The sequence below is a fragment of the Achromobacter xylosoxidans A8 genome (assembly GCF_000165835.1).
Classification (GTDB): domain Bacteria; phylum Pseudomonadota; class Gammaproteobacteria; order Burkholderiales; family Burkholderiaceae_B; genus Achromobacter; species Achromobacter xylosoxidans_B.
Window position 1 is genome coordinate 2,526,751 of sequence record NC_014640.1, and the last position, 452,807, is coordinate 2,979,557.

Annotated in this window: 394 protein-coding genes, 1 tRNA gene, 1 pseudogene and 1 riboswitch (2 of these 397 only partly in view); of the genes and pseudogenes, 210 read left to right on the top strand and 186 right to left on the bottom strand. The window is 66.3% G+C overall.

The window, feature by feature from the left end; genetic code table 11:
* A protein-coding gene (locus AXYL_RS11855; protein WP_013393027.1) for a MarR family winged helix-turn-helix transcriptional regulator crosses the window boundary here: on the bottom strand, positions 1–5 show its beginning. It extends 454 nt beyond the left edge of the window; only the first 5 of its 459 coding nucleotides appear in the window; its start codon is at positions 3–5; its stop codon lies beyond the left edge, outside the window.
* Between the two features lie 238 nt (positions 6–243).
* Between AXYL_RS11855 and AXYL_RS11860 the strand changes: the two genes are divergently transcribed.
* Entirely contained in the window at positions 244–2,529 is a 2,286-nt protein-coding gene (locus AXYL_RS11860) for a nitric-oxide reductase large subunit (protein WP_013393028.1), read from the top strand.
* 102 nt (positions 2,530–2,631) lie between these two features.
* Positions 2,632–3,507: a formylglycine-generating enzyme family protein gene (locus AXYL_RS11865; protein WP_013393029.1), complete on the top strand. Its 876-nt coding sequence runs from the start codon at positions 2,632–2,634 to the stop codon at positions 3,505–3,507.
* A gap of 22 nt (positions 3,508–3,529) precedes the next feature.
* Here the strand turns inward: AXYL_RS11865 and AXYL_RS11870 are convergent, their stop codons facing one another.
* Entirely contained in the window at positions 3,530–4,366 is an 837-nt protein-coding gene (locus tag AXYL_RS11870) for a Crp/Fnr family transcriptional regulator (protein WP_013393030.1), read from the bottom strand.
* 156 nt (positions 4,367–4,522) lie between these two features.
* On the opposite strand from AXYL_RS11870, the gene nirK reads away from it, so the two are divergent.
* The 3 genes from nirK (at position 4,523) to aceE (AXYL_RS11885) (ending at position 8,841) form a co-directional block, all read left to right on the top strand.
* Positions 4,523–5,605 (top strand): copper-containing nitrite reductase, encoded by a 1,083-nt coding sequence (nirK, locus tag AXYL_RS11875; protein ID WP_013393031.1) that lies wholly within the window; start codon positions 4,523–4,525, stop codon positions 5,603–5,605.
* Positions 5,606–5,692: 87 nt separating this feature from the next.
* The gene (locus AXYL_RS11880; protein WP_013393032.1) at positions 5,693–6,019 is read left to right on the top strand and encodes a c-type cytochrome; all 327 of its coding nucleotides are present in this window, start codon (positions 5,693–5,695) and stop codon (positions 6,017–6,019) included.
* 158 nt (positions 6,020–6,177) lie between these two features.
* Complete coding sequence (aceE, locus tag AXYL_RS11885) at positions 6,178–8,841, top strand: pyruvate dehydrogenase (acetyl-transferring), homodimeric type (RefSeq protein ID WP_013393033.1); 2,664 nt, start codon at positions 6,178–6,180, stop codon at positions 8,839–8,841.
* Between the two features lie 5 nt (positions 8,842–8,846).
* Here aceE (AXYL_RS11885) and AXYL_RS11890 read toward each other — a convergent pair whose 3' ends face one another.
* Positions 8,847–9,470: a LysE family translocator gene (locus AXYL_RS11890; RefSeq protein ID WP_013393034.1), complete on the bottom strand. Its 624-nt coding sequence runs from the start codon at positions 9,468–9,470 to the stop codon at positions 8,847–8,849.
* Between the two features lie 171 nt (positions 9,471–9,641).
* Here AXYL_RS11890 and gorA point away from each other — a divergent pair, with 171 nt between their 5' ends.
* Positions 9,642–11,000, top strand: a complete 1,359-nt coding sequence (gene gorA / locus AXYL_RS11895) for a glutathione-disulfide reductase (protein ID WP_013393035.1) — start codon at positions 9,642–9,644, stop codon at positions 10,998–11,000.
* Positions 11,001–11,011: 11 nt separating this feature from the next.
* Here the strand turns inward: gorA and AXYL_RS11900 are convergent, their stop codons facing one another.
* Complete coding sequence (locus AXYL_RS11900; RefSeq protein ID WP_013393036.1) at positions 11,012–11,827, bottom strand: DUF72 domain-containing protein; 816 nt, start codon at positions 11,825–11,827, stop codon at positions 11,012–11,014.
* A 152-nt stretch (positions 11,828–11,979) separates the two neighbouring features.
* Between AXYL_RS11900 and AXYL_RS11905 the strand changes: the two genes are divergently transcribed.
* Positions 11,980–12,612, top strand: coding sequence for a LysE family translocator (locus tag AXYL_RS11905; protein ID WP_013393037.1), 633 nt, complete (start codon positions 11,980–11,982; stop codon positions 12,610–12,612).
* Positions 12,612–12,908 (top strand): hypothetical protein, encoded by a 297-nt coding sequence (locus AXYL_RS11910; protein ID WP_013393038.1) that lies wholly within the window; start codon positions 12,612–12,614, stop codon positions 12,906–12,908. Before AXYL_RS11905 ends, AXYL_RS11910 begins: the two co-directional genes overlap by 1 nt.
* A gap of 764 nt (positions 12,909–13,672) precedes the next feature.
* Here the strand turns inward: AXYL_RS11910 and AXYL_RS11915 are convergent.
* Complete coding sequence (locus AXYL_RS11915) at positions 13,673–15,184, bottom strand: PLP-dependent aminotransferase family protein (RefSeq protein WP_013393039.1); 1,512 nt, start codon at positions 15,182–15,184, stop codon at positions 13,673–13,675.
* Positions 15,185–15,266: 82 nt separating this feature from the next.
* Between AXYL_RS11915 and AXYL_RS11920 the strand changes: the two genes are divergently transcribed.
* A complete protein-coding gene (locus AXYL_RS11920; RefSeq protein WP_013393040.1) occupies positions 15,267–15,995 on the top strand; it encodes a GNAT family N-acetyltransferase in 729 nt (242 codons plus the stop codon).
* Positions 15,986–16,885, top strand: coding sequence for a DMT family transporter (locus tag AXYL_RS11925; RefSeq protein ID WP_013393041.1), 900 nt, complete (start codon positions 15,986–15,988; stop codon positions 16,883–16,885). The genes AXYL_RS11920 and AXYL_RS11925 overlap by 10 nt, the downstream gene beginning before the upstream one ends.
* An 11-nt stretch (positions 16,886–16,896) precedes the next feature.
* Here the strand turns inward: AXYL_RS11925 and AXYL_RS11930 are convergent, their stop codons facing one another.
* The 4 genes from AXYL_RS11930 to AXYL_RS11945 form a co-directional block, all read right to left on the bottom strand.
* Positions 16,897–17,781: a DMT family transporter gene (locus AXYL_RS11930; protein ID WP_049797916.1), complete on the bottom strand. Its 885-nt coding sequence runs from the start codon at positions 17,779–17,781 to the stop codon at positions 16,897–16,899.
* Between the two features lie 50 nt (positions 17,782–17,831).
* Entirely contained in the window at positions 17,832–18,167 is a 336-nt protein-coding gene (locus tag AXYL_RS11935) for a thioredoxin family protein (RefSeq protein ID WP_013393043.1), read from the bottom strand.
* A 110-nt stretch (positions 18,168–18,277) separates the two neighbouring features.
* Complete coding sequence (locus tag AXYL_RS11940) at positions 18,278–19,543, bottom strand: Zn-dependent hydrolase (protein ID WP_013393044.1); 1,266 nt, start codon at positions 19,541–19,543, stop codon at positions 18,278–18,280.
* Between the two features lie 26 nt (positions 19,544–19,569).
* The gene (locus AXYL_RS11945) at positions 19,570–21,069 is read right to left on the bottom strand and encodes an MFS transporter (protein WP_013393045.1); all 1,500 of its coding nucleotides are present in this window, start codon (positions 21,067–21,069) and stop codon (positions 19,570–19,572) included.
* A gap of 119 nt (positions 21,070–21,188) precedes the next feature.
* Between AXYL_RS11945 and AXYL_RS11950 the strand changes: the two genes are divergently transcribed.
* Positions 21,189–22,067 carry a LysR family transcriptional regulator gene (locus AXYL_RS11950; protein WP_013393046.1) on the top strand — a complete coding sequence of 293 codons (879 nt, stop codon included), beginning with the start codon at positions 21,189–21,191 and terminating at the stop codon, positions 22,065–22,067.
* Here the strand turns inward: AXYL_RS11950 and AXYL_RS11955 are convergent.
* The gene (locus AXYL_RS11955) at positions 22,064–22,858 is read right to left on the bottom strand and encodes an enoyl-CoA hydratase/isomerase family protein (protein ID WP_013393047.1); all 795 of its coding nucleotides are present in this window, start codon (positions 22,856–22,858) and stop codon (positions 22,064–22,066) included. The genes AXYL_RS11950 and AXYL_RS11955 overlap by 4 nt on opposite strands.
* Positions 22,859–22,994: 136 nt before the next feature.
* On the opposite strand from AXYL_RS11955, the gene AXYL_RS11960 reads away from it, so the two are divergent.
* On the top strand, positions 22,995–23,906 hold the full coding sequence (locus AXYL_RS11960; protein ID WP_013393048.1) for an SDR family oxidoreductase: 912 nt from the start codon (positions 22,995–22,997) through the stop codon (positions 23,904–23,906).
* Here the strand turns inward: AXYL_RS11960 and AXYL_RS11965 are convergent.
* Positions 23,870–24,595: a TetR/AcrR family transcriptional regulator gene (locus AXYL_RS11965; RefSeq protein WP_013393049.1), complete on the bottom strand. Its 726-nt coding sequence runs from the start codon at positions 24,593–24,595 to the stop codon at positions 23,870–23,872. The two genes, AXYL_RS11960 and AXYL_RS11965, sit on opposite strands and share 37 nt — an antisense overlap.
* A gap of 123 nt (positions 24,596–24,718) precedes the next feature.
* Here AXYL_RS11965 and AXYL_RS11970 point away from each other — a divergent pair, with 123 nt between their 5' ends.
* The 3 genes from AXYL_RS11970 (at position 24,719) to AXYL_RS11980 (ending at position 29,126) form a co-directional block, all read left to right on the top strand.
* Complete coding sequence (locus tag AXYL_RS11970; RefSeq protein WP_013393050.1) at positions 24,719–26,341, top strand: acyl-CoA synthetase; 1,623 nt, start codon at positions 24,719–24,721, stop codon at positions 26,339–26,341.
* Between the two features lie 145 nt (positions 26,342–26,486).
* Positions 26,487–28,343, top strand: a complete 1,857-nt coding sequence (locus tag AXYL_RS11975) for a phosphoenolpyruvate carboxykinase (GTP) (protein WP_013393051.1) — start codon at positions 26,487–26,489, stop codon at positions 28,341–28,343.
* Between the two features lie 153 nt (positions 28,344–28,496).
* The gene (locus AXYL_RS11980) at positions 28,497–29,126 is read left to right on the top strand and encodes a class I SAM-dependent methyltransferase (RefSeq protein ID WP_041653324.1); all 630 of its coding nucleotides are present in this window, start codon (positions 28,497–28,499) and stop codon (positions 29,124–29,126) included.
* Between the two features lie 47 nt (positions 29,127–29,173).
* Here the strand turns inward: AXYL_RS11980 and AXYL_RS11985 are convergent, their stop codons facing one another.
* From AXYL_RS11985 to AXYL_RS12015, 7 genes are all read right to left on the bottom strand, one after another.
* Entirely contained in the window at positions 29,174–29,671 is a 498-nt protein-coding gene (locus AXYL_RS11985) for an ureidoglycolate lyase (protein ID WP_013393053.1), read from the bottom strand.
* Positions 29,671–30,405, bottom strand: coding sequence for an ABC transporter ATP-binding protein (locus AXYL_RS11990; protein WP_013393054.1), 735 nt, complete (start codon positions 30,403–30,405; stop codon positions 29,671–29,673). Before AXYL_RS11990 ends, AXYL_RS11985 begins: the two co-directional genes overlap by 1 nt.
* Positions 30,398–31,135 carry an ABC transporter ATP-binding protein gene (locus AXYL_RS11995; protein WP_013393055.1) on the bottom strand — a complete coding sequence of 246 codons (738 nt, stop codon included), beginning with the start codon at positions 31,133–31,135 and terminating at the stop codon, positions 30,398–30,400. Before AXYL_RS11995 ends, AXYL_RS11990 begins: the two co-directional genes overlap by 8 nt.
* A complete protein-coding gene (locus AXYL_RS12000) occupies positions 31,135–32,115 on the bottom strand; it encodes a branched-chain amino acid ABC transporter permease (protein WP_013393056.1) in 981 nt (326 codons plus the stop codon). Before AXYL_RS12000 ends, AXYL_RS11995 begins: the two co-directional genes overlap by 1 nt.
* Positions 32,116–32,117: 2 nt before the next feature.
* On the bottom strand, positions 32,118–33,008 hold the full coding sequence (locus AXYL_RS12005; RefSeq protein WP_013393057.1) for a branched-chain amino acid ABC transporter permease: 891 nt from the start codon (positions 33,006–33,008) through the stop codon (positions 32,118–32,120).
* 147 nt (positions 33,009–33,155) lie between these two features.
* Positions 33,156–34,364, bottom strand: coding sequence for an ABC transporter substrate-binding protein (locus tag AXYL_RS12010; RefSeq protein ID WP_013393058.1), 1,209 nt, complete (start codon positions 34,362–34,364; stop codon positions 33,156–33,158).
* Between the two features lie 189 nt (positions 34,365–34,553).
* Positions 34,554–36,122, bottom strand: a complete 1,569-nt coding sequence (locus AXYL_RS12015) for an amidase (RefSeq protein ID WP_013393059.1) — start codon at positions 36,120–36,122, stop codon at positions 34,554–34,556.
* A 174-nt stretch (positions 36,123–36,296) separates the two neighbouring features.
* Here AXYL_RS12015 and AXYL_RS12020 point away from each other — a divergent pair, with 174 nt between their 5' ends.
* Positions 36,297–36,986, top strand: coding sequence for a FadR/GntR family transcriptional regulator (locus tag AXYL_RS12020; protein ID WP_013393060.1), 690 nt, complete (start codon positions 36,297–36,299; stop codon positions 36,984–36,986).
* A 40-nt stretch (positions 36,987–37,026) separates the two neighbouring features.
* On the opposite strand, the gene AXYL_RS12025 is transcribed toward AXYL_RS12020, so the two are convergent.
* The 3 genes from AXYL_RS12025 to AXYL_RS12035 are packed head-to-tail and all read right to left on the bottom strand — an operon-like array spanning position 37,027 to position 39,560.
* Positions 37,027–37,608 carry an amino acid synthesis family protein gene (locus tag AXYL_RS12025; RefSeq protein WP_013393061.1) on the bottom strand — a complete coding sequence of 194 codons (582 nt, stop codon included), beginning with the start codon at positions 37,606–37,608 and terminating at the stop codon, positions 37,027–37,029.
* Between the two features lie 34 nt (positions 37,609–37,642).
* Entirely contained in the window at positions 37,643–38,608 is a 966-nt protein-coding gene (locus tag AXYL_RS12030; RefSeq protein WP_013393062.1) for a Bug family tripartite tricarboxylate transporter substrate binding protein, read from the bottom strand.
* Positions 38,609–38,651: 43 nt separating this feature from the next.
* Positions 38,652–39,560 carry an NAD(P)-dependent oxidoreductase gene (locus AXYL_RS12035; RefSeq protein ID WP_013393063.1) on the bottom strand — a complete coding sequence of 303 codons (909 nt, stop codon included), beginning with the start codon at positions 39,558–39,560 and terminating at the stop codon, positions 38,652–38,654.
* 125 nt (positions 39,561–39,685) lie between these two features.
* Here AXYL_RS12035 and AXYL_RS12040 point away from each other — a divergent pair, with 125 nt between their 5' ends.
* From AXYL_RS12040 to AXYL_RS12075, 8 genes are all read left to right on the top strand, one after another.
* A complete protein-coding gene (locus AXYL_RS12040; RefSeq protein WP_013393064.1) occupies positions 39,686–40,594 on the top strand; it encodes a LysR family transcriptional regulator in 909 nt (302 codons plus the stop codon).
* Between the two features lie 138 nt (positions 40,595–40,732).
* A complete protein-coding gene (locus AXYL_RS12045) occupies positions 40,733–41,398 on the top strand; it encodes an imm11 family protein (RefSeq protein ID WP_013393065.1) in 666 nt (221 codons plus the stop codon).
* A 243-nt stretch (positions 41,399–41,641) separates the two neighbouring features.
* The gene (locus AXYL_RS12050) at positions 41,642–42,430 is read left to right on the top strand and encodes an SDR family oxidoreductase (RefSeq protein WP_013393066.1); all 789 of its coding nucleotides are present in this window, start codon (positions 41,642–41,644) and stop codon (positions 42,428–42,430) included.
* A 20-nt stretch (positions 42,431–42,450) separates the two neighbouring features.
* Positions 42,451–43,692 (top strand): styrene monooxygenase/indole monooxygenase family protein, encoded by a 1,242-nt coding sequence (locus AXYL_RS12055; protein ID WP_013393067.1) that lies wholly within the window; start codon positions 42,451–42,453, stop codon positions 43,690–43,692.
* Positions 43,689–44,216, top strand: a complete 528-nt coding sequence (locus AXYL_RS12060; protein ID WP_013393068.1) for a flavin reductase family protein — start codon at positions 43,689–43,691, stop codon at positions 44,214–44,216. The genes AXYL_RS12055 and AXYL_RS12060 overlap by 4 nt, the downstream gene beginning before the upstream one ends.
* A 26-nt stretch (positions 44,217–44,242) precedes the next feature.
* Positions 44,243–45,853, top strand: a complete 1,611-nt coding sequence (locus tag AXYL_RS12065) for a phytoene desaturase family protein (protein ID WP_013393069.1) — start codon at positions 44,243–44,245, stop codon at positions 45,851–45,853.
* Complete coding sequence (locus AXYL_RS12070) at positions 45,850–46,746, top strand: transporter (RefSeq protein WP_013393070.1); 897 nt, start codon at positions 45,850–45,852, stop codon at positions 46,744–46,746. Before AXYL_RS12065 ends, AXYL_RS12070 begins: the two co-directional genes overlap by 4 nt.
* 93 nt (positions 46,747–46,839) lie before the next feature.
* On the top strand, positions 46,840–47,157 hold the full coding sequence (locus tag AXYL_RS12075; protein WP_041653337.1) for a hypothetical protein: 318 nt from the start codon (positions 46,840–46,842) through the stop codon (positions 47,155–47,157).
* Positions 47,158–47,169: 12 nt separating this feature from the next.
* On the opposite strand, the gene AXYL_RS12080 is transcribed toward AXYL_RS12075, so the two are convergent.
* Positions 47,170–47,799, bottom strand: coding sequence for a hypothetical protein (locus tag AXYL_RS12080; protein WP_013393072.1), 630 nt, complete (start codon positions 47,797–47,799; stop codon positions 47,170–47,172).
* Between the two features lie 230 nt (positions 47,800–48,029).
* On the opposite strand from AXYL_RS12080, the gene AXYL_RS12085 reads away from it, so the two are divergent.
* The gene (locus tag AXYL_RS12085; protein ID WP_041653344.1) at positions 48,030–48,641 is read left to right on the top strand and encodes a hypothetical protein; all 612 of its coding nucleotides are present in this window, start codon (positions 48,030–48,032) and stop codon (positions 48,639–48,641) included.
* A 12-nt stretch (positions 48,642–48,653) separates the two neighbouring features.
* Here the strand turns inward: AXYL_RS12085 and AXYL_RS12090 are convergent, their stop codons facing one another.
* The gene (locus tag AXYL_RS12090; RefSeq protein ID WP_013393074.1) at positions 48,654–49,682 is read right to left on the bottom strand and encodes an AraC family transcriptional regulator; all 1,029 of its coding nucleotides are present in this window, start codon (positions 49,680–49,682) and stop codon (positions 48,654–48,656) included.
* A gap of 219 nt (positions 49,683–49,901) precedes the next feature.
* On the opposite strand from AXYL_RS12090, the gene AXYL_RS12095 reads away from it, so the two are divergent.
* Both AXYL_RS12095 and AXYL_RS12100 read left to right on the top strand, forming a co-directional pair.
* Positions 49,902–50,369 (top strand): MarR family winged helix-turn-helix transcriptional regulator, encoded by a 468-nt coding sequence (locus AXYL_RS12095; RefSeq protein WP_013393075.1) that lies wholly within the window; start codon positions 49,902–49,904, stop codon positions 50,367–50,369.
* On the top strand, positions 50,359–50,817 hold the full coding sequence (locus tag AXYL_RS12100) for a hypothetical protein (RefSeq protein ID WP_041653348.1): 459 nt from the start codon (positions 50,359–50,361) through the stop codon (positions 50,815–50,817). The genes AXYL_RS12095 and AXYL_RS12100 overlap by 11 nt, the downstream gene beginning before the upstream one ends.
* A 47-nt stretch (positions 50,818–50,864) precedes the next feature.
* Here the strand turns inward: AXYL_RS12100 and AXYL_RS12105 are convergent, their stop codons facing one another.
* Entirely contained in the window at positions 50,865–51,728 is an 864-nt protein-coding gene (locus tag AXYL_RS12105) for a pirin family protein (protein ID WP_013393077.1), read from the bottom strand.
* A gap of 156 nt (positions 51,729–51,884) precedes the next feature.
* On the opposite strand from AXYL_RS12105, the gene AXYL_RS12110 reads away from it, so the two are divergent.
* The 4 genes from AXYL_RS12110 to AXYL_RS12125 all read left to right on the top strand — a co-directional run bounded on the left by AXYL_RS12110 (position 51,885) and on the right by AXYL_RS12125 (position 57,638).
* Positions 51,885–52,424, top strand: coding sequence for a DNA-deoxyinosine glycosylase (locus AXYL_RS12110; protein ID WP_013393078.1), 540 nt, complete (start codon positions 51,885–51,887; stop codon positions 52,422–52,424).
* 127 nt (positions 52,425–52,551) lie between these two features.
* Positions 52,552–53,322, top strand: a complete 771-nt coding sequence (gene dsrO, locus AXYL_RS12115) for a sulfate reduction electron transfer complex DsrMKJOP subunit DsrO (protein WP_013393079.1) — start codon at positions 52,552–52,554, stop codon at positions 53,320–53,322.
* 19 nt (positions 53,323–53,341) lie between these two features.
* Entirely contained in the window at positions 53,342–54,376 is a 1,035-nt protein-coding gene (nrfD, locus tag AXYL_RS12120; RefSeq protein ID WP_013393080.1) for an NrfD/PsrC family molybdoenzyme membrane anchor subunit, read from the top strand.
* A gap of 61 nt (positions 54,377–54,437) precedes the next feature.
* Positions 54,438–57,638, top strand: coding sequence for a tetrathionate reductase subunit A (locus tag AXYL_RS12125; protein ID WP_013393081.1), 3,201 nt, complete (start codon positions 54,438–54,440; stop codon positions 57,636–57,638).
* A gap of 3 nt (positions 57,639–57,641) precedes the next feature.
* Here the strand turns inward: AXYL_RS12125 and ccmI are convergent, their stop codons facing one another.
* The 15 genes from ccmI to AXYL_RS12200 all read right to left on the bottom strand — a co-directional run bounded on the left by ccmI (position 57,642) and on the right by AXYL_RS12200 (position 70,004).
* Positions 57,642–58,976, bottom strand: coding sequence for a c-type cytochrome biogenesis protein CcmI (gene ccmI / locus AXYL_RS12130; RefSeq protein ID WP_013393082.1), 1,335 nt, complete (start codon positions 58,974–58,976; stop codon positions 57,642–57,644).
* Positions 58,973–59,497: a cytochrome c-type biogenesis protein CcmH gene (locus AXYL_RS12135; protein WP_013393083.1), complete on the bottom strand. Its 525-nt coding sequence runs from the start codon at positions 59,495–59,497 to the stop codon at positions 58,973–58,975. The genes ccmI and AXYL_RS12135 overlap by 4 nt, the downstream gene beginning before the upstream one ends.
* Entirely contained in the window at positions 59,494–60,015 is a 522-nt protein-coding gene (locus tag AXYL_RS12140; protein ID WP_013393084.1) for a DsbE family thiol:disulfide interchange protein, read from the bottom strand. The genes AXYL_RS12135 and AXYL_RS12140 overlap by 4 nt, the downstream gene beginning before the upstream one ends.
* Positions 60,015–62,021 (bottom strand): heme lyase CcmF/NrfE family subunit, encoded by a 2,007-nt coding sequence (locus AXYL_RS12145; RefSeq protein WP_013393085.1) that lies wholly within the window; start codon positions 62,019–62,021, stop codon positions 60,015–60,017. The genes AXYL_RS12140 and AXYL_RS12145 overlap by 1 nt, the downstream gene beginning before the upstream one ends.
* Positions 62,018–62,473, bottom strand: coding sequence for a cytochrome c maturation protein CcmE (gene ccmE, locus AXYL_RS12150; protein ID WP_013393086.1), 456 nt, complete (start codon positions 62,471–62,473; stop codon positions 62,018–62,020). Before ccmE ends, AXYL_RS12145 begins: the two co-directional genes overlap by 4 nt.
* Positions 62,470–62,646 (bottom strand): heme exporter protein CcmD, encoded by a 177-nt coding sequence (gene ccmD / locus AXYL_RS12155; RefSeq protein ID WP_013393087.1) that lies wholly within the window; start codon positions 62,644–62,646, stop codon positions 62,470–62,472. Before ccmD ends, ccmE begins: the two co-directional genes overlap by 4 nt.
* A complete protein-coding gene (ccmC, locus tag AXYL_RS12160) occupies positions 62,643–63,431 on the bottom strand; it encodes a heme ABC transporter permease CcmC (protein ID WP_013393088.1) in 789 nt (262 codons plus the stop codon). Before ccmC ends, ccmD begins: the two co-directional genes overlap by 4 nt.
* A gap of 7 nt (positions 63,432–63,438) precedes the next feature.
* Positions 63,439–64,104: a heme exporter protein CcmB gene (gene ccmB / locus AXYL_RS12165; protein WP_013393089.1), complete on the bottom strand. Its 666-nt coding sequence runs from the start codon at positions 64,102–64,104 to the stop codon at positions 63,439–63,441.
* Positions 64,070–64,744 (bottom strand): heme ABC exporter ATP-binding protein CcmA, encoded by a 675-nt coding sequence (gene ccmA, locus AXYL_RS12170; RefSeq protein ID WP_013393090.1) that lies wholly within the window; start codon positions 64,742–64,744, stop codon positions 64,070–64,072. The genes ccmB and ccmA overlap by 35 nt, the downstream gene beginning before the upstream one ends.
* Entirely contained in the window at positions 64,731–65,369 is a 639-nt protein-coding gene (locus AXYL_RS12175; protein ID WP_013393091.1) for a cytochrome c3 family protein, read from the bottom strand. Before AXYL_RS12175 ends, ccmA begins: the two co-directional genes overlap by 14 nt.
* Positions 65,370–65,385: 16 nt before the next feature.
* Positions 65,386–65,862 (bottom strand): nitrate reductase cytochrome c-type subunit, encoded by a 477-nt coding sequence (locus AXYL_RS12180; RefSeq protein ID WP_041653353.1) that lies wholly within the window; start codon positions 65,860–65,862, stop codon positions 65,386–65,388.
* Between the two features lie 20 nt (positions 65,863–65,882).
* Positions 65,883–68,378, bottom strand: coding sequence for a periplasmic nitrate reductase subunit alpha (gene napA / locus AXYL_RS12185; RefSeq protein ID WP_041653357.1), 2,496 nt, complete (start codon positions 68,376–68,378; stop codon positions 65,883–65,885).
* The gene (locus AXYL_RS12190) at positions 68,362–68,679 is read right to left on the bottom strand and encodes a chaperone NapD (protein WP_013393094.1); all 318 of its coding nucleotides are present in this window, start codon (positions 68,677–68,679) and stop codon (positions 68,362–68,364) included. The genes napA and AXYL_RS12190 overlap by 17 nt, the downstream gene beginning before the upstream one ends.
* Positions 68,680–68,702: 23 nt before the next feature.
* Entirely contained in the window at positions 68,703–68,861 is a 159-nt protein-coding gene (gene napE, locus AXYL_RS12195) for a periplasmic nitrate reductase, NapE protein (protein ID WP_013393095.1), read from the bottom strand.
* A gap of 234 nt (positions 68,862–69,095) precedes the next feature.
* Entirely contained in the window at positions 69,096–70,004 is a 909-nt protein-coding gene (locus AXYL_RS12200; RefSeq protein ID WP_013393096.1) for a LysR family transcriptional regulator, read from the bottom strand.
* Positions 70,005–70,468: 464 nt separating this feature from the next.
* On the opposite strand from AXYL_RS12200, the gene AXYL_RS34310 reads away from it, so the two are divergent.
* Together AXYL_RS34310 and AXYL_RS12210 are read left to right on the top strand one after the other, a co-directional pair.
* Entirely contained in the window at positions 70,469–75,841 is a 5,373-nt protein-coding gene (locus AXYL_RS34310) for a YadA-like family protein (protein WP_013393097.1), read from the top strand.
* 71 nt (positions 75,842–75,912) lie between these two features.
* Positions 75,913–76,443, top strand: a complete 531-nt coding sequence (locus AXYL_RS12210) for a SecDF P1 head subdomain-containing protein (RefSeq protein WP_013393098.1) — start codon at positions 75,913–75,915, stop codon at positions 76,441–76,443.
* A 16-nt stretch (positions 76,444–76,459) separates the two neighbouring features.
* Here the strand turns inward: AXYL_RS12210 and AXYL_RS12215 are convergent, their stop codons facing one another.
* Both AXYL_RS12215 and AXYL_RS12220 read right to left on the bottom strand, forming a co-directional pair.
* Positions 76,460–77,314, bottom strand: a complete 855-nt coding sequence (locus tag AXYL_RS12215; protein WP_013393099.1) for a 3-keto-5-aminohexanoate cleavage protein — start codon at positions 77,312–77,314, stop codon at positions 76,460–76,462.
* Positions 77,311–78,273 carry a 3-hydroxyacyl-CoA dehydrogenase family protein gene (locus AXYL_RS12220; RefSeq protein ID WP_013393100.1) on the bottom strand — a complete coding sequence of 321 codons (963 nt, stop codon included), beginning with the start codon at positions 78,271–78,273 and terminating at the stop codon, positions 77,311–77,313. The genes AXYL_RS12215 and AXYL_RS12220 overlap by 4 nt, the downstream gene beginning before the upstream one ends.
* Before the next feature lie 122 nt (positions 78,274–78,395).
* On the opposite strand from AXYL_RS12220, the gene AXYL_RS12225 reads away from it, so the two are divergent.
* Positions 78,396–79,304, top strand: coding sequence for a LysR family transcriptional regulator (locus AXYL_RS12225; protein ID WP_013393101.1), 909 nt, complete (start codon positions 78,396–78,398; stop codon positions 79,302–79,304).
* A gap of 209 nt (positions 79,305–79,513) precedes the next feature.
* Entirely contained in the window at positions 79,514–79,981 is a 468-nt protein-coding gene (locus tag AXYL_RS12230) for a MarR family winged helix-turn-helix transcriptional regulator (RefSeq protein WP_371818898.1), read from the top strand.
* A 25-nt stretch (positions 79,982–80,006) separates the two neighbouring features.
* Here AXYL_RS12230 and AXYL_RS12235 read toward each other — a convergent pair whose 3' ends face one another.
* Complete coding sequence (locus AXYL_RS12235; RefSeq protein WP_013393103.1) at positions 80,007–80,996, bottom strand: XdhC family protein; 990 nt, start codon at positions 80,994–80,996, stop codon at positions 80,007–80,009.
* Between the two features lie 61 nt (positions 80,997–81,057).
* Between AXYL_RS12235 and AXYL_RS12240 the strand changes: the two genes are divergently transcribed.
* From AXYL_RS12240 to AXYL_RS12260, 5 genes are all read left to right on the top strand, one after another.
* A complete protein-coding gene (locus AXYL_RS12240; protein WP_013393104.1) occupies positions 81,058–81,684 on the top strand; it encodes an NTP transferase domain-containing protein in 627 nt (208 codons plus the stop codon).
* 785 nt (positions 81,685–82,469) lie between these two features.
* A complete protein-coding gene (locus tag AXYL_RS12245) occupies positions 82,470–83,432 on the top strand; it encodes an amidohydrolase family protein (protein ID WP_013393105.1) in 963 nt (320 codons plus the stop codon).
* Between the two features lie 20 nt (positions 83,433–83,452).
* Positions 83,453–84,277, top strand: coding sequence for an alpha/beta fold hydrolase (locus AXYL_RS12250; RefSeq protein ID WP_013393106.1), 825 nt, complete (start codon positions 83,453–83,455; stop codon positions 84,275–84,277).
* A 30-nt stretch (positions 84,278–84,307) separates the two neighbouring features.
* Positions 84,308–85,357: a hypothetical protein gene (locus AXYL_RS12255; RefSeq protein WP_013393107.1), complete on the top strand. Its 1,050-nt coding sequence runs from the start codon at positions 84,308–84,310 to the stop codon at positions 85,355–85,357.
* A 31-nt stretch (positions 85,358–85,388) separates the two neighbouring features.
* Positions 85,389–86,009, top strand: coding sequence for an N-carbamoylsarcosine amidohydrolase (locus tag AXYL_RS12260; protein WP_013393108.1), 621 nt, complete (start codon positions 85,389–85,391; stop codon positions 86,007–86,009).
* 76 nt (positions 86,010–86,085) lie between these two features.
* Here AXYL_RS12260 and AXYL_RS12265 read toward each other — a convergent pair whose 3' ends face one another.
* Genes AXYL_RS12265 through AXYL_RS12280 form a run of 4 tightly spaced genes read right to left on the bottom strand, consistent with a single transcriptional unit; the run spans position 86,086 to position 89,563 of the window.
* Positions 86,086–86,604: an aromatic-ring-hydroxylating dioxygenase subunit beta gene (locus AXYL_RS12265; protein ID WP_013393109.1), complete on the bottom strand. Its 519-nt coding sequence runs from the start codon at positions 86,602–86,604 to the stop codon at positions 86,086–86,088.
* Between the two features lie 17 nt (positions 86,605–86,621).
* Positions 86,622–87,911 (bottom strand): aromatic ring-hydroxylating dioxygenase subunit alpha, encoded by a 1,290-nt coding sequence (locus AXYL_RS12270; protein WP_013393110.1) that lies wholly within the window; start codon positions 87,909–87,911, stop codon positions 86,622–86,624.
* Between the two features lie 36 nt (positions 87,912–87,947).
* Positions 87,948–89,246: an NAD(P)/FAD-dependent oxidoreductase gene (locus AXYL_RS12275; RefSeq protein ID WP_013393111.1), complete on the bottom strand. Its 1,299-nt coding sequence runs from the start codon at positions 89,244–89,246 to the stop codon at positions 87,948–87,950.
* A 2-nt stretch (positions 89,247–89,248) separates the two neighbouring features.
* Positions 89,249–89,563, bottom strand: coding sequence for a non-heme iron oxygenase ferredoxin subunit (locus AXYL_RS12280; RefSeq protein ID WP_013393112.1), 315 nt, complete (start codon positions 89,561–89,563; stop codon positions 89,249–89,251).
* A gap of 404 nt (positions 89,564–89,967) precedes the next feature.
* Here AXYL_RS12280 and AXYL_RS12285 point away from each other — a divergent pair, with 404 nt between their 5' ends.
* From AXYL_RS12285 to AXYL_RS12325, 9 genes are all read left to right on the top strand, one after another.
* Complete coding sequence (locus AXYL_RS12285; protein ID WP_013393113.1) at positions 89,968–91,071, top strand: TRAP transporter substrate-binding protein; 1,104 nt, start codon at positions 89,968–89,970, stop codon at positions 91,069–91,071.
* 23 nt (positions 91,072–91,094) lie between these two features.
* On the top strand, positions 91,095–93,497 hold the full coding sequence (locus AXYL_RS12290; protein WP_013393114.1) for a xanthine dehydrogenase family protein molybdopterin-binding subunit: 2,403 nt from the start codon (positions 91,095–91,097) through the stop codon (positions 93,495–93,497).
* Positions 93,494–94,321 carry an FAD binding domain-containing protein gene (locus tag AXYL_RS12295; RefSeq protein WP_013393115.1) on the top strand — a complete coding sequence of 276 codons (828 nt, stop codon included), beginning with the start codon at positions 93,494–93,496 and terminating at the stop codon, positions 94,319–94,321. Before AXYL_RS12290 ends, AXYL_RS12295 begins: the two co-directional genes overlap by 4 nt.
* Positions 94,322–94,326: 5 nt before the next feature.
* A complete protein-coding gene (locus AXYL_RS12300) occupies positions 94,327–95,544 on the top strand; it encodes a xanthine dehydrogenase family Fe-S subunit (protein ID WP_013393116.1) in 1,218 nt (405 codons plus the stop codon).
* Positions 95,545–95,610: 66 nt separating this feature from the next.
* Positions 95,611–96,636 (top strand): ABC transporter substrate-binding protein, encoded by a 1,026-nt coding sequence (locus tag AXYL_RS12305; RefSeq protein ID WP_013393117.1) that lies wholly within the window; start codon positions 95,611–95,613, stop codon positions 96,634–96,636.
* Positions 96,633–97,442, top strand: a complete 810-nt coding sequence (locus tag AXYL_RS12310) for an ABC transporter ATP-binding protein (RefSeq protein ID WP_013393118.1) — start codon at positions 96,633–96,635, stop codon at positions 97,440–97,442. The genes AXYL_RS12305 and AXYL_RS12310 overlap by 4 nt, the downstream gene beginning before the upstream one ends.
* Positions 97,439–98,215, top strand: a complete 777-nt coding sequence (locus AXYL_RS12315) for an ABC transporter permease (protein ID WP_013393119.1) — start codon at positions 97,439–97,441, stop codon at positions 98,213–98,215. Before AXYL_RS12310 ends, AXYL_RS12315 begins: the two co-directional genes overlap by 4 nt.
* 74 nt (positions 98,216–98,289) lie before the next feature.
* Entirely contained in the window at positions 98,290–98,916 is a 627-nt protein-coding gene (locus tag AXYL_RS12320; protein ID WP_013393120.1) for a TRAP transporter small permease subunit, read from the top strand.
* A 2-nt stretch (positions 98,917–98,918) separates the two neighbouring features.
* Complete coding sequence (locus tag AXYL_RS12325; RefSeq protein WP_013393121.1) at positions 98,919–100,577, top strand: TRAP transporter large permease; 1,659 nt, start codon at positions 98,919–98,921, stop codon at positions 100,575–100,577.
* A 34-nt stretch (positions 100,578–100,611) separates the two neighbouring features.
* Here the strand turns inward: AXYL_RS12325 and AXYL_RS12330 are convergent, their stop codons facing one another.
* The gene (locus AXYL_RS12330; RefSeq protein WP_013393122.1) at positions 100,612–101,409 is read right to left on the bottom strand and encodes a class I SAM-dependent methyltransferase; all 798 of its coding nucleotides are present in this window, start codon (positions 101,407–101,409) and stop codon (positions 100,612–100,614) included.
* A gap of 300 nt (positions 101,410–101,709) precedes the next feature.
* Complete coding sequence (locus AXYL_RS12335; protein ID WP_013393123.1) at positions 101,710–102,534, bottom strand: class I SAM-dependent methyltransferase; 825 nt, start codon at positions 102,532–102,534, stop codon at positions 101,710–101,712.
* A 299-nt stretch (positions 102,535–102,833) separates the two neighbouring features.
* On the opposite strand from AXYL_RS12335, the gene AXYL_RS12340 reads away from it, so the two are divergent.
* Both AXYL_RS12340 and AXYL_RS12345 read left to right on the top strand, forming a co-directional pair.
* On the top strand, positions 102,834–103,091 hold the full coding sequence (locus AXYL_RS12340) for a helix-turn-helix domain-containing protein (RefSeq protein WP_013393124.1): 258 nt from the start codon (positions 102,834–102,836) through the stop codon (positions 103,089–103,091).
* A gap of 3 nt (positions 103,092–103,094) precedes the next feature.
* On the top strand, positions 103,095–104,441 hold the full coding sequence (locus AXYL_RS12345) for a type II toxin-antitoxin system HipA family toxin (RefSeq protein WP_013393125.1): 1,347 nt from the start codon (positions 103,095–103,097) through the stop codon (positions 104,439–104,441).
* Positions 104,442–104,522: 81 nt separating this feature from the next.
* Here the strand turns inward: AXYL_RS12345 and AXYL_RS12350 are convergent, their stop codons facing one another.
* Entirely contained in the window at positions 104,523–105,182 is a 660-nt protein-coding gene (locus AXYL_RS12350; protein ID WP_013393126.1) for a GntR family transcriptional regulator, read from the bottom strand.
* A gap of 8 nt (positions 105,183–105,190) precedes the next feature.
* Positions 105,191–106,966, bottom strand: coding sequence for an IlvD/Edd family dehydratase (locus AXYL_RS12355; RefSeq protein ID WP_013393127.1), 1,776 nt, complete (start codon positions 106,964–106,966; stop codon positions 105,191–105,193).
* Positions 106,967–107,186: 220 nt separating this feature from the next.
* Here AXYL_RS12355 and AXYL_RS12360 point away from each other — a divergent pair, with 220 nt between their 5' ends.
* Positions 107,187–108,182, top strand: coding sequence for a Bug family tripartite tricarboxylate transporter substrate binding protein (locus tag AXYL_RS12360; protein ID WP_013393128.1), 996 nt, complete (start codon positions 107,187–107,189; stop codon positions 108,180–108,182).
* Between the two features lie 287 nt (positions 108,183–108,469).
* Complete coding sequence (gene pdeR, locus AXYL_RS12365) at positions 108,470–110,467, top strand: cyclic di-GMP phosphodiesterase (RefSeq protein WP_013393129.1); 1,998 nt, start codon at positions 108,470–108,472, stop codon at positions 110,465–110,467.
* 24 nt (positions 110,468–110,491) lie between these two features.
* Here the strand turns inward: pdeR and AXYL_RS12370 are convergent, their stop codons facing one another.
* Positions 110,492–111,376, bottom strand: a complete 885-nt coding sequence (locus AXYL_RS12370; protein WP_013393130.1) for a crotonase/enoyl-CoA hydratase family protein — start codon at positions 111,374–111,376, stop codon at positions 110,492–110,494.
* A 134-nt stretch (positions 111,377–111,510) separates the two neighbouring features.
* Between AXYL_RS12370 and AXYL_RS35070 the strand changes: the two genes are divergently transcribed.
* Positions 111,511–111,654 (top strand): hypothetical protein, encoded by a 144-nt coding sequence (locus tag AXYL_RS35070; protein WP_158307665.1) that lies wholly within the window; start codon positions 111,511–111,513, stop codon positions 111,652–111,654.
* A 68-nt stretch (positions 111,655–111,722) separates the two neighbouring features.
* Here the strand turns inward: AXYL_RS35070 and AXYL_RS12375 are convergent, their stop codons facing one another.
* A complete protein-coding gene (locus AXYL_RS12375) occupies positions 111,723–112,466 on the bottom strand; it encodes an SDR family oxidoreductase (protein ID WP_013393131.1) in 744 nt (247 codons plus the stop codon).
* 116 nt (positions 112,467–112,582) lie between these two features.
* Here AXYL_RS12375 and AXYL_RS12380 point away from each other — a divergent pair, with 116 nt between their 5' ends.
* Positions 112,583–113,494, top strand: a complete 912-nt coding sequence (locus tag AXYL_RS12380; RefSeq protein WP_013393132.1) for a LysR family transcriptional regulator — start codon at positions 112,583–112,585, stop codon at positions 113,492–113,494.
* On the opposite strand, the gene AXYL_RS12385 is transcribed toward AXYL_RS12380, so the two are convergent.
* The 4 genes from AXYL_RS12385 to AXYL_RS12400 all read right to left on the bottom strand — a co-directional run bounded on the left by AXYL_RS12385 (position 113,473) and on the right by AXYL_RS12400 (position 118,522).
* Positions 113,473–114,867: a GntP family permease gene (locus AXYL_RS12385; RefSeq protein ID WP_013393133.1), complete on the bottom strand. Its 1,395-nt coding sequence runs from the start codon at positions 114,865–114,867 to the stop codon at positions 113,473–113,475. The genes AXYL_RS12380 and AXYL_RS12385 overlap by 22 nt on opposite strands.
* Positions 114,868–114,958: 91 nt before the next feature.
* Positions 114,959–115,768 (bottom strand): aminoglycoside phosphotransferase family protein, encoded by an 810-nt coding sequence (locus tag AXYL_RS12390; protein ID WP_013393134.1) that lies wholly within the window; start codon positions 115,766–115,768, stop codon positions 114,959–114,961.
* 28 nt (positions 115,769–115,796) lie between these two features.
* Complete coding sequence (locus tag AXYL_RS12395; protein ID WP_013393135.1) at positions 115,797–117,086, bottom strand: MFS transporter; 1,290 nt, start codon at positions 117,084–117,086, stop codon at positions 115,797–115,799.
* Between the two features lie 8 nt (positions 117,087–117,094).
* Positions 117,095–118,522: an amidase gene (locus AXYL_RS12400; RefSeq protein ID WP_013393136.1), complete on the bottom strand. Its 1,428-nt coding sequence runs from the start codon at positions 118,520–118,522 to the stop codon at positions 117,095–117,097.
* A 123-nt stretch (positions 118,523–118,645) separates the two neighbouring features.
* Between AXYL_RS12400 and gcvA the strand changes: the two genes are divergently transcribed.
* A complete protein-coding gene (gcvA, locus tag AXYL_RS12405) occupies positions 118,646–119,533 on the top strand; it encodes a transcriptional regulator GcvA (protein ID WP_013393137.1) in 888 nt (295 codons plus the stop codon).
* Between the two features lie 34 nt (positions 119,534–119,567).
* Here gcvA and AXYL_RS12410 read toward each other — a convergent pair whose 3' ends face one another.
* On the bottom strand, positions 119,568–120,008 hold the full coding sequence (locus tag AXYL_RS12410) for an NUDIX hydrolase (protein WP_013393138.1): 441 nt from the start codon (positions 120,006–120,008) through the stop codon (positions 119,568–119,570).
* Positions 120,009–120,158: 150 nt separating this feature from the next.
* Here AXYL_RS12410 and AXYL_RS12415 point away from each other — a divergent pair, with 150 nt between their 5' ends.
* From AXYL_RS12415 to AXYL_RS12430, 4 genes are all read left to right on the top strand, one after another.
* Positions 120,159–121,034 (top strand): LysR family transcriptional regulator, encoded by an 876-nt coding sequence (locus AXYL_RS12415; protein ID WP_013393139.1) that lies wholly within the window; start codon positions 120,159–120,161, stop codon positions 121,032–121,034.
* A 131-nt stretch (positions 121,035–121,165) separates the two neighbouring features.
* A complete protein-coding gene (locus AXYL_RS12420; RefSeq protein WP_013393140.1) occupies positions 121,166–121,951 on the top strand; it encodes an aldolase in 786 nt (261 codons plus the stop codon).
* Between the two features lie 45 nt (positions 121,952–121,996).
* The gene (locus AXYL_RS12425; protein WP_013393141.1) at positions 121,997–123,334 is read left to right on the top strand and encodes an MFS transporter; all 1,338 of its coding nucleotides are present in this window, start codon (positions 121,997–121,999) and stop codon (positions 123,332–123,334) included.
* The gene (locus AXYL_RS12430) at positions 123,331–123,924 is read left to right on the top strand and encodes a 2-hydroxychromene-2-carboxylate isomerase (RefSeq protein WP_013393142.1); all 594 of its coding nucleotides are present in this window, start codon (positions 123,331–123,333) and stop codon (positions 123,922–123,924) included. Before AXYL_RS12425 ends, AXYL_RS12430 begins: the two co-directional genes overlap by 4 nt.
* 35 nt (positions 123,925–123,959) lie before the next feature.
* On the opposite strand, the gene AXYL_RS12435 is transcribed toward AXYL_RS12430, so the two are convergent.
* The 9 genes from AXYL_RS12435 to AXYL_RS12475 all read right to left on the bottom strand — a co-directional run bounded on the left by AXYL_RS12435 (position 123,960) and on the right by AXYL_RS12475 (position 135,740).
* Positions 123,960–125,696: an HAL/PAL/TAL family ammonia-lyase gene (locus tag AXYL_RS12435; RefSeq protein WP_013393143.1), complete on the bottom strand. Its 1,737-nt coding sequence runs from the start codon at positions 125,694–125,696 to the stop codon at positions 123,960–123,962.
* Between the two features lie 85 nt (positions 125,697–125,781).
* Positions 125,782–126,873 carry an MBL fold metallo-hydrolase gene (locus AXYL_RS12440; protein ID WP_013393144.1) on the bottom strand — a complete coding sequence of 364 codons (1,092 nt, stop codon included), beginning with the start codon at positions 126,871–126,873 and terminating at the stop codon, positions 125,782–125,784.
* Positions 126,866–128,206 carry an MFS transporter gene (locus tag AXYL_RS12445; protein WP_013393145.1) on the bottom strand — a complete coding sequence of 447 codons (1,341 nt, stop codon included), beginning with the start codon at positions 128,204–128,206 and terminating at the stop codon, positions 126,866–126,868. The genes AXYL_RS12440 and AXYL_RS12445 overlap by 8 nt, the downstream gene beginning before the upstream one ends.
* A 66-nt stretch (positions 128,207–128,272) precedes the next feature.
* Complete coding sequence (locus AXYL_RS12450) at positions 128,273–129,436, bottom strand: acyl-CoA dehydrogenase family protein (RefSeq protein ID WP_013393146.1); 1,164 nt, start codon at positions 129,434–129,436, stop codon at positions 128,273–128,275.
* Between the two features lie 10 nt (positions 129,437–129,446).
* Positions 129,447–130,649, bottom strand: a complete 1,203-nt coding sequence (locus AXYL_RS12455; RefSeq protein ID WP_013393147.1) for an acyl-CoA dehydrogenase family protein — start codon at positions 130,647–130,649, stop codon at positions 129,447–129,449.
* Positions 130,650–130,660: 11 nt separating this feature from the next.
* The gene (locus AXYL_RS12460; protein ID WP_041653376.1) at positions 130,661–131,848 is read right to left on the bottom strand and encodes a CaiB/BaiF CoA transferase family protein; all 1,188 of its coding nucleotides are present in this window, start codon (positions 131,846–131,848) and stop codon (positions 130,661–130,663) included.
* 5 nt (positions 131,849–131,853) lie between these two features.
* Entirely contained in the window at positions 131,854–133,530 is a 1,677-nt protein-coding gene (locus tag AXYL_RS12465) for a urocanate hydratase (protein ID WP_013393149.1), read from the bottom strand.
* 10 nt (positions 133,531–133,540) lie between these two features.
* Positions 133,541–134,632 carry a DUF917 domain-containing protein gene (locus AXYL_RS12470; protein ID WP_013393150.1) on the bottom strand — a complete coding sequence of 364 codons (1,092 nt, stop codon included), beginning with the start codon at positions 134,630–134,632 and terminating at the stop codon, positions 133,541–133,543.
* Positions 134,633–134,849: 217 nt separating this feature from the next.
* On the bottom strand, positions 134,850–135,740 hold the full coding sequence (locus AXYL_RS12475; RefSeq protein WP_013393151.1) for a LysR family transcriptional regulator: 891 nt from the start codon (positions 135,738–135,740) through the stop codon (positions 134,850–134,852).
* 99 nt (positions 135,741–135,839) lie between these two features.
* On the opposite strand from AXYL_RS12475, the gene AXYL_RS12480 reads away from it, so the two are divergent.
* Together AXYL_RS12480 and AXYL_RS12485 are read left to right on the top strand one after the other, a co-directional pair.
* On the top strand, positions 135,840–137,195 hold the full coding sequence (locus tag AXYL_RS12480) for a dihydroorotase (protein WP_013393152.1): 1,356 nt from the start codon (positions 135,840–135,842) through the stop codon (positions 137,193–137,195).
* 11 nt (positions 137,196–137,206) lie between these two features.
* Positions 137,207–138,469: a Zn-dependent hydrolase gene (locus AXYL_RS12485; RefSeq protein WP_013393153.1), complete on the top strand. Its 1,263-nt coding sequence runs from the start codon at positions 137,207–137,209 to the stop codon at positions 138,467–138,469.
* 42 nt (positions 138,470–138,511) lie between these two features.
* Here the strand turns inward: AXYL_RS12485 and AXYL_RS12490 are convergent, their stop codons facing one another.
* From AXYL_RS12490 to AXYL_RS12505, 4 genes are all read right to left on the bottom strand, one after another.
* Positions 138,512–139,750, bottom strand: coding sequence for an ABC transporter substrate-binding protein (locus AXYL_RS12490; protein ID WP_013393154.1), 1,239 nt, complete (start codon positions 139,748–139,750; stop codon positions 138,512–138,514).
* A gap of 124 nt (positions 139,751–139,874) precedes the next feature.
* Positions 139,875–140,618, bottom strand: coding sequence for a GntR family transcriptional regulator (locus AXYL_RS12495; RefSeq protein ID WP_013393155.1), 744 nt, complete (start codon positions 140,616–140,618; stop codon positions 139,875–139,877).
* Between the two features lie 2 nt (positions 140,619–140,620).
* Positions 140,621–142,237 (bottom strand): AMP-binding protein, encoded by a 1,617-nt coding sequence (locus AXYL_RS12500; RefSeq protein WP_013393156.1) that lies wholly within the window; start codon positions 142,235–142,237, stop codon positions 140,621–140,623.
* Between the two features lie 3 nt (positions 142,238–142,240).
* Positions 142,241–143,281 (bottom strand): cyclase family protein, encoded by a 1,041-nt coding sequence (locus AXYL_RS12505; RefSeq protein WP_013393157.1) that lies wholly within the window; start codon positions 143,279–143,281, stop codon positions 142,241–142,243.
* A gap of 103 nt (positions 143,282–143,384) precedes the next feature.
* Here AXYL_RS12505 and AXYL_RS12510 point away from each other — a divergent pair, with 103 nt between their 5' ends.
* Together AXYL_RS12510 and AXYL_RS12515 are read left to right on the top strand one after the other, a co-directional pair.
* Positions 143,385–144,380, top strand: coding sequence for a Bug family tripartite tricarboxylate transporter substrate binding protein (locus AXYL_RS12510; RefSeq protein ID WP_013393158.1), 996 nt, complete (start codon positions 143,385–143,387; stop codon positions 144,378–144,380).
* Entirely contained in the window at positions 144,377–145,099 is a 723-nt protein-coding gene (locus AXYL_RS12515) for an SDR family oxidoreductase (RefSeq protein ID WP_013393159.1), read from the top strand. Before AXYL_RS12510 ends, AXYL_RS12515 begins: the two co-directional genes overlap by 4 nt.
* Before the next feature lie 24 nt (positions 145,100–145,123).
* On the opposite strand, the gene AXYL_RS12520 is transcribed toward AXYL_RS12515, so the two are convergent.
* Positions 145,124–146,029, bottom strand: coding sequence for a GlxA family transcriptional regulator (locus AXYL_RS12520; protein ID WP_013393160.1), 906 nt, complete (start codon positions 146,027–146,029; stop codon positions 145,124–145,126).
* A gap of 84 nt (positions 146,030–146,113) precedes the next feature.
* On the opposite strand from AXYL_RS12520, the gene AXYL_RS12525 reads away from it, so the two are divergent.
* A complete protein-coding gene (locus AXYL_RS12525) occupies positions 146,114–146,788 on the top strand; it encodes a DJ-1/PfpI family protein (RefSeq protein ID WP_013393161.1) in 675 nt (224 codons plus the stop codon).
* Between the two features lie 31 nt (positions 146,789–146,819).
* Here AXYL_RS12525 and AXYL_RS12530 read toward each other — a convergent pair whose 3' ends face one another.
* Positions 146,820–147,302 (bottom strand): Lrp/AsnC family transcriptional regulator, encoded by a 483-nt coding sequence (locus AXYL_RS12530; protein ID WP_041655448.1) that lies wholly within the window; start codon positions 147,300–147,302, stop codon positions 146,820–146,822.
* Between the two features lie 195 nt (positions 147,303–147,497).
* On the opposite strand from AXYL_RS12530, the gene AXYL_RS12535 reads away from it, so the two are divergent.
* On the top strand, positions 147,498–148,067 hold the full coding sequence (locus tag AXYL_RS12535) for a LysE family translocator (protein WP_237710000.1): 570 nt from the start codon (positions 147,498–147,500) through the stop codon (positions 148,065–148,067).
* Between the two features lie 43 nt (positions 148,068–148,110).
* Here AXYL_RS12535 and AXYL_RS12540 read toward each other — a convergent pair whose 3' ends face one another.
* A complete protein-coding gene (locus tag AXYL_RS12540) occupies positions 148,111–149,997 on the bottom strand; it encodes an ABC transporter ATP-binding protein (protein WP_013393164.1) in 1,887 nt (628 codons plus the stop codon).
* Between the two features lie 351 nt (positions 149,998–150,348).
* Complete coding sequence (locus AXYL_RS12545; RefSeq protein ID WP_013393165.1) at positions 150,349–151,062, bottom strand: GntR family transcriptional regulator; 714 nt, start codon at positions 151,060–151,062, stop codon at positions 150,349–150,351.
* A 138-nt stretch (positions 151,063–151,200) separates the two neighbouring features.
* On the opposite strand from AXYL_RS12545, the gene AXYL_RS12550 reads away from it, so the two are divergent.
* The 14 genes from AXYL_RS12550 to AXYL_RS12615 all read left to right on the top strand — a co-directional run bounded on the left by AXYL_RS12550 (position 151,201) and on the right by AXYL_RS12615 (position 162,739).
* Positions 151,201–152,064, top strand: a complete 864-nt coding sequence (locus tag AXYL_RS12550) for a VOC family protein (RefSeq protein WP_041653384.1) — start codon at positions 151,201–151,203, stop codon at positions 152,062–152,064.
* A gap of 11 nt (positions 152,065–152,075) precedes the next feature.
* Positions 152,076–152,786: a class II aldolase/adducin family protein gene (locus AXYL_RS12555; protein ID WP_013393167.1), complete on the top strand. Its 711-nt coding sequence runs from the start codon at positions 152,076–152,078 to the stop codon at positions 152,784–152,786.
* Complete coding sequence (locus AXYL_RS12560) at positions 152,783–154,237, top strand: 2-hydroxymuconic semialdehyde dehydrogenase (protein WP_013393168.1); 1,455 nt, start codon at positions 152,783–152,785, stop codon at positions 154,235–154,237. Before AXYL_RS12555 ends, AXYL_RS12560 begins: the two co-directional genes overlap by 4 nt.
* A gap of 61 nt (positions 154,238–154,298) precedes the next feature.
* Positions 154,299–155,474, top strand: coding sequence for an ABC transporter substrate-binding protein (locus AXYL_RS12565; protein WP_013393169.1), 1,176 nt, complete (start codon positions 154,299–154,301; stop codon positions 155,472–155,474).
* Positions 155,475–155,493: 19 nt separating this feature from the next.
* Positions 155,494–156,414 (top strand): branched-chain amino acid ABC transporter permease, encoded by a 921-nt coding sequence (locus AXYL_RS12570; protein ID WP_013393170.1) that lies wholly within the window; start codon positions 155,494–155,496, stop codon positions 156,412–156,414.
* A 28-nt stretch (positions 156,415–156,442) separates the two neighbouring features.
* A complete protein-coding gene (locus AXYL_RS12575) occupies positions 156,443–157,474 on the top strand; it encodes a branched-chain amino acid ABC transporter permease (RefSeq protein ID WP_013393171.1) in 1,032 nt (343 codons plus the stop codon).
* The gene (locus AXYL_RS12580; protein WP_013393172.1) at positions 157,471–158,244 is read left to right on the top strand and encodes an ABC transporter ATP-binding protein; all 774 of its coding nucleotides are present in this window, start codon (positions 157,471–157,473) and stop codon (positions 158,242–158,244) included. Before AXYL_RS12575 ends, AXYL_RS12580 begins: the two co-directional genes overlap by 4 nt.
* A 9-nt stretch (positions 158,245–158,253) precedes the next feature.
* Entirely contained in the window at positions 158,254–158,952 is a 699-nt protein-coding gene (locus tag AXYL_RS12585) for an ABC transporter ATP-binding protein (RefSeq protein WP_013393173.1), read from the top strand.
* 1 nt (position 158,953) lies between these two features.
* Positions 158,954–159,724, top strand: coding sequence for an SDR family NAD(P)-dependent oxidoreductase (locus tag AXYL_RS12590; RefSeq protein ID WP_013393174.1), 771 nt, complete (start codon positions 158,954–158,956; stop codon positions 159,722–159,724).
* A gap of 90 nt (positions 159,725–159,814) precedes the next feature.
* Positions 159,815–160,258 (top strand): aminoglycoside 6'-N-acetyltransferase, encoded by a 444-nt coding sequence (gene aac(6') / locus AXYL_RS12595; RefSeq protein WP_013393175.1) that lies wholly within the window; start codon positions 159,815–159,817, stop codon positions 160,256–160,258.
* Between the two features lie 96 nt (positions 160,259–160,354).
* The gene (locus tag AXYL_RS12600) at positions 160,355–160,606 is read left to right on the top strand and encodes a hypothetical protein (protein ID WP_013393176.1); all 252 of its coding nucleotides are present in this window, start codon (positions 160,355–160,357) and stop codon (positions 160,604–160,606) included.
* 70 nt (positions 160,607–160,676) lie between these two features.
* A complete protein-coding gene (locus AXYL_RS12605) occupies positions 160,677–161,333 on the top strand; it encodes a hypothetical protein (protein ID WP_013393177.1) in 657 nt (218 codons plus the stop codon).
* Between the two features lie 51 nt (positions 161,334–161,384).
* On the top strand, positions 161,385–161,687 hold the full coding sequence (locus tag AXYL_RS12610; protein WP_013393178.1) for an ArsR/SmtB family transcription factor: 303 nt from the start codon (positions 161,385–161,387) through the stop codon (positions 161,685–161,687).
* A gap of 62 nt (positions 161,688–161,749) precedes the next feature.
* The gene (locus tag AXYL_RS12615) at positions 161,750–162,739 is read left to right on the top strand and encodes a zinc-dependent alcohol dehydrogenase family protein (protein WP_013393179.1); all 990 of its coding nucleotides are present in this window, start codon (positions 161,750–161,752) and stop codon (positions 162,737–162,739) included.
* On the opposite strand, the gene AXYL_RS12620 is transcribed toward AXYL_RS12615, so the two are convergent.
* The 16 genes from AXYL_RS12620 to AXYL_RS12695 all read right to left on the bottom strand — a co-directional run bounded on the left by AXYL_RS12620 (position 162,729) and on the right by AXYL_RS12695 (position 182,199).
* Complete coding sequence (locus AXYL_RS12620) at positions 162,729–165,131, bottom strand: TonB-dependent siderophore receptor (RefSeq protein ID WP_013393180.1); 2,403 nt, start codon at positions 165,129–165,131, stop codon at positions 162,729–162,731. The genes AXYL_RS12615 and AXYL_RS12620 overlap by 11 nt on opposite strands.
* Positions 165,132–165,246: 115 nt before the next feature.
* Positions 165,247–166,272 carry a FecR domain-containing protein gene (locus AXYL_RS12625; RefSeq protein WP_013393181.1) on the bottom strand — a complete coding sequence of 342 codons (1,026 nt, stop codon included), beginning with the start codon at positions 166,270–166,272 and terminating at the stop codon, positions 165,247–165,249.
* Between the two features lie 37 nt (positions 166,273–166,309).
* On the bottom strand, positions 166,310–166,816 hold the full coding sequence (locus AXYL_RS12630) for a sigma-70 family RNA polymerase sigma factor (RefSeq protein ID WP_013393182.1): 507 nt from the start codon (positions 166,814–166,816) through the stop codon (positions 166,310–166,312).
* A 160-nt stretch (positions 166,817–166,976) separates the two neighbouring features.
* On the bottom strand, positions 166,977–169,355 hold the full coding sequence (locus tag AXYL_RS12635; RefSeq protein WP_013393183.1) for a TonB-dependent siderophore receptor: 2,379 nt from the start codon (positions 169,353–169,355) through the stop codon (positions 166,977–166,979).
* A gap of 247 nt (positions 169,356–169,602) precedes the next feature.
* The gene (locus AXYL_RS12640) at positions 169,603–170,571 is read right to left on the bottom strand and encodes a FecR domain-containing protein (RefSeq protein WP_013393184.1); all 969 of its coding nucleotides are present in this window, start codon (positions 170,569–170,571) and stop codon (positions 169,603–169,605) included.
* Positions 170,568–171,080, bottom strand: coding sequence for a sigma-70 family RNA polymerase sigma factor (locus AXYL_RS12645; RefSeq protein ID WP_013393185.1), 513 nt, complete (start codon positions 171,078–171,080; stop codon positions 170,568–170,570). The genes AXYL_RS12640 and AXYL_RS12645 overlap by 4 nt, the downstream gene beginning before the upstream one ends.
* Positions 171,081–171,327: 247 nt before the next feature.
* Positions 171,328–171,867: a flavin reductase family protein gene (locus AXYL_RS12650; protein ID WP_237710001.1), complete on the bottom strand. Its 540-nt coding sequence runs from the start codon at positions 171,865–171,867 to the stop codon at positions 171,328–171,330.
* A gap of 47 nt (positions 171,868–171,914) precedes the next feature.
* A complete protein-coding gene (locus tag AXYL_RS12655) occupies positions 171,915–172,943 on the bottom strand; it encodes a methionine synthase (RefSeq protein WP_041653397.1) in 1,029 nt (342 codons plus the stop codon).
* A 27-nt stretch (positions 172,944–172,970) separates the two neighbouring features.
* Positions 172,971–173,954 carry a DUF1852 domain-containing protein gene (locus AXYL_RS12660; protein ID WP_013393188.1) on the bottom strand — a complete coding sequence of 328 codons (984 nt, stop codon included), beginning with the start codon at positions 173,952–173,954 and terminating at the stop codon, positions 172,971–172,973.
* A gap of 243 nt (positions 173,955–174,197) precedes the next feature.
* Positions 174,198–175,088, bottom strand: a complete 891-nt coding sequence (locus tag AXYL_RS12665; RefSeq protein WP_013393189.1) for a LysR family transcriptional regulator — start codon at positions 175,086–175,088, stop codon at positions 174,198–174,200.
* Complete coding sequence (locus AXYL_RS12670; protein WP_013393190.1) at positions 175,081–176,841, bottom strand: AAA domain-containing protein; 1,761 nt, start codon at positions 176,839–176,841, stop codon at positions 175,081–175,083. The genes AXYL_RS12665 and AXYL_RS12670 overlap by 8 nt, the downstream gene beginning before the upstream one ends.
* Before the next feature lies 1 nt (position 176,842).
* Positions 176,843–177,217, bottom strand: a complete 375-nt coding sequence (locus AXYL_RS12675; RefSeq protein WP_013393191.1) for a hypothetical protein — start codon at positions 177,215–177,217, stop codon at positions 176,843–176,845.
* Positions 177,218–177,225: 8 nt separating this feature from the next.
* Complete coding sequence (locus AXYL_RS12680; protein ID WP_013393192.1) at positions 177,226–178,449, bottom strand: hypothetical protein; 1,224 nt, start codon at positions 178,447–178,449, stop codon at positions 177,226–177,228.
* A gap of 5 nt (positions 178,450–178,454) precedes the next feature.
* Positions 178,455–180,470, bottom strand: coding sequence for a hypothetical protein (locus tag AXYL_RS12685; protein WP_013393193.1), 2,016 nt, complete (start codon positions 180,468–180,470; stop codon positions 178,455–178,457).
* A gap of 183 nt (positions 180,471–180,653) precedes the next feature.
* Complete coding sequence (locus AXYL_RS12690) at positions 180,654–181,802, bottom strand: NADH:flavin oxidoreductase (protein ID WP_013393194.1); 1,149 nt, start codon at positions 181,800–181,802, stop codon at positions 180,654–180,656.
* 1 nt (position 181,803) lies between these two features.
* Positions 181,804–182,199 carry a RidA family protein gene (locus AXYL_RS12695; RefSeq protein ID WP_013393195.1) on the bottom strand — a complete coding sequence of 132 codons (396 nt, stop codon included), beginning with the start codon at positions 182,197–182,199 and terminating at the stop codon, positions 181,804–181,806.
* 140 nt (positions 182,200–182,339) lie between these two features.
* Between AXYL_RS12695 and AXYL_RS12700 the strand changes: the two genes are divergently transcribed.
* Positions 182,340–183,248 carry a LysR substrate-binding domain-containing protein gene (locus tag AXYL_RS12700; protein WP_041655454.1) on the top strand — a complete coding sequence of 303 codons (909 nt, stop codon included), beginning with the start codon at positions 182,340–182,342 and terminating at the stop codon, positions 183,246–183,248.
* A gap of 33 nt (positions 183,249–183,281) precedes the next feature.
* On the opposite strand, the pseudogene AXYL_RS12705 reads toward AXYL_RS12700, so the two are convergent.
* Positions 183,282–183,972: pseudogene (locus AXYL_RS12705) on the bottom strand (TetR/AcrR family transcriptional regulator).
* A 15-nt stretch (positions 183,973–183,987) separates the two neighbouring features.
* On the opposite strand from AXYL_RS12705, the gene AXYL_RS12710 reads away from it, so the two are divergent.
* A complete protein-coding gene (locus AXYL_RS12710; RefSeq protein WP_013393198.1) occupies positions 183,988–185,415 on the top strand; it encodes an MFS transporter in 1,428 nt (475 codons plus the stop codon).
* Positions 185,416–185,461: 46 nt separating this feature from the next.
* Here the strand turns inward: AXYL_RS12710 and AXYL_RS12715 are convergent, their stop codons facing one another.
* Positions 185,462–186,379 (bottom strand): LysR family transcriptional regulator, encoded by a 918-nt coding sequence (locus AXYL_RS12715; RefSeq protein WP_013393199.1) that lies wholly within the window; start codon positions 186,377–186,379, stop codon positions 185,462–185,464.
* 153 nt (positions 186,380–186,532) lie between these two features.
* Here AXYL_RS12715 and AXYL_RS12720 point away from each other — a divergent pair, with 153 nt between their 5' ends.
* On the top strand, positions 186,533–189,115 hold the full coding sequence (locus AXYL_RS12720; RefSeq protein WP_013393200.1) for a penicillin G acylase: 2,583 nt from the start codon (positions 186,533–186,535) through the stop codon (positions 189,113–189,115).
* On the opposite strand, the gene cydC is transcribed toward AXYL_RS12720, so the two are convergent.
* Positions 189,087–192,698, bottom strand: a complete 3,612-nt coding sequence (gene cydC / locus AXYL_RS12725) for a thiol reductant ABC exporter subunit CydC (protein ID WP_013393201.1) — start codon at positions 192,696–192,698, stop codon at positions 189,087–189,089. The two genes, AXYL_RS12720 and cydC, sit on opposite strands and share 29 nt — an antisense overlap.
* Positions 192,699–192,790: 92 nt before the next feature.
* Between cydC and AXYL_RS12730 the strand changes: the two genes are divergently transcribed.
* The gene (locus tag AXYL_RS12730; RefSeq protein WP_013393202.1) at positions 192,791–193,759 is read left to right on the top strand and encodes a LysR substrate-binding domain-containing protein; all 969 of its coding nucleotides are present in this window, start codon (positions 192,791–192,793) and stop codon (positions 193,757–193,759) included.
* A 15-nt stretch (positions 193,760–193,774) separates the two neighbouring features.
* Here the strand turns inward: AXYL_RS12730 and AXYL_RS12735 are convergent, their stop codons facing one another.
* The 9 genes from AXYL_RS12735 to AXYL_RS12775 form a co-directional block, all read right to left on the bottom strand.
* Complete coding sequence (locus AXYL_RS12735) at positions 193,775–194,503, bottom strand: GntR family transcriptional regulator (protein WP_013393203.1); 729 nt, start codon at positions 194,501–194,503, stop codon at positions 193,775–193,777.
* Complete coding sequence (locus AXYL_RS12740) at positions 194,500–196,026, bottom strand: AMP-binding protein (protein WP_013393204.1); 1,527 nt, start codon at positions 196,024–196,026, stop codon at positions 194,500–194,502. The genes AXYL_RS12735 and AXYL_RS12740 overlap by 4 nt, the downstream gene beginning before the upstream one ends.
* A gap of 31 nt (positions 196,027–196,057) precedes the next feature.
* On the bottom strand, positions 196,058–197,296 hold the full coding sequence (locus AXYL_RS12745) for a thiolase family protein (protein ID WP_013393205.1): 1,239 nt from the start codon (positions 197,294–197,296) through the stop codon (positions 196,058–196,060).
* Complete coding sequence (locus tag AXYL_RS12750) at positions 197,293–198,000, bottom strand: ABC transporter ATP-binding protein (RefSeq protein ID WP_013393206.1); 708 nt, start codon at positions 197,998–198,000, stop codon at positions 197,293–197,295. The genes AXYL_RS12745 and AXYL_RS12750 overlap by 4 nt, the downstream gene beginning before the upstream one ends.
* Positions 197,997–198,752 carry an ABC transporter ATP-binding protein gene (locus AXYL_RS12755; RefSeq protein WP_013393207.1) on the bottom strand — a complete coding sequence of 252 codons (756 nt, stop codon included), beginning with the start codon at positions 198,750–198,752 and terminating at the stop codon, positions 197,997–197,999. Before AXYL_RS12755 ends, AXYL_RS12750 begins: the two co-directional genes overlap by 4 nt.
* Positions 198,749–199,765: a branched-chain amino acid ABC transporter permease gene (locus AXYL_RS12760; RefSeq protein WP_013393208.1), complete on the bottom strand. Its 1,017-nt coding sequence runs from the start codon at positions 199,763–199,765 to the stop codon at positions 198,749–198,751. The genes AXYL_RS12755 and AXYL_RS12760 overlap by 4 nt, the downstream gene beginning before the upstream one ends.
* On the bottom strand, positions 199,762–200,619 hold the full coding sequence (locus AXYL_RS12765; RefSeq protein WP_013393209.1) for a branched-chain amino acid ABC transporter permease: 858 nt from the start codon (positions 200,617–200,619) through the stop codon (positions 199,762–199,764). The genes AXYL_RS12760 and AXYL_RS12765 overlap by 4 nt, the downstream gene beginning before the upstream one ends.
* Positions 200,620–200,705: 86 nt before the next feature.
* Positions 200,706–201,887 (bottom strand): ABC transporter substrate-binding protein, encoded by a 1,182-nt coding sequence (locus AXYL_RS12770; RefSeq protein ID WP_013393210.1) that lies wholly within the window; start codon positions 201,885–201,887, stop codon positions 200,706–200,708.
* Between the two features lie 166 nt (positions 201,888–202,053).
* Positions 202,054–203,019, bottom strand: a complete 966-nt coding sequence (locus tag AXYL_RS12775) for a LysR family transcriptional regulator (protein WP_013393211.1) — start codon at positions 203,017–203,019, stop codon at positions 202,054–202,056.
* Positions 203,020–203,135: 116 nt separating this feature from the next.
* On the opposite strand from AXYL_RS12775, the gene AXYL_RS12780 reads away from it, so the two are divergent.
* Genes AXYL_RS12780 through AXYL_RS12790 form a run of 3 tightly spaced genes read left to right on the top strand, consistent with a single transcriptional unit; the run spans position 203,136 to position 205,836 of the window.
* Positions 203,136–204,116 carry a Bug family tripartite tricarboxylate transporter substrate binding protein gene (locus tag AXYL_RS12780; RefSeq protein WP_013393212.1) on the top strand — a complete coding sequence of 327 codons (981 nt, stop codon included), beginning with the start codon at positions 203,136–203,138 and terminating at the stop codon, positions 204,114–204,116.
* 9 nt (positions 204,117–204,125) lie between these two features.
* Positions 204,126–205,370, top strand: a complete 1,245-nt coding sequence (locus AXYL_RS12785; protein ID WP_013393213.1) for a CaiB/BaiF CoA transferase family protein — start codon at positions 204,126–204,128, stop codon at positions 205,368–205,370.
* A gap of 22 nt (positions 205,371–205,392) precedes the next feature.
* Positions 205,393–205,836, top strand: a complete 444-nt coding sequence (locus AXYL_RS12790) for a MaoC family dehydratase (RefSeq protein ID WP_013393214.1) — start codon at positions 205,393–205,395, stop codon at positions 205,834–205,836.
* Here AXYL_RS12790 and hutG read toward each other — a convergent pair.
* On the bottom strand, positions 205,817–206,620 hold the full coding sequence (gene hutG / locus AXYL_RS12795; RefSeq protein ID WP_013393215.1) for an N-formylglutamate deformylase: 804 nt from the start codon (positions 206,618–206,620) through the stop codon (positions 205,817–205,819). The two genes, AXYL_RS12790 and hutG, sit on opposite strands and share 20 nt — an antisense overlap.
* Positions 206,621–206,738: 118 nt before the next feature.
* Positions 206,739–207,692, bottom strand: a complete 954-nt coding sequence (locus AXYL_RS12800; RefSeq protein ID WP_237710002.1) for a LysR family transcriptional regulator — start codon at positions 207,690–207,692, stop codon at positions 206,739–206,741.
* 103 nt (positions 207,693–207,795) lie between these two features.
* Here AXYL_RS12800 and AXYL_RS12805 point away from each other — a divergent pair, with 103 nt between their 5' ends.
* On the top strand, positions 207,796–209,061 hold the full coding sequence (locus AXYL_RS12805) for an MFS transporter (protein ID WP_013393217.1): 1,266 nt from the start codon (positions 207,796–207,798) through the stop codon (positions 209,059–209,061).
* On the opposite strand, the gene AXYL_RS12810 is transcribed toward AXYL_RS12805, so the two are convergent.
* On the bottom strand, positions 209,022–209,660 hold the full coding sequence (locus tag AXYL_RS12810) for a TetR/AcrR family transcriptional regulator (protein ID WP_013393218.1): 639 nt from the start codon (positions 209,658–209,660) through the stop codon (positions 209,022–209,024). The genes AXYL_RS12805 and AXYL_RS12810 overlap by 40 nt on opposite strands.
* 154 nt (positions 209,661–209,814) lie before the next feature.
* On the opposite strand from AXYL_RS12810, the gene AXYL_RS12815 reads away from it, so the two are divergent.
* Genes AXYL_RS12815 through AXYL_RS12830 form a run of 4 tightly spaced genes read left to right on the top strand, consistent with a single transcriptional unit; the run spans position 209,815 to position 213,635 of the window.
* Positions 209,815–210,498, top strand: a complete 684-nt coding sequence (locus AXYL_RS12815) for a MarC family NAAT transporter (protein ID WP_013393219.1) — start codon at positions 209,815–209,817, stop codon at positions 210,496–210,498.
* On the top strand, positions 210,485–211,519 hold the full coding sequence (locus tag AXYL_RS12820) for a DUF4105 domain-containing protein (RefSeq protein WP_013393220.1): 1,035 nt from the start codon (positions 210,485–210,487) through the stop codon (positions 211,517–211,519). Before AXYL_RS12815 ends, AXYL_RS12820 begins: the two co-directional genes overlap by 14 nt.
* Positions 211,516–213,420, top strand: coding sequence for an esterase/lipase family protein (locus AXYL_RS12825; RefSeq protein WP_013393221.1), 1,905 nt, complete (start codon positions 211,516–211,518; stop codon positions 213,418–213,420). Before AXYL_RS12820 ends, AXYL_RS12825 begins: the two co-directional genes overlap by 4 nt.
* Positions 213,420–213,635, top strand: coding sequence for a hypothetical protein (locus tag AXYL_RS12830; RefSeq protein ID WP_041653410.1), 216 nt, complete (start codon positions 213,420–213,422; stop codon positions 213,633–213,635). The genes AXYL_RS12825 and AXYL_RS12830 overlap by 1 nt, the downstream gene beginning before the upstream one ends.
* A gap of 42 nt (positions 213,636–213,677) precedes the next feature.
* On the opposite strand, the gene AXYL_RS12835 is transcribed toward AXYL_RS12830, so the two are convergent.
* A complete protein-coding gene (locus tag AXYL_RS12835) occupies positions 213,678–214,958 on the bottom strand; it encodes an LLM class flavin-dependent oxidoreductase (RefSeq protein ID WP_013393222.1) in 1,281 nt (426 codons plus the stop codon).
* A 174-nt stretch (positions 214,959–215,132) separates the two neighbouring features.
* Positions 215,133–215,239, top strand: a riboswitch (TPP riboswitch).
* 107 nt (positions 215,240–215,346) lie between these two features.
* Here AXYL_RS12835 and AXYL_RS12840 point away from each other — a divergent pair.
* Positions 215,347–216,798 (top strand): sodium:solute symporter family protein, encoded by a 1,452-nt coding sequence (locus AXYL_RS12840; protein WP_013393223.1) that lies wholly within the window; start codon positions 215,347–215,349, stop codon positions 216,796–216,798.
* A gap of 47 nt (positions 216,799–216,845) precedes the next feature.
* Here AXYL_RS12840 and AXYL_RS12845 read toward each other — a convergent pair whose 3' ends face one another.
* The 3 genes from AXYL_RS12845 to AXYL_RS12855 are packed head-to-tail and all read right to left on the bottom strand — an operon-like array spanning position 216,846 to position 220,727.
* Positions 216,846–218,357, bottom strand: coding sequence for an AMP-binding protein (locus AXYL_RS12845; RefSeq protein ID WP_013393224.1), 1,512 nt, complete (start codon positions 218,355–218,357; stop codon positions 216,846–216,848).
* Positions 218,354–219,568 (bottom strand): thiolase family protein, encoded by a 1,215-nt coding sequence (locus tag AXYL_RS12850; RefSeq protein WP_013393225.1) that lies wholly within the window; start codon positions 219,566–219,568, stop codon positions 218,354–218,356. The genes AXYL_RS12845 and AXYL_RS12850 overlap by 4 nt, the downstream gene beginning before the upstream one ends.
* 25 nt (positions 219,569–219,593) lie before the next feature.
* Positions 219,594–220,727, bottom strand: coding sequence for an ABC transporter substrate-binding protein (locus tag AXYL_RS12855; protein WP_013393226.1), 1,134 nt, complete (start codon positions 220,725–220,727; stop codon positions 219,594–219,596).
* Between the two features lie 122 nt (positions 220,728–220,849).
* Between AXYL_RS12855 and AXYL_RS12860 the strand changes: the two genes are divergently transcribed.
* Complete coding sequence (locus tag AXYL_RS12860; RefSeq protein WP_013393227.1) at positions 220,850–221,806, top strand: LysR substrate-binding domain-containing protein; 957 nt, start codon at positions 220,850–220,852, stop codon at positions 221,804–221,806.
* 378 nt (positions 221,807–222,184) lie between these two features.
* On the top strand, positions 222,185–222,898 hold the full coding sequence (locus tag AXYL_RS12865) for an autoinducer binding domain-containing protein (protein ID WP_013393228.1): 714 nt from the start codon (positions 222,185–222,187) through the stop codon (positions 222,896–222,898).
* Between the two features lie 103 nt (positions 222,899–223,001).
* Here the strand turns inward: AXYL_RS12865 and AXYL_RS12870 are convergent.
* Together AXYL_RS12870 and xth are read right to left on the bottom strand one after the other, a co-directional pair.
* Positions 223,002–223,077, bottom strand: a tRNA-Ala gene (locus tag AXYL_RS12870).
* Between the two features lie 66 nt (positions 223,078–223,143).
* Positions 223,144–223,926: an exodeoxyribonuclease III gene (xth, locus tag AXYL_RS12875; RefSeq protein ID WP_013393229.1), complete on the bottom strand. Its 783-nt coding sequence runs from the start codon at positions 223,924–223,926 to the stop codon at positions 223,144–223,146.
* 362 nt (positions 223,927–224,288) lie between these two features.
* Here xth and AXYL_RS12880 point away from each other — a divergent pair, with 362 nt between their 5' ends.
* From AXYL_RS12880 to AXYL_RS12920, 9 genes are all read left to right on the top strand, one after another.
* Complete coding sequence (locus tag AXYL_RS12880; protein ID WP_013393230.1) at positions 224,289–224,810, top strand: sigma-70 family RNA polymerase sigma factor; 522 nt, start codon at positions 224,289–224,291, stop codon at positions 224,808–224,810.
* A gap of 107 nt (positions 224,811–224,917) precedes the next feature.
* Positions 224,918–225,166, top strand: a complete 249-nt coding sequence (locus AXYL_RS12885; RefSeq protein WP_013393231.1) for a FecR/PupR family sigma factor regulator — start codon at positions 224,918–224,920, stop codon at positions 225,164–225,166.
* A 300-nt stretch (positions 225,167–225,466) separates the two neighbouring features.
* Complete coding sequence (locus AXYL_RS12890; protein WP_013393232.1) at positions 225,467–225,715, top strand: MbtH family protein; 249 nt, start codon at positions 225,467–225,469, stop codon at positions 225,713–225,715.
* Entirely contained in the window at positions 225,715–226,467 is a 753-nt protein-coding gene (locus tag AXYL_RS12895) for a thioesterase II family protein (protein ID WP_013393233.1), read from the top strand. Before AXYL_RS12890 ends, AXYL_RS12895 begins: the two co-directional genes overlap by 1 nt.
* Complete coding sequence (locus AXYL_RS12900) at positions 226,445–227,143, top strand: 4'-phosphopantetheinyl transferase family protein (protein WP_013393234.1); 699 nt, start codon at positions 226,445–226,447, stop codon at positions 227,141–227,143. The genes AXYL_RS12895 and AXYL_RS12900 overlap by 23 nt, the downstream gene beginning before the upstream one ends.
* Positions 227,140–228,117 (top strand): TauD/TfdA family dioxygenase, encoded by a 978-nt coding sequence (locus AXYL_RS12905; RefSeq protein WP_013393235.1) that lies wholly within the window; start codon positions 227,140–227,142, stop codon positions 228,115–228,117. The genes AXYL_RS12900 and AXYL_RS12905 overlap by 4 nt, the downstream gene beginning before the upstream one ends.
* Before the next feature lie 26 nt (positions 228,118–228,143).
* Positions 228,144–233,405, top strand: coding sequence for a non-ribosomal peptide synthetase (locus tag AXYL_RS12910; RefSeq protein ID WP_013393236.1), 5,262 nt, complete (start codon positions 228,144–228,146; stop codon positions 233,403–233,405).
* Positions 233,406–233,409: 4 nt separating this feature from the next.
* A complete protein-coding gene (locus AXYL_RS12915; RefSeq protein ID WP_013393237.1) occupies positions 233,410–241,236 on the top strand; it encodes a non-ribosomal peptide synthetase in 7,827 nt (2,608 codons plus the stop codon).
* Complete coding sequence (locus AXYL_RS12920) at positions 241,236–248,594, top strand: non-ribosomal peptide synthetase (RefSeq protein WP_013393238.1); 7,359 nt, start codon at positions 241,236–241,238, stop codon at positions 248,592–248,594. Before AXYL_RS12915 ends, AXYL_RS12920 begins: the two co-directional genes overlap by 1 nt.
* 1,295 nt (positions 248,595–249,889) lie before the next feature.
* On the opposite strand, the gene AXYL_RS12925 is transcribed toward AXYL_RS12920, so the two are convergent.
* From AXYL_RS12925 to AXYL_RS12940, 4 genes are all read right to left on the bottom strand, one after another.
* Positions 249,890–251,176 (bottom strand): lysine N(6)-hydroxylase/L-ornithine N(5)-oxygenase family protein, encoded by a 1,287-nt coding sequence (locus tag AXYL_RS12925; protein WP_013393240.1) that lies wholly within the window; start codon positions 251,174–251,176, stop codon positions 249,890–249,892.
* Between the two features lie 137 nt (positions 251,177–251,313).
* On the bottom strand, positions 251,314–252,093 hold the full coding sequence (gene fhuF / locus AXYL_RS12930) for a siderophore-iron reductase FhuF (RefSeq protein WP_013393241.1): 780 nt from the start codon (positions 252,091–252,093) through the stop codon (positions 251,314–251,316).
* 25 nt (positions 252,094–252,118) lie between these two features.
* Entirely contained in the window at positions 252,119–254,248 is a 2,130-nt protein-coding gene (locus AXYL_RS12935) for a TonB-dependent siderophore receptor (RefSeq protein ID WP_013393242.1), read from the bottom strand.
* 444 nt (positions 254,249–254,692) lie between these two features.
* A complete protein-coding gene (locus AXYL_RS12940; RefSeq protein WP_237710003.1) occupies positions 254,693–256,903 on the bottom strand; it encodes a TonB-dependent siderophore receptor in 2,211 nt (736 codons plus the stop codon).
* Positions 256,904–257,237: 334 nt separating this feature from the next.
* Here AXYL_RS12940 and AXYL_RS12945 point away from each other — a divergent pair, with 334 nt between their 5' ends.
* The 5 genes from AXYL_RS12945 to AXYL_RS12965 all read left to right on the top strand — a co-directional run bounded on the left by AXYL_RS12945 (position 257,238) and on the right by AXYL_RS12965 (position 263,192).
* Positions 257,238–258,071, top strand: coding sequence for a formyltransferase family protein (locus tag AXYL_RS12945; protein ID WP_013393244.1), 834 nt, complete (start codon positions 257,238–257,240; stop codon positions 258,069–258,071).
* A gap of 67 nt (positions 258,072–258,138) precedes the next feature.
* Positions 258,139–260,646: a penicillin acylase family protein gene (locus AXYL_RS12950; protein ID WP_013393245.1), complete on the top strand. Its 2,508-nt coding sequence runs from the start codon at positions 258,139–258,141 to the stop codon at positions 260,644–260,646.
* A 176-nt stretch (positions 260,647–260,822) separates the two neighbouring features.
* Positions 260,823–262,484, top strand: coding sequence for a cyclic peptide export ABC transporter (locus AXYL_RS12955; protein WP_013393246.1), 1,662 nt, complete (start codon positions 260,823–260,825; stop codon positions 262,482–262,484).
* Positions 262,485–262,710: 226 nt separating this feature from the next.
* Positions 262,711–262,956: a hypothetical protein gene (locus AXYL_RS12960; protein ID WP_013393247.1), complete on the top strand. Its 246-nt coding sequence runs from the start codon at positions 262,711–262,713 to the stop codon at positions 262,954–262,956.
* Positions 262,957–262,973: 17 nt separating this feature from the next.
* The gene (locus AXYL_RS12965; RefSeq protein WP_013393248.1) at positions 262,974–263,192 is read left to right on the top strand and encodes a hypothetical protein; all 219 of its coding nucleotides are present in this window, start codon (positions 262,974–262,976) and stop codon (positions 263,190–263,192) included.
* Between the two features lie 49 nt (positions 263,193–263,241).
* Here AXYL_RS12965 and AXYL_RS12970 read toward each other — a convergent pair whose 3' ends face one another.
* Positions 263,242–264,027 (bottom strand): 3-oxoacyl-ACP reductase, encoded by a 786-nt coding sequence (locus AXYL_RS12970; protein ID WP_013393249.1) that lies wholly within the window; start codon positions 264,025–264,027, stop codon positions 263,242–263,244.
* Positions 264,028–264,045: 18 nt separating this feature from the next.
* Positions 264,046–264,849 carry a FadR/GntR family transcriptional regulator gene (locus tag AXYL_RS12975; protein WP_013393250.1) on the bottom strand — a complete coding sequence of 268 codons (804 nt, stop codon included), beginning with the start codon at positions 264,847–264,849 and terminating at the stop codon, positions 264,046–264,048.
* 250 nt (positions 264,850–265,099) lie between these two features.
* On the opposite strand from AXYL_RS12975, the gene AXYL_RS12980 reads away from it, so the two are divergent.
* Both AXYL_RS12980 and AXYL_RS12985 read left to right on the top strand, forming a co-directional pair.
* A complete protein-coding gene (locus AXYL_RS12980) occupies positions 265,100–266,536 on the top strand; it encodes an aldehyde dehydrogenase family protein (RefSeq protein ID WP_085947864.1) in 1,437 nt (478 codons plus the stop codon).
* A 91-nt stretch (positions 266,537–266,627) separates the two neighbouring features.
* Positions 266,628–267,332, top strand: coding sequence for a riboflavin synthase (locus tag AXYL_RS12985; protein ID WP_013393252.1), 705 nt, complete (start codon positions 266,628–266,630; stop codon positions 267,330–267,332).
* Positions 267,333–267,365: 33 nt separating this feature from the next.
* On the opposite strand, the gene AXYL_RS12990 is transcribed toward AXYL_RS12985, so the two are convergent.
* The 3 genes from AXYL_RS12990 to AXYL_RS13000 all read right to left on the bottom strand — a co-directional run bounded on the left by AXYL_RS12990 (position 267,366) and on the right by AXYL_RS13000 (position 270,770).
* On the bottom strand, positions 267,366–267,887 hold the full coding sequence (locus tag AXYL_RS12990) for a 2'-5' RNA ligase family protein (RefSeq protein WP_013393253.1): 522 nt from the start codon (positions 267,885–267,887) through the stop codon (positions 267,366–267,368).
* 64 nt (positions 267,888–267,951) lie between these two features.
* Positions 267,952–269,445 (bottom strand): M81 family metallopeptidase, encoded by a 1,494-nt coding sequence (locus AXYL_RS12995; protein ID WP_013393254.1) that lies wholly within the window; start codon positions 269,443–269,445, stop codon positions 267,952–267,954.
* A gap of 23 nt (positions 269,446–269,468) precedes the next feature.
* Complete coding sequence (locus AXYL_RS13000; protein ID WP_013393255.1) at positions 269,469–270,770, bottom strand: MFS transporter; 1,302 nt, start codon at positions 270,768–270,770, stop codon at positions 269,469–269,471.
* 193 nt (positions 270,771–270,963) lie between these two features.
* Here AXYL_RS13000 and AXYL_RS13005 point away from each other — a divergent pair, with 193 nt between their 5' ends.
* On the top strand, positions 270,964–271,878 hold the full coding sequence (locus AXYL_RS13005) for a LysR family transcriptional regulator (protein ID WP_013393256.1): 915 nt from the start codon (positions 270,964–270,966) through the stop codon (positions 271,876–271,878).
* A gap of 57 nt (positions 271,879–271,935) precedes the next feature.
* On the top strand, positions 271,936–272,520 hold the full coding sequence (speG, locus tag AXYL_RS13010) for a spermidine N1-acetyltransferase (protein WP_013393257.1): 585 nt from the start codon (positions 271,936–271,938) through the stop codon (positions 272,518–272,520).
* Between the two features lie 63 nt (positions 272,521–272,583).
* Here the strand turns inward: speG and AXYL_RS13015 are convergent, their stop codons facing one another.
* Complete coding sequence (locus AXYL_RS13015) at positions 272,584–274,671, bottom strand: heavy metal translocating P-type ATPase (RefSeq protein ID WP_013393258.1); 2,088 nt, start codon at positions 274,669–274,671, stop codon at positions 272,584–272,586.
* A gap of 93 nt (positions 274,672–274,764) precedes the next feature.
* On the opposite strand from AXYL_RS13015, the gene AXYL_RS35460 reads away from it, so the two are divergent.
* The 7 genes from AXYL_RS35460 to AXYL_RS13045 all read left to right on the top strand — a co-directional run bounded on the left by AXYL_RS35460 (position 274,765) and on the right by AXYL_RS13045 (position 280,436).
* On the top strand, positions 274,765–275,037 hold the full coding sequence (locus AXYL_RS35460; RefSeq protein WP_013393259.1) for a hypothetical protein: 273 nt from the start codon (positions 274,765–274,767) through the stop codon (positions 275,035–275,037).
* Positions 275,038–275,143: 106 nt separating this feature from the next.
* A complete protein-coding gene (gene cadR, locus AXYL_RS13020; protein WP_013393260.1) occupies positions 275,144–275,578 on the top strand; it encodes a Cd(II)/Pb(II)-responsive transcriptional regulator in 435 nt (144 codons plus the stop codon).
* 196 nt (positions 275,579–275,774) lie between these two features.
* Positions 275,775–276,956, top strand: coding sequence for a CaiB/BaiF CoA transferase family protein (locus AXYL_RS13025; protein WP_013393261.1), 1,182 nt, complete (start codon positions 275,775–275,777; stop codon positions 276,954–276,956).
* An 84-nt stretch (positions 276,957–277,040) separates the two neighbouring features.
* Entirely contained in the window at positions 277,041–277,784 is a 744-nt protein-coding gene (locus AXYL_RS13030; RefSeq protein WP_013393262.1) for a FadR/GntR family transcriptional regulator, read from the top strand.
* Positions 277,781–278,596: an enoyl-CoA hydratase gene (locus tag AXYL_RS13035; protein ID WP_013393263.1), complete on the top strand. Its 816-nt coding sequence runs from the start codon at positions 277,781–277,783 to the stop codon at positions 278,594–278,596. Before AXYL_RS13030 ends, AXYL_RS13035 begins: the two co-directional genes overlap by 4 nt.
* A 176-nt stretch (positions 278,597–278,772) precedes the next feature.
* Entirely contained in the window at positions 278,773–279,756 is a 984-nt protein-coding gene (locus AXYL_RS13040) for a Bug family tripartite tricarboxylate transporter substrate binding protein (protein ID WP_013393264.1), read from the top strand.
* Positions 279,757–279,842: 86 nt separating this feature from the next.
* Positions 279,843–280,436: a nitroreductase gene (locus AXYL_RS13045; RefSeq protein ID WP_041653427.1), complete on the top strand. Its 594-nt coding sequence runs from the start codon at positions 279,843–279,845 to the stop codon at positions 280,434–280,436.
* A gap of 73 nt (positions 280,437–280,509) precedes the next feature.
* Here AXYL_RS13045 and AXYL_RS34315 read toward each other — a convergent pair.
* Both AXYL_RS34315 and AXYL_RS13060 read right to left on the bottom strand, forming a co-directional pair.
* Positions 280,510–281,858 (bottom strand): IS3 family transposase gene (locus AXYL_RS34315; RefSeq protein WP_085947818.1). Its coding sequence is split into 2 segments (ribosomal slippage): positions 280,510–281,411 and positions 281,411–281,858, totalling 1,350 coding nucleotides; the frame shifts between segments, so codons are not numbered across the junction.
* 81 nt (positions 281,859–281,939) lie between these two features.
* On the bottom strand, positions 281,940–282,266 hold the full coding sequence (locus AXYL_RS13060) for a hypothetical protein (RefSeq protein ID WP_013393266.1): 327 nt from the start codon (positions 282,264–282,266) through the stop codon (positions 281,940–281,942).
* 273 nt (positions 282,267–282,539) lie between these two features.
* On the opposite strand from AXYL_RS13060, the gene AXYL_RS13065 reads away from it, so the two are divergent.
* Genes AXYL_RS13065 through lpdA (AXYL_RS13080) form a run of 4 tightly spaced genes read left to right on the top strand, consistent with a single transcriptional unit; the run spans position 282,540 to position 287,556 of the window.
* Positions 282,540–283,772 (top strand): 3-methyl-2-oxobutanoate dehydrogenase (2-methylpropanoyl-transferring) subunit alpha, encoded by a 1,233-nt coding sequence (locus AXYL_RS13065; protein ID WP_013393267.1) that lies wholly within the window; start codon positions 282,540–282,542, stop codon positions 283,770–283,772.
* A gap of 2 nt (positions 283,773–283,774) precedes the next feature.
* On the top strand, positions 283,775–284,818 hold the full coding sequence (locus AXYL_RS13070) for an alpha-ketoacid dehydrogenase subunit beta (protein ID WP_013393268.1): 1,044 nt from the start codon (positions 283,775–283,777) through the stop codon (positions 284,816–284,818).
* 3 nt (positions 284,819–284,821) lie between these two features.
* Positions 284,822–286,150, top strand: coding sequence for a dihydrolipoamide acetyltransferase family protein (locus AXYL_RS13075; protein ID WP_013393269.1), 1,329 nt, complete (start codon positions 284,822–284,824; stop codon positions 286,148–286,150).
* 2 nt (positions 286,151–286,152) lie between these two features.
* Entirely contained in the window at positions 286,153–287,556 is a 1,404-nt protein-coding gene (gene lpdA, locus AXYL_RS13080) for a dihydrolipoyl dehydrogenase (protein WP_013393270.1), read from the top strand.
* Positions 287,557–287,610: 54 nt separating this feature from the next.
* Here lpdA (AXYL_RS13080) and AXYL_RS13085 read toward each other — a convergent pair whose 3' ends face one another.
* A complete protein-coding gene (locus AXYL_RS13085; protein ID WP_013393271.1) occupies positions 287,611–288,522 on the bottom strand; it encodes a LysR substrate-binding domain-containing protein in 912 nt (303 codons plus the stop codon).
* A gap of 89 nt (positions 288,523–288,611) precedes the next feature.
* Between AXYL_RS13085 and AXYL_RS13090 the strand changes: the two genes are divergently transcribed.
* The gene (locus tag AXYL_RS13090; protein ID WP_013393272.1) at positions 288,612–289,901 is read left to right on the top strand and encodes an amidase; all 1,290 of its coding nucleotides are present in this window, start codon (positions 288,612–288,614) and stop codon (positions 289,899–289,901) included.
* 1 nt (position 289,902) lies between these two features.
* Positions 289,903–290,880, top strand: coding sequence for a Bug family tripartite tricarboxylate transporter substrate binding protein (locus AXYL_RS13095; RefSeq protein WP_013393273.1), 978 nt, complete (start codon positions 289,903–289,905; stop codon positions 290,878–290,880).
* Between the two features lie 5 nt (positions 290,881–290,885).
* Here the strand turns inward: AXYL_RS13095 and AXYL_RS13100 are convergent, their stop codons facing one another.
* From AXYL_RS13100 to AXYL_RS13110, 3 genes are all read right to left on the bottom strand, one after another.
* Positions 290,886–292,895 carry a PEP/pyruvate-binding domain-containing protein gene (locus AXYL_RS13100; protein ID WP_049797791.1) on the bottom strand — a complete coding sequence of 670 codons (2,010 nt, stop codon included), beginning with the start codon at positions 292,893–292,895 and terminating at the stop codon, positions 290,886–290,888.
* A 298-nt stretch (positions 292,896–293,193) separates the two neighbouring features.
* Positions 293,194–294,357, bottom strand: a complete 1,164-nt coding sequence (locus AXYL_RS13105) for a CaiB/BaiF CoA transferase family protein (protein ID WP_013393275.1) — start codon at positions 294,355–294,357, stop codon at positions 293,194–293,196.
* Between the two features lie 120 nt (positions 294,358–294,477).
* Complete coding sequence (locus AXYL_RS13110) at positions 294,478–295,380, bottom strand: LysR family transcriptional regulator (protein WP_013393276.1); 903 nt, start codon at positions 295,378–295,380, stop codon at positions 294,478–294,480.
* A gap of 144 nt (positions 295,381–295,524) precedes the next feature.
* Here AXYL_RS13110 and AXYL_RS13115 point away from each other — a divergent pair, with 144 nt between their 5' ends.
* The 4 genes from AXYL_RS13115 (at position 295,525) to AXYL_RS13130 (ending at position 298,954) form a co-directional block, all read left to right on the top strand.
* Positions 295,525–296,508 carry a tripartite tricarboxylate transporter substrate binding protein gene (locus tag AXYL_RS13115; protein WP_013393277.1) on the top strand — a complete coding sequence of 328 codons (984 nt, stop codon included), beginning with the start codon at positions 295,525–295,527 and terminating at the stop codon, positions 296,506–296,508.
* A gap of 27 nt (positions 296,509–296,535) precedes the next feature.
* Positions 296,536–297,000 (top strand): MaoC family dehydratase, encoded by a 465-nt coding sequence (locus tag AXYL_RS13120; RefSeq protein WP_013393278.1) that lies wholly within the window; start codon positions 296,536–296,538, stop codon positions 296,998–297,000.
* Positions 297,001–297,189: 189 nt separating this feature from the next.
* Positions 297,190–298,116 carry a 2-aminophenol 1,6-dioxygenase subunit beta gene (cnbCb, locus tag AXYL_RS13125; RefSeq protein ID WP_013393279.1) on the top strand — a complete coding sequence of 309 codons (927 nt, stop codon included), beginning with the start codon at positions 297,190–297,192 and terminating at the stop codon, positions 298,114–298,116.
* A 19-nt stretch (positions 298,117–298,135) separates the two neighbouring features.
* The gene (locus tag AXYL_RS13130) at positions 298,136–298,954 is read left to right on the top strand and encodes a tRNA U-34 5-methylaminomethyl-2-thiouridine biosynthesis protein (RefSeq protein ID WP_013393280.1); all 819 of its coding nucleotides are present in this window, start codon (positions 298,136–298,138) and stop codon (positions 298,952–298,954) included.
* A gap of 70 nt (positions 298,955–299,024) precedes the next feature.
* Here AXYL_RS13130 and AXYL_RS13135 read toward each other — a convergent pair whose 3' ends face one another.
* The 8 genes from AXYL_RS13135 to AXYL_RS13170 all read right to left on the bottom strand — a co-directional run bounded on the left by AXYL_RS13135 (position 299,025) and on the right by AXYL_RS13170 (position 307,278).
* Positions 299,025–300,578, bottom strand: coding sequence for a fumarate hydratase (locus AXYL_RS13135; RefSeq protein ID WP_041655482.1), 1,554 nt, complete (start codon positions 300,576–300,578; stop codon positions 299,025–299,027).
* Between the two features lie 28 nt (positions 300,579–300,606).
* Positions 300,607–301,959 (bottom strand): MFS transporter, encoded by a 1,353-nt coding sequence (locus tag AXYL_RS13140; protein ID WP_013393282.1) that lies wholly within the window; start codon positions 301,957–301,959, stop codon positions 300,607–300,609.
* 50 nt (positions 301,960–302,009) lie between these two features.
* Complete coding sequence (maiA, locus tag AXYL_RS13145) at positions 302,010–302,678, bottom strand: maleylacetoacetate isomerase (protein WP_013393283.1); 669 nt, start codon at positions 302,676–302,678, stop codon at positions 302,010–302,012.
* A gap of 12 nt (positions 302,679–302,690) precedes the next feature.
* On the bottom strand, positions 302,691–303,725 hold the full coding sequence (locus AXYL_RS13150; RefSeq protein WP_013393284.1) for a fumarylacetoacetate hydrolase family protein: 1,035 nt from the start codon (positions 303,723–303,725) through the stop codon (positions 302,691–302,693).
* Positions 303,726–303,792: 67 nt separating this feature from the next.
* Positions 303,793–304,752, bottom strand: a complete 960-nt coding sequence (locus AXYL_RS13155; RefSeq protein ID WP_013393285.1) for an MBL fold metallo-hydrolase — start codon at positions 304,750–304,752, stop codon at positions 303,793–303,795.
* A 33-nt stretch (positions 304,753–304,785) separates the two neighbouring features.
* Positions 304,786–305,379, bottom strand: coding sequence for a VOC family protein (locus AXYL_RS13160; protein ID WP_013393286.1), 594 nt, complete (start codon positions 305,377–305,379; stop codon positions 304,786–304,788).
* Between the two features lie 17 nt (positions 305,380–305,396).
* Positions 305,397–305,603: a hypothetical protein gene (locus AXYL_RS13165; RefSeq protein WP_013393287.1), complete on the bottom strand. Its 207-nt coding sequence runs from the start codon at positions 305,601–305,603 to the stop codon at positions 305,397–305,399.
* Positions 305,578–307,278 (bottom strand): FAD-dependent oxidoreductase, encoded by a 1,701-nt coding sequence (locus AXYL_RS13170; protein WP_013393288.1) that lies wholly within the window; start codon positions 307,276–307,278, stop codon positions 305,578–305,580. The genes AXYL_RS13165 and AXYL_RS13170 overlap by 26 nt, the downstream gene beginning before the upstream one ends.
* A gap of 147 nt (positions 307,279–307,425) precedes the next feature.
* Between AXYL_RS13170 and AXYL_RS13175 the strand changes: the two genes are divergently transcribed.
* Positions 307,426–308,235: a helix-turn-helix transcriptional regulator gene (locus AXYL_RS13175; RefSeq protein WP_013393289.1), complete on the top strand. Its 810-nt coding sequence runs from the start codon at positions 307,426–307,428 to the stop codon at positions 308,233–308,235.
* A 127-nt stretch (positions 308,236–308,362) separates the two neighbouring features.
* Here AXYL_RS13175 and AXYL_RS13180 read toward each other — a convergent pair whose 3' ends face one another.
* Complete coding sequence (locus tag AXYL_RS13180; RefSeq protein ID WP_013393290.1) at positions 308,363–309,556, bottom strand: MFS transporter; 1,194 nt, start codon at positions 309,554–309,556, stop codon at positions 308,363–308,365.
* Positions 309,557–309,665: 109 nt separating this feature from the next.
* Between AXYL_RS13180 and AXYL_RS13185 the strand changes: the two genes are divergently transcribed.
* Positions 309,666–310,574: a LysR family transcriptional regulator gene (locus AXYL_RS13185; protein ID WP_013393291.1), complete on the top strand. Its 909-nt coding sequence runs from the start codon at positions 309,666–309,668 to the stop codon at positions 310,572–310,574.
* Between the two features lie 100 nt (positions 310,575–310,674).
* On the opposite strand, the gene argH is transcribed toward AXYL_RS13185, so the two are convergent.
* The gene (argH, locus tag AXYL_RS13190) at positions 310,675–312,093 is read right to left on the bottom strand and encodes an argininosuccinate lyase (protein WP_013393292.1); all 1,419 of its coding nucleotides are present in this window, start codon (positions 312,091–312,093) and stop codon (positions 310,675–310,677) included.
* Positions 312,094–312,219: 126 nt separating this feature from the next.
* On the opposite strand from argH, the gene AXYL_RS13195 reads away from it, so the two are divergent.
* From AXYL_RS13195 to AXYL_RS13205, 3 genes are all read left to right on the top strand, one after another.
* A complete protein-coding gene (locus AXYL_RS13195) occupies positions 312,220–313,569 on the top strand; it encodes a mechanosensitive ion channel family protein (protein ID WP_013393293.1) in 1,350 nt (449 codons plus the stop codon).
* A gap of 90 nt (positions 313,570–313,659) precedes the next feature.
* Positions 313,660–315,717, top strand: a complete 2,058-nt coding sequence (locus tag AXYL_RS13200; protein WP_013393294.1) for an NAD(+) synthase — start codon at positions 313,660–313,662, stop codon at positions 315,715–315,717.
* A gap of 129 nt (positions 315,718–315,846) precedes the next feature.
* Positions 315,847–316,185, top strand: coding sequence for a P-II family nitrogen regulator (locus tag AXYL_RS13205; RefSeq protein WP_013393295.1), 339 nt, complete (start codon positions 315,847–315,849; stop codon positions 316,183–316,185).
* 124 nt (positions 316,186–316,309) lie between these two features.
* Here AXYL_RS13205 and gspF read toward each other — a convergent pair whose 3' ends face one another.
* Positions 316,310–317,515, bottom strand: a complete 1,206-nt coding sequence (gspF, locus tag AXYL_RS13210) for a type II secretion system inner membrane protein GspF (protein ID WP_013393296.1) — start codon at positions 317,513–317,515, stop codon at positions 316,310–316,312.
* Between the two features lie 176 nt (positions 317,516–317,691).
* On the opposite strand from gspF, the gene gspD reads away from it, so the two are divergent.
* Together gspD and gspE are read left to right on the top strand one after the other, a co-directional pair.
* The gene (gene gspD, locus AXYL_RS13215) at positions 317,692–320,064 is read left to right on the top strand and encodes a type II secretion system secretin GspD (RefSeq protein WP_013393297.1); all 2,373 of its coding nucleotides are present in this window, start codon (positions 317,692–317,694) and stop codon (positions 320,062–320,064) included.
* Positions 320,061–321,488: a type II secretion system ATPase GspE gene (gene gspE, locus AXYL_RS13220; protein WP_013393298.1), complete on the top strand. Its 1,428-nt coding sequence runs from the start codon at positions 320,061–320,063 to the stop codon at positions 321,486–321,488. Before gspD ends, gspE begins: the two co-directional genes overlap by 4 nt.
* Positions 321,489–321,491: 3 nt before the next feature.
* Here gspE and AXYL_RS13225 read toward each other — a convergent pair whose 3' ends face one another.
* The 11 genes from AXYL_RS13225 to AXYL_RS13275 all read right to left on the bottom strand — a co-directional run bounded on the left by AXYL_RS13225 (position 321,492) and on the right by AXYL_RS13275 (position 327,994).
* The gene (locus AXYL_RS13225; RefSeq protein ID WP_013393299.1) at positions 321,492–321,878 is read right to left on the bottom strand and encodes a type II toxin-antitoxin system RelE/ParE family toxin; all 387 of its coding nucleotides are present in this window, start codon (positions 321,876–321,878) and stop codon (positions 321,492–321,494) included.
* 16 nt (positions 321,879–321,894) lie between these two features.
* On the bottom strand, positions 321,895–322,197 hold the full coding sequence (locus AXYL_RS13230; protein WP_013393300.1) for a type II toxin-antitoxin system Phd/YefM family antitoxin: 303 nt from the start codon (positions 322,195–322,197) through the stop codon (positions 321,895–321,897).
* Between the two features lie 70 nt (positions 322,198–322,267).
* Positions 322,268–323,020 (bottom strand): type II secretion system protein N, encoded by a 753-nt coding sequence (gspN, locus tag AXYL_RS13235; protein WP_013393301.1) that lies wholly within the window; start codon positions 323,018–323,020, stop codon positions 322,268–322,270.
* A gap of 1 nt (position 323,021) precedes the next feature.
* The gene (gene gspM, locus AXYL_RS13240; protein ID WP_013393302.1) at positions 323,022–323,609 is read right to left on the bottom strand and encodes a type II secretion system protein GspM; all 588 of its coding nucleotides are present in this window, start codon (positions 323,607–323,609) and stop codon (positions 323,022–323,024) included.
* Positions 323,606–324,598: a type II secretion system protein GspL gene (gspL, locus tag AXYL_RS13245; RefSeq protein ID WP_013393303.1), complete on the bottom strand. Its 993-nt coding sequence runs from the start codon at positions 324,596–324,598 to the stop codon at positions 323,606–323,608. The genes gspM and gspL overlap by 4 nt, the downstream gene beginning before the upstream one ends.
* A complete protein-coding gene (gene gspK, locus AXYL_RS13250; RefSeq protein ID WP_013393304.1) occupies positions 324,595–325,545 on the bottom strand; it encodes a type II secretion system minor pseudopilin GspK in 951 nt (316 codons plus the stop codon). Before gspK ends, gspL begins: the two co-directional genes overlap by 4 nt.
* Positions 325,542–326,147 carry a type II secretion system protein J gene (locus AXYL_RS13255; RefSeq protein WP_013393305.1) on the bottom strand — a complete coding sequence of 202 codons (606 nt, stop codon included), beginning with the start codon at positions 326,145–326,147 and terminating at the stop codon, positions 325,542–325,544. Before AXYL_RS13255 ends, gspK begins: the two co-directional genes overlap by 4 nt.
* A gap of 2 nt (positions 326,148–326,149) precedes the next feature.
* The gene (gene gspI, locus AXYL_RS13260; protein WP_041653432.1) at positions 326,150–326,551 is read right to left on the bottom strand and encodes a type II secretion system minor pseudopilin GspI; all 402 of its coding nucleotides are present in this window, start codon (positions 326,549–326,551) and stop codon (positions 326,150–326,152) included.
* Positions 326,538–327,026: a type II secretion system minor pseudopilin GspH gene (gene gspH, locus AXYL_RS13265; RefSeq protein ID WP_013393307.1), complete on the bottom strand. Its 489-nt coding sequence runs from the start codon at positions 327,024–327,026 to the stop codon at positions 326,538–326,540. Before gspH ends, gspI begins: the two co-directional genes overlap by 14 nt.
* Positions 326,998–327,426 (bottom strand): type II secretion system major pseudopilin GspG, encoded by a 429-nt coding sequence (gene gspG / locus AXYL_RS13270; protein WP_013393308.1) that lies wholly within the window; start codon positions 327,424–327,426, stop codon positions 326,998–327,000. The genes gspH and gspG overlap by 29 nt, the downstream gene beginning before the upstream one ends.
* Positions 327,427–327,559: 133 nt before the next feature.
* On the bottom strand, positions 327,560–327,994 hold the full coding sequence (locus AXYL_RS13275) for a general secretion pathway protein GspC (protein WP_013393309.1): 435 nt from the start codon (positions 327,992–327,994) through the stop codon (positions 327,560–327,562).
* A gap of 199 nt (positions 327,995–328,193) precedes the next feature.
* On the opposite strand from AXYL_RS13275, the gene AXYL_RS13280 reads away from it, so the two are divergent.
* From AXYL_RS13280 to AXYL_RS13300, 4 genes are all read left to right on the top strand, one after another.
* Positions 328,194–330,140 (top strand): PhoX family protein, encoded by a 1,947-nt coding sequence (locus tag AXYL_RS13280; protein WP_013393310.1) that lies wholly within the window; start codon positions 328,194–328,196, stop codon positions 330,138–330,140.
* A 185-nt stretch (positions 330,141–330,325) separates the two neighbouring features.
* Positions 330,326–332,332 (top strand): alkaline phosphatase family protein, encoded by a 2,007-nt coding sequence (locus AXYL_RS34320; RefSeq protein WP_013393311.1) that lies wholly within the window; start codon positions 330,326–330,328, stop codon positions 332,330–332,332.
* An 18-nt stretch (positions 332,333–332,350) separates the two neighbouring features.
* Positions 332,351–332,533, top strand: a complete 183-nt coding sequence (locus tag AXYL_RS13295) for a hypothetical protein (protein WP_013393312.1) — start codon at positions 332,351–332,353, stop codon at positions 332,531–332,533.
* A 35-nt stretch (positions 332,534–332,568) separates the two neighbouring features.
* Positions 332,569–334,740 (top strand): phosphocholine-specific phospholipase C, encoded by a 2,172-nt coding sequence (locus tag AXYL_RS13300; protein ID WP_013393313.1) that lies wholly within the window; start codon positions 332,569–332,571, stop codon positions 334,738–334,740.
* Between the two features lie 3 nt (positions 334,741–334,743).
* Here the strand turns inward: AXYL_RS13300 and AXYL_RS13305 are convergent, their stop codons facing one another.
* Positions 334,744–335,646, bottom strand: coding sequence for a LysR family transcriptional regulator (locus AXYL_RS13305; RefSeq protein WP_013393314.1), 903 nt, complete (start codon positions 335,644–335,646; stop codon positions 334,744–334,746).
* Between the two features lie 93 nt (positions 335,647–335,739).
* On the opposite strand from AXYL_RS13305, the gene ggt reads away from it, so the two are divergent.
* The 5 genes from ggt to AXYL_RS13330 all read left to right on the top strand — a co-directional run bounded on the left by ggt (position 335,740) and on the right by AXYL_RS13330 (position 342,753).
* Positions 335,740–337,368, top strand: coding sequence for a gamma-glutamyltransferase (gene ggt / locus AXYL_RS13310; RefSeq protein WP_013393315.1), 1,629 nt, complete (start codon positions 335,740–335,742; stop codon positions 337,366–337,368).
* Positions 337,369–337,404: 36 nt separating this feature from the next.
* Entirely contained in the window at positions 337,405–338,916 is a 1,512-nt protein-coding gene (locus AXYL_RS13315; RefSeq protein WP_013393316.1) for an ABC transporter substrate-binding protein, read from the top strand.
* 140 nt (positions 338,917–339,056) lie between these two features.
* Positions 339,057–340,001: an ABC transporter permease gene (locus tag AXYL_RS13320; protein ID WP_013393317.1), complete on the top strand. Its 945-nt coding sequence runs from the start codon at positions 339,057–339,059 to the stop codon at positions 339,999–340,001.
* Positions 339,998–340,876, top strand: a complete 879-nt coding sequence (locus AXYL_RS13325; RefSeq protein WP_013393318.1) for an ABC transporter permease — start codon at positions 339,998–340,000, stop codon at positions 340,874–340,876. Before AXYL_RS13320 ends, AXYL_RS13325 begins: the two co-directional genes overlap by 4 nt.
* Before the next feature lie 17 nt (positions 340,877–340,893).
* Positions 340,894–342,753: a dipeptide ABC transporter ATP-binding protein gene (locus AXYL_RS13330; RefSeq protein WP_041653435.1), complete on the top strand. Its 1,860-nt coding sequence runs from the start codon at positions 340,894–340,896 to the stop codon at positions 342,751–342,753.
* Between the two features lie 80 nt (positions 342,754–342,833).
* Here AXYL_RS13330 and AXYL_RS13335 read toward each other — a convergent pair whose 3' ends face one another.
* Complete coding sequence (locus AXYL_RS13335) at positions 342,834–343,511, bottom strand: LysE family translocator (protein WP_013393320.1); 678 nt, start codon at positions 343,509–343,511, stop codon at positions 342,834–342,836.
* A 151-nt stretch (positions 343,512–343,662) separates the two neighbouring features.
* Here AXYL_RS13335 and AXYL_RS13340 point away from each other — a divergent pair, with 151 nt between their 5' ends.
* Complete coding sequence (locus AXYL_RS13340; RefSeq protein ID WP_013393321.1) at positions 343,663–344,199, top strand: YaeQ family protein; 537 nt, start codon at positions 343,663–343,665, stop codon at positions 344,197–344,199.
* Between the two features lie 13 nt (positions 344,200–344,212).
* Here AXYL_RS13340 and AXYL_RS13345 read toward each other — a convergent pair whose 3' ends face one another.
* Positions 344,213–345,319 carry a hypothetical protein gene (locus AXYL_RS13345; RefSeq protein WP_013393322.1) on the bottom strand — a complete coding sequence of 369 codons (1,107 nt, stop codon included), beginning with the start codon at positions 345,317–345,319 and terminating at the stop codon, positions 344,213–344,215.
* On the bottom strand, positions 345,312–345,953 hold the full coding sequence (locus AXYL_RS13350; RefSeq protein ID WP_013393323.1) for a hypothetical protein: 642 nt from the start codon (positions 345,951–345,953) through the stop codon (positions 345,312–345,314). Before AXYL_RS13350 ends, AXYL_RS13345 begins: the two co-directional genes overlap by 8 nt.
* 117 nt (positions 345,954–346,070) lie before the next feature.
* Between AXYL_RS13350 and AXYL_RS13355 the strand changes: the two genes are divergently transcribed.
* The 14 genes from AXYL_RS13355 to AXYL_RS13420 all read left to right on the top strand — a co-directional run bounded on the left by AXYL_RS13355 (position 346,071) and on the right by AXYL_RS13420 (position 361,545).
* On the top strand, positions 346,071–347,783 hold the full coding sequence (locus AXYL_RS13355) for a sensor domain-containing diguanylate cyclase (RefSeq protein ID WP_013393324.1): 1,713 nt from the start codon (positions 346,071–346,073) through the stop codon (positions 347,781–347,783).
* A gap of 62 nt (positions 347,784–347,845) precedes the next feature.
* Positions 347,846–348,643 carry a GntR family transcriptional regulator gene (locus AXYL_RS13360; protein ID WP_013393325.1) on the top strand — a complete coding sequence of 266 codons (798 nt, stop codon included), beginning with the start codon at positions 347,846–347,848 and terminating at the stop codon, positions 348,641–348,643.
* A gap of 17 nt (positions 348,644–348,660) precedes the next feature.
* The gene (locus tag AXYL_RS13365) at positions 348,661–349,866 is read left to right on the top strand and encodes an ABC transporter substrate-binding protein (RefSeq protein ID WP_013393326.1); all 1,206 of its coding nucleotides are present in this window, start codon (positions 348,661–348,663) and stop codon (positions 349,864–349,866) included.
* Positions 349,867–349,868: 2 nt separating this feature from the next.
* On the top strand, positions 349,869–350,741 hold the full coding sequence (locus AXYL_RS13370; RefSeq protein WP_013393327.1) for a branched-chain amino acid ABC transporter permease: 873 nt from the start codon (positions 349,869–349,871) through the stop codon (positions 350,739–350,741).
* 2 nt (positions 350,742–350,743) lie between these two features.
* Entirely contained in the window at positions 350,744–351,715 is a 972-nt protein-coding gene (locus AXYL_RS13375) for a branched-chain amino acid ABC transporter permease (RefSeq protein ID WP_013393328.1), read from the top strand.
* The gene (locus AXYL_RS13380; protein WP_013393329.1) at positions 351,708–352,463 is read left to right on the top strand and encodes an ABC transporter ATP-binding protein; all 756 of its coding nucleotides are present in this window, start codon (positions 351,708–351,710) and stop codon (positions 352,461–352,463) included. The genes AXYL_RS13375 and AXYL_RS13380 overlap by 8 nt, the downstream gene beginning before the upstream one ends.
* Positions 352,460–353,170, top strand: a complete 711-nt coding sequence (locus AXYL_RS13385) for an ABC transporter ATP-binding protein (RefSeq protein ID WP_013393330.1) — start codon at positions 352,460–352,462, stop codon at positions 353,168–353,170. Before AXYL_RS13380 ends, AXYL_RS13385 begins: the two co-directional genes overlap by 4 nt.
* A 2-nt stretch (positions 353,171–353,172) precedes the next feature.
* The gene (locus AXYL_RS13390; protein ID WP_013393331.1) at positions 353,173–354,441 is read left to right on the top strand and encodes a 3-isopropylmalate dehydratase large subunit; all 1,269 of its coding nucleotides are present in this window, start codon (positions 353,173–353,175) and stop codon (positions 354,439–354,441) included.
* A complete protein-coding gene (locus tag AXYL_RS13395; RefSeq protein ID WP_013393332.1) occupies positions 354,438–354,938 on the top strand; it encodes a 3-isopropylmalate dehydratase small subunit in 501 nt (166 codons plus the stop codon). Before AXYL_RS13390 ends, AXYL_RS13395 begins: the two co-directional genes overlap by 4 nt.
* A 10-nt stretch (positions 354,939–354,948) precedes the next feature.
* Complete coding sequence (locus AXYL_RS13400) at positions 354,949–356,619, top strand: hydantoinase B/oxoprolinase family protein (protein ID WP_013393333.1); 1,671 nt, start codon at positions 354,949–354,951, stop codon at positions 356,617–356,619.
* Positions 356,616–358,664, top strand: a complete 2,049-nt coding sequence (locus tag AXYL_RS13405; protein WP_013393334.1) for a hydantoinase/oxoprolinase family protein — start codon at positions 356,616–356,618, stop codon at positions 358,662–358,664. Before AXYL_RS13400 ends, AXYL_RS13405 begins: the two co-directional genes overlap by 4 nt.
* A 9-nt stretch (positions 358,665–358,673) precedes the next feature.
* Positions 358,674–359,282 (top strand): cysteine hydrolase family protein, encoded by a 609-nt coding sequence (locus tag AXYL_RS13410; protein WP_013393335.1) that lies wholly within the window; start codon positions 358,674–358,676, stop codon positions 359,280–359,282.
* Positions 359,279–360,676, top strand: a complete 1,398-nt coding sequence (locus tag AXYL_RS13415; RefSeq protein ID WP_013393336.1) for an FAD-dependent oxidoreductase — start codon at positions 359,279–359,281, stop codon at positions 360,674–360,676. Before AXYL_RS13410 ends, AXYL_RS13415 begins: the two co-directional genes overlap by 4 nt.
* Before the next feature lie 8 nt (positions 360,677–360,684).
* Positions 360,685–361,545 carry an isocitrate lyase/PEP mutase family protein gene (locus tag AXYL_RS13420; RefSeq protein ID WP_013393337.1) on the top strand — a complete coding sequence of 287 codons (861 nt, stop codon included), beginning with the start codon at positions 360,685–360,687 and terminating at the stop codon, positions 361,543–361,545.
* Positions 361,546–361,555: 10 nt separating this feature from the next.
* On the opposite strand, the gene AXYL_RS13425 is transcribed toward AXYL_RS13420, so the two are convergent.
* Positions 361,556–362,176 carry a chorismate--pyruvate lyase family protein gene (locus tag AXYL_RS13425; RefSeq protein ID WP_013393338.1) on the bottom strand — a complete coding sequence of 207 codons (621 nt, stop codon included), beginning with the start codon at positions 362,174–362,176 and terminating at the stop codon, positions 361,556–361,558.
* 289 nt (positions 362,177–362,465) lie between these two features.
* Between AXYL_RS13425 and AXYL_RS13430 the strand changes: the two genes are divergently transcribed.
* The 9 genes from AXYL_RS13430 (at position 362,466) to AXYL_RS13470 (ending at position 372,141) form a co-directional block, all read left to right on the top strand.
* The gene (locus AXYL_RS13430) at positions 362,466–363,356 is read left to right on the top strand and encodes a nitrilase family protein (RefSeq protein WP_013393339.1); all 891 of its coding nucleotides are present in this window, start codon (positions 362,466–362,468) and stop codon (positions 363,354–363,356) included.
* A gap of 40 nt (positions 363,357–363,396) precedes the next feature.
* Entirely contained in the window at positions 363,397–364,563 is a 1,167-nt protein-coding gene (locus AXYL_RS13435; protein ID WP_013393340.1) for a substrate-binding protein, read from the top strand.
* 53 nt (positions 364,564–364,616) lie between these two features.
* Positions 364,617–365,450 (top strand): branched-chain amino acid ABC transporter permease, encoded by an 834-nt coding sequence (locus AXYL_RS13440; protein WP_013393341.1) that lies wholly within the window; start codon positions 364,617–364,619, stop codon positions 365,448–365,450.
* On the top strand, positions 365,443–367,263 hold the full coding sequence (locus tag AXYL_RS13445; RefSeq protein ID WP_013393342.1) for an ABC transporter permease subunit: 1,821 nt from the start codon (positions 365,443–365,445) through the stop codon (positions 367,261–367,263). Before AXYL_RS13440 ends, AXYL_RS13445 begins: the two co-directional genes overlap by 8 nt.
* Positions 367,260–367,976, top strand: a complete 717-nt coding sequence (locus AXYL_RS13450; RefSeq protein ID WP_013393343.1) for an ABC transporter ATP-binding protein — start codon at positions 367,260–367,262, stop codon at positions 367,974–367,976. The genes AXYL_RS13445 and AXYL_RS13450 overlap by 4 nt, the downstream gene beginning before the upstream one ends.
* 61 nt (positions 367,977–368,037) lie before the next feature.
* Positions 368,038–369,201, top strand: coding sequence for a transporter substrate-binding domain-containing protein (locus AXYL_RS13455; RefSeq protein ID WP_013393344.1), 1,164 nt, complete (start codon positions 368,038–368,040; stop codon positions 369,199–369,201).
* A 2-nt stretch (positions 369,202–369,203) separates the two neighbouring features.
* A complete protein-coding gene (locus AXYL_RS13460; RefSeq protein ID WP_013393345.1) occupies positions 369,204–369,839 on the top strand; it encodes an ANTAR domain-containing response regulator in 636 nt (211 codons plus the stop codon).
* A 33-nt stretch (positions 369,840–369,872) separates the two neighbouring features.
* The gene (locus AXYL_RS13465; protein ID WP_013393346.1) at positions 369,873–371,372 is read left to right on the top strand and encodes a M81 family metallopeptidase; all 1,500 of its coding nucleotides are present in this window, start codon (positions 369,873–369,875) and stop codon (positions 371,370–371,372) included.
* 37 nt (positions 371,373–371,409) lie between these two features.
* The gene (locus AXYL_RS13470) at positions 371,410–372,141 is read left to right on the top strand and encodes a pseudouridine synthase (RefSeq protein WP_013393347.1); all 732 of its coding nucleotides are present in this window, start codon (positions 371,410–371,412) and stop codon (positions 372,139–372,141) included.
* Positions 372,142–372,208: 67 nt separating this feature from the next.
* Here AXYL_RS13470 and AXYL_RS13475 read toward each other — a convergent pair whose 3' ends face one another.
* Positions 372,209–373,114, bottom strand: a complete 906-nt coding sequence (locus tag AXYL_RS13475; protein WP_041655497.1) for a LysR family transcriptional regulator — start codon at positions 373,112–373,114, stop codon at positions 372,209–372,211.
* A 271-nt stretch (positions 373,115–373,385) separates the two neighbouring features.
* Between AXYL_RS13475 and AXYL_RS13480 the strand changes: the two genes are divergently transcribed.
* Genes AXYL_RS13480 through adeC form a run of 3 tightly spaced genes read left to right on the top strand, consistent with a single transcriptional unit; the run spans position 373,386 to position 379,230 of the window.
* Positions 373,386–374,567 (top strand): efflux RND transporter periplasmic adaptor subunit, encoded by a 1,182-nt coding sequence (locus tag AXYL_RS13480; RefSeq protein ID WP_013393349.1) that lies wholly within the window; start codon positions 373,386–373,388, stop codon positions 374,565–374,567.
* 17 nt (positions 374,568–374,584) lie between these two features.
* Positions 374,585–377,767 (top strand): efflux RND transporter permease subunit, encoded by a 3,183-nt coding sequence (locus AXYL_RS13485; protein WP_013393350.1) that lies wholly within the window; start codon positions 374,585–374,587, stop codon positions 377,765–377,767.
* On the top strand, positions 377,764–379,230 hold the full coding sequence (gene adeC / locus AXYL_RS13490; protein ID WP_013393351.1) for an AdeC/AdeK/OprM family multidrug efflux complex outer membrane factor: 1,467 nt from the start codon (positions 377,764–377,766) through the stop codon (positions 379,228–379,230). The genes AXYL_RS13485 and adeC overlap by 4 nt, the downstream gene beginning before the upstream one ends.
* A gap of 70 nt (positions 379,231–379,300) precedes the next feature.
* Here adeC and AXYL_RS13495 read toward each other — a convergent pair whose 3' ends face one another.
* Positions 379,301–379,552 carry a GlsB/YeaQ/YmgE family stress response membrane protein gene (locus tag AXYL_RS13495; protein ID WP_013393352.1) on the bottom strand — a complete coding sequence of 84 codons (252 nt, stop codon included), beginning with the start codon at positions 379,550–379,552 and terminating at the stop codon, positions 379,301–379,303.
* A gap of 134 nt (positions 379,553–379,686) precedes the next feature.
* Positions 379,687–380,301 carry an SCO family protein gene (locus AXYL_RS13500; RefSeq protein ID WP_013393353.1) on the bottom strand — a complete coding sequence of 205 codons (615 nt, stop codon included), beginning with the start codon at positions 380,299–380,301 and terminating at the stop codon, positions 379,687–379,689.
* A 247-nt stretch (positions 380,302–380,548) separates the two neighbouring features.
* On the opposite strand from AXYL_RS13500, the gene AXYL_RS13505 reads away from it, so the two are divergent.
* Positions 380,549–381,304: a class I SAM-dependent methyltransferase gene (locus AXYL_RS13505; protein ID WP_013393354.1), complete on the top strand. Its 756-nt coding sequence runs from the start codon at positions 380,549–380,551 to the stop codon at positions 381,302–381,304.
* Positions 381,305–381,357: 53 nt separating this feature from the next.
* On the opposite strand, the gene AXYL_RS13510 is transcribed toward AXYL_RS13505, so the two are convergent.
* The 4 genes from AXYL_RS13510 to AXYL_RS13525 form a co-directional block, all read right to left on the bottom strand.
* Positions 381,358–383,424, bottom strand: a complete 2,067-nt coding sequence (locus AXYL_RS13510) for a M3 family metallopeptidase (protein ID WP_013393355.1) — start codon at positions 383,422–383,424, stop codon at positions 381,358–381,360.
* A 172-nt stretch (positions 383,425–383,596) separates the two neighbouring features.
* A complete protein-coding gene (gene folD, locus AXYL_RS13515; protein WP_013393356.1) occupies positions 383,597–384,448 on the bottom strand; it encodes a bifunctional methylenetetrahydrofolate dehydrogenase/methenyltetrahydrofolate cyclohydrolase FolD in 852 nt (283 codons plus the stop codon).
* A complete protein-coding gene (locus tag AXYL_RS13520) occupies positions 384,445–385,071 on the bottom strand; it encodes a response regulator transcription factor (RefSeq protein WP_013393357.1) in 627 nt (208 codons plus the stop codon). The genes folD and AXYL_RS13520 overlap by 4 nt, the downstream gene beginning before the upstream one ends.
* A complete protein-coding gene (locus AXYL_RS13525; RefSeq protein WP_013393358.1) occupies positions 385,068–386,822 on the bottom strand; it encodes a PAS domain S-box protein in 1,755 nt (584 codons plus the stop codon). Before AXYL_RS13525 ends, AXYL_RS13520 begins: the two co-directional genes overlap by 4 nt.
* Before the next feature lie 350 nt (positions 386,823–387,172).
* Between AXYL_RS13525 and aceE (AXYL_RS13530) the strand changes: the two genes are divergently transcribed.
* The 3 genes from aceE (AXYL_RS13530) to lpdA (AXYL_RS13540) are packed head-to-tail and all read left to right on the top strand — an operon-like array spanning position 387,173 to position 393,334.
* Positions 387,173–389,881, top strand: coding sequence for a pyruvate dehydrogenase (acetyl-transferring), homodimeric type (gene aceE, locus AXYL_RS13530; RefSeq protein ID WP_013393359.1), 2,709 nt, complete (start codon positions 387,173–387,175; stop codon positions 389,879–389,881).
* A 12-nt stretch (positions 389,882–389,893) separates the two neighbouring features.
* Positions 389,894–391,546, top strand: a complete 1,653-nt coding sequence (gene aceF / locus AXYL_RS13535) for a dihydrolipoyllysine-residue acetyltransferase (protein ID WP_013393360.1) — start codon at positions 389,894–389,896, stop codon at positions 391,544–391,546.
* Positions 391,547–391,558: 12 nt separating this feature from the next.
* Positions 391,559–393,334 (top strand): dihydrolipoyl dehydrogenase, encoded by a 1,776-nt coding sequence (gene lpdA / locus AXYL_RS13540; protein ID WP_013393361.1) that lies wholly within the window; start codon positions 391,559–391,561, stop codon positions 393,332–393,334.
* 197 nt (positions 393,335–393,531) lie between these two features.
* Here the strand turns inward: lpdA (AXYL_RS13540) and AXYL_RS13545 are convergent, their stop codons facing one another.
* The 6 genes from AXYL_RS13545 to AXYL_RS13570 form a co-directional block, all read right to left on the bottom strand.
* A complete protein-coding gene (locus AXYL_RS13545; RefSeq protein WP_013393362.1) occupies positions 393,532–393,726 on the bottom strand; it encodes a YjfB family protein in 195 nt (64 codons plus the stop codon).
* Positions 393,727–393,829: 103 nt separating this feature from the next.
* A complete protein-coding gene (locus AXYL_RS13550) occupies positions 393,830–394,150 on the bottom strand; it encodes a helix-turn-helix domain-containing protein (RefSeq protein WP_013393363.1) in 321 nt (106 codons plus the stop codon).
* Between the two features lie 2 nt (positions 394,151–394,152).
* The gene (locus tag AXYL_RS13555) at positions 394,153–394,506 is read right to left on the bottom strand and encodes a type II toxin-antitoxin system RelE/ParE family toxin (protein ID WP_013393364.1); all 354 of its coding nucleotides are present in this window, start codon (positions 394,504–394,506) and stop codon (positions 394,153–394,155) included.
* Between the two features lie 397 nt (positions 394,507–394,903).
* Positions 394,904–395,707, bottom strand: coding sequence for a hypothetical protein (locus AXYL_RS13560; RefSeq protein ID WP_167555692.1), 804 nt, complete (start codon positions 395,705–395,707; stop codon positions 394,904–394,906).
* A gap of 412 nt (positions 395,708–396,119) precedes the next feature.
* The gene (locus AXYL_RS13565) at positions 396,120–397,610 is read right to left on the bottom strand and encodes a flagellin (protein WP_013393367.1); all 1,491 of its coding nucleotides are present in this window, start codon (positions 397,608–397,610) and stop codon (positions 396,120–396,122) included.
* A 459-nt stretch (positions 397,611–398,069) separates the two neighbouring features.
* Positions 398,070–398,825: an RNA polymerase sigma factor FliA gene (locus tag AXYL_RS13570; RefSeq protein ID WP_041655500.1), complete on the bottom strand. Its 756-nt coding sequence runs from the start codon at positions 398,823–398,825 to the stop codon at positions 398,070–398,072.
* A gap of 430 nt (positions 398,826–399,255) precedes the next feature.
* Here AXYL_RS13570 and flhD point away from each other — a divergent pair, with 430 nt between their 5' ends.
* From flhD to flhF, 16 genes are all read left to right on the top strand, one after another.
* Complete coding sequence (gene flhD, locus AXYL_RS13575; RefSeq protein WP_013393369.1) at positions 399,256–399,579, top strand: flagellar transcriptional regulator FlhD; 324 nt, start codon at positions 399,256–399,258, stop codon at positions 399,577–399,579.
* 32 nt (positions 399,580–399,611) lie between these two features.
* Positions 399,612–400,193 carry a flagellar transcriptional regulator FlhC gene (flhC, locus tag AXYL_RS13580; protein WP_013393370.1) on the top strand — a complete coding sequence of 194 codons (582 nt, stop codon included), beginning with the start codon at positions 399,612–399,614 and terminating at the stop codon, positions 400,191–400,193.
* Positions 400,194–400,311: 118 nt separating this feature from the next.
* Complete coding sequence (gene motA, locus AXYL_RS13585) at positions 400,312–401,187, top strand: flagellar motor stator protein MotA (RefSeq protein ID WP_013393371.1); 876 nt, start codon at positions 400,312–400,314, stop codon at positions 401,185–401,187.
* 11 nt (positions 401,188–401,198) lie between these two features.
* Entirely contained in the window at positions 401,199–402,191 is a 993-nt protein-coding gene (gene motB, locus AXYL_RS13590; RefSeq protein ID WP_013393372.1) for a flagellar motor protein MotB, read from the top strand.
* Between the two features lie 2 nt (positions 402,192–402,193).
* Entirely contained in the window at positions 402,194–402,574 is a 381-nt protein-coding gene (locus AXYL_RS13595; RefSeq protein WP_013393373.1) for a response regulator, read from the top strand.
* Between the two features lie 29 nt (positions 402,575–402,603).
* Positions 402,604–404,712: a chemotaxis protein CheA gene (gene cheA, locus AXYL_RS13600; RefSeq protein WP_013393374.1), complete on the top strand. Its 2,109-nt coding sequence runs from the start codon at positions 402,604–402,606 to the stop codon at positions 404,710–404,712.
* Positions 404,713–404,728: 16 nt separating this feature from the next.
* Entirely contained in the window at positions 404,729–405,229 is a 501-nt protein-coding gene (gene cheW / locus AXYL_RS13605; protein WP_013393375.1) for a chemotaxis protein CheW, read from the top strand.
* Positions 405,230–405,320: 91 nt separating this feature from the next.
* Positions 405,321–407,024 (top strand): methyl-accepting chemotaxis protein, encoded by a 1,704-nt coding sequence (locus AXYL_RS13610; protein ID WP_013393376.1) that lies wholly within the window; start codon positions 405,321–405,323, stop codon positions 407,022–407,024.
* A gap of 98 nt (positions 407,025–407,122) precedes the next feature.
* On the top strand, positions 407,123–407,890 hold the full coding sequence (locus AXYL_RS13615; protein ID WP_413772871.1) for a CheR family methyltransferase: 768 nt from the start codon (positions 407,123–407,125) through the stop codon (positions 407,888–407,890).
* 20 nt (positions 407,891–407,910) lie between these two features.
* Entirely contained in the window at positions 407,911–408,969 is a 1,059-nt protein-coding gene (locus AXYL_RS13620; protein ID WP_013393378.1) for a protein-glutamate methylesterase/protein-glutamine glutaminase, read from the top strand.
* 50 nt (positions 408,970–409,019) lie between these two features.
* Positions 409,020–409,409: a chemotaxis response regulator CheY gene (gene cheY, locus AXYL_RS13625; protein WP_013393379.1), complete on the top strand. Its 390-nt coding sequence runs from the start codon at positions 409,020–409,022 to the stop codon at positions 409,407–409,409.
* A gap of 8 nt (positions 409,410–409,417) precedes the next feature.
* Positions 409,418–410,050 (top strand): protein phosphatase CheZ, encoded by a 633-nt coding sequence (gene cheZ, locus AXYL_RS13630; protein ID WP_013393380.1) that lies wholly within the window; start codon positions 409,418–409,420, stop codon positions 410,048–410,050.
* A 220-nt stretch (positions 410,051–410,270) separates the two neighbouring features.
* Positions 410,271–411,824 (top strand): methyl-accepting chemotaxis protein, encoded by a 1,554-nt coding sequence (locus AXYL_RS13635; protein ID WP_237710004.1) that lies wholly within the window; start codon positions 410,271–410,273, stop codon positions 411,822–411,824.
* Positions 411,825–412,010: 186 nt separating this feature from the next.
* Entirely contained in the window at positions 412,011–413,165 is a 1,155-nt protein-coding gene (gene flhB, locus AXYL_RS13640; protein WP_013393382.1) for a flagellar biosynthesis protein FlhB, read from the top strand.
* Positions 413,166–413,168: 3 nt separating this feature from the next.
* Positions 413,169–415,289 carry a flagellar biosynthesis protein FlhA gene (gene flhA / locus AXYL_RS13645; protein ID WP_013393383.1) on the top strand — a complete coding sequence of 707 codons (2,121 nt, stop codon included), beginning with the start codon at positions 413,169–413,171 and terminating at the stop codon, positions 415,287–415,289.
* Entirely contained in the window at positions 415,286–418,018 is a 2,733-nt protein-coding gene (flhF, locus tag AXYL_RS13650) for a flagellar biosynthesis protein FlhF (protein WP_013393384.1), read from the top strand. Before flhA ends, flhF begins: the two co-directional genes overlap by 4 nt.
* Before the next feature lie 129 nt (positions 418,019–418,147).
* Here flhF and AXYL_RS13655 read toward each other — a convergent pair whose 3' ends face one another.
* The 3 genes from AXYL_RS13655 to flgA form a co-directional block, all read right to left on the bottom strand.
* Complete coding sequence (locus AXYL_RS13655) at positions 418,148–418,627, bottom strand: flagella synthesis protein FlgN (protein ID WP_041655503.1); 480 nt, start codon at positions 418,625–418,627, stop codon at positions 418,148–418,150.
* Positions 418,628–418,658: 31 nt separating this feature from the next.
* The gene (gene flgM / locus AXYL_RS13660; RefSeq protein WP_013393386.1) at positions 418,659–418,952 is read right to left on the bottom strand and encodes a flagellar biosynthesis anti-sigma factor FlgM; all 294 of its coding nucleotides are present in this window, start codon (positions 418,950–418,952) and stop codon (positions 418,659–418,661) included.
* Positions 418,953–419,080: 128 nt separating this feature from the next.
* Positions 419,081–419,794: a flagellar basal body P-ring formation chaperone FlgA gene (flgA, locus tag AXYL_RS13665; RefSeq protein ID WP_013393387.1), complete on the bottom strand. Its 714-nt coding sequence runs from the start codon at positions 419,792–419,794 to the stop codon at positions 419,081–419,083.
* 177 nt (positions 419,795–419,971) lie between these two features.
* On the opposite strand from flgA, the gene flgB reads away from it, so the two are divergent.
* The 16 genes from flgB (at position 419,972) to AXYL_RS13745 (ending at position 438,820) form a co-directional block, all read left to right on the top strand.
* Positions 419,972–420,379, top strand: coding sequence for a flagellar basal body rod protein FlgB (gene flgB, locus AXYL_RS13670; protein WP_013393388.1), 408 nt, complete (start codon positions 419,972–419,974; stop codon positions 420,377–420,379).
* Between the two features lie 22 nt (positions 420,380–420,401).
* Positions 420,402–420,821, top strand: coding sequence for a flagellar basal body rod protein FlgC (gene flgC / locus AXYL_RS13675; RefSeq protein WP_013393389.1), 420 nt, complete (start codon positions 420,402–420,404; stop codon positions 420,819–420,821).
* A gap of 20 nt (positions 420,822–420,841) precedes the next feature.
* Complete coding sequence (locus AXYL_RS13680) at positions 420,842–421,540, top strand: flagellar hook capping FlgD N-terminal domain-containing protein (RefSeq protein ID WP_013393390.1); 699 nt, start codon at positions 420,842–420,844, stop codon at positions 421,538–421,540.
* Positions 421,541–421,610: 70 nt separating this feature from the next.
* Positions 421,611–423,086: a flagellar hook-basal body complex protein gene (locus AXYL_RS13685; RefSeq protein WP_013393391.1), complete on the top strand. Its 1,476-nt coding sequence runs from the start codon at positions 421,611–421,613 to the stop codon at positions 423,084–423,086.
* 37 nt (positions 423,087–423,123) lie between these two features.
* Positions 423,124–423,888, top strand: coding sequence for a flagellar basal body rod protein FlgF (locus AXYL_RS13690; RefSeq protein WP_013393392.1), 765 nt, complete (start codon positions 423,124–423,126; stop codon positions 423,886–423,888).
* A gap of 65 nt (positions 423,889–423,953) precedes the next feature.
* A complete protein-coding gene (gene flgG / locus AXYL_RS13695; RefSeq protein WP_013393393.1) occupies positions 423,954–424,739 on the top strand; it encodes a flagellar basal-body rod protein FlgG in 786 nt (261 codons plus the stop codon).
* A complete protein-coding gene (locus tag AXYL_RS13700) occupies positions 424,739–425,428 on the top strand; it encodes a flagellar basal body L-ring protein FlgH (protein WP_041653448.1) in 690 nt (229 codons plus the stop codon). The genes flgG and AXYL_RS13700 overlap by 1 nt, the downstream gene beginning before the upstream one ends.
* A gap of 2 nt (positions 425,429–425,430) precedes the next feature.
* Positions 425,431–426,567 carry a flagellar basal body P-ring protein FlgI gene (locus AXYL_RS13705; protein WP_013393395.1) on the top strand — a complete coding sequence of 379 codons (1,137 nt, stop codon included), beginning with the start codon at positions 425,431–425,433 and terminating at the stop codon, positions 426,565–426,567.
* Positions 426,568–426,572: 5 nt separating this feature from the next.
* Complete coding sequence (gene flgJ, locus AXYL_RS13710; RefSeq protein WP_013393396.1) at positions 426,573–427,550, top strand: flagellar assembly peptidoglycan hydrolase FlgJ; 978 nt, start codon at positions 426,573–426,575, stop codon at positions 427,548–427,550.
* A gap of 70 nt (positions 427,551–427,620) precedes the next feature.
* A complete protein-coding gene (gene flgK / locus AXYL_RS13715) occupies positions 427,621–429,288 on the top strand; it encodes a flagellar hook-associated protein FlgK (RefSeq protein WP_013393397.1) in 1,668 nt (555 codons plus the stop codon).
* A 47-nt stretch (positions 429,289–429,335) separates the two neighbouring features.
* Positions 429,336–430,583, top strand: a complete 1,248-nt coding sequence (flgL, locus tag AXYL_RS13720) for a flagellar hook-associated protein FlgL (protein WP_013393398.1) — start codon at positions 429,336–429,338, stop codon at positions 430,581–430,583.
* A gap of 141 nt (positions 430,584–430,724) precedes the next feature.
* Positions 430,725–432,602, top strand: a complete 1,878-nt coding sequence (locus AXYL_RS13725) for a methyl-accepting chemotaxis protein (RefSeq protein ID WP_013393399.1) — start codon at positions 430,725–430,727, stop codon at positions 432,600–432,602.
* 100 nt (positions 432,603–432,702) lie between these two features.
* On the top strand, positions 432,703–434,562 hold the full coding sequence (locus AXYL_RS13730) for a methyl-accepting chemotaxis protein (protein ID WP_041653452.1): 1,860 nt from the start codon (positions 432,703–432,705) through the stop codon (positions 434,560–434,562).
* Between the two features lie 29 nt (positions 434,563–434,591).
* Entirely contained in the window at positions 434,592–435,059 is a 468-nt protein-coding gene (locus tag AXYL_RS13735) for a hypothetical protein (protein ID WP_013393401.1), read from the top strand.
* A 139-nt stretch (positions 435,060–435,198) separates the two neighbouring features.
* Positions 435,199–436,932 (top strand): methyl-accepting chemotaxis protein, encoded by a 1,734-nt coding sequence (locus tag AXYL_RS13740; protein ID WP_013393402.1) that lies wholly within the window; start codon positions 435,199–435,201, stop codon positions 436,930–436,932.
* A gap of 292 nt (positions 436,933–437,224) precedes the next feature.
* Complete coding sequence (locus tag AXYL_RS13745; protein WP_013393403.1) at positions 437,225–438,820, top strand: PAS domain-containing methyl-accepting chemotaxis protein; 1,596 nt, start codon at positions 437,225–437,227, stop codon at positions 438,818–438,820.
* Positions 438,821–438,880: 60 nt separating this feature from the next.
* Here the strand turns inward: AXYL_RS13745 and fliR are convergent, their stop codons facing one another.
* From fliR to fliF, 13 genes are all read right to left on the bottom strand, one after another.
* Positions 438,881–439,669 (bottom strand): flagellar biosynthetic protein FliR, encoded by a 789-nt coding sequence (gene fliR / locus AXYL_RS13750; protein ID WP_013393404.1) that lies wholly within the window; start codon positions 439,667–439,669, stop codon positions 438,881–438,883.
* Positions 439,670–439,703: 34 nt separating this feature from the next.
* The gene (fliQ, locus tag AXYL_RS13755; RefSeq protein WP_008163193.1) at positions 439,704–439,973 is read right to left on the bottom strand and encodes a flagellar biosynthesis protein FliQ; all 270 of its coding nucleotides are present in this window, start codon (positions 439,971–439,973) and stop codon (positions 439,704–439,706) included.
* 17 nt (positions 439,974–439,990) lie between these two features.
* Entirely contained in the window at positions 439,991–440,782 is a 792-nt protein-coding gene (gene fliP, locus AXYL_RS13760) for a flagellar type III secretion system pore protein FliP (protein ID WP_013393405.1), read from the bottom strand.
* Positions 440,783–440,809: 27 nt separating this feature from the next.
* Positions 440,810–441,133: a flagellar biosynthetic protein FliO gene (gene fliO / locus AXYL_RS13765; protein ID WP_013393406.1), complete on the bottom strand. Its 324-nt coding sequence runs from the start codon at positions 441,131–441,133 to the stop codon at positions 440,810–440,812.
* 10 nt (positions 441,134–441,143) lie between these two features.
* Positions 441,144–441,683, bottom strand: a complete 540-nt coding sequence (fliN, locus tag AXYL_RS13770; protein WP_013393407.1) for a flagellar motor switch protein FliN — start codon at positions 441,681–441,683, stop codon at positions 441,144–441,146.
* Positions 441,676–442,683, bottom strand: a complete 1,008-nt coding sequence (fliM, locus tag AXYL_RS13775) for a flagellar motor switch protein FliM (RefSeq protein ID WP_013393408.1) — start codon at positions 442,681–442,683, stop codon at positions 441,676–441,678. Before fliM ends, fliN begins: the two co-directional genes overlap by 8 nt.
* 2 nt (positions 442,684–442,685) lie before the next feature.
* Positions 442,686–443,312, bottom strand: a complete 627-nt coding sequence (gene fliL / locus AXYL_RS13780) for a flagellar basal body-associated protein FliL (protein WP_041653456.1) — start codon at positions 443,310–443,312, stop codon at positions 442,686–442,688.
* Positions 443,313–443,485: 173 nt separating this feature from the next.
* The gene (locus AXYL_RS13785) at positions 443,486–444,865 is read right to left on the bottom strand and encodes a flagellar hook-length control protein FliK (RefSeq protein ID WP_013393410.1); all 1,380 of its coding nucleotides are present in this window, start codon (positions 444,863–444,865) and stop codon (positions 443,486–443,488) included.
* Positions 444,866–444,889: 24 nt separating this feature from the next.
* Positions 444,890–445,339: a flagellar export protein FliJ gene (fliJ, locus tag AXYL_RS13790; RefSeq protein WP_013393411.1), complete on the bottom strand. Its 450-nt coding sequence runs from the start codon at positions 445,337–445,339 to the stop codon at positions 444,890–444,892.
* A complete protein-coding gene (gene fliI / locus AXYL_RS13795) occupies positions 445,332–446,807 on the bottom strand; it encodes a flagellar protein export ATPase FliI (RefSeq protein ID WP_013393412.1) in 1,476 nt (491 codons plus the stop codon). The genes fliJ and fliI overlap by 8 nt, the downstream gene beginning before the upstream one ends.
* Positions 446,804–447,547, bottom strand: coding sequence for a flagellar assembly protein FliH (fliH, locus tag AXYL_RS13800; protein ID WP_013393413.1), 744 nt, complete (start codon positions 447,545–447,547; stop codon positions 446,804–446,806). Before fliH ends, fliI begins: the two co-directional genes overlap by 4 nt.
* A complete protein-coding gene (fliG, locus tag AXYL_RS13805) occupies positions 447,540–448,550 on the bottom strand; it encodes a flagellar motor switch protein FliG (protein ID WP_013393414.1) in 1,011 nt (336 codons plus the stop codon). Before fliG ends, fliH begins: the two co-directional genes overlap by 8 nt.
* Positions 448,540–450,201 (bottom strand): flagellar basal-body MS-ring/collar protein FliF, encoded by a 1,662-nt coding sequence (fliF, locus tag AXYL_RS13810; protein ID WP_013393415.1) that lies wholly within the window; start codon positions 450,199–450,201, stop codon positions 448,540–448,542. Before fliF ends, fliG begins: the two co-directional genes overlap by 11 nt.
* Before the next feature lie 330 nt (positions 450,202–450,531).
* Here fliF and fliE point away from each other — a divergent pair, with 330 nt between their 5' ends.
* Positions 450,532–450,864, top strand: coding sequence for a flagellar hook-basal body complex protein FliE (gene fliE, locus AXYL_RS13815; protein ID WP_013393416.1), 333 nt, complete (start codon positions 450,532–450,534; stop codon positions 450,862–450,864).
* Positions 450,865–450,956: 92 nt separating this feature from the next.
* On the opposite strand, the gene AXYL_RS13820 is transcribed toward fliE, so the two are convergent.
* The 3 genes in view from AXYL_RS13820 to AXYL_RS13830 are tightly spaced (at most 24 nt apart) and all read right to left on the bottom strand, a layout consistent with a single transcriptional unit that may run on beyond the window.
* Positions 450,957–451,760, bottom strand: a complete 804-nt coding sequence (locus tag AXYL_RS13820; RefSeq protein WP_013393417.1) for a flagellar brake protein — start codon at positions 451,758–451,760, stop codon at positions 450,957–450,959.
* A gap of 24 nt (positions 451,761–451,784) precedes the next feature.
* Positions 451,785–452,102, bottom strand: a complete 318-nt coding sequence (locus tag AXYL_RS13825; protein WP_013393418.1) for an EscU/YscU/HrcU family type III secretion system export apparatus switch protein — start codon at positions 452,100–452,102, stop codon at positions 451,785–451,787.
* On the bottom strand, positions 452,102–452,807 hold the 3' portion of the coding sequence (locus AXYL_RS13830) for a flagellar hook-length control protein FliK (protein ID WP_013393419.1). It continues 656 nt past the right edge of the window; only the last 706 of its 1,362 coding nucleotides appear in the window; the start codon falls outside the window, past its right edge; its stop codon occupies positions 452,102–452,104. Before AXYL_RS13830 ends, AXYL_RS13825 begins: the two co-directional genes overlap by 1 nt.

Here is a 452,807-nt window from a genome sequence, read left to right on the forward strand (position 1 = left end):
GCCATGCGGTCGATTCCTTTGAAAGAGGTGGGAATGCAGCGGCTGATTGTAAGAGGGCGGGGCCGTCCGCAGAGCATCAAGAAGGGTCCAAATAACCCTGTTGCAGTTATTTATACCCTTGATTGCGGTGGTCAAATCCACCCGCTGAAATACAACGCCATGATTTGAATGGGAATTTTCCTGGCACGAAATTCGCATAAGGGTACGTACCCCAAAACCGCAACACTGGAGGGCGTTCCCATCATGGGTCCGTATCGGAAATTATGGTTCACCTTGATCGCCGTATTGGCGGTCACGTTCGCATTGCTGGGCTTCTACGGCGGCGAGGTCTATCGCCAGGCGCCGCCGATACCCGGCCAGGTCGTGACGGCCGACGGCAAACCGCTGTTCGGCCGCGACGACATCCTGGACGGTCAGACGGCCTGGCAATCGGTCGGCGGCATGCAGCTCGGCTCCGTCTGGGGGCATGGCGCCTACCAGGCGCCGGACTGGACGGCCGACTGGCTGCACCGCGAGCTGACGGCCTGGCTGGACCTGGCCGCGCGCGAACAGCACGGCCAGGACTATGCGCAGCTGGACGCGCGCGCCCAGGCCGCGCTGCGCGCCGACCTGAAGGCCGAGTACCGCGCCAACCGCAGTGATGCCGCGACCGATACGCTGACGGTGAGCCCGCGGCGCGCGCGTGCCATGGCGCAGACGGCCGCCTACTACGGCCAGCTGTTTTCCGACGCGCCCGCGCTGCACCGCAGCCGCGAGAATTTCGCGATGAAGGAAAACACCTTGCCGGACGCCGCGCGCCGCACCCAGCTCACGCACTTCTTCTTCTGGACGGCGTGGGCGGCGGCGACCGAGCGCGAAGGCAAGAACGTCACCTACACCAACAACTGGCCGCATGAGCCGCTGATCGACAACGTGCCCAGCGCCGAAAACGTCATGTGGTCCATCATCAGCGTGGTGGTGCTACTGGCGGGCATCGGCTTCCTGGTCTGGGCCTGGGCCTTCCTGCGCGGCAAGGAAGAGGACGAGCCGCCGGCGCCGGCCAAGGATCCGCTGACCACCTTCCCCCTGACGCCTTCGCAGCGCGCCCTGGGCAAATACCTGTTCCTGGTGGTGGCGCTGTTCGGCTTCCAGGTGCTGCTGGGCGGCTTCACCGCACACTACACCGTCGAAGGGCAGAAGTTCTACGGCATCGACGTGTCGCAGTGGTTCCCGTATTCGCTGGTGCGCACCTGGCATATCCAGAGCGCGCTGTTCTGGATCGCCACCGGCTTCCTGGCCGCCGGCCTGTTCCTGGCGCCCTTGATCAATGGCGGGCGCGACCCGAAGTTCCAGAAGGTAGGCGTCGACATCCTGTTCTGGGCGCTGGTGCTGGTGGTGGTCGGATCGTTCACCGGCAATTACCTGGCGATCGCGCAGATCATGCCGCCGGACCTGAACTTCTGGCTGGGCCACCAGGGCTATGAATACGTGGACCTGGGGCGCCTGTGGCAGATCGGCAAGTTCGCGGGCATCTGCTTCTGGCTGGTGCTGATGCTGCGTGGCATCGTGCCCGCGCTGCGCACGCCGGGCGGCGACAAGAACCTGCTGGCGCTGTTGACCGCCTCGGTCGGCGCCATCGGCCTGTTTTACGGCGCCGGCTTCTTCTACGGCGAGCGCACCCACCTGACGGTGATGGAGTACTGGCGCTGGTGGATCGTGCACCTGTGGGTCGAGGGCTTCTTCGAAGTCTTCGCGACCACGGCGCTGGCCTTCATCTTCTCCACGCTGGGCCTGGTGTCGCGCCGCATGGCCACCACCGCCAGCCTGGCCTCGGCTTCGCTCTTTATGCTGGGCGGCATACCCGGCACCTTCCATCACCTGTACTTCGCCGGCACCACTACGCCCGTGATGGCCATCGGCGCCAGCTTCTCGGCGCTGGAAGTGGTGCCGCTTATCGTGCTGGGACACGAGGCCTGGGAGAACTGGCGCTTGAAGACCCGCGCGGCCTGGATGGACAACCTGAAGTGGCCGCTGATGTGCTTCGTGGCGGTGGCATTCTGGAACATGCTGGGCGCGGGCGTCTTCGGCTTCATGATCAACCCGCCGGTGTCGCTGTACTACATCCAGGGCCTGAACACGACGCCGGTCCATGCGCACGCGGCCCTGTTCGGTGTGTACGGCTTCCTGGCGCTGGGCTTCACCCTGCTGGTGCTGCGCTACATCCGTCCGCAGTACGCGCTGAGCCCCGGCCTGATGAAGCTGGCGTTCTGGGGCATGAACCTGGGCCTGGCGCTGATGATCTTCACAAGTCTGCTGCCGATCGGGCTGATCCAGTTCCATGCCAGCGTCAGCGAAGGCATGTGGTACGCCCGCAGCGAAGCCTTCATGCAGCAGGAACTGCTGAAGAACCTGCGCTGGGGCCGCACCTTCGGCGACGTGGTGTTCCTGCTGGGCGCGCTGGCCATCGTGATGCAGGTGATCCTGGGCCTCTTGAGCGGCAAGCCCGCGCAGGCCGAGCCGCGTCTGCAGCCCAAGGCGGCGCGCGGCTAGCAACTCGTCCCGCGGATGCGCGCGAGCGCATCCGCGGGACGGCCTGGCAGGCGCCGGCCTCCTTGCGCCAGCGCAAAGAGGCCGGCCACGGCAGCAGGTCCAATGGAATTCAGCCCGCACCTGACCGGCGCGGGCATTCCGGAGCACCGCCGCATGCGTATCCTGCCGACCGTCATCGTTGCATTGCTGTTGACCGCTTGCGGGCCCCAGGAAGGGGCCCGTTTTGCATTGCCGGAAATCACGCGCCTGCCGCCCGGCCAGGTGAGCTATGTGCCGCCGGGCGAGGCGCTGCGCAACGGCTATCCCGCCACGCCCGCGCCGCGCATCGCGCGCTACCCGGAAGGTCTGGCCATCATGACGCGGCAGGTCAGCCAGGCGGAGTACGCGGCTTGCGTGCGCGCTGGCGGATGCAAGCCGCCGGACCCCGCGCAGCGGCAGGCGGTCGCGCCCGACCTGCCGGCGGTGGGGATCAGCTGGACCGACGCCTCGGCCTATGCCGCCTGGCTCTCCGCGCGCACCGGGCAGCGCTTCCGCCTGCCCAGCTATGCGGAGTGGATCTATGCCGCGGGCGAAGCCTATCGCGAGGACGCCTTGCCGGCGTTGCCGGACGGCGCCGACCCCGCGCAGCGCTGGCTGGCGGAATACGAGCAGCAGAGCCGCCGCGGCGCGCAGGGCGACGACACGGTGCGGACCTTCGGGGCCTTCGGCAGCAACCGCGCAGGCTTGATGGACATGGCGGGCAGCGTGTGGGATTGGACCGACGATTGCCATGCGCGGCACGTGCTGGACGCGCTGCGGGATGATGCGCCCGCAAACGGCACGGACGCGCGGGAAAGCCGCAACTGCGGCATACGCGTCGCCGCCGGCAGGCACATCGCCTATCTGCCCGACTTCATCCGCGACCCGAAGGGCGGGGCGTGTTCGGTGGGCGTGCCGCCCGCGAACCTGGGCTTGCGGCTGGTGCTGGAATCGAGCTAGCGTCCGTCCACGCCGGCGGCCGCTACGCGCCGGCCTCCAGCAGCGCCTGGGCGGCCGACGGTTCCGCCGCGTCGTCCGCGGCCGGCGACCCGTGGCGACAGGACAGGCAGGCCGAACAGTCCACGGCGGGTCCGGCATGTTCGCCCAGCCGCGCCAGCGCGGCGGGCGAGCGCAGTACCACGCGCTTGCGGCCGGCCGAGACGATGCCGCGCTGCTTCCAGTCGCTGAGCAGCCGGCTGACCGTGTGCAGGGTGGTGCCAGTCATTTCGGCGATGTCTTGCCGGGTGATGGGAAAGCCGATGCCGATGCCGTCCTGCATCGGTTGGCCGGACTGCTGCACCAGCCTCAGGATGGCGCGCGCGACCCGTTGTTCGACTTCATCGGTGGACAGTTCCTGGATGCGGACATGGGCGTCCTGCAGGCGCTGCCCCATGGTTTGCAGAGCGGCCGCGCCCAGCTGGGGATGGCTGGCGGTGAAACGTTCCCAGACCGTGGCCGGCCACACCAGGCAGACGCTTTCCTGCACGGCCTGGACCGTGGCGGGATAGCACGGCTGCCGCATGGCGCAAGCCAGTCCGAACATATCGCCGGGATTGACGTAGCGCACCACCACCTGTTCGCCTTCCGGCGTCAGTTGCGCCACTTTCAGGCAACCGTGCAGCAGCACGAAGAAGTGCGCGGCGGGCGCACCCTGACGGTACGCGAATGCGCCGGCCTGCAGGCGGCAAGGCGTCGCGCCACGTAGCGCCGTGTCCAGCTGCGCATCGGACAGCGGCTTGAACAGATCCAGATTGCGGAGCAGGGCGTGGCACAGCGGCGACGACGCGGGGGGCCGCTCGGATACGTGTGGAGGGTCCATGTCCCGATGGTGACACCGTCGCTGCGCTGCGGCAATGCGAGCTGGCCTCCAGGCTGGTCCGAAGTTTGCGCTACAGCAAAGAAGCCAAGTGGTGCCGGGCCTTCAATGGAGCTGCCGACAGACTCGGCTTAGCAGAAACCGGAAGAGGAGTTGCACATGAACGCTTTGCGCCCCACCTTGCTTGCCATGGCTTTGATCGCAACGATGGCGGGCGGCCCGGCAGCCGCCCAGAACGCCGATCAGCTGGAACGCGCCAAGGTCGCGCTGGTCGCCCCGCCCATGGTCCACCCGCATGAGCAGGTGGCGCGCTCGGGCCCCAAGGTGATCGAGTTCACGATGACCATCGAAGAGAAGAAGATGGTCATCGACGACAAGGGCACGACCTTGCAGGCCATGACGTTCAACGGGTCCATGCCCGGTCCGACCCTGGTGGTGCACGAGGGCGACTATGTCGAGCTGACCCTGGTCAACCCGGCCACCAACGCCATGCCGCACAACGTGGATTTCCATGCGGCCACCGGCGCGCTGGGCGGGGCCAAGCTCACCAACGTCAACCCTGGCGAGCAGGCCACGCTGCGCTTCAAGGCGGATCGCAGCGGCACCTTCGTCTACCACTGTGCGCCGGAAGGCATGGTGCCGTGGCACGTGGTCGCCGGCATGAGCGGCACGCTGATGGTGCTGCCGCGCGACGGCCTGAAGGACCCGCAGGGCAAGCCGCTGCGCTACGACCGCGCCTACACGATAGGCGAGTTCGACCTGTACATCCCCAAAGACGCGAACGGCAAGTACAAGGACTACCCGACACTGGCCGAAAGCTATGGCGACACGGTGGCAGTGATGCGCACGCTGACGCCGTCGCACATCGTCTTCAACGGCAAGGTCGGCGCGTTGACGGGCGCGAATGCGCTCACCGCCAAGGTCGGCGAGACGGTGCTGCTGATCCATTCGCAGGCCAACCGCGACACGCGCCCGCACCTGATCGGCGGCCATGGCGACTGGGTCTGGGAGACCGGCAAGTTCGCCAACCCGCCGCAGAAGGACTTGGAAACCTGGTTCATCCGCGGCGGCTCGGCGGGGGCGGCGCTCTACACCTTTAAGCAGCCCGGCGTGTACGCCTACCTGAACCACAACCTGATCGAGGCCTTCGAGCTGGGCGCGGCCGGGCATATCAAGGTCGAGGGCAAGTGGAATGACGACCTGATGAAGCAGATCAAGGCGCCGGGTCCGATCCCGCGCTGAGCGCAGCGGCAGGGCGCGCTTTGCGCGTCCAGCCTTACCCGCGTCCGTCCGCGTCGCCATCACGCTTTTCCCTTCCGGAGCCTTGCCATGTCCAAGCTTTATCGAATCGCGTTCGCCGCCGCGTTGGCCGGCCTGCCCGTCCCGCAAGCGGGCGCGGAGACGCTGGCCGCCATCAATCCGGCCGGCGAAAAACTCTACAAGTCCGCCTGTGTCGTATGCCACGCCAGCGGGGTCGCCAACGCGCCCAGGCTGGGCGACAAGCAAGCCTGGTCGCCCTTTATCGCGCAGGGCACCGATGCGCTGCTGGCGACCGTGCTCAAGGGCAAGGGCGCAATGCCGCCGCGCGGCGGTTCGTCCGCGGACGAGTCCACGCTCAGGGCCGCGGTGGAATTCATGATGGCCGCGTCCCGCTAGCGTCCAGGTCTGGGGCCATCGATGACAGATAGTTGCACTTGCAATTATCAAGATTCCTCCATACGATTGCAATTGCACATGATGCAATTGCAATTCACGATGCGAAATGACGGCGCCCGTACATCGGGACGCCGCCTTCGCGCCACCAGGAGGACGCCATGGATACCCCGATAGAACCGACCGACGCCGATCCGCAGGAAACCCAGGAATGGCTGGAGGCCATGCAGGCCGTGCTGGCCCACGAAGGCCGGCCGCGCACCCACTATCTGCTGGACCAGCTGATCGGCCAGGACCGCGCCGGCCACGGCGGCTACGCCGCGCCTAACTCCACGCCCTACGTGAACACCATCCGGCCGGCGGAGCAGGGGCTGTTTCCGGGCGACATGGGCATCGAGCTGCGGCTGGACGCCTATCTGCGCTGGAATGCCATGGCCATGGTGCTGCGCGCGGGCAAGACCTCGGGCGTGGGCGGGCACATCGCCACCTATGCCTCGGCCACCACGCTGTACGAAACGGGCTTTCGCCATTTCTTCCGCGCCGCCAGACCGGACTTCCTGGGCGACATGCTGTACATCCAGGGGCACTCCGCGCCGGGCATCTATGCGCGCGCCTACCTGGAGGGCCGCATCTCCGAGGTCGAGCTCGACCGCTTCCGGCGCGAGACGGCCGGTGGTGGGCTGGCGTCCTATCCGCATCCGCGCACCATGCCGGGGTTCTGGCAGTTCCCCACGGTGTCGATGGGCCTGGGGCCGCTGATGGCGGCCTACCAGGCGCGCTACATGCGCTATCTGGAAGACCGCGAACTGATACCCGCGCAGGGCCGCAAGGTATGGGGCTTCCTGGGCGACGGCGAACAGGACCAGCCCGAGACCTTGGCGGCGGTGGCGATGGCCGGCCGCGAAAAGCTGGACAACCTGATCTTCGTGGTGAACTGCAATCTGCAGCGCCTGGACGGCCCGGTGCGCGGCAATGCCAAGATCATCCAGGAACTGGAAAGCGTGTACCGCGGCGCCGGCTGGAACGTCATCAAGGTGATCTGGGGCGCAGGCTGGGACGCGCTGCTGGCCCAGGACCACGACGGCCGCCTGCGCCGGCGCATGATGCAGTGCGTGGACGGCGAGTACCAGGTGTTCAAGGCGCGCGGCGGCGCCTATGTGCGCGAACATTTCTTCGGCGCCGATCCAGTGCTGCTGGAGCGCGTGGCGCACCTGAGCGACGAGGAAATCGGCGCGCTCAACCGCGGCGGGCACGATCCGGCCAAGGTCTATGCCGCCTACGCCACGGCGCTGGCCCACCGCGGCCAGCCCACCGTCATCCTGGCCAAGACCGTCAAGGGCTATGGCATGGGCGCGGCGGGCGAGGCCGCCAACACCAACCACCAGCAGAAGAAGATGGCGGATCCGGCCGTGCGCGCGTTCCGCGACCGCTTCTCCATTCCGGTGCCGGACGATCTGCTGGAACAGATCCCCTACATCAAGCCCGCGCCCGGCAGCGCCGAGCGGGCCTACTTCGATGCCGCGATCGCGCGCGCCGGCGGCCATTTGCCGCGGCGGCCGGCAGGGCCGGGCCCGTTGGCCACGCCGCCGCTGGAGGCCTTCGCCGCGCACCTGAAGGGCAGCGACGGACGCGAGTTCTCGACCACCATGGCCTTCGTGCGGGTGCTGGCGCAACTGCTCAAGGATCCTGGTATCGGCCAGCGGGTGGTGCCCATCGTGCCCGACGAGTCGCGCACCTTCGGCATGGACGGCATGTTCCGCCAGGTGGGCATCTATTCGCACGTGGGGCAGCTGTACACGCCGCAGGACGCCGACCAGTTGAGCGTCTACCGCGAAGACCGCCGCGGCCAGATCCTGCAGGAAGGCATCAACGAATCGGGCGCGATGTCTTCGTGGATCGCGGCGGCCACGGCGCACAGCACGCACGGCGTGGCCACCATCCCGTTCTACATCTTCTATTCCATGTTCGGCTTCCAGCGCGTGGGCGACCTGGCCTGGGCGGCGGGCGACATCCGCGCGCGCGGCTTCCTGCTGGGCGCGACGTCTGGGCGCACCACGCTGGAGGGCGAGGGCCTGCAGCATGACGACGGCCACAGTCACGTGCTGGCCTCGGTCATCCCCTCATGCGTGGCCTACGATCCGGCCTATGCCTATGAAATCGCGGTGATCGTGCAGGACGGCATGCGCCGCATGTACCAGGAAGAAGAGGACGTCTTCTACTACCTGACGCTGCTCAACGAGAAGACCGCGCATCCGCCCATGCCGCCGGGCGCCGAAGCGGGCATCCTGCGCGGCCTGTACCGCCTGCGCAAAGGCGGCGACGGCGCGCTGCGGGTGCAATTGCTGGGCAGCGGCGCGATCCTGGGCGAAGTGCTGGCGGCGGCCGATCTGCTGCGGCAGGACTTTGGCGTGGCGGCCGACGTCTGGAGCGTGACCAGCTATTCGGAGCTGGGCCGCGACGGCCAGGAAGCGGAACGCTGGAGCCGCCTGCATCCGCTGGAGGACAGGCGCCGAGGCTACGCGGAAACGGCGCTGGCGGACAGCGAGGGTCCGGTGGTGGCCGCCACCGACTACATGAAAACGGTGGCCGAACAGATACGTCCGTTCATGCAGGAGCGCCGCTACGTCACGCTGGGGACCGACGGCTTTGGCCGGTCCGACACGCGGACGGCGCTGCGGGCCTATTTCGAGGTGGACCGGCATCACATCGCGCTGGCGGCCCTGAAAGCGCTGGCGGACGACGGACTGATGCCGCACGAGTGCGCGGCGGACGCCATCGCCCGCTACGGCATCGACCCAGAGGCCGTGTCCGCGGCGCGGCCCTAGTCAGGCTAGACGCGCCGCGCCAGCAAGGCCCAGATCCCGGCGGCGGACAGCAGGGCGCCGCCGCCCAGGTTGAAGCCGCGCTGGGCGCGCGGCGAGGCCAGCAGGCGGCGGGCGGACCCGGCGAAGATGGCGTAGGCAGTGGCGTTGATGCCGGCGCAGGCGACGAAGGTGGCCGACAGGATCCAGAGCTGGCGCGTCACGTCGCCCGCCGGGTCGATGAACTGCGGCAGGAAGGCCACGAAGAAGATGATGCCCTTGGGATTCAGCGCCGTCACCAGATAGGTGTTGGCGAACAGCTTCCAGCGCGAACCCGACGCGGTCGCGGCCGGCAAGGTCGCGGGCGAGACGCCGGCGCGCAGCAGCTTGAAGCCCAGGTACAGCAGATACAGGCCGCCCACGACTTTGACCACCGTGAACCAGAACGCCGACGTCGTCAGCAGGGCGCCCAGGCCCAGCAGCGACAGCAGCAGGGCGGTGGAGTCGCCCAGCGCCACCGCCAGCACCAGCGGCAGGCGCGCGCGGCGGCCTTGCGCGATGGAGTAGCTGATGACGGTGAGTATCGTGGGCCCGGGCAACATCACGAGGAGGGCGGACGCGCCCAGAAAAGCCAGCCAGGTTTCAAGCGACATGGGATCTGCTCCAGGGGTGGGGCTGCGCGCGGCGGCCAGCCTGCGGCAAACTGTATAGCAATCGCAGCCGCCTGCAAACCGCGCCCGGACGGGCACGAACGCCGGGTGGTGTTAAATACAGCTTTCCCGGACAGTGAGCGCGGCGCCGCAAGGCGACGCGAAGGAAACACCATGGCATTCGATTTTGATCTGTTTGTGATCGGCGCGGGTTCTGGCGGCGTGCGTGCGGCGCGTTTCGCGGCCAGCTTCGGCGCGCGCGTGGCGGTGGCGGAAAGCCGCTACCTGGGCGGCACCTGCGTCAACGTGGGCTGCGTGCCCAAGAAGCTGCTGGTCTATGGCGCCCACTACAGCGAAGACTTCGAGCAGGCGCGCGGCTTCGGCTGGAACGCCGGCGAAGCCCGCTTTGACTGGCCCACGCTGATCGCGAACAAGAATCGGGAAATCGAACGTCTTAACGGCATTTACCGCAATTTGCTGGTCAATAGCGGCGTGACCCTGCTGGAAGGCCATGCCCGCATCGTGGATCCCCATACGGTCGAGATCAACGGCAAGTCCTACAGCACCGCCAACATTCTGGTGGCGACCGGCGGCTGGCCCCAGGTGCCGGACATTCCGGGCAAGGAACACGCCACCACCTCGAACGAGGCCTTTTTCCTGAAGCAACTGCCGCGCCGCGTGCTGGTGGTGGGCGGCGGCTATATCGCGGTGGAATTCGCCTCCATTTTCAATGGCATGGGCGCGCAGACCACGCAGGTCTACCGCGGCCCGCTGTTCCTGCGCGGCTTCGACCAGGGCGTGCGCGAGCATCTGCGCGACGAGCTGACCAAGAAGGGCATCGACCTGCGCTTCAACTCGGAAGTGACCCGCATCGACAAGCAGGCCGACGGCACGCTCGCCGCCACGCTGAAGGACGGCTCCGTGATCGAGGCCGACTGCGTGTTCTACGCCACCGGCCGCCGGCCCATGCTGGACAACCTGGGGCTGGAGAACACCGCGGTCAAGCTGGGCAAGGGCGGCTTCATCGAGGTGGACGACGAGTACCGCACGGCCGAGCCTTCCATCCTGGCCATCGGCGACGTGATAGGCCGGGTGCCGCTGACGCCGGTCGCGCTGGCCGAAGGCATGGCGGTGGCGCGGCGCCTGTTCCGGCCCGAGGAATACCGCAAGGTCGACTACCAGCTGATCCCGACGGCGGTGTTCAGCCTGCCCAACATCGGCACGGTGGGCATGACGACGGAAGAAGCGCGCGCCGCCGGCCACGAGGTCAAGCTGTTCGAGAGCCGCTTCCGGCCCATGAAGCTGACCTTGACCGAGTCGCAGGAAAAGACGCTGATGAAGCTGATCGTGGACGCCAAGACCGACCGCGTGCTGGGCGTGCACATGGTTGGCCCGGACGCGGGCGAGATCGTGCAGGGCATCGCGATTGCGCTGAAGGCCGGCGCGACCAAGCAGGTGTTCGACGAAACCATCGGCATCCATCCCACGGCGGCCGAAGAGTTCGTGACCCTGCGCACGCCCGTCGCCCAGTAAGACGGGGCGCGCTACAGGCGTTCGATCATGGCGCGCGCCGCCATCGGCGCGCGTTCCTTCGCGCCATTGATGAAAAAGGCAAAGACGTCTCCAGGCCGAGCCTTCTTGGACGGGGCGCCGGCCAGTGGCAAGTCGGCCGGATGCGTCCCGCGCGCCCAGCCGCGCAGGCGCTCCGCCCAGGCGTCCAACGCCTTGGGCGCATAGCCCGCCTTGTAGGCCGCGCTGGCGCGCATCAGCCGCGCGTACACGAAATCGGCCGTGCGGTCGGCGATGGACGGGTAGTCCTCGCTGTCCGTGTAGACCGTGGCCGCGCCGTGGCGCCGAGCCAGCTCCAGATATTCCTCGCAGGCGAAGCTGGCATGGCGCACGTCCAGCACGTGCCGCAGCGGCAGGCCGTCGACCTTCTCCGGCAGCAGCGCAAGGAAGGCGCCGAAGTCGTCCGCGTCAAAGACCTTGGTCGGCGCGAACTGCCAGACGATGGGCCCCAGCTTGGGGCCTAGCTCGGCGATGCCGCTGTGCACGAAGCGGTGGATCGAGTCTTTGGCGCCCGCCAGTTCGCGGCGGTTGGTCGCGTAGCGCGAAGCCTTCAGCGAAAACACGAAGCCTTCTGGCGTTTCATCGCGCCATTTGGCGAAGGTGGCCGGCTTCTGGGTGCTGTAGTAGGTGCCATTGATCTCGATGGCGCTGAGCTGGCTGCTGGCGTATTCCAGTTCGCGCGCGTGCGGCAGGTTTTCGGGGTAGAAGACGCCACGCCAGGGGGCATAGGTCCAGCCGCCGATACCGATGCGGATGGCGCCGTCTTTCGGATGAGGATGCGCTTGCGGCATGTCCGGCCCTCCAGGCGTGGGAACCGGACAACTGTATCGCCGGCGCCACTTGTCCGCAAACCCCGCTGCGGAAGTTCGCTGTTCCGATACAGTTTTGCGCTAAGGTGTGGATTCACCTTGCCACTTTCCGCGCGGCCCCGCGCCGGCCCATCATGCCCGACTTTACCCATTTGATGACGTTCGCCCTGGTTGCCCTGGGCATGGTGCTCACGCCCGGGCCCAACATGATCTACCTGGTTTCCCGTTCCATTTCGCAAGGCGCGCAGGCGGGCCTGATTTCGCTGGGGGGCGTGGCGGTCGGCTTCATCTTCTACGTGCTCTGCGCCGCGTTCGGCATCACGGCGCTGCTGATGGCAGTGCCTTACGCCTACGACGCGCTGCGCATCGGCGGCGCGCTGTACCTGCTCTACATGGCCTGGCAGGCGCTGCGTCCGGGCGGGCGTTCGCCGTTCCAGGTGCGCGAGCTGCCCAAAAGCAGCCCGCGCACGCTGTTCACGATGGGGCTGGTGACCAACCTGCTCAATCCCAAGATCGCGATCATGTATGTGTCGCTGCTGCCGCAGTTCATCCAACCCGAGCGCGGCAGCGTGTTCACGCAGTCGCTAGCGCTGGGCATGACGCAGGTCGCCATCAGCCTGACGGTCAATGCGCTGATCGCCATCATGGCGGGTTCCATCGCCGGGTTCCTGGCGGGCCGTCCCTTGTGGATGGTGGTGCAGCGCTGGCTGATGGGGACGGTGCTGGCCGGATTGGCGGTGCGCATGCTGATGGACAACCGCCGCTGATGCAGTCCGAGGACGGCTTCTTCGCGTCATTGGGCGGCATGCTGGGCGAGGCGCTGCGCAGCGTCGTCGCCGGGCTGAAGTGGCTGCTGGGCGGCGTAGGCAGCGCGCTGGGCGACTTCTACGCGGGCCTGTCGGGCGCGATGGGGATGAGTCCGTCGGTGTTCAATCTGGTGGTGTTGGCTATTGGGTTGATGCTGCTTTGGGCGGCGGTCAAGGCGTTGTTGAGGCGGAGTTTGTTGGGGGTTTTGGTTTGGGGGTTTTTGGCGGTGTTGGTGTTGGGCGGGTTGATTAATTGATGGGTTTTGTTGTGTTGCGGTTTGCGGGTGTTTTTCTGCTTTAGGCGCCAGCCGCGGCGTGGGCCTGGGGCGGGCGGTGTGCTTGGCGTGCTTGCCATCGGTGGGGTGTGGCGAAGGTCTTGCGGGGCCCGCTCCCGGCCGGCCGCGCGGGCGGCCTTTGGGAGCTTACGCGGTGTCTTGCGGCGAGTGATGGCGCTGCGCGCTGTTTGTCACCGGTTCCTTAAAAGAGGCGGTGCATGGGCAGACGATGCGCCGTATTCGCGTAGCGAGCACTATAGGAATTTTATAAATCGCGTATGTATTAATCGGCCGCCCGGGCGGCCGATTAATACGGGCAGCGCACGACTCGCCCCTGACCACGGCTCCAGCGGCACTACAAGCCAAGACAATGGCAGCCCGATTGATGCGCTGTCGCGGCCTTCGCGCAGCGAACACTATCGAGATTTTATGAATCGCGTATGTATTAGTCGGCCGCCCGGGCGGCCGACTAATACGGGCAGCCCACGACTCGTCCCTGACCACGGCTCTAGCAGCGCAGCAAGCCAAGACAGCGGCAGCCCAGCGGCGCGGGCGGCGAGGCGGCTCGCAACCTCGATGCGCCCGAGGGAATCCGTAGGAGTCGCCGAAGGCGAGGACGAGGATGACGACGGGGCAGTCCGGAGCGAAGGCTCCGGACCGCAATCGTGGGCGCGAGCCGCCTCGCCGCCCGCGCCGATGGGCGACCTACGAAGTGCTGCGGTAGCGGCCTAGAATCGCTGGCTGACCTACGAAGCCTGCCGCGCCGCCAGCACCACCTTCCGTAACCTCTGCACCAACGCCGGAAACCGCTCGGCCCCCGTATTCCCATACCCGATCACCAGCCCGTTATCTTCCGCCCGCGCCGCTACCGCGAATGACGACAACGCGCCCGGATTCATGCCGATCTTGCGCGCCTCCTCCACGATCTCGCGGTCGGGATACGCCGCAGGCAGCCGCACCGTCAGATGCAGCCCGGAATGTCCGCCCAGCACCTCGTGTTCGATCCCCAGATGCGCCGCCAGCGCCTCGCGCAACGCTCCCTGGCGTTCGCGGTACAGGCGCCGCATGCGGCCCAGGTGGCGCGAGAACTGGCCGTTTTCCATGAAGGCGGCCATGGTCAGCTGTTCCAGCCGGTGGCCGCCGCGCAGCATCTCGATGATGGACGGCATTGCCTGCGCGGCGATGGCTTCGGGCAGCACCACGAAACCCAGGCGCAGCGCCGGGAACATGGTTTTGCTGAACGTGCCCACGTAGAGCACCGGCGCGTCTTCGACCAGGCCCTGCATCGCGGCTATCGGTTCGCCTTGATGGCGGAATTCGCTGTCGTAGTCGTCTTCGATGATCCAGGCGCCGGCCTGGCGGGCGCGTTCGATCAGGCCCAGGCGGCGCGGCAGGGACAGCACCGCACCGGTGGGGTACTGGTGCGACGGCGTGGTCTGGATGAGGCGGGGCGGACGTTCCTGCCAGGCGCTTTCGGGGATCACGATGCCGTCCGCGTCCACGCGCATGGCCACCACGTCCAGGTCGCCGCCGTGGAAGGCCGATTTGGCGCCGCGGTAGCCGGGGTCTTCCAGCCAGGCGGTGTCGCCGGGATTGGTCAGGAGCTGCACGCAGAGCGCCAGCGCGCCCTGGGCGCCTTCGGTGATGACGATGCGCGAGGCGTCGCAGCGCACGCCGCGGGACACGCGCAGGTACTGGGCGATGGCTTCGCGCAGGGCGGGCTCGCCCACGGGATGGCCATAGCCCAGCGCGGTGGCCGGGGCGGCTTGCAATGCGCGGTCCTGGGCGCGGCGCCAGGCATTGATGGGGAACTGCGTCAGCGCCGGCGTGCCGGGCGTCATGGGCAGCGAGCCGTCGTGGGCGTAGCGCGTGGAGACGATGCGCGTCAGCCGCTTGGCCGTGAGGGTAGGCTGCGCGGTGGGCGGGGCCGCGCGTTTGGCGGCGATGGCCGCGGCGGCCGACAGGGGGGCTACCCGCGTGCCCTGGCGGTCGGCGATCACGTAGCCTTCGGCCGTGAGCTGTTCGTAGGCGATCAGCACCGTGTTGCGCGAGATGTCCAGGTCCTCGGACAGGGCGCGCGACGAGGGCAGCTTGCCGCCCGCGGGCAACTGGCCTGCCAGGATGGCCTGCTTGAGGCGCTGGATCAGTTGGCGTTGGCGCGGCAGGGCGCCGGGGCCGCGCGTGAGCGGGCTGGAAAGCAGGGCGGTGGTGGCGGTCATGGCCCTATTAAAATATGGAATCGTGGTGCTTTTTATCATGCCACGATTCCGATATCGTGAGGGCATGCGTATTGCGTCCGCCCGAGCCGGCGGCGCCCCAACCCTGATGAGGCCCCGTAGCATGCAACCCCGCGTCAACGCTTACCAGCAACCCATCGGCCCGGACATGACGGGCTGGACCACGCGTCCGCGTCCGCCCCTGACGCCCATCACCGGCCGCTATTGCCGGCTGGAGCCGCTGTCGGCCGAGCGCCACGCCGAGGACCTGTACCAGGCATTCAGCCAGGCGCCGGACGACAGCGACTGGACCTATATGTCGGTGGGACCTTTCGCGGACCTGGCGGCCTATCGCCAGTTCGCCGAGAAGGCGCAGGCCGGCAACGACCCCTTGCACCACGCCATCATCGACCTGGAAACGGGCCGCGCCATCGGCACGCTGGCGCTGATGCGCATCGACCCGGCCAACGGCGCGATCGAGGTCGGCTTCGTGTCGTTCTCGCGCCAGCTCAAGCGCACCCGCATCGCCACCGAGGCCCAGTTCCTGCTGATGAGCCGCGCCTTCGACGAGCTGGGCTACCGCCGCTACGAATGGAAGTGCGACAGCCTGAACGCGCCGTCGCGCGCGGCCGCTGCCCGCCTGGGTTTCGAGTTCGAAGGCATCTTTCGCCAGGCCACGGTGTACAAGGGCCGCAGCCGCGACACGGCCTGGTTCGCCATGGTCGACGGCGACTGGCCCGCGCTGCGCGCCGCCTATGAACGCTGGCTGAGCCCGGACAATTTCGATGCGCAAGGCCGGCAGCGGCAGGGCCTGTCCGAACTGACGGCAGAGGCGCGCGCCGCGTGCGCCTGATCCCGGTGGCGCTGGCCCTGTTCTGGGGCCTGAACTGGCCGGCGGTGAAGATCATCCTGTCGATCTTCCCGCCGTTCACCTTGCGCCTGCTCGGCCTGGGCAGCGGCGCGGTGCTGCTGTTGCTGCTGGCGCGCGCCAAGCGGGTGCCGCTGTTGCCGCCGCGCGAGTCGTGGCGGGGCATCGTCGTGGGCGGCCTGCTTGCCGTTGCCGCCTTCAATCTGCTGGTGGCCTGGGCGCAGCTCAGCACCAGCACCTCGCGCGCGGCGGTGCTGACTTTCACCATGCCGATGATGTCGGCCGTGCTGGCCTGGGCGGTGCTGGGCGAACGGCTGGACCGGCGCCGGGCGCTGGCCTTGCTGCTGGGCGCGGCCGGGGTCTCCATCCTGGCCTGGCCGGTGCTGCGCGCGGTCTTCGGCGAGCACGACGCCGCCGCGGCCAAGGGCCTGGTGTTTCCGCTGGTGGCGGCCTTCGGCTGGGCCGCGGGCACGGTCTACCTGAAGGGCTGGCCGGTGGCCGGCGACCGCATCGTCGTCACCGCCTGGCAGTTGGCGGTGGGCGCGGCCTGCGCCCTGGGCGGCATGCTGATCGCGGGCGAATCGTTTCCCACGCAGGGCTGGAACGGCCGCGTGGTGGCGGCGCTGTCATTCCACATCATCTTGGGTACTGCCGTCGCGTACTGGCTCTGGTTCGTGCTGAGCGAGCGCGTCAGCGCCACGGTGGCGGCGCTGACCACATTGATGGTGCCGGTGGTGGGCGTGTTGGGCGCGATGGCGCTGGTAGGCGACCGACCCGCCGCCCTGGACTGGTGGGGCTTTGCCCTGGTGCTGGGCGGGGCGGCGCTGATCGTGCTGAATCTGGGCGCCGCGCCGGCGCCGCGAACCAGGCCATAAGCACGGGCGGCTCAGCGGGTGCGCCGCAACTTCTCGCGCAGCAGTTCGGCGCCGCTGACCAGGGTGATGCCGGCCAGCACCAGCAGGGCGCCCAGCACGAAGCCGCCGTCCAGCGGCTCGTCCAGGATGATCACGCCGAAACTCACGCCGAACAGCGGCGTCATGAACGACAGGATGGACAGGCGCGAGGCCAGGTAGCGGCGCAGCAGCCAGAACCACGCCAGGTAGCTGGATAGAGCCACGACCACCGACTGGAAGGCGACGCTGAGCACTGCCGCCTGCGTGTAGCGGAAGCCGGCGTTGCCGGTGGCCGCCGCGAATGCCAGCAGGGTGATGGCCGCGACCGCCATCTGGTAGAACAGCGTCTTGGCGGGCGCGGCTTCCGACAGCGAGGTCTTGCGGATCGCCACCGTGGTGGCGCCCCAGAACAGGCCTGCCAGCAGTCCCATCGCGTCGCCCAGCAGCATGTTCGGAGCGGCGGCGGAGCCTGCGGGCTGGCCCTTGCCCAGGAAGGCCACGGCGATGCCGCAAAAGGCGATGACCACGCCCAGCCACTGCAGCGGCTTCAGGCGCTCCTCGGGCAGCAGCCAGTGCAGCCCCAGCGCAGCGAAGATGGGCGCGGTGTACAGGAACACCGACATGTGCGAGGCCGTGGTGTAGACCAGGCCTTGCGCCACGAACAGGAATTCTCCGGCGAACAGCAGGCCCACGATCAAGCCGGGCAGCGCCGTGCCATCGGTGAAGGCGCGCAGGCCTTCGCGCCGCCACACGGCCACCGCCAGCACCAGCGCCGCGAAGGCCGAGCGCAGTCCGATCTGCATGATGGGCGAGACGTCCGCGGCCACCAGTTTGATGGCGATCTGCTGGAAGCCCCAGCAGACGCACAACAGCAGCATGGCGCCGGTGGCCAGTCCGTCCAGCGGCTGGCGCAAGGGTTTGGGGCCGTTCACGGCAGTTCGGCGGGGTAGCTGTCCAGGGCCAGGCCGATCTGCTGGCGCAGGTCCCATTCCGCCAGGGTCGATTGGACCGGGCCGAAGAAGGCGCCGTCGCGAGTCACGAACATGGCGGGCAGGTGGAAGACCTCGTAGCGCTCGACCATGCCGCGGTTGTCGCCGGCGTCGACCCAGCACACGCGTTCCACGGGCAGCTCCAGCTGCGGCAGTTGTTCGCGGGCGATGCGGCAGGTGCCGCAGGTGCGGCTGTGGAAGACCAGCAGGGACAGGCCGGGCGCGTCCAGCAGGTAGCGGTCGGCGGTGCTGTCGTTGAGTTCTATCTGTTCCATGGGGGGCAGGGCTGCGCAGGGGGCGCCGGTTGCGGCGCGAGGCGCCCATTATGGCAGCGCGGCGCCCGCGGGCGGGAGATACCCGCGGGCCTGGAGGGGACGCCCCGTGTTCAGGCGGCGCGCAGTTTTCGGTCCAGTTCCAGCACCGACTGGTACAGCACGCGGGTGCCGTCCAGCAATTGCGAGGGCTCGATCCACTCTTCCGGGCAGTGGCTGCGGCCGTTCAGGCAGGGGATGAAGATCATGCCGATGGGACCGGTGGGCGCCATGTAGACCGCGTCGTGTCCGGCGCCGCTGGGCAGGCGCATCGAGGCATAGCCCAACTGATCCGCGGCGGCCTGCACCGCGTCCATCACCAGCGGCGTGCAGTCGGTGGGACGGGCGCGGCTCAGTTGCGTGAAGCTGGCGGTCAGGCGCAGCGCCTTGAGATCGCCCGCCACGCCTGCCATCAAGGTTTCCGGAAACGCATCCAGCACGGCATCGCTGTCGCTGCGCATTTCCAGCGTCAGTTCGACGCGCCCCGGCACCGCGTTGGCGGCGTTGGGCGTCATCGACAGGCGGCCCACGGTGGCGACCACGTAATGCGGATTGCCGCTGGCGGCGCTGGCCTGGCGGTTGGCCGCGTCGATAATGCGGGCCGCGCCCACCAGGGCGTCGCGGCGGATGTCCATGGGCGTGGTGCCGGCATGGTCGGGCTGGCCTTCCACCGTGATCTGCACGCGGCGGATGCCGACGATGTTGGTGACCACGCCGATGGGCAGGCCGCGGCTTTCCAGCACCGGGCCTTGTTCGATATGCAGTTCGACGAAGGCGGCAGTGCCGCCTGGGCCGCGCAGCGGCGCGCCCAGCGCCGAGGGGTCGCCGCCGATGCGGGCAATGCCAGCCGCCAGCGTTTCGCCATCGGGGTTGCGGGCCTGCAGCATGTCGGGCGTCAACTGGCCGCAGAGAGCGCGGCTGCCGACGCAGGAAATGCCGTAGTCGCTGGGCTCTTCGGACAGGAAGTCGATGACCTCGAAAGGGTGCTCCAGCTGCACGCCTTGCTCGCGCAGGCTGTGGGCCACTTCGATGCCGGCCAGCACGCCGATGATGCCGTCGAACCGGCCGCCGGCCATGACGGTGTCGCAGTGCGAGCCGGTGGCGATGGGCTGGCGCGCCGGATCGCGCCCGGCCAGCGTGCCGACCAGGTTGCCGCCGGCGTCCAGGCGGGTCGAGAGGCCCGCGGCTTCGAATTCGCCGCGCAGCCAGGCGCGGGCTTCGTCGAACAGCGGCGAGAACGCGCGGCGCGTCCAGGGGACGTCGGGCAGCGTGTATCGGGAAAGGGTTTCGACGCGGGCCCAGAGGCGCTCGGCGTTCAGGGGAGGAAAAGCGTGTGGCATGAGACTTCCTGAAATTGCGCCTGGAATTATGGCATGCGTGTCTGCAGCGTCTGGCTGCGCGGGGCATCCAGGAACAGCGCCACCACCGCAGCGCAGGCCAGGGTGATCGCGACCAGCGCGTGCGGCAGTTGGCGGAAGGCGTCGTCATAAGCCTGGCGCAGCAGCGCCGGGCCCGCGCCGGGCAGGTGGGCCAGGGCCTGCGCCATGTCGCCGGCCGCGAGGTATTGCGCGGCGGGGCCGGGATCCGCGCCGAGCCGATGGGCGATCAGCAAGCTCAGCAAGGCGTTGACGCTGGCCAGCGCGATGCCTTCTCCGGCCACGCGGGTGGTGCTGAAGATGCCGGCGGCCATGCCTGCGCGCTCGGGCGGCGCGACGCTCATCGAGAGGCCGTCCATAAGGCCCCAGGGCAGGCCGGTGCCGGCGCCGATCAGCAGCATGGGCCAGAGCGCGGCCTGGGCCGGCTGCGCGACGTCGATGCGGCTGAGCCAATACAGGCCCAGGGCGGCGGCAAGCAGGCCCAGTGCGCAACTGCGGCCCGCGCTCATCCAGCGCGTGGTCCAGACGGCCACCGCCGGCATGAAGAGCAGCGGCGCGGACAGGGCCGCCATCGCCAGTCCCGCGCCGGCTTCGCCGCGCCCCTCGATGCCGATGAAACGGATCGGCAGCAGCACCAGCAGCACCACATAGCAATAGCAGGTCGCCACGGGCAGCATCTGCACGCCCACAAAGCGCGGATAGCGCAAGAGCGCCAGGTCCAGCATCGGCCGGCGCACGCGCCGCTCTATCGCCACGAAGGCCAGCAGGCACAGCGCCGCGGCGGTCAGCAGTTTCCAGGCCAGCGCCGACGCGCCGCGCGCGGCGGGTGTTTCCAGGATGCCCCAGGTCAATAGCGCCAGCGCGCAGGTGAAGGCCAGGCTGCCGGCCCAGTCCAGCGGGCCTGCTTGCGGGTCCCGCGATTCCTGCATCCGGGGCAGGGCGAGGGCCAGCGCCAGCGCGCCGACCGCGGCGCTCGACAGGAAGACCGCGCGCCAACCCAGGCTGTCGATCAGCAGTCCGGCCAGCATCGGTCCCAGCGCCAGGCCCGCGCCGAAACTGGCGCCGAGCACGCCGAAGGCGCGGGTGCGCGCCGGACCCGGGCAGGCGTGGGCCAGGGACGCCGAGCCGCCGGCCAGGGCCGCGGCGGCGCCCGCGCCTTGCAGCGCGCGCAGGCCGTCCAGCCAGGCCACCGTGGGTGCGAGCGCCAGCGCAACCGATACCAGCACGAACAAGGCCACGCCGGACACGAACAGGCGCTTGCGGCCATAGGCGTCGGCCAGCGTGCCGGCCGCCATCAGCAGGCTGCCGAAGCTCAGCATGAAGGCGTTGGTGATCCAGCCGAGCGCCTGGGCGCCGCCGCCCAGGTCGCGGCCGATGGCGGGCGTGGCGATGGCGCCGCCAGAAAAGCTCAAGGGCAGGATGAGGGCGGCCGTGCAGACGGCAAGCACGGTCCAGCCCGGGGAAACGGGAACAGAGGCAGAGGAAGGCATCGACGAATCAGGTTGGAATAGCCGGGATAGGCGTCGATGAAGGATAAAATTGCGTCAATGAAACAGAAATACCGCAGATATCCTGTCTGAGCGGATAAATATTCCTTAATGGGGCGGAAATGGACAGCCTGAACGGAATACACGCCTTCGTCCACGCCGCCCAGCGCGGCAGCTATGTCGCGGCCGCGGAGCATCTGGGCCTGTCGGCCTCGGCCGTGGGCAAGAGCGTGGCGCGGCTGGAGGACAGGCTGGGCGTGCGCCTGCTCAACCGCAGCACGCGGCGCATCAGCCTGACCGAGGAGGGCGCGCTCTACCTGGAGCGCTGCCTGCGCATCGTGAACGAACTGGATGAGGCCGAGGCCGAGGTAACCCGGGGCCGCGAGGCGCCGCGCGGCCGGCTGCGGGTCAGCGTGCCGGCCATCGGCTACCGCCTGCTGCTGCCGCTGCTGCCCGAGTTCACCCGCCGCTATCCGGAGATCGAGCTGGAGCTGGATTTCAACGACCGCATCGTCGATGTCATCGGCGAGGGGTTGGATGCGGTGATACGCAGCGGGGAGTTCGCCGATTCGCGCTTGCGGGCGCGGCCGCTGCGGCCTTATCGCTTCGTGGTGGCGGGCGCGCCCGCCTATCTGGCCGCCCGCGGCAGGCCGCGAGCGCCGGGCGACCTGGACGGCCATGCCAGGCTGGCCTATCGCTATCCGGGCACGAGCCAGGTACAGCCATGGCAGTTCCGCGACGGCCCTGTCGCGCCCGCGCCGGCGGCGCTGAGCTTCAACAGCGTGGAGGCGTTGATCGGCGCGGCCCAAGCTGGGTTGGGCCTGGCCTACCTGCCTGATTTCGCGCTGCGGGCGGCCTTGGACGAAGGCCGTCTCGCCACCGTGTTGGACGACTGTCTCGATGCAGACGGCCGTTTTTCCGTGCTGTGGCCGGACAGCAGGCATCCGCTGCCCAAGCTGCGGGCCTTCGTCGATTTCATGGCCGAACGGCTGGGCGCCTAGCGCTTCGCGCGCCAGGCGGGTTCGCGCTTTTCCAGGAAGGCGCTGACGCCTTCGCGCGCTTCGTCCGTGCTGCGCACGGCCGCGATGCGTTCCACCGTGTCGGCGATGAGCGCGGCGTCGATGTCCTGGCCGGCGAAGTCGCGCACCAGCCGCTTGCTGGCCTGCACCGCGCCGGGGCCGTTGTCGCACAGGGCGAGGCACAGCGCCTCGGCGCGCTGCGGCAGCTCGGCCAGGGGCGCGATGTCGTGCACCAGGCCCAGCCGGAAAGCGGTCGCCGCGTCGAAGCGTTCGGCGGTCAGGAAGTAACGGTTGGCCGCGCGCTCGCCCATGGCGCGCAGCACATAGGGGCTGATCGTGGCGGGTAGCAGCCCCAGCCGGGTTTCCGACAGGCAGAAGTGCGCGCTGTCCGCGGCGATGGCGATGTCGCAGGCCGACACCAGGCCCATGCCGCCGGCATAGGCGTCGCCGTTGACGCAGGCCACCACCGGCTTGGGGCAGGACCAGATCGCGTGCAGCATGCTGGCCAACTTGGTCGCGTCGGCGCGGTTCTCGGCGTCGGTCAGCGTGGCCATCTTGCGCATCCAGTTCAGGTCGCCGCCCGCGCAGAAGGCCTTGCCCGCGCCGGTCAGCAGCAGCACGCGCACGGCCGGATCGTCCACCGCCGCCTGCACGGCGCTGGTCAGGGCGGCGATCAGCGTGTCGTCGAACGCGTTGCGCATCTCGGGGCGATTCAGCGTCAGGCGGGCGATGGGGCCGTCGTGGGCGACGTCCAGCGGGGCGGGCGTGGTCATTCCTGGTCTCCAGTTTTCTTGATTCAGGCTCAACAAAGCAACGGGACTAGCGCTCGATTCTAGGTTGAAAATTCTGTCTCAGCCATCGAATCGGGATAAATATTGAGTTATCCTCAAAAAAATAATGGAGCGAGACATGAGCCAGCACCCAGGCAGCGCGGCCGGCGGCCAGCGCTACGCGTCGGTATTCCGGCCGGGCCTCTATGAGGGCAAGACCATCCTGGTGACGGGGGGCGGCAGCGGCCTGGGCCGCTGCACCGCGCACGAGCTGGCGTCGCTGGGCGCCGGCCTGGCGCTGGCGGGGCGCAAGCTGGACAAGCTGCAGGCGGCGCAGGACGAGATTTCCCGGATTTATCCGGAAGCCGCCGGCCGCATCAGCCTGCACGCCTGCGACATCCGCGACGAAGCCGGCGTGCGCGGCGCGGTTTCTGATGTGCTGGCGCGCCACGGCGCCATTGACGGCCTGTTCAATTGCGCGGGCGGGCAGTTCCCCGCGCCGCTGGACCGCATCAGCTACAACGGCTGGAACGCGGTGGTGCAGAACAATCTGCACGGCACCTTCCTGATGTCGCGCGAGGTCTATACCCAGCACATGCGCCAGCATGGCGGCGCCATCGTCAATATGTTGGCCGACATCTGGGGCGGCATGCCGGGCATGGGGCATTCGGGCGCGGCGCGCGCCGGTGTCTGGAACCTGACCGAAACCGCCGCCTGCGAATGGGCCCATGCGGGCGTGCGCGTCAACGCGGTGGCGCCGGGCTGGATCGCCTCCAGCGGCATGGACAGCTACGACGAGGATTACCGCGCCGTGCTGCGCGAATTGAAAACGAAAGTGCCGCTGCAGCGCTTCGGCACCGAAGCCGAGCTGGCGGCGGCGGTAGTGTTCCTGCTGTCGCCGGCCGCGGCCTTCATCAACGGCAGCGTCATCCGGGTGGATGGCGGCGTGCCCAACGCCCGCCATTCCTGGAGCCTGGCGCCCGCCGAGCGGGGCGAGGCCTACAACGGCTTTCCTCAGTACGAGCCGCCGTCCTTGTTTTCCGACGATTGAAGCCGATGCAGGGCATCCCGCACGTCGCCGCGGAACTGCGCCAGCGCCAGCGCGTCCTGCGCGGGCGGCTGCAGCGCCTGCCACAGAAAGCCGACCAGCTGGTCAGCGGTGGCGGCCACGTCCACCCGCGCGCCGCGCAGGATGGCGTCCCACAGCACATGCTCCATCGGCCCGTAGACCGCCGAGCGCAAGAGGCGCAGCGGCATGTCGCGGCGGATGTCGCCGTCAGCCTGGCCCTGGGCCAGGATGCGCATCAGCGGCGCGGTGTAGCGGCGCTGCAATTGCGCGTAGACCTCGCCGAAGTCGTCGTTGCGCGCGCGTCCCTCAGACAGGATGAAGGCGCACAGCCCGGTGCCTTCGGCCAGCAGGTGGCGCAGGTGCGCATGTACCAGGTAATGCAGCTGGGCCCGCGCGCCATGCACGTGGGGCAGGTTGTCCTCGACCTTGGCGATGATTTCGTCGTACCAGTCGCTGATCACCCGCACGCAGAGTTCGCGCTTGCCGCCGAAATAGGTGAACACCGTGGCCTCGGACACGCCCAGGCGCTGCGCGATCTCGGTGGTGGTGGCGGCCTGGAAGCCGGCTTCGGAAAAGACCTGGCGGGCGACGCGCAGGATGTCGCGGATGCGCTGTTCGGATTTGGCGCTGGCCGGCGGGCGGCGCATCGGGACGGTGGCGGCTTTTTCCATGCGATGGGGAAGGGGCTGCGGGTGGGCGGGGCTTATTATTGAGCCAGGGTCAAGTTTGAGGCAAGACGTTACATCGCTGGCGCCTGGCGCCGGCGCGTTCGACAACAACATCAGAGACAAACCATGCTGTCCAGAGCCGATTCCTACACGCAGCTTGCGTCCCAGTTCCAATGGCAGGTGCCTGCGGCCTACAACATCGGCGTCGACGCCTGCGACAAATGGGCCGACGGCAGCGGCCGCCTGGCGCTGATCTACGAGAAGAGCGACGGCGCGCAATCGCGCTACACGTTCGATCAGATCAAGGCGCTGTCCAACCGCCTGGCGCACAGCCTGGAACGCCATGGCGTCAAGCGCGGCGACCGCGTCGCCGTCTACCTGCCGCAGGCCCCGGAAACCGCGGTGACCCATATCGCCGTCTACAAGATGGGCGCGGTGGCGGTGCCGCTGTTCACGCTGTTCGGGGTGGACGCGATCCAGTACCGCCTGGCCAACAGCGGCGCGGCGGCGCTGGTGACCGACGCCGAAGGCTGCCGCAAGCTGCGCGAGATCCGCGCCAGCCTGCCGGACCTGAAGGTGGTCTATTGCATCGACCCGGACTGCCCGGACGACGCCGTGCCGTTCCACGCCGCGCTGGCGGCCGAATCCGACGATTACACGCCGGCGGCGACCGCGGCCGACGACCCGGCCGTCATCATCTATACCTCGGGCACCACCGGCAAGCCCAAGGGCGCGCTGCATGCGCACCGGGTGTTGCTGGGCCACCTGCCGGGCGTGGAGATGTCGCACGAGTTCTTCCCGGAAAACGCCGCGCTGATGTGGACGCCGGCCGACTGGGCCTGGATCGGCGGCCTGCTGGACGTGTTGTTGCCGTCCTGGCATCACGGCGTGCCGGTGCTGGCGCGCCGCTTCGAGAAATTCGACGGCGCCAGCGCCTTCGAGCTGATGGCGCGCCACGGCGTGACCCACACCTTCCTGCCGCCGACCGCGCTGAAGATGATGCGCGGCACCGAGCTTCCCGCCGGGGCCGGCGCGCTGGCGCTGCGCTCGGTCGCCAGCGGCGGCGAGTCGCTGGGAGCGGAACTCATCGATTGGGGCCGGCGCGTGCTGGGCGTGACCATCAACGAGTTCTACGGCCAGACCGAATGCAACATGCTGGTGTCGTCCTGCTCGTCCCTGTTCGACCCCTGCATCGGCGCCATTGGCCGCGCGGCGCCGGGCCACCGCGTTGCTATTGTGGATGACAGTGGCGTCGAAGTGGCGGATGGACAGGAGGGCAATATCGGCGTATTGCGCCCAGACCCAGTGATGTTCCTGGGGTACTGGAACAACCCCGAGGCCACCGCCGAAAAGTTCGCGGGCGACTATCTGCTGACCGGCGACCAGGGCGTGCGCGACGCCGAGGGCTTCATCCGCTTCGTCGGCCGCAACGACGACGTCATCACCAGCGCCGGCTACCGCATCGGCCCTGGCCCGATCGAGGACTGCCTGATCGGCCACCCCGCGGTGCGCATGGCGGCGGTGGTTGGCGTGCCTGACGCCCAGCGCACCGAGATCGTGATGGCCTATGTGGTGCTGAACGAAGGCTACGAGGGTAACGACGCGTTGGTGAAGGATCTTCAAGCCCATGTGCGCAAGCGCCTGGCGGCCCATGAGTATCCGCGCGCGATCCGATTTGTAACCAGTTTGCCAACCACTGCCACCGGCAAGATCATCCGCCGCGAGTTGCGCGACGGCAGCTACTCCTGACCCGTCTCAACCGGTGACAATGTCGTCCAAGAGGATGGGTTGACGGGCAACCAGCCGCTGCAAGTATGATGGCGCAAATTGCTACGGCCCCATGTCATTTGGGGCCGTATCACCATTAGCCTTACTAGTATGGAGATAAACCCCGATGAATAAGCCTTTGGATGGGGGATTGGCAGCCTTGAACGTGCCTGCCTACGTGAAGCACCGCGGCCTGATCGACTGGGTCGCCAGCTTTGTTGCCCTGGCCAAGCCGGACCAGGTCGTGTGGTGCGACGGTTCCCAGGAAGAATATGACCGGCTGTGCGAGCAGATGGTCCAAGCGGGCACCATGCGCAGGCTGAACCCCGCCAAGCGGCCTAATTCCTTCCTGGCGTGCTCGGATCCTTCCGACGTCGCCCGCGTGGAGGACCGCACCTTTATTTGTTCCGACCGTGCCGAAGACGCCGGCCCGACCAACAACTGGGCCGAGCCCGCCGCCATGCGCGACACGCTCAACGGCCTGTTCGACGGCGCCATGCGCGGCCGTACGCTGTACGTGGTGCCGTTCTCGATGGGCCCGCTGGGTTCGGACATCGCTCACATCGGCGTGGAACTGTCCGACAGCCCCTACGTGGCCGTGAACATGCGCATCATGACGCGCATGGGCAAGCAGGTGTATGACGTGCTGGGCGCCGACGGCGACTTCGTCCCCTGTGTGCATTCGGTGGGCAAGCCCCTGGCCGCAGGCGAGGCCGACGTGGCCTGGCCGTGCAACCCGACCAAGTACATCGTCCATTTCCCCAAGACCCGCGAAATCTGGAGCTTCGGCTCGGGCTACGGCGGCAACGCGCTGCTGGGCAAGAAGTGCTTCGCGCTGCGCATCGCGTCCACCATGGGCCGCGACCAGGGCTGGCTGGCCGAACACATGCTGATCCTGGGCGTGACCTCGCCCAAGGGCCGCAAGTACCACGTGGCCGCGGCGTTCCCGTCGGCCTGCGGCAAGACCAACTTCGCCATGCTGATCCCGCCGCAAGGCATGGACGGCTGGAAGGTCACCACCATCGGCGACGACATCGCCTGGATCAAGCCGGGCAAGGACGGCCGCCTGCACGCCATCAACCCCGAAGCCGGCTATTTCGGCGTGGCCCCGGGCACCAGCGAGCAGACCAACTTCAACGCCATGGCCACGCTCAAGGCCAACGTCATCTTCACCAACGTGGCGCTCACCGATGACGGCGACGTCTGGTGGGAAGGCATGACGGACACGCCGCCGGCGCACCTGATCGACTGGCAGGGCCAGGACTGGACACCCGCCATCGCGCGCGAAACTGGCCGCAAGGCCGCGCATCCGAACGCGCGCTTCACCGCGCCGGCCGCGCAATGCCCGTCCATCGACCCCGAATGGGAAAACCCCGAAGGCGTGGTCATCGACGCCTTCATCTTCGGCGGCCGCCGCTCCACCACCGTGCCGCTGGTCACCGAAGCCCGCAACTGGGTCGAAGGCGTCTACATGGCCGCCACCATGGGTTCGGAAACCACCGCTGCGGCCGCCGGCCAGCAGGGCGTGGTGCGCCGCGATCCCTTCGCCATGCTGCCGTTCTGCGGCTACAACATGAGCGACTACTTCAGCCACTGGCTGAAGCTGGGCAAGCAGCTGGAAGCCGCCGGCGCCACCTTGCCGCGCATCTACTGCGTCAACTGGTTCCGCAAGGGTCCGGACGGCAAGTTCGTCTGGCCCGGCTTCGGCGACAACATGCGCGTGCTGCGCTGGATGCTGGGCCGCATCGACGGCCAGTCCAAGGGCGTGGACCAGGTGTTCGGCATTTCGCCCAGCTACCAGGACATCGACTGGACCGGCCTGGAATTCAGCCCGGACAAGTTCGAGCAGGTCATGTCGGTGGATGCCGCCGCCTGGCGCGACGAACTGGCGCTGCATGACGAGCTGTTCGCCCAGTTGGCGCAGGGCCTGCCCGAGGATCTGCCGGCCGCCAAGGCCAAGATCGAAGGGCGGCTGGCGGCCTGAGGGCCGGCGACGCGCGTTGTCAGGCTGTCAGGCACCGGCGCCCGCCAGGTGCCTGACACCTCATGGTAAAGCTGATCTACCCGAGTGCCAGTCACCCGGGCAGATCCGCTTTCCGACTTCGGCTGCATGCCGCTTTTGCGGCACAATGGCCGCATGAAACTCGACGCCGAAGACCTCGCCAAAATCAGTTCCCTGACCGTCGCGCATTATCAAGAGAATGCGGACTCGTTCGAGGCCGGCACCCGGGACCACGACGTCAGCCAGAACATCGCGGCGCTCTTGCGCTACATCGAAGGCGATCCTCCCTACGACATCCTGGACTTCGGCTGCGGGCCGGGGCGCGACCTGAAAACGTTCGCCGCGCTGGGCCATCGCGCGGTCGGCCTGGACGGCACGCCGCGCTTCGTCGAGATGGCGCGGCAGGCGAGCGGCTGCGAGGTCTGGCAGCAGGACTTTCTGCGCCTGGCGCTGCCGCCAGGCCGCTTCGACGGCATATTCGCCAATGCCGCCTTGTTTCATGTGCCTGGCCAGGAGCTGCCGCAGGTACTGCAAGCCTTGCACGGCGCGCTCAAGCCGCGCGGCGTGCTGTTCAGTTCAAACCCGCGTGGCGGCAACCAGGAAGGCTGGAATCGCGGCCGCTACGGCGCCTACCATGACCTGGAAGGCTGGAGCGCCCTGATGACGGCGGCGGGCTTCGAGGAACTTGAACACTACTACCGGCCGCAGGGCCTGCCGCGCGAGCAGCAGCCCTGGCTGGCCAGCGTCTGGCGGCGGGCGGGCTAGCGGCCGGCCGATACTGAAGGCAACCGCGGACAAAGCCTGGCCTGGACTCAAGCGGCCTGGATCGTCCAGGGCGCGTTGGGCAGATCCGCCAACTCACAATCCACCGCGGGACCGGCGCGTTCCAGCACTGCGAATTCGCCGTCGGCCAGCGCCATCAGCGGGTGATGCCAGACATCCCGGCGCAGCGTGATGCCCACGCCCGCGCCAGCAATGAAGGCGCGCAAGGTGGCAGGGTCCGGCGCGTCCGCGCCCAGCGCCACCAGCACCACATACGGCGTGCCCGCCAGCGGCAGGAAGGTCTGGCTGCCCAGACGGTGGCGTTCCAGCATGCGCGCGGCAAAGGGCAGGGCGATCGCTTGCGCGCGGAATACCGACAGCGACGGCCGGCCGCCCGCGTCCAGCAGATCGGGTTCGCCCATTTCCACCCGCAGCGAGGTGCCGGCGTTGATGGAACGGCCGGCGCGGTCCGCGCTGCTGACGACCTCGCCGTAGGGCGCGAAGGCGGCGGCGGACAGGGGCTGCGCGGTGAGAGTCCGGGCGGCCATCAGAAGTTGATCCCCAGCCATTCGCGCACCTGCTCGTGCAGGTCGCCGGCGAAATCCTCGGGCGAGCCGGATGCGGTGATCTCGCCCAGGCTCAGCACATAGATGTGATTGGACATGGCCACCACCCGGCGTACGTTGTGGTCCACCAGCAGGATGCCCATGCCGGCGTCGGCGAAGGCGCGGATCCATTGGAACACTTCGGCCGCGACGCGCGGCGCTAGGCCGATGCTGGGCTCGTCGATCAGGCAGACCTGCGGCTGCACCATATAGGCCTTGGCGAATTCCAGCGACTTCTGCTGGCCGCCGGACAGGTTACCGGCCTGGTCCTTGAGCTTTTCCTTCAGCACCGGAAAGCGCTCCAGCGTTTCCGTGAAGCGCGGCTCCAGCACGTCGCCGTAGCGCTTGCGCCGGCCTTCCAGCGGCAGGCGCAGGTTCTCCTCCACCGTCAGGTAGGGGAATAGGCTGGATTCCTGCGGGATGTACCAGAGGCCATCGTCGATCATGCGGTGCGGCGGCTGGCCCGAGATGTCGCGCCCGGCGCGGGTGACGCGGCCGGACTTGGGCCGCAGAAAACCGCAGATGGCCTTCATCAGCGTGGATTTGCCCGCGCCGTTCAGGCCGATCAGGCCGCTGATGCGGCCGGCCTGCACCGTGAGCGAGACGTTGCGCAGCACGTCGATGTCGCCCATATAGCCCGCGGTCACGCCTTCCATGGCGAGCAGCGTGTCAGGCATGGTCCTGCTCCTCTTGTCCCTGTTCGCCCAGATAGGCCTCGATCACCGCGGGTTCGCGCAGCACCTGCTGCGTGGGGCCGTCGGCCAGCACCCGGCCGGCGTTCATGCACACCGAGCGCGGGCACAGGTCCACCACCACCGGCATGTCGTGGCTGACCAGGATGAAGGTCTGGCCGCTCTGGTTGCGGCGGCGGATGAACTCCGACATGGTTTCCTTCATGACCGGGTGCACGGCGGCGAAGGGCTCGTCCAGCAAGGCGATGCGCGGCGGCGCCATGAAGCAGGCGCCGAACTCCAGCAGCTTCTTCTGCCCGCCCGACAGCTGGCCGGCGTCCAGGTGCATGACGTGCATCAGCTTCAGCTCTGCCAGCAGCTCCAGTGCGCGGCGGCTGGCGGCCGCCTCGTCCAGGCCCATGGCCAGCCCGCACACGATCAGGTTGTCGTAGGCGCTGACCCGGTTGAAGACCCGGGTCATCTGGAACATGCGCAGCACGCCCAGGCGCGTCAGTTGAGTGGGGTTCAGGCCCAGCACGCTGCGGCCGTCCAGGCGCACTTGGCCCGCGTCCGCAGCCAGGTGGCCGGACAGCACGTTGAGCAAGGTGGTCTTGCCGGAACCGTTGGGGCCGATCAGCCCCAGCAGTTCGCCGTCGGCGACGTCCATGCCCGCGCCGTTCACGGCCAGCAGCCCGCCGAAGCGCTTCTGTATTCCGGAAATCTGCAACAGTGCCATCAGGCCCCCTTGGCGCTGGCGCGGGCGTCGGTGGAACGGCGCAGGAAGGCGCGGCGCGCCAGGCCCCACAGCCCTTCACGGAAGAAGCGCGCGAAGATGATGACCAGCAGCGCGAACACGATCATCTGGATGTTGCCCACGTCGCGCAGCAGTTCCGATGCGACGTACACCAGCACCGCGCCCAAGAGCGGTCCGACCAGCGTGCCCATGCCGCCGATCACGACCATGGCGATCACCATGCCGGTCTGCGTCACGATGCCGAGTTCCGGGCTGACCAGCTGCGCGAAGGTGCCGTACAGGCCGCCGGCGAAGCCGCAGATGGCGCAGCTGACCAGGAAGGCCAGCGTCTTGTAGCGCACCACGTCTATGCCGCGGCTGGCCGCGCCGATTTCGTCGTCGCGGATCGCTTGCAGGAAGCGTCCAGGACGCGCCCGCAGCAACAGGAAGATCAGCAAGGTCACCGCCGCCAGCGCGGCCAGGAACAGGTAGTAATTGCCGACCCGGCTTTCCAGCAGCGCCGGCACGTGCAGCCCCTGGTCGCCGCGGGTGAAGTCGATGGAGTTGTAGATCACCAGGCGCACGATCTCGGCGAAGGACAGCGTGGTCAGCGCCAGGTAGGGGCCCGACAGCCGCAGCACGATGCGGCCGAGCACCAGGCCGACCAGCCCCGGCACCACCGCCGACAGCGGCAGGCCCAGCCACAACGGCACCTTCCAGTGATAGGCCAGGAGGCCGGTGGTGTAGCCGCCCAGCATGGCGAAGGCGGCCGGCGCCAGCGAGAACTGGCCGGCGTAGCCCGCCAGCAGGTTCCAGCCGCAGGCCAGCATGGCGAAGTACATGCTGACGATCAGCACGCCCAGCCAGTAGGGCGAGGACACGCCCAGCGGCAATAGCGCCAGCACCGCCAGGAACAGCAGCGACAGCCGCATTTCCTGGCTCAGCTTGTTGCGCAGCAGATTGGGATGGGCCAGCGGTTCCATGGTCAGACCTCCCGCGCGCGTTCGCCGAACAGACCCTTGGGCCGGAACAGCAGAATCAGGATCAACAGCGCCAGCCCGAAGGTGTCGCGGTAGTCATAGGACAGGTAGACCGCGCCGAAGCTCTCCAGCACGCCCAGCGCCAGCGCCGCCACGATGCTGCCGGGAATGGAACCCATGCCGCCGATCACCACGATCACATAGGACTTGATGGCCGGGAACGCGCCCACGTCCGGCGCCGGATTGATGACCGGCGCCAGCAGCGCACCGGCCAGCGCCGCCAGCACGCCGGAGGCCATGAAGATGATGCTGCTGGCGCGCGCCGTATCGATGCCGGCGATGGACGCGCCCAGTCGGTTCTGTGCCACCGCCTGCACCTGCCGGCCCCATAGCGAGCGCTTGATGAACAGCGCCAGCCCGATCAGCAGCACGATGGACAGGCCCGCGGTGATCAGCTTCTGGCCGCTCATCATGAAGGGGCCGACGGCCATGCGCGTCACGTCGGACAGCGCCGGGCCGCGCATGGGGTAGGGGCCCACGACCTTGTCCACCAGGTTGATCAGCAGCAGCGACAGGCCGAAGGTGACGACCACTGCGTACTCGTCCTTCATCAACCCCCATGAACCGTAGCCGGCATACAGCGGGCGCATCAGCCAGCGTTCCGTGGCCCAGCCCAGCAGCGCGCCGGCGGCGGCGGCGATGGGCAGCGCCAGCCAGGGCGGTACGCCCAGGGCCAGCGAGACCAGGGTGTAGGTGTAGGCGCCTATCATGTAGAACTCGCCGTGGGCGAAGTTCACGACCTTCAGGATGCCGAAGATCATGGTCAGGCCGACCGCCATCAGCGCGTAGTACAGGCCGATGATCAGGCCGTTGACGAACAGGTCCAATGCCAGCACTCGATTCTCCCTGGCGCCGGGGCGTGGCCCCGGCGTGTTGCGGTCATGCTGTGGAGGTGATCCGGTTCTTTTTGCCGCCGGGCCGCCCCAAGGCAAAAAGCGCCCCCTCGGGGGGCAGCAAGCCGAAGGCGCGGCGTGGGGGTACCGTTACTTGGCAGGCTTGACGAGTTTGTCGACCTGCAGCGGCTGGCCGGTGGCCTGGATCAGCGTGGTCTTGCTCAGCGGCTGGTCCACCTCGGTCAGCTGATAGGTGACGTAGGGAATGTCGACCCATTGCTGGTAGGTGTAGCCCGGCTGCTGCGAGAAACCGAACTTGCCGCGCACGCCTTCGAACTGCATGCCTTGCAGCGCCTTGATGATGGCGGCGCTGTCGGTGGACTTGGCCTCTTCGATCGCGCGGGCGATCAGCAGCACCGAGTCCGCGGCCTGGAAGATCAGGCGGTTGGGTTCGGTCTTGGCCTGCTTCTGGTAAGTGGCGGCCACGTCCATGCCGATCTGCGGCATGGGCATTTGCGGGTGGTACAGGCCGAAGGCCAGCATGTACTTGCCGGCTTCCTTCACGTTCTTCCAGAAGTCGGGGTAGTCGGCGATGCCGGCGCCGTCATAGAACCAGGTCTTGGCGCTGGGCGCCACGCCCTGTTCGTACAACTGGTTCATTAGGATGTAGGCGGCCGGCGGCAGCATGATGTTGACCACCAGGTCGGGCGGACTGGCGCGCAGGGGCAGCACGGCAGGCGTGAAGTCCTTGCCGGCGCGGTCCAGCGCGATGTACTTGTACTGGGTTTGCGGCGCGGCCTTCTTGAGGAATTCGCCCAGCAGCTTGGCCTGGCCGATGCCGTAGTCGGTGTTCTCGGCGAAGGCGACCACGCTCTTGACCTTCAGCGCGGCGATGGTGTCGGCCATGGCGCTGGAAACGCGGGTGTTGTAGTTGGCCGGATTGAAGACTTCCGGATAGCCCTTGGCGCGCACGTCGTCGGACCAGCAATTGGTGTTGACGTAGGGCACCTTGTAGCGGTGCGCGACTTCGATCTCGGCCAGGCAGACCGAGCTCTGGTGGCCGCCCGTCACCGCCACGACCTTGTCGCGCGAGATCAGTTTTTCGGCCGCCGCGCGGCCCTTTTCCGGGATGCCCTGGTTGTCTTCGTAGATGATCTTCAGCGGCCGGCCCAGCACGCCGCCCTTGTCGTTGATCATCTTGGCGATGATCTCCACGCCGTCTTTGACCTGGGTGCCTTGCACCACCGAGCCGGGCGGCGATTGCGCGATGCTCACGCCGATGACCACGGGATCGGCGCCATGGGCGGCAGAGGCGAGTACGACCGCGGATACGGCTGCGGCGAGGCGGAGCAGTTTCATCGTGGTTTCCTTTTGGAAAGGAGATACGGCGATGCCGCCATTCGCGCGGGCGAACGGTGTCGGCGGGCGGGAATTCTGCCTGTTTTTTTAATCCTGTAGTACCGGTCTGACCAGTTAGGGCTTACCAGCAGTTTGAGCTTGTCAGCATGATGGCTGGCGCCAGCGAGGGCGCCGGCCATTACCGTGGCGTCAGGCCGCCAGCAGGTTTTCCACGCGCGCGGCCGTGTTCAGCACGCGCCAGTCGGCGCCGCGCGCCCCGGCGATCTGCAGTCCCAGCGGCAGGCCGTTGCGGCCGCTGCCGCAGGGCAAGGTCAGCGCCGGCATGCCGGTCAGGTTGAAAGGCATGGTCAGCCCCGTGACGGCGGTGTGCAGCGGCACTTCGCGGCCGGCGATCGTGACTGCGCCCGCGCCCGAGCGCGGCGGCTCGATGCGCAGGGTGGGAGTGACCAGCACGTCCACCGACTGCATCGCCAGGTCGAACATCTGCGCCAGCGCGGCGCGGCCGCGCTGCGCCCGCGTGTACCAGGTGGCGGGCAGGAACTGGCCGATCTCCAGGCGCACGCGCACGTCGTCGCCCAGGGTCTCGGGCTGGTCGACCAGCCGGCGCCAGTGGATGTCGGTGGCTTCGCTGCACAGGGTGGCGAATTGCAGCGCCGCGCTGTGCTCGACGCCCGGCAGGTCCAGCGGCACCAGCGTGGCGCCGTCGGCCTGCATCAGCGCCAGCGCATGGTTGACCGCCTGCGCCACGTCCTCGGCCAGCGGGTCGTAGAAGTAATTACGCGGCACGCCCACGCGCAGACCGGTCAGCGCGCCCGCGCTGACGGTGCGTTCCGCCTGGCCCGACATGATGGAATAGGCCAGGGCGGCGTCCGCCACGCTGGCGGCGATGGGCCCCAGGTGGTCCAGGCTGGCGCCCAGCGCCTGCGCGCCCTCGCGCGAAATGGCGTCGAAGGTGGGTTTGAAGCCGACCACGCCGCAACACGCGGCGGGGATGCGGATGGAACCGGCCGTGTCCGTGCCTATGGCTAGCCGAACGATGCCGGCAGCCACCGCCGCGGCCGAGCCGCCGCTGGAGCCGCCCGCGGTATAGCCCGCCCCGCGGGGATTGCCGACCCAGCCGTAGTGCGGGTTTTCGCTGGTGATGCCGTAGGCCAGTTCATGCAGGTTGGTGGTGCCCACCACCAGCGCGCCGGCCTCGCGCAGCCGCGCCACCGCCAGCGCATCGCGCAGCGCCGGCGGCGGCTTCAGGCCGCCGCTGCCGTTGGTTTGGGGAAAGCCCGCGACCTGCATCAGATCCTTGACGGCTATCGGCACGCCCATCAGCGGCATGGCGGCGCCTTCGCGCAGCTTGCGCGCGGCTGCCGCCGCCGCGCCGTCCAGCGCCGGCGTGTCTGAGAGGCTGATGAAGGCGTTCAGGTCAGCCTGCTGGCGGGCCGCGGCCAGCGCGGCCTTGGCGGCCTCGGCCGCGCGCGCCGGATCGTCTCGGCATTCGCGCGCAATGGCGGCGATGCCGCGCGCGTGGCGCGACACCGCGACACCGCGGCCGGCCTGCGCGGCGGGCAGCTTATCGGCTGGCGCGGCAGGCGGCGCCAGGTAGCCCAACTCCACTTCCGGCGCCAGCGAGTCCAGCACGGTCAATTCGGGCAGGTTGATGCGCAGCCGGTCCAGCCAGGCCTGGCGGCGTTCGGAATAGGGGTAGTCAGCCAGTCGGGCCATCGCGTCGACGGCGCGGGCAAATCGGTCGTAGAGGTCGGTCATGAGCGGCGCTATGAACAAGAAGGGGCGTGGGGCCCGCGGCCGTGCCGGGGCGCTTTGCAGTACGGCTTTATCCTAACCGGTCAGACCAGTTGAATGTCATAATGCCCAGGCAGTATATGGCTGTCAACGCCAAACCGGGCGACCGCCGCGCGCCCACGCCTTGAGAATTCCGCGATGAACACCGTCGAACACATAGCCCAGCAGTTGCAGGCCCGTATCCGCCAGCGCGATTGGGCCGAGGCCGGCAAACTGCCCGGGCAACGCCAGTTGGCCGAGGAACTAGGCGTCAGCCGCGCCTCGCTGCGCGAGGCCATCACCATGCTGGAAGGGCTGGGGCTGCTGCGCAGCGAAGCCGGCCGCGGCGTGTTCATCGCCCGGCCTGGCGAAAAAGGCCTGGGCAGCGCTTATGGCCGTTGGCGCTTCCAGGGCCGCTATGCCTTGCGCGACGTCTATCTGGTGCGTAATCAGCTGGAAGAACTGGCCGCTGGTCTGGCGGCGGGCGTCGTCACGCAGGCGGGGCTGGCCCGCCTGCGCGCCACTATCACGTACATGGAACAGGCTGCCGACGCCGGCGACCTGGTGGCGATGTCGGAAGGCGACAGCGCCTTTCACGCCTGCCTGTACGAGATCGCCGGCAGCCCGATGCTGCTGGACCTGGCCGAGAGCATCGCCGATGTGGTCGACGGCAGCCGGCAGGTGGCGTTCGCCGATCCCGCGCGCGTGCGCGAGCCGATATACGAACATGCGGCCATCATCGATGCCCTGGCGACGGGGTCGGCCGACGCTGCGCGCCGCGCCATGCGCGCCCACATCTGCAATGTGGCCGACCGCGCGGGCCTGTCGCTGACGATCCCGGGCGCCTAGGACTCTGCGCGCCTCCCTGGCGCGCAGACCTGCACAGCCGCTACCGTTGCCCGTCGTGCACCGCCACGGCTTCCTTGGTCAACCCGCCCAGCCGCGAATGCACCCGGCCGCCCGTGCCCATGACCAGGGCGAACAGAATCTCATTGGCGCGCGGCGCGTCCTGGATGCCGATCTCGATGCTGTTGAAGTGGCTGCGCACGTAGGAAGCGTGGATGTAGTGCACCGGCACCATCATGCGGTAGCCGGCCACGGCCACGGCCTTGACGGCGGGCACCATGGCGCGGGGCTCGCCCAGCACGCTGCGCATGGCCCAGCCGCCGGCCTCGTGCCAGACCGCGCCATGCTCCATTTCGCCGTCCAGGCCGACGATGGCGGCCTTGCTGTAGACCTCGATCTGGTCCTTGCCGCCCAGCGTGTCCACCAACTCGGTCGCCAGCAGCGTGCCCAGGCTGCGCAGTTCGGCCATGAAGGGCGTCAGGTCCGGTTCGTAGCGGCCGGCATAGGGATTGCGGATGACGGCGCAGGCGGCGGCAAGCTTGAGCGGCCGCTCGGGCGCCGGGCCGTTCTCGTGGTAGGTAGTCTCGACGATGAGGCAGCGTTTGCGGATATCGATCAGCGACATGCGGTGAATTCCAAGTTGCGGTTGAAGAGGGCGTTCATTGCGGCGGAATGCCGGTTTCCTTGACGATGGCCGCCCATTTGTCGATCTCGGCGCGTACGAAGCCGCCGAATTCGGCCGGGGTCTGCTGCTTGACGGTCAGGCCCTGGCGTTCATAGGTCTGCTTGAGTTCGCCATTGGCCAAGGCCTTGCCCAGCGATTGCGACAGGCGCTCGACCACGGGCGCGGGCAGGCCGGCCGGACCCATCAGGCCGAACCACACGGTCAGGTCGAAGCCGGGGGCGCCGGTTTCGTTGAGCGTGGGGATGTCCGGCGCCAGCGGAAAGCGTTCCGGCGTACTGACGCCGTAGGTCTTAACCTTGCCGGCGCGCGCCTGCTGCAGGCCGTTGGCCAGGTCGGTGAAGGTCAGGTCGACGGTGCCGCCGATGACGTCGGTGAGCGCCTGCGGACCGCCGCGGTAGGGCACCGGCGTGACATTGATCTTGCCCATGGCCGCCAGCTTGGCGCCGAACACCTGCGCGCTGCCCGAGCCGTAGGCATAGGTCAGCTTGCCGGGATGCTGGGCGCCATAGGCGAACAGATCGGAGACCTGGGTGCCCGGCATGCGCGGCGAACCCACCAGCAGGTAAGGCGTTTCGGCGACGGCGCCGATGGGCGCGAGGTCGGTGGCGGGGTTGTAGGGCAGGTCCTTGAACAGGCTCACGCCGCTGGCCGCCGTGGACACGCCCACCACTACCAGGGTGTAGCCGTCAGGCTTGGCGCGGGCCACGTCGTGGGTGCCGATGATGCCGTTGGCGCCAGGCTTGTTCTCCACTACCACCGGCTGGCCCAAATCGTCGGCCATGGCTTTACCCAGGCTGCGCGCCACCACGTCGGTGATGCTGCCTGGCGGGAAGGGCACGACCATGCGGATGGGGTGGTCGGGATAGCCCGCGGCGCCGGCGGGCGCCAGCGGCGCGCCCAGCACCAGCGCCAGCGCGAGCGTGGCGGCGGATCGTTTCATGCTTGTCTCCTGTGGATGTCTTTATTGTTGGGGCGGCGCGGGATCAGGCCGGCGCGCGGGCTTGCAGGCGTTCCAGGTAGCGGTGGATCTCGGTGTTGTCCACGCCAGCGGGCATGTCCGCCAGCGCGCGCTGCCACAGTTCCGTGCACAGCGACAGTTGCGTGGCGGGAACGCCGGCCAGCGCCTGTAGCGCGTCGGCGGTGCGCAGGTCCTTGGCCATCAAGGCCAGGGCGAAGCCGCCGTTGTAGGTGCCGGGCACGATGAACTGGCGCAGTTTGGTTTCGGTGGCGACGTTGCGGCCGCTGGACGCGTTGAGCACGTCGGTGAACACCTCCAGGTCCAGGCCCATGCCTTGCGCGATCAGCAGCGCCTCGCTGGCCGCCAGCAGGCCGGCCGCGTAGACATAATTGTTCAGCGCCTTCATGGCGTGCGCGGAGCCCACCGCCCCGGTGTGGATGAGCGAAGCGCCCATGCGCGAGAGCAGCGGACGCACGCGTTCCAGTCCGTCCGCGTCGGCGCCCACCATGATGGCCAGCGTGCCGGCGGCGGCTTTGGCCACCGCGCCCGATACGGGCGCGTCGATCAGCGTGATGCCCGCCTCGCGCAGGCGCGGCGCCAGCCGCAGCGTTTCGGCCGGATTGGACGAGCCCATGTCCAGCAGCACGGAGCCGGGACGCATCGCGCCCGCCAGTCCGTGCTCGCCTTCGATGACCGCATTGGTGATGGCGCTGTCGGGCAGCATGGTGATAACCACGTCGCAAGCGGCCAGGGCTTGCAGGCTGGCGGCCGGCTTGAGCGTCCGGTTCCATGCGGGATGCCCGGCCAGGCGCTCCAGGCGCGCGGGGTCGCGGTCATACGCCAGGATGTTGAAGCCTTCTTCGCCGCCGGCGAGGTTTTCCAGCATGGGCAGGCCCATCATGCCCAGGCCCACGAATCCTACTGTCAGTGTCATGCATTCCCTTTATCGAATCGCCCTGGGATACGTGCCAGGAGCCATCTGGAATGCTAATGAATGCGTGATAGCAGCGCTTATGCTAAGTTGGCCAGGGGTTATAACAAACGATTATCGGATCAGCCATGCGTTTCAAGCTCAGGCAGATGGAAGTGTTCCGGGCGGTGATGCTGACCGGTTCCATGAATGGCGCGGCCAAGCTGCTGTTCGTGTCGCAGCCAGCCATCAGCCGCCTCATCGCCCACACCGAGCAGAGCCTGGGCCTGCAGCTCTTCGAACGCGACAAGGGCAAGCTCACGCCCACCCCGGAAGCGCAGCGCCTGTTCGAGGAGGTGGGGGCGTTGTTCGACGAAGCCCTGCGCATCGATGAACTGGCGCGCGACCTGGCCGAACGGCCCGAGGGCGCATTGACCCTGTGTTCCAGCCCCAGCCTGGCGCTGAACTTCGTGCCGCCCGTGATTGCGCAGTACCTGGAGCTCTACCCCAAGGTCAGACTCAAGTTCCACACCACGCTGCTGTCCGACATGGCGCACGAACTGCTGGGGCGCAAGGCGGAACTGGCGGTGTCGGTGCTGCCCATCGACCATCCCAACCTGGTGGTGGAGCCGTTGGCCACCGGCGAGATGGTCTGCATCCTGCCGCAAGGCCATCCCCTGGCCGCGCGGCGGGCGGTGAGCCTGGCCGACCTGGCCGAGTGCAAGCTGATCCTCTACAACCGCAACATCCCGTTCGGGCAACTGGTGGCCGCGGCCTTCCAGCGCGCCGGCGTCAGCTGGAATCCGGCCGTGGAAATCGTGCGCGCCGAATTGGCCTGCGCGCTGGTGCGGGTGGGCGCGGGCGTGGCCATCGTCGATGAGTTCTCGGTCGGGCAGCAGGGCTGGCCCGGCGTGGTGACGCGGCCGCTGCGCGAGTCGATACCGTTGTCGCTGAGCCTGGTGCGTTCGCGCTTCGACCGCCCCAGCCGCCAGGTGCAGCGTTTCGTGCGCCTGATCAAGGAGCATGCGCGCGCTTCGCGCAAGGCGGGCCGATCCTAGAGCGTGTTATGAACTTTGGAGCAGGTTGGCTGCATTTCCCTGCATCAGCATGCTGAAGACCACTTCGACGGAACTTGTGGCTGCGCCAAAGCCCCGCTAGCATCGGCTCAACTGCATTCCCGTTCTGCCCCCGCATCCATGATGGAAGCCACCGTGACCGAACCGACCGCCATTGAAGTTTCAGCCGAAGCCGCATCTCATAAGGGCGAATTTTTCCTGATCGACGCCAGCTTCTTGGAAAACGGCAGGGTTCCCGGCATCGAAATCGCCAACGAAGAGAAGCTGATCGACCCGGGAATGAATGTCGTCTCGCGCCCTAATGGAATGCCAGATCAGTATCCGGAGCGTCCCCACCTGGTTCATGTACCGGAGAAGGGCGGAATGCCACGCGATCTGGAAGAGCTCGCTGGCATATGGATTGTGTCGGAGCCGTTGAAGCAACTGTTTGAGCAGTTGGACGCCGAGGCGTTTGCATTTGTGGCATGCGACTTCAGCCTTGCTGACGGCAGCCCCGCTCCGCAGTACTACCTAGGCAATGTGCTGCGCAGACTCGATGCCCTGGATGAAGCCTCTTCTCGCGTGAGGATCAAGCTCGACCATAATTATCAGACCGGCGAGGACGAGAAACTTTATAGCCTCGTCGGCGGAGCCAGCTTGGTGTTCAAACAGGATGTTGTGGGAGATGCCCATATCTTCCGCCAGGATCGCATGGGAGCACCTCCCATCTGCGACCGCGCGATGTTTGATGCATTGAGTGCGGCCAACTTCTCCGGCGTACGGCTGCGCGATGTAGCCGATATTTAGTGTCAGCGCGTCTGGCGGCTCGCCGCGCCGCGGCGGCATCGGGCCGTCTGTCCGCCCCGCAGCCCGCGCGCTTGCACGAAGCGGACAGGCGCCGCAGTTTCCGGCCACGCCGCCTGGACATGGATCAGTCTTTCCCCGAATAAGCGCAGTCAGCGGATAGCGATAGCCGGATCCGGCTATCGCCGCCCCGGCGCGCGGCGCCAGTATTCGCCTCACTCAATCAGCTAACGGTGAGGTGATGCGATGAAGGGTCTGGACAACAAGGTGGCCATCGTGACCGGCGGCGCCACGCTGATCGGCGCGGGCGTGGTTGCGGCGCTGCGGGCCAAGGGCGTGCGCGTGGCGCTGTTCGACATCGATGCCGCCGGCGGCGAACGCGTGGCCGCCGCCGATCCGGCCGGCACGCGCTTCTGGCCGGTGGATATTGCGGACGACGCGCAGCTGGAGCGCGGCGTGGCTGACGCGGCAGCGCATTTCGGCCGCATCGATTTCCTGGTCAATCTGGCGGCCACCTATCTGGACGACGGCGCCGCGTCGGGCCGCGCCGACTGGCTGCGCGCGCTGGACGTCAACCTGGTCAGCGCCGTGATGGCCGCGCGCGCGGTCCATCCCCATCTGGTCGCGGCTGGCGGCGGGGCCATCGTCAATTTCACCAGTATCTCGTCGCGCGTGGCGCAGACCGGGCGCTGGCTGTATCCGGTTTCCAAGGCGGCGCTGCTGCAAGTGACCCGCAACATGGCGATGGACTATGCCGCCGACGGCATACGCGTCAACTCCGTGTCGCCGGGCTGGACCTGGTCGCGCGTCATGGACGAGCTGACGCAGGGCGACCGCGCCAAGACCGACCGCGTGGCCGCGGATTACCACTTGCTGGGACGCGCGGGCGATCCGGCCGAAGTGGCCGAGGTGGTCGCCTTCCTGCTTTCAGACCATGCCAGTTTCGTCACCGGCGCTGATTACGCGGTGGACGGCGGCTACTCGGCCATGGGTCCCGAACAGGCCAAGCCCGCGATTCCGCGCCTGGCCGCCTAGACATACAAAGGAGAGCAATCATGCGTCGAATCGCAATCGTGGGTGGCGGGCAGGCGGGCTTGCCCCTGGCGCTGGGACTGCTGGACAAAGGCTATGAGGTGACCGTGGTCACCAACCGCGAGCCGGACCATATCCGCCAGGGCAAAGTGATGTCCAGCCAGTGCATGTTCGATGCCTCGCTGCAAGTCGAGCGCGACCTGGGCCTGAACCAGTGGGAAGCCGAATGCCCTACGGTGGACGGCATCGGCCTGGCGCTGCCGCATCCGGAACGGCCCGGCCACAAGCTGATCGATTGGGTCGCGCGCCTGGACCGGCCGGCGCAGGCGGTGGACCAGCGCATCAAGATGCCGGCGTGGATGGAACTGTTCGCGGCGCGCGGCGGCAGGCTGCTGATCCAGGACGGCGGCGTGGCCGAACTCGAATTGCTGGCGGCCTCGCACGACCTGGTGCTGCTGGCTGCGGGCAAGGGCGAAGTGGTCAAGCTGTTCGAGCGCGACGCGCTACGCTCGCGCTTCGACCGGCCGCAGCGCGCGCTGGCGCTGACCTATGTGCACGGCATGCGCGCGGCGCCGGATCATTCGCGGGTAGCCTTCAACCTGATTCCGGGCGTGGGCGAGTACTTCGTGTTTCCGGCGCTGACCACCAGCGGCCCCTGCGAGATCATGGTGTTCGAAGGCGTGCCCGGCGGTCCGATGGATTGCTGGCGCGACATCAAGTCGCCGCAAGAGCACCTGGCGCAAAGCCTGCACATCCTGCACACCTACCTGCCCTGGGAGGCCGACCGTTGCGGTTCAGTGGAACTGACCGACGCCAACGGCATCCTGGCCGGCAGCTTCGCGCCCACGGTGCGCAAGCCGGTGCTGACCCTGCCGTCGGGCCGGCTGGTGTTCGGCCTGGGCGACGCGGTGGTGACCAACGACCCGATCACGGGGCAGGGTTCGAACAACGCCACCAAGGCCTGCGCCGTCTACCTGGACGCGATCCTGGCGCATGGCGACGCGACCTTTACCGCCGAATGGATGCAGCGCACCTTCGAGCGCTTCTGGGACTATGGCGGCGCGGTGGTGGAATGGACCAACTCCATGCTGCTGCCGCCGGCGCCGCATCTGCTCAAGCTGTTGCAGGCCGCGGACCACACGCCTGCGATCGCCAGCGCCATCGCCAACGGCTTCAACCATCCGCCGTCGCTGTATCCCTGGTGGGGCGACGCCACGGCCTGCGAAGCCTTCATTGCGGCGCAACCGGCGCGGGCGGCGGCATGATGACGGGCTGCGCAGCGGGCCTGCCTCTGGACTGGGGCTGCACCGATCTGCATCCCAAGGTCCTGCGCGGCGTGCTGGGCAGCTATCCGACCGGCGTGGCCATCGTCGCCACACGCTGTCCGGACGGCCGCCAGGTGGGCCTCACCATCAATTCCTTCGCCTCGTTGTCGCTGGATCCGCCGTTGGTGCTGTGGAGCCTGGTGAACCATTCGCCCAACCTGGCGGCGTTCCGCGATTGCAGCCACTTCACCATCAGCGTGCTGGCCTGCGGCCAGGAAGAACTGGCCATGCGTTTCGCCAGTTCCTCGGTTCCGGACAAGTTCGCGGGCGCGCCGGTGCACGACGTGCCGGAAGGCGTACCCGCCATCGCCGGGGCCGTCGCCACGCTGGTCTGCGCCAACGACCAGCAAAGCCCCGCGGGCGACCATCTGCTGCTGTTCGGCCGGGTGCTGCGGGTGGCCAGCGTGGCGGCCACGCCGCTGGTGTTCCATGCCGGGCGCTTCACCGCGCTGACCGCCGCGTAGCGGCCTACTACTCATCGGAGCGCATCATGTCCTTGGAGTCCGAGGCGCAGGTCATCATCGTCGGCAGCGGCATGAACTCGCTGGTCTGCGCGGCCTTGCTGGCGCAGCGCGGCAAGTCGGTGCTGGTGCTGGAACGCAACGACAGGCTGGGCGGCTGCATCCGCACCGAGGAACTGTTCCCCGGCTACCGCCACGACGTGCTGTCCTGCTGGTACCCGCTGTTCATGGGCAGCCCCGCCTATGCGGCGCTCAAGCCGGCGTTGCGCGAGGCCGGACTGGAATTCATGCAAGGCGAGTACGCCACCGGGCTGGTGTTGCCGGACGGTTCGGGCCTGGCGCTCAAGCAGGACGTGGCGGACAGCGCGCGGCGGCTGGACGCCTGGGCGCCCGGCGACGGCGCGGCCTTCGCCGCCATGGCCCAGCGCCTGTTCGGCGCGGACGCCGCGCTGACCTTCGGCCTGCTGGGCCAGAACCCCTACGGCACCGGCATGCTCAAGCTGCTGTTCGGCGAATGGCGCAAACGAGGCATGGACGGTCTGGCCGCCTTCGCCGCCGATTCGATGGAGAGCTTTCGCCGCTGGTCCGAGCGCGCCTTGCAGTCGGACGCCGCGCGCGCCCTGATTGCGCCCTGGGTGCTGCACACCGGGCTGGGTCCGGACGATGCCTGTTCCGCATTGATCGGCAAGCTGACCTTCGCTGCGGTGGTGGCCGGCGGCATGCCGGTGGTCAAGGGCGGCGGCGGCGGCGTGGTGGATGCGCTGGCCGCCGTCATCGATCGGCACGGCGGCCGTTTGCAGACCGGCGCGCACGTCGAACGCATCGTCACGCGCGGCGAGGGCAGGCGCCGCCGGGCCGTGGGCGTAGTGGCGGCAGGGCGGGAGTACCGGGCCACCGAGGCGGTGGTCTGCAACGTGGCGCCGGGTCAGCTGTACGGGCAGTTGCTGCCCGACGCGCCGCCCGCCATGCGCGAACGCGCCGCCAATTACCGCTACGGCCGCGGCGGCATGCAGATCCATTTCGCGCTGGACGCGCCGCCGGACTGGCTCACGCCGGAGTTGCGCCATGTGCCGCTGGTGCATCTGACCGAGAGCATGGAGCAGGTCTGCACCTCGGTCACCGAGGCGAACAATGGCTTGCTGCCGGCGCGTCCCACGCTGGCCATCGGCCAGCCCGTCGCGGTCGATGCCACGCGCGCGCCGCCAGGCGGCTGGATCCTGTGGGTGCAGATGCAGGAGCTGCCGGCGCGGATCAAGGGCGACGCCGCGGGCGAGATCGCGGCGCCCGCCGACGGCCGCTGGAACGAGGCGGTGCGCGAGGCCATGGCCGACAGGGTGCAGGCGCGCATGGAGCGCGTGATGCCGGGCCTGACGCGGCGCATCGTCGGCCGCCGTGCCTACTCGCCGGCGGACCTGGAAGGCCTGAACTGCAACCTGGTCGGGGGCGATCCCTATTCGGGCGTGTGTTCGCCTGACCAGTTCTTCTGGCTGCGGCCCTTTGCTGGCGGCCATGGCGCGCGCGGCCACCGCACGCCGCTGCGCAATCTCTTTCATATCGGCGCCGCCACTCACCCGGGTCCCGGGCTGGGCGGCGGCTCCGGCTATCTCGTCGCACAACAAATAGGCAGGAGGGGAACATGAGCGGACACCTGAAACTCCGGCGGCTGGCCAGCGCCACGGCATTGGCGCTGGCCAGCGCGGGGACCCAGGCCACCGAGGGCGGCGGCCTGGGCATCTACCCGGACGGCCTGGAGAACTTCATGTCGGGCGCGCTGCCGCCACCCGGCGTGCACATGCTGGTCTATGCCGGCGGGGCGCGCTACGACACGCTGCGCGGCAACGACGGCGAGCGCGTGCCGGTGCCTGGCTTCAAGGTCGACGTCAACGTGCTGGCGCCGCGCCTGATCTGGGTCACGCAGCAGCAGGTCATGGGCGGACAGCTGGCCTTCCACGCCATTGCGCCGCTGCTGGACGTGACCGCCAAGGCTGCCGGCCAGCGCAACCGCAGCACCGGGCTGGGCGACATGACGCTGGGCGTGGCGCTGGGCTATCACCCGTCCGAAAGCCTGCACTACGTGGTCGGGCTGGACATGTACGCGCCGACCGGCGAGTACAACCGCAAGGACCCGTCCAGCCTGGGCAAGAACTACTGGACTGCGCAGCCGGTGTTCGCGCTGAGCCGCATCAGTCCGGACGGCTTCAACGCCGACCTGAAAGTCATGTACGACTTCAACTTCACCAACTCGGCCACCGATACGCGTTCGGGCCAGGCGCTGCACGCCGACTACGCGCTGGGCTGGGGCGTGGGCAAGGGCTGGGTGCTGGGGGTGGGCGGCTACGCCTTCCAGCAGGTCACCGACGACAGCGGCCCCAACAGCGCCGCGGGCCGCGCCCGGGCTTTCGGCTTCGGCCCTTCGGTACGCTACATGAATGAAAAAGGCTGGCTGTTCACGGCGAAGTGGCAGCAGGACTTCAAGGTCAAGAACCGGCCCGAAGGCGCGCAGCTGTATGTGAAGCTGGGGATTCCGTTCTAGGTCGGGCGTTCCTTCGGGCAGGCCCTGTCCGCCGCCAGTTTCCGGGGCGTGTCTGCTGGTATCGTTCCGCTGTCGATTGGACGGGGCAGGGACATGAATCTGTACGAAGCGATACGCTGGGGCAACGAATCCGAGGACCCTTACACCGGCGGCCCGAACGGGGCGGATACCTGCTTTCTGGTGCGGGCCGGGTCGGTGGAGCAGGCCGGTCAGCTCGCGGATGCGGCATTGCGCGGCGCCCGGGGCGGGCTGGCCGACTGGACTCAGGTCCTGCATCTGCTAGGCACGGAACAGGCCACCGATAGCCAACCGCGCATCTTGCGCGGGCCTTATCTGCAGCATGCCTACCGGCACGGCTGGCGTCTCTGGAGCCGGGCCGAGGCCGCGGCGCCCTGGGTCGAACAGCCCTAGGCGCGGGGCCGCTCAGCGGGACGACGGCTTGCCTTGGCCTTGAAGCTCCTGGACCGCAAACAGAACCAGCTCGGCCTTGTTGAGAGAGTTGTCGCGGTCCGCATTGTCCAGCAGATCGTCGATCTGTCCACGCAGATGCCGGCAGTCGCTGGATTCGCCTTTGGGATTGATCTTTTTTACCGCGACCCGTACTTGGGAAACCCAGTCGCGCTCGGCCTGAGCCAATTTTTGCAGTCGCTGCTGGCGCTTGGTTGCCGCCGCGACCGCTTCCGGCGTTCGGATTGCGTCTGTGGTCGCTTTCAAAATTGCTTTGGACTCATAGGGGACTTGGGCAAGAGGCTTGCCAAGGACCGCTTCCGCCACGGCCAGCGATGACAGTTTATTGATGTCGTCGATGGGAACGTCGATGGCGCAAGCGCCGGCGGCGGCGATGTGCGCGCCGGCCCGCTCGCCGAGCGGGATTTTCTGCAGGCGCGGTGAAAGCGCGGCGACGGCTGCGCGCCTGGCTTCGGCCTTCGCATCGGCCGAGCGCAAGGCCTGGCTCGAAGCCTCGAACGCCTGCATGTCGATATCGTCCGAAGCGCCTGCCGTCCCGATGGACAACGAAGCGCAAAGAAGAAGGCTGCTTTGTAGTGTTTTCATCGAGTGTCCTTCCCTGGGCTGCGCCAGACCTGCGGCCCCCTGTTGCGCGAGTTTCGTGGAAATCCACCTTCCATGCCATAGCGGCCAACGGTTGAGGAAAGCAGGCGTTGTTCGGATGCAACTGTAGGCCTGCTCTCGCGGGTGTTTTGGGACCTCGCTCACCATTCTGGCTGATGCTGGAATAGCATCCGGCGTGGAGATATCCGCGCCGGCGAGCGCTCACGGGGAACATGATGAAAAGAACAATTTCGGCGCTGGCGCTTTTCTTGTGCAGCGGACTTGCCGCGGCGCAGAACACGAGCAGCAGCTTTGAAGTGCAGGAACCGATGCGCAATTCGTTGGGTTTTGCGATGGGTAGCGACAGCGGCCAGGAGTGGCTGGGTGACAGGGCCGTCGCCCACATGGGTTTCATCGCCGCTTGCAAGCTGTACCCGGCAGACGGGCCGGAGGTGCAAGGGCTGGTGGCCATGGCCCTGGCGCAAGCGAGCCTGGGCATGGACCTGGCCCGCGCGCCGACAGACCCGGCTGCGCTGCGCGCCAAGCTCGCCCAGCGCCTGAACTCCCAGGAAGGGCGCAAGGACGCGGCGGAGAAAATCCAGGCGATGCGCAAGCGCGTTCTTGCCGAGCAGGCGCATGCCGGCAAGTTGATAGACGCTTCCGTGGGTTTTACGGGCAAGAATCCGAATCCCTGCGAACTCGAGCGGTACTACGCGCGTCAGTTCCTGACGCAGCACAAGGACGGCGCCATGAAAGCGGCTCCCAAGATCAACCAGCTTGCGCGTGAGGTGATGGCGCAGGATTCCTCTGCCAAGGCAAAGCCGGCTGCGCCAGCCAGGCCCTGAAGCGGCGCCGCCTCAGCCGCGCCGCCGCAGGCTCTGGCTGGGGCTTACGCCGTAGCGTTCCTTGTAGCCGGCGCTGAAGCGTCCCATGTGCGCGAAGCCCCAGCGCAGCGCCACGCCGGCGATGTTGCGGCTTTCACCCGAGACCAGCTCGGCGTGCGCGCGTTCCATGCGCAGGTCGCGCAGGTAGTGCATGGGACTCACGCCCAGGAATTCCTTGAATCCCGCGTACAGGCTGCGCACGCTGACGCCGGCGATGCGCGCCAGCTGTTCGGCGCTGACGGATTCGTGCGCGTGCGCCTGCAGATAGTCCTGGACGCTGCGCACGTGGCGCGGCAGCACCGCGCCGCGGCGGCCCGGCAGCGCGCCGGTGTAGTTGTGAGGCTGGGCAGATAGCAGGGTGGCGGCGACCAGCTGTTCCATCTGATGCACGATGAGTTTGTGCTGGGCCAGGTTCGCGTGCTGCGTGGAGCAGTCCAGCAGATAGCTCATCAGGCAGCGCCAAGCGGGGCATTCGCGCCAGCGGAATCCCAACTGGAAGCGCAGCGGCCGGTCCAGCGCACAGCCCAGATGTCCCACCAGGGTGCGTTCCAGCAGCGAGCGGCCCACGCGCAGCATGAACTGGTCGTTGTCCTCGGCCCAGCGCATGGCCAGGTCGTCGTCCGGGCTGACGACCGAGGCGACATCGGGCGTCGAATCCACTTGTTGCGGGCCGCTGCTGATGCGGGCACAGCCCGATAGCGGCATTTGCACCAGGAAAAAGTCTTCCAGCGGGCCGGGCCGGATCTCGACGTTGGCGCCGTAGCGCAGGCGGTTCAGCGAGACTTCGCCCAGCGGCTGGTGGTGCATGCGCGCGTCCAGGCGTTGCAGCGCGCCGACCACGCCCAGGTGGTGCGGACGCATCACGCGGCCGACCATGGAGCGGGCCTCGTCCAGATCGCCCGAGGCGAACAGTTGCTGCGCCGGCAAGCCCAGGACGGACTCGATCCGCGGTCCGGCCGTCGGCCAAGAAGTGCTGGTGGCGGACTGCGTCGTATCGAGCATGGTGGGGGACTCCACTGCCGGGGTCTTGAAGGCTTTGATAGTAAAGCTGCGCCGGACCGGGCGGACTGGTGGAAAACCCGTCCAGGGGCGGGGAGTTCTATCCATTTCTTGCGGCGGGTGTCCACGGAGCGCAGAAAACCAAGGCAAATTCATGTTGACAACCGGTTTTCATTAATGGAAACTGGTTGTCAATATAACGGACCACCAAGGAGACCACGCATGAATCCGACCAAGGAAGAACGGCTCACCGGGGTGATCCTGACCTTGTTCCAGTTGAACGGCGCGCTGCTCGACTGGGGCGATGCCTTCGTCGCGCCCGAGGCGCTGACCAGCGCGCGCTGGCAGATGCTGGGCGCCCTGGCGCTGGCAGGCCAGCCCCTGAGCGCGCCGCAGCTTGCGGCCGCCATGGGCGTGACCCGCCAGGGCGCGCAGAAGCAGCTCAATCTGCTGTCCGAAGCGCGCCTGGTGGAGGTCCGCGCCAATCCGCAGCACAAGCGTTCGCCCTTGTACCGGCTGACCGATGAGGGCCGGCGCGTGTATGGGGCCATCGACGCGCGCTGGAAGGAGCGCGCGCGGCAACTGGCCGGCGGCTTCAGCGCGGCCGAACTGGAAACGGCGGGGAGGGTGCTGACCGGCTTGCTGGCCGCGCACGTTCCCGCGCCATCGGAGCAAGATCATGAAACATAGAATCCACGCGACGGCAGCCGTGCTGACGCTGCTGTTTCTGGCCGCATTCTGGATATCGACGGCGGTGTCCGAACTGTTCCTGGCGACCTCCGCGGTGGCGCAGGTCAAGCTGGCCATTGCCTATGCCTTGCTGGGCTTCGTGCCGGTCATGATGCTTACCGCCGCCAGCGGCTTCATGATGGGCGGCAAGGGCAGGCATCCGTTGCTGCTTGCCAAGCGCAGGCGCATGCCCTTTATCGCGGCCAATGGATTGTTGATTCTGGTGCCCGCGGCGCTGTTCCTGGCGCTGCGGGCGCAGGCAGGGCTGTTCGACGGGGTGTTTTACGGGGTGCAGGCGCTGGAGTTGGCGGCGGGCGCCGCCAACCTTGCGCTGATCGGTTTGAACATCCGCGACGGCATCAGGCTCGGGCGCTTGCGGCGGCGCCCGCAGGGGCGGGTCCTGGCTTAGTATCCCGCCTCGCGGTGCGAGGCGGGATACCCGCCGGCCCTTTGGCCTCAGTGCATCTTGCCGTAGCGTCCGGCGTTGAAGTCCTGGATGGCCTCGACGATTTCCGCCTGCGTGTTCATCACGAAGGGGCCGTAGCCGACCACCGGCTCGTCGATGGGCTCGCCGCTCAACACCAGGAACATCGCGTCGTTGTTGGCTTCGACGGTGATGTCCTCGCCTTCCAGCGAGAACAGCGCCAGCTGCGCGTCGCGCGCCACGGTTTCGCCGTTGACCAGCACCGTGCCGCGCAGCACCACCAGCATGCTGTTGCGGCCCGCGGCGACGGGGAAGGTCGCCGACTTGCCGGCGGCCAGCTTCACGTCCCACACGTCCATCGGCGTGAAGGTGCGCGCCGGCCCCGCGTGGCCCGCGTAGTTGCCTGCGATCACGCGCAGCGTGCCCGCGCCGTCCGGCAATTCCACCGTCGGGATGTCCGCGTTGAGGATGCCCTGGTAGCCGGCCGGCGCCATCTTGTCCTTGGCGGGCAGGTTGACCCAAAGCTGCACCATTTCCAGTTCTCCGCCATTGCGGGTGAAGTCGTGGGAATGGAATTCCTCGTGCAGGATGCCCGAGGCCGCCGTCATCCATTGCACGTCGCCGGGACCGATGACGCCGCCGTTGCCGGTGGAATCGCGGTGCTCGACTTCGCCGCTGTAGACGATGGTCACGGTTTCAAAGCCGCGGTGCGGATGCTGCCCGACGCCGCGCGGATGCTCGGCCGGTTCGAACTGGGCCGGGCCGGCGTAGTCCAGCAGCAGGAACGGGCTGGTGTTCTTGCCTTTGTCGTTGTAGGAGAACATGGAGCGCACCGGGAAGCCGTCGCCCACCCAGTGGGGACGGGGGCTGGCATGCAATCCGAGAATCTTCTTCATGGTCGTATTTCCTGTTGCGCGGCCCCAGCGGGGCCGTTCGTCATAGTTAAGAAGATAAGGGCGCAAGCCCACGCGCGGTAGTCCCCCGCGCTGATAAGCACTGTTCCATGCATCGGACACTGGGGCGGGAACCGAGGGCTCGCGTATCCTTCGGGAATGGCGGATACAGAGAGCGCAGCCCTGACGGGCCAAGAGAATCAGGTCCAGGGCTTTGCCCCGGTGGCGCAGGCCGGCGCGCGCGTGCTGGTGCTGGGTTCCATGCCGGGAGTGGCGTCGCTCAGGCAGGGCCGCTATTACGCCCACCCGCGCAACGCCTTCTGGCCCATCGCGGCCAGCGTCTTCGGCTTCGATCCCGGCCTGGATTACGCGCAGCGCCTGCATGCCCTGCAAGCCGCAGGCGTCGCCCTGTGGGACGTGCTGCAAGCCTGCGAACGACCCGGCAGCCTGGACGCCGACATCCGCGGCGACACTCTGGTCGCCAACGATTTCGCCGCATTCCTGGAACGGCACCCGGCCATCGTCCGGGTCTGTTTCAATGGCGCCAAGGCCGCGGCGCTGTACCGTCGCCACGTGCTGCCCGGGCTGGCCGTCCCGCTGGAGTACATGGACCTGCCGTCGACCAGCCCGGCGCACGCGGCGGCTTCGTTCGAGCACAAGCTGGCCGCTTGGCGCCGGGCGCTCAAGATCGAGGATTGACGGACTGGGGCCGTAGACCGGCCCGGTTTCGTACTTATCCGTCCCCAGTTTGATACTTATCAAGCCTCTATATAACTCCAGGTGATAAGTTAATTCCTGTAACGGAATTAACGCTTGGAGAAGCACCATGAGTACCCCCGCCAGCCCCCCGGAACCGCCACTCCCGGGTAAACGAGGCTTTCTAAAGGGCTTACTGGGGTTGGGGGCTGCGGCCACTGTCATTCCCATCCGCGCCGAGGCTACGGGCATCAACGGCCAGCCGCCGCGCCGCCCCGGCATGGCCGGCAAGCGCTACGGCATGGTCGTGGACATGCGCAAGTGCATCGGCTGCCAGTCCTGTACGGTCAGCTGTTCGATGGAGAACCTGCCGCCGATAGGGCAGTTCCGCACCACCGTCCTGCAATACGAAGTCCTGCCCGACTCTGGCGGCCCGGCCTCCATGGTGATGCTGCCGCGCCTGTGCAACCACTGCGACAACCCGCCTTGCGTGCCCGTCTGTCCGGTGCAGGCCACCTTCCAGCGCGAAGACGGCATCGTGCTGGTCGACAACGAACGCTGCGTGGGCTGCGCCTATTGCGTGCAGGCCTGTCCCTACGACGCCCGCTTCATCAACCACGAAACGCAGACCGCCGACAAATGCACCTTCTGCGAGCACCGCCTGGAAGCGGGGCTGCTGCCGGCCTGCGTGGAAAGCTGCGTGGGCGGCGCGCGCGTCATCGGCGACCTGAACGATCCCGACAGCGCCATTTCCCAGCTGCTGGTCGAGCACAAGGCGGACATCAAGGTGCTCAAGCCCGAGATGAAGACCGATCCCCATGTCTATTACATCGGCCTGCCCGATGCGTTCGTCCATCAGGTCGACGGCCAGGCCGGCGTGCGGCTGGCTGGCGGCCATTGAGCCATCGAAGGGGATGAGCATGCAGATCTCTGAATTGTTGACGCCGGTCTACGACGCCGCCTGGCTGCCGTGGGCCGTGCAGTACTTTTTCCTCATCGGCATCAGCGCCACCACCGCGCTGACCGCCGCCTTTGCGGCCTTCGGCAGCGCTGGCTCGCCGGCGCGGCGGTTGCTGCCCGCGGCGGTGACGGTGCTGCTGGTCAGCGCCATCGCTGCGCCCGTGTCCTTGCTGGCGGACCTGCACCAGCCGGGCCGCTTCTGGCATTTCTACGCGCATGTCACGCCTTGGTCGTGGATGTGGCTGGGCGCCTTGCTGCTGCCGGTGTTCGTGACGCTGGCGCTGCTGTTCTGCGCTGCCTGGTGGTGGGGCCGCATCGGCTGGGTGCGCGTGCTGGGCATGGCGCTGGCGGTGTCGGCGCTGTCCATCCTGGTCTACACCGGCGCCGAGGTCATGGTGCTGCGTTCGCGGCCCTTGTGGCACACGGTGTTCCTGCCGGTGAACTTCGCGCTGACCGCCTGGCTGGGCGCGCTCGGGGCCATGTTCCTGGTGGGCCGCTGGCTGCGCGGCGGTACGCAGGCCATGCCGGTGGAGCTGTTGCGCAGCCTCAGCCTGACCGCGGTGGTGATGATGGCGCTGGGCGCCGGCGCCTGGACGCTGCTGGGCCTGCTGGGCCTGGACCCGTCGTTCGACGCCGCGCTGCGTCTGTTCGCGGAGTTCCCGATCTGGCGCGTCAGCCTGGCGGGCGCGGTGGCGACCGGCTTCTGCATGGTCGCGCTGCTGCAGCGTCCCGCGCGCACCTTGGCCGCGCCGCTGCCCTCGGCCGCGTTGGCGCTGACCATGCTGGCGGCCGCGTGGATCTTCCGCTGGGTGGTCTTCATGAGCGTGCAGGGCGTGCCGAAGTATGGCGCGGGACTCTATCTGTACGAGATGCCCTGGGGCAGCGATGGCTTGCTGGGCATGCTGGGCGTGCTGGGCCTGTGCGTGGCGCTGATCGCCGCCGTGACCTACGCCCTGGAGCTGTTCCCGGCGCGCGCGCGAGGCCTGGCGGCCTGAGCGCCGCCGCGTGGACCTGCCTGTGAACGGGTCCTGGACGAAAGAACATGGAATGAAAGCAATGGACAAGCAATACGAAGACGACAAGCGCGGCGCCCCGCCGGACGAGGCTCCGGACCAGCCGCGCGATGAGGCGCGGCGCAAGCTGATGGTGCGCGGCGGCGTGGTCGCCGGCGGCATGGCGGCTTTTGCGGCGGGTTACGGCGAAACCGTGGTCCGGGCCGTGAAGGGCCTGGCGCAAGGTACGGCCGGCGTGCCCACGGCGCACGCGGTACGCGGCAATTCGCTGACGCCGGAGTTCCGCATCGATCCCTTGACCGGCGTGCTTAGCGCCCAGCCGGGCCAGACGGTCAGTCCCTCCAGCTGCCTGGGCTGCTGGACCCAGTGCGGCGTGCGCCTGCGTGTGGACACGAAGGAAAACCGCATCCTGCGCGTGGCCGGCAATCCCTACCATCCGCTGGCCACGACCCGGCCGGCCGCCATGGAAGCGCCGGTGCGCGAGGTCTACGCGCAACTGGGCGGCGACAACGGCCTGGAAGGGCGCGCCACCTCCTGCGCCCGCGGCTCGGCCATGCTGGAACAGATGAACAGCCCCTTCCGCGTGCTGCAGCCGCTCAAGCGCGTGGGCAAGCGCGGCGAGGGCAAGTGGCAGACCATCTCGTTCGAACAGCTGGTGCAGGAAGTCTGCGAAGGCGGCGACCTGTTCGGCGAAGGCCAGGTGGACGGCCTGCGCGCCATCTTCGACCGCGAGACGCCGCTGGACCCGCAGAACCCCGAGTACGGCGCCAAGGTCAACCAGTTCCTCTTTACCGACGCGTCCAACGAAGGCCGCACCCCGCTGATCCAGCGCTTTGCCGGGCAATCCTTCGGCACGGTCAACTTCAGCAACCATGGTTCCTATTGCGGCCAGAGTTTCCGCGTGGGCGCGGGCGCCGCGCTGGGCGACTTGAAGGGCATGCCGCATGGCAAGCCGGATTGGGACAATGCCCGCTTCGGCCTGTTCATCGGCGCAGCCCCGGCGCAGGCCGGCAACCCGTTCCAGCGCCAGGCCCGCCAGTTGGCCGAGGCCCGCGTGCGGCCGGAAGAAGCCAGTTTCACTTATGTGGTCGTGTCGCCCATGCTGCCGGCTTCGTCCAGCCTCTCGGCCGGATCGGGCAATGAGTGGGTCGCCGTCAATCCGGCCGGCGACCTGGGCCTGGCCATGGGCCTGATCCGTTGGATCCTGGATAACGAACGCTACGACGCCCGCGCGCTGGCGCAGCCCGGTCCCGAGGCCATGAAGGCCGCGGGCGAGGCGGCCTGGACCAACGCCACCCATCTGGTGGTGGCCGAGCCCGGCCATCCGCGCCTGGGCAGCTTCCTGCGCGGCGCCGACCTGGGTTGGCCGCGTCCGGCCGATGCCGGCGAGAAGTGGGAAGACGTGTATGTGGTGCGCCTGGAAGACGGCACGCTGGCGCCGCACACCACGGCCGCGCCGGCCACGCTGTTCGTGGACGAGACGGTGGCCGCGCCCGGCATGGACGGGGCGCCCGAAGCCCTGCGCGTGCGCAGTTCGCTGTCGCTGCTGCGCGAGGAAGCGCGCCGCAAGACGCTGGGCGAATACGCGGCGCTGAGCGGCGTACCCGCCGCCAAGATCGCAGAGCTGGCCGAACGCTTCACCAGCTATGGCAAGCGGGCCGTGGCCGATGCGCACGGCGGCACGATGAGCGGCTCGGGTTTCTATACCGCCTATGCCATCGCCATGCTGAACACGCTGGTGGGCAACCTCAACGTCGAAGGCGGCCTGGTGCTGGACGCCGGCCCGTTCCCGCCCTACGGGCAGGGGCCGCGCTACAACATCGCCGGCTTCGCCAACCGCGCCACGCCCAAGGGCGTGGGCCTGTCGCGCAACCGCTTTCCGTACGAGAAGTCCAGCGAGTTCAAGCGCAAGAAGGCGGCGGGCCAGCCGGCCTATCCGGCCGCGGCGCCCTGGTATCCGGCCACGGGTGGCCTCAGCTCGGAGATGCTGGCGTCGGCGTTGGCGGGCTATCCGTACCGCGCCAAGGTCTGGTTCAACCACATGAGCAACCCGATCTACGGCATTGCCGGCTTGAAGAGCGTCATCATCGACAAGATGAAGGATCCGGGCTTGCTACCGCTGTCGGTGTCGATCAACCCCTTCATCAACGAGACCAACGCGCTGGCCGACTACATCGTGCCGGACACGGTCACGTACGAAAGCTGGGGCGTCTCGGCGCCCTGGGCCGACGTGGTCGCCAAGGCTTCCACCGTGCGCTGGCCCGCCGTGCAGCCGCGGGTGGCGCGCACGGCCACGGACGAGCCGGTCTGCCTGGAAACCTTCCTGATCGCCTGCGCCAAGCGGCTGGACATGCCGGGCTTCGGCGCCGGCGCCATCTCGGACAAGGACGGCGCCAAGTACGCGCTGGACACGCCCGAGGACTTCTTCCTGCGCGGCATGGCCAACATCGCTTTCGCGGCCGGCAAGCCCGTGTCCGAGGCCAGCGACGACGACATGGCGCTCACCGGAGTGGACCGCTATGGCGCGTTGCTGCAGCAGAAGCTCAAGCCGGGCGAATGGCGCCAGGTCGCCATGCTGATGAGCCGCGGCGGGCGTTTCGACAAGATGCAGGACGCCTGGGTGGAAGCAGGCGGAGCGCGGCAGACGCGCGCCGCCTACGCCAAGCCCTTGCAGGTCTGGAGCGAGGAACTGGCGGGCTTTCGCCATTCCATGACGGGCGAGCGCTATAGCGGCTGTCCCACCTGGTATCCGACGCGCCTGGCGGACGGCCGCGACATGCGGGCGCAATACGCGCAGCAGGACTGGCCCTTCCTGCTCAGCTCCTTCAAGTCCAACCTGATGAGCTCCATGTCCATCGGCGTGAATCGTTTGCGCCAGGTGCATCCGCACAACCCGGTGTCGATCAACCGGCAGGACGGCGAACGGCTCGGCATCCGCAACGGCGACGCGGTGCGCATCGTGACGCCGGGCGGCGCGGTGACCGGACTGGCGCTGCTGCGCGACGGCATCCAGCCGGGCGCGGTGGGCATCGAGCACGGCTACGGCCATACCGAGTTGGGCGCACGCGCTCACGTCATCGACGGCAAGTCCATGCCGCACGATCCGGCGCTGGCCGCGGGCGTGAACTTGAACGACCTGGGGTTTGGCGATGCCACGCGTGGCGAGCATGCCAACGTCTGGATCGATTGGGTGTCGGGCGCGGCGGTGCGCCAGGGGTTGCCGGCGCGGATCGAACGGGTCTGAGCGCTAGGGCACGACGGTATCGGCCACCAGTTCCAGCCCGGCGGCATGGTTGCCGATGCCGACTAGGGAACCGCCCAGGTCGCCTGGTTTGGCGGCCGCCGTGCCAGACCGGCTGACGCGGATTTCTACGCGCACCTTGCCGGCTTTCGACAAGGTCGCGTCAGGCGACATGGCGCTGCTGTCGTCCAGCACGAAGTCCCGCGGCAGGTCGGACACCTGCATGCGCAGGATGGCCAGCGGCATGCGCGACCCTTGCTCGGGCCGCGCCAGAATGAACACGGTATCGGAGGGCTGGACCCGGCCGCGCAGCGCGTCGGCGATGCTCGCGCGTCCGCTGATGCGGGCAGAGGACGCGGTGGCCGCAGGCGCGGGTGCCGAGCTGGCGGCGGGGGGAGTGGAGGCCGAAGGCGGCACCGAGGCTGCGGATGCCGCCGCGGACGTCCCGGAAGAAGCAACAGCAGAGCTCGCGGCGGATGCTCCCGCAGGCGCGGCCGCCATGGCGCGCGCCTGTGCGATGTTCGACTGGATCTGCCGCGCCGCTTCCGATTCCGGCGGCAGCTGAGCTTGCAGGCGTTCCCAGTGCGCCAGCGCCTCGGCCGCGTCGCCACGGCGCAGCGCCATCATGCCGGCCAAGGCCAGGGCCTTAGGCTGGTCCGGCTGCGCGGCCAGCGCTTGCGCTACCGCCGCGATGGAGGCTTCGTCGGGATTGCCCTGGTTGGCCGAAAGCAACGCGTCGGCCAGGTCGGCCAGGACAGCAGGCTGTCCCGGCACCAGCCGCAGCACTTGTTGATAGGCGGCCACCGCATCGGTGTAGCGCCCCAGGGTTTCATATGAGCGCGCCAGCACGTACCAGCCGTCGGCGTCATCCGGCGCTGCCCGCAGCCGTAGCGCCAGCGCGTTGATGGCCTGTGTCATGTCATTGGCGGTTTCCGCGGCATGCGGCTCGGCCTGCTGGCCCACCCCGGCGCTGGCCGCCGCGCGCGGATTGCCCAGATGGCCGTACAGCAGCACGGCGGCCACCGGGATCAGCACGGTCAGCAGGCAGGCTGCGACGATTCCTGCGCGCTGCCCGGCCCAGGGTGTGCTGCGGGCCTGCCGCAACTCCAGGTCTTGCAGCAGGTCGCGCTGCAATTCATCCTCCGCCCGCGTCCATGCAGAGGCAGTGAGGCTGCCGTTGTTGAGGTCGCGTTGCAGCTGTTCGCGCTGCGCCCGATAGAAATCGCGCACGTTGGCTTCGGAGGCCGGTTGCGCGGCTGGGGCGCGGCGCAGCAGGGGCGGGATCAGGCAGAGCAGCGTCGCCAGCAGCAAGAGCAGCACGATGAGCCAGAGCGACGTCATGATCCGGTATCCAGAAAGCGGGCGGCGCGCTCGCGTTCGTCCGCGGTCAGCGGCGCGCGCGCGCTGGCGCGACGCTTCAAGGTGCGCAACAGCACGAAGAAGCCCAGCGCCAGCAGCGCGAACGGCCCCAGCCACAGCAGCCAGGTAATGGGTTTGAAGGGCGGGTCATAGCGCACGAAGTCGCCATAGCGGTCTTCGAAGAAACGCATGATCTGCGCGTCGCTGCGGCCAGCGGCCAATTGGTCGCGGATCAGCTTGCGCATGTCCTGGGCCAATGGCGCGTTCGACTCGGCCAGGGTCTGGTTCTGGCATACCAGGCAGCGCAGTCCGTGGGCCAGCTTGTCGGCGCGTTGTTCCAGGACAGGCGGCAAGGGCTGCGCGGCGGACGCGTGGACTTGGGCGCGCGCGGCGCCGGGCAGGGCCAGCAGAAGGGCGCAAAGCCCAGCGCGGATCAGGGTGTAGAGTCTGGCCCGGCACGGATTGTGCAACAGGCGGCACAGCTGGGCAGGCAGCCGGATCATCGCAGCGCCTCTATCGCGGGCTGGATCCGGTCGCGCCAGATCTCGGGCGTGATCAGGCCCAGCTGCTTGTAGCGGATGCGGCCGTCGCGGTCGATCACGAAGGTCTCGGGCACGCCGTAGACGCCATACTCGATGCCGACGCGGCCGTCGATGTCGCTGGCGGACGCGATGTAGGGATTGCCGTTGCGCGCCAGCCAGGCTTCGGCGTCTTCCGGCTTGTCCTTGTAGTTCAAGCCATACAGCGGAATGCCGTGGCGGCTGGCGGCCTCGCGCAGCACGGGCAGTTCGTCCTTGCACGGCCCGCACCAGGAGGCCCAAACATTCAGCAGCCAGACCTGGCCGCGCAGCGACTGCACCTCCAGCTTCTGGCCGGGCGTCAGCAATACGGGCAGGCCGATGGCGGGGGCGGGCTTGTCTATCATGGCCGAGGGTACGGCCCGCGGGTCGCGCGACAGGCCCATCGCCAGGAACACGGCCATCGCCAGGAAGGCCGCCAACGGCACCAGGTAGCGCAACATCAGGCGCCCTCCCGCGTGGGCCGCGCGGCGCCGGCCATGGCCGGCTGCGGCGCGCGGGCCTGTTCCTGCGCGCGGCGGTAGCGCTTGTCGCCGGCCGCCAGCAGGCCGCCCAGCGCCATCAGGATGCAGCCCGTCCAGATCCAGGTCATGAAGGGCTTGACCTGCAGGCGTACCGTCCAGGCCTTGTCGCCCACGGGGTCGCCCAGCGCCACGAACAGGTCGCGGGTAAAGCCGCTGTCGATGTCGGCCTGGCTCAAGGCCATGTCCTGTACCGTGTAGAGACGTTTTTCCGGGTAGAGGGTCAGCACCGGCTTGCCGTCACGGGTCACCGGGAACACGGCGCGCTGGGCGCTGTAGTTGGGTCCGGCGGCCGGGCCGATGCTGGCGAAGGTGAATGCATAGCCGCCGGCCTCCTGGGTGGAGCCTATCTCCATCCGCAGCTCCTGCTTGACCTCGTAGCCATTGGCCAGCGTGACCCCGGCGATGAAGATGCCGATGCCCGCATGCGCCAGCAGCATGCCGTACCAGGAGCGCGGCTGGCGGCCCAACCGGCGCAGCCAGTGGCCGTCGCCATCCGTCAGGCGCTGCCAGGCGTGCGTGGCGGCGCTGGCGACCGACCACGCCGCCAGCCACAGGCCCAGCATCACCATGGGCGAACCCAGGCGCGCCGGGCCCGGCATGGCCAGCGGCAGCAGCAGCGCGGTCGCCACGCTGACCGCGAAAGCGATGCGCAGGCGGCGGCCCAGGTCGGGCAGCTCCGCCTGCTTCCAGCGCGCTACCGGACCGACACCCATCAGGAAGATCGCGGGCGTCATCAGCGGCACGAACACCGCTTCAAAATAGGGCGGGCCGATGGAGATCTTGCCCCACTCCAGCACGTCCAGCACCACGGGGTAGAGCGTGCCCAGCAGCACCGAGCCGGCCGCCACCGTCAGCACCACATTGTTGGACAGCAGCAGGGACTCGCGCGACAGCAGCGAGAATCCGCCGCCCAGGCCCACCTTGGGCGCGCGCCAGGCATAGAGCGCCAGCGATCCGCCCACGATCACCAGCATGAATCCCAGGATGTACAGGCCGCGTCCCGGGTCCACCGCGAAGGCATGCACGGAAGTCAGCACGCCCGAGCGCACCAGGAAAGTCCCCAGGATGCTGAGCGAGAAGGTGCAGATCGCCAGCAGCACGGTCCAGCTGCGGAAGGCGCCGCGCCTCTCGGTCACGATCAGCGAGTGGATCAGCGCGGTCCCCGCCAGCCAGGGCATGAACGAGGCGTTCTCCACCGGATCCCAGAACCACCAGCCGCCCCAGCCCAGCACGTAATAGGCCCAGGCGCTGCCCAGCAGGATGCCTATGGTCAGGAAGGTCCAGGCGGCGAGCGTCCAGGGGCGTACCCAGCGCGCCCACATGGCATCCAGCTCGCCCGACAGCAGCGCAGCGATGGCGAAGGCGAAGGCCACGGAGAAACCCACGTAGCCCATGTACAGCATCGGTGGATGCACGATCATGCCCGGATCCTGCAGCAGCGGATTCAGGTCGCGGCCCGCCATGGCCGGCGGCATCAGGCGTTCGAAGGGATTGGACAGGAACAGCAGGAACAGCAGGAAGCCCACGCTGATCCAGCCCATCACCGCCAGCACGCGGCCGACGAAGGGCAGGGGCAGGCGGCGGCTGCACAGCGCCACGGCCAGGGTCCAGGCGGTCAGCAGGTACAGCCATAGCAGCAGCGAGCCTTCATGTCCGCCCCAGACTGCGGCGAAGCGGTAGGCGGCCGGCAGGTCCGCATGCGAATTGGCGGCCACGTACAGCACGGAAAAATCGTTGTCCACGAAGGCCCAGGCCAGGCAGCCGATGGCCACGGTGGTCAGGCCGAATTGGCCGACGGCGGCGGGCCGCGCCACCCGTAGCCCCGCCTGCCAGCCGGTGGCGGCGCCCACCAGCGGCAGCACGCCTTGCGCCAGCGCCACCAGCAGCGCCAGGATCAGGCTGAACAGTCCGATCTCGGGAATCATTGCGCCTCCGCCCGCATGGTGCCCGCTCCGGCGCCCGCGCGCTTGAGCGCGTCGGCGGCCTCGGGCGGCATGTAGTTCTCGTCGTGCTTGGCCAGTACCTCGGTGGCGCGGAACACGCCGTCCGGCCCCAGCTTGCCGGCCACTACCACACCCTTGCCTTCCCGGAACAGGTCAGGCAGCAGGCCCTGATACGTCACCGGCACGGTGTGCGCGGTGTCCGTCACCACGAAGCGCAGCGTCAGGCCGTCGGCCTCGCGGCGCAGCGAGCCTTGCTCCACCAGGCCGCCGACGCGGAAGCTGCCGCTGGCCGGCGCTTCCCTGGCCACCACTTGCGTGGGGCTGAAGAAAAACACCAGATTGGATTGCAGGGCATTGAGCACCAGCGCGGCGGCCGCGGCCAGCAGCCCCAGGCCGCCGACGATGGCCAGCGCGCGGCGCTTGCGCGGGCTCATGACGCAGCCCCGTCCGCGCGCCTGGCGGTTTGCTGCGCCGCGCGCCGGGCGCGGCTGCGGCTGCGGCGCCACAACAGCGCGGCTTCCAGTCCGATCAGGGCCAGCGTCACGCCATAGGCGCCCAGCAGGTAGGGGCTATGGCCCTGCAGCGAAAACAGCGCTTCCCAGCTCATGGCGCCTCCCGCCGCGCGCGGCCCGCGCGGACGGCGCCCGGCTCGCGCTCGGCGATGATGCCGCGCACGCGCGCCAGCGCCGCCGCCGCGCTGTAGAGCCAGAACGCCGCCACCATCAGCAGCATCGACGTCACCATGATGTGGGCCATGCTGGGCGCGGTGGTGAGATTGATCGACGCGCCCTGGTGCAGGGTGCTCCACCAGCGCACCGAGAAATAAATGATGGGCACGTTGATCACGCCGGCCAGCACTAGGATGGCGCCGCCGCGGTCGGCCCGTTGCGTGTCGTCGTCGGCGGCCGCCTGCAAGGCCATGAAGCCCAGGTACAGGAACAGCAGTATCAGTTCGGAGGTGAGCCGCGCGTCCCATACCCACCAGGCGCCCCAGGTGGGCTTGCCCCACAGCGCGCCGGTCCACAGGGTCAGAAAGGTGAACAGCGCGCCGGTGGGCGCGAGCGCCCGCATCATCATGAACGACAAGCGGGTATTGAAGATCAGCCCCAGCGCGGCGTACAGCGCCATGACCAGATACAGGAACATCGACATCCACGCCGCCCCGACGTGGATGAACAGAATGCGGTAGACCTCGCCCTGCTGGCTGTCGGTGGGCGCCACGGCCAGCCCCACGTACAGGCCCGCAGCCGCGAACAGCGCGGCGCCCAACGCCAGCCATGGAATCATCCGGCCTGCCAGCGGATAGAAGGCGGCGGGCGAGGCGTACCGCAGCCAGCCCGCGCCTGCTGCGGCGGCGGGCGGATACGCGTCCAGGGCAGGGTGCTTGTGCATGGCGTCCTCAGTCCAGCGCCACGCGCAGCGCCGCCGAGGCGCTCCAGGGGCATAACAGGATGGCCAGGCACAGGCATGCGCCCAGCAGCGACAGTTGCGGCCCGGCGCCCATGCCGGCATGCGAGGCCGACACCGCGCCCGCGCCGAAGATCAGCACCGGCACGTACAGCGGCAGCACCAGCAGCGGCAGCAGGGCGCCGCCGCGCAGGCCCAGCGTCAGCGCCGCGCCCAGTCCGCCCACCAGCGCCAGCGTCGGCGTGCCCAGCAGCAGCGACAGGACCAGAATGCCGATGGCCTGCGGCGACAGGCCGAACTGCAGGGCCAGCACCGGACTAGCCAGGATCAAGGGCAGGCAGCTGCTGAACCAGTGCGCCGCCAGCTTCGCGCCCACCAGCAGCGGCAGCGGATGCGGCGACACCAGCAGTTGCTCCAGCGCGCCGTTGTCGTAGTCCTGGGCGAAGGGGCGGTTCAGTGTCAACAGAATGCCCAGCAGGGCGCAGACCCACAGCACGCCCGGCCCGATGGCCAGCAGCAGCGCGGGATCGGGACCGACCGCCAGGGGGAACAGCGTGCCGGCCACGATGAAGAACAAGGTGGCGCCCAGCGTGTCCGCGGGCCGTCTCCAGGCCAGGCGGATTTCACGCAACGCCAACTGCGACAGCGTAGCCAGCATCCGCGTAGTCATCCATGTCCAGGGTTTGGGTATGCGCGGCGGCGGTGCCCGGCTCGCGGTGCGAGGCGAGCACCACGGCGCCGCCGGCTGCCAGATGGGTTGCCAGCGCCAGGCGCAACTGTTCCAGGCTGGCCGAATCCAGGCCCGCATCGGGCTCGTCCAGCAGCCACAAGGGTTTGCCGCCGAGCACCACGGCAGCCAGCGCCAGCCGCCGGCCCTGGCCTTGGGACAGGCGCCGCGCGGGAGCATCGGCGCAGGACTCCAGGCGCCACGCGCGCAAGGTGTCCGATAGGCGTGTTTCCGCCTGCGGGGTGCCGGCGACATGCAGGGCGTAGCGCAGGTTTTCGGCGGCGCTCAGCTCGCCGCACAGGCCATTGCCGTGTCCCAGGTAGGCCATGCAGGCGCGGTAGCTTGCGGGATCGCGGCGTGCGTCGCTGCCGCGCCAAAGCACGCCGCCCGCCTGCGGCCGCAGCAGGCCCGAGAGCATGCGCAACAGGCTGGTCTTGCCGCTGCCATTGGCACCGCGCACGTGCAGCAGCTGGCCGCCATGCAGTTCGAAATCCACGGGCGCGCAATGGCCGCGACGGCTGGCGAGGCCGCGCGCGCAGAGCAGGGGCAACGGCGCGTCAGCGGGCCGCATGCGCCACTTCCTTGGCCGGGCCGGCCGGCTCGGGCGCCATCGAGGTCGGGCCCGGGCCCATATTGGGCAGCTTGTGGGCGATGCCCTTGTGGCAGTCGATGCAGGTCTTGCTCTTGTCCGCCAGATAGGTGGAATGCATGTTCTGCGCGCGCGGGCTCTGGCGCGTGAAGTCCATGTACTCGTAGTTGTGGCAGTTGCGGCATTCCAGCGAGTCGTTGGCCTTGAAGCGTGCCCACTCGTGCTGGGCCAGTTCCAGGCGCTTTTCCACGAACTTTTCGCGCGTGTCGATGGTGCCGAAGATCTTGCCCCACACTTCCTTGGACGCCTGCATCTTGCGCGCAATCTTGTCGGTCCAGTTGTGTGGCACGTGGCAGTCCGAGCACAGCGCCCGCACGCCGGAACGGTTGGTGAAGTGAATCGTGCCCTTGAGTTCGGCGTACACGTTGTCGCGCATCTCGTGGCAGCCGGTGCAGAACTTCTCGGTGTTGGTGAGCTCCATGGCGGTGTTGAAGGCGCCCCAGAACAGGATGCCGCCGATGAATCCGCCGACCGTCAGGAAGCCCAGGCTGAAATGCACGCTGGGCCGTCGGATGATGTTCCAGTAGCGCTTGATGAGTCCGAGCATGGCTGCCTCCGGTCGCTTACTTCTTGGCGGGCGCCGGGGCGGTCAGGCGCTTGAGGATCACGTCGATGTCCTGGTAGGTATTGGACACCAGCGGCTTGGCCTCCGTTTGCGGCACGTGGCATTGCACACAGAAGTAGCGGCGCGGCGAGACTTCCGCCAGCACGTTGCTGTCGCGGTCCATATAGTGGGTCACGCTCAGGGGCGGGGCCTGGGTTTCCTCGGTGTTCACGCGCGCGTGACAGGCCAGGCAGCGGTTGAAGTCCTTGTCGACCTGATAGCCGTCGATCTTGTGCGGAATGGTGGGCGGCTGCATCGAATACGTCCGCATGCGCCGGATGTCCTTGTTTTCGACCGGGCTGATGAGCGGCGGGTCGGCTTCCTGCGCGATCGGGGTGGGGCCGCGCATCGGGTCTTCGACCTCCAGCGGTGGCGCCGCCCACGCGGCCGAACCGAGGATGACACACGTCGCGAGAGTAAGGGCGCGTAGGTTCATGGCTGTCTCCGGTTCGCCTTTCAGACCTTGACGATCTTGACCGCGCACTTCTTGAAGTCGGTCTGGAACGAGATCGGATCGGTGGCGTCCAGCGTGACCTTGTTGATCAGCTGGCCGGCGTCGAACCAGGGCACGAAGACCAGGCCGCGCGGCGGCTTGTCGCGGCCGCGGGTCTCCAGCCGGGTGCGCATCTTGCCGCGGCGCGATACGACCTCGACTTCGACGCCGCGCCGCAGGCCCATTTCCTGGGCGTCGTCGGGGTGCATGAAACAGACCGCGTTGGGGAAGGCTCGGTACAGCTCCGGCACCCGCCGGGTCATCGAGCCAGAATGCCAGTGTTCCAGCACGCGCCCGGTGGACAGCCAGAACGGGTACTCCTTGTCCGGCGATTCCGCGGGCGGTTCATAAGGCAGGGCATAGATCACCGCGCGGCCGTCCGGGTTGCCGTAGAACTCGAAGCCCGCGCCCGCTTTCACGTAGGGGTCGCTGCCTTCGCGGTAGCGCCACAGCGTTTCCTTGCCCTTGACCACCGGCCAGCGCAGGCCGCGCACTTCATGATAGGTGTCGAACGGCGCCAGGTCGTGGCCGTGGCCGCGGCCGAATTCGGCGTATTCTTCGAACAGCCCCTTCTGCGCATAGAAGCCGAAAGCCTCGGCCTCCTGGTTGGCGTAGTCCTTGGCGCGCTCGGTATTGGGATAGCGGTTGACCTTGCCATTGGCGAACAACACGTCGAACAGCGTCTTGCCGCGGTATTCGGGTTTCTTGGCCAACAGGTCGGCGGGCCAGACTTCCTCGACCTTGAAGCGCTTGGAAAATTCCATCAGCTGCCACAGGTCCGAGCGGGCATCGCCCGGCGCGTTGACCAGCTGGTGCCAGAACTGGGTGCGTCTTTCGGCGTTGCCGTAGGCGCCTTCCTTTTCCACCCACATGGCGGTGGGCAGGATCAGGTCGGCCGATATCGTCGTGACCGTGGGGTAGGCGTCCGAGACCACGATGAAGTTCTCGGGGTTGCGATAGCCGGGCAGCCCCTCGTTCATCAGGTTGGCGGCCGCCTGCATATTGTTGTTGACCATCACCCAGTAGGCGTTGATCTTGCCGTCCTTCAGCATGCGGTTCTGCAACACCGCGTGCGCGCCCACCTTGCTGGGAATGGTGCCGTCGGGCAACTGCCAGATTTCCTCGGCGTGCGCGCGGTGCTTGGGATTTGTGACCACCAGGTCGGCCGGCAGACGGTGCGAGAACGTGCCCACTTCGCGGGCGGTGCCACAGGCGGAGGGTTGGCCGGTCAGCGAGAATGGGCTGTTGCCCGGGGTGGAGATCTTGCCGGTCAGCAGATGGATGTTGTAGGCCATGTTATTGGCCCACACGCCGCGCGTGTGCTGGTTGAAGCCCATGGTCCAGAACGAGGTCACGCGCACTTTCGGATCGGCATAGAGTTCGGCCAGCTCTTCCAGTTGCTTCTTGGGCACGCCGCTCAGCTTGGCGGTGTAGTCCAGGTCGTACTTGGAGACGAACTTGGCGAATTCATCGAAGGTCATCGGCTTGGAGCCGCCGGCGTCGCCCGCGTTCTTGGCGGCCTTTTGTAGGGGGTGGTCGGGGCGCAGTCCGTAGCCGATGTCGGTATTGCCTTCGCGGAACACCGTGTGCTTGTCGACGAAATCGCGGTTGACGCGCTTGGTCTGGATGATGTGGTTGGCAATGTAGTTCAGGATTGCCAGGTCGGTCTGCGGCGTGAACGTCAGCGCACTGTCGGCCAGCTCGTAGGAGCGGTGTTCGAAGGTGGACAGCACCACTACCCGGGTTTTGGGGGCGGACAAGCGGCGGTCGGTCACGCGGGTCCACAGGATGGGGTGCATCTCCGCCATGTTGGAGCCCCACAGCACGAAGGCATCGGCGTTTTCGATGTCGTCGTAGCAGCCCATGGGCTCGTCGGCACCAAAGGTGCGCATGAAGCCCACCGCTGCCGAGGCCATGCAATGGCGGGCATTGGGGTCCAGATTGTTGGTCCGGAAGCCCGCCTTCATCAGCTTGAGCGCGGCGTAGCCTTCCCAGACGGTCCATTGGCCCGAGCCGAACATGCCCACGGCCTCGGGACCCTTGTCCTTCAGCACCCGCTTGAACTGTTCGGCCATGACGTCGAAGGCCTGGTCCCAGGACACCGGCGCAAATTCACCGTCCTTGGCGTATTTGCCGTCCTTCATGCGCAAGAGCGGCGTGGTCAGCCGGTCGTTGCCGTACATGATCTTGGACAGGAAATAGCCCTTGACGCAATTCAGGCCCTTGTTCACCTCGGCGTTGAAATCGCCGTGCGTGGCCACGACCTGGTTGTCCTTCACCGCGACGTTCACGCCGCAGCCGGTCCCACAGAACCTACAGGGCGCCTTGGACCATTTGAGCTTGGCGGCCTCGGATTCGGTGACGATGTTCTGCGTATAGCCGACGATGGGGATGCCGGCCACCGTGGCGGCCGCGGCGGCGGCGGATTGCTTGATGAAGTCTCTACGAGCCATTGCCATCGTCAATCTCCTCGTTCATCGCGTCCAGCGTATCGGCGTGCTGGTAAACCAGCGCCGAAGCCAGCACGCCATCCAGGCGCTGGATCTCGGAGATCCGGGCCATCATGTCGTCGGTGGAGGGGGCTTCCAGGGTGACCACCAGTTTCCCGGTGTCGGAGGCGCCATGGATTTCCGCGCCGGCGATCGCAAGAATCGCCAGGCGGACGTCGGGCAAGCGGCGAGGCGTGGCATGCACCACCATGCTGGCGATATGCAGCTCTGGCGGCGCCGCAGGCGGCGCGGAATGGGGGAGCGCGGACATGGGAGGGGTTCCGTCGCGTCGCATCAGCTACCGGGGGGGCCGGCGATCAGCTGATAGAACCAGACCAGGAAACCGTAGCCTGCCACGATGATGACCGACAGGACGGGGGCCATGACAGCCGTCAGGAACAGGAAACTGCGCAGTTCCTGAGGCTTGGTGTAGCCATCGGACTCGTTTTGCACACACCACCTCACTACGACAGTTGGGGCATTGCGTTTAACGTGCGGATATCGAAGCTTTTAGCAGATGGCTTTGAAAGGCGTCAATGTTGCACCACGGCGTAACAATCCGCGCCCGCGCTATATAGCGAGACGCCAAACGGGCAGGGAAATGATGCAAAGCGTCGCCGTTGAACGGCTCAGAAGCGCATGGGCAATCGGCGTTCATTCCTGATGGCGCATAGGCCTTGGGCCAGTTCAAACGGCGGACTGCAGGAGCGCCGGAATGTCCCGCTTCAGCAGGTCGAGCACCGCCCGCACGCGCAAAGGCAACGGGCGCAGTGGCGGAATCAGCGCATTGAGCGGAAGAGACGGAACGCGATAGCCATCCAGCAGTTCCACGAGACGTCCTCGTGCCAGCGCCCTGGCGCATGCGGGATGCTGCAGGACGCCGATGCCGCCGCCCGAGAGGATCAGATCGTACATGGGACGCCAATGGCTGACCGTCATGGCGGTCTTGATGCGCGTTTGGACCACCGGCCCGTTCTCGCGCATGAGCGGCACCTGGTCGTTCATGAAAGCGGCCTTCACACGGATGAAAGGGTGGCAGGCCAGGTCCGCCGGCGTTTCCACCGGGCCGCGGGCCGCCAGGTAGGAGGGGGCCGCGACCAGCTTGCGGCCCACCCACCCGAGCGGAAAAGCGATATAGCCTCCGTTTTCGTTGAGGCGGCCCAGCCGCAGCGAGATGTCGACCCCTTCGATGACCGGATCGGAGATGGCGTCGCTCAGCGTAAGGTCCATGTGCAGCGCAGGATGGGCTGCGCGCACGTTTATCAGGGCTCTGGGTACGACGGTCTCGCCGAGGCACTGCGGCGCGGCGAGCCTCAAGTTTCCTCGTATCTGTCCATCGCTGAATGTTACTGAATTTATCGTCATTTCGGCCGTATCGAGCAGGTGCTTGCCCTGCTCGTAGAACGTCCGGCCCTCAGCGGTACAGCTCAGCTTGCGGGAACTGCGCACCAGCAGGCGGGCGCTGAGGAAACGTTCCAGCTTGTCGATGCGTTCGCTGACTGACGGTTGGCTCATGTCGAGATCGCGCGCCGCGCCAGAGATGGTTCCGCGTTCAACCACGCGGAGAAAGATGCGTATTGTTGCCAGCAAATCCATGGAGCCGCTCCTCGTGAAACCCCTGCCGACTCTAGGACGAATGAGCGGTCCATTTGTTTACTAACGGCAGGACGAAGGAAAACTTAACTGCGTGTGTTACCCGCCAGTGGCATCCCCGTATAGGTAGGCCAGGCCGATACACCCCATAGGCCCGAATGCAATGTGCGATTGCAATTGCGCGCCGTAGTCTTGACCTCAATGCATCACCCGATGCAGTCGCTGCGGGATGTCAGCGCTGGCGAGCGAGGCGTCCCGTGTAGATCTCGGCTCATTTCCTTTTCCACCGTCATCAATAGATCGACCGCTAGTTTGGCGCGGTTGGCGACAGCCCTGCTTCGGCCAGAGCGCTTGCGAAGCAGGGGGGCGAGAGTAGCCGCAGCTTGTTCCCGGTCCCTGTCATGGAAGCAGGGAAAGGCTGCGGAGATGAGAGGTTCCATAGAGTTTTTGAACTGGAGCACCCATTCATGACCAAGATACTCGGGAACGCATGGATCGACGCAGATGAACACGCGACGGTACGCGGGCAGTCCGCTGGGAAGCATTTGAAGCCGGACCTGCGCTTGGCGCCCATCGTGGCGGGGCTTGCGCTCTTTGCGGGCTTGGCGGGCGTGGGGCCGCAGGCCCACGCAGCAACGTACAACCCGAATAGCTGCGCCTCTCCCAAAGGGACCGGGCCGGACGGCGTGGCCTATCCCGCGGGCAAGAATCCGAAGGACGGGTCCGGCCTGTGGTCCAACGTGCTCGGCTGCGATGCCGATGGCGGCGGCTACACCGGCGTGCAGGTCTTTGGCTTCAATGCGGCGGCGACAGGCAACGGCGCGACCGCCCTGGGTTTTGCGGCGACCGCGGCAATCCGGAGCACCGCCGTGGGCATGCAGGCCAGCGCCCTGGCGGCGGGCGCCACCGCGCTGGGCCAATGGGCCCGCGCCACGGCGGCCGGCAGCATTGCCATCGGCGGCAATACGTCTTCCAACACGGCGGCGGCGGGCGCGCAGGCGTCTGGTGCTGGCGCCGTGGCGATTGCCGGGGAGTCGCGCGCCATGGGCTCCGACTCCGTCGCGATTGGCACGCAGGCGCAGGCGCGCCGCGATGGCGACGTGGCCATCGGCATCGGCAGCGTGGCTGATGGCGCCACAGGGAACTTCTCCGCGGTGGCCATCGGCCGCGACAGCTCGGCTATCGGTGAAAACTCGGTGGCGTTCGGCAATGCCAATCGGGCCACTGGAGCAGGGGCCGTCGCACTGGGCAATAGCTCGGCGGCTACGGGTGCGGCGGCCTTGGCCATTGGCAACGATGCCAACGCGCTGGCGGCGCGGAGCATGGCGTTGGGGTTCGACTCGGTCGCGACAAACTCGGGCGACGTCGCGCTGGGGGCGGGATCCGCGACCGCGGCAGCCGTCGGCACCTCCGGCGCCGCAATCGCGGGGCGATCCTATTCGTTCGCTGGGTCGGCGCCCACCAGCACGGTCAGCGTGGGCAGCACAGGCGCGGAGCGCTCCATCACGAATGTCGCGGCAGGGCGGCTCGGCGCTCTCAGCACGGATGCCATCAACGGCTCGCAGCTCCATGCCACGAATCAGGCGGTGAACGCATTGGGCGACCGGGCGGTGGCCTATGACGGTAACGACGGTGAGCCAAAGGGCCTGGTTACCTTGGCTGGCCCTGCATCCACGGACGGCGGCGCGACGGGCGGCACCAAGCTCACCAACCTGGCTCGCGGGGCCGTGTCGGCCGCCAGCACCGACGCGGTGAACGGTTCGCAGCTGCACGAAACGAACCAGGACGTGCAGCGCGTGGGCGACAGGGTGACGACCATGGGCGATACGGTAAACAACCTGGGCAATACCGTGACGAATCTGGGCGACACGGTGACAAGCATGGGCGATACGGTGACCAATCTGGGCGACACCGTGACGAGCATGGGCGATACCGTGACGAACCTCGGCGACACGGTGACGAGCATGGGAGGCACCGTGACGACGCTGGGCGACACGCTCACCAGCCTCGGTGGCACCTTGGCGAACCTGACCGGCGACACGAGCGTGGCATACACGGATGCCAACGGTCTGGGCATCCGCTATGCGCGGACGAATGAGCGGGGGCTGACGCCTGCAGATGCCTACGCCCAGAACCCCGGCAGCACGGCGCTGGGCTACAACGCGCGGTCCACGGCCGACGACGCGCTGGCGCTGGGCCGCGATGCCCAGGCCAGCCATGCGGGCAGCGTGGCGCTGGGCGCCAACGCGGTCGCCAATGGCGCGACGCTGGCCGCGTCTGCATACCGGTCGGGTACGGCGGCGGTGGCCGGCGCCGCGCCGGTGGGCGAGGTGAGCATAGGCTCGGCGGGGGCCGAGCGGCGCCTCACCAACCTGGCCGCAGGCGCGTCCGACACGGACGCGGTGAACGTGAGCCAGCTGAAGTCCGTGGCCGACAACGTCGGCAGCTTGAACGATCGTGCGGTGACCTACGACGGCCCGTCGGGAGATCCCAAGAACCTGATCACCCTGGCCGGCCCTGCATCCACGGACGGCGGCGCGACGGGCGGCACCAAGCTCACCAACCTGGCGCGTGGGGCCGTGTCGGCCGCCAGTACCGACGCTGTGAACGGTTCGCAGCTGCACGAAACGAACCAGGACGTGCAGCGCGTGGGCGACAGGGTGACGACCATGGGCGATACGGTAAACAACCTGGGCAATACCGTGACGAATCTAGGCGACACGGTAACAAGCATGGGCGATACGGTGACCAACTTGGGCGACACCGTGACGAGCATGGGCGATACCGTGACGAACCTCGGCGACACGGTGACGAACATGGGAGGCACCGTGACCACGCTGGGCGACAAGCTCACCAGCCTGGGTGGCACCTTGGCGAACCTGACCGGCGACACGAGCGTGGCATACACGGACGCCAACGGCCTGGGCATCCGCTATGCGCGGACCAATGAGCGGGGGCTGGCGCCTAGCGATGCGTACGCCCAGAATCCCGGCAGTTCGGCGCTGGGCTACAACGCGCGGGCCACGGCCGACAACGCGCTGGCGCTGGGCCGCGATGCCCAGGCCAGCCATGCGGGCAGCGTGGCACTGGGCGCCAACGCGGTCGCTAATGGCGCGGCGCTGGCCACGTCTGCATACCGGTCGGGTACGGCGGCGGTGGCTGGAGCAGCGCCGGTGGGCGAGGTGAGCATAGGCTCGGCGGGGGCCGAGCGGCGCCTCACCAACCTGGCCGCGGGCGCGTCCGACACGGACGCGGTGAACGTAAGCCAGCTGAAGTCCGTGGCCGACAACGTCGGCAGCCTGGGCGACCGGGCGGTGACCTACGACGGCAAGTTGGGAGATCCCAAGAGCTTGATCACCCTGGCCGGTGCGGTGTCGGCGGATGGCGGCGCGACGGGCGGCACCAAGCTCACCAACCTGGCGCGCGGGGCCGTGTCGGCCGCCAGCACCGATGCGGTGAATGGTTCGCAGCTCTACGACATCAATCAGGATGTGCTGCGGATGGGCGACACGCTGACGACCATGGGCGATACGTACACGAACCTGGCGGGAGACAACAATCTGATCAGCAAGGCCGACAAAGGGCTTGGCCTGCGCTATGCGCGGACCAACGAGTCGGGGATGGCGGAAGATGATGCGTACGCGCAGGGCGTGGGCAGCACGGCGCTGGGCTACACCGCGCGAGCCACGGCCGGCAACGCGCTGGCGCTGGGCCACGACGCCGTGGCGAGTCAGGAAGGGAGCGTGGCGCTGGGTGCCGGTTCCGTATCCGGCCGGGCGTTGGCGTCGACCACGGGCAGCCTGGCGATAGGCAGCGGCGGCGCCTTGGTGCCGTTCAACACGGCGGATCTCACCTTGCTGGGGGCCGTGTCCGTTGGCCACGACGGCGCGTATCGCCAGATTACCAACGTGGCGGACGGTACCGAAGCGCATGACGCGGTGACCTTGCGTCAGTTGACCGGCGCGATCGGATCCTTGACGGCCACTGGCACTCAGTACTTCCACGCCAACTCGGCGGCATCCGATTCACTGGCGACAGGCTTGGAGTCGATCGCCATCGGACCGCAGGCGGTGGTCAACGGCGACCGCGGCCTGGGAATCGGCGAGCGGGCCGTGGTGGATCAGAGCGCGCCCGGCGGTATCGCCCTGGGGCAGCAGGCGCGCACGACGTCCGCGGATGGCATCGCGGCGGGAACGCAGGCCTTGGCTGACGCGGTTCAGGGGGTGGCTCTGGGCGCGGGCAGCAGAGTTATCTCGGGGGGTGGCGTAGCGCTGGGCGCCGGGTCGATCGCCAAGGTGGTGGCCGGGGCGGATGGATACGTGCCCCTGGGCGGCGATGGCGCGGCCGTGAACGCCACGCGCAGCAAGTTGGCGGCGCTTTCCGTGGGTGACGTCGACGCTGGCAACTACCGGCAGATCACCGGAGTGGCGGCGGGGACGGTGGATTCCGACGCGGTGAACGTCAGCCAGTTGAAAGCGCTGGCCTCGAACGTGACTGGCCTCGAAGCAGGTGGCGTGAAGTACGACCGCAATCAGGACGGCACCATCAATTACGGCATGGTGACCTTGAACCCTGGCGGCGCGGCGACGGTGCTGAGGAACTTGGCGCGGGGCGCCCTGTCGGCAGAGAGTACTGACGCGGTCAACGGTTCGCAGCTGTTCGAGACCAATCAGTACGTCAAGTCGATAGGCGATACGATCGACACCTTTACCCAGGGCGGGGCTGGGATCAAGTACTTCCACGCCAATGGCGGGGCGTCGGCGGTCTTGCCGGATTCCTTGGCCAACGGTCTTGGCAGCATCGCAATGGGCCCGGGCGCGGCGGCCAACGGCGCCAACTCTGTGGCCTTGGGCAACGGTGCGGCCGCTGGCAAGGAGGGCGATGTGGCGCTGGGCGCGGGCGCCGTGGCGGACCGGGGCGCGGAGAGCTACACCGGCAAGTACTCGGATGCGAAAAATCAGTCGGTGGGCACGGTGTCGGTAGGCGCGTCGGGCGCGGAGCGCACGCTCAGCAACTTGGCCGACGGCCGCGCGGCCACGGACGGCGTGAACCTGCGGCAGCTGGACGGCGCGCTCAGGCAAGCCAACGATTACACCGACAAGCGCTTGCAGGAAGTGGCGGGCAATGTGCTCCAGGTCGGCGATCAGCTCACCGCGCTGGATGAGCGCGTGGCCGGCGTCGAAGGCGATGTGACGAACATCAGCAATGGCGCCGCCGGCATGTTCCAGACCAGTCAAGAGGAAAAGGCGGCCAAGCCGCCCAAGGCCAGCGGCAGAAACTCGGCGGCGGGCGGCGCGGGCGCCGTGGCTTCAGGCAAGAACAGCACCGCCATCGGCAACGACGCGCAGGCGTCTGGCGCTGGCGCGACGGCGCTGGGCAACGGCAGCAAGGCATCGGGCAGCAACGCGGTGGCCCTGGGCGCGGGCTCCGTCGCCGACCGCGACAACACCGTGTCGGTCGGCGCCGAAGGGGCGGAGCGCCAGATCGCGTACGTGGCCCGCGGTACGGCGGGAACCGACGCGGTCAACGTGAACCAGCTGCGGGAAATCGAGAGCGGCTTGACCAATCAGGTGGCCGGTTTGCGCAAGGACGTGCAAGGACTGGACAACCGGCTGAGCGCCGGTGTCGCATCCGCCATGGCCATGTCCGCGTTGCCTCAGGCCTACCTGCCTGGCCGGAGCATGTTCAGCATGGGCGGTGGCACGTGGCGCGGCGAAAGCGGCTTCGCCATGGGGCTGTCGACGGTGTCGGACAGCGGCAAATGGGTGGTGAAGGGCCTGGCCAGCAGCAGTTCGCGCGGCGACTACGGCGCAAGCGTGGGAGTCGGGTATCAATGGTGAGCAGGTGCAGCTCGAACGCAGGCACGCGGCCAGCGGCCGCATCCTCAATGATTCTTGAGAGGTACACAGCCATGACACGTCGCATCATTCTTCCCGCCGTGATCGCATCGAGCGCGTTGCTGGCCGCTTGCCAGCCCATGGCGGCGCAGAAGGGCGCCAATGCCGCGCCCCGCGTCGCCCAACCCGCGCCGGCGGTGCAAGACGCCGCCACGCAGACGCAAACCGCCGTGCCGGCGGTCGAGTTCCGACTGGCGCAGGATCAGCCGGGCGCCGATCTGCGCGAGCTGCGCATGCCCGACAAGACCTACTACTTCTTGCTGGCGCCCGCGCTTACCCGCGCCGACCTGAACGCCGCCACGCCGATGAAGAGCCGGGAGGGGCAGCCTTTCGTGAGCTTGCGCTTCACGCCGCCCGGCGCGCGCAAGCTGGCGCAGATCGGCCGCCAGTACCCGGGCAAGTGGCTGGTCTTCACCATCGACGGCAAGCTGGTGGGCGTGCCGCGCATTACAGGTCCCATGGATGAGGGCATCCTGAACCTGACGATGAATTCGGAAGAGCAGGCGATCAACGTCGCGCAAGCGATCCTGGGAGCGGCGCGCTAGCGCCGCCGTGGCCGCGTCAGCCGACCGCCCCGTAGATGCGGCGCGCGTCGGCCGCCGTGGCCAGCGGGCGGCCCAGCGCCTGCGCGCCTTGCGCGGCTTGCAGCACCAGCGCCGAATTGCCGGGCGCGGTGCTGCCGTCGCGCAGCTTCAGGTTGTTTTCGAAGCCCACGCGCATATGGCCGCCGAACGCCGCGGCCGTGGTAACGCAGGCATTTTCCTCGGGGCCGAAGGCGCAGACGGCCCAGGGCAGGGACTGATCGTACGCGGCCAGGAAGGGCAGCAGGTCATAGGCCGAGGAGGTCTGGCCCGCGCTATAGCGGCCCAGCACGAACAGCACCGACCACGCTCCTGGCGGCACCAGGCCGCGCGCGCGCAGCGACAGCCAGCGGCGCACGTCGCCTTCGTCGTACAGGATGATCTGCGTCATGATGCGGCGTTCGGCGATCCAGGCCAGGAAAGCCGCCAACTCGGTTTCCGGGATGTCCGGCACGGCGATCTCGCGCAGCCCGATGGACACGGCCTCGGGTTGCAGCTCGCGCACCAGGGCGATCTGCTCAGCCGCCTTGTAGACGCCGGCGGCTTCGCTGGTCACCTGCACCAGCAATTCGTCGCCGACGGCGACATGCACGGCGGCCAAGGCGTCGCGGTAGGCCTGGGCATCCAGCAGGTGGCTGCCGTCGGGTTTGCGCACGTGCATGTGCATCATGGCCGCGCCGGCGTCCAGGCAGGCGCGCGCTTCGCGCGCCAGGGCCTCGGCCGTGAGCGGCACGGCCGGATGGTCGGCGGTCTTCTTGTAGGCGCCATTGGGCGCCACCGTGATGATGACGGGCGAATCGGCCAGGGCGGCGCGGGGCGGAGCGGCGTTGCTCATGGCTTGATCTCCGGCAGTTCGGGCGCAATCAGATCCAGGCCCGCGCGCAGCAGGCGGTCGTAGCGCGCGCGTTCGGCGGCGATGGTCTCGGGCGTCCAGGCGTAAAAGCCCTCGCCCGTCTTCATGCCGTGGCGGCCGTCCTGGGCGCGTTCGGTCAGGCAGCGCGCCGGCTGGCTGGCGTTGCAGAAGGTGGGATACATGGTGGCGCCGGCCGCGGCATGCACGTCGATGCCGGCATGGTCGCGCTGCATCACGGGGCCCGCCGCCAGGAAGCGGAAGCCGAAGCCGAAGCGCACCGCCGCGTCCACGTCTTCCGGCGAGGCGATGCCGCGGTCGATCAGGTCGAAGGCCTCGCGCGACAGCGCGTGCTGCAGGCGGTTGGCCAGAAAGCCTGGCAGGTCCTGCCGCACCTTCACCGGCACGCTGCCGCAGCGCCGCATGAATTCGATCAGGGTATCCGCGCAGCCATTGTCGCTGGCCTCGCCCAGCACCACTTCGACCAGCGGCACCAGGTGCGCGGGCATGAAGAAGTGCAGGCCCAGCATGCGGCCGCGGGTGTCCAGGCCTTGGCTGATGGCGCTGATCGGGAAGCTGGAACTGTTGCTGGCCAGGATGGCGTCGGGCCGGGCGCGCTGCGCCAGATCCGCGAACAGCGCCTGCTTGATGTCCAGGCGTTCGGGAATGCACTCGATGACCAGGTTCACGCTGGACCAGTCCACCTCGTCCAGGCTGGAGGCGGTGGATAGCAGGGCGGCGTTCGCTTCCCTGTCTATGGTCTTGAGGTTTTCCGCGACGCGGGCGGGCAAGCCCGACGCGCGTTCGGTATTTGATTCGATTACCGTCGTGCGGCAGGCCGCGCGGGTCAACACCACGGCCACGTCGGCTCCCATGGTGCCGCCGCCCACCACCACCGCATGCGCCGCGCCCGGATTGGGCAGCGCTATCGCGTCCGTCTGCATGGTTTGCTCCTTCATCTGTAATTTCGCTGGAGGCGAGTGTAGAGAAGCGAGTTTGATTGATGAATCAGATTTTTTGGATAGAATGATCTCCAATTTAGATCAATAACGGGGCCGCTCCCAGCATGCAGATCAATCTTTCGATGCGCGATATCGACACGACATTGGTGCTGGGCCGCACGCTCAACTTCCGCCAGGCGGCCGCGCAACTGCACCTGTCGCAATCGGCCCTGTCCACGCAGATCCAGCGCATCGAGGATGCGCTGGGCGTGCGGCTGTTCGACCGTACCACGCGCACCGTCCGCCTCACGGCCGCGGGAGAGGTCTTCATGCAGCAGGCGGCCACCCTGCAAGTGGCCTTCCGCGACGCCATCGCCGCGGTCAGCGGCATCGTCAACGCGGAACAGGGCCAGGTGTCGGTGGCGGCCTTGCCTTCGATCGCCGCTCGCCTGTTGCCGCGGGTGCTGATGGCCTACCGCCAGGCCCACCCGCAGGTCGCCCTGAAGGTGCGCGATACCTTGTCGGGGCCGGCCTTCGACTTGGTGCGCGCGGGCGAGGTCGACTTCGCCCTGACTGCCGCCGATCCGCAGCATGCCGACCTGCATTATGTGCCGCTGATGTCCGACAGCTTCCTGCTGCTGATTCCCGAAGCCCATCCGCTGGCGCGTGCCCGCGGCCCGCTGCGCTGGGCCGATACCGCCGATGCGGCGCACGTGTCGATGGTGCAGCCCAGCAGCGTGCGGCAATACACCGAATGGGCCTTTCTGCAGAACCGGATCCGCTTCACGCCGGCGTTCGAGGCCGAGCACCTGACCACCATCGTCGCCATGGTCGAATGCGGATTCGGCGTCGCGGCATTGCCTGAAATCGCCGCTGGCGCGGTGGCGCAAAATGGCATTGTTCAGCGTCCGCTGATCGGCCCGGTGGCCGAGCGTTCCATCGGCTTGGTGACCGCGCGCAACCGCAGCCTGTCGCCGGCCGCGGCGGCCCTGGTGCAGACCTTGAAGGAGTATCTGGCGGAGCAGCCGCGCTAGGTTTCGCGGCGGATTTTCGACCCGTCGCGCGCTTCTGAACGCTGCGGTTTTGATTTCAGGCAAGCGCTTGCGGCGTGCCGCTCGACAGGAAGCGCCCGGTGGTATTATCCTCAGTGCACTAACTAAATTGGAGCTGCCTCAACGTGCCGGATGTACAGAAAAAGACGACGTCCCAGAAGCGCGTCGCAACTCATAAGATGGACACCAAGATTTTCGATCCGGCCAAGCAGGTGCTTTGGTCGCGTCCCGGCTATCTGGTGCGGCGCCTGAACCAGATCCACTACGCCATGTTCTACGAGGAGTGCAAGACTCAGAACGTGACGCCGGTGCAGTATGGCGTGCTGACGGCGCTGTCGCTCAGCCCCTGGCTGGACCAGACCGCCATCGGCATGGAACTGGGACTGGACCGCACCACCACTGCGGACGTGGTCAAGCGCTTGCAGGAGCGCGGCCTGGTGGAACGGCGCGTCAATCCCAACGATAAGCGCTCGCGCCAAGCCGTGATTACCCAGGAAGGCCTGCGCATCATGGGCATCTTGCAGGAAGGCATGGCGCGCGCCCAGCAGCGTCTGCTGGAACCGTTGTCCACGCGCAATCAGGAAATCTTCATGAAGCTGCTTTCCACCCTGGTGGAAGCCAATAACCAGTACAGCCGCACCACGCTCAAGCCCATGTAGGGCAGGGGCCGGCTGCGGTCCTGGCTCAGCCTTGCAGCGCGCTCGCTTGCGGCGCGCTGCGGGCGGCCTGGCCGTCGCCCAGCGTGTTGCGGACCCAGATCAGCTCCGCGGCGATCGCCACGGCGATCTCGGCCGGCGTCTTGCTGGCAATGCGCAGGCCCACCGGGCCGTGCAGTCGCGCGATCTGGCTGTCGTCCAGGTCGAACAGCCGCAGTCGTTCGCGGCGCTTCTGCTGGTTGGCGCGCGAGCCCAGCGCGCCCACGTAGAACGCCGGGGATTTCAGCGCTTCCAACAAGGCCATGTCATCGAGCTTGGGGTCGTGGGTGACCGCCACGATGGCGGTGCGTTCGTCGGTGCCGATTTCCAGCACCGCGTCGTCGGGCATGCTGGTGAGCAAGGTCGTCCGGGACAGGTTCCATTCGCCGAAGAATTCCTCGCGCGGGTCGCAGACCGTGACGTGGAAATCCAGCGTGGCGGCCACGTTGGCCAGCACCTGGGCGGTCTGGTTGGCGCCGATGATGAGCAGCCGCCAGCGGGGGCCGTACACGCTGCGAAAGATGCGGCCGTCGAAGTCCGGGCCGTCGGCTGGGCCGGCGGCAGATACCGAGCTGCTGCCGTCGTGCAGGTCCACGGTGCGCTGGATCAGGCGGTGGCCGCGTATGGCTTCCAGCACCACGTCCAGCCATTGCGTGTCGCGCAGCGGTTCGCTGATCAGGCGCAGCGTGCCGCCGCAAGGCAGGCCGAAGCGTGCGGCCTCGTCGCGGGTGACGCCATAGGTCAGGCGGGCGGGAGCGTCTTCCAACGAGCCTTCGCGGGCGCGGCAAATCAGGTCGTCCTCGATGCAGCCGCCGGAAACCGAACCGACCATGCGGCCGTCCTCGCGCAGGGCCAGCATGGCGCCCGCCTGACGCGGGGCCGAGCCCCAGGTCTGCACCACGGTCACCAGGTGCACGCGGCTGCCCGCGGCCACCCAGTCCCGGGCATGTTGCAATACGTCCAGATCCAGAGCGTTCATCGGCTTCTCACAAAAAAAGGCCGCGACGCTGCCACGGCTTATATTCACTATACTGATCATTATGGCGAATGTCTCTAGTGTCTATCCCTACCAGGGCCCTTTGCGGGTCGGCATCCTGCTGGCCGCGGGGCAGGGCTCGCGCTATGCCGCGCAGCGGCCGGGCGCCGACAAGCTGCTGGCGCCTTTGCCGCAAGGCATGTGCGTGGCCGTGGCCAGCGCCCGGGCGCTACGCGCGGCGGTGGACCTGGTCGTGGCCGTGGTGCGTCCCGGCAGCGCTGCCCTGGCCGGATTGCTGCGGGCGGAAGATTGCCAGGTGTTGGAGACGGACCGGGCGGGCGAAGGCATGGGGGCCAGCCTGGCCGCCGCGGCGCAGTATCTGCAGGGCTTGCCCGGGACGCCAGAAGCGGTGCTAGTAGCGCTGGCCGACATGCCGTGGATCCGCCGCGCCAGCCTGGAGGGCGTGCTGGACGCGCTGCGCCACGCGCCGATGGCCGCGCCTTCATACCAGGGGCAGCGTGGCCACCCGGTGGCATTCCGCGCGGAACTGCTGCCGCAGCTGGCAGCATTGAGCGGCGACGAGGGCGCGCGGCGGCTGCTCAAACAGCCTGGCCTGCGCCTGGTCGAGGTGGATGACCCCGGCGTGTTGCGCGACGTCGACACGCCGGCCGATCTGGATGGCGCCGGCTGAGCGCCGCCTGCAAGGCCGCTTCGGCGGCCTTTTTTTGCGGTCTTTGGGTTCTTGAGACGCCCGGCTCTTTGGGCATTTTTGGCACTGTTTGCGCTTGATGGCGGATGCTGGTTCTTGAGACGCCCGGCGCGGCGGCGGCCCGGCAGGCGCGGGGCTGCGATTGCGGTCCGGAGCCTTCGCTCCGGACTTCCCCTGCCTCATCCTCGTCCAGGCCTGCGGCCTTCCCTACGGATTCCGTCGGGCTTATCGACGCCCCGCGCCTGCCGGGCCGCCACCGCGCCGGGCTCTGGCAAGTGCTGTTGACGTCAGCGGGGGCGGGTGGGGTTCTTGGGGTTCTGCTCGGCGGTGGTTTGGCGCCGAAGATCTTGCGAGGCCCGCCCCATGCCGGCCGCGCGGGCGGCCTCTTGGGGCTTACGCGGTTTCGTGCGTTGTGATGCTTGGTGCTGGTGGTGTCGTTGATGCCTTTGGCGCGCGGCGTGGCGCCCTGCGTCCGATGCCGCTTTATTCCGTCACCCGCCGCGTCTGGCGAGGCAATTCCCCGAAACGTTCCCGGCAGTACTCCGAGAACCTTTTTTTTGCCCCTCGGGATTTCCCTTATTTGTCAGTACGCTGACTATAAAGTCAGTATACTGACGTAAATTCGGAAGCCCTCGCAGGGCTGTTCCCAATGGGAAAGCGGCTGCGCGCGATTCCGGTATTTCCGATGTAATAGTCAGTGTACTGATAAACAATGCTGACGCGCCGTGGCAGGACAGGGTCCGGGCCATCAAACTGGGAGTAGGGGAATGAGCAAAGTACGCAAGATCGCGTTTGAGGAGCACTACACCGCGGTCGGATTCAAAGACTATTCGAAGAGCTTCGCGCAGCACATCGATCCCGCCGTGCTGGCCGACCTGGCCGCGCGCCTGGTGGATTTCGACGAGGTCCGGCTGGGTGAAATGGACCGCGGCGGCATCGATTACGTCATCCTGTCGCAGACCGGACCCGGCGTGCAGGCCGAAGCCGATGCCGCCGTCGCGTTGCGCCGCGCCAAGGAAAACAACGATTTCCTGGTCGAGCAGGTCGCCCGGCACCCGACGCGCTATGGCGCCTTCGCTACCGTGCCCATGCACGATCCGCTGGTCGCCGCCGCCGAACTCGAACGCTGCGTCAAGCAGCTGGGCTTCAAGGGCGCCCTGATCAACGGCCACACCAATGGCGTGTACTACGATGGCCGCGCCTACGATCCGTTCTGGGAAAAAGTCCAGGAACTGGACGTGCCTGTCTATCTGCACCCGTCCGATCCCTACGTCATTCCGCAGGCCTACTCGGGCCATCCCGAACTGGTGGGCGCGTGTTGGGGCTGGGGCGTCGAAACCGCCACCCATGCGTTGCGGCTGCTGTTCGGCGGCGTGTTCGACCGCTACCCCGGCGTCAAGCTGATCCTCGGCCACATGGGCGAGGGCCTGCCGTTCCTGCGCTGGCGCTTCGACAGCCGCTTCGCGGTGTATTCGCACGGCATCAAGCTGGCGCGCGCGCCCTCCGAATACCTGGGCAGCAACATCCTCATCACCACCTCGGGCGTCTGTTCGCCTCCCACGCTGATGGCCGCCATTGCCGAAATGGGTCGCGAGGCGGTGATGTTCTCGGTGGACTATCCCTATGAATCGACCGCGCTGGCGGTGGAATTCATCGAGCAGACGCCGATGGACGATGCGACCCGCGAACTGATCTGCAACGGCAACGCGCGGCGCCTGTTCAAACTCTGAGCCCAGCCTGGGAGACTGACATGAGCAACTTCCTGTACGGTGGCAACGTCCACGCCAACGGCATCCGCCAGCATTACCTGCGCTACGGCGGCGAACGCGGCGCGGGGCGCGATCCGGTCATCATCGTGCCGGGCATCACCAGCCCGGCGGTCACCTGGGGCTTCGTGGGCGAGCGCTTCGGCCAGTCCTTCGACACCTACGTGCTGGACGTGCGCGGCCGCGGCCTGTCGGAAGCCGGCGCGGAGCTGGACTACAGCCTGGATGCGCAGGCCGCCGACGTGCTGGCCTTTGCCGAGGCGCTGGGCCTGGCGCGCTACAGCGTGGTCGGCCATTCGATGGGAGGCCGCATCGGCGTGCGCGCCGGACGCGGCAAGCCTGCCGGCCTGAGCCGTCTGGTCCTGGTGGATCCGCCGGTGTCGGGACCCGGCCGCCGGCCGTATCCCGCCAAGCTGCCCTGGTACGTCGACTCCATGGCGCAGGCGCGCCTGGGCATGGACGCCGAAGCCATGCGCGCGTTCTGCCCGACCTGGACAGAGGAGCAGCGCCAGCTGCGCGCCGAATGGCTGCACACCTGCGACGAGCGCGCCATCATCCAGAGCTTCGAGGCGTTCCAGAGCGACGACATCCACGCCGACCTGCCGCTGCTGGACGTACCGGTCCTGCTGATCACGGCGGAGCGGGGCGATGTGGTGCTGGACGCCGACGTGGCCGAGATCCAGCGGCTGGCGCCCGGCACGCAGCATCACCGCGTGCCTGCCGCCGGCCACATGATCCCGTGGGACAACGAGGAAGGCTTTTATGCGGCCTTCGGCGACTTCCTGGGTGCGCCGCTGGCGCGCGCATGAAGCGCGGCACTGACTGGCAAGGAGGGCATCATGCCTATTAGCGATTTTGAAATGGTGAAGGCCTGGCAGCAGGTGCTGACCCTGTCCAAGCTGCAAGCGGGGCAGACCGTCACGGTGTTGACCAGCGCGGCGACCCACCCGCAAACCCTGGCCACGGCGCTGATTGCGACGCAAGCCATGGGCGCCATCGTGAACCGCCTGGACCTGCCGCCCATCAATGGCGAGCGGGCGCTGAGCCGGGATTCGCTGGCCTACCTGGGCACCACCCCGCTGACCGGCAACAAGGCCGCGATCGCGGCGCTGAAGGAAAGCGACCTGGTGCTGGACTTGATGACGCTGCTGTTCTCGCCGGAACAGCACGAGATCCTGGCCACGGGCACCAAGATCCTGCTGGCGGTGGAACCGCCGGAAGTGTTGGCGCGGCTGGTGCCGACCGAGGCTGACCGCGCCCGGGTCAAGGCGGCCGCCGCGCGCATCGGCGCGGCGCGCGAGATGAGCGTGGTATCGGATGCGGGCACGGACCTGCGCTGCCCGCTGGGCGAATTCCCGGCCATCAGCGAATACGGCTTCGTCGACGAGCCGGGCCGCTGGGACCATTGGCCCAGCGGCTTCGTGCTGACCTGGCCGAACGAAGGCGGCGCCCATGGCAAGATCGTGATCGACGCGGGCGACATCCTGTTGCCGCAGAAGCTCTACGTGCGCTCGGCCATCGAACTGACGGTCGAAAACGGCTATGCCACGCGCATCGACGGCGGCGTGGACGCGGAACTGCTGCGCGAGTACGTGGCCTCGTTCAAGGACCCGGAAGCCTACGCGATTTCGCACATAGGCTGGGGCCTGCAGCCGCGCGCGCACTGGACCACGCTGGGCCTGTACGACCGCGAAGCCACCATAGGCATGGACGCGCGGGCCTACGAGGGCAACTTCCTGTTCTCGCTCGGACCCAACAACGAGGCTGGCGGCAACCGGACCACCACCTGCCACATCGACATTCCGCTGCGCGCCTGCACGGTGCGGCTGGACGGGGAAGACGTGGTGCGCCAGGGCAAGGTGCTGGACGGCGGCGGCCCCCAGGCTTAAGCACGCAATCACTGCTCAAGGAGTTCCAATCATGAATGACGATATCTCCGCCTACGAACGCCAGGGCTTCGGCGCGGCCATGGCGCCCAAGCCGCCCTACGGCCTGCTGATCGTGGACCTGGTCAACGGCTTTGCCGATCCGGCGGTGTTCGGCGGCGGCAATATCCCCCAGGCTATCGAGCAGACGACGGGCCTGCTGGCGCATGCGCGCAAGCAGGGCTGGCCGGTGGCGCACAGCCGCATCGTGTTCGCCGACGACGACGCGGACCACAATATCTTCACCCTGAAGGTACCGGGGATGCTGACCCTGAAGGAAGCCGACCACAACAGCGCCATCGTGCCGCAGCTCGCGCCCGCGGCCGGCGAACTGGTGGTGCGCAAGACGGTGCCCTCGGCGTTCTTCGGCACCAGCCTGGCGGCCTGGCTGTCGCAGCGCGGCGTGCAGACGCTGCTGGTGGCGGGCGCGGTCACCAGCGGCTGCGTGCGGGCCAGCGTGGTGGACGCCATGCAGTACGGCTTCAGGCCGCTGGTGGTGTCGGACTGCGTGGGCGACCGCGCCATCGGCCCGCATGACGCCAATCTCTTCGATATGCAACAGAAGTACGCCACCGTGTTGACGCGCGACGAGGCGGTGCGCGCCACGCAGGCCTGAGCCGGCGGCTGGCGCTTGCATAAAAAAAGGGTTGCGCCTCTCGCGGCGCAACCCTTTTTCATTGGCGGTCCTGCGGCTAGACCGGATAGACCAGATCGTTGGCCAGGATGGTGGTGTCATACACCACCTGCCGCTCCTTCAGCTTGAGCACGCCGTCCTGCCGCGTGTGGCGGTCGTAGTAGGTGCCGGCCAGGTGCAGCGTGGTGGGACCTTCGACCAGGGTCTGCATCAGCATGAACGCAGCCTGGGACTCGATCTCGCCGGCGGCGGATTCGCTGATGACGCGGGTATTGCTGACTAGGTGCAGCATGTAGCGCGGGGCGAACATCTGGGTGCGCGAGATGGCCACGGCGCGGTCGTGCATCATGGCGCGGCCCTCGGAGTACACCAGGCCGACGGGCAGGCCCAGCTCGGCGTTCTCGCGCGCGGTGACGCGGTATAGGCCGTCCTCGGTGAAGAAGTCCGGCCAGGCCTCGACCTGGCCCGCGTCCAGGGCGGCGCAGTAGTCGGCGTGGAATTCCTCGATTTCCTGGCGTAGCGCAATGGCGCGAGCGGGGTCGATCTTGCGGGGGGAGTATTCGAATCGGGTTCTCATGTTTCCTGGTTCCTGCCTCAGAAGCCCATCACGCCGCGGTAATAGCTATACATGGAGCGGATCGCGGCTTCCGAGATCAGCGTGTTGGAGGTGCCTTGCTTGCCGGATTCCAGCTTCAGCACGTTGACGTCGGTGCTGGCGCGGCGCACGCCTTCCTGCACGAACTTCATGGCTTCGTTGTCTTCCAGGCCGAGGAACCCGGCCGGGCCCATCAGGTTGCCCTGGCGCAGACGGTGGCGTTCCATCTCCGGCGTGTCGTCTTCGTAGCCGAACATGGTCCATTGCATGATCATGCTGTCGGGGCCGTTGGGCACGATCTGGCGCACGCCCAGGGTGTTCATTTCGCGCTGCACGATCAGGTTGGGCCATACCGTCTGCATGGTGACCGACCAGGGCGAATCGAACTCCTTGACGAATTCCAGGAAGCGGTCGTCCTGCAGGTGCAGGCCGTCATGGAAGGAGCGCATTTCCTTCTTGTTCTCTTCACTGACGCTGGCGTACTTGTCCTCGCTCTTGGCCGAGGCCATGGTGCCGTGGCGGCCGTGCACCGGATCGACCAGCATGGCGGACTTGTTGCCGGCCACCAGCAGGCCGAACACCACCAGGAAAGAATGCAGCAGGGTCGCGTGGTACGGGTCCTTCAGGTTCTCGTGGTACATCTTCCAGTTGCACGGCAGCTCGTTGCGGTAGTAGCCGTGGATCTTGAGCTTCTTGCCCGGGAAGACCGTGTCGAAGTCGGCAAGGATCTCGGGCGTCAGGTATTCCTCGATCGGTTCGACCTCATCGCTGTAGGACGCGAAGATGACGCCGTTGCGCGTGGTGACGCGCAGCTTGCGCAGGCCGTGCTCTTCGTTCTTGAAGTCCTTGGGCATGCCGCCCTCGCGGTTCACGCCGCGCTTGAACGGGATGCCCTGCAGATTGCCCTTCAGGTCGTAGGACCACTGATGATACGGGCAGACGAATTCCTTGGCGTTGCCCTGGCTGTTGCGGCAGAACTCCGCGCCGCGGTGGGCGCAGCGGTTTTCGAAGACATTGACCGAGCCGTCTTCGGCGCGCGACACCACTACCGGGGTCGGGCCGACGTAGGACCGCTTGTAGTCGCCCGGATTGGGCAGTTCGGCTTCCAGGGCCACGTAGTTCCAGGTCTTGCCGCGGAAGATCTTGTCCACTTCCTGGTCGTAGACGGCGCGGCTGGTGTAGACCCAGTCCGGAATGTAGTGCAGCGCGTCTTCCGGCCAAATACAGTCAGCCAGGGCGGCGTCCTTGGACGCCACCGTGAGGCCGATGACGGTTTGTGATTGATACATGAAAAGCTCCTGTCGATGCGGGGGCGGTAATGCGTTTCAGGACGTGGCGGCGCTTTGCTGGCAGGCCTTCACCAATGGCTTGAGCGCCACGGATTCGTCGGCATAGCGCTGCGGGTCGATGGCTATGCCTTGTTCGAACAGCACGCGCAGCTGGCGCAGGTCGCCGCCGGCGTTGATGGCGATGGCGTGCACCGGCACGCCGTTGCGGTGGCCCAGCCAGATGAACTTGGGCGCCTCGGCCTGGACCTGGGGAATGCCACGGCAGGCATAGACCAGGTCCGGCTGGGGCAGGCCCAGCATCTGCACGTTGCAGCCGTATTGATCGGTCCAGAACCAGGGGTAGGGCTCGGCGGGCGCGGGCCGCTCCAGCATGCCGGCCGCGGCCGCGCGCGCCTGCTCATTGGCGTTCTGCCAGGACTCCAGCCGCAGCGCCATGTTCAGGTGGCGGCGGTGCTGGCTGGCGCAATCGCCAGCCGCGTAAATATAGGGATCGCTGCTGCGGCAGGCGGCGTCCACCGCGATGCCGCCGTTGGCCGGGTCCAGCGCCAGGCCGGCCTGGCCGGCCAGCGAGACTTCCGGCACGAGGCCGATGGCTACCACCACGACGTCGGCCTCTATCGGGGAGGCGTCCTGCAGTTCTATCGTGAAGCGCGCCTGATGCCGGACCGCGTCGTCCGCATGAGGCTGCCAGTCGCTGCGGGCGATCCGCGCGCCCAGGCGCAAGTCCACGCCGGCATGGCGGACGCGTTCGGCCAGCCAATCCGACAGCGCCGGGGGCAGCACCCGTTCCAGCAGGCGCGGTGCGCTTTCCAGGACGGTGACCGCGGCGCCCAGGGCGCGCGCGGTGGACGCCACCTCCAGGCCGAGGAAGCCGCCGCCGATGACGGCGACGCGCGCCTGCGGCGTGAGGCTGGCGCGCAGCGCGGCGGCGTCATCCAGCGTTCTGATGTAGTGCACCCCCGGCGTGCCGCGCGGCAGGCTGGGCAGTTCGCGCGCGCGGCCGCCGGTGGCGAGCAGGCAGCGGCTGTAGGGGAGGGCGCTGCCGTCGGCCAGCCGGACCAGGCGGCGAGCGGCGTCGATGGCCTGTGCTTCGGTGCCGGTCAGCAGTGTGATGCGCTGCTGTACGTAGAAGTCGCTGGCATGCACCGCCGTCTGGCCGTGCGCGTCGGCCGCCTGCAGCACGGCCTTGGACAGCGGCGGGCGCTCGTAGGGCGCATGCGCTTCCTGGCCGATCAGCGTGATGGGGCCGTCGTGGCCCAGGTCGCGCAGCGTGGCGGCCGCCACCGCGCCGGTCTGGCCGGCGCCGATGATGAGGATCGGATCTGCGTCGGCCATGGTCAGCCTTGCAGGTTGGCGTAGATATCCTGGCCTTCGACCTTGACCGGATAGACGCGGATGCCGCTGGTGGCGGGCGCGCACATGGCCTGGCCCGTGCGGATGTCGAACCTGGCCTGGTGCAGCGGGCATTCGATGCAGCCGTCTTCCAGATAGCCGTCGGACAGCAGCGCGTAGGCGTGGGTACAGACGTTGTCGGAGGCGTAGAACTCGCCTTCGCTGCGATACAGCGCAAGCTGCTTTTCGCCGGCCGCGACGGGGATCACCTCGTCGTCGTCGGTCAGTTGGTCGGTAGAGGCAATGCGGATCCAGTTCATATCAACTCGCTCGTCAGTATGCTGAGTAATTGTCGTCAGTGTACTGCCTAAAAAAACAAGTCAGGAGCTAGGGATTTCCCCGACAGGCGGCAGGTCGGAAGGCGGCGGAGCGGGCCTATTATGCACGCCGCTTGCGGCCCGCGACTGTGGTCGGCCGCTATATGTAAGGAGTACCCCCAAACAGTCGTCGGGCCAATGGAAAAATTTCGTCGAAATGAGTGGAAACCCAGGCGTTACGCGGGTGTCGGCAGTGGGGATTTACCTTGTTGACACTCAAAATTACTGTCAGTATGCTGATCAACAATTCAGTGTGCTAACGTTTTTTTTCGGATGTACGCGAGTGGCGTTGGCATGAGTTGAGGCGGGTCCAAGGGGACTCAATCGAACCAGATCGGGAGCAATGAATGCAACGACGCCGTTTCCTCGCACAAGCCGCCGGCGCAGCCGGCGCGGGCCTAGCCACTGTCGGCATGCCTGCCATCGCGCAATCCGCGCCGTCGGTGCGCTGGCGCATGTCCACCAGCTGGCCCAAGAGCCTGGACACCATCTACGGCTCGGCCGAGGATCTCTGCAAGCGCGTGGCGCAACTGACCGAAGGCAAGTTCGAGATCCGCGCGTTTCCCGGCGGTGAACTGGTGCCTGCCGCGCAGAACATGGACGCGGTCAGCAACGGCACGGTGGAATGCAATCACGTGCTGAGCACGGCCTACATCGGCAAGAACACCGCGCTGACCTTCGACACCGGCCTGTCCTTCGGCCTGAGCGCCCGCCAGCACAACGCCTGGATCCACTACGGCGGCGGCCTGGCGATGCTGCGCGCCCTCTATAAGAAGTACAACATCGTCAACCACGTCTGTGGCAACGTCGGTGTGCAGATGGGCGGCTGGTACCGCAAGGAGATCAAGTCGGTCGCCGACCTGAAGGGCCTGAACATGCGCATCGGCGGCATCGGCGGCATGGTGCTGTCCAAGCTGGGCGCGGTGCCGCAGCAGATTCCGCCGGGCGACATCTATCCGGCGCTGGAAAAGGGCACCATCGACGCGGCCGAATGGATCGGCCCCTACGATGACGAGAAGCTGGGCTTCAACAAGGTGGCGCCGTACTACTACTCGCCGGGCTGGTTCGAAGGCAGCGCGTCCATCACCAGCATGGTGCATGACAAGGCCTGGGAGGCCTTGCCCCCGGCCTACCAGGCCGCGTTCGAGGCAGCGGCCGGCGAACAGACCATGCGCATGCTGGCCCACTATGATGCGCGCAATCCGCTGGCGCTGCGCAAGCTGATCGCCGGCGGCGCCAAGGTCAGTTTCTTCCCCAAGGAAGTGATGGACGCGGCGTACAACGCCTCGCAGGAACTGTGGACCGAGCTTTCGGCCAAGAACCCCGACTTTGCCGCGATCTTCCCCGACTGGAAGAAATTCCAGGCCGAGCAGGCGGGCTGGTTCCGCGTGGCCGAAAGCCCGCTGGACAACTACACCTTCGCCGCCGTGGCGAAGGCCCAGGCCAAGTAACAAGCAGGAGACAAAGGGTAGTCATGACGACAGCAAACGCCGATACGCACGGCCGGCCAGGCAAGCCGCAGGGAGTGGGCGCGCGGGTGCCGCGCAAGGAGGACGCGCGCCATCTGCACGGCAAGGGCAATTTCGTGGCCGACATGGCCATGCCCGGGCTTAGCGAGGTGGCCTTCCTGCGCAGTCCGCTGGCGCATGCGCGCATCGCCTCGGTGCGCGTGGCCGAGCAGATCGCGGACAAGGCGTTTGTGCGCCAGGCCATGGCCGACGCGCGCGACATCGTGGCCGATTCCACGCTGCCCAGCTATCAGGTCTCGGCCCAGCCGCCGCTGGCCTCGGGCAAGGTGCGCTTCGTGGGCGAGCCCATCGCCATGGTGTTCGCGCCGACCCGCGCCGAAGCCGAAGACTACGCCGAGCTGATCGAGGTCGACTATGACGACCTGCCCGTGTATGCGGACGTGGTCAGCGCGCAGGCCGCCCAGGGCGATTTCGTGCACGAGCAATGGCGCGACAACGTCTTCGTCACGCTCAATGTCGACAAGCAATTCGATGAACTTGCGGCGCAGGCGGATGTGGTCGTGCGCCGCAAGATCGACCTGTCGCGCCAGTGCATGGTGCCGATGGAAGGCAAGGCGGTGCTGGCCTACTGGGATCACCAGGCCGACCAGCTGGTGGTGGTCAGCGCGACCCAGGTGCCGCACATGATCCGCAGCGTGCTGGCCCAGTGCCTGGACCTGGAGCAGGGCCGCGTGCGGGTGGTGTCGCCGGACGTGGGCGGGGCTTTCGGCTACAAGTGCGTGCTGCAGCAGGAAGAACTGTGCGTGGCCTGGCTGGCCAAGACTTTCAAGAAACCGTTTCGCTTCATTGAAGATCGCCGCGAGCACCTGACCGCGGGCGCCAATTCGCGCGAGCACCATTATGAAATGGTGGCCTACGCCGACCGCCGCGGCAAGCTGCTGGCGCTGGACGCCAAGATCACCATCGACGGCGGGGCCTATTCGGTCTGGCCGTTCACCATCGGCCTGGAACCGGGTCAGGCCATCGGCAATCTGCCGGGGCCGTACGCCTTCAAGGGCTATCGCTGCGTGACGCGGGCGGTGGCCACCAACAAGCCGGGCTTCGTGCCCTATCGCGGCGTGGCGCGCACCGGCGTCTGCTTCGCCATCGAACTGACGATGGACGCGATCGCCCGCGAGGTCGGGCGCGAACCCTGGGAAGTCCGCCAGGAGAACCTGGTGCAGGGCGAGCAGATGCCCTATGTCAACGTCACCGGCAAGCATCTGGACAGCGGCGACTATCCGGCCAGCCTGCAACAGGCCATGGACATGATAGGCGTGGACGCCATCCGCGAGCGCCAGCGCCAGGGCGAAGCCGACGGCCGCCTCATCGGCGTGGGCCTGGCGACGTACACCGAGCAGGCCGCTCACGGCACTTCGGTGTTCGCGGCCTGGGGCACGCCCGTGATTCCGGGCTTCGACCAGGCCACGGCGCGAGTCACGCCAGACGGCGGGCTGGAACTGCGGGTCGGCGTGCATTCGCACGGACAGGGCATGGAAACCACTTTCGCCCAGATCGCCAACGAGATCCTGGGCGTGGACGTGGCCAGCATCAAGCTGCTGCACGGCGATACCGGGCAGACGCCATTCTCCACCGGGACCTACGCTTCGCGTTCGCTGGTGATGTCCGGCGGCGCCGTGTCGCAGGCCTGCAAGCGCCTGTTGCCGCGGCTCACGCATATCGGCGCGCATCTGTTGCAGGCCGATCCGGCCAATGTGGCCTGGAATGGCGACCGCCTGGAAGCGGGCGGCAAGTCGGTGTCGGTCAAGGACGTGGCCGACGCCTGGTATCTGCGGCCGCAATTGTTGCCGTCCGACGTGGACCCCAGCGGCCTGGAAGTCACCGTGGGCTACAAGCCCAAGGTCGATACCGGCTGTTTCACCTATGCCACCCATGCGGCGGTGGTGGCGGTGGATCCGGGCACTGGCGGCGTGGAGATCCTGGATTATGTGGTGGTGGAGGACTGCGGCACCATGATCAACCCCATGGTGGTCGAAGGCCAGACCATAGGCGGCGTGGCCCAGGGCATAGGCACCGCCTTCTACGAGGAAACGCCTTACGACGACAATGGCCAGCCGCTGGCCTCGACCCTGGCGGACTACATGCTGCCGGGGGCCACCGAAGTCCCCAATATGCGCCTGCACCATTTCGAGACGCCGTCGCCGCACACGGAATTCGGCGCCAAGGGCATGGGCGAGGGCGGCGCCATCGCGCCGCCGGCGGTGCTGTTCAACGCGGTCAACGACGCCTTGCGTCCGCTGGGCGCGGCCGAACTGCTGCGCACGCCGCTGTCGCCGACCCGGGTGCTGGCCGCCATCGCAGAGGGCAGCCGCAAGACCGCAACCGTTGCCGCGGAGGTGACGGCATGAAGGCGGCCGCATTCGAATACACCCGTCCGGATACGCTGCAGGACGCCTTGCGGGCGCTGCGCGGGCATGAAGGCCGCGCCAAGCTCATGGCCGGCGGCCAATCGCTGGGACCGATGCTGAACCTGCGCCTGGCGCGTCCGCCGGTCGTCATCGATATTTCCGGCCTGTCCGAGCTGCGCACGGTCTCGCGCAAGGACGGCAAGCTGCGCGTGGGCGCGGCCGTGACCCATGCCGAGATCGAGGACGGCGTGCACGAACTGCTGCGCGGAACGCCCTTGCAGCAAGTGGCCCCTGGCATTGCCTATCGCGCCATCCGCAACCGCGGCACGCTGGGCGGCAGCCTGGCGCATGCCGATCCGGCGGCCGACTGGGTGCTGACCGTGGTCGGCCTGGGCGCGACGCTGGAGATCGCGGGGCCGGACGGCGTGCGCATGCTGCCGGCGGAAGACTACATGCAGGGCGCCTACACCACCGGGTTGCGCGAAGACGAGCTGATCGCCGCCGTGCACATACCGGAAGCCGGGCCGCAGGCGCGCTGGGGCTATTACAAGTTCTGCCGCAAGACTGGCGAGTTCGCCGAGGCCAGTTGCGCCGCCTGGTTCGATCCGTCTGCGAAGACGGCGCGCATCGCGGTGGGGGCCCTGGACGGCGCGCCCAGACTGCTGCCCCAACTGGCCGCGCGCATCGCGCAGCAGGGCCTGGCGGGCCTGGACGAGACGCTGCTGGCCAGCGAGCTGGCCGGCGTCATGCAGGACAAGGACGAACACCATCGCAAGCTGCACGGGACCGCGGTAACGCGCTGCCTGGCGCAGGCTCTGGGTTGACAGGAATGACCATGGTTCAGGTGACATTGGAAGTAAACGGCAAGCGCGTATCGCACGAGGCGCCCGCGCGCATGCATCTGGGGGATTTCCTGCGGGATCAGGCGCGCCTGACCGGCACCCATCTTGGCTGCGAACATGGCGTCTGCGGCGCCTGCACGGTGCTGGTGGACGGGGCGCCGGTGCGTTCCTGTATCTCGTTCGCGGTGGCCTGCGAAGGACGGCAGGTGACTACCATCGAAGGCTATGACGCCGATCCGGTGATGCAGCGGCTGCGCGCCGCCTTTACCAAGCACCACGCCTTGCAATGCGGCTATTGCACCCCGGGCATGCTGGCGACTTCGCGCGATATCGTGCTGCGGCTGCCAGATGCGGACGAGAGCCGGGTGCGGGTGGAACTGTCCGGCAATCTGTGCCGCTGCACCGGCTACATGGGCATCGTCGCCGCCGTCATGTCGGTGCTGGCCGAACTCAGGGACCAGCCCGACCCCGCGGTGCAGGCGCTGCGCGCCGCCCAGGCGCAAGGGCGCGGCGCCGCGCCGGCTGTAGAAAAGCCAGTGGCTTTCGCGGGCTTCACGCCGGCGGCGGCCAGCCAGCCGGCCGCAAGCGCGGCTGCGGCGCCGGCGCCGGCGGCCGCGCCCGCCACTGCGGCGGGCAAGAAGGAAGGCCGCGGCAGCCAGATTGACGGCGGCTTCAAAGTGCCGTTTCCGGCCGCCGAGGTCTGGGCCTTCATGGTGGATCTGCCGGCGTTGGCCAGTTGCCTGCCGGGCGCCTCGATCGAAGAGCACGAGGGCGACCGGGTCAAGGGCAAGATCGCCATCAAGTTCGGACCCATGTCCGCCGCCTTCAATGGCGCGGCCCGCCTGGAACGCGACGACGCCGCCATGCAGGCGGTGTTCCGTGGGGCAGGGCAGGACTCGCTCAGCCAGTCGCGCGCCAACGGCGACATCACCTATCGCCTGGAAGCGCTGTCGCCCACCGAGACGCAGGTCCACGTGAACCTGCTGTATTCGCTGCAGGGGCCGCTGGCGCAGTTCTCGCGTTCCGGCCTGGTGCAGGACTTCGTGCGCCGGATGATTGCGGACTTCGGCAACAACGTCACCGCCCGGCTGCGCCGGCCCGCCGCCGCGGGCGAGGCGCCAGCCCAGGCCAGCTTCAATCCCACGGCCATGTTCTTCAGCGTGCTGTGGGCGCGCATCAAGCGGTGGTTCGGCCTCGGCGGTTGAACGCGCCCAGGTAGTTCCGGCGGCCGCGTGCGCGGCCGCCCATGTCGACTCAAAACGGGGAATATCATGCTCGCGGTATTCGCAAGGAATTGGCGCAACGCATTGTTGGGCCTGGCTGCTGTCGCGCTCAGCGCGCCCGCCTGGTCCCAGGCCCTGGAGCCTCTGAAGGTGCGGCTGGACTGGACGCCCTGGGGCGTGCACGGCGCTTTCCACCTGGCGCAGCAGAAGGGCTGGTACAAACAGGCCGGCCTGGACGTGTCGCTGGAGGACGGCAATGGTTCGGTGACGACGGTGCAGATCGTCGGCGCCGGCGACAGCTTCGACCTGGGGCATGCCGCGCTGGCCTCGGCCATGATCGCCCGCGAGAAAGGCATGCCGGTGAAGGCGGTGGCGGTGTTCGCCAGGCAGAGCGACATAGGCTTGTTGGTCCCGTCCGATGCCGGCATCACCGGACCCGCGCAGCTCAAGGGCAAGAAGGTGGCCTATACGGCGGGTTCGCTGGAAGCGCCGTTCATCGACGCTTTCCTGGCCGCGGGCAAGCTCAAGAAAAGCGATCTTGAACTGATCAACGTGGACGCCGCTAGCAAGGCGTCGACCTATGCGGTGGGCAGGGCCGACGCGGCGTTTTCCACCATCCCGTTCTTCCTGCCGGTGGTGTCGCAGAACCGGCCCTCCAGCGCGGTGCGCTTTGCCGACTTCGGCCTGAACATGCCCAGCTTCGGCCTGTTTGCCAATGAATCCAAGCTGGCGCAGCGGCGCGACGCCATCGCGCGCTTCGCCAGCGTCAGCGCGCGGGCCTGGGAATACATCTACGCGGGCCACCAGGACGAGGCGGTCGCCGCCATCCTGGCGCAGCGGCCGCAGGCGCGGCTGGACAAGAAGGTGCTGCGCGGCCAGATCGACGCCTTGCAGCCGTATTTCGGCCAGCCGGCGGCGGGCGCGCGCCTGGGCGCGATCGTGCCGCAGGACTGGACCCAGGCCGTCGCCACCCTGTCGACCGTCGGGCTGATCAGCGCCAACGCCCAGGCCTCCTCGTTCTATGCACCCGATCTGGTGCATCCGGAACGCTACGACAGCCTGGTGCAGCCATGACGCAGTGGGCCGTGGCCACAACAGACGTGCGCAAGCGCTATCCGGGCGCAGCGGGCGTGGAGGCGCTGGCGTCGGTGTCGGTCGACGTGCCGCGCGGCCGCTTCGTCAGCATCCTGGGGCCCAGCGGCTGCGGCAAGAGCACCTTTCTGCGCTGCGTGGCCGGCCTGGAGACTGTCTCCAGCGGTGACTTGCGGGTGGAAGGCGTGCCGGTGCAGGGGCCGCCCGCCGGCACGGGCATGGTGTTCCAGCGCGACGCGCTGCTGGAATGGCGCAGCGTGCGCCGCAATATCCTGCTGCCGGTCGAACTCGCACACAAGCCGGTGGCAGCCTATGCCGACAAGGTGCGGGCCTTGCTGGCCCTGACGGGCCTGGAGAAGTTTGCCGATAGCTATCCGCGCGAACTGTCTGGCGGCATGCGCCAGCGCGCGGCGATCTGCCGGGCGCTGGTGGACGACCCCAAGTTGCTGCTGATGGACGAGCCCTTCGGCGCGCTGGACGCGCTGACGCGCGATCAGATGAACGTCGAACTGCAGCGGATCTGGATGGAGACGCGCAACACCGTGCTGTTCGTGACGCACGGCATCGCCGAGGCGGTGTTTCTGGGCGATGTGGTGATGGTGTTCTCGCCGCGCCCGGGCCGCATCCTCGAAACCATAGAGATCGACCTGCCGCGGCCCCGGCCGCTGGCGCTGCGCGAAACGCCGCAATTCGGCGAATACGTGCGGCACATCCGCGGCATGTTCCAGAACATGGGCCTGATAGACGAAGGCGTCCGCGCCGCATCCGGCCTGGAGTCGGTCCAATGAGCGCGCTCTTGAAAGGGGCGGGCCGGCGCATGGCGGGGCTGCTGTCGGTGCTTGTGTTCCTGCTGCTGTGGGAGGCTGCCGCCCGCATCTTCCAGGTGCGCGCCATCATGCTGCCGCTGCCGGGCCAGGTGGCCCTGGAACTGGCGGCGGAATGGAACTGGTACGCCGGCCATGCCGCCTACACGCTGATGACCACGCTGGCCGGCTTCGCGCTGGCGGTGGCGGCCGGCGTGGCGATCGCCGTCATGCTGGTGGGCTCGCGCTGGTTCGAACGTTTCGTCTATCCCTTGATCGTGGCCCTGAACAGCGTGCCCAAGGTCGCCATCGCGCCCTTGTTCGTGATCTGGATGGGCACGGGCGCAGAGCCCAAGATAGCCATCGCCTTCCTGATCGCCGTGTTCGCGATGATCGTGGACACCGTCCACGGCCTGCGCTCGGTGCCGCAGGACGTGCTGGACTTGGGCCGCGTGTTGAAGGCGTCACGCCGTGATTTCTTTTTCAAGGTGCGGCTGCCCAGCGCGCTGCCTTCGATCCTGGCAGGCATGAAGGTCTCGATTTCGCTGGCGCTGGTGGGCGCCATCGTCGGCGAGTTCGTGTCCTCGCAGCGCGGATTGGGCTACGTGATCATGAGCGCCCAAGGCACTTTCGACACGGTGCGGGTGTTCGCCGCGATCTTCGTGCTGGCCCTGATGGGCATGCTGCTGTTCGCCCTGCTGGTGTGGCTGGAGCGGCGCGTGACGCCCTGGCTGCGGCATGACCGCGAAGACGATTGACGGTTTCAAGCCCGGGGCACCACGGGCTGTGTTTGGGGCAGGTGCGTGATTAGAAACAATTCTGGGGAAAACAGATGCAAGCACTACTCGCCTTGTCGCGTGGCATAGACGCGATCAATCTGCGCATGGGCCGGATCGTGTCCTGGGTCACGCTGCTGGTGGTCCTGGTCAGCGCCGGCAACGCCATCATGCGCAAGATATTCCACGACAGCTCCAATGCCTGGCTGGAGCTGCAGTGGTACATGTTCGGCGCCATGTTTCTGCTGACCGCAGGCTACACCTTGCTGAAGAACGACCACGTCAGGGTGGACATCATCTCCTCGCGGCTGTCGCGCCGCGCGCAGATCGGGATCGAGATCTTCGGCGTGCTGTTCTTCCTGATGCCGGCCTGCCTGTTGATCATGTATCTGTCCTGGCCGGTGTTCATGGATTCGTACCTCAGCAACGAGCATTCCTCCAACTCGGGCGGGTTGATCCGCTGGCCGGTCAAGCTGCTGATTCCGGTGGGCTTCGCGCTGCTGGTGCTGGCCGGACTGTCGCACTTGATCAAGTGCGTGGGCTTCCTGATGGGACGCTGCCGCGACCCTCGCGAACGCGAGGGCGCCAGGAGCGCCGAAGAAGAACTGGCCGAGGAAATCGCCCGCGAGGCGCAGGCGCGCGAAGTGGCCGCGCAGAACGAACTGAACAACAAGGGCCGCTGATCATGGAGTTTCTCATTGCCAATCTGGCGCCGATCATGTTCGCGACGCTGATCATCTTTCTGCTGCTGGGCTTTCCGGTGGCGTTCGCGCTGGCGGCCAACGGCATACTCTTCGGCCTGGTCGGGATGGAGCTGGACCTGCTCAATTCCTCGCTGTTCCAGGCGCTGCCGCAGCGGGTGTTCGGCATCATTTCCAACGACACGTTGCTGGCGGTGCCATTCTTCACATTGATGGGACTGGTGCTGGAGCGGTCCGGCATGGCCGAGGATCTGCTGGAGACCATAGGCCAGCTGTTCGGCTCGGTCCGCGGCGGCCTGGCCATCGCGGTGGTCTTCGTCGGCGCGATGCTGGCCGCGACCACGGGCGTGGTGTCGGCCTCGGTCATCTCGATGGGCCTGATCTCGCTGCCCATCATGTTGCGCAACGGTTATGACCGCAAGCTGGCCAGCGGTGTGATCGCCGCGTCCGGCACGCTGTCGCAGATCATCCCGCCCTCGCTGGTGCTGATCATCCTGGCCGATCAGCTCGGGCGCTCCATCGGCGACATCTACCGCGCGGCCATGGTGCCTGGCTTCATCCTGGCCGGGCTGTACATCGTCTACGTCGTCATCATGAGCCTGCTGAAGCCGGACTCCGCGCCCGCGCTGCCGGAAGAGGCGCGCCGCTTCCAGGAGCCGAACGGCGGCCGCGGCGGACGTTCGCTGCTGGTGTTGATGACGATTTCCGCCGTGTCGGCGTACTTCCTGGGCCTCTGGGTCGAGAACAACACGGCGCCGATGGACGAGCGCATCGTGGTGGCGCTGCTGTTCTGGGGCGCAACCGCCTTCGTTATTGCCCTGGTGAACAAGGCGCTGGGCCTGGGGCTGTTGTCGGCATTGGCCGAGCGCGTGACCTTTGTGATGATTCCGCCGCTGGCGCTGATCTTCCTGGTGCTGGGCACCATCTTCATCGGCGTGGCCACGCCGACCGAGGGCGGCGCCATGGGCGCGGTGGGCGCCATCCTGATGGCGGTGGCGCGACGCCGTCTGTCGCTGGACCTGCTCAAGCAGGCCATGGACACCACTACCAAGCTGTCCTGCTTCGTGGTGTTCATCCTGGTGGGTTCCACTGTATTCGGCCTGACCTTCCGCGCCGTCAACGGCGACCTGTGGGTCGAGCATCTGCTGACCGGCTTGCCAGGCGGACAGTGGGGCTTCCTGATCGTGGTCAGCATCCTGACCTTTGTGCTGGCCTTCTTCCTGGACTTCTTCGAACTGGCGTTCATCATCGTGCCGCTGCTGGGGCCGGTGGCCGACAAGCTGGGCATAGACCTGATCTGGTTTGGCGTGATCCTGGCAGTCAATATGCAAACCTCGTTCATGCATCCGCCATTCGGCTTTGCGCTGTTCTACCTGCGATCGGTGGCGCCACGGGACCGCTACAAGGACAGGGTCACGGGCAAGATGATCGAGCCCGTCACGACCGGACAGATCTACTGGGGCTCGGTGCCGTTCATCGTGATCCAGCTGCTGATGGTCGCGGCCGTGATGGCCTTCCCGGGCATGGTGATGCACTACAAGGGAACGGCCGCCGTCGTCGATCCGAGTTCGGTCTCGCTGGAGGTCGGGGGTAGCGGTTACGGCGCCAGCGCCTACGGGACGGATTCCAACCCGTTCAAGTGAGGCATAAGGGGCGCCAGGCGGCGCCCCTTGGTCCTCAGGGTTTGACCGCGTGCGTCGCCAGGAAGGTCGGCAGGAAGCGGTCGATCAGGAAGCGCGGCTGGGGCTGTTCATCCTCATAGAACCCTTTGAGCAGGAACCCGGCGTCCAGCTGGCCGCCGATCTGTTCGCCCAGGCTGTGTCCGAACACCAGGGCCTCGCCCCGGCCTTGCTTCTGCGCCAACTCCTGCGCAGTCAGGTCGCGCACATCGGAGTAGGGCAGCTTGAAGCGCGGGCGGATCAAGCCTTGTTCCGCCAGTTCCGGCGCGCGGTCGCCGACGAATACCACCGGGTTGTAGAAGCTGCTGAGCAGCCTGCCGCCATGCTTGAGCACCCTGAAGCACTCGCGCCACACGGGCCGCACGTCGGGCACATACAGGTTGGAGATCGGATGCACGATGCAGTCGAAGGACGCGTCGGAAAATGCCGAGAGGTCGCGCATATCGCCCTGCACGGCCTTGAGCGTCAAGCCATCGCGACGCGCGACCATTTCATCCTGGGCCAGCTGTAGCGACGACGCGTCGAACACGGTCACCTCGGCGCCGGCGGCGGCCAGCACGGGCGCCTGCTGACCGCCAGCCGAGGCCAGGCACAGGATGCGCGGCGCCGGATTCATGGGCGGCAGCCAGTCCGCCGGCAGGGCGCGCGGCGTAACGTGCACCTGCCAGTCGCCGCGGCGCGCGGCCTGGATGGTTTCGGCGCTTACCGGTTGTGACCAGGCGCATTGCTGCGCGGCCTGGCGGTCCCAGGCGGCGCGGTTGTAGTGATAGATATCGATGGTGTCGGTCGCAGGCATTGTGCTTTCCTTCTGTGGAGGGGGAAAACTGCCGATGCGCGGAATCCGCGAGCCTGAGCCTTGCAGGGGGCAATCCGCGGCGCGCCGATAGCGGCCGGGTCCTGCGTGAGATCAGAATGGAACAAGCAATGCGGCTCGCGCGCCAGGCAGCGAGGGGAGGCAAGATGCGCATGGGCATCCCGGCATTTACTTGTTCACTCTGAGTGCTCCGGCGGATGTGGGGGAGGGTTGCAAGCTTAACCCGGACGGCGCGGCGAGGACAAATGGCCGCCGCCGGTTCATCGCATGACCGTCGCGCAGCTATGCGCTGCGTTGCGCCGTGATCACATGCGCCTGGATCTTTCCGGCGATGGGCCCCGCGCCGTGGCGCGCGCGCAGCGCGTCGGTCGCGACATTGACGGCCTGCTCCAGCATGCCCGCGCCGCGGGCCTCGATCTCGTTGCGCAGCGGCGTGCCTTGGCAATAGGCGATGGCAGCCGTCCGGGGCGTGTCCGCGCGGCTCTCGAAGGCAACGGTTTCCAGCGTCTGCCGGCCGGTGAATCCGGCGTGGGCCAGGTCGGCTTTGATGACGGCCGCGTCGCAATAGCCATGCGGAATCCGGCTCATGAACCTGGGAGGATCGCCGGGGAACAGCCGCGCCAGTGCCTGTTCCACCGTATCGGCAAACGCGTTGTCCTCGATGCGGTCCCAGACGTTGAACAGGAATGTTCCGCCGGGCCGCAGGACCCGGCGCGCCTCGGCAAAGGCCGCCGCCTTGTCCGGCAGGAACATGTAGCCGAACTGGCACACCACGGCATTGAAGGACTGGTCCTCAAAGGGTAGCTGAAGGGCGTCGGCCTGGCGCCAGGTGATGGCGCGGCTTGCGCCCAGCGTCTGGGCTTGTTCCAGCATGGCCGGGTTCAGATCGGTGGCGACGATGGCCGCGCCGGCGGGCAACTGCTCCGCGAGTTGGCGCGTCACTACGCCTGTGCCTGCGGCGATTTCCAGCACTGCCGCAGGATGCAGCGCCGCCGTTCGCGCGGCGATGTCTGCGGCATAGGGCTGGAAGACGAGAGGAACCATGTACCGCTGGTAGAACTGCGGGATGGATCCGGAGAAAACACGATCACTAGGAGCAGTGTTCATGATGTTCGACTCCAAAGCGGCCGCGCGGGGCGGTCTTCAGATTGAACTTGCCCTCGTCCGGTGTCGGACAGGAATTCTATTTTAGGCAATCCGAGTAGGCATGGCGAAGAGAGGAACGGTGCGATGGAGGCTCAGATCCTTGTGGCCCTTGGGCCTCATATTCTGGGAGTCAGCCTGATTTTGTAGCCCCTGTGGGGTGGAATAGTTGGCTGGCGGATATAGTTTACTTCTATCCATTTTGTGCCTTTTGGGCTACAAAATAGATAGAATGTCCTTGTTTTGATGCTCAGGGGCTACAAATGACGACTTTAGGTGATGTGGCAGAAATGCTGAAGAACGTCCGCAAGCAGAATCGCCTGTCCCAAGACGAATTGGCCTCTCGCGCTGGCGTTGCTCGTACGACGGTTACACGCATGGAAACGGTGGCGCGTGGGGACATGAGTGTGTCCGCGCTGGTCCGCTTGCTGGATGCCGCAGGTTATGACCTCAAATTCGTGAAGCGCGGCCATGGCCGGACCGTTGAAGACATACTTGCTGAACAGCGACGCGGAGAGTGAGCTATGCGGCTGGACGTGTACGTTCTTGGGCAGCAGGTCGCCAAGCTCTATCGCGAGGCTGACGAGTATGTTCTTCAATATGAACCGGGCACGCCGGACAGCGGATTCGTCAGCCTGGCGATGCCGGTACGCCAAGAGGCGTGGCGTTGGCCACGGGATCTGCATCCATTCTTTCGCCAGAATCTGCCTGAAGGCTACCTGCTCGGCGTGATCCGCGAACTGTTTGGACCTCTTCTGGATGGGACTGATCTTTCACTGTTGGCCGTGGTCGGAGCGGCCGGTATCGGCCGGGTGGCCGTGACTGTGGAAGGTGCAGCGCCGGGTGTCGACCTCAGTCCGTTGAACATTGAAGAGCTTCTCACCGCCGAGAAATCCGCTGCCCTTTTTGAAGAGCTGGTGCGCCGTTACGCGCGTAGTGCGGTATCAGGCGTGGTGCCAAAATTTCTTGCACCAGAGGAACGGTTGGGCGGGGGGAAGGACGCAGGCAAGACGACGTTGCGCACTGCCCAGCACATCATCAAAGGTTCGGATAAGGCTACCGAGTTCCTGGGTTTCAACGAGCACTACACATTGAAAGTGCTCGCACGCCTGAACGTTGTGCCGGTGGTTCAAACACAGATGTCCGCGGACGGACGGATCCTGGTGGTCGATCGCTTCGATGTGGACACCGAAGGACGTCCTGCCTATGGGGTGGAGGATGCCTGCAATCTGCTCGGCCTGCCGCCGCACGAAAAATACAGCCCGTCGACAGAGCGGGCGCTGAGCGCGACCAGGGCATATATTCCGTCTGCCATCAGGCGCCAGCAGAATTTGCTGTTCGCTTGGCAGACGCTTGCGAACTACGTCGTGCGAAACGCTGACTGCCACGCCAAGAACATTGCCGTGTACTACTCATCCCTTGGGGATGTGCGCTACACGCCGGTGTATGACGTGGTGACGACCCAGGCGTATCCGCAATTCAGCAGCGCGCCAGGCTTGGCCGTGGCTGGCCGGAAGACCTGGTCGCCGGGCAAAGCGCTCTCTCGATTTTGCACCGCTCGGCTGGATATCTCGCCCAGAGATTACCAGGACATGGTCGAACAACTCTGTGAGTCTGCTGTGGAGGTTGGCAAGGAGATCATAGAAGCGGCCAAGAATGAACCGCGATGGAAATGGATCGCCAGACAGATGGTGCATGCTTGGAATGAGGGCATGTGCTCGCTTCGGAGCGTTCAACTGGAAAGGAAGTACCGTGGACTTGAAGCTGCCATAAAGAATGCCGGGCTTGGGGCGCCAGATGTTCCAGTGTCCGCCAACGCGGCTATAGGACGTTCTGAAATGATCGCTGGGCCCGCCCGAAAGCGGACATGACAAACGAGGGGAGTGGCGTCATGTCCATGCACGGAAGTCGAGGCCTCCCGTGCGATGGACAAGAATGGCGATTGCGGCCGTCTACCCCCCCAATCGCGCCTGTTCCGCCGCCAGATAAGCATCCCGCGACGGCAGCAGATGCTCCCGGCACAGCGCCATCAACCCCTCCCGGTCGCCATCCCGCAGCGCATGGATCATGGCCCAGTGTTCCTGGCGGGCGCGTTCGCGGTAGCCGGCGGCGGCCAGCGAACCAAAGCGGATGGGATGGGTGCGGCGGGCGTATTCCTGGATGGCCTGGCCCAGCACCGCGTTGTCCAGCAGGGCGAAGAACTCGCGGTGAAAACGCTGGTTGCTGCGGAACACGCGGCGCGCGTCGCCGTCGGCGACCGCCGCATCGTGTTCGCGTTGCACGGCCACCAGCGCCGCCAGCCGCGTTTGCGGCACGGGCAACGGGATCTGGCTGGCGGCATGCACTTCCAATACCTGGCGCAGCGCATACAGCTCCATGACTTCGCGCACCGAGTACGCGCGCACCACTGCGCCGACGTTGCGCTTTTTCTCCACCACGCCCAGTGTCTCCAGGTCCGCGAGGACCTGGCGCACCACGTGGCGCTTCAGGGCGAAGCGCTCCATCAGTTCGTCTTCGGTCAGGCGCTGGCGCGGGTGCAACCGGCCGAAGACGATGTCTTCTTCCAGGATGGCGACCGCGGCCTGCGCGGCGTCGGGCGTGACGGCGTCCATGGGCCTGCCTACTTCTTCGGCACGGTGTCGTGGGTGACGCCGGCGCGCAGGAAGTCGAAGTCCACGCCCTGGTCGGCCTGGGTCACGGTCTGCAGGAACAGCTTGCGGTAGCCGCGTTCGGCGGTGGGGCGGACCATGGGCCGGGCCGCGGCGCGGCGCGCCAGTTCGGCGTCGTCCACCAGCAGCGCGATCTCGCGCTTGGCCACCGACAGGCGGATGCGGTCGCCGTTTTGCACATACGCCAGCGGGCCGCCGATGGCGGCTTCGGGCGTGACGTGCAGCACGATGGTGCCGGCCGCGGTGCCGCTCATGCGGCCGTCGGAGATGCGCACCATGTCTTTCACGCCGGCGCGCGCCAGTTTCTTGGGGATGGGCATGTAGCCGGCTTCGGGCATGCCGGGCGCGCCGGTCGGGCCGATGCGCTTGAGCACCAGAATGTCGTCGGCGGTGACGTCCAGCGCCTCGTCGTCGATGCGCTGCGCCATATCCTCGGCGTCCTCGAACACCACCGCGCGGCCTTCGTGTTCCATCAGCTTGGGGTTGGCGGCGGATTGCTTGATGATGGCGCCGCCCGGGGCCAGGTTGCCGCGCAGCACAGCCAGGCCGCCCACGGGGTAGATGGGCGAGGCCGCCGTGCGGATCACGTCCTGCGGGAAGGCGGCAGGGGCATCGTCCAGTTCCTCGCCCAGCGTGCGGCCCGACACGGTCAGCGCGTCCAGGTGCAGGTAGGGGCGCAGTTCGCGCAACAGCGCCGGCATGCCGCCAGCGTGGTGGAAGTCTTCCATGTAGTGCTGGCCCGAGGGCTTCAGGTCCACCAGCACGGGCGTCTCGCGGCTGATGCGGTCCAGGCCGGCCAGGTCTATGTCTATGCCCAGGCGGCCGGCTATGGCAGTCAGGTGCACGATGCCGTTGGTGGAGCCGCCGATGGCCAGCAGCACGCGCAAGGCGTTCTCGATGGACTTGCCGGTGAGGATGCGGTCCGGCGTCAGGCGCTGCGCGGCCATGGCCACGGCCGTGGCGCCGGTTTTCTCGGCGACGCGCACGCGGTCGGCGGTGACGGCCGGGGCCGAGGCGCCGCCGGCCACCATCATGCCCAGGGCTTCGGTGATGCAGGCCATGGTGCTGGCCGTGCCCATCACGGAACAGGTGCCCACGCTGGCGACCAGCTGGTTGTTCACGTCCGCGATCTCGGCCGCGTCGATCTCGTCGGCGCGGTAGCGGCCCCAGTAGCGGCGGCAGTCGGTGCAGGCGCCCACGCGCTCGCCGCGGTGCGAGCCGGTCAGCATCGAACCCGTGACCAACTGGATGGCGGGCACGCCGGCCGAAGCCGCGCCCATCAGCTGGGCCGGCACGGTCTTGTCGCAGCCGCCGATCAGCACCACGGCGTCCATGGGCTGGGCGCGGATCATCTCCTCGGTGTCCATGGACATGAGGTTGCGCAGGTACATGCTGGTGGGCTGGGAGAAGCTCTCGTGCACCGAAATGGTGGGGAAGTCCATGGGCAGGCCGCCTGCCAGCATGACGCCGCGCTTGACCGCCTCGATCAGTTGCGGGGCGTTGCCGTGGCAGGGGTTATAGCTGCTGCCCGTGTTGACGATGCCGATGATGGGGCGCGACAGGGCGTCGTCGGTGTAGCCCGCGCCCTTGATGAAGGCTTTGCGCAGGAACAGCGAAAAGCCGGTGTCGCCGTAGTTGGTGAGTCCGCGGGCGACGCCGCGCGCGGCCGCGCCTGCACTGTCGAAAGGGCCTGCTGCGGGCGCGTCCTTGTTGCTCTCGTCCTTCATTTTTGATCTCGATAATATTATTGATAATCTGATGGCGGCATCATATCCAGCCTTTGAAAGCGGCGGCAAGCGATTTATCAGCGCCGATTGATTGATCTTTTTGATTGATCAGTCGATAGAAAAATTCTGCTTCTTCAATCAAGTTTCGGCACCTACACTGGCGCGGTTGACGAGCCGGGCGTCCGTTTCATTCCTATACCCATCCCGGCAGGAGACCTACATGTCAGACCTGCGTCTGCGGCCGCGCCGCGCCGTGTTGTTTTCCCTGCTGGCCTTGTGCGCCGGCGTTTCCGCTCCCGCCCTGGCCGCCGACGCCTACCCCGACAAGCCCATCCGCATGATCGTGCCGTACCCGCCCGGCGGCGCGACCGACGTGATCGGCCGCGTGCTGGCGCAGGAACTGACCGGCGCGCTCGGCCAGTCGGTGATCGTGGAGAACCGCGCCGGCGCCGCCGGCAACATCGGCGCCGATCAGGTGGCCAAGGCGCAGCCCGACGGCTACACGCTGCTGATGGGCGCGCTGACCAGCCATTCCATCAACGCCGCGCTGTATCGCGGCCGCGTCACCTACGACGTGGAGAAGAGCTTCGCACCGGTTTCCATCGTCGGCACGGTGCCGCTGGTGTTCGTGGTGAACCCGTCGGTGCAGGCGAAAACGCTGGCCGAATTCATCGCGCTGGCCAAGTCCAAGCCCGGCTACATCACCATGGGTTCGGCCGGCAACGGCTCGCCCCAGCATCTGGCCGCTGAAATGTTCAAGCGCACCGCCGGCGTGGAAGTGCTGCACGTGCCCTACAAGGGTAGCGGTCCGGCCATGACCGACCTGATGGGCGGGCAGGTGCTCAGCATGATCGAAACCGTGCCCGCGGCGCAGGGCAGCATCAAGGCCGGCAAGCTGCGCGCGCTGGCGGTGACGTCGGCTGCGCGCGTGGACGCGCTGCCGGATGTGCCGACGGCGGCCGAGGCGGGCCTGAAGGATTTCGAGGTCAGTTCGATGTTCGGCATCGTGGCGCCTGCCAATACCCCGGCGCCCGTGATTGAACGCCTGAATAGCGAGCTGAAGAAAATCTTGGCCAAGCCCGAGGTCAAGGCCTCTCTGCTGAACCAGGGCGCCATCGCTACCTGGACCACGCCGGCCGACGCCGGCGCCCGCGTCTCGGCCGAACTGGCCCGCTGGACCAAAGTCATCGACGACGCAGGCGTGAAGGGGGACTAAACCTCCCAAGGTTGCGGCTTTACGTCATACGCCGGAAGTTCCGCCTGGAACTCCCGGCGATTTTGTTTGCGCGCGCGGTCGCGAAAGACGCAACAAGGCTTGCGTGTCAAGTACGCAAGACGCACTGAAAAAGCTGCACATGCAAAGTTTTGCGCTATGAACCACCAATGGGGACGCAATAAACCGCAACAAAGGCTGCGCGAGATTGTATACAGTGGTTGACCCCGAATAGACTAGGCCGTAATGTACTTTGCGGGCCTTCCCAGGGCGGCAGAAGGGGGATAACAATGACAGACGACCAGGACGAGAAGTCGATTCTGTACACGCATTTCGGAACGCACAGTCCTTATTGGCGCCTGTCCGCCGATAGCGACGCGTTCGAACTCGCAGCGGTCAAGGGCGCGGCCAACATCGCGATGGCGCTGCGTCCGGAACAGGCCGAGACGATACGCAGCCTGACCGGCATCACTTCCAGCGTGCGCATCGACATCGCGCTGTACGGCGACATGCTGCGGCTCCATCTGGTGGGCCGCAAGATCAATCCGAATGAATGGGCGGGCACCGCATCCGCGCATTCCGATACCGAATCCGTGGCCAAGGATCTGGTCGAGGGCCTGTCCTTCGCCGAGACCGTGGTGTCCGAGGCCAACTCGGTCATTGTCATCGTCGACCAGAACGGCCGGGTGCAACGCTTCAACAAGCTCAGCGAGGAATACACCGGCAAGCGCGAGCAGGACATCATCGGCCGCAGCGTGTTCGAAATGTTCATGACGCGCGAAGAGGCGATCGCCTCGCGCCGCAATATCGCCGAGTTCTACAAGCGCGGGCAGTCCTACGAGGCCGAGCGCCTCATCAATACGGTCAAGGGACCGCGCCTCTTCCTGTTCCGCAACAAGTTCGTCACCAGCGGCAGCGGCGAAAAGCGCGTCTACCTGATCTGCTCGGGCACTGACATCACCGAGGAACGCCAGGCACAGGAGCGCCTGCGGGTGTTGGCCAACACCGACATGCTGACCAACCTGCCCAACCGCCACGCGATCACGACGCGCTTGAAGGCGGCGCTGGCGGCGGGCCAGGATGGGCGGGGCGGCGTGCTGTTCCTGGACCTGGACAATTTCAAGCGCATCAACGACCACTACGGCCACGGCTTCGGCGACCGCCTGCTCAAGTCGGTGGCGGTTGCGATCTCGTCCTGCCTGTCCGAAGGCCAGACCCTGGCGCGGCTGGGCGGCGACGAATTCATCGTGCTGCACGAAGCCGCCCAGACCTGGGAGCTGGAGGCCACCGCGCAGCGCATCATCGAGCGCCTGCGCGAGCCTTTCCGCCAGGGGCTGATCGAGGTCTATACCAGCTGCTCCATCGGCATCGCCATGTATCCCGAGCACGGCGCCGACCTGGACAGCGTGGTGCGCAGCGCCGACATCGCCATGTATGTGGCCAAGGAAGCGGGGCGCCATACTTACCGCGTGTTCCAGCCCGAGATGGACCGCCGCAACGCGGACTACGTCTGGCTGGACACCAATCTGCGCAAGGCCCTGGCCGAAGACCACCTGATGCTGTACTACCAGCCCAAGCTGGCGGGGCGCAACGGCGAGGTCGACGGGGTCGAAGCCCTGGTGCGCTGGCGCTCGCCGGAGCGCGGCATGGTCGGCCCCAACGTCTTCATTCCCTATGCCGAGGAATCGGGCCTGATCTCGCCGCTAGGCGTGTGGGTCATGCGCGAAGCGGCCCGGCAGGCCGCTGCCTGGAAGCGCGACGGCCTGAACATCCGCATCGCCATCAACGTGTCGGCGCGGCAGTTGAACGACAAGGGCGTGGTCAGCGACTTCATGCGCGCCATCAACGACGCCAGCCTGGATCCCTGCCTGCTGGACATCGAATTGACGGAAAGCTGCCTGATCGACGACGAAGGCGCCGCCATCGAACTGATCAAGCAATTCCGGCAACTGGGCGCGCGCGTCCATCTGGACGATTTCGGCACCGGCTATTCGTCGTTGTCGCAGCTCGCCCGCATTCCGCTGGACGCGATCAAGCTGGACGCCAGCTTCGTGCGCGGCGTCAACGAGAACCCGGTGTCGCAGGCGCTGGCGCGCGCCATCGTCGCCGTGGCGCGCACGCTGGAGCTGAAGGTGATCGCCGAGGGCGTGGAAACGACCGAAGAGGCCGTGTTCGTCGACACCCTGGGCGTGGACGCCAAACAGGGCTACCTGTATGCCAAGCCCATGCCTGCGGCGGAGTTCACCGCCTGGCTGGCCCAGCGCCGCCGGCTGCATCTTATTGCCTGACGCAGCCGGTAGCGCCTTACCGCATCAATGCATGGTGGCTTCCAGCGCGGACTCCGCGCTGGAAGAACTGCGGCGGTTCTGCGCCATCACCAGGCGCTCCATGTAGGCGCGGTCCTTCGGGTCGATCGAGAACGCGGCTTCGACCCAATCCTCGGTAATGTCCATCAGCTCCGAACGCGGCAGGCTCAGCACGCGCTGGCGCGCGCGCAACATGGCGCGCATGCCGTTGAGCTTGGGCCGCATCACGTCGATGAAGGTGCGGGTGGCCTTGTAGGCGTCGCCCGGCTCGAACAGCACATCGACCAGGCCCCTGCCATGGAACCATTCGGCGGTGTGCGATTCGCCCGTGCTGATCAGTTCTTCCGCCAGCTTCATGCCCGAGCGCCGCGCCACCAGCGAGTAGCCGCCCATGCCGGGGAAGAGGTTGAACGCCATTTCAGGAAAGCCCATGCGGGCGGTGTTCTGCGCCAGCACGAAGTGGTGGGCCAGCGCAGCCTCGAAGCCACCGCCCAGGGCGGTGCCTTCGATCATCGCCAGCGAAATCGCGCCGGTGTCGAAGCCGCGGGTGGCGGCATGCACGCAATCCACGCAAGCCCGGGCGTACGCCCGCAGCGCTTCGCGCTTGCCGGTGCGTATGGCTTCCGCGAAGAAATTCAGATCGCCACCCACGTTGTAGATCTGAGGGACGAGCGAGCCGGTGACCCAGAAGTCGATGGGCAGGCCGGAGTCCTTGGCGGCGCGCGCCAGGGTCATGATCTCGTCGATCAGTTCATGGTTGAAGCACGGACGCGGTTGAGCGCGAAGCATCATCCACATGACCCGGCGTCCCTCCTCATAAAACGCCGAGAGCTGCTTCAGGTTGCCCGCGGCGGTGAAGGGGTGGCAATCCGGATGAATGAGTTGATTCATTTACTTTCGTCCAATTGATCAAGGTGAGTCGGAGTACTACGGGGTCAGCCTAATACAGACCTTCCGGCTTCCGTCTCATGCAAACCTCGTCCAGCTGGCCAGACTTGTCCGTAAGTCAAAGGCCCGAGTGATCAGTGGAGAAAAGCAATCAGCGCGCGCGGCCGCTCAACCCATCAGGCGATGGCGGCATGGGTAAAACGGATGAGGGATACACGCAAATTCGCGGCGATCCGGGCGATGCGCCGCGCGCGCGCCTGCGGCTGCGCGCTCATGCGTAGGGATGAGGGATGGCGCGGCCGGACGGCCGCGCGCGGGCTTGCGTTCTGCGGTTTTGGAATGCGCCGGTTCAGGCGACGCCGCCGTTGGCGCGCAGGATCTGGCCGTTGACCCAGCCGGCGTCGGGGCCTGCCAGGAACGACACCACGTTGGAGATGTCCTCGGGCTGGCCCAGGCGTTCCAGCGGCGGCATCTTGGCGTAGTGCTCGATCAGCTCGGGGCTCTTGCCGTTGAGGAAGAGTTCGGTGGCGACGGGACCGGGCGCCACGGCGTTGACGGTGATGCGGCGTCCGCGCAGTTCCTTGGCGAATACCTGGGTGAGGCTTTCGACCGCTGCCTTGCTGGCGATGTAGACGGAGTAGTTCGGCAGGTTGAGCGCGATGGTGGTACTGGACACGTTGACGATGCTGCCGCCGTCGGCCAGCCGGGTGGCGGCTTCGCGCAGCGTGTTGAAGGTGCCGCGGGTATTGATGCCGAAGGTCTGTTCGTAGAGTTCGTCGCTGGTCTCGGCCAGCGGCACCATCTTCAGGATGCCGGCGCTGTTGACCAGCACGTCGATGCGGCCGAGGCCGGCTTCGACCTGGTCGAACATGGCGCGCACCTCGGCGGCCTGCGACACGTCGGCGCGCACGGCCAGGGCGCGGCCGCCAGCCGCGCGGATTTCATCGGCCAGGGCCTCGGCTTCGGCGGCGCTGGAGGCGTAGTTGATGGCGACGGCGTGGCCGTCGCGCGCCAGGCGGCGGACGATGGCGGCGCCTATGCCGCGCGACCCGCCGGTGACGAGCGCAATGCGTTGCGTGGCCTGGATGTTCATGTGGTATCTCCGGTTGGATAGGGGGGTGAGGCGTATCTTGAACTATTCCAGAAAAAAGATAATTACTCTATATTCGCTAACATAATTTCATTTGTATTAATAATGGGCGACGAAGCATGGATCGGTTCCAGGAAATGCAGGTGTTCGTGCGCATCGCCGAAAGGCGCAGCTTTTCCAAGGCCGCCGAGGATCTGCAGATCCCCCGGCCCACGGTCACCAATCTGGTCAAGCGGATGGAAGCGCGCCTGGGCGCCCGGCTGCTCGAACGGACCACGCGCCAGGTGCGCCTCACGCACGATGGCGAGGCCCATTACCGGCGCTGTGTGCGGCTGCTGGCGGATCTGGAAGAGGCCGATGGAGCCTTTCTGGATACCTCGCCCAAGGGCTTGCTGCGGGTCAATGCGCAGGGCACGCTGGCCCGGTTCTTCGTCATGCCGGGCCTGCCCGCGTTCCTGCAACGCTACCCCGACATCGTGCTGCAGCTGGGCGAGGACGACCGCCTGGTGGATCTGGTGCGCGAAGGGGTGGACTGCGTGCTGCGCACCGGCGCGCTGCAGGACTCGTCGCTGGTCGGGCGCCAGATCGCGCTGATGCCGCAAGTGACGGTGGCCAGCCCGGCCTATCTGGCGCGCTTCGGCGAGCCCCGGCGGCTGGAAGACCTGGAGGGCCATTGCGCGGTGGACTACCTGTCCAGCGCCACGGGGCGCAGCCTGCCGCTGGATTTCATGGTCGATGGGCGCAACGTGCAGATGCGGCCCAGGGCCGTGGTCAGCGTCACCGGCGCGGAACTCTATACCGGCGCGGCGCTGGCCGGCCTGGGCCTGGTGCAGGTGCCGCGCTACCGCGTCGAACGCGAACTGGCGGCGGGTGAATTGAAGATCGTGCTGCCCGACGCGCCGCCCGCGCCCATGCCCGTGTCGGTGCTGTATCCGCAGAACCGCCAGGTATCGGCGCGGGTGCGCGTCTTCACGCAATGGCTGGCGGAGATCATCGCCGCCGGCCTGGCTCAGACGATGCCGGTCAGGTAGTACACCGCAATCGCCAGGAAGACCGATGTGGTCGATATCAAGGTGATGGCGAAGATGTCGCCATAGGACTGGCGGTGCGTCAGGCCGGTGACCGCCAGCAGGGTGATGACCGCGCCGTTGTGCGGCAGCGTGTCCATGCCGCCGCTGGCCATGGCGGCGATCCGGTGCAGCACTTCCATCGGGATGCCCGCCGCGTGAGCGCTGTCGATGAAGGTCTGCGCCATCGCCGCCAGCGCAATGCTCATGCCGCCCGAGGCCGAGCCGGTGATGCCGGCCAGCGAGGTCACGGCCACCGCTTCGCCCACCAGGGGATCGGGGATGGCCTTGAGCGCGTCGGCGACCAGCAGGAAGCCGGGCAGGGCGGCGATGACGCCGCCAAAGCCGTATTCCGCCGCCGTGTTCATCGAAGCCAGCAGCGCGCCGGACACCGCGTTCTTGCTGCCTTCGGCGAAGTGCGCCTTGATGCCGCGGAACGAGAACAGCAGGATGGTGACGATGCCCGCGATCAGCGCGCCCATCACCGCCCACAGCGCCACCTGGTCTTCGGCGTTGACGGGCATGGGCTTGGGCAGGCCAGGCAGCGCGACTTCGGAGCCGGCTGGATACCAGCCCGGAATCCAGCGCGTGAGCAGGTAGTTGGCAACGCCCACCACCACCAGCGGCAGCAGCGCGATCAGCGGATGGTGCTCGCGTTCGTTGGGTGGCGTGACCGGCTCGTTGCGCAGGTCCGTGCCATAGGTCTCGCCGGCGGCGGCCGCGCGTTTGCGCCGCCACTCCAGATAGGCGATGCCGACGCTCAGCGTGAAGCAGGCGCCGATCAGGCCCAGCCAGGGCGCGGCCCAGGTGGTGGTTTCGAAGAAGGTTGTGGGGATGATGTTCTGGATCTGCGGCGTGCCGGGCAGAGCGGTCATGGTGAAGGTGAACGCGCCCAGGGCGATCGCGCCCGGCATCAGTCGCTTCGGGATGCCGCCCTGGCGGAACATCTCGGCCGCGAACGGGTACACCGCGAACACCACCACGAACAGCGACACGCCGCCATAGGTCAGCACCGCGCAGACCAGCACGATGGCCATGATGGCGCGCTCGGCCCCGATCAGGCGCAGCACCGCCTGCACGATGGCGCGCGAAAAGCCCGACAGCTCGATCAGCTTGCCGAACACGGCGCCCAGCAGGAACACGGGAAAGTAGAGTTTGGCGAAGCCCGCCATGCGCTCCATGAAGATGCCCGAGAATACGGGCGCCAGCGCCGACGGGTCGGTCAGCAGCACCGCGCCCATGGCCGCGATGGGTGCGCACAGGATCACGCTGTAGCCGCGATACGCCGCCAGCATCAGAAATGCCAGCGCCGCCACCACGATGAACAATCCGGTCATTCGATACTCCAGGAATGAAGAGATAAGGGGTGGGAACAGGGCCTACACCTTACCGCATGAAACCGGATGTCTTGCTTGCAGCGGCCGGGATTCAGCGTTCCAGCAGCGCCTGTGCCTGGCGCGCGATGTCCAGGTCGATCGTGGCATCCTCGCCGCCGCTCATGAACCAGGCGGCGGATAGCCCGCACCAGGCCAGGATCCATTGCAGCAGCCGGCGGCGTTCCAGGCCCGACTGCGCGACTACCAACTCCAGCCGCCGTTCGAAGCGCCCGGGCGCGATGGCCACGGGTGGAACCGGATCCGCCAGATCCGGGTTGCAGAAGATGTTGGCGTAGTCGAAGGCGCGCTCCCCATGCAGGCGCTTGGGGTCGATGACCAGCCAGCCACGCTCGCCGAAGTCCAGGATGTTGTCATGGTGCACGTCGCCGTGCAGCACCGTCAGGTCGCGCGGACTGTCGAGCAGGGCGCGGGCGTGGCGGGCGCTGTGCGCCAGGATGCCGCCTTGCGCTTGGGCCATGGGCCATAGTTCCTCGAACCATTCCTCCAGTGGGCGCAGCGCGGGCAGAGGCCGGGCGCGCGGCGCATGCAGATCCTTCAGCACGCCGCAGATGATGCGGGTGGCCTCGTCGTCGCGCCCGTTGCGGGCGTATTCGGCCAGCGAGCGCGTGCCCGTGGCCCGCTCCAGCAGGATGGCCTCGCCGTCATGGGCCAGCACCCGCGCGGCGCCCTGGCCGTCCCACCAGCGCATCAGCACGCCGCCTTGTTTCTCGTCTTCTTCGTGCGAGACCTTGAGCATGGCGGGCTGGCCGCGATGCCGCACCGGCAGCAACTGGGCCGCGCGGGTGACGATGGGGGCGCCGTCGGGCAGCAGTTGCCAGCGGGAGAGGTAGGTCTCGAACATGGGGGGGCGGGAAGCGCTTCGGAGGCTCCTATAGTAGTGCGCGGCGCGCGTCCTCCGCCGGCCTGGCCTGCGTAGCGCCTTGGCACGGCAGCAGGCCGGTGACCGCCGCCGCTACCGCATTGCCCGCCGCGCTGGCGATAATGGGCAGCAGGTAGGAACCGCTGAGGTCATAGGCATAGCCAGCCGCCACCGGCCCGATCAAGGTGCCGAACGCCACGCTGGTGTAAAGCGCGCCGATGATGCCGCTGACATGGCGGCCGCCGAAATAATCCATGGCCACCGCCGGCATCAACGCGACCCAGCCGCCGTAGAACGCGCCGAATACCAGGGCGAACAGCGCCAGCGTCCAGAACTGGCCGCAAGCGCCCCACAGCGCCAGCGTTGCGGCCATGCCGGCATACATCGCGGCGAGCGAGGCGCGCCGGCCCATACGGTCGGCCAACGTGCCCAACAGGAACCGGCCCGCCGTGCTGCCCACGCCCACCATGCCCAGCAGCAGCACGGCCAGTCCTGGCGCGATGCCATGATCCAGCGCGTACGGAATGAGATGCACGAAGGGCACGAAGACGCCGAAGGCGCCAGCCATGCTTGCCAGGTACAGCAGGACGAAGACCTTGCTGCGGATGGCGGCGCGCACCGGCACGCCGGCCGGCGCGGATGCCGCCGTTGCGCAAGCAGGCGCGGCGTCGCCGTCGGGCCGCAGGCCGCGGTCCTGCGGCGAGTTCTCCACCCAGAACGCCGCCGCGCAGCCCAGGACCGCCACCACGGCCGCCAGCGCCAGATAGGCGGCGCGCCAGCCCCACAGCGCTATCAGCGCGGAAGCCAGCGGCGGCACCAGCAGCGTGCCCACGCCTATGCCGCTGACGGCCAGCCCCGAGGCCAGCCCGCGCCGGCGCAGGAACCAGCGCTGGACCGCGCCTATCACCGGCACATAGGCGCAGCCCACGCCCAGCCCGACGCCCAGGCCATAAGCCAGGTAGATCTGCATCATGTCCTGTGCGGCGCTGGCGAGCGCCAGCCCCAACGCCACCAGCAGCATGCCTATCCATGCCATGCGGCGCGAGCCATAGCGGTCCGCCAGGGGACCGCTGATCACGCCGAAACCGAAGTAGAGGAAGCCCGCCAGCGAGAACACCAGCGACACCGCGCCGCGCGTGGCGGCGAAGTCGCGCTGCAAGGCTTCGACAAAGGCGCTGAAGGAATAGGCGCTGCCGAAGCCCAGCAAAGTAATGGCGAAGGCCGCGGCCACTACCCGCCAACCGTGGAAGATCCGGCCGGCGGAGGCTGGGGCGGCGCTGTGTTGCGCATGCATGTTCATCGTCGGCCTCACGTCGCTGGCCGGCACAGGTGCCAGTCCGTGGCCGCCTGGAATGCCGCGCCCAGCCGGAACAGCACAGGCTCGCCCAGATGCGCCGCCACCAGTTGCAGCCCCATCGGCATCCCTGCCTGGCACTGGCCGGCGGGCAGCGTCAGGCAGGGATGGCCCGTCATGTCGAACACGCAGGTATAGCGCTGCAGGGCTTCGACCAGTGCGGGCTGCTGGCCCAGCACGCTTACAGCATTCAGGGTCAGCGGCGGCATGGGCTGTACCGGCGTCAGCAGCGCGTCGACCTTGGCGAACAGGGCGTCGACCTGGCCGCGCATGGCCATGCGGCGCAACAGAATGCGCTGGTAGGCCAGGCCCGGCAGCGCGTGGCCCGCCTCGATCACGCCGGCCAGCACCGATCCGTATTCCGCCTTGCGCGAGGGATAGGTGGCGGCGTGTGCAAGGGCCGCTTCCACCGCGCAGAGCGGCGCCCAATCGCGCACGGCCTGCGCGGCGTCATCAGAGGGGAAGCGCAACGGCACCAGGGTCGCGCCCAGCTGGTCGAAAACCTGCATGGCCGCCGTCATCATGCGCTGAGTCTGCGGATCGACCTCGCTGGCGTTCCAGTCTGGATCCACGCCGATCCGCAAGCCGTCAATCGGCGCTTCGGCTTCCTGCGCGTAGCGCGGGACGGGCGCTTGCAGCGCCGTCGGATCCGCCGGGTCGGGGCCGGCGATCGCCTCCAGCAGTACTGCGGCGTCCTGCGCGCTGCGCGCGATGACGCCGGCATGATCCAGCGAAGCAGCAAGTTCGAATACGCCGTGGCGGCTGACGCGGCCCCAGGTGGGCTTGATGCCGGTCAGCCCGGTGGCGGCGCAGGGCCAGCGTATGGAGCCGCCGGTGTCCGACGCGGTCGCGCCAAAGCACAGGCCCGCAGCCGTCGCCACCGCCGATCCGCTGGATGAAATACCGGTCCAGTAGTCCGCATTCCATGGGTTGCGCGGCGGCGCGACGCTCGGGTGGTGATCGGAGTACGCGCCTTCGGTCATCTGCAACTGCCCCAGCAGCACCGCGCCCGCGTCGCGCAGGCGGCGGACCACCGTGGCGTCGTGATCCGCGGGCGTGTCGCGGTGGATGGCGGTGCCGGCGGCGGTCGGTACGCCTTTGCGGCGGAACAGGTCTTTCAGTCCGACGGGCACGCCATGCAGGGGACCGCGATAGTGTCCCTGCCGTATCTCGGTTTCCGCCACCTGCGCCTCTTGCAGTGCGGACGCCGCCGTCACGCAGGCATAGCTGCGCAGCTCGCCGTCCAAGGCCTCGATGCGCCGCAACTGGGCGAGCGTGATCTCTACCGGCGAGACCTCCCCCGACCGGATCAGGGCGGCGAGCGCGAGCAGGCCCAGGTGGTGCGGGCCGGCTGTTTCCTTGATAATTTCCGTATAGTTCATCTATTCTTTATCTGTCTTGGATTCAATAGGAAGTGTTCAAGTTAATTCCTATAATTCTGCAAGACAAACCACGATTTCTATCCTGAATGGATTAGAAAAACTAAATAATTGATTGCAAGCGCCATGACCGCTCCGCGACTCCCTCCGCTTAACGCGCTGCGCGCCTTCGAGGCCGCGGCCCGCCATCTGTCCGTGAAGGATGCGGCACAGGAACTGTGCGTGACGCCCGGCGCAGTCAGCCAGATGATCAAGTCGCTTGAGCAGCATCTGGGCGTGGCCCTGTTCCAGCGCGTGAACCGCGGCATTCAGCTGACGGATGCTGGACACGGGTTTCTGCCGCCGGTGCGCAACGCCTTCCGCCAGATCCTGGCCGCGTCCGCTCGTATTGCCTTGCCTTCAGAGAGCCGCGTACTCACGGTCAGCACCACTGCGTTCTTCGCGTCGGCCTGGCTGGTTCCCCGGTTGCATGACTTCCACGCCCGTCATCCGCAGATCGATCTGCAGATCGTCACCAGCAACGCGCTGGCCGCATTCGGCCGGGACGGCGCGGACATTGCCATCCGCCACGGACTGGGCCGCTACCCGGGGCTGCAAAGCGAACATCTGCTGACCGTCGAGGTCGTGCCAGTCGCGTCGGCCGGTCTGGTGGCGAAATTGGGCATGCCGGCAGGCGCGCTGGATTTGCTGCGCTGGCCGCGGGTACATGACGAGGCGCGCAGCGGCTGGCAACTGTGGTTTGCGGCGCAGGGCCTGGAAGATGTGGGCATGCCAAGGGGGCCCGCGTTCGACGATGGCAGCCTGCTGCTGCAGGCGGTGGCCGCGGGCCAGGGCGCGGGCTTGCTGCCGCTGGCGATGGTGCGGGACGAATTGGCGGCGGGACGCCTGGTCAGGCTGGCCGGCGACGCTTGGCTGGAAGAATTCGGCTATTACCTGGTGTGGCCGGGTCGGGGCGCCATGCCTGGCAAGGCGCAGGTGTTCCGCGACTGGCTGCTGGAAAGCGTGGCGGTTTGAGGAAAGCCGGATCCGCCACCGGCATGCGGCGGCCTTAGAGCGCCGCCGACAGCGCCGCTGCCTTGCGCGCCAGTTCCGCCACGCCGAAGCTGGTCGCGAGCGAGTGCTCGTCCAGTTCTTCCAGCGATACCCAGCGGGCGTCGGCGGCGTCGTCGCCCGCTACCGGTTCGCCCGCTTGCCAGCGGCACAGCACGGCGATCAGGATGAAGTGGCGGCGCAGTGCGCCCGCGTCGTCGCGGTCGTAGACGTCGACGGCGTCGAACACATGCAGCGGCTCGGCGCGCACGCCGGTTTCTTCCAGCAGCTCGCGTGCGGCAGCGGCATGGAGGCTTTCGCCTGCATCGATCTTGCCGCCGGGAAAGGCCCATCGGCCCTGGTCCGGTGGGTTGGCGCGGCGCACCAGCAGCACGCGGCCGTCGCGGACGACTGCGGCGATGGTGGCGGCGATGGGGCGCTGGGGGGAGGGCGCGGTCATGCGTGCTTCCTTTCTATGGCGACGGCCTTGGGTATGTCAGGGTACGCCAAGCGGGTCTTAGCGCAAATCCCCGTAGTGCCGGACGGGTCCCTGGTGCACACTGTCAGCCGCGCCGGCATGAGCGCATCGAATAGGGGGCGGGAGGGCAGCATGGATACACCGGACCGGCAGTTGCGTTATTTCCTGCGCATCGCGGAACTCAAATCGCTATCGCGCGCGGCGGAGGACCTGGATCAGACCCAGTCCGGGCTGAGCCGGCAGTTGGCGGCGCTGGAGGCCCACGTGGGCAAGCCGCTGTTCACCCGCACCGGGCGCGGCGTGGAGCTGACCGAGGCGGGCGCGCGCCTGTTGGATGGCATCCAGCCGGCCTACCGCAACATAGACCGGGTGCTGGAGGCCGTGCGCCAGCGCGAGGGCGTGACGCAGGGGACGGTCCGGCTTGCCACCGTGCATACGCTCAGCTACTACTTCATGGCCGAGGTGGTGGCCAGTTTCGTCAGCAGCCATGAACACGTGAACCTGTCCGTGATGGGCCGCAGTTCGCCCGAGGTGGTGGCGCTGGTGGAAAGCGGCAAGGCCGACGTGGGCTTCGTCTATGACGCGGCGGTGGCGTCGGACAACCTGGCGTCGGCCACGCTGTTCGATGACGACATGTGCCTGATCGTGCGCGGCGACGTGCCACTGCCGGACGACGTCGACCTGGCCGGCATGGATCTGCGGCTGGTGGGCTTCCCGCCGCACTACGCGCTGCGCAAGATGATCCACAGCGCGGGGCTGGAGCCCGAGTTCGCGGCCGAGGCCGAAACCATCGACGCCATGCTCAAGCTGGTGTCCTCGGGCGTGGGCGCCTGCATTCTTCCGTCCCGTATTCCCGACAAGCTGCTGACCGAGTACGGGCTGCGCAAGGTCCGGGTCCGTAGCCCCATCTTGCGGCGCCGCGTGGTCGCGATCACCCTGGCCAACCGGCAACCCCTGCCGCTGGTGCGCGATTTGCTGGCCGTCGCGCACCGCATCGCGGCGCGCTAACCGTCCCGGCGGACTCGAATAGCAGCTATGACCCTGGCTGCATGGCTGTATCGCGGCTGGTTTTCCATACTGTGCATACCTCGCGCGGCGTCCGGTGGCGCTGATGACGCGGGCAATACACAGGGGAAGACATGAGCACCGCATTACGAGAGAAATCCTATTTCGACACCCGCGCCACGCAGGAAATGGCGCGCCACCTGCACGCCGTGCCGCGCAGCATCCAGGAAACCATGGCCTATGCCTGTCGCATCCTGGCCATGACCGAGCAGGAAGCGGGGCTGGCGGGCCAGATCAGCGTGCGTTCGCAGCGGCCGGGGGCCTACTGGACCCTGCGCTTCGGGCTGGGCTTCGACGAAGCCACGCCGGCCGACTTCATCGAGGTGGACCGCGACCTGCACACGCTGACGGGCGAGGGCATGGCCAATCCGGCCACCCGCTTTCACCTGTGGGTGTACGAGGCGCGGCCCGACGTGCAGTCCATCATCCACACGCATTCGCCCTGGGCCTCGGCGCTGGCCGCGGCGCGCCAGCCGCTGGTGATCTCGCAGATGGACATGACGCCGCTGCACGACGACTGCGCGTTCCTGGGCGAATGGCCAGGCGTGCCGATCGCCGACCAGGAAGGCGTGATCATTTCCGGCGCGCTGGGTAAAAAGCGCGCCATCATCCTGGCGCATCACGGCTACCTGACGGCCGGCGTTTCATGCGAAGAGGCGACCTATCTGTCGGTCTACCTGGAGCGCGCGGCGCGCATGCAGATCCGCGCGCAGGCGTTCGGCCCGCTGACGCCGGTGGACGACGCGCTGGCGCGCGAAGCGCACGACTATCTGCTCAAGCCCTCGATCGTCAACGCGACGTTCAACTACTGGGCCCGCCAGACGCACGGCATCGCGCCTTTGCCGCTGCCTGCCGCCTGACACCGCGCAGCCACATTCTTCCAGAACTTTTTTTGGGGAGTCATGATGATGACGACCAAGCCTGCGGCTGCGCGCTCGCGCCGCGATTACGTGACGGCCGGACTGGCCAGCATGATGGGCACCACCATCGAGTGGTACGACTTTTTCCTGTACGGCACCGCTGCCGCGCTGATCTTCAACAAGATCTTCTTTCCGTCCTTCGACCCGCTGACCGGCACGCTGGCCGCGTTCGCCACCTATTCCGTGGGCTTTTTCGCGCGGCCCCTGGGCGGCGTGATCTTCGGCCATTACGGCGACAAGATCGGCCGCAAATCCATGCTGCTGATCACCTTGCTGCTGATGGGCGTGCCCACCATCCTGATCGGGTTGATTCCGTCGTATGAACAGATCGGCTACTGGGCCGCGGTACTGCTGGTGCTGATGCGCTTCCTACAAGGCATTGCGGTGGGCGGCGAATGGGGCGGAGCGGTGCTGATGGCGGTGGAACATGCGCCGGACGGCAAGAAGGGATTCTTTGGCAGCCTGCCGCAGGCCGGGGTGGCGCCGGGCCTGATCCTGTCGTCGCTGGCGATGGGCGCGGTCGCCAGCTTGCCCGAAGCCGACATGCTGGCCTGGGGCTGGCGGCTGCCGTTCCTGGCCAGCGTGATACTGCTGCTGGTAGGTTGGTTCATCCGGGTCAAGGTGGCCGAATCGCCCGACTTCGAACAGATGAAAGAGAAGGGCGCCAAGGTCGAGGTGCCGGTGGCCGAGGTACTGAAGCACCATCGCCGCGCCCTGCTGGTGGTGGTGGGCGCCAGGCTGGCGGAAGTGACCTGGTTCTACACCGTGGTGACCTTTTCGCTGGCCTACGCCACGGGCACCCTGGGCATCGCGCGTTCGGTCATGCTGGACGCCACGATCTGGGGCGCGGCGGTCGCGCTGTTCACCATGCCGCTGTTCGGCATGCTGGGCGACAAGATCGGCCATAAGTGGGTGTTCATGGTCGGTACCCTGGGCATCCTGGCTTGCGCGCCGGTCTTCTTCCATTTGCTGGGCACCCGCGACACCTCGTGGATCATCCTGGCGGTATGCCTGGCGGTCGGCCTGGTCTACGCTTGCCTGTACGGGCCGGAAGGCACCCTGTTCTCCAGCCAGTTCCCGGCCGAGGTGCGCTACACGGGCATTTCGTTGGCGGTGCAGGTATCCGGCGCCATCGGCGGCGGCTTGGCGCCCATCGTGGCGACCTGGCTGCTGGCCAAGGGCGGGGGCGATCCCAGGTATGTGGTGTGGTACCTGAGCATCCTGGGGGTGATCGCCTTGTTCAGCGCCTGGCTGATGCGCAGCGAGGCTCCCGCGGTGGCCGCTCTGCGGGTGCCTGCTCGCGCCGACTTGAGGACGCCATGAAGACTATCGACTATTACTTCTGGATGAACTCCGACTGGGCCTACCTGGGCGCCGACAGGCTGGAGGCGCTGGCCGCGCGCCAGCAGGCCAGGATCCGCTACCTGCCGGTGGACCTGCCCGAGGTCTACGGCCGCACCGGCGGCATCCTGCTGGGCCTGCGCTCGCCCGAGCGCCAGGCCTACCGGGTGACGGAGTTGGCGCGCTGGTGCCGCAAGCTGGATATCCACGTCAACGCGCAGCCGGCATATATGTGTCCGGATGCCGGCCTGGCTTCGCGTCTTGTCATCGCGGCGGACCAGGCCGGCCTGCCGGTGGCGGCGCTGTACAAAGCCATCCTGAAAGCCGAGTGGTGCGACGAACAGGACATCTCGGATGAAGCCACCTTGCGCGCCCTCCTGGAGCGTCAGGGGCTGGATGCCGCGGCGCTGCTGGCCGCGGCGGCCGAACCCGGTATTGAGGCCATCTACCGCCGCAACACTGACGACGCGGTCGCGGCCGGGGTGTTCGGCTCGCCCGCCTACGTGTACCGGGGCGAGCTGTTCTGGGGCCAGGACCGGCTGGAGATGCTGGAAGAGGCCGTGGCCGCATAAGGGAGCGCGGCCGGCCTGCGCGGCATGGACCTGGGTCAGGGCGCCGTCCCTGCACCCGCCGGCTGCTGCTGGCGGGACCGGACCAGAAAATCGGCGGCGATGACGATGTCTGCATCATTGCGGCGATCTTCCGCCATATAGGGAACCTGCTGCCGGAAGTCACGCCGCAGCGCGCCGGTTCCTGCCCCGAGCGCGAAGTCGGGGCGTTTGGCCACGCGCAAATCCACGGCCTGGGCGGCGTGCATCAGTTCTACCGCCAGCAGGGTGGTCAGCCGGTCGATCTGGCCGGCTACCCTGCGGCCCGTGGCTGGCGCGTTGGTTCCCACGTCTTCGATATTGCCGGCCTGGGGTTGCACGTCGGTCGTCATCGGCAGCGCCAGTACCCGTATCTCCGCCGCGAGCGACGACACGGTCTTCTGGATCGGACCATATCCGATCGCGCCATTGCCCGGACTGAGAAACCGCGGGAGCCCCGTGAATGCGGTATCGGTCAACCGAAGCGTGCGCTGCGCCGACAACTGGGCCACCTGGGACAGGGCGACGCCCATGCCCTGCAAGGGCAGCGCCCAGGCGCTGGGGTCGAATCCGGCGTTGGGCATCACGGCGCCGCGGACCGGGCCTTCCGTGACGTAGAACTGCAATTCGTAGGGCTGGGCATGCTCGGCGGGCCTGGCATCCAGCGCCACGGTGGGGTTGTCGTCGGAACTGTTGATCTGCAGTTGCAGCTGCCGCTGCAGCAGCTGCAGCATGTCCCGCGCCGCGCCATGGACCTGGCTCACCGTGCGAAAGCTCAGCGGGTCTTGCAGCGCCCGCTGCGGGTCTCGCTGCCACAGGGAGCTGCCGCGCAACAGCGCAAGTATGTGTTCGGCCGTGCTTACCTGGCCGTCGTAGGGCCGCTGGTTTTGCGACACGGACAGCAGCGGCGCGAGGTTGCCGTCCAGGCCTTCGAGCGACAGCGCAGCGACCGCATCGGCCTGGGAGAGCAGCCTGGCCGCGTCCAGCGCCGCCAGCGATGCGATGGCGGCGCCATAGGCGTTGGAGCTGACGATGGCCAGGGCGTCCTTGCCGAAAGGCTGCACCGGCTCGAGCCCCGCCTGGCGCAATGCCTGCGCCGCAGGCAGGCGCTGGCCGCGGTAGTAGGCCTGGCCTTCACCCATCATCGCCAGCCCGATCTGCGGCAGAATGGTGATGTCGGCCTGCCCGACCGAGCCTTCGCCGAACATCACCGGGGTGATGCCGCGGTTGAGGAATTCGGCGTACTGGCGCAGCACCGCTGGCTGCAATCCGGCGCCGCCGGACAACGCCGTGTTCAGCCGGATGAGCATCGCTGCCCGGGTGACCTCCTGAGGCGCTTCGCTGCCATAGGCGGCGCTGTGCGAACGCAGCAGGTTGCGGTTGAACTGCTCCGACAATTTGCGGACTTCGGGCGAAATCTCTCCGCCCTTGAAAATGGTCTGGTCCTTGTTCAGCCCGACGCCCCGGTTCAGTCCGTACACGGGACGATCCAGCTGCGCATAGGCCAGCAGCAGCCCATAGGAACGTTCTGCCCGCTGCATCGCCTCGTCGGCCAGCGCTACGCCGCAGCCCTGCCTGGCCACGGATTCGATCTGCGCCAGACTGAGCGTACGTCCGTCCAGCTTGACAGGGGTGCAGGCGGCGATGGCGGCCAGAGGGGCGAACATGGCGCCGAGCAGCGCGACGGCGCTTATGGCCAGGTGGATGGTGGGACTGTGTGGACGGGCAGGGGAGAACGGCGAGTTCTGCATGAGCATTGCAACTCCTGGCTTGACGGAAGTAACGGATGCGGCGGCTCCGCGGACCGCCAGGCGGTCCGCGGAGGAAAAGCGCGGTTGCGGGTCAGGGTTGGCGCTGGGGGGCGAGCGGCAGGCGCAGCAGGTCCTGTCCGAGCACTACCGGTCCCTGGAAGGTCTGCCGCGCCTGCAGCCAATGCTCCGCGGGGGCGTCGCCCGGCACCAGGTGCGACAACACCAGCGTCTTGACGCCGGCGCGGGTGGCTACCTCGCCCACCTGCTGCGGCGTGGTGTGGGCCTCCAGCAGTTGCTTGGCCAGCGCCTGCTGGCGCGCGTCCCAGGGTTTGGCGCCGACGATGTGGTCGACCCAGGCCGGGTCGATCGCCTCATGCACCAGGATGTCCGCGCCGCGTGCCAGCTTGATCAGGTTTTCGCTGACCGCCGTATCGCCGGAGAACACCACGGAGCCTGCCTTGGTGTCGAAACGGTAGGCGAAGTTGGGATACACCAGTCCGTGCGGCACCAGGATGGCGCTGACCTTGACGCGTTCGTCCTGCCAGACCGGGAACGGCTCCATCGGCGGGGCCGGTTCGGTGTTGGGATCCTTGACCACGCCGGCTGGAACCTCGATGTCGTGAGCCTGGAAGAACTGCCGGATATCCGGCACGCCTTCGCTACGCACCCGTATGTTCAGATCGGCCGACATGCCGGCGATGACCGATTCGACCAGATCGCGCGTACCCGCGGAAGGATTCTCCGCGTGGATCACGGGGTCGTCCTTCATGCCTGGCGCCAGCGGCGGCAGCGCGCCGCGCCGGCCGGGTCCGTAAATCTGCATCGATGCCTTGGCGCGGCGCCGGGCGCTCGGGTCATACATCAGCAAGTTGGCCAGATCGATGATGTGATCGGTATGCAGGTGCGTCAGGAACACGGCCTGTTCCGTGCCGGGCTTGACGCCGGCGCGGCGCAACTGGCGATAGGCGCCCGAGCCCAGGTCTACGACGTAGGCTTTGCCATCCACCAGCACCGCCGAGGAAATTCCGTGCGGCGAGTCGTCTCCGTACCAGGTCGGGCCGCCGGCCACGCCCAGCAGCACCAGTTCGGCCGCGCCGGGCGGTTCGGCCGCGAGCGGCGCGGAGCAGAGGCCGGCCAGGGCCAGCGCCGCGGCTGCGATCAATGTCTTGCGCGCGTCAAACATGGCGGCCCTGCGGCAGCAGCGTCAGCGCCACCAGCGCGACCACGCAGGCGCCCATCACGTACAGCGCGGGCGCGAACGCCACCCCGGTGGTGTAGGTGATCCAGGTAAGAATGGCCGGCGCGAATCCGCCCAGGACGGTGACCGCCGTGTTGTACGACAGGGACATGCCCGAAGAGCGCACGCTGGTGGGAAACACTTCCGACAGCGCTGCGGGGGCGACGCCCACGTACATGGCCACCATCAGGCAGAACAGCGACTGCACCACGATGAGCGCGCCCTGGGTATGCGTTGCCTTCAGCCACATCATCAGCGGGTAGACGGCGATCAGCAGGATCAGCGCCGCCGCGCGCAGCACGGTGCGGCGGCCGTAGCGGTCCGACAGGGTGCCGGAGAACACGCAGCCGCCGATCAGGAACAGATTGCCCACCAGCGCGGCCAGGAAGGCCTGGGAACTGGTGAAGCCCAGCGATTTCTGCACATAGATGGGCATGAAAATGATGAGCGCATAGGGGCCGACGGCCCACAGCACCGACATGCACAGGCCGGTCAGCAGTTCTTTCGGATAATCCCGAATGACCGCCAGCAGCGGCGCCTTGACGTGGTCGCCCTGGCGCGCCTGGCGCGCCTGTTCCTCGCGGAAATGCGGCGTTTCGTCCAGCGCCCGGCGCATCCACAGGCCCACCGGGGCGATTGCGAGGCCGATGATGAACGGCACGCGCCAGCCCCATTCGCCCACTTGCTGTTCGGTCAGCAGAGTAGTGACCAAGGTCGCCACCAGCGCGCCCAACAGGTTGGAAATCCCCATGCTGGCCTGCAGCCAGGAGGCGTACTGGCCGCGCTTGCCTTCCGGCGCATGCTCGACCAGGAAAGCGGTGGCGCCGCCGACCTCGCCGCCGGCAGAGAAACCCTGCAGCACGCGGCCGCAGACGATCAGCAGGGGGGCGCCCACGCCGATCGCGGCATAAGGCGGCGCCGCCGCGATCAGCAGCGTGCCCACGGCCATCAGCATGATGGTCAGGGTCAGCGCCGCCTTGCGCCCGGCGCGGTCGCCATAGGATCCCAGCACCAGCGCGCCCAGCGGCCGCACCACGAAGCCCAGGCCGAAGGCCAGGAACGAGGCCATCAATTGCACGGTGGGGTCGGCGTTATGGAAAAAGTTCTGCCCGATATAGACGGCGAACAAGGCATAGACGGTGAAGTCGTACCATTCGAGGGCATTGCCCGCCGATGCCGCAATCACCGCCTTGCGGCCGCTGCGCTCATGCGCCGCAGCCTGATGTGCCGGACGGCCGGGTGGAGCGCCGGCTCCTGGATTGATCGTGATGTCTTTCATTGCTTTCCCCTGGAATCATGCGCGCTTGGAGCACGCTCTGAAAAAAATGCAGAATGGACCGCTGCCCTAGGGGCGCGCGGTGGTGGCTGGTTGCCATGCCTGCTGGCCTCGCGCCAGCCGCGCCAGATGGTGCTGGCGCGAACCGAACATGGCTTCGATCACGGTGACCCGCTTGAAATGCGCGCCGACCTGCAACTCTTCGGTCATGCCGATGCCGCCGTGCAGCTGGATGGCGCCCTGGCCGACAATGCGGGCCGACTTGCCTACCTGGGCCTTGGCCATGGAGAGCAGCCGGTCCGCTTCGGGCAGGGCTTCCGCCAGCGCCATGTTGGCGGCCAGCGTCAGCGAACGCGCTTCTTCGAGCGCCGTGTACATGTCCACCTGCCGGTGCTGCAAGGCCTGGAAGTTTCCGATGGGACGGCCGAACTGGCGCCGGACCTTCAGGTACTCCAGCGTGGCATCGTGCATGGCCTGCATCGCGCCCAGGGCTTCGCCGCAAAGCGCGCCGATCGCGTGCGCGTACAGGTCGTCCAGCACCGCGGCGCCTTCGCCCGGACGGCCCAGGACCGCGCCGGCATCCACCCGCAAGCCGTCGAATGACAGATGCGAGGCATGGCCGCCGTCCAGCCTGCGGAACGGCCGCTGCGCCAGGCCGGCGGCGGCGGCCGGGACCAGGAATAGGGTGATGCCGTCGCGCGCGGCGGCGTCGCCTTGCGTGCGTGCGGACACCATGAATGCCTGCGCGCCTGGCGCGTCGAACACCATGCGCTTGGCGCCGTCCAACACGTACTCGGCGCCGTCCCGCCGCGCCCGCGAGCTCACCGCGTAGCGATTCTCGTGGGAGTCTTCTTCGCGGTGCGCCAGCGCCATCCGGTAGTCGCCCGATGCCAACGGACCCAGGCAGGCGTCGCGCTGCGCGGGCGTGCCATGCCGCAGCAGGCATCCGGCGCCCAGCACGGCGGTCGACAGATAGGGTTCGCCGGCCAGCGCCTTGCCCAGCGCCTCCATGATGATCATGGTTTCCACCGGTCCGCCGCCGATGCCGCCGTTTTCTTCCGGCAGCGGCAGCGCCAGCCAACCCAGGTCGGCCATCAATTTCCAATCCTCTGGCGCATGGCCGGCGGCGCTGGCGATCAGGCGGCGCCGACGTTCGAAGTCGCCATGTTCGCGGGCGTAGGTTTCGGCGCTTTCATGCAGCATGCGCTGCAGTTCGTTGAACGAAAAATCCATGGTAGGTCTCCTACAATCCCAGCACGTGCTTGGCCAGGATGTTGCGCTGGATCTCGTTCGAGCCGCCCCAGATCGTCACCTTGCGCAAATTGAAGTACAGCGGGCCCGCCGCTGCCGCGAAATCCGGGCCCAGCGCGTCCGGGTCCGCGCTCAAGCCGTCCAGCAGCGCCTCGTCCAGCGCCAGCGCGTCTTCCCCGAGGCAATCCATCGCCAGTTCGCTGATGGCCTGTTCGATTTCGGTCCCGCGTATCTTCAGGATCGAGGCGGCGCTGCCAGGACTCTGCCCGGCATTCATGGCGCTCAGGAAGCGCAGTTCGGTGTATTCCAGCGCGCACAGCTGCGTTTCCAGGTCGGCCACGCGCAAGCGCAGCGCCGGGTCGTCCAGGCGAGTCCCGCCCATGCCGTCCGGCAGTCGCCGCGCCACGCCCTTGACGCGCGCCAACAGGCGCTTGGAGCGGGCCACGCCAGAGATCACGAAGCGCTCGTGTTCCAGCAGGAACTTGCCGTAGGACCAGCCTGTGCCTTCGCCGCCCACCAGCTGGGATGCCGGCACCCGGACGTTGTCGAAGAACACTTCGTTGACTTCGGCGTCGCCATCCAGCATGCGTATCGGCCGCTGGCTGATGCCGGGCGAGCGCAGGTCCAGCAACAGGAAGGAGATGCCTTGCTGCGGCCGCTCCTCCTTGCTGGTGCGCACCAGGGCGAACATCCAATCCGCCCATTGCGCCCAGGTGGTCCAGATCTTGGAGCCGTTGACGATATAGTCGTCGCCATCGCGCACGGCTGTCGTGCGCAGCGACGCCAGGTCGGACCCCGACCCGGGTTCCGAATATCCCTGGCACCACCAGTCGTGGTTGGCCAGGATGCGCGGCAGGAAACGGGCTTTCTGCGCCTCGTTGCCGTAGGTGTAGATCACCGGCCCGACCATGTTGACGCCAAACTGCACCAGCGGCGGACAGGGCTGCGCGCCGTACTCCTGCTGGAACAGGTATTTCTGCACTGCGCTCCAGCCGGGACCGCCATACTGTTCCGGCCAGTTCACCGCATACCAGCCGCGCGCCGCCAGGATGTCCTGCCAGCGGGTGTAGTCGCTGCGCGCAAGGCGCAGGCCCAGTTCGACTTTGCGCCGGATGTCGGCCGGCAAGTGGGCGGCGATGAAATCGCGCACCTCGCAGCGGAAGCGTTCTTCTTCCGCGCTGAACCGCATTTCCATTCCCATGCTCCTCAGATCACACCGGCCGCGCGCAGGCCATCTATCGCCGCGGCATCCATTCCCAACACATCCGCAAGGACGGCAGCGCTGTGCTGCCCCAGCGCCGGCGCGGTGGCCAGCCTGCCGCGCCGCATTCCCGAGAAATGCACCGGCTGCTCCACCAAAGCCGTCTCGCCCAGGACGGGATGGGGCGCGCGCGTGGTCAGCTGGCGCACCTGGGCCTGCTCGCTGTCGACTGCCTGCGCGGTGTCCTGGATGGGCGCGGCGGGCACGCCGGCGCGCGTCATGGCCGCCACGGCTTCCTGCACGCTCAACGTCATGCTCCAGGCTTCGATCAGCGGACGCAGTTCGGCGTCATGGCGGCTGCGTTCGCTATCGGTACGAAAGCGCGGATCGGCCGGCAGCTCGGGGCGGCCGATGGTGTCCGCGACCGCCTGGAACAGCTTGTCGTTCGCCGCCGCGATCACCAGATGACCGTCGTTCGCGGCGTAGGCGCCAAACGGCGAGCTCAGCGGATGCCGGTTGCCGACGCGCACGGGCGCCGCGCCGCCGAACAGATACTGCGCCAGCGCCGTGGGCTGCATGGCCAGTAGCGAATCGAACATGGCGACGTCCACATGGCGGCCTTGCCCGCCGCGTTCGCGGTCATACAGCGCAGCCACCACGCCCCAGGCGGCGAACATGCCTGCGCAGATATCGCCCACCGATTCGCCGATCAGGGTGGGCGCGCCTTGCGCCTCGCCGGTCAGGCTCATCAGCCCGCTCATGGCCTGGGCCACCACGTCGTACGAAGGGCGGGTGGCATTCGGGCCGTTTTGCCCGAAGCCGGAGATGCTGCAATACACCAGGCGCGGGAACAGCTCGGAAAGCTCGGCGTAGCCGATACCCAGTTTGTCGGCCACGCCAGGCTTGAAGTTCTCGATGAGTACATCGCTCCTGGCGGCCAGTTCGCGCGCGATGCGTCGGCCTTCGTCCATCTTCAGGTCCAGCCGGATGCTCTTCTTGCCCCGGTTATTGAGGATGAAGTTGGTGCTTTCGCCTTGCACCATGCGTCCCATGTGGCGCTGGTCATCGCCTTGGGGCGGTTCGACCTTGATGACCTCGGCGCCCAGGTCGGCCAGCATGGCCGTGCAGTACGGCCCCGCCAGCACCCGCGTGAAGTCCAGCACGCGCACCCCTTCAAGCATCTTTCTGTCCATGGCCGCTAGTCGCCACGTCCAGGGTTGCCATGCCCGTGCTGCGCGGTGTCGATGCGGGCGATGCCCTTTTTCTGCACTTCGTCCAGCGCCTCTTCGTAGCCGGCGTCGGCATAGCGCAGCACGCCGCTGGCGGTGTCGTTGGTCATCGACAGGCGCAGCCGCTGGTCGGCGGCTGCGGTGCCGTCAGCCACCACCGTGACGCCGGCGCTGGTCATGTAGCCGCTGTATCCGCCGCCGCCGGAATGGATCGCCACCAGGTCGGCGCTGGACGAGCAATTGATCATGGCATTGAGCAACGGCCAGTCGGCGATGGCGTCGGAGCCGTCGCGCATGTTTTCCGTCATGATGTTCGGATGGGCCATGGCGCCGGCGTCCAGGTGGTCGCGCGTGAAGGCCACGGGCGCGCTGAGCACGCCTTCGCGCACCATGCGGTTGACTTCCAGCGCCAGCTCGGTGCGCTCGCCGTGCCCAAGCCAGGCGATGCGCGCAGGCAAGCCTTCGAACGGCACTTCCTTGCGTGCCAGGCGGATCCAGTTGGACACAATGAAGTTGTCCGGAAAACGTTGCAGCAGGAAGTCGTCGATCTTGCGGATGTCGTCGGCGTCGTTCGACAGCGCGATCCAGCGGAATGGACCGATGGCGCGGGCGAACAGGGGCCGCAGGAAGGCTTCGGTGAACACCGGGATCTCGAAGGCGCGTTCGACGCCGCCCTGTTTGGCGTGGGTGCGGATGAGGTTGCCGTTGTCGAACACAACCGAGCCGCGGTCCTGGAACCCGAGCATGGCGGTGACATGCCGGACGATCGAGGCGCGGCTGGCGTCCATCAGTCCGGACACGTCGCTGCGGCGCATTTCCGCCACTTGTTCCAGCGTATGGCCAGCGGGGATGTAGCCATAGACCAGGTCGTGTGCCGAGGTCTGGTCGGTGACGATGTCGGGCACGATGCCGCGGGCCAGGATTTCGGGGTAGACGTCCGCGGCGTTGCCCAGCAGGCCGACCGAAATGGGTTCGCGGCGGGCCTGTGCCTGGCGGATCAGGTCCAGGGCCTCGTCCAGGGAGTCGGCGCGCCGTTCGAGGAAGCCTGCCTTGATGCGCTTTTCGATGCGCTCGGGGTTGATCTCCACCGTGAGGATGGCGGCATTCGCCATGCGGCCGGCCAGCGGCTGCGCGCCGCCCATGCCGCCCATGCCCGCCGTCAGGATGAAGCGTCCGCGCAGATCGTTGTCGAAATGGCGTTCGGCGATGCGCGAGAAGATCTCGTAGGTGCCCTGGATCACGCCTTGCGAGCCGATGTACTGCCAGTCGCCCGCTGTCAGTCCGCCCCAGCAGATCAGGTTGTCGCGTTCCAGCTGATAGAAGTTCTCGGCGTGCGCCCACTGGCCGACCATGTTGCAGTTCGCCATGATCACGATCGGCGCTTGCGGATGCGTGCGCAGCACGCCGATGGGCTTGCCCGATTGCACGATGAGCGTCTGGTCTTCCTCCAGTTCCATCAGGGCTTTGACCATGGCGTCATGCGCGGGCCAGTCGCGCGCGGCGCGGCCCAGTGCCGCATAGACCACCAGGTTGGCCGGGTCTTCGCCCACGGCCAGCACGTTTTCCAGCAGGCGCAGCAGCGCTTCCTGGCGCCAGCCTTTGCAGCGCAGGGTGTTGCCGCCGGGGATATTGAATTCTCGTTTCACGCCGTTTACCTCAGGATGCCAATGCGTAGTCGGTGAAGTTCATGCCCAGCGCCTTTTCCACGATGGGGTAGACCGACGGGTCGGTCACGCTGGAGGAGAGGGGGATGTGTTGCTTGCGCACGTGCAGGACGCTGACCTGCAGGCCCTCGCGCAGCTTGCCCGCGCTGACCGGGTTGCCATCGCTGTCCAGCGTGGTGATCACGTCCGGGTAGCAGGCGACCCGTTCTCCGTGGCTGTCGGTCACCGCCATGTGCTCGTTCATCACATGGATGACGCGCTTGGCGGCGCCTTCACCGATTTCGACGGTGCCGATGTCGAAGGCTTCTTCGGTGTAGCGCAGCGTGTTGCGTACGACCTTGCCGGAAGCGATGATCTCGCCCTGCGTGGCCTTGCAGATCGCATCGATGACCGCGCTGCCGCCGCGCGGCTGCGCCGCGATGATGGCCTCGCCCAGCGCCAGCGCCTTGCTGATGCCGCCCAGCGCGGCGTGGCGGCGCACGTAGGATGCGCGTATGGGGTTGCGGCAGCTGGCGATGAAGCCGCCCGCCATGTCGGCCGCCTTGCGCAGCACCGGCGAGACCTTGCCGGTGGCGCCGTGGACCGTCAGCTCCATATAGGAATTGCTGGCGCGGTTGCCGCCCACCGCGCACTGGATCATCGGTTCGGGGCTGCCCGCCAATCCGAGCGAACCCATGTCGCCGGTGGGGTGGGCGCGGATGTCGCCCACGGCGTCGACCACCTTGGTGCCCAGCACCGCCGAAGGCAGCCAGCCGTTCAAGGTGCTGGACATGCCGTTCTGGCCGATGATCAGTCCGTAGACCCGTTCTCCGAGCGCGTCCTGCAGCCGCTGCGCGGCCTTGACGTAGTCGATGCCCAGCATTTGCCAGTCGGTGAGTCCGCCCGGCGCGCCGATGGCGGCCGCGGTGGCGATCCACGCGTCGTCCGGCACCTCGTCCATGGTGACCAGTTCAGGGCGGCCGATGGTTACGGCCAGCGAGCCCAGTTCGCGCCCATGCTCGGCCCAGCCGCCGCCGCCGCAGGCGAATACCGAGCCGCCCCGAACCGCGGCTTCGACGTCCTGCATCGTCAAGATTCTTCCCATGACCCCATTCCTCCCGATTGCTGTTTTCAACGATCCCGCAGCGCTTGTGCGGGATGGACGGGGGGATCATAGGAAGCAAGCTTGATAATGTCGTATTACCTTTTATGCTTTGTACATAACATCATGTTAATTGCTGGGCGCGCTCATAGCGGAGCGATAGGGCGCTCGCCGCATGGCCTGAGGGATATCCCCTAGGCGCGGGAGGTGCGCAGCCGCGCTAGGCGCGCTGGTCGAGCTTGTGCAGCACGTCGATAAAGGCCAACGCCAGCCGTGACAGCGGCTGGAGCTGGACGTGGAACACATTGACCGGCGCATTCACGGTGCCGATGATGGGCAAGGTCACCACTTCCGACCAGATCGGCCCGGCGACCGTGATCTCGTCCACCAGCGCCACCCCGGCGCCGGCTTGCACCAGCGCGCAGGCGACGTGGGCTTGCTGAACCTCGATGCGCGGTTCGGGCTGCTCGTTCTCGCCGCCGAACAGCTTGTTGATCAACATGCCGAAGGGAATGTCGGCGCTATAGCCGATCAGAGGCTCTTCGGCCAGATCGTGCACCGTGACGCGGCCGCGCGCCGCCAGCGGATGGCCTTTGGGCAGTACCGCCACGATCTGGTTTTCGTACAGCGGCTGCCATGCCAGGCTGGGGTGGTCCACCGGCATGTAGGCCACGCCCAGCTCTACCTGCTGCGTCAGCAGCGATTGCTGCATCACCGCGGGGATCAGGGTCTGCAGCACGATGCGCACTTCCGGGAATTGGCGCCGGAACTGCGCGATCGCGCGCGGCAGCAGGGATTGGCCCAGGCTGGGGCTGCAGGACAGCCGCAACTGGCCTTCGCGGTTTTCCGCCAGGTTGTCCGCCACTTCGTTCACGCGCTGCACGTTCTGGTAAAGCGCCGTGACCTCCACGAACAGCCGATGGGCTTCCGGCGTGGGGTACAGCCGGCCCTTAATGCGCTGGAACAGCATCAGGCCCAAGCGTTGCTCCGTATAGGAGATCAGCCGGCTGACCGCGGGCTGCGAGACGAAAAGCAGCTTGGACGCGCCACTGATGGAACCGCTGAGCATGATGGCCCGGAAGACCTCGATCTGCCGTAGATTCAATTTCATATGCTTAACCTGATGTTAATTCTCACGCACATATAAGCATAAGACGTTTTGGGAGGGGGCTCCTACACTGCCTGCATTCAACCCAGGATGGAAGCGGTCATGAGCGATTTCGATTTGGTGGTGCGTGGCAATATCGTCGACCCGGATGGCGTGACGATGGACGGCTGGCTGGCGGTGAGGGACGGCAAGATCGTGGCGCGCGGCGCCGGCCCGGCCCCCGCGGGCCGCGACAGCGTGGATGCGCGCGGCCAGTGGGTCGTGCCGGGCGTGGTCGACGGCCAGGTGCACTCGGGCAGCCAACTGAATCAGGAAGGGCTGGGCTGGGCGTCGCGCGCCGCTGCCGCCGGCGGGGTGACGGTCATGGTCGACATGCCTTACGACGATCCGGAACCCGTGGCTTCGCGCCCGCAGCTGGAGGCCAAGATCGCCGAAGTCGAGCGCGACTGCCACGTCGACGTGGCGCTGTTTGGCACCCTGAACACCCAGCACGGTCTGGCGGCCGCGGCCGGCCTGATCGAAGGCGGGGTCTGCGCGTTCAAGTTCTCTACCTTCGAAGCCACGCCGGGGCGATTCCCCCGCATCGAGGAAGACGACCTGTATGAAGCCTTCCGCCTGATCGCGCCTTCCGGACTGGTTTGCGGCGTGCATAACCAGATGCAGGAAATGACCCGCAAGAACATCGCGCGCCTGATCGAAGCGGACGACACGGGCTGGGACGCCTTCATGCGCGCGCACACGCCGCTGATCGAAAACCTGGCCACGGCGCTGATCTATGAGATCGGCGCCGAAACCGGCGCCCGCGCCCACGCGGTGCATGTGTCGACCTCGCGCGGCTTCGAGATCTGCAATATGTATCGCCGCAACGGTCATCGCGCCAGTATTGAAACCTGCATCCAGTACCTGATGCTGAACCATGAAGAGCACACCCGCCGCTTCGGCGCGAAGACCAAGCACTATCCGCCGATCCGGCCCAAGGCCGAGGTCGACCTGCTCTGGACCCATATCGCCAACGACGAATGCACCTTCGTGTCGTCGGACCATGTCAGCTGGGGCCTGGAGCGCAAGCAGAATCCGAACGTGTTCAAGAACTCGTCCGGCGGCCCCGGCCTGGAGACGCTGCTGCCTGCTTTCTGGACGGGTTGCGAAGAGCATGGCATCGCGCCGTCCATGGTGGTGCGCCAGCTGTGCCGCAATCCCGCGCAGCACTTCCTGCTGGATGACCGCAAGGGCACGCTGGACGTGGGCAAGGACGCCGACATCGTCATCCTCAAGCCGGAACGCTATGCCTTCGATCCGTCGACCAGCCTGTCGGCGGTGCAGTGGAGTTCGTTCGAAGGCCGCGAGTTCACCGTGCGCGTCGCGGGCACCTGGTGTCGCGGCCAGCAGGTCTATGACGGAGAGCGCATCGTCAACCAGAAAGGCGACGGCAGCTTCCTGCGCCCGCGCCAGGCTTGAGGGACACGGCAATGTCTGTGCAGTTTCCCCCCCTGAACGCCGAGCGCCTCTGGGCCCGCGTCGAAACTCTCTCCCGATACACGCTGCCGGACGTTCCCTGGACGCGCCGCGCGTTCTCGCCGCTGTTCGATGAAGCCCGCGCCTGGCTGCGCGGCGAATTCGAAGCCGCGGGCCTCTCGACCCGCCTGGACGCCGGCGGCAACCTGGTCGGCACGTTGGCCGGACGCGATCCGGCGCGCAAGCCCATCGCGACCGGTTCGCACTGCGACACCGTCATGGCCGGCGGCCGTTTCGATGGCATCATCGGCGTGCTGGCGGGTATCGAGGTGGCTCACACCCTGCGCGAGCAAGGCGTGCAGCTGGAGCACCCCTTCGAGGTCATCGACTTCCTATCCGAAGAGCCCAGCGACTACGGCATCTCCTGCGTCGGCAGCCGCGCGCTGTGCGGCCAGTTGACGCCCGACATGCTGCAGGCTCGCAACCCCGATGGCGAAACGCTGGCGGCCGGCATTGCCCGCATCGGCGGCGACCCCTCGGCGCTGGGTGCGCCGCTGCGTGGCCCCGGCGGCACTGCCGCCTTCGTCGAACTGCATATCGAACAAGGTCCGGTGCTGGAAAGTCGCGGCCTGCCCATCGGCGTGGTCACCAACATCGTCGGCATCCGCCGCGTGCAGATCACGGTGGAAGGCCAGCCCGACCATGCCGGCACCACGCCCATGGACATCCGCCGCGACGCCCTGGTGGGCGCGGCCCGCATTATCGACGCGGCCAACCGCCAGGCCAGCGCCGCCAGCGGCAATCCGCATTACGTGGTCGCCACCGTGGGCCGCCTGTCGATGACGCCCAACGCCGCCAACGCGGTGCCGGGGCGCGTCGAACTGACGCTGGAAATGCGCAGCGACAGCGATGCCGTGCTGGATGCGTTTCCGGAAACCTTGATGGCTGGCGTGGCAGGCGATCTCAAAGCGCTGCGCCTGACCGCCAGCTTCACGCAGCTGAGCCGCGCGCGGCCCACCGACTGCACGCCGCTGGTGATGGACGCGGTGCAGGCCGCCGCTGATCAGTTGGGCTATGTCTCGATGCGTCTGCCCAGCGGCGCGGGCCACGATGCCGTCTACATGGCGCCCACGGGCCCCATCGGCATGATCTTCATTCCCTGCCTGAACGGCCGCAGCCACTGCCCGGAAGAGTGGATCGAGCCCGCGCAACTGCTGGACGGCACCAGAGTGCTGTACCAGTCGGTGCTGGAACTGGACCGGAAGTTGCGGGCATAGCGGAGCGGGCGCCCCAAAAGGCGCCCGCCGTACCCGCTGCCGCTACTTCTTCACCAGCGGGCAGGACGAGCGCGACAGCGGCATGAAGGCCTGGTCGCCGGGCAGGGTGGCCACCAGCTTGTAGTAGTCCCAAGGCCGCTTGGACTCGGATGGCTTCTTGACCTCGAACAGGTACATGTCGTGCACCATGCGCCCGTCCTCGCGGATGCGGCCGTTGGTGGCGAAGAAGTCGTTGATGGGCATGGATTTCATCTGCTTCATCACCGCCGTGGGCTCGTCGGTGCCGGCTGCCTGCACCGACTTCAGGTAGTGCATCACCGACGAATACGTGCCGGCCTGGCTCATGTTGGGCATTTTCTTCAGCTTGTCGTAGTAGCGCTGCGACCAGGCCCGGGTCTGGTCGTTCATGTCCCAGTAGAAGGCTTCCGTCAGCGTCAGTCCGGCAGCGGCGTCCAGGCCGATGGCGTGGATGTCGTTGATGTACAGCAGCAGTCCGGCCATCTTCTGCCCGCCCTTGGTCAGCCCGAATTCGCTGGCCGCCTTGATGGCGTTGACCGTGTCGCCGCCAGCGTTGGCCAGCCCCACGATCTGCGCCCGGCTGGCCTGGGCTTGCAGCAGGTAGGAGGCGAAATCGCTGGAGCCCAGCGGGTGGCGCGATGCGCCCAGCACGGTGCCGCCGTTGGCCTTGACGACTTCGGTGGCGGAGGCTTGCAAGGTGTGGCCGAAGGCGTAGTCGGCCGTCAGGAAGTACCAGCTCTTGCCGCCTTGCTCGACCGTGGCGCGCGCCGTGGTGTTGGCCAGCGACCAGGTGTCGTAGGTGTAGTGCACGGAATAGGGCGAGCACAGGTCGTTGGTGATGCGTTCGGTGCCGGGTCCGCTGAACACCACGATCTTCTTTTTCTCGCGGGCCACTTCCAGCACGGCCAGCGCGGGGGCGGAGCCCGCCACGTCCATGATGGCGTCGACCTTCTGAGTGTCGTACCACTCGCGTGCTTTTGCGGCGGCGATGTCGGCCTTGTTCTGGTGATCCACCACCATCAGGTCGACCTTCTTGCCCAGCACCGTGCCGCCGAAGTCGGCGATGGCCATTTCAGCCGCGGTCGCGCTGCCTTTGCCCGTGACGTCGGCATACACGCCGCTCATGTCCAGGATCAGGCCCAGGCGGACCACGTCATCGGAGATCGCCTGGGCCATGGCGCAGGGCGCGGCGGCAAAGGCGGATAGCAGGGCTAGCGTGTTGCGCAACTTCAGGGAAATCCGGGGGGTTCTACGGCATTTCATGGTTAGTCTCCTTTATGCCGGATCTTGTTCGGATACTGCTGGCGCTTGGTGATCTGCTGCGGCGCTCTGTTCTGGCCTTACGCTGACGGGTCGCGGTGGGGAAGCTCCTTGTGGTGAAGGCGGTCTAGCGATGGGACAGCAGGTCGAATTCCATCCGCACCTTGCGGAAAGGGAATTCCAGCCGCGCGAAATACACCACGCGGCCGTCGATGCAGGCATAGCGGCGCAACTCCGCAACCGGAGAGGAGACGGGGATCTGCAGGGATTCGGCGGATTCCTGGCCGGCTTCGATTACGTTCAGCACCTGGCGCGCTTCGCTGATGCGCGCGCCGTAGAACTGGTCCAGTACCGGCGCCACGGTGCTCTTGCGGATGCGGGCGCGGTGCTTGCGGAACAGCACGCTGTCCAGGAAGACCTCGCTATAGCAGAAGGGATCGCCATCGGTGGTGTGTATCCGCCGCAAGTACTGGAAGCTGCCGCCGCGGTCCGCGCCGCAAGGCATGCCCAGCGTGTCGGGCAGGGGCGAATCGGCGCTGGATTCCACCAGCGATACCGTACCCAACTGGTTGCTCAGCTCCACGGTTTCGGCCCAGGTCTTGGGGATCAGCAGGGTGGGCGTTTCGGGCAGTTCGGCGTTGACGAAGGTGCCGGATCCGCGCGAGCGCCGGATCAGGCCATCGTCTTCCAGCAGGCCGAACGCCTGCCGGATGGTGGCGCGCGAAATGCCATAGGTGGCCATCAGCGATTCCAGCGGCGGAATCTGCTGGCCGGGCCGCCAGGTACGGTTCTGGATATTGCTGCGAAACAGCGCCGCCGCCTGCAAATACAGCGGCTGGGGGCTGCGCGAGAAGAGCTTGGGGTCGGGCATGTTCAGGCGGACGGCGTCGTGGGCGGAGCCGCGAGTATGGCATCGGCCATCTCGCGCAGCCGGTGCTTCTGGATCTTGACCGAATTGGCGCTTTCCACCGAGGGGAATTCGTCCAGCACGCTAAAGCCGGCCGGCGTCTTGAAACCCGCCATCGCCGCCTTGCACGCGGCGGTCCAGCCCGCCGGGTCCGCCGCCGCGCCCGCGTGCAGCAGCACGAAGGCGTAGGGTACGGTCTTGCCCTTGTGGGTGGCGCCCACCACCTGGCAGGCGCGCACGCCAGCCAGGGTTTCGACTACCTGTTCGATTTCCACCGGATTGACCAGGAAGCCGGACAGGCGCAGCGAATCGCCCATGCGGGTCTGGAACACGAATTGGCGCGGGTTCAGCGCGTAGCCGAGATCGCCGGTCTTGAAGTAGCCGTCGTCGGTCAAGGCGTTGCGGGTGGCTTCCGGGTTATCCAGATAGCCTTGCATCAGGCTGGGCGAGAGGATTTCGAGTTCGCCGGACTGGCCTTGCGGCAGGACTTCGCCCGTGGCGGGATCGCGGGCGCGCACGCGGGCTTCGGGGTAGATCAGCGTGCCGCCCGGCTGGTGGCGTACGGACAGGTCGCCCTCGGCCGGATCGCGCGGTTGGCCGGCGACCAGCGCCACCAGTTCGCTGGAGCCATACAGGCCGGTCAGCGGCACGCCCGCCTCGATGGCCAGATCGAGCATATTGTCCAGCGCCGGCGTGAAGCTGGCGAAGCCGAACAGCCGCGCCGAGGCGAAATCGCCCGGGGCCGCGGCCCGCATCATGCCGACCAGGGCCTCGTTGTTGGCGTAGGTGTGCGTCACCGCGTGGCGGCGCACCGCGGCGGCGGATTGCGCCGCGTCGAACACGGGCGCGCAGACCACGGGCGCGCCTTGCGCCAGGCCGCCGGCCAGGGTCGCAAAACCGAAGGCGCCGCAGAACGGCGCGCTGGCCAGCACGCAGCTCTGGTCGTCATAGCCATAGGCCCGTGCCACGGCCGCGCCGTGCTGCAGCAGGGTGCGCTGGTCATGCAGCACGAACTTGGGTTTGGAGGTGGTGCCGGACGTGGTGAAGCACAGCACGCCCGCATTGGGCTGGGCCGCGGGCGCGGGCTCGGCGCAGGCCAGCAGATCCTGGTAGCGGTGCGCCGGTTTGCCATGCAGGGGGGCGGGCAGCGCTTCATCGGCGTCGGCCAGCGCGACCACGCCTTGCAGGCGCGACAGATGCTCCGGCGCGACCTCGCCCAGGATGCCCTGGAAGTCTATGCCCTTGAACCCCGGCCAGAACACCAGCCAATCCGCCTTGCCGCGGCCCAGAATGTCGGCCAGCTCCAGCGCCCGGAAGCGCGTGTTGACCGCCAGCACCAGCGCGCCCAGGTGCGCGCAGGCCAGGAAGGATTGCACCCACGCGGCGCAATTGGGCAGCCAGACCGCCACGCGCTGGCCGGGGCGCACGCCCAGACGCGCGAGACCGGCGGCCAGCGCGCGGCTCTGTGCCCGCAGTTGCGCGGCGCTGATGGGCTGGTCCTGGTCGATCAGCAGCGGCGCGCCCGGTTGGCGGGTGGCCAGTGCGTCCAGGTGTTCGGAGAAAGTCGAGTACGGCAGGTTCATGGCTTACACCGTGGCGATGGGCGTCACGGGAGATCCGACCGCGCCAGGCATGCGCAAGGGCGGGGCGGTCAGCAGGAAGCGGTTGCGGTCCTGCGCGTGCAGCCAGTCGGCCAGGTCCTTCAGGTACCAGAGTTCGGCCAGCGGCAGGCCCAGCTTGAAGAGGCAATGGTGGTGCAGCGGCAGGATCGAGTGGCCGGGGCCGGACGTGCGCGCCGGGTAGGCTTCGACCGCGTAGTTGTCGGCGCAGATCGCGGCGATGCCGGACTGCGTGATCCATTCCAGCAGCGCCGGGTCGGAGCCGTCCAGCACGGCGCCGGTCTGCTCCAGCTTGTGCGGGTCGGGCTGGCCGTTCATGGCCACGATCTCTTCGGCGAAGCCGGTGCGCAGCACCAGCATGTCGCCGCTTTCGACCGTGACGTTCTGCGCCTGCATGGCGTTTTGCAGGCCGGCCAGGTCCACGACGGTGCGGCCGGGGCCGAAGGCTCGTGCCAGGTCCACCAGCACGCCGCGGCCCTGCATGCCTTTCTCGGCGTAGCGGCTGATGCCGAGCTTGCGCGCGTAGGAGCCGCCGGGCGGGCAGCAGGCGTGGTTCGAGTTGTCTGGATCGGCGCCGCCGAACACGTCCACGCCGGCCGCGTAGCCGTTGTAGTAGACGCGGCGCGCCTCGCCATCGCCCTGGATGTCGAACATTGCGCCTACATGGCAGAGGCCGTCCCATTGGGTGGAGTACTGCATGGACAGGGTGACCTGGTCGTCGGACAGCACGTCCACGGCTTCGGGTTGCACCTGGGACATCTGGAAGTTCAGGTAGGGCGTGCCTTCGCGGAAGGTGGGCTTGAGCACGGGCGCGTGGCGGCGCGGATTCAGCACATTGCCGCCCGGCAGGTCCAGCGGCAAGGACAGGCAGAACACCTTGCCCGCGCGCACTTCCCGTACCGCCTGCAACACTTTTTCCTCGGTCAGCAGGTTCAGGCGGCCGATCTCGTCATCCGGGCCGAAGTCGCCCCAGGTGGAGCCTTCGGGGCGTTGGGTCCAGCGTTTCATCTGCTTGTCTCCTGGCGGTTTTTCATGTTCTTATGAATATAGTACGTATTTACGTACTTTAAAAAGAAATCCGCAATCAGCGGGTTCGAGAGGAGACAAGCCCATGACGCAATTCCTGCATCGCAGGTTGGCGCTCACTGCGCCGGCCCTGGCCGCGCTGGCCTTCCTGACGTTTCCCGCGGCGCACGCCGCCGGCTACCCCGACCATCCCGTCACCGTCGTCGTGCCTTACCCGCCAGGCGGCGGCGCGGACATCTTCGGCCGCGCCATCGCCCACGCGCTGGAGCCGGGCCTGAAGCAGACCGTGCTGGTCGAGAACAAGCCGGGCGCGGGTGGCAATATCGGCATGGCCTACGTGGCGCGCGCCAAGCCCGACGGCTACACGCTGGGCCTGGGCACCATCGGCACCCAGACCATCAACCAGTTCCTCTACAGCAACATGGCGTTCGACCCCGAGCGCGACCTGGTGCCCATCGCGCTGGTTTCCACCACGCCCAACGTCATTGCCGTCAGCGCCAAATCGCCCTACAAGACGGTGGCCGACGTGATCAAGGCGGCCCAGCAGTCCAAGGACAAGAAGCTGACCTATGCGTCGCCCGGCATCGGTTCCTCGGTGCACCTGACCGGCGCCTACTTCGAGGCCATGGCCGGCGTGACCATGCTGCACGTGCCGTTCAAGGGCACGTCGGCATCGTTGCCGGCGGTGGCGGGCGGGCAGGTCGACCTGCTGTTCGACAACCTGCCTGGCGCGCTGGCGCAGATCAAGGACGGCAATCTGGTGCGGGGCGTGGCGGTCACGTCAGCCGCGCGCGACGCCTCGGTGCCCGACCTGCCCACCGTGGCCGAATCGGGACTGCCGGGCTTCGACGTCACCGCCTGGTTTGCGCTCTACGCCCCGCGCAACACGCCTGAGCCGGTGGTCCAGCAATTGATCGAAGCGGCGCGCAGCGGCCTGAAGAGTCCGGCCGTCGCGGCCAACTTCGCTGGCATGGGCGCCAAGCCGGGGACGCTCTTCGGCGCGGACCTGGCGGCCTTCGAGGCCGGCGAGCGCAAGAAGTGGGGCGGACTCATCAAGGACAAGGGAATCACCGCGCAATGAACACACCCACCGCATTGGTCACCGGCGGCAGCCGGGGCATAGGCCGCGCCATCATCGCGCGCCTGATCGAGGACGGCTTTGAAGTCGTCAATTTCAGCCGCGGCGCGCCGGAGACGCTGCTGCGCGGTGAGACGTTCCAGTCGGTCGACCTGGGCGACGCGTCGGCCACCATCGCAGCCGCGCAGGAGCTGGCGGCGCAGCGCCAGGTCCTGCACCTGGTCAACAACGCCGGCATGATCCAGGTTGCGCGCATCGGCGACGTGACCCAGGAGCAGATGGCGCGGATCATGGCGCTGAACGTCACGGCGCCGGTCCTGCTGCTGCAGGCCCTGCTGCCCGGCATGCGGGCGGCGGGCCATGGGCGGGTGGTGAACATCGGCAGCCGCGCCGCCCTGGGTAAGGACGGGCGCACCGTCTACGGCGCGTCCAAGGCGGCGCTTGCGGGCATGACCCGGACCTGGGCGCTGGAGCTGGCGGGCAGCGGCATCACAGTGAACACCGTGGCGCCCGGACCCATCGCGACGGAGCTGTTCAACCAGTCCAATCCGCCCGGAGCGCCGCAGACCTTGGCGCTGGAAGCTGCCATCCCGGTGGGTCGCGTGGGCCGGCCCGAAGAGGTCGCGCATGCGGTGTCCATGTTCATGGACCCGCGCGCGGGTTTCATGACGGGGCAGATGCTGTATGTGTGCGGGGGCGTGTCGGTGGGGCTTGCCGGCTAGCCGCTCACTGTTTTGTGAAGTGGCTCAGGCTTCCGGCACCGTCCCTGGTGGCGTCGCGTGTATCGCGAACTCGCGCGCCATTTCCTTCCTGGACAGCTTGCCGGACGCCGCCAGCGCCTGCGCCCGTTCCAGGCGCAGGCGCTTGAGCACTTCCGTGGGCGCCACGCCGAAATGCGCGGCGAACTTGCGCTGGAAGGTGCGGCGCGACATCTGGCAGGCGTCGGCCATATCGTCGACCGACCAGCGCGCCGACAGTTGCGCCTCGATTCTTTCCACCAACTCCCGGAACGGCGCGGCGACGCGGTCCTGCAAGCGCAGCGCCTGGCTGTATTGGCGCTGGTCGCCATTGCGGCGCATGAAAACGACCAGCCGGCGCGCGACCCGCTGCGACAAGTCCGCGCCGAAGTCGCGTTCGATCAGCGCTAGCGCCAGGTCGATGCCGGCGGTGACGCCGGCCGAAGTCCAGTACTTGCCGCTTTCGATATAGATGCGGTCGTCCTCGACGCGCAGGGCAGGGTGGAGCTGGCGCAGCCGGTCGGCGGAGCGCCAGTGGGTGGTGACGGCGCGGCCGTCCAGCAGGCCGGCCGCGGCCAGCACGAAGGCGCCGGTGCAGACGCTGCAAGTGCGCTTGGCATCCGCGTCGCGGCGGCGCAGCCAGGCCCGCGTTTCGCCATGGGCTCCCGCGAAGTCCGCGCCGGGGCCACCCGGCACGAACAGCATGTCCAGGGGCTCGTCGCCATCGTCGGCAAAAGTGCCGTCCACCTGCATGCGCAGGCCCTGTTCCCAGGTGGCGACCAGCGGCGTGGCGGCGATGGTGCCCAGGCGGTAGAGCTTGCGGCCGGCCTCTTCGTTGGCCGAACTGAAGGCTTGCCAGGGACCGGCCAGGTCCAGCGGCTGGAAACCGTCGTACAGGACGAACAGTACGCGCAATGGCGCATCCGGCGCTGAATTTGGCGCGCGTGTCCTGGCGCGTCCGCCTATGCTGGAAGTCATCGTTTCTAACGGAGCATCGTCATGCATGTGAATTTTCTCTTGTTCGAGGGGCTGACCCAGCTGGATATGACCGGGCCGTACGAAGTGCTGGCGGGCGCGCCGGGCTTCACCGTGGATTTTGTCGCAAAAACGCGCGATCCGGTGCGTAGCGATCGCGGCCTGTGTTTCGTGCCCACGCAAACCATCGCGTCGGCGCCGCCCTGCGATCTGCTGGTGGTGCCGGGCGGGCCGGGCACGGATGATGCCATTGTCGACGCCGACTGGGTAGCGTTCACACGCGCGCAGGGGCTGGCGGCGCGCTATGTGTTCGGCATCTGCACCGGTTCGCTGCTGCTGGGCGCGGCGGGGCTGCTGCGCGGCAAGCGCGCCTCCAGCCATTGGCGCGCGCGTGAACTGCTGTCGCGCTTCGGCGCCATCCCCAGCGACGAGCGCATGTGCGTGGACGGCAATCTGTTCACCGCCGGCGGCGTGACCTCGGGCATCGACATGGGGCTGAAGGTGGTGGCGTTGCTGTGTGGCGAGGACGTGGCCAAACTGATCCAGCTGCAGATCGAATACGACCCCCAGCCGCCGTTTCCCGGGGGCACGCCGAAGACCTCGGAGCCGGCCGTGGTGCAGCGTTACCTGGAGATGTCGCAGACTCGCTTCGAGCGCCGCTCGCAGGCGGTGGACCGGGCCGCGGCGGCAATGGCTTGAACCTGCCATCGCGCCTGGCCGCGCCGCGTGGTTATTTCGCCAGATGATCCAGCGGCAGCGGGCTTTGCGGCTTGACGGTCTGGATGGCGAAATTGCTGCGGATGTCCTTCACGCCGGGCAGCTTAAGTAGCGTGCCCAGCAAGAAGCGTTCGTAGGCGCGCAGGTCGGGTACCACCACCTGCAGCAGAAAGTCGGACTCGCCCGACACCAGGTGCGCGGCGATGACTTCCGGCAAGGTGCTGACTTCATCACGGAACAGGGCGGAGTCGCGCTCGTGGTGCCGTTCCACCTTGATGCCGACGAAGACGGTCAGGCCCAGGCCGACCTCGTCCGGCGCCAGGCGCGCTTCGTATCCCTGGATGACGCCGGCCTCTTCCAGCAGCCGCACCCGCCGCAGGCAGGGCGAAGGGGACAGGCCGATCTGCTCGGCGAGTTCGACATTGGTCAGCCGGCCGTTCTGCTGCAAGGCCTCCAGGATCCGGCGGTCGTAGGCGTCCAGTTCGCGTTTTGGCATGGAATTGGATTCAGGATTTATGGATTGGCGGAATATGCCAATCATCATAAATATACTGGCATGAATAGGATGCACATGCCAGCCCGGTTTTCCTAGAATGATCGCCTGTGATCGAGCAAATCAGGTGGAATGATGGCGGATATGGCGATGTTTCTAGGGGCTTTGCTGATTGTCTATGTGGTGCCAGGACCCGACATGATTCTGCTGTTGGAGACTGGCGTGCTGCGCGGCAGGGGGCAGGCGCTGGCGGTGGCCGTGGGGTTGGCCATTGCGCGGGCCGCGCACGTGACCCTGGCCGCGCTGGGATTGGCGGCGCTGTTCAAGACACATCCCTGGGCGTTCGATGTGGCGCGCACGGTAGGCGGCTGCTATCTGGTCTGGCTCGGTGTGAAGCTGCTGCGGGCGGGACCCGTTACCTACGACGCCGCCGGGCAGCCGGCGGCGGGCCGGACAGGGTTGGGGCCGGCGCTCCTGAGCGGCGTGCTGACCAATGTGTTCAATCCCAAGGCCTTGTTGTTCTGCTCGGTGCTGCTGCCGCAATTCGTATCGCCGGCCCAGGGCCCGATAGCACAGCAGTTCGCCGTGCTGGGCGTGATCCTGGTCAGCATGGGCCTGGTCCTGGACGTGCTGTGCGCGCTGGCGGGCGGGGTGGTGGGGCGCTGGATGTCGGCCAGCCCCCGGGCGCAGAAGATCCAGAGCCGGGTGTTCGGGCTGGCGCTGATCGGCTTTGGCTTGCGCCTGACCGTCGCCCAGCGTCCGGCATGAAGCGCCGGCCCCGCGGCTGGCGCCGCGGGACCGGCCGCCGTCCTTACTTGGCGTAGGCGTACGAGGACTCGTCGGTCTCCTCGTCCTTCGGCCGCGGCGGGACGGCGCCGTCCTCCAGCAACTCCGACTGCGTCAGGCCCTTGGTCAGCTCCAGCGCCTGGCGTTCGAACAGGCGCCGGTACAGGCCGCCCTTCAGGCGGATCAGCGCGTCGTGGCTGCCTTCCTCGATGACGCGGCCGCGGTCCATCACCAGCAGGCGGTCCAGCGCCCGCACCGTGGACAGGCGGTGCGCCACCACCAGCGTGGTGCGGCCCACCATCAGGCGGTCCATGGCCTGCTGGATCAGCACCTCGCTTTCGCTGTCCAGGCTGGACGTGGCCTCGTCCAGGATCAGGATGGGCGCATCGGCCAGGAAGGCGCGCGCCAGGGCCACGCGCTGGCGCTCGCCGCCCGACAGCTTGACGCCGCGTTCGCCGACCAGCGTGTCGTAGCCCTTGGGCAGCGCCATGATGAAGTCATGGGCGCTGGCCAGCCGCGCTGCCTGCTCGATCTCGGCCTGCGTGGCGCCGGGACGGGCATAGGCGATGTTTTCCGCCAGGGTGCGGTGGAACAGTACGGGTTCCTGCTGCACGATGGCGATCTGGCTGCGCAAGGACGCCTGCCGCGCCTGGGCGATGTCCTGCCCGTCGATTGTGATGCGGCCGTCGTTCACGTCATACAGGCGCTGGATCAGCTTGATGAACGTGGTCTTGCCCGAGCCCGAATGGCCGACCAGGCCGACCCGCTCGCCCGGCGCGATGCGCACCGAGAACTGGTCATACAGCGCCTTGTCGTGCGCGCCATAGCGGAACGTCACGTCCTCGAAACGGATCTCGCCGGCCGTGACGCGCAGCTCGCCGGCGCCGGGTCGGTCGTCCACGCCCAGCGGCTGCTTTTCCAGCGCGACCAGTTCTTCCATGTCGTTGACCGAGCGTTGCAGGTTGCGGATGTGCATGCCCACGTCGCGCAGGTAGCCCTGCAGCATGAAGAACATCGTCAGGGCGAAAGTGATGTCGCCCACGCTGGCCTGTCCGCGCGACCACAGCAGCAGCGACGCGCCCAGGATGCCCGCCTGCATGGCGACCAGCATGGCGCCCTGGATACCGCCGTTGATGGTGCCGCGGATCCAGGTGCGGCGGGTGCGGCGGCGCCATTTGTCGACGACGCGGTCCAGCCTGACTTCTTCGCGTTCTTCGGCGCCGAAGGCCTTGACGACCGCATTGCAGCTGACGGCGTCGGCCAGGGCGCCGCCCATGCGGGTGTCCCAGGCGTTGCCCAGCCGCGCCGCCGGCGCCACATAGCCCAGCGACAGCGCCGCGGTCACGGCGATGTACAACACCGAGCCCAGGCCCACCACCAGGCCCATGATGGGCCAGTGCACGCCCAGCAGGGCGGTAGCGCCCACCAGCATCACGACCGACGGCAGCAGCGCGATCAGCAGCGTGTCGTTCAGGATGTCCACCGCCCACATGCCGCGCGTGATCTTGCGCACCGTGGAGCCGGCAAAGCTGTTGGCGTGCCAGTCCGTGGAGAAACGCTGAACGCGGTAGAACGCGCTGGACACGATGCCGTTCATCATCTTCAGCGTGAAGGTGATGATGTTCTGGAACACGGCCTGGCGCAGCAGCGTGCCGCCGATGCCCAGCGCGAGCAGCAGCCAGAAGGCGGTGAGGGCCGCGCTCCAGACGATTTCGTCGCCGGCGGCGCCCGAGGCCACTGCGTCAACCAGTTTGCCGGCGTACAGCGGCGTCAGCACGTCGGTCACCGCCGACAGCAGGGCGAGCACGATGATGCCGGAGGTGCGCCAGGGTTGCGCGCGCCAATGGCGGAAGGTAAAGCCCAGGACTTCCTTGAAGGTCTGTCCTCGTAGATCGATTTTTTTTCTGGCCATTGCAATGGCCCGGCGGCACCAGGACGCCGGGTGTCCTTGTGTGGAAAGAGGAAGGAACGGCCTGCGCAGGTAGGCGCGGGCGATTGCGTTTAGGTTTTTGGGGCGGGCACGGAGGACCAGTCGCTAGATAGGCATCCAGCGATGGGTCCGCGCGGGCGACGACTTAATGGCGTCGCGGAGACACGCGCGGGATGGCGGTATGCGGATTCATCATCTTGCGCCTCCCAGTGGTGTGAGATGTGGGGAAAAAGGAATGGGCAGAGGCCCGAATTGAAGATTCTATAGAAGTGGTGTAGGCGAATCAACGGGTAAGCGCGCGCCAGTGTGGGTTTTTTTCAACTGGCGTGGCTTTCAATCCGGCGTGAACAGGTCCGGCGGCAGGCGGGCCACGGCGTCGTAGGTCAGCCGGATGTGGGAGGCCAGCAGCTCACAGGCGCGGTCCGCATCGCGCGCCAGCGTGGCGTCCAGAATGCCCTTGTGTTCGTCGTCCAGATCGCGTTCGATGGGTTTGCGCGTGACGGTCAGGCGGCGGTAGCGCTCGGCCTGCTGATACAGAATGCCCAGGAAGTGATGCAGCCAGCGCGAGGGACAGGCGCGGATCAGTTCGCGGTGGAACTCGCGGTTGCGCTGTTCCCACTCTTCAAAGCGGGTGTCGGGGTCGGCGGCCAGGCGCTGTTCGGCCTTGCTCAAGCGGTGGAAGGCGGCGAGCACGGCGCTTTCCCAGTCGTCGTCGCCCAGGGCGATGGACTGGCGCAGGGCCTGGGTTTCGAGCAGCACGCGGTTTTCGGTGATGTCGCGGAAGTCTTCCAGCGAAATCGGCGTGACGTGGAAGCCGCGCTGTCCCTGCGCGATGACCAAAGCATCCGACACCAGCAGCGCCAGCGCTTCGCGCAGCGTGCCCGCGCCCACGCCGTAATCGTCCTTCAGGTGTTCGACCCGAAGCCGCGAGCCTGGCGGGTGCACGCCCTGGATGATGTCGCGGCGCAGGTTGACATAGGCCGCGCCGACCAGGGTGTTGGCCGAGGCGGAATGGGCGAGCGGGGGGAGGGTGGCGCCGTCTGACATGAAAGCTACTTTATCACTGCGTTCAAAAAATCTCGATAAAAATTATTGACGCCGAGATTTATGCTGCTTATCGTAGAAAAAAGCGTCGCAATTACGACCGGCATGCAGCTGGCGGCAGGCGCAACCTGGAGACAAGCAGTGATACGGCTACACGACATCCGGTACGTCCGGCTGGGTACCCGCGACCTGGAATCCGCGGTCCGCTACGCGACCGCGGTGCTGGGGCTGGAAGTGGCGCGCAAGGAGCACGGCGCGGTCTATTTCAAGTCCGACTCCCGCGACCACACCCTGTGCTACTTCGAAGGCGATCCGCGCGACCACACCACGGCGTTCGAGGTGGACACGCCCGAGGAACTGGAACATGCCGGCGCGGTGCTCGAGCGTAGCGGCTATCAGGTCGCCGCGGGCAAGCGCGAGGACGCCGAGCAGCGCTACGTGCGCGATTTCCTCAGCTTCATCGACCCGTCCGGCAACCGCATCGAACTGGTGCACGCGCCGCATCACAGCGGCCGCCGCTACTTCCCCAGCCGCGATGCCGGCGTGACGGGTTTTTCGCACATCGGCCTGCGCACGCTGGACGCGCGTCGCGACGAGGCTTTCTGGACCGGCTTGCTGTCGGCCCGGGTCAGCGACCGCATCGGCGAAGCGCCGCTGCTGCGCATCGACGAAGTGCACCACAAGATCGCGCTGTTCCCGTCCAGCTATCCGGGCGTGCAGCACATCAACCACCAGGTCGAAAGCATCGACGACATCATGCGCGCCTGGTATCAGCTGAAGGAATGGAACGTGCCGATCCGCTTCGGCCCGGGGCGGCATCCGACCTCGGGGGCGATGTTCCTGTACTTCGACGGACCCGACGGAATGATCTACGAATACTCCACCGGCGTGCGCCTGATCACCGCCGAAGACGAAAAAAACTACCGCCCGCGCAGCTTCCCCGCCGTGCCATCCTCGTTCTGCATGTGGGGCGCCAAGCCTGACATCCCGGAGTTCAAGACGTGAGCGCCGCGCCGATGAAGGTTGACGCCGGCCAGGAAGCCCTGGTGCGGGTGGCGGCGCGCGGCCTGGCCCGCGCCGGACTGGTCCACGCCTACGGCCATTGCAGCAGCCGGCTCGACGCCGACCACTTCCTGGTGTGCGCGGCGCGGCCTATGGGCCTGATCGAGCCGGGCGAAGCGGGCACGGTGGTGCCGGTGCACGGCGAACTGCCGGAAGGCGTGTTGGGCGAAGTCCGTATCCACCAGCACATCTACCGCATGCGTCCCGAAGTGGGCGGGGTGGTGCGGTCCATGCCGCCTACGGTCATGACGTTGTCGTCGGCCCGCGTGACGCCGCAGCCGCGCCATGGCATGGGCTCGTATTTTTCTCCGGCCGTGCCGCTTTGGGACGATCCGCAGCTGGTGCGCAGCGACGCCCAGGCGCGCGGCGTGGCGCAGGCCCTGGGCGCTGCGCGCGCCGTGGCCATGCGCGGCAACGGCGCGGTCGTGGCCGCCGAGTCCCTCATGCATGCCGTGGTGCTGACCTGGTACCTGGAGGACGCCGCGCGCATCGAATGGCAACTGCGTTCGGCCGGCCTGGCCGAAGGCGCGCCCACGCTCTCGCCCGACGAGGCGGCGACCCGCGCCGTGGGCACGGGCCGCATCTACGAGCGCATGTGGGAATACCTGACCGCCGGCGACCCTGAAGCGGCGCTGGCAGACCTGTCACAACCGAGGACGCAATGACCGATTTCCGCAATTTCATCAACGGCGAATGGGTCGCCACGGGCAAGACGTTCGACAACCGCGACCCGGTCGACAACCGCCTGATCGGGCGCATCCACGAGGCCGGCGACGCCGAGGTCGACGCCGCGGTGCGGGCCGCCAAGGCGGCGTTGCGCGGCCCCTGGGCCAAGCTCAAGACGCAGCAGCGCGTGGAACTGCTGCACGCGGTGGCCGACGGCATCATCCGGCGCTTTGACGACTTCGTCGACGCCGAGATCGCGGACACCGGCAAGCCTTATGACCTGGCCAGCCATCTGGACATTCCGCGCGGCGCGGCGAACTTCAAGATCTTCGCCGACCTGGTGCGCAATATCCCCAACGAGACCTTCGACCTGGAAACGCCTGACGGCGGCCATGCCCTGAACTACGGCGTGCGCGTGCCGCGCGGCGTGATCGGCGTGATCTGCCCGTGGAACCTGCCGCTGCTGCTGATGACCTGGAAGGTGGGGCCGGCGCTGGCCTGCGGCAATACGGTGGTGGTCAAGCCCTCCGAAGACACCCCGGCCACGGCCACGCTGCTGGGCGAGGTCATGAACGAGGTCGGCGTGCCGCCCGGCGTGTACAACGTGGTGCATGGCCGCGGCCCCGGTTCGGCCGGCGAAAAGCTCACGCGCCATCCGCTGGTCGACGGCATCACCTTCACCGGCGAGACCCGCACCGGCGAAGCCATTATGCAGGCGGCGGCCGTGGGCGTGCGGCCGGTGTCCTTCGAACTGGGCGGCAAGAACGCCGGCATCGTGTTCGCCGACGCAGACTTCGACAAGGCGGTGGCCGGCATCGCCCGCGCCGCCTTCGACAACACCGGGCAGGTCTGCCTGGGCACCGAGCGCGTCTACGTGCAGCGGCCGATCTTCGACCGCTTCGTGGCGGCGCTGGGCGAGCGCGCCCGCAGCTTCAAGCTGGGCCGTCCGAAGGATCCCGGCGTCAACCTGGGCCCGCTGATTTCGCAGCGCCACCGCGACAAGGTGCTGGGCTACTACGCCCGCGCCCGCGAAGACGGCGCCACGGTGGTGGCGGGCGGCGGCGTGCCAGACATGCCGGACGACCTGGCGGGCGGCGCGTGGATCCAGCCCACGGTGTGGACCGGCCTGCCGGAAACCTCGGCCGTGATCCAGCAGGAGATCTTCGGTCCCTGCTGCCATATCGCGCCCTTCGATACGGAAGAAGAAGCCGTGGCCCTGGCCAACGCCACCCCCTACGGTCTGGCGGCCTCGGTCTGGACCAGCAACGTGGGCACGGCCCATCGCATGGGGCAGGCCCTGGAAGTGGGCATCTGCTGGATCAATTCCTGGTTCCTGCGCGATCTGCGCACGGCTTTCGGCGGATCCAAGCAGTCCGGCATCGGCCGCGAAGGCGGCGTGCATTCGCTCGAGTTCTACACGGAGCTGCGCAATGTCTGCGTAAAGCTCTGAAGCCATTACGGCAGGCGCCGCACAGAACGGCGCCGCCGCCCATCCCCCAAGGAGACTAAGCATGCAAGCATACGCACGCGGGCTGTCCGCGCTGGCCGCGGTCGCGGCCCTGACCGCGGCCAACGCCGCAATGGCGGACATCCGCATCGGCTTTACCGGGGTGCTGTCCGGACCCCAGGCGGCATTGGGCCAGGACCAGTACGACGGCCTGATGCTGGGCATCGAGCAACTGGGCGGCAGCCTGGGCGGCCAGAAGGCCGTGGTTATCCGCGACGACGATCAGCTCAAGCCCGACGTGGGCGCGCAGATCGTGCAGAAGTTCATCGAGAAGGACAAGGTTGACGTGATCGTCGGCCTGGGCTTCTCCAATGTGCTGATGGCGGAACTGCGGCGCATCAAGGAATCCGGCGTGGTGGCGCTGTCCACCAACGCCGGGCCCGCGCCGATTGCCGGCCGCATGTGCCTGCCCAATCTGTTCGTGCTGGGCTGGCAGAACGACAGCATGTCGGAAGCCATGGGCAAGTACGTCAAGGACCAGGGCTACAAGCGCGCCTACCTGATGTCGTCCAACTACCAGGCCGGCAAGGACAAGCTGGCGGGCTTCAAGCGCTTCTATGGCGCAGCGCCGTCCGACGAAATCTATACCCAGCTGGGACAGCTGGACTACTCGGCCGAGATCTCGCGCATGCAGTCGGCCTCGCCCGACGCGCTGTTCGTGTTCTACACCGGCGGGGTGGGCGTGAACTTCGTACGCCAATTGCGCCAGGCCGGCTTGATGGAAAAGCTGCCGTTCTTCTCGGAAAGCCTGATCGACTCCAACACGCTGACGGCGCTGAAGGAGCAGGCGGTGGGCGCGATCTACGGCACGCCCTGGGCCACCACGCTGGACAACCCGCCGAACCGCAAATTCGTCGAAGCCTTCAAGGCCAAGTACGGGCGCCTGCCGTCCGAGTACGCGGTGGGCGGCTACGACGCGGCCTTTCTGCTGGATACCGCCATCAAGCAGCAGGGCGGCAAGGTCGGCGACAGCAAGGCCCTGGCCGCGGCGGTCAAGGCGGCCGGCGCCAACTTCCCCACGGTGCGCGGCAAGTTCCGCTTCAACAGCAACAACATGCCGGTGCAGGACCTGTATGCCTACCAGGTCGTGAAGGAAGGCGACGGCGTGGGCCTGAAGCAACTGGCCAAGGTGTTCACCGACCACCAGGACGCCTACGTGGCGGACTGCCCGCTGAAGTAACCGTCCCGGGAGACGCCCCATGAACGGATCCTTGCTGTTGTCGCAGATGCTCAATGGCCTGCAGCTCGGCGCCTTGCTGTTCCTGTTGTCCTCGGGGCTGACCCTGATCTTCGGCATCATGAACTTCATCAACCTGGCGCACGGGTCGCTGTACATGATCGGCGCCTTCCTGGGCGCCACCGCCTACAACGCCAGCGGCTCGTTCGCCTTCGCCATCCTGGCGGCGGTGGTGGGCAGCGGCCTGGTGGGCGTGGCGCTGGAACGCCTGATCGCCCGGCCCCTGTACAAGCACGACCACCTCTATCAGGTACTGGCCACCTTCGGGCTGATGATGTTCTTCAACGAACTGGCCTCCGTCATCTGGGGCAGCCGGCCGTATTACGCCGCCGTGCCGCAGGGGCTGGAGGGCGCAGTCAGCTTGTTCGGCAATGACTATCCGGTGTACCGGCTGATGATCATCGGCGTGGGCGCGCTGGTGGCGCTGGGCGCCTGGTTCCTGATCCAGCGCACCCGCTTCGGCATGCTGATCCGCGCCGGCGCTAGCAATGCGCCCATGGCCAGCGTGCTGGGCGCCAATGTGGACCTGCAGAAGACCCTGCTGTTCCTGTTGGGCGCGGTGCTGGCCGGCGTGGCCGGCGCGCTGGCGGGGCCCATCCTCTCGGTGCAGTCCGGCATGGGCGAGCCCGTGCTGATCCTGGCGCTCGTGGTGATCGTGGTGGGCGGCATAGGCTCGGTGCGCGGCACGCTGGTCGCGGCGCTGCTGATCGCCATGATAGACACGCTGGGCCGCGCCTTCCTGCCCGACATGCTGCGCGCCGTGTTCGACGCGTCCGTCGCCAACGCGGTCGGGCCTGCGCTGGCCTCCATGCTCATCTACGTGCTGATGGCCGTGGTGCTGGCGTTCCGGCCGCAAGGCCTGGTCTTCTCGGCGCGGCGTTGACGCGCGCCTGTCCTGGGATTCGATCATCATGCAAGAACACAAACACCGGCGCTGGGCGCTGCCCTTGCTGTTCCTGGTCCTGGCCGCCGTGCCCTTCGTGGCGCAATGGCTGGGCGAACCGTTCTACGTGACGCTGGGCGCGCGTATCCTGATCTACGCGCTGGCCGCGCTGGCGCTGAACCTGGTACTGGGCTTTGCCGGGCTGGTGAGCTTCGGCCACGCCATGTTCCTGGGCCTGGGCTGCTATGCCGTGGGCATACTCAGCTATTACGGCTTCGGCAACGGCTGGCTGCAGTTGGCCGTTTGCATCGCCGTGTGCGCGCTGGTGGCGCTGATCGTCGGCACGGTCTGCCTGCGCACCTCGGGCATAGGTTTCATCATGATCACGCTGGCCTTCGCCCAGATGTTCTATTTCCTGGCGGTCAGCCTGCGCGAGTACGGTGGCGACGACGGCCTGAACATCTATGAAGCCAGTTCCTTCGGCCTGTTCGACCTGGGCGGCAGCCAGCCCGTGTACTGGGCGGCCTGGGCTGTGCTGCTGGTCTCCAGCCTGGCGATGGTGCGCCTGCGCCGTTCGCCCTTCGGCATGATTCTGCGCGCCACCCACGCCAACCCGCGGCGCGTGGACGCGCTGGGCTATTCGGTGTTCGGCGTGCGGCTGACGGCCTACGTGGCCTCCGGCGTGCTGACCGGCGTGGCCGGGCTGCTGCTGGCCAACCTGACCGCCTTCGCCTCGCCCAGCTACATGTCCTGGCCGGTGTCGGGCGAGCTCATCGTCATGGTGGTGATAGGCGGGCTGGGCAATGTGCTGGGTCCGATCGTCGGCGCCGTCGCCTACCTGCTGATGGAGGAAGCCTTCAAGAGCATGACGCAGCACTGGATGCTGCTGATGGGGCCGGCGGTGGTGATCATCGCCATGGTGGCCAAGGGCGGCTATGGCAATTCCCTGGCCTGGCTGCGGCGTCCGCCGCCTGCCGCGCCGACGGCCCAGCCGCCGGCTGCGGGCGAGCAGAAAGACCGCCGTCCGCCGGACGCGATCGCCAAGGAGGCCTCGGCATGAACCTGCAAACCGCTGCCGCGCCCGTGGGGCTGTCCACGCAGGATCTGGTGCGCCGCTTCGGTGGCCTGAAGGCGACCGACGGCGTGTCGCTGGACGTGGCCCCGGGCGAACTGCACGCGCTGATCGGCCCCAACGGCGCGGGCAAGACCACCCTGATCAACCTGCTGTCCGGCGAATTGCGCCCCGATGGCGGCGCGGTGCGCCTGGGCGCCGCCGACGTGTCCCGCGCTACCGTGCAGGAACGCGTGGCGCAGGGCATGCTGCGCTCCTATCAGGTGACCTCGGTATTCGACAGCTACACGGTGCTGGACAACGCCTGCCTGGCCGCCTTGCGCAAGCGCCGCCGGCGCCTGTCGGGCTGGACCGCCTTGCGCGATTGCGCCGACGTGGTGGACGCCGCCCGGCAGGCGCTGCGGGCCTGCAAGCTGGAGGACGTGGCCGAGGCGCAGGTGGACAGCCTGGCCTACGGCCAGCGGCGCCAGCTGGAGATCGCCATGGCGCTGGCGGGCGAGCCGTCGGTGCTGCTGCTGGACGAACCCATGGCCGGCATGAGCGCGGCCGAAAGCGCGGGCGTGATCGCCTTGCTGCAAAGCCTGAAGGGCCGCTACACCATCGTGCTGGTCGAACACGACATGAACGCCGTGTTCGCGCTGGCCGACCGCATCAGCGTGCTGGTCTACGGCAAGATCATTGCCACTGGCAGCGCGGACCAGATACGCAACCATCCCGACGTGCGCCGCGCCTATCTGGGCGACGACGCCGACGCATAAGGAGCCGCCATGTTGAGCATCAACGGATTAACGGCGGCCTATGGGCATTGCCAGGCGCTGTTCGGCGTAGACCTGGACGTGGGCCAGGGCGAGGTTCTCGGCCTGATCGGGCGCAACGGCATGGGCCGCAGCACCGTCATCAAGTGCCTGTTCGGCCTGCTGCCGGCCAGCCAGGGCAGCATCCGCTATGGCGAACGTTCCCTGCGCGGGCTGGCGCCGTACCGCATCGGCCGGATGGGGCTGTCGCTGGTGCCCGAGGGGCGCCAGATTTTCCCGACCCTGACGGTGGAAGAGAACCTGGTCGCCACGGCCATCGTCCGCGGCGGCGCCCGCAGCTGGACGCTGGAACGCGTGTACGAACTGTTTCCGCGCCTGCGCGAACGGCGCGCCAACCTGGGCACCCAGCTGTCCGGCGGCGAGCAGCAGATGCTGGCGCTGGGCCGCGCGCTGATGACCAATCCCAGCCTGCTGGTGCTGGACGAAGCGACCGAAGGGCTGGCGCCGGTGGTGCGCGCCGAAATCTGGCGCGTGCTGGCCCAATTGAAGGCCGAAGGTTTGTCGATGATCGTGGTGGACAAGAACACCACGGCCTTGCTGCGCCTGTCGGACCGCAACGTCATCCTCGACAAGGGGGTGACGGTGTGGCGCGGCAGCTCGGCGGAATTGTCCGAGCGGCCCGACCTGGTGGCCGCCTACGTGGGAGTCTGAGATGAGATTGCAGGACAAGGTGGCGCTGGTCACCGGCGCGGCCGGGGGCATCGGATTGGCGATCGCGCGTCGCTTCGTGGCTGAGGGCGCATACGTGCTTTTGGCCGACCGCAAGGAGGCCGAACTGATGGCGGCGGCCCGCTCGCTGGGAGCGCGCGCCGCCGCGGCGCTGGCGGACGTGACCGATCCGGCGGACGCCCAGCGGCTGGCCGACGAGTGCGTGCGGCGCTGGGGCGGCCTGGATATCTGCGTCTGCAACGCCGGCGTGATCCGCGCCGCGGATTTCCTGGACCTGAAGCTGGAAGACCTGGACGCGGTCATGAACGTCAACGTGCGCGGCACCTTCCTGGTGGCGCAGGCCGCCGCGCGCGCCATGGTGGCGGGCGGACGCGGCAACGGCGCCATCGTGACCCTGTCGTCGATGACGGCGGAGCTGGCCATGCCGGACCAGCTGGCCTACGGCGCCAGCAAGGGCGCGGTGCGGCAGATGACCAAATCGATGGCGCTGTCCCTGGCGCCGCATGGCATACGGGTCAACGCCATCGGCCCCGGCAGCATCGATACCGAGATCCTGGCCACGATCACCAGCAATCCCGAAGCCCGCAGGACCGTGCTGTCGCGCATTCCCATGCAGCGGCTGGGATCGACGGATGAAGTTGCCAAGGTAGCGTTGTTCCTGGCCAGCGACGACGCCAGCTACGTGACCGGGCAGACGGTGTATGCGGACGGCGGCCGGCTGGCGCTGAACTATACGGTGCCAGTGCAGGAGTAGGGCGGCGCATGCCGCAGCGCGGATGCGCTTCGACAGCGGGCAGGGCAAGGTGATAAATTTTTCGCGTCACCTGGAGAACCAATCCTGCCCATGAAAACCACCGCAATCACTTCTTCCCGGAATGCCGCCTGGCTCCAATTGCGCATGGCGCTCTGGCCCGATGCGTCGGCCGCCGAGCACCAGCAAGACATGGACGACCAGGTGTCTTCGCCGGACAGGTACGCCCAGTTTCTGGTGAGTTCCGATGGCGGGCAGGCCTTGGGTCTTGCCGAAGCTTCCATCAGAACGGACTACGTCAATGGTACGGACTCCAGCCCCGTGGCGTTCCTGGAAGGGCTGTACGTCATTCCCGAAGCCAGGCAGCGGGGTGCGGCCAGGGCCTTGGTCGCCGCCGTTCGGGAGTGGGCGCTGGATAGGGGATGCAAGGAGCTGGCCTCGGATACCGCGCTGGACAATCTGGTAAGCCAGGCCGCCCACTCGCGCCTGGGGTTTAAAGAGACTCAGCGGGTCGTCTATTTCAATATGCCGCTGTGACAGGCCACGCAGGTCTTGCATTGCGAGTAAGGTATGGGCTGTAGGCCCTGATTTTCCGGCACTTTGGCCTGTGCCTTCAGCAGGAACCAGAACATCATGAAGACCTTTCGTCTGGCACTGCGGCCTGTCCTCGCTGCGCTCGCGTGTGTGTTGATCGCCGCCTGCGCGGACAAGCCTCCTCAGCAAACCGAACTGGACTATCGCAGCCGGTCTCCTTCCACGGGGCAGGGCAAGAACACGACCCCAGGCTCCTCGGATCAGCGCTTGACCATACAGTCCGGCGAAGGGGAACGCCTGAATCTGCCCTGGTTCGTCCGGGATACACAGGAATGGATCAACAGCAATTGATGGGGGTCCGATCGACGCGGCTCGCCATGCTACGCTTTGCCGGCCCGCAATCGACGAAGCGATCAACTCCATGACTGTTCGACGGATTCTCTTGCTGCTAACCGCGCTGACCTTATCGCCCGCGCTCCATGCCGAGGCTGCGTCCAAGCTCGCCGCCTGGACCCCGGCGGGCCCGACGACGTGCAGCTTCTCGGGATGGACGACCGACGAGAAACCAGCCATCCAGGTGCGCGCGGCGGCCTCCGCCCAGGCAGCGGTGGCGGGCAGCCTGCCGACCACTCGCGGCGAAGGCGCCGATCCCAATATCGACTACTACAGCGTCACCTTCGACGTGACCGAGGCGCGCGACGGCTGGCTCAAGATCAGGAACGCCAGCGACGACAAGACCGGCGATGGACAGAGCAAGCCGCGCCCCGTGTATCGGGGCGAGGGCTGGATCGAGGCCAGCGATGCGCAGGTCGGCATCCAGTCGGCGCGGGGCTACGCCCGTCCGGACGCCAGCAGCGAACGGCTGCTGGATCTGGGAGGCGACTGGCTGACCGAGAGAGCCTCGCTGCGCGGCATCGTCGCCTGCGAGGGCGAATGGCTGTTGCTGGACTACGAGATGCGCAACACCGAGACGTTCGAGCCACTGGCGCCCAAGGACCGCACGCGAGGGCGGGCGTGGTTTCGCGGCGTCTGCTCGTCCTCGGAGACGACTTGCGATATGCGGTCGGTCGACAAGTAGGGTGGGAGCGTGATTCATTGACATATCGGGAAATGCCGATACAATGCGGTCATGGAATTGCTCGACATATTCAAAGCCCTGTCCAACCGCACCCGCCTTGAAATCTTGCAAGGCTTGAAGGACCCCGCAAAGAACTTTCCGCCGCAGGACGAAGGCGACGTTCATACGGTGGGCGTCTGCGTCAGCAGCATCCAGGAAGGCGTCGGGCTATCGCAGTCCACGGTGTCTGATTACCTTGCAACGCTGCAACGGGCCGGCTTGGTCGAAGTCAGGCGCATCGGTCAGTGGACCTACTACAAGCGGAACGAAGCGACCATCAGTGCTCTTGCCAAGATCATCGGGAAAGAGCTGTAATTTTTTTACTGATAAATATCTGTATTTCCCGATATCCCTATTTTTCGAAGCGAGAGAAAACTATGAAGGCGATGACACTCAAATCATTTGGCGGCCCGGAATCGTTCGAACTCCGCGACCTGCCCAAGCCTGTGCCGCGGGCGGGACAAGTCCTGGTCCGGGTACATGCAACCTCGATCAATCCCCTGGATTACCAGGTCCGGCGCGGCGATTATCCCGACCTGGTGCCGCTGCCGGCCATTACCGGACACGATGTCTCCGGCGTGGTCGAAGCCGTGGGGCCGGGCGTGACGGCCTTCGCTCCTGGCGACGAGGTCTGGTACACCCCGCAGATATTCGACGGGCCGGGCAGCTACGCCGAGTACCACGTCGCCACGGAGAGCATCATCGGGAGGAAGCCGCCCTCGCTGAGCCATCTCGAGGCGGCCAGCCTCACCTTGGTGGGTGGAACGGCGTGGGAAGCGCTGGTGGTGCGCGCGGGACTGAGAGTCGGGGAGAGCGTCCTGGTGCACGGCGGCGCGGGCGGCGTCGGCCATGTGGCGATCCAGTTGGCCAAGGCCATCGGAGCACGGGTGTACACGACCGTGCGCGCAGCCAACGCCGAGTTCGCGCGCAGCATGGGCGCCGATGTGACCATCGACTATGAAAAGGAAGACTACGTCGAAGCCGTCATGCGGGAGACGGGCGGGCGCGGCGTCGACGTCGTGTTCGACACCATCGGCGGCAACACCCTGGCGCGCAGCCCCGATGCGCTTGCGCAGCTGGGGCGGGTCGTCTCGATCGTGGATATCGCCCAGCCGCAAAACCTGATCCAGGCCTGGGGCAAGAACGCGAGTTACCACTTCGTGTTCACGCGGCAAAACCGCGGCAAGCTCGATGAGCTGAGCGCGTTGGTGGAGCACGGCCAGTTGCGGCCGCACGTGGGCGCGGTCTATGCGCTTGCCGATATTGCGCTCGCTCATGCGCGGCTGGAGAGCCCCAACAACGGCATCCAGGGCAAGATCGCGATTGCCGTCGCGCCATCGGCTCACGAATCGCTGCTTACCAGTTGATGCGCGCCGTCAGCGTGATGTTGCGTTCGTCGCCATAGAAGCAGGTGCCCGGGCACGCAGCCACATAGGTCTTGTTGGCCAGGTTCTTCACGTTCAGGGCGAATTGCCACTTGTCCCATTGATAGCGCAGCGCGGCGTCGTAGGTGGTGTACGACGGCACCGGCAGGTCATAGATCTCCTGGCGGCCCACGTAGCGCACGCCGACGCCCGCGCTCAGGCCCGGCACGGAAGCAAACCGGTAGTCCATCCAGAGCGAGGCCATGTTGCGTGGGACCGAAGCGGGCCGCGAGCCTTCATTGCCTAGATTGCTCTTGGTGACGCGCGCATCCGTCGTCGCCAGCGCGGCCACCAGGTCCAGCTGGCGGTTCAGGCTGGCCCGGGCCTCGATCTCGGCGCCTTTCGAGCGCACTTCGCCGGTCTGGACCAGGTAGCCCACGTGGGCGGGATCGCTGGTGAGGACATTGCGTTGCGTGATTTCGTAGAGCGCCACGGTGATGGACGCGTCCACACCCTTGGGTTCGTACTTCAAGCCGATCTCGTGCTGTACGCCGGTGGTGGGCTTGAAGGGATTGGCGCTGAAGTCCAAACCAGGGGTGGGCTGGAAGGACTTGCTGTAGCTGTAGTAGGGGGCCAGGCCGTTGTCGAACAGGTACATCAGGCCGGCGCGCGGCGTGAAGGCATGGGAGTTCTGGCCTCCCGAGCCCGGCGTCGAGTCGGTGCGGACGGAGTCGTAGCGGCCGCCCAGCAGCACGATCCAGCGCTCGTTGAACTTGATCTGGTCTTGCCCGTAGAAGCCCAGCTGGCGCACGGCGTTTTCGGAATAGTTGGGGGCGCCGAGATTGGGCCGGGCGCCATAGACGGGCTTGTACAGATTTATCGGCGCAATGCTGCCGAACTCCTGGGAACGCGTGAATTCGCTCTTGCTCCAGTCGATGCCGAACAACAGCGTGTGTTCGACCCCGCCATGGCGCAGCTTGCCCAGCAGCTGGTTGTCCACGGCGAGCCCCTTGTCGGTGTCGTACCGGGTGATGGCATAGCGCGTGCCCAAGGCAGGGTTCGATGGGCTCACGCGCGCGTTCACCGCGGCGTACTGGTTGTCGGCCTTGTGTTCATAGGCCAGCAGGTTCTGCCTGACCTGCCAATCGTCGTTCAGCCTGTGTTCGAGCAGGTAGCCCAGGGTGGAACCCTTCACGACATACCGGTCGAAGCCCGGTTCGCCCACGAAGCGTGAACGCGATATCGAGCCGTTGGGATTGGATAGCAGCGTGCCTTCCAGCGGTTTGCCTGAATCGTAGGGACTGTCGGTCCGGCTGTAGCTGGCCAGCAGGGTGATCAGGGTGGCATCGCTGATCTGCCACTCCAGCGCGCCGGCCAGCGACTGGCGGTCATTGTTGATGTAATCGATCATGGTGTCGCTGTTGCGCGCCAGGCCGGTGAGGCGGTAGCGCACATTCCCGTCCTCCGTCACCGGGCCGCCCAGGTCCATGGCGATCTGCTTCTTGTTCCAGCTGCCTGTCTGCAGTTCGAGCTCGTGCAGGGGCTCCGCCGTGGGGCGCTTGCTGACCAGGTTGATGATCCCGCCCGGCGCGGCCTGGCCGTACAGGATCGAGGCCGGCCCCTTGAGCAGTTCGATGCGCTCGAAGTTGTAGGGCTCGATCGCGCCGCTGAGCGAGTTGATGGGGAACTTGGTGCCGTTCAGATACAGCGGGGCCGCGCCCGTGATGTTGAAGCCGCGGACCGTGAAGCGGGTGCCGATGTGCCTGAGCGCCCCGCCTTCCAGCGACATGACGCTGGCGGTGTAGCCCAGCGCCTGGTCCAGCGAGTCGGCCGCCTGCGCGACCACCTGGTCGCGCGGAATCACCGAGACGGATTGGGGCGTTTCGTGCAGCGGCGTGTCGGTCTTGGTCGCGGTTGCGCTGCGGTGGGCGACGAAGCCTTGCACCGGGCCGGAGGCGGATTCATGGAGGCCCGTGACCGTGACCGCAGGCAAGGTCTGCGCGGACTCCTGGCCCGGCTGTCCGCCGGGCAACGGCCGCAGCACGTAGCCACCGTTGGGTTGCAGCCGGGCCGCCAGTCCCGTGCCGGCCAGCAGCCTGGCCAGGGCTTCGGACGCCTCGAAGCTGCCTTGCAGGCCGGCACTGCGCTTGCCCGCGACGTCGTTGGCGGAATAGGACAGCATCAGTCCGCTTTCGAGCGCATATCGGGTCAGCGCGCTCTCCAGCATGCCGGCGGGGATGGCGTAGGTCCTGGCAGCGGCCTGGGCCTGGACGGCGTTCGCGCCGGCGCTCAAGGCGATGCCCGTGGCCGTGAGCCAGAAGGCGCGGCTTGCGGCCAGCGCCAGGGTGTTGCATGTGATGAGGCGCGTGGCGCGCCGAGGCAGGCGGTAGTCCATGAGGGGTCCGGTTTTCGGTGGAAAAATGTGGCTTCTATTAGGTTTGCCACTTGAAAACCGGAAACCCCTCACGTGTGTCCGAAAAAAACAGGCAGATAGTGTGCGCGCCGTCGCGCTAGGCGCCGCGCAGGCGCACGGTGATCCAATAGCGCGTCATCCGGTCGACTTCGACCGGATGCGTCCGGCGCAGCATGTCCAGCACCCGATCGGCGTTGTCCAATGGATAGATGCCAGAAACCTTCAGGTGGCTGGCATCGGGGGCGCAGGCCAGCCGGCCAGGCACGTAGCGCGCAAGTTCTTCGATGAAATCGGAGAGCGGCATGTCCTGCGCGACCAGCATGCCCACCGACCATGAGGCATCGCGCGGCTCGGCGGGCCGGGGCTGATCAACCGCGTCGCGGGTGAACGAGGCCTGTTCGCTCGCGTGGATAAGCCGTGGTGCGTTCGTATGGAGGTCGGGCCGGATTTCTACTGTGCCCTCGAACACCGCGACGTGGCTGCGGTCTGGGAACTGGCGCACGCTGTAGCGGGTGCCCAGCGCGCGCACGCGGCCTTGGGCCGTTTCGACCAGGAAAGGGCGCCCGATCGGGGAGGCCGGGTCGGGTGCGGTGGTGACGAGGATCCGGCCGCGCAGCAGCCGGACCAGGCGCTGCGCGCTGTCGAAGCGCACGTCGATGGCGCTTGCGGTGTCCAGGTCGATGCGGCTGGCGTCGGCCAGCGTGACGCCCAGGCGCTGGCCGGCATCCGTGTGGTGGTCGGATTGCCAGTCCTGCCAGCCGCGCCACAGGCTGTCGCGCGCCAGCCAGGCGCCGCCGCCGGCGAACAAGGCCAGGGCCAGGGTCTTGATGGCCCGGCGGCGTGTCCGGCCGTTGCGGTCTTCATGTGTCAGCGTGCCGCGCACCAGCGGCGTGTTCAGCCCGCGCAGTTGCTGGCCGAAGGACTCGATGTGGCGCCAGGCGCGCTCATGGTCGGGATGTTCCGCCCGCCAGCGCTGGCAGGCTGCATGCGTGGAGTCGCTGGCATCGGCCGCTTGCAAGGCGACCAGCCACTCCACGGCGCGCAGGCTGACGCTTGCGGGCAGCGGCGGGCCGTTCAGTTGGGGGAACGCCGTCAGGCTCGGATCCGCAGGCGAGATGGGCATGGCGGTGTCGGTCGCGGCGGCTGGAGGAGGGGGATCATCAGGCGCCGAAAAAGCACAGGTGCGCCGCCTTGGCGATATAGCGCTGCACGGTGGCGAGCGAGACCTTCAGCGTCGCGGCAATGTCCGCTTGCTTCATGCCTTCAAGCTGGGAGAGCAGGAATGCCTGGCGCACCGGAGCGGTCAGCGTATCCAGGCGCCGGTCCAGTTCGATCAGTGTTTCCAGCAGGATGGCGCGTGTTTCAGGGCCGGGCGCTTCGCGTTCGGGCAGGTCGGCCAGGCTGGCCAGATAAGCCTCTTCGATCCGGCGGCGCCGCATGAAGTTGGACACCACGCCTTGGGCCACCGTGGTCAGCAGCGCGCGCGGTTCGCGCACCGCGACAGTCTCGCCGCGGACCAGCAGGCGCATGAACGTATCATGCGCGAGATCGGCCGCGTCCGAGGAATTGCCCAAGCGACGCCGCAGCCACCCCTTCAGCCAGCCGTGGTGATTCGCGTACAGGACGTCGATGCCCTGGGACGGCACTGCAAACTCGGTCGCGGACATGCGGCCCTCCGGCTTGTCGCGGGCCTGGAGGAAACCGGCGCCCGTGAAAAATGAGAATCATCCGCATTCTAAAGTGAGTCGCGACGCGGCGACAAGAGGCCGGACCGCAAGGAGCCGGTATGGCTCCCCTTCGATCCGGCCAGGCAGGGATGCCGCGTTCTCAGAACGTTCCGCGCACCGTCAGCGTCGCGTTGCGGGGCTCGCCGTAGAAGCTGCCCCAGCCCGGCGCGCCTATCGTCTGGTAGTAGGACTTGTCGAACAGGTTGTTCACGTTCAACGCCGCCGACCAGTTCTTGTTGATCTTGTAGCCGATGCGCGCATTCCAGACGGCGTAGGGCGCTTGCGATACCCGCACCGACCGCGTCTCGGTGTAGCTGCCGGTCTGGTAGTTCACGCCGCCGCCCAGGGTCCACGCCGACCATTGCCCTGGCAGGCGGTAGTCGGACCACAGGCGTAGGATGTGCTTGGGCGTTACCGTGCGGCCGAAGTTGGTGCTGGATACCTCGGTGTCGTCCAGGAACTTCAGGGTATTGAAGGTGTAGCCGGCAAACAGTTGCCAGCCCGGGGCGACCTCGCCGCTGATTTCGGCGTCCACGCCCTGGCTGCGCACCTTGCCGCTGGACAGATAGCAGATGTCGCCGACGGTGCACGCGCTGACCAGGTCTTGTTGGGCGCGGTTCTTCTGGTCGACGCGGAAGAGCGCGACGGAGGCGTTGGCGCGGCCGTCGAGCAGTTCGCCCTTGATGCCTGCTTCGTAGTTCTTGCCCAGGATGGGGTCCAGTATCTGGCCCGACGCGTCCACGGCGTTCTGCGGCTCGAAGATCTCCGCAAAGCTGACGTAGCCGGACCACTGGGGATTGAAGGCGTAGATCAGGCCGCCGTAGGGCGTGACGACGCCATTTTCCTTGTATGGGTCGGTGTACTGCTGGCCGCCATCGCGGTAGTTGCCGGTGTTCTCGTACCAGCTGACGCGGGCACCTGCCACCAGCGTCAAGGGGTCCGCCAGCTTGAAGCGGCCCACGCCGTAGACGCCGGTCTGTTTCATCTTGATGATGGTCGCCGCGCCGCGGTAGGCGTTTTCGCGCAGCCATTCATCCGTGGGTTCGGGCACATGGTGATCCGGGTCCCAGACGTTCACGGCGCGGTTCAGGCGCGCGGTCGCGAAATCGTTCTTGCTGGTCAGTTCGTTGATGCTGGCGCCCACGCTGATCGAATGTTTGCGGCCCAGCGCCTCGAAGGCGCCGTCAACGTCCAGGTTGAGCGCCTTGTTGTGCGTGGAGAAATCGAAGATGCCGGCGTACATCGTCGGCCCGAGTCCGGTGGCCGGGTTGACCGCGCCTTCGGTGAAGGCGTATTTGGAATCGTTGGACTCTTGGGTGGAAGTCCCGGTGAGTTTCAGCGACCAGTCCTGGTTGAAGCGGTGCGCGAGTTCGGCGAACACGGTGGTCTGCTTGCCGTTCCAGCGGTTCCAGTCTTGCGAGAGCGAGGTCGAGCGTTTCAGCCCGATGTCGTCGCCGTTGGTGTAGTGGGGCAGGCCATGGAAGAACGGCGTGGATCGCAGTTCTTCGTAGCTGACGCCGCCGGTCAAGGTGGTGGCGGGGCCCAGGTCGTAGCTCAGCACGCCATACAGCACGCCGGTGCGGCTGTCGGCATTGTCGTAGAAGTAGTCCCGGTCGTTGTAGCTGGCCACGGCGCGTCCGCGCAGGGAACCCGATGCATTCAAGGGACCGGTCGCATCGATATCGGCCCGGTAGTTGTTCCAGGAGCCGCCGCTGGCCAAGAGCTGCACCTGGTTTTCGGCCAGCGGGCGCTTGCGCACCAGATTGACCGCGGCGCTGGGCGAACCGGCGCCTTGCAGCAGGCCGGTGGCGCCGCGGATGATTTCCACGCGGTCCAGGATCACGGTGCTGCTGGTGAAACTGTTGGCCTGGGGGTAGTAGAAGGCGCGGTTGACGCCGTCGAACTGGTAGCTGTCGACGCGGAAGCCGCGCGAGAACACGTAGTTGCCGCCCATCGGGCTCTTGTAGAGCGTCATGCCGGTGCTGTTGGCCAGCACGTCGTCCAGGGTGTTGGCGTTCTGGTCGTCCATGCGCTGGCGCGTCACCACCGTGACCGACTGCGGAATCTCTTTCAGGGTCTGCTCGCCCTTGCCTATGGTCACGATCCCGCTGGTATAGCTGCCCGTGCCTTCGGTGACGGCCGGGTCGGCCATGCCCGTTACCGTGACCGGCGCGAGGGTGGTCGCATCTCCCTGGGGAATGCGGCGCAGGTGGTAACCCTCTCCATTGGCGTTGGCCACGGCTTGCAGGCCCGTGCCGGCCAGCAGGCGTGTGAGGCCTTGCTCGGCGGTGTAGCGGCCGCTAAGCCCTTGCGTCGTCACGCCGCGGGTCAGCGTTGGCGACGCGGCCACGGTCACGTTTGCGGCGACTCCGAACTGGCCCAGCGCCTCGTCCAGCGTGGTGGGCGCGATGGCGAAGGCGATCCCCTGCACCGCGGCGGGCTGGGCCCAGGACACGGCGGGCGCGGCAAGCGGGACCATTGCTGCCAATGCAAGATGGACGACAAGGCGCAAGCGCGCCGGACCTGCCCCGGGCGTCTGGGGCGCGGCAAGAGTAGAGGATGTATGGCGTGCTGCCATGAGAGCTTCCTGGTTCGTCGATGGGTAGGGCCAGACCGCGGGCGCCTCGGGTCTGTCTCTATGTCTAACGAACCACATCCGAAAATCTTCGCCGTCGTTACAAATTTCCCGCGCGGCAGCGCGGACCGGGGGCCGCGGCCGCGCGGCGTCAGGCGCGATCGACGCTGACCCAGTAACGCGTGCGGTATCGCAGCCTGAGGTCCAGCACGCCGGCCGCCACCTCCAGCGCCTTGTCGGTGTCGTCGATGCGGAAGGCCCCGGTGACTTCCAGGTTTGCCACGCTGGGGTCGCAGCGCAGGATGCCGACGCGGTAGCGGCCCAGTTCCGCCAGGAAGCGGTCCAGCCGCATGCGGTTTGCGACCAGCATGCCGGCAGCCCACGCCGGTCCCTTGCCGTCGACCCGGGACGAGGGCGACAGCGCGCGGTCGTTGAACTCTGCCTGTTCGCCGGCACGGACCACCCGCCCGGCGGGATCCACGCGCACGGCGCCTTCAAAGACGGCGAGCTGCGCGGAGCCGAGGCCGTCGTCCAGCTGGCGCACGGCAAAACGCGTTCCGAGCGGAGTGAGGACTCCGTGCCGGGTCTGCACGCTGAAGGGGCGTCCGGCGGCATCCGCCGCCGTCGCGATCAGGATCTCTCCGCTGCGCAGCTTGATGCGGCGCTGCTGCGTGTCGTAGTGCAGCACCACCGCGGTATCGGTGTTCAACGTCAGGACGGTGCCGTCGGGCAGGGTCATGGTCCGCTGTTCGCCGGTGGCGGTGCGATAGACGGTGCTGCCGTCCCACCAGCCTTCGCGCGCGCCTGCCCATGCCAGCGTACCCAGGCAGATGCCGCCGGCTGCCCATTTCATGACGTTGCGGCGCGAACGCTGCTCGCAGTAGCGCAGGATGGTCTGGCTGGCGGCAGCCTCGGGCGCGTTGCCCGCGCTGACGGCGTCGACGTCGCGTCCAATGCCCCGTAAACGTTGCCACGCCAGCTCATGGCGCGCATCGGCCTGGCGCCATGCCGCACAGGCGGCCTGAGTGGCCGCATCGGGTGCATCTCCGGTCCGCATCATCCATCGCGCAGCCTGTTTGATGATGTCCGGATGCAGCCGTTCGCCCTGGGCGGCGTTCATGCGTAGAGCACCGCGTAGCAATGTTCCCAGGCCTTGACGATGTCCCGCTGCACGGCCGCCACCGAAATGTCGAGCTGCCGGGCGATGTCCCGATAGGGCATGCCTTCCACCTGCGCCAGCACGAAGACCCGGCGCGCGCGCGGCGGCAACTGCTCCAGCATGCGGCATACGGCGTTCAGCGCCTCCACCACCAGCGCGTGCGTTTCGGGGCTGGGTTCCAAGACGTCGCTGCGCGAGGCCAGCGTTTCCAGATAGGCCTGTTCCACGGCGCGGCGGCGCGACTGGTCGATCAGGAGGCGCTTGGCGACGGTGGTGAGAAAACCGCGCGGCTCGGCGAAGGCCGCGCGCGACTCGCTGCGCATGACGCGTTCAAAGGTGTCGTGCGCCAGATCCGCGGCGTTTTCGGTGTTGCCGCTGAGCCGGCGGCGCAGCATCTGCACGAGCCAGCCGTGATGCTCGCGATACAGGCTGACGAAATCGTCGGAGGATGCAAAGTCGGCGGGGGGCAAGGGGCTTCCATCCAAATGCTAATAGGAATGATTGCTAATTGTATAGGATCGTCGTTCCTTGCGTCATGCCTGCGTTGGCGGCTATGGGGTTGCGTGGCGAGCCACAGGCTGGAGCGTGACGCGGCCGAGCAGGAAGGTCGGCCGCGCTGCGAATGCGTCAGATGGTGTGAAGCGGCGGATCGACGGCCGCCGGTCGGCCGTGTGCCTGATCTATCGAAGCGGCAAAGAGGGCAGCGGAGGTCTACCCTTAAACCGCGCCATGCGCGGCGATGTTGCGATACTGTCCCTTGAAATACAGCAATGGCTGCGTAGAAGCAGCTTCTTGCAGGTCCAACGCCTTCACTTCGCCAATCACGATCAGATGGTCGCCCGCGGCATGTTCGGCATGGATCTCGCAATCAAGCCAGTGCAGGCTACCGGCAATGATCGGATTGCCGAGAGGCGATTCCCGCCAGTCCACGTCGTGCCACTTGTCCGTGCCTCGCTGAGCGAATTGGTTGGATATCCTGACCTGCTCATCCGACAGGATATTGACCACGAATCGGCCTGCCCGGCGGATTTTTGGATAGCTGGCGGAACTGCACATCACACTGAACGACACCAGCGGCGGACTCATCGAAACGCTATGGAACGACTGGCAGGTGAAGCCTATCGGCTGGCCTTCGATGTGCGATGTAATTACCGTGATGCCGGACGCGTAGTGCCCGAGCGCTTCGCGAAAGCGCCTGGGCTCGATCGCCGTACTGGAAAGTGACATGGTGGGGGTTGGATACTGGGTGCAGCTCATGCGGGGTCGTCGCGAGCAGTTCGCGACGACCATTTTCCGCCTTGGGATCAGTTCGAGAGTTCCTTGCGGATGATTTCCGCGCCGGCGCTCAAAGCGCTCAGCTTGCCTCTTGCGACGGCGCGAGACAAGGGAGCCATGCCGCAGTTGGTGCAAGGATAGAGCTTGTCGGCATCCACAAACTGAAGCGCTTTGCGCAGCGTATTGGCGACTTCCTCGGGGGTTTCAATGGTGTTGGTTGCCACGTCAATGGCGCCGACCATCACCTTCTTGCCCCGAATGAGTTCGATCAGATCCATGGGAACGCGGGAGTTCTGGCATTCCAGCGAGACGATGTCGATGCTGGATTTCTGCAGCTTGGGAAAAGCCTCTTCGTATTGCCGCCACTCCGATCCCAGCGTTTTCTTCCAATCCGTGTTGGCCTTGATGCCATAGCCATAGCAGATGTGGACGGCGGTTTCACACTTGAGCCCTTCAATGGCTTTTTCCAGCGTGGCTACGCCCCAATCATTTACTTCGTCGAAGAACACGTTGAAGGCGGGCTCGTCAAACTGGATGATATCGACGCCCGCGGCCTCCAATTCCCTGGCTTCCTGATTGAGAATCTTGGCGAATTCCCACGCCAGTTTTTCGCGGCTTTGATAGTGGCCGTCATAGAGCGTATCGATCATCGTCATGGGACCCGGCAATGCCCATTTGATTGGTTGCTTGGTCTGCTGGCGCAAGAACTTGGCATCTTCGACGAACACCGGCTTGCGGCGCGCCACGGCGCCCACGACCGTCGGCACGCTCGCGTCGTAGCGATCACGAATCCTGACGGTCTTGCGGTTCTCGAAGTCCACGCCTTCCAGATGTTCGATGAACGTCGTCACGAAATGCTGACGCGTTTGTTCGCCATCGCTGACGATATCGATGCCTGCGTGCTGCTGTTCTTGCAGAGACAAGCGCAGCGCATCCTGCTTGCCCTCGCTCAGGCCCTCATCCTGCAATTTCCAGGGCGACCAGAGTTTCTCGGGCTCTGCCAGCCAGGAGGGTTTGGGCAGGCTGCCGGCGGTGGAAGTGGGTAGCAATTTTTTCACAATAGATGCCTTGGTGCTTTTGATGGGTCAAAGAGGGTAGTTGGCGGACCACTGCTGAAGAATCGCCTGGTAGGGTTTGATGAAGTGTTCCTCGACAAACCGTCCCTGCTCGATCGCCAACTGGCTACGTTCCTCTCGATCGTAGACAATCCGGGTCAGTGAATAATCCTGGTGCTTCAGGCTGGGCTGATAGGATTTTCCCGCTGCGGAATTCGCGTTGTAGATCTCCGGCCGGTAGATCTTCTGGAAGGTATCCATCGTGCTGATGGTGCTGATGAGCTCAAGATTGGTGTAGTCGCTCAGCAAATCGCCGGAAAAATAAAAAGCCAAAGGCGCAGCGCTGTTCGGCGGCATGAAGTAGCGAACCTTCATCCCCATCTTCTTGAAGTACTCGTCAGTCAGGGAATATTCGTCCTGCTGGTATTCAACGCCCAGCACAGGGTGCTGGTTCTCGGTCCGGTGATAGGTCTTGCTGCTCGATACGCTCAGGCATATGACGGGCGGCTTGCTGAAGTGCTCCTTGTAAGTGCTTGAATTCACGAAGCACTTGAACAGCTTCCCATGCAGGTCTCCAAAATTCTCCGGAGTGCTGAATCCCGGCTGATTCTTGGTGTGTTCCAGCAGCAGCACGCTGAAGTCATAATCCCGCACGTACGAGGAGAAGTTATTCCCTACGATGCCTTCGATGCGTTCGTTGGTTTTGTTGTCGACGATGCTCGTCTTCAGTATTTCGATCAAGGGGAGGGCATTGCCGCTGCTCGCGCCGGCTATGCTCATCTCGACGGAAATGATCTCAAGGTTGACGGCATAGCGGTCGCCCTTGGGATTGTCCCAATGCGCCAAGGCATTGAAACGATTGTCTATCATCCTGAGGGTGTTGCGCAGGTTCTCCTGGCGACTCGTGCCCCGGGCAAGATTGGCGAAGTTGGTTGTGATCCGCGTATTGTCTGAAGGACGATAGTCCTCATCAAAACAAATGCTCTTGATGGCAAATTCAAACTCGTTGCTCATTGTGCTCTGCTGCCCTGAATCCTGAGATAAAACCCGCGTCTATGTCCTGCTTTTTCAGCGCTGCTTGTTTTCTTTTTTATTTCAGCAGTCTTGACTTTGGCGGTACAGGGGGCGTAGTTTATGTCGCGCTATCCATGAATAAAAGTGAATTGATCTCATGGATCAATTAGATTGGCTCATGGATGGGTGGGCGGCCGATCTGCCCGCAGATCTGACCGCCTGGCGAGCAGACGCCGCCGTGAATCAAGCCGTGGCGGGCTTTTTCGCTTGTTCAATGAATGCGCGCATGTAGTCGATACCGACATCTGCCTCGCGCGCGCCCAGATAGATGTGTTTGGCAATGCCTTTCTTGCCCAGCCGGACCGGCACCACATTCATCGTGTCCGCATACTCCAGCACCAGCCAGCGTGGCAACGCCGCCACTCCACGGCCGCTGGCGACCATCTGCAGCATGATGTCGGTGGTCTCGATGGCCTTGTGCCGCTTGGGCGTGATGCCGGCGGGCGTCAGGAACATGTTGTAGATGTCGAGCCGGTCGACCGGCACCGGATAGGCCACCAGCACTTCGTTGGAGAGTTGTTTGGGGGTGACATACTCCTCCTTGGCAAGAGGGTGGTTGCCAGCGACGACCAGCACCTGTTCGTAGTCGAACACGGGCTCGAACACGAGCCCAGGCTTATTCAGCGGATCAGGTGTGACCAGCAGGTCGATTTCGTAGCCGAACAGCGCCCCGATGCCCCCAAACTGGAATTTCTGCTTCACATCCACGTCCACATCCGGCCAGGCCGCCAGATACGGGGAGACGATCTTCAGCAGCCATTGGTAGCAGGGATGGCATTCCATGCCGATCCGCAGCGATCCGCGCTCTCCCTGGGCGAACTGGCGCAGGCGTTCTTCGGCCAAGGCCAGTTGCGGCAACACCCGATTGGCCACCGCCAGCAGGTACTGACCGGCTTGGGTGAGTCTCAGGCTGCGGCCTTCACGCAGCCAGATGTCGGTGCCCAGCTGCTGCTCCAGCTTTTTCATGCTGTGGCTCAAAGCGGACTGCGTCACGTGCAGGACGCCAGCGGCGGCAGTCAGTGAACCCTGCTTTTCCACCTCCTGCACGATGGATAGATGGACACGATCAAGCATCATCAAAATTCGTGATTTGTTGAAGTCTCGCCAGTTTACTCAGGACCTCGATATTCTTGCTTTCGACGTACTTCAAATCGCCGACAAGGTAGACCGCATCACGCGCGCGGGAGATTGCTACGTTCATTCGACGCGCATCCCCGTAGAAGGTTGCAGGTCCGGTCGTGCGCACAAATGAAAAGAAAACGATGTCGGCTTGGCGTCCTTGGAATGCGTCGACGGTATCCACCTCGACCGCCAGGTGCTCCTTGATGTCGAGCGTCTTGATAGCCTCCTTCAGCGCCCTGCACTGAGCGCGGTAAGGCGTAATCACAGCCACGCTGAGCTTTCTATCATGGGAATTCGCGGCTTTCCCTTTGCGGCGCTGGCACATCTCAAGCAGCCTGTGCGTGATGATCTCGACTTCCCGTTGATTCTCAAGCACTCCGCCTTGCCGCACCGGCACACGGAAGCCGCGCGATTCATAAGTAAACCATCCAAAGTGCGTGAATTCGTGATCGCTTTCTTCGCGGTGATGGTCGAGCGAGCCGCTGTAGAAGTTCTCGGAGATGAATGAGCCGATGTGAGGCAGCATGCGGTACTGCTTGCCCAGCTGTCCCTTCATGGTGGCTGGAAGATTCTCGAAAATCCTGTCGATCACGCCGTCTTTGATAAGGCGAGCCTTGGATATGGCCAGGGTATCCAGTGCGTCGTTTTCTTCTTCACAGAACGTCGGAGGCAGCTGCTTGTGGTCGCCGACCAAGATGCACTTGCGGGCAACGCACATGGCCATGATCCATTCGGGCAGGGTGGCCTTGGAGCATTCATCAACGATGGCCAGATCGAAATCTTCGCTATCCGCGTCCAGCAGGTGATCGATCTGGTTGCAGGTGACGCCAATGATCTGGTGATTGTCTGCCAGGTTCTGGAACTGCCATCGCGGTACCTGAACCTCCCCGTTTTCCACGTCCCCTTGTTCCAGGACGTTATAGAGCACGTTGGTGAGCCGGGGGGCGAAGTTCAGTGCCTTGTTCCACACCTCGTTTGCGCGAATCGCCGCAGCCGTTCCCTGTGTGTGTTCGGACTCATACTCGGTGACGGCGTAGCGCGGGTAGCGCATGGTCTTCGAGCGCATCTGGTCGTCTCCGATCTTGCATAAGCGATCCAGTGCGTTATCGACCGCCACGTGCGTTTCCGAGGTGACCAGGATGCGGGCATTCGGCTTCGCTTTCAGCGTTTGCAGGATGATCTCCACGATTGCGGTCGTCTTGCCCGTGCCAGGTGGACCCTGCAAGAAAAACAAATCCTCGGCCGCCATCGCGCTCTTGATGAGCTTGAAGGCGTGGTCGTCTGGATCGTCGTAGCCAGGCTGAATGGGCTTGTTGATGATCAGGCTCATGTTGTCCAGAGCCATCACTTGGGATGCCTCGTCCATGATCGCCTTGACCTTCTGTTCTGCCTCTTTGTCCAGCGGGCGCCGCTGGCGACTGCCGGCCGAGCCGTCCACGCCCACACGGTCGCCTTGTCGGGAGTCTTTGCTGCTGTAGTAGTGGTGCAGCAGCCGGTTGTGATTGATGTTGCAGTTCGCGCCCTGGCGAAAGCGAATCAGGAACTTGATTTGGCGCTCGTACTTGACGCAAGTCAGCCGATCGTCGATGGAGAGTTCCAGGACTTTTGTCAGGTACTCCAACCAGTCGTCGAGGTGGTCGATGAAGTCGAACACGGGCCCCGGCGGCATGGACTGAGGCTGTTTGTCATTGATGGCGAGTTCCATATCAGTTGACCGTGGCTCTCAGCAGCGTTTCAACGCCGGATGGATTGTTCATGCCAAGGTTCATGACGACCTTGCGGATCAGTCGAGGCTTGGCCTCATCGCCTACGGCAGTCATAGGCAACACGATGGGCCTGCCAACAATCTCCTCGACGATCGCCATGTCAGGGTCGATGGACAGCACGCCCATATTTACCTCCGCCATGTTTGCGGAAAGCAGCGCATCAAGGGATAGAAGGATTCGCGATTTTGAGAATTGCGGCAACGCGGCCAGCAGCCTGTCGCGAGAGGTGTAGCCCAGGCGCACTGCGTAGCAGATGGCCAGAATCGACTCTTTCAGGTTTGGCTTGCGCCATTGGAAAGTGATTTCAGACTTCATTTATTGGTCTACGGGTTCGGGTTCCTGGACTGGTAGTGCTTGCGTCGGTCTTCTCGTGTGCTCACGCCGATCGCCCGGTGCACATCGAAGTCTTTGCCCATGCTGAAGATCTGCATGATGCGACGAATGCTCTCGTCAGGCTGCAGTGATTCGAACTTGCCCAGCCGTTCCCTGAGTTCGTTGCCGCGGGAGTAGACCACTTGGCGTGCCGTGGAGATTTCGCGGCGCTTGTCGCCGGCCGCTTGCCTGGCCCTGAAGAGTCTTTCGCGCATGACCTTGTCCTGGTCAAGCGTGTCGAAGTTCTTGAGCTTGTGGTTTGCCTCGATCTTGGCCCTGATGGCGTTGAACTCTTCCTGGATGCCGTTGAACTCCTCATTGGCCTCAAGCTGGAGGGCGGCTGTTCCTCGGTGTATGGAGATCAACTTGGGTAATGTGACGTCGCCCTCGATCTCGGCGATCCAGCTGTTGGCCAGGTCGTTTTCTGTCAATGCGGAACCAAATCGGTCACTGAGCTTGTCCTTGATCTTGCCAAAAATCTCGCTGCACTTCCTGTACTGTTCGCTGAGGTCGGCCTTGTTTGCCTTGTGCTCCTCCATGAGCTCTCTGGACGCCGCGATCCGCTGATCGCGTTCATGGCGTAGCTCCTTGAGCTCGGTTTGAAGACGCATGGAATGGCTCTTCAAGCGGCTGAGGTCGTGTCTGATCGAATCGGTGTTGTTTTTTTGGCTGGTCCTCACGTGGCGCGCCGTACGCTCGATAAACGTGGAGCTGACCTGGATGGGACGCTGCCTGATCATGTTGTTCCACTCGGCTCGCTCATTACGCTGGGTAAGCCTGTTCAGCTCGACCTGAAGCGCTGCGATGAAGTCCAGGATCTTTAGCTTGGTGTCGATGCGCTCGGAAAGCAAATCAATTTGTTGGCCCGTTATGGACGTGTTCATCCATGAGTCAAAGCAAACGAACATCTTGTCCTGGAAGTCTCCAAGATGTGAGACATAGGCTTGGGCCCTGCCAACTTGCTCATTCAGGAACTCAATGAGGTCCTTGAGTTCAGCGTCGCGTTTTTTCTTGAAAGCGGCGACCTCTGCCCTGTACTCGTCAGCCTTGGCGTGCAAGCGGTCCCGAGCCGCCTTTTCGTGCTGTTCGAGCTGATGGATAAGTGCGTTTGCCGTTGCAGTTTCTTTTTCCAGTGATCTCCCACAGAAAAAGTGCATTATTTTTTTCAAAATCATGGGTATCACGCCTGAAGCAGAAACTCATATGCCTGGTCGAATCCAGTGATGGCGGGCAGGGTCAGATCTACGCGGTCCTTCAGCGCCCCGTCCAGCTGATACTTGAGCTGGCGGTCCTCCGGACTATCCGAGAGCCCCTGATCCACAAGCTGGTTCAGGTGCGCAATCTCGTCCCTGTAAGCGTCAATGCGCAGCTGGGCCTCGTATTCTTTGAGTTTTTGCGACGAAACAACGTTCGTCTCGTCCTGGTAGCGCTTGATCACGGGATGGAACATCAGATATTTCAACTCCAGGTGCTTATCGAGGCTCGCGCGCATTTCCCCGAACTTGTCGCTGGCCTGCTGTATGACTTCACGCCTGGCCTGTTCGTACTGAAGATCCATGGCATGGATCTGGTACTCGAACTGCTCCATCAGTTCTTGCATCTGCCTGCGTTCCGCAGCGTCAATCTGGTCGAAGCGGCGATACAGTTCCGCCTGTAGTGACTTGAGTTGGCTCTTGCGCGTGCGGTACTCAGACAGGACAGAGATTGCACCGCTGAATGGAATGCAATCTGTCCAGACAAATGTGTTTTCGGACATGGTTCCGACCGATGTCGCGTACTGAGCAAGCGTGATGTGGCCAATCTCAAGCTTCGCCGCTGCATCAGTGATATCTTTGATCGCGATCTTCGAGCCTACGCCCTGGAAGTGTCCGACAAACGAGCCAATCGCCAGCGAGAACCCGATGGCGAAGACTGCGCCGAGGGCGATGGGGCCGAGCGCTCCCAGGGTTGTCCCAAATACCGTCACCGAAGCCACGTTGGAGGCGATGAACTGCCCCAGGAAGGCCGACGCCGGCGCGGCCAGGCTGGTGGCGCAGGTGACGCCAACGATCTGGATAGTGCTGCCGATGGATGATGATGCGAATTCGATGCTGTCGATTTCGCCCTGGGAGAACTTGTAGAGGTTTTCGCCTAGGGATATGGCGATGGCCACTGTCGCGGCAGCGACGTTGCCCTTTGTCATCTGCTGGCCTATGGTGCCGCCCAGCGAAGATGCGCTGGCCTTGGCGGCGGCGCCTCCCGCAGCCTTCGCCGCCGTTTTTGCCGCTGCCTCTGCGGCCGCATCAGCCATCAGCTGCCCAAGATGCTGGACGCCGGTGACGGCAACAGCACGGGCTGAGCCTTTTAGCGCGCTGAACACTATGTTCTGAGCAGCTTCCATGCAGCGCTCTTTGGTCATGGGCTCGTTGCTGGTCATGAAGCTGTAGAGCTCTCCGGCAGCGGCCGATGAGGCGCCGGTCAAGGCACCAGACTGCACGGCGTTGCGGTACTGCATGCGATTGAATTCCGCGCGGACCCGTGCCTTGTCCTTGTAGTCCGGGCCTTCGCCCTTTTTCCTTGCCTCTTTGGCCAGTTCTTCGGCGCTGCCTTTTCCCTTGCGGTTCAGGCCCGTGCTTTCGATGTTCTTGCCATCGTTTGATGAGATCTTTCCTGTGGCCTTGTCGGCCGTGTCCTTGTAGCTTTCAGCGACATCAGGGCGGTTTCCCTCAGCCTTGGACGCGCGCTTGCCGGCCGAATTCTTGACCTCCTGGACCTGATCGTCGGGGACCACCTTGCCCACGGCGTCGTACCGTTTGGGCGAAAGCGCAGCTGCTGTTGAATCCCCGTCCTTGTAGAACTTCACCTGATAGTCGTGGCTGCCATCAGGGGTTTGCACACGGATATCTGTCACCGGGTCATTGACCTGCCCGACATCGAGCGTGGCCGTGTGGTTCAGCTGCCCCTTTGCAGCGGCTTCGATGTTGAATGAGCCTGCGTGGTGTGCCTCTGCAGTGAAGCCTTGCTGGACATCAATCGATTGCTTGGATAAATCACCACTTTTGGTGGTGATTGAATCCATGATCTTGGTTTTGTAGTCTGCGAGGGCACTGTTCAGTGCATCGCCCTGGAGCTGGTTGAATCCGCCTGCCGCAAGTGAAAAACTGAAATCTACGCTCTCCGATTTGTGCTTGGAATCATGTTTTTTTTGAGTGGGCATAAATCGTTGAAAAAATGATTCTTTTGAAAGAGTGGCGCAGAAGCGATGTAAAAATAATCCTTGAAATAATACGCAAATGGTTCACGTGTGGTGGTTTCAATAACCATCATTTTTCGTGCCATTTCGAGTATTTGCATGAAATGTAGAGTGTTCCAGATTGGCAGCAGCGGGGCGGATTCAAATTCACCGATTTCCAAGCGTTCCTTCGCGATGCCGCGCCGCATTGGCAAGGTCCGCGATCGGCGCCAGCAGCTCCCGGTCAAAACTCTCAAGCGTCGCGCCAGCGCGCAATCTTGCTGGCCAATCGGAATGCGTCAGCGCGCCACGTCCGAGCGAAACGAAGTCTGCCTCCTGCCGCGTCATCATCCCGCCGGCCGCCATCGGGTCATGCAGCGATCCGTTGGCCAGCACCGGGACTGGAACGTGCCGCCGCGCCAGCGCCGCAAGGCTGGGACCCTCATCATCAAAAGCCGGACGCCAGGCCTCGAACTCGGTTGTGTGCAGATAATCGATGGGCTGCGCGCCCAGCGTGCGGTAGATTTGCGCCGCATCCGCCTGACCGCCTTCCCACTTGTGGGTGAAGTCGTTGACCTTGCCCTGTGAACTGCGCACGCCCACGACGAAGTGCTGCCCAACCGACTGGCGTACGGCCTGGATGACCTCCACGGTCAAGCGCAGCCGGTTGTCCAGGCTGCCACCATAGCGATCTTCGCGCAGATTGGTGTAGCGGGTGAGGAACTGGTCCAGCAGATAGCCGTTGGCGCCGTGTATTTCTACGCCGTCGAAGCCCGCTTCCTGTGCCCTGCGCGCTGCGTGCGCGTATCCTTCGACCGCCTCTGCGATGTCCTCGTCCGACATGGCTTCAGGCATCCGGTACGGCCCCTCTCCCCGATAGAACGTCATCTGCTGCCCCTTGGGTTGCACGGCCGATGGACCCTTCGTCGTGTCGCGATGGGGATTGCCCTGCGACAGTGCGCCCGCATGCATGAGCTGGGCGATGATGCGGCCGCCGTGCGCATGCACGCGATCCACCACGGCGCGCCAGGCGTCGCGCTGGACGTCGTCGGTGAGGCCGGGCTGGAACAGGTAGCCCTGCGCGTGGGCCCGGTCGGTATAGATGCCTTCGGTGATCACCAGGCCGAAGCCGCCGGCCGCAAAGGCTGCATAGTAGTCGGCCATTTGCGGCGTGGCGCGGCCATCTTCCGTCGCGCTGACGCGGGTCATGGGCGCGACGGCGAGACGATTGGCCAGCGTCAATCCTCTGTCCAGCCGCAGCGGCGTGAACAGCCCGGCCTGCGCGGCGCCGTCCGGACGATAGTCGAGCGCGTCCATGTCAGCGGCCCTCCTGCGGACGCACGGCGGCGATGGCCTCGATCTCGATCATGGCGGCGGGGTCGTAGAGCGCCTTGATCTCGGCGATGGTGTCGGCCGGGTAGGGGGCCGAGAAGAAACGGCGGCGCAGCGTCACCACGTCCTGGAAATGCCCCATGTCGGTGACGAAGATGGTGACCTTGATGACGTCCTTCAGGCTGGAGCCGCCGGCTTCCAGCGCGCGGCGCAAGTTCAGGAAGGCTTGTTCGCCTTGGGCCAGAAAGCCGCCGGCGACGATCTTGCCGTCATCGCCGGCGCCCGCCTGGCCGGAGATGAACAGCAGATTGCCGAACTGGATGCCCTGCGACAGCAGGAACGGTTCGTAGTTGTCAGGCTGGGTGATGACGCGCTGTAGCATGATGCGATTTCCTTCATTTATGGGTGAGTGGCTGGAGCGGCGTGAAAATCGCTGATCCATGCCTCCAATGTAGGGATGTGCGGTTGTGGTGACAAAGGTTCATTTGTCAGCTATAAGATGAGTAAATCTCATCTATGACCATGCAACGCCGATCTCTCCCTCTTTCCGGACTGCGCGTGTTCGAAGCCGCCGCGCGCCTGGGCAGCTTTAAGGCCGCCGCCCAGGAACTGGCGGTCACGCCGACCGCTGTCAGCCACCAGATCCGCGCGCTGGAAGCGCAAACCGGGCTGGCGCTGTTCGACCGCCATGTGCGCAAAGTGTCGCTGACCGAAACGGGCGCGCAGCTCTATCCCGTGCTGCGCGATGGGTTCGATGCCTTCGAGGCGACGCTGGCGCGCTTGACGCAGCAGCGCGCGCGGACGCAGGTGACCATTTCCGCAACCAACGCGTTCACGGTGAAGTGGCTGGTGCCGCGCATGGCCGATTTCCGCAGCCGGCATCCCGGCATCGATCTGCAGTTGCAGGCCAGCGACGACGTGGTGGACCTGCGATCGGCCGCGGTCGACATCGCGATCCGCTATGGCCGCGGGCCGTATCCGGGCCTCGTCGCGCAGCCGCTGTTCACCGACCGTTTCGCGCCCGTGGCGAATCCGCGCCTGGGGGTCTCATCGACGGACGATCTGGCTCGCGTGCCCTTGATCCGTTTCAACTGGAAGTGGTCTCATCCGGACAATCCGACCTGGGAGCGCTGGTTCGACGTCGCGCAGCGTTCCCTGCCACGGCAGGCGGGCCAGTTGCGTTTTTCCGATGAGGGCCATGCCATACAGGCGGCGGTTGCGGGCCATGGCGTGGCGCTGGTCAGCCTGCCGTTGATCGCCGAAGAGCTGGAAGCAGGCCATCTGGTTCAGCCCTTCGGCCCGGTGATAGCGGGACACACCTATCACCTGGCCATGCTTGCGGATCGGCCGCCCTCGGCGCCTGTGCAGGCGGTTGCGCAGTGGTTGAGTGCACAGGCGGCGACGCAAGAGCCAGGCTCGCGCGAAGCTTAGGCGAGCAGGTTGTTGGAGGCTGGCGCGCTGCTTTCAGTGCGCCGCGTTTGCAAGCAGATCGGCGACCGCTGCCTTGGCGCGGCCGAATTCCGCATGGTCGTCCATCGACGCGGCAACGTTGGCAAATGCCTGGTAGGCGAGCAGCTCCATGACGAGTTTTGCCTCGTCGGCATCGGCCGCAATTTGCCCCTGTGCCTTGGCTTCGCGGATCAAGCCGCGCAGGCGTGCTCGGCCTGCCTCGCGGTATTGCTGGATCGCGTCGCGCAAGGGGCCGGGGCGCGCGCGATATTCGCTGCTTACCGCAGTAATGACACAGCCGCCCGGAAGCTGGCGGGTCTCCACGAAGTCGAACCAGCCGCTCATCAGGGCGCGCAGCCGCGCCAGCGGGGTGCGCTTGCGCATGGCCGGTTCAATGACCTGGGTCTGGTACAGGCCGATCGCATGGGCCAAGGCTGCCAATTGCAGGCTTTCCTTGTCGCCGAACAGAACCTGGAGATTGCTTTTCCCCACTTCAGCCCGTTCGGCCACCTGGCCGAAGGTCAGGCCGCCCAGGCCTTCGACGGAGAGGAGTTTCACGGCTTCGTCCAGCACGCGGGCGCGCGCGCGCTCGCCGCGCAGCCGGCGGCCATCGGGGGGGGGGAGGGAGGCAACGGGTTCATGGGAGCCTGTTCTTTTACTTGCACGAGTTCGATTCATCCACGATACTATAAATACGATCGTATATATATAAACGTGAAAAATGAACCAGGCTTTTGCGCTGCAAGCTGAACAGAACCGCCCCGGCCGCGCCCTTGCGGTGCTGTTGACGGGCAACTTCGTGACGATCCTGGATCTGTTCATCGTCAATGTCGCATTGCCCAGCATCCAGAGCGGCTTGTCGGCCAGCGATACCGACTTGCAGCTGGTCGTGGTGGCCTACGCATTGGCTTATGGCTTGTGCCTGATAAATGGCGCGCGCCTGGGCGATCTTTTCGGGCGACGGCGCTTGTTCCTTGCCGGCATGGGCCTGTTCACCCTGGCTTCGGCCCTGTGCGGGCTGGCGCTCACGCCATGGCAGCTGATCCTGGCGCGCGCGCTGCAAGGCGTGGGCGCGGGCGTCTTGATGCCGCAGGTGCTCGCTTCGATCAGGGTCATGTTCGAGGGAGACGCGCGCAGGCGCGCGTTCGGGATCATGGGCGCCGTGCAGGGCGTGGCGGCAAGCCTCTCGCAACTGTTGGGCGGGATACTCATCACGCTGAATCCGCTGGATTTGGGATGGCGGCTGGTGTTTCTCATCAACGTGCCTATCGGCATCGCCGCGTTGATGGCGGGGCGGCGGGCGCTGCCCGAATGGCGGGCGCCGGTGCCGACGCGGGTGGACCTGCGCGGGGCGCTTGCGGGTGCTGCCGGGCTGGCCTTGATCCTGGTTCCTGTGATGGAGGGACGAGAGCATGGCTGGCCCTGGTGGTCGCTGGCCGGGCCTGTGCTGGCGCTGGGGGTGTTGGCGTACTTTGTCCACTATGAAAAGACGCTGGCCCGGCGCGGTGGGGTGCCTGTGCTGGATATGCGGCTGTTTGCCAACCGGCCATTCGTGGCGGGCATAGGCGCGGTGTTTTTCTTTTTTTCGGCAATCAGCTCGTTCTTCTTCGCGCTGACGCTGCTGTTGCAGTTCGGGCTGGGATTGGCGCCGCTGATGGCGGGCGCAGTGTTCACGCCTTCGGCGCTGGCATTCTTTGGCGCTTCGCTTGCGGGTCCGAAACTGGCGGCGCGCTATGGACGCGCGGCGCTGTTGTGCGGCGTGCTGGTTTTCACCGCGGGCTTGGGGCTGTCCGCGATCACCGCCGCGACGCAACCCCAGAACCTGACGCTGCTGGTGATATCGCTGCTGCTGAACGGCGCAGGACAAGGACTGGTGATCCCGCTGGCATTCAATGCCATTCTTGGATCGGTGCAAGAGGAACAGGCGGGCATGGCCTCAGGGATGCTCAGTACCTTGCAAGTCGTCGGGACTTCCACCGGCGTCGCGGTGGTGGGCGGCGTGATATTCACGATGCTCGGGGCCGCGGGGAGCTGGTCCGCCGGGGATGGCGCATGGCTCTATGGGCGGGCGCTGGCGGTGGCGATGTCCTACAACCTTGCCGCCGCGCTGCTCAGCCTGGTCTTTTTCAGGATGGCGACGCGCCGATAGCCCGGGCGCTTGAACACCGCCCGGATCAACCGCTCCCGGCCTGGGCCTACGCCCTGAATGCCGCAAACCCGTCCCAACACTCGCGCGTGAAGTCATACAGCGCGTCCTGCGCCGTCAAGGGCGTGCGCCCCGCCAGCCGGGCCAGTGCATAGTGGCCTTGGCGCTGCGGATCGGACGGGATCGGCACTTCGACTAGCAACCCGGCTTCTTGCTGTCTGCGCGTGACGCAGATCACGCCTAGCAGCAACGCGTCCGAGCGCAATGCCAGCTCGACCAGCGCGTCCAGGTTTTCGCAGCGGTGGGTGACCATCTGTTCGGGCGCGCCGCCCGGTCCCAGCGTTTCCGCCAGCCGCAGCGAGACCTCGGGGCTGAGCGTGCTGGAGGCCACCGGGTACTGGCGGACCTGTTCTATGCCTGGCCGCTTGTGAGCAAGGATGGGATGGCCCTTGCGGCAGACCAGACCGGCCCGCAAGGGGGGCAGGGGACGGGTTTCCAGGTCGGCCGCGTCATACAGCATGCGGGCATCGCAGACCATTGCGTGGAGGCGCTCGGCGCGCAGCATCTCCAGCAAGGCGGCGGTGGCGCCCAGCTCGACGCCGACGCGCACCTGGGGATGGCGTTCAGCCATGTGGGCCAGAAAGGGCGACAGCAGCAGGGACGCGGGCGCCGGGCTCAGCCCGATGGACAGGGTGCCGGATTCGCCGCTGTGCAAGGTTTTCAGCTCGCGCTGCAATTCCGCTTCCTCGAAGCGCATGCGGCGCGCGCGTTCGGCCACGCAGGCGCCGTAGGGCGTCAGGCGCACGCGGCGGGTGCCGCGGTCCAGCAGGGGCAGGCCGAGTTCGGCTTCGAGCGCCTGGATGCTGCGGCTGAGCGCCGGTTGCGACAAGTTGACCGCCTCTGCGGCGCGCGAGTAAGTGCCGTGTTCGACTACCGCCAGCAAGTGCTTGAGTTTCTGAAAATCCATGTGCAGACCGCATAAATACTATGAAATAAATGCATTGGAATTATAGAAGCGCGATTCGTATGATGGTTCGCAGACGGCGCCCGCAGAGGCGCCGCAAACCGCGTCCGGGACTCGCACCGCGGCGCGGCTCGACAAATACGGAGACAGATTCGAATGAAGCAGCACTTGTTGTCGGCCGCCATCCTGGCGGCCTGCGCGGCCATGGGCGCGCAAGCCCAGGCCCAGGACGTCCAGCAAAATTCCGGGAAGCAGGCCGAGGCCGGGGCGCGCCCGGCGGGCGCGGCCAGCGGCCAGGTCACGATACGGCGCGACGGCTATGGCATGCCGCATGTGTACGCCAATACCGTGTACGGCATCTTCTACGGCTATGGCTATGCGGTGGCGCAGGACCGATTGTTCCAGATGGAGATGGCGCGGCGCAGTACCCAGGGCCGCGTGGCCGAGGTGCTGGGCCAGCCCATGGTGGCCTTCGACAAATCCATCCGCGGCAACTTCTCGCCCGAGCGCATCCAGCGCCAGCTGGCCGCGCTGCCGGCATCCGAGCGCCAGATCCTGGACGGCTATGCGGCCGGCATGAACGCCTGGATCGCGCGGGTGCGCGCCGAGCCCGGCAGCCTGATGCCCAAGGAATTCAATGACCTGCGCTTTCAGCCCGCGGACTGGACGGCCTACGACGTGGCGATGGTGTTCGTCGGCACCATGGCCAACCGTTTTTCCGACGCCAATAGCGAGATAGACAACCTGGCGCTGCTGACCGCCTTGAAGGACAAGCAGGGCGACGCGCGCGCCATGCAGATCTTCAATCAGCTGCGCTGGATGACCGACAGCCGCGCGCCCACCACCGTGCCCGAGGAAGAGGGCGTGTACCGGCCCGATGGCGCCAAGCCGCCCGCCAAGCTGTCCTATGCGCTGCCGCGCTACGACGGCACGCCGCCCATGCTGGAACGCGTGGCGCGCGATCCGCAGACGCGCGGCGTGCTGGACGAGGCGCCCGCGGCCGTGCCGGCGCGGCTGCTGGCGCAGTTCGCGGAATCGGGGCAGCCGGGAATCGCCGGCTTTCCGACCACCAGCAATATGTGGATCGTGGGCCGCGACCACGCCAAGGACGCCCGCTCCATCCTGCTGAACGGGCCGCAGTTCGGCTGGTGGAATCCGGCCTATACCTACGGCATCGGCCTGCACGGCGCGGGCTTCGACGTGGTCGGCAACACGCCGTTCGCCTATCCCAGCATCCTGTTCGGCCACAACGCGCATGTGACCTGGGGCTCGACCGCGGGCTTTGGCGACGACGTGGACATCTATGCCGAAAAGCTCGATCCGAACGACCGTACCCGCTACTTCCACGACGGCGTCTGGAAGACGATGGAAAAGCGCACGGAACTCATCGAGGTCAAGGACGCGCAGCCGGTGGTGATGGATGTGTATCGCACGGTGCACGGCATCGTCACCAAGTTCGACGACAAGCAGCACGTGGCCTACGCCAAGGCGCGCGCCTGGGAAGGCTATGAACTGCAATCGCTGATGGCCTGGACCCACAAGGCGCAGTCGCGCAACTGGGACCAATGGAAGCAGCAGGCCGCGCGCCACGCGCTGACCATCAACTGGTATTACGCGGACGACAAGGGCAACATCGGCTACGCGCACACGGGCTTCTATCCCAAGCGCCGTCCGGGCCATGATCCGCGCCTGCCCGTGCCCGGCACCGGCGAGATGGATTGGATAGGCATGCTGCCGTTCTCGACCAACCCGCAGGTCTACAACCCGCGCCAGGGCTTCATCGCCAACTGGAACAACCAGCCCATGCGCGGCTATCCGTCGACCGACCTGTTCGCCATCGTGTGGGGGCAGGCCGACCGCTATGCCGAGATCGAAACCCGCCTGAAGGCAATGACGGCCCATGGCGGCAAGGTCAGCGCGCAGCAGATGTGGGACCTGATCCGCACCACCAGCTATGCCGACGTGAACCGCCGCCACTTCCTGCCGTTCCTGCAGCAGGCGGTGCAGGGGCTGCCTGCCGACGACGCGCGGGCGCAGTTGGTGACGGGGCTGGCGTCCTGGGATGGCATGGGCACCAGCGACAAGCAGGCCGGCATCTACGACAACGCCGGTCCGGCCGTGATGGACGCCTGGCTGCGCGCCATGCTCAAGCGCACGCTGGCCGACGAGATGCCTGCCGATTTCTTCAAGTGGTACAGCGCCACCGGCTATCCGACGCAGACGGCGCCTGCCACCGGTTCGGTCAACCTGACGGTGGGGGTGAAGGTGCTGTTCAACGCGCTGGCCGGCCGCGACGCGGGCGTGCCGCAGCAGTACGACTTCTTCAATGGCCAGCGGCCGCAGGACGTGACGCTGGCCGCGCTGGACGATGCGCTGGCGGCCTTGCAGAAGGCCTATGGCCAGGATCCTGCCAGCTGGCGCATACCCGCGCCGCCGATGGTGTTCGCGCCCAAGAACTTCCTGGGCGTGCCGCAGGCGGACGACAAGGCGGTGTTGAGCTTCCCAGCTACGCAGAACCGCGGCACCGAGAACAACATGACCGTGTTCGACGGCCGCGGCGTGCGCGCGGTGGACGTGGTGGCGCCGGGGCAGAGCGGCTTTGTCGCCCCGGACGGCACGCCGTCGGTCCACACCCGCGACCAGTTCGACCTGTACACCGGCTTTGGCAACAAGCGGGTGTGGTTCACGGATGCGGAAGTGCGTGCCAATGCTAAGTCGGTAGAGACGTTGCGCTACTGACGGCGTAGCCGCCCTGGTGGCTGGCCAGCCGCGCATAGACCCCTTGCCGCTTGAGCAATTGATCGTGCGTGCCGGCCTCGGCCAGGGTGCCGCGCTCCAGCACCAGGATCAGGTCGGCATCGCGTATCGTCGACAGGCGATGCGCGATGACCAGCGTGGTCCGGTGGCGCATCAGCACGTCCAACGCGCCGCGCACCTGCATTTCAGACAAGGTGTCCAGATGCGAGGTGGCTTCGTCCAGGATCAGCACGGGCGCGTTTTTCAGGAAGGCGCGGGCAATCGAGATGCGCTGGCGCTGGCCGCCGGATAGCTGCATGCCGCGTTCGCCCACGCGCGTCGCCAGGCCGTCCGGCAGTGCGCGCACGAAGTCCGACAGCGCCGCCTGTTCCAGCGCGCGCGCCAGGTCCTCGCGGCTGGCTTCGGGCCGCGCCAGCCGGATGTTGCCTTCCAGCGTGTCGTTGAACAGATAGGTATCTTGCGTCACCAGCGCCACGCGTTCGCGCAGGCCGTCCAGTTGCAGTTCGCGCAGGTCCACGCCGTCCAGCTTGACCTGGCCCGCGCGCGGATCCCAGAAGCGCAGCAGCAGGCTGGCAACCGTGCTCTTGCCCGCACCGGACGCGCCCACCACCGCCACGGTGGCGCCGGCCGGCACCTTGAAACTCAGGTCGCGCAGGGTGTCTTCCTGTTTGCCGGGATAGGCGAAGCTGACATGGTCGAAGGTCAGCGACAGGCCATAGGCAGAGACAGGCGCAGGCAGCGGCCCGTCGGTCACCGGCTCGGGCTCGTTGGCGACTACGTGCAGGCGGCGGGTGGCGGCGATGGTGTCGGCCAGTTGCCGGCTGACCTGCGAGATCTCGGACACCGGCAGGAAGGTGGCCAGGGCGATCAGCACCAGCAGGGGCAGCATGCCGGCCGAAAGCGCGCCGGCCGATACTTGCAACGCGCCCACGACCGCCACGGCTACGCCGCCCAGGCCCATCGCGATCTCAAAGCCGGCGGTCTGCCGGGACAGGTCATCCATGATGTCCAGCCGGCGGGTCCGGTAATGGTCCGCCACGCGCAGGAATTCATCGCGCCGGCGGCCGGTGGCCTGGAAGGCGGTCAGGTCGGCCAGGCCCTGGATGGTGTCGGTGGTGTGGGCGCTCATCTCGCCCAGCGCCTCGCGCGCCTTGTCGCCCAGGGCGTCGACCTTGCGGCGGCCGCGCACCGGCGACACCAGCGCATAGGCCAGGAAGGGCAGCAGCGCCAGCGCCACCGGCCAGCTGTAGACGCCCAGGAAACCCAGCACCGATAGCGGCACCAGCACCGAAACGATGGCCGGGGCGATGGTGTGGGCATAGAAGTACTCCACCATTTCCACGTCCTGGGTGGCCAGCGCCACCAGGTCGCCGGAGCGGCGCTGCAACAGGTAGGCCGGCGCCAGGCGCTCCAGCTTGTCGTAGAGCTTGACCCGCATGTCGGCCAGCAGCTGGTACGCCATGGCGTGCGCCAGCCAGGACTCCAGCCAGTGAAACAGCGCGGCCAGGGGCGCCGCGATCAGCAGGCCGACGATCAGGGCCGAGTAGTCGCGGCCGTCGCGGATGGCGGCGACGATCAGCGCGCTGAACACGCCCACGCCGATGTAGGCCGCGACCCGTGCCACGCCCAGCAGGATCGTGGCGGTCAGCGTGCCGCGCCACGGCCGCACTACCGACAGCAAGGTGCCGAGCGTGGCGCGCCAGCCGACCTGCACCGCGTCCGCGTCCAGCGAGCGCAGGGCCGGGCCTTGCGCGCCGGATTCCTGGCCGGAGGCATCGCGGTCCGCGGCGCGCGTGGGGGCGGCCATGGCCGGGGCGGCGGATCCCGCCGACGGATTGCGGTGCGCGGCGGCCTGCTCATGCATCAGGCGGTAGTACAGGCCGCCTTGCCGCATCAGTTCCGCATGCGGTCCTTCCTCCGCGACCCGGCCCCGGTCCAGCACCAGGCAGCGGTCGGCGCCGATGACGCTGGCCAGGCGGTGCGCCAGGATCAGCGTGGTGCGCCCGGCCATCAGGCGGTCCAGCGCCTGCTGGATCAGCGCTTCGTTTTCGGTATCTACCGACGACAGCGCCTCGTCCAGGATCAGGATGGGCGCGTCGCGCAACAGCGCGCGGGCGATCGCCACGCGCTGGCGCTGGCCGCCGGACAGTTGCAGGCCGCGTTCGCCGATGCGGGTGGCGTAGCCCTCGGGCAGCGCCATGATGAAGTCGTCGATATTGGCGGCGCGGGCGGCGGCGCGCACCTGTTCGTGGGTGGCGTCGGGGCGGCCCAGCCGCAGGTTGTCGTCGATGGTGCCGTGGAACAGGGTGATGTCCTGGCTGACCAGCGCGATGTGCGACAGCAGCGCCTGCGTATCCAGTTCGTTCACGTCATGGCCGCCGATGCGGATGCGGCCGGACTGGGGCACGCATTCGCGCAACAGCAGGCGCACGATGGTGGATTTGCCGGCGCCGCTGGGGCCGACCACGCCGACGCGTTCGCCCGCCGCGATACGGAAGCTCAGGCCCTGGTGGGCGCGGCGTTCGGGCGTGTAGGAGAACGCGACGTTATCGAACTCGATGGTGGGCGCCAGCCGGCCGGGCGTCTTGCCGCCGGCGGCGGGCGCGGGCGTCAGGGGCTGCGCATCCGTCAGCGCATGGATGCTGGCGGCGGCCGACTGGCCCAGCATGCCCCGGTGCAATACCGAACGCAGGTCGCGCAGCGGGCGGAAGATCTCGGTGCCGGCCATCAGCACGATCAGCAGGGCTTCCACGCTCATGTCGCCGTGGGCCACGCGCCAGGCGCCCAACGTCAGCGCCAGCGCCGCGCCCAGTGCCACGCCCAGGTCGCTGATACCGCGCGTCAGCAGGCTGACCGACAGCACCCAGAAGGTATTGTCCGACAGGCTGCGGGCGCGGGCGGCCAAGCGCTGGCCCCAGGCCTTGCCCTGGCCATAGGACTTCAGGGTGGGCAGGCCCTGCACCGCGTCCAGGAAATCCTCGCCGAAATCGTTCAGCGACTTGCTGCGGGCCAGGCTGGCGCGGCGGTCCAGCATGTGCACCGCCATGGGTCCGAACAGCGCGAACAGCGCCGCCGCCAGGAACACCAGCGCGGTGGGCACGTCCCAGAACGCAATCACGGCGAAAATGGCGAAGGGCGCCGCGGCGGCGATCGCGACCTGCGGCAGGTATTGGCCGAAGAAGGCCTGCAACTGCTCGACCCCGTCCACCACCGTCAGCATCACGCCGCCGGTGCGCTGGTTGGCGAACCAGGCCGGGCCCAGGGACACGATGCGGTCATAGAGCCGGGCGCGCAGCGCATGTTGCACGGTGGCGGCGCAGCGGTTGGCCTGCACGGTGCGCCAGTGGTCCAGGAAGGCGCGCAGCAGCACCATGGCGGCGGCGCACAGCGCGGGCGCAAGCCAGTCCTGAGGCGGCGCGCCGTCGAACACGCGGGCCAGCAGCTGGCCCAGGAACACGTAGCGGGCGATGCCCGCCGCCAAGGCCAGCAGCCCCAGGAAAATGCCGCCCGCCATGCCGGCGCGCAAGCCCGCCGTCAACTGCCAAAGGCGCGAATCGAAATACATAGCAAACTCCTTTCAGTGCTTGCATGGTCACTGATCCCGCGCACCGGCGAAAGCGATAGTTTTTCAATCTAGGGTTGAGCTAGACTTGACCCATGGCCGATCTACCCAACCACACGCCGCCGCTGGCGGCACTGCGCGCCTTCGAGGCCGTCGCCCGCCTGGGCAGCCTGAGCCGCGCCGCCGCCGAACTCCACGTCACCAAGAGCGCCGTCAGCCATCAGTTGCGGGCGCTGGAGGCCGATCTGGGCGTGGCGCTGCTGCGCCGCGGCGGCACCGTGCGCCGCGCCGAAACCACCGCCGCGGGCGCGGACCTACTGGCGTCCGTGCAACAAGCCTTGACCCTGCTGGAGACCGCCTGCCGCAATGTGCGGGCCTCGGCCCGCGGCAAACGGCGCAATACCCTGAACGTTTCCGCCAACCCGTCGCTGGCCGCCATGTGGCTGGCGCCGCGCATCGGGCGCTTCATCGAACTGCATCCTGGCATCGACATCCAGGTCTATCTGCATGCCAGCCAGGACCCGGCCTGGAAAAGCCAGGACATCGACCTGGCGTTCCTGCACGTGCGCGCCATGGGGCCGCATATCGCCGAGCCCGGCGACATTCCGCTCATGACCGAGACCGTGGTGCCGGTGTGCAGCCCGTCGCTGGTCGATCCGGCCGAGCGCGGCGATCCCGGCGTTTTCCTGCGCCATCGCTGGCTGGAGGAAAAGCACGTGGACAGCCCCGAGACCGACTGGCGCACCTGGAGTCCGCGCCTGGGGCTGGCCGAATCCGACTGGCAGGAGCCCATGGTGCTGAGCGGCTTGAGCACGGTGGCGGCGGCGGCCGCCGCCGGGGTCGGCATCGCGTTGGGTCGCGCGCCGCTGATCGACGAGGAGCTGGCCAGCGGCCGGCTGGTGCCCCTGGTGCCGCAACTGCGCATGCCGGGTTCCTGGGGCTATGTGATGCGGATCCAGGCCAACCGGCCGATGGACGCGGCCTTGCCCACGCTGGTGGAGTTCCTGGCGGAAGAGGGGCGCAGCACCGGCGCCTGGCAGAATCTGGCGGACGCGGGGCGCTGAGGCCGCGCTTGCGCTTCAGTCCGCGCCGCCCCGGCCGCGCGGCGGCGAGCTGATGGTGACCGCCGAGGTGACGATCAGCTCCATCAGGATGTTGCGCGCCAGGTTTTCGGCGTAGTCGTTGCGCGCCTCCGCCGTGGCGATGGCGCGTTCCACCGAGCCTTCCACGATGGCGTTGATCTGCTGGATGTGCAGCTCGCAGATCTGCACCAGGTCCGGATGGCGCTTCTGGTGGAAGTACAGGAAGCGCCGCGCCAGCGTCTGCAGCATGGCGTGGAACTCGGCCGCGTAGCTGTTGCGCGAGGCGGCGCCGATCTGGCTGGTCAGGGTGAAGTGCAGGCGCATGTACATGCGCATGTCGTTGACGGCCTTGAGGTCTTCGAGTTCGCGGGCCAGACGCGCCAGTTCGGCGCGCTCTCCATCGTCGGCCCATTGCGCCGCCTGCGCCACGATCAGCCGTTCGATCTCGCGCCGCGCCTGGATGATCTTCAGCTGTCCCTGGTAGTCGATCTCGGAAATGAAGATGCCCTGGCGCGGGGCGATTTCCACCAGGCGCTGGAACGCCAGCTTCTGCAGCGCGTCGCGCACCGGCGAGCGGCCGATGCCGACGCGCTCGCTCAGGGTGGTTTCCGACCATTGACTGCCCGGCGGCAGTTCGCCGGTGACGATCATTTCCTCCAGGGCGCAATAGGCCTTTTCGGTCTGGCTGACGGCCGTGCGGACAAAGAGGGGGGCGGACTGGGTCATGGAGTCGGAAGCGCGCGTTGTTGAAGTTCGCGTTTTAACACTTTGCCGGTGCTGTTCTTGGGCAACTCATCCAGGAATACATAGCGCTTGGGCCGTTTGAAGCGTGCGATGGATGCCAGGCAGAGTTGGTCCAGGTCCTGCTCCGTGGCGCGGGCGCCGGGCTTCAGCACCACGAAGGCCAGCACCGATTCGCCCCATTCGGGGTCGGGGCTGCCCACCACCGACACTTCCTGCACGGCATCGTGGCGCATCAGCGCCTCTTCCACCTCGCGCGGATAGATATTGGTGCCGCCGCTGATGATCACGTCCTTGGAGCGGTCTTTCAGATGCAGCAGGCCGCGTTCGTCCAGGATGCCGATATCCCCGGTATGGAGCCAGCCGTCCGCCAGGGTGTCGGCGCTGGCGCGCGGATTGTTCCAGTAGCCTTGCATCACGGTCGGCCCGCTGACCACGACTTCACCCAATTCGCCGGCGGCCGGCTGGCCGGATGCTGCGCGTACCTCGACCTCCATGGAAGCCTGGACGTAGCCCACCGATCCCAGCAGGATGTCATCGTTGTTGGCCACCGCGTTGGCGATCTGGGCTGCCGACAGCGCGGAGATCGACATCGGGCTTTCGCCCTGTCCGTAGATCTGCGCCACGCGCGCACCGTAGCAGGCGACCGCGTCCTTGATGTCTTCGACGTAGAACGGCGCGCCGCCCACGATCAGGGTGCGCAGGCCGGGCTGCGGCCCGTTGGTCTGGCGGGCGTGGCGCACCATGCGTTGCACGATGGTGGGCGAGGCGAACAGGCTGACGCGGCGATAGTGCGTCAGCAGCGCGGACAGTTCGTCTTCATCCAGCCCGCCGCTGTCGGGGATGATCTGCAGGGCGCCATGCAGCCAGTACGGAATGCTGTAGAGGCCGGCGCCATGCGACAGCGGCGCGACGTGCACGATGGCGTCGCCGGGCTGCACCGACTGCACGTCGGCGTAGAAATTCAGGCACATGCCCACCATGTTGGCGTGGCTGAGCATGACGCCCTTGGGCTTGCCCGTGGTGCCGCTGGTGTAGAACAGCCAGGCCAGTTCCTGCGGCTTGCGCCGCTCCAGCGGCAGCGCAGTGCCGATGGCGGCGCTGGCGTAGCGGGCCGAATCCACGTCCACCAGCTGCACGCCGTCCAACTCGCGCACGACGGACGCCAGCCCCTCATGCACGGCGCCTCGCGACAGGCACAGACGGGCGCCGCTGTCGCGCAGCATGTAGTCCAGTTCCTTGGCGTGCAGCTTGGCGTTGACGGGAACGGCGCACAGGCCTGCATGCCAGATGGCAAGCATCGATTCGATATAGGCGGGATGGTTGGGCAGCGCCAGCATGACGCGCTCGCCGGCCTGCAAGCCCATGGGGCCGCGCAACCAGCCGGCCAGCGCTTGCACGCGGGCCTGGAGCTGGGCGTAGGTAAGAGGGGCGCGGGTGCCTGCGGCCAGGGCGGGCTGGCCGGCGTGGGTGATGGCGCTGCGGTGAAAGAGAGAGCTGAGATGCATGGCGGTCTCTGGGGTTGATGGGGCGCGCGGATCAGCGGCCAAGCAGGGTGATGCAGGTCACCGCTTCTTCCACGCCGTTGAAGCCGCCGCCGTTCTCGGCGATGGCGAAGCGCGCGCCTTCGACCTGGCGGGCGCCGGCTTCGCCGCGCAGCTGGATCACCATTTCGTGGACCTGGGCCAGGCCGGTCGCGCCGATGGGGTGGCCGCGCGACAACAGGCCGCCGGACACGTTGATCGGGACGCGGCCGCCCAGGCTGGTGGCGCCGGATTCGGCCATCGGTCCGCCTTCGCCGAAGGCGCAGAAACCCAGCGCTTCGGTTTGCTGGATCTCGGCGAATGCGGTGGCGTCGTGGACTTCCGCCAGCGACATATCCTGCGGACCGACGCCGGCGCGTTCATAGGCTTCCAGCGCAGCCAGATGGCACAGGTGTTGGTCGTAGCGGTCGGCCGGGCGGTCCGTGGCGGTGCGCAGCACGCTGGCGTACAGGCGCACGGCGCGGGCGCGTTGCAGGCGCTTCAGCCCTTGCGCGTTGCAAACGATGGCGGCGGCCGCGCCGTCGCTGATGGGCGCGCACATGGGCAAGGTCAGCGGCCAGGACACGGGCCGGGCGGCCAGGGCCTCGTCTATCGTCATGGGGTACTGGAACTGGGCCAGCGGATTGCGGGTGGAATGCATGTGGTTCTTCGCAGCCACGGCGGCCAACTGCCGCTGGGTGGTGCCGAAGGTTTTCATGTGCAGCCGCGCCAGGCTGGCGTAGATGTCCATGAACACGCTGCGCTTGCCGGGTTCCTCGAAACCGGGCGGGGGCGTCACGTCGGGCGCCAGCGCCATCAGCCGGGCCATCTGCGCCGGCGCGTCGTGCACGTCCCAGGCGCCGTCGAATACCGCGAAGCTCTTGGCCTTGTCCTCGGAAAACAGCTTGTCCACGCCCACGGCCAGGCAGATGTCGCCCGCGCCCGAGGCCACGTAGAGATGTGCGGCGTTCAGCGCGGTGCTGGAGCTGGCGCAGGCGTTCTCCACGTTGGTGACGGGGATGCCGGCGATGCCCATGGCCTTCAGCGCAACCTGGCCGGCCACCATGTATTGGCCTTCGATGGAACCCTGGCCGGCGGTGGCGAAGTAGGCCGCCTGCAGGTCGGCGGCGTCGCAGCCGGCGTCGGCCAGCGCCTGCGTGACCGCGTCGCGCACCAGGTCCTTGACGCTTTTGGCCGGCTGTTTGTCGAAGCGGGTAATGCCCACGCCCGCGATGTAGGTGGTGTCGTTGCTCATGCTTGGATGCCCGTGGTGAGGATGGATTCGATGATGTGGCGGTCGGCCTCGACGTCCGCGGCCGATCCGCTCCAGGCGATTTCGCCGTGGTCCAGCACGTACTGGCGGTGCGCCAGGCGGGCGGGGACCTTCAGGTTCTGCTCGACCAGCACGATGCCGGTGCCCTGGCGGTGGACTTCGGCGAACACGTCGATAAGTTCGTTGACGATGCGCGGCGCCAGCCCTTCGGTCGGCTCGTCCAGCAGCAGCACCCGCGGATTGCCCAGCAGCGCTCGGGCGATCGCCAGCATCTGCTGTTCGCCGCCGGACAACTGGTCGCCATGGAAGCCTATGCGCTCGCCCAGCCGCGGAAAGACCTGCAGCACGCGGTCCTGGGTCCAGTAGCCGGGCTGGTGCGCCAGCGCGCCCATGCGCAGGTTCTCCCGCACCGTCAGGTTGGGGAAGATGCGGCGCGTGTCGGGCACCAGGGCGATGCCGTCGCGGCTGATCTGTTCGACGGCGCGGCGCGTGGCGTCCTGGCCGGCGATCAGGCGGTTGCCCGACGACAGCGGCAATAGACCGATCAATGTCTTGAGTACCGTGGACTTGCCGGCGCCGTTGCGCCCGACGATGGCGACGATTTCGTCCTGGGCCGCGCGCAGACCAATGTTCTTGAGCGCCAGCGCCTGGCCGTAGTGCACGCTGGCATGTTGCAGTTCGATCATGCCGCCACCTCCTCGCCCAGGTAGACGGCGCGCACGGTGGCGTCGTCGCGGATGGCGGCCGGCGGCCCCTCGGCCACCTTGCGGCCGTTGGACAGCACCACGATGTGTTCGGACAGCGTCATGATCACGTCCATGTTGTGTTCGATCAGCAGCACCGTGCGGCCGGCGGCGGCATGGCGGATCAGGCGGGTGGCGCCGGCGATCTCGTGATGGCCGACGCCGGCCAGCGGTTCATCCAGCAGCAAAATGCGCGGATTGGGCAACAGGGTCAGGCCCAGTTCCAGCGCGCGCTGCAAGCCATACGACAAGGTGCCTGCCACGGTGTCGCGCCAGGCGGTCAGGTCGGTCAGTTCCAGCATGGCGTCGATGGAGGATGCCAGCCGGCGGTCATAGCGCGGCGCCAGCCAGAACGGCAGCAGGCGGGAGTGGCTGATCTGCGCGGCGATGCGCAGGTTCTCCAACACCGTCATCTCGGGAAAGATCTTGGTGATCTGGAAGCTGCGGCCGATGCCATGACGGGCGCGTTCATGGGCCCGCAGGCGCGAAATGTCCGCGCCGTGGCACAGGATGCGGCCGCCATGGCCGGGCAGGTTGCCCGACAGCACGTTGAGCAAGGTGGTCTTGCCGGCGCCGTTGGGACCGATCAGGCCGTAGACGCGGCCGGTTTCGAAGGCGTAGCTGAAGTCCTCGATGGCGCGCAGCGCGCCGAAGGTGACGCTGACCCGTTCGCATTGCAAGGCGATGTCGCTCATGACGGGCTCCCTTCGCGCGGGGCCAGCGGCACGCTGGACGCGGCCGGACTGGCGGGGGCGGGCGCCGCGGGGCGTTGGCGGCCCCAGCGGGCCTGCAGCGCGCCCAGCACCCCTTGCGGGAAATACAGCGTGGCCAGGATGAAGACCAGGCCCAGGATGCCGTACCAGTAGGGCGTCCAGCCGCTGAGCCATTCCTTCAGCGCTTCGAACAACAGCACGCCGGCCACCGGTCCCCACAGCGTGCCCGCGCCGCCCAGCAAGGTCATGATGATGACGTCGCCGGAGGTGGTCCAGTGCAGCATCTGCGGGTTCATGTACATCAGCACCGCGGCCAGCAGTCCGCCCGCCAGGCCGCCGACCGCGCCCGAAACCAGAAAGGTGATCTGCTTCAGGCGCTGCACGTTGTAGCCCAGCTGGGCGGCGCGGATTTCGTTCTGGCGCACGCCCGCGACCGCGCGGCCGAAGGGCGAGGCGCGCAGCATCGCCATCAGCGCCATCACCAGGGCGAAGATGGCGGCGACGTACCAATAGAAGTTCACGGTATCGAAGAAGTCGATGCCCGCGAGTTCCGGCCTGCCGATGCCGGGCAGGCCGTCGGCGCCGCCGGTCCATTCGCGCAGCTTGCTGTCGGCCAGGATGTACATGAGCTGCGACAGCGCCAACGTGACCAGCGCGAAGAAGATCCCCGAGACCCGCAGCGCGAACACGCTGAAGATCCAGGCGCAGGCGGCGCCCGCCACGATGGCCAGCGCCAGGCCCGCCTCGAATGGCAGGCCGTAGCGTTGGGTGGCCAGCGCCAGCGCATAGCCGCCCGTGCCCAGGAAGGCCGCATGGCCGAAGGACACCATGCCCAGCAGGCCGAACACCAGGTCGAAGCCCACGGCAAAGATGGACCACACCATGATCAGGATGCTCAGGTTCAACAGGAAATCGTTTTGCGTGCAGAAGGGCACCGCGATCACCGCGGCGGCCACGCCGGCCGCGATGGCGGCGTCTTGGCGGGAAGTCGTCATGCCAGCCTCGCTTGGCGGGAGAACAGTCCTTGCGGACGGGTGAGCAGGGTGGCGATCAGCATGGCGAAGGTCAGGATGTCGACCCAGCTGGGCATGAAGGTGTAGCCCACCGCGCGCACCATGCCGATCAAGAGCGACGCGGCGACCACGCCGCGGATGTTGCCCAGTCCGCCCAGGATCACCACGATGAAGCAGTCGATGATGGTGTTGGTGGCCATGCCCAGCTCGATCGGGAAGAGCGGGGCGGAGATGGCGCCGGCCAGCCCGGCCAGCGCCGCGCCCACGCCGAACACCGCGCTGCGGATGGCGGCGGCGGGCAGGCCCAGGATGCGCACCATCTCGCCGTCGCTGCTGGCGGCGCGCACCAGCATGCCGAAGGTGCTTTTCTCCAGCACGAAGAACAGCGCTGCCGATACCGCCAGGCCGAAGGCGATGACGAACAGGCGATAGACCGGGATGGTGCTGCCGGCCAGCTCGACCGTGCCAGCCAGCAGCGCCGGCATCGGCGTTTCCTGGTAGCCCAGGCCCCAGACGAACTTCACGGCCTCGCTGATGACGAGGATGAAGCCGAAGGTCAGGATCAGTTGATAGAAATGCGGGCGGTTGTACAGCGGCCGCAGGGCCAGCCGTTCCATCGCCACGCCGACCAGGCCGACGCCCACCGTCGCCACGACCAGACCGGCAATGAAGGAACCGGTGCGCAGCTGGATGTCGAAGGCCAGGTAGGCGCCCAGCATGTACAGGGCGCCATGGGCGAAGTTGATGACGCCCAGCATGCCGAAGATAAGCGTAAGGCCGGAAGCCAGCAGGAACAGCAGCATTCCCAGGCTCAGGCCGATGATCACGGTGGACATGGCAGAAATCCGTCAGGCGGCGCGCCCAGGCGCGCCGGGTGGAAGACCGGTCCGCGGGGGACCGGCGGGTGCATGGCGCGGCGGCTTCAGCCCGCGCAGGGTTCGAACACCTGGTCCGGCGGAAACACCTTGACGATGTCCATGACGTAGGCCGGCTGCGGCGGCTTGCCTGTGTCCACCACGCCCCACAGGCCGTTCTGCATGGCCTGGTGGTCGCAAGCGCGCATGGTCTTCTTGCCTTCCACCGAGTTGTCGCGCTCGCTGGCCGCAAACGCCTCGACCCACTTTTCCTTGTCCCAGGTGCCGGTCTTGTCGACCACGTCCAGCCACCAGCTCATGCCGTCGTAGGCTTCGCCCGCGGCGGCCGAGGGGAACTCGTTGTATTTCTTGCGGAAAGCCTCGACGAAGGTCTTGTTGGCGTCGTTCTCGACAGTGAAGTGATATCTCACGCCCGACTGCACGCCGACCGCGGTGGGTCCCACGCCGGCCGCCATGGTTTCGTCGGCGATGACCGGGCCGAAGATCTTGCGCGTCTTGCCCAATTCGATCTGGCCGGCCTGCTTGACCATGGTGACGGCGTCCGAGCCCGTCATGAACAGCGCCACGCCGTCGGCGTTGGAGCGCGCGATCTTGTCGGCGATGGACGAATAGTCGCGGTTGCCCAGCGGCGGGAAGTCGGCGCCCACGATTTCGATGCCGGCCTTCTCGGCCTCGCGCCGGTACCAGTCCCAACTGTCGCGCGTGGCCTGGTAGTCGGCCGTGACGCCATAGATCCGCTTGAGCTTTTGTTCCTTGGAGTAGGCCAGCGCCATGCGCTGTTCCATGCCCAGCGTGTTGGAGGTGCGGAAGGTGTAGCGCGAACCGCCCGGCACCGTGATCTTGTCGTCGGCCGACATGGTGACCAGATGGGGAATCTTGCGCTGCTTGGCGATGTTCATGATGGCCAGCGTGCTGGCCGAGCTGACCGCGCCGAAGATCATCTGCGATCCGTCGGAGATCAGCCGGGTGGTCTTCTGCACCGCGGGCTGCGGCTTGGTTTCGTCGTCCTCCCAGGTGACCTGGATGGGCTTGCCCAGCACTTTGCCGCCGCGCTGTTCGATGGCGATGGTGACGCCTTTGCGCATGTCTTCGCCAAAGATGCCGTAGGTCCCCGACAGCGATACCACGCCGCCGATCTTGAACGTGTCGGGATCGGCGGCGTGCGCCCCTGTCGTGAACAGGGCGCACAACGCCAGCGCGCCGCTGGCGGCGTGACTCCATGTCTTCATTTCTTGTCTCCACGTATTTTTCATTATGGCTCGTAATGTTTTACGTAGCTCAGTTGAAATACTACGATTGAGATTGTGATGTGAAAAATTGGGGTATACCCGAGCCACAAGGGCGAAAAAAAGCCCCAGGGCCGCAGGGCGCTGGGGCGGGGTTGGTCGAAAGGCCTTAATCCTGGAATAGCGTCTGGACGCTTTCGCGCACCAGCGCGAACAACTCGACCGCCAGTTCGGACGGTTCGGAATCCCGCAGCCGGAAGATGGCCACCGGCGGGAGCGGGATGCGGGGGCTGACGTCCAGCAGCGTCAGGTTCAGGCGTTGGGCCAGATAAGCGGCAGAGTCCGACCGCAGCAAGCCGATGAAGCCGGGCTGTTCCGCCACCACCGCGCCGATGAACGGCGGGCTGGATTCGACCGTCGCGGGCGGCACCGGCAGCCGCAGCTTGAGCAGGGCGGTGCGCAAGGCATTGCGCACCAGGGAGTCTTTCGACGGCATGACCCAGGAGTATTGCAGCAGCTCTTCGATGGGGACCTGCCTGCCTCCCTGGATCGTGTCCGGGTGGGCGACGAAACTCAGCTCATCCGGATAGAGAACCTCCACATGCAGCAAGGCCGCTTCGTCATCCCTGAGATTCCTGCCCGGCAGGCTGCCGATGACGAAATCCAGTTCCCCGGCCATCAGCATGTCGAACAGCCTGACGGCAATGCCGTCGATGATTTCCACGTGCGCCTGCTGGTGCCGCGCCGCGATCAGGGCCACGGGGCGGGACAGCAGGGACATGCCGGTGTAGGACGGGGCTCCGGCCCGCAGCGTGCGGATGGGATTACGGCGCAGTTCCGCCAGCTCCGATTCCAGTCGCGCCAGCTTGTTGACGATCAGCCTGGCGTCATGCGTCAGCGATTCCCCGAAGGGGGTCAACGAGACCCCTTCGCGCCGCCGTTCGAAGACGGCGGCCCCCAGGGTGTCTTCCATTTCCCGGGCCATCTTGCTGATGGCCGGCTGGGACAGGGACATCTGGTCCGCCAGTTGGCGAAACGACAGTCCTTCCGAGACGCCTTTGATCAGTTCGAACTGCTTCAGGCGCAGGCGGCCCAGAAGTTTGGAACTGCCTTGAGGCTGCGGATCGGCGCTCATGGCTTACCCAAAAGTTATCACCATTTGAGTTTATTTCAGTTATCAGTTAAGCGTTGCCTCCTTATCCTAGGGCCAGCAGTGAAAGCAAAAAAGCCACTGCACCGGAGGAGACCACCATGAAACTCAAGAATCTGTTCGCGCCCCTGGCCGCGATGTTGATGCTGGGCGGCTTGTGCGGCGCCGTGCGGGCCGAAGCGGCCTGGCCCGCCAAGCCGGTCACCATCATTGTTCCGTTCCCGCCTGGCGGCGCCACCGACGTGATGGCCCGCCTGTTCGCCCCGCGCATCGAGGCCGCCATCGGCCGTCCCGTCGTGGTGGAAAACAAGGCTGGCGCGGGCGGCACCATCGGCACGTATCAAGTCGCCCGGGCGCGCAACGACGGATACACCTTGCTGTGGGGGACCGTCGCCACGCATGGTATCGGTCCGAACATCTACAAGAATCTCGCCTACGACGCGGTGGCCGATTTCGAACCCGTCGTGCACGTGGTCGACCAGCCCTACGTGCTGGTCGCCCATCCTTCCAAGAAAATCACCTCGCTGGCGGATCTGCTCAGGCAAGCCAAGGAAAGGCCCGGCCAGATTTCCGTGGCCACCGCCGGGGTGGGTACCGCTGCGCACATGCTGTTCGAGAAGCTGCAGTCGGACACGGGTACATCGATGCTGGGGGTTCCTTACAAGGGGGCGGGGCCAGCCATGGCGGACCTGCTGGGCGGACAGGTGGATCTCGCTTTCGACGTGATCCTGACCACGGCTCCCTATATCGCTGCGGGCAAGCTCGTGCCGCTTGCCGTGACCAGCGGCAAACGATCGCAGACCCTGCCCAACGTGCCGACCATGGCCGAAGCCGGCGCAAAGGGTTTCGTCGCGTCCGGCTGGAACGGCCTGTTTGCGCCTCGCGGCACGCCCCAGGCCGTTGTCGAAAAAATCAATGCCGCCGTGAACCAGGCGCTGCAAAGTCCGGAAATCAACCGGCGCCTGTTGTCTGAGGGGTCTATCCCTGTGGGCGGCACGGCCGCGGATTTTGCCGGCTTCATCCAGGCCGAGATCCGGACCTGGGGCGACGTGGCCAGGCAAGCCAATGTTTCGATGGACTGAGGAAAGACGATGAATGTCGAGCAAGCGAAAAAGCCGGACGCGGATCAGGCCGCTCCAGGCCCGGGTGCGGGGCCGTTGGCGGGCGTGCGGGTGCTGGATATTTCCACGGTGGTGGCGGGCCCGTTTTCGGCCACGCTGATGGCGGACCTGGGAGCGGAAGTCCTGAAGATCGAGCTGCCGGGCGACGGCGACCACATACGTCAGTTGCCGCCGCACAAAAGCGGCGTGGCGCTCTGGTCGAAAGTCGCGAACCGCAACAAACGGGGCATCACGCTGGATCTGCGCCAGCCGGAAGGCTTGGCGATACTCGAACGCCTGTTGCCTCACTACGATGTGCTGGTGGAGAACTTCCGGCCGGGCACGCTGGACCGCTGGGGCCTGGACATGGCGCGTTTGCGCGCCTTGCGGCCCGACCTGATCGTGCTGCGCGTGACCGGCTTCGGCCAGACCGGGCCCTACCGGTCGCGGCCCGGCTTTGCCCGGATCTTCGAGGCCATGTCGGGCTTCGTGAACCTGTGCGGCGAAAAGGACGGCCCGCCGCTATATCCGGGCTTTCCGGTGTCCGACGCCTTGACCGGCGTGTTCGGCGCCTACGCCATCACGGCGGCGCTGCTGCACCGGCAGAAGCACGGGGAAGGGCAGGAAATCGATCTTTCCGCCACGGAGGCGATGCTGCGGGTGCTGGATTTCATGCCGATCGAATATGACCAGCTAGGCGTAGCGCGTTCGCGCCAGGGAAATCTCAATGCCTATTCGGCGCCCAGCAGCGTGTACAAGACCCGCGATGACAAATGGGTGGTGCTGGCCGTCAGCGCGCCCACCGTGTTCCGGCGGCTGGCCCACGCCATCGGGCGCGCCGATCTGCTGGACGATCCCTTGTTCAGCACCAATACCGCGCGCATCCAGAACCGCGCCCAGATCGAGGCCATCATGGAAAACTGGTTCCGCGCGCATGCGCTCGGCGAGGCGTCCGACATCCTGATGCGGCACGAGGTCAGCTTCAGTCCCATCTACGACATCGCCGACATCGTGGCGGATCCGCATTTCATCGAGCGCCAGGTCCTGGTGCGCGTCGAGGACGAGGAACTGGGCTCCGTCAGCATGCAGAACGTGGTGCCCCGGTTCTCGGCGACGCCGGGCCGGATCTGGCGGACCGGGCCTGGCGTCGGTCAGCACAACGACGAAATCTATGGGCAGGAACTGGGCATGTCGCGGGCGCAGCAGGCGGACCTGCGCGAGCGCAACATCATCTAGGACAGCGCGCAGGGAGGACGAGATGACGATTCCATTGCTGCCGCCGCGCTTCAGCGGCACCTTCACGCTTTCGAATGCGCTGCACGACGGCTACCTCCAGGCGGTCGGCGGCGGCCATCCGGTGCATAGCTCGCGGGACCTGGCCTTGCAATCGGGCTTTGCGGACGTGCCGCTGGCTGGCATCCATGTATTGGGCGCGTCCATGGCGACATTCACGCGCCAGTTTGCCGGCAACCCCATGCTGCTGCTGAAGGTGGAAACGAAGTTCCTGCGTCCGGCATATCCAGGAGATGCGCTGGGACTGGAACTCGAACTGCTTGAAAGCGCGGCGGTCGCCGGCACGCCGTTCACCGGCGGCCGGTACCAGGGCTATTGCATCGATGCGGACCAGCAAAAGGTGCTGATGCTCGATTTCAAGATACGCGTGGCTTTGGCGGGAAGCAACCTTAGCGCTGGCGCGCCGTAGTCTGCGTCAACGCCGACTGCACCATGCTTTCGACCAGCGGGATGACCTTGTCCGCCAGTTCGGGCCGATAGGCGTAGGGATGGGTTTCGTCCATGTAGGTGGACTGGCACATTTCCAGCTGGATCGCGTGGACGTTGTCCGCGGGCTTGCCGTAGTGGCGCGTGATGTAGCCGCCCTTGAAGCGGCCGTTCACCGCCCAGGTGTAGGCGGAGTTGTCGCGCAGCCGGCTTTCGACTGTTGCCAGGATATCGGGCGCGCAGGCTGCGCTGTCGGCCGTGCCGATGTTCAGGTCGGGTAGTTTGCCTTCGAACAGGCGCGGCAGCACGCTGGCGATCGAGTGCGCTTCCCACAGCAGCACGGTGCCGTGTTCAGCCTTGATGCGGTCGATTTCCTCGCACAGCTTGGCGTGGTAGGGCTTCCAGTAGGTCTGCAGCCGGTGTTCGCGCTCGGCGTCGGTCAGGACGGCTTCGTTGCGGTAGAGAGCGTCGCCACGAAACGTCTGGGTCGGGCACAGGCCGGTCTTGGTCTGGCCGGGATACAGGCTTTCATCGTTGGGTGGGCGGTTCAGGTCCACCACGTAGCGCGAATAGCGCGCGCCGATGACCGACGCGCCCAGCGCCTCGGCGAACTGGTACAGCGTGTCCAGATGCCAGTCGGTATCGCCCGATTGCAGGCCCAGCGGCGTCATCTGCGCGCGCTGCGAGTCGGGAATCATGCTGCCCAGGTGGGGAATGGAGATCAGCAGCGGCGCCGTGCCGCGGCTGAATTGATAGATGTCGCTCAAGTAAAACTCCGGGGGAAATGGCGGGGCGCAGGCAAGGGCATGCCTGGCAGCGTCCCTGGGTATCCGGTATTGCGCCGTCTGGGGCAATGCCGGCAATCATAGTGGATCGGGCGCATGCCTATGGCCGTGGCGGCGCTGCATCGCTGGCCCAGGGTGCGCCGCCGCTCCATTTGCTGGCGATGGCGTCGATCAGGACCCGCACCTTGGGCGCCAGGTGGCGGCGGTGCGGATAGACCGCGCAGACTGGCGCGCCGGCAGGCGCCACGGATTCCAGCACCGGCGTCAGCCGGCCGGCGCGCAGATCTTCGCCCACCAGGAAGGCGCCCAGCTGGGCGATGCCTTCGCCTGCCAGCGCGGCGTCGCGCAGTGCCTCCGTGTTGCCCAGCCGCATGCGGCCGGCCACGTGCACGGCGCGTTCCTGGCCGTTGACGGCAAAACGCCAGGGCACCAGCGCGCCGGCGTGGGTGTAGGCCAGGGTCTGGTGGCTGGCCAGGTCATCCGGGGTGGCCGGCGCGCCGTGGCGGTCCAGGTAGCCGGGCGCAGCGCAGGCGATCAGGCGGTGCGGGGCCAACACCCGCCGCACCAGCCTGCTGTCGGTTTCGCCGCCGATGCGGATGGCCACGTCCACGCCGTCGCGCACCAGGTCGATGTAGTCGTCGGAAAAGCTGACGTCCGCCTCGACCTCGGGCCAGTCCCGCAGGTAGTCGCGCAACAGCGGCATGATGTGCAAGCGCCCCAGCGACACCGGCAGGTCGATGCGCAGCCGGCCGCGCGGCGCCTGCTTGCGGCTGGCCATGGCGTCGGTGGCGTTGTCCACCTCGGACAGGATGCGCTGCGCGTGTTCGTAAAAGACGCTGCCTTCGTCGCTGAGACTGACGCTGCGCGTGCTGCGATGAAGCAAGCGCGCGCCCAGGCCGAGTTCCAGGCGCGCGATGCACTTGCCGATGGCCGAACGCGACAGACCCAGCTTTGCGGCCGCGGCGGTGAAGCTTTGCGTGTCGGCCACGCGGACAAACGCGAGCAGGTCGCCTATGTGGTCCAGGCGGGCGGCCGGGTAGGGTGAATTGTGCACGATTCGTCCCTTTTGTTTATTCATTAACCTACTTTATCAGCGAAATGGAAACAGTAGACTGCCTAGGGGTCGGCCCGGCTTGGGTCTTATCTGGAACCTCATCATGACCCGCGGCACCTCGTTGCAAGACTTGCCCACTCCTGGCTCTCCTAGCGCCTCACCGCAGGCCGAAAGCACCGGATGGCGCGCGTGGCTGGGCGTCATCGCCGTGGGCATGGCGACCTTTTGCGTGGTCACCACCGAAATGCTGCCGGTAGGACTGTTCGTTCCCATCACGGCAACGCTCGACGTCTCGGTGGGCATGGGCGGCTTCATGTTGTTCGTGCCCGCCATCCTGGCGGCGCTGTTCGCGCCGCTGGTCGTTCTCGGCGCGAAGAGCGCCGACCGCCGCGCGATCCTGTGCGGCTTGCTGGCGCTGCTGGTCTGCGCCAACGCGGCCAGCGCCTGGGCGCCCAGCATGCCGTGGTTCCTGGCGGCGCGGGTCCTGGTGGGTTTCTGCATCGGCGGCATCTGGGCGGTCGCGGGCGGGCTGGCGGGCAGGCTGGTCGGGCCGGGCGCCGTGGGACTGGCCACGTCCATCATCTTCGGCGGGGTCGCGGTGGCGTCCGTGCTGGGCGTGCCGTTGGGCGCCTTCATCGGCGAGCTGGCCGGCTGGCGCGCAGCCTTCGGCGTCATGGCGGCGCTGTGCGCCGGCGTGCTGCTGATGAATCTGCTGAGTCTGCCGCCGCTGCCCGCGGCGCACTCGCTGCGGCCGCGCCAACTGCTGTCGCAACTGGCCAATCCGGGCTTGCGGCTGGGCCTCCTGATCACGCTGTTCCTGGTCGCCGGCCATTTCATGGCCTACACCTTTGTCCGACCCTTGCTGCAGATCCACGCGGCGTTCGGGGAAAGCTGGATCGGGCCGCTGCTGTTTGCCTATGGCGCGGCGGGCGTGGCGGGCAACTTTCTGGGCGGGGCAGCGGCTGCGAAACGTCCCGCCGCGACCCTGCTTGCGATCGCGGCCAGCCTGTTGCTGATCTTGCTGCTGCTGGCCATGGTGGGCCAGCTACGCCCGGCGGCGGTCGCCTTGCTGTTGCTGTGGGGTCTGGCCTACGGCGCGGTGTCGGTGTCGCTGCAAACCTGGATGATGAAGGCGGCGCCGGACGCGGTCGAGGCCGCCACCGCGCTGTTCGTCGCAGTGTTCAACCTCGGCATTGCGGCCGGTTCGCTGCTGGGCGTGCCCAGCGTAGACGCGCTGGGGCTGCGGGCCAATCTGTGGCTGGCCGCTGCCTGCATGCTGTGGCCGGCGCTGATGCTGGCGCGGGCAGGGTGGGGCGAAATGCGTGGCGCTTATGCGCGGAAGGCGCGCAACAGGGTGTCCACGCCGTAGCGGCAGGTCGCCAGATGGTCCTCGTCCGGGCCTTCGGCACGGCCGCCGGTCAGCCGGGCGAGCGAGGCGATGCCGTTGATCAGGTTGCCCAGGGTGCGCGCCGCCAGGCGCGGATCGTCGATGTGCAATTCGCCGCGCTCGCAAGCCCGTTGCAGGCATTGCTCCAGAGGGGCGTGGAGCTGCATTTCCACTGCCAGCCGCAGGGACTCGGCCAGTTGCGGCAGGCGATGCGATTCCGAGATGACCAGGCGGTAGAGCGCGACCGATTTGGGCTGCACGGAGTAGCTCAGGAGACGTCGCGCCAGTTCGTGCAGGGCTGGACCCACCGGCTGGTCCAGCATGGCATCCGCAAACACCGCTGCGCGCATGCCGTTCAATTCATGTTCCAGCACCGCGACCAGCAGACCTTCTTTGTTGCCGAACAACTGGTAAGCGGTGGCCGCGGATCCGCCCGCCTGGCGCACGATGCGCTGGATGGACGTTTGCGCGTAGCCGTGTTCCAGCAATGACTGCGTGGCGGCTTCGAGCAGGCGCTCACGGCGCGCTTCGCCCCGGCTGGTCAGCGCGCGCGGCGTCGTATCGTCTGGAATGGTGTGCACTTCGTTCCCCCCGTGGCCGTAATCGGCCGCTGACTCCCTATGTCCGGCGGCGTGTCTGGCTGAAATTGTGTAATGTATAGTACATTACGCTGACGCAACATCATCCAAATCGCTGTGACGCCCTGCAACAACGGCGCTCGCGGCGCACATCGCTATGATCGACGACCTGCTTCAACTGGGAAAACTCGTCAGCCTGGGGCTGGCCCTGATGCTGCCGCTGGCCAATCCCCTGACCTCCATGACGCTGCTGCTGTCCCTGGGCCAGCAGATTCCCTACAAGGAGCGCGAACGCCAGGTCAAGCAGGCGGCGTTCTACGTGGTCGGCATCATGGTGGTGACCTACTACGCCGGCGCCTGGATCATGCATACCTTCGGCATCTCGATCCCGGGGCTGCGTATCGCCGGCGGCCTGATCGTGGCCAGCATCGGTTTCAGCATGCTGTTCCCGTCCGCGCCGTCTACCGCGTCCGAAGCCGACGTGGCGGACGCCCAGGCCAACCGCCAGACCCCCAACATCGCCTTCGTGCCGTTGGCGATGCCGGGGACGGCCGGGCCGGGCACGATCGCCATGATCATCAGCGGCGCGGCGACCCTCGACGCGTCGGTGTCGCAGACCTACGCGGCCTGGGTGCTGGCGGTGACGCCCATCCTCGTGTTCTCCCTGCTGGGCCTGCTGTTCTGGATCTGCCTGCGTTCAGCCGGACGCATCGTGGCGGTGATTGGCCAGGGCGGGGTGGAGGCCATTTCCCGCATCATGGGCTTCCTGTTGGTGTGCATGGCGGTGCAGTTCGTGATCAACGGCGTTCTGGAAATCGTGCAGCAGCATGGCGGCATCTAATCCTGTCCGGCGCGGCTGGTTGGCAACCACCGGGCGCATCGCCTTCAGCCTGACGCTGATTTTTTCCGGCCTGTGGGGCTGCCTGGCGTTGGCTTACCGCGTGCCGGGCGGGCAGGTCGCGCAAGGCGCGGCGGCGCTGGCCTGGGCCGCGCTATGCCTGTATGCGGTCGTCGCGCTGTGGCGTGGACGCACGCGGCGCGCCATCTGGACCTGGCTGTTTGGCATGGCCGCGTTGTGTGTGTGGTGGCAGACGCTGGCGCCCTCCAACGACCGGATCTGGGCAGACGACGTGGCGCGCACGCTGCGCGGCAGCGTTTCCGGATCCATCGTCACCTTGGACAGCGTGCGCAACTTCGATTGGCAGGCCGATACCGATACGCGCTACACGGCGCGCTGGGAAAGCCAGCAATACAACTTGAACGAGCTGACCTCGGTGGACATGGTGCTGTCGTACTGGGGCAGCCCGGCCATCGCCCACACGCTGGTTTCCTTTGGCTTCAGCGACGGCCGCCACGTCGTGTTCTCGGTCGAGATCCGCAAGGAGCGCGGCGAACAGTTCTCGGAGATCGGCGGCTTCTTCAAGCAGTTCGAACTGAGCGTGATCGCCGCCCAGGAGCGCGACATCCTCTACGTGCGCGCCGGGCCGCGCGCCGAGCGCGTGTACCGGTATCCGGTCGACATGCCGGTGCCCGCCATGCGCGAATTGTTCTTGTCGTATGTGCGCACCGCGAATGAACTGGCCGACCGGCCGCGCTTCTATCACACGGTGACGGCCAACTGCACCACGCTGGTCTACGCCATGGTGCGCGCGATCGTGCCGGGCCTGCCCATGGACTACCGCATCCTGCTGTCCGGCTATCTGCCGGAATACCTCTACGAACAGAGGGGGCTGGACACCGGCAAACCCCTGGCCACGCTGCGCCAACAGGCCTACCTCGGCAAGCCCGCCTTGCCTGGTCCGGATCCGGTCGAGTTTTCGCGGACCATCCGCCAGCCGGCGAAAGCGGGGGCCGCGCAATGATCGGGCTCTGGCATGCCGGCGCGAAAGGCTGCGCGATCCTGGGCCTGCTGGCGTGCGCGGGTTGCGCGGGCGTCAAAGTGTCCTCCGTCAGTACGCAGGATTACATCGCCCAGCGCCGCGGCGATGTGCTTACTACTGGTCAGCTCAGCGCCTCCGCGCGCGAGTCCATGGCCGTGCTGGGCCTGAACGCGCAGGATTGCCGCAAGGACCGCGACGCCTGCACGCAGTCGCTGGCCACCATGGAAGGGCTGGACAGCGAACGGCGCCTGGCCACGCTGTCCGAAGTCTGGCTGATGGAGGCGCTGGCCACGGAAAAGCAGCGCCCCGCGACTCAGGCCGACCAGGACGAGCTGCTGGACGCTTACCTGCAAACGGCGCGGGCCGCCTACGCCTATTTGTTCTTCACGCCGCGCTCGCCCAGCGACCGCGCCTTCGAAGACCGCCAGACGCAGGTGCGCGACTATTACAACTACGCCGTGCAGCAGGCCGTCACGCGCCTGTTCGAGCAGTATCGCGGCCGTCCGCCGGAACCCGGAACGAAGATGACGGCCGGCGCCTGGCAGGTGCTGGGCGAAATGTCCGACGTCAAGCTGCCCGGCGGCAAGCAGTTCCCGCACGAACTGGTGCCCGCGTCGACCTTGACCTTCCGGGGACTGCGCAGCATGTACCGGCGCGACGGCTTCGGCGCTGAACTCGTGGCGGTCACTGCGCGCCGCGTGAACGATGCTGATACCTTCAAGACGCCATACAGCGAAACGCCTTTTCCCGCCGTGACCATCATCATGGGCTTTCCCGGCGACACGCTGGAGCAGGTCATGGCGTCGCAGGAAGCGACCCTGGCGGCCTACGACCCCTACAAGCGGGACACGGTGGAACTGGCCGGCACCACGGTGCCCCTGGCGGCCAACTTCACCTCGGGCTACGGCCTGTGGCTGGCGCGCTCGGGCTTCGCCACCCAGGCGCTGCGCAACGTGCTGGGCAAGGAAGAGGGCATCGACGCGCCGCACGTCTACTTGTTACAGCCCTATGACCCGGACCGGCGCACCGTCATCATGCTGCACGGCCTGGCCAGCAGCCCGGAAGCCTGGATCAACGTCGCCAACGAGGTCCTGGGCGACGAAACCCTGCGCCAGCATTACCAGATCTGGCAGGTCTACTACCCGACCAACGCGCCGCTGGCGTTGAACAACCGCGCCATCCGCGACGCGCTGCGGCAGACCATCGAACATTTCGATCCCATGGGCGCCGCGCAGGCCTCGCGCGACAGCGTCATCATCGGGCACAGCATGGGAGGCGTTTTGAGCCGTCTGCTGGTATCCTCGTCCGGCACTGTGCTGTGGGACGCGCTGCGCGACCACGCCAAGCTCGACGACACCCAGCTCGCCCAGGCGCGCGCCGAATTCGACCCCGTGCTGACTTTTGACGCGTTTCCCGGCATATCGCGCGCGGTATTCATTGCGGCGCCGCACCGGGGCACGCCGTTTGCCGAGAACACTTTGTCGCGTTGGCTGTCCAACCTGATCACGCTGCCCGTGACGGTGGTCAGGCAGTTCGCCAAGCTCAACCGCCTGGCCGACGCCGATGGGCCGCCCCGGCCCGAATCCTCGATCCGGGTGCCCAACGGCGTGGACAACCTGAGCGAAAAGGACCGATTTGTGAGATTGACCGCTTCCATGCCGATTTCGCCGGCGGTGCGCTACCACAGCATCATTGCGAACCACACGCCCGGCGTGCCGCTGGCCGATTCGGACGACGGCCTGGTGCCGTACCGCAGTGCGCACCTGGACGGCGCCGAATCCGAGAAGATCATCAGCTTCTCGCATAGCGTGCAAGAAACGCCGGAGGCGATCCTGGAGCTCAGGCGCATTCTGCGGCTGCAGCTGGAGCAGGGGGCGCGTTGATGCACGGGTTATTGCTTGGCCTGCTCCTCATCGCCGCCTGCGCGCTCACTGCCGCGCTGTTGCGCCAGCCGGGCGTACTGCTCTACGACTGGATCGCGACGCGCGCAAACAGGCGGCGGGCCGCCGTCCGCCAGCAGCCAGTCGCCATCCATGAGGCGGGGGCGCGCGAAACCGGTCAGGCCAAGCGCAGTCAGCCCGCCACCCTGGCCGGATAAGCGTCGCCGCCAGTTCGACGGGGCCTGCCAGGGAGCGCCGCCTTACCTGGGTTCCAGCCCCAAGTGTCCGCGCAGCGTGCTGTGCTGGTATTCGCTGCGGAACAGCCCGCGGCGTTGCAGCACCGGAATCACGTGCTCGATGAAATCGTCGATGCCCCCGGGCAAGGACGGCGGCATCAGGTTGAAACCGTCGGCCCCTTCGTTCCGGTACCAGTGCTCCAACTTGTCGGCGATCTGCTCCGGCGTGCCCACCATGGTGCAATGGCCGCCGCCGGCCGCCAGCCGTCCGAGCAACTGGCGCACCGTGGGTTTTTCGGTCTCGATGATGCGCAGGATGGTCGCGTAGCGGCCCTTGGGGCCGGTGAATTCGGACAAGGGCGGCAGCGCCGGCACGGGCGCGTCCAGCTCCCAGGCGGAGCAGTCCTGCAGCACGAACGTGCCCAACTGGCGCAACGAGGCGTCGCTGGGCAGCAGCACGTCCAGTTCACGCTGCTTGGCTCGGGCTTCGGCCTCGGTCGAACCGACGTAGGTGACCAGGCCCGGCATGATGGGCACGAAATCCTGGCGGCCGGCGGCCAGCACGCGCCGCTTGATGTCGCGGTAGTAGGCTTGCGCCGCGGGCAGGTCGTAGGCGACGGCGTAGATCGCTTCGGCGCGCCTGGCGGCCAGGTCGCGGCCCTGGTCCGAGGCGCCAGCCTGGAACAGCACCGGACGGCCTTGCGGCGGACGCGGCACCGTCAGCGGGCCGTCGACCAGGAAATGCTCGCCGTGATGGCCGATCTTGTGCACGCGCGCGGGCACACCGTAGTCGCCGGCGCGGTCGATAGCCAGGGCGTCCTGGTCCCAGGAGTCGAACAGCTTGAGCGCGACGTCGACGAATTCCTCGGCGCGCGCGTAGCGCCAGTCGTGTCCCGGCATGGACTCGTAACCGTGGTTGCGCGCTTCCGCGTCGAACATGGACGTGACCACGTTCCAGCCCATGCGTCCGCCCGAGATATGGTCCAGCGACGCCACCATGCGGGCCGCATGGAAGGGCGTGAAAAAGGTGCTGGAAACCGTGCTGATCAGGCCGATGCGGGAGGTGGCCCGCGCGATCGCGGCCATGGCGGTCAGCGGCTCCAGGTACCAGCGCGGGCCGTCGCCGATGTTGTCGACCGATTGCCCGTCGGCGAAGAAGATGGCGTCCAGCTTGCCGCGTTCGGCGGTGCGCGCCAATTCCTCGTAGTAGGCGATGTCGCCCAGGCGCTCGGCGGCGGAATCGGGGTGGCGCCAGGCGGCGCGATGGTGGCCGCAGCCGAAGATGAACAGGTTCAGATGCAGCATGGCGATCCGGCCCAAACAGGGGCGGTAAAAGGCGCGATAGGCATGGTCAGGCTCTACGATTGCAGCGGCGGACATACAAACGGCCGCCGCACGCGGGCGAACTTAGCACAAAAGTTGCAGGCGGGTCTCCACGCCGGACGCGTTGACATTGCCGTGCCGCTCTCCTAATCTTGCGGCAATTCCTGGGGGAGCCCTGCAAGGGCTGAGATTCCGCGCTATCGCGGTAACCCTTTGAACCTGATCCGGGTAATGCCGGCGAAGGGAAGGACATCGCGCAGTCCGCGCGCCCTCCCTAGACTTTCATTCATCTTGCGGCCTGCGCACCCAGCGTGGCGGGGCCGCCGCGTTGCGCGTCCGGCTGCCAGCCGGCAGCGGGAGGACCGATACCATGTTGACCCAATCAAGCGCCCTGATGTGGCTGCTGCTGTTTTCTGGCGGCTTCGCCTTGGCCAGCGTGCTGTACACGCGGCGCAAGCGTGGCACGCTGGAGGACTATATCGTTGCCCGCAACAGCCAGGGCGCCTTCGGCACCATCCTGACCTTGATGGCCTCGACCTTGGGCGCCTGGATCCTGTTCTCGCCCGCGCAAGCGGCGACCTGGGGCGGCCTGGCGGCGGTGATCGGCTACGCCCTGGGATCGATGTCGCCGCGCCTGGTCATGATTCCGCTGGGGCGGCGCATGCGCGAACTGATTCCGCACGGACACACCCTGACGGAATTCCTGATGGCGCGCTACGGCCGGCCCATGTATGGGCTGGCGCTGTTCATCATGCTGTTCTATCTCTTCATCGCGCTGTCGGCCGAAGTCACGGCGATCGCCAAGCTGGTCACCATGCTGGCGCCTGTGCCGCTGTGGGCCACCGCCGCCATCGTGATGGGCACCACCTTGCTCTACACCACCTACGGCGGTCTGCGTTCGTCGATCTTCACGGACCAGGTGCAGATGATGGTGATCGTGCCCTTGCTGGTGATCCTGTGCCTGGTCGGCTGGCAGGCCGCGGGCGGCGCCATGCCCACCATCGAAGCGCTGCAGGCCAAGGCGCCGCAGCTGCTGGACCTGACCGATCCGGTGGGCATCAAGGCCGGGCTGACCTTCTTCGTCGCCATCCTGCTGACCGGCATCTTCCACCAGGGCAATTGGCAACGCATCTACGCCGCGCGCGACGCGCGCTCGATGCGCAACGGCTTCCTGCTGGGCGGCTTGCTGGTCGCGCCCTTCATCTTCCTCATGGGACTGTTCGGACTGGCCTTCGTTGGCCTGGCGCCCCAGGGCGACAGCTCCATCGCGCTTTTCAGCGTCATCATGCCGCACGCGCCCGCGTGGTTCGTGATCGCCCTGATTCCGCTGGGGCTGTCGCTGGTCATGAGCACAGCGGACACGGCGATCAGCGCCGTCTCCAGCATCATCGCGGTCGACATGCGCCGCCTGATGCCCAACGCCAAGTCCATGACCATGAAGCGCCTGGCGCGCTGGCTGGTGCTGCTGATGGCCATTCCGGTCATGATCGTGGCTTCGCAGGGTTACAGCGTGCTGTACCTGTTCCTGCTGGCCGACCTGCTTTGTTCCGCCGCCGCGTTCCCGGTCTTCTATGGCCTGTTCAGCCGCAAGCACGACGGCCTCACCGCAACCGTCGCCACCATCTCGGGCCTCGTGGCTGGCTTGTTTTTCTTTCCGGCGCCGGGCGACAAGCCCTCGTTCCTGCTGGAGTCCTTCTTGCTGGCCGCGGTGGTGCCGGTAGCGACCACGGTGCTGATGCGCTGCCTGCTGCGCGGCCGCAAGGAATTCGATTTCTCGACCTTGAGCGCGGCGGTGCGCCGGCTGGATCAGGATCCGGTCTGAGTGGCAGCTCCGCGGCGCGGCGCCCGATGGCGGGCGCCGCGCCGCCATTACGGCGCGCGTAGCGCTTTCTTGTCCACCTTGTTGGCGCCCGTGTAGGGCAGGGCGTCCAGGATGCTGATCACGGCCGGCACCTTGTAGCGCGCCAGATTGGATTGGCAGTGCGCGATCAGCCCGGCTTCATCGACGGCCGCGCCCGCCCGCAGGACCACGAAGGCGCGGATGACCTCGCCGCGGTAGCTGTCCGGCCAGCCCACTGCAGCGGCTTCGGCCACGTCCGGATGCAGGTACAGCACCTCGTCGATCTCGCGGGGATACACGTTGTAGCCGCCGGAAATCACCAGGTCCTTCTTGCGGTCGCGGATGTACAGGAAACCGTCTTCCGCGTACTCGCCGATGTCGCCCGTGTATAGCCAGCCGTCGCGCAGCGTTTCGGCGGTGGCGTCGGGCCTGGCCAGATAGCCTTGCATGATCTGCGGTCCGCGCGCGCGGATTTCGCCGCGCTGGCCGGGCGGCAGCACGACCGTCCCCGTTTCCAGATCGACCACCTGCACTTCCGTGTTCGCGACAGGAGTGCCGACCGAGCCATGCCGGGTTCCGGCCGGACCGTTGTAGGTGAGGATGGGGCCGGCTTCGGTCTGGCCATAGCCTTCGTAGATCGGCGCGCCCACGGCGGCCTCCCAGCGCCGGTGCACCTCTTCGGCCAGCGGCGCGGATCCTGAATAGCAGGCGCGCACGCTGGACCAGTCGGTGGCCGCGAAGCGCGGATGCGACAGCAAGCCGGTGTAGATGGTAGGGCTGCCGGGAAACAAGGTGATGCGCTCACGCTCCACTGTGTCGCAGACGTCGTCGGGCCGGTAGCGCGGCAGCAGCACCAGCGTGGCTGCGGCGCTGGCGGCCAGGAACAGTCCCATGGCCATGCCGTAGGAATGGAACAGCGGCATGGCGCAAAGCACGCTGTCGGCGCCGTAGCGGGTGGGCAGGGCCAGTTCCCGTTGGAGCACATTGGTGGCGATGGCGTCGCGCCCGAGGATCACGCCCTTGGGCTGCCCGGTCGTGCCGCCGGTGTACTGCAATAAGGCCGGTGCCAGGGCATCGGCGTCGTCCTGCGGAGAATCCTCGTCGCCAGGCGCGGGCTCCATCCACGCGCGGGCCTCGTCCTCCGTGACCAGCCGGATACCTAGCGTCGCAGCCAGGGGTGCCGCGACGGCGGCCGACGGCGCATCGGCTATCAACAGTTCGGCCTGCGCGTCGCGCAGGATGAACTCCAGCTCGCGCGCCGTGTAGAGTGGGTTCAGGGGCACGTGCTGGTTGCCCGAGCATTGCAGCGCCAGCGTCAACACGCAGGCCAGGTCCGAGTTGCCCAGCAGCGTTGCGACCCGCGAGCCCGGGGCAGCCTGGACCCGCAGATGGCGGGCGGCCGCCCAGACTTCGGCGGCGTAGCGCCGGTAGTCGAGGCGGCGCGTGCCATAGACCAGGGCCGCGCGTTCGGGATAGTCGCGCGCCGCGCGGGCCAGCAGCGCGGGAATACGCGGGACTCCTTCCAGACCGAGGTCGCTCATCGTGCTGCTCCGGCAGCGTCCACGCGCAATACCACCGCCATGGCGCTGTCGCCGGCCGCGCATCCGGTGAACAGGCCCAGGCCGCCGCCGCGCTCGGCCAGCTCCTCGATGAGCTCGATGACGGACCGCAGCCCGGTCGGGCTCTGGGGGTGGCCCCACACCAGCGAGCAGCCATAGTTGTTCATGGCCATGACGTCGAACCCCGTGGCCCGCGCCAGCGCGATGTCGGACACCACAAAGGGATTGTGCGTCTTCACCGCGTGCAGGTCGGCCATCGCCAGGCCGGCGCGTTGCAGCGCGCTGCCGGCGGCTTCGATGGGTGCCTGCGGCATGTAGCCCTTTTCGGTGCGCGACTGGCCGAACGCCAGGATCTCGATGCCGATCTCGGGCCGGCGCGACCATTCACGGGCGCGCGCGGCGGTCGCCAGGATGATGCCCGCATTGCCGTCCGCCGGATGGGTCTGGCCGCCATAGGTGATGGTGCCGCCGGGCAGCACCGGCGACAGGCGCGCCAAGCCCTCTGCCGTGGTGGCGTGGATGCCTTCGTCGCCTTCCAGCACCGCTGCGGTTTTCGCATAGCGTGCGTCGGGCACCTCGAAGGGCAGCGTCATGTAGCGCTGCTGGAAGCGGCGGCCGTCGGCGCAGGCCTGCGCATATTGCTCATAGCGGCGCAGGGTGACGGCATTCTGTTCGTCCGTGGAGATGCCATGGCGCTCGGCCACGCGCTCCCCGGTCTGCAGCATGGACAGGCCGCTCCAGGGATCATGCGAAAAATTGTCCAACACCCAGTTTTCGTGCGAGCCGGAGCCGCCTGGGCCGGCCGGATCGGGATGATAGAGCTGCGGGCCGTTGGACACGCGGTCAGCCATGAGAACCAGCGAGGTCTCTGCGTGGCCGAGCATGAGCTCGGCCGCGGCCGTGGCCAGGCCGCGCACCGAGGTGGCGCAGGCCTGCGAGACCACCGGTCCCGCCAGATGGGGCGCGCCCAGCATGCCGGCCACCCAGGGCAGGCCATAGAACGAGCCTTGTTGTGGCACCGAGCAGCCTAGCACCGCGCTTTGCAGCGCCGTCGGGGCGATGCCGCGGCGCTCCAGTTCGCGGCGCGCGGTCCAGGCCGCGAAGCGCAGGCTGTGCAAGCGCGACAGGCTGCCCTGCCAGCGCGAAAAAGGGGTGCTCCAATACACGCCATAAGGAATGTGTACGCCGGTCATGCGGACTCCTGCTGAAAAAGGCGGCTCAGGGCAGGAACTGCCAGGCGCCCGAACGGGCCTGCATCAGCACGACGCCGCGCTCGTCCAGGCCGTTGTGGTTGGTGGGCGACATCATGTAGATGCCCTGGGTGCCGACGGTGCCCTGCAGGCTTTCCAGGGCGTCGCGCAGCGCCTGGCGGAAGGCTGGGGTGCCGGGCTGGGTGCCGGCCGGGATCTTGGCGACGGCCGCGTCCAGCAACAGATAGGCGTCGTAGGTGTAGGGCGCGAAGGCATTGCGCGAGTCCGCGCCGTAGGTCGCTTCGTACTGTTGGGCGTAACGCGTGGCTACCGGTTTGATCGGGCTGTCCGCAGGCAACTGCTCCACCACCTGCACCGGACCGCTGGGCACGATCACGCCATCCACGCCCTTGCCGCCGAGTTTCAGGAAATCCTTGTTGATGACGCCGTGCGTGTTGTATTGCACGCCCTGGTAGCCGCGCTCGCGCAGCGACAGATGAGGCAGGGCGCCCGGCGTGCCCGAACCGCCGACCAGCACGGCGCCAGGGTTGAGCGAGACGATCTTCAGCACCTGGGCGGTCACCGAGTTGTCGGTGCGCGCGTAGCGTTCGTTGCTGAGCACCTTGATGCCGCGCTTGGCAGCCGATTCTTGCAGCGCGCGGTAGACAGCGTCGCCCCAGGCGTCCGAGAAGCCGATGTACGCCACGGTCTTCACGCCGCGCTTGACCATGTCGGCAGTCAGCGAGTCCACCATCAGGTCTATACCGTGGGCCACCACGAAGATCCATTCGGCGCGGTCGGGGCTGACCACAATGGGCGCCAGCGACAACTGCGGCGTGCGCGCTTCGCGGGCGACTTCCGTGACGGCCATCGAAGTCGGCACATTGCTCGGGCCGATGATGGCATCGACCTTGTTTTCGGTGACCAGTTTGCGTGCCGTCTTGACCGCCGATGACGGATCGGTCGCGTCGTCCAGCGCGATGTATTCCACCGGCTGGCCGCCCAGCGTCTTGGGCAGCAGCGGCACGGTGCTGCGATATAGCGAGCCCATCGAAGCACCTGGCCCGGTGCTGCTGGCGATCACGCCGATGCGGATGTCAGCGACTGCGGCGCAAGGCGCCAGGGCGCAGGCCAAGGCCAGCGCGGCAAGACGACGATACATGGCTATTCCCCTTTTTCTGGATATGGCCCGGCTAGCGGGATGACCCCAGTATGGGCGTGTTGGTGATAACTGGATAATTGCGATTCCTTATCAATCGATAACCAACTTTCCGGGCCAAATCCATGTCGGAAACCCCCACCTTGCTGCAGCTGCGGTCGCGCCTGCGCATCCGCCACCTGGTCTTGCTGGACGAGTTGGGGCGGGTGGGCAATCTGCACCGGGCGGCCGAAGCGATGCACCTCAGCCAGCCTGCATTGAGTAAGCTATTGGGCGAGGCTGAAGCGCTGGCCGGCCAGCCCTTGTTCGAACGTTCGCACCACGGCGTCGCGCCGACCGCGCTGGGCCTCTTGATGATCGACCGCGCGCGCCTGCTGCTCAACGAACTGGACGCAACGCACGCCGAACTCGCGGCCGCCGCCAACGGCGCGACCGGCAAGGTGCGGGCGGGCATTTTTCCCGTGGTGGCGCATCTGCTGGTGCCGCTTGCGGTGCAGCGCCTGCAAGAGACTCATCCCGCCTTGCGCATCGAGTTGTCCGAAGGCCTGGAGAAACAGCTGCTGCCGGCCTTGCGCGCGGGTGAACTGGACTGCGTTGTGGGGCGGCTGGGGGTGGAGGGGGCGGACGCCGACCTGCAATGCGAGATCCTTTACGACGAGGCCACCGCCGTCGTCTGCGGCCCGGCGCATCCGCTGGCTGCGCGCCGCCGCCTGAGCGGCGCGGCGCTGGACCGTTGCCGCTGGGTGCTGCCCTCGCGTAACGCGGCGCTCTACAGCATGGTCGCAGCCGCCGTCTCGGCGCGCGGCGCGAGCTTTCCACAGGTCGCCATCGAATCGAGCGCCATCCTGACCATTGTTTCGCTATTGCAGCGGACCTCGCTGCTGTCCGCCGTTCCGCTGCGCGTGGCGCGGGCCCTGGCCGAAAACGGGCAGTTGGCGATCCTGCCGCTGGCCCTGCAGGCGCGGCTACACCCCGTGGGCATCATGACGCGGCGCGATGCGCGCGCCGCCGCCGCCGTTTCGCTGTTTCTGAATGCCTTGCGAGACGCGGCCACCACGATGCGCGCCGACGCAAGCGCCTGAAAATCGTCAGTCCTTCAGGCGGTCCTGGCCAGCGCGCAGACTCATCAGGGTTTGATGGGATCTAGGTCTCGTCCGGGGGCGTTCCGCGCCGATGGATTTCGGCGGCATGCCGTTTCTCCCGGGCCATTTCCAATCCCGCATCGCCGGCCGTCATTTTTAGAGTTCGGTGACCGGAAAAATATTATTAAAAAGCTGGAAACTCCATTTTCTCGCCGTCACCGAGGACTATATAAAAAGTGAAGTGGTAATCACATTTTATTATATTTTGAAATATTTCATGGGTTTAACTATATTGTGACAGCGGCGCTCATTTTTTGATTTTTCAGCCGTGCACCTTTCAAGTAATAGCGATGCAAATGCACGGGGACGGAATTTGGAATGAAGTCGTGGGCACAAGACCTTCTATTGACAACGAATAGCGCTACCTCGGAGCAAGCCGTTTTCACCAAGGTGGCGGCAGTAGCGCAAGAGCTGGGGTTTTCTTATTGCGCATATGGTTTGCGGGCTGCCCTGCCGTTTACCAACCCTCAGTTCGTAATGATCAGCGATTATCCGATCGCATGGCAGGAACGCTACGCACAGGCGCGCTACCTGGAAATCGATCCCACCGTGAAACATTGCAGCCGCTCCTCGATACCTATCGTATGGTCGGACAGGGTGTTTGCCGAAACGCCCGAACTTTGGGACGAGGCACAGGCGGTTGGACTCTGCGTAGGATGGTCTCAGTCGAACCTTGACGCATACGGAACCGGGGGCATGCTGACGCTGGCCAGGCAGAAGGAGCAGCTCTCCGATGCGGAACTGCTCAGCAAGGAATTGCGGATGCGATGGCTGGTGACGGCGGCGCACTTGGCATTCAGCAAGGTATTGCTGCCGCGATTCAAATTGGCGCCCAATGTGCCCCTGACTCGTCGCGAGACTGAAATTCTAAAATGGGCGGCGGATGGAAAGACCAGCAGCGACGTGTCCGAAATACTGGCAATTGCCGAGTCTACGGTCAGATTTCATACGAAGAACGCGATCTCCAAGCTCGGCGCCCGGAATCGGACAGCAGCCGTCGCGCGCGCCGCGCTGCTAGGACTCCTGAGTTGACCTTTGGGTGCGGGATTGAGGTCCCGCAGACGCCAAGACCGAGCCATCAAGCAAAACAGGGCACTACATCGCTAAATGTAGTGCCCTGTCTTGGCGGGAATCTTGGTGGAGCGGAGGAGGATCGAACTCCCGACCTTCGCATTGCGAACGCGACGCTCTCCCAGCTGAGCTACCGCCCCAATGAAGCAAGACCAAGAATATACAGGAATATTCCTGGCCTGCGCAACATGCCGCCAAACAAAAAATCAGGCGAATTCCAAGGTCGCAATGACCGGCGCATGATCGGACGGCTGCTCGTTGCGGCGCGGCTCCTTGTCGATGGCGCAGGCGATGCAACGCTTGACCAGCGGGGCGGACAAAAGGACATGATCGATGCGCAGGCCGGCGTTGCGGCGGAACGCGAACTGGCGATAGTCCCACCAGCTGAAGGATTTCTCCGGCTGCTCGAAGAGGCGGAAGGAATCCGCCAACCCCAGGTCGAGCAGGGCGCCGAAAGCCTTGCGTTCCGGTTCGGACACCAGCACCTGGCCTTCCCATTTCTCAGGGTTGTGCACGTCTTCGTCGGCCGGCGCGACGTTGTAGTCACCCAGCACCGCCAGCCGGGGGTACTGCTTGATTTCGTCGGCCAGCCAGGCGCGCATGGCCTCGAACCAGTCCAGCTTGTAGGCGTACTTGTCCGAGCCCACGGCCTGGCCGTTGGGACAGTAGGCGCAGACCACGCGCACGTCGCCTTCGGGGCTGGGAAAAGTCAGCGCCAGGACGCGCTGCTGCGGGTCTTCGTAGCCGGGGATGTTGCGCACCATGGACGTGCCGGGCACGCGCGAAATGATGGCAACGCCGTTATAGGTTTTCTGGCCGGCCCAGACAGCGTGGTAGCCGGCTTCGGTGAAGGCGGCCTCGGGGAACTTGTCATCCGTGAGCTTGAGTTCCTGGATGCACAGGACGTCGACCGGATTGGCTGCCAGCCAGTCCAGCACCTGCGGCAGGCGCACGTTCAGGGAGTTCACGTTCCAGGTGGCTAATTTCATGTTTCGCGTAGACCGTTTGTCGATGTGGTTCTCTGGGATGCTGCCAGCCAAAAACTCGTCTTGGCGACTTGTCAGGCTACAGATCCGGGGGCGGGGTTGGCGGCCGCCGGGGATAGAGGCAGATGATACCGTGGCTGCGCCGCCTGGGCGGGCGGTGCGAGCAGAGCTGAAGCCAGATCCGAGGCTTTCGGGAAAGCCTCGCGGCAAGCTCCAGGCTGTTGCGTCGAGTCCCTATAAAAAGCGCCAGGGTAGGGCCTCGCAGGCTTTGCGGCGATGGACATAGGCTTTTTCATTAATGATAATTGTTCGCAATAGATTGAGTTATTACAAGTCACGATAAATCTGTATGCGGAGGCATGTCGATGTCCATGGGTACGCAGGGGGCGGGGCTTGGAGACGTTTTCATTGCACATCGGGCGCGGCTTCGCCGTATTGCGCAAAGAATCGTCGGCACTCCGGAAATCGCGGACGACGTGACTCAAGACGCCTATTTGAAACTCATGGAAGGATCATGCGCTCGCGATGTAAGCAAGCCCTATAGCTACTGCTGCCAGGTGGTCCGCAATCTGGCGCTGGACCATTGCCGTCGCCAGGCCGTCGAATCCACATACCGCATCTATACGGACGACGGGGAATTGCCACAGGTTGCCGGCGGCTGCGTGCCGGACCGGCGCTTTCAGGAACGCCAGGTGATCGATGCCATCGACCAGATCCTCGGCACCTTGCCAATCAGGACGCGGCGCGCCTTCGAACTCTACAGGCTGGGCGGCTTTACGCAGCGGGAGGTGGCGCGGCAAATGGGCTGCTCGGCCACGCTTGTGAACTTCATGCTCCGCGACGCGACCCAGGCCGTGGCCTGCTGCCGGGATTTGCTGGAGGCTTGACGGCGCCGCGATCAGGCTGGCGTTGTTGAGCGTTCGTGAAAGCTATCGCTCATAACTTTTTGCTATACCATAGCGCCACCTGGTCTTCCAGCCGTACGAGGCAGCCTATGCGCGACAACGTGAATCCGAATCAGGATCCGATTTGGGATATCGCCTGGTCCTGGGTGTTGCGCCAACACGAACGCGAGAGCTTCGACGCAAATGCCGAAGCCGAACTGGCCCAATGGCTTGCCGCCGACGCCGCCCATCGCCAAGCCTACGACAAGGCCGGCCGCCTGTGGTTGATGGTGGGCCTGGTTCCTCCCGTCAGCGATATTGACATCCCTGGCTCTGCGGAGCGCGACGGCCCGGCCTAGCCCGCGAGCCTTCTTTCCCGCTGCCATGCCCATCAACGCAGTGCCGCCTTGCGGCGCTTGCGTCTTTTTCTCGCGAAAAACGTTGTTTGCCGACTCGGAATCCGCAAAGAGCGCCTGCGTGCGTTCGCTCGCCGCTATGCGGTAGTCCTGCTTCTTTTCCCTGCTCCTCATGAGTCCGCCTTCAAGTGCTTCGCGGCTAAACAAACCGAACATCTGACTCGTCTTTGATTGCGGTGACCCGCAAGTCGGCAGCCGGCCGGCCAAGCGTGAGGTCATTTCCTTCAATGCGCGAGGCAGCCCATGTCGACCAGTTGTTTTGACCGCGAGGACGAGACCTTCATCGTCCTCGTCAATCACGAAGAGCAGTACTCGATCTGGCCTCATTGGAAGGCAGTGCCCGGCGGCTGGCGAGCCGTCGATGGAGTCAAGGGAGACAAGAAGACCGTTCTCGACTACGTCGAGAAGACCTGGACCGACATGCGTCCGCTGTCGCTGCGCAAGTGGATGGACGAACAGGCCGCGGCCCGTTCCGACGTCGCGGCGGCCTGATGTCCAGTTCCACGCATATGCCGGCCATCAATCTGCTGGCCTTGCCCTGCGCGGGCGCGAGCGCAACCATGTACCTGCGTTGGCGCCGCCTTTTGCCGGAATGGATCCGCGTCGTTCCGGTGGAACTGCCGGGGCGTGGCGCAAGGACGGGCGAACCTTACGTCGAGGACTTCGCCCAGCTTGTGGCGCAGATCTGCAACGAGCAGGCTGCTGCGATGCAAGGCAGTTACGTCCTATTTGGCCACAGCATGGGCGCCTTGCTTGCCCATGCGGTGGCGCAGCGCCGGCATGCGCTGGCCCTTCCCATGCCTGAGGCCGTGTTCGTGTCCGCCAGTCCCGCGCCTTCGAGTCGGGATCCAGGCCGCTTTGCCGCCATGGACAACGACGCTGCCTTGATGGCCGATCTGCGCAGGCAGGGCGGCACGCCGGACGCGGTTTTCGAGAACACTGAACTCCTGCGTTTGACCCTGGATTCGCTGGCTGCCGACTACCGCGTCTGCGCGAATTTTCGTTATCTGCCGTCCGATCCGCTGTCCGTGCCATTGCACGTCTTCGCCGGGCGCCAGGACGACATCGACCCGCAACGCATCGAGGCTTGGCGGCGAGAGGCCCGCCATGCATACACGCTCGATTGGTTCGATGGCGCGCATTTTTTCATACGCCAGCAGGAACAGAAAGTGCTGGCGACCATCGTGCGCGAGTTGACTCGCCTGATTTCCGGAGTGGGCCATGCAGCCGCGGCAACTGTCTGATCTGCTGCCTGCCGGCATCCAGGTGTTCCAGCTTGCGCTGGATCTGGCCGCGCCCCTAGCGGACAGCGACCAGGCTTTGCTGAGCAGGGAAGAAGCCGAACGAGCGCTGCGCTTTCATCGGCATGGCGACAAGGTCCGCTTCGTGAGCGCGCGCGCGGCATTGCGCAGGCTACTGAGCGCGCGCCTGAATTGCTACCCCGGGCGCTTGAGGTTCGCGGCCAACAAACATGGCAAGCCGCGCCTGGACGTGGCGTGCTCGGCCGATCCCGCTCCGTACTTCAACGTTTCCCATGCCGGCGGCTTCGCCTTGATTGCCCTGTCGGACAGCGTTCCTGTCGGCGTCGATATCGAACGCCGCGATCCGCATTGCGATGTCGCCAGCCTGTCGCGGCTGGTGTTATCGACGCATGAGCTTGAGTCGCCCGAGGAGCGGCGACTCGACTTCTTCGACTGCTGGACGGCCAAGGAAGCCGTGCTGAAAGCCTTGGGCCTGGGCGTGGCTGAGCACTTGCAGCGCTTATCGGTGTTTGGGCCCGGGCCCGCCGGGGGAAGCTGCTATGCGCTGCACCGTGAAAACCTGGAAGGCCCAAACGTGGACGTCCTGCGTCTCGATTCACCGTCTGGTTATGCGGCCGCCCTGGCCTGGCAGCCGGACGCCAAGGGAGGATTGCGATGAATGATCTGGTGACCCGATTTGAACGCCAGGCGCCGCCTGGATCCGATCTGCCTGCGCTGATCACACCATCCCGTCGCGGCGAGCCGCTGCTGGAGGCCTTGCCGCGCTTGCGTGACGAAATCGAGACCAAGGTCGCGACGGTCGGTGGCGTGTTGCTGCGCGGCTTCGATGTCCCCTCGGTCGAAGGCTTCCGGGAGTTCGCCGCCCGCTTTGGCCATCCGCTGTTGAGCTACGAATTCGGCTCCACGCCACGCTCGGCGGTGGGCGGCGGGGTCTACACCGCGACCGAGTATCCGGCCCACCAGTCCATTCCGCTGCACAACGAACAAGCCTACACGCGCCAGTGGCCGATGAAAGCCTGGTTCCATTGCGTGACCCCCGCCGCAGAGGGCGGCGAGACGCCGATCGCCGACAGCCGCGCGATCTACCGGCGCATGCCCGCCTCGATCCGGGAACGCTTTGCGGCGGGTGTCATCTACGTGCGCAACTACGGCGACCTCGATGTGCCATGGCAGCAGGTTTTCAACACCGTCAACCGCGATGAAGTCGAGGCTTTCTGCCGCAAGAACGACATCCAGTGGGAATGGAAGCCCGATGGAGATCTGCGCACGACCCAGTTGTGCCAGGCCATCGAGACCCATCCCGTCACCGGCGAGGTGGTCTGGTTCAACCAGGCCCATCTCTTCCATATTTCCAACCTGCAGCCCGAGGTGCGCGAGTCCCTGGTCGAGTTGCTGGGCGTGGAGAACGTGCCGCGCAACACCTGCTTCGCGGACGGATCGCCGATCCCCGACGCGATGCTCGACGAGGTGCGTGCCGTGCTGGATGCAGAAACCGTCAGCTTCAAGTGGGAACAGGGCGACGTCACGATGCTGGACAACATGCTGGTCGCCCATGCGCGTTCGCCCTTCAAGGGACCACGCAAGGTGGTCGTGGCCATGGCCGAATCCCACGGCAACCTGGACAAGTTCTAAACGCATTGCCGAACAAGAGAACCCTCATGACGAATTCGCCTGTGCCGCAAGAGAAATTTGTTCATCCCGAGAATTTTGTCGACGGCCTGCGCCAGCTGGCTGCAGACCGGCCCGAGGACGTCGCGCTGACGGTGGTCGCGGGTCGGGAAGGCGAAATCGTCGAAACGGTCTTGACCTATCGCGCCTTCGCGCAGCGCGTGCTGGCGCTTGCCGCCTTGCTGCAAGCGCGCTACGAGAAGGGCGACCGGATACTGATCCTGCTCGACAACGATGAATACTATGCAGTCAGCATGTTTGCCTGCTTCCATGCCGGTGTGATTGCAGTGCCGGCGTTTCCGCCCGAATCCGCGCGGCCGCAGCACCTGGCCCGGCTTGCGGGGATCGTGGAGGACTCTCAGGCGCGGGGTGTGCTGACGACAGGCGCGTTACGCGCGTTGGTCGGGGAGGCGGCGCGCCAGTTCGACATGTTGGATATCGTGGCCGTCGACGAGGTCGATCCAGCCGAGGCCAGCCGCTGGCAGCCGCAAAGGCCGGACGGCGCCGACGTCGCCTTCCTGCAGTACACCTCGGGGTCCACTTCAGCACCCAAGGGCGTGATGGTGACGCACGCCAACCTGATGGCCAATGAGCGCGCCATCCGCGAAGGACTCTCGATCGGCGCCGGCGACAAATTCGGCGTGTGGTCGCCCTTGTTCCACGACATGGGCCTGATCGGCGGACTGCTGCAGCCTTTCTACAGCGGCATCCCCTGCGTGCTGTCCTCGCCGCGCTTCTTCCTGGAGCGCCCCGTGCGTTGGCTCGAGATGATCTCGCGCCATCGGATAACGATCAGCGGGGGGCCGGACTTTGCATACCGGCTGTGCCTGGACCGGGTCAAGGATGCCAACTGCGAGGGATTGGACCTGTCGAGTTGGCGCGTGGCCTACACCGGCGCCGAGCCGGTGCGGCAAGACACGATGGAAGCGTTCGTCGAACGTTTCGCGCCCATGGGCTTCAGCGCCGGCGCCGTTTACCCCTGCTATGGTCTGGCCGAGGCGACGCTGTTCGTCACGGGAGGGCGCCGCGGAAGCGGCATGGCGGTGGGCCGCTATGACAATGAAGCGCTCTCAAAGCGGCTCGCGGTCGCCCAGGCCGATGGTGCGGCATTGGTCGGCTGCGGCAGCGCCGCCCCGGGGCACGAGTTGCGTATTGTCGATACGCAGTCCGGCGAGCCCGCCGCTCAGGGCGCCATCGGCGAGATCTGGGCTGCCGGCCCCAGCGTGGCGGCAGGATATTGGAACAACCCGAGCGATAGCGCCGAGACCTTCGTCGAACGTGATGGCCATAGATGGCTGCGCACCGGGGACCTGGGCTTCGTAGACGGCGGCGAACTTTTCGTCGCGGGCCGGCACAAGGACATGATCATCGTCCGCGGACACAATCTGTATCCGCAGGACATCGAACGAGTGGTGGAAGAGGAGGTGGAGGCCGTACGCAAAGGCCGGGTAGCGGCCTTTGCTGTGGAACTCGACGGACAGGAAGGTATAGGCGTCGCGGCCGAGGTGTCGCGCGGTTTGCAGAAGCTCGTGCCGCCGCAGGCTCTGGTCGATGCGCTGGGCGCAGCGGTGAGCGGGCAATGCGGCGAGGCACCGAGAGTGGTTGTGTTGTTACAGCCAGGCGCGTTGCCCAAGACTTCCAGCGGTAAGCTGCAACGCACCGCTTGCCGCAAAGGATGGGCCGAGCGCACGCTCGATGCCTACGCGCTGTACGAGAGCGGGCGCTTCTTGATGGGCGGGGACATTGGCGAGGCGGCTGTGGATGGCAGAAATGCCCTCCCGGAAGATCAGATCCAGCCGTTGGCGAACGTTTGGCGCGACGTTCTCGGGCACGAAACGGCACGGCGGTACAGCAGCGACGCGCACTTCTTCACGCTGGGTGGGAATTCCCTGGCGGCGATGCAGTTGGCTGCACGCATCTCGCAAACTTGGGAAACCGACTTCCCGGTCCGGCAGGTTTTCGAATCGCCGCGGTTGGGCGAACAGGCTGCGGCCTTGCAGACCTGCCTGCAAATCGGGTCGCGCAAGCCTTTTGCCGGCATCCCCGTGCTGTCTGCGGAATGCCGCTCCAAGCCTCTGCCTCTGTCGTCTGCCCAGCAGCGGCAATGGTTCCTGTGGCGGCTGACCCCCCACAGCACCGCATATCATGTTCAGGGCGCGCTGCGTATTGCGGGCTTGCTGGATGTCGATGCCTTGCGTGCGGCCGTAGCTGGTTTGATCACGCGTCACGAGACGTTGCGCACCATATTCCGCGCGCGGCCGGATGGCGAGGCGGAGCAGATGGTGCTTCCTGGGGGAACCCTGGAGCTCCAGGTAGTCGACCTGCGCACCGTGACGAGCGCGGAGCGCGACGCGCAGGCTGCGCAAACGCTGCGCGCATTCCTGGCGCCGCCCTTCGACTTGACGGCCGGCCCCTTGGCGCGGGCAGCGCTGATGCGACTGGACGATCAGGTCCATGTACTGGCGCTGGCGATGCACCACATCATTTCGGATGGCGCTTCGATGCAGGTCTTGGTCGACGACCTGGCTGCGTTGTACGCGGCAGACGAGGCGCTGCCCGCCTGCTCAATTCAATATGCTGACTATGCCAGTTGGCAGCGCGACGATGCCGTGCGGGACGCTCAGGATCGCCAGTTGGCGTATTGGGTGGAGCAGCTCGCCATGCCCTCGGGCGAGTCACAGCCCGGCCTGGCTCTGCCTGCCGATCATCCCCGCCTGCCGGTTGCCCAATATCGGGCAGGATTGCACACCTTCGAACTCCCGGCCGAGCTGCTGGCTGCCCTGCGCTGCCAGGCCGAAGTCCATGGCGCCACTCTGTTCATGGCGTTGTTGGCCTCCTTGCAGGCGCTGTTGCACCGCCATACCGGGCAACGGGACGTCCGCGTCGGTGTGCCTGTTGCCAACCGCCCGCGAGCGGAGCTGCAGGGCGTGGTGGGTATTTTCGTCAATACGGTGGTATTGCAGAGCGATATCGAGATGCGTCAGAGCCTGGCGCAGGTGCTGGCACAGGTCCGGGAGCGCGTGCTGGGCGCGCAGGCAAATCAGGAAGCGCCATTCGAGCAGGTCGTCGAGGCGTTGCGGCCGGCGCGGAGCGCAGGCACCGCGCTGCTTTTTGACGTGATGTTCAACCATTCGCGGCGGGACTACTCGCAACTTCAACAGCGGTCGGGCTGGCGAGTGACTGAAGAGCCCACGGGGAATGAGCATGCGCAATTCGAGTTGGCCGTAGACACGGTCGAAGATGTTGACGGACGCCTGGTTGTGACCTTCCGCTATGCGGTGGAGCTGTTCGATGCCGCGACCATCGCCCGGATGGCGGGGCATTATGTGGCGATGCTCGGGGCGCTGGCTGACGCGCCAGAGCAGGCGGTGGGCGATGTGAAGCTGTTGAGCGACGCGGAGGGACGCAAGCTCAGGGCCTGGGGTGAGAGTCCACTACGATCTTCCAGGATTGAGCCGGTTCACCGGCAGATCGAGCAACACGTGCGCGCTCATCCGCGGACCGTGGCCTTGTGGTTCGGCGAGGAGAGCGTGAGCTATGAGGAGCTCAACCGCCGCTCCAACCGTCTGGCGCACAGGCTGATCGGCCTGGGTGTCAAGCCGGAGACGAGAGTAGGCATTGCCATGGAGCGCTCCATCGAGATGGTGGCGGGGTTGCTGGCGATCTTGAAGGCGGGAGGCGCCTACGTTCCGCTGGACCCGGAGCTCCCGGCCGAGCGGCTGGAGTACATGTTGGAGGACAGCGGTATCGAGCTGCTGCTTACGCAGAGCGGGATCCGTGGCCGGCTACCCGCCGACAAGAGGCTGCAGGTGCTGGAGGTCGATGCGCTCGATCTCGGCGGCGAGCGGGAACACGACCCCGGCGTGGCCGTGCACGGAGAGAATCTGGCGTACGTGATCTATACCTCGGGTTCCACGGGCAGGCCCAAGGGAGCGGCGATCCGCCATCGGTCGCTGGCGATCTGCATGAGCTGGATGCAGCAGACCTATGGCCTGACCGCCGAGGATGTCGTGCTGCACAAGGCGCCGTTCGGGTTCGACGTGTCTGTCTGGGAGATATTCTGGCCGCTGACGACTGGCGTTCGGTTGGTGGTGGCCGCGCCGGGTGACCACCGTGAGCCCGAGCGGATAACGGCACTGATTCGTCGGCACCAGATCACGACACTGAACTTCGTACCGGCGATGCTGCAGGCCTTTCTGGCGCATGAAGGCATCGAGACGCAGACGCGGCTGCGGTACGTGATGTGTGGCGGCGAGGCCATGTCCGCGGCCATGCAGAGCGAGGCGCTGCGCCGGCTCAGGGGTGTGAGCCTGCAGAACTTGTACGGCCCGACAGAGACGACCATCCACGTGACCCAGTGGAAGTGCCGGGACGACGGGCAAGGTCGGGTGCCGATCGGAAGGCCGATCGCCCAAACCAAATCCTACGTACTGGATGCGTCGCTGAATCTGGTACCGCAAGGGGTAGAGGGCGAGTTGTACATCGGTGGCGATCTGCTAGGCCGCGGCTATCTGGGTCGACCGGGTTTGAGTGCGGAGCGCTTCGTGGCGGACCCGTTCGACGAAACCGGCGGCCGGCTGTATCGCACGGGGGACCTGGCGCGGTGGAACGGGGAGGGGCAGCTGGAGTTCCTGGGCCGGACGGATCATCAGGTGAAGATCCGCGGCTTGCGGATCGAGCTGGGGGAGGTGGAGGCGCAGTTGCTGGCCCTGCCTGAGATTCGCGAGGCGGTAGTGGTAGACAAGGGTGCCCGACTGGTCGCCTACGTGTCACTGGCGGCGGAAAAGATGCTCGATGTGCGCGAACTGCGCGCTCGGCTTGCCCGGGTGCTGCCGGACTACATGGTGCCTGGAGTGATCGTTTCAATGGAATCCTTGCCCCTCAACGCCAACGGCAAGGTGGATCGCCGCGCCTTGCCGGAACCCGAAACGCCGTCCTTCCCGATATTCGAGGAGCCTGCGGGTGAGGTGGAGGCAGTGCTGGCGCAGCTCTGGAACGAGGCGCTCGGAGTCGAGTCTGTCGACCGCAATGACAACTTCTTCGAGCTGGGCGGGCATTCGCTCATTGCGGTCCGGATGGCGGCGATTCTGGCGAATCGTTATGCATTCGAGGTCCCAGTGCGCATGTTCTTCGAAGCCCCGATCCTGCGGGACTTTGCGTTGCGCCTTTCGGAGCAAGGGACGCCCGATGCAGGTTCGCGGCAGGACCGACTTGCGCTGATGCACAACCTGATGAGCGAATTCGAGGTTTGAAACTATGGAACTGGATGAAAAAAGCATTGCCCGCCGTTTCGCGGCGCTCTCCCCAGAAGCCCGGCGAGGATTTCTGACGAAAATTGGGGAAGCAGGTCTAAGCTACGTCGATTTGCCTATTGTTCCAGTGGATCGGAACGAGGCGCTGCCGATCTCTTATGCGCAGCGCGGCCTTTGGTTGACTTGGCAACTTGATCCGTCCAGTCCGGCCTACAACATGCCGGGATTCCTGCGTTTCAAAGGCGTGCTGGCCAAGGATGCGATGCTTGCCGCGATGCGGCAACTGACGCGACGGCATGAAACACTGCGAACCATCCTTCCCGTCGGCATTGACGGTGAGCCTGCACAGGTGATTCTGCCGATGGAATCCGTTCAGGTGGATGTGGTGGATCTCCGCTCGGTACCCGAAGACAGACGCATGGGGAAGCTGAGTTCACTGCAACAGGCACTTGTTAGCCAGCCATTCAAGCTTGATGCCGAACCGCCGATTCGCGCCACGTTGTGGGAGGTCAACGAAGATGAGCATGTGCTAGGCATCGTGTTGCACCATATTGCGGGGGATGGCGCGTCTGTGCGCATACTGCTGGACGAACTCCTGATTCTGTATCGGAATGCGTGCGGCGAGCATCCACAAGAGCTGCATGCTCTGCCAGTGCAGTTTGCTGACTATGCTGTCTGGCAGCGAAACTGGTTCGATGCCGGAGAGCGCGAACGCCAGCTGGAATACTGGCGGTTACGGCTGGGTATGGAACATCCGCCCATCGAGTTGCCCATGCTGCGACCGAGAGGCAGCGTTACTGAATCGAAGGAACGGCACTACGAGTTCCAGCTTTCGCGTGAATTGAGCGACCGAATGCGGGCTCTCGCAGGGTCTCACCGAGCCTCGCTGTACATGGTGATGCTGGCGCTGTTGAAAGTGACGCTCTATCGTTTCAGCGGCACGCAGGACGTCCGTGTCGGCACACCGGTAGCCAACCGCCGGAAAGCCGAAACACAAGGACTGGTCGGCTACTTTCTCAACTTGCTGGTCATGCGCACGCAGATGGATCCGGCGAGCAGCTTTGTGGATGTCCTGGCTCGGGTTCGTGAGACTGTTCTGGATGCACACGCGCATCAGGATTTGCCCTTCGACCTGCTGGTCGATGCGCTTCGACCGGAGCGGGAGGCCGGGGTACACCCGTTATTCCAGGTCAAATGTACTCAGCAAGAGACTGTCCCGGAGACCAGATCCTTGGGTGATCTGGAGGTGAAGTTCGTTCCCGTTTCCAGCGGCCAAGCTCATTTTGACCTGAGCCTAGATTTTACCGATCGCGAGGACGGCATACGTTGCGACTTGATCTATGCGGAAGCGCTGTTTGACGAGGCAATCGTTCATACGTTCGCCGCCACGCTGGACGGCTTCGCGACGCAGGCGGTCAACTTTCCACACAGGAAGGTGGCGGATCTTTCCTTGCCGGTTCCGGTTTCCGAAGTCGCGGGCGCGCAACGCGAATTCGGCGCGCCAAGTGTCATTCGGATGTGGGAGCTGGCCGCCAGGGCTCGTTCGGCGAGGCTTGCGGTAATAGACGAAGATCAGTGCCTGACATATGCCGAATTGGACAGACAGTCCAGCCGTCTGGCGCAGATGCTGATCGAAAGAGGGGTGGGCTGCGACGTCCGCGTGGGTGTACACGCGGACCGCTCGTGCCCGTTCGTTGTCGGTTTATTGGCCGTGTTGAAGGCGGGCGGCGCCTATGTGCCTCTGGATCCCTCCTTGCCGTCGGAGCGGTTGGCTTATCAGTTGGGGGATAGCGGCGCCGCGTTGTTGCTGAGCAGCGGAAGGCCGGCCTGGCAGGTGGGGGTTCCCGTCTTGTCGCTTGAACTTGCCGCCGTGCCGGAACAGGATCTTGTTCAAATCCTGCCGCCGACACAGCCCTCGCAGGCAGCCTACGTCATCTACACATCCGGTTCCACCGGGAACCCGAAGGGGGTGGTGATCAGCCACGGTGCGCTGGCCAACTATGTCCAGGCTTTGCTGGAACGTCTCGATCTTCCCGAAAGCGCGCGGAGCATGGCGATGGTCTCGACCGTGGCGGCCGACTTGGGGCACACGGTGTTGTTTGGCGCTTTGTGCTCGGGACGGGAATTGCATTTGATCTCCGCGGAACGCGCCTTCGATCCGGATGCCTTCTCCGACTACATGAGCAGGCATCGGGTAGATGTGCTGAAGATCGTGCCCAGCCACCTTCAGGCTCTCCTGAATGCGGGTGCGCCGGAAAATATACTGCCGACCAGTCGGCTGGTGGTTGGAGGCGAGGCGACACGGTGGTCGCTGCTGGCGCAGGTCGCGGACTTGAAGCCGGAGTGCCAGGTATTCAATCACTACGGTCCGACCGAAACTACGGTGGGCATTCTTACGCAGGAAGCGCGTGTGGCGCTGCGCACGGCAAGCACCTTGCCCGTCGGGAAGCCACTCGCCAATGGCTATGCCTGCGTACTGGATGCAGACCTCAATCCGGTACCGTTCGGGGTGGTCGGCGAGTTGTACGTAGGTGGCCCTGGCGTGGCGCGGGGCTACCAGGGGCGTGCTGCGCAAACAGCGGAACGCTTCGTCGCCAGTCCATCCAAGAAAGGCGAGCGCCTGTATCGCACTGGAGACCGGGTGAGAATGCTGGAGGACGGCAATCTCGAATTCCTGGGGCGGGCGGACGACCAGGTGAAGGTGCGCGGCTATCGGGTGGAGTTGAGGGAGATTGCGCAGGCATTGCTCGAGATGGTTGGCCTCGTGGAGGCCGAGGTTGTCGCCCGCGAGGACGAGGATGGACGCACTCAACTCCACGCATACGTTGTGACTCGGCCCGGTGAGACGATCGCGGCGGAGGACCTGAGAGAAAGGCTCGCTCAGAAGCTTCCAGAGTACATGGTGCCTGGCGCGATCATGCAGCTGGACGTCTTGCCGCTGACGGCCAACGGCAAGGTCGACCGCAAGGCGTTGCCGCTACCCGGGGAGCGCGCTGCGAAGGATTACGAGGCGCCCCAAGGCCAGGTGGAACAGGTGCTGGCCGACGTATGGGTGCAAGTGCTTCGAGTAGATCGGGTCGGTCGTCATGACAATTTTTTCGAACTTGGCGGCGATTCCATCCTCACTCTTCAAATTGTCGCGCGGGCACGCAAGAAGGGACTACGCTTCACGCCCAAAGAACTGATGGAGCGTCAGACCGTCGCCGCAGTTGCGGCGGTCGCTACTCTGGAAACTGCGCCGATAGCGAGCGCTGCCGCGGTCGCGGCATCGTCCGAGGCTGGTATCCGGTTTGCCCCTATACCCGTTCAGGCTTGGTTTTTTGACCAACAGTTCGAGGACCATCACCACTGGAACCAATCACTGCTTCTCAGCGCTACCGAGGTGATTGAGCCGGCGCAGGTACGGCAGGCTGTCGAAGCCCTGGTCATACATCATGAGGCTTTGCGTCTGGTTGCCGAATGTGGCGCCGATCGTCGCTGGTCGTTATCCAGTCTGCCGCCAGGCCAGTCAGTTTTCGAGGAGATCGACATCGGCTCCGGCGGCGATGTCGCTGTGGCCATTGAAAACGCAGCCGATCGTGTTCAGCGCAGTCTCAGCCTACAGCGTCCATTCAAAGCGGTGTGGATGAATCTGGGCGACGGGCGTGCGGGCCGCCTGCTGCTGGTCGCCCATCACCTCGTCGTCGACGGCGTGTCGTGGCGTGTGATTCTCGACGACCTTCAGACCGTATACAGACAGCTTCGAGAGGGGCGGGTGCCGGAACTCCCGACTGCGACCACGCCACTGCGGGATTGGTCCAAGGCGCTGGCACGCTATGCCGATAGCGCCGAACTGCGCAACGAACTGACCTACTGGCAGAATGTCGTCGGGAGGGCGGAAAGGTCGCTGCCTGGCGTCGCGGACGGCAGCAACACGCTGGCGGAATCGCGCACGCTCATTACCTCGCTGGATGAGGCCCGCACGGAGCAACTCCTGGCCGATGTGTCGCAAGCCTACCGCACGCGTATCGACGACATCCTGCTGACAGCCCTGGCGCGTACCCTGTGCGCCTGGGACGGGCGCGAACATGTGCTGGTCGAACTGGAAGGACATGGTCGCGAGGTGCAACTTTTCGATGACCTGGACCTCAGTCGGACCGTAGGCTGGTTCACCACGCTGTACCCGGTCCGTCTTGCGCCGGGAGATACGAGCCGACAAGCCGGTGGGGATCTTGGCGCTAGCCTGAAAGCCATCAAGGAACAACTGCGGCAGGTGCCCAACAAGGGGATAGGCTACGGCGTGCTGCGCTATCTCGGCAGCGGCGGACCTGTGCTTGCCGGTGGCGCCTATCCGCAGGTCACATTTAACTATCTCGGCCAGGTCGATCAGAGTTTTGGTGGCGATTCGATATGGAGACTGGCTCGCGAGCGCACGGGGCAGGAGCGTGCTTCCAGCAGCCGGCGCCGAACCTGGCTCAGCCTCGATGCCGAGGTGCATCGCGGCGAATTGCGCGTGGGCTGGACCTATAGCACGGCGGTGCATGACGAAGCCACGATAAAGGAGCTTTCCAGGAGCTTCCTGAATGAACTGGAGCATTTGATCGAGCACTGCCTGCATGGCGCGCAGGGTGTGACGCCGTCTGACTTTCCGCTGGCTAGGGTCAGCCAGCGTCGGCTCGACGGATTGCGGCTGCCATGGAATCGAGTGGTCGATCTATATCCGCTGTCGCCGATGCAGGCCGGGATGTTGTTTCACAGCATTCTAGAGCCGGCAGGGACGGTGTATATCAATCAGCTCCGGCTGGAGCTTGAAGCTCTCGACCCTGCCCGCTTCAAGGCCGCTTGGAAAACGACATTCGATCGACACGAGATACTGCGGACGGCCTTTATTCAGGGCGAAGCCTCACTTCAATGGGTAGCTCGAACGGTCGAGTTGCCACTTGTCGAGTACGACTGGCGTGACCATGTCGACCTCGACGCTGCGCTCGACGAACTGGCCCACGCCGAGCATGAGCGAGGTTTCGACCTGGCTACACCGCCGTTGATGCGGCTGGTCCTGGTTCAGTGCGCTGCGGGTAGATATCACCTCATCTGGACGCGTCACCATCTGTTGCTCGACGGTTGGAGCACCGCGCGACTGCTGGCAGAAATCCTTACTTGCTATTCCGGGAAGAACCCGCTTCCTTCGCGAGGACGCTACCGGGACTATATCGCCTGGTTGCAAGCAAGGGACGGCGCGGCTGCAGAAACGTACTGGCGGACGCTATTGGCAGACGTCGATGGGCCGACGAGGATTACCTCCGAGCACAAGCCGTCGACAGACGGACAGGGTTATCAGGAACACATTCAGGTGTTCGATGCCGTGGAGACGGCGCGTATGGCTGAGTTCGTCCGCGCTGAGCGGATTACCCTGAATACGCTGGTTCAGGCAGGGTGGGCACTATTGCTGCGACGCTATACCGGGCAGACAGGCGTGTGCTTCGGAGCGACCATGTCGGGTCGTCCGGCGGAATTGCCCGACGCAGACGAGGTGCTGGGGTTGTTCATCAACACCCTGCCCGTCGTGGCGCGCCCTCGACCGGAGCAGCGGATAGGTGATTGGCTGCGCATGCTACAGGCGCAGAACGTCGCATCACGTGAATACGAACACACGCCGCTTTTTGAAATCCAGCGTTGGGCTGGCTCCAATGGACAGGGATTGTTCGACAGCATCCTGGTGTTCGAGAACTATCCGGTTGACGAGGCGCTACGGCAGCCAGGTAATGGGACGCCACGTGTCTCGATCGCTGGAAATCGGGAAGAGACCAGCTACCCGATGACTTTGACCGTAACTGTGGCGGATGTACTGACGATAGGCTATTTTTTCCAGGAACGGTGCTTTGCGGCGGAACTGGTAGCCCAGTTGGCCGGCCACATGCGGAACTTGTTGATGTCCCTCTGCGCGTCGGCGCAGCGTTGCCTGGGCGAAATTGATGCAGTGAGCGAGGCCGAGCGTCGGCAATTGAGCGAGTGGGGCGTGAATGCTCACCGGTACCCGGATGCGGAGCCGGTGTATCGGCTGATCGAGCGCCGCGTACGGAACAATCCACATGCGGCCGCCCTGTTGTTCGGTGATGAGTCGCTGACGTATGCGGAATTGAACTTGCGGGCCAACCGTCTGGCGCACCGCCTGATCAGGTTGGGAGTGGGGCCGGAGGTGAGGGTCGGGATCGCGGTGGAGCGTTCCATCGAGATGGTGGTGGGGCTGCTGGCGATATTGAAGGCGGGCGGTGCGTATGTGCCGCTCGATCCGGAGTATCCGACGGAGCGGCTGGCCTACATGATGGCCGACAGCGGGATCAGGCTGCTGCTGACGCAGCACGGGGTGACGGATCGGTTGCCGGCGCTTGAAGCGCTGGAAGTTCTGGAACTGGATGGGCTGGACGTGACGGATGAATCCGGACACGATCCGCGGATCGATGTACACGGAGAGAACCTGGCGTATGTGATCTATACCTCCGGGTCCACGGGACGGCCCAAGGGCGCGGCCAATCGGCACGTTGCGCTGCACAGCCGGCTGACATGGATGCAGCAGGCGTATGGCTTGACCGCGTCAGATACGGTCTTGCAGAAGACCCCCTTCAGCTTCGATGTGTCGGTATGGGAGTTCTTCTGGCCGCTGATGACGGGCGCGCGGCTGGTGCTTGCCAAGCCCGGCGATCACCGTGACCCGGCGCGCCTGGTCGAACTGATTCGGGAAAACAGCGTCACTACGCTGCACTTCGTGCCTTCGATGCTGCAAGCGTTCCTGGCGCATGACGGTATTGAGGCCTGCATCAGCCTGTCACACATTGTTTGCAGCGGCGAGGCGCTGCCAGTCGAAGCCCAGAATGGCGTATTCAGGAGTTTGCCGCAAGCTGTGCTCTCCAACCTCTACGGTCCGACCGAAGCGGCCATTGATGTTACGCACTGGGCTTGCCGCGATGACGGATGCGGCCACGTGCCGATCGGGCAGCCGATCAGCGGTATCCAGACCTATGTGCTTGACGAAGGCTTGAGCCTGGCCCCGGTTGGGGTGACTGGCGAGTTGTACCTGGGCGGAGTCGGCTTGGCCCGAGGCTATCTGGGCCGCAGCGGGTTGAGCGCGGAGCGCTTCGTGGCGGATCCGTTCGGCGAGGCTGGCGGCCGGTTGTACCGCACGGGAGATCTGGTGCGCTGGAACGCCGAGGGGCAATTGGAGTACCTGGGCCGGATCGACCATCAGGTCAAGATCCGCGGGTTGCGCATCGAGCTAGGAGAAGTGGAAGCGCAGTTGCTGTCGCAAGCGGAGGTCAGGGAAGCCGTGGTGGTGGCGCGCGACGGGCCGGGTGGGGCGCGGCTGGTGGGCTATGTGTCGGCGCAGGCCGGCAAGATCGTCGAGTCCGAAGAGCTGAAGGAGCGCCTGGGCCGGCAGTTGCCGGACTACATGGTGCCAAGCGCGATCGTGGTGCTGGAGGAGTTGCCGCTCAATGCCAACGGCAAGGTGGACCGGAAGGTGCTGCCCGAAGCGGGCGTGGATAGTGCACGGACGTACGAGGCGCCGCGGGGCGAGGTGGAGGAAGCGTTGGCGACGATCTGGGCCGAGGTGCTGGGTATCGAACGGGTGGGTCGCCACGACAACTTCTTTGAGTTGGGCGGACATTCACTGCTTGCTCTGCAAGTGGTCGCTCGTGTCCAGTCTCGCATGCAGAAGGACATAGCCATTCGAGATTTCTTTGCCACTCCGAGTCTGTCCGAGGTGAGTGTCCTACTCGAGGCTGAACCGCTCATGAAAGAAAGAAGTCAGTCGCTATCGGAAGTTGTTGCATTCATTGACGACCTGGAAGCCGCGTAATGGATAGTTTGGCGAGTCATCGTATCGCAGAGCGTTTTGCCCGGCTCGGGCTTGATCAGCGTAAGGCGATCTATCGAAAGATCAGATTGGAGGGATTGGGTATTGGGAATTTTCCAATCCTTGCCCGGGATGAACTGGATTTCTCCCGCTGTCAGCCTTCATACGCTCAGATGCGCCAATGGTTTCTTTGGCAGCTGGATCCACTGAGCACGGCGTATCACATCAGTGGCGCGATGAAACTCAAAGGTGTGTTGAACGTTGAAGCGCTCAGGGCAAGCTTCGGCGCGCTGCTGGAACGGCACGAATCGTTGCGCACGGTGTTTCGTGCAGGAGAAGACGGTCGGATCGAGCAGGTGATCCAGGCGGACGGCAGCGTGCAGATCGAAGAGCTTGATCTGAGTGCGGTAGCGACCGGCGAGCGCGCGGAAAAGGTGAGAACTGCGGTGGCCGACGTGGTTCAGACACCGTTCGATCTGCAGGCGGGACCACTGCTTCGGGTGGGTTTAATCAGAGAAGCTGTGGACGAGCATGTGTTGGTGATGGTGATGCACCATATCGTCTCGGATGGCTGGTCGATGCAGATCATCGTCGATGAGTTCGTGGCGCAGTACCGTTCTCGGGTGCTAGGTCAGAATCCAAAACTGGCGACGCTGCCGATTCAATATGCGGACCACGCGGTCTGGCAGCACAATTGGCTGGAGGCGGGGGAGAAGGACCGGCAGCTTGCGTATTGGAGGGCGCAACTGGGTGACGAGAATCCGGTGCTGCAGTTGCCCACGGATCGTCCGCGCAACGCCCACGGAGTGTATGGGGCGGCTTGCCATCGCATCGCACTGACAGGAGTATTGGTGTCTCGACTGCGTGATCGGGCGCGTTCTGAAGGAGCGACATTGTTCATGGCGTTGCTGGCGGGTGTGCAAGCATTGCTCTACCGGCACACCGGTCAGAAGGACATTCGGGTCGGGATACCAATCGCTAATCGTCACCGCGTAGAAACCGAAGGCGTGGTGGGCCTCTTCGTCAATACGCAGGTTCTGCGCAACGTAATTCATGGGCGCCAGAGCCTGGTACAGGTACTAAAACAGGCCAAGGAGGCGGCTCTGGGCGCGCAGGCTCATCAGGATCTGCCCTTCGAGCAACTGGTGGAATCGCTGCAACCGCAACGCAACTTGGGCATCAATCCGCTGTTTCAGGTGCTGGTCAATCATCAGCGGCAGGACCATCGGGTACTGCAACAATTGCCAGGGCTAACGCTCGCAGACTACACCCTAGCCAAACAAGGCGCACAGTTCGAGCTGTCGGTGGACTTCGGCGAAGAGGCGGAGGGCCAGATGCAGGTGAGTTTTACCTATGCTCAGGAGTTATTCGATGCGAGTGCCATGGCACGCATGGCGGAGCACTACCTGGCGGTGCTGCGGGTCCTTGCGGAGCGGCCCGAACAGGCGGTGGGCGATGTGGAGTTGCTGGGTATAGCGGAGCAGCTGCAGCTCCAGGCTTGGGGGGTGAACGGGCGTGCATACCCGGAAGTTGGGCCGGTGTATCGGCTGATCGAGCGCCGTGTGCGGGACAATCCGCACGCTATAGCGTTGGTGTTCGGAGATGAGTCGCTCAGTTATGGAGAGCTTAACGAGCAGGCCAACCGTCTGGCGCATCGCCTGATCAGGCTGGGAGTAGGGCCGGAGGTGAAGGTGGGGCTCGCGGTGGAGCGCTCCATCGAGATGGTGGTGGGACTGCTGGCGGTCCTGAAGACGGGCGGGGCGTATGTGCCGTTCGATCCGGGGTATCCCATGGATCGGCTGGCCTACATGATGGAGGACAGCAAAATTCGGCTATTGCTGACGCAGTGCGCAGTGAGGGATCGGTTGCCGGCGCTGGAGGGGCTGGAGGTTCTGGAGCTTGAAACTCTGGATGTGATGGATGAATCCGGAAACGACCCACGGGTCGACGTGCACGGCGAGAACCTGGCGTATGTGATCTACACCTCCGGATCCACAGGGCGTCCAAAGGGTGTAGGCATTTCCCATCACAGTTTGGTCGAGCATGCTCAAGTGGCGGTTGATTTCTTCGGTCTCACCAAAGCCGATCGGATGCTCCAGTTTGCGACCTTGAACTTCGACGGTTGCATCGAACAGTTGTTTCCACCCCTGATCCAGGGGGCTTCGGTCGTATTGCGCGGCCCTGATCTGTGGGATAGCTCCACGTTCTATCAGGAACTGATGGAAAAGCAGATCAGTGTCGTGGATGTTACGACGGCGTACTGGCTGTTGCTGGTACAGGATTTCGCCCGGCAAGGCGTTCGAGATTATGGTGTATTGCGTCAGGTTCATGCCGGTGGCGAGGCCATGCCGCCGGAGGGCCTCAATGCTTGGCGTGCAGCCGGTCTGGAGCGGATCAGGTTGTTGAACACGTACGGTCCGACAGAGGCGACCGTCACTGCCTCGATTCTGGACTGCCAGCCCTATGTGAGCGCAAGCAAACCGCTTCCGCTGCAAATGCCGATTGGCACGCCCTTGGCTGGACGGGAGCTCCGGGTCGTGGATGCCGACTTCAACCTTGCTCCTCAAGGAGTGTCAGGCGAGTTGCTCATTGGCGGAGAACTATTGGCGCGCGGCTACCTAGGGCGCGCCGGTTTGAGTGCAGAACGCTTCGTGGCGGACCCGTTCGGCGAGGCCGGCAGCCGGCTGTACCGCACGGGTGATCTGGTGCGCTGGAATTCCGAGGGGCAATTGGAGTACCTGGGCCGGATCGACCATCAGGTCAAGATCCGCGGATTGCGCATCGAATTAGGCGAAGTGGAAGCGCAGTTGCTGTCGCAAGCGGAGGTCAGGGAAGCGGTGGTGGTGGCGCGCGACGGGCCCGGCGGGGCGCGGCTGGTGGGTTATGTGTCGATGCTGGCGGGGCAGATCGTCGAGGCCGAAGAGCTGAAGGAGCGTCTGGGCCGGCAGTTGCCGGACTATATGGTGCCGAGCTTGATCGTAGTGCTGGAGGGGTTGCCGCTCAATGCCAACGGCAAGGTGGACCGCAAGGCGCTGCCAGAACCGGGAGTGGAGAGCGCACGGGCGTACGAGGCGCCGCAGGGCGAGGAGGAAGAGGCGTTGGCGGCGATCTGGGCTGAAGTCCTGGGAGTTGAGCGGGTGGGGCGCCACGACAACTTCTTTGAGTTGGGCGGACATTCGCTATTGGCGCTGAACGTGCTGGAGCGCATGCGTGCACGGGGCTTGGCCGTGCAGGTACGCACGCTGTTTCAGCAGCCCGAACTGGCGGCCTTTGCTCGAGCCATCACGCAAGGTCAGGATCGACATGATGTCGTCGTCCCCCCTAATCTGATCCCGGCGGACTGCGCCGCAATCCAGCCAGAGATGTTGACGTTGCTCGAGCTTGACGCCACGGAGATCGGCCGGATCGAAGCGGCGGTGCCGGGAGGAGCTGCGAACATTCAGGACATCTATCCGCTGGCGCCGCTGCAGGAGGGCATTCTGTTCCACCACATGCTGGAGCAACAGGGCGACATCTATGTCACTCCTTGCCTGCTGAGCTTTGACAGCCGGGAACGATTGGAGAGCTTCATCGCCAGCTTGAATCGGGTGATAGAGCGCCATGACATCCTGCGCACGGCGGTGTTGTGGGAGGGGCTGAAGGAACCGGTTCAGGTGGTCTATCGGCGGGCATTGCTGCAGGCCGAGTGGCTGCAGGATGTGGTTGCGGGCAATGCGGCCGAACGACTGAACGAACTTGTCGATCCTCGACGCCATCGCATCGATGTGCGTCAGGCTCCGATGATGCGGGCGGTGGCCGCGCAGGATGTCGCGCAAGGAAGTTGGCTGCTGCAATTGCCCAGCCATCACTTGGTACTGGATCACACGACGCTGGAACTGATAGTTCAAGAGATTGTGCAGATCGAGCAAGGCCAGGAGGCTGCATTGCCCGAGCCTGTGCCGTTCCGGCGCTTTGTAGCCCAGGCGAAGCTAGGCCTGAGCCGGGCCGAACATGAAGCATTCTTCACCAAGATGCTGGGCGACGTGGATGAGCCGACGGCGCCGTTTGACCTGCTGGATGTGCAGGGCGACGGCAGCGAGGTCGAGGAGGTGAAGCTGGCGTTGGAGGCGGAACTATGCGCCGGAATCCGGCAGCAAGCCAAGCGTCATGGGGTAAGTGCGGCCAGTCTGTTCCACCTGGCCTGGGCCTTGGTGCTGGCCAGGACGACAGGCAAGGCCGACGTGGTGTTCGGTACTGTGCTGTTTGGACGGATGCAGGGTGGCGAGGGCGCAGAGCGAGCGTTGGGGATGTTCATCAATACGCTGCCGATCCGCATCAAACTGAGCGGCCGCAGCGTGCAACAGAGCCTGCGCGAGGTTCATGCCGGGCTGACGGGGCTGATGCATCACGAACATGCCAGCCTGTCGCTGGCGCAACGCTGCAGCGGGCTGCCGGGAGGCACGCCGTTGTTCTCGGCCTTGCTGAATTACCGCTACAGCGCAGCGCAAGATCTCGATATGACGGCCCCAGTTTGGGAGGGGATAGTGGCACTGGGCGGGGAAGAGCGTACGAACTACCCGATTGCCATGTCGGTGGATGATCTGGGCCTGGGGTTCGAACTGGTGGGTCAAGCCCACAGATCCATAGGCGCGCGGCGGCAGTGCGACTATATGAGGGCGGCCTTGGCGGGAATCGTCGATGGGCTGTCGAACGGTCCGCAGCAGAGGGTTGGTGAAGTGGAACTGCTTACTGATGCCGAGCAGCAACGACTTCAGGGGTGGGGAGTGAATACCCGGCGCCATCCAGCGGTGGAGCCGGTGCATCGGCTGATCGAGTGTTGTGTACGGGACAGTCCATATGCGACCGCCCTGTTGTTCGGTGATGAGTCGCTGACGTATGCGGAATTGAATTTGCAGGCAAACCGTCTGGCGCATCGCCTGGTCAGGCTTGGAGTGGGGCCGGAGGTGAGGGTTGGGATCGCTGTGGAGCGTTCCATCGAGATGGTGGTGGGGCTGCTGGCGATCTTGAAAGCGGGGGGGGCGTATGTGCCGCTGGATCCGGAGTATCCGATGGATCGGCTGACCTACATGATGGGCGATAGCGGGATCCGACTACTGCTAACGCAGCGTGCGGTGAGAGATCGGTTGCCGGCGCTGGATGGATTGGAGGTGCTTGAGCTTGATGGATTGGACGTGAGGGATGAGCCTGGGCACGACCCGCAAATCCCTATCCACTCTGAGAACCTGGCGTATGTGATCTATACCTCGGGATCCACGGGATGGCCCAAAGGCGCTTCGATCCGTCATGACGCGTTAAGCCGCTGCATGACGTGGATGCAAGAGAAGTATGGCTTGACAACAATGGATGCCGTGTTACACAAGGCTCCATTCAGCTTCGATGTGTCGGTGTGGGAAATATTCTGGCCCTTGACCGTGGGCGTGCGGCTGGTGGTCGCAAACCCGGGAGACCATCGTGATCCGCAACGGATCATTGATCTGATCGTGAAGCATGAAATCACGACGCTCAACTTTGTGCCGGCAATGTTGCAAGCCTTCCTGGCCCAGGAAGGTATCGAGGAACACACGCGGCTGCGCTATGTGATCTGCGGCGGTGATGCGATGCCCGCAGCCACGCAACGGGAGGCTCTGCGGCGACTGAGGGGGGGAACCCTACAGAACCTGTATGGCCCGACGGAGACGACCATACATGTCACGCAATGGACGTGCCAGGAAGAAGAGAAAGCCGTGGTGCCGATAGGACGGCCGATCTCGGAGACGCAGGCCTATGTGCTCGATGGGTCTCTGAAATGGGCGCCTCAGGGTGTGGCCGGCGAGCTGTATATCGGGGGGGAATTGCTAGGCCGCGGTTACCTGGGGCGCCCCGGATTGAGTGCAGAGCGCTTCGTCGCTAATCCGTTCGGCGAGGCCGGCGGTCGGCTGTACCGCACAGGCGATCTGGTGCGGTGGAATGCCGATGGGCAACTGGAGTACCTGGGGAGGATCGATCATCAGGTCAAGATCCGCGGATTTCGCATCGAGCTGGGTGAAGTGGAAGCACAATTGCTGTCGCAGACGGAAGTGAGGGAAGCGGTGGTAGTGGCGCGCGACGGACTGGGCGGAGCGCGACTGGTAGGCTATGTGTCCGCGCACACTGGGAGGACCGTCGGAGTTGCGGAACTGAGGGAGCGGTTGGGCCAGCAGTTGCCTGACTACATGGTGCCTAGCGCAATGGTGGTGCTGGAGAGCCTGCCGCTCAACGCCAATGGCAAGGTGGACCGGAAGGCGTTGCCGGAAGTGGGGGTGGAGAGCGTACGGGCGTACGAGGCGCCGCAGGGGGAGGTGGAAGAGGCGTTGGCGGCGATCTGGTCCGAGGTGTTGGGAGTCGAGCGGGTGGGGCGTCAAGACAACTTTTTTGAGTTGGGCGGGAATTCGCTGGCTGCCCTACAGTTCATACGAATCGCTGCAAAGATTCCCGAAAGGCGTTTCATGTTGCGGGATATTTTTTCTAGACCAACACTGGCAAAGTTGGCAGGGGCGGAAACGCGTCCCCGCGATAGTGTTTCCTTGAACACGGTGACGAACCCTCAGCGTACGCTATTCGTGATGCATGACGGCTGGGGCAATGTGTTGGACTACACATCACTGGCGCTTACATTGGAATTGAGCAATTGCGCTGTGATCGGAATTCCATATTCGGCAGCTTCTATGAGGGTTCCGAATGATCTGGCACAGCTAGCGGATTGGCATACCGCTGCAATCATCGAGTCGGGCCGAAAAGGCCCATTTTTGCTCGCCGGCTGGTCCATGGGGGGGGCGCTGGCCCTTCTGGCGGCCCAGTCGCTCGAGCGCAAGGGCCACGCGGTGGAGTTCGTGGGAGCAATTGATCCTTTTGTTCCTACTGGGAGAAGGGGCGAGGAGTTGATCGGATACGAGGCTGAGCTTCAGGAGTTCCTCGGAATCTTGTTGCCGCAAAATCAGCGCGAGCATCTGCTGAACAATCCAATGCTGAAGGGGCCGCTTGAACGGGCCTATCGTGACCCCGATGAGTTGATTCCCCTGCTGAAGGTATTGTTTACGCAGGTAGTCCCCGAGGATTTGCATTGGTATGGAGCACTGGGAGAGGAAGAGCTTGCAAGAATGTTCGAGGCAGGCAGGATTCTTCGTGCAGCGGGAAATAAACTGCATGCTCGGGTTGAACTCGACGGGCGCGTCAAGGTATGGTGGGCCGAAGATCGTCCACCCGAAGAAAAGAAGGTATTCGCAGCTTGGGTGAAATCTCGCCTCCCCATGACAGAAAGTGTATTGGCGGCGGATCATTTTCTTATCGTCCGAACTCCGATGCTGTTTGATCAACTGCTCCGAGAGCTTCGCCTGATGGGGTAGGCGGACATTGGAGGAAAGGCCCCCCCCGCCATCGCAAGTGGCGGGAGCCTATTGGCGATAGCAGCGCGGTTCAGCTCGGATGTCTTTAGTTCGTCCAAGAGGCATTCCGATCGAATTGGGAGCGCCTCTTGGTAGCAATGCGGAAGGCTAGATGCGGGGATATTATGCGCTAGCGATTCTCGTCCAACTGTTCGGGTGTATGAACGAGTGGATTTTCACCATGAGTAGGTCATGGTACCCACCACTTTGCGTGGTTCGCCGTAGAAGCAACCGTAAGTACAAGATGCAATGTAAGTCTTGTCGGTCAAGTTCGTTACGTTGAGGGCCAGTTTCTATGGGTCTGTAGCATAGCTGACCATTGCGTCGAGCAACGTGAAAGCAGGCACACTTGCGTTTACCCGGCCGCCCCAGCCTCGGGCTACCGTCGAACCGACGTGACGTAGACCGGCGCCCATCTTCAGGCCGGGCAGTTCAAACGCGCCAAAGCCGTAGTCCTAGGGAAAACTGATTGTATGCGACGCCTTGCGTGCGCCTGCCTTTTTCTTATGGCGTGCGCGGACTGCTTTTGATCGTGCGCGCGTCGGTATAGGCGTAGGCCAAAATGAGGTTGGCCGGCCGTCCGATCTTGGTCTTCGTCTCAATTTCCAGGCCATGCTATCGGACCTTGCCGAACTGGACCGAGTAGTCTGGGTCCACAGGATCGCTGACCAGCATATCGGTCTGTGTCAGATCATAAATGGCGATCGAGAACAACATGTCGCTGCTCCCGGGCTGGCCTCTCAGACCCACCGTTGAACGTCTTTCTGCCATTGCGACGTGACCCAAATCGGCTCGAGTCTTTGCAGCGACAGCACCGGGCGGTGTATTCCGCTCCCATATAGAGAGAAGGACGCGGGAGTGGGGAATTGGCTGTGCGAGGGAATCTCTGCCCCGGTATTGACGGTTGATATCGAGGCCGCCGGGGGGGCTGGAACGGCGAGCAGGGTTTTGTTCTGTCCAGGCGCGCTCTCTTTTCCATGACCAGTCGTCGAACGACTCTGGCTCCTCCAAAATTCCGCCGTAGTCTGGAGTGCAAAGATCAGGCGGTCGCGTGAAGCGCCGTATCGCTCACTCCAATGGTGTTGAATGGTGTAGTCGAATCCGATCAAATTGGAATGGCTGATGTTGTCTGCACCCGCTTGTATTGCGAAGAGGTGTCCATGATGACTGGACAGGCTTCTGCTTTTGGCGCGGGTCTTTGTTTGTATCCGGGGAGTTGACGCAATGGCCGAGGCCAACTTGGCCTGTCCGCCGCTTCAGATCGCGCCCACAGCCCGCTGCTCGGCAGGCTGCGTTCTAGCCAACATGGCAGTCCCGATCTCCCCCGTGCGCACCGCCGTCACGGACAACAGCGTGTCGCTTAGCCCGTGTGTCGACTCGCTGGCACCCTGCAAGAAGATGGCGGGATGGAAATCCGGAGAAGTCTTGACCCGGTACTCGCGGTCGACATCGAAATCGCCGAGATGCGGAGCCAGGGCGGCGAGTATGGACTTGTGCTGCTGGCGTTCGTAGCCGGTGGCCAGCACGACTGCGTCATAGCGGACGGCGCTGGCCTGTCCACCATTCAGGTCCTTGAGCGTCAGGTGAACGCCGTCTTCATCTGCGCGCACTTCTCCGATTTCGTGGCGAGGCAGGAGCCGGTGCCGTGCCTGCGCCTTGACCTTTTGTTCGTAAAGGACCTTGAATATCTGCTGGATCAGGTCGAGGTCCGGGCTGGCATAGTTGGTATGGCGGAACTCGCGCAACAACTCCTGACGCTCAGCCGATGTTCGGCTGTACATGTGGTCGACGAAGTCAGTATTGAAGATCTCGTTGACGAAGGGGCTGTCGTCGGACGGTTTGATGGTGTGGGCGCGCATGATGAGATCGACCTGGGGAGCGCCGGGTCGGCCGTGGAGGTCCATGAATATTTCCGCGGCACTCTGGCCTGCGCCGATGACCGCGATCTTACGGGCTTTGACGTTGGTGACGATGCTGCCCAGGTAACTGTGGGAATGAAAGAGCCGGGGATCATCGCGCAAAGCGTGGAAGCTCTCGGGAATACGCGGGGTGCCGCCTATGCTTACCACCAGATTTCGCGCCAGACGTTCATGAACTTCCCCGGCATGGTTGCGTGAACGCACTCGCAGCAGGCGGACTGCGTCGCCTTGCTTCTCCGGCAATACCTCGCACACGGTCTCGCCATAGACGCAACGGTCGTCGAATTGGGTAGCGGCCCAGGCGAAGTAGTCGCTGAACTCATGGCGGCTGGGGAAGAAAGTCTTGAGGTTGATAAAGTCCTGCAGCCGCCCTTTCTCGTGCAGATAGTTGACGAAGGTGTAGCGGCTGGTCGGATTGCGCAGCGTGGCCAGATCCTTGAGGAAGGAGACTTGCATGTGCGCATGATCGAGCGCCATGTCCGGATGCCAGGCGAACGAGGCCTGGCGCTCGATGAACAGCGAACCGAGGCTTGGGCCACCGGCTTGCCGCTGCTCCTCAAGGGCGATTGCCAGCGCGAGATTGGACGGGCCGAAACCGATACCGATGAAGTCATGAACGGCCATTGACACACTCCTTGCTCTGATTGGATCGACACTGCATGGGACCAAACGATCGGCAACCGTGCCGGCAGGGCGGGTTGCTGATATCTAGACGGGAAGTTGTGGAGTTTGTTTAGCGGCTTCGCTGTGTGCTTGATGCATCATTGACCGACGATCCTGTCTGCCGACTTAGACTCAGCCCGATGCTCCGGCGCCAAGGGGCACGCACGGCAATGGCTGTGACCGGGTAAGCGGTAGTAAAGGCAGCATTGGCGGTGTAGAAGGAGGGGCGCAGTGACGCCATTTTCAGCGACCGGAGAGGTGCGTCGTGGGGAAAAGAGAGGATTGAAGGAGCCGTCCGGGCGCGTCGGATGCAGAAGCAAGGCTTGCTTGTCCTGGGCGACGTGTTCGGCGTTGCCGGTCAACGCTAACGCTTGGTCGAGTATGGCCTCCAGATAGCGGGCCGTGTTTCCCCAGAGAATTTTCTGGGCAAGGCGGGTCTGTCGGCTGATGGCCTTGAACAGCGGATCGAGGTGCGCGTCCAACAGGGGCGCGTAGCGGACCGCTGGCGGGGCGGCCTGCGCCGGGCCGCCCTCATGGAGGATGTGAAAACGGATGGGAGCGCCGAAATCGCTCAGACTCAGCGCGACGTCGTCAGCCCGCATTGGGAAGGTGTGCCGCAGTACGCTTGCCGCAGCGGCAGTCGCCGGCAGCAAGGCCCACAGATAGTCGAGGCTCCAAGCCGAGGCGGCAGCGCGCAGGCCCTCGCCCGAGACCTTCAGATGCGCGGCGTAGCGTCGTATCGTATCGCCGAGCAGTTGGTCGCTGCCTAGCAGATGCGCGACGGAAATCGCCCCGGCCGGCCATTCAGCAGCGCAACTCAGCGTCTCTGCGTGGACAGCCCGGTCTCCCTGGAATAGGGGAGAGAGCCGGGGAATCATCGCCGCCTCCCGGGCATGATGAGGCTCAAAAGCGATATCTCGCGCTGAGCACTGCGGTCCGTTCCTGGCCATACTGGCACTGGCTGCCATCGCTGGCCGATTGGTAGCAGGTCGAGACGTACTCCTTGTCGGCCAGATTCTGGGCGCTGAGCGCGAAGCGCCAGGGTCCAGAGTCGTATTGCAGGGTGGCGTCGAAGAGGGTGAACGAAGGCGTTTTGGAGGTGTTGGCCTCATCGTTGTAGATGGATCCGACGTAGCGCACGCCGAACCCCATGCCCAGGCCGCGCAGCACGGATTCTTGCAAGCGGTAGTTCAACCAGGCCGACGCCATCTGCCTGGGTGTCGTTGTCGGCACCTTGCCCTTTTCGGGGCCATTGCTCTTGGTAATCTTGACGTTGCCAAACGTGTAGGTCGCGATGAGGTCCATGCCGGGCGCCAGAGCCGCTTTCGCTTCCAGTTCGATGCCCCGCGATCGCACGGCGCCGCTCTGTGTCAGATAGTCAGGGTTCGCCGTGTCCACCGTCAACACGTTGGTTTTGCGCAGGTCGTACAAGGCGACCGTATATAGGCTGCGTCCGTTGTCCGGGGTGTACTTGAGGCCCGCTTCGTACTGTTTCCCTTCCGTTGGCTTGAAGGGTGCGTTGTCGGCGCCGCGTCCGACGGTCGGCAGGAACGACTCGGCATAGCTGAAGTACGGCGTCCATCCCGTGCCGGTGAGATAGCTGATCCCGAGACGCTTGGTGAACTTGTTGGCCCTTTGCGCGGTGCTGGTGTCCGCCAGATAGTTGAGGGATTTCAGCATTGTCCAATCGTTGCGGCCGCCCAGCGTTATCAACCAGTTCGGCGTTAATTTCACCTGGTCCTGCACGTAAAGTCCCAATTGACGCAAGCGCTGCCTGGAGGCCCTGATGTCCGAGATTGGCGACTCCGTCACCGGCTGGCCATAGATCGGGTCGTAGATGTCCAGGGGGCCGGTATTGCCCGAGTAGGCCCGCCTGCCATTGTTCTGTCTTTCCGCGTCCAGACCGAACAGCAGTGTGTGCGCGATATCGCCGGTCTTGAACTGACCTTCGAGCTGCGTGTCGACCGCAATTTGCTTGTTGATGTCCTTGAACTTGCGTACCTGGCGCTGCAGCGTCCTGCCGTCGTTTTCCAGGTTGCTCGATATGATGCGGCGATAGGTCACGTCGACCTCGGATAGCCGCGCGTTCTGGCGAACGCTCCACGCACTGTTCAGCCTGTGCTCGAACAGGTAACCGACGGACGACTGGTCCTGGTCGAAGATCGAGTACTTGGGTTCGCCCTCGAGCAGCGACGCGGACTTTCGGGTTGACCCACCGGGCGGCGTATACCGGAATGCAAACCCGTTGTTGCGATCGCGGAGAAATTCGGACAGCAGCGTCAGCGAGGTGTCCGGGGTAGGCTTCCAGGTGAGCGACGGCGCCAGATAACGGCGCGTGTTCGAGACCTCGTCGCCGTTGGCGTATTTGTCCTGCGTGTCCGCGCGCATCCCGAGGCCGATAATTCGATATAAGACCCGTTCTTCCTCGTCCAGCGCGCCGCCCAGATCCACCGCAAGCTGGCGCCGGTCCTGGTTGCCGATCTGGACTTCCATTTCGCGTGGCGCATCGGCGGCGGGACGCTTGCTGACTCGGTTCACGATTCCGCCTGCATCGCCTTTCCCATACAGTACCGAGGCGGGGCCGCGCAGGACTTCGATGCGTTCCAGGCCGTAGGGTTCGCTGCGCTGGCTTGCAAATCCGCCTGCGTTGGCGTTCATCCTCAAACCATCCTGGTACAGCGACGTGCCATAGCCCGAGAAGCCCCGCAGGTTTATCCAATCGTCCTGTCCGCGGGTGTCCGCGCCATAAGTCTGGCTTGCCACGCCAGGCACGTAACGTAGCGCCTCGACCACGGACAAGGCGCCGCGGTCATCCAGCTCGTCCCGACCGATGACGGAAATGGACTGAGGTATTTCGGTGAGGGGAGTGTTGGTCTTGGTGCCGGTCAGGCTGCGTTCGGCGACGTAGCCAGGTACCGGTCCGGTTGCCGTTTGCGGTGTTGCCGCGGCCTCAACGGTAACGGCTGGAAGCATGGTCTCAGGAACGTCCGATTTTGCGCCTGAGAAGTCATCTGCATGGGTGGGACCGGTCATCAGAAGGCTGAAAAGGCCAAGCCGGATAGCATGCGACATCGATAGAGGTGATGTGGCACGTGCTCCTCTTTGAGGAGGTTGTCTGTAGTTCTGCATCGGGGAGTCAAATAGAAGAGGGGAGTGGCACAACGCGGACACAAGCAGCTATCTAAACGTAATCGGCGCAGATTTGTTTAGCGAGCTGTGATGCGGGAATACGGTGGCGTTGGGAGGGGAACCGTGGCACCAGCCTCCGTACGCAGTGAGGTGCGCTGTTGGCGTGGAAACGGGCTCCGGACGGTTGTATTGCTGCACAGCGGGCGAGGGGGGGCCAGGAGCGCAACGGAAATCGTTCCGGGCGGCCATTCGGCGGCGCAGCTCAGCGTCTCTGCGTGGGCAGCCCAGTCTCCATGGAACAGGGGGGAGAGCCGGGGAATCATCGCCGTTTGTCGTGCATGACGAGGCTCAAAAGCGATATCTCGCGTTGAGCACCGCGGTTCGCTCCTGGCCGTACAGGCATTGGTTGCCGTCTCCGACTGCCTGGTAGCAGGTAGCGACATACTCCTTGTTTGCCAGGTTCTGTACATTGAGCGCGAAGCGCCAGGGCCCGGTCTCGTATTGCAGGGCCGCGTCGAACAGCGTGTACGACGGCGTTTTCGACGCGTTGGCCTCATCGCGATAGGTGGATCCGACATACCGCGCGCCGAACCCGATGCCCAGGCCGCGCAATATGGATTCCTGCAGGCGGTAGTGCAACCAGGTCGATGCCATTTGCTTGGGCGTTGCGGTCGGCACCTTGCCTTGTTCGACACCATTTCCTTTGGTGATCTTGACCTTGTCATACGTATAGGTCGCAACGAGGTCCACGCCGGGCGCCAGGTTGGCTTTCGCTTCCAGTTCGAGGCCGCGTGACCTCACGGCGCCATTCTGTGTCTGAAAGTCGGGGTTTGCCGTGTCTACCGTCAGCGCGTTGGTCTTGCGCAGGTCATACAAAGCGACTGTGTACAGACTGCTTCCGTTGTCCGGAGTGAACTTGATACCCACTTCGTATTGCTTGCCCTCCGTCGGCTTGAAGGGCGCGTTGTTGGCATCGCGCCCAACGGTCGGCAGGAACGACTCGGCGTAACTGACGTAGGGTGTCCAGCCCGTGCCTGTGAGATAGTTGATCCCGAAGCGCTTGGTGAACTTATTGTCTTTCTGCTCGGTCTCGGTGTCTGCCAGGTAATCGAGGAATTTCAGAGTCGTCCAGTCCATGCGGCCGCCCAGCGTGATCAGCCAGTTTGGCGTCAATTTCACCTGGTCTTGCACGTATAGGCCCAGTTGCCGCAGACGCTGCCTGGAATCATCGAAATCCGGAGTCGGCGACACCGTCACGCGCTGGCCATAGACCGGGTCGTAGATGTCCAGAGGCCCGGTCTCGCCCGTATAGGCCCGGCTGTGGTAATTCTGCTTCTCGGCATCCAGGCCGAGCAGCAACGTGTGTTCGATACTGCCGGTCTTGACCTGGCCCTCGATCTGCGTGTCGATGGCGATCTGTTTGCCATCCTCCTTGAACTCGCGAAGCCGGCGTTGCAGCGTCCTGCCGTCGTCTTCCAGGCTGCGCGAGGTGATACGACGATAGGTCACGTCGACATCGGACAGGCGAGTATTCTGGCGCACGGTCCAGGCGCCGTTCAACTTATGCTCGAAAAGGTAGCCGACCGAAGCCTGGTCGTGGTCAAAACCCGTGTATTTGGGTTCGCCCACGAGCAGGGACTCGGATTTCCGGGTCGATGCTCCGGGCGGCGCGTAGCGGAACGCAAACCCGTCATTGCGATCGCGCAGGAATTCCGTCAATAGCGTCAGCGACGTGTCCTGGCCAAGCTTCCAGGTGAGAGACGGCGCCAGATACAGGCGCGTGTTCGACACCTCATCGCCAGTGGAATACTTGTCCTGCGTGTCGGCGCTCATGCCTAGGCCGATCACGCGGTACAGCACCCGTTCCTGTTCATCCACTGCGCCGCCGATGTCAATCCCAAGCTGACGGCTATCGCGGTTGCCGATCTGAACTTCCATTTCGCGTGGGGAATCAGCGGCGGGACGCTTGCTGACGCGGTTCACGATTCCGCCCGCGTCGCCTTTCCCATATAGCACCGATGCGGGGCCAAGCAGGATCTCTAGACGCTCCAGCCCGTAGGGCTCGCTGCGCTGATTGGCGAATCCGTTCGCGTTGGTATTCATCCGCAGGCCGTCCTGATAGAGCGAAGTGCCGATGCCGGAGAAGCCGCGCAGGTTGATCCAGTCGTCCTGTCCGCGCGTGTCGGCGCCGTTCGTCTGAGTGACCACGCCAGGCACGTACCGCAGCGCTTCGACCACGGACAGGGCGCCGCGATCGTCCAGTTCGTCCCGGCCAATGACGGAAATGGACTGTGGTACTTCGGTAATGGGGGTATTGGTCTTTGTGCCGGTCAGGCTGCGTTCGGCGACGTAGCCGGGTACTGGGCCGGTGGCGGATTCCTGGCGTGCTTCCACTCTGACTGCCGGTAGTGTGACCGCAACGTCCGATTGCCTTGATTCCTGCGCCTGTGAGGCTCCCGTGAAGGCGAGGCTTAGCAGGCCGGCCTGGACGGCGCGGAGCATGGAGAAAAGATGAGGGGCTATTTGTTTACGTATCCACTGCTGGTGCTGAGCTTCCATGGCTTTGGTTCTAGCTCTGGTTCTGGTGATCGAAATGACGATGTGTCGGTCCCGGCGCCTGGCATGCGTTCCACGGACGCCGGCACAGGCACAGCCAGCTAGACGTCTTGCCTCGGATCCTGTTTAGTCGGATTGGGCCGATTCTTTCCGCAGGCGCCGGGACGTGTTGGGGAGGTTTCCGCTAAACAAGCGAGCGGTTATTTCGTCCTGTATGCGTAGCGTGCGGTTATGTCTTGCAGCTCGTTCACTTCTGGAGCGGGCGTGACGTCATATCAAGGCTTGAGCGCGCGCCCTTGCGGTTCCTCCGTTCAAATCTCCTTTCTATCGGGCACAGATGGCGAAGACGAAGCTGGTTTACGTTTGGTCCTTGAGGAACGCCGCAGCCGACAGAGCCGGGCAGCACGTTGAATACAAGGGCGGGCGGCGCTATATGAAGTCGCCGCTGGAGTACCTGGTCGAGGCGCTGGATGGGACTGGACTGGGCGACGCCTACTCGCTGGAAGCGGTCATCTTCGACGACGACGAGGGGTCGCCCAGGGATCGGGAAAGCGTCGGGAACTATGGTTTTTCATATCGGCCAGGCGGGCAATGGTTCTACCCGCCCACGCTCGAGGCGGGCGGCCGACGCGTGAACGATCTGTTGTGCGCCGTCCCGTCCACCTACCGGAGATTGCCGCTGGGCGCGGCGGATCGTCCCGCAGGCAAGCGGGCCTTCGAGGCGCGCTTGCTGGACAAGCTATTGACGCTGGGCGCCGAACTGGTGGTGTTGGATGGCCTGCTGGTCATACTGGACGAGCTGGTGCGTCCTGGCGCGGCGTTCCATCGCAAGATTGTCAACATCCATCCCGGGATCACCAGGATCGAATCTCCGTATGAACGCCGGGGGGCCTACGCGACGCTGGACGCGCTGTACGGGGCGCGCGGACAAAGGGTAGTGAATTGGCAGACGGTCGAAACGAAGCAGGTGCCGGTGGTGGAAATGACCGGGGCGTCCTTTCATTACGTCGACAACGGCATTGATTCGGGCGAAGTGATCCTGGATGTACTTAATACGCGCATCGACCCGCAGGACACCATTCTGGAACTGCGCTGGAACAACTTTAACAACAGCTTGTTTCCGGCTTTGCATCAGGGGCTGGCGCGCATGGCCGGACTGGGCGTGGCATAACGCTTAAGCGCGGTCAGCGAGCGGTTGTGGCATCGGCGTCGCGCGTGTATTGAAAAGGATTTGAAGCATGGTCTTCGTATGCCGGTTGTGGGTGGGACGGAGTGCAACTGCTGCGCGCGCCTGGGTACTGATACTCTGCGCGGCGCTATGGTTGACCCAAGGGGCGCACGCAGAGACGCATGGGCCCGCCGTTCGGCTAGGGACGGAAGGTGTCGAGATCCGGCGCACCGCGGACGGCATTCCCCATGTGCGGGCGGGAAGTTGGCAGGAACTCGGAGTCGGCGTCGGCTACGCGCAAGCCCAGGATGCCTTGTGCACGCTGGCCGAAGCCTTTGTCACCTACGAGGGGCGTCGTGCCTGGTTCTTCGGGGCCGATGAACGTCCGGCGCGGGATTCCACCTTCGGGCGCCCAAAGAACATCGATCTGGATTTTTTCTTTCGGGCTTATGCTGACGCGGAGGTGGTGACCCGCTACCGCGCTCAGCATCCGCCAGAATTGAATGAGCTCGTCGAAGGATTCGCCGCCGGATACAACCGCTATCTATCCGAGGCCCGCGCCGGGCAGGCCTCGGCAGTCGGCCGGTCTTGCCTGAATCAACCCTGGGTGCGCGATATTGCGGCCGACGATGTTCATCGGCGCATGTATGCGGCCCAGATCGCAGCTGGCTACGCCAAGTTCATTACCGAGATGGCCAATTCCACACCGGCGGCGGCAGCCTCTGCCGCGCGCGCCGGTGAGGAAGGCGCCGCAGCCCTGCGCGGCAGGTTCGTCCAGAGGATTGGCGCGCAGCCCGGCATCGGCAGCAATGTGTTGGCCTTTGGGAGCGAGGCCACGGGCGGCGACGGCGCGGTGTTGTTCGGCAATCCGCACTGGTATTGGGGCGGGCCGGACCGCTTCTACCAGATGCACCTGACCATTCCTGGCAAGGTCGACGTGGCGGGCGTCGCCTTTCTGGGGCTACCGATGGTGATGATAGGTTTCAACGGCCAGGTGGCCTGGAGCCATACGGTGTCCGAGGCGCGCCGTTTCGGGCTGTTCGACTTGACACTGGACCCCGCCGATCCGACGCGGTATCGGGTCGACGGAAAGACTGAGGCGATGACGGCGCGAGAAGTGGCCGTCGAGGTGCGCGCCGAAGACGGTAGCGCGCGGCGCCTGACGCGTACCTTCTATCGAACCCGATTCGGGCCGGTGGTAGACCTGGGCGGACTCGACGCGGCCTTGGGTTGGGGATCCACCCATGCCCTGGCGATTCGCGACGTGAACGCCGACAACTTTCGCATCTTCCGCAATTTCTTCTATTGGAATCAGGCGAAGTCCCTGGATGACTTCATCGATATCCAGCGCCGCGAGGCGGCTGTGCCATGGGTCAATACCGTGGCCATAGGCCGCGGTGATCAAGGCGTCGACGGCCGGGTATGGTACGCCGACGTGGGCGCGGTACCCAATGTCCCGGACGAACTGCGCCAGGCTTGCGCGACGCCGTTGGCGGCGGGTTTCGCGAGCGTGGATCCGCTGACGCCGGTCCTTGACGGCAGTCGCTCGGATTGCGATTGGCGGCTCGATCCGGCCGCAGCGCAGGCGGGCGCCATGCCGGTTGCGGCGATGCCCTGGCTGCTGCGCAAAGACTATGTGGCCAACATGAACGACAGCTATTGGCTCAGCAATAGCCGCCAGCCGCTGGAGGGATATCCCGCGCTGCTCGGCGGCGAGCGCCGGCCGCTAGGGCTGCGGGGCAGGCTGGGGCACCGCATCGCGCTCGACCTGATCCAAGCGCAGCCTGGATCGGCTGAAACCTTGAGTATGCGTCTGATGCGGGATGTGTTGACGCCCCGGGCCTATTCCGCCGAGTTGTTCAAGGATGAGGTGCTGGCGCAAGCGTGCGTACGGCCGGAGGTTGAACTGGATGCCGACGCATTGGCAGCGGCGGGGGCGGGCGGACGGCGGCAGGGGACCTTGGCACCGCGCACGGTCGACGTAGGTCGGGCCTGCGACATCCTGCGCGGCTGGCAGAACAAGGCCGACGGCAATGACCGTGGCGCTTTGCTGTGGGAAGCATTCTGGGCCCGACTGGAACAGATCCCGGCGGAGAAACTCTATGGCGTCGCGTTTTCCAGCGACGCGCCTCTGGATACCCCTGGCAGGCTGCGCGCGGGTCAGGTAGCGGCGGCCAAGGCCTTGGCAGCAACGGTGCTGGAGTTTGGCGACAAAGGGTGGCCGCTGGATGGGGCGTTGGGAACACGTCGCTATGTGGCCAGCGGCGGACGACACTATCCGATCTATGGCGGATGCCACTCCGCAGGCTATTTCACCGTGGCCTGCAATGAAGATCGCAGCGACCGGATAGGGCTGGATACTTTGGGGAATAGCTATCTCCAGGTTGTGCGCTTCAGCCCGTCCGGCGTGCAGGCGCACACGCTGCTTGCGCACGGCCAGGATGAAAACGCGGTGGCTGACGGTCAGGGCTCGGGGCCGGTGGTGCGATATGCCCGCAAGGCCTGGCTGCATTTCCCATTCCAGGATAAGGACATCGAGCGCGATCCGGCGCTGGACCGGTTGCGCTTGTTTCCTTGAGGTCGGCGTGGAAATGGCCGGACGGCGGCGTTGCGATCAAACGTGGCTTTGCCGTCTACGTGTCTGCTGCCTAAACAAGATGGACAGCTGGCCCGTCTAGGTGTGGACGGTTCCAGCAGCCATGACCGTATGCGTGGCGTCCACGTTCCTCCCTATCTCCGTTCGAGGCGATCCCCTTGCTTTCCTACCTGATTCGACAGTCGCGCAAGCTGCTGGCCGCCGCGGCAGTGGCCAGCGTCGCCAACGGCGTGTGCAGCGTGCTGCTGCTCACGCAGATCAATGCGGCCTTGACCGCCTCCTCTTCGGCTGAGCGCGCGGCGCTGGCGTGGCGCTTTGCCGCGTTTGCGCTGGCGGCGATGTTCAGCCAGATGACGGCTTCGGTGCTGTTCGAGCGCCTGAACCAACGTGCGCATGCCGATCTCCGGCGCTTCATTTCCGCGCGCGTGATCGCCGCGGACTACCGGCGGCTGGAGGAGATCGGCGGTCCCAAGGTGCAATCGGCGTTGTCGGAGCACAGTGCGAGGGTGGCGGATTTCTTCGTGAGTTTCCCGACTATCCTGGTCAACGCCATCATCGTGGCGGGATGCCTGGCCTACATGGCCTGGCTATCCTGGCAGGTCTTCCTGGCGGCCGTGCTGGTCATTGGCCTGGGGTCGCTGGGCTATCACTTGGCACATTTGCGGGCGATCCGGCATCTGGACGTAGCCTCGAAGGAGCAGGATCGCCTGTTTGGCCATTTCCGTTCGCTGATCGAAGGGGCCAAGGAGCTGCGCCTGCACGCCGCCAAGCGCCGCCGCTTCTCCGGCGACGTGCTGGGCCGCTCGATCGAGACGGTGCGGCGCGAGCGCGCGCTCGGCATGTCGATCTTCCTGGTGTCATCCGCCTGGGGCAACTTCTTGCTCTACGGTTTCATCGGGCTGACGCTGTTCGCGCTGGTGGGCGATGTACCCGACCGGGCCAGCATCGTGACCGGCTTTGCGCTGATCTTCGTCTACATCGTGGGCCCTCTGGAAAACCTGCTGATCGCCTTGCCGCGCGCCAACCTGGCTCGGGTGTCCGGCGCGCGCATCGACGAGATCACGGCGCAGCTCGAACATGGCGAGGACGAGGCCGCGCCTGTCGCGGCAGAGAGCATGACCCGCTTGGCGCTGCGCGGAGTTAGCCACCGCTATTACCACGAGGGCACCGACGACCTGTTTACCCTCGGGCCGATAGACCTGGATTTCTCCCCGGGGCAGATCACCTACCTGGTCGGGGGCAATGGCAGCGGCAAGACTACGCTGGCCAAATTGCTGGCCGGCCTGTATCGGCCGGAGCAGGGCGCCATCCTGCTCAATGGCGAGCCGGTGGACGACGCCAGCCGTGACCGCTATCGCCAGATCTTCTCGACGATTTTCTCGGACTTCTACCTCTTCGAGCACATGCTTGACGCCGCCTCCGCCGAACTGGACGTGCAAGGCAATGCCCTGTTGGAAAAGCTACATCTGCAGCACAAGGCACAGGTGCGCGACGGCGCCTTCACTACGCGCGCCTTGTCGCAGGGTCAGCGCAAGCGCCTGGCGCTGGTGGTGGCCTATCTGGAGGATCGGCCCTTCCTGTTGTTCGACGAATGGGCCGCCGATCAGGATCCGCTGTTCAAGGAAGTGTTCTACCGCGAACTGCTGCCGGAACTGCGGGCGCGCGGCAAGGCGGTACTGGTGATCTCGCACGACGACCGCTACTTTCATCTTGCCGATCGCCTGATCCGGATGGAAAACGGTCAGGTCGTGGCGGTCGAAACTCCGGCTGGGCGCAAACCGGTGAAATCGGCACCCGCCGAGCTGGCCGCCGCGCAATGAGATGTGGGCGGGAGGCGGCCGGGCCCCAATGTGGATGCTCGTCCGCATAATCCAGATAGTTTATGTGTGAATGTTTATTTCCGTGATGCTCGCGGCGGCCTGCCGGGGATGATCCGTCCCGTTGTGAGCGGTGGATATACAAAATGTTCTATTTTTTGCGGTTTTCTAATGCCTGAGACTTGATGCGGCGTCTACGCTCCCTACAGTTCCCTGAACGGAGAGGAGTATGAAGCCCCTTGATTTGGATCAGATTTCTCCTGGCGCGGCCGGCATTCCCAGCGTTCCCATCGTGGGTTGGCTGCTGGACGGACCGCAACCCGAGTTCACCGACATCGTCAGCGTCGCCCGCCAATGGATGGCGGATGGGCGGCGCGTTGCGGAAGTGGTGCGGGCGCAGGACTCTCAGGGAACGCCCAAGATGGGGCCGGGACGCAGCGTGATGCGTGCCTGCGCCATCGCGGGCCGGCGCTGAGGCGCGGGGAGAAAACCATGAGAACCGGAGTGATCAGGCTCAACGGCCACCAACTCGAATACGAACTCAGGCCGCTTGCCGCGCAGCAGGGCTACGAGGCCTGGGTGCGCACGGCGCCAGGCCGCGCATGGACGCGGATCGGCGTGGGTGATTCCGCCTTCGTGACCGAGGACGCCGCGCTCAAGGGCATCAAGTTCGCGGCCGTCGAAATCAGCGCCAGGCGCCTGCAGGCATAGCGCCGCGCGCCAAGCAGAAAGATGTAGCGCCGGCCAGGCGCTTCATCGCTCAGCCCTTCACCAGTCCACCGTCGACGATCAGGTTCTGCCCCGTCACCGCGCGCGACCAGCGGCTGGCGAAGAACAGCACGGCGTCGGCGAATTGCTCAGGCGTGGTGACCTCGCGCAGCGGCGTACCGGCGGCAATCATGTCGAAGACCGCGTCCGGCGTGGCCGCCGAGGCGTCGGTGGTGCGCAGCAAGCCTCCCGAAACCATGTTGACGGTGATGCCGTCGGCGCCCAGTTCATGCGACAAAGTGCGGGTGAAGGCCAGCAGCGCGGCCTTGGCCGCAGTGTAGTCGTGGTACGGCACCACCGGGTTCTGGACCAGGTTGGTACCCACGTTGATGATGCGTCCGCCGCCTGCGGCGCGCATGCCGGGCAGGGCGGCCTGGGTGGTGTTGAGCGCGGCGCGCACGCTGCCTTCCAGCTGCGCGTTCATCTGCGCCCAGTCGAGCGCGCCGGCTTGCGGGCGGGCATCGCCATTGAACTGGAAGGCGGGCAGGGCGTTGTTGACGACCGTGGCCACGGGCTGGCCGAAATGCGCGCTGGCTTGCGCGAACATGGCCGCGACGGCGGCCGGGTCGCGCACGTCGGCCTGCACTGCGAGGGCGCGGTCCGGCGCGCTGGCGGCCAGGGCCTGCGCGCGCTCGGCGCTGTTCAGATAATTGACGACGACCTTGGCGCCTTCGCGCAGGAAAGCGCGCGCAATGGCGGCGCCCAGGCCGCGGCTGGCGCCGGTGACGATGACGAGTTGCTGGTTCAGGTCCAGGGACGGGCGTTGCTGCGATGACATATTCAAATGGCTTCCTGCTCAGTGTTCCGAGCCGCTGTTGAGCATGCGGCTGCGGGCTTTTTCGATATGGGCGCGCATGACGTTGCGCGCGCCTTCGGCGTCCTGTTCCTGGATCAGCCGGTAGATGTGGCGGTGTTCCTCGATGGCGGCGCGGGTGCGCTTCCAGGGTTGGCTGTGGACCAGGTGCCGCATGACGTTCACGGCATGGCTGACGTCGTATTCCAGCGACTTCAGCACCTGCACGAAGCGCTGGTTGCTGGTGGCTGCGGCAATGGCGCGGTGGAATCCGTAGTCGTGGTGGTGGGCGATGGCGCCGGAGGCGTCGGCTTCTTCGTAGCCGGTCAGCATGCGGTCCATGTCGCGCAGGTCTTCGTCGGTGCGGCGCAGGGCGGCCAGGTAGGCGCATTCGGGTTCGATCACCATGCGCAGTTCCAGGCCTTCCAGGATGTGGCCGACGCGCCTTGCGGGGTCCACTGCGGGCATGCCGCCCATCAGGTCGGGCTTGGCGCGCACATAACTGCCCGAGCCGCGGATGGAATCCACCAGTTGGTCCTCGCGCAGCCGGTCCAGCGCCTGGCGCACGACTGGCCGCGAGACTTCGAACAGGGCGGCCAGCTCCAGCTCCGTGGGCAGCTTGCTGCCGGGCGCGATCTTGCCGGTGGCGATGGCATAGAACAGGCTTTCGTAGACGCGCTCGGCAAAGCGTTCGGCGCGCACATAGCCCAGGCCCGAGGCCACTTCCGCCAGCACGTCCAGTTCGGGGCGAGGGCGGTTCACGGCTTCCAGCAGCGATTCAAGCTGCGGATCACGGACATTGCTCATGGGCGCTCCTGCGCTATCTATATACCCGGGCTTGTCAGTCGCCGTGACAAATTCGGGGTGGCGTTAAGCCACTGAATTATTAGGGATTACCCCAAGTGAACAGAAAATATCCTGACCCTTGGGACAAAAGCTGTCAATTCAATTGACAAGTTACGAGCCGCTCCCGTACCTTGGCTCGAAGCCAGAACGCGACTCGCGCGCGACGCCAATTTCCCGCAACCGGCCGTCCGGCCGCTACTTTACTCCGCACATCGTGACTCAGAAGAACTTTATCGCCAACCAATGGGTGGAAGCTGCCACCGGCGCAACCATTCCCGTCCTGAACCCGTCCGATGGCGCGCCTTTCGAGGCAATCGCGCGTTCCACCGCCGAGGACGTGGACCGCGCCGTGACCGCGGCGCGCGAGGCTTTTGAAGGCGAGTGGGGCCAGATGGCGCCCGCCGCGCGCAGCCGCCTTTTGATGCGCATCGCCTTCGCGCTGCTGGAGCGCCAGGAAGAACTGGCGCAGCTGGAATCGGCCGACACCGGCAAGCCCATCAAGCAGGCGCGCGCCGACGCCGCCGCCGTGGCGCGCTACTTCGAGTTCTATGCCGGCGCGGTCGACAAGCTGCACGGCGAGACCATTCCCTACACCCCGGGCTTCACCGTGCTGACGGTGCGCGAAGCGCATGGCGTCACCGGCCATATCGTGCCGTGGAACTACCCGCTGCAGATCTTTGGCCGCAGCGTGGGCGCGGCCTTGGCCGCCGGCAATGCCTGCGTGGTCAAGCCTGCGGAGGATGCCTGCCTGTCGCTGCTGAAGCTGGCGGAAATCGCCGCTGAAGTCGGCCTGCCTGCCGGCGCGCTGAATATTTGCACGGGCTATGGCCACGAGGCCGGCGCGGCGCTGTCCGCCCATCCCGGCATCGACCATATTTCGTTCACCGGTTCGCCGCAGACGGGCAAGATGGTGGCGCATGCCGCCGCCGAAAACCACGTGCCGGTCACACTGGAACTGGGCGGCAAGTCGCCCCAGATCGTGTTCGACGATGCCGACCTGGACGCCGCCATGCCGGTGCTGCTGGCCGCCATCATCCAGAACGCGGGCCAGACCTGCTCGGCCGGCAGCCGCGTGCTGATCCAGCGCGGCGTGTACGAGACCGTGCTCAAGCGCCTGTCGGACGCGTTTTCGGCCACCGTTACCGGGCCGGCCGCAGCCGACCTGGACGTGGGGCCGCTGATCAACGCGCGCCAGCAGGACCGCGTGCGCGGCTTCCTGGCCGAAGCCGAGGCCGAAGGCATGAAGGTCGCCGCCCGCGGCCAGCTCAAGGAAGGCACGCCCGAGGCTGGCTTTTACCAGCCGCCGGTGCTGTTCCGCGACGTGCCGCCCAACAGCCGCCTGGCGCAGGAAGAAGTCTTCGGCCCGGTGCTGGCCGCCATGGTGTTCGACACCGAGGAAGAGGCGCTGGCAATCGCCAACGGCACGCTGTATGGCCTGGTGGCCGGCGTCTGGACCCGCGACGGCGGCCGCCAGTTGCGCCTGGCGCGCAAGCTGCGCGCCGGCCAGGTGTTCATCAACAACTACGGCGCCGGCGGCGGCGTGGAACTGCCCTTCGGCGGTTCGCGCCAATCGGGCTATGGCCGCGAGAAGGGCTTTGAAGCGCTGTACGGCTTCACCACCCTGAAGACGATCGCCATCCGCCACTGATCCCGGCTGCGGGCAGCGCGGCCCCTGGCAAAATATCGGTTAACGTTGATGTTTTGCTTCAGGGGCGCGCCGCCCCGCATTCAGGATCCGTATGTTCACCGGTATTGTTCAAGGCACCGCGAAGATCGCCAAGATCGCGGATCGCGAAGGCCTGCGCACGTTCACGCTGGATTTCCCCCCTGGTTTTTGCGAGGACCTGGCCATCGGCGCCAGCGTGTCGACGGATGGCGTCTGCCTGACCGTCACGGAAATCCTGTCCGAGAACCAGGCCACCTTCGACGTCATGCTGCAAAGCCTGGCCATCACCACGTTGGGCAGCTACCACGAGGGCGGCCGCGCCAACGTCGAGCGGGCCGCCAAGGATGGCGCCGAGATCGGCGGTCATCCGTTGTCCGGACACGTGGATTTCACCTCTGAAGTCGTGATGGTGAAGTCGTCCGACACCAACCGTCTGATGCGCTTCAGCATCCCCGAGGCTTTCCGCAAGTACGTCTTCGCCAAGGGCTATATCGCCATCAACGGCGCCAGCCTGACCGTATCGGAAGTCAATCGCGCCGAAGGCTGGTTCGAGGTCTGGCTGATTCCGGAAACCCGCCGCATGACCGTGTTCGAGGACAAGCAGGTGGGTGATTTCGTCAACATCGAGATCGAGCGCAGCACCCAGGTGGTGGTCGATACCGTGCGCGAAACCGTGCAGGAAAGCCTGGGCAAGCTGCAGCCGTTGCTGGAAGCCATCCTGAAGGAAAAGGGCCAGACGCTGGAGGACTTCGTCAGTCCGCAGGCCAAGCTGAAGTAGTCCGTCGCGCAGGGGCGGGCGCGGTCCCGCCCTTCAGCCGGAAAGGCGCGCCGACATAAGGTCGGTGATCACGCCGTTTTCCAGGACCGCCATCGTCAACCTGTCAACCGAGCCGCGGATGTCGAGTCCGTTGCGGTTCAGTTCGTCGCACAGGGATTTCATCAGCGCGCGGTTGGTGGACGCCCCCAGGGTGATGTGCGGGACATAGGGGATATCCAGGCGCAAGGTCGGCGCCAGCACCTGGCGGTACAAGGCGTTGTGCAGGCGCGCCAGCTGGCTGTGGCCTTCGTCGGGGACCAGGTGCACATACGCATGCGCCGCGTCCGCGCCCAGCATGGCGTAGCGGCAGACGAAGTCTATCGGGCCGTGCAGGCGGGCGACCTCTTCGAGGTGCAACTGGTAGGCCTGTTCATCGATGCCGGCGCAGCCGAACGCCATGGTGAAGTTCGCCTTCACCAGCGGGTGCTGGCCGTCATGCTGGCGCCGGAACTCCTCGATGAACCCGGAGTCCGGCGCGCCGAGGCGGGGGTAGGCGAGCGTAAAGAGCTTCTTCATGCCGCCAGTCTGCCACTGCGCTGCGTGAAAGCAAACCCCGCCGGCGCACGGCGGGGGGCGGCGCTCAATAAGAGAACGGCTTGCCTTGCGGACGCACGCGGATGCCCGGCTGCAGCCGGGTCCAGGGCAGGTCGGCCGGATCGGCCTGCATGGGGCCGGGCGCTTTGGCCACCAGCACCTCGTGGGCGATGGGCTGGAAGTCCGCGCGGAAGTGCACGGAGCTCTTCACCACCAGTATCGCCATCTCCTCGGGCTGCACGCCGCCCACGCGGAACAGATTGCGGTCCAGCATTTGCGACTTGGTGGCGCTGACCACCACCCGCACGCCGCCGATCCGCAGTCCGGCCACCGCCTCCAGGTCCACGTCCATGCCGTTCATCATCGGCCCGTCAAAGCGCAGCTTGCCGGGCGACAGGGTTTCGACCAGGAACTCGCCTTCGAAGGCCGAGTCGCCGGCCACGCCGGATTGGCCGCCCAGGCTGAGGCGGACCTTGCTGCCGATTCCGGCCGCTGTGGCCAGGCGTACGGCTTCGGGGTCGCAGAACAACCCTAGCGCGGCGTTCTGCGCATCGGCTTCCACCAGCGCGCGCAGCATGCCGGTGGTGTTGGCATCGCCGCCCGCGCCCGGGTTGTCCTGCGTATCCGCGATGACCACGGGACGCGATGCGCCCGCCGCCAGCGCCTGCGCGCGGCGTACGGCCTCGGACGGTTCGAGGAAGTCGGGCGACCATTGCGGTTCCAGTTCCAGCACGCGCTGATACAGGGATTCGGTCACGCGTTCGACCGCCGCCGCGTCGGTGCCGTAGGCCCAGACCACCGGACCGCACTCGGGGAAATCAGCCGCCGGAAAGCCGGGCGCGAACGAGATGGAGGCCACGCCCGGCGTCTGCTCCAGGCTTTCCAGCAGTTCGTACACGCCCTTGGACGGTTGCAGCATCGTGCACATGCCGTTGATCGGAATCAGGAAGGGCAGGCGGCGCTGGCTGCGGCTCCAGCTGTCGCCGGCCGCAAGGCGGGCTTGCAGCAGGCGCGCCGCATGTTCGCCGGTGTCGGCCATGTCCACGTGCGGGTAGGTGCGGAACGCGGCCAGGCCGTCGGCTTCCTGCAGCATCTGCGCGGTGACGTTGGCATGCAGGTCCAGGCTGGCGATCACCGGCACGCCGGGGCCGACGATCTGGCGCATGCGCGCCAGCAGTTCGCCTTCGCCGTCATCCAGGTGTTCGGCGACCATGGCGCCGTGCAGGTCGAGGTAGACGGCGTCGTAGCCGCCACGGCGGGCGGCGTCCAGGATTTCGCCGGCGATCCGTTCATAGGCGTCGCGGGTCACGTGGGCCGAGGGGCTGGCGCCCGCCCAGATCACGGTTTCGACGGTGTGGCCCTGGGCCAGCACCGCGTTGATGAAGCCGCCGGCGGGAATGTTGACCTCGCGCAGCGCCAGCATGTCCTTGCCGCGTACCATGGCCGGGAAGCCTTCGCCGCGCACGAAGTTGTCGTAGGCGGCGAGCGAGGGCGCGAAGGTGTTGGTTTCGTGCTGGAAGCCAGCAACCAGAATATGCATGATCGTTTCCTGTGGGTCGGACTTCAGGCGCGGGCGGGCGCGGAACGGGGCGGACGGTTCACCAGCAGCAGCAGGGCGCCTGCCACCAGCAAGGCGGAGATCACGTACAGGCCGCCAGCCAGCGTGCCGGTGGCCTGCTTGGACCAGCCGATGATGGACGGGCTGAGGAAGCCGCCGAGCAGTCCGATGCTGTTGATGAGCGCGATGCCGCCGGCCGCCGCTTCGCCCTTGAGGTACTGCGAAGGAATCGCCCAGAATACCGTGTAAGAGGCCCACATGAAGCCCGTGGCCAGCGTGATGGCCGTCAGGGATAGCGCAAATTGCGTGGGGGCGGCGGTGGCCACGCACAGCGATACGCCGGCCAGCAGAGCGGGAATCAGGGTGTGCCAGCGCCGTTCCTGCATGCGGTCCGAACTGCGCGCGAACCACAGCATGAAGGCGGCCGCGGCGATGTAGGGAATGGCCGAATACAGGCCGATTTCCATGGTGTCCTGCACGCCGGCCAGCTTGAGCAGCGTGGGCAGCCAGAAGCTCACGGCATAGATGCCGCAGATCAGGCAGAAGTACGTCAGGGCCATGCCGTAGATGGCCGGGTCGCGCAGTACCTGCTTGAAGGCGTGCTTCTGCTGTGCGCCGCGGGTTTCCAGGTCAGCGGCCAGCAGCGCCTTTTCCTCGGCGCTGAGCCACTTGGCCTCGGCCGGTTTGTCGTCCAGGTAGCGGTAGGCCACCACGCCCAGCAGCACGCAGGGCAGGCCTTCCAGCAGGAACATCCATTGCCAGCCGTCCAGGCCGTGCGCGCCCGAGAATGCGGTCATGATCCAGGCCGATACCGGGCCGCCGACGATGCCGCCGATGGGGCCGGCCAGCATCACCACCGCCATGACGCCGGCCATGCGCGACTGCGAGTACCAATAGGTCAGGTAGAAGATCATGCCCGGCGCGAAGCCGGCTTCGAACACCCCCAGCATGAAGCGCAGGATGTAGAAGCTCCATTCGCCCTGCACGAACAGCATCGAGGCCGAGGTCAGGCCCCACAGCACCATGATGCGGCTGATCGTGCGGCGCGCGCCGATGCGGGTCAGCAGCAGGTTGCTGGGCACTTCGAACAGGACATAGCCCAGGAAGAAGATGCCGGCGCCCAGGCCGTAGACGGCGTCCGAGATGCCGATGTCCTGCTGCATCTGCAGCTTGGCGAAGCCGATGTTGATGCGGTCCAGGTAGGCAAAGACGTAACAGAGCAGCAAGAAGGGCAGCAGGCGCCACGTGATCTTGCGGTACAGGGGGCCCAGGCGCGGGTCCGCGCCCGGCGTGGTCGGATGGGGCATTGCATGTCTCCTCGCGCGGGTCTGGCGCCCGCGCTGGCTGGGGTTGGGCCGGAATCCTCGTGGTTTCCGGGCCGCCATATTGGAAGACTGCGGCGTTCCGAACAATGACCGGGGTGATAAATTATCGTTGCCCTATGGGCAACACTCGAATCAACTTCAACCGGCGCGCCCCAGCGCCCCAGGAACGCGGGATATGCAGGAAATCAGCCAGGTCCGCCTGAAGTACTTCAACGAGGTCATGGCCTGCGGCTCGATCCGGGGGGCGGCCGACAAGCTGGATACGGCGGCCTCCGTCATCAGCCGGCAGATACAGCTGCTGGAAAAGGAGCTGGGCGTGCAGCTGTTCGAGCGGCGCTCGCGCGGGCTGACGCCCACCGAGGCCGCCGACATGCTGCTGGAGTACCACCGCGGCTGCCGCGCGCAGCAGGAACACCTGAACGCGCGCCTGCAGGAATTGCGCGGCATGCAGCGCGGCAACGTGCAGCTGATGATCAGCGAAGGCTTCATTGACGGCCTGATGGAACATGTGGTCGGGCCGTTCTGCATCGAGTATCCGCAGATCAATATCAGCGTCAACGTGGGATCCGTGAATGAAGTGGTCGAGGCGGTGGCCTCGGATGCGGCCCACATCGGGCTGGCCTACAACCCGCCCGTGGATCCGCGGCTGCGCTGCCGCGCCAGCCGCAAGCATCCAGTCTGCCTGCTGGCGGGCCGCGGCCACGCGCTGGCCGCAAGGCGCGGGCCGCTGACCATCGCCGACATCCTGCCGTACCCGTTCGCGCTGATGTCCGCGCCCTATGGGCTGCGCCAGGCGGTGGACCTGCTGGAATTCACCGAGCGCATCCATCTGACGCCCAGCCTTACCACCAACTCGCTACGCGTGCTGAAGCAGTACGCGATGACGGGGGCGGGCGTGACCTTGATGCCCAACCTGGGCGTGCACCATGAACTGGCCAGCGGCGAACTGGTCGCGATTCCCATCGCGCATCCGATCCTGAGCGCGCCGGAATGCCAGGCGCTGCTGCGCCTGGGGCGGCCGCTGTCGTCCGCCGCCAACGAGGTCATGCGCCGCATAGAACAACGCCTGCCGGCGTTCTCGGGCGGCTGAGTGCCAGCGCGTCGGGCCGCGTCCGCTTACAATGGGCGCACTTTCGGAGGTATCACCATGTCGGTCACAACCGATATCAAAATACGCCCCCTGGAGCGTGGCGACCTGCACTTCGTGCACAAGATCAACAATAACGACGTCATCATGCGTTATTGGTTCGAAGAGCCCTACGAGGCCTACGACGAACTGGTTGCCCTGTATGACCGCCACTTGCACGACCAGAACGAGCGGCGCTTCATCATCGAGCACGACACCGGGCAACCCGCCGGCCTGGTCGAGCTGGTGGAAATCGATTACATCCACCGCCGCGCCGAATTCCAGATCATCATCGCGCCCAGCTATCAGGGCCGGGGCTACGCCAAGGCGGCGACGCGTATCGCGGTGGGCTACGCCTTCCGCGTGCTGAACCTGCACAAGGTCTATCTGGTGGTGGACAAGGACAACACGGCCGCCGTGCATATCTACGAACGCTGCGGCTTCCAGATCGAAGGCCTGTTGAAGGAAGAGTTCTTTTCCAACGGCGGCTACCGCGACGCCTACCGCATGGCGCTGCTGCAGCACGACCATCTGCGCGATGTCGGTCCCGGCGCGCCGGATGCGCCGGTGTTGCGCGACTGGCCGCAGGAAGAACAGGCGGGCTAGAACCCGCCTGCGCCGGCGGCCATGCTCAGCATGTGCCGCCGGGGAGCCAGGCTGCCGCCAGGGTCAATGGGCGGCCGGCGCCGCCCGCAACAGCCGCAGGCCGTTCGCGACCACCAGCAGGCTGGCGCCCACGTCGGCGAACACCGCCATCCACAGCGTGGCGTTGCCGGTCATGGCCAGGGCCAGGAACACGGCCTTGATGCCCAGCGCCAGCACGATGTTCTGCACCAGCACGCGATGCGTGGCGTGGGACAGGCGCAGGAAAGTGCCGATCTTGCGCAGGTCGTCGTCCATCAGGGCCACGTCGGCCGTTTCGATGGCGGTGCCAGTGCCGGCCGCGCCCATGGCGAAGCCGATGTCGGCGCGGGCCAGGGCGGGGGCGTCGTTGATGCCGTCGCCCACCATGCCCACGCGGCCGCCCGACGCCAGCTTGCTTTCGATGGCGGCCAGCTTGTCTTCGGGCAACTGGTCGCCGCGGGCTTCGTCGATGCCGACTTGCTGCGCGATGGCTTGCGCGGTAGGTGTGTTGTCGCCGGTCAGCATCAGCGTGCGCACGCCCAGGGCGTGCAGGTCGGCGATGGCGGCGGTGCTGGTCGGCTTGACCGTGTCGGCCACGGCGGCCACGGCCAGCACGCGGTTGCCGTCGGTCAACGCGATGGCGCTCTTGCCTTGGCGTTCCAGTTCATCCAGACGGGCTTCCAGCTTGGGGCTGGAGACGCCCAGTTCGCGCATCAGGCGGCGGTTGCCCAGCTGGAAGGTGACGCCCTCCAAGGTCGCGCTGACGCCGCGGCCCGGCAGGGCGGTGAAGTCCTGCACGTCCAGCAGGACCGTGCCGGCTTCGCGCGCGGCGTTGGCCACGGCCAGGGACACCGGGTGGTCGGAGCGTGCCGCCAGGCTGGCCGCGACCAGCGTTGCAGGCTGGCGGCTCTGGTCGGACAGGTCCCAATCCTGGATGTCGGTCTGCACCGGCTTGCCGTGGGTCAGCGTGCCGGTCTTGTCCAGCGCCAGCCATTTCAGGTTGCGGCCTTCTTCGAGGTACACGCCGCCCTTGACCAGGATGCCGCGGCGCGAGGCTGCGGTCAGGCCGCTGACGATGCTGACTGGCGTGGAGATGACCAGCGCGCAGGGGCAGGCGATGATCAGCAACGCCAGGGCGCGGTAGATCGCGTCGAACCAGGGCTGGTCCCAGAACAGCGGCGGCAGCACCGCGACCAGCACCGCGATGCCCACCACGGCGGGCGTATAGATGCGCGAGAAGCGGTCGATGAAGCGCTGGGTCGGCGCGCGCGCGCCTTGCGCCTGCTCGACGGCGTGGATGATGCGCGCGAGCGTGGTGTTGCCGGCCGCCGCGGTGACGCGGTATTCGAAGGAGCCGGCCGCGTTGACGGTGGCGGCGTAGACCGGATCATCCTGCGTTTTTTCGACGGGCAGGCTTTCGCCGGTGATGGGCGACTGGTCCACGGCCGAGCTGCCGCTGACGATGATGCCGTCGGCCGCAATGCGTTCGCCCGGGCGTACCCGCACGATGTCGCCTACCTGCAGCCTGGCGGCAGGCACTTCCAGCCATTCGCCATTGGCCTGGCGCAGGGTGGCGGTTTCCGGCGCCAGATCCAGCAGGCCGCGGATCGCGTTGCGCGCCCGGTCCAGGGAGCGGGCTTCGATCAGCTCGGCCACATTGAACAGGAACATCACCATGGCTGCTTCGGGCCATTGGCCGATCAGCACGGCGCCGGTGACGGCGATGCTCATCAGGGCATTGATGTTGAGATTGCCGTTGCGCACGGCAATCCAGCCCTTGCGGTAGGTGGTGATGCCGCAGGCCAGGATGGCGGCCACGGCCAGGGCCGCGGTGACGCCCAGCGGCCAGCCGGCGAAATGCGACAGTTCGGACAGCGCGGCCAGGACACCCGCGCCGCCGATCATCCACCAGTTCACGGGTTTGGCGGCGGGGGCGGGCGTGCCGGGCGCGTTGTCGGCCAGGGGTTCGGGCGTCATGTCCAGCGACTTGATGGCGGCCATGACGCGGTCCAGCGCGCCTTCGGCGTGCACCACCGTCAGCACGCGCTGCATCAGGTTGAAGTCCAGCGCGTGCACGTCGGCCATGTTGTCCAGCTTCTTGCGGATCAGAGTTTCCTCGGTGGGGCAGTCCATCTGGCCGATCCGCAGGCGCGCCAGCGACTGGCCCGGGCCGGCGCTGAGCGCGGCTGCGCCGGCGCTCGAGACGCTGAAGGGCTGGCCGTCGCCATGGCCGCAGCAGGCGTCGCCGCCGTGATCGTGCTTATGGCTGTGGTCATGTTTGTGATCGTGGGCGTGATCATGGCCGGCGCGGTCGTGGCTGTGATCATGGCCCGCGTGGCTGTGATCCGCGTGACCGTGGCCCGTGTGGTCGTGTCCGGCATGTTCATGTCCGGCAGCAGCCCGGGCGTTCCGGGCGGGAGCATCGTGTTCATCGTGCGCGCAGCAGCCGCCGCCGCCTTGGCCGGTGGGCCTATGTTCGTGTTTTTTGACCGGAGGTAAAGACATCGTCCTCTGCCTTGAAATAAGCTGGTGACGCTATTCCACACCTTGGAGTTACTATAGGGTCAACCCCCTATATCAATCGGATGCGATCCGGGAGGCAGCGATGCGTATCGGCGAATTGGCCACGGCGGCCGGAACCACGGTCGAGACCGTCAGGTATTACGAGAAAGAAGGGCTGTTGCCGGCCCCGGAAAGGGGGCTGAACAACTACCGCAGCTATGGCCAGCCGCACCTGGAACGGTTGCGGCTGATCCGCAACTGTCGTGCGCTGGATATGACGCAGGACGAGATCCGCGCCATCCTGTCGCTGGCGGACAACCACCAGAGCGGTTGCGGCCCCATCAATGAACTGTTCGACGAGCACATCTCCCACGTGGATGAGCGCATCGCCGAACTGAGTCAGCTCAAGACCCAGCTCACCGAACTGCGCCAGCGCTGCCTGTCGGCCCGGCCCGATGCGGAAGACTGCGGCATCCTGCATGGCCTGAGTGAAATGCAGGTCGAAGAGCGCCAGGAACGCCACACGCACCTGGGCTGAACGTCGCTTGGGTGGATACGACTGAGGGCGGATACCGGCCCGTGCAAGCAAGACGCTAGGGAAAACCCGCCGCGAAAAACTGCGGCGGTGTCTTGTTGCGCTCAAATTCGACATGTAAGATGTCCAACATCCAACAAATAAAGCCAAGGCAGCCGCGGTCCTCGACCAGCAGCGCCGAACAGAGAGGCAGACAAGCATGGACTCCAAGCCCTTGGGCCGATTCACCGTCCTGGACCTGACGCGGGTGCGCTCGGGTCCCGCCGCCGTGCGCCAGTTCGCGGACTGGGGCGCCACCGTCATCAAGATCGAGGAGCCAAGCGACGAGCAGGACGACAAGCCGGGCGGCTCGGCCCAGTTCGCGGACTACCAGAACACCCACCGCAACAAGCGCAGCGTCACGCTGAACCTGAAGCATCCGCAGGGCCGGGCGCTGTTCCTGGACCTGGTGCGCCAGGCCGACGTGGTGGTGGAAAACTACCGGCCCAACGTCAAGTTCAAGCTGGGCATCGATTACGAGACGCTGCGTCAGGTGAATCCGCGCATCGTCTACGCCAGCGTCTCCGGCTTCGGCCAGGACGGCCCTTATGCCGGACGGCCGGGACTGGACCAGATCGCGCAGGGCATAGGCGGCTTGATGTCGGTAACCGGCGAGCCCGGCCGCGGCCCCATGCGGGCCGGGATTCCGGTGGCGGACCTGACCTCCGGCCTGTTCTGCGCCATCGGCATCTTCATCGCGCTGCTGGAGCGCGAGGTCTCGGGGCAGGGGCAGTGGGTGCAGACCTCGCTGCTGCAATCCCAAGTCTGGATGATGGATTTCCAGGCGATGCGCTGGCTGATGAACGGCGAGGTGCCGGGTCAGAGCGGCAACGACCATCCCACCAGCAGCCCGACCGGCGTGTTCCCCACCAGCGACGGCTATATGAATATCGCGGCCATGGGCAACGACATCTACGCGCGGCTGTGCCGCGTGCTGGAACTGCCGGAACTGATCGAGGACGAGCGTTTCCTGACCGTGCCGCTGCGGGCGCGCAACCGCCCGGCGCTGAACGCGGCCATCGGCGCGCGCACCAGCACCCGGCGCACCGCCGAGTGGATTGCACTGATGAACAAGGAGGGCGTGCCTTGCGGCCCGATCCTGGGCATGGACCAGACCTTCCAGGATCCGCAGGTGCAGCACCTGGGGCTGAGCCGCGAGATCCGGCATCCCTCATTGGGACCGATTTCGGTGGTGGGGCAGCCCATGATCCTGAGCCGTTCGGCGCCCGGAGAGATGGCGCCCGCGCCGGAACGCGGCCAGCACAACGGCGACGTCTATGGCGGCATGTTGGGCCTGGCGCAGGCCGACTTGCAGCAATTGGCCCGCGAGGGCGTCATCTGAGGGCCGCAGGCCCAGGCTCCAAGCCATAATATCGCCGCCAAGGCCGCCCGCGTATCCGGCGGCCCAGACGGAGACAGCCCAGACATGAATGCCCAACCCACCACCGCCGACCAGGTCTTTACCAGCCTGGGACGCCCCGATAATCTGCCGGACGAGATCGCCTCGCAGATCCGCCAGAAGATCGTGGCGCGCGAATTCGAGCCAGGCCAGCGCCTGCCCACGGAATTCGAGCTGGCGCAGATGTTCGCCGTCAGCCGCAACGTGGTGCGCGAGGCGATCGCGCGGCTGAAGCTGTCGGGCTATGTCGATACGCGGCGCGGCGTGGGTTCCTTCGTGGCGCAGGACGTGGGCACGCGCAACTTCGAGATCGCGCCCGAAGATCTGCTCCAGCCCGAGCCGCTGGCGCACATCTTCCAGCTGCGCGTGGAACTGGAGTCTGGCGCGGCGGCGCAGGCGGCCTTGCATCGCACCCCCGAACAGATCGAAACCCTGCGCCAGGCCCTGCAACGGGTCGACGCGGCAGGCAACGATTGGCAGGCCGGCGCCGACCATGCGCTGGACTTCCACATGGCCGTGGGCGAGGCCACCAACAACCCTTACTTCGTGCGCCTGCTGGCGCACCTGCGCCACGTGTTCCGCGGCGCCGTGCGCACGCTGCGCTACACCAGCGCCGGCACCGAGCGCGTGCCGGAAATCGAACGCGAACACCACCGCATCTTCGACGCCATCGTGGCTGGCGACAGCGAGGCCGCGCGCCTTGCCATGCGCGCCCACCTGACCAATGGCATCCAACGGCACCAGACCGTCATACAAGGAAAGCAACCGTGAATATCCAACGCATCCTGCAGGGCGACATCACCGACAACATCGTGGCCGAGAAGCGCGGCGCGATAGGTTGGCTGACCTTCAACGATCCGCAGCGGCACAACGCCGTATCGTTCGCCATGTGGGAGGCCGTGCCCGTGGTGCTGGAAGCCTTCCGCCAGGACCCGGAGATCCGGGCGGTGGTGCTGCAGGGGGCGGGCGGCAAGGCCTTTGTCAGCGGCGCGAACATCTCGCAGTTCGATACGTTGCGCAGCGGCGAAGACGCGGTGGTCGAATACGAGCGCGTCGCCGAAACCGCGCAACTGGCGCTGTATGACTATGACAAACCCACGATTGCCTACATCCAGGGCTATTGCATCGGCGGCGGCCTGAACATCGCCCTGTGCTGCGACATCCGCATCGCTTCCGACAACAGCAGTTTCGCGATCCCCGCCGGCAAGCTGGGCCTGGGCTACCGCCTGACCGCGATCCGCAATTTGGTGACCGCGGTCGGCCCGGCCAATGCGCTGGAGATATTCCTGACCGCCGCGCGCTACGACGCCCATCAGGCCAAGGAACTGGGCCTGATCCGCAAGGTGGCGCCGGTGGAAGAATTACCGCAGGTGCTGGAGACCATGCTGGTCCAGATCCAGGCCAACGCGCCGCTGACGCTGCGCGCCGGCAAGAAGATGATCCGCCAGCTCCAGCAACTGGGGCCGAAGGTCGATGTGGAAGGCATGCGCCGGCTGGTGCTGGCGTGTTTCGAAAGCAATGACTACCGCGAAGGCCGCAAGGCGTTCGCGGAAAAGAGAGCGCCGGTGTTCACCGGCACCTGATTTCCGGCCGCGGGCCGGATTCCCTACGCGGCTTGCAGGTCCGCGCCGTTGCCGGCGCGGCCGGGGGAGGCTTGCGTCCGGAATCCGCGCGCGGACCGGATCAACCCGGCCACCGATCCCATCGGGGACGGCCAGGCCATAGACCGCGCAACAAGCGCGGCGACGAGGAGACAGACATGAAAGCGGTTCATCTGAGGGCAGGCCTGGCGGGCCTGGCAGTGTGGCTGTGCGCGGCGCCGCTGCATGCGCAGGGGGCCTATCCCAGTCAGCCGGTGCGCATCGTGGTGGGTTACGCCGCCGGCGGCACCACGGACATCCTGGCGCGCGCGCTGGGCGAGCAGTTGAGCAAGGAGCTCAAACAGCCCGTCATCATCGAGAACAAGGCCGGCGCCGCCGGCAACATCGCCGCGGCCTCCGTGCAGCAGGCCGCGCCCGACGGCTACACCCTGTTCATGGCCACCGTGTCCAGCCACGGCATCAACCCGGTCGTGTACAAGAAGTCGCTGGGCTACGACCCGGTGGGCGGCTTCACGCCGGTCAGCATGATTGCCTCGATCCCGCTGGTACTGGTCGCCAATCCCAAGCTGCCGGTGGCGTCGGTGGCCGACCTGGTCAAGCTGGCGCGCGAGAAGCCGGGCGACCTGAACTATTCCTCCAGCGGCAACGGCTCGCCGGTGCACGTGGCCGGGGCCATGTTCGCCTCGGAGGCCAAGGTGCAGATCCAGCACGTGCCGTACCGCGGCGGATCGTTGGCCAATTCCTCGGTCATGAGCGGTGAAACCCAGTTCAGCTTCGCCACCTTGCCGGCGGCCTTGCCGCAGGTCCGCGCCGGCGCGCTGCGCGCCTTGGCCGTGACCACGCGCGACCGTTCGGCGGAACTGCCCGACGTGCCCACGGTGGCCGAGGACCCCATGTTCAAGGGCTACGAGATCAACACCTGGAATGCGCTGATGGCGCCCAAGGGCACGCCGGACGCCGTGGTCGCAGTGCTGAACCAGGCGGTGGCGCGTTCGCTGGCCGTGCCGGCCTTGCAGACCCGCTTCAAGGGCGAGGGCGCGACGCCCGGCGCCAGCAGCCCGGCCGAGTTGGGCCAGTTCGTCAACGCGGAGCTGGCGCGCTGGGCAAGCGTCATCAAGGAAGTCGGCATCCAGATCGAATGACCTCTGGCGGTCCGGGGGGATGACGGTCCGCGGCAGCGGAGTGGCGTAATATGAATTGTGTTTCTTTCTCATTGACGCCAGATCCGATGACCACAACCCAGACCGCCACCCCGCTGCACGCCCTGAATACGCGCCGTTCCTTCAAGTTCCTCCGCGCCCCGGCGCCCAAGCCCGAGGAACTTGAACAGATCCTGCAGGCGGCCATGTCGGCGCCCGACCATGGCGCCCTGCGTCCCTGGCGCTTCGTGGTGATCCAGGGCGAGGCCATCGGCAAGCTGGCCGATCTGGCGCTGGACGCCGTCAAGCGCAGCGGCGATCCGCGCATGACGCCGGAAAAGGAAAAGTCCGTGCGCGAGTGGATGGCCGGCGTGCCCCTGTTCGTGGCGGTGGCGCAGAAGATCGCGCACGACAACACCAAGATCCCGGAACAGGAACAGCTGCTGGCCACCGGCGCCGCCACCATGAACCTGCTGAACGCCGTGCACATGCTGGGCTACGGCGCGTTCTGGAGCACCGGCATCGGCACCTACGTGGAAGACGTGCAGAACGCGCTGGGCCTGGACGCGCTGGACTACCGTTTCCTGGGCTTTTTGGCGATAGGCACGCCGGCTTGCGCCGTGCCGCCCGCCAACCGCCCGGACTACCGCGAGTTCGTCACGGAGTGGACCGGTCCCGTTTGAGGCCGCGGGCCTCACTGCTCCATACGAAAAACCGGCCATATGAACTGACCCCCAGAAGTTGGATGATCAGAAGCTAAAGCCCGAAGGCCTGAGCTCGGTACTGCACCGGACTCAGGCCTTTTAGCTTGAGTTTGATGCGTTCGTGATTGTAATAACGGATGTACTGGCGGATGCCCGCCTGTAACTGCGCGACGTTTTCGAAGCGATTCAGGTGGAAGAATTCGGACTTCAACGTGCCAAAGAAGCTCTCCATGGCGGCGTTGTCCAGACAATTTCCCCTGCGCGACATGCTTTGGGTAAGCGACCGATCTGCCAGCATGCGGCGGTATTGGGGATGTTGATACTGCCAGCCCTGGTCTGAGTGCAGGATGGGGCTGTCGGTGGGCTTGAGCCGCGCCAGCGCTTTCTTCACCATGGTGCCAATAAGCTTGAACACTGGCCGTTGGCTGGTCTCATAGGCCACGATCTCACCGTTATACAGGTCCATGACCGGCGACAGATACAGCTTTTCGCCTCGTACCTTGAACTCGGTCACATCGGTAACCCACTTTTGGTTCGGCCGCTCAGCAACGAAGTCGCGCGCCAGCACGTTGGCCGCCACGTGATGCGACTGGCCTCGGTAAGAGCGGTACTTTTTGACTCGCACCAACGACTTCAGGCCCAGCCTCTGCATCAGCTTCTGTACCGTTTTGTGATTCACTAATTCCCCCGCCTGGCGTAACGCGGCCGTGATCCGGCGATAGCCGTAGCGGCCCTTGTGGCGTGCATAGACCGCACTGATGCGTGCCTTCAAATCAGCGTACTGATCGGCAGCGCCCTGCGCCTTCAGGTGATAGTAGAACGTGCTGCGCGACAGTTTGGCTGCGCGCAGCAACCGTTCCAGCGGATGCTTATGCCTCAATTCTTGGACCACTTGCGCTTTGCAACGAGCGCTTGGGTCTTTTCCGCTTCGATCAAGGCATCGAGCTTTTTTAGGTAGTCCAGCTCCGCTCGCAGGTTCGCGACCTCTTCGCGTAGCTCCTCCTCGGTCATGTCTTTGGGCACTGGCTCGGGGGGATACTTATGTGGCATGGCGCGTTGTCCTCTCGGCTGGGGCTCCAACGCCCCAATACCATGCTTATGATACTGAGCGCGCCATTGGCCTATCGAACCCGCTGACCGAATATCGTAGAGCGCGACCACCTCTCGGTCTGACAGCCCCTCCCGCTCGGCGTGCTTCAACACCCTCAGCTTGAACTGCGCGTCATAGTGACCGGACTTCTTGGCCAAGGCCGCGCGCCCATGGATCTGAAAACCCGACACCCAACGCCGCAGCATCGAGTAGTCGACCTGCAGTTCAGCAGCAATCAACTCAATACTGTGTTGCCCTGATAAACATTTCTTGACCGCGCGCAGCTTAAAGCGCTCGTCGTACTTCGTCATGTAAAAACCCCCGAAGGTTGGATCTACGTCCAACTTTCGGGGGTCAGTTCAATAGGCCGGTTTTTTTCATGAGGCGCTTGTCTAGCGCCGGCCCGCGATCGGCCGGAACGCCGCGCGCACGAGCTGCTCCAGGCCCCAGCCTGCGAAGTAGAAGAGGGCCAGCGTCGGCAGCCCGATCAGCAGGTAGCCGCCGACCCAGGACAGGTCGCCCAGCAGGCGGTCCAGGTTCAATTCATGCAGCAGCGCCAGTTGCAGCGCCAGCGGCAATTGCAGCAAGACGAATCGTCCTTTGTCGTCACCGTCGGCCGAGAGCGCGGCGGCGATGCAGAGGATGACGATGGCGAGGTAAAGCGCGGCGAACACGATGCCGGTCCAGCTGAACCATTTCGAGGCGGTCGATCGGGGCACGTCGGTTTCCAGCGTATCAGGGACAGGCAGTATATGACGCCGCCTGCTGCCGCTGCCGCGATCCCCGCACGCGCCACGCGACCCTCGGCCACCGCCGATAGCGAGGCCCGCCGCGGCCCCTGTCTCGGGGCCGCGCCCTGTGCTACTCTGGCTCCCGGCCTTGCATGTTCATCCCTTTGCACGGGCCGACGATGGCAATGTCCGAGGTCACCCCCTTGGGCAGTGTCTTGGTAAGAAGAATGCGCATGACACGATCAAGCGTGGAGACAATACATGAGCCAATATGGGCCGTTGAAGTTGCACGTCCCGGAGCCTACCGGCCGCCCGGGTTGCAAGACCGACTTTTCCTATCTGCACCTGTCGCCGCCCGGCGATGTGCCCAAACCCCCCATTGATGTTGCCGCGGTCGATACCGGCGGACTGGCCTACAGCCTGGTCCGGGTGATCGCCGACGACGGCAGCGCGGTCGGGCCCTGGGCGCCGGAACTGAGCCACGAGCAGCTGCGCGCCGGCATGCGCAACATGCTGAAGACGCGCCTCTTCGATGCGCGCATGCTGACCGCCCAGCGCAAGAAGAAGATCTCCTTCTACATGCAGAGCCTGGGCGAAGAAGCCATCGGCACCGCCCACGCCATGGCGCTGGAACAGGGCGACATGTGCTTTCCGACCTACCGCCAGCAAAGCATCCTGCTGGCGCGCGACGTCTCGCTGGTCACCATGATGTGCCAGCTGATGTCCAACGAACGCGATCCGCTCAAGGGCCGCCAGCTGCCGGTCATGTACTCCGATCGTGAACGCGGCTTCTTCAGCATCTCGGGCAACCTGGCCACGCAGTTCATCCAGGCGGTGGGCTGGGGCATGGCCTCGGCCATCAAGGGCGACACCCGCATCGCCTCCGGCTGGATCGGCGACGGCGCCACCGCCGAGGCCGACTTCCATACCGCGCTGACCTTCGCGCACGTCTACCGCGCCCCGGTCATCCTCAACGTGGTCAACAACCAGTGGGCCATCTCCACCTTTCAGGCGATTGCCGGCGGCGAAGGCGCGACCTTCGCGGGCCGCGGCGTGGGCTGCGGCATCGCGTCGCTGCGGGTGGACGGCAATGATTTCCTGGCGGTCTATTCCGCCTCGAGCTGGGCCGCCGAACGCGCCCGCCGCAACCTGGGGCCGACCCTGATCGAATGGGTCACCTACCGCGCCGGCCCGCACTCGACCTCCGACGATCCCTCCAAGTACCGTCCCGGCGACGACTGGAGCCACTTCCCGCTGGGCGATCCGATCGCGCGCTTCAAGAAGCACCTGATCCTGCTGGGCATCTGGTCCGACGAGGAGCATGAAGCCGTCAAGGCCGAGCTCGACGCCGAGATCCTGGCGGCGCAGAAGGAAGCGGAAAGCTACGGCACCCTGGTGGACGGTCACGTCCCCAGCGCCGCCAGCATCTTTGAAGACGTCTACAAGGACATGCCGGAGCATCTGCGCCGGCAGCGTCAGCAGCTCGGAGTCTGATCATGGCTATCGATAACAACGCTGGTCCGGCCTCTGCGCCGATGACCATGATCCAGGCTTTGCGCTCGGCCATGGATGTGATGCTGGAGCGCGACAACAATGTCGTGGTGTTCGGCCAGGACGTGGGCTATTTCGGCGGCGTGTTCCGCTGCACGGAAGGCCTGCAGACCAAGTACGGCAGCTCGCGCGTGTTTGACACGCCCATCTCCGAAGGCGGCATCGTCGGCGTGGCGGTGGGCATGGGCGCCTACGGCCTGCGTCCGGTCTGCGAGATCCAGTTCGCCGACTATTTCTATCCGGCTTCGGACCAGATCGTGTCCGAGGCTGCGCGCCTGCGCTACCGCTCGGTCAACGAATTCGTCGCGCCCATGACCATCCGCATGCCTTGCGGCGGTGGCATTTACGGCGGACAGACGCACAGCCAGAGCCCCGAGGCCATGTTCACGCAGGTCTGCGGGCTGCGCACGGTGATGCCGTCCAATCCCTATGACGCCAAGGGCCTGCTGATCGCGGCCATCGAGAACGACGATCCGGTCATCTTCCTGGAGCCCAAGCGGCTCTACAACGGTCCGTTCGACGGCCACCACGACCGGCCCGTCACGCCCTGGACCGGACGTCCGGGCAGTGTGGTGCCTACCGGCTACTACACCGTGCCGCTGGACACGGCCGCCATCGTGCGGCCCGGCAACGCGCTGACCGTGCTGACCTACGGCACCACCGTGCACGTGTCGCTGACGGCCGCCGAGGAAACCGGCATCGACGCCGAGGTCATCGACCTGCGCAGCCTGTGGCCGCTGGACCTGGACGCCATCGTCAACTCGGTCAAGAAGACCGGCCGTTGCGTGGTGGTGCACGAGGCCACGCGCACCTGCGGCTTCGGCGCCGAGCTGATTGCGCTGGTGCAGGAACACTGCTTCCATCATCTGGAGGCGCCCGTGGAGCGCGTGACCGGCTGGGATACGCCGTATCCCCACGCGCAGGAATGGGCGTACTTCCCCGGCCCGCGCCGGGTTGGCGAAGCGTTCAAGCGCGCGATGGAGGGTTGAGAGATGGGTATTCATGTCATCAAGATGCCCGACATCGGCGAAGGCATCGCGGAAGTAGAACTGGTCGCCTGGCACGTGAAGATCGGCGACATGGTGGCCGAGGACCAGCCGCTGGCCGACGTCATGACGGACAAGGCCACGGTCGAGATCCCCGCGCCGGTGGTCGGTCGCGTGGTCGCGCTGGGCGGGGATGTGGGGCAGGTCATGGCCGTGGGCGGCGAGCTGATCCGCCTGGAAGTGGAAGGCGAGGGCAACCTGAAGCCGGGCGCGGATGCAGCGCCGGCCAAGGCTGTCGCGGCTCCCGCTGCGACGCAGCCTGTTGCCGCCGCGCCCGCACCGCAGCCCGCGCCGGCGCCGAAGGCTGCCGCCGAGGCCGCCGCGCCCGTCAAACCGTCCGCGCAGTCGCCGGCCCAGCCCGCGCGCCAGGCGCCCGCCGCCGTCGCGCGCCAGCCCGGCGACAAGCCGCTGGCCTCGCCGGCCGTGCGCAAGCGCGCCTGGGACCTGGGCATCGAGTTGCGCTACGTGCAAGGCAGCGGCCCGGCCGGCCGCATCCTGCACGAAGACCTGGACGCCTACCTGCAAGGGCAGGGCGGGGGCGCTCAAGCCCGCGGCGGCGTGGCCTACGCCGAGCGCAACGACGAGGAAAACGTGCCGGTCATCGGCCTGCGCCGCAAGATCGCGCAGAAGATGGCCGAGTCCAAGCGCCGCATCCCGCACTTCAGCTACGTCGAGGAAATCGACGTGACCGAACTGGAAGAGCTGCGCGCCAGCCTCAACCAGAAATGGGGCGCCTCGCGCGGCAAGCTCACGCTGTTGCCGCTGCTGGCGCGCGCCATGGTGGTGGCGTTGCGCGATTTCCCGCAGATCAACGCGCGCTACGACGACGAAGGCGGCGTGGTCACGCGCTACGGCGCGGTCCACATCGGCATCGCCACGCAAAGCGACGGCGGGCTGATGGTGCCGGTCATGCGCCACGCCGAGGCGCGCGATCTTTGGTCCATGGCGGCCGAGATCGTCCGCCTGGCCGAGGCGGTGCGCACGGGCAGCGCCAGCCGCGACGAACTGTCGGGGTCCACCATCACCATCACCAGCCTGGGCCCGCTGGGCGGCATCGTCACCACGCCGGTGATCAACCATCCGGAGGTCGGCATCGTGGGCGTGAACCGCATCGTCGAGCGGCCCGCCATCCGCAATGGCGCCGTGGTGGCGCGCAAGTTGATGAACCTGTCGTCGTCCTTCGACCACCGCGTGGTGGACGGCATGGACGCGGCGCGCTTCATCCAGGCGGTGCGCGCGCTGCTGGAACAACCCGCGCTGCTTTTCGTGGAGTAAGCATGAGCCAGATCACTAAGACTACGACTTTGCTGGTGATCGGCGGCGGCCCCGGCGGCTACGTCGCCGCCATCCGCGCTGGCCAACTGGGCGTGCCGACCATCCTGGTCGAAGGCGCACAGTTGGGTGGCACCTGCCTGAACATCGGCTGCATCCCCTCCAAGGCGCTGATCCACGCGGCCGAGGAATTCGACAAGGCGCGCCATTACGCCGGCAAGTCGGCACTGGGCATTTCGGTGTCGGCGCCCGCCATCGACCTGGCCCAGACCGTGGCCTGGAAGGACGGCATCGTCGGCAAACTGACCGGCGGCGTGGCCGCGCTGCTGAAGAAGAACGGTGTGGAAGTGGTGCGCGGCTGGGCCCGGCTGCTGGACGGCAAGACGGTGGAAGTGGACAGCGGCGAATCCGGCGTCATCCGCATCCAGTGCGAACACCTGCTGCTGGCGGCGGGCTCCGAGCCCACGCCGCTGCCGTCCATGCCTTTCGGCGGCATGGTGGTGTCGTCCACCGAGGCGCTGTCGCCGACCAGCATCCCCAAGCAATTGGTGGTGGTGGGCGGCGGCTACATCGGCCTGGAACTCGGCACCGTGTACCGCAAGCTCGGCGCCGAAGTGGCGGTGGTGGAAGCGCAGGACCGCATCCTGCCGACCTACGACGCCGAACTCACCAAGCCGGTGGCAGCCGCGCTGACGAAGATGGGCGTGGATCTGCATCTGGGGCGCAAGGTGCTGGGCCTGAACGGCGCCGGCAATGCGGTGCGGGTGCAGGATGCGGCCGGCGTCGAAACGCTGTTGCCGGCCGACCGCGTGCTGATCGCGGTGGGACGGCGTCCGCGCACGCAGGACTGGGGGCTGGAAAGCCTGCAGCTGGACCGCAAGGGCAACGCGCTGCGCATCGACGACCAGTGCCGCACCTCCATGCGCGACGTCTGGGCCATCGGCGATATCGCTGGCGAGCCCATGCTGGCGCACCGCGCCATGGCGCAGGGCGAGATGGTGGCCGAGTTGGTGGCGGGCAAGCGCCGGCATTTCCAGCCGGCGTCGATTCCGGCGGTCTGCTTCACCGATCCCGAGGTCGTGGTGGCGGGCCTGTCGCCCAATGAGGCGGAAAGCGCTGGCCTGGATTGCCTGACGGCGTCCTTCCCGTTTGCCGCCAATGGGCGTTCGATGACGCTGGAATCCACCGACGGCTTCGTGCGCGTGGTCGCGCGCCGCGACAACCACCTGATCCTGGGCTGGCAAGCGGTGGGGCGTGGCGTGTCGGAACTGTCGACGGCCTTCGGCCAGTCGCTGGAAATGGGTGCCACGCTGGAAGACGTGGCGGGCACCATCCACGCGCACCCGACCCTGGGTGAAGCGGTGCAGGAAGCGGCGCTCAAGGCGCTGGGTCACGCGCTGCACATCTAGGAGCCGCGGAACGCCGCGCTCGTGCGGCGTTCCGTCGAAGGCCTGGGCGTTTGCCTAGCGAGGGGCTACGGCTTGCGCCAAGGCGGCGCTGAATCCCTCCACCGCAGGATTGCCCTGGTCGCGCAACGCCGCCAACACCACCTGAGCCGTGGCTCCCGCCACATCGCGCAAAGGCAGGAAGCGCAATGAATCCGTGCGCATCCGGGACAATGATTGGGGTACCAGCGCCGGCCCGATGCCGGCTTCCACCAGCGTCAGCAGCGTGGGAATGACGCTTTCCTGCGCGATTTCCGGCTTCAGTTGAGCACGCGCGAACAACGTCTGGATCATGCTGCGGAAGTACGGTGAGATGTCCTGGCGGTAGCCCACCAGGGGAAATTCCAGCAGTTCTTCCAGCGCAACATCGCGCTGATGCGCCAGCGCATGGTCGTGGCGCAGCGCCACGCGCAGGGGCTCTTCGTAGATGACGCGGGTCGCGATATCCGCGTCCAGCGGATGCGGACGCATCAGCGCCACGTCGACGGCGCGCGACCGCAGCGCGGGCTCCATGTCCACGGAATTCATCTCGCGCAGGTCGATGCGGACTTCCGGGTGCGCATCGCGATAGTGGCTGAGCGCCGACACCAGCGGCGAACTCGCGGCGCTGGGCGTGATGCCTATCACCAGCGAGCCGGTCTCGCCGCGCGCCGTCCGCCGCGCCTGGCGCAGCATGAGCTGGGTATCCGCGGCGATCTTGCGCGCCCGTTCGTACATGATTTCGCCAGCGGGCGTCAGTTTCACCGAGCGCGTGGTGCGCACGAACAGGGGCACGCCGACGATCGCTTCCAGCCGCTTGATCTGCTGCGTCAGGGGCGGCTGCGTCATGAACAGGCGCGCCGCAGCGCGGGCGAAATGCAGTTCTTCCGCCAGCGTGCAGAACAGGACCAGCAGACGGCCGTCCAGGAAGATTAATTCTGATTTCGACATAATCAAGGTGAAATTACCAATTGGACATAGATTAGTCCAGTTCCTAAGATGCCGCATCGCTACATTCAACCGGCCTGCCGGATTCGCACATGTCCCTCGCTTCCACTCCTGCTTCAGTCACTGCCATCGCTCAAGGGGTGAGGGACGGCGAGGCGGCGGTGTTCGCGGCGGCGCGCCAGAGCCTGGCGGCCATCGCCCGGCAAGAGCCGGCGATCCGCGCCTGGAGCCATGTGCTGCCCGTCGCGGCGCTGGAACAGATGGAACCGGCGCGCCATGCCGCTGGCGCGCTGGCCGGCGTGCCCATCGGCATCAAGGACGTGATCGACGTGGCCGATATGCCCACCAGTTTCGGGGCGCCCGCGTTGACTACCGGCAGGGCGGCGTTCGACGCTTGCAGCGTGGGCATGTTGCGTGCAGCCGGCGCGATCCCCGTGGGCAAGACGGTGACCGCCGAATTCGCCTTCAGGACGCCAGGTCCCACCCGCAATCCCCATGCGCCGGCGCATACGCCTGGCGGCTCTTCAAGCGGTTCCGCAGCCGCCGTGGCGGCCGGCATGGTGCCTGCCGCCTTGGGCACGCAGACCGGAGGCTCGATGATTCGCCCGGCCGCGTATTGCGGAGTGGTGGGATTCAAGCCGAGCGTAGGCCGCGTGTTCCGGGACGGCATGAAGCTCACCTGCGAATCGCTGGACACCATAGGCTGGTACGCGAATAGCGTGGCGGATGTCCAGGCCATTGCGGATGTGCTCATCGGCGGCGCGGACGCGGACGCGGACGCCGCGGAGCAGCGGCAACTGACCATTGCGGTGCAGCTGAACAATCCGAAAGCCGGATTGTGCGCCGAGAGCCGGGCCGAGATCGAGCGCGCCCGCGCAGTCCTGACCGCGCACGGGGTGCGGTGCGTGACCGTGGAAGCCGAGCACGAGACTGCGCTCTTGCTGCAGGCGCACGACGTGATCATGCACTACGAATTTGCGCGCAGCCTGGCGCCGGTATTGGAGCGCCAGGGGCACGCCTTGAGCGGCGCCCTGCGCCAGGCGGTGGCGCATGGCCTGGCCATCGGCGCCGGGCAGTACCAGGAGATGCGCGCGGTCCAGGCCAAGCTGCGTCACGGCTGGAATGCGCTCTATGGCGGCGCCGACCTGGTGCTTACGCCCAGCACGCCGGGGCCCGCGCCGCATGGGCTCGAACACACCGGCGACGCCTCATACAACAAGATCTGGTCGGTGCTGGGGTGGCCATGCCTGCACCTGCCGACCGGGTTCAGCCGCGCGGGACTGCCTTTGGGCCTGCAATTGGTCGGCGATCTGGGCGAGGACCAAGCCTTGCTCGCGGCCGGCCGGAAGTTACATCATCTGCTGAAACAGCAAGGGGAATGAAATGGGATTCAAGACACTGAGGCAGGGCATATTGGCCCTGTGCGCCGCGGCGGCCGTGACGGGATTGGGGCAGGCCCACGCGGCCTTTCCTGACCGTCCCATCAACGTCGTCGTGCCCACGGCGGCCGGCGGCACGGTGGACATCGTCGCGCGCATCATGGCGGAAAAGCTCGGCGCCGAACTCGGCCAGCCCGTGGTCGTCATCAACAAGCCTGGCGCCGGCGGCGTGGTGGGCACGCAAGCCTTCCTGCGCGAGCCGCAGGACGGCTACACCGTGCTGTTCACGGCGAACAGCAACCAGTTGATCGTGCCCTGGGTCTACAAGGACGCGAAATTCGATCCGATCAAGGACTTCACGCCGATCGCCGCAGTGGGCGAAGTGCCCAACGTGCTGTGCGTGAATCCCGCTTTCCCCGCCAAGGACATGAAGGAATTCATGGCCCTGATCAAGGCCAATCCGGAAAAGTACCAGTACGCCTCGGCCGGCGCGGGGACCCTGAACCATCTGCTGGGCGTGATGCTGGACCAGATGGGCGGCCTGCGCATGCAGCACATTCCCTATCGCGGCGTATCGCCGGCCATGGCGGACGTGATGGGCAACCAGGTGCCCATGCTGTTCGCCAGCCTGCCTTCGGCGGTCGAAGGCATCAAGGCCGGCAAGCTGCGCGCGCTGGGCGTCAGCAGCGAAAAGCGCAACGCCCTGCTGCCTGACGTGCCTGCCATAAACGAAGCCATACCGGGTTTCCGCGGCGACCTGTGGGTCGCGTTCTATGGCGCCAAGGAAGCGCCCCGCGCGTCTATCGACACCTTGCACCAGGCGATCCGGAAAGTCCTGGCGGACCAGGCGCTGCAACAGAAGTTCGACCAGCTGGGGGTGACGATGATGCATGACGGCCCGGCCGAGCTGGCGGCGCGCCAGCAGGCCGAGTTCATGCAGTGGAAGCAGGTGGTGCAGGCCTCGGGTGCGAGCCCGGACTAAGGTCTTTACCGGCTGCCGTCGATATACGGCCGGGCCTGCAGGATCAGGATGTTGTCGCCCTGCACGGCCCATTCGATATCCTGGTCCACCCCGCCCAGGCGCTGCTTGACCTGGCTGGCTACAGAAGCCAGGCGCGCCACCAGGGCATCGTTCAGTACCTGGCGCGTGCCTTCGATCGGCACTTCGCGCACGCCGCCCGCGGCGTCCGCCACCAACTGGGTGTCCTCGGCGGAACGGCTCAGCACCTGCACCGCCTTGGACCAGCTGGAGTACATCAGCTGTTCGGCCTGGCGCTTGCCTTCCACCACCTTGATGCCCAGGCCGCGCTTGGCCGAGATGTAGGTGACGTAGCGGCGCGAGGCGTCGAAAGGATCGCGCGTGATCATGACGCCCGAGCTTTCCGACGCCGCGGCCTGTTGCACCAGCACCGCCATCACCACGCCGTCCTGACCGATGCCGGCCGCGCGCCGGGCTTCGTACGCTTCATAGTTGTAGACCGAGGCCCACACGGTTTGCACTGCCTGCGCCAGCGCGTCGGCCTGCGTGACGTTGGGCACGGTGGTGTAGAGCCCCGCGCCGCTAAAGCCCGGCAGGTCTTCGGAATTGGACGAGCTGCGCACGAACACGCCGCGCCCTTGCAACTGCTTCTGCCAGCGTTCAAGCCAGGCGGCGGCCAGCGTGGGATCGGGCTGGGCCTGGATGATGTCCCGGCGCAGCGCGGCCAGTTCGGCGCGGCGCACGTTGGCGTCGCTGGCGAAGTCCGGCCGCTGCTCCAGCGCGGCGATGCGTTGCGGCACGCCCAGCCGCGCCATGAAGGCCGCGTACTGCGCAAAGGGGATGCAAAAGCCGTCCGGCACGGTGGCCGCGGGCGGCAGCACGGACTTCAGCGCGCCCAGGTTGGCCGCCTTGACGCCGCAATGACGGCTGTCGCGCGTGGTCATGCCGGTGAGCGGCTTGATCGCCTTGACCGTCAGGTCGGGCTTGGGGAGTGGCAGGGCGGCCTTGGGCGGCGGCGCGACTTCGGGCTTGGCGATGCGCTGCACCTGATAGCCATTGCTGGTGACGGTCAGCTCGACCCACTGGCCGTCATGCTCGCGCAGCGCCGCCACGGCGTCGCGCACGTAGGCGTTGGGAATGCGCCAGCCCTTGGCCAGCAGATTGACGTGGGACAGCAGTGTGGAGGGCCGTTGCGTGACCAGGCCGGCCACCGGCGGCAGCGCGACCGGCACTTCGTCCAGCACCAGGATATCGGTCGGCGACAGGTCCGGCGTGTCGTCCACCGAAGCGACGATGCGCAGCCGGCCCTGGGCGACGCCGGTGTTCAGCGGCAGGAAGGTCTGTTCGCGCAGCAAGGATTCCTGCGTCACGGCGTCCAGGCCGGCGGTCTGCGCGACTTGTTCGTGCAGCGTGGAATTGGCCTTGAAGCGTATCGGTTCGTAGAAACTGGCCTGCAGTTTTTCCTCGGTCAGCTTCAATAGTTCCGGAGTGAGCCGGTCGCCTTCCCAGAATTCATAGGTGTAGCCGGGCAGGCCGTGTTGCCAGCTCAGGGTGCCGAACAGCAGACGCCGCTGCGGGTCCTTGTACTGCGCGATCAGCGTGGCCTTGTCGTCGGCGGGCAGCAGGCGCCGCTCGCGCGCGAAGTTCTCGTGCAGCGTGTAGCGCGGCGTGTTGACGTAGTAGATCTTGCCGCCCTGTTTCCGGTCGATCACGAACAACACGTGCGGAATCTCCAGCGGCGTGCCGGGGTTGTAGACCCGGGCAAGCTGCTGGAATTCGGCTTGGGTCCGGATCTGGCCCAGGAAGGCCGGGCCGCCTTTCTTGGCGTCCTCCGTCTGCTGCGCCGTGCGCTCGTCGGGGTTCAACGGGCGGACGTTCTCATAGGGCGAGGGCTTGCGGGCGGTCTGCGCCTGGACGGACGGGCCGAAGCTGGCGGCCAGCGCGGTCAGCGCAACCAGGGCGATCAGGCGGGTCGGGCGGCGGCAGGCAAGGCGGTGGGGGATGGGCAATGGACGCATGAACGGGCGGGCGGGGCGCAGGGAGTGGCGATGATATCGGAGCCGTGCCGGCGTTTGTTTCCGGATGTGATCAACCATGCGTTGAAGTTGCTGCGGGGGCGAAAAATACCCAATTTCAGTGATGTGCTTAAGGCTGCGGATGTCGTTTAATACCACCCAGGCTTAATCGCGCCCGCCGGCGCCGCGGGAAACCGGCCATCTCTGCACAGCGGTGATGGAGACGGTTTCTTCGTAGGGTCTTTTGAAGGAGCAGCTATCGCTGCTCCTTTTTTTCGGCATATCCATGCGCCGCGCGCCATCAGGCGCTGTCGGCGCCCAGCCCTAATTCCGCCAGGATGGCGGCGGTGTGCTGCCCCAAGGCGGGCACGGCGCCCATGGCCGCGCTTGCGTCAGACAAGGTCGCGGGCGGCAGCAACGCCTGGATGGGACCGCCTGGCGTCGCCACGTCGCGCCAGCGGCCGCGCGCGGCAAACTGCGGGTGATCCCAGACCTCATGCATGGTGTTCAAGGCCGAGTTGGCGATGCCGCCCCGGTCCAGCCTGGCCAGCACCTGTTCGCGCGACAGCGAGGCAAAGCACTGCGCGATGCGCGCATCCAGCGCCTCGCGGTGCCGCACGCGCTGGACGTTGGTGGCATAGCGCTCGTCGTCGGCCAGCGCCGGATCCTCCAGCACGTGGGTGCAGAAGCTGCGCCATTCGCGGTCGTTCTGCAGGCCGAATATCACCGGCTTGCCGTCTCCCGCGAGGTATTGTCCATAGGGCGCGATCGCGGGATGCGCCACGCCGTTGCGCGCGGGCGGGGTGCCGCCGTAATGCGCGAAATTCAAGGCATAGGAAGTCCATTCCGTCAGCGCCTCCAGCATGGTCACCTCGACGCGCAATCCCGCGCCGGTGCGTCCGCGCTGTATGAGCGCCGACAGGATGCCGGAATAGGCATACATGCCGGCCGCGATGTCGGCGATGGAGATGCCCGTGCGGGCAGGGGAGTTGGGCGTGCCGGTAAGGGAGATCAGTCCCGAAGCCGCCTGTATCAGCAGGTCATAGGCCTTTTTGTCCCGGTAGGGACCGTCATCTCCGTAGCCGGAAATGTCGCACACGATCAGCCTGGGGAAGTCCGCGCGCAGCGTTTCGTAGTCCAGGCCCATGCGGCGCGCGGCGCCGGGGGCGAGATTCTGGATGAAGACATCAGCCTGGCCCAGCAGGCGGCGCAGCACTTGCGCGGCGCCTGCAGCCTTGGTGTCCAGGGCCAGGCTCTCCTTGCCGCGGTTGGCCCACACGAAGAACGACGACTGGCCGCGCACGGTGTCGTCGTAGCCCCGCGCAAAGTCCCCAGCATCCGGCCGTTCGATTTTAATGACGCGCGCGCCCAGGTCCGCCAACTGGCGGCTGGCGAAAGGGGCGGCGACGGCGTGTTCGAGCGCGATGACGGTGATGCCGTCTAGGGGGCGGGTAGCTGCGGTCATATCGTCCTGGAAGCGGGATGTGGGCCGGGGCGCGTGCCGGACCCGGCGGCGGCGATGCATTATGGAATGCGGGGTCCGCGCGCGGCCAGTCGATATTCTTTAAGCGGGATTCGAGGTTTTCTAATCGTCGCCCAGGGCCGGCCGCGGCTCGGTGACAAAGCTGACGAAGGCGCGCGCATACCCGGGCAGGGCGTCCTGCTTGCGCATCACCGCGCGCTGCTCGCGCATGGCCCAGGACTCCTCGATCTGCACGCATTCGACCTTGCCCTGCGCCAGCGCGGGGGCCGCCACCGAACGCGGCACCAGCGAAATGCCGGCGCCTTCCTGGACGCAGCGCAGCACGGCGTCGAAGTTGGGCGCGTGGACGCGTACGCGAGGTTTGAGCCCCATCTGTTCGGCCATTTGCTGCAGGTACAGGAAGTTGCTGCTCTTGCGGCCGATGGCGACCAGATCGTGCGACAGCGCGGTTTCGAGTGAAACGCGCGGGTGCAGGCTGAGCGGGTGGCGCGGGGGAATGATGAAGATCAGTTCGTCCTGGCCGTAGCTGATGAATTCCAGCCCGCGCATTTCGATGGCGCCGGCGACCAGCCCGATGTCGGCGCGGCCGTCCAGCACCGCTTTGACGGTTTCCTCGCTGAGATGCTCCTCAAGATCCACGTTGACGTTTGGATAGGCGGCCAGGAACCGGCTCAGCGCGCTGGGCAGGCTGCTCAGCGTGCTGCTGTTGGCGTAGACGCGGATATGGCCTTCGACGCCGTCGGTGTGGCGGCGCATTTCCGCCTGCAGGCGCTCGACGTTGCCCAGTATGGTCTGCGCATAGCGCAGCACGGTCATGCCGGCGGCGGTGAGCGACATGCCTTTCTGGGTGCGCACGAACAGCGGCACGCCCATGGCCTGTTCCAGGTTCTTCAGGCGGTAGCTGGCCGATGGCGCGGTCAGGTGCAGGTCGGAGGCTCCGCCGGTGAGGCTCTTGGCTTCGGCAATGGCGACAAAGACGCGCAGGTCGGTCAGTTCGTAGCGCAAGGAGGGCACCTGGATTCGGGCGGCGCAGCGCCGTGGCGGGCCGCTGTTAGAAGGGCTCTAAGCCGGATAAGAAACTTTCGACTATTCGTGGTTCCGGCCTCGTCTCTATATTGTGCCGCACACAAAAGACCAACGGAGACAAGCATGAAACATGGATTTCCCTGGCGCGCCTTGGCGGGCGCCGCCGTGATCGCAGCGGGCGCGCTGGCGGGGGGCGCAGTAGCGGCGCAGGACTATCCGGCCAAGCCGGTACGCCTGGTGGTGCCGTATGCGGCGGGCGGACCCACCGACACCTTCGCGCGGGCCTTGGCGGAGACCTGGAGCCGCAAGCTGGGCGCGGCGCTGGTGGTCGAGAACAGGACCGGCGCCGGCACCCTGGTCGGCACGGAAACCGTGGCCCGAGCCACGGCCGACGGCTATACCTTGCTGCTGACCACGGTGGCGCACGCGGTCAATCCCAGCATCCATTCCAACCTGCCGTACCGCACGGTGGAGGACTTTGCGCCGGTCGGCCTGGCGGCCAAGGCGCCGCTGGTGCTGGTGGTCAACAAGAACGTGCCGGCCACCACCTTGCCGGAGTTCATGGCCTATCTGAAGGCCAGGCCAGGCAAGGTCAACTACGGCTCGGCCGGCATCGGCAGCGCGCCGCACCTGGCCGGCGAATTGCTGAACCATCTGGCCGGGGTGCGCGCCATGCACGTGCCGTACCGCGGCAGCGCGCCGGCGATGGCAGACGTCATCGGCGGACACCTGGACTTCATGATCGATAGCGCACCCACGGGCTTGGCGCAGGTCCAGGCCGGCACGGTCAGGCTGCTGGCGACGTCGATGGCGCAGCCCCTGCCGCAGACGCCCGGTACCCCGCCCATCGCGCAAGCGGTGCCGGGCTACGAGGCCTATACCTGGAACGCCGTCTTGGCCCCGGCGGGCACCCCGGCGCCGGTCGTCGACAAGCTCAACGCTACGTTGCGCGCCGCGCTTGCCGATCCGGAGCTGCGGCGCCGCGCCTACGACATGGGGCTGGTGCTGCAACCGGACACGACGCCCGCCGCGCTGAGCGCTTTCCTGCAGGGCGAACTGAAGAAGTGGGGCGAGGTCGCCCGCGCCGCGCACATGACCGCGAACTGAAGCCCGTCAAGACAAAAGGAACCCAGCATGATCAAGCACCAACTCTGCGTTCAGCGCTACTTCGAGGACTTCGAAGTGGGCGAGGTCTTCCTGCTGCCGTCGCGCACCATGACCGATGCCCTGTTCGCCGCGTTCCAGCTCGCCAGCGGCGACAATCATCCCGTGCATTACGACGTCGAATACTGCCGCGCCCACGGCATGCCCCACATGCTGGCGCACGGCTTCCAGGTCGCCATCCAGACAGCAGCGGGCGCGGGACTGTTTCCCCACATGGTGGAGGATTCCCTCAAGGGCTTTCTGGAACAGAGCAGCCGATTCCTGAACCCCGTGTTCGTGGGTGACACGCTTTATTCGTCGCTGACGGTGGCGGAACTGCTGCCCGGACGCACGACCGGGGTGCTGGTCATGCACAGCCTGGTGCGCAACCAGCGCGACGAGGTGGTGATGGACGGCGTGCAGAAGTATTTGTTGCGCAAGGGCCAGGCGCAATAGCCGGCAACTCCCGGGAGGGCGGATCGGAACGCCTGCTCGGGAAACTCCCTATCTTCCAAAGGCGTGCCGCCCGTTGACAGCGGACTGCGGCGAATCGATACTTGAATCCAGTACGTATACGTACAAAATGGCGCGCCCAAGCAGCATCGGTCGAACCCGGTTCCTACTGCTCTCGCAAAGGAGTAAGCAATGAAGGACGGCGAAATTCTTTCCGGATTCCTGGCTCCCCATCCGCCGCACCTGGTGTACGGCGAGAACCCGCCGCAGAACGAGCCGCGCTCGCGCGGCGGCTGGGAAAGTCTGCGCTGGGCCTACGACCACGTGCGCGAGAGCATCGAACGCCTGCAGCCCGATGTGCTGCTGGTGCATTCGCCGCACTGGATCACCCAGGTAGGCCACCATTTCCTGGGCGTGCCGCGCCTGGAGGGCCGCTCGGTGGACCCGATCTTTCCCGACCTGTTCCGCTACGACTTCGGCATGGACGTCGACGTGGAGTTGGCCGAAGCCTGTTGCGAGGAAGGCCGCAAGCTGGGCCTGGTCACCAAGATGATGCGCAATCCCAAGTTCCGCGTGGACTACGGCACCATCACGACGCTGCACATGGTGCGGCCGCAATGGGACATTCCGGTGGTGGGGCTGTCGGCGAACAACACGCCGTACTACCTCAACACCCAGGAAGGGCAGAAGGAAATGGACCTGCTGGGCCGCGCCACGCGCGAAGCGATACGCAAGAGCGGGCGGCGGGCGGTGCTGCTGGCCAGCAACACGCTGTCGCACTGGCATTTCCACGAACAGCCCGAGGTGCCCGAGGACATGTCCAAGGAACATCCGGCGCGCTACGACGGCTATCTGTGGGACATCCGCATGATCGAACTGATGCGCAAGGGCAGGATGGACGAGGTGTTCGAGCTGTTGCCCCAGTTCATCGACGAAGCCTTCGCCGAAGTGAAATCCGGCGCCTTCACCTGGATGCACGCCGCCATGGGCTATCCGCAACTGGCGGGCAAGTTTCACGGCTACGGCACCGTGATCGGCACCGGCAACGCGGTGATGGAATGGAATCTGCAGGAGGCCGGGCTTTCCCGCCTTGAACAACCCGCCGGCGCGGCGGCCTAGCCATCCAGGGAGACAGGCCATGACCATTGTTTCCGCATTTCTCGTTCCCGGCAGCCCGTTGCCGCAGCTGCGTAGCGACGTGGCGCCCTGGGGGCGCCTGAACCAGGCGCTGCGCGCGGCCGGCAAGTCGCTGGCGGCTTCCCGGCCCGATGTGGTGCTGGTGTATTCGACGCAGTGGATGGCGGTGCTGGACCAGCTGTGGATCACGCGCGCGCGCAGCACCGGCGTGCATGTGGACGAGAACTGGCACGAGTACGGCGAGCTGCCCTTCGACATCGCCAGCGACGCGGGCCTGGCCGACGCCTGCGTACAAGGCTGCCGCGACGCCGGCATCCATGCGCGCGGCGTGGACTATGACCAATTTCCCATCGACACGGGCACCATCACGGTCAGCACGCTGATGGGCTTTGGCTCCGACCAGCTGCCCGTGACGCTGGCGGCCAACAACCTGTACCACGACAACGCGCAGACCGAGCAGCTCAGCCGCATCGCCGTGCAGGCGGCCGCGGCGCAAGGCAAGCGGGCGGCAGTCATCGGCATAGGCGGGCTGTCCAACACCATGTTCCGCGAGCCGGTGGCGCCGGAATCCGACCGCCTGATCTCCCAGGCCGACGATGACTGGAACCGCCGCATGTTGGCGTTGCTGGAAAGCGGCGATGCCGCGCAACTGCGCGAGGCGATGCCCGAGTATGCGGGGCAGGCCAAGGCCGAGATGGGCTTCAAGCACATGTCCTGGCTGCTGGGCGCGCTGGGTGACCAGTTCCGCGGCGGCAAGGTGCTGGAGTATGCGCCGCTGTACGGCAGCGGCGGGGCGGTGGTGGAATTCAAGGTGGGTTGACGGCGAGCCCGGCCCTGGAGGCGGCGCGTGTCGGGCCGCCTGCCAGAGCGGCCCGCATCCGCAGCGCTTGTCAGAGCGCCCCGGCAATCGCCACCGGTATCTCCCTGGCCCCCGCCGCGCGGCGCCACTGCGCCGGCCCCGACACATGCAGGTTCCCGCCCACCGCGTCCACCGCCACGGTCACGGGCATGTCCGTGACTTCGAACTCGTGGATCGCTTCCATGCCCAGGTCCTCGAAGGCGATGACGCGGGCGCTGCGGATGGCGCGGGACACCAGATAGGCCGCGCCGCCCACCGCGATCAGATAGGCCGCCCGGTGACGCTGGATCGCTTCGACCGCCTGCGGGCCGCGTTCGGCCTTGCCCACCATCGCCAGCAGGCCGGTGCGCGCCAGCATCATGTCGGTGTAGCCGTCCATGCGGGTCGAGGTGGTGGGGCCGGCGGGGCCGACGGCCTCGTCGCGCACGGCGTCCACCGGGCCCACGTAATAGATGGCGCGGCCGCGGAAATCGGCGGGCAGGGGCTCGCCGCGGGCCAGCATTTCCTGGATGCGCTGGTGCGCGGCATCGCGTCCGGTCAGCATGCGGCCGTTGAGCAGCAGGGTTTCACCGGCGCGCCAGGAGGCGACCTCCTCGCGAGTGAGGGTGTCCAGGTTCACGCGCCGGCCCGCGCCGGGGCCGCGTTCGGTGCCCAGGTCGGGCCAGAGATCCAGCGACGGCGGGGCCAGGTGCGCGGGGCCGGAGCCGTCCAGCACGAAGCTTGCATGGCGCGTGGCGGCGCAATTGGGGATCAGTGCGATGGGCTTGGCGGCCGCGTGCGTGGGGTAGGTCTTGATCTTCACGTCCAGCACGGTGGTAAGGCCGCCCAGGCCCTGCGCGCCCACGCCCAGCGCGTTGACGCGGTCGTACAGTTCGAGCCGCAGCGCGTCCTCGGGCGCCAGGGTTTCGCCGCGCTGCGCCCGGGCCTGCAGTTCGTGCATGTCCAGCGGCTGCATCAGGCTTTCCTTGGCCAGCAGCATCGCTTTCTCGGCGGTGCCGCCCACGCCTATGCCCAACATGCCGGGCGGGCACCAGCCGGCGCCCATGGCCGGAATCTGCGCCAGCACCCAGTCGACGATGCTGTCGGCCGGGTTCAGCATGGCGAGACGCGCCTTGTTTTCCGAGCCGCCGCCCTTGGCCGCCACCGTGACCGCCAGGCTTGCGCCCGGCACGATCCGCATGCTGATGACGGCGGGCGTGTTGTCGCGGGTGTTGCCGCGGCCGAATAGCGGGTCCGCCACCACCGAGGCCCGTAGCGGATTGTCCGGGTCCAGGTAGGCGCGCCGCACGCCGGCGTTGACGGCGTCCTCCAGGCTGCCGGTGAAGCCTGCCCAGCGCACGTCCATGCCGACTTCCAGGAAGACGTTGACGATGCCGGTGTCCTGGCAGATCGGCCGCCGGCCGATGGCGGCCATGCGCGAACTGGCCAGGATCTGCGCCATGGCGTCGCGCGCCGGCGCGCTGGCCTCGCGTTGGTAGGCGCGGGCCAGATGCGCGATGTAGTCGGCCGGGTGGTAATGGCTGATGTACTGGAGCGCGCTGGCGATGGACTCGATCAGGTCGTCCTGGCGGATGCTTGTGCTCATGGCATGCATGGGTGGGTGGCTTGAAGGTTCATTCGGCGTGCAGCGTGACGCCCGGCCGGTCCTTGACCAGGCTCACGGCCACGAAGGACACCACGGCCATGACGATGACGTAGACGCCCACATGCCAGGACTGGCCGGTGGCGGTGATGATGGACTGCGCGATCATCGCGGCGAAGGCGCCGCCCAGGATGGAGCCCAGCGCATAGCCCGCCGACACGCCGGAATAGCGCACGTCGGCCGGGAACATCTCGGCATACAGCGCGGCCTGCGGTCCATAGGTCAGGCCCAGCGGCACCGACAGCACGGCCAGGGCGAAGGCGAACTGCATCACGTCGCCGGATTCGATGAAGGACCACATCGGTATGGCCCAAAGCGCCAGCAGCACGTAGCCGAGCTGGAAGGTGCGCACGCGGCCGATGCGGTCGCCCAGCCAGCCGCCCAGCAGCGTGGTGCCCAGCCAGCAGGCCGCGGCCAGCGTGCAGATCATCAGCACCTGCTGCGCCGGCATGTGCAGCGTGCGGCTGCCGTAGCTGATGAAGAAGCCGACCAGCAGGTAGCCCGCCGTGCTGTTGCCCACGAAGATCAGCGTGGTCAGCAGGATCTGGCGCGGATGCTTGCGCAGCAAGGTGCCCAGCGGCGCCGAGGAATGGCTGCGGCGCGACTGCATTTCCAGGAACACGGGCGATTCCTCGACGGCGCGGCGGATGAAGACGCCGACCACGATGAGCGCGATGGACAGCAGGAAGGACACGCGCCAGCCCCAGGCCATGAAGTTGTCGGCGCCGACCAGGGCGGTGATGCACCACAGCACGCCGGTGGCGACGATCATGCCCAGCGGCACGCCGATTTGCGGGAAGGCGCCGAACAGCGAACGCCGCTCCCGGGGCGCGTGTTCGACCGCCATGAGCGCCGCACCGCCCCATTCGCCGCCGGCCGAGAAGCCTTGCAGCACGCGCAAGGCCACCAGCATCACCGGCGCCCAGATGCCGATCTGCGCGTAGGTCGGCAGCACGCCGATCAGGGCTGTCGACACGCCCATCAGGATCAGTGTGGCCGCCAGTACCCGCTTGCGGCCGTAGCGGTCGCCCAGGTGGCCGCAGACGATGGCGCCCAGCGGCCGGAACAGGAAGGCCACGCCCACGGTCGCGAACGACAGGATCAGCGACAGCTCCGGGTTCTCCTTGGCGAAGGGCGCGAAGAACAGCGAGCCCAGCACCAGGCCCGCGGCCTGGACGTAGATGAAGTAGTCGTACCACTCGATGGCCGAGCCGACCAGCGTGGCGGCCAGCACCTTGCGGTCGTCGGCGCTGACCAGCGGGCCGGACGCGGACCGGGGGGCGGATGCGACGGCGGCGTCGCCGGCGGGGATTTCTGTTTGCATGGTTGTCTCCTTGGGGGAATGCGGCGGTTCAGCTTCTTATCGGGGGGCGCCTAGGCCGCGGCGCTCTGCGGCGCGTCGGGCTGGTTTTCCGGGCGGGCGGCTTCAAACGCAGGCAGGCCGGCGCAGGCCTGGACAATGGCGCGGACCCGTTCGAAAGGCGCCAGGTCCGCGCCGTAGCGCAAGGCGTTGTAGACCTGCGGGATCAGGTAGCACTCGACCAGCGTGGGCGCGGCGCCCAGCGCGTAGCTGCCGTCCTGCGCCGGGGGCAGCGCTGCCTCGAAGGCCTGGAAGCCTTCGGCGCACCAATGGCGATACCAGTCCTGGATCTGTTCGTCGTCCGCGTCGAACTGGGCGCGCAGGCGCTTGAGCGCGCGCAGGTTGTTGAGCGGATGCATTTCGCAGGCAATCAGTTGCGCCAACGCGCGGGCCTGAGCGCGCTGCGCCGGATCGGCCGGCAGCAGCGGCGCACCGGGATCGCGCTCGTCCAGGTACTCGATGATGGCCAGCGACTGTTGCAGGCGCAGGCCGTCGATCTCCAGCATGGGCACCAGGCCGAAGGGCGCCAGCGAGCGGTAGGCGGGTTGCTGGTGCTCACCCTTGACCATGTGCCAGGTGACCTGCCGGTACGGCAGGCCCTTCAAGGCCAGGGCGATGCGGACCCGGTAGGCCGCGGAACTGCGCCAGTAGCTGTGCAGGGTGAGGGCAGGGGTGTCGGCCATGGCGGTCTCCGGTCAGGCGGCGGCGGTTGCGGGCACACTGGCCGATGCGGCGCCAGGCATGGGACGCGTGCCGGGGATCCGCACCTGCTGGTCGATGTCGCCGAACAGGCTCAGGCCCGCGTCGTCGCGCATGCCGATGCGCACGCGGTCGCCGTGCTTGAGGAAGGGGGTGCGCATGTCGCCGTCGCGCAGTTTTTCCCGCACCCGCGCTTCGACCAGGCAGCACACACCAGCGGCGTCGCTGGCATTCGAAATGGTGCCGCTGCCCACCAGGGTGCCGGCGCCCAGGCGGCGGGTGCGGGCCGCGTGCGCGATCAGCTCGCCGAAATGGAATTGCATTTCCTCGCCCGCCTGGGGCTGGCCGATCTGCTGGCCGTTGAGCCACACCTGCATGGCGCGGTGCAGCTTGCCGCCGCGCCAGTAGGGCGCCAGTTCGTCGGGCGTGACCAGCACGGGCGACAGCGCCGAGGCCGGCTTGCCTTGCAGGAAGCCGAAGCCCTTGGACAGTTCGGGCAGCACCACGTTGCGCAGGGTCACGTCGTTGACCAGGCCCAGCAGCACGACGTGTTCCAGCGCCGTGTCCGCGTCCACGCCCAGCGGCACGTCGTCGGTTACCACCACGATCTCCGCTTCCAGGTCCACGCCCAGGTCCTCGCTGGCGGCGGTGATGTCCTCGCACGGTCCCATGAAGTCGTCCGAGGCGCCCTGGTACATCAGCGGATCGGTCAGGAACGAGGGCGGCATCTCGCCGCCGCGGGCGCGGCGCGTCAGGTCCACGTGGTTCAGGTAGGCGGACGCGTCCAGCCATTGGTAGGCGCGCGGCAGGGGCGCGGCGCAGCGCGCCGCATCGAAGGGCTGGCTGGCGCCGTCGCCCGCGTTCAGCGCTTCGTATTCGGCCTGCAGCAGCGGCGCGGCGCGGGCCCAGTCGTCCAGCGCCTGCTGCAGGCTGGCTGCAATGTGCGGCACGGCGCGCGTGCGGGTCAGGTCGCGGCTGACGACGGCCAGGGCGCCGTCGCGGGCGCCATTGCTCAGGGTGGCGAGTTTCATGTTCAGGTGCTCCGTATCGGATGGGGAGGCCCGCGGCGGGGCCTCGTGGCGTGGTGGCGTGCCGGGGTCAGGCGGTGAGTTCGGCCCACATGTCGCGGTCGCGCTCGGCGGTCCAGACGCGCGGCTCGGTGATGCCGCTGGCCTCGTCGTAGGCGCGCGAGACGTCGAAGGGAATGGCGTGTTCGTAGATGACGACGTGGCCGAATTCCGGGTCCATCACGCGGCGCGTGTCTTCATAGACCTGCTTCAGGCTCTTGCCTTGCTCCACGCCCTGGCAGGCGCAGCCGTACAGCGTCTCGACCCAGCTGCGGGTGTAGCCGATGGCCTCGCGGCAGGCGGCGGGCGTGGTCAGGGCGGGGCCGCGGCCCGGCACCATCTGGCGCGGTTCCAGCGCTTGCAGCGCGTCGAGCGTGGCGGGCCAGTCGGACAGATAGGCATCGCCCGTGTAGACGCCCGCGTTGAACTCCACCAGGTCGCCGGAGAAACAGATGCCCTGCGACGGAATCCAGACGATGGAGTCGCCGCGGGTATGGCCCGCGCCCAGATGCAGCATGCGCACTTCGAGGCCGCCCAGGAACACGGTCAGTTCGCGCTCGAACACCACCGTGGGCCAGGTCAGTCCCGGGATGCCTTCGGCGGACTGGAACAGGCGCGGGAAGCGGCCGATCTCGGAATCCATGTCGGCCTGGCCGCGCTCGACGATGAGTTCATGCGTGCCGCGGCTGGCGTACACGTGGGCCGCGCCTTCGGCGGCGAAGGCGGATGCGCCCAGCACGCGCACCGCGTGGTAGTGGGTCAGGGCGACGTGGCGGATGGGCTTGTCGGTGACGCCGCGGATGGCGCGTATCAGTCCCTGGGCCATGGCCGGCGTGGCGGTCGCGTCGACCACCATCACGCTGTCGTCGCCGATGATCACGCCCGAGTTGGGGTCGCCGTCGGCGACGTAGGCGTAGGCGTTTTCGGACAGGCGTTCGAAGGAGATCTTTTTTTCCGCCAGGTCGGCCTGGGAGGCGAAGGGTTTGCTCATGGTGTTCCTCTAATGGATGGAAAGTGGGGCGGCTCAGCCGGCGTGGGCCTGGCTGCGCTGCTGGCTGCTGGTGCCGGTGGCGCCGGGCATCAGCCCGGCGGCCTTGTCGCGGGTCCAGGCGGCCAGGTCGTCATGGGCGCTGCGGCGCTTGCGGGCGACGTAGTCGGCCACGGGCAGGCGCAGGGTCAGTTCGAGGCGGATGCCGTTGGGATCGAAGAAATAGATCGAGCGGATGAAGTGGTGGTCGGTCGGCCCCACTACCTCGACGCCGTGGGACTGCAGCCGCTGGCGCATGCGCTCCAGTTCGGCTTCGCCGCGGATTTCCATGGCGAAGTGGTTGACCCAGCGCGGCGTGGCGGGGTCGGGCTGGCTCTGGCCGTTGTCGCCCAGGTCGAAGAAGGCGATGTGCGAACCGTCGGCGAACTCGAAGAACAGGTGCACGAAGGGGCAATGCTCGCCGGTGGAAGGCACGCGTTCCTCCTTGACCACGTGCACCAGCGGCAGGCCAAGGATGTCTTCATAGAAATGCCGGGTTTCCTCGGCATCGCGGCAGCGCCAGGCGAAGTGGTGCAGGCCCTGGATGGCGGGGGCGCCCGGCGGGGCGGCATGGGATGGGTTGAGCGTCATGGCGCCGTCTCCGTGGTTCATGGAATGTTCAAGGCGGGCGAGCCGGGCTGGGCCGCCAGCATTTCGTCGACCGCCGCCTGCACCCGGGCCGCGTCGTCCACGGCTTCGATGAGCAGCAGCGACAGCCGGGCCAGGCTGTCGCGCTGGGCTTCGGGGTCGGGCACATTGGTGAGCGCGATCAGGCGCTCCAGCAGGTCGTCAAGCTGTTGCTGGGATAGCGGCATGGCTGGCGCCTCCGGTTGAGCGGTAGAGGCCGCGGGCCTCGGGCAAGGGTTCGGGACAGGCGCCGGGCGCATCCAGCGCGGCGGCGACCCAGGCCAGCATGGCCTCGGGATCGCCGGTCTCGGGCGTGGCGGCCGCCATGACGTGCTGGTCGGGCCGCAGCAGCCAGGCCTCGCCGTCCAGCGTCTGCCCGAGCTGGTGCGCCAGGGCGGCGCGTCCGCGCTCGTCGCACAGCGGCCCGACCGCGACCCAGCGCAACAGGCCGTCGCCGTCCTGCGCGCCGGGCGGCAAGGCATCGCCGAACACCAGGACGGTGAACCAGGGACCGAGCAGGCCGTGCAAGGTCAGGCCATCCGCCTGCCGCAGCACCACGTTGGGCAGCGCGCGCCCGGCCAGCGCATGGGAGCCGCAAGCCAGTGCCGACGCGGGATAGACGGCCGGCATGCACAGGCGGCCGGTGTTGATCATGCGGGCGGCGACGGCGTGGCGTGGCGCCAGGTCGATGATGGCGTCGCGCCACAGCGCGGCGGAGCGGGCAGCGCCTGGGTAAACGAAGCGCGAGGAGCGGCGTGCCTGGCGGATGTTCTCCATTGCCGCGTGCTTGCGCTCGACGCTATAGGTATCCAGCAGCGAGTCGCCGGCGCGGCCTTGCAGCAGCAGGGCCAGCTTCCAGCCCAGGTTGTCGGCGTCCTGGATGCCGCCGTTGCCGCCGCGCGCGCCGAAGGGCGCCACCAGATGGGCCGAATCGCCCGCGAACAGCACCCGGCCATGGCGCAGGCTGTCCAGGCATTCATGGCGGTAGGCCCAGACGCCATGCCAGGCAATGTCGAATTCCACGCGCTCGCCCAGCAGGTCCCAGACGCGCTGGCGCATGGCCGCGTCCGTGGCCGCTTCGGCCGGGTCCTCGTCCGGGCGGAGCTGGAAGTCCAGCCGCCAGGTGTCGTCGGCCATCTTGTGGCGCCAGACCGCGCGGCCATGGTTGCTGCGCGCGTCCAGCCAGGTCCAGCGTTCCTCTGGCCAGGTGGTGTCGCGCAACACGATGTCGATGATGATCCAGCGGTCCTCGGTCTGGTCGTAGACGCGTGGGCTCAGGCCCAGCATGCCGCGCACCGCGCTCTTGGCGCCGTCGCAGGCGACCACCCATTGCGCGCGGCAGGCGTAGGCGCCGTCGGGCGTCTCCACTTGCAAGGTCGCCGGGCCTGCGGCTTGCGGTTCGATGCCAGCAACGCGGTTCAGCCAGCGCAGCTCGGCCAGCGGCTCGCGCATCAGCGCATCCACCAGGAAGGCTTCCAGGTAGTACTGCTGCAGGTTGACGAAGCCGTTGTGGCGCATGTCGGGCTGGTCCTGCAGCGTGAAGGACGCCACCGCCAGGTCGCGGCACAGCACCCGGCCCACGTTCCAGCGCACGCCCTTGCCGACCACGTCGCCAGCCATGCCGAGGCGGTCGAAGATGTCCAGCGTGCGCTGCGCCCAGACCATGCCGCGCGAAGCCAGGCCGCGCACGCCGACGGTGTTGTCGTCGTCCAGCACGACCACGGGAATGCCGCGCCGCACCAGATCCAGGGCCAGCGTCAGGCCGGTCAGCCCGGCCCCCACGACGGCCACCGGATGCGGCTCGCGGCGCGGGCGGTCCATTTCATCGGGCCTGACGTATGGGTAGATGGGAAGTTCTTTCATCGTTTTCCCTAGTTCGATGTGGTTTGTTGCAGGCCTCACTCTAGGAGCGCCGCGCGCGCACGTCATGTCCTCACGGGAGAGGACACCGCGGCGGCGGAGGATGACCTTAGAATCGGGAAAACACGCGCAAGCGGGGAAAACGACACCATGGAAGAGACACACAACCCTATGCCCGCGGGCGGGGGGCCGGACCGCTGGGCCGAGTCCGCCGTCATGGACCTGGGCGGCCCGATGTTCCACGCCGCGCTGCTGCTGGCGCTGCGCGAAACCGTGGCCGCCGACCACGTGTCGCACGTGTTCTACGGCCACGAAGGCCTGGTGCAGTATTCGTCGGCGGCCAGCCTGCTGAACCAGTCCCTGATCGAATGGACCACCAATGTGTTCGTGGACAACGAGTTCTACCGGCGCGATCCCAACTACGGCCTGCTGCGCGACATGGCCTGCCGCCCCGGCCATCATCCCGACCTGGTCGTGCAGACGGCGTCCCCGGAACGCATCGCGGACGACGAGTACCGCCGCCTGCTGTTCGAGCGCCCCGGCTTCGCCAGCAAGATTTCGCTCATCGGCTGCCGCGACGAGGGCATCAGCTACCTGAACCTGTACTTCTCGCGTACCCATTCACCGGACGCGGCCGAACTGATGCGCGGGCGCGCGCCCTTGCTGATCGCGCTGGCGCGGCGCCATCATCAGCTGTGCCGCGCGGAAGCGGAACCGACACGCGCGGCCTCCTGGTGCAGCGGCCTGTCGCTGCGCGAAGTCCAGGTGGCGGACCTGCTGCGCCAGGGCCATACCGCCAAAGAGGTGGGGCGCGAGCTGGGCCTGTCGCCCACCACCGTGGTGACCTACAAGAACCGCATCTTCAAGAAGAACAACGTGGCCAGCCTGAAGGAATTCCTGATCAAGGCGCCGGCCGCGTGCGCCGCGCCGGCCTGTACGGCCGAGGCCGGCGGCCGTTGAGGTTCGGCTGTGCGCCCCAGGCTGGCGGCAGTTGAGCATGGCCTGCACGCCTGAGGGCGGCGGCCGCTAAGCATCGCTTGCATGCCCGCGGCTCGCGGGCGCCGGGCATTGCCCGCATTGAATGGGGTCAGGCTGCCACGGACGGCCGCAGCCGGGCGATGGCCGGAACCGCCAACGCCGCCAGCATCGCCACGGCCGCGGCCACATAGCCGACGCTGCCCAGGCCCCACTGCGCGATGGCGAAGCCGCCCAACATGGCGCCGGCGCCGATGCCGGCATTGGCCGCCGATACGTTAAGCGTTCCCGCCATGGCCTGGGCGTGAGGCGCCACCTTCATCACTCGCACCTGGCAGACCGGATACAAGGCCGTGTTGGCGATGCTCCAGACGGCCAGTGCCGGCAGCAATCCGGCAAGCGAAGCCGCCAGGGGTACGGCGGCCATCATGCCCAACCCCAACAACAGCGTGAATACCAGCGTGGCGGCCAACGGATTGCGGTCCGCCGCCAGTCCGCCCAGCCAATTGCCCGCCAGCCCCGCCGCGCCAAAGCCCATCAGCCACCATCCCACTTGCGCCGGCGGCACGCCCGCGATGCGCTCCAGCACGTCGGCCAGATAGGTATAGGAGGTGAACATCGCGGTGAACACCGCCACGGACAGCCCGATGTGGGCCAGCATGCGCGGATCCCGCAGAATGCGCGCCTGCTCGCGCAAGCCGACGCGCGGCGGGCGCGGCAAGGCCGGCATGCAGGCCTGCATCAGCGCGGCCAGCGCCAGGGACAGCGCGGCCAGCCCCCAGAAGCTGCCGCGCCAGCCTATCGACGTGGCGGCCAGCGTGCCCAGCGGAATGCCGAACAGCAGGGCGGCGGAAATGCCCAGGTACACGCGCGCCACCGCCTGCCCGGCGCGGCGTGGACCGGCCAACTGCGCGGCGGCCTCGCTGGCCGTGCCCCAGAACACCGGCAGCGCCAGCGCCGGAATGAAGCGCGCCAGCGCCAGCACCCAGATGTTGGGCGCGGCCGCGGCCAAGGCGTTGGAGGCGGCGAAGACCAGCAGGATCGCCACGAACAGGCGCTTGCGCTCCAGGTGCGATACCGCCGCCGTCAGCAAGGGCCCCGACAGCATCACCGTGAACGCGAACAGGGTCACCAGCTGGCCTGCGGCGGAAACGGAGATGGACAGGTCGCGGGCCAGTTCGGGCAGCAGTCCCACGATCAGGAATTCCGTGGAAACGATGACGAAAGCCGCGACAGCGAGGATGCCGATGGAAAGCGCGCTGGAGCGGGCCGGGACGGATGGGGAGGCGAGGGAGGATTCGAGCATGGGATGGGTTCAAGAGGAATACGGTCTTGAACGATATTGGAGATAGAATTTCTTATCTCAGGTATCTTTTCCATAAATTAAGGAATCTGATTCCTTAATCATCGCCGCCATGATCCCATCCGAACGCCTCAAAGGCATCGAAGCCTTCGTCACCACCGCCGACGCCGGCAGCTTCACCGCCGCCGCCGACCGGCTCCACCTCACCGCCTCGGCCGTGGGCAAGAGCGTCGCCCGGCTGGAGGCCCGCCTGCGTACCCGCCTGTTCGAACGCAGCACCCGCCGCCTGGCCCTGACGGACGCGGGCAGCGCCTACTACCGCACTTGCGTGCGCGTGCTGGCCGAATTGCAGGACGCCGAGGCGGTGCTGGCGGCGCAGCGCCAGGAACCCGTCGGCCGGCTGCGGGTGGACCTGCCCGCGACCTTCGGCCGCCGGGTGGCGCTGCCGCTGCTGCTGCAATTCGCCCAGCGGCATCCGCAGTTGCGGCCATGCGTGTCGTTCACGGACCGTTTCGTCGATCTGGCCGACGTGGGCATAGACGTGGCCGTGCGCATCGGCGGGCCGCCGCAGTGGGCGCCCGGCCTGGGCCACCGCTATCTGGGCTCGGAGCGCGTGATTTTCTGCGCCTCGCCGCAATATCTGGCGCGCCGCGGCACGCCGCTCACGGCCGACGATCTGGCCCAGCATGACGCCGTGGCCTACGGGCGCGCGGACGGGGAACCCCCGGTCTGGCGGATCGCGCAGGGCGCGGGACCCGCCAGCCTGCGGTCGGTGGATGGCGTCATGACGCTGGACAGCGCCGAAGCCCAGGTCGACGCCGTCGCCGCCGGCTTCGGCATCGCGCAGTTGGCGACCTGGCTCGCGGCCGACGCCTTGCGCGACGGCCGGGTGGTCGAAGTGCTGCCGCAACTGGCTGCCGAGGGCTTGCCCCTGTATTTGGTGTGGCCGCTGAGCAAGCAGCTGTTGCCCAAGGTGGATGCGGTGGTGGAGATGCTGGGGGAAGCGCTGAGCATCGTGTAGCGGGCGGCTGATAGAACGTACACATCCGCTATCTGACGCTCCAATGATGATCGGCCCCGATAAATCGGGGCCGATCATCTTGCGTCGGAGAAAACCAGCCTTACTCCGCCGTTTCCTGCAGCACGCGCTTCGCTTCCTCGGCCACGCGCTCGGGGGCGGTGCCGCCCACGTGCTTGCGGGCCGCGACCGAGCCTTCCAGGGTCAGGACCTGGTGCACGTCGTCGCCGATGCTGGCGTGGTAGGCCTTGAGCTCGTCCAGCGACAGGTCGGCCAGGTCGCAGCCGCGCTGTTCGCAGTCGCGCACCGCGTGGGCCACCACTTCGTGGGCGTCGCGGAAAGGTATGCCGCGCTTGACCAGGTAGTCGGCCAGGTCGGTGGCGGTGGCGAAGCCTTGCAAGGCGGCGGCGCGCATGTTGTCGGCCTTGACCTTGATGCCGCCGGCCATGTCCGCAAAGATCGTCAGCGTGTCGCGCACGGTGTCGACGGTGTCGAACAGGCCTTCCTTGTCTTCCTGGTTGTCCTTGTTGTAGGCCAGGGGCTGGCCCTTCATCAGGGTCAGCAGGGCGACCAGGTGGCCGTTGACGCGGCCGGTCTTGCCGCGGGCCAGCTCGGGCACGTCGGGGTTCTTTTTCTGCGGCATGATCGAGCTGCCGGTGCAGAAGCGGTCGGCCAGGTCGATGAAGCCCACGCGCGGGCTCATCCAGAGCACCAGCTCTTCGGACAGGCGCGAGACGTGCGTCATGATCAGCGCGCCGGCGGCGCAGAATTCGATGGCGAAGTCGCGGTCGGACACGGCGTCCAGCGAATTGCGGCAGACGCCGTCAAAGCCCAGGGTCTTGGCGACGCGCTCGCGGTCGATCGGGTACGACGTGCCGGCCAGGGCGGCGGCGCCCAGCGGCAGACGGTTCACGCGGCGGCGGCAGTCCGCCAGGCGCTCGGCGTCGCGGCCGAACATTTCGGCATAGGCCAGCAGGTGGTGGCCGAAGGTGACCGGCTGGGCCACTTGCAGGTGCGTGAAGCCGGGCATGATGGTGCCGGCGTGTTCCAGCGCCACCGTGGCCAGGGCGCGGCGCAACTGGCGCAGCAGGTCCAGCAGGTTGTCGATTTCAGCGCGCAGCCACAGGCGGATGTCGGTGGCGACCTGGTCGTTGCGCGAACGGCCGGTGTGCAGACGCTTGCCCGCGTCGCCCACCAGCTCCACCAGGCGCTTTTCGATGTTCAGGTGCACGTCTTCGAGGTCGAGCAGCCATTGGAAGCTGCCGGCGTCGATTTCGGACAGGATCTGGGTCATGCCGCGCTGGATGTCGGCCAGGTCCTGGGCGCCGATGATGCCCTGGGCGGCCAGCATGTCCGCGTGCGCGAGCGAGCCCTGGATGTCGTAGCGCGCCAGGCGCTTGTCGAAATCCACGGACGCCGTATAGCGTTTGACGAGTTCGGAAACCGGTTCCGAGAACCGGGCGGACCAGGCCTGCGCCTTGTTGGCGAACTGGTTTTGATCGGGGGAGGGAGTGTTTGCCATGATGGGCGGAATTATAGGCCCTGGCGTGGCGCCGGGTGGCGCGCCTGCCGGCGGCGAACCCTCTGAGCGGGCCTTTGTCGGATAATCCTGGATTAGTTTCAAGACCTTAGAGCAGGAAGAGAGCCTATGCCCCTGGAATGGGAAGAGCTGGTCACCCAATTGGATACCCATCTGCCGCGCGAAGCCTGGGCGCAGACTTTGATCGGGATCGGCGCGCTGATCCTGGCCGCGCTATTCGTCCAGTGGGTCGTGGCCCGGGTCGTGCTGCTGCTGGCGCACCGCGTGCTGGTGCTGAGCGGCCGCGGCGACTGGGACAAGGCCCTGCAACGCCGCCGCGCCTATCAGAACCTCTGGTATGCCGTGCCATTCGCGGTGGTGTCGCTGGGCATAGACCTGGTGCCGCACGTCGAGCGGGCGGTGACCATTGTCGGGCGGCTGGCGCACGCCGGCGCCTGGATCTGCGTGTTCATGGCGTTCTCGGGCGTGCTGAGCGCCTGGCAGGACACCTATTCCGCCACCACCCGGGCGCAGACCCGCTCCATCAAGGGCTATATCCAGATCGGCAAGCTGATCCTGATGGCGGTGTGCACCGTTTTGGTGCTTTCCATCCTGATTGACCGTTCGCCGCTCTGGATGATCTCCGGCCTGGGCGCGCTGTCCGCGGTGCTGCTGCTGGTGTTCAAGGACACGCTGCTGTCGCTGGTGGCCAGCACCCAGCTGACCAGCAACGACATGCTGCGCATCGGCGACTGGATCGAGATGCCGCAGTCCAACGCCGACGGCTTCGTCAAGGATATCGCCCTGCACACGGTCAAGGTGCAGAACTGGGACAACACCGTCACCACGGTGCCCACCTACAAGCTGTTCTCGGAAAGCTACCGCAACTACCGCCACATGTTCGAATCGGGCGGGCGCCGCATCAAGCGCACCCTCCGCATCGATTCGGCCAGCGTGCGCTTCCTGAGCGACGACGAAGCGCAGCGGCTGATGCGTTTCCGCCTGCTGCACGACTACCTGCAGGCCAAGACCCACGACATCGCCCAGGCCAACCAGACCATGGGCGAGCTGGCCAGCGTGCCGGCCAACCGCCGCCGCCTGACCAATATCGGCACCTTGCGGGCCTATGCGCTGGCCTACCTGAAGCAGAATCCCGAGGTCCGTCAGGACATGGCCATGATGGTGCGCATGATGGAGCCCACCTCCGAGGGCATTCCGGTCGAGGTCTATTGCTTTACGGCGGTTACCGCCTGGGTCGAGTACGAACGCATCCAGGGCGACATCTTCGACCATCTGCTGGCCATCCTGCCTGAACTGGGCCTGCGCCTGTACCAGCAGCCGTCCGGCGCCGATATCGGCGCGATGGGCGCTCATCTGCGCGAGGGCGCCTTGCAGGCCGCGCTGGCCGCCGACGGCGCTCGCCCCGGCTTGGCCGCGCCGTTGGAGCACGGCCTGACCGACGCCAAGATGCCGCGCTAGCGGACAGCGGGCGCGGCGGGGCGTCCGGGCGGGGCCGGCGGGTGGCCCCGTGAGATAATCCAGGCGTTGAAATCCCAGGCGATAGACCCGATGTCGAACCCGTTCTTCAACCTGTATTCCCACGGCTTTGCCCGGGTCGCCGTCGGCGTGCCCGAATGCAAGGTCGCGGACCCCGCGTTCAATGCCGCCCAGACCATTGCGCTGGCGCAGCAGGCCGCCCAGGGCGGGGCGGTGCTGGCTGCGTTTCCCGAGCTGGGCCTGTCCGCCTACACCTGCGACGACCTGTTCCACCAGAAGGCCTTGCTGGACGAATGCGAGGAAGCGCTGGCGCGGGTGGTCGCGGCCACGGCCGAGATGGACATCGCCGTCGTCGTCGGCGCGCCGCTGCGCGTGGCCCACCAGCTATTCAACTGCGCCGTGGTCGCCGCCGGCGGCCGCGTGCTGGGCGTGGTGCCCAAGAGCTATCTGCCCAACTACGGCGAATTCTACGAAGCGCGCCAGTTCAGCGCCGGGGATTGCGCCATCGTTTCCGAGATCAGCCTGCTGGGCCAGACCGTGCCTTTCGGGTCCGAGCTGATCTTCCAGATGGAAAAGCTGCCGCTGTTCCAGTTCCACGTCGAAATCTGCGAGGACGTCTGGGTGCCGATCCCGCCGTCCTCCTTCGCCGCGCTGGCGGGCGCCACGGTGCTGGTCAACCTGTCGGCCTCCAACATCGTGGTCGGCAAGTCCGACTACCGCCACCAGCTGGTCGCGCAGCAGTCGGCGCGCTGCCTGTCGGCCTATATGTACACCTCCGCCGGGCGGGGCGAGTCCTCTACCGACATGGCCTGGGACGGCCAGGCGCTCATTTACGAAAACGGCGAACTGCTGGGCGAATCGGAACGCTTCCTCGGCCACTCCCACCTGTTGTTCTCGGACGTGGACCTGGAACGCCTGTCGCGCGAACGCATGCGCCAGACCACCTTCGGCCAGTCGGTGCGCCGCCACCAGGACGAAGTCCGCAAGTTCCGCAGCGTGGCGGTGCCCGTGAATCCGCCGCTGGAAGACGCCGAACTGCCGCTGGAGCGGCGCGTGGCGCGCTTCCCCTATGTGCCGGCCGACCCGCAGCGCCGCGACGCCCGCTGCAAGGAGGTCTACAGCATTCAGGTGCAGGCCCTGGTCCAGCGCCTGTCGGCCAGCGGCATGTCCAAGGTCGTCATCGGTATTTCCGGCGGACTGGATTCAACCCATGCGCTGCTGGTCTGCGCCAAGGCCATGGATGCATTGGAACTGCCGCGCTCCAATATCCTGGCCGTCACCATGCCGGGCTTCGCCACCAGCTCGCGCACGCTGCAGCAGGCGCGCAAGCTGATGGAGGTGGTGGGATGCACGGCCTCCGAGATCGACATCCGGCCCAGCTGCCTGCAGATGCTCAAGGACCTGGGCCATCCCTATGCGGACGGCAAGCCGGTCTACGACATCACCTTCGAGAACGTGCAGGCCGGCGAGCGCACCAACCACCTGTTCCGCATCGCGAACTTCAACAACGCCATCGTCATCGGCACCGGCGACCTGAGCGAATTGGCGCTGGGCTGGTGCACCTACGGCGTGGGCGACCACATGTCGCACTACAGCGTCAACGCCAGCGTGCCCAAGACGCTCATTACCCACCTGGTGCGCTGGGTGGCCGAATCCGGCCGCCTTGGCGAGGAGGGGGCGCAGGTGCTGCTGGACGTGCTGGGCACCGACGTCAGCCCCGAATTGGTGCCTGGCGGCGCGGACGACAAGCCGGTGCAGAAAAGCGAAGACAGCATCGGTCCCTACGAGCTGCAGGACTTCAACCTGTACTACACGCTGCGCTACGGCTTCGCGCCGACCAAGGTGGCTTTCCTGGCGCTGGCGGCCTGGCGCGACCGCGAGGCCGGCGCCTGGCCCGAGGGCGGCCACGTGGCCCGCAACCAGTACGATCTGGCGGCCATCAAGCGCAACCTGAAGATATTCCTGGACCGCTTCTTCCGTCTCAGCCAGTTCAAGCGCAGCTGCGTGCCCAATGCGCCCAAGGTCGGCTCCGGCGGTTCGCTGTCGCCGCGCGGCGACTGGCGCGCGCCCAGCGATTCCGAGTCGGTGGTGTGGATGCGCGACGCCGAGCGCATACCCGACGAAGCCTGACCGGGATTTCCCGCCAAGGGGGAACCCGGTATTTGGGCTCCCTGGCGGGTGGTATTCTCTTATCCAACGCGCCCTGCGGCCATGCCTAGCCAGGGTGCCGCAACAGATCAAACACCCAGGACGACCAACGTGAAACAAGTCACCGCCATCATCAAACCCTTCAAGCTCGACGAAGTCCGCGAAGCGCTGGCCGAAGTCGGCGTCAGCGGCCTGACCGTTACCGAAGTCAAGGGTTTCGGCCGCCAGAAAGGCCATACCGAGCTTTACCGTGGCGCCGAATACGTGGTGGACTTCCTACCCAAGATCCGCGTCGAAGTGGTGCTGCCCGACAGCCAGGTCGAAGCCGCCATCGAAGCCGTGGTCAAGGCCGCCCGCACCGGCAAGATCGGCGACGGCAAGATCTTCGTCACGCCGGTTGAACAAGCCATCCGCATCCGCACGGGCGAGAGCGACGAAGAGGCGCTGTAGATTCCACGGGAATTGCGGCTGAGCGGGCTGGGCCTGCCGGCAGCCGCGAGGCCCGGGCTTGATTTTGCGGGTGTTGGGGCAGCAAGGTTCATGCTGCCCCAACACCCGCAAATCATTTCCGCGCCTAACGAATCAGCTGATTCATTTCCAGGATCGGGCTCATCACCGCCAGTACGATCAGCAGCACGAAGCCCCCCATCAGCAGGATCAGCGCCGGCTCCAGCAGGGCCGTCATGGCCATGGCGCGCCGCTCCAGGTCGCGCGACAGGTTCTGCGCGCCGCGGTCCAGCAGCTCGGGCAGGCGGCCGGTCTTCTCGCCGCTGGCGATCAGATGCACCAGCAGCGACGGAAATACTTTTTGAGCGCCCAGCGACGCCGACAGCGGCGCGCCTTCGCGCACGCGCGCCGAGGCTTCATCCACTGCCTGGCGCAGCACGTCGTTGCCCAGGGTGCGGCGCGCGGCCTCCAGCGCCGTCAGCAGCGCCACGCCGCTGCCTGAAAGTATCGCCAGCGTGGACGCGAAGCGTGCGGCGTTCACGCCCAGCACGAAGCGCCCGGCCAGGGGCAGCCGCAGCACGCGCGCATGCCAGGCGCGCCGCGCCGCGGGTGCGCGCAGCGCGTAGCGCCACAGCGCGACCGCGGCCGCCAGCGCGGCGCCAGTGGCCACGCCCCATTCGCGCACATAGTCCGACAGCGCCAGCATGATGCGCGTCAAGAGCGGCAGCTCCTGCTTGGCCTGGCTGAACGCCGACACCACCTGCGGCACCACATAGCCCAGCAGGAAGATCACGATGATCACCGATACGCAGGCCACCACTGCCGGATAGATGAACGCGGTCAGCACCTTGCTGCGCAAGGCGTTGCGTTCCTCGATGTAGTCCGCCAGCTTCTCCATCACCTGCGCGAGATCGCCCGATTCCTCGCCGGCGCCGATCAGCGCGCGGTAGATCTCAGGGAAATCGCGCGGCCGCGCCGCCAGCGCGGTGGACAGTTTGTGGCCTGCGCGCACGTCGTCGCGCACCCCGCCCAGGACGGCGGCGATGTGTTTTTTCTCGGCCTGTTCCAGCGTGGCGCTCAGGGCCGCGTCCAGCGGCAGGCTCGCGGCCAGCAGGCTGGCGAGCTGGCGCGTGAGCCAGGCCAGGTCGGCGTCCGACAGGCGCGTGCGCAGCGCGGCGCCGAACCCTTCGGCGCGCGCCGCCAGGGACGTGGACAGCGGCAGCAGGCCGCGGCTGCGCAGCTGATTGCGGGCGCCGCGCTCGCTGTCGGCGTCGATCGTGCCGCGCACGATCTTGCCCAAGGCGTCGGTGGCTTCGTAGCGGAAGGAAGGCATCTGGAAAGCATCGGCCGCGCACGTTTGAAAAACGCGCAAAGCCCCGAATTTAAAGGGTTTCAAGGCCGCTACGATGCCTGCGGATTATGACCGTAGTGTTGCACTGTCACCACGTATACTCCGACGCGCTTTCACGTTTTTTCACACGATTTCACGTTTCAGGCACCTATCCCGTCATGCGTCACATTGCGCAATTCAGCCTTGCGGTACTGCTCGCCGCAAGCCAGCTCGGACCCGCGGCCAGCACGGTTCACGCTCAACAGACCGACAATCGCGTCAGTCTGAATTTCGTCGACACCGACATCCCCGCCGTGCTGCGCGCGCTGTCCTTGTTCACGCAGCGCAACTTCCTGGTGGATCCGCGCGTCAAGGGCAAGCTCACGCTGGTGTCGGATCGGCCGGTGGACAGCGCGCAGGCGCTGTCCATGCTGACGGGCGCGCTGCGCTTGCAGGGTTTCGCCATCGTCGACGTCGATGGCGTGACGCGCGTGGTGCCCGAGGCCGATGCCAAGCTGCAGGGCAGCGCGGTGGTGGGCAATGGCCGCCCCGCGCAAGCGGTGGGCGGCGCGCCGGCCGGCGGCGCGGGCCGCGGGCCGGTGCCAGTCTCCGCATTCGCCAAGGGCAGCAGCGGCGAAATGCTGACCCGCGTGTTCCCGCTGAAGTACGAGAACGCGGCCAATCTGGTGCCGGTGCTGCGCCCCATGGTGCCGCCCAACAACCCGATCAACGCCTATCCCGGCAACAACACGCTGGTGGTCACGGATTACGCCGATAACCTGGAGCGCATCGCCCAGGTCATCGCGCGCATCGACGTGCCCAGCTCGATCGACACGGACGTGGTGCCGGTGCGTTCGGCCATCGCCACCGACCTCGCCATCCTCGCTTCGCAGCTGCTGGACACGCAAAGCAGCGACCCCACTCAGCGCATCGCCGTGGTGGCCGATCCGCGCAGCAACAGCGTGCTGGTGCGCTCCGGCAGCCCGGCGCGCACGCGCCTGGCGCGCGACCTGATCATGAAGCTGGACGCGCAGCAGAACCGCGCCGGCAACCTGCACGTGGTCTACATGCGCAACGCGCAGGCCACGCGCATCGCCGAAGTGCTGGGCGGGCTGCTGACCGGCCAGGCGAATTCCGCGCCGGGCGCCACCGGTGGCGCCAGCGGCGGCGCGGGCGCCCAGGGCGGTGCGCGCACGCAGAACGCGGCGGCAGGCATGGCTGCCCAGGCGGGCCAGGGCATGGCCGGCATGTCCGGTTCGAACAAGGGCGGACTGTCGGGCGAGCAGGAACGCATCTCACGGGAAGACAACAGCACGCAGGCCGTCTCGTATTCGGCGGGCGGCGCCACCATCCAGGCCGATCCGGCCACCAACTCGCTCATCATCTCGGCCCCCGAACCGCTGTACCGCAGCCTGCGCGAGGTCATCGACCAGCTCGACCAGCGCCGCGCCCAGGTGCTGGTGGAAAGCCTGATCGTCGAAGTCAGCGAGGCCAAGGCGGCGGAGTTCGGCATCCAGTGGATGACGGGCGCCGGCAACATCAACAGCGACGGCACCAGCTTCATCGGCGGCACCAACCTGGGCGGCAGCGGCATTACCGGCAAGGGCCCGACCACCATCGACGGCATCGGCAGCGGCCTGACCCTGGGGGTGGTGAAGGGCACCGTCGACGTGCTGGGCAACAAGGTCATCAACCTGGGCGTGCTGGCGCGCGCGATGGAGAACACCGGCGAAGCCAACATCCTGTCCACGCCCAACCTGCTGACGCTGGACAACCAGTCGGCCAGCATCCTGGTGGGCAAGACCGTGCCTTTCGTGACCGGGCAGTACGTGACCTCGGGCAGCAACGGCAGCACCAATCCGTTCCAGACCATCGAACGCGAGGACGTGGGCCTGAAGCTGAACATCCGCCCGCAGATTTCCGAAGGCGGCGCGGTCAAGCTGGACATCTACCAGGAAGTCAGCAGCATCGACGAAAGCCGCTCCAACGCCACCACCGGCATCGTGACCAATAAACGCGCCATCGATACCAGCGTGCTGATCGACGACGGCCAGATCATCGTGCTGGGCGGCCTGCTGGAAGACAACGTCACGCTTTCCACCAACAGCGTGCCGCTGCTGGGATCCTTGCCCGTGATCGGCTCGCTGTTCCGCTACGATTCGCGCAAGCGCACCAAGACCAACCTGATGGTGTTCCTGCGCCCCTACGTGGTGCGCGACGCCAACCGCACGGCTGGTGTCACCATGGACCGCTACGACTATATGCGCCGCGCGCAGGCGGCCGTGCAGCCAGGCCAGCACTGGGCGCTGCCAGACATGCAGGCGCCGATGTTGCCGCCGCCGGGCTCCGCGCCTTCGGTGTCCAACAACGCCTACGACCTCCGCCCGGAACAGCAGGCCGAAACGCTGCGCCGGCCGGCGCCGGTCACGGCCCAGTCCTTCGCGGTGCGCCAGTATCCCGGCACGGAGTCTGCGCGCGATGCTTCGGAGGCCATCCGCGTGTCGCGCACGCTGATGCACAGCGTGGCCGTGGATCCCGATACGCTGCTATGAGCGCGCACCCCTTGCCTTATGCCTGGGCCCGGGCGCAGCGCGCGGTGCTGTCGCTGCGCGGCGGCCAGGCCCGGCTGACCGTCAGTCCGCGCACGCCGGAATGGGCGGTGCGCGAGATCCGGCGTTGCCACGGCGACATCGAGCTGGCGCAGATCGAGGACGAGGCGCTGGAGACCCTGCTGACCGCGGCCTACAGCCATTCGGAAGACGCGGCCTCGGTCATGGGCGTGGCCGAGAACGAGATCGACCTGGACCGCCTGATGCAGGACATGCCGGAAGTGGCGGACCTGCTGGAGGCCCAGGACGACGCGCCCGTGATCCGCATGATCAACGCGCTGTTTGCGCAGGCGGCGCGTGACGGCGCCAGCGACATCCACATCGAACCCTTCGAGACCCACTCCGTGGTGCGCTACCGGGTCGACGGCACCCTGCGCGACGTGGTGTCGCCGCGCAAGGCGCTGCATGCCGCGCTGATCTCGCGCATCAAGATCATGGCGCACCTGGACATCGCCGAAAAACGCCTGCCGCAGGACGGCCGCATCGCGCTGCGCGTGGGCGGGCGGCCGATAGACGTGCGCGTCTCCACCTTGCCCACCGGGCATGGCGAACGCGCCGTGCTGCGCCTGCTGGACAAGGAGGCCGGGCGCCTGCAGCTGGAGAAGCTGGGCATGGACGCGGGCGTGCTGGCCCAGCTGGACCGCCTGATCCGCCAGCCGCACGGCATCGTGCTGGTAACGGGGCCTACCGGCAGCGGCAAGACCACCACGCTGTATGCGGCGCTGAGCCGCCTGGACGCGTCCACCAGCAACATACTCACGGTCGAGGATCCGATCGAATACGACCTGTCCGGCATCAGCCAGACGCAGGTCAACGCCAAGATCGACATGAGCTTCGCGCTGGCCCTGCGCGCCATCCTGCGGCAGGACCCCGACGTCATCATGATCGGCGAAATCCGCGACCTGGAGACCGCGCAGATTGCGGTGCAAGCCTCGCTGACCGGCCACCTGGTGCTGGCGACGCTGCATACCAACGACTCGGTGTCCGCCGTCACCCGGCTCACCGACATGGGCGTGGAACCCTTCCTGCTGGCGTCGTCGCTCTTGGGCGTGCTGGCGCAGCGCCTGGTGCGCAAGCTCTGCCCGTCCTGCAAGAAGCCCGCCATGCAGGACGGCGCGCGCGTGTTCCACCCGGTGGGCTGCGACGCCTGCAACCATACGGGCTACAGCGGGCGCTCCGGCATCCACGAACTCTTCACGGTCGACGACGAGGCGCGCCGGCTGATCCACGAAGGGCGCGACGAACGCGAACTGCGGCGCGCGGCCGCCGCGTCAGGCATGCGCACCATGCGCGAGGACGGGCAGCGCTGGGTCGACAGCGGGCAGACTTCGCCGGAGGAGATCCTGCGGGTCACGCGGGATGCCTAGGTGCTATGCCTGCCAGCGATCCGGAAAATCGAAGGAAAGCTGGCGGTGATGCCGGATCGAGAGCAGGTAGATCTGGTTCTTGATCCTGGCGTAAAGCATCAGGTAGTGCGCGGACACATACTCGCGCAACTCCGCGTCCTTGCCGAGCGCGCTGAGCTGTTTGGCCAGGCGGGCCGCGCCATTGGCGACCTCCACCGAGTGTTGGGGCCGTCCAAGAAATAAGCGCCCCATGTCGGGAAAGGCCGAAAGGTTCGGGATGATCACCTCGGCCAGCTCGTCGAGCAGCGCGTCGAAAGCGCGTGGCATCCCGGCCTCGGTGAGGAAGGCTTCGATTTCCTCAAGCTGGTGCTCGAAGTTGGCCGTGAGTTTGACGGCGAGTTTGGTGGTCACGATGCCTGGCCGTGGTTCAGCGGGCGGCCTTGGCCGCGCGGCGGCGCTTGAGGGCGGACACTGTGCTTAACGCATCCTTGACCTTGCCGGCCGAAACATCGGCCAGGCCCCGGCTGGCGTCGTCGATCAGCAGCAAGTGGATGCGTTCCTGCTCCAGCCGGTGGTAGTAGTCCAACCGTTCGGCGTCGATCAGGGCAACGTAGCTTTCGCCATTCTTGGTGATGATTTTCTCAGCCCCGGACTTGACCTGATCGGCCAGTTCGGACAGATTGGCCCGGGCTTGGGACAGCGGAATCACATCGGCGGACGAGATGGCCATGGCTGGCTCCTTGGGCTAGATATTTGTACATAATAACGTACATTATCTAGCTGGGCGAGACGCCTCGAAATCAGCTCCCGAAAGTCGCAACATCCCCCGAACGCCTGCCCAGCGCCGACAACAGTCCATCCAGCGCCGCCCGGTCCGCTTCACGCGCGGAGCCGGCGTAGGTTGCCTGCCCCTGGAACTTCAGGCCGCCGCGCCCGCCCGCGCTGCCCTGGCCGGTGACGTCCAGCAGACCGCTTTCGGTGCTCAAGGCCAGCGTGGCGCCGGACTTGCCGCCTTGCACCCGCAGCAGATACGACCCCACGGGCGCCACCGGCGTCAGCGCGGTGCTGGCATTGCGCCAGCGCAGTTCAGCCACCGGGCCGGCGGGCAGGGCCGCGCCCAGCCGCAGCGGCTGCCAGCGGATTTCCAGCGTGCCCTGGGGCGCGATGGTGTTCCATGGCGCGCCCAACGCGGACAGGATGGAAGCGGGCGCGCGCAGCGATTGGGCCGGCACGGATACGCCGTTCCAGCCGGGCGTGGCGCGCAAGGGGCCTTGCAGCCAGGGATGCGAGACATCCAGGGCGAGCGCGTCCCAGCGCCATTGCCATTGCACCGGCTGCGGCAGCATGCGGCGCGCGCCGGGTGGACCTAGCGCGATCCAGGCGCTGCCGCGCCACAAGGTGCCGCTGGCGTCGGCCAGCGCGACCGGTGCTTTGTCCGGCAGCACGGCCAGCAGCCAACGCGCGGGCAAGACCGTGACGGCTGCCGCGGCGGCACAGACGGCGCCAGCCAGGAGCAATGCGGCGGAACGTTTGGAAAGCCGGAAGCCTGACATCTCAGCCGCGCTCCGGCGCTTGCGGCGTCATCAAGTTCACTTTGCCGTTGACCAGGCCGGGCAGCGGCCGCCCGTTGATGTTGGCGGCGCGGCTGAGTTCCACCTCCTTGACCGCCAGGCCCCAATCGCGCGCTGCCCCATCCAGCCATCGCAGCAAGGTCGAGGACGGCGCCTGCTTCAGGGTCAGCAGCACGCCGGGACCGCCCTCGGGCTCGCCCAGCGTCCATAGTTCCGGCGACAGCCCGGCCCGTTCCAGCGAGGCGGCGAGTTCGGCTGCGCTGGGCATGGCGCCCGCCGGGGCGGCGGACTTGCGCCGCAAGGCCGTGGCCTGCGAGGTCAGGTCGGCAACCGTGGCCGCCTGGCCGCGCAGCGCGGGCAATTCGGCTTGCAGCTTGCGCAGCGTGTTCAAGGGCGGTTCGATCAGCGTGACGAACACCAGCGTCGACCCCAGCAGCAGGCCGGCGGCCGTGACCAGCCGGCGTTCGCGCGGCGCCAGCGCCTGGTAGCGCCGGCCGGCGCGCGCCAGGGCAGGCGCGAGGGTCTTGGCCAGCGACTGTCTGGCGGCATGCAGGGCTTGCGGGAGTTTCATGGTTGCGCGCGCACGATGCGCCAGGTGTTGTCGTTATCGCCGCGTTCGAGCTTCAGGCCCAGGGCGGCGGCTTGCTGGATCAGCGCGGGCGTTTCCGCCACGCGCTGGGACTGCTCGCCGGCGTCGGCCAGCTGTAGAGTCAGCGCCTGTTCGGCGTAGCCCAGGCGGGCCACCTTGTCGGCGGCGAAGGGCAGGGCCAGGGCCGCGGCGCGCGCCAGGGGCAGGAAGTCGGCGGCGTTGGCCGCGCCCCGGTTGGCCTGCAGCGCGTCCAGGCCCTGCTGCGCCTGGCGCGGCGGGTCCAGCACCACCGGCAGGTCGGGAAAGGCGGCCAGCACCTGCGCGCGCATGCCGTCGCGCAAGGCGTCGGCTTCCGATTGCAGTTGCGAGGCGTACAGGTTCAGCCCGCCTATCCACACCAGCGCGGCGGCCGCGCCCCAGCGCCAGACGGGGCGCCAGGCCGAGACGCGGGCCGGCGCCAGTTGGGGCATGGCCAGCGACCATGACGGCGTGGGCGCCTGCCAGCGCGGGTCGGCAGGGTCGCGCAGCGGCGCCGTGCTGTCGGCGCCCAGGGTTTGCGGCGCGATCAGCGCGTGCGCGCGCAAGCCCTGGGCGTTCAACAGGCTCCAGGCGCGGCGCACGGGTTCGCGCGCGGCCCAGGCCAGCGCGACGGTGCCGTCCGCGGCGCGCGGGCCATGGCCGATGGCCAGCGTATCCAGGTCGCTGAGCACCAGCGGCTCCAGCGCGCTGTGCACCGCGGCCGCATAGCGGGCGCGCGCCACCGCGGGGATTTGCACGCTGGCCGCGATCACGTCGGCGGGATGCAGCACGGCTTCGCAGGCGGCATGGGGATAGGCATGGCCAATGGCCTCGAGCGTCAGTTCGCCCTGGCGCGCGCAGCGGCCGCGCCGGTCAAACCAGGCATACGGTAGGAGAGAGCCGGCGCCGAACTCGGCCAGCGGCGGCAGCGCGATGCGCAGTAGGTTTTTCAAGGAATTTCTCTAGTCCATAGGGTGTCGGGGGCGGCGGGCGGCGAGCTGCGCAGCAGCGCCTGCATGGAGATGCGCGCGCGCTCGTAGGCCACGATGCCGCTGGCCAGGAACCAGCCGCTGGTGGTGACCACCGTGGGCGGGGGCGTCTTGACGCCCGCGCCGGCCAGGCGGTTGGCGAAATCGCCGGCATTGTTGAACCAGTTGCCGCGGTCGCGCTCGCCCGCCAGCGAGCGGGCCTGGCTGAGCGACAAGCCGGGCGCCAGCGCCGCAAGCACCTCGGCGGGCGCGGTGTTGACGTTGACGCTGGTGGCGACGGGCAGCACCGTCATCGTGCGGCGCAGCTCGCTGCGCACTGCCGGGTCCAGCGCCAGCAGGGCCGCCACTTCATCGACGCCGCGAGGCAAGGGCGCGCGGGCGTCGGGCGCCGGCCGTCCCGGCGGCGCCGAGGGCGCATCCGCCGGGGGCGCCACGGGCTGCGCGGCCGCCATGATCTCGACCATGCGCGCGGCCAGCGTGTCCGGCAACTGCAAGGTGCTCAGCAGGCGGCGCAGCACCAGTTCCTGCTCGGGCTGCGGCACGCCATTGTTCGCCAGGTTGTAGAGGTTGTACTTGCCTTGCTCGTCCTGCACCCGGCCGGAGAACACGGCGACGCGCTCGTCGCCGGGCCGCTCGATGCGGGTGTCCAGCACCGGGGTGGCCCAGATCTGGTCGCCGCGGGTGGTCGATTCGCGCTTGCCGTGGTCGCGCACGATCAGGCGGGCCCAGTCTATGCCGCCCGCCAGCATGGCGCGCGCCTGGACCCGCGCCATTTCATTTTCCACGCGCCGCGTGCTGGCGGTCTGGCGCTGGAACAGGCCGGTGGCCAAGGCCGCGACGATGGCGACGATGATGAGCGCGCTGACCACGGCGGCGCCACGTTCGCGGCCGGTGGGGCGAGCCGGGCTCATGGCAGCTCCAGCATGCGGGTGTAGCGCTCTGGAGCGGCGGGCGCGCCGCGCTCCAGCGCGATCTCCAGGCCGGTGGGAGAGGCGGCCAGGCTGGCTTCGCCATCCACCCAGCCGGTCCCCGGCACCCAGGCGCGTAGTTTCAGGGCCCGCGTGCCGGGCAGCAGCAGGACGCCGTCGCCCGCGGCCGGCAGCGGACTGCGCGCCGCCGACGGCCCGCTGGCGCGCCACAGGCCGTCCTTGCGCACCTGCCATTGCACGCGCTGCCACAGGCCGTTGCCGTCGGGATCGGGGCGCAGGATCTCGAACACCGGGCCACCGCTGGCGCGCCGCAGCAGGCGCAGGCCGCTGGTGTAGGCCTGCGCATCCAGGCCCGCCGGGTCGAAGCCGGGACCGGTGTAGGACAGCTCGACATCGCGCGCCATCTGGCCCAGCGTGCGGACGATGGCATCGATGTCCTCGGCCTGTTGCTCGATGCGGTCGCGGGCGCCGGACACGCTGGCCAGGCCGCGCCAGGCCATCAGGCTGACCAGCGCCATCAGCGCCAGGGCCACCAGCACTTCGATCAGCGTGAAGCCGGCTTGGGATCGGGGAGGGCGGCGCATGGCTATCGCAGACTGGACAGCAGGCCGTCGAGCTGCAACAGCACGGTGTCCGCCTGCGGCCAGGCGGCATGGCGCACCTTGACCGATACCTGGCGGAAGCTGCGGTTCATCGAATTCGTAAACTCCATCTCGCATTGCAGGGCCCGGCCGCCTTGCGGACAGGGCGCGCTGCGCGTGCCCGCGCGCGGCAGGGTCTGCTCCAGCCGCAGCTGGGTCAGCGCGTTCTGCGCGGCCAGCAGCGCCAGCGTCTTGTCCTGCAGGGCGCGGTTGTTCTCCGCCATGATTCCGGTCGCGCGCAGGGCGGCGCCCATGGCGACGGCGATGATGGCCAGGGCCACCAGCACTTCGATCAGCGTGAATCCGCGCTGCCGATCAGGCGGGCGGGGCGGCCTATTGAATTTCATAGCGGCCCGCGGCGTCGCGCTGCAAAGTGACGCGGGCATCCCCCGCGCTCAACGTCAGCGTGATGGGCGCGGCGACCCATTCCGTGTTGAACACCAGCGGCCGATCCGGATCGAGCCGCAGCTCCACCGGCGCAGCCGACCACGCTTGCGCACGCAGCACCTCGTCGCGTTCCAGCCGGTCCGGCGGCAGGGGGCGGTCTTCCTCGGCGCTCAGGCCCGGCAGCCGTCCCTGGCGTTCGAAGGACCAGCCTTGGCCGTTGGCCAGCCAGCGGATGGCGCGGCCGTCGCTGCGCGCTTCGCTCTGGGCCACGGTGAAGGCGTCGGCCAGGCGCTGGGCGTCGCCGCGCAGCCTGTTTTCGCCGCGGCCCACCGACAGGCTCACCATGCTGGCCGCGATCGCCACGATCACCAGCACCACCAGGACTTCGACCAGCGTGAAGCCGCGCTCAGAGTTCCCAGGAACCGATGTCGGCATCGCCGCTTTCTCCGCCGGGCTTGTTGTCGGCGCCGAACGAGAACACATCGATATCGCCTTTGACGCCAGGGCTCAGGTATTGATAGGGATGGCCCCAGGGATCGTTGGGCAACTTGTCCAGGTAGCCGCGCCAGTTGGTCGCGCCGTCGGGTTTCTGCACCAGCGCGCGCAAGCCCTGCGCGGTGTTGGGGTAGCGGCCGTTGTCCAGGCGATACAGCTTCAGCGCCTGCATGATGCCGGCGATGTCCTGGCGCGCGGCGACCTGGCGGGCCTGGTCGGGGCGGTCCAGCACGCGGGGCACGATCAGCGCCGCCAGTATCCCCATGATCACAATCACCACCATGATCTCGATCAGGGTGAAACCTTGCTGGCGGGCAAGCCCGCGCGGTAGCTGACGCACTTGATGACTCCGGTCTTTCAGTAGAAGCGGAGGATTGTGAACATGAAATATGACAGCAATACTCACGGCGCCGCCAAATCCGCGCAGGCGCGTGCCGCGCGCAAGGCATGCATCGCCGCGAGCGCGGCGATGCCTATTTTTCGCGCGATATGCCGGCAGGCGCGGGCAGGGCGGCCGGGGCGGGCAGGCGGCTGGCGCGCCCGGCCTGTTCCACCGTCACCGCGTCCGCGGCGACCTCGCGCAGCACGATGCCGGGGGCCACTTCGCCGCCCGCGCGCCAGGCCAGCGGCGGGCCGCCGTCGATGCTGAGCACGGCGGCGCCGTCGGCGCCCGCGGCGATCACGCCCAGCACGGTGATCTGCGTGCGCATGGCCTCGTCCTTGCCGAACCACAACGCGACCGGTGTGTTGTCCGCGGCGCGCGGCGCGGCCGCCGAGACCGCGGGAGGCAAGGCACCAGCCTTCGGCGCGAGCAGGATCGACGCCCACACGCCCAGGCCGGCGGCCAGGGTCAGCACGGCAAGTACGCGGAACACGGCGGGCAGGGTCGGGCGCAAGGACAAGGGCATGGAACGGACGGGCAGGGCGGGTTGCGACGCGGCCGACTATAGCGTTGCTACATGACAGGCTTGCGATGGCCTGCGGCATTCGCGCAGGCCTCGGCAGCCGCAGCTGCCTGTCATCGTTCGTACATGCCCCGTGTCTAGCATGCGCTCAAGTCCGGATGTCCAAGCCGGGCAGACCTCCTCTCCAACAGGGAACACCCGCATGCAAGACCAGAACCAAGCCAATCGCCGCCGACTCCTGAAAATGCTGGGAGGCGCGCCGATGCTGCCGATCGGCGGCGTCAGCCTGGCCGCGCTGCTGGCCGGCTGTAATTCCAGCGATGATGACGATGACGACAGCGCGCCGCCCGTCACGCCGGTCACTTTCAAGTCCGCCGCCTTCACCTCCATGGCCGCGCCTTCGCTGTCCCAGCCGGAATTGATGGCGCGCACCACGGTCGCCTCGGCGCTGGAACTGACCTTCAGCGACGGCTCCAAACGCAGCGTCGAATTGGGCTACGAGCCTTTCTTCATGACGGGCGACCCCGTGCCGGACGGCAAGGGCGGCAACGTCATCGCCGGCGGCTACTACAACCTGGCGGGCGCGCCCATCGTCGACAACTCGGTGCCCGCCAAGGCGCGGCAGTTCTTCTCGAACTGTCCGGACGGCATGTCGCTGCTGTCCCTGTCGGAGCCGACCAAGGTGGCTGGCGTGGCCGGCAACGCGCTGTACGCGGTGGTGCAGTTCGAATACCAGTCCATGGACCAGGCCGGCAAGGACATGTACGGCCTGCTGCCGTCGCAGATCGCGGTGCTGACGCTGTCGCAGGACCCCAACACGGGCAAGCTCAGCCTGGTCAAGTACCACACCGTGGACACCTCGTCGGTGCACGGCCTGTGGATCACCTGTGGCGCCAGCCTGTCGCCCTGGAACACCCACCTGTCCAGCGAAGAGTACGAGCCCGACGCCACCACGGCCAAGGCTTCGACCTCGTTCCAGGCCTATAGCCAGAATCTCTACGGCGATCCGGCCAAGGCCAATCCGTACCACTACGGCCACATGCCCGAAGTCACCGTCAACCCGGACGGCACCGGCACCATCAAGAAGCACTATTGCATGGGCCGCATCTCGCATGAACTGGTGCAGGTCATGCCCGACCAGCGCACCGCGCTGATGGGCGACGACGCCACCAACGGCGGCCTGTTCATGTTCGTGGCCGACCGCAAGGCCGATCTTTCTTCCGGCACGCTGTATGTCGCCAAATGGACGCAGACTTCGGGTACCGGCCCGGGCGCCGGCACGCTGAGCTGGATCAAGCTGGGCCACGCCACCAGCGCCGAAGTGCAGGCGCTGGCCGACCAGTTGAGCGCCGCCGACATCATGGACGTGCGCACGGCGGATCCGCTGGATGCCGCCTTCACCAAGATCCGCTATTCCGGCAAGGACAACTGGGTCAAGCTGCAGCCCGGCCGCAACGTGGCCGGGGCCTTCCTGGAAACCCACCGCTATGCCGCCATGGTCGGCGGCACGCTGGCCTTCTCCAAGATGGAAGGCACCACCGTCAACGTCAAGGACAAGATCGCCTACAGCGCAATGTCGCGCGTGGACAGTTCGATGACCGATGGCCTGTCTCCCGGCTTCAAGGTCGAAGGCCCGGCGGCCGGCGCGGTCTACCAGCTGCACATGAAGGAAGGCCAGGTCGACACCGAGGGCAAGGCGATCGACAGCGCCTGGGTGCCGGTGGACATGGCGGCAGTGCCGGAACTGGTAGGCGTAGTGCTGGCGGCGCGCGACGCGCTGGGCAACACCCACGCCGCCGACAAGATCTCCAACCCCGACAACCTCAAGTTCTCGGAGAAGCTGCGCACGCTGTTCGTGGGCGAGGACAGCGGCGGCCATGTCAACAACTTCCTGTGGGCCTACAACGTCGACACCAAGCAGCTGTCGCGCCTGCTGTCTTGCCCGGTGGCTGCGGAATCGACCGGTCTGCAGGCGGTGGACGAGATCAACGGCTGGACCTACATCACCAGCAACTTCCAGCACGCGGCCGACTGGCAAAGCGTGCACTCGGTGGTGCGGCCGACGCTGGAGCCCTTGGTCAAGGCCAACTACAAGGACGGCTTCGGCGCGTCGGTGGGCTATCTGACCGGTGTCAAGATCGGCGCCTAGGTTCGCGGCCTGCCTCTGGCTGCGGGGCGGCTTCCTTCGGGCAGCCGCTTTTTTTTGCGCATTCCGCGCAAAAGAATCCTGATCCGTCGATCAGGCTTTCTTCTCTTCGCTTCACGGGGCTTTCACCTTTGCTGGCCATCATGTGCCCCAGCGTAAAACCCTGTTCATGACAAGAGAAGAGAAGCATGCAAGCATTGAATTGGAGAAGATGGTGCGCGGCCTTGCTGGCGACCAGCGCCCTCGCGGGCTGCGGCGGCAGCGACGATGACGACGACACCGAAGCCCCGCCGACCCAGCCGCCGGTGACCCAGCCGGATCCGACGCCCGCCGACAAGGTGCTGTTCATCGGCGTCGACGGCCTGACCTATGATGCGATGCGCCGCAGCGTGGCCGACAAGTCCCTGCCGAACATGGCGCAACTCAACGCCACGCGCGCCTGGACCGGCGGCGTGACGGACGCGCCCACGCAGCAGCCGACGTTGCTGGCGCCGGGCTGGGCGACCTTGTTGACCGGCCAATGGGCCGACCAGCACGGCGTGCGCTACAGCGTGCAGGGCGAGACGCTGCAAACGCCGACCCTGTTCCAGCGCGTCAAGCAGGCGCGTCCCGAGGCGCGCAGCGCTGCCGCCTTCAATTCGACGGTGCTGGCCGGGCTTATCGCGGGCCAGCGCGACGCAGGCTATCTGCAATCGCTGACCGACTGTGCCGGCGCGGACGATTGCGTCGCCGCCCAGGCGCGCGACCGCATTACCGAAGGCTATGACGTGGTGGTGGCGCAGTTCGGCGCGCCGGAACGCGTGGCCTCGGAGAACGGCTTCGGCTCGGCCTATGACGGCGCGATCCGCCAGGCCGACACGGCCATCGGCGTGCTGGCCAAGCAGATCGCCGACCGCAAGGCGGAGCACCCGGGCGAGAAGTGGCTGGTGATCGTGGCTTCCAGCCACGGCCTGGGCAAGACCGGCGTCAGCGATGGCCGTCCCATGTCCTCGAACAAGACCATCCTGCTGGCCGCGAACCAGCCCGCGCTGCTGGGCGGCAGCGCCGACGACGCTTCGTTCGACGGTCTGTGGGACAACAACTGGTACGCGTTGCCCAGCGCGGCCGACGTGGCGCCGACGGTGCTGGATCATCTGAAAGCGCTGCCGGCCGCCGCCAAGTACGACATGGCGGGCACCTCGCTGGCCGGCAAGCTGGCGCTGCGCCACACCGCCGCCCGCACCTCGACCGACAACAAGAGCGTGACCTTGAGCTGGGTGCGCGTGGGCGAACCCGCCGGCGACATCGTGATCAGCCGCGACGGCGCGGAGATTGCGCGCGTGCCCGGCACGGCCGCCGAGTACGTCGACAAGGGCTTCAAGTTCGAGACCGAAGGCGTGCACACGCTGAACTACAGCGTCGCCGTCGGCAACGCGGTCAGCGCGGCGCGCACCACCGTGGCCTACACCAAGCCGCTGCCGCTGCTGGCTTCGCTGCGCACCGGCCTGACGATGCTGTTCCCGTTCGAAGGCAATATGACCGACGTCGCCGCGGGCGGTGGGGCGATCACGCCGTTCGACGGCACGCAGGCGCCGGCCTACGCCGATACGGGTGTGTTCGGCAAGATGTTCAAGAACGACCGCAGCGCGGCAGCCCTGGGCGGCTTCAAGCTGGACTACCCGGCAGGCATGCTGGACGCGGCCCAGGCCTTCACCATCGGCTTCTGGTACCAGTCCGACGGCACCGCCAACGACCGTTCCATCCTGGGCAACAAGGACTACAACTCGGGCGGCAACCCCGGCATCACCATCGCGCAATGGGCGGGCCCGGTGCTGTACTTCAACCTGGCCGGCGGCGGCTCGCGGGTCGACATCAACAACGTCAAGTTCACGCCGAACAAGCCCGTGTACGTCGCGATGACCGTGAACAAGACGGCCAAGACCCTGACGGCTTCCGTCTACGACAGCGAACTGGGCTTCTCGCAACGCACCATCGGCACAGGCTCGGTCGATCTGACCAAGATCGCCGGCGTCTACGGGCCGCACATCGGCCTGAATGAAGACGGACGCGGCACCTATGGCGTCTGCTGCGCCGGCACCAAGGGTCCCTACACGATGTATTTCGACGACCTGGCCTACTGGTCGCGCGCGCTCACCGAAGCTGAAGTGAAGTCGCTCGCCCTGTCTGGCAAGTCCGTTTCCGAACTGTTTCCCTGATGTCCCGAGGATAAAAAAATGAGCATGTCCATGATCTTGCGCGGTTTCCTGCGCCTGGGCGCGGTGCTGATGCTGAGCGCCACGCTGGCCGCCTGCGGCGGCGATGACGGCGACAGCGACGGCGGCAAAGACCCCGGCACCGGCCAGCCCGAAACGCCGAAGCCCGAGCCGACCAAACCCGAATTGCGTTGCGCGCCCTGAGCCGCGCGCCCACCCGATCCATAGGAATAGAATCCGTGACGTTCGATAAAGACCAGGTCCACGCCGGCAAGCGCCGCTTCTTGCGCAACGCGGCCGCCTCGACCGCAGGCCTGACCGCGCTGTCGATGTTCCCGCCGGCCATCCGCCGCGCGCTGGCCATTCCCGCCAACAACCGCACCGGCACCATCAACGACGTCGAGCACGTGGTCATCCTGATGCAGGAAAACCGCTCCTTCGACATGTACTTCGGCACGTTCAAGGGCGTGCGCGGTTTCGGCGACCGCATCACCATCCCTCTGCCCGAAAAGCGCTCGGTCTGGGAGCAGAGCAACGGCACCCGCGTGGTGATGCCGTATCACCTGGACAGCACCCAGGGCAACGCCCAGCGCGTGGCCGGCACGCCGCACGACTACGTGGACGCGCAGATGGCCTGGGACGGCGGCCGCATGGACCACTGGCCGCGCTACAAGCAGAACCAGTCCATGGGCTACTACAAGAAGAAGGAGGTCGAGTTCCAGTTCGCGCTGGCCGAAGCCTTCACGCTGTGCGATGCCTACCATTGTTCGACCCACGGCGGCACCAACACCAACCGCCTGTTCCACTGGACCGGCACCAATGATCCGCTGTCCTTGGGCAACGGTCCCTCGACCCGCAACCAGTGGGACAGCCTGGGCGCCTCGTCCACCGGCTGGACCTGGAAAACCTATCCGGAGCGCCTGCAGGAAGCGGGCGTCAGCTGGAAGGTCTATCAGAACCTGCCCGAGAACTTCGGCGACAACCCGCTGGCCGGCTTCAAGCAGTACCGCCGCGCCAACGAACTGGCCGGCAACGGCGCCAACGGCGCGCCGTACCCGGCCTGGACGCCTTCGATGGACGGCGCCAACCCGCTGTACAAGGGCACGGCCAACACCATGCCCGACGGCGGCTTCCTGAAGGCGCTACGCGAAGACGCGGTCAACGGCACGCTGCCGCAGGTGTCGTGGATCGTGGCTCCCGCCACGTATTCGGAGCACCCCGGCCCGTCCAGCCCGATCCAGGGCGCCTGGTACATCCAGGAAACGCTGGACGCGCTGACGGCCAACCCCGAGGTCTGGAGCAAGACCGTGCTCCTCATCAACTTCGACGAGAACGACGGCTACTTCGACCACCTGCCGCCGCCCGCCGCGCCCTCGCTGAATGCGGACGGTTCCATGGCCGGCGCCTCCACCGTCAACACCGATCTGGAGCGCCATACCCACGCCTCCGCCCAGGACGCCGCCGACGACCGCGTCTACGGTCCCGGCCCGCGCGTACCCATGTATGTGGTGTCGCCGTGGAGCCGCGGCGGCTGGGTCAATTCCCAGGCCTTCGATCACACCTCGGTGCTGCGTTTCCTGGAAGCCCGCTTCGGCGTGGCCGAAGACAACATCAGCCCCTGGCGCCGCGCGGTGCTGGGCGACCTGACCTCGGCCTTCAACTTCGCCACGCCCAACAACGAGAAGCTGCCCGACCTGAATCTGCTGACCCGCGCGGGCTCGGACAGCGAGCGCAGCGCGCAGGAAGCGCTGAAAGCCGTGCCGCTGCCGGATCCCAGCACCCAGGCCAAGCCGGTGCAGGAGCAGGGCGTGCGCTATTCCCGCGCCTTGCCCTACGAACTGCACACCAGCGGCCGCGCCCAGCCCGACACGGGCGCCATGCGCCTGGTGTTTTCCAACACGGGTAAGCAGGCGGCGGTGTTCCACGTCTATGACCGCCTGCATCTGGACCGCTTGCCGCGCCGCTACACGGTGGAGCCGGACAAGCAGCTGGAAGGCAGCTGGGACACAGCGGCCGACGGCGGCAAGTACGACCTGTGGGTGCTGGGTCCCAACGGCTACCACCGCCATTTCGCGGGCGACCTGGCCCTGGCCCGCACGTCGGCGCTGGCGCCGGAGATCCGCGTCTGCTACGAAATCGCCAAGGGCGACGTCTACGTCAGCTTCATCAATGGCGGCAAGGCTCCCTGCACCTTCGAAGTCGCGCCCAACGCCTACTACGCCAACCACGAGCGCTGGAAGTTCACGGTGCCCGCGGGCGGCCAGGTCGAACAGCACTGGGCGCTGGAAGGCAGCCAGGGCTGGTACGACTTCACCGTGCGCCTGGCCGAAGACCCGGCCTACCTGCGCCGCTTTGCCGGCCGCGTCGAAACCGGCCGCGCCTCGGTGACGGACCCGGCGATGGCGCAGTAAGCCTCAGGCGGCGGTCTGCGGTTCGCGCGCCTGGAAGGCCTGGGCGCACGCTTCGCAGATCGCCGCCGTGATGCCCTGGCGCGCATGCTCGCGCCGCTCCAGCATGCCGATGGCGCGCGACATCGGCCCCAGGTCCTGCGGCAGGGTGAGAATCCGCAGTTCCGGGCTGTGCTGCCAATTGGAGCCGTTGATCAACGGCAGCAGCGTCACGCCGACCTCCTGGCGCACCAGCTCGACCAGCGTCTCGATGGCGTTGAGTTCCAGGAATTCGTTCAGCGGCACGCCCAGCCGCCGCAGCAGCCGGTCTATCTGCAGGCCGGTGCGCTGGGTGCGGTCAAAACGCAGGAAGGGGTTCTGCGCCAGCACCTGGCGCGCGTCCGCGCCGGGCGCCGAGCGCGGCGCGATCACCACCAACTGCTCTTCATATAGTGCGGTCCAGCGCGTGCTGGCCATTTTGCGTCCGGCTTCCACCAGGAAGGCCGCGTCCAGCTCGCCGTCCTCGACCTTGCCCGCCAGCTCGCTGGCCTTGCCCGACAGGATGCGCACGTCCAGCTTGGGGTGCTGCTTCTTCATGCCGGACACCACCTTGGACAGGGTGCCCATGCAGGACACGATGCTGCCCACGGAAACCGATCCGGCCAGTTCGCCAGGCACCGTGCGCGGCAGCCGCATGCGGTCGTAAAGATCCAGCAAGTGCTTGATTTCCGGCAGCAATTCCCGGCCGGCGGCGTTCAGGATGGCGAGCCGGCCGCTACGGTCGAAGAGCTCGCGGCCCAGTTCCGCTTCGAGGGAACGCATCTGGAAGCTGACGGCGGCCTGGGTCAGCGCCACCTGTTCGGCCGCTTCCGAGAAGGAACCGTGGTGCGCGACCGCCAGGAAAGTGCGCAGAAAGCGGATGGTACTCACAAAAATCTCTTTTATGACGGAACAAAATTTCAAATTGATTTAATTAAAGCACGGGAGTAACTTCGGCCGCTTACCCGTTATGAGACTAGCGCCATGAAATCCTTCGACTGGGGCAACCCGTATCCTTCCGTCCGCATTCCGCTGTTCGCCCGCAATGTGGTGTCCACGTCGCACCCGCTGGCGGCGCAAGCGGGGCTGCGCATGTTGCTCAAGGGCGGTAACGCCGTGGACGCCGCCATCGCCGCGGCCGCCACCATCGTCCTGGTCGAACCCGTGTCCTGCGGCCTGGGCGGCGACTGTTTCGCCATCGTCTGGGACGGCAAGGAACTGCATGGCCTGAACTCGTCGGGCGTGGCCCCGGCGGCCTGGAGCACCGAATACTTCAAGCGCAAGCATGGCGTGGGCGCCGACGGCCTGGCGATCCAGCCCAAGCGCGGCTGGGACGCGGTGACGGTGCCGGGCGTGGTGGCCGGCTGGGCCGCGCTGCATGAAAAGCTGGGCAAGCTGCCGTTCGAGCAGCTGTTCGAACCCGCCATCGAAATCGCCGAGCGCGGCTACGCCGTGCCGCCGGTGGTGGCGCACAAGTGGGCCGCCGCGGCCGAGGAACTGAAATCGCAGCCGGGCTATGCCCAGGCATTCCTGCCCGAGGGCCGCGCGCCCAAGGTCGGCGAGCACTTCCGCTTCCCGGACGCCGCCAACACGCTGCGCCGCATCGCCGCCTCCAAGGGCCGCGACTTCTATGAAGGCGAACTGGCCGAGCGCATCGCCGCCTTCAGCCAGGAATGCGGCGGCGCCATGACGCTGGAAGACCTGCGCAACTACCGCCCGGAATGGGTCAAGCCCATCTCCAAGTCCTACCGCGGCTACGAGCTGCACGAGATCCCGCCCAACGGGCAGGGCATCGCCGCGCTGATCGCGCTGGGCATCGTCGAACGCTTCGACATGGCCGACATCCCGGTGGACTCGGTGCAGTCGCAGCACATCCAGATCGAAGCCATGAAGCTGGCCTTCGCTGACCTGTACAAGTATGTGGCCGACCCGCGTTCCATGCAGGTGACGCCGGAGCAGATGCTGTCCGACGCCTACCTGGACAGCCGCGCCAAGCTGATCCGCCTGGACCGCGCCACCCATTTCGAGGCGGGCCGTCCGCACGCCGGCGGCACCATCTACCTGACCGCCGCCGATGAGAACGGCATGATGATCTCGTTCATCCAGTCCAACTACATGGGCTTCGGTTCGGGCGTGGTGGTGCCGGGCACCGGCATCAGCATGCAGAACCGCGGCGTGGGCTTCTCGATGGATCCGAAGTCGGCCAACGTGGTCGAAGGCGGCAAGCGTCCGTTCCACACCATCATCCCGGGCTTCCTGACCCGCGGCGGCAAGCCGGTCATGAGCTTTGGCGTGATGGGTGGCGACATGCAGCCCCAAGGCCACATGCAGACCGTGGTGCGCATGCTGGACTACCACCAGAACCCGCAGGCCGCCTGCTGCGCCCCGCGCTGGAAGGTCAACCGCGATTTCACGCTGGACATCGAGACCAATATGAGGGCTTCTACCATTGCGGGCCTGAAAGACCTCGGACATGCTTTGAAGTCGGTCGACGATCCGTACATGGATTTCGGCGCGGGCCAGTTCATCTGGCGCATGTCCGAAAACGACAACGAGCTTGGCTACGTCGCCGCCAGCGACAGCCGGCGCGACGGTCAGGCGGTCGGCTTCTAAACACCCAGTATTGCAGCCTCAAGGGGAAAAAACACAATGAAACGCTTGACCTTGACCTTCGGCGCCAGCTTGCTGGCGCTGGCCGCCGGCGCGGCTAGCGCCCAGAACATCCGGATCGGCCTGCAGGAAGATCCGGACGTGCTGGACCCGCACCGCGCGCGCACCTATGTGGGCCGCATCGTCTTCACCTCGCTGTGCGACAAGCTGGTCGACATCGATCCCAAGCTTCACTTCGTGCCGCAACTGGCCACCTCGTGGTCGTTCAGCCCCGACAACAAGGTGCTGACCTTCAAGCTGCGCGCGGACGCGCTGTTCCACGACGGCTCCAAGTTCGACGCCGCCGCGGCCAAGGCCAACCTGGAACGCGCCATGTCCCTGCCGGACAGCTTGCGCAAGGGCGAGCTGGCCTCGGTGGAGAAGGTCGATGCGCCTGACGCCACCACGCTGGTGCTGACGCTCAAGAAACCCGACGCCACCTTGCTGGCGCAACTGTCGGACCGCGCCGGCATGATGCTGTCGCCCAAGACCTTCAGCGACGACGTCGCCGCCGTGGGCCGCAAGCCGGTTTGCTCCGGTCCCTACAAGTTCGTCGAGCGCATCCAGAACGACCGCATCGTGCTGGAGAAATTCGACCAGTACTACGACGCCAAGGACTTCGCCTTCAAGCGCGTGACCTTCCTGCCGATTCCGGACACCACCGTGCGCCTGTCCAACCTGCGCGCCGGCGACCTGGACATGCTGGAACGCCTGAATCCTTCCGACGTGCCGCAGGTCAAGAGCGACGCCAGCCTGACCTTCGCGCCGATTGCCGGCCTGGGCTTCCAGCAGTTCATGTTCAACGTGGCCAACGGCAAGCGCGCCGAAGACAACCCGTTCAAGAACAAGCTGGTGCGCCAGGCGTTCCAGTACGCCATCGACCGCAAGGCCATCAGCGAAGTGGCCGGCGGCGGCATCTTCGATCCCGCGCAGCAGCCGTTCCCGCCCGCCAGCCCCTACCACAGCGACAAGTTCCCGCCGACCCAGCGCGACGTTGCCAAGGCGAAGGCGCTGCTCAAGCAGGCGGGCTTCGACCGCGTGAAGGCCGAGGTCATGTTCGGCAACAACACCACGACGTCGTCGATCGCCGAGATCGTGCAGGCCATGGCGTCCGAGGCGGGCTTCGACCTGTCGCTGCGCCCGACCGAGTACGCGGCCCTGCAGAAGGAATCCGCCGGCGGCAATTTCCAGGTGGTGATGCTGGGCTGGTCGGGCCGGGTCGATCCGGACGGCAACATCCACGCTTTCGTCACCTGCAAGGGCGCGCTGAACGACGGCCACTATTGCAACCCGGAAGTGGACAAGCTGCTGAACGAAGCCCGCACCGTGCCTGACGAAACCAAGCGCAAGGCGATCTACGACCAGGCGCAGACCATCATCCAGGATGAATTGCCCGGGGTGTATAACTACTACCAGCCCTGGCCCTTCGCCATGGCCAAGAAGGTCAAGGGCTTCACTCCCTATCCTGACGGCATGATCCGCCTGAAAGGCGTGACGTACGCGCAGAAGTGATCGCGGCGCGGCAGTCACGCGCCGCGCCAGCCGGACGCCAATGCCTACAGGCCTTGGCGTCCGGTTGTTGTTTGCGGCGGCAGGGTCCCGCGGTTTGATCCGCGCGCCCCGTCCGCCGTTCCTGTCTTACGGTTTCTCATATGCTTAAACTCATCTTGCGCCGCGTGCTCGTCGCGATACCGACACTGATACTGGTGTCGATGATCGTCTTCATGCTGCAGAAAATCCTGCCCGGCGATCCGGTGCTGACCCTGGCCGGCGAAGAACGCGATCCGGCCGTCCTGGACTACCTGCGGGACAAATACCGCCTCAACGATCCGCTGCCCGTGCAGTACGCCGCCTGGGCCGCGCAGGTGGTGCAGGGCGACCTGGGCAAATCGCTGCGCACCGACGTCCCCGTCACCACGCTGATCGGACAGAAGCTGCCGGTCACGCTGCAACTGGCCGCCATGGCCATGTTCTTCGCGCTGATCATCGGCATCCCCATGGGGATACTGGCCGCGGTGCGCAAGGGCAAGCCGATCGAAATGGGCGCCAACATCGCCGCGCTGTCCGGCATGTCCATCCCCAACTTCTGGCTTGGCATCATCCTCATCATGGTGGTGTCGGTGCAGTGGAAGCTGCTGCCGGCCTCGGGCTACGTGTCGCCGTCCGAGGATTTCTGGCTGTCGATCAAGACCATGCTGATGCCGTCCCTGGTGCTGTCCACGGCCATCGCCGCCTATCTGATGCGCCATACCCGTTCGGCCATGCTGGAAGCGCTGTCGGCCGATTACGTGCGCACCGCGCGCGCCAAGGGCGTGTCGCCGCGCAGCGTGGTGCTGCGGCACGCCTTGCGCAATGCGCTGATGCCCATCGTCACGCTGGTGACGCTGCTGTTCGGCGAACTGCTGGCCGGCGCCGTGCTGACCGAGCAGGTGTTCACGATTCCGGGCTTCGGCAAGCTGGTGGTCGACGCGGTCTTCACGCGCGATTACGCGGTGGTGCAGGGCGTGGTGCTCTGCGTGGCGGTGGGTTTCATCATCATGAACCTGCTGGCCGACATCCTGTACATCCTGGTCAATCCCCGCCTGAGGCACTCATGAGCGCAATTCCTGCAACGGCCGCAGCCGTCACGCCGCCCCGCAGCCGCAACCGCGCCTGGGGCAAATTCAAGCGCAACCACATCGCCATGCTGGGCCTGGGGATCGTGCTGTTCTTCGTTCTGCTGGCCATCCTGGCGCCGCTGATTGCCAGCCACGATCCGTTCCAGACCAGCTTCACCACCATCCGCAAGGCGCCTTCGGCGTCCTACTGGCTGGGCACGGACGAGCTGGGCCGGGACATATTCAGCCGCATGGTCTACGGCGCCCGCGCCTCGCTGATGGCGGGCCTGGTGTCGGTCCTGATCGCGCTGGCGGTGGGCGTGCCTTTTGGTCTTGCCGCCGGCTACTTCGGCGGCTGGACTGACAGCATCATCTCGCGCGCCACCGAAGCGCTGTTGGCGATTCCCTTTCTGATCCTGGCCATCGCGCTGGCCGCCTTCCTCGGACCCAGCCTGACCAACGCCATGATCGCCATCGGCGTCTCGGCCGCGCCCAAGTTCATCCGGCTTACGCGCGGACAGGTGCTGGCGGTCAAGAACGAGGACTACGTGCAGAGCGCGCGCGCCCTGGGCGCGTCCGACCTGCGCATCATCGGCCGGCACGTGTTCCCCAACGTCATGCCGCCGCTGATCGTGCAGGCCACGATCACCATCGCCACGGCCATCATCGCCGAGGCCAGCCTGTCGTTCCTGGGCCTGGGGCTGCAGCCGCCGAACCCGTCCTGGGGCTCGATGCTGAACACCGCCAAGAACTTCATGACCCAGGCGCCCTGGATGTCGATCTTCCCCGGATCGGCCATTTTCCTGGTGGTGCTGGGCTTCAATCTGCTGGGCGACGGCCTGCGCGACGCGCTCGATCCGCGTCAGGAAAAGTAATCACCATGGCAACAACAATGGACCCCAAGCGCGTCGTCCAGGTCAATGACCTGACCGTGCGCTTCAAGACCCCCGAGCGCACCGTGGAAGCGGTGCGCAAAGTCTCCTTTCACGTCGACCGCGGCGAGACCCTGGCCATCGTGGGCGAATCCGGCTCCGGCAAATCGGTGACCTCGCTGGCGCTGATGCGCCTGGTCGAATACGGCGGCGGCCGGATCGTCAACGGCGGCATGCTGCTGCGCCGGCGCAATGGCGACGTGCTGGACCTGCTCAACGCGCCCGACAGCACGCTGCAACGCGTGCGCGGCGCGGACGTGGCCATGATCTTCCAGGAGCCCATGACGTCCCTGAACCCCAGCTTCACGGCCGGCAACCAGATTGCCGAAGCCTTGCAGCTGCACCAGGGGCTGGACGCAGCCGCGGCCCGCGCCGAGACCCTGCGCATGCTGGAGCGCGTGCGCATCCCGGAGGCCCGCGCCATCCTGGACCGCTACCCGCATCAATTGTCGGGCGGCATGCGCCAGCGCGTCATGATCGCCATGGCGCTGTCGTGCAAGCCCCAGCTGTTGATCGCCGACGAGCCGACCACGGCCCTGGACGTGACCATCCAGGCCCAGATCCTGCAATTGATCCGCCAATTGCAGGAAGAGATGGACATGGGCGTGATCTTCATCACCCACGACATGGGCGTGGTGGCCGAGGTGGCCGACCGCGTGCTGGTCATGTACCGCGGCGACAAGGTGGAAGAGGGCGGCTCGGACCAGGTCTTCGCCCGTCCGCAACACGCCTACACGCGCGCGCTGCTGTCGGCGGTGCCGCGCCTGGGCGCCATGCATGGCACGGACGAGCCCGCGCCGTTCCCGCTGCTGCGCGTGGACGACGCCAAGGCTCCGCCGCAGGCGGCCTCCGCGCCGGTCGCGGCGCCGTCCACCGTGCGGCGCGAAAACGGCCCGGTGCTGAAGGTCCGCGACCTGACCACCAGCTTCGACATCACCGGTGGCATCCTGGGCCGGGTGCAGAAGCGCGTGCACGCCGTGGAAAAGGTCAGCTTCGACCTGTATCCCGGCGAGACGCTGTCGCTGGTGGGCGAGTCCGGCTGCGGCAAGACCACCACCGGGCGCTCGCTGCTGCAACTGGTCAAGAGCAAGGCCGGCAGCATCGAATTCGACGGCAAGAACATCGGCGCGCTGCGCGGCAGCGCCATGCAGACGCTGCGCCAGCACATCCAGTTCATCTTCCAGGATCCGTTCGCCTCGCTGGACCCGCGCATGACGGTGGGCTATTCCATCATGGAACCTTTGCTGATCCACGGCGTGGCGCGCGGCAAGGCGGCGCAGGACCGGGTGCGTTGGCTGATGGACAAGTGCGGCCTGCTGCCGGAAATGATCGACCGCTATCCGCACGAGTTCTCCGGCGGCCAGCGCCAGCGCATCTGCATCGCGCGCGCCCTGGCGCTGAATCCCAAGGTGGTGATCGCCGATGAATCGGTGTCGGCGCTGGACGTCTCGATCCAGGCGCAGATCGTCAACCTGTTGCTGGACCTGCAGCGCGAGCTGGGCGTGTCGTTCCTGTTCATCTCGCACGACATGGCGGTGGTCGAGCGCGTCAGCCACCGGGTGGCGGTGATGTACCTGGGCCAGATCGTCGAGATCGGCCCGCGCCGGGCCATCTTCGAGAATCCGCAGCATCCCTATACCAAGAAGCTGATGGCGGCGGTGCCCATCGCCGATCCGCAGCGCCGCCACCGCGAGCGCTCGCTACTGGTCGACGAGATCCCCAGCCCCATGCGCAAGCTGGGCGACGATCCGCTGGTCGAGCCTTTGGTCGCGGTGGGCGAGGGCCATTTCGTGGCCCGCCATCCTATCGGGGTCTACTGAGGCACAAGGTCGCTGGCGGCCAGTCGGCGACCGGAAACATCCGCGCCGCTGCGCGCGGGGGCGTCCCCGGGGAGCTGAAGCTAGCGCTTCTCCAGTGCCAGCTTCAGCCCGAAGGCGATGAATACCGCGCCCGTCATGCGGTCCAGGCCGCGCATCACGGCAGGGCGCGACAGCCAGCGCGCCAGCGGCCGCGTCGCGGCCACCAGCACTGCAAACCACAGTATGCCCAGCACCGCGTGGATGCCTGCCAGCAGCAGGCTGAAGCGCAGCACATTCTCACCCGCGGGGATGAACTGCGGCAGGAAGGTGATGTAGAAGATCCCGATCTTGGGATTGAGGGCGTTGGTCAGGCAGCCACGCACGAACCAGTTGCCGGCGCTGGCGGCCGCGGCCGGCGCGGGCCGGGCGGCATCGGGCGCGGCCTGCTTGTAGGTCTGCTTGTCGGCCTGTTTGCCGGTCTGCTTCCCGGCCCAGGTGCCCCACAGCAGTTTCACGCCCAGATAGAACAAGTACAGCGCCGCGCAGAGGCGCAGCGCGTCGTAGGCCAGGGTCGACACCAGCAGCAGCGATCCCAGGCCGAACGCCGCCACGGCGCCCCAGACCAGGCAGCCCGTGGCCACGCCCAGGCCGGCCATGAGGGCGCGGCGGCTGCCTTCGACGGCGGCGGTGCGCAGCACCAGGGCGCTGTCCATGCCGGGCGTGACGGTCAGGATGGCAGCGGCCAGGGTAAAGGCGAGCAGGGCGGCGGTGGCGGTCATGGGCGGGGTCCGGTGGCGGGCGCGGCAGGGCGCAGGCGGCCAGTGTAGCGCCGCCGGGGCGGCGCGCGCAGCCGCCTGTCCCCGTGCCGCAGCGCCGCAGGCGTTATCATGGCGGCCTTCAGCAATTCGCCACATTCAACGGATTTACGCCATGGCCCTGCGCGCCACCATCTACAAGGCCGAGCTCAACGTCGCCGACACCGACCGCCACTACTACGGCAGCCACTCGCTGACGGTCGCCCGCCATCCCTCGGAAACCGACGAGCGCATGATGGTGCGGCTGGTCGCCTACGCCCTGCATGCGCACGAGGAACTGGCCTTCACCAAGGGCCTGAGCGACACCGACGAGCCCGACCTGTGGATCAAGGACCTGACCGGCGCGGTCAAACTCTGGATCGAAGTCGGCCAGCCCGAGGAACGCCGCATCCTGCGCGCCTGCGGCCGTGCCGACGAGGTCATCGTGTACTGCTACGGCGGCTCCGCCAGCAAGATCTGGTGGGACGGCGTCAAGAACAAGCTGGAACGCACGCGCAACCTGAAGATCGTCAACCTGCCGTCGGAGCAGACCAGGGCCCTGGCGCAGCTGGCCGAGCGCACCATGCGCCTGAACGCCAACATCTCCGACGGCGTGGTGTATTTCTCGGCCGACAAGGGCGAGGTCAGCGTCGAGCCGGAAACCTGGCGCTAGGCCAGCGGCCGCCTCAGCCGCAGGCGTCGGCGGCCTGATTCGCGGGATCGGCGCAGGCGCGCCAGCGGGCCTCGTCCATCGCAGGCAACAGCAGCACGCGGCTCATCGGATCGGAATACCAGAAGATCCTGCCAGGCCGGTCGCGCATGGCCTGCCAGACGCGTTCCTGGGCGTCAGCTGCGAGCACTGAGCGGCCTTGCGCGTCGGTCACGCCCTGGGCCAGGACGGTCTGCGTATCCGGATTCCAGGACTGCATGTCCGGGTCGTCCAGCGGCACCTCGTCGGCGATGCTGACGATGCGCCAGTCATTGCCGGGAACCTCGGTGGACAGCTCGTTCAACTCTTCCCGGCGTAGCGGATAAGGGCGGGAGTCGCGGGAGGCGTGCGCGACATCGGCGTAGGATTTGCCGCCATCCCCGGGGGAATAGCGGCGCACATAACGCTGCTGCGGCCGGCCTTGGTCATCATAGGTCTGGACCTGGAACGCGCCGCCCTGCGAGATGGTATCGATGGCGCGCAGCAGGCGGCCCGCGGCGTCGCGCGCGTAGAAGCGGCCGGCGGCCGGTTCCTGCTTGTCGTCGCAAGCCTCATTGATGAAAGCGGTCAGCGCGCCCCGCGCATCGCGCTTCAGGCAGGTCTGGCGGCTCGCCTCGTAGGCGGCGGGCCGGCGGACCGAGGTCTGTTCGTACTCGACCACGCGCGTCAGCGAGCCGGCGCCGTCGTACTCCAGCGTGTAACCGCCCGAAAGGAAGGGCGCGCCGTCGCCGCGCCGGGGGATGTCGTAGGACTCCGCGCGGCACAGCCGGCCGTCGCCGTCGAAGTAGAGCCTGGCGGGCGCCCGTTGGACGCTGTCCAGCCGGTAGGCGGACCAATCGACCTGGTCCATCCAGGTCCGGGGCAGCGGATCGCCGGTTTCCTCGACCCAGACGGGCTGGTTGCGGGCGGCAACGCGTTCGCCCTGGCGGCCCAACAGCACGCGGTCGCCGCCCAGGCCGACCGCGACGGGCACGGCCTTCAGCGCCACCGGCGCGGTGAAATCGACGGATGCGGGGCCGCAGGCCGCCAGCGCGGGGCCGGCATGCGCGATGGCCGCCAGTATCAGGACCAGTCTCTTATGCATATTGCAGCATGTCCATGAACTTCAGCAGATCCCAGAATTCCTTGGACACGCCGCCCAGCCGCAGCTTGCCGTCATGGTCCTCGAACAGCAGGAAGGGGTAGGCGTCGCGCTCCAGGGTGCCGGGAGCGGGCAGGCGGTAGGGCTTGAAGACTTCCGGGTCCTTGAAGAAAGGCTCCAGCCGGCCGCCGCCGTCCACATGCATGTAACGCACGCGTAGTACTTGTTTCTGATACTTGGCCTGCGTTTCCGGGTATGCGCCGCCATCGCCCGCCACCACGGCGTCGGCCAGGGCGGCCAGGAAGATGCGCTGGAAGCCGGCGTAGTGGATCTCGCCGCTGGTGGAGTCGCCGGGCGCTTCGGCCAGCGTTTTGACCAGTTGGGTGGCGCGGGAAGCCGGCACGATGGTCTGCGCGAACAGGGTGTCGATGTCGGCCTTGGCCGGATCGGGCGATTGCCGCAAGCGCTGCAGGTCGGCGCGGAAGTCCTCCAGCCACTGCCGGTAGCGCGCGTTCTCCGCCTGGCGGTCGAACGCCTGGGCGCTGGCCGCGCCGCAGTAGAGGGTAATCAGGAAGGCCAGCAGCAGGAGCCAGGCGCCTTGCAGCCAGCCGGAGCGCACGGGGATAGGGTGTTCCATAGGCCGGTGATCATATCGTTCAAAATGCTGCTATTTTGGTGCAGAGCGTGACAAAATGTCAGTCATGGCCACCGGCATGGCCATGTCGATGAACCCAGTGTTGAGTCAGGTCCAGACATGCCAGCAACAGGTGACGTTCCCCCTGCATGCGCGCCCGCCGGCGGCGCGGAAAATGTGCAAACCGGGCTCGACGGTCCCCTGGACCGGCTCGCCCGTCTCGCCCAGCGGCATTTCGGCGTGGACATGGTGCTGGTGGCCTGCAGCGACGCCGACGGCGTCTGGCAGGCCCAGGCAGGCGCTTTGCCCGCGGCCGCAACCGAGGCCGGATCCCTCCCTTTTTCCGTGGACAGTCCGCTGCGCGCCGCCGATGGGCGCCGGCTGGGCACGTTCCGTTTGCTGCACGGCCAGCCGCGGGACTTCAGCCATGAGGACCTCGACGCCCTGCATGATTTTGCCGAACTGGCTGTCGCCGCCGTCGAGAAGCGCCAGGCCCTGGCGGCGGAGCGGGCGGCGGAAGACAGCTGGCGCACCGAGGCGCGCAATCTGTCCCTGGCCATCGCCGGCAGCGGCACGGGCGTCTGGGACCGCAATGTCGTCACCGGTGAAATCACCTATTCGCAGGGCTGGAAGGCCCTGTTGGGTTACGCCGAGTCCGAGGTCACCAACCGCATAGAAGACTCCTACAAGCGTCTGCACCCGGACGACGCCGACTACGTGCGCGCCGCCATGCAGGCGCATTTCGAGGGCAAGACCGAAAGCTACGAGGTCGAGCACCGCATCCTGTGCAAGGACGGCAGCTACAAGTGGATCTGCAGCCGCGGCAAGGTCGTCAGCCGCGATGCGCAGGGACGGGCCTTGCGCATGATGGGCACCACCACCGACATCAGCGCCATGCGCGCGATGTCGGAGCGCCTGCGGCGCACGGCGGACCTGCTGGTCAACCTGACCGACGCCGTGCCCGGCATGGTGTTCCAGTGCGGCCAGCGGCCGGGGGGCGGGTCGCGCTTCCTGTATGTCAGCGCCGGCATCTGGGACATGTTCGAACTGACGCCCTACGATGTCCGCACCAGCCCGGCGGCCATCGAGCAGCGCGTCCACCCCGACGACCTGGCCACCTACCACGCCTCGCTGCAGGCCGCGGCCGCGGCGCAGACGCCCTGGCACATGGAGTTCCGCGTCTGCCTGCCGCAGCAGGGCCTGCGCTGGCGCCAGGGCGAGGCCAGCCCGCGCATGGGGGCCGACGGCACCGTGGTGTGGCACGGCTTCGTGACCGACATCACGGACCGCAAGCGCGCCGACTTCGAGCTGCGCGAACTCGCCGCCACCGACGCCCTGACCACGCTGCCGAACCGCCGCCACTTCATGTCCCGCATTGCGGCAGAACTGGCCAGGATCAAGAGGCAGGGCAGCGATTGCGCCGCCGTGCTGATGTGCGACCTGGACCATTTCAAGCGCATCAACGACACCTGGGGCCACGCCATCGGCGACGGCGTGCTGCAACACTTCGCCAACACGCTGCGGGCCCAGCTGCGGGCGGTCGACCTGGTGGGGCGCATCGGCGGCGAGGAGTTCGCCGTGGTGCTGCCGGACACCGACATCGAGCGCGCCCACGCCTTCGCCACACGGGTGCAGCAGCGCATCGCGGCCGCGCCGTTTTCGCTGGGCGACGACCGCCATATTCCGCTGACGGTCAGCATCGGCATCTCCACCATGCACACCCTGGACGCCGACGCCGAACTGGCGCTCAGCCGCAGCGACCGTGCCCTCTATTACGCCAAGCAGCGCGGGCGCAACCGCATCGAGTCCGCGCCCTCAGTGTTTTCCCGATAGAACAACCGCCAAAGCCATTTGTTCCATTGACGGTACATTAGGACACTCCTAGAGTTCCCGTCATGGGAACCTCACTACCTCTGCCGAAGTACCACCAGATCTACCTCGTCCTGCGCGAGCAGGTGCAGGAGGGGCGTTTCGATCAGGACGGAGTACCCGGCGAACATGCGCTGGCCGACCAGTTCGACGTGGCCCGCATCACCATCCGCAAGGCCATGGAGATGCTGGTGGCCGACGGGCTGGTGTCGCGCCGGCCGGGTTTGGGCACCTGGCCGCTGCGCGCGCCGCCGACTCCCGTCAGCGGGTCCAAGGCCAACCCGCCGCAGAAGGCGCATCTGACCGGCCTGCTGGAAAACATCGTCAACATGGGCCTGCGCACTTCGGTGCAGGTGCTGGACAGTACCCTGGTGTCGGCGCCGCCCGTGGTGGCCGAGGCGCTGGAGCTCGCGCCCGGCGCGCCGGTGCACAAGAGTCTGCGGGTGCGCAGCACCGAGACCGGGCCGCTGTCCCACATCACCACCTACGTGCCGCAGGCCGTGGCCGACTTCACCCGCGCAGACCTGGAGCGCGAACCCTTGCTCATGCTGCTGGAAGCGGCCGGCGTGGAGTTCGGCGGCGCCACCCAGACCATTTCGGCGCGCCTGGCCGACGCCCAGGTGGCCCGTCATCTGGACGTGGCCGTGGGCTCCGCGCTGCTGGCCGTGACGCGCATCGTGCGCGACGTCAACGAACGGCCCGTGCAGCTCCTGCAAGGCCTGTACCGGCCGGACCGTTATCAGTATCAGTTGCAGCTGTCACGCGTCGGCAGCATCGACGCCAAGGTATGGGTCAGCGAAGAGCTGTCCGCCCAATTCCATTGAACCCTCGGAGATCGCCCATGAATTCGCGCCGCACTTTCCTCTATCAATCCGCCGCTGCCGCCGCCATGGTGTCGGCCCCGTGGGTGGTCCGCGCCCAGGGCGCCAAGCCGGTGAAGGTCGGGATCCTGCATCCGGTGACGGGCGCGCTGGCCTATTCGGGCCAGCAGTGCCGCCTGGGCGCCTTGCTGGCGATCGAGGACATCAACAAGGCCGGCGGCATCAAGTCGCTGGGCGGTGCGCCGCTGGAAGCCATGCTGGGCGATGCGCAGTCGCGGCCCGAGGCGGGGTCGGCCGAAGTCGAAAAGATGAACGAAGCGGGCGTGTCCGCGATCGTCGGCGCCTACGCCTCGGCGATCTGCCTGGCCACCACCCAGACCGCCGCCAAGTACAACCTGCCGCACGTGGTGGACGTGGGCGTGGCCGACCAGATCGTCGAGCGCGGCCTGAAGAACACCTTCCGCTTCGGTCCGGGCTACCGCGCCTGTAGCGAACGCGCCATTACCGACCTGGCGGCGCTCAACGACGCGGCGGGCAAGCCGGCCAAGACCGTGATGATCGTGCACGAGGATTCGCTGTTCGGCACCGGCACCGCGGCGCTGCTGTCCAAGGCGCTGCCGCAGCACGGCTTCGAGGTCAAGGATGTGGTCAAGCACCCGAACCCGACCCGCGACTTCAACAACATCGTGCTGCGCATGAAGTCGCTCAATCCGGACATCGTGATCCCGGCCAACTACTACAACGAATACGCCTTGCTGCTGCGCGCCATGAAGCAGCAGAAGGTGCAGCCCAAGGCGATCTACTCGGTGCTGGGCGGCGCGGCCTCCAGCTACAAGTTCCTGAAGGAATTTCCGGACATCGCCAATGGCATTCTCGATTGCAACCATTGGTTCAACCCCAAGGACGCGCGCGTCGCTCCGCTGAAGGCGCGTGTCGAGGAGAAGGGCGCCTACTTCAGTTACGAGGTCTTCATGACCTATACCTCGGTGCTGCTGCTGGCCGATGCGCTGGAACGCGCCAAGTCGGCCGACCGCGCCGCCATCATCGACGCGCTGGCCTCCAGCACCTTCTCGAACCACATCATGCCTTACGGCCCCACCCAGTTCGTGAACGGCCAGAACACCGGCGCGCAGCCCTTGCTGACGCAGGTGATCGGCGGCGACATCAAGGTCGTCATCCCGGCCGACTACCGCCAGGCGGACGCCATCTTCCCGCTGAAGGCCTGAGCGTGCTCGATCCCGCCATCCTCTTTTCCTCGGTGCTCAACGGTCTGACCACGGGCGCGGTGTACGCGCTGATCGCCCTGGGCCTGACCTTGATCTACGGTGTGCTGCACATCATCAACTTCGCGCACGGCGCGGCGCTGATGGTGGCGCTGTACGCCGTGTACCTGCTGAAGGACCGCCTCGGCATCGATCCCTACGCCGCCTTGCCGCTGGTGGTCGCCGGCATGTTCGCGCTGGGCTATGCCTTGCAGCGCTACGTGATCAACCGCGCCAGCCATGGCAAGGACGAGAACATCCTGCTGGTGACGCTGGGGCTGGCCATCGTGCTGGAGAACCTGGCGCTGGTGTGGTTCAAGTCGGACACGCGCACCATCGACACCGCCTACACGCTGTCCACCGTGGAGATCGGGCCGGCCATGATTGCCTTGCCCAAGGTCATCGCCTTCTGCGGCGCGCTGGCGGTGGCGGCGGTGCTGTTCTGGATCATCCGCAGCACCGACCTGGGCAGGGCGATCCGCGCGGTGGCCAAGGAAAAGCAGGGCGCCAAGCTGATGGGCATAGACGTGGAGAAAGTCTACGCGCTGTCGTTCGGCATCGGCATGGCCTGCCTGGGCGCGGCGGCCTGCTTCCTGCTGCCGGCTTACTACGTCAATCCGCAAGTGGGTGGCGGCTTCGTGCTGGTGGCCTTCACCATCGTGGTGCTGGGCGGCATGGGCAGTTTCGTCGGTGCGCTGGTCGGCGGCCTGTTGATCGGGGTGGTGGAGTCCATCGGGGGCCTGTTCCTGGGCGACTCGCTGGGCCAGATGGGCATATTCGCGATCTTCATCGCGGTGCTGCTGTTTCGCCCGCAGGGGCTGTTCGGGGCGAGGGGCTGAGCATGGGCAAGGATCTTTTGACTATCGCGCTATTCGGCGCGGCGCTGGCCGCCGCCGCCGCACTGATGAACTCGGGCGTGGCGCTGACCTTCGTGATGATGTCGCTGTATGCGGCCCTGCTGTCGCAGGCCTGGAACATCCTGGGCGGCTACGGCGGCCAGCTATCGTTCGGCCACGCGCTGTTCTTCGGCGTGGGCGCCTACGCCCAGGCGCTGGGCCAGCTGAACCTGGGCATCAATCCCTGGCTGGTCTTGCCCATGGCCATCGCGCTGGGCGCGCTGGTCGGCCTGGCGGTGGGCGGGCTGACGTTCCGCTACGGACTGAAGGGTTCCTACTTCGCGCTGGTGACGCTGGCCTTCGCCGAGGTGTTCCGCATCCTGGCGCTGTCGGTGTCCTTCACCGGGGGCGGGGTGGGGCTGATGGTGCCGCTGCAGGAAGGCGTGGCCAACATGCAGTTCGGCTCGCGCCGCGGCTACATCTATCTGCTGTTGGGCTTTGTGCTGTTGGCGCTGGTGGTCACTGCATGGCTGCGCCATTCGCGCTTCGGCGCCTACCTGCAGGCGGTGCGCGACAACGAGGACGCGGCGCGCGCCATCGGCGTGAATCCGCTGCGGGTCAAGCTCGGCGGCATCGCGCTGTCGGCGGCCTTCGTGAGCGCGGCGGGCGCCTTCTACGTGCAGGTGTTCCAGTACATCGACCCGGGCATTGCGTTTGGCTCGGCCGTGTCGGTGGAGGCGCTGGTCGGCGCCATCGTCGGCGGCCTGGGCACCCTGTGGGGGCCGGTGCTGGGCGCGGTGACCCTGCATGCCCTGAGCGACCTGACGCGCAACCTGTTTGGCGAATTGCCGGGCATCAGCATGGTCATCTACGGCGTGGTGCTCATCGTGATCGTCATGTTCCTGCCGCGCGGCATCACCGGCAGCGGTCAGGCGCTGGGCCGTTTGTTCAGTGCCAAGGAGCGCGCCCGTGTCTGAGATCCTGCTGCAAGCGCGTAATCTGTCCATCACCTTTGGCGGCCTGAAGGCGGTCCAGGACGTCAGCCTGGACGTGCGCCAGGGCTCGCTGACCGCGCTGGTCGGCCCCAACGGCGCGGGCAAGACCACGCTGTTCGGCCTGCTGTCCGGCTTTCTCAAGCCGGGTTCCGGCTCGGTGCATTTCGCGGGCACGGACATTACCGGCCGTCCGCCGCACGAATCGGCGCGGCTGGGGCTGACGCGCACCTTCCAGATCGTGCAGCCCTTCGGCGCGCAGACCGTACGCCAGAACATCGCCGTGGGCGCGCATCTGCGCCTGGGCAACCGCCGCGAGGCGCTGGAAGCGGCCGAAGAGGTCGCGGCGCGGGTAAACCTGCACGCCTTGCTGGACCGGCCGGCGGCGGACCTGACGGTGGCGGGGCGCAAGCGCCTGGAACTGGCGCGCGCGCTGGCCACGCGGCCGCGCCTGCTGTTGCTGGACGAAGTACTGGCGGGGCTCAACCCCAGCGAGATCGACGAGATGATACCGGTGGTGAAAAAGCTGGCCGACGACGGCGTGACCGTGCTGATGATCGAACACGTGATGCGCGCGGTGATGAGCCTGGCCGAACACGTGTGGGTGCTGGCGCAAGGCCGCCTGATCGCCTCGGGCACGCCCGGCGAGGTCACCCGCGATGCGGCGGTGGTCGAGGCCTATCTGGGCCAGGGCGCGGCGGCCAGGCTGGCCGCGCAAGGAGCGCCGGCATGAGCGCGCTGCTGGAAGTTCAGGGATTGCGTGCGGGCTATGGCCGCATGGAAGTGCTGCGCGGCGTCGACCTGCGGGTGGACCAGGGCGAGATCGTGGTGCTGTTGGGCAGCAATGGCGCCGGCAAGTCCACGCTGAACAATACGGTCTGCGGCCTGTGCCGGCCCTGGGGCGGCTCGGTGCGCTTCGAGGGCCAGGATCTGATCGGCCGCCATTACCGCGACGTGGTCAAGGCCGGTCTGATCCAGGTGCCGGAAGGCCGGCGCGTGTTTCCCAACCTGAGCGTGCGCGAAAACCTCGAATTGGGCTCCTTCACCCGGGCGCGCGAGCGTCGCGCGGCCAACCTGGAGAAGGTGCTGCACATCTTCCCACGCTTGCGCGAACGCCTGGCGCAGCTGGCCGGCACCATGTCGGGCGGCGAACAGCAGATGCTGGCGATCGGCCGCGGCCTGATGGCCGAGCCGCACCTCCTGATCCTGGACGAGCCCTCGCTGGGCCTGTCGCCGTTGATGGTCGAAGAGCTGTTCGGCCTGATCGGACGTCTGCATGGCGAGGGGCTGGCGATTTTGCTGGTGGAGCAGAACGTGGGCCAGTCCCTGGAAATGGGGCAGCGTGCCTACGTGCTGGAAAACGGGGCGGTGCGCTATAGCGGCGCTTGCCCGGAACTGCTGGCCAGCGACGACGTGCGCCGGGCCTATCTCGGGATGTAGCCATGGCCGAGCCTCAAACGCTGGCCCAGAAGCTGATCGCGGCGGCCTGCGGCCGTGCTTCCGTCGCCGAAGGCGAAATCGTCACCTGTGCGGTTGACCTGGCCATGTTCCACGATTCCAGCGGCCCGCGCCGCCTGCAGCCCATGCTGCAGGAGCTGGGCGCCACGCTGTGGGATCCGTCGAGGATCGTGCTGGTCATCGACCACTACGTGCCTGAATCCGACGACGAGTCGCGCCGCATTGTGCGCATCGCGCGCGATTGGGCGGCGGAACAGCGATTGCCCAATGTCTACGACTCGCTCGGCATCTGTCACGTGGTGGTGCCGCAGCATGGCCATATCCGGCCCGGCATGTTCTGCGTCGGCGGCGACTCGCATTCGCCCACGGGCGGCGCGTTCGGCGCCTATATGTTCGGCATCGGCAGCACCGAGATGCTGGGCGTGGCCGTCACCGGCCAGATCTGGGTGAAGGTGCCGCAGACCCTGATGATGCGCTGGAACGGCCAACTGTCCCAGGGCGTGACCGCCAAGGACATGATGCTGCGCATGATAGGCCGCTACGGCATGAACGGCGGGCGCTACCAGGCGGTGGAATTCTGCGGCGAGGCGGTGCGCGCCTTGTCGATGCAGGAACGCATGACCCTATCCAACATGAGCGCCGAGCTGGGTTCGCAGGTCGGCCTGATCGCGCCGGACGAGACCACCGTGGCCTATCTGCGCGAGGCGGGCGTTACGGATGAAATCGATCTGGCGCGCTGGCGCAGCGACCAGGGGGCGCAGGCAGAGTGGCACGACTTCGATGCCGCGGCGCTGGCGCCGCAGGTCGCCGCGCCACACAGCCCGGCCAATGCGCGCGACGTCGGCCAGTATGGCGACGTGCCGGTGCAGGTGGCCTACATCGGCGCCTGCACCGGCGCCAAGCTGGAGGATCTGCGCGCCGCGGCCAGCGTGTTGCGCGGCCGCAGTCTGGCCGCCGGCATGAGCCTGATGGTGGCGCCGGCCAGCCAGCAGGACCAGCGCCAGGCCGAACAGGAAGGGGTGATGCAAGTACTGCGCGATGCTGGCGCGCAGGTGCTGGCGACCTCCTGCGGCGCTTGCGCGGGCTACGGCGGGTCGATACCCGACGGCGCCAGCGTCATTGCCACCACGGCGCGCAATTTCAAGGGGCGCATGGGTTCCGAGACGGCCCAGGTCTATCTGGCCTCGCCCTACACGGTAGCGGCCTCGGCCGTCGCCGGCCGCATCGCCGATCCCCGGGAGTTCATGGCATGACCAAGCAGCCCGTGATGCACCGCGTCTGGCGCGTGGGCGCGGATATCGATACCGACGCGCTGGCGCCGGGCGCCTATATGAAATTCGGCATAGACGAGATCGCGCGCCATTGCCTGCAGCGGGTGCGGCCCGAGTTCGCCGGCAACGCGCAGCCGGGCGATGTGCTGGTGGCCGGTCCCAACTTCGGCATCGGCTCCTCGCGCGAGCAGGCTGCGGCTGCGCTGGTGCGCCTGGGGATCGCCGCGGTGGTCGCGCCGTCCTTCAACGGCCTGTACTTCCGCAACGCGTTCAACGTGGGCCTGCTGCTGCTGACCTGCGCACAGGCCGAAACCCTGCAAGAAGGCGAGCGCATCGCCCTGGATCCCGCCGCTGGCCGCATCCGTCGCGCCGCGGGCGAACCTGCCGAACTGCATTGCGACACCGTGCCCGCCTTCCTGCTGGAAATGGTGCAGGCGGGCGGACTGCTGAATCTGCTGAAACAGCGCAAGACTCATTAGGAATCACATCATGCTTGATCCCGTCACACTCGCGGTCCTGAAGGGCCGCCTGGAACAGATTGCCGACGAGATGGACGCCACGCTCTACCGCAGCGCGTTCAATCCCATCATCGCCGAGGCCCACGATGCCTGCCACGGCATGTACGACGCAGCCACCGGCGCCACGCTGGTGCAGGGCAAGTCCGGCCTGCCGGTATTCGTCGGCGCGATGGCCTTCGCCGTCAAGGCCGCGGCCAAGGCGGCGGCGGGGCGCGGCGGCATGGTTGACGGCGACGTCTGGCTGTTCAACGACCCCTACGAGGGCGGCACCCACGCCAACGACTTCAAGCTGGTGCGGCCGGTGTTCCGCGGCGGCAAGCTGTTCTGCTTCCTGGCGTCGGCCGCCCATTGGCACGACGTGGGCGGCGCGGTGCCGGGCAACTACAACCCGGCCGCCACCGAGTGCTGGCAGGAGGCGGTGCAGATTCCGCCGGTGCGCATCGTGCGCGCGGGCGTGTTGGACATGGACGTGCTGGCCATCCTGCAGGCGAATACCCGTTTGCCCGACAGCCTGTGGGGCGACCTGAACGGCCAACTCGCGGCGCTGGAACTGGGCGCGGGCCGACTGGACAGCCTGCTCGACGAATACGGCGACGCCACCGTGCTGGAGTCCCTGGGCACCCTGCGCGAACGCGCCCGCCGCCTGATGCGCGACCATATCTCGCGCCTGCCCGACGGCGAATATGCCTTCGAGGACATGCTGGACAACGATGGCGTGCGCGACCAGCCGCTGCGCATCGCGCTCAATCTCAGGATCCAGGGCGATAGCCTGACGCTGGATTTCACCGGCACCTCGCCGGCCTGCGCCGGCCCGGTGAACATCTCGCGCGCCACCGCGATCGCGGCCTGCTACGTGGCCTTGAAGCACCTGTTCCCGGACGTGCCGGCCAACGCCGGCGTGCTGGACGCGGTGGACGTGGTGCTGCCGGACGGCCTGGTGATCTCGGCGGACCGGCCGCGCCCGGTCGGCGGCTATACCGAGACCATCCTGCGCATGATCGACGTGATCTTCTGCGCCATGGCCCAGGCCGAGCCCGCGCGCGCGCTGGCGCAGGCCTACGGCACCATCAACGCCTTGTCGATCGCCGGCTACCGCAGCGATGAAGCGCGGCGCGGCCAGCGCTGGGTGATGTTCAGCTTCTTCGGCGGCGGCCATGGCGGCCATTCGGACGGCGACGGGCTCAGCCACGGCAACGCGCCCATCTCCACCGCGACGATCCCGCCGCTGGAAATCCTGGAAGCGGCCTATCCGGTGCGCTTCACGCAATGGGCGTTGCGTCCCGATTCGGCGGGCGACGGGGCGCATCGCGGCGGCCTGGGCGCCATCTATGAAATCGAGTTGCTGGAAGACAGCGCCGAGGCCTTCATCTTCGGTGAACGCGGCAGGAGCGCGCCCAAGGGCATCGCCGGCGGCAAGGAGGCGGCGTTGAATGTCTTCCGCTACCAACAGGACGGCGGCTGGCAGACCCCGCCCATGAGTTCGAAGATGCTGGGCATACAACTCAAACGCGGCGACCGGGTGCGCCTGGAAACGCCCGGCGGCGGCGGCTACGGCGAGCCTGCCGCGCGATCCGAAGCGGCGCGCGAGCACGACCGCAAGATGGGTTACGTAAGTGGAAATCTGAAGGAGCAGTCGGCATGAGCGCGGCACAAGGTTTGGTCGTAGGCGTGGACGTGGGCGGCACGTTCACCGATATATTCGTGCTGGACGAGGCGGGCGGCAGCGCCCGCGTGGTCAAGGTGCCGTCCACGCGCGGCGAGGAAGCGCGCGGCTTCATGAACGGCATCGCCCGCGTGGCGGATGGCGCCAACGCCATCGCCACCATCGTGCATGGCACCACGGTAGGCACCAACGCGCTGCTGGAGCGCAAGGTGGCGCGCACCGGCATCATCACCACGGCGGGTTTCCGCGACGTGCTGGAAATGCGCCGGCGCGACCGGCCCCAGACCTGGGGCCTGCGCGGCAATTACGAACCGATCGTGCCGCGCGACCTGCGCCTGGAAGTCGAGGAGCGGGTGCTGGCGGATGGCACCGTGCATACCCCGGTGAACCTGGCCCAGGTCGAGGCCGCGGCCCGGCAACTGCTGGAGCAGGGCTGCGACGCCGTCTGCCTGTTCTTCGTCAATGCCTATGCCAACCCGGTCAATGAGGCGCAGGCCGCGGCCTGCGTGCGTGCGCTCTGGCCCAACGGCAATGTCACCGCGGCTACCGAGGTGCTGCCCGAGATCCGCGAATTCGAGCGCTGCTCCACGGCCGTGCTCAACGCGTCGCTGCAACCGGTGGTCGGTGGTTACCTGACGCGGCTGGAATCGGACCTGAAGGACAACGGCTTTGGCGGCGAACTGCTGGTGGTGCAAAGCAACGGCGGCGTGATGTCGCGCCAGACGGCCTGCGACGTGCCGGTGCGTACCGCGCTGTCGGGCCCGGCCGCGGGCGTCATTGCCTGCGCCGCCATCGCGCGCGCCGCGGGCTTTCCCAACGTGGTCAGCGGCGACATGGGCGGCACCTCGTTCGACGTGTCGCTGGTGGCGGACGGCGAGGCTTCGTTGTCGGCGCAGACCGCCATCGACTTCGGCATGGTGGTGCGCGCGCCCATGATCCAGATCGAAACCATAGGCGCAGGCGGCGGTTCGATCGCCAGCGTGGACGCGGGCGGTCTGCTGCAAGTGGGCCCCGAGTCTGCCGGCAGCGTGCCGGGCCCAGCCTGCTACGGCCGGGGCAACACCCGGCCCACTGTGACTGATGCCAACGTGCTGCTGGGTCGCATCGCCGCCGAGCGGCCGCTGGGCGGCGGGCTGCTTGCCACCATGGATGTGGCGCTGGCGCGGGCCGCCATCGAAGCGCATGTGGCCAGGCCGCTGGGGTTGGACGTGCATGCCGCGGCCGAGGCGATCCTGACCGTGGCCAATGCCAAGATGGCGGGCGCGATCCGCGTCGTGTCGATCGAGCGCGGCCACGATCCGCGCAAGTTCGCCTACATGCCGTTTGGCGGCGGCGGCGCGCTGCACGTTTGCGCCATGATGAACGAGGTCGACGCGGCCCGCGGCATCGTGCCGCGCTATCCCGGCGTCACTTCGGCCCTGGGCTGCGTCATGGCCGACATGCGCCACGACGGCGTGCAGACCCTGAACGTGGCGCTGGCCGCCCTGGACGCGGACGACCTGCTGGCGCGCATCGACAGCCTGGCGCTGGCCTGCCAGGAAAGGCTGGATTCCGCCGGCGTGGGTTTCGAGGGCATACGCGAGAGCATCGAGCTGGACATGCTGTACGTGGGTCAGAGCCATACCGTGCGGGTGGAAATCGGCCGCGACGAATTGAACCGCCCGGGCATAGGCGCCGCCTTCGAACGCGCCTACCGCGCTGCCTTCGGCCGCAGTCTGGAAGGCATTGCGGTACGTATCCTGAACCTGCGCTATGCGCGCATCGGCCAGCGGCCCAAGTTCGATCTGGCGCTGCTGGCGCCCACCAGCACCGTGATGCCGGCCGCGCTGGGCACGCAGGCCGTCTTCCACGGCGGGCAATGGCATGACGCCGTGCGCTACGCGCGGCTGGACCTGCCGGTGGGCGCCGAAGTGGCGGGGCCCGCCATTCTGGAACAGCCGGATACCACGATCTGGATCGAGCCCGGCTTTGCCGGCCAGGTCGATTCCCTGGGCAATCTGCTGATCGCCCGCCAGGCCGCATAGGAGCGCACGATGACCGCTTTTGATCCCCGCAGTACCGCGCTGGTCGTCGTCGACCTGCAGAACGATTTCCTCGCGCCAGGCGGCGCCTACGACCGCGGCGGCGCGGTCAGCCCGCAGGCGCGCGCCTTGCCCGCCCGCGTGGCGCCGGTGGCCCGCGCACTCAAGACGCGCGGCGGGTTCGTGGCGGCCAGCCAGTTCACACTGTGGCCGGACGCGCATGGCGAACCCATGATTTCGCCCCACCTGAGGCAGTTGCGTCCGTTCCTGCGCAAGGGCGATTTCGTGGCCGGCTCCAAAGGGCAGGGCAACGTGGCCGAGCTGGACGGCCTGGTCGATGTGTCGGTCTGGAAGGTGGCGTACTCCGCTTTCTTCAACACCCAGCTGGATTGGGTGCTGCGGCGCGCGGGCATCTCCAGCGTGGTGATCGCGGGCATCGTCACCAACGGCGGCGTGGCCAGCACGGCGCGCGACGCTCACATGCGCGACTACCACGTGGCGGTGCTGGCCGACGGTTGCGCCGCGCCCACGCCGGCCATGCACGATGCCGCGCTGGCGGATCTGCGCACGGTGGCCGACGTGCTGTCCTGCCAGGACTTCCTGGACAGGCTGGGCTCGTGAGCGCGCCGCAAGTCCTGCGGGGCGCCGCGCCTGGCGCGGATGCGATGCATGTGCCCGTGGCCATCATCGGCGCCGGCGCCTGCGGCCTGACCGCCGCCTTGCGGCTGGCCGAAGCCGGCATCGAAACCGTGCTGATCGAGCGCGACGCCGCGCCCAGCGGTTCCACCGCCTTGTCTTCCGGCTTCATCCCGGCGGCCGGATCGGCCGCGCAGCGGGCCGCCGGCATCGAGGACGACGCGCAACGCTACGCCACGGACATCCAGGCCAAGACCGGCGGCACAGCCGCGCCGCATCTGGTCGCCGCCTACGCGGGCGCGTCCGCGGCCGCCGTCGACAACCTGGCGCGCCACGGTCTCGCGTTTGAGGTGCTGGATGGCTTCCTGTACCCGGGCCATACCGCTCGTCGCATGCACACCTTGCCCGAGCGCACCGGCGCAGCCCTGGTCGCCGCGCTGGAGCGTGCTGCCACCGGGGCCGGCGCCTATCTGCTGACCCGCGCCCTGGCGCGGAAAATCTGGACGGACGATGACGACCGCATCACGGCGGTCGGCTGCGAACGGCCGGACGGAACCATCGACGTGATCGGCTGCGACGTGCTGATCCTGGCCTGCAACGGTTTTGGCGGCAATGCGGCGATGGTGGCCGAGCATCTGCCGGCCATGCGCGGGGCCGTCTACGGCGGCCACGCCGGCAACGACGGCAGCGCCATCGAGTGGGGCGCGCAGCTGGGCGCGCGGCTGGCGGACCTGGGCGGCTATCAGGGCCACGGCTCTTGGGCCACGCCCCAGGGCGCGCTGATTTCCTGGGCCGTGATGATGGATGGCGGCGTGCAGATCAATGGCGCGGGGCAGCGGTTCCACGACGAGACGCATGGCTACTCCGAGGCTGCGGTCCATGTGCTGGCGCAGCCTGGCGCGGTGGCCTGGAACGTATTCGACGATCGCACGCTGGCACTGGCGCGCAGCTTCCCGGACTTCATGCAGGCCGAGGCGGGCCAGGCGCTCAAGACCTGCGCCGACCTGGCGGCGCTGGCGGCCCTGATCGGCTGCGACGAAGCGACGTTGAGCCAGACGCTGGATGGTGTGGCGGCGGGCGTCGCCGACGCATACGGGCGGCGCTTCGAGCGCGCGCTGCAAGCACCTTTCCACGCCATCAAAGTGACGGGCGCGCTGTTCCATACGCAAGGCGGCCTGGATATCGATGCGCATTGCCGCGTGCTGGACCAGGCGGGCAACGCCTTGCCGAACTTGCTGGCCGCGGGCGGCGCGGCGCGCGGCGTTTCGGGCAATGACGTAGCCGGCTACCTGTCCGGCAATGGTCTGCTCAGCGCGGTGGCCGGAGGCCATATCGCGGCGGCGACCGCCGCCAGCCTGCTCGGGCGCGAACTCGCTTAGGAATCGATATGAAGCAAACCCTGAAGACACAGCTGGCCGGCGGCGCCGTGCTGGCTCCCGGCGTCTACGACGCCTTGTCCGCCCTGATCGCCGAACAGGCGGGTTTTGGCGCCCTGTACCTGTCCGGCGCGTCGATCGCATACACGCGGCTGGGCCGCTCGGACATCGGCCTGACCACGTACAGCGAAGTCGAGGACACGCTGGCCCGCATTACCGAACGGGTCGCCACGCCCGTCATCGTGGACGCTGACACGGGCTTCGGCAACGCCTTGAACACGCAGCGCACGGTGCGCGGCCTGGAGCGCGCCGGCGCCGCCATGATCCAGCTGGAGGACCAGACCTTTCCCAAGCGCTGCGGCCACCTGGACGGCAAAACAGTGATTCCCGCCGCCGAGATGCGCGGCAAGCTGCGCGCCGCGGTGGATGCAAGGACCGATGCGTCGACACTGATCTTGGCACGCACGGATGCGCTGGCGGTGGAAGGGCTGGAGGCTGCGCTGGACCGGGCGGAATCGTATCTGGAAGCCGGCGCCGATGCGCTCTTCATCGAGGCGCTGCGCACGCCCGAACAGATGCAGGCGGCATGCAGCCGCTTTGCGCAGCGCGTGCCGCTGCTGGCCAATATGGTGGAGGGGGGCAAGACCCCGGTGCAAAGCGCCGATGCCCTGACCGCGTTGGGGTTCCGCATCGTCATCTTCCCGGGCGGCACGGCGCGCGCTGTGGCGCACACCTTGCAGGGCTACTACGCCAGCCTGCGCGCGCACGGCACCACCGCGCCGTGGCGCGAGGGCATGCTGGATTTCGACGGCTTGAACGCCGTGATCGGCACGCCCGAGCTGCTGGAGCGCGGGCGCCGTTACGAGGGCTGAGGCCGCCGCCTCAGCGCGGCGTGCGCTGGTGCGGCACCAGCGGTGGCACCGGCTGGTCGGCGACCAGTTGCCAGAACGCCGGCAGGAAGCATTCGGCCACCAGCAGCGGCTGGCCCTGGCGCCAGAACACCGAGCGGCGCGCCCAGATGCGGCCGGCGTCCGGATCGCGCTGCCCGGCGGGCAACACGCCCAGCGCTGTGGCATGGAACGGCACCGGCGCGGCCAGCCGGCGGCAGGCGAACGGCGAGCGCACCACCGTGCTGTCGTGGTATAGCATGTCCGCCAGCGGGCGGGTCAGCAGGCGGCGCATGCCTTGCCAGGCGCCGTGCGACGCGCGCAGCGGCGTCAGGCTGCGGGCGGGCACGCTGTCCACGCCGTTCACCGACATCAGCACCTCGCGGATCCATACTGGCGTGCCGGGCGCGATGCCCATCGCCCGGGCTTCGTCCGGCGGCGCGCCATCCGCGTACTCGGCCAGCACGCGCAGGCGCACCTGGCCGACCTGGCGCAAACCGGCGGTCAGCGCGCCAGGGCGGAACAGCCAATGGCGCGGGGCAGGGGGCAGGATGGGCGGCGCGCTGGCCAGCCAGCCTGCGGCAAGAGGGGGATGGTGTGCTGCGGGTTTGCTCATGGCTGCGTATTATGCCAAGCCGGGCGGAACGGCCCAATGCGTCGCAATGACGCAGCGCCAAGTGGCGCGGGCCGGCGGGCCTGTCCGTCGTCCGGGAAAGCACTTATTGTCCCAGGAACCCGCGTCTCCCTATCATTCGCACACGGTCAACATTGACCAGAACGGCTCGCAGTACCCCGCAGCAATGATTGCTGCCTGAACATACAGTCTTGGCTATAGAAGCCCCCGACTTGCACGCAATGCGTGGTCGGGGGCTTTTTCGTTTTCAATTTCTGAATATGGAGTTCGCATGCAAGCGTCGGATCCGCAACGTTCCCCCGCCTCCGTGACCTGGGTGGCCAGCGTGCAGATGGAGCCCGCGATTGGCGAAGTCGCCGCCAACATCGCCCGTTCCGTCGAACTGGTGGAGCTGGCCGTGGCCCAGGGCGCGCGGCTGGTGGTACTGCCGGAACTGGCCAATACGGGCTACATGTTCGAAAGCCGCGAGGAAGCCCATGCCTTGGCCGAAGCGGTCCCGGAAGGCCCCAGCTCGCAGGCATGGATCGCGTTGGCGCAGCGTCTGGGCATCTATCTGGTGGCGGGCATCGCCGAGCGCGCGGGCGGGCGACTCTACAACTCCGCGCTGATCGCGGGGCCGGAGGGCTATCTGGGCACCTACCGCAAGCTGCATCTGTGGGGCGATGAGAACCTGTACTTCGAGGCCGGCGACCTGGGCTTGCCGCTGTTCGACACCGAGCTGGGCCGCATCGGCGTGGCCATTTGCTACGACGGCTGGTTTCCCGAGGTCTACCGGCTGCTGGCGGTGCGCGGCGCGGACATCGTAGCGGTGCCGACCAATTGGGTGCCGATGCCGGGACAGACGCGCGACGGACCCGTCATGGCCCACGCGCTGACCATGAGCGGCGCCCACAGCAACGGTCTGACGGTGGTTTGCGCCGACCGTGTCGGCACCGAGCGCGGCCAGCCCTTCGTGGGTCGCAGCCTGATCGTGGGTTCGCAGGGCTGGATGGCGGCAGGACCGGCCAGCATCGATCAGGAAGAGGTGCTGCTGGCGCCCATAGACGTGCCGGCCTCGCGCCGGGCGCGCCAATTGAACGATTTCAACCACGTGCTGCGCGACAGGCGCCGCGATATCTATGACGAGCAGTTGGGCGCCGCCGCAAATCCGCGGCAACGCTAAGCGACGGTCCCCGGCCGTTTCCCCCCCAAGGAGAAAACCCATGAAGAGCCTATTCAATAGCTGCCGCATTCGCCTGTCGTTTATCGCACTGCTTACCGCCGCGGGCGGCGTCCATGCCGCGGAACCGCTGCGCATCGGCGTGCCGGTCGGTCTGTCCGGCGCCAACAGTGTGGTCGCGCCTGGCGTGGTGCAGGCCTCGCAACTGGCCGCCGACGAGATCAACGCGGCTGGCGGCATCCTGGGCCGCCAGATCGTGCTGGAGATTGCCGACGACGCCTCGGGCGCGGTCGGCGCGCAGAAGGCCTACGACACGCTGGTGTTCCAGAAGAAGGTCGACGCCATCATCGCCATGGAAACCAGCGCGGCGCGCAATGCCGCGCTGCCCATCGTGTCGCGCGGCAAGGTGCCCTATATCTACACCTCGTTCTACGAAGGGCGCTCCTGCAACCGCTGGCTGCACGTGAACGGCTGGGTGCCCGAGCAGCAGGTGGCGCCGGTGGTCGATCACTTCATGCAGGACCGCAAGGCCAAGACCTTCTTCCTGGTCGGCAGCGACTATGCCTTCGGCCGCGGCATGCTCAAGTTCACGCGGGAATACATCGAAAAGCAGGGCGGGCGCGTGGTGGGCGAGGAGTACCTGCCGATCGACGGCTCCGACTGGACGCCGGTGGTGTCCAAGATACGCTCAGCCAACCCGGACGCGCTGATCAGTTCGACAGCCGGCGGCGGCCCCAATGTCAGCCTGGCCAAGCAGGTCAAGGCGGCGGGCCTGTCCATGCCCTACGGCAACCTGGCGATCGACGAGGGTACCGCCAAGACCATGGGCGATACGGCGGTGGGCATGTACATGTCGGCCTCGTATCTGACCAGCATCGACACGCCGCAGAACCGAAAATTCCTGGACGGCCTGAAGGCGAAGTTCGGCAACGACGCCAAGACCGCCAACGAATTCTCCGCGCCGCAGTATGAAGCCTTCTACCTGTACAAGGCGGCGGTCGAAAAGGCCGGCGGCACCGATGCGCCCAAGGTGGTGCAGGCGCTGAGCGCGGTCACGTTCGACGGCCCGCGCGGCCCCGTGACGATGGACCGCCAGCGCCACGCGGCGTTGACCATGCGCCTGGGCCAGGTGCAGCAGGACGGCTCCATCAAGATCCTGCAGACCTTCGACAAAGTCGATCCGGGCGCGCAATGCCCCGACTTGAAGTGACGATTGCGTCATGACACGCGCCGCCGGCCATGCCGGCGGCGCCGGAGACCGATATGGGTTTGCTGCTGGACATCCTGAGCACGGCCGCCATGCTGTTCATCGTGACGGCCGGGCTGATGATCATCTTTGGCGTGATGAAGATCGTCAACTTCGCGCATGGCGCGATTCTCACCCTGGGCAGTTATGCCAGCCTGGTGGTGACGCAGCTGGGGCTGAATCCCTGGCTGGCGCTGCCGTTCGCCCTGGCGGTGGGCGTGCTGGTGGGCATGGGCGTGGAGCGTCTGATCGTGCAGCCGCTGTACAAGCGGCCGCTGGATGCGATCTTGGCTACCTGGGGTTTGGGCATCGTGATCGGCCAGCTCATCACCATGGCGTTCGGGCGCGAAGTGAAATTCGCGGATTCGCCCATCCATGGCGCCGTGTCCTTCCTGGGCATCGAGTATTCGGCATACCGGCTGTTCCTGTTGCCAGCGGCGCTGCTGATATATGCCGCGATGGCGCTGCTGCTCAGCGGCACGCGCTTCGGCGTGCGGACGCGGGCGGTGATCATGAATGAGGACCTGGCGCGCGGCCTGGGCATCAACGCCGAGCGAATCCGCTTCACCACTTTCGGCCTGGGCGCGGGGCTGGGAGCGCTGGCTGGCGCGCTGATCACGCCGCTGTCCAGCGTCGATCCGAACATGGGATTGCCCTGGCTCGTCAGCGCCTTCATGCTGGTGATGGTGTCGGGTCATTCGATTACCGCGCTGCTGTTGACCTGCCTGGTCTATGGCGCTTGCCAGGTGCTGGTGAGCGTCTACGTCAGCCCGATCCTGGGCGGCGTCACCATCGCCGTGCTGGCCGCGCTGACGCTGCGCCTGCGTCCCCAAGGATTCGCCCATGACTGATCGCGCATTGACTCAACAGACGCTGGCCGGCGGCGCCGCCGATTCTGCGCGGACCTCGCGCAGCCGCAGCCTGCTGGGCCTGGCCGGGCTGTGCCTGGTCCTGACGGCGGCGGGTCCCTGGCTGTTCGATACTTACATGCTGAACGTGCTGATCAAGGCGCTGTTCTTTGCCGTGGCGGCGGTGACCGTGGACGTGTTGTGGGGCTACACCGGCTACCTGACCTTCGGCCAGTCCGCCTTTTTCGGCGTGGGGGCCTATGCCGCGGGTCTGGCCTTTACGCACTACGGATTCTCGCCAGCGATAGCGGCGCTGGCCGCCCTGGCGGCCGTGGGCGCCGCGGCGCTGCTGGCGCTGGTGACCGGCTGGCTGTCGTTCTACCGCGGCGCTTCGCCGTTCTTCGCCACGGTGATCTCGCTGGTGCTGCCTATCGTGCTGATGCAGTTGGTGCTATCTGGCGGGACCTTTACCGGATCGTCGTCCGGCCTGACCGGCTACGAGACCTTCGACCTGTCCCTGGAGGCTTGGTATGTGATCGCGGCGGGCGGCCTGTCTGTGGTGGCGCTGTTGGCCTGGGTGGTGGTGCGCAGCGATGGCGGCCGTATTCTGGTGGCGCTGCGCGACAACGAGGCGCGCTGCAGCTATCTGGGATTGAACACCGCGCACTGGCGCATTGCACTGCTGGTGGCCTGCGGCGCAGTGGCCGGCCTGGCGGGCTTTGGCTACGGCGCGTTCAGCGGCGTGGTGGCGCCCGAGCTCACGGGCTTCGTCTTCGGCACGGAGCTGATCATCTGGGTGGCGCTGGGCGGACGCGGCACCATCTGGGGGCCGGTGCTGGGAGCCATCCTCATCAATGTCGCGGGTTCCTATCTCAGCGGCAACATACCGTTCGTCTGGCAACTGCTGCTGGGCGTGACCTTCGTCCTGGTGATCCTGTTGTTGCCGCGCGGGCTCCTGCCCCTGCTGACGGCGCCCTGGCGCGGACGGGCAGCGAAGGGGGCCGCGCCCGTACTGGGCGAACGGGCCGTGCCGCCCCGGCAAGCGGGCGGCTCGGCCCGCGCCTTGAGCCTGGCGGGCGTGTCCAAGCACTTCGGCAGCCTCAAGGTGCTGGAAGGTATAGACCTGCAAGCCAGCGGTGGCGAACTGGTCGGGCTGATCGGCCCCAACGGCGCCGGCAAGACCACGCTGATGCGCTGCATCGCGGACGGCGCCGAACGGTCCCAGGGCAGGCTGGAACTCTATGGCCACGAGGTGCGACGCGATGGCCCGGAGCAATGCGTGCGCCATGGGCTGGGCCGCAAGTTCCAGAACGCCAATGTGTTCGACACGCTGACCGTGGCCGAAAGCCTGCGCATCGCCACCACGCTGCGCGAGACGCCGTCGTGGTGGCGCCGCGCGCCCACACTGGAGCTGCCGCCCTATGCGTTGGAGACGCTGCGCGTGACGGGCCTGGACCAATGCCTGGACAGCGTGGCGCGCGACCTGTCGCACGGGCAGCAGCAGGCGCTGGAACTGGCGATGGTGCTGGCGCTGGAGCCGGGCATCGTGCTGCTGGATGAACCCACTGCCGGGCTGAGCAAGGCCGAGCGCCTGCAGATAGGCCACGTGCTGTCGTCGCTGGCGCACCGCTACGGCCTGTGCTGCCTGCTGGTGGAGCACGACCTGGATTTCGTCAAGGAAATCGCGACACGCATCGTGGTCCTGCACCAGGGCCGCATCGTCATGGACGGCGGATTCCGCGAGGTCGTGGAATCCGAACTGGTGCGCACCATCTACGCCGGCAGCGCGCAGGCCGCGCAAGGAGCAGGGCAATGACGACCATCGCGGCGCCGGCGTTGCGCCTGGAAGAGGTGTCCAGCGGCTACAAAAGGGCCATGGTGCTGCACGACGTGTCGCTTGAGGTCGAGCGCGGCACGTGCGTGGCCCTGCTGGGGAAGAACGGCATGGGCAAGAGCACCTTGCTCAAGACGGTCATGGGCTATTTGCCCAAGCAGCGGGGCCGCGTCAGCGTGGGCGGGGTGGACGCGACCCGGCTGCGGCCGCACGAAGTGGCACGCTGCGGCGTGGCCTACGCGGCCCAGGAGCAGCCGCTGTTTCCCGACCTTAGCATCCGCGACAACCTGCGCCTGGGCCTGCCGCGCGAGCAGCTCTTCGATGAACGCTTTGCCGAGATCGCCGAGCTGTTTCCGGTATTCACGACCCGCTTGCGCCAGCACGCCGGCACCCTGTCGGGGGGAGAGCAGAAAATGCTGCTGGTGGCGCGCGGGCTGATGCAGCGGCCCGCGCTCTTGCTGCTGGACGAGATCACGGAAGGGCTGCAGCCCTCGGTGATCGAGCGCCTGGGCCGCGCGCTGAACTGGGAGCGTGAACGGCACGGCACGACGATGTTCATCGTGGAGCAGAACGTGGCATTCGCCCTGGACGTGGCCGACCGCTACCTGGTGCTCAAGCAGGGCAGCATCGTCGACGAAGGCGAGGCTGGCGCGTCCGAGGCGGCGGGCAATATCATTGCTCATCTCAAAGTATGAACGCCATCCGGCCCGAATTCACCATGACGCACGCGCGCAGTATCCGTACAAGGATTCCATCATGACTACGCCCCAGGACAAGGACGCGGAGCGGCCGGGCTGGCGCATCGGCGTGCTGTATTCGCGCAGCGGCGTCACCGGCACCACGGAATCGCAGCATTTCTTCGGCACGGTGCTGGCGGTGGAAGAAATCAACGAACTGGGCGGCGTGCTGGGCCGGCCGTTGGCGCCAGTGGCCTACGACCCGCGCAGCGACGCCGAGGAATACCGCCGCCTGGCGGCGCGCCTGCTGCTGGACGATGAAGTCAGCGTCATCTTCGGCGGCTGCACTTCGCACTGCCGCAAGGCCATGCTGCCGGTGGTGGAGCGCAGTAATTCCCTGCTGTGGTACGGCTCGGTGTACGAAGGCTTCGAATACTCGCCCAACGTCATCTACACCGGCGCGGCGCCCAACCAGGGCAGCATGCAGTTGGCGGCCTACCTGATCCAGAACTGCGGCTCGCGCATCTTCCTGGTGGGCGCGGACTACATCTATCCGCGCGAGACCAACCGCATCATGCGCGAAACCGTCGAGGAACACGGCGGCGAGATCCTGGACGAAACCTATCTGCCGTTGGGCTGCGATGACAGCGAAATCAACGATGTTGTCGCGGACATCCGCCGCATCCAGCCCGACGTGGTGTTCTCCACCCTTATCGGCGCCGACGCGCAGCGCTTCTACCAGCGCTACCACGAGGCCTGCCAGGCGGAAGGCACGGCCGCCTCGCATATCCCCATCGCCAGCCTGACGATGGCGGAATCGGAGGTGGCGGAGATCGGGCCGCAGCGTTGCGTCGGCCATATCACCGCGGCAACTTACTTCAACACGGTGGACACGCCCGCCAACGCGCATTTCCTGGCTCGCTGGCGCGAGCGCTTCGGCGACCATCCCGCCAGCGTCTATGCAGAGACCTGCTATAGCCAGATGCACCTGTTTGCGCGCGCCTTGCAGCGCGTGGGCAGCATGGACACCCGCAAGCTGGTGCAGGCGGTGCACCAGGTGCAGTTCGACGCGCCAGACGGGCAGATGTCCGTGCTGGCGGAGAACAATCACAGCGTGCTGACGCCGCGCATCGGCGTGTGCCGGGAGGACGGGCGCTTCGACATCGTCTGGGAAAGCGACGAACCGGTGAAGCCAGACCCGTACCTCACCGCATTCGGACTGGACGAGTTTTGGTTGAAATAGCCATGGACCATAGCCTACGCCGCCTCTATGAGGACCTGCGCAGTGTGGCCGTCGCCGTGGTGTATCCGCCGGGCGAGGACCGCGACCTGCTGGTCGAGCAACTCAAGCGCATCGGTTGCCGCATCCATTTGCACTGGCCGTTTCCGGATGGGCCGCCCGCCGGGGTGGACGTCATCTTCTTCCAGGTGTCGCAGTGCGGCCGCAACAGCGCCGCCTGGACCGCCAGCGAGGTCGAGGCCACGCTGATCGCCTTGTCCGAGTACGAAACCCCGACCACTTTGAAGCAGCTGCTCAAGACCAACGCGCATGGCGTGCTGACACGGCCGTTCCGCTCGGCGGGCGTGCTCAGCACGCTGGTGCTGGCGCGCTCGGCCAAGCAGTTCCAGGGCCGCCAGCAGTCCAAGATCAACAAGCTGGAAAACACGATAAAGGCGCGGCGCGTCGTCGAAAAGGCGATCCGCGTGCTGATGGACCACCAGCGCCTGGACGAGCGCGCGGCCTATGAGCACATGCGGACCCGGGCGACGGGCCTGCGCGTGAGCGTGGCGGAAGTGGCCGCGATGATCATCGAGGCCAGCGAGGCCATGGAAAAACTCGGCCTGGGGGCCTTGCGCCCGGGGCCGCCCCAGAACAACTGAACGCACTGAATGCGCATGCCGAGGAGCCGGACAATGAAGGTCATGATCGCCCGCCTGAACCACGAGACGAATACGTTCTCGCCGGTGCCCACGCCGCTGTCCGCGTTCGGCAATGACGGTCCCGCTTTCGGCGCCCAGGCCTACGCGGAAAACAAGGGCAAGCGCACGGCCATGTCGGCCTTCATCGATATCGCCGAGGCCAACGGCGCGACCGTGGTCACGCCGGTGTCCGGCACCGCTTATCCCAGCGGTCGGGTGTCGGCGGAGGCCTATAGCCAGCTGTGCGACGCCATCGTCGCCGGCGCGCAGGGCTGTGGCGCCATCCTGCTTGATCTGCACGGCGCGATGGTGGCCGAGACCACCGACGATGGGGAAGGCGACCTGCTGGAACGCCTGCGGCGGCGCACGCCGGATGTGCCCATCGCGGTGGCGCTGGACCTGCACGGCAACGTCACAGCCAAGATGATGGCCAACGCCGACGTGATCGTCAGCTTCAAGACCTATCCGCACGTGGACATGTACGAGACCGGCGAGCACGCCGGGCGCATCCTGTATGACTGGCTCAACGGCGGCCCGCGCCCGGTCATGGCGTGGCGGCGGTTGCCGCTGATGACGCATACGCTGCGCAGCGCCACTGCCCAGGGAGCCATGCGCAATGCGGTGCAGGCCGCCCGGCGGGCGGAAGCGGACGGGGCGCTGGGCGTCTCCGTGCTGGCGGGCTTCGCCCTGGCCGACATTCCCAATCCGTGCCTGAGCGTGGTCGTGGTGGGCTCGGGAGGGCAAGAGCAGGCGGAACGGGTCGCAAGCGAGATGGCGGAGACCATCTGGGCCGAGCGCGACGGTTACTTCTACGACAGCGAGCCCCTGGGCGAGTCACTGGCTCGCGCAGCCGAACTGGCCCGTGGCGCCGATAAGCCCGTGCTCCTGCTGGACCATGGCGACAACTGCATGTCCGGCGGCACCTGCGACACCATGGAGGTGCTGATGGCGGCAATCGCCGCGGGCCTGACAGGCATCATCGCGGGGCTGTACTGCGATCCCGAAGCCGTCCAGGCGCTGGCCGCGGCGGGAGAGGGCAGCGAAGTCGAGCTGCCAGTGGGCAATAAGCGGCCGATTCCCGCCATTGGCCGCCCGGCGGCGCCCGTGCTGCTGCGCGGGGTGGTTCGCGCAGTGACCGATGGCGAATATGTCATCACCGGCCCGACCTACACCGGGCAGACGGCGTGCATGGGCCGCAGCGCGGTGCTGGACATAGGCGCCGCGCAATTGGTAATCACCGAGAGAACCCACGAACCCTGGGACCTGGGCGTGTTCGAGAGCATGGGGCTGGATCCGCGCCAGGCCCGCTTTGTGCTGGTGAAGTCGCGCATGTATTGCCGGCCGGTATTCGAACCCATCTCCCAGGCGCTGGTGGAATGCGCCAGCGCGGGCGTCACCAGCTCGGATTTCGCGCTGTTTCCTTACCAGCGGCGCAGCCGGCCGCTCCATCCGCTGGAGCCCATGGCGCCTTCGGATTACGATCCGGCGGCCTGAGGCAGCGGCCGCATGGCGTCCGCATACAATACCGGCCATGGAAAAAGTACGTATCTCCAAGCTCATGTCCGAGCGTGGCCTGTGTTCGCGCCGCGAGGCCGACACCTATATCGAGCGCGGCTGGGTGCGGGTCGACGGCGTGGTGGTGTCCGAACTGGGCGCCCGGGCCTACCCTGACCAGGTCATCACGCTGGAGCGCGCCGCGCAGGCGCGCCAGACCTCGCGCGTCACCATCCTGATCAACAAGCCGGTGGGCTACGTGTCGGGCCAGGCCGAAAAAGGCTACACGCCCGCCGTGGCCCTGATCGACTCCCGCTCCCGTTATGCCGGCGACCGCGCGCCGCAGCGTTTCGAGCGGGCGCACCTGGACGGGCTGGCCGTGGCCGGCCGCCTGGACATCGACTCGCAAGGCCTGCTGGTGCTGACGCAGGACGGCCGCATCGCCAAGCACCTGATCGGCGAAGACTCCAGCGTGGACAAGGAATACCTGGTGCGGGTGCAGGGAAATCTGTCCGACAACGGGCTGGCGCTGCTGAACCACGGCCTGTCCCTGGACGGCAAAGCGCTCAAGCCGGCCCAGGTGCGTTGGCAGAACAGCGACCAGCTGCGTTTCGTGCTGCGCGAAGGCAAGAAGCGCCAGATCCGCCGCATGTGCGAGCTGGTCGGCCTGAAGGTGATAGGCCTGAAGCGTGTGCGCATCGGGCGGGTGTCGCTAGGCGACCTGCCGCTGGGGCAGTGGCGCTATCTGCGCGAGGACGAGCGCTTCTGATTAGCCGATCTGGTCGACAGGTGTTGTCGGCCAGTCCTAGATTTTTCAGTCTGTTTCCGACTCCCCTTTATTTCATGAAAGCGGGAGTATTCTTCGCCTGCCCCATGTCGCCCAGGCGCTCCATCAGGAATTCGATGAAGATCCTGGTCTTGGCGGGCAGCAGCCGCGTCTCTGTCACGGCATAGACCGGGAGCGGACCCAATTGCCAGTCGGGCAGCACGCGTTGCAACTGGCCGGACTGCTGTTCCGCCTGTTGGCCGCCCACCAGCACCACGATGCCTGCGCCCAGGATGGCGAGACGCCGCGCCATGGCGACCCCGTTGACGGAAAAGCGGTTGCCCGGCGTGAACTCGATGTGTTGGCGGCCGTCGGTCAAAGGCCAGGGCGTGACTTGTCCGGCGCCCTTGGCGCGGAACTCTATGCATTCATGCCGGGTCAAGTCGCTGGGATGCAGCGGTTCGCCGTGCTTTTCCAGGTATTCGCGCGAGGCGTACAGATGGGCCGGCAGCATGCCCAGCAGTCTTGCAATCTGTGACGAGTCGGGCAGTTCGCCGATTTCGATCGAAATATCGCAGGTCTGGAACACGCGCTGCGCGTGGTCCGGATTGGCCAGATCAAGGAAAAACGTGACGTCGGGGTAGCGGCGGGAAAATTCCATGAATGATTCAGCCAGGAAGTCCGTGCCGAAATCCGCGGGCATGTTCACCCGCAGCGGCCCTGCCGGCGTGTCGACCAGCTTCTGCAGTTCTTCGTGGGCGATCTGCGCCTCGGCCACGATGCGCTGGCAGCGTTCGAAGTACAGACGCCCGGCGTCGGTCAGCTCGACCTTGCGGGTGGTGCGGCTGAGCAGCCGCAAGCCGACGGACCGCTCCAGTTCGGCCACCTGGCGGGACAAGGTCGACTTTGGAATGCCCAATATCACCGCCGCGCGGCTGAAACTGCGCGTTTTAGCGACTTCGACGAAAAGTTCCATGCCTTGCAAGCGTTTCATGGCCGAATTTTGTCATATTCAAGGGTATGGCCATTGTCCCATAAATGGAATGATGTTTTCTCAACATGCCCCTTTGTTTCTCGGGCGGGATAACTCAGAATGCGAGTTCTGCAATGCAGCAATGCGACAAAGCCCAGCCTGCGTGTTCGAGGCAAATCCACCCCATCGATGCGCACGGAACGCTCATACGCGATCCGGGGCGGGCTTTTTTTTGTTGAAATCGGGAATGCAATCTATGGATAAGAAAAGCGCTATGTGGCGCAGCGCTGCGGTCGTCACGCTGACGGCATCGGCTCTCACGCTGGCCGCTTGCGGCAAGAAGCAAGACGCTCCCCAGGCGGGCAAACCCCAGGTAACGGTCGTGACGCTCGCCACGCAGCCCGTTTCGCTGACCACCGAACTGCCCGGCCGCACCTCGCCATTCCGCGTGGCCGAAGTGCGTCCCCAGGTCAACGGCATCGTCCAGAAGCGCCTCTTTACGGAAGGCGGCGAGGTCAAGGCGGGCCAGCAGCTCTACCAGATCGATCCCGCCCTCTACCAGGCCAGCCTGGATAGCCAGAAGGCCGCCCTGGCGCGCGCCCAGGCGCAGCAGAAGACCGCTGCGCTGCTGGCCGAGCGTTACAAGCCGCTGGTCGCCACCCGCGCGGTCAGCCAGCAAACCTACGACAACGCCGTCGCCGCGCGCGACCAGGCGGCTGCCGACGTGCTGTCGGCCAAGGCGGCGCTGGACACGGCGCGCATCAACCTGGTCTACACCAAGGTGCTGTCGCCCATCGACGGCATCATCGGCCGTTCCGCGGTGACCGAAGGCGCGCTGGTGACGGCCAACCAGACCACGGCTTTGGCTGCGGTGCAACAGATCGATCCCATCTACGTCGACGTGACCCAATCCACTGTCCAACTGCTGCGCCTGCAGAACGCGCTGGCCAGCGGCCAGTTGAAGAAGGCCGATGGCGAGCAGGCCGCGCTGGTGACGCTGACCCTGGAAGACGGGTCGCAGTACAGCCAGCCGGGCAAGCTGCAGTTCTCGGAAGTCACGGTGGACCAGGGCACGGGCTCGGTGACCTTGCGCGCGGTGTTCGCCAACCCGGACCGCCGCCTGCTGCCGGGCATGTTCGTGCGCGCCCGCCTGGCCGACGGCGTGGCTGCCGACGGCCTGCTGGTGCCGCAACGTGGCGTGACGCGCAACCAGCGCGGCATTCCGACGGCGCTGGTGGTCAACGCCAAGAACCAGGTCGAATTGCGTGAACTGAAGACCGACCGCGCCATCGGCGACAAGTGGTTGGTCACCGACGGCCTGGCCGCCGGCGAAAAGGTCATCGTGGAAGGCTTGCAGATGGTGCGCCCGGGGGCTGAAGTGGTCGCCACCGAAGCCAGCGCCGCCGCACAGCCGGCGCAGCAGCCGCAAGCAGCCGCCGCGGCGGCCAAGCAGTAGTAGTCAGGGAGCCTTGCATGGCAAAGTTTTTTATCGATAGACCAGTCTTCGCATGGGTGATCGCGATCGTGCTGATGATGGCCGGCGCGCTGTCCATTTTGAAGCTGCCGGTCTCCCAATACCCCAACATCGCGCCGCCGGCCATCGGCATCGCGGTGACCTACCCGGGCGCGTCCGCGCAGACCGTGCAGGACACCGTGGTGCAGGTGATCGAGCAGCAGATGAACGGCCTGGACGGTCTGCAGTACATCTCGTCGGAAAGCAACTCCGACGGCAGCATGTCCATCACTCTGACTTTCTCCCAGGGCACCAACCCTGATACCGCGCAGGTCCAGGTGCAGAACAAGCTTGCGCTGGCCCAGCCGCTCTTGCCGCAGGAAGTGCAGCAGCAGGGCATCCGTGTCACCAAGGCCACCAAGAACTTCCTGATCGTGGCGGGCTTCGTGTCCACCGACGGCTCGATGACCAAGGACGACCTGGCCGACTACGTCGCCTCCTACGTCCAGGACCCCATCAGCCGCACGCAGGGCGTGGGCGACTTCCAGCTGTTCGGCTCGCAGTACGCGATGCGCATCTGGCTGGATCCGGCCAAGCTCGTCAACTACGGCCTGACCACGGTCGACGTGGTGACCGCGATCAAGGAACAGAACGTGCAGGTGTCGTCCGGCCAGCTCGGCGGCCTGCCGTCCGTGCGCGGCCAGCAACTGAACGCCACCATCATCGGGCCGTCGCGCCTGGAAAAGGCCGAAGACTTCGGCCGCATCCTGCTCAAGGTCAACGCCGACGGTTCGCAAGTGCGATTGGGCGATGTGTCCACCATCGAGCTGGGCGGGCAGACCTACGCCATCGACAGCTTCTACAACGGCAAGCCGGCCTCGGGCCTCGCGGTCAAACTGGCGCCGGGCGCCAACGCGCTGGACACGGCGCAGGCGGTGCGCGACACCATCAACAACTTGAAGCCGTACTTCCCGCCGGGCATGGACGTCGTCTATCCGTACGACACCACGCCGTTCGTCAGCCTGTCGATCCACGAAGTGTTCAAGACGCTGATCGAGGCCATCATCCTGGTCTTCCTGGTGATGTACCTGTTCCTGCAGAACTTCCGCGCCACCATCATTCCCACGCTGGCCGTGCCGGTGGTGTTGCTGGGCACGTTTGGCGTGCTCGCGACGTTCGGCTATTCCATCAATACCCTGACCATGTTCGGCATGGTGCTGGCCATCGGCCTCTTGGTCGACGACGCCATCGTGGTGGTGGAAAACGTCGAGCGGGTGATGGCAGAAGAAGGCTTGTCGCCCAAGCAGGCGACCCGCAAGTCCATGTCGCAGATCACCGGCGCCCTGATCGGCATCGCCATGGTGCTGGCGGCCGTGTTCATTCCCATGGCCTTCTTCGGCGGGTCCACGGGCGTGATCTATCGCCAGTTCTCGATCACCATCGTGTCCTCCATGGTGCTGTCCGTGATCGTGGCCATCGTGTTCACGCCGGCCTTGTGCGCGACCCTGCTCAAGCCCATCCCCAAGGGCCATCATGGCGCCAAGAAGGGCTTTTTCGGCTGGTTCAACCGCAGCTTCGAGCGCAGCAGCAACGGCTACGCCAATACCGTCGCGCGCGGCCTGAACCGCAGCAAGCGCCTGATGGTGATCTATCTGGCGCTGGTTCTTGCCATGGGCTGGATGTTCACCCGCATCCCGACCGCCTTCCTGCCGGATGAGGACCAGGGCATTCTGTTCGCCCAGATCCAGACGCCCGCCGGCGCCACGGCGGAAGCCACCAAGGCCGTCATCGACGACGCCACCAAGTACTTGCTGACCGAGGAAAAGGACGCCGTCACCTCGGTGTTCGCGGTCAACGGCTTCAACTTCGGCGGCCGCGGCCAGAACGCGTCCATCCTGTTCATCAAGCTGCGCGACTGGGAAGAACGCGGCGACGCCCGCCTCAAGGCCGGCGCCGTGGCGCAGCGCGCCAACGCGCACTTCCGCAAGACGGAGCGCCGCGGGCAATTGTTCGTGGTGCCGCCGCCGTCCGTGATGGAACTGGGCAACGTCACCGGCTTCGACTTCCAACTGATGGACCGCGCCGGCGTGGGCCACGAGAAGCTGCTTGCCGCGCGCAACCAGCTGCTGGGCGAAGCCGCCAAGAGCCCGGTCCTGCAGGGCGTGCGCCCCAACGGCATCGAAGACGCGCCGCAGTACCAGCTGGACATCGACCGCGAGAAGGCGCGCGCCCTGGGCGTGGCGGTCTCGGACATCAACAGCACGCTGGCCACGGCCTGGGGCTCGTCCTACGTCAACGACTTCATCGACCGCGGCCGCGTGAAGAAGGTGTTCGCGCAAGGCGAGGCTTCCTCGCGCATGCTGCCGGAAGACCTGAACAAATGGTACGTGCGCAACAAGGCGGGCGACATGGTGCCGTTCTCGGCGTTCGCCAAGGCCACCTGGAGCTACGGTCCGCAAAAGCTGAACCGCTACAACGGCGTGCCGTCGTACAACATCCAGGGCCAGGCGGCGCCGGGCTACAGCTCGGGCGCGGCGATGGCGGAAATGGAGAACCTGGCGTCCAAGCTGCCGGTGGGTGTGGGCTTTGAATGGACCGGCCTGTCGTTCGAAGAGCGCCTGTCCGGCGCCCAGGCGCCCGCGCTGTACGCCATTTCGCTGATCGTGGTGTTCCTGTGCCTGGCGGCGCTGTACGAAAGCTGGACGATCCCGTCGGCGGTGATGCTGGTGGTGCCGCTGGGCATCATCGGGGCCTTGCTCGCCACCATGATGCGGGGCCTGTCCAACGACGTGTACTTCCAGGTGGGCCTGCTCACAACCATCGGTTTGGCGGCCAAGAACGCCATCCTGATCGTGGAGTTCGCCAAGGAGCACTACGAGCAGGGCGCCAGCCTGACGGAGTCGGCCATCCACGCCGCGCGCCAGCGCCTGCGTCCCATTCTGATGACGTCGCTGGCGTTCATCCTGGGCGTGACGCCGCTGGCGATCTCGTCGGGCGCGGGTTCGGGCAGCCAGAACGCCATCGGCACGGGCGTGATCGGCGGCATGCTGACCGGCACCTTCCTGGCCATCTTCTTCGTTCCGGCCTTCTTCGTAATCATGCTGCGCGTCTTCAAGGTCAAGCGCATGAGCGAAAACGTCGACGAGCACGACACCAGTGCCCATGGCACGCAGGGCGTCTCGACGGAGGGCCAACCGCAATGACATTCCCGATGAGAACCTTGCTGTCTGTTTCCCTGGCGGCGGCCCTGGCGGGCTGCTCGCTGGCCCCCACCTACGAACGGCCGGATGCGCCGGTCGACACGGCCTATCCCACGGGTCCGTCCTACCAGGCGGCCCAGCCCGCCGACGCGGGCGGCCTGCTGACCGCCGACATCGGCTGGCGCGATTTCTTCGGTTCGGATCCGCTGCTGCAACAGCTGATCGAACAGTCGCTGGCGAACAACCGCGACCTGCGCGTGGCGGCCTTGAACGTCGAAGCGGCGCGGGCCCAGTACCGCATCCAGCGCGCCGACCTGATGCCCAGCGTCGGCATCGCCGGCCAGGAATCGGCCCAGCGTTCGCCGGCCGACCTGAGCCCGAGCGGCCGCGCCACCACCAGCCACAGCTACCAGGTCGGCGCCGCTATGTCGGCCTGGGAACTGGACCTGTTCGGGCGTATCCGCAGCCTGAGCGACAAGGCGCTGGAATCCTATCTGGCGCTGGATGAAACCCGCACGGCGACCCAGCTGACGCTGATCGCCGAAGTGGCCAACGCCTACCTGACCCTGCGCGCCGACCAGGAACTGCTGAGCCTGACGCGCGAGACGCTCAAGAGCCAGCAGGATTCCTTCAAGCTCACGCAGCAGAGCTACGACCAGGGCCTGTCGACGTCGCTGGACCTGAGCCAGGCGGAAGTGTCGCTGCGCACCGCCGAGCGCAACCTGTCGCAGTACACGCGCCAGGCCGCGCAGGACCGCAATGCGCTGGTCCTGCTGGTGGGCCAGCCGCTGTCGCCCGAGATGACGGCGGCGCTGGACAACGCGGTCAGGCTGGACGACGGCATGCTGCCGACCACGCTGCCCGCTGGCCTGCCGTCGGACTTGCTGGCCCGCCGCCCGGACATCCGCGCGGCCGAGCACCAGTTGAAGGGCGCCAACGCCAACATCGGCGCGGCGCGCGCGGCGTTCTTCCCGACCATCAGCCTGACGGGCTCGGCCGGCACCGCCAGCGCCAGCCTGGGCGGCCTGTTCGAAGGCGGTTCGGGCGCCTGGAGCTTCGTGCCCCAGATCACCGTGCCGATCTTCGCTGGCGGCTCGCTGCTCGCCGGCCTGGATCTGGCCAAGGTGCAGAAGAACATCCAGGTCGCGCAGTACGAGAAGTCGATCCAGACAGGTTTCCGTGAAGTGGCGGACGCCCTGGCCGGGCGCGGCACGCTGGACGAGCAGATCCAGGCACAGCAGCTTCTGGTGGCCGCCAACCAGCGCGCCTACGACGCGTCGGACCAGCGCTTCCGCCAAGGCATCGACGACTATCTGAGCGTGCTGGATTCGCAGCGTTCGCTGTACACCGCGCAGCAGGCCCTGGTCGATACGCGCCGGGCCAGGCTGTCCAACCTGGTCACCTTGTACAAGGTGCTGGGCGGCGGCTGGACCGAACGCACCGTGACCGCCCAGGCTCAGCAGTAAGGGCGGGCGGGCAATAAAAAACGGGCCGATCGAAAGATCGGCCCGTTTGCATTCCTGATCCAGCAGGGCGTCAGGCGCGCTTCTTGGCGATCAGGCCCACCACGAACAGCACGACGATCGCGCCGACGACCGACCCGATCCAGCCTGCCGGTTCGCCCGGTGCGTACCAGCCCAGGGACTGGCCCAGGAAGCCGGCAACGACCGAGCCGACGATACCCAGGATGGTGGTCATGATGATCCCCATGTTCTGGTCTCCGGGCATGATGGCGCGGGCGATCAGGCCCACGACGAACCCGACGATGATCATGATGATGATGCTCATGCGCGTACTCCTTGCTGGAAGTAAAAGGGGGCAGTGTGGCTAGATGATACTCACGCCCCGCGCACAGCGGCTGTAACAACTGGTGTATGGCGCGCGCGGGCAACATTCCGCCGCGCGCGGCCCCCCCTCGACGTTCAGGACGTCAGATCGATCAACTGGCGCACGTCCTTGGTCATGGCCTCGATGCTGTCGGTGTCCGAAGCCAGCAATCGCGCCTTCCCATCTTTGTCGAATATATACACGCCGCGGCTGTGCGTGACTTCGTACATATCGGCGTCGTCGCCCGGACGCGGCTTCTCGATCTGGTAGGCCACGCGATAGCGGCGCGCCAGGTCCGCGATCTGCTTTTCATCGCCGGTCACGCCGATGGCGTTGTTGTTGAAGGCGTTGACGTAGGCCTGCAGGATGTCCGGCGTGTCGCGGTGCGGGTCCACGCTGACGAACAGGATGCGCACATCGCGGGCCTTGTCGCCCAGGTTCTGCAGCACGGCCGTCAACTGCGCCATGGTGGTGGGGCAGACGTCCGGGCAACTGGCGTAGCCGAAGAACAGCAGCACCGTCTTGCCCTTCAGGTCGTCGCTGCTGATCGTCTTGCCGCCCGCGCCGGGCAGCGAGAACTTCAGGTCGGGCAGGTGTCCCTTGACGTTGTACAGGGTCCAGTCGACGTTCCTGTCGCCGCAGGCAGCGAGAAACACGCACAGGGTCAACAGCAGGCTGCGCAGGGCGCGGCCGGAAATGAGGTGTCGCATGAGTCCAAGGGCCGGTAGGGGGTAAACCTTTTGATTCTACCCGCAAGGCGCGGGTGGGGCGGAGCGTGGCGAGGGCGAGGATTTGGGACCGCCTTGTCCTGGCGCAAGCCATGGCGCCGCGACCGCCTGGCCCACTTGTAAAGCTTTGTCTGTTTATTGTTGGGAAGTGGCGAAATCGCCTGATCCGGCGCCTGGCTCCCGCTACATTCAGGGCCGTGTCAGATTTCAGCATCCAGAGGCGCCACACATGGACATGCCGGTCAGGAATTCCTTGGGCTATCCCTACTACCCGTACTACCCCGTCGTGCTCGACCTCCTGCGCAGCCGCCTGGCGGACTCGGTGCTGGACGCGCCCTGCGGACTGGGCTGGCTGGGCGACATGCTGCCCGCCGCCAGCGGCCGGCAGGTCGATATCGACGGCGTGGGACTGTGGGAGTTTCCGCAGGCTGGCGGCGGCTATCGCCAGCTAAGCGAGCACGACCTGGAAACGCCGCTGACGGTGGCCACTGCCTATGACGCCGTGGTCTGCTGCGAAGCGATCCATCTGCTGACCAATCCCGGCGTGCTGATGCAGAGCTTCCACCGCGCGCTGCGGCCGGGCGGCACGCTGATCATCACCACGCCCAATACCTGGTACTTCCGTTCGCGCCTGCAGTTCCTGCTGCGCGGCTTCCATTCCGGGTTCCGGCCCATGGTGGGACGGCAGCGCGGCGAGGATTACATCACCTACTTCCCCTGGAGCTTTCCGCAGCTGCACCTGCTGCTCAAGCACTACGGCTTTACGGACATCACGTTGCACGACGTGGACGAGCACAAGCCCAAGCGCATGGTGGAGCATGTGCTGGCGGTGCCGTCGCGGCTGTACTACGGGCGCCGGCTCAGGCAGGCGCAAGACGAGGAAAGCCGCCGCTACTGGCAGCAGGCCGGCTCCGACCAGTCCGTGCATGGCCGCTGGCTGGTGATGTCGGCGCGCCGGCCGGTTGCCGACGCCGTTGGCGGATAGAAAGAAAACGGCCCGCCAGGGCGGGCCGTCGGCTTGCGCACGGGGCGCGCCGCTCAGGCGGGCGTCATGCCGCTGTGGCGCAGCAGGGCGTCGATGCGCGGGGCGCGTCCGCGGAAGGCGGCAAAGGATTCAGCCGCCGGGCGCGAGCCGCCCACGGCCAGCACCTCGCGGCGGAAGCGCGCGCCGGTTTCGGGATCCAGCGTACCCAGGGCGTTGCCAGCCTGGCGCGCCGCCGCTTCCTCGAAGGCTTCGTAGGCGTCGGCCGACAGCACCTCCGCCCATTTGTAGCTGTAGTAGCCCGCGCCGTAACCGCCCGCGAACAGGTGCGAGAAGGCATGCGGCAGGCGGTGCCAGGCTGGCGGGAACAGCACGGCCACTTCCTGGCGCACTTCCTGCAGCAGGGCCAGCACTTCGGCAATCGAGGCGCCCTGGGCGCGGTCGTGCATCAGCATGTCGAACAGCGCGAACTCGATCTGGCGCACGGTCTGCATGCCGCTCTGGTAGTTGCGGGCGGCGACCAGGCGGTCGTAGAGCGCGCGCGGCAGGGGCTCGCCCGTGTCGACGTGGGCGGACAGCTTCTGCACCACTGCCCATTCCCAGCAGAAGTTCTCCATGAACTGCGAGGGCAGTTCGATGGCGTCCCATTCCACGCTGGCGAAGGCCGCCGCGCCGGGTTCGTCCACTTCGGACAGCAGGGCGTGCAGCGCATGGCCGGTTTCATGGAACAGCGTGATGACGTCGTCGTGCGTCAGGACGGCGGCCTTGTCGCCGTTGGGGCGCGAGAAATTGCAGGTCAGGTAGGCGATGGGCGTCTGCACCTTGCCAGCCACGACGCGGCGCGTGCGTTCGCTGTCGACCCAGGCGCCGCTCTGCTTGCCGGCGCGGGCGTACAGGTCCAGGTACAGATAGCCGATGAGTCCGCCCTTGGGGTTTTCCACGCGCACACCGCGCACGTCGCCGTGCCAGGACGACACCGGCGTTTCCGCCAGGCGCACGTCGAACAAGGTTTCGATGACCTCGAACAGGCCGGACAGTACGCGCGGTTCGGTGAAGTATTGCTTCACCTCGTCTTCGGAATAGGCGTAGCGCGATTCGCGCAGGCGCTCGGAGGCGTAGGCCACATCCCAGGGCTGCAGGTCGTCCAGGCCCAGTTCGCCGGTGGCGTAGGCCTTCAGTTCCGCCAGGTCGCGCTGGGCGTAAGGCTTGGCGCGCGCGGCCAGGTCGCGCAGGAATACGGTGACTTCCTGGGCATCGCGGGCCATGCGGGTCTGCAGGCGCAGCGCGGCGAAGGTGCCCAGGCCGAGCAGGCCGGCTTCTTCGGCGCGCAGGGCCAGCAGTTCCTCGATCAGGGGCGAATTGTCGAACTTGCCGTCGCCGTGTTCCGACGCCACGGTGCCGTAGCCGCGGTACAGCGCCTCGCGCAGTGTGCGGTCCTGGGCGTACTGCATGACGGGCAGGTAGCACGGCATCTTCAACGTGAGCTTCCAGCCCGGCTTGCCGTCTTCCTCGGCGGCGGCGCGGGCGGCGGCCCGCACGTCGGCCGGGATGCCGGCCAGGCGGGCTTCATCGTCGACCAGCAGCGACCAGGCGTCGATCGAGTCCAGCACGTTTTCGGAGAACTTCTGTGAAGCCTGGGCCTCGCGGTCGGAAATGGCGGCGTAGCGTTCGCGGTCGGCGCCTTGCAGTTCCACGCCGCTCAGGCGGAAGTCGCGCAGGGCCATTTCCACGATGCGGCGGCGCACCGGCGTCCACGACGCGAAATCGGGGGCGGCGGCCAGGCGCTGGTACTGCTTGTACAGGCCTTCGTGCAGGCCGACCCAGGTCGAGAATTCGGTCACCAGGGGCAGGGCGGCGTTATAGGCTTCGCGCAATTCCGGCGTGTTGACCACGGCATTCAGGTGGCCGGCCACCGACCAGGCGCGCCACAGGCGTTCCGAGGCGGTATCCAGCGGTTCCACCACGGCGTCCCAGGTAGGCGCCAGCGCGGGGTCGGCGGCGCGGTCCACGGCCTGGCGGGCGATGCCCAGCAGTTCCTCGACCGCGGGCACGATGTGTCCGGGCTTGACGGCCGCATAGTCGACGAGGTCGGAAACAGGGGCGAGCAGGGGGTTCTGGGACATGGCGGTAGCGGCAGGAATGAGTACAGGAATCAGATAAGGGCGATTCCGGGGAATGCAAGCGGGAGGGGTGTGGCCAGGGCGGCGCAGGTGCAAAAAACGTCGCTGCCTGGCGCGCCTGACCGATCAGGCAGCGCCGCGGAACCTGATTCCCCGGCGCTGCGTCCATCCTGGTTCAGCCGGCGGCGCGTTCCGCGGCTTCGATGGTGTTGACCAGCAGCATGGCGATGGTCATGGGACCCACGCCGCCGGGGACGGGCGTGATCGCGCCGGCCACTTCCTTGGCCGAGGCGAAGTCCACGTCGCCGCACAGCTTGCCGTCGGCACCGCGGTTGATGCCCACGTCGATAACGACGGCGCCAGGCTTGATCATCGAGCCATCGATCATGCCGGGCTTGCCGGTGGCGACCACCAGCACGTCGGCGCGGCGGGTCTGGGCCGCCAGGTCGCGCGTCTTGGAATTGCAAATGGTGATGGTGGCGCCGGCTTGCAGCAGCAGCATCGCCATGGGTTTGCCGACGATATTGCTGGCGCCCACGATCACGGCTTCGGCGCCGCGCAGCGTCACGCCTTCCGATTCCAGCATCTTCATCACGCCATAGGGCGTGCAGGGGCGGAACAGGGGCTGGCCGGTCATGAGCAGGCCGGCGTTGCTGATGTGGAAACCGTCCACGTCCTTCTCGGCCGCGATGGCCTCGATGACCTTGTGCGAGTCCATGTGCTTGGGCAGCGGCAGCTGCACCAGGATGCCGTGGATGGTCGGGTCCTGGTTCAGGATGGCGATGCGGGCCAGCAGTTCGGCCTCGGTCATGTCCGCGGGGTACTGTTCCTTGACGGAATGCAGGCCGGCCTTTTCGCAGGCGGCGACCTTGTTGCGGACGTACACCTGGGAGGCGGGGTCTTCACCCACCAGCACCACGGCCAAGCCGGGGCGGGTGCCCTTGGCGGCCAGGGCCGCAACGCGTTGGGCCGCTTCTTCGCGAATGCACGCCGACAGGGCCGCGCCGTCGATAATCCTTGCCGTCATGCCGTCGCCTCGGGTTTGGCCAAGGCCACTTTCATCAAATCAGCTACGGTGGTCACTTCAAGTTTTTCCATGATGTTGGCGCGGTGCGCCTCTACGGTCTTGATGCTGATGCCCAGGTCGTCGGCGATCTGCTTGTTCAAGCGGCCCGCGACGATGCGCTCCAGCACCTGCTGCTCGCGCGCGGTCAGGCGCGCCAGCATGGCTTCGTGGTCTTTCTGGGCCTGGTGCTTGCTCACGCGCTGCGTGGCCTGCTCCAGCATGCGCGCCACGATCTCGCGCAAATCGGATTCATTGAACGGCTTTTCCAGGAAGTCGACCGCGCCTTTCTTCATGGTGGACACAGCCATCGGTACGTCGCCGTGGCCGGTGATGAACACGATGGGCAGCGGGGCATTGCGGGCGAGCAGCTGTTCCTGCAGTTCCAGGCCGCTCATGCCGGGCATGCGCACGTCGGCGATCAGCACGCCGATCTGGCTGGCGTCATAGTCTTCAAGGAAGGATTCGCCGCTGGCGTAGGCGCGAACGCGATAGCCATTGGCCTCCAATAGCCAGCGCAGCGAATCGCGGACCGCTTCGTCGTCGTCAACAATGAAAACCGTGCTCGACAGGTGGGGCGTGTTCATGCGTGCAACTCCTCGGACTGATCGTTCTGGGCCTGCGACTGGGGTGCAGCGCAGGGCAGGGTAAAGCGGAAAATGGTGCCGCCGGCGGGATTGGGATCCGCCCACAGGCGACCATGGTGCGATTCAATAATGGTACGGCAGATATTCAGCCCCATGCCCAGGCCCTGGGTCTTGGTGCTGAAGAAGGGTTCGAACAGGCGCTCGGGTTCGGCCAGGCCGTGGCCGCGGTCGACCACCGCGACCTCGATGTGCTGTTCATGCAGGATCACGGCGACCTTGAGCTCGTCGGATTCACTCTTTTCCATGGCCTCCAGCCCGTTCTTCAGCAGGTTCAGCAACACCTGCTCGATCAGGATGGGATCGGCCAGCACGTCCGGCGCGTTCGACGGCACGAAGCGGTCGATGCGGATGCGGCGCTTGCGGGCGTCGATCTCGGCGAAGCCGATGGCGTTGTCGACAATCCGGCTGATCGCGACGCGCTGGCGGCGGGGCTCGCTGCGCTTCACGAACTCGCGGATGCGGCTGATGATCTTGCCCGCGCGTTCGGCCTGCGAGGCAGCCTTTTCCAGGGCCGGCAGCAGCATGTTGGGGCTGGTGTGGCCGGCCTTGACCAGGGCGACGGCGCCCATGCTGTAGTTGGCGATGGCGGTCAGCGGCTGGTTCAGTTCGTGCGCCAGCGACGAGGCCATTTCGCCCATGGTGGTCAGGCGGCTGGTGAGCTGGATCTTCTCCTGCTGCACGCGCGAGGCCTCTTCATGGACGCGGCGTTCAGTGATGTCGCGCGCCACCTGCATGCGCACGCGGCGGCCGTCGGTCCAGGCCAGCATGCGATGGTGCACTTCGAACCAGCGCTGCACCGAGGGCGCGAAGACTTCCACGGATTCGTCGGTGAAGCGGCCGCGGCGTCCGGCCAGCAGCTCGTCGTGGCCGCCGGTCTGGGCGCCGAACACGCGGCGGTAGGTGCGGTTGGCGAACAGCAGTTCCAGGCCGTCGTGGGTGTCGGCGGTGACCGAAATCGCGTCATCCAGGCCTTCCAGCACCGTCATGAAACGCTCGTGCGCGGCCGTCAGGGCCTCGCGGATGCGCTTGGGTTCGGTAATGTCGGTCATGGAGGTCATCCAGCCGATCTGGTTGCCATTGGGGTCCAGCAGGGGCGACACGTACATGCGCGCCGTGAAGCGCGACCCGTCGCGGCGCTGCGCCTCGACTTCGAGGCCGCTGCTGGGGGTCTTGCCGGACATCAGCACGTCCAGGGTGTGCTGGTGCTGCTCGTGGCGACCCGGCACCCAATAAGGGAAGGGCGGGCTGCGGCCGATCAGGTCAGCCTCGTTCCAGCCGATCATGCGGCAGAACGCCGGATTCACATAGGCGATGCGGCCCTCCATGTCGAGCACGCGCATGCCGGTGGACATGGAGTTCTCCATGGCGCGGCGGAATCCGGTTTCGGCGATCAGGGCGGCCTCGGCCGCCGAACGGAAGCGCGTATAGCGCCACAGCATCAGCAGGCTGATGACGATCACACAGGACAGGGCCAGCACCACCCAGATCAGGCGCTGCTGGCGCATTTCCTGGTCGATGGTGACAAACATGACGCTGTCGTCATGGATGCGCTGCAGCCAGAAAAACACCGCCATCACACAGATATAGAGGATCAGCACCATTGCTGGCGTGACCCAGTACACCCCGCGTCGGCGAGTGCGGGCGTGATCGTGGAACGGCGTAGGAATATTGGACTTGGGCGCGCTGGACATGGAATTCGGGCCGGATAGACCGCGCATTTTAGTGCGTGTTGGCAGGGATTTGCCGGGATTCGACTCGTCCTTTTGGAGTACCTGCGTAAAAGTATGACGCCAAACCGTTCAGCTGGCTTTAAATTTTCCGCATTATGAAATGCCGTACCGCAACATGAAATTTTTCTTGCGACCGGTTAACCTTCTTTCTTAGAATGCCCGCTGATAGGGAACCGACCCAGTAGCAGGTCTCTAGAACACCCCGACCCATGCCTTGCATGGTAGCCCGGATGATCCCGGCTACCATGCAAGGTCCGCGAGTAGATAAATAAGCGGGTGCGGTCACGAACAAACCCAATAGGAGACACACGATGTCCTCTTTCGCCCAGGCTGGCGCCGTGCAGGCTGCCAACGACGAAGACACCCTTGAAACCCAGGAGTGGCTCGAAGCCCTGGCGGCAGTCCTTGATCGTGAAGGACCGCAGCGCGCCCACTATCTGCTCGAACGCCTGATCGACGAAGCGCGCCGTTCCGGCGCGCATATCCCGTTCTCGCCCAACACCGCCTACGTCAACACGATTCCTCCCGGCCTGGAGCCGGCCCACCCGGGCAACCTGGAACTGGAATCGCGCATCCGCTCGTACGTGCGCTGGAACGCCATGGCCATGGTGGTCAAGGCCAACAAGCACAACCCGCCGGACGGCGGCGACCTGGGCGGCCACATCGCCTCCTTCGCCTCCCTGGCCACCATGATCGGCTGCGGCCAGAACCATTTCTGGCACGCCGAAGACGAAAACCACGGCGGCGACCTGGTGTACTTCCAGGGCCACACCTCGCCCGGCATGTACGGCCGCGCCTACCTCGAAGGCCGCCTGACCGAAGACCAGCTGAACCACTTCCGCCAGGAAGTGGACGGCAAGGGCCTGTCCTCGTACCCGCATCCGAAGCTGATGCCGGACTTCTGGCAGTTCCCGACCGTATCGATGGGCCTGGGCCCGCTGATGGCCATCTACCAGGCCCGTTTCCTGAAGTACCTGCACGCCCGCGGCATCGCCGACACCAGCAATCGCAAGGTCTGGGTGTTCTGCGGCGACGGTGAAATGGACGAGCCCGAATCGCTGGGCGCCATCGCCCTGGCCGCGCGCGAAAAACTGGACAACCTGATTTTCGTCATCAACTGCAACCTGCAGCGCCTGGACGGTCCGGTGCGCGGCAACGGCAAGATCATCCAGGAGCTCGAAGGCGACTTCCGCGGCTCGGGCTGGAACGTGATCAAGCTGATCTGGGGCGGCTACTGGGATCCGCTGCTGGCGCACGACAAGGAAGGCATCCTGCGCCAGATCATGGAAGACACGGTCGACGGCGAGTACCAGGCGTACAAGGCCAACGACGGCAAGTTCGTGCGCGAACACTTCTTCGGCAAGCACCCCAAGCTGCTGGAAGCCGTGTCGCGCATGAGCGACGAAGACATCTGGCGCCTGAACCGCGGCGGCCATGACCCCCACAAGGTGTACGCCGCGTTCAACGCCGCCGCCACCCACGAGGGCCAGCCCACCGTCATCCTGGCCAAGACCATCAAGGGCTACGGCATGGGCCACGTCGGCCAGGCCAAGAACCCGACCCACCAGCAGAAGAAGCTGGAGCTGGACTCGATCCGCGAATTCCGCGACCGTTTCGGCATCCCGATCCCGGACGACAAGCTGGAAGACCTGCCGTACTTCAAGCCGGCCGAAGACTCGCCCGAAATGAAGTACCTGCACGAGCGCCGCGCCGCGCTGGGCGGCTACCTGCCGCGCCGCCGCGCCAAGGCCGACGAGCATCTCAAGGCCCCGGCGCTGGACGCCTTCAAGGCCGTGCTGGAGCCCACCGCCGAAGGCCGTGAAATCTCCACCACCCAGGCCTTCGTGCGCATCCTGAACCAGGTGCTGCGCGACAAGGAACTGGGTCCGCGCGTCGTGCCGATCCTGGCCGACGAATCGCGCACCTTCGGCATGGAAGGCCTGTTCCGCCAGATCGGCATCTACGCGCCAGAAGGCCAGAAGTACACCCCGGTCGACAAGGACCAGGTCATGTACTACAAGGAAGCGGCCGACGGCCAGCTCCTGCAGGAAGGCATCAACGAAGCGGGCGCGATGAGCTCCTGGATTGCGGCGGCCACGTCGTACTCCTCGAACAACCGCATCATGATCCCGTTCTTCATCTACTACTCGATGTTCGGGTTCCAGCGCATCGGCGACCTGGCCTGGGCGGCTGGCGACATGCAGGCGCGCGGCTTCCTGCTGGGCGGCACCGCCGGGCGTACCACGCTCAACGGCGAAGGCCTGCAGCACGAAGACGGCCACAGCCACATCCTGGCGTCGACCATCCCGAACTGCGTCTCGTACGACCCGACCTTCGGCCATGAACTGGCCGTGATCATCCAGCATGGTTTGAAGCGCATGGTGGAAGACCAGGAAAACGTCTACTACTACCTGACGGTGATGAACGAAAACTACCCGCAGCCCGGTCTGACCCAGGGCGACGAGGAAGGCATCATCAAGGGCATGTACAAGCTCAAGTCGCACGGCAAGGGCAAGAACCGCGTGCAGCTGATGGGCTCGGGCACGATCCTGCGCGAAGTCATGGCCGCGCAGGGACTGCTGGAAGCCGACTGGGGCGTGGCTTCGGACCTGTGGAGCGTCACCAGCTTCACGGAACTGCGCCGCAACGGCCTGGACGCCGAACGCCACAACATGCTGCACCCCGACGAGAAGAAGCCGCAGGTGGCTTACGTCACGGAACAGCTGGCCAAGACGGAAGGCCCGATCATCGCGTCGACCGACTACATGAAGCTCTTCGCCGACCAGATCCGTCCGTTCGTGCCCAAGGGCCGCGAATACAAGGTGCTGGGCACCGACGGTTTCGGCCGCTCGGATTTCCGCTCGAAGCTGCGCGAGCACTTCGAAGTGGACCGCCACTTCGTCGTGGTCGCCGCGCTGCGCGCGCTGGCCGACGAAGGCAAGGTGCCGGTCGCCAAGGTGGCCGAAGCCATCAAGAAGTACGGCATCAATCCGAACAAAGCCAACCCGCAATACGCCTGAGGGTAAAGAGACATGAGCAACATCGTGCAAATCAAGGTTCCCGACATTGGCGACTTCAAGGAAGTGGAAGTCATCGAAGTGCTGGTGGCGGTGGGCGACACGATCAAGGCCGAACAAAGCCTGATTACCGTCGAATCCGACAAGGCCTCGATGGAAATCCCCGCGTCGCAAGGCGGCGTGGTGAAGTCGATCAGCGTGAAGGTGGGCGACAAGGTTGCCGAAGGCACGGTCGTGCTGGAAGTGGAAGCGGCGGGCGAGGCTGCAGCCCCCGCAGCTGCGCCGGCCAAGGCAGAGGCTCCCAAGGCCGAAGCCAAGGCTGCCCCGCAGCCGGCCACCGCCGCGCCGGCTGCGCCGGCTGCCGCCAGCGGTCCGGTCAACATCGAAGTGCCGGACATCGGCGACTTCAAGGAAGTCGAAGTCATCGAAATCATGGTCGCGGTGGGCGATACGATCAAGGCCGAGCAAAGCCTGATCACCGTCGAGTCCGACAAGGCCTCGATGGAAATCCCCGCCTCGCAAGGCGGCGTGGTCAAGGAAGTGAAGGTCAAGGTTGGCGACAAGGTCGCCAAGGGCTCGGTCGTGGTCGTGGTGGAGGGCGCCGCGCCCGCCGCCGCTTCAGCCGCGCCGGCTCCGGCCGCCAAGGCTGAAGCCGCCGCTGCACCCGCGGCCAAGGCCGAGGTTGCGCCGGCGCCTGCCGCGCAGCGTCCGGCGCCCGCCGCCGCGCTCGAAGACGCCGATCTCAAGCCGGGCCAACTGCCGCACGCTTCACCCTCGGTGCGCAAGTTCGCGCGCGAACTGGGCGTGAACCTGAGCAAGGTCAAGGGCTCCGGTCCCAAGGACCGCATCACCGCCGACGACGTGCGCGGTTTCGTCAAGCAGGCGCTGGCTGCCGGCCCGACGGCCGCCGCGGGCGGTTCGGCCGATGGCGCCGCGCTGGGCCTGCTGCCGTGGCCGAAGGTCGACTTCACCAAGTTCGGCCCGATCGAAGCCAAGCCGCTGTCGCGCATCAAGAAGATTTCCGGCGCGAACCTGCACCGCAACTGGGTCATGATCCCGCACGTCACCAACAACGACGAAGCGGACATCACCGACCTGGAAGCGCTGCGCGTCACGCTGAACAAGGAAAACGAGAAGTCGGGCATCAAGGTCACGATGCTGGCCTTCCTGATCAAGGCCGTGGTCGCGGCCCTGAAGAAGTTCCCCGAGTTCAACGCCTCGCTGGACGGCGACAACCTGGTGCTCAAGCAGTACTACCACATCGGTTTTGCCGCCGACACGCCCAACGGGCTGGTAGTGCCCGTGATCCGCGATGCCGACAAGAAGGGCATTCTGCAGATCGCCCAGGAAATGACCGACCTGTCCAAGAAGGCGCGCGACGGCAAGATCTCGCCCGCCGACATGCAGGGCGGCTGCTTCTCGATCTCGTCCCTGGGCGGCATCGGCGGCACCTCGTTCACGCCCATCATCAACGCTCCTGAAGTGGCCATCCTGGGCGTGTCGCGTTCCGCGCACAAGCCCGTGTGGGACGGCAAGCAGTTCGTGCCGCGCCTGATCGTGCCGCTGTCGCTGTCGTACGACCACCGCGTCATCGACGGCGCCTCCGCCGCGCGCTTCAACGCCTATCTGGGCGCCTTGCTGGCCGACTTCCGCCGCATCGCGCTGTAAACGGGGAGCCCCATGAGCAATACCGTTCAAATCAAAGTGCCGGACATCGGCGACTTCAAGGAAGTGGAAGTCATCGAAGTGCTGGTCGCCGTGGGCGACACGATCAAGCCTGAGCAAAGCCTGATCACCGTCGAGTCCGACAAGGCCTCGATGGAAATCCCCGCGTCGCAGGGCGGCGTGGTGAAGTCCATCAACGTGAAGGTCGGCGACAAGGTCGCCGAAGGCGCGGTCGTGCTGGAAGTAGAAGCCGCAGCGGGTGCCCCCGCAGCCGCCGCGCCGGCCGCCAAGGAAGCCCCCAAGGCTGCCGAGGCGCCCAAGCAGGCCGCTGCGGCTCCGGCCGCCGCGCCCGCCGCGGCCAGCTTCAAGGGCTCGGCCGACGGCGAGTACGACATGCTGGTGCTGGGCGCTGGCCCCGGCGGCTACTCCGCCGCCTTCCGCGCCGCCGACCTGGGCCTGTCCGTGGTCCTGGTGGAACGCTACGACACCCTGGGCGGCGTCTGCCTGAACGTGGGCTGCATTCCGTCCAAGGCGCTGCTGCACAACGCCGCCATCATCGACGAAGCCCGCGAGCTGGCTGCCCACGGCATCAGCTTCGGCGAGCCCAAGATCGACCTGGACAAGCTGCGCGGCTACAAGGACAGCGTGGTCGCCAAGCTGACCGGCGGCCTCGCCGGTATGGCCAAGGCGCGCAAGGTCACCGTGGTGCATGGCGTGGGCGAATTTGCCGACCCCAACCACCTGACCGTCAAGGCCGCCGACGGCAAGACTCAGACCCTGCGCTTCAAGCAGGCCATCATCGCCGCCGGCAGCCAGTCGGTGAAGCTGCCGTTCCTGCCCCAGGACGACCGCATCGTCGACTCCACCGGCGCCTTGCTGCTGCGTGAAGTGCCCAAGAAGATGCTCATCGTCGGCGGCGGCATCATCGGCCTGGAAATGGGCACGGTGTACTCCACGCTGGGCGCGCGCCTGGACGTGGTGGAAATGCTGGACGGCCTGATGCAGGGCGCCGACCGCGACCTGGTCAAGGTATGGCAGAAGAAGAACGCCTACCGCTTCGACAACATCATGTTGAAGACCAAGACCGTGGGCGCGGAAGCCAAGAAGGACGGCATCTACGTCAGCTTCGAAGGCGAAGGCGCTCCCAAGGAGCCGCAACGCTACGATCTGGTGCTGCAGGCCGTGGGCCGCAGCCCCAACGGCAAGAAGATCGGCGCCGACAAGGCGGGCATCGCTGTGACCGACCGCGGTTTTATCGAGGTCGATCGCCAGATGCGCACCAACGTGCCGCACATCTACGCCATCGGCGACATCGTCGGCCAGCCCATGCTGGCCCACAAGGCGGTGCATGAAGGCCACGTTGCCGCCGAAGCCGCCGCAGGCCAGAAGTCCTTCTTCGACGCTCGCGTCATTCCGTCGGTGGCCTACACCGATCCGGAAGTGGCCTGGGTCGGCCTGACCGAGGACGAAGCCAAGAAGCAGGGCATCAAGATCGAGAAGGGCGTGTTCCCCTGGGCCGCCTCCGGCCGCGCCATCGCCAATGGCCGCGACGAAGGCTTCACCAAGCTCATCTTCGACGCGGAAACGCATCGCATCCTGGGCGGCAGCATCGTCGGCACCCACGCCGGCGACCTGATCAGCGAACTGGCCCTGGCCGTGGAAATGGGCGCGGACGTCGTCGACATCGCCAAGACCATCCACCCGCACCCGACCCTGGGTGAATCGGTGGGTATGGCTGCCGAAGTCGCCGAAGGCGTCTGCACCGACTTGCCGCCGATGAAGAAGAAGTAAGGCGCGAGGCGCCCGTCCGTGGACGGCCGTCTGCTCGCGCAAAGCAAAAGCGCCGGCCCTGCAAAGGGTCCGGCGCTTTTTATTGCCTGCGCGCTGCTAGCGCAACAGTCGTGATTTCCTGGAGGGCAGGCCGTGCTCCACCGAGGCGGAAAAGCGACGGTCTTGCCTGTCTTGCTGCTGAGCCTGCTTGGCGAGGCTCAGGCGTGCGTATCGATGCGCGAACCCAGCGTCGCATCCACCGCCAGCACGGGCAGCGACTGCATCAGCGTCAAGGCCGTATCCGCCTGCGCGTTGAGCGCCTTCTTCAGCACGCGGGCCTGCACTTCCTGCATGACATTCGCGTCCTGCAAAGCCAGGGCGGTATTGACGGTACTGCTGATCGAAGCGTCCATGCTCGGGGTGTCCTAGTGTGTGGAAGGCGGTTCAGGCCGACACGGGATTATCGCGTGGACTGGGGCGCAATGCACGAGAATCCTGGCCTGCGAAAACCGATATTCACGCGGCAACGGTAATCCCCGGCGCATGCGCCCGCCGCGCCGGCTCCACCACGATCTCCACATGCTGATCCAGCGACACCAAGGCCCGCATCAAGCGTTCCAGCGAGATGTTCTGCAGCTTGTAGCGGCGAATCTGCGAAACCTTGGGCTGGGTCATGCCCGTAATCGCAGCGGCTTCGATCTGGCTGAGCCCGCGCTGATCGATCAATTCATTGAGCTTGAGCGCCAAGGCCGCCTTGGCCGACAGTTCGGCGGCGTCCTCGAAACCGAGGTCCAGCAAGACGTTGTCGGTGCCTGGGGAATGTTCTTTGCGTGTCATTGCTAGCTCCTGCCGGACTCATGCCTGGCCAATACCGCCTTCAAGCGCTTCTCGATGAGCGCGATGTCCGGCTGCGGCGTGGCGATGCCGGACTTGGACTTCTTCTGGAAAGCATGCAGCACATGGACGGTATCCCCGATGCGCACCGTATAAACCGCCCGGAAGGTATCGCCAAGGTAGTCATCGACCAGCTCATACACCCGCGAGCCCAGTCCTTTCCACGGCTTGGCCGAGACCGGCGTGCCACCCAGTTGGACGACAAACAGCGCTACACCCAGATCCTTCTGAACTTCGATCGGGAATTTCTTGAAGTCCTTCTTGGCGGAGCCTTCCCAGTAGAGCAGCTTTCTTTCCATTAATTATATCCGTTCAGATATAAACAACAAGTCGTCGACGTTATTGATCGAGTATTGAAGTGCTAGGCCAGAACGATCTGGCGCAGGAGTGGACGTAGGGAAGGTGTGCGGCTGAGTCTTGCCATGGCTGCGGCCATAAGCGCCTTGCAGCAGGCAGGATAGGCGCTTGTGGTCCAGCGTTGTGGCGGACAGGGATGGTTTCAGCACTGGCCCAGCAAGGGGGGCGGGCTGTCGCCTGTTGCGACGTGGCCTCGGTGCCTGTCCCCGCTGGCCGGGTCAGGCTCACACCTGGTTCAAGCTATGCAATGGAGCTTCGGTGCGGCGAGACGGCCGCTAGCAGTAGTCTTGAACTAGATCGCAGCAAGAACGGGGTAGGAACGCGGCCAAGCCCGCGCCATCACGGCCGGTTCGGGCATTCCTGGATGGCGCCCCACGCGCGATTGGGCTCGCAAAACTGCTTGCGTGCTGCCCATGCGCAGTCGGGGCGTTCAAAGAACCCCAGCGTTGCGCAACGCGCCAGCTCGCTTTTCAGTGCTTCGACCCAGGCCATGGGATCTTCGGCGGGGATCTCGGTCACGCGCAGGGTAGAGCGGGGTGCGGCGCTTGTCGTGTCCGTCGTGCTGGCTGCCGCGCGCAGCACTGCTGCGTGCTCGGACTGTGCAGACGGAACGGCTTGGGGTTCAGCAGGCGTTGGCTCTGGCGCGGGGCTGGGCTCAGGTCGGGAGTCCCCCGAGCCCGACTCCGAACCCGAATCGGAATCCGAGGCCGGAATCTGCACTGGCACTGGCACTGCAACCGACGTCAGTTCTGGCTGAACGATTACGGGTTCAGCGTGCGGCGTTGCCGTTGCTGCGGGCGTCAGAGGTACCCGTACGGGACCGGCCGCCGTGGCGCCGGAAACCGTCGTATTCGGCGAACTCCACGACACCACCAACAGCACCAGCGCGCCGTAGATCGCCAGCGTATACAGCACGGTCAACGTGGCATAGCCCACGCGCCTACCCGTGATCGGCCGCGCGTCTTCGCGTCCCACCAGGGCGCGCCAGCTAACCAGTGCGGCACCTGGCGCCGAAATCAACCACCAGAACATCCGCCGCAGCGGACCGGGTGCCTGTGGAGTGGGGGCGGCTTGCGCCTGCGCAGCCAGCAATTCGCGCAGGGCACGGTTCTCTTCGCGCAGACGCAGGGTCTGCTCATCCATCGGCGCCTGGGTATCGGGATCCGGGGTGCTGCCGTGCTGCGTAGCGAGTGGATCGGGGGGCGTCGCGGTCATGTTGTGAAAACAATAGATACAAAAGCGTGCAGACGCGAGTATGAGGCAATTGGAGGGAGTGAAAAAGGGGAACAGTCCGAAAAAAAGGTGCTTGATTGGGACTGGGGCGTATGCACAGCTCGACGGTGTGTTTGAAGCGGCACCGGGCTGATGCTTTCTCATGCCCGCAACGAATAAATTGCGCCAGCATGGCATGCGAGCGGCAAGCCGGAAGAAAAGAAACAAGCCGGCGGATGCCGGCTTGTTTGTCTCGACAAGGGCGTGAGGGCCCTTGGTCGGTGCCGGGAGGGCAGAGCCCAGAGGCTCCGCGTCTACCCGACCGTCAGGTGTTGCTGCGTGATTAACGCAGCAGCGACAGGACGGATTGCGGCACTTGGTTGGCTTGCGCCAGAACCGAGGTACCGGCTTGTTGCAGGATCTGCGCCTTGGTCATGTTCGACACTTCCGTGGCGTAGTCAGCGTCTTCGATACGCGAACGAGCGGCGGACAGGTTGTTCACCGTGTTGTTCAGGTTGGCGACGGTCGATTCGAAACGGTTCTGGACAGCGCCCAGGCCGCTACGCAATTGGTCCACCGAAGCCAGGGCTGCGTCGAGCTTGGCCAGCGGATCGCGCGAAGGCTGTTGGGCCAGGGTGCTGTCGATCAGCTTCTTGCTCGGCTTGCCGTCGTTCTGCACATACATTACATTGCCGGTCGCATTGGCCTTTACAGTACCGGAGCTGTCCACGTCGTATGCTGTGCCACCGATATCCAGAGTGGCACCGGTCTTGGTTCCACCAGCGGCTACGACAGCTGCGGCAGTTGCGTTTTCATTCGTGGCGTGGGTCGTGAACTTGACTGCAGCGCCGTAGGTGGCAGCGTCCATGTACAGGCCGCCACCGGAAACAGCCATGCTTGCACCGGTGCCAGCGGCAGCGCTCGAGCCCGTAACGGTGACCGTCAACTGCTTACCGTCGATCGTGGCAGTAAACGTACCGTTGCCGTTAGCATTGTTCGGAGCGTCGGTTTTGGTCCAAGTCACGCCACCAATCGTTGCCGCCGCACCCTGCGTCTTGCCTGCGAATGCGGCCGCAAATGCTTCGTCGGCACTGCCAGCGCCACCAGCCTTAGCAACAGTATTGCCGGCGGTGGTGGTCAGGGCACCAGTCGTGGCGCTGACATAGACTGCGGTCGCGGCGCCAGACGTAACTGCACCCGATTGCACATCAACGCGCAAGTTTGCGACGGTGGTACCCGAGTACGACGAATAACCCGTGGCACCGAAGTCCTTGACCATGTTATCGACGGTAGCTTGCTTGTCGCCAGCGACCGTGAAGTTGCCCAGACCCAGGGTGCCCTTGGTGATTTCCTTCAGGTCGATCGTGATGGTTTCGTTGTCGTTCGCGCCGACTTGAACCGTCAGGGTGTTGTCCGAAGCCAGGACGCGCACGCCGTTGAATTGGGTTTGGCCCGACACGCGGTCGATTTCGCCCAGACGCTGTTCGATTTCAGCCTGGATCGAATCCAGATCGGACGTGGAGTTCGTGCCGGTGCTGGCTTGCACGGCCAGTTGGCGCACGCGCTGCAGGTTGTTGTTGATTTCGTTCAGGGCGCCTTCGGTCGTTTGAGCGATCGAGATGCCATCGTTGGCGTTGCGGGCGGCTTGGGTCAGGCCCTTGACGTTCGCGGTGAAGCGGTTGGCGATGGCTTGGCCGGCGGCGTCGTCCTTGGCGCTGTTGATGCGCAGACCCGACGACAAGCGCTCGATGGCGCTGCCCAGGGTCGATTGGGACTTCGTCAGGTTGTTTTGAGCAACCAGCGAGAGGTAGTTGGTATTGATGACTGCAGCCATGTTCAGGCTCCCAAGAGAGAAAGGCTTCTTCAAACTGGGCAGCAAGGCCGCCCACTGGTGTTAACGGGAAAGTTCGTCGACTTCGTGTCTAGGAATCTCTCCGTTGCCAGGATTACGGCAGTCCAAAATCAATCTTTAGCGCTATTTCGCGAAAGTCGGGATTTTTCTTTGATCTGGATGGGATGGGGCGGCCGTTCAGCCTCGGCTGCGCCGACGCACGTCGCGATGCTTACATATAGGGGCGCTCATCACGGGAGCGCCCATGTGCGCCGCTCTTCCACCCGGAAGCATGCTGTTCTCCTATTCGGAAGAATGTATGGCGCGCTTGTCCACGATCCTTCATCTATAGCTGGCGCGCAATGTGAAACGGACGCAATGTGCGTCCGTCATGTTGGGAGCCTTCCGTGGTCAAGTGTGGCGGTGTAAGGAATTCCTCATAGGCGCGCGGCCAGCGCCTATCTATATCACCTGCGCAATCTGCCCATCCTGGGGCAATTCCTGCCACGCCTGTTCCTTCAGCTTCACCCGAATTCGCGCGGTCGCCTGCGACCGCAACTGGCATACCCGCGCCTCGGTCACATTGAGGATCGCGCCAATTTCCTTCAGGTTCAGCCCCTGTTCGTAGCAAAGCGACAACAGCAGTTTTTCACGCTCGGGGAGGGAGTCGATGGCGTGGACCAGCGCCTGGCGGAAGTCGCCGGCCAGAAGCGAATCCAGCGGATTGCCGCCAGCTGCGCCATGGTTCAGCGTGGCAGCCCAGTCGGATTGGCCGCTGGCCGAGTCGGGTTCGGTGGCGAAGTCCTCGTAGTGCACGATCTGAACGCCTTGGGCGTCGTGCAATAGCGATTGGTAGTCGCCCAGCGGCATGTCGAGTTGTTGCGCGATTTCGGCTTCGCTTGGCGCGCGCATCAAACGCTGTTCGAGCTGCTGGATGGCCTGTTCGATCTTGCGCGCCTTGGCGCGGACGCTACGGGGCAGCCAGTCCTGGCCGCGCAGTTCGTCCAGCATCGCGCCGCGGATGCGGGTGGTGGCATAGGTCTCGAACTGGGCGTCAGCCGTTTCCTGATAACGGCGCACGGCGTCGAGCAGGCCAATCATGCCGGCTTGTATCAGGTCGTCGAGTTCTACGCTGGCGGGTAGCCGGGCGAGCAATTGCAGGGCCAGCTTCCGCACTAGCGGGGCATATTCGACCAGGCTGTCATCTGCGTGAGGCATTGCGGGAATGTCGGGCGGGTCCATCGTGGCGCGTAAGCTGTTGTTGTCAATTTGCGACATTGTCGACAAACGCGCGGCTGAGCTAAAGCTAGGTGGATTTAATGATCTGCAAGGTGCCATTGTCGGCAAACAACACCGTTTCATTCCTCAAAGTACGCAATGTTTTGAATGCTTATTTGGCAAATTGACGTAAATTTGTCCGAAACTTATATGTCAAGGTGTATCGGAAAAGGTAAGTTGCGCAACATCAACAAAGTTTTGTCATATAAGTCATAGAAAATGACATCAGCTGTGGTAAATTTTACTTAAATTGCGAACAAATGATACATTTCGCATCAATGCAAGGTGTATCGGACGTGAAGGCAACGGGATTCCGGTGCTTTTGCTTACATGAGCCCCCATCGGCGGGATAGGGAATAGGGAGTTGGGCGTGCAACAAGTCGAAAATTCATTGCTGACAGACATTCGTGAAGTGAATCTGTCTTATTTGTTACTGGCGCAGCGCATGCTGCGCGACGACTACGCGGCGTCGATGTTCCGCCTGGGATTCAGCAATGAGGTTGCTGACATCCTCATGCGCCTTTCGCCGGCGCAGTTGGTCAAGCTCGCAAGCTCCAGCTCGCTGCTGTGCCGCTTCCGCTTCGATGACTACAGCCTGCTGTCGGCCCTGACCCATGACGTTCTGGGTGGTGCGCTGCAGCAAGCGCATGCAACCATCCTGCTGGCCAAGCAGCCTGTCGAAGAATTGGCCTGACGGCCTGATCATTCCCTCCGGAAACACGTGTAATGGCCACCAAGAGCGTTTCGCAGGAAGCGGATGACATTCTGCTTGCCAGCTCCATGATCACTTTGGGAGCCCGGCTGCAGGTGCTGGAGGCTGAAACCAGCCTCAGCCATGACCGCCTGGCGCGCCTGTACCGCGAAATCCGCGGCTGCTCGCCACCCAAGGGCATGCTGCCCTTTTCGGTTGACTGGTTCATGACCTGGCTGCCGAACATCCATTCCTCGCTCTTCTACAACGTGTATTCGTTCCTGAATGCGCGCACCAGCAGCAAGGGCATACGCGCCACCATCGACGCCTATCGTCTCTATCTCGAAAACGCCGGCACGGATGCCGCTGAAGGCGCAGAACCCGTCCTGAGCTTCACGCGCGCCTGGATGCTGGTGCGCTTTTTCGATAGCGGCATGCTGCAAATGTCCGCCTGCCGCCAATGCGGTGGGCATTTCATTGCCCACGCCCACGATCCCCAGTCGGATTTCGTGTGCGCGATCTGCCGGCCGCCCCCCCGCGCCGGCAAGACGCGCGCCGCGGCCAAGGCGCGCGCCGGCACCCGCCCCGCGCCTGTTGCGAATACCGCCCGGCTCTGACCGGCGGCATCCAAATACATCAAAAGCCCTGGAAAACCCCCCGTAACCCGCCTTTTTGGGTCGAGGGGAACAGGGGATCATTGACGCCGGTTTTAGACTTCGTTGGCAGGGGCCTGATGTGTTGATTGTTATCGGTTTTCTCGTGGTGGCCGTGTCGGTCGTCGGCAGCTTCATAGCGCTGGGCGGCCATTTGGGCGCGCTGTACCAGCCGTTTGAACTCACGCTGATCTTCGGGGCGGCTTTCGGGGCTTTCCTCGCCAGCAACAGCAAAAAGTCGCTGATGCTGGTCAAGGCCGCGCTACCCGACTCGCTGAAAAGCTCGCGCTATGGCAAGGACGTCTACATGGAGCTGATGGCGCTTCTGTACGTACTGCTGAACAAGGCGCGCCGCGAGGGGCTCATGGCCATCGAATCGCATATCGAAGACCCGGAATCCAGTCCGATCTTCAGCGAATATCCCCGCATCGCCAAAGACGCCAAGCTCATGGAGTTCATCACGGACTACCTGCGCATCATGATCAGCGGCAACATGAGCTCCTTCGAAATCGAGACGCTCATGGACGAGGAAATCGAGACCTACCGCCACGAGCGCGAAGTCCCCGTGCGCGCCTTGCAACAGATGGCCGACGGCCTGCCGGCCTTCGGCATCGTGGCGGCGGTGCTGGGCGTGATCAAGGCGCTGGCCGCCGTGGACCAGCCTCCGGCGATTCTGGGCGACCTGATCTCCAAGGCCATGGTCGGCACCTTCCTGGGCATTCTGCTGGCTTACGGCTTCGTGGGTCCGCTGGCCTCGCGCATCGACCGCCGCAGCGACGAAGCGACCAAGGTGCTGGAATGCATCAAGACCACGCTGCTGGCCAGCATGAACGGCTATCCGCCGCAACTGGCGGTGGAATTCGGCCGCAAGGTGCTGTTCTCGGCCGTGCGCCCGACCTTCGGTGAACTGGAAGAACACGTCCGGCAAGCCAAGTCCACCGCCACCGGCAAGGCCTGACGGAGCGGGCCATGAGCACGGTAAACAATCACCGCGTGGTGATCCGCCGCAAGAAGGGCGGGCATGGCGGCGGACACCACGGCGGTAGCTGGAAGATCGCCTACGCCGATTTCATCACGGCGATGATGGCGTTCTTCCTGGTGATGTGGCTGATCAGTATTGTGCCGCGCGAAGAGCTCAAGGGCATCGCCGAGTACTTCCGCATGCCGCTGCGCGTCGCCATCGCGGGCGGCCCCAGTAGCTCGGCCGAGACCAGCGCTGTGCCGGGCGGCGGCAGCGACCCCCTGCGCAGCGAAGGCGATGTGCGCCGCGCGCAGGGCAACCGCGTCGAGGCGCAGCCGATGGGCGACGCCGAGCGCCGCGAGCAGCATCGCCTGGAAAACCTGAAAAAGCGGCTCGAGAACGTCATCGAGACCAGCCCGGTTCTGAAGAGCTTCAGGCCGCAGCTGCTGATCGACTTGACGACCGAAGGCCTGCGCATCCAGATCATCGACAACCAGAACCGTCCGATGTTCGCCACCGGCCGCGCGGATGTGCAGCCCTATATGCGCGACATCCTGCGGGAACTGGGGCCGGTCCTGAACGAATTGCCCAACAAGGTCAGCATTTCCGGCCACACCGACGCATCGCAGTATGCGCGCGGGGAGCGGGCCTACAGCAACTGGGAACTGTCGGCCGACCGCGCCAATGCGTCGCGCCAGGAATTGGTGGCCGGCGGCATGAACGAAAGCAAGGTCCTGCGCATCCAGGGGCTGTCGTCCAGCATGAGCCTGGTTAAAGATGACCCGTATGCGGCCGTTAATAGACGTATCAGCCTAGTGGTGCTCAACCAGAGCACCCAGCGGCGCATCGAAAACGAGAACGCCGCAGCCGCGGACGTCAGCGCCAAGGATGCCCGCGAGGTGGGAACGGCAGTGGAGGCGGCGCAAGCCGCGGCCCAGGCCACGACGGCAACCAAACCAGGCGAGGCGGAGAGCAACCCGCCCGCGGAAGGGGTTCGATAGCAATGGCGGCAACGATTCTTGTGGCGGACGATTCGGCGACGATGCGGATGATCGTCCAGGCGACGTTGACGGGCGCGGGATGGCAGGTCTTGACGGCCGGCAACGGCCAGGAGGCCCTGGAAATGGCCAAGCGCCACCCGGTCGACCTGGTGGTTAGCGACTGGAACATGCCGGTCATGGGCGGCCTGGAGTTGATTCAGGGTTTGCGCCAGGAAGACCAGTACCTGGATGTGCCGGTGCTGGTATTGACCACCGAGGACGATGTGGACAGCAAGATGGCCGCCCGGGATCTGGGGGTCTGTGGCTGGCTTTCCAAGCCGGTCGACCCGGATGTGCTGGTGGAATTGGCGTCTGAACTGCTCGACGAGCAGGCCGGCGCGTAAGCAGGTTCATTTTTGAAGGCGTACGGGTCATGAGTTCTGGTTTGGACCTCAGTCAGTTTTACGAGACCTTTTTCGACGAGGCTGACGAGCTGCTTGCGCAGATGGAGCAGCTGCTGCTCGAGCTCGATGTGGGCGCGCCCGACATCGAGCAGCTCAACGCGATTTTCCGCGCGGCCCACTCGATCAAGGGCGGGGCGGCGACGTTCGGCTGTTTTACGCAGCTGGCGGGCACGACCCATTTGCTGGAAAACCTTCTGGACGCGATCCGTCGCGGCGAAATGGCGCTGCGCACGGACATGATCGATATTTTCTTGGAAACGAAAGACGTGCTCAAAAGCCAACTGGATGCCTATCGGGCCTCCGAAGAGCCCGATGAAGCCGTGTTTGAGCGTATCTGCGCCATACTGAGGCAGCTTGCGCTGGAGCATAAGGATCCCGCTGCGGCCTCTGCGCCGGCCGCGGTCCCCGCAGCGGCGGCAGCTCCGGCTCCGGCCCCCGTACCGGTGGCCGCCGCTCCGGCGCCAGCCCCCCTGCCAGCAGCGCAAGCGCCGGCTGCGGAAGCCGGCAGCCTGCCTCTGCGTGTGCGAATCACCAAGGTTTCGGACAAGGACGCTGCTTCCCTGCTCGAGGAAATGGGCAATCTGGGCAGCGTCAAGGCCAGCGAACGCGCCGACGGCGCCCTGACCGTGTGGATGGACAGCACCTGCACGCCGGACGATATCGAGGCCGTCTGCTGCTTCATCGTTGACGGCGACCAGCTGGAAATCAGCCGCGAAGCCGCTCCGGCGGGCGCGACCCAGGCTGCCGCGGCTCCCGCTGCGGCGCCGGCTCCTGCCGCTCCCGTGGCCCCCGCCGTAGCCGAGTCGGCAGCGGCCGCCGAAGCCATCACGCAGTCCGCCCGCGTGGCGCGGCCCGCCGCGGCGGCGCCGGCCCATGCGGACAAGGAATCCACCTCGATCCGAGTCGGCGTCGAAAAGGTCGACCAGGTCATCAACCTGGTGGGCGAACTGGTCATTACGCAAGCCATGCTGGCGCAGACGGCGTCCACGCTGGACCCAGTGCTGCACGACCGCCTGCTCAATGGCATGGAACAGCTGGAGCGCAACGCGCGCGACCTGCAGGAAGCGGTCATGTCCATCCGGATGATGCCGATGGACTACGTATTCAGCCGTTTCCCGCGCCTGGTGCGAGACATCGCCAGCAAGATGGGCAAGCAGATCGAACTGCAGACCCATGGCCGTGCTACCGAACTGGACAAGAGCCTGATCGAACGCATCATCGATCCGCTGACCCACCTGGTGCGCAACAGCCTGGACCATGGCATTGAAACGCCCGAAAAGCGCGTTGCCGCAGGCAAGGACCCGGTCGGGCAACTGGTGCTGTCCGCCCAGCATAACGGCGGCAATATCGTCATTGAAGTCAGTGACGACGGTGGCGGCCTGAACCGCGACAAGATCCTGAAGAAGGCGATGGCCCAGGGCCTGGCGGTCAACGAGAATTCGCCGGACGACGAAATCTGGCAGCTGATCTTCGCGCCGGGCTTTTCCACGGCCGAAAAGGTCACGGACATTTCCGGCCGTGGCGTGGGCATGGACGTGGTGCGCCGGAACATCCAGGACATGGGCGGCCATGTGCAGCTGTCGTGCGAGCCGGGCAACGGCACCACGACACGCATCGTGCTGCCGCTGACGCTGGCCATCCTGGACGGCATGTCGGTGCGGGTCGGCGAGGAAACCTTCATCCTGCCGTTGAATCACGTGACCGAATCGCTGCAGCCCACGAATGACCAGATCTATTCGGTGGCCGGCAACGAGCGCGTGATGCACGTGCGCGGCGAATACCTGCCGCTGGTCGAGATGCACCGGGTGTTCTCGGTCGGCGAGGCCCAGACCGATCCCACGCAGGCCATCGCGGTCATCATGCAGGCCGAGGACCGCCGTTTCGCGCTGCTGGTGGATCACCTGATCGGCCAGCACCAGGTAGTGGTGAAGAATCTCGAATCGAATTACCGCAAGGTGCCGGGCATTTCCGCCGCCACCATCCTGGGCGATGGCAGCGTGGCCCTGATTGTCGACGTATTTGCGCTTGCGCGCGCCAACCGCGAGCGTTGGTCGCAGCCCGAAGCCATTCTGAATTGATGGAGAACTAAACCTCATGGCAGCCAAACCGCAAGCGCAATCCGCGCGCAATGAAGATGTCGGCAGCGAATTCCTGGTGTTCACGCTGGGCGACGAAGAGTACGGCATCGACATCCTGAAGGTGCAGGAGATCCGCGGCTACGACGCCGACACGGTCACCCGCATCGCGAATGTTCCCCCGTTCATCAAGGGCGTGACCAACCTGCGCGGCATCATCGTGCCCATCGTCGACCTGCGCATCAAGTTCAACCTGGGCCGCGTCGAATACAACGAGCAGACCGTGGTCATCATCCTGAACCTCGACCGCCGCGTCGTCGGGATCGTGGTGGACGGTGTGTCGGACGTGCTGATGCTCAATTCGGGTCAGATCCGTCCGGCGCCGGAGTTCGGCGCCACCTTGTCCACCGAGTACCTGACGGGCTTGGGTACGGTGGACGAACGCATGCTGATTCTGGTGGATATCGAAAAAATGATGACCAGCGACGAAATGGCGCTGGTGGAGAAGGTCGCGTCCTGATCGGAACGGCCTGCTTGGGAGGTAGAAGCGCCATATTGAATCCAATGTGGCGCTTTCCTTTAACGATTTCAGTCTAGGAGTGGTCCTTGTGATGCGCAAGTTTCTCGCGAACATGACGATACGCAGCAGCCTGTTGTGGGTGCTGGCGTTCTTCTCATTCATGTTGGTGATCGGGGCCGCGCTGGGCGTGCTGTCTCTGCGCATCAGCAACGGCACCCTGGCGGAGATAAAGCAATCGCAGGAGCTGGACGATGCGGTCGGCCGCGTCGTCTCCAGCTACAAGGATTCCATGGCCGGCCTTGGCCGCGCGGCCGCGTCCAACTATGCGGACATCGTGAAGAACGTGGGTCAGCCTACCTTGCTGACCCAGGGTTTGTCGTCCGAGGCTGCCGGCCTGCTGGAACGCGCCAAGGCCTCCATGAACAAGGGGCAGGCCGAGTTCGAGTACTACAAGAGCCTGGCCCGGCCCGCCGAAGCGGCCGACGCCCTGAAAGAGATCGACCAAGCCTATGAGGCGTTGGTCGGGCAAGGGCTGACGCCATTGGTGGCCTCCCTGGAAAAGGCGGACATGCCCGCCTACCAGAAGCAGGTTCAGACGGTGCAGGACGCCCTGGAAGGGCGCTACGCACGCGCAATCGAAGGCTTTGATTTCTGGCGCGCCAGCAAGATGCTGGATGCCCATGAGGTGGCGCAGGTGCGCTACCAGTTCGTCCTGATGGCCGTCGGCGCCGGCGGCGTGGTCGCCGCGTTGCTGGTGTTTGCCACGTATGTGTTCCTGCGCCGCCGCGTGCTGTTGCCGCTGAAGGAAGCAGGGCATCACTTCGACCGCATCGCCGGCGGTGACCTTACCGCCCGCGTGGACGTGCGCAATACCAACGAGATCGGCCAGCTGTTCGCCGCCTTGAAGCGCATGCAGGAAAGCCTGACCCGCACGGTGGCGTCGGTGCGTCGCGGCGTGGATGAGATCAACGTGGGTTCGCACGAGATTGCCGCGGGTAATACGGACCTGTCCAGCCGCACCGAGCAGCAGGCGGCCTCGCTGGAAGAGACCGCGGCGTCGATGGAGCAACTGGCCTCGACCGTGAAGCAGAACGCAGACAACGCGCGCCAAGCCAATCAATTGGCGGCCAGCGCCTCGGACGTGGCCGAGCGTGGCGGTTCGGCAGTGTCGGAAGTGGTCAGCACGATGCAAGGCATTTCGGCCAGCTCGCGCAAGATTTCCGAGATCGTGTCGGTGATCGACGGCATTGCCTTCCAGACCAACATCCTGGCGCTGAACGCCGCGGTGGAAGCGGCGCGCGCAGGCGAGCAGGGCAAGGGCTTTGCGGTGGTGGCGGGCGAAGTCCGTTCGCTGGCGCAACGCAGCGCCCAGGCGGCCAAGGAAATCAAGGGCCTGATCGAGGACTCGGTGACCAAGGTCGGTGCGGGTTCGCAGCAGGTGGAACGCGCTGGCGCGACGATGCAGGAGATCGTGGCCTCGGTTAAGCGGGTGACCGACATCATGGGCGAGATCTCGGCGGCGTCGGAAGAGCAATCCAGCGGCATCGACCAGGTGAACCGCGCGGTGTCGCAGATGGACGAGGTGACGCAGCAGAACGCGGCGCTGGTGGAAGAGGCGGCCGCAGCCGCGGGTTCGCTGCAGGAGCAGGCGCAACGCCTGGCCGAAGCAGTGGCCGTGTTCAAGATCAACGCGGGCGAAGTCATCGAAGTTCCGGCCCAGCGCCTGTCATCGGCACGCGCGTCGGGTGACGATGCACGCTTGCAGGCGCCTGATGCGCTTGCGCTTGGGCACTGAGGACTGCAGTGGCGACAGCAGCGGCAAACCAGGCGCCTTCCATCTCGGTGGAACGCCAATTCGATTTTCGCGACGCGGACTTTTCGCGCGTGCGCAAGATGATCCATGCGCACGCGGGCATTTCGCTGGGCACGCACAAGCGCGAGATGGTCTACAGCCGGCTGGCGCGGCGCCTGCGCGCGCTGGGCATGCAGGATTTCGGCAGCTATCTGGACCAGCTTGAAAACGAGCCGAACGCGTCTGAATGGGAAGATTTCGTCAATGCGCTGACGACCAACCTGACCGCATTCTTCCGCGAATCGCATCACTTTCCCATCCTGGCCGACTTCGCCAAGCGGCGCGGCGGCCCGGTGTCGGTGTGGTGCTGTGCCGCCTCCACCGGCGAAGAACCGTATTCCATCGCCATGACGCTGGTGGAAGCGCTGGGTCCGCGGGCAAGTGCCTGTTCGGTGTTGGCCACCGATATCGACACCAATGTGCTTACCCGAGCGCGCGCCGGGGTCTATCCCGCCGAGCGCGTGGACAAGATGGACGCTGAGCGCCTGAGGCGCTTTTTCCTGAAAGGGCGCGGCGGCAACGAGGGGCAGGTCCGGGTGCGCCCCGAGATTGCCGACATGGTCCGCTACGAGCCCCTGAATCTGTTGGCGCCGGCGTGGCAGATCAACGAACAGTTCGACGTTATCTTCTGCCGCAACGTCATGATTTATTTCGATAAACCCACCCAGGCCAGGATCCTGGAGCGGTTTGTGCCGCTGCTCAAGCCCGGCGGCTTGCTGTTCGCTGGCCATTCCGAAAACTTCACCTATATCAGCCGGGATTTTCGTCTGCGCGGGCAGACCGTCTATGAATGCGCGGGCAGGTCCTGAGCGGGACGAGGCAGCAAAAAATGAAGAAAATTAGCGTTTTGTGCGTGGACGATTCGGCGCTGGTGCGCGGGCTGATGACCGAGATCATCAACAGCCAGCCGGACATGGAAGTGGTCGCGACCGCGCCCGATCCTCTGGTGGCGCGTGAACTCATCAAGCGCCACAACCCGGACGTGCTGACGCTGGACGTGGAAATGCCCCGCATGGACGGGCTGGATTTCCTCGAAAAGCTCATGCGCCTGCGGCCCATGCCGGTCGTGATGGTGTCGTCGCTGACCGAGCGCGGCGGTGAAATCACGCTGCGGGCCCTGGAACTCGGCGCCATCGACTTCGTTACCAAGCCCAAGCTGGGCATACGCGACGGCCTGCTCGAGTACACCGAGATCATCGCCGACAAGATACGCGCGGCCTCGCGCGCCAAGTTGAGGGCGCCCGCAGCGCATGCCGCACCCGCCGCGCCGGCGCCCATGCTGCGTCGGCCGCTGTCCAGCTCGGAAAAGCTGGTCATCGTCGGCGCCTCCACGGGCGGCACCGAGGCGATCCGCGAGGTCCTGCAGCCGCTGCCGCCGGACAGCCCGGCAATCCTGATCACCCAGCATATGCCGGCGGGCTTCACGCGCTCCTTCGCGCAGCGCCTGGATGCCCTGTGCGCGGTGACCGTGCGCGAAGCCGTGCACGGCGACCGGGTGCTGCCAGGGCACGTATATCTGGCGCCGGGCGGCGACATGCACATGCGCCTGGGGCGCAGTGGCGCCAACTACGTGATCGAACTCGAAGCCAGCGAACCCGTCAATCGCCATCGCCCGTCGGTGGACGTATTGTTCAATTCGGCCGCGGTCGCCGCTGGCAAGAACGCCATCGGCGTCATCTTGACCGGCATGGGCAAGGACGGCGCCGCCGGCATGCTGGCCATGCACCGCGCGGGCGCGCACACAATTGCGCAGGACGAAGCCAGCTGCGTCGTCTTCGGCATGCCGCGCGAGGCGATCGCCTTGGGCGCTGCGGATGAAGTGGTTTCGTTGTCGGCGATAAGCGAACGCATTCTGACTCGCCTGGGCGACCGTGGGCACCGCGTCTGACGCGCAAAGCTCCCCGATCGGTCCAAGGCAAATTTTTTCTGGAGTAGAAGATGGTAGACAAGGGCCTGAAGATTCTGGTGGTGGATGACTTCCCCACCATGCGGCGGATCATCCGCAACCTGCTCAAAGAGCTGGGTTTCGAGAACGTGGATGAGGCCGAAGACGGCGCCATCGGCCTGGAAAAGCTGCGCAATGGTGGCTTCCAGTTCGTGGTGTCGGACTGGAACATGCCCAACCTCGATGGTCTGGAGATGCTCAAACAGATCCGCGCCGACGCGGCGCTGGCTTCGCTGCCGGTGCTGATGGTGACGGCCGAGGCCAAGAAGGAGAACATTGTTGCCGCGGCCCAGGCCGGCGCCAACGGCTATGTGGTCAAGCCTTTCACGGCGGCGACGCTGGAAGAGAAGCTCAACAAGATCTTCGAGAAAATCGCCGGTTGAGGTGAGCCATGAGTACGACCGAACATGAGAACCCGGGCGAATCCCCCGATCTGATCCACCGCATCGCGTCCCTGACGCGCATGCTGCGCGACAGCATGCGCGAACTGGGCTTGGATCAGGCCATCAAGGACGCTGCCAACGCCATACCCGATGCCCGCGACCGTCTGCGCTACGTGGCGCAGATGACGGAGCAGGCCGCCAATCGCGTGCTGAACGCCACCGAGCAGGCCGGCCCCATCCAGGACGGCCTGTCGCGCTCGGCGCAGGCGCTAGATGCGCGCTGGCAGCAATGGTACGACCAGCCGCTGGAGCTACCCGAGGCGCGCGAACTGGTGAAGGACACCCGCGCATACTTGCAAGACGTGCCGAAGCAGGCGCAGCAGACGCAGTCCCAGCTGATGGAAATCATCATGGCGCAGGATTTCCAGGACCTTACGGGCCAGGTCATCATGCGCATGATGGACGTGGTGGGCGCGATCGAACGCGAACTGCTGCAGGTGCTGCTGGACAACGTCCCGCAAGAACGCCGCGACGAGGCCAACAGCCTGCTCAACGGCCCGCAGATCAGCCCGCAGGGCAAGACCGACGTAGTGACCAGCCAGGACCAGGTCGACGACCTGCTGGCGAGCCTGGGCTTCTAGCCAGGAATCGCGCCGCCGGACATGCCCTCCGGCGGCCTCCCTTCCTGATGGTGCCGGCGGCGCATGAACGTATTCCCTAGGGGCGTAAACAGCGCCTCATGGATAGACTCCCCTCCAGAATAATAAATAGGGGCCGTGCAGCGTGAATCATGGCGCGCAGTGCGCGCCAGGCAACGGATGCCCATAGAAGGCGATCCGGGCCGGCACAAGGAGGTTGATCGTGGCCAGATCCGTATTCCGTCTGGGAGGCATGTGGAATTTGTTGCGGCGGCTCAATCGCGGCGACGCGACGCTGTCGGAGCGCACTTTATCCTTTAGTCCGGCCGTTTGGCCGCTGTACGGCTTCATGGCGCGCCTACGCGGCCGCATCATGACCGTCCGCCAATCCAGCATAGAAATCGCGCTGAATGCCGCGCGCACGCAGTTCCAGGCGGGCCATTGCTCGCTCCTGGCGCAGGAGCAGGCGCGCGCCGCCGACGCGCTCGCGGCCAGCGGCGCGCAAATCGCCGCGCTGTCGGCATCAACTTCCACCCATGCGCGCGAGATCGCCGAGGTGTCGGGGCAGAATCTGCAGGCGGCGCAGCAGGCGTTGGCCGAGCTGTCCGACGTCAAGGCGCGGGTGGAGCGCATGACGCGCGAGATGGCTGCCTTCACCGAGGTGGTCGGGCAGTTGACTGGCCGCGCCCATTCGGTTGGCGACATCAGCAAGCTGATCAAGGAGATCGCCTTGCAGACCCAGCTGCTGGCCTTGAACGCCGGGGTCGAGGCGGCCAGGGCGGGAGATGCGGGGCGTGGCTTCGCCGTCGTCGCCAGCGAGGTCGGGCGCCTGGCCGAGCGCGTGAACTCGGCCACCAGCGATATCGGCCGGCATACCGCCGAGATGCTGGAGCTGGTGGAAACGACCCAGCGGCAGACCGGCACGCTGCGCGAGGATGTCGACACCTCAGGCGAGGTGCTGGGCCGCACATGCTCGGGTTTCGAGCGTTTCGTGCGGGATTTCGACAGCATGAACCGTCAGGTCGGCGATGTGGTCCAGGCCATCGGCGAGGTGGACTCCACCAATCACGGCATGAGCGAGGACGTGGGGCGGATCGCGGCGTTGAGCGCCAACGTGCTCGAGCGTATCGGCAGCATGTCCGGCGAAATCGACCGTATCCGCCGCCAGACGGAAAGTGTGCAGGAGGTCCTGGCCGACATGCGCACCGGCAATACTGCTTTTGATGGCCTGTCCGAAACCGTCGAAGCCTTCCGGGACGCCGCGGCCAACCTGCTGGAGGACGCCAGGAGCCGCGGGGCCGATGTGTTCGACCGGCATTACCGGCGCATTCCGGGCAGCGAACCGGCGCGCTACCACACCAGCTACGATCGGCAGATCGACGAATCCGTGACCCGGTTGCTGGACAGCGTGCTGGATGGCGTGCCGGGCGGGATCTACACGATTCTGGTGGATAACAGGGGTTACGCGCCGGCGCACAATCTGCGTTTTTCCCAGGCGCCCACCGGGGATCCGAAACAGGATATCGCGCGGGTGCGGAACAAGCGCATCTTTGACGATCCGGTGGGTTTGCGTCTGGCGACCAACACCGGCGGAATGCTGCTTCAGACTTACTCGCGCGACACGGGCGAAATCGTCAACGACATATCCATTCCGCTCTATCTGGGGTCGGAGCATTGGGGCGCGGTGCGGATCGGCCTGGATTTCACCCGCTTCCAGGCGGTCGCGGGCGAGGGCGAGGGCGAGGCCGGCGGCCTGGCGGTCGCCGCCGGGGCCTGACGCGGCGGGTCTTCACGGGCCAGGGCGCGTTCCAGGCCGGGTTGGAACGCGCCGTCTGGAACGCATCCGGGAATAGCGCCGCTTTCCCCCCGTTTCTTGGCTTATCGCCCAAGCCCGGGGCCTCCTAGAATCTCGGCGGGCAGCTCGTCATTCCAGAATCCGCGAGCCGCAACGATACCGCAGAGCATGGCCGAAGAAAGCGACCTCGAAAAGACCGAAGCCGCCTCTCCCAGGCGCCTGGAAAAGGCGCGCGAGGAGGGGCAGATTGCGCGTTCCCGGGAATTGGGGACGTTCATGATGCTGGCGGCGGGCGTGGGCGCCATCTGGGCGGGCGGCAGTTCGCTCTACCGCACCCTGACCGGCGTGCTGCGCAACGGCCTGGGTTTCGACCAGCGCATCGTCGCCGATCCCGGCGTGATGGTCGAGCGGGCGGTCGAGGGTTTCGGCCAGGCCTTGCTGGTGCTGCTGCCCATTTTTGGGCTGCTGGCGGTCATCGCGGTGCTGTCCAGCGTGCTGCTCGGCGGCCTCGTCATCTCCGGCAAGCCCCTGCAGTTCAATTTCTCCAAGCTCAGCCCCATTTCCGGGGTGAAGCGGATGTTTTCGTCGCAGACGGTGGTGGAGCTTATCAAGGCGCTGGCCAAGGCCCTGCTGGTGGGCGGCGTGGCGGTCTGGGTCATCTGGCGCTATCACGACGACATGCTGAGCCTGATGCACGTGGCGCCGTCGGCGGCGCTGGTCAAGGCGCTGACGCTGGTGGCGATGTGCTGCGCCTTTATCGTGGCTTCGCTCATCGTCATCGTCATGCTGGATGTGCCGTGGCAGATCTGGAGCCACCTGAAGAAGCTGCGCATGTCCAAGGAAGACGTGCGCCAGGAGCACAAGGAAAGCGAAGGCGACCCGCACGTGAAGGCGCGCATCCGGCAGCAGCAGCGCCAGGCGGCGCGGCGCCGCATGATGTCTGAAGTGCCGAAGGCGGACGTGGTGGTGACCAACCCCACGCACTACGCCGTGGCCTTGAAGTACGACGAAGAAAAGAGCGGGGCGCCGCGAGTGCTGGCCAAGGGCACCGGCCTGATCGCGGCCAAGATCCGCGAACTGGCGGCCGAAAACCGCATCCCGACATTGGAAGCGCCGCCCCTGGCGCGCGCATTGCATCAACACGTGGAGATCGGGCAGGAAATCCCGGCCGAACTCTACACCGCGGTGGCAGAAGTGCTGGCGTGGGTCTTCCAGCTGCGCTCCTGGCGGGCCGGGTGGGGCGCCGAACCTGCGGTCCCGACCCGGTTGGCCGTGCCGGCCGAGCTGGACCCGCAAGCCAAAACCGCAGCACAAGGAGCTTAAGGAATGAGCGCTTTGCTCACCATGTTGAAGAGTAGCGGGGCCACGCATGCGCGGCTGCTGGCCGGGCCTGTCCTGATCGTGATGGTGCTGGGCATGATGGTCCTGCCCCTGCCCACGTTCCTGCTCGACCTGCTGTTCACCTTCAACATTGCGTTGTCCGTGATGATCCTGCTGGTCGCCATGTTCACGCGCAAACCGCTGGACTTCGCCGCGTTTCCGGCCGTGCTGCTGTTCGCCACGCTGCTGCGCCTGTCGCTGAACGTTGCCTCCACCCGGGTGGTGCTGCTCAACGGCCACACCGGCCCGGATGCGGCGGGCAAGGTCATCGAGGCCTTCGGCCACTTCCTGGTCGGCGGCAACTTTGCCGTGGGGATCATCGTCTTCGTGATCCTGACCATCATCAACTTCATCGTCATCACCAAGGGTGCCGGCCGTATTGCGGAAGTGGGCGCGCGTTTCACCCTGGACGCGATGCCGGGCAAGCAGATGGCGATCGACGCGGACCTGAACGCCGGCCTGATCGGCGAAGACGAGGCGCGCAAGCGCCGCGCGGAAGTCTCGCAGGAATCCGACTTCTTCGGCTCGATGGACGGCGCCAGCAAGTTCGTGCGCGGCGATGCCATCGCCGGCCTGTTGATCATGGCGATCAACATCATCGGCGGCCTGATCGTGGGCGTCGCCCAGCACGACATGTCGATGGGCGATTCGGCGCGCGTTTATACGCTGCTGACCATCGGCGACGGGCTGGTGGCCCAGATTCCGGCGTTGGTGATCTCCACCGCCGCGGGCGTGGTGGTGTCGCGGGTGTCGACCGACCAGGACATCGGCCAGCAAATCATCAGCCAGCTGTTCTCCAACCCCAGCGTGCTGTTCCTGACGGCCGGCATCGTCGGCATCATGGGCCTGATTCCCAACATGCCGCACGTCGCCTTCCTGACCCTGGCCGGCGTGCTGGGCTGGGGGGGCTGGGTGCTGTACAAGCGGCAGACTGCGGCCGCCGCGGCCGCCGCGGAGGTGCCGCCACAAGCGATCACCCAGGCGCAGGCCGCCGCCGCCGAGGCCAGTTGGGACGACGTGTCGATGGTGGACCAGCTGGGTCTGGAGGTCGGTTACCGCCTGATCCCGCTGGTGGATCACGCCCAGAACGGCGAACTGCTGCACCGCATCCGCAGCCTGCGCAAGAAGTTCGCGCAGGACGTGGGCTTTCTGCCGCCGGTGGTGCATATCCGGGACAACCTCGAGCTCAAGCCCAACGATTACCGCATCCTGCTGTCTGGCGTGGAAGTCGGCCATGGCGTGGCCATGCCGGGGCAATGGCTGGCGATCGACCCGGGCGGCGTGACCATGCCGATCAAGGGCACGCCCACGACCGACCCCGCTTTTGGCTTGCCGGCGCTGTGGATCGACGGCAGCCTGCGCGACCAGGCGCAGGTGGCGGGCTACACGGTGGTGGATGCCGGCACCGTGGTCGCGACGCACCTGAATCACCTGATGCATCGCCACGGTTCCAACCTGCTGGGTCGCCAGGAAGTGCAGCAATTGCTGGACCGCATCGGCCGCGACGCGCCCAAGCTGGTCGAAGACCTGGTGCCCAAGACCTTGTCGCTCACGGCGTTGCAGAAGGTGTTGCAAGGCCTGCTGTCGGAAGAAGTGCCGATCCGCGACATGCGCACCATCATCGATACCTTGTCCGAGCATGGCCCGCGCCTGGCGGCGCTGGCCGCGGGCACGGGCAGCCAGCCCGACATCAACGAACTGATCGCCTTGACGCGCCGTTCGCTGGGTCGCGCCATCACCCAGCAATGGTTCCCGGGCGAGGGCGAACTGCGCGTGATCGGCCTGGACGTGAAGCTGGAGCGCGTGCTTTCACAGGCCATGACGACCAGTGGCGGACTGGAGCCGGGGCTGGCCGATACCTTGCTGCGCGAAGCGCAGGCCGCGGTCGAGCGCCAGGAATCGCAGGGCAACGCGCCGGTGCTGCTGGTGTCGCCGGTCTTGCGCGCGCCTTTGTCGCGCTTTTTGCGGCACCACCTGCCGCAGCTGGGCGTGTTGTCGAATACGGAAATACCCGATGAGCGCATGGTGCGTGTGACCGCGCTGATCGGCGGAGGTAATGGGGCATGAAAATAAGCCGATTTTTCGGAGCGAACAGCCGCGATGTGATGCGCCAGGTCCGGCAGGTGCTGGGGCCGGATGCGCTGATCGTGTCGAACCGCAGCGTCGATGGCGGCGTGGAGGTTCTGGCCACTGTCGAGGGCGCCTTCGATGACACGGTTCATGAGTCTCCTGCACGACAGGAAGCCGCGCCATCCCGGCCGGCCGATGTTCTTCCGCAGGCGCCTGTCAGCGTTCCGGCGGGCGTGCGTTTCGATGTCCCGGATCCGGCGGCGCTCCCGTTGACGCCGGCGCCCGCCATGCCGCCAGCCGGCTACCCGGCGCCGTCGCGTTCGATTGCTGCCTACCAAGCAGCCTATGCCTCCTCGACGCAGGCCGAAGACGAGACGCCGCCGGTTGCGCCGCCGGCAGCGGTGCCTGCTCCGGCTGCGCCCGTGCGTGTCGAATTGCCATCCTTGCCGCCGTTGCGCGAGACGCCGGTTGCGCGAGCCGCCGCCTCGACCGCTGCTCCTGCGGCCTACGTGCCCGCAGCGCCTCAGTCCGCAGCCGGGTCTTCTATGGCCCGCATGCCCGATGTGCCGCTGCGCCAGCCTCCGATGGCGCCGCCGGCCGCGTTGCCTTCCGATGCCGCAGCCGGCTTGCAGGACGCCATCAGTGCGCTGCGCGGGGCCTTGGAAAGCCGCATGGACGGGCTGCTCTGGGGCGGGCGCCAGGGGCCGGGCCGGGAACCTGCGGGCGCCGCGTTGTTCCGCAGCCTGCTGGACGCGGGCTTCAGTACCAAACTGGTGCGCACCCTGGTCGAGCGTCTGCCCCAGGGCATGACGCAGGAAGCGGCGCTGAGCTGGGCCCGTAACGAACTGGTAACCCACTTGCCGGTGCTGCGGTCCGAAGACGAGTTCCTGGCCGGCGGCGTGTATGCCCTGGTCGGGCCGACCGGCGTTGGCAAGACCACCACGCTGGCCAAGCTGGCTGCGCGCTGCGTGGCACGCGAGGGCCGCGAGCAGGTCGCGATGCTGACCACCGATAATTTCCGGATCGGCGCGCTGGAACAGCTGCAGATCTACGGACGCCTGATGGGCGTGCCCGCCCATTCGGTGCGTGATGCGGGCGAACTGCGCCGCATCCTGGCTGAACTGGGCAGCCGCAAGATCGTGCTGATCGACACCACTGGCATCAGCCAGCGAGACCGACAGGTGGCGGAACAAGCGGCAATGCTGTGCAATGCGGGCAAGCCGGTGCGCCGGCTGCTGGTGCTCAATGCAGCCAGCCAGGGCGACACCCTGGACGAAGTGGCGCACGCCTATCGCAATGGCGTGGGCGAGGACGTGGCCGGCTGCATCATTACCAAGCTGGACGAGGCCACCCGCCTGGGCGCGGCGCTGGACACGGCCATCCGCCATCGCCTGCCAATCCACTACATGTCGGTGGGGCAGAAAGTACCCGAACACATGGAACTGGCTCGGGCCGACGTGCTGATCGACCGCGCCTTCTCCATGGTCGAACGCGCCCGCGCGCTATACACCCCGAGCGAGGCCGACCTGGCGACGCTGGTGTCCGCATCGCGCGAACCCGAAAGCGCGGATCCTGCCCGCAAGCGGCAATTGCTGGCTTCCGCGATCTTGCGGCCGCAAGGCGGCGCGGGCTCCATCGAGGCCGCGCAAAACCTGGACGACGCCATTGTCTGGCTGGAAAGCGACCCGGCCTGCGTGCAGGCCCGTGCATCCTGGCGCGATTATGTCGCAGACGGCTCGGGCGCCAGTCTGACCGCCCTGGGCGACGAGCCCTTGGCGATGATCGGCCGTGAATTTTCCTCGGTCTGTGGACGGCATCTGCTTGCCATGCATGGCAAGGCCCCCTTGAAGGGTGAGGGTGTGCCGGGAGGAGCATTGCTGGGCACGCTGCTGATGAGCGATCGCGGCACCGCCCTGGCAGCGCCCGCGCAGCAACTGGTTCTGCCGCACGGCATGCTGTCTTCGTTCGCGCCTACCGCGCCGGCCCAGCCGGATGCTGCCCAGGCGTTGCAGGGTCGCGTGCGCTGGTTGGCGGAAAAACTGGCGCGCGTGCCGGTTGTGCACATGCTGGAGGCCGGCACTTCCGCCTTGTGGCAGACCTTGAGCGAACAAGGCGTCGCCTGGGTGGCGCGCAGCGCTGGCGGCCAGCGCGTGGTCCAGGATGACTGCCCGACCAATCTGAATGCCGTGGGCAAGAGCGTGGGTTATCTGCCTGTCGGCCAGCCCGGTGACATGCCCGGGCTGCATAGCGTCCAGGGTAGCAAGCGCGTGCCCCTGGCATTGTGGGCCTCCGGTACGGAAGTGACGTTGCCGGGCCGCAGCGGCGGCGTATCAGTGCGGCTGGTCTGCGCCCGCCTGATCGACACGGTCAGTGGCGAGGTGGCCGGACAGCTGTTCGGCATGACCAATCTGCCCGCGTCCCAGGCGGACGCCGCCACAGTGGCGCGCTGGCTGGTGCTGCAAGACGAGGCCAAGGCGGGATTCCACTATATGGCGAACGCGTGGCAGGCTCTGCCGGCCGTGGACGGCGCGCATGCATTGGCCCGTCAATCACTGATGGCCGGGCAGATGGGCGCGGCATGCTGGCAGTTGGCGCATACGCCGGCGGCGGAAGTGCTGCGCGGGCCTCTGTCGGGCATCATGGGAACGGACCGCAAGCTTTCCGGGCGCATGTTGCCGGTCGCGTTGCTGAAGTTGTACGCGATGCTGGAGATGACTGCGGCCTGAAGAGAGCCGCTGTTTGATGGGTTGCGCGCGTTAAAGAACTGGCGCTCTTGCGCAAGAACATGCGCGCTGCAACGCAATCTGCGGATCGCGCGGCGCTGTGCAAGCGCCGCTGTTCAACCGTGTTGTGATTCAGCCGGCCACGATGGGCTTGCGGCCCGGGGCGGTGCGTGCGCCGCGACCGCGGGCGTCGTAGGTGGACAGGGCGCCGCCAGCGGCGCCCATGTTGCGCAGTGCGTCCAGCGATTGCTGCGTATAGCGCAGATGCACGTCGATGAGCGCGCCGTTGCGCATATTGATTTCGTTGGCGGATGCCGATTTGCTCAACAGGGCCTGCCACACGCCTGACAGCTGCGGGTGCAGAACGGCCGCCTGCTCCGTGCCGGCGTGTCCTGCCGGCAGGCCGATTTCCGCGAGCAAGGAGTCGCGGGCCTGGCTCAGGTCCACGAGCTTGCGGGCGACCTCGCCCTTGCGTTCAGTGATTTCCTGCAGCGTGCCGACGCTTCCCAAGCCCACTAACACTTCGGTCTCTTCTTCCAGAATGGCGGAGAACTCGGTGATCAGGGTATCTTCCTGCCGCAAGCAGGATTGAAGGGATTCGACGGTGCTCATGGTCATGCTGTTCGGCTCGAGAGGTTCGGGGTTACTTCAGCAGATCGCGGGCGCTGGCGATCAGACTGTCCGCAATGCGGCCAGTGTCGATCTTCAACTGACCCGAGGCGATGGCGGCGCGGATGGCGGCCACGCGTTCGACGTTGATGTCATTGGAGCCGTCCTGCAGCGCCAACAGCTTGCGCGACGCTGAGCTCAGCGCCACCTGCGAGCTGCTGGAGCCGCTGGCGCTGCCCGCGCCATAGGCCTGGGCAACGGCCGAGTCGGCGCGAGGCGCGACGGTGTCAGCCGATAGGGGGCGGTTGGTGGTGGAATTGATCTTCAAGATTTTCTCCGCGGGGCGTCCAGGGTCGGTTGTGCGACGGAATCGCCTACTTATGCCTCAGTAACGGCAGGGCCGGAAAGAACTTTAGGGGCGGGCGGCGTATGGTGCGATGCGACATGTAACAACAATTACAGTTGTATTTCGACCAGGCTGGCGTTGCGCACCACGCCGCTCACGACTTGGCCGCCCGCGGTGCGCACCTGCACGGTGGCGCCCGGCGCCGCGTTGTCGAGCGCCTGCCCTTCGCTGCTGACCACGAAGCCTTTGCCGCGCGCGTTGATGCGGACATTGGCGCCGCGCAGCACCGATTGTGCGTTGCGCAACCCGGAACTCCGCACCGCTTGCCCGGCATTGATCCGGTGCACCGCCGTCATCCCCGCCACGGCTTGCGGATCCGTAATTGCGCCTGGGGGCAGGGCGATCAGGTCGCCGTCCCGCGGCGCGAGGTCGTCCGGCGTCAGCGCCTGTCCTGCCGCAATCAGCCGCGCGGCGACGTAATAGTGACCCGGCACGCTTACCGTTGCCTGGACATAGGCCGTCCAGGGTTTGGGCGCGTTGCAGCGTACCCCAACCGTCATGCGCGAACGCAGTTTCATGCCTGACGGCATAAATGGGGACATGGCATCGCAGGGCGCCAGGCGTTCTGCGCGCGGCGGGTCGATCGCGACCGACGGCTGTCCGGGCAGGCCAGCCAGCTGATCCAGCAGATAGGTCTGCGCCACGAGGGCGATCGCCTCGGGTGCCTGAGTGGCCGCTTCCTGCCCCTGCGCGGCAGCCAGGGGCAGCAGCAGGGCGGCCAGGCAGCCGGCGCGCGCGCGGAGTCGGGTTGCGGATATTTTCATGATGGATGAATTGTAGAAGTCCGCGGCATTCGGCAATACGTGAATTGGATGAGAAATGACGGGTTATTTGGCTGATTGTGTCGAGCCCCTGGCCCCTATGATGCCGTCATCCAATGGGATAACGGTCTGTCCGGCGTCCCTCGTTTTATCTGAATTGCAACGCACCAAGGCGCCCCGATGCTAGACAGGCTTAATGAAGATTTCCGCTTCTTCCAGCAGTCCCTGGGACTGCGCGCGCAACGCCAGGAAGTGCTGTCGTCGAACATCGCCAACGCCGATACGCCCAATTACAAGGCGCGTGATTTCGACTTCAAGACGGCAATGGCCAACGCCATGGAAGGCACCAAGCGCCTGCCCGATACCTCGCTCACGCTGACGTCCGCGCGCCACATTCCGGCCAAGGCCGTATCGCAGGGCCCGACCGAACTGCTGTACCGCCTGCCGTACCAGCCCAGCATGGACGGCAATACGGTGGACATGGACATCGAGCGCGTGCAATTCGCGGATAACACCCTGCATTACCAAAGCACGATGCAGATGCTGTCTGGCCGTATCCGGACCATGATGGCCGCAATTCAGGAATGATTTCTAAAGGGAGCGGCAGGCAATGTCCTTGTTGAGCATTTTCGATATCGCCGGTTCGGCGCTCAGCGCGCAATCGCAGCGCATGAACGTGGCGGCCAGCAACATGGCCAACGCCGACAGCGTGGTCGGCCCCGATGGCAAACCGTACCGCGCCCGCCAGGTCGTGTTCCAGGTGAATCCCCCGGCGGGCCAGGCCTTGGGCCAGGAGATCGGCGGCGTGCGCGTGGCTGGCGTGATCGAGGACCAATCGCCCTTGAAACAGGTCTACGACCCGCAACACCCGTTGGCCGACGCGCAGGGCTACGTCAGCATGCCCAATGTTGACCCGGTGGCTGAAACCGTGAACATGATCGCGGCCTCGCGCTCGTACCAGGCGAACGTGGAAGTGCTCAATACCGCCAAGGCCCTGATGCAGAAGACGCTGACCATCGGCCAGTCCTAATTTCCGGAACCCGTGTATCCATGACCACTATCGACCAATCAACGAGCAAGACCGGCCTGGGCCTGGCGCAAACCGGCGCCAACGGCAGCAGCACGGCCCAGGGCCTGCAGGACCAGTTCCTGAAGCTGCTGGTGACCCAGCTGCAGAACCAGGATCCCCTGAACCCGATGCAGAACGCCGAGCTGACCTCCCAGCTGGCCCAGATCTCCACCGTGGAAGGCATCACCAACCTGAAGAACACCATGCTCGCCATCAGCGGGCAGATCGATGTTTCTCAGTCGATGAATGCCGTGGCGATGATAGGCAAGGGCGTGCTGATCCCCGGCTCCAAGATCAAGTCCGGCGTGGATGCGGCGAATCCCGAGGCCCGTGTTGTTACTCCCTATGGCCTGGACCTGCAGGGCGACGCCCAGAAAGTGCAGATCCGCATTTCGGACGCGAACGGCGCGGTGGTCCGTACGATCGAAACGACGGACCAGAAGCCCGGCGTGTACACGCTGTCCTGGGATGGCAAGAACGATAGCGGCGTTGTGCTGGAGCCGGGCGCGTACACCGTGTCCGTCATGGCCACGGATGCCGACGGCAAGAAGGTGAATGCAGAAGTGCTGAGCTACGGCCAGGTCAAGAGCGTGGCGTATTCCACCGAAGGCCTGCGTCTGGATCTGGGCCTGGACGGCCAGACCAGCATGCTGGATGTGCGCAAGGTAATCGGCGCCTGAAGCGGGCGCAATGTATCGGTGCCGGCGCATGGGCGGCGGCTTCCCTAGTTAAAGATTAGCGAGAAAAAACATGGGTTTCGGACAAGGATTGAGCGGCTTGAACGCCGCGGCGCAGAACCTGGACGTCATCGGCAACAACATCGCCAACTCCGGCACCGTCGGCTTCAAGTCGGCGACCGCATCGTTCGCCGACGTCTACGCCAGTTCGCGCGTCGGCCTGGGTGTGAAGGTCGCGGCCATCAACCAGCGCTTTACCGTGGGTACGGTGAACGGCGGCGGCGGCGAATACGACATTGCGATCGACGGCGCCAAGGGCATGTTCCGCGTCACGGACCAGAGCGGCGCGGTGATGTACACCCGCAACGGCGAATTCCTGGTCGACAAGAACAACTTCATCGTGAATGCCCAGGGGTATCGACTGACGGGCTATCCGCCTGGGTCCGTCGGCGCTAACCCAGTGGAATTGCAGCTGCCTACGGCCAACGTCGCTCCGAAGGCAACGTCGACGGGCACTACCGTGGCCAATTTGGATGCCAATGCGAAAGTAATTTACGAGACAAATACGACGACGGATCCGGGTTCGGCGGGCACCGTCACGCTCAACGGTGTGGCATACACATTCACTCGGAGCAATGTAGGTGCATTGCAGTGGCCCGTAGGTGGTGTTCCGCCGGACGGCACCTACATCAACGGCGCCAACACGGTTGTCATCACCGGGGGGGCGGGCGCGGTCACCAGCGGCGACATCAAGACAATGGCTGGTTACGACGAGTATGTGGCGCCGACCATCGAAGTCGGCAAGCCGTTCGATCCGAAACTGTCCAGCACTTACACCAACGCCTCGCCGATGACTGTGTTTGACTCGCTGGGCAACTCCCACCAGGTCATGCAGTATTTCGTGAAGCGCCCGGCGGCCACTGCGGACACCAGCACCTATGACGTCTACTACACGATCGACGGCCAGGCCATGGCGCCGACCACCGAAGCGGCCGGCGTCTGGGGCAACCCGCAGAAGTTCACGTTCAACAAGGCCGGCGTGATGACCAGCGCGCCTGTTGTCAACCTGTCCTTCGCCACCCCGGGTGGCGGCACCACGCCAGCGGATCCGATCAACATCGCGATGAACTACGCGGGCACCACCCAGTTCGGTAGCGCCTACAAGCTGGTCGCCAAGCCGGATGGATACGCTTCCGGCGAGTTCAGCGGCATCAATATCAGCGGCGACGGCAGCATCGTGGCCAGCTACACCAACGGCGAGACCCAGATCGTCGGCACCATCGTGCTGGCCGACTTCTCCAACCTGCAGGGCCTGCAGCCCGTGGGCAACAACGCCTGGACGGAAACCTCCGCCTCGGGCCAGCCCATCCTGGGCCAGCCTGGCAGCAACGGCCTGTCCAAGGTCGTGGGCCAGGCCACCGAGTCGTCCAACGTCGACATGAGCAAGGAGCTGGTCAACATGATCATTGCCCAGCGCACCTACCAGGCCAACTCGCAAACCATCAAGACCCAGGACGAAATCATGCAAGTCCTGATGAACCTGAAGTAAGGCCGGCAGGCACGCGACGACACCGACGGAATAGGCAATGGACCGTATCATCTACACCGCCATGAATGGCGCGGCGCGCATCACCGAGCATCAGGCCGCGCTTTCCAACAACATGGCCAACGTGAACACGGCGGGTTTCCGCGAGCAGATCGCGTTGTACCGCTCGGTGCCGGTCACCGACGGGACGAGTCTGCCCACGCGCGTTTCGACGGTGGCGTCCACGCCGCGCAACAGCTTCCAGATGGGCAATATGCAGACCACGGGCCGGGACCTGGACGTGGCCTTGTCCAGCGAGCGCGGCTGGATCGCCGTGCAGACGCCGCAAGGCGAAGCCTATACCCGCGCCGGTGGCCTGCAGGTCGGCATCAACGGCCTGCTGCAGACCTCGCTGGGCCAGCCTGTGCTGTCGGATCAGGGCGGTCCCATCGACATACCCGACCAGGCTGCCCTGACCATCACCGCCGACGGCACCATTACCGCCATCGGCGCCGGCGATGCGCCAAACAATATCCTGAACCTGGGCCGGATCAAGCTGGCCAGCCCGCAGAACGATCAGCTGGTGCACGGCGACGACGGGGTGTTCCGCATGGCGCCCGTCAACGGCCAGCCTGCGCCTCCGGTGCCGGCCGATCCCAGTCTGCGGCTGTTGTCGGGCGTGCTGGAAGGCAGCAACACCAATCCCATGGCGGCGATGGTGGGCATGATCGCCAACGCCCGCCGCTTCGAGCAGCAGATGCAGGTGATCCAGCAGTCGGACCGCAACGCCGAACGCGCCAACGGCATCCTGTCGGTAAGCGCCTGATACGGCAACTGAACTAGAAACAATTTTCGCGCGCGGCCGGGCCGCGCCACCAGGAGTACTACATCATGATGCGTTCGCTGTGGATCGCCAAGACGGGCCTGGAAGGTCAGCAGACCTCCATGGACGTGATTTCGAACAACTTGGCCAACGTCTCCACCAATGGTTTCAAGCGCGGCCGCGCCGTGTTCCAGGACCTGATGTACCAGACGCTGCGCCAACCCGGCGCCCAGGTCGGCGACGCTACCCAGCTGCCGTCCGGCCTGCAGCTGGGCACCGGCGCGCGCGTGGCCGCGACCGAGCGCATCCACACCGCAGGCAACCTGAACAACACCGGCAGCGAGATGGACATCGCCATCAACGGCCGCGGCTTTCTGCAGATCGAATTGCCCGACGGCACCCAGGCCTATACCCGCGATGGCGCCCTGCAACGCGACCAGAACGGCCAGCTGACTACCGTCAGCGGCTATGTGATCCAGCCGCCGATGAACATCCCCGACAACGCGCTGTCGATCTCGATCGGCAACGACGGCATCGTCTCGGTGACGCAGCCTGGCGCTGCCGGCATCAACGTGCAGATCGGCCAGTTGCAGATCGCGACGTTCATCAACCCCACCGGCCTGCAGAGCATTGGCGAAAACCTGTACCTCGAAACCGACGCATCGGGTCCCGCCAACCTGCTGCAGCCAGGCGTGGACGGCGCGGGTTCCATCATGCAGAAGTACGTCGAAACCTCCAACGTCAACGTCGCTGAAGAACTGGTCAACATGATCACCACGCAGCGCGCCTACGAAATGAACAGCAAGGCCGTCAAGACCTCGGACGAAATGCTGGCCCGCCTGACCCAACTGTGATGTCCATGTCTGTCCTGCGCCTGGTATCGAGTGCGGCACTGGCTATGCTGGTGGCCGGTTGCGCCATGATCCCGCCCGAGCCTATCGTGACCGGGCCGACCACGGCCGCGCCGCCGCCGCCGGCCGCGCCGATGGCGCAGCCCACGGGCTCGATCTACCAGCCGACCACCTACGGCAACTATCCCTTGTTCGAGGACCGTCGGCCGCGCAACGTGGGGGACATCGTCACCATCGTCCTGAACGAGAAGACCAACGCCTCCAAGAACGTCGCCACCAATACCAACCGCAGCGGCAGTGCCAGCCTGGGCATCGCCGCAGCGCCGTCCTTCATGGACAGCTGGGCCAACGCCAACCTGAACACCGACGCCAAGGGCGGCAACGTGTCGCAGGGCAAGGGCGACAGCACCGCGAACAATGCCTTCACCGGCACCATCACCACCACGGTGGTGGGGGTGATGTCCAACGGCAACCTGCAGGTCGCGGGTGAAAAGCAGATCGCCATCAACCGGGGCAGCGAATTCGTGCGCTTCTCGGGGGTGGTCGACCCGCGCTCCATCACCGGCACCAACACCGTGTCGTCCACCCAGGTGGCCGACGCTCGCATCGAGTACCGCAGCAAGGGCGTCATGGACGAAGTCCAGACCATGGGCTGGCTGCAACGCTTCTTCCTGATCGCTTCGCCGTTCTGAACATGAAACAACCGAATCCGATATCCGCCTTGTTGTCCTTGTTGGCGCGCGTCTGCGTTTCGGTCGGGCTGGTGGCCGGCGCAGGCGCGGCTCATGCCGAGCGGCTCAAGGACCTGGCTTCGATCCAGGGCGTGCGGGGCAACCAGCTGATCGGCTATGGCCTGGTGGTGGGCCTGGATGGCAGCGGCGACCAGGTGCGCCAGACGCCATTTACCCAGCAAAGCCTGACCAATATGCTGTCCCAGCTAGGCATTACGGTACCCGCCGGCAGCAATATGCAGCTCAAGAACGTGGCGGCCGTCATGGTCACGACCACCTTGCCCGCATTCGCCCGGCCGGGCCAGACCCTGGACGTGGTGGTTTCGTCCATGGGTAACGCCAAGAGCCTGCGCGGCGGCACCTTGCTGATGACCCCGCTCAAGGGCGCCGACAGCCAGGTCTACGCCATCGCCCAGGGCAACATCCTGGTGGGTGGCGCGGGCGCTTCCGCCGGCGGTTCGAGCGTGCAGATCAACCAGTTGAACGGCGGCCGCATCAGCGCGGGCGCCATCGTCGAGCGGGGCGTGCCCACCACGTTTTCGCGTGACGGCTACATTCATGTGGAATTGAACAATACCGATTTCGGTACGGCGCAGAATGTGGCCATGGCGCTGAACCGCAAGTTCGGAGCAGGCACCGCCACCGCGCTGGATGGCCGTGTCGTGCAGGTGCGCACGCCCATGGAGCAGGCCTCCCAGGCGCGGTTCCTGTCGCAGGTGGAAGACCTGCAGGTGGCGCGCGCGCCCACGGTGGCCAAGGTCATCATCAATGCCCGCACGGGTTCGGTCGTCATGAACCGCACCGTCATGATCGAAGAAGCCGCCGTCGCGCACGGCAACCTGTCGGTCATCATCAACCGTCAAAACCAGGTGTCGCAGCCCGACACGCCGTTCACGGAAGGGCAGACGGTAGTGGTGCCCAATACCCAGATCGAAGTGCGGCAGGAAAACGGTTCGCTGCAACGGGTGAGCACCAGCGCCAATCTGGCGGATGTGGTCAAGGGTCTGAACGCCCTGGGCGCCACGCCCCAGGACCTGTTGGCGATCCTGCAGGCCATGAAGACCGCGGGCGCCTTGCGCGCCGAACTGGAAATCATCTGACGGCCATGGCGTACACCAACGATGCGGCGCGCGGCGCCAGCCGGCAGGATTCGGTCTTTGACATGGGCCGTTTGTCGGATTTGAAGCGCGACGTCAAGAAGGACCCGGAAGGGACCGAACAGCAGAAGCAGGTGGCCAAGCAGTTCGAGGCCCTGTTCCTGCAGATGATGGTCAAGCGCATGCGCGAAGCCACCCCCAAGGAGGGGCTGTTCGATTCGCAGCAGACCCAGATGCTGCAGTCCATGGCGGACGAGCAGTTGGCTTTGCACCTGGCGTCGCCCGGTATCGGCCTGTCCGGCGCCATTCTGGCGCAGATGCAGCAAGGCAAGCCCGGCGAGCTGGGCGCGGATGCGGTCAAGCGCCTGGGAGAGGGCGCGGACCCCGATTTCCGGTCCGCGGGTTCGCGCGAAGTTTCGGCATTGCTGAACGTGATGCGCAACAACAGTGCCCAGAACCGGGCGTTGGCCGCGGCGGAAGGTGCGCCAGACCATGTGGTCGCCTTCGTTTCCAAGATGTCGCGCGCGGCCAATCTCGCTTCCCAGCAAAGCGGCGTGCCCGCGCGTCTCATCATGGGCCAGGCGGCGCTGGAGTCGGGCTGGGGCAAGCGCGAGATCAAGCACCAGGACGGCAGCACCAGCTACAACCTGTTCGGCATTAAGGCGGGATCCAGCTGGAAGGGCCAGGTCGTCAATGTGCTCACCACCGAATACGAAGACGGTGTGGCGAAAAAGGTGACGCAGCCCTTCCGTGCCTACGCTTCCTACGAGGAATCGTTCGCGGATTATGCCCGCCTGATCGGTAACAGCCCGCGCTACGAGGCCGTCACGCAGGCGCGCAACGAGATCGAGGCGGCGCGCAAGATCCAGGCCGCCGGCTACGCGACGGATCCGCAGTATGCGCAAAAGCTGATCGGCGTCATGGGCCAGCTACGTGGCGCGGCATCCAAGGTGGAAATTTCTCGCCAGATGTTGGAAGGACTCTAAATTCGGATCATCTCCTGCCGTTAATTGGATATCCAGGTATATCAGCGGTTAAATACGGGGCATTGTCAGCATGAATATGTATAAATTGGCGCTGGGCGGGCTGAACGCCGCTCAGGCAGGGCTGGCCACCACCAGCCACAATATCAACAATGCCACCACGGTCGGTTACAACCGCCAGCGCGTCATGGTTTCGACCGCCGGCGCCCAGGCCACCAGCAACGGCTACATTGGCCGTGGGGTCCAGGTCGACACGGTCGAGCGCAGCTACGACAGCTTCCTGTACAAGCAACTGGTAGGCGCGCAGGGCAGCGGCGCCCAGCTCCAGACGCAATACAACCAGGTTTCAGCGATCAACAACCTGTTTGCGGACCGCACCGTCGGCATCGCGCCGGGCTTGACCAATTTCTTCACCAGCATGAACGCGGTGGCCAGCAAGCCGGCCGACCCCGCTGCGCGTCAGGATTTGCTGGGCAAGGCCAACAGCTTGGCCACCCAGATCCGTTCGGCCTACACCGAAATGCAGAATCAGCGCATCGGCCTGAATACGCAGATCACCACGACCGTCGAGCAGGTCAACAGCTATCTGACGCGTATCGACGACCTGAACCAGCAGATCTCGCTGGCTACGGGCAAGGCGGGCGGCAGTCCTCCGAACGATCTCCTGGATCAGCGTGACCAGGCGGTCATGGAACTGAATCAGCTGGTGGGCGTCACCACCTACGAGCAAGGCGACAAGATCAACATCACGCTGGCCAGTGGCGGGCAAGCCCTGCTGTCGGGCAACACCATCTATCCGCTGCAAGCGGTAGCTTCGTCCAAGGACGTGGGGCGCACCACCATTGCTTATACGCTGCCAGCCGGCGCGGGCAAGACGGTCGCCGTGGAACTGAACGATACGGAAGTGACCGGCGGTTCGCTGGGCGGTTTGCTGCAGTTCCGCGCAACGTCGCTGGATGTCATGCAAAGCCAGTTGGGCCAGATGGCCGTCGGCCTGGCGCTGTCCTTCAATGCGCAGCACAAGCAGGGCCTGGACCAGAACGGTAATCCTGGCACGGACTTCTTCGGTATCGGTTCGCCGCAGGGCGTGCCCAATGCGCAGAACAAGAGCAACGCGTCGATTTCCGGCCAGTTCACGAACCTGAACAACATCAACGCCAAGGAATACGAGATTTCCTTCGACGGCACGAACTACCGGGTGCTGCGCATGCCGGAAGGCTCGCAGGTCTACAACGGCCCGGCGACCGGCACGCCCGGCACGCTGAATCTCGACAGTGAGATGGGCGTTACCCTGACCATCAGCGAGCCGCCCCAGGCTGGCGACAAATGGTCACTGGCTCCTACGCGTGACGCCGCGCGCGACCTCACCGTGCTGATCAGCGATCCCTATAAGATCGCCGCGGCTGACGCAGAGGGCGGTGACGCCAACGGCAAGAACGCGCTGAAGCTGGCGCAACTGCAGAACAGCAAGGTGCTGGGTAACGGCACGATGAGCGTGAACGACATGTTCGGCCAGGTCGTGAATACCGTCGGGGTCCAGACCGCTCAGCTCAAGTCCGCGGCGACCGCGCAGGCCAACCTGATCACGCAGAAGGCTGCGGCGCAGCAGGCGGTTTCGGGCGTCAACCTGAACGAAGAATACGTCAGCCTGTCGCTATACCAGGAACAGTATCAAGCCAGCGCCCGCATCATCGATGTGGCTAGCACCATGTTCGACACGCTGCTGGGTCTGCGCGGCTGATCGGATCGTTGAATCGTGACCAATAAAGAAAATTTCGGAGCTTCACCATGCGCCTGAGCACCTCGATGATGTATTCGAACGGCCTGAAAGGCGTTCTCTCTCAGGAATCCGACATGAACCGCCTGGTCGAGCAGGTCGGCAGCGGACGCAAGAACCTGACGCCGGCGGACGATCCCCTGGCCGCCGCGCTGGCCATCAGCGTGGCGCAGACGCAAAGCATGAACAACACGTACGGCATGAACCGCCAGACCGCCAGCACGAATCTCGGCCAGGAAAGCAACACGCTGACAGCCGTGACTAATGCCTTGCAGGAGGCGCGGACGCGCATCATCCAGGCGGGCGGCGTGCTTTCGGACAGCGACCGTCAGACCTTGTCCACCGCGCTCAAAAGTACCCGCGAGGCCTTGCTGGGCTTGGCGAACACGACGGACGGAAACGGCCAGTATCTGTTCTCGGGTAATGATGGCAGCGTTATTCCGTACTCCAAGGACGCCGCGGGCAAGATCGCTTATAGCAATTCGGTCGGTGAACGCACCATTCAAGTCGATCAAAGCCGTCAACTGTCCTCCAGCGATCTGGGTAAGGACATTTTTGGCCGCGCCAATCCGGGTTCGCAGGCCTTTGTGGCTTCTGCAGCCAATTCCAATACTGGCACCGCCGAGTTTGGCTCGCCATCCGTGACGCCGGGTTCGGCCAACACGGGCATGAAGTTCGCGGTGCAGTTTGAAACCGACGCGGCGACCGGAGCGATAGGCTATCGGGTCACGACGACGAATCCCGACGGTACCAGCGCGACTGTGCCTGCTGTGGGATCTCCTGCGACGGCTTACACCGATGGCGCCGCGATAAATCTGGGCAGCGGCGTTTCCGTATCGATAAAGGGTGCCCCGCAGGCTGGTGACGTGATCAAGGTCGATAGCGTCCAATCTTCCAATATGGACGTGTTTGCCACCCTGGACGACGTCATCGCAGCCCTGGACGCGCCTAGTGCTGGCGACCCTGTGGCGACTGCCAAGCTGAACAATGCTTTGGCAACAGCCAACAAGAAGCTGGCGAATACCTATGACAACGTTCTGACGGTGCAGGCTTCGGTCGGGGCCCGGATGAATGAACTTGATGCGCTGAGCGCCACGGGCACGCAGAAGGGCCTGTCTTACTCCAAGTCCCTGTCGGATCTTGAAGAGCTGGACTATTACCAAGGCGCCAGCCAGCTCGCGTTGCGCCAAGTCGCGCTGCAAGCGGCGTCGGCGGCATTCATGACCATCCAGGGATCGAGTCTGTTCAGCCGCAAGTAGTAATGCGGTAGGTCAAAAAACGCGCCATCGAGTGCGTAGAGTTGCGCCTTTGCGGACGCTACTGGCCAGGGGCCGGGGCGTCCGTGTGTGCGTGCAGTGTAGGAAATACTCGTTTCACATTGCTTAACGTTCGGATATTCCATGCTTGTCAACTTGAAAGTCCGCACCTGTCTCGTTCTGGTGTTGCTGCTCTTCACGGGCGCCATGTTCATATCCAATGGCGTCGCCTGGATGGGGCTGAACTCGAGCAATGAGAAGCTGGAGCGGGTCAATGACGCCTACTCCACGCAGGCGGCGCAATTGAACCGCTCCTATATCCTGTTCTTGCGCGGCCGTTTGCTGCTGGCGACATCGCTGATGGATCTGCAGCAGGGCAAGACCGAACAGGCGAACGCTCAGGTCAAGCGCGCCGAAGGCTTGATGCAGGATGGCGTCAAGGCGCTGGACGCATACCGCAAGGCGCCGCGCCTGGAAGGCTCGGAGGCTGTAAATCAAAAGCTGGAGAGCGCCTACAGGCAATTCGACGGCGTGGTCAAGCGTCAGGTGACTGCGCTGTCGACCATGGCCGTGCAGGACTACCTGGACTTGAACGACGCCGGCAGCGCTGCGAATACGGCATTGAGAGAGGCAGTGGGAGAGGTGTTGGCGCATATCGACTCCAGCACCGATGAGCTGGTCTCGCAGGCCGAAACGGCCCATGGCGTTTCGCGTACGGTCACGATCGTGATGCTGGCGATTTCCTTGGCCCTGGCATTGGGATGCTGGCTGTTCATCAGCCGGACCGTGCTGCGGCCGCTGCGTGAAGCGGGCGATCATTTCGAGAAGATCTCGGGCGGCGATTTCACCGGCCGCATCGACGTACGCAGCACCAATGAGATCGGCCAGTTGTTCGGCGCGATCAAGCGCATGCAGGAAAGCCTGACCCGCACGGTGGCGCTGGTTCGCCGGGGCGTGGACGAAATCAACGTGGGTTCGCGCGAGATATCGGCCGGCAATACGGACCTATCCAGTCGCACCGAGCAGCAGGCGGCCTCGTTGGAAGAGACTGCGGCCTCGATGGAACAACTGGCCTCGACCGTGAAGCAGAACGCCGACAACGCGCGCCAGGCCAATCAGCTGGCGGCCAGCGCCTCGGACGTGGCCGAGCGTGGCGGTTCGGCAGTGTCGGAAGTGGTCAGCACGATGCAAGGCATTTCGGCCAGCTCGCGCAAGATTTCCGAAATCGTGTCGGTGATCGACGGCATCGCCTTCCAGACCAACATCCTGGCGCTGAACGCCGCGGTGGAAGCGGCGCGCGCAGGCGAGCAGGGCAAGGGCTTTGCGGTGGTGGCGGGCGAAGTGCGTTCGCTGGCGCAGCGCAGCGCCCAGGCGGCCAAGGAAATCAAGGGCCTGATCGAGGATTCGGTGACCAAGGTCGGTGCGGGTTCGCAGCAGGTGGAACGCGCCGGCGCGACGATGCAGGAGATCGTGGCCTCGGTGAAGCGGGTGACGGACATCATGGGCGAGATCTCGGCGGCGTCCGAAGAGCAATCCAGCGGCATCGACCAGGTGAACCGCGCGGTGTCGCAGATGGACGAGGTGACGCAGCAGAACGCGGCGCTGGTGGAAGAGGCGGCCGCAGCCGCGGGTTCGCTGCAGGAGCAAGCGCAACGCCTGGCCGAAGCGGTGGCCGTGTTCAAGATCAACGCGGGTGAAGTCATCGAAGCCCCCGCGCAGCAATTGGCATCGCAACGCAGTGCGCCGCGCATGCCGGCTCCGCAGGCGGCAGCGGCAGGCAAGGCGTCCGCCGAGCCAGCCAAGACAGATGCGCCGCCGGCGGAATCTGCTCCGAAGGCCGCGCCCGCGCCACGGTTGACGCAAGTCGCCCGGCCCAAGCCGGCACCGGAAGCCGCCACCACCGTTCGTCCGCTACGCCGGCCGACCATGCGCCCGGCGAGCGCCAAGGATGCCGCAGCTGCGGCGCCAGCGGCCAGCCGACGGCCGACGCCTTCGTCGGACGACGATTGGGAGTCTTTCTGACGGAGGGATCCGTCAGCGCAGCACATGCAGTAAAGCTACCCCCCCTATTTACGGCCTGGCGGCAAGAATGCCGCCGGGACGACTACCGGAATATACGGAAATGTTTAGCAATCTGAAGGTGCGCACGGGCTTGATGCTTGCCCAGTTGGCCGTCGCTTTGGCCGCGCTGGTGTCCATCGTCCTGGGCTGGAACAGCATGCGAGCCAACTCCGAGGCGATCAACGCCTTGGACAGTTTGAGCGTTCAGCAGGCCAATCTGATCAAGGACGCATACACGCAGATGCTGCGCGCCACGATACGCGCCGACATTGCCGCTGCGCAGCGGGCCACGGGCGACGCCAGCGGCGCCAGCGAGAACACGCGCACGGTGCAGCAATTGGTTGCGGATGCCAAGAAGAAGATGGAGACCTTCAAGACCATTCCAAAGACCACGGCAGTCGGCAAGAGCGCCGAAGGCGACCTCATTTCGTCGTTCAACGGCTTTGCCGACGCGCTGCAAGCCATGATGTCGGCCTTGGACAAGGGCGATTCGGCGGCCTACCTGGATCTGAAGAACACCCGGGCGGGCGCCGCGAGCGGGGCGTTTTCGAAGCAATTGACCGAATTCGCCAAGGACATTACCTCTTATAGCGAAGAGATGGTGTCGTCGTCGCGCTCGCAGGCGGCGACGATGGCCATTGTGTACGTTGTGCTGGCCGTGCTGATCGTAGCCGTATGGCTGGGCGCTTTCCTGTTCATGAACCGCGTGGTCCTGCGCCCCTTGCGCGCCGTCAGCGACAGTTTCGACAAGATCGCCGGCGGTGACCTGACCGTCCGCGTGGATGTGGCCTCGACCAACGAGATAGGCACGCTGATGGCGGCGGTCAAGCGCATGCAGGAAAGCCTGACGCGCACCGTGGCGTCGGTGCGCCGCGGGGTGGACGAGATCAACGTGGGCTCGCGCGAGATTTCCGCAGGCAATACGGATCTGTCCAGCCGTACGGAAGAACAGGCGGCTTCGCTGGAGCAAACCGCGGCATCGATGGAGCAACTGGCTTCGACCGTGAAGCAGAACGCGGACAATGCGCGCCAGGCTAACCAATTGGCGGCCAGCGCCTCCGACGTGGCCGAGCGCGGCGGTTCGGCGGTGTCGGAAGTGGTCAACACCATGCAGGAAATTTCGGCCAGCTCGCGCAAGATTTCCGAGATCGTGTCGGTGATCGACGGCATCGCCTTCCAGACCAACATCCTGGCGCTGAACGCCGCGGTGGAAGCAGCACGCGCAGGCGAGCAGGGCAAGGGCTTTGCGGTGGTGGCGGGCGAAGTCCGTTCGCTGGCGCAGCGCAGCGCCCAGGCGGCCAAGGAGATCAAGGGCCTGATCGAGGATTCGGTGACCAAGGTCGGCGCGGGTTCGCAGCAGGTGGAACGCGCTGGCGCGACGATGCAGGAGATCGTGGCCTCGGTGAAGCGGGTGACCGACATCATGGGCGAGATCTCGGCGGCGTCGGAAGAGCAATCCAGCGGCATCGACCAGGTGAACCGCGCGGTGTCGCAGATGGACGAGGTGACGCAGCAGAACGCGGCGCTGGTGGAAGAGGCGGCCGCAGCCGCGGGATCGCTGCAGGAGCAGGCGGAGCGCCTGGCCGAAGCGGTGGCCGTGTTCAAGATCAACGCGGGCGAAGTGATCGAAGTCCCGGCGCACCAGTTGGCCGGCCAGCGCCGCGCGCCGCGCATGCCTGCTCCGGTCGCTCCCGCGGCTTCCGCCGCGCAGGCGGAATCGCCCGTCCCGGCAGCCAAGGCAGTTCCGGCCGCACGTTTGACGCATTCCGCGCGCGCCAAGCCGGCCGCGGCCGAAGGGGCGACGGCGGCCCGGCCGCTACGCCGTCCCGCAGTGCGTCCGGCAGCCGCATCCGAGGTGAAGCCCGCGCCGGCGCCGAGCCGCCGGGCTGCGCCAGCGGATGACGATTGGGAATCTTTCTGACACCGGCCTGGCCGGTAAATGGGTAGGGTATGCGAGGCTATATACATCTTTTGGCGGCGGCCGCGATAGCGGTGTTTCTGGCCGGCTGCGCGGCGACGGGGCATAACTTCGACCCGGGCAAGCTGTCGATGCTGACGCCGGGGCAGACGACGCTGGAAGAGGCTTCGCGCACGCTCACCGCCCCGCCCGACAAGCTCTATAAGCAGACCGACGGCACGCTGCTCGCGCTCTGGGCCTTCAAAATCACCTTCGTCGCGGACGGCTTGTACAGCCGCAAGGAAGCGCTGTTGCAGTTCGGCCCGGACGGCCGGCTGCTGCGCCTCGTCGACAGTACCAATATCTTGCTGGAACCTTGGGAACGCCAGAAGCTGCTGGGACCCGCGCCTATGCCTGACCTGCGTCAGGACATGGCGCCATCCCCCGTGGCGCCCGAGGTGCAGACCATCTACATCCCGGGTCCGGGTGAACCGACCGGGTTGCAGCCTCAGGGCAAATAGCGCCCTGTAGTCCAGCGGGGAGCATCGCGGCGCGCGCCGCGATGTACGTCGCCCGAAGTGCATGCCTCGTGTAACAAGGCATGTCGATCGGGTGGTTTTTCATTTGGTCAGAGTAGTTCCTGAGGGATGGGGAAATAATATGGAAGCGAGTCTCGAATCCGGTGCGAAATCCGGCAAGGTCGGAAAGAAGAAGGCCGCGCGCGCGCCCAAGGTGAAGCGCAAGCTGCGGTTGCGCGATGCCCGCGTCGGCACCATGTTGCTGTGGGTCATGGCGTTCTTCGCCGTGTTGATCGCGGCGGTGGGTGGTCTGGCCGCGTACTTCCTGCAGAGCAACTATGAGTCGATCCGCGAGGTCAATGCCTTGACCGAGCGTTCCAAGCAGGTCGAAGTGATCAACAGCGACATGCTGCGCGCGCGGGTTGCCCTGATGGTTGCCGCGCGCCACCTCCAGGAATCCGGCTGGGGCAGCGGAGAGAACTCGGCCCGCGACGCCGCCGCGGCCTTGAAGGGCGCCACGGATCTGCTGACCGGCGTGCGTAGCCGCTTCGCCGATTTCCAGAAGAACATGCTGCAGGATGACACCGGCCGTCAGCTGTCGATGAATCTGGTGCGCCGCTACCGCTCGTACATCGACGACGGCGTGGACACCATGGTCGAAGCTTTGCGCAGCGAAGACTATTCCACCTTCTATATGGTGAACAACGAGTACGGCACGCCCCGCAGCGCCGCCTTCATCGAGGCGCTCAGCGAGTTCGGCAAGTACATCGGCGACCAACAGCAAGCCACGATCGACGAGGCCGAAGCCAATTTCAACCTCGCCATGGTGGCAGTGGGCGTGGCCGTCGGCCTGGCGGTGCTGCTGATGATCCTGGCCCGCATCGTGTTCGGCCGCCTGGTGGTACGCCCCTTGGTGGAAGCCGGTCAGCATTTCGACAAGATTGCTGCGGGAGACCTGACCAGCCGAGTGGAGGTGCGTTCGCACAATGAGATCGGCCAGCTGTTCGCCGCACTCAAGCGCATGCAGGAAAGCTTGACCCGCACCGTGTCGGTAGTGCGCCGCGGCGTCGACGAGATTACGGTGGGTTCGCGTGAGATCTCTGCTGGTAACACCGACCTGTCCAGCCGCACGGAAGAACAGGCCGCCTCGCTGGAGGAAACTGCAGCCTCGATGGAAGAACTGGCTTCGACCGTGAAGCAGAACGCCGACAATGCGCGCCAGGCCAATCAGCTGGCGGCCAGCGCTTCGGACGTGGCCGAGCGCGGCGGTTCGGCGGTGTCGGAAGTGGTCAGCACGATGCAAGGCATTTCGGCCAGCTCGCGCAAGATTTCCGAGATCGTGTCGGTGATCGACGGCATCGCCTTCCAGACCAACATCCTGGCGCTGAACGCCGCGGTGGAAGCGGCGCGCGCAGGCGAGCAGGGCAAGGGCTTTGCGGTGGTGGCGGGCGAAGTGCGTTCGCTGGCGCAGCGCAGCGCCCAGGCGGCCAAGGAAATCAAGGGCCTGATCGAGGACTCGGTGACCAAGGTCGGCGCGGGTTCACAGCAGGTGGAACGCGCTGGCGCGACGATGCAGGAGATCGTGGCCTCGGTGAAGCGGGTGACCGACATCATGGGCGAGATCTCGGCGGCGTCGGAAGAGCAATCCAGCGGCATCGACCAGGTGAACCGCGCGGTGTCGCAGATGGACGAGGTGACGCAGCAGAACGCGGCGCTGGTGGAAGAGGCGGCCGCAGCCGCGGGTTCGCTGCAAGAGCAGGCGCAACGCCTGGCCGAAGCAGTGGCCGTGTTCAAGATCAACGCGGGCGAAGTCATCGAAGTTCCCGCACACCAACTGTCGGGTGGCTACGCCGCGCCGACGCTGACGCAGGCGTGACGCCAGCCTTTTGACGTCTGCAACAGGACCGCGGCCGCGCATCAGCGCGGCCGCGGTCCATGTGCTTTACGCCTTGGCGCGCGCAGAACTCGTGCGCACGTTAAGTTTTCGAAAATTTGGCCGTTAACAACAATAACGCCTGAAAAGGGCGGTGAACAGTGTTCGAAAATCGGGGCCGTGCCGGCCCGAATTTGACGAAGCTGGCGGGGGAACACGTCTATGCGGGGCGTCAGATCCGGTTTGCTCGCCGATATTCATTCGCTGCCCGACATGATGTACCCGGAGGCAAGCTGTGCGCGTCAACCTACCCGTCCACAATGTAGAAACCAAGCTGCGCGAGGATCAGTACTTGATCTCGCGCACGGATACGAAGGGCCGGATCGTCTATGCGAATCCGGCCTTTGTCGAAGTCAGCGGCTTCTCTCGAGAAGAGCTCATCGGCAAGCCGCACAACATCGTGCGCCATCCCGACATGCCGCCCGAAGCCTACGAAGATTTGTGGGAGACGCTGCAAGCGGGTGAATCGTGGCTGGGGCTGGTGAAGAACCGGCGCAAGGACGGCGGCTACTACTGGGTGCTGGCCAACGCGACGCCCATCGTCGAGAACGGCGAGGTCGTGGCGTACTCCTCGGTGCGGGTACGGCCGTCCGAGGAGCAGGTCGAAATGGCCGAGGACCTGTACGCCCGTATCCGTGAGGGTACGGCCCGGGGCGTGCGCATCCTGCGCGGGCGTCCGGTGCGCGCCGGTTGGCGCCGTGGCCTGGACGTGCTGACGTTCGCTTTCCGCAGCAATGTCCGTAGCCGCATGCTGCGCCATGCGCTGCTGTCTTCAGCCATCGTCGCCGGCGCAGGCTTTTATGGCCTGCGGACCAACTGGGCGGAACTGAGCACTTGGGGCGCAAGCGTCGGCTGCGCGGCCATCGCACTGGGCGTCATCGCCATCTTCGGCATGGGCTGGCGCTTGTCCCGGTCGCTGCTGGACCCCATGGTGGATGCCGCCAATATGGCGCGCCAGGTCGCAGCCGGCAACCTGACCACGCAGATCGTGGCGGATTCCGATGACGAGATCGGGAGCTTGAAGTTCTCGCTCGAAGTGATGCGCAAAAGCCTGATCGGGATTGCTCAGGACGTGTACCGCGGCATCGAAGGCACGACCCATGCCGCGGCGCATATCGCGCGCGGCAACCAGGAGCTGGCGGGCCGCACCGAAGGCCAGGCGGCGTCCTTGCAGCAGACTGCCGCCAGCATGGAACAGCTGACCTCCACGGTGCGGCAGAACGCCGACAATGCGCGCCAGGCCAACCAGCTTGCGGCCAGCAGCATGGAAGTGGCGCGCAAGGGCGGTGTGGCGGTGGGGCAGGTGGTGAACACCATGCACGGTATTTCGGACAGCTCGCGCAAGATCGCCGACATCGTCAGCATCATCGAGGGCATTGCCTTCCAGACCAATATCCTGGCTCTGAACGCGGCGGTCGAGGCGGCCCGCGCCGGGGAGTCCGGCAAGGGCTTCGCCGTGGTGGCGGGCGAGGTCCGCAGCCTGGCGCAGAAGAGCGCCCAGGCCGCCAAGGAGGTCAAGGGCCTGATCGAGGACTCGGTGGAGCGCGTGACCGAAGGCTCCCAGCAGGCCGAACAGGCGGGCGCGACGATGCAGGATATCGTAGCCGCCGTGCACCGCGTCACCGACATCATCGGCGAGATTTCCCAGGCGTCGCAGGAGCAGTCCAGCGGCATCGAACAGGTGGATACGGCGGTGTCGCAGATGGATGTGATGACGGTGCAGAACACCGCGCTGGTCCAGGACCTGGGCGGTGCCGTCATGCAGCTGGGCAGCCAGTCCGGCGCATTGCGCGAGACGATCCGCGTGTTCCGTCTTACAGGCCAGCAGTAAGGAGGCGGGGCGGTGCCATGCACCGCCTCGGCGTCCGGCGTCGGGCGTCAGCCGGGGCCTCTATTTACCCGCCAGCGCGTCGGCGACCCGGCTCATTGCGGTGAAGCCGGATTCGAACAGCGATTCCAGGAAAGGCCCCGCGTGAGGTAGCACGACAGTCAGAATCGTCACACCGATGATGAGCGTCACTGGAAAGCCGATCGAGAAAACGGACAGCTGTTGCGCCGCGCGATTCAGGATGCCCATGGCCAGGTTGATGGTCAGCAGCGCGCAGATCAGCGGCAACGCCAGCAGCAGGCCGGATATGAAGATGGTCTTGCCCCATTCCACCACGACGCCAAAGCCGTTCTGGTGTAGCTGAATCATGGCGACAGGCAAGGTATCGAAGGACCGTACCAGCGCGGCCAGGACCAGCAGATGGCCGTCCAGCGCCAGGAATGTCAGCATCGCAATGATGTTGAACAGGCGCGACAGCACCGCGGTATTGGCGCCGGAGCTCGGATCGAAGAAGGAAGCGAACGACAGGCCCATCTGCAGGCCCACGAACTCGCCGGCGGTCTGCACGGCGGCGAACACCAGGCGCATCGTGAAGCCCAGTGCAATGCCGATCAACACTTGCTGCATGACCATCCACAGTCCCGTAAACGAACCGGGCGCAATAGGAGGCACCGGATCCAGCGCGGGGCTGATCGCGACGGCCAGGACGAACGACAGCCCGATCTTGACCTTGATGGGAATCAGCGATTCGGAGAACAGCGGCGCGGTGCCCACGAGCGCCAGGATGCGCACGAACGGCCAGAGGAACTGGCCGATCCAGCCGTTGAGCTGCTCGAGCGTGAAGGCGATCATGGAGGGAGGCCCGGCGTCCGGCGGCGGTAGCCGCTCAGGAAACCAGCATGGGGATCTGGCCGATCAACTGCCGGATGTAGTCGACCATGACGCCTATGAGCCAGGGGCCGAGCAGCACCAGCACGCCGCACATGGCCAGCAGCTTCGGAATGAAGGACAGCGTCATTTCGTTGATCTGCGTGGCGGCCTGGAAGATGCTGATGACCAGACCCACCACCAGCGTCACGAGCAGCAGCGGTCCGGCCATCGCCAGGACGATCTTCATCGCCTGGTAGGTCATGGTCATGACGGTTTCTGCGGTCATGGCGATTCTCCTCCAGGTTATTGATAGAAGCTCTGGGCCAGCGAACCCATGAGCAGGTTCCAGCCGTCGGCCAGCACGAAGAGCATCAGCTTGAAGGGCAGCGCCACCGTCACCGGCGGCACCATCATCATGCCCAGCGCCATCAGCACGCTGGCGACGACCAGGTCGATGATGAGAAAGGGGATGAAGATGGTGAAGCCGATCTGAAACGCGGTCTTGAGTTCACTGGTGATGAAGGCCGGCACCAGGATGCGCAGGGGCACCTGCGAGGGGTCTTCCAGGGCAGGCTGCTTCGCCAGGTTGGCGAACAGCGACAGATCGTTTTCGCGTGTCTGGTGCAGCATGAAGGTGCGCAGCGGACCGGCCGCGCGTTCCACGGCGGCTTCGAACTGGATCGATCCCTCGGATAGCGGCTTATAGGCGTCGGTGTAGATCTTGTCGAACACCGGCGACATCGTATAGAAGGTCAGGAACAGCGCGAGGCCGATCAGCACGTGGTTGGGCGGCGACATGGCCGTGCCCATGGCGCTGCGCAGCAGGCCCAGCACGATGATGATGCGGGTGAATCCCGTCATCATCAGCAGCGCGGCGGGCAGGAACGACAGCGACGTCATCAGCAGCAGGGTCTGCATGCTGAGCGAATAGGTTTCGGACCCGTTAGGCCCCGGCGTGGCGGTCAACGCAGGCAAGGTGGCCTGCGCGACGACCCCTGCGGGAAACAGGGCCAGGCCCAGCAGGGCCGCGGCGCCGAGCAGGTGCAGCGCGCCTGGCCGGGCGCGGGCGGGTGTCGTGCTAGTGGGCAAACTCATGGGTATCGCTTGGAGGGCGCGGCAGCGCTAGCGGCGCTTGAGCGCCTGGCCCAGCTTGGCTGCGAAGGCGGCGGCGGGCAAGGTCGAAGCCTCCGGCAATTGGCCGGCGGGCAGGGTGTGCAGGGTGTTGAGCTGGTTCGGGCCGACGCCCACCACCAGCCAGGTGTTCTCGACTTCCACCACCACGATGCTCTGGCGCGGACCGACCGGCAGGCTGGCTACCTGCCGCAGCAGATTGCCGCCGCCGCGCGGGGTCAGCCCCGCGCGGCGCGCCAGCCAGGCCGAAACCAGGATGGCGGCCACCACCAGGATGAGGCCGATGATGACGCGCAGGAGGGCGGAGTCGTCCATGACGCCAGGATCAGCGGCGGTTGTTCAAGCGGTTGATCCGCTCGGACGGCGTGATGATGTCGGTCAGGCGGATGCCGTACTTGTCTTCCACGACCACGACTTCGCCCTGGGCGATCAGGTAGCCGTTGACGAAGATGTCCATCGGCTCGCCGGCCAGGCCGTCCAGCTCGACCACGGAGCCCTGGCCCAGTTGGAGCAGGTTCTTGATGGTCAGGCGGGTGCGCCCCAGCTCGACCGTCAGCTGGACGGGCACGTCCATGATCAGGTCGATGTCGGCGCCGGCGCCGCTAGCGGCGCCAGCCAGCGGCTTGAACACGGATTGCGCCGCCGATTGCGCGGCGGGTGCGGCCGGAGCGGGAGTCGGCGCGGCAGCGGGCGGGGCAGCGGGCGCTGCCGTGGCGGTCTGCTCGGCCATCGCGGCGGCCCAGTCGTCCTGGGGCTTCAGGCCGTCGGCTTGGGTAGGAGGATTGGCGCGGGATTGTTCGGCGAGCGCGTCGGCCCAGTCGTCGGCCGGGGACGAGCCGGTACCGGGCTCGTTCTTGTCAGTCATGGTCAGAGGCCTCGTTGGATTCTGTATCGTGGGTAAACATGTTCTGTACGCGCAGGGCGTACTGGCCGTTGAAGACGCCATAGCCGCATTCCATCAGCGGCACGCCGTCGACGCTGGCGACTATGGTTTCGGGCACGGTCACGGGCAGGACGTCGCCTACCTTCAGGCGCATCAGTTCGCGGATCGACGAGGGGATGCGGGCAAACTCCGCCACCACGTCGATATCGGCGCTGCGCACCTGGCGCGACAATTGCTGCGCCCAGCGCTGGTCCACTTCCTCGAGCGTGGTTTCCTGCAGCGGGCGCGTCAGCAGATCGCGCACCGGCTCGATCATGGAGTAGGGCAGGCAGATGTTCAGGTCGCCGCCGGTCGCGCCGAATTCGATGTGGAAGGAGGTGACGACCACCACTTCATTGTTGCCGGTGATGCTGGCGAACTTGGTGTGCATCTCCGAGCGCACGTACTCGAATTCGATCGGGTAGACGGGGTCCCAGGACTTGCCGTAGCTTTCCAGGGTCAGGTTGAGCAGGCGCCGGATGATGCGCTGTTCGGTCGTGGTGAAGTCGCGGCCTTCGACACGCGTGTGGTAGCGGCCATCGCCGCCGAACAGGCTGTCGATGACCAGGAACACCAGGTTCGGGTCATAGGTGAAGAGCGCCGTGCCGCGCAGGGGTTTCATCTGAATCATGTTCAGATTGCTCGGCACCGGCAGGTTGCGCTCGAAGTCCGCGTATTTCTGGATCTTGATCGAACCCACCGTGATATCGGCGCTGCGACGCATGAAGTTCAGCAGCACGTGGCGCATCTGGCGAGCGAAGCGCTCGTTGATGAGCTCCAGCGTCTGCATGCGGCGCCGCACGACGCGCTCGGGCGAACTCAGGTCGTAGGCGCGGGCGCCGGCGCTCTGGTCCGTGGCGGTTGTTTTGCTGTCGCTTTCGCCGGTGACGCCCGCCAATAGCGCATCAACCTCGTCCTGCGAAAGAAATGCCTCGTAGGCCATGCTTATTGCACCACGAACGCCGTGTACAGCACGTCGGTGACGTACTGGCCGTCCGGCAGGGGCGAGAAGGGGCGATTGACGGCCTGCTTGATGGCGTTGGCCATGTCGGTCTTGCCTTGCTGCGTCTGCACGCCGGTGGGCGATTGCGACGACAGCACCATCAGGATGCGGCTGCGCACTTCAGGCATGTACTTTTCGAGACGCGTGCGGGTCTGCTCGTCGCTCACGCGCAGAGTCAGGCCCACGTGCATGATGCGTTCCGTGTCCGGGTTTTGCAGCGTGACGGTGAAAGGCTCGATCGGCACGAAGATCGGAGCGGGCACGGCGATCGGGCTGGCCGGCGGCGCGACGAAGGTCGTCGGGGTGCCCTGCGGGCCTTGAGCGGGTTGGCCCGGTTGGCCGGGTTGGCCAGGTTCGCCGGCTGGCACCTGGCCGACGCCGAGTTGCACGTTTGCGCTGCTTTGCGGCTGCATGCGCTGGGTGATGAACCAGGTTGCGCCGGCGCTGGCCGCGGCCACGATGAGCAGCACCAGAATCGCCAGCAGGGGGCGAAGAATACGGCCCATGCCGCCAGAGCGGGAAGAAGGCGCGCCGCGCGCAGGCATGGGTGAAGGTTTGGAAGTCGCCATCTCGGTGTCGATGCGTGTTTTGCCGCTGATGAAAACGGGTTCTTAGTGGATGAAAGCATTCTGCCCCAAATGCCGCCTCGGCTTGGAGGCGAAAAACAGGGCGAAAGCCGCGTATCTCAAGCTATTGCTGCGCCGCCCGCAGCCATGGCCGCGAGCGGTGGTGCGCTTGTTTGTCAGGCGAAGGTGTCCACCAGCGCATTGGCGTTGCGCGCGACCGTCACTGCGGCGGGCGCTTCTGCCACGCTGTCGGCGCCTGTCTGGCCGCCGCCGGCATGGCGTTGCGAGCCGTTGCCGCCCTGTTGCGCGAACTCCTGTTGGGCGGCTTGTTCGCCCACGCTGGTCTGGCCCAGCGAGATGCCGGCCTGGGCCAGCGCCTGTTGCAGTTGCGGGAGGGCGGTTTCGATGGCTTGGCGCACCGAGGCGTGGGCCGACACGAACGACGCGCTGGCCACGCCGTCCGTCAGGTTCAGGCTGACGCGCAGCGGACCCAGATCGGGCGGATCGAGGCGCAGTTCGGCAGTCTGCATGCCCTGGCGCGCGCCGTGGCTCATCATGACGACCTGTTGGCCAAGCTCGGTGCCCCAATGAGTGCCGCCAACCGGGGTGGCGACCTGCAGCACGACCGGCACGACGGGGGCGGCGATGGCGGTCTGGTTGGTAATCGGCGCGGCAGGCTGGCGTTGGGTGGTGGCGGCCAGCGCCTGGGCCAGGTGGTCCTGGGCGGAGCCGCCATGCTGGGGCGCCTGGAACTGTTGTTCGGCGCTGACCAGCGCCTGCGGCGACGCGTCGTCGGCGTCCTCGGGCAAGGCGGCGTGGCCGGGTTCGGCGCGCGCATCGCGGGCGGGACGAGGCAGCGCGACCTCCGCGGCGAGTCGCGGCGCTTCGGTCTTGACCGGCGCGGCGGCGGCCGGGGCGCGGACCGGCGCTTGCGTGGCGGCGGGGGCGTCGGTGCCGGGCTTGACTGCCGCAGTGATGACCGGCACGGCGATTTCGGCGTCGCGCGCGGCAAGCGCGGCGGCGGCCTCGGCCTGCGGGGCGGTGAGGGCGCCAGCGCCCGCAGCCGTAGCGGCCTGCGTCGCGGGCGCGACGTCGGCGGCATTCAGGGCGGCAGTGAGGACGGCGGCGCCGCTGCTCATCGCGGCGGCGGCCGCGACGGCGTTGCCGCGCGCGAGCTGTACTTGTTCGGCGGCCTGGGTTGCGATCTCCAGGGCTTGCTGCGGCAGGATGACGGCCGGTTGCGTTGCGGCGACTGCCAGCGCGCCAGCTTCGGCCTGCGTGGCGGTCTGCACGGCCTGGTCGATGGCGCTGGCGGCGGCGCCTTCAGCGCGGGCGGCGGGGTCGCCGGAATTCTGGCTGTCGGCAGGCGTTTTGGCGCCGTTCCTGGCCGGGCGCGCGTCGGCGGCCTGGTTCGGCCGCTGTTGTGCGGGGCGCTGCTGAGCCAGCACGTCGGAGAAACTGGGACCCTTTTTGTTTACGGGCGCGGCCTTGGCGCCAAGCGCGTCGGCGATCGAGGGCGGCGCAGCGGGCGCGATCGAGGGCAGGGGAGCGTTCATCTGGGGCTTCCTGTGAGGTATTGCTTAATGCATGCCGGTCTGGCGTTGGACCAGGCGGGCGGAGTATTCGTCATTGGCGCGTTGTTCGCGGCGCGATTCGACCACCGCTTGGGCGCGCAACTCGCGCTGCGCCAGGGCGTCGTACGAGTTGAGCTTGCGCTTTTCCTGTTGCCAGTACAGCCGGCCCTTCGCGAGGTTGTCGTCCGCTTGGCGCAGCACGCCTTGTTGCTGGCTGATGGCGTCGTCCAGCGTGCTGATGAAGCGCTGATAGTTATGGCAATCGCTGGCCGACATGCCGCTGGTCATGGCCTGCTGCAGCCGCTCCAGGTAGTCCTGGCGGTAGTCGTGCAGCATGGACAATTGGCGCTCGGCGTTGGTGCGTTCGGCGCCGAGCCTGCCGAGCAGGCGCGCGGCTTCGTCCGTGCTTTCCTTGGCCAGGTTGATCAGCATGTCCAAAGGCAATTGGCTAGGCATAAGCGTCCCTCAATTCGAAACTGGCGCGCAACTGGCTGACGGCGGCTTCGTAGCCGACGTTTTCGCCGATGTCTTGCTGCAGAAAGGCTTCCAGGCGCGGATAACGGGCGATGGCCTCGTCCAGCTGCGGATCGTTGCCGGCGGCGTAGGCGCCCACCGCAATCAGGTCGCGGTTGCGCTGGAAGCGCGACAGGCTTTGCTTGAAGCGGCGCACCACGGCGAACTGCTCGGGTGTGATCAGCGAGGTCATGGCGCGCGAGATCGACGCTTCGATGTCGATGGCGGGGTAATGGCCCGCTTCGGCCAGGTGGCGCGACAGCACGACGTGGCCGTCCAGGATGGCGCGGGCCGAATCGGCAATCGGATCCTGCTGGTCGTCGCCTTCGGCCAGCACGGTGTAGAACGCGGTGATCGAGCCGGCCTTGCCGGAGGCCCCAGGCGCGCCCATGCCGGCGCGTTCGACCAGCATCGGCAGTTTGGCGAAGACCGAGGGCGGATAGCCTTTGGTGGCGGGCGGCTCGCCGATCGCCAGGGCGATTTCGCGCTGCGCCATGGCATAGCGGGTCAGCGAGTCCATGATCAGGAGCACGTCCAGGCCCTGATCGCGGAAGTGCTCGGCCAGGCGCGTGGCATAGGCCGCGCCTTGCAGGCGCAGCAGCGCCGACACGTCGGCCGGCGCGGCCACCACCACCGAGCGCGCCAGGCCTTCGGGGCCGAGGTTGTGTTCGATGAATTCCTTGACTTCGCGGCCGCGTTCGCCAATCAGTCCGACCACGATGACGTCGGCCTTGGTATAGCGGGCCATCATGCCCAGCAGCACGCTCTTGCCGACGCCGGAGCCGGCGAACAGGCCCATGCGCTGGCCGCGGCCGACCGTGAGCAGGCCGTTGATGGCGCGCACACCCGTGTCCAGCACCGTGTCGATGGGCGCGCGCGACAGCGGGTTGATCGGCTGGGCGGACAGGGGCGCCAGTTCGGCGCCCGTGAGCGGACCCAGCCCGTCCAGCGGCCGGCCGGCGCCATCCAGCACCCGGCCCAGCAAGGCGTTGCCCACGGGCAGGTGGCGGCCCAGCTGCGGCTTGGCGTTGCCGTTCAGTTCGGCCTTGCGCGGCAGCGGGATCTGGCGCTGGACGGGAGGCTCGCCAGGCACGACGCGCGCGCCGGGCGGCAAGCCGGAAATGTCGGCTTGCGGCATCAGATACAGGGTGTGGCCGTCGAAGCCGACGACTTCGGCGTCCGCCCAATGGTCGTGGCCGCGGGCGATTTCAATGCGGGCCGCCGCTCCTACCGGCAGGCGCAGGCCGGTCGCGTGCAGCACCAGGCCGGTGGCGCGCGTGATCTTGCCGCTGACCAGCCAGGGGTCGGTCGAGGCGGCGCGGATCGAGCCGATCTGCAGCTGGGTCTGCCAGCGGTCGATGACCGGCACGGCAGTCGCGGCCGGCTGGCCGGGGACCGGATTGGCGCTCACGCCGGCTCCTCCCAGGACACGTTGCGGCCCAGCGAGGCCGCGACCCGGCGCCAGCGCGTCTGCAAGGTGGCGTCGATGTCGCCGTAGGGCGTTTCAGCACGGCAGCCGCCGCGCGAGATCGACTCATCGGCGAGGACGCGCCAATGGCCTTCCTTGAGTTCGTCCGCCAGGTGCAGCCGGATCAGTTCGATGTCTTCGGGGTTGGCCCACAAGCGCATCTGGCCGCCGGCGGTGGGATTGATGTGCAGCACTTCGCGCACGGCGCTGACCACGGTGTCCGGCTGCTCGGCGAGCGTGGTGCGCACGACCTGCTGGGCGATGTCCAGCGCCAGGGTCAGCAGGCCCTGGCCCATTTTTTCTTCGAGCGAGCCGAGGGACGCGGCGCAGGCCTCAACCAGCGCGTGCAGGCGCTGCGCTTCCGCGGCGCCTTGCTCGCGGGCCTGGTTGAGGCCTTCGGCGTAGCCTTGCTCGCGGCCAGCGGCCAGGCCGGCTTCGTATCCCGCCTGTTGACCGGCTTCCAGGCCGGTGGCATGGCCCAGGGCATGGCCTTCGTCGCGGCCTTCGGCGAGCGCCTGGGCACGCAGTTGGGCCATTACCACCTCGGGGTCCGGACCCGGATCGGGTTCGGGCTCGGGCTCCGGCTCGACGACTGCGGGCTGGTCGAACGACAGCATCTGCCAGCGCCGCCAGGCGGCGCTGCGCGAGATGAGCGCCGTGGCGCCGCTGTCCACTTCAGACATACGCGTCGTCCCCCTGGTTGCCCAGGACGATCTGGCCGCTTTCCGCCAGGCGGCGCGCGATCTGCAGGATCTTCTTCTGTTCGGCCTCGACCTTGGACATGCGGATCGGGCCCTGCGCGTCCAGGTCTTCGCGCAGCATTTCGGCGGCGCGGCTGGACATGTTGCGCAGGAACTTGGCGCGCAGCTCTTCCTGGGCGCCCTTGAGCGCGACCATGAGCGTGTCGTTGTCGATTTCCTTGAGGATGAGCTGGATGGCGCGATCCTCGACGTCGAGCAGGTTGTCGAAGACGAACATCTCGTCGATGATCTTCTGCGCCAAATCGCTGTCGCGCTCGCGCAGGCTTGCGACCACGGTTTCTTCCTCGGCCGAGTTCATCATGTTCAGGATCTCGGCCGCGGTGCGCACGCCGCCCATCTTGCTGCGCTTTGCGCCCTGGCCGGCCAGCACCGAGTTCAGGACTTCGGTGAGCTCGGACAGCGCGGCGGGCTGCACACCGCCGAAAGTGGCGATACGCAACATCACGTCGTTGCGCAGGCGGTCCGTCAGCAACGCCAGCACGCCGGCGGCGCGGTCGCGCTCCAGGTGCACCAGGATGGTCGCGATGATCTGCGGGTGTTCGTCGCCGATCAGTTCGGCCACGGTGTTCGGATCCAGCCAGTTGAGTGCGTCGATGCCGCTGCCGCCTTCGCCGGCTTCCAGGATGTCTTCGATCAGGCCGGCGGCGCGGTCGCTGCCCAGCGCCTTGGTCAGGACGGTGCGAATGTAGTCGTCGGAACCCAGCGTGACGGCCATGAACTGGTCGGCTTCCTGGCGGAATTCTTCCAGCACCACGGCCACGTCGGCGCGCGTGACCTGTTTCAGGCTGGCCATGGCGGCGCCGACCTGCTGCACTTCACGGGCGCCGAGGTACTTGAAGACCTCGGCCGCGGCGTCCTCGCCCAGCGACATCATCAGAACGGCGCTGCGCGTCATGCCGTCCAGCGGAGTGGAATCATTTTTCATCTTTGCTCATCCAGGTGCGCAGAACCATCGCAACGGCGCGCGGATCCTTGTTGGCCATCGTGCGGGCCCGTTCCAGGTTGTCCTGGTAGCGGTCCACTTCCTTGGCGCGGGCCGCGTCCTGGGCCTCGCGCGCCGCTTCGACGCGCTCGGCTTCAGCCTGTTCCGGATCGACCGGCGGGTACAGGTAGTCGCCCACCGTGCGGCGCAGCAGGCGGTACAGCCACAGCGCCAGCACACCACCGACCAGCCAGGCCAGGATCGTCTTGAACAGCGAGATCATTTCCGGATCGCGCCACATCGGCACCGGCGGCGGGCCGTCGTTGAATTGGCTGTTGACCAGGTTGAGCGAGTCGCCGCGGGGCTCGGAGTAACCCATGGCTTCACGCACCAGATTGGTCAGCTTGTTCAGTTCTTCAGGCGGCAGGGGCTGCAGTTCGCCGTCCTTGTCGCGCATGTAGTTGACGACCACGGCCACCGACAGACGCTTGAGGTTGCCCACCGGCTGCTTGATGTGGCTGATGGTGCGGTCCACTTCATAGTTGGTGGTGGCGTCGCGGCGTTCGTTCAGGTTGCCGGTGGCGGCTTGCGTGCTGGTCTGCTGCTGGGCGTTGGCGGGTTGCTGCGGCTGCCCGGGGCGGGGCGGCTGCGGTTGCGGCGGGTTGGCGATCGGGGCCTGCGGATTGGCCGGTGCCTGGTTCGACAACGCGCCGGGCACGCCCTGGGCGGCGTTGACGCCGCGCTGGGAGGAGTCGCTGGTCTGTTGGCTGCGCACGGCGGCCTGGCCGGGTTCCTGGTTCGGGCGGTAGACCTCGGAGGTTTCTTCGCGGCGGGCGAAGTCGACGTCGGCGCTGGCCTGGGCGTGGACGTTGCCCGGGCCCACCAGCGGATTGAGGATGGTGAGGATGCGCTCGACCGTGCGCTGTTCCATTTCGCGCACGAAGCGCATCTGGTCGGCGTCCATGCCGCGGCCTTCGCCCATCGGCGCCGACAGCAGGCGGCCGTTCTGGTCGACGATGGACACGTTTTCGGCGGTGAGTTCGGGGACGCTCGAGGCGACCAGCCAGGAGATCGCGGAGACCTGCGCATCGCTCAGGCTGCGGCCGGGATGCATGTTCAGCAGCACCGAGGCGGTGGGCGCCTGGCGCTCGCGCACGAACAGCGACTGGCGCGGCATGGCCAGGTGCACCCGGGCATGCTGCACGGTGTGCATGGCTTCGATCGAACGCGCCAGCTCGCCTTCAAGGCCGCGCTGATAATTGATCTGTTCCGTGAACTGGCTGGCGCCGAAGCGGGCGTTGTCCATCAGTTCGAAGCCGACGGAGCCGCCGCGCGGCAGACCCTGGGACGCCAGCTGCAGGCGGGCATCGTACACGCGGTCGGCCGGAACCAGCACGGCGGTGCCGGTTTCGTTGTAGCGGTAGGGCACGTTCATCGTCCCCAGCGCCGCCACGATGGCGCCGCCATCGCGGTCGTCCAGGTTCGAGAACAGCACCTTGTACTTGGGTTCGCTGCTCCACATCGCCACGGCGACGATGACCGCAACGAGCGCCGCCGCCGCGCCCAGCAGAATGGGCTTGGGTAGCGCGCGCACCTTCTCCAGCGCGGGGAATTTCGTCAGCAGCGACGAACTCAGGGTGGCCTGCTGGTTCATTGGCGGCCCCCGCTGGCCACGCGGAGCTGGAGATGGGACTTCATGTCTGGGTAGGGCAGATTACACATGCAACGTGCTTCTGGTCTGGGGAGAGCGTGGATTATTGCCCCTGAGACGTCCATCCCAATCGTTGAAAACAGCCGGTTTTTGGCGTTACTTATCCCCTATGTCCCCCACAAGGCGAAAGTCGCCGTCGCTGCCCGGGCGAGAGGCGGCTGCATACGCGGAAATGTCGGGTTTTTTGGCGGTTCTTGTCGGCTATGAACCGGCGGGATCGGGGGTACGCTGTGCGCAACATTGACGTAATCCCCACCAGCAAGGAATCAGGTAATGGCTGTATCAGGCTTGTCCGGCATCGAAAGCATGCTTCAGCAGATGCGCACGGTAGTAAGCAAGGCAGAGACCGGTAACCTCGCCGCAGGTGAAATGGTCGGTCAGCCGGATGGCTTCGCCGCGGAACTGCAGCGATCCATCCGTCGCGTCACCTCGGCCCAGAACGCCGCCACGGCGCAGGCCAAGGCCTTTGAGCTGGGCGCGCCCGATATTTCGCTCAACGACGTCATGATCGACATGCAGAAGGCCAGCATCGGCTTCCAGACGGCGGTGCAGGTACGCAACAAGCTGGTTGCGGCCTACAAGGAAATATCCTCGATGGCGGTCTGAGTTCTGTTTCTGGGGTCAGCGCTTCGGTCCCGGCCGCAAGCGCGGGCAGGCATCCGGAGGGAACTTGCAGCGCAAGTTCCCACAGCCAGCCATCAATTGCGTTGGGCGCCTTTTTCCAGGCGCCAGACTACCTGCTGCAGCCAGTTTTCCTGGCGCGCGTCCAGATTGAGAAAGATGGCCCCAAGGTGGCTGACCGGCGGCTCGCCTGTCAGCGAAACATGCCTGGGCGCCGGTTCGTCCGGATCGGTGGACTGCACCATCGGTTGACCCGAGACCGGGTACACATTGCGCACTTCCAGGCTGGCGTTGAGCTTGCCATGGTCGCCAAAATCCAGCTGCACGTTTTCCAGCACGGTGCCGCGCTCGGGCAGGGCGGGGACCGCCAGTCCTGCCCGCAGGCCCACGCCGTCCACCGAGATGTCGCGTATCGTGAACGTGTAGGGCTTGTCGGCGGGGGATGCCTGCCAGCTCGCGCGGCACACGTTGGCGGCCGCGATCAGGGAAGCGCGAAACATCTTGCGGCGCTGGATGCGGGCCAGGCGCTCGGGGAAAGGCGAGACCAGCGCGGCGCTGCCGTCGTCGAAATGAATGATCTGCGGCCGCTGCACGCGAAAGCGGATCTGCACGCCGCCGTAGGCGGTCGCATGGAAGTGGAAAGTGGCGCCGCTCAGCAAGCCCATGGAGTCGGATTGCTCGAAGTCCGCGCCAGCGTAATCGCGCGGCCTCCAGAAGAACTCGCCGGCCTGCTTGTCCACGCCGAGGATCAGCACCGCCATCTCGCGGTCCGCGGCGTCGCGAACGAGGATGTGGCTGTCGGGGTGGGTCAGCTCGAACAGGGCCGAGCGCATCTCTTCAGGCCGGGTCAGCAGGAACTCCGGGTCGCTGGCATCCAACACTTTGGTCTTCCTCAGGTAATAGGGTCAGGCGGGCGGAGCGGGTTCGGGGAACTCGCGCGATTCCAGGCGATAGAGCCAGGCCAGCAATTCTGCCACCGCTACGTAGAGTTGGGGCGGAATATGTGCGTCCAGGTCCACCTGCATCAGCAGGCCGACCAGTTCGCGCGACTCGTGGACATAGAGCCCGTTTTCCTGGGCGGCGCGGACGATGGTGTCCGCGAGCTGGCCGTAGCCTTTGGCGACGACGCGCGGAGCGCCGTCCTTGTCTTCGTACGAAATGGCGACCGCTGCGTTGCGGCCGGCGTTCGGGTCCGATTCCGGATGGGGGGTGAGGCGGCTCATCAGATATCGGCGGGAATGCCGGGGCGCGGTTCGACCACGTTCACCGACAGATTGCTCAAGGTCAGGCCGGCGGCCAGCAGGCGCGCGCGCAGCGAGTCCGAGGAGTCATTGATCTCGGCCGCGCTGTGCGGCGCGATCAGCTGCAGGACGATCTGATCGCCGGCCAGGTTCAAGCGGGCGTCGACCAGGCCCAGGCGGGGCAGGTCCAGCTTCAGCCGCGTTGCCCAGGTGGGGACCGCGGAGTCCGGGTCGCCGCCGTAGGGGTCGCGTTCGACTTCCCATTCCATGGGCGTGCCGGGCCAGGCTTCGCCTTGCCAGGTTAGCGTCTGGTTGGCCAGCACGTCGAGCTGCTGGCGGACGAGCGGCGTAAGGTCTTGGTGTATGCCGCTGACGGCCGTGCCGGGGGCGGATGAACTGGAGGAACCAGTGCTGCTGGGTGCGGCGTCCGTGCCCGGGCGTCCGCTGGCGGACGTGCCGACCCGCGAACGCGAAGGTGCGGATTCCTGTGCGGGCGGATTCTTGCCAAGCATGGCCTGCGGTTCGTTGCGCAATTGCTCCGGGCTGGCCCGACCGAAGACCATGTCGGTCAGATGGGACTCGTAGAACAGTCCGCTGCCTTGCAGCGCCTGGCGCAGGGCCTGTCCCAGGGCGCGGGCGGAAGGGCCGCCCGCCGCCAGGGCGGCATGCGCTGCGGCGTCTGGTCCT

Excerpts from the sequence above, each read along its gene's own strand:
- AXYL_RS12630 (WP_013393182.1), bottom strand. The coding sequence starts at position 166,816 with ATGTCCGCGACCGAGTTTGCAGTGCCGTCCCAGGGCATCGACGTCCTG.
- cheA (WP_013393374.1), top strand. The coding sequence starts at position 402,604 with ATGAGTTCTGGTTTGGACCTCAGTCAGTTTTACGAGACCTTTTTCGAC.
- AXYL_RS12750 (WP_013393206.1), bottom strand. The coding sequence starts at position 198,000 with ATGATCGAACTGCAACATGCCAGCGTGCACTACGGCCAGGCGCTGGCG.
- AXYL_RS12425 (WP_013393141.1), top strand. The coding sequence starts at position 121,997 with ATGATGACGACCAAGCCTGCGGCTGCGCGCTCGCGCCGCGATTACGTG.
- AXYL_RS12345 (WP_013393125.1), top strand. The coding sequence starts at position 103,095 with ATGCGGCTGGACGTGTACGTTCTTGGGCAGCAGGTCGCCAAGCTCTAT.
- AXYL_RS12330 (WP_013393122.1), bottom strand. The coding sequence starts at position 101,409 with ATGCCTGCGACCGACACCATCGATATCTATCACTACAACCGCGCCGCC.
- AXYL_RS12000 (WP_013393056.1), bottom strand. The coding sequence starts at position 32,115 with ATGGAACCGCTGGCCCATCCCAATCTGCTGCGCAACAAGCTGAGCCAG.
- AXYL_RS13495 (WP_013393352.1), bottom strand. The coding sequence starts at position 379,552 with ATGAGCATCATCATCATGATCATCGTCGGGTTCGTCGTGGGCCTGATC.
- AXYL_RS12375 (WP_013393131.1), bottom strand. The coding sequence starts at position 112,466 with ATGAACATCCAGGCCACGCAACGCATTGCGCTCGTCACCGGCGGGTCG.
- AXYL_RS12295 (WP_013393115.1), top strand. The coding sequence starts at position 93,494 with ATGAAGGCGGCCGCATTCGAATACACCCGTCCGGATACGCTGCAGGAC.
- AXYL_RS12305 (WP_013393117.1), top strand. The coding sequence starts at position 95,611 with ATGCTCGCGGTATTCGCAAGGAATTGGCGCAACGCATTGTTGGGCCTG.
- AXYL_RS12385 (WP_013393133.1), bottom strand. The coding sequence starts at position 114,867 with ATGACCGGATTGTTCATCGTGGTGGCGGCGCTGGCATTTCTGATGCTG.
- AXYL_RS12420 (WP_013393140.1), top strand. The coding sequence starts at position 121,166 with ATGAGCACCGCATTACGAGAGAAATCCTATTTCGACACCCGCGCCACG.
- fliP (WP_013393405.1), bottom strand. The coding sequence starts at position 440,782 with ATGAGTTTGCCCACTAGCACGACACCCGCCCGCGCCCGGCCAGGCGCG.
- AXYL_RS11980 (WP_041653324.1), top strand. The coding sequence starts at position 28,497 with ATGAAACTCGACGCCGAAGACCTCGCCAAAATCAGTTCCCTGACCGTC.
- AXYL_RS12720 (WP_013393200.1), top strand. The coding sequence starts at position 186,533 with ATGAAGCAGCACTTGTTGTCGGCCGCCATCCTGGCGGCCTGCGCGGCC.
- AXYL_RS12615 (WP_013393179.1), top strand. The coding sequence starts at position 161,750 with ATGAAGGCGATGACACTCAAATCATTTGGCGGCCCGGAATCGTTCGAA.
- cheY (WP_013393379.1), top strand. The coding sequence starts at position 409,020 with ATGGTAGACAAGGGCCTGAAGATTCTGGTGGTGGATGACTTCCCCACC.
- AXYL_RS12270 (WP_013393110.1), bottom strand. The coding sequence starts at position 87,911 with ATGTATCAATCACAAACCGTCATCGGCCTCACGGTGGCGTCCAAGGAC.
- AXYL_RS13455 (WP_013393344.1), top strand. The coding sequence starts at position 368,038 with ATGACTACGCCCCAGGACAAGGACGCGGAGCGGCCGGGCTGGCGCATC.
- AXYL_RS12590 (WP_013393174.1), top strand. The coding sequence starts at position 158,954 with ATGAGATTGCAGGACAAGGTGGCGCTGGTCACCGGCGCGGCCGGGGGC.
- AXYL_RS13390 (WP_013393331.1), top strand. The coding sequence starts at position 353,173 with ATGGCCGAGCCTCAAACGCTGGCCCAGAAGCTGATCGCGGCGGCCTGC.
- AXYL_RS13500 (WP_013393353.1), bottom strand. The coding sequence starts at position 380,301 with ATGCGACACCTCATTTCCGGCCGCGCCCTGCGCAGCCTGCTGTTGACC.
- AXYL_RS12435 (WP_013393143.1), bottom strand. The coding sequence starts at position 125,696 with ATGCTCATGCAGAACTCGCCGTTCTCCCCTGCCCGTCCACACAGTCCC.
- gspK (WP_013393304.1), bottom strand. The coding sequence starts at position 325,545 with ATGAGCCCGGCTCGCCCCACCGGCCGCGAACGTGGCGCCGCCGTGGTC.
- AXYL_RS12985 (WP_013393252.1), top strand. The coding sequence starts at position 266,628 with ATGTTCACCGGTATTGTTCAAGGCACCGCGAAGATCGCCAAGATCGCG.
- flgB (WP_013393388.1), top strand. The coding sequence starts at position 419,972 with ATGCTAGACAGGCTTAATGAAGATTTCCGCTTCTTCCAGCAGTCCCTG.
- AXYL_RS13565 (WP_013393367.1), bottom strand. The coding sequence starts at position 397,610 with ATGGCTGCAGTCATCAATACCAACTACCTCTCGCTGGTTGCTCAAAAC.
- gspM (WP_013393302.1), bottom strand. The coding sequence starts at position 323,609 with ATGAAACTCCCGCAAGCCCTGCATGCCGCCAGACAGTCGCTGGCCAAG.
- flgC (WP_013393389.1), top strand. The coding sequence starts at position 420,402 with ATGTCCTTGTTGAGCATTTTCGATATCGCCGGTTCGGCGCTCAGCGCG.
- AXYL_RS13560 (WP_167555692.1), bottom strand. The coding sequence starts at position 395,707 with ATGGATGAGCAGACCCTGCGTCTGCGCGAAGAGAACCGTGCCCTGCGC.
- AXYL_RS12145 (WP_013393085.1), bottom strand. The coding sequence starts at position 62,021 with ATGATTCCCGAGATCGGACTGTTCAGCCTGATCCTGGCGCTGCTGGTG.
- AXYL_RS12320 (WP_013393120.1), top strand. The coding sequence starts at position 98,290 with ATGCAAGCACTACTCGCCTTGTCGCGTGGCATAGACGCGATCAATCTG.
- AXYL_RS11965 (WP_013393049.1), bottom strand. The coding sequence starts at position 24,595 with ATGGAAAAAGCCGCCACCGTCCCGATGCGCCGCCCGCCGGCCAGCGCC.
- AXYL_RS12355 (WP_013393127.1), bottom strand. The coding sequence starts at position 106,966 with ATGAAGGACGAGAGCAACAAGGACGCGCCCGCAGCAGGCCCTTTCGAC.
- ccmD (WP_013393087.1), bottom strand. The coding sequence starts at position 62,646 with ATGAGCTGGGAAGCGCTGTTTTCGCTGCAGGGCCATAGCCCCTACCTG.
- fhuF (WP_013393241.1), bottom strand. The coding sequence starts at position 252,093 with ATGATTCCCCGGCTCTCTCCCCTATTCCAGGGAGACCGGGCTGTCCAC.
- AXYL_RS12175 (WP_013393091.1), bottom strand. The coding sequence starts at position 65,369 with ATGCTCGGACTCATCAAGCGCTACTGGAACATCATCCGACGGCCCAGC.
- AXYL_RS12220 (WP_013393100.1), bottom strand. The coding sequence starts at position 78,273 with ATGCAGACGGACGCGATAGCGCTGCCCAATCCGGGCGCGGCGCATGCG.
- AXYL_RS13510 (WP_013393355.1), bottom strand. The coding sequence starts at position 383,424 with ATGTCCCAGAACCCCCTGCTCGCCCCTGTTTCCGACCTCGTCGACTAT.
- cadR (WP_013393260.1), top strand. The coding sequence starts at position 275,144 with ATGCGTATCGGCGAATTGGCCACGGCGGCCGGAACCACGGTCGAGACC.
- AXYL_RS13065 (WP_013393267.1), top strand. The coding sequence starts at position 282,540 with ATGAGCCAATATGGGCCGTTGAAGTTGCACGTCCCGGAGCCTACCGGC.
- gspI (WP_041653432.1), bottom strand. The coding sequence starts at position 326,551 with ATGAAATTCAATAGGCCGCCCCGCCCGCCTGATCGGCAGCGCGGATTC.
- AXYL_RS13090 (WP_013393272.1), top strand. The coding sequence starts at position 288,612 with ATGTCCCTCGCTTCCACTCCTGCTTCAGTCACTGCCATCGCTCAAGGG.
- AXYL_RS12090 (WP_013393074.1), bottom strand. The coding sequence starts at position 49,682 with ATGCTCGATACGACGCAGTCCGCCACCAGCACTTCTTGGCCGACGGCC.
- flhB (WP_013393382.1), top strand. The coding sequence starts at position 412,011 with ATGGCCGAAGAAAGCGACCTCGAAAAGACCGAAGCCGCCTCTCCCAGG.
- AXYL_RS12850 (WP_013393225.1), bottom strand. The coding sequence starts at position 219,568 with ATGACCGGCGTACACATTCCTTATGGCGTGTATTGGAGCACCCCTTTT.
- AXYL_RS13325 (WP_013393318.1), top strand. The coding sequence starts at position 339,998 with ATGAGCGCAATTCCTGCAACGGCCGCAGCCGTCACGCCGCCCCGCAGC.
- flhF (WP_013393384.1), top strand. The coding sequence starts at position 415,286 with ATGAAAATAAGCCGATTTTTCGGAGCGAACAGCCGCGATGTGATGCGC.
- AXYL_RS13150 (WP_013393284.1), bottom strand. The coding sequence starts at position 303,725 with ATGAAACTCGCCACCCTGAGCAATGGCGCCCGCGACGGCGCCCTGGCC.
- AXYL_RS12480 (WP_013393152.1), top strand. The coding sequence starts at position 135,840 with ATGAGCGATTTCGATTTGGTGGTGCGTGGCAATATCGTCGACCCGGAT.
- AXYL_RS12625 (WP_013393181.1), bottom strand. The coding sequence starts at position 166,272 with ATGCCCATCTCGCCTGCGGATCCGAGCCTGACGGCGTTCCCCCAACTG.
- AXYL_RS12740 (WP_013393204.1), bottom strand. The coding sequence starts at position 196,026 with ATGCATCTCAGCTCTCTCTTTCACCGCAGCGCCATCACCCACGCCGGC.
- AXYL_RS12360 (WP_013393128.1), top strand. The coding sequence starts at position 107,187 with ATGTCAGACCTGCGTCTGCGGCCGCGCCGCGCCGTGTTGTTTTCCCTG.
- AXYL_RS12410 (WP_013393138.1), bottom strand. The coding sequence starts at position 120,008 with ATGACCGCGCCCTCCCCCCAGCGCCCCATCGCCGCCACCATCGCCGCA.
- AXYL_RS12650 (WP_237710001.1), bottom strand. The coding sequence starts at position 171,867 with ATGAGCTGCACCCAGTATCCAACCCCCACCATGTCACTTTCCAGTACG.
- AXYL_RS12515 (WP_013393159.1), top strand. The coding sequence starts at position 144,377 with ATGAACACACCCACCGCATTGGTCACCGGCGGCAGCCGGGGCATAGGC.
- AXYL_RS12690 (WP_013393194.1), bottom strand. The coding sequence starts at position 181,802 with ATGGACGCGCTCGACTATCGTCCGGACGGCGCCGCGCAGGCCGGGCTG.
- ccmB (WP_013393089.1), bottom strand. The coding sequence starts at position 64,104 with ATGCTGGCTACGCTGTCGCAGTTGGCGTTGCGTGAAATCCGCCTGGCC.
- AXYL_RS12025 (WP_013393061.1), bottom strand. The coding sequence starts at position 37,608 with ATGTCGCTGATCGATATCCGCAAACGCTGCCTCATCGTCGAGACTACC.
- AXYL_RS13030 (WP_013393262.1), top strand. The coding sequence starts at position 277,041 with ATGAATGCCCAACCCACCACCGCCGACCAGGTCTTTACCAGCCTGGGA.
- AXYL_RS12555 (WP_013393167.1), top strand. The coding sequence starts at position 152,076 with ATGAAGGTTGACGCCGGCCAGGAAGCCCTGGTGCGGGTGGCGGCGCGC.
- AXYL_RS12245 (WP_013393105.1), top strand. The coding sequence starts at position 82,470 with ATGAGCAAAGTACGCAAGATCGCGTTTGAGGAGCACTACACCGCGGTC.
- AXYL_RS35460 (WP_013393259.1), top strand. The coding sequence starts at position 274,765 with ATGGCCGCAGCAGGCGTCGCCGCCGTGATCGTGCTTATGGCTGTGGTC.
- AXYL_RS11920 (WP_013393040.1), top strand. The coding sequence starts at position 15,267 with ATGCAACCCCGCGTCAACGCTTACCAGCAACCCATCGGCCCGGACATG.
- AXYL_RS11870 (WP_013393030.1), bottom strand. The coding sequence starts at position 4,366 with ATGGACCCTCCACACGTATCCGAGCGGCCCCCCGCGTCGTCGCCGCTG.
- AXYL_RS13180 (WP_013393290.1), bottom strand. The coding sequence starts at position 309,556 with ATGCTCGAATCCTCCCTCGCCTCCCCATCCGTCCCGGCCCGCTCCAGC.
- AXYL_RS12600 (WP_013393176.1), top strand. The coding sequence starts at position 160,355 with ATGAAGACCTTTCGTCTGGCACTGCGGCCTGTCCTCGCTGCGCTCGCG.
- AXYL_RS12780 (WP_013393212.1), top strand. The coding sequence starts at position 203,136 with ATGAAACTCAAGAATCTGTTCGCGCCCCTGGCCGCGATGTTGATGCTG.
- fliJ (WP_013393411.1), bottom strand. The coding sequence starts at position 445,339 with ATGCCTAGCCAATTGCCTTTGGACATGCTGATCAACCTGGCCAAGGAA.
- AXYL_RS11890 (WP_013393034.1), bottom strand. The coding sequence starts at position 9,470 with ATGTCGCTTGAAACCTGGCTGGCTTTTCTGGGCGCGTCCGCCCTCCTC.
- AXYL_RS12100 (WP_041653348.1), top strand. The coding sequence starts at position 50,359 with ATGAAACATAGAATCCACGCGACGGCAGCCGTGCTGACGCTGCTGTTT.
- AXYL_RS12960 (WP_013393247.1), top strand. The coding sequence starts at position 262,711 with ATGAAGCCCCTTGATTTGGATCAGATTTCTCCTGGCGCGGCCGGCATT.
- cheW (WP_013393375.1), top strand. The coding sequence starts at position 404,729 with ATGGCAGCCAAACCGCAAGCGCAATCCGCGCGCAATGAAGATGTCGGC.
- AXYL_RS12905 (WP_013393235.1), top strand. The coding sequence starts at position 227,140 with ATGAATGATCTGGTGACCCGATTTGAACGCCAGGCGCCGCCTGGATCC.
- AXYL_RS13255 (WP_013393305.1), bottom strand. The coding sequence starts at position 326,147 with ATGCGCCGCCCTCCCCGATCCCAAGCCGGCTTCACGCTGATCGAAGTG.
- AXYL_RS12190 (WP_013393094.1), bottom strand. The coding sequence starts at position 68,679 with ATGTCCGCGCTCCCCCATTCCGCGCCGCCTGCGGCGCCGCCAGAGCTG.
- argH (WP_013393292.1), bottom strand. The coding sequence starts at position 312,093 with ATGGCAAACACTCCCTCCCCCGATCAAAACCAGTTCGCCAACAAGGCG.
- xth (WP_013393229.1), bottom strand. The coding sequence starts at position 223,926 with ATGAAATTAGCCACCTGGAACGTGAACTCCCTGAACGTGCGCCTGCCG.
- AXYL_RS12640 (WP_013393184.1), bottom strand. The coding sequence starts at position 170,571 with ATGAACGCCGCCCAGGGCGAACGGCTGCATCCGGACATCATCAAACAG.
- AXYL_RS12335 (WP_013393123.1), bottom strand. The coding sequence starts at position 102,534 with ATGAACACTGCTCCTAGTGATCGTGTTTTCTCCGGATCCATCCCGCAG.
- lpdA (WP_013393361.1), top strand. The coding sequence starts at position 391,559 with ATGAGCAATACCGTTCAAATCAAAGTGCCGGACATCGGCGACTTCAAG.
- AXYL_RS13525 (WP_013393358.1), bottom strand. The coding sequence starts at position 386,822 with ATGTCCAGCGCGCCCAAGTCCAATATTCCTACGCCGTTCCACGATCAC.
- AXYL_RS13275 (WP_013393309.1), bottom strand. The coding sequence starts at position 327,994 with ATGCCCTTGTCCTTGCGCCCGACCCTGCCCGCCGTGTTCCGCGTACTT.
- AXYL_RS34320 (WP_013393311.1), top strand. The coding sequence starts at position 330,326 with ATGCAAGCATTGAATTGGAGAAGATGGTGCGCGGCCTTGCTGGCGACC.
- AXYL_RS12745 (WP_013393205.1), bottom strand. The coding sequence starts at position 197,296 with ATGAGCAACGACACCACCTACATCGCGGGCGTGGGCATTACCCGCTTC.
- AXYL_RS12020 (WP_013393060.1), top strand. The coding sequence starts at position 36,297 with ATGAACACCGTCGAACACATAGCCCAGCAGTTGCAGGCCCGTATCCGC.
- flgA (WP_013393387.1), bottom strand. The coding sequence starts at position 419,794 with ATGAAAATATCCGCAACCCGACTCCGCGCGCGCGCCGGCTGCCTGGCC.
- fliE (WP_013393416.1), top strand. The coding sequence starts at position 450,532 with ATGGCTGTATCAGGCTTGTCCGGCATCGAAAGCATGCTTCAGCAGATG.
- AXYL_RS13555 (WP_013393364.1), bottom strand. The coding sequence starts at position 394,506 with ATGGAAAGAAAGCTGCTCTACTGGGAAGGCTCCGCCAAGAAGGACTTC.
- AXYL_RS13595 (WP_013393373.1), top strand. The coding sequence starts at position 402,194 with ATGGCGGCAACGATTCTTGTGGCGGACGATTCGGCGACGATGCGGATG.
- AXYL_RS12415 (WP_013393139.1), top strand. The coding sequence starts at position 120,159 with ATGGATACACCGGACCGGCAGTTGCGTTATTTCCTGCGCATCGCGGAA.
- AXYL_RS13705 (WP_013393395.1), top strand. The coding sequence starts at position 425,431 with ATGAAACAACCGAATCCGATATCCGCCTTGTTGTCCTTGTTGGCGCGC.
- AXYL_RS12280 (WP_013393112.1), bottom strand. The coding sequence starts at position 89,563 with ATGAACTGGATCCGCATTGCCTCTACCGACCAACTGACCGACGACGAC.
- AXYL_RS13085 (WP_013393271.1), bottom strand. The coding sequence starts at position 288,522 with ATGTCGAAATCAGAATTAATCTTCCTGGACGGCCGTCTGCTGGTCCTG.
- AXYL_RS12080 (WP_013393072.1), bottom strand. The coding sequence starts at position 47,799 with ATGAAAACACTACAAAGCAGCCTTCTTCTTTGCGCTTCGTTGTCCATC.
- AXYL_RS12500 (WP_013393156.1), bottom strand. The coding sequence starts at position 142,237 with ATGAACCTGCCGTACTCGACTTTCTCCGAACACCTGGACGCACTGGCC.
- AXYL_RS12880 (WP_013393230.1), top strand. The coding sequence starts at position 224,289 with ATGTCCATGGGTACGCAGGGGGCGGGGCTTGGAGACGTTTTCATTGCA.
- AXYL_RS11930 (WP_049797916.1), bottom strand. The coding sequence starts at position 17,781 with ATGCTGCTGTTGTGCGTCTGCTGGGGCTTCCAGCAGATCGCCATCAAA.
- AXYL_RS13475 (WP_041655497.1), bottom strand. The coding sequence starts at position 373,114 with ATGGAACTTTTCGTCGAAGTCGCTAAAACGCGCAGTTTCAGCCGCGCG.
- AXYL_RS13040 (WP_013393264.1), top strand. The coding sequence starts at position 278,773 with ATGAAAGCGGTTCATCTGAGGGCAGGCCTGGCGGGCCTGGCAGTGTGG.
- AXYL_RS12315 (WP_013393119.1), top strand. The coding sequence starts at position 97,439 with ATGAGCGCGCTCTTGAAAGGGGCGGGCCGGCGCATGGCGGGGCTGCTG.
- cheZ (WP_013393380.1), top strand. The coding sequence starts at position 409,418 with ATGAGTACGACCGAACATGAGAACCCGGGCGAATCCCCCGATCTGATC.
- folD (WP_013393356.1), bottom strand. The coding sequence starts at position 384,448 with ATGACGGCAAGGATTATCGACGGCGCGGCCCTGTCGGCGTGCATTCGC.
- AXYL_RS12735 (WP_013393203.1), bottom strand. The coding sequence starts at position 194,503 with ATGACCCAGTCCGCCCCCCTCTTTGTCCGCACGGCCGTCAGCCAGACC.
- AXYL_RS12925 (WP_013393240.1), bottom strand. The coding sequence starts at position 251,176 with ATGGCCGTTCATGACTTCATCGGTATCGGTTTCGGCCCGTCCAATCTC.
- AXYL_RS12300 (WP_013393116.1), top strand. The coding sequence starts at position 94,327 with ATGACCATGGTTCAGGTGACATTGGAAGTAAACGGCAAGCGCGTATCG.
- AXYL_RS12400 (WP_013393136.1), bottom strand. The coding sequence starts at position 118,522 with ATGAACTATACGGAAATTATCAAGGAAACAGCCGGCCCGCACCACCTG.
- AXYL_RS11990 (WP_013393054.1), bottom strand. The coding sequence starts at position 30,405 with ATGCCTGACACGCTGCTCGCCATGGAAGGCGTGACCGCGGGCTATATG.
- AXYL_RS12060 (WP_013393068.1), top strand. The coding sequence starts at position 43,689 with ATGATGACGGGCTGCGCAGCGGGCCTGCCTCTGGACTGGGGCTGCACC.
- AXYL_RS12940 (WP_237710003.1), bottom strand. The coding sequence starts at position 256,903 with ATGGAAGCTCAGCACCAGCAGTGGATACGTAAACAAATAGCCCCTCAT.
- AXYL_RS12510 (WP_013393158.1), top strand. The coding sequence starts at position 143,385 with ATGACGCAATTCCTGCATCGCAGGTTGGCGCTCACTGCGCCGGCCCTG.
- AXYL_RS13725 (WP_013393399.1), top strand. The coding sequence starts at position 430,725 with ATGCTTGTCAACTTGAAAGTCCGCACCTGTCTCGTTCTGGTGTTGCTG.
- AXYL_RS13120 (WP_013393278.1), top strand. The coding sequence starts at position 296,536 with ATGATCAAGCACCAACTCTGCGTTCAGCGCTACTTCGAGGACTTCGAA.
- AXYL_RS13335 (WP_013393320.1), bottom strand. The coding sequence starts at position 343,511 with ATGACCGCCACCGCCGCCCTGCTCGCCTTTACCCTGGCCGCTGCCATC.
- AXYL_RS13680 (WP_013393390.1), top strand. The coding sequence starts at position 420,842 with ATGACCACTATCGACCAATCAACGAGCAAGACCGGCCTGGGCCTGGCG.
- AXYL_RS12030 (WP_013393062.1), bottom strand. The coding sequence starts at position 38,608 with ATGAAACGATCCGCCGCCACGCTCGCGCTGGCGCTGGTGCTGGGCGCG.
- AXYL_RS12505 (WP_013393157.1), bottom strand. The coding sequence starts at position 143,281 with ATGAAACGCTGGACCCAACGCCCCGAAGGCTCCACCTGGGGCGACTTC.
- AXYL_RS12040 (WP_013393064.1), top strand. The coding sequence starts at position 39,686 with ATGCGTTTCAAGCTCAGGCAGATGGAAGTGTTCCGGGCGGTGATGCTG.
- AXYL_RS13400 (WP_013393333.1), top strand. The coding sequence starts at position 354,949 with ATGCTTGATCCCGTCACACTCGCGGTCCTGAAGGGCCGCCTGGAACAG.
- adeC (WP_013393351.1), top strand. The coding sequence starts at position 377,764 with ATGACATTCCCGATGAGAACCTTGCTGTCTGTTTCCCTGGCGGCGGCC.
- AXYL_RS13315 (WP_013393316.1), top strand. The coding sequence starts at position 337,405 with ATGAAACGCTTGACCTTGACCTTCGGCGCCAGCTTGCTGGCGCTGGCC.
- AXYL_RS12455 (WP_013393147.1), bottom strand. The coding sequence starts at position 130,649 with ATGGAAATGCGGTTCAGCGCGGAAGAAGAACGCTTCCGCTGCGAGGTG.
- pdeR (WP_013393129.1), top strand. The coding sequence starts at position 108,470 with ATGACAGACGACCAGGACGAGAAGTCGATTCTGTACACGCATTTCGGA.
- AXYL_RS12135 (WP_013393083.1), bottom strand. The coding sequence starts at position 59,497 with ATGATCCGGCTGCCTGCCCAGCTGTGCCGCCTGTTGCACAATCCGTGC.
- AXYL_RS12545 (WP_013393165.1), bottom strand. The coding sequence starts at position 151,062 with ATGTCAGACGGCGCCACCCTCCCCCCGCTCGCCCATTCCGCCTCGGCC.
- AXYL_RS12990 (WP_013393253.1), bottom strand. The coding sequence starts at position 267,887 with ATGAAGAAGCTCTTTACGCTCGCCTACCCCCGCCTCGGCGCGCCGGAC.
- AXYL_RS12605 (WP_013393177.1), top strand. The coding sequence starts at position 160,677 with ATGACTGTTCGACGGATTCTCTTGCTGCTAACCGCGCTGACCTTATCG.
- AXYL_RS13570 (WP_041655500.1), bottom strand. The coding sequence starts at position 398,825 with ATGCCTCACGCAGATGACAGCCTGGTCGAATATGCCCCGCTAGTGCGG.
- AXYL_RS12805 (WP_013393217.1), top strand. The coding sequence starts at position 207,796 with ATGACCCGCGGCACCTCGTTGCAAGACTTGCCCACTCCTGGCTCTCCT.
- flgK (WP_013393397.1), top strand. The coding sequence starts at position 427,621 with ATGAATATGTATAAATTGGCGCTGGGCGGGCTGAACGCCGCTCAGGCA.
- AXYL_RS12215 (WP_013393099.1), bottom strand. The coding sequence starts at position 77,314 with ATGAGCAACGCCGCTCCGCCCCGCGCCGCCCTGGCCGATTCGCCCGTC.
- AXYL_RS12785 (WP_013393213.1), top strand. The coding sequence starts at position 204,126 with ATGAATGTCGAGCAAGCGAAAAAGCCGGACGCGGATCAGGCCGCTCCA.
- AXYL_RS12125 (WP_013393081.1), top strand. The coding sequence starts at position 54,438 with ATGGACAAGCAATACGAAGACGACAAGCGCGGCGCCCCGCCGGACGAG.
- AXYL_RS12675 (WP_013393191.1), bottom strand. The coding sequence starts at position 177,217 with ATGAAGTCTGAAATCACTTTCCAATGGCGCAAGCCAAACCTGAAAGAG.
- gcvA (WP_013393137.1), top strand. The coding sequence starts at position 118,646 with ATGACCGCTCCGCGACTCCCTCCGCTTAACGCGCTGCGCGCCTTCGAG.
- AXYL_RS12715 (WP_013393199.1), bottom strand. The coding sequence starts at position 186,379 with ATGGATTTTCAGAAACTCAAGCACTTGCTGGCGGTAGTCGAACACGGC.
- AXYL_RS13825 (WP_013393418.1), bottom strand. The coding sequence starts at position 452,102 with ATGAGCCGCCTCACCCCCCATCCGGAATCGGACCCGAACGCCGGCCGC.
- AXYL_RS11860 (WP_013393028.1), top strand. The coding sequence starts at position 244 with ATGGGTCCGTATCGGAAATTATGGTTCACCTTGATCGCCGTATTGGCG.
- AXYL_RS12835 (WP_013393222.1), bottom strand. The coding sequence starts at position 214,958 with ATGCTGCATCTGAACCTGTTCATCTTCGGCTGCGGCCACCATCGCGCC.
- AXYL_RS13615 (WP_413772871.1), top strand. The coding sequence starts at position 407,123 with ATGATCCATGCGCACGCGGGCATTTCGCTGGGCACGCACAAGCGCGAG.
- AXYL_RS12665 (WP_013393189.1), bottom strand. The coding sequence starts at position 175,088 with ATGCTTGATCGTGTCCATCTATCCATCGTGCAGGAGGTGGAAAAGCAG.
- gspN (WP_013393301.1), bottom strand. The coding sequence starts at position 323,020 with ATGTCAGGCTTCCGGCTTTCCAAACGTTCCGCCGCATTGCTCCTGGCT.
- AXYL_RS11880 (WP_013393032.1), top strand. The coding sequence starts at position 5,693 with ATGTCCAAGCTTTATCGAATCGCGTTCGCCGCCGCGTTGGCCGGCCTG.
- AXYL_RS12530 (WP_041655448.1), bottom strand. The coding sequence starts at position 147,302 with ATGCCAAAACGCGAACTGGACGCCTACGACCGCCGGATCCTGGAGGCC.
- AXYL_RS12540 (WP_013393164.1), bottom strand. The coding sequence starts at position 149,997 with ATGGCCAGAAAAAAAATCGATCTACGAGGACAGACCTTCAAGGAAGTC.
- AXYL_RS12010 (WP_013393058.1), bottom strand. The coding sequence starts at position 34,364 with ATGAAACTGCTCCGCCTCGCCGCAGCCGTATCCGCGGTCGTACTCGCC.
- ccmI (WP_013393082.1), bottom strand. The coding sequence starts at position 58,976 with ATGACGTCGCTCTGGCTCATCGTGCTGCTCTTGCTGCTGGCGACGCTG.
- AXYL_RS13450 (WP_013393343.1), top strand. The coding sequence starts at position 367,260 with ATGACGACCATCGCGGCGCCGGCGTTGCGCCTGGAAGAGGTGTCCAGC.
- AXYL_RS12975 (WP_013393250.1), bottom strand. The coding sequence starts at position 264,849 with ATGAGCAATGTCCGTGATCCGCAGCTTGAATCGCTGCTGGAAGCCGTG.
- AXYL_RS12900 (WP_013393234.1), top strand. The coding sequence starts at position 226,445 with ATGCAGCCGCGGCAACTGTCTGATCTGCTGCCTGCCGGCATCCAGGTG.
- AXYL_RS12775 (WP_013393211.1), bottom strand. The coding sequence starts at position 203,019 with ATGAGCGCCGATCCGCAGCCTCAAGGCAGTTCCAAACTTCTGGGCCGC.
- AXYL_RS12470 (WP_013393150.1), bottom strand. The coding sequence starts at position 134,632 with ATGGGAAGAATCTTGACGATGCAGGACGTCGAAGCCGCGGTTCGGGGC.
- AXYL_RS12660 (WP_013393188.1), bottom strand. The coding sequence starts at position 173,954 with ATGAGCAACGAGTTTGAATTTGCCATCAAGAGCATTTGTTTTGATGAG.
- AXYL_RS12290 (WP_013393114.1), top strand. The coding sequence starts at position 91,095 with ATGACGACAGCAAACGCCGATACGCACGGCCGGCCAGGCAAGCCGCAG.
- nrfD (WP_013393080.1), top strand. The coding sequence starts at position 53,342 with ATGCAGATCTCTGAATTGTTGACGCCGGTCTACGACGCCGCCTGGCTG.
- AXYL_RS12260 (WP_013393108.1), top strand. The coding sequence starts at position 85,389 with ATGAATGACGATATCTCCGCCTACGAACGCCAGGGCTTCGGCGCGGCC.
- fliQ (WP_008163193.1), bottom strand. The coding sequence starts at position 439,973 with ATGACCGCAGAAACCGTCATGACCATGACCTACCAGGCGATGAAGATC.
- fliN (WP_013393407.1), bottom strand. The coding sequence starts at position 441,683 with ATGACTGACAAGAACGAGCCCGGTACCGGCTCGTCCCCGGCCGACGAC.
- AXYL_RS12860 (WP_013393227.1), top strand. The coding sequence starts at position 220,850 with ATGTCGGAAACCCCCACCTTGCTGCAGCTGCGGTCGCGCCTGCGCATC.
- AXYL_RS13740 (WP_013393402.1), top strand. The coding sequence starts at position 435,199 with ATGGAAGCGAGTCTCGAATCCGGTGCGAAATCCGGCAAGGTCGGAAAG.
- fliG (WP_013393414.1), bottom strand. The coding sequence starts at position 448,550 with ATGAAAAATGATTCCACTCCGCTGGACGGCATGACGCGCAGCGCCGTT.
- nirK (WP_013393031.1), top strand. The coding sequence starts at position 4,523 with ATGAACGCTTTGCGCCCCACCTTGCTTGCCATGGCTTTGATCGCAACG.
- ccmC (WP_013393088.1), bottom strand. The coding sequence starts at position 63,431 with ATGCACAAGCACCCTGCCCTGGACGCGTATCCGCCCGCCGCCGCAGCA.
- AXYL_RS13155 (WP_013393285.1), bottom strand. The coding sequence starts at position 304,752 with ATGAGCAAACCCTTCGCCTCCCAGGCCGACCTGGCGGAAAAAAAGATC.
- dsrO (WP_013393079.1), top strand. The coding sequence starts at position 52,552 with ATGAGTACCCCCGCCAGCCCCCCGGAACCGCCACTCCCGGGTAAACGA.
- flhC (WP_013393370.1), top strand. The coding sequence starts at position 399,612 with ATGGCCACCAAGAGCGTTTCGCAGGAAGCGGATGACATTCTGCTTGCC.
- AXYL_RS12085 (WP_041653344.1), top strand. The coding sequence starts at position 48,030 with ATGATGAAAAGAACAATTTCGGCGCTGGCGCTTTTCTTGTGCAGCGGA.
- AXYL_RS13365 (WP_013393326.1), top strand. The coding sequence starts at position 348,661 with ATGAATTCGCGCCGCACTTTCCTCTATCAATCCGCCGCTGCCGCCGCC.
- AXYL_RS12445 (WP_013393145.1), bottom strand. The coding sequence starts at position 128,206 with ATGAAAGACATCACGATCAATCCAGGAGCCGGCGCTCCACCCGGCCGT.
- AXYL_RS12475 (WP_013393151.1), bottom strand. The coding sequence starts at position 135,740 with ATGAAATTGAATCTACGGCAGATCGAGGTCTTCCGGGCCATCATGCTC.
- fliO (WP_013393406.1), bottom strand. The coding sequence starts at position 441,133 with ATGGACGACTCCGCCCTCCTGCGCGTCATCATCGGCCTCATCCTGGTG.
- AXYL_RS12585 (WP_013393173.1), top strand. The coding sequence starts at position 158,254 with ATGTTGAGCATCAACGGATTAACGGCGGCCTATGGGCATTGCCAGGCG.
- AXYL_RS12935 (WP_013393242.1), bottom strand. The coding sequence starts at position 254,248 with ATGACCGGTCCCACCCATGCAGATGACTTCTCAGGCGCAAAATCGGAC.
- maiA (WP_013393283.1), bottom strand. The coding sequence starts at position 302,678 with ATGGCCGACACCCCTGCCCTCACCCTGCACAGCTACTGGCGCAGTTCC.
- aceE (WP_013393033.1), top strand. The coding sequence starts at position 6,178 with ATGGATACCCCGATAGAACCGACCGACGCCGATCCGCAGGAAACCCAG.
- motB (WP_013393372.1), top strand. The coding sequence starts at position 401,199 with ATGAGCACGGTAAACAATCACCGCGTGGTGATCCGCCGCAAGAAGGGC.
- AXYL_RS12575 (WP_013393171.1), top strand. The coding sequence starts at position 156,443 with ATGCAAGAACACAAACACCGGCGCTGGGCGCTGCCCTTGCTGTTCCTG.
- AXYL_RS13550 (WP_013393363.1), bottom strand. The coding sequence starts at position 394,150 with ATGACACGCAAAGAACATTCCCCAGGCACCGACAACGTCTTGCTGGAC.
- AXYL_RS12825 (WP_013393221.1), top strand. The coding sequence starts at position 211,516 with ATGATCGGGCTCTGGCATGCCGGCGCGAAAGGCTGCGCGATCCTGGGC.
- AXYL_RS12035 (WP_013393063.1), bottom strand. The coding sequence starts at position 39,560 with ATGACACTGACAGTAGGATTCGTGGGCCTGGGCATGATGGGCCTGCCC.
- AXYL_RS13685 (WP_013393391.1), top strand. The coding sequence starts at position 421,611 with ATGGGTTTCGGACAAGGATTGAGCGGCTTGAACGCCGCGGCGCAGAAC.
- AXYL_RS11950 (WP_013393046.1), top strand. The coding sequence starts at position 21,189 with ATGGACAGCCTGAACGGAATACACGCCTTCGTCCACGCCGCCCAGCGC.
- AXYL_RS12760 (WP_013393208.1), bottom strand. The coding sequence starts at position 199,765 with ATGACGACTTCCCGCCAAGACGCCGCCATCGCGGCCGGCGTGGCCGCC.
- AXYL_RS11955 (WP_013393047.1), bottom strand. The coding sequence starts at position 22,858 with ATGACCACGCCCGCCCCGCTGGACGTCGCCCACGACGGCCCCATCGCC.
- AXYL_RS13410 (WP_013393335.1), top strand. The coding sequence starts at position 358,674 with ATGACCGCTTTTGATCCCCGCAGTACCGCGCTGGTCGTCGTCGACCTG.
- flhA (WP_013393383.1), top strand. The coding sequence starts at position 413,169 with ATGAGCGCTTTGCTCACCATGTTGAAGAGTAGCGGGGCCACGCATGCG.
- AXYL_RS13005 (WP_013393256.1), top strand. The coding sequence starts at position 270,964 with ATGCAGGAAATCAGCCAGGTCCGCCTGAAGTACTTCAACGAGGTCATG.
- AXYL_RS13520 (WP_013393357.1), bottom strand. The coding sequence starts at position 385,071 with ATGAACACGCCCCACCTGTCGAGCACGGTTTTCATTGTTGACGACGAC.
- AXYL_RS13545 (WP_013393362.1), bottom strand. The coding sequence starts at position 393,726 with ATGGACGCTTCGATCAGCAGTACCGTCAATACCGCCCTGGCTTTGCAG.
- AXYL_RS12460 (WP_041653376.1), bottom strand. The coding sequence starts at position 131,848 with ATGGACAGAAAGATGCTTGAAGGGGTGCGCGTGCTGGACTTCACGCGG.
- AXYL_RS13465 (WP_013393346.1), top strand. The coding sequence starts at position 369,873 with ATGAAGGTCATGATCGCCCGCCTGAACCACGAGACGAATACGTTCTCG.
- AXYL_RS12790 (WP_013393214.1), top strand. The coding sequence starts at position 205,393 with ATGACGATTCCATTGCTGCCGCCGCGCTTCAGCGGCACCTTCACGCTT.
- AXYL_RS13485 (WP_013393350.1), top strand. The coding sequence starts at position 374,585 with ATGGCAAAGTTTTTTATCGATAGACCAGTCTTCGCATGGGTGATCGCG.
- AXYL_RS11960 (WP_013393048.1), top strand. The coding sequence starts at position 22,995 with ATGAGCCAGCACCCAGGCAGCGCGGCCGGCGGCCAGCGCTACGCGTCG.
- AXYL_RS11865 (WP_013393029.1), top strand. The coding sequence starts at position 2,632 with ATGGAATTCAGCCCGCACCTGACCGGCGCGGGCATTCCGGAGCACCGC.
- AXYL_RS12710 (WP_013393198.1), top strand. The coding sequence starts at position 183,988 with ATGAACCAGGCTTTTGCGCTGCAAGCTGAACAGAACCGCCCCGGCCGC.
- AXYL_RS11970 (WP_013393050.1), top strand. The coding sequence starts at position 24,719 with ATGCTGTCCAGAGCCGATTCCTACACGCAGCTTGCGTCCCAGTTCCAA.
- fliR (WP_013393404.1), bottom strand. The coding sequence starts at position 439,669 with ATGATCGCCTTCACGCTCGAGCAGCTCAACGGCTGGATCGGCCAGTTC.
- AXYL_RS13175 (WP_013393289.1), top strand. The coding sequence starts at position 307,426 with ATGGAAGAGACACACAACCCTATGCCCGCGGGCGGGGGGCCGGACCGC.
- AXYL_RS12325 (WP_013393121.1), top strand. The coding sequence starts at position 98,919 with ATGGAGTTTCTCATTGCCAATCTGGCGCCGATCATGTTCGCGACGCTG.
- AXYL_RS12970 (WP_013393249.1), bottom strand. The coding sequence starts at position 264,027 with ATGTCATCGCAGCAACGCCCGTCCCTGGACCTGAACCAGCAACTCGTC.
- AXYL_RS12180 (WP_041653353.1), bottom strand. The coding sequence starts at position 65,862 with ATGAACCTACGCGCCCTTACTCTCGCGACGTGTGTCATCCTCGGTTCG.
- AXYL_RS12065 (WP_013393069.1), top strand. The coding sequence starts at position 44,243 with ATGTCCTTGGAGTCCGAGGCGCAGGTCATCATCGTCGGCAGCGGCATG.
- AXYL_RS13345 (WP_013393322.1), bottom strand. The coding sequence starts at position 345,319 with ATGCATAAGAGACTGGTCCTGATACTGGCGGCCATCGCGCATGCCGGC.
- ccmA (WP_013393090.1), bottom strand. The coding sequence starts at position 64,744 with ATGCGGCCCGCTGACGCGCCGTTGCCCCTGCTCTGCGCGCGCGGCCTC.
- AXYL_RS12635 (WP_013393183.1), bottom strand. The coding sequence starts at position 169,355 with ATGGTCCCGCTTGCCGCGCCCGCCGTGTCCTGGGCCCAGCCCGCCGCG.
- AXYL_RS12815 (WP_013393219.1), top strand. The coding sequence starts at position 209,815 with ATGATCGACGACCTGCTTCAACTGGGAAAACTCGTCAGCCTGGGGCTG.
- AXYL_RS12285 (WP_013393113.1), top strand. The coding sequence starts at position 89,968 with ATGCAACGACGCCGTTTCCTCGCACAAGCCGCCGGCGCAGCCGGCGCG.
- flgJ (WP_013393396.1), top strand. The coding sequence starts at position 426,573 with ATGGCGTACACCAACGATGCGGCGCGCGGCGCCAGCCGGCAGGATTCG.
- AXYL_RS13375 (WP_013393328.1), top strand. The coding sequence starts at position 350,744 with ATGGGCAAGGATCTTTTGACTATCGCGCTATTCGGCGCGGCGCTGGCC.
- AXYL_RS12225 (WP_013393101.1), top strand. The coding sequence starts at position 78,396 with ATGCAGATCAATCTTTCGATGCGCGATATCGACACGACATTGGTGCTG.
- AXYL_RS13610 (WP_013393376.1), top strand. The coding sequence starts at position 405,321 with ATGCGCAAGTTTCTCGCGAACATGACGATACGCAGCAGCCTGTTGTGG.
- AXYL_RS12535 (WP_237710000.1), top strand. The coding sequence starts at position 147,498 with ATGATTCTGCTGTTGGAGACTGGCGTGCTGCGCGGCAGGGGGCAGGCG.
- AXYL_RS12350 (WP_013393126.1), bottom strand. The coding sequence starts at position 105,182 with ATGGACGCCGTCACGCCCGACGCCGCGCAGGCCGCGGTCGCCATCCTG.
- AXYL_RS13730 (WP_041653452.1), top strand. The coding sequence starts at position 432,703 with ATGTTTAGCAATCTGAAGGTGCGCACGGGCTTGATGCTTGCCCAGTTG.
- AXYL_RS12845 (WP_013393224.1), bottom strand. The coding sequence starts at position 218,357 with ATGAGCGACCTCGGTCTGGAAGGAGTCCCGCGTATTCCCGCGCTGCTG.
- AXYL_RS12240 (WP_013393104.1), top strand. The coding sequence starts at position 81,058 with ATGGCGAATGTCTCTAGTGTCTATCCCTACCAGGGCCCTTTGCGGGTC.
- cnbCb (WP_013393279.1), top strand. The coding sequence starts at position 297,190 with ATGAAGGACGGCGAAATTCTTTCCGGATTCCTGGCTCCCCATCCGCCG.
- AXYL_RS13785 (WP_013393410.1), bottom strand. The coding sequence starts at position 444,865 with ATGAACGCTCCCCTGCCCTCGATCGCGCCCGCTGCGCCGCCCTCGATC.
- flgL (WP_013393398.1), top strand. The coding sequence starts at position 429,336 with ATGCGCCTGAGCACCTCGATGATGTATTCGAACGGCCTGAAAGGCGTT.
- AXYL_RS12340 (WP_013393124.1), top strand. The coding sequence starts at position 102,834 with ATGACGACTTTAGGTGATGTGGCAGAAATGCTGAAGAACGTCCGCAAG.
- AXYL_RS12485 (WP_013393153.1), top strand. The coding sequence starts at position 137,207 with ATGTCTGTGCAGTTTCCCCCCCTGAACGCCGAGCGCCTCTGGGCCCGC.
- AXYL_RS12450 (WP_013393146.1), bottom strand. The coding sequence starts at position 129,436 with ATGGATTTTTCGTTCAACGAACTGCAGCGCATGCTGCATGAAAGCGCC.
- AXYL_RS12105 (WP_013393077.1), bottom strand. The coding sequence starts at position 51,728 with ATGAAGAAGATTCTCGGATTGCATGCCAGCCCCCGTCCCCACTGGGTG.
- AXYL_RS13095 (WP_013393273.1), top strand. The coding sequence starts at position 289,903 with ATGGGATTCAAGACACTGAGGCAGGGCATATTGGCCCTGTGCGCCGCG.
- AXYL_RS13340 (WP_013393321.1), top strand. The coding sequence starts at position 343,663 with ATGGCCCTGCGCGCCACCATCTACAAGGCCGAGCTCAACGTCGCCGAC.
- AXYL_RS12565 (WP_013393169.1), top strand. The coding sequence starts at position 154,299 with ATGCAAGCATACGCACGCGGGCTGTCCGCGCTGGCCGCGGTCGCGGCC.
- AXYL_RS13135 (WP_041655482.1), bottom strand. The coding sequence starts at position 300,578 with ATGAGCACAAGCATCCGCCAGGACGACCTGATCGAGTCCATCGCCAGC.
- AXYL_RS13295 (WP_013393312.1), top strand. The coding sequence starts at position 332,351 with ATGAGCATGTCCATGATCTTGCGCGGTTTCCTGCGCCTGGGCGCGGTG.
- AXYL_RS13015 (WP_013393258.1), bottom strand. The coding sequence starts at position 274,671 with ATGGACTGCCCCACCGAGGAAACTCTGATCCGCAAGAAGCTGGACAAC.
- AXYL_RS13440 (WP_013393341.1), top strand. The coding sequence starts at position 364,617 with ATGGGTTTGCTGCTGGACATCCTGAGCACGGCCGCCATGCTGTTCATC.
- ggt (WP_013393315.1), top strand. The coding sequence starts at position 335,740 with ATGAAATCCTTCGACTGGGGCAACCCGTATCCTTCCGTCCGCATTCCG.
- gspE (WP_013393298.1), top strand. The coding sequence starts at position 320,061 with ATGAGCGCGCACCCCTTGCCTTATGCCTGGGCCCGGGCGCAGCGCGCG.
- AXYL_RS11905 (WP_013393037.1), top strand. The coding sequence starts at position 11,980 with ATGCCCGACTTTACCCATTTGATGACGTTCGCCCTGGTTGCCCTGGGC.
- AXYL_RS12380 (WP_013393132.1), top strand. The coding sequence starts at position 112,583 with ATGGATCGGTTCCAGGAAATGCAGGTGTTCGTGCGCATCGCCGAAAGG.
- AXYL_RS12275 (WP_013393111.1), bottom strand. The coding sequence starts at position 89,246 with ATGGCCGACGCAGATCCGATCCTCATCATCGGCGCCGGCCAGACCGGC.
- AXYL_RS11985 (WP_013393053.1), bottom strand. The coding sequence starts at position 29,671 with ATGGCCGCCCGGACTCTCACCGCGCAGCCCCTGTCCGCCGCCGCCTTC.
- AXYL_RS13620 (WP_013393378.1), top strand. The coding sequence starts at position 407,911 with ATGAAGAAAATTAGCGTTTTGTGCGTGGACGATTCGGCGCTGGTGCGC.
- AXYL_RS12670 (WP_013393190.1), bottom strand. The coding sequence starts at position 176,841 with ATGGAACTCGCCATCAATGACAAACAGCCTCAGTCCATGCCGCCGGGG.
- AXYL_RS12755 (WP_013393207.1), bottom strand. The coding sequence starts at position 198,752 with ATGAGCGACATCGCCTTGCAATGCGAACGGGTCAGCGTCACCTTCGGC.
- AXYL_RS11995 (WP_013393055.1), bottom strand. The coding sequence starts at position 31,135 with ATGGCACTGTTGCAGATTTCCGGAATACAGAAGCGCTTCGGCGGGCTG.
- AXYL_RS12075 (WP_041653337.1), top strand. The coding sequence starts at position 46,840 with ATGAATCTGTACGAAGCGATACGCTGGGGCAACGAATCCGAGGACCCT.
- AXYL_RS13350 (WP_013393323.1), bottom strand. The coding sequence starts at position 345,953 with ATGGAACACCCTATCCCCGTGCGCTCCGGCTGGCTGCAAGGCGCCTGG.
- AXYL_RS13690 (WP_013393392.1), top strand. The coding sequence starts at position 423,124 with ATGGACCGTATCATCTACACCGCCATGAATGGCGCGGCGCGCATCACC.
- AXYL_RS11915 (WP_013393039.1), bottom strand. The coding sequence starts at position 15,184 with ATGATAAAAAGCACCACGATTCCATATTTTAATAGGGCCATGACCGCC.
- AXYL_RS12250 (WP_013393106.1), top strand. The coding sequence starts at position 83,453 with ATGAGCAACTTCCTGTACGGTGGCAACGTCCACGCCAACGGCATCCGC.
- flgG (WP_013393393.1), top strand. The coding sequence starts at position 423,954 with ATGATGCGTTCGCTGTGGATCGCCAAGACGGGCCTGGAAGGTCAGCAG.
- AXYL_RS13025 (WP_013393261.1), top strand. The coding sequence starts at position 275,775 with ATGGACTCCAAGCCCTTGGGCCGATTCACCGTCCTGGACCTGACGCGG.
- AXYL_RS12050 (WP_013393066.1), top strand. The coding sequence starts at position 41,642 with ATGAAGGGTCTGGACAACAAGGTGGCCATCGTGACCGGCGGCGCCACG.
- napA (WP_041653357.1), bottom strand. The coding sequence starts at position 68,378 with ATGGCAATGGCTCGTAGAGACTTCATCAAGCAATCCGCCGCCGCCGCG.
- AXYL_RS12255 (WP_013393107.1), top strand. The coding sequence starts at position 84,308 with ATGCCTATTAGCGATTTTGAAATGGTGAAGGCCTGGCAGCAGGTGCTG.
- AXYL_RS13160 (WP_013393286.1), bottom strand. The coding sequence starts at position 305,379 with ATGACGCTCAACCCATCCCATGCCGCCCCGCCGGGCGCCCCCGCCATC.
- AXYL_RS13405 (WP_013393334.1), top strand. The coding sequence starts at position 356,616 with ATGAGCGCGGCACAAGGTTTGGTCGTAGGCGTGGACGTGGGCGGCACG.
- AXYL_RS12830 (WP_041653410.1), top strand. The coding sequence starts at position 213,420 with ATGCACGGGTTATTGCTTGGCCTGCTCCTCATCGCCGCCTGCGCGCTC.
- AXYL_RS12580 (WP_013393172.1), top strand. The coding sequence starts at position 157,471 with ATGAACCTGCAAACCGCTGCCGCGCCCGTGGGGCTGTCCACGCAGGAT.
- AXYL_RS12045 (WP_013393065.1), top strand. The coding sequence starts at position 40,733 with ATGATGGAAGCCACCGTGACCGAACCGACCGCCATTGAAGTTTCAGCC.
- AXYL_RS13330 (WP_041653435.1), top strand. The coding sequence starts at position 340,894 with ATGGACCCCAAGCGCGTCGTCCAGGTCAATGACCTGACCGTGCGCTTC.
- AXYL_RS13130 (WP_013393280.1), top strand. The coding sequence starts at position 298,136 with ATGACCATTGTTTCCGCATTTCTCGTTCCCGGCAGCCCGTTGCCGCAG.
- AXYL_RS13070 (WP_013393268.1), top strand. The coding sequence starts at position 283,775 with ATGGCTATCGATAACAACGCTGGTCCGGCCTCTGCGCCGATGACCATG.
- AXYL_RS13385 (WP_013393330.1), top strand. The coding sequence starts at position 352,460 with ATGAGCGCGCTGCTGGAAGTTCAGGGATTGCGTGCGGGCTATGGCCGC.
- AXYL_RS13355 (WP_013393324.1), top strand. The coding sequence starts at position 346,071 with ATGCCAGCAACAGGTGACGTTCCCCCTGCATGCGCGCCCGCCGGCGGC.
- AXYL_RS12890 (WP_013393232.1), top strand. The coding sequence starts at position 225,467 with ATGTCGACCAGTTGTTTTGACCGCGAGGACGAGACCTTCATCGTCCTC.
- AXYL_RS12560 (WP_013393168.1), top strand. The coding sequence starts at position 152,783 with ATGACCGATTTCCGCAATTTCATCAACGGCGAATGGGTCGCCACGGGC.
- AXYL_RS13505 (WP_013393354.1), top strand. The coding sequence starts at position 380,549 with ATGGACATGCCGGTCAGGAATTCCTTGGGCTATCCCTACTACCCGTAC.
- AXYL_RS12395 (WP_013393135.1), bottom strand. The coding sequence starts at position 117,086 with ATGAACATGCATGCGCAACACAGCGCCGCCCCAGCCTCCGCCGGCCGG.
- fliF (WP_013393415.1), bottom strand. The coding sequence starts at position 450,201 with ATGAACCAGCAGGCCACCCTGAGTTCGTCGCTGCTGACGAAATTCCCC.
- AXYL_RS12430 (WP_013393142.1), top strand. The coding sequence starts at position 123,331 with ATGAAGACTATCGACTATTACTTCTGGATGAACTCCGACTGGGCCTAC.
- AXYL_RS11910 (WP_013393038.1), top strand. The coding sequence starts at position 12,612 with ATGCAGTCCGAGGACGGCTTCTTCGCGTCATTGGGCGGCATGCTGGGC.
- AXYL_RS12995 (WP_013393254.1), bottom strand. The coding sequence starts at position 269,445 with ATGCATATTCTGGTTGCTGGCTTCCAGCACGAAACCAACACCTTCGCG.
- AXYL_RS13100 (WP_049797791.1), bottom strand. The coding sequence starts at position 292,895 with ATGCGTCCATTGCCCATCCCCCACCGCCTTGCCTGCCGCCGCCCGACC.
- AXYL_RS12310 (WP_013393118.1), top strand. The coding sequence starts at position 96,633 with ATGACGCAGTGGGCCGTGGCCACAACAGACGTGCGCAAGCGCTATCCG.
- AXYL_RS12015 (WP_013393059.1), bottom strand. The coding sequence starts at position 36,122 with ATGACCGACCTCTACGACCGATTTGCCCGCGCCGTCGACGCGATGGCC.
- fliH (WP_013393413.1), bottom strand. The coding sequence starts at position 447,547 with ATGTCTGAAGTGGACAGCGGCGCCACGGCGCTCATCTCGCGCAGCGCC.
- AXYL_RS13460 (WP_013393345.1), top strand. The coding sequence starts at position 369,204 with ATGGACCATAGCCTACGCCGCCTCTATGAGGACCTGCGCAGTGTGGCC.
- AXYL_RS11945 (WP_013393045.1), bottom strand. The coding sequence starts at position 21,069 with ATGCCTTCCTCTGCCTCTGTTCCCGTTTCCCCGGGCTGGACCGTGCTT.
- gspH (WP_013393307.1), bottom strand. The coding sequence starts at position 327,026 with ATGCCGACATCGGTTCCTGGGAACTCTGAGCGCGGCTTCACGCTGGTC.
- AXYL_RS13420 (WP_013393337.1), top strand. The coding sequence starts at position 360,685 with ATGAAGCAAACCCTGAAGACACAGCTGGCCGGCGGCGCCGTGCTGGCT.
- AXYL_RS11900 (WP_013393036.1), bottom strand. The coding sequence starts at position 11,827 with ATGCCGCAAGCGCATCCTCATCCGAAAGACGGCGCCATCCGCATCGGT.
- AXYL_RS12730 (WP_013393202.1), top strand. The coding sequence starts at position 192,791 with ATGGCCGATCTACCCAACCACACGCCGCCGCTGGCGGCACTGCGCGCC.
- AXYL_RS13360 (WP_013393325.1), top strand. The coding sequence starts at position 347,846 with ATGGGAACCTCACTACCTCTGCCGAAGTACCACCAGATCTACCTCGTC.
- AXYL_RS13735 (WP_013393401.1), top strand. The coding sequence starts at position 434,592 with ATGCGAGGCTATATACATCTTTTGGCGGCGGCCGCGATAGCGGTGTTT.
- AXYL_RS12910 (WP_013393236.1), top strand. The coding sequence starts at position 228,144 with ATGACGAATTCGCCTGTGCCGCAAGAGAAATTTGTTCATCCCGAGAAT.
- AXYL_RS12855 (WP_013393226.1), bottom strand. The coding sequence starts at position 220,727 with ATGTATCGTCGTCTTGCCGCGCTGGCCTTGGCCTGCGCCCTGGCGCCT.
- AXYL_RS12770 (WP_013393210.1), bottom strand. The coding sequence starts at position 201,887 with ATGAAGACATGGAGTCACGCCGCCAGCGGCGCGCTGGCGTTGTGCGCC.
- fliM (WP_013393408.1), bottom strand. The coding sequence starts at position 442,683 with ATGGCCTACGAGGCATTTCTTTCGCAGGACGAGGTTGATGCGCTATTG.
- AXYL_RS12265 (WP_013393109.1), bottom strand. The coding sequence starts at position 86,604 with ATGAGAACCCGATTCGAATACTCCCCCCGCAAGATCGACCCCGCTCGC.
- AXYL_RS12110 (WP_013393078.1), top strand. The coding sequence starts at position 51,885 with ATGGCGGATACAGAGAGCGCAGCCCTGACGGGCCAAGAGAATCAGGTC.
- AXYL_RS12140 (WP_013393084.1), bottom strand. The coding sequence starts at position 60,015 with ATGTTGCGCTACCTGGTGCCGTTGGCGGCCTTCCTGGCGATGGCCGTG.
- AXYL_RS13000 (WP_013393255.1), bottom strand. The coding sequence starts at position 270,770 with ATGCCCCATCCGACCACGCCGGGCGCGGACCCGCGCCTGGGCCCCCTG.
- AXYL_RS13185 (WP_013393291.1), top strand. The coding sequence starts at position 309,666 with ATGATCCCATCCGAACGCCTCAAAGGCATCGAAGCCTTCGTCACCACC.
- AXYL_RS12095 (WP_013393075.1), top strand. The coding sequence starts at position 49,902 with ATGAATCCGACCAAGGAAGAACGGCTCACCGGGGTGATCCTGACCTTG.
- AXYL_RS13655 (WP_041655503.1), bottom strand. The coding sequence starts at position 418,627 with ATGAGCACCGTCGAATCCCTTCAATCCTGCTTGCGGCAGGAAGATACC.
- AXYL_RS12210 (WP_013393098.1), top strand. The coding sequence starts at position 75,913 with ATGACACGTCGCATCATTCTTCCCGCCGTGATCGCATCGAGCGCGTTG.
- AXYL_RS12765 (WP_013393209.1), bottom strand. The coding sequence starts at position 200,619 with ATGTCCACCGTGATCATCGGCCTGAGCCTGGGAATGCTGCTGTTCCTG.
- aceF (WP_013393360.1), top strand. The coding sequence starts at position 389,894 with ATGAGCAACATCGTGCAAATCAAGGTTCCCGACATTGGCGACTTCAAG.
- AXYL_RS13230 (WP_013393300.1), bottom strand. The coding sequence starts at position 322,197 with ATGGCCATCTCGTCCGCCGATGTGATTCCGCTGTCCCAAGCCCGGGCC.
- AXYL_RS12685 (WP_013393193.1), bottom strand. The coding sequence starts at position 180,470 with ATGCCCACTCAAAAAAAACATGATTCCAAGCACAAATCGGAGAGCGTA.
- AXYL_RS12070 (WP_013393070.1), top strand. The coding sequence starts at position 45,850 with ATGAGCGGACACCTGAAACTCCGGCGGCTGGCCAGCGCCACGGCATTG.
- AXYL_RS12525 (WP_013393161.1), top strand. The coding sequence starts at position 146,114 with ATGCATGTGAATTTTCTCTTGTTCGAGGGGCTGACCCAGCTGGATATG.
- AXYL_RS13280 (WP_013393310.1), top strand. The coding sequence starts at position 328,194 with ATGCAAGACCAGAACCAAGCCAATCGCCGCCGACTCCTGAAAATGCTG.
- AXYL_RS12620 (WP_013393180.1), bottom strand. The coding sequence starts at position 165,131 with ATGGACTACCGCCTGCCTCGGCGCGCCACGCGCCTCATCACATGCAAC.
- cydC (WP_013393201.1), bottom strand. The coding sequence starts at position 192,698 with ATGTATTTCGATTCGCGCCTTTGGCAGTTGACGGCGGGCTTGCGCGCC.
- AXYL_RS12390 (WP_013393134.1), bottom strand. The coding sequence starts at position 115,768 with ATGTTCGAGACCTACCTCTCCCGCTGGCAACTGCTGCCCGACGGCGCC.
- AXYL_RS11940 (WP_013393044.1), bottom strand. The coding sequence starts at position 19,543 with ATGCCACACGCTTTTCCTCCCCTGAACGCCGAGCGCCTCTGGGCCCGC.
- AXYL_RS13430 (WP_013393339.1), top strand. The coding sequence starts at position 362,466 with ATGCAAGCGTCGGATCCGCAACGTTCCCCCGCCTCCGTGACCTGGGTG.
- AXYL_RS12200 (WP_013393096.1), bottom strand. The coding sequence starts at position 70,004 with ATGGATTTGCTGGCAACAATACGCATCTTTCTCCGCGTGGTTGAACGC.
- AXYL_RS13445 (WP_013393342.1), top strand. The coding sequence starts at position 365,443 with ATGACTGATCGCGCATTGACTCAACAGACGCTGGCCGGCGGCGCCGCC.
- AXYL_RS12695 (WP_013393195.1), bottom strand. The coding sequence starts at position 182,199 with ATGCTACAGCGCGTCATCACCCAGCCTGACAACTACGAACCGTTCCTG.
- AXYL_RS13470 (WP_013393347.1), top strand. The coding sequence starts at position 371,410 with ATGGAAAAAGTACGTATCTCCAAGCTCATGTCCGAGCGTGGCCTGTGT.
- gspF (WP_013393296.1), bottom strand. The coding sequence starts at position 317,515 with ATGCCTTCCTTCCGCTACGAAGCCACCGACGCCTTGGGCAAGATCGTG.
- AXYL_RS12570 (WP_013393170.1), top strand. The coding sequence starts at position 155,494 with ATGAACGGATCCTTGCTGTTGTCGCAGATGCTCAATGGCCTGCAGCTC.
- AXYL_RS13700 (WP_041653448.1), top strand. The coding sequence starts at position 424,739 with ATGTCCATGTCTGTCCTGCGCCTGGTATCGAGTGCGGCACTGGCTATG.
- AXYL_RS13425 (WP_013393338.1), bottom strand. The coding sequence starts at position 362,176 with ATGAGCAAACCCGCAGCACACCATCCCCCTCTTGCCGCAGGCTGGCTG.
- lpdA (WP_013393270.1), top strand. The coding sequence starts at position 286,153 with ATGAGCCAGATCACTAAGACTACGACTTTGCTGGTGATCGGCGGCGGC.
- AXYL_RS12680 (WP_013393192.1), bottom strand. The coding sequence starts at position 178,449 with ATGATTTTGAAAAAAATAATGCACTTTTTCTGTGGGAGATCACTGGAA.
- AXYL_RS12820 (WP_013393220.1), top strand. The coding sequence starts at position 210,485 with ATGGCGGCATCTAATCCTGTCCGGCGCGGCTGGTTGGCAACCACCGGG.
- AXYL_RS13435 (WP_013393340.1), top strand. The coding sequence starts at position 363,397 with ATGAAGAGCCTATTCAATAGCTGCCGCATTCGCCTGTCGTTTATCGCA.
- AXYL_RS12920 (WP_013393238.1), top strand. The coding sequence starts at position 241,236 with ATGGATAGTTTGGCGAGTCATCGTATCGCAGAGCGTTTTGCCCGGCTC.
- gspD (WP_013393297.1), top strand. The coding sequence starts at position 317,692 with ATGCGTCACATTGCGCAATTCAGCCTTGCGGTACTGCTCGCCGCAAGC.
- AXYL_RS12055 (WP_013393067.1), top strand. The coding sequence starts at position 42,451 with ATGCGTCGAATCGCAATCGTGGGTGGCGGGCAGGCGGGCTTGCCCCTG.
- AXYL_RS13320 (WP_013393317.1), top strand. The coding sequence starts at position 339,057 with ATGCTTAAACTCATCTTGCGCCGCGTGCTCGTCGCGATACCGACACTG.
- AXYL_RS11975 (WP_013393051.1), top strand. The coding sequence starts at position 26,487 with ATGAATAAGCCTTTGGATGGGGGATTGGCAGCCTTGAACGTGCCTGCC.
- AXYL_RS12495 (WP_013393155.1), bottom strand. The coding sequence starts at position 140,618 with ATGCCCGACCCCAAGCTCTTCTCGCGCAGCCCCCAGCCGCTGTATTTG.
- AXYL_RS12440 (WP_013393144.1), bottom strand. The coding sequence starts at position 126,873 with ATGTTTGACGCGCGCAAGACATTGATCGCAGCCGCGGCGCTGGCCCTG.
- AXYL_RS13165 (WP_013393287.1), bottom strand. The coding sequence starts at position 305,603 with ATGCCGCTATCCCAGCAACAGCTTGACGACCTGCTGGAGCGCCTGATC.
- fliL (WP_041653456.1), bottom strand. The coding sequence starts at position 443,312 with ATGGCGACTTCCAAACCTTCACCCATGCCTGCGCGCGGCGCGCCTTCT.
- gorA (WP_013393035.1), top strand. The coding sequence starts at position 9,642 with ATGGCATTCGATTTTGATCTGTTTGTGATCGGCGCGGGTTCTGGCGGC.
- AXYL_RS12490 (WP_013393154.1), bottom strand. The coding sequence starts at position 139,750 with ATGAAATGCCGTAGAACCCCCCGGATTTCCCTGAAGTTGCGCAACACG.
- AXYL_RS13105 (WP_013393275.1), bottom strand. The coding sequence starts at position 294,357 with ATGACCGCAGCTACCCGCCCCCTAGACGGCATCACCGTCATCGCGCTC.
- AXYL_RS13195 (WP_013393293.1), top strand. The coding sequence starts at position 312,220 with ATGCCCCTGGAATGGGAAGAGCTGGTCACCCAATTGGATACCCATCTG.
- AXYL_RS13115 (WP_013393277.1), top strand. The coding sequence starts at position 295,525 with ATGAAACATGGATTTCCCTGGCGCGCCTTGGCGGGCGCCGCCGTGATC.
- AXYL_RS12610 (WP_013393178.1), top strand. The coding sequence starts at position 161,385 with ATGGAATTGCTCGACATATTCAAAGCCCTGTCCAACCGCACCCGCCTT.
- AXYL_RS12950 (WP_013393245.1), top strand. The coding sequence starts at position 258,139 with ATGGTCTTCGTATGCCGGTTGTGGGTGGGACGGAGTGCAACTGCTGCG.
- ccmE (WP_013393086.1), bottom strand. The coding sequence starts at position 62,473 with ATGAGCCCGCGCAAGCGCCGCGCGCTGGCCATCGTCGGCGGCCTGGGG.
- AXYL_RS12865 (WP_013393228.1), top strand. The coding sequence starts at position 222,185 with ATGAAGTCGTGGGCACAAGACCTTCTATTGACAACGAATAGCGCTACC.
- AXYL_RS12700 (WP_041655454.1), top strand. The coding sequence starts at position 182,340 with ATGCAACGCCGATCTCTCCCTCTTTCCGGACTGCGCGTGTTCGAAGCC.
- AXYL_RS13395 (WP_013393332.1), top strand. The coding sequence starts at position 354,438 with ATGACCAAGCAGCCCGTGATGCACCGCGTCTGGCGCGTGGGCGCGGAT.
- speG (WP_013393257.1), top strand. The coding sequence starts at position 271,936 with ATGTCGGTCACAACCGATATCAAAATACGCCCCCTGGAGCGTGGCGAC.
- AXYL_RS12965 (WP_013393248.1), top strand. The coding sequence starts at position 262,974 with ATGAGAACCGGAGTGATCAGGCTCAACGGCCACCAACTCGAATACGAA.
- AXYL_RS13200 (WP_013393294.1), top strand. The coding sequence starts at position 313,660 with ATGTCGAACCCGTTCTTCAACCTGTATTCCCACGGCTTTGCCCGGGTC.
- AXYL_RS12840 (WP_013393223.1), top strand. The coding sequence starts at position 215,347 with ATGTTGACCCAATCAAGCGCCCTGATGTGGCTGCTGCTGTTTTCTGGC.
- AXYL_RS13480 (WP_013393349.1), top strand. The coding sequence starts at position 373,386 with ATGTGGCGCAGCGCTGCGGTCGTCACGCTGACGGCATCGGCTCTCACG.
- AXYL_RS34310 (WP_013393097.1), top strand. The coding sequence starts at position 70,469 with ATGACCAAGATACTCGGGAACGCATGGATCGACGCAGATGAACACGCG.
- AXYL_RS12915 (WP_013393237.1), top strand. The coding sequence starts at position 233,410 with ATGGAACTGGATGAAAAAAGCATTGCCCGCCGTTTCGCGGCGCTCTCC.
- aceE (WP_013393359.1), top strand. The coding sequence starts at position 387,173 with ATGTCCTCTTTCGCCCAGGCTGGCGCCGTGCAGGCTGCCAACGACGAA.
- AXYL_RS13045 (WP_041653427.1), top strand. The coding sequence starts at position 279,843 with ATGACCACAACCCAGACCGCCACCCCGCTGCACGCCCTGAATACGCGC.
- AXYL_RS12885 (WP_013393231.1), top strand. The coding sequence starts at position 224,918 with ATGCGCGACAACGTGAATCCGAATCAGGATCCGATTTGGGATATCGCC.
- AXYL_RS12895 (WP_013393233.1), top strand. The coding sequence starts at position 225,715 with ATGTCCAGTTCCACGCATATGCCGGCCATCAATCTGCTGGCCTTGCCC.
- AXYL_RS13140 (WP_013393282.1), bottom strand. The coding sequence starts at position 301,959 with ATGCAAACAGAAATCCCCGCCGGCGACGCCGCCGTCGCATCCGCCCCC.
- AXYL_RS12235 (WP_013393103.1), bottom strand. The coding sequence starts at position 80,996 with ATGAACGCTCTGGATCTGGACGTATTGCAACATGCCCGGGACTGGGTG.
- AXYL_RS13075 (WP_013393269.1), top strand. The coding sequence starts at position 284,822 with ATGGGTATTCATGTCATCAAGATGCCCGACATCGGCGAAGGCATCGCG.
- AXYL_RS12945 (WP_013393244.1), top strand. The coding sequence starts at position 257,238 with ATGGCGAAGACGAAGCTGGTTTACGTTTGGTCCTTGAGGAACGCCGCA.
- AXYL_RS12370 (WP_013393130.1), bottom strand. The coding sequence starts at position 111,376 with ATGAATCAACTCATTCATCCGGATTGCCACCCCTTCACCGCCGCGGGC.
- AXYL_RS11935 (WP_013393043.1), bottom strand. The coding sequence starts at position 18,167 with ATGGAACAGATAGAACTCAACGACAGCACCGCCGACCGCTACCTGCTG.
- AXYL_RS13170 (WP_013393288.1), bottom strand. The coding sequence starts at position 307,278 with ATGAAAGAACTTCCCATCTACCCATACGTCAGGCCCGATGAAATGGAC.